General features: G+C 60.2%; 442 protein-coding genes, 9 tRNA genes, 1 other RNA gene and 3 pseudogenes (2 of these 455 running past the window's edge). 250 read left to right on the top strand and 205 right to left on the bottom strand.

The window, feature by feature from the left end; genetic code table 11:
* On the top strand, positions 1-2,999 hold the 3' portion of the coding sequence (locus ACI2I1_RS02805; RefSeq protein WP_404677815.1) for a translocation/assembly module TamB domain-containing protein. Its footprint begins 1,204 nt before the window's first position; only the last 2,999 of its 4,203 coding nucleotides appear in the window; its start codon lies beyond the left edge, outside the window; the stop codon is at positions 2,997-2,999.
* A 10-nt stretch (positions 3,000-3,009) separates the two neighbouring features.
* Here the strand turns inward: ACI2I1_RS02805 and ACI2I1_RS02800 are convergent, their stop codons facing one another.
* The 3 genes from ACI2I1_RS02800 to ACI2I1_RS02790 all read right to left on the bottom strand — a co-directional run bounded on the left by ACI2I1_RS02800 (position 3,010) and on the right by ACI2I1_RS02790 (position 5,368).
* Positions 3,010-3,591, bottom strand: coding sequence for a fasciclin domain-containing protein (locus ACI2I1_RS02800; RefSeq protein WP_404677814.1), 582 nt, complete (start codon positions 3,589-3,591; stop codon positions 3,010-3,012).
* A 14-nt stretch (positions 3,592-3,605) separates the two neighbouring features.
* Positions 3,606-4,637, bottom strand: coding sequence for a hypothetical protein (locus ACI2I1_RS02795; RefSeq protein WP_404677813.1), 1,032 nt, complete (start codon positions 4,635-4,637; stop codon positions 3,606-3,608).
* A gap of 83 nt (positions 4,638-4,720) precedes the next feature.
* Complete coding sequence (locus tag ACI2I1_RS02790; RefSeq protein ID WP_404677812.1) at positions 4,721-5,368, bottom strand: lysozyme; 648 nt, start codon at positions 5,366-5,368, stop codon at positions 4,721-4,723.
* A gap of 147 nt (positions 5,369-5,515) precedes the next feature.
* Here ACI2I1_RS02790 and ACI2I1_RS02785 point away from each other — a divergent pair, with 147 nt between their 5' ends.
* Together ACI2I1_RS02785 and ACI2I1_RS02780 are read left to right on the top strand one after the other, a co-directional pair.
* Positions 5,516-5,722: a helix-turn-helix transcriptional regulator gene (locus ACI2I1_RS02785; protein ID WP_321207876.1), complete on the top strand. Its 207-nt coding sequence runs from the start codon at positions 5,516-5,518 to the stop codon at positions 5,720-5,722.
* The gene (locus tag ACI2I1_RS02780) at positions 5,719-6,372 is read left to right on the top strand and encodes a hypothetical protein (RefSeq protein WP_404677811.1); all 654 of its coding nucleotides are present in this window, start codon (positions 5,719-5,721) and stop codon (positions 6,370-6,372) included. Before ACI2I1_RS02785 ends, ACI2I1_RS02780 begins: the two co-directional genes overlap by 4 nt.
* 80 nt (positions 6,373-6,452) lie before the next feature.
* Here ACI2I1_RS02780 and ACI2I1_RS02775 read toward each other — a convergent pair whose 3' ends face one another.
* The 6 genes from ACI2I1_RS02775 to ACI2I1_RS02750 all read right to left on the bottom strand — a co-directional run bounded on the left by ACI2I1_RS02775 (position 6,453) and on the right by ACI2I1_RS02750 (position 12,277).
* On the bottom strand, positions 6,453-7,412 hold the full coding sequence (locus ACI2I1_RS02775; protein WP_404677810.1) for a PilZ domain-containing protein: 960 nt from the start codon (positions 7,410-7,412) through the stop codon (positions 6,453-6,455).
* 132 nt (positions 7,413-7,544) lie between these two features.
* The gene (glnA, locus tag ACI2I1_RS02770; protein WP_221542837.1) at positions 7,545-8,954 is read right to left on the bottom strand and encodes a type I glutamate--ammonia ligase; all 1,410 of its coding nucleotides are present in this window, start codon (positions 8,952-8,954) and stop codon (positions 7,545-7,547) included.
* A 69-nt stretch (positions 8,955-9,023) separates the two neighbouring features.
* Positions 9,024-9,362, bottom strand: a complete 339-nt coding sequence (locus ACI2I1_RS02765) for a P-II family nitrogen regulator (protein WP_221542838.1) — start codon at positions 9,360-9,362, stop codon at positions 9,024-9,026.
* 174 nt (positions 9,363-9,536) lie between these two features.
* Positions 9,537-10,475, bottom strand: coding sequence for an N-acetyl-gamma-glutamyl-phosphate reductase (argC, locus tag ACI2I1_RS02760; protein WP_404677809.1), 939 nt, complete (start codon positions 10,473-10,475; stop codon positions 9,537-9,539).
* Positions 10,465-10,818 carry a hypothetical protein gene (locus ACI2I1_RS02755; RefSeq protein WP_221542840.1) on the bottom strand — a complete coding sequence of 118 codons (354 nt, stop codon included), beginning with the start codon at positions 10,816-10,818 and terminating at the stop codon, positions 10,465-10,467. Before ACI2I1_RS02755 ends, argC begins: the two co-directional genes overlap by 11 nt.
* Before the next feature lie 70 nt (positions 10,819-10,888).
* Positions 10,889-12,277, bottom strand: coding sequence for a leucyl aminopeptidase family protein (locus ACI2I1_RS02750; protein WP_404677808.1), 1,389 nt, complete (start codon positions 12,275-12,277; stop codon positions 10,889-10,891).
* A gap of 44 nt (positions 12,278-12,321) precedes the next feature.
* Between ACI2I1_RS02750 and ACI2I1_RS02745 the strand changes: the two genes are divergently transcribed.
* Together ACI2I1_RS02745 and map are read left to right on the top strand one after the other, a co-directional pair.
* Positions 12,322-13,149, top strand: a complete 828-nt coding sequence (locus ACI2I1_RS02745; protein ID WP_404677807.1) for a PdaC/SigV domain-containing protein — start codon at positions 12,322-12,324, stop codon at positions 13,147-13,149.
* Between the two features lie 40 nt (positions 13,150-13,189).
* Positions 13,190-14,017 carry a type I methionyl aminopeptidase gene (map, locus tag ACI2I1_RS02740; RefSeq protein WP_404677806.1) on the top strand — a complete coding sequence of 276 codons (828 nt, stop codon included), beginning with the start codon at positions 13,190-13,192 and terminating at the stop codon, positions 14,015-14,017.
* Between the two features lie 24 nt (positions 14,018-14,041).
* Here the strand turns inward: map and ACI2I1_RS02735 are convergent, their stop codons facing one another.
* Together ACI2I1_RS02735 and ccmA are read right to left on the bottom strand one after the other, a co-directional pair.
* On the bottom strand, positions 14,042-14,695 hold the full coding sequence (locus ACI2I1_RS02735; protein WP_404677805.1) for a heme exporter protein CcmB: 654 nt from the start codon (positions 14,693-14,695) through the stop codon (positions 14,042-14,044).
* Positions 14,692-15,270 (bottom strand): heme ABC exporter ATP-binding protein CcmA, encoded by a 579-nt coding sequence (gene ccmA / locus ACI2I1_RS02730; protein WP_404677804.1) that lies wholly within the window; start codon positions 15,268-15,270, stop codon positions 14,692-14,694. The genes ACI2I1_RS02735 and ccmA overlap by 4 nt, the downstream gene beginning before the upstream one ends.
* 55 nt (positions 15,271-15,325) lie before the next feature.
* Here ccmA and ACI2I1_RS02725 point away from each other — a divergent pair, with 55 nt between their 5' ends.
* Positions 15,326-15,616: a 4a-hydroxytetrahydrobiopterin dehydratase gene (locus tag ACI2I1_RS02725; protein WP_221542846.1), complete on the top strand. Its 291-nt coding sequence runs from the start codon at positions 15,326-15,328 to the stop codon at positions 15,614-15,616.
* Between the two features lie 71 nt (positions 15,617-15,687).
* Here ACI2I1_RS02725 and ACI2I1_RS02720 read toward each other — a convergent pair whose 3' ends face one another.
* Positions 15,688-16,494, bottom strand: coding sequence for an SDR family oxidoreductase (locus ACI2I1_RS02720; RefSeq protein WP_404677803.1), 807 nt, complete (start codon positions 16,492-16,494; stop codon positions 15,688-15,690).
* Positions 16,495-16,509: 15 nt separating this feature from the next.
* A complete protein-coding gene (locus ACI2I1_RS02715) occupies positions 16,510-17,127 on the bottom strand; it encodes a DNA-3-methyladenine glycosylase family protein (RefSeq protein ID WP_404677802.1) in 618 nt (205 codons plus the stop codon).
* Between the two features lie 88 nt (positions 17,128-17,215).
* On the opposite strand from ACI2I1_RS02715, the gene ACI2I1_RS02710 reads away from it, so the two are divergent.
* The 23 genes from ACI2I1_RS02710 (at position 17,216) to ACI2I1_RS02600 (ending at position 42,602) form a co-directional block, all read left to right on the top strand.
* A complete protein-coding gene (locus ACI2I1_RS02710) occupies positions 17,216-17,533 on the top strand; it encodes a 2Fe-2S iron-sulfur cluster-binding protein (RefSeq protein WP_404677801.1) in 318 nt (105 codons plus the stop codon).
* 42 nt (positions 17,534-17,575) lie between these two features.
* Complete coding sequence (locus ACI2I1_RS02705) at positions 17,576-18,592, top strand: cysteine synthase A (RefSeq protein ID WP_404677800.1); 1,017 nt, start codon at positions 17,576-17,578, stop codon at positions 18,590-18,592.
* Positions 18,593-18,600: 8 nt separating this feature from the next.
* Positions 18,601-18,990, top strand: coding sequence for a hypothetical protein (locus ACI2I1_RS02700; RefSeq protein WP_404677799.1), 390 nt, complete (start codon positions 18,601-18,603; stop codon positions 18,988-18,990).
* Positions 18,968-19,729: an ABC transporter gene (locus ACI2I1_RS02695; protein ID WP_404677798.1), complete on the top strand. Its 762-nt coding sequence runs from the start codon at positions 18,968-18,970 to the stop codon at positions 19,727-19,729. Before ACI2I1_RS02700 ends, ACI2I1_RS02695 begins: the two co-directional genes overlap by 23 nt.
* A 366-nt stretch (positions 19,730-20,095) precedes the next feature.
* Positions 20,096-20,581, top strand: a complete 486-nt coding sequence (locus ACI2I1_RS02690) for a division/cell wall cluster transcriptional repressor MraZ (protein WP_221542852.1) — start codon at positions 20,096-20,098, stop codon at positions 20,579-20,581.
* Positions 20,578-21,516: a 16S rRNA (cytosine(1402)-N(4))-methyltransferase RsmH gene (gene rsmH / locus ACI2I1_RS02685; RefSeq protein ID WP_404677797.1), complete on the top strand. Its 939-nt coding sequence runs from the start codon at positions 20,578-20,580 to the stop codon at positions 21,514-21,516. The genes ACI2I1_RS02690 and rsmH overlap by 4 nt, the downstream gene beginning before the upstream one ends.
* A complete protein-coding gene (locus ACI2I1_RS02680; protein ID WP_404677796.1) occupies positions 21,516-22,040 on the top strand; it encodes a hypothetical protein in 525 nt (174 codons plus the stop codon). Before rsmH ends, ACI2I1_RS02680 begins: the two co-directional genes overlap by 1 nt.
* Before the next feature lie 41 nt (positions 22,041-22,081).
* Entirely contained in the window at positions 22,082-23,785 is a 1,704-nt protein-coding gene (locus tag ACI2I1_RS02675; protein ID WP_404678322.1) for a peptidoglycan D,D-transpeptidase FtsI family protein, read from the top strand.
* Complete coding sequence (locus tag ACI2I1_RS02670; protein WP_404677795.1) at positions 23,782-25,263, top strand: UDP-N-acetylmuramoyl-L-alanyl-D-glutamate--2,6-diaminopimelate ligase; 1,482 nt, start codon at positions 23,782-23,784, stop codon at positions 25,261-25,263. Before ACI2I1_RS02675 ends, ACI2I1_RS02670 begins: the two co-directional genes overlap by 4 nt.
* On the top strand, positions 25,260-26,717 hold the full coding sequence (murF, locus tag ACI2I1_RS02665; protein WP_404677794.1) for a UDP-N-acetylmuramoyl-tripeptide--D-alanyl-D-alanine ligase: 1,458 nt from the start codon (positions 25,260-25,262) through the stop codon (positions 26,715-26,717). Before ACI2I1_RS02670 ends, murF begins: the two co-directional genes overlap by 4 nt.
* Before the next feature lie 16 nt (positions 26,718-26,733).
* Entirely contained in the window at positions 26,734-27,804 is a 1,071-nt protein-coding gene (mraY, locus tag ACI2I1_RS02660) for a phospho-N-acetylmuramoyl-pentapeptide-transferase (RefSeq protein WP_224812046.1), read from the top strand.
* Positions 27,801-29,096, top strand: a complete 1,296-nt coding sequence (gene murD, locus ACI2I1_RS02655) for a UDP-N-acetylmuramoyl-L-alanine--D-glutamate ligase (RefSeq protein ID WP_404677793.1) — start codon at positions 27,801-27,803, stop codon at positions 29,094-29,096. Before mraY ends, murD begins: the two co-directional genes overlap by 4 nt.
* A gap of 5 nt (positions 29,097-29,101) precedes the next feature.
* Complete coding sequence (locus ACI2I1_RS02650) at positions 29,102-30,361, top strand: FtsW/RodA/SpoVE family cell cycle protein (RefSeq protein WP_404677792.1); 1,260 nt, start codon at positions 29,102-29,104, stop codon at positions 30,359-30,361.
* Positions 30,358-31,569, top strand: coding sequence for an undecaprenyldiphospho-muramoylpentapeptide beta-N-acetylglucosaminyltransferase (gene murG / locus ACI2I1_RS02645; protein ID WP_404677791.1), 1,212 nt, complete (start codon positions 30,358-30,360; stop codon positions 31,567-31,569). Before ACI2I1_RS02650 ends, murG begins: the two co-directional genes overlap by 4 nt.
* Complete coding sequence (gene murC, locus ACI2I1_RS02640) at positions 31,566-32,975, top strand: UDP-N-acetylmuramate--L-alanine ligase (RefSeq protein ID WP_221542860.1); 1,410 nt, start codon at positions 31,566-31,568, stop codon at positions 32,973-32,975. Before murG ends, murC begins: the two co-directional genes overlap by 4 nt.
* A gap of 38 nt (positions 32,976-33,013) precedes the next feature.
* On the top strand, positions 33,014-33,943 hold the full coding sequence (gene murB / locus ACI2I1_RS02635) for a UDP-N-acetylmuramate dehydrogenase (protein ID WP_404678321.1): 930 nt from the start codon (positions 33,014-33,016) through the stop codon (positions 33,941-33,943).
* A gap of 9 nt (positions 33,944-33,952) precedes the next feature.
* A complete protein-coding gene (locus ACI2I1_RS02630; RefSeq protein WP_404677790.1) occupies positions 33,953-34,945 on the top strand; it encodes a D-alanine--D-alanine ligase in 993 nt (330 codons plus the stop codon).
* Positions 34,908-35,843, top strand: a complete 936-nt coding sequence (locus ACI2I1_RS02625) for a cell division protein FtsQ/DivIB (RefSeq protein ID WP_404677789.1) — start codon at positions 34,908-34,910, stop codon at positions 35,841-35,843. The genes ACI2I1_RS02630 and ACI2I1_RS02625 overlap by 38 nt, the downstream gene beginning before the upstream one ends.
* Complete coding sequence (ftsA, locus tag ACI2I1_RS02620; protein WP_221542863.1) at positions 35,843-37,141, top strand: cell division protein FtsA; 1,299 nt, start codon at positions 35,843-35,845, stop codon at positions 37,139-37,141. The genes ACI2I1_RS02625 and ftsA overlap by 1 nt, the downstream gene beginning before the upstream one ends.
* 138 nt (positions 37,142-37,279) lie before the next feature.
* Positions 37,280-39,085: a cell division protein FtsZ gene (ftsZ, locus tag ACI2I1_RS02615; protein WP_404677788.1), complete on the top strand. Its 1,806-nt coding sequence runs from the start codon at positions 37,280-37,282 to the stop codon at positions 39,083-39,085.
* 203 nt (positions 39,086-39,288) lie between these two features.
* Positions 39,289-41,034, top strand: coding sequence for an SPOR domain-containing protein (locus tag ACI2I1_RS02610; protein ID WP_404677787.1), 1,746 nt, complete (start codon positions 39,289-39,291; stop codon positions 41,032-41,034).
* A gap of 159 nt (positions 41,035-41,193) precedes the next feature.
* The gene (locus ACI2I1_RS02605; RefSeq protein ID WP_404677786.1) at positions 41,194-41,697 is read left to right on the top strand and encodes a YbjN domain-containing protein; all 504 of its coding nucleotides are present in this window, start codon (positions 41,194-41,196) and stop codon (positions 41,695-41,697) included.
* Positions 41,698-41,819: 122 nt separating this feature from the next.
* Entirely contained in the window at positions 41,820-42,602 is a 783-nt protein-coding gene (locus ACI2I1_RS02600; protein WP_404678320.1) for a Bax inhibitor-1/YccA family protein, read from the top strand.
* A gap of 117 nt (positions 42,603-42,719) precedes the next feature.
* Here ACI2I1_RS02600 and ACI2I1_RS02595 read toward each other — a convergent pair whose 3' ends face one another.
* Positions 42,720-42,950 carry a hypothetical protein gene (locus ACI2I1_RS02595; protein WP_404677785.1) on the bottom strand — a complete coding sequence of 77 codons (231 nt, stop codon included), beginning with the start codon at positions 42,948-42,950 and terminating at the stop codon, positions 42,720-42,722.
* Between ACI2I1_RS02595 and ACI2I1_RS02590 the strand changes: the two genes are divergently transcribed.
* From ACI2I1_RS02590 to cysN, 3 genes are all read left to right on the top strand, one after another.
* On the top strand, positions 42,943-43,728 hold the full coding sequence (locus ACI2I1_RS02590) for a hypothetical protein (RefSeq protein ID WP_404677784.1): 786 nt from the start codon (positions 42,943-42,945) through the stop codon (positions 43,726-43,728). The genes ACI2I1_RS02595 and ACI2I1_RS02590 overlap by 8 nt on opposite strands.
* A gap of 59 nt (positions 43,729-43,787) precedes the next feature.
* Positions 43,788-44,903, top strand: a complete 1,116-nt coding sequence (gene cysD, locus ACI2I1_RS02585; RefSeq protein ID WP_404677783.1) for a sulfate adenylyltransferase subunit CysD — start codon at positions 43,788-43,790, stop codon at positions 44,901-44,903.
* Positions 44,904-45,023: 120 nt separating this feature from the next.
* Positions 45,024-46,943 (top strand): sulfate adenylyltransferase subunit CysN, encoded by a 1,920-nt coding sequence (cysN, locus tag ACI2I1_RS02580; protein WP_404677782.1) that lies wholly within the window; start codon positions 45,024-45,026, stop codon positions 46,941-46,943.
* 21 nt (positions 46,944-46,964) lie between these two features.
* On the opposite strand, the gene ACI2I1_RS02575 is transcribed toward cysN, so the two are convergent.
* Positions 46,965-48,233: an acetyl-CoA C-acetyltransferase gene (locus tag ACI2I1_RS02575; RefSeq protein WP_404677781.1), complete on the bottom strand. Its 1,269-nt coding sequence runs from the start codon at positions 48,231-48,233 to the stop codon at positions 46,965-46,967.
* A 110-nt stretch (positions 48,234-48,343) separates the two neighbouring features.
* Here ACI2I1_RS02575 and ACI2I1_RS02570 point away from each other — a divergent pair, with 110 nt between their 5' ends.
* Positions 48,344-49,105, top strand: a complete 762-nt coding sequence (locus tag ACI2I1_RS02570; protein ID WP_404677780.1) for a crotonase/enoyl-CoA hydratase family protein — start codon at positions 48,344-48,346, stop codon at positions 49,103-49,105.
* A gap of 1 nt (position 49,106) precedes the next feature.
* Complete coding sequence (locus ACI2I1_RS02565) at positions 49,107-50,270, top strand: acyl-CoA dehydrogenase family protein (protein ID WP_404677779.1); 1,164 nt, start codon at positions 49,107-49,109, stop codon at positions 50,268-50,270.
* 20 nt (positions 50,271-50,290) lie between these two features.
* On the opposite strand, the gene ACI2I1_RS02560 is transcribed toward ACI2I1_RS02565, so the two are convergent.
* The 14 genes from ACI2I1_RS02560 to tsaD all read right to left on the bottom strand — a co-directional run bounded on the left by ACI2I1_RS02560 (position 50,291) and on the right by tsaD (position 63,984).
* Entirely contained in the window at positions 50,291-51,556 is a 1,266-nt protein-coding gene (locus ACI2I1_RS02560) for a hypothetical protein (protein ID WP_404677778.1), read from the bottom strand.
* Complete coding sequence (locus tag ACI2I1_RS02555) at positions 51,553-52,794, bottom strand: potassium/proton antiporter (protein ID WP_404677777.1); 1,242 nt, start codon at positions 52,792-52,794, stop codon at positions 51,553-51,555. Before ACI2I1_RS02555 ends, ACI2I1_RS02560 begins: the two co-directional genes overlap by 4 nt.
* 76 nt (positions 52,795-52,870) lie before the next feature.
* Positions 52,871-53,881: a fumarylacetoacetate hydrolase family protein gene (locus ACI2I1_RS02550; RefSeq protein ID WP_404677776.1), complete on the bottom strand. Its 1,011-nt coding sequence runs from the start codon at positions 53,879-53,881 to the stop codon at positions 52,871-52,873.
* Positions 53,882-53,895: 14 nt separating this feature from the next.
* Entirely contained in the window at positions 53,896-54,537 is a 642-nt protein-coding gene (gene maiA / locus ACI2I1_RS02545; protein ID WP_404678319.1) for a maleylacetoacetate isomerase, read from the bottom strand.
* A 271-nt stretch (positions 54,538-54,808) separates the two neighbouring features.
* Positions 54,809-55,993, bottom strand: coding sequence for an acyl-CoA dehydrogenase (locus ACI2I1_RS02540; RefSeq protein ID WP_404677775.1), 1,185 nt, complete (start codon positions 55,991-55,993; stop codon positions 54,809-54,811).
* 212 nt (positions 55,994-56,205) lie between these two features.
* The gene (locus ACI2I1_RS02535; protein WP_404677774.1) at positions 56,206-56,592 is read right to left on the bottom strand and encodes a four-helix bundle copper-binding protein; all 387 of its coding nucleotides are present in this window, start codon (positions 56,590-56,592) and stop codon (positions 56,206-56,208) included.
* A gap of 91 nt (positions 56,593-56,683) precedes the next feature.
* Complete coding sequence (locus tag ACI2I1_RS02530; RefSeq protein ID WP_404677773.1) at positions 56,684-57,052, bottom strand: response regulator; 369 nt, start codon at positions 57,050-57,052, stop codon at positions 56,684-56,686.
* Between the two features lie 77 nt (positions 57,053-57,129).
* Complete coding sequence (locus ACI2I1_RS02525; RefSeq protein WP_404677772.1) at positions 57,130-57,687, bottom strand: helix-hairpin-helix domain-containing protein; 558 nt, start codon at positions 57,685-57,687, stop codon at positions 57,130-57,132.
* Entirely contained in the window at positions 57,684-57,809 is a 126-nt protein-coding gene (locus tag ACI2I1_RS02520) for a DNA-directed RNA polymerase subunit beta (protein WP_221542880.1), read from the bottom strand. The genes ACI2I1_RS02525 and ACI2I1_RS02520 overlap by 4 nt, the downstream gene beginning before the upstream one ends.
* A gap of 12 nt (positions 57,810-57,821) precedes the next feature.
* Entirely contained in the window at positions 57,822-58,595 is a 774-nt protein-coding gene (locus tag ACI2I1_RS02515) for an OmpA family protein (protein ID WP_404677771.1), read from the bottom strand.
* 28 nt (positions 58,596-58,623) lie between these two features.
* On the bottom strand, positions 58,624-60,207 hold the full coding sequence (locus ACI2I1_RS02510; RefSeq protein WP_404677770.1) for a von Willebrand factor type A domain-containing protein: 1,584 nt from the start codon (positions 60,205-60,207) through the stop codon (positions 58,624-58,626).
* A 236-nt stretch (positions 60,208-60,443) separates the two neighbouring features.
* Positions 60,444-61,961 carry a lipopolysaccharide biosynthesis protein gene (locus ACI2I1_RS02505; protein ID WP_404677769.1) on the bottom strand — a complete coding sequence of 506 codons (1,518 nt, stop codon included), beginning with the start codon at positions 61,959-61,961 and terminating at the stop codon, positions 60,444-60,446.
* A complete protein-coding gene (locus ACI2I1_RS02500) occupies positions 61,958-62,947 on the bottom strand; it encodes an NAD(P)H-dependent glycerol-3-phosphate dehydrogenase (protein ID WP_404677768.1) in 990 nt (329 codons plus the stop codon). Before ACI2I1_RS02500 ends, ACI2I1_RS02505 begins: the two co-directional genes overlap by 4 nt.
* On the bottom strand, positions 62,944-63,984 hold the full coding sequence (tsaD, locus tag ACI2I1_RS02495) for a tRNA (adenosine(37)-N6)-threonylcarbamoyltransferase complex transferase subunit TsaD (protein ID WP_404677767.1): 1,041 nt from the start codon (positions 63,982-63,984) through the stop codon (positions 62,944-62,946). Before tsaD ends, ACI2I1_RS02500 begins: the two co-directional genes overlap by 4 nt.
* A gap of 45 nt (positions 63,985-64,029) precedes the next feature.
* Here tsaD and hemC point away from each other — a divergent pair, with 45 nt between their 5' ends.
* The 3 genes from hemC (at position 64,030) to ACI2I1_RS02480 (ending at position 66,572) form a co-directional block, all read left to right on the top strand.
* Positions 64,030-64,971: a hydroxymethylbilane synthase gene (gene hemC / locus ACI2I1_RS02490; RefSeq protein ID WP_404677766.1), complete on the top strand. Its 942-nt coding sequence runs from the start codon at positions 64,030-64,032 to the stop codon at positions 64,969-64,971.
* Complete coding sequence (locus ACI2I1_RS02485; RefSeq protein WP_404677765.1) at positions 64,968-65,654, top strand: uroporphyrinogen-III synthase; 687 nt, start codon at positions 64,968-64,970, stop codon at positions 65,652-65,654. Before hemC ends, ACI2I1_RS02485 begins: the two co-directional genes overlap by 4 nt.
* A 66-nt stretch (positions 65,655-65,720) precedes the next feature.
* A complete protein-coding gene (locus tag ACI2I1_RS02480; protein ID WP_404677764.1) occupies positions 65,721-66,572 on the top strand; it encodes a hypothetical protein in 852 nt (283 codons plus the stop codon).
* A 3-nt stretch (positions 66,573-66,575) separates the two neighbouring features.
* On the opposite strand, the gene ACI2I1_RS02475 is transcribed toward ACI2I1_RS02480, so the two are convergent.
* A complete protein-coding gene (locus ACI2I1_RS02475; RefSeq protein ID WP_404677763.1) occupies positions 66,576-67,790 on the bottom strand; it encodes an FAD-dependent monooxygenase in 1,215 nt (404 codons plus the stop codon).
* 52 nt (positions 67,791-67,842) lie between these two features.
* Between ACI2I1_RS02475 and ACI2I1_RS02470 the strand changes: the two genes are divergently transcribed.
* Entirely contained in the window at positions 67,843-69,912 is a 2,070-nt protein-coding gene (locus ACI2I1_RS02470) for a protein-disulfide reductase DsbD family protein (RefSeq protein WP_404678318.1), read from the top strand.
* Here the strand turns inward: ACI2I1_RS02470 and ACI2I1_RS02465 are convergent.
* The 5 genes from ACI2I1_RS02465 to uvrB form a co-directional block, all read right to left on the bottom strand.
* On the bottom strand, positions 69,848-70,471 hold the full coding sequence (locus tag ACI2I1_RS02465) for a hypothetical protein (RefSeq protein ID WP_404677762.1): 624 nt from the start codon (positions 70,469-70,471) through the stop codon (positions 69,848-69,850). The two genes, ACI2I1_RS02470 and ACI2I1_RS02465, sit on opposite strands and share 65 nt — an antisense overlap.
* Before the next feature lie 31 nt (positions 70,472-70,502).
* The gene (locus tag ACI2I1_RS02460; RefSeq protein WP_404677761.1) at positions 70,503-72,020 is read right to left on the bottom strand and encodes a S10 family peptidase; all 1,518 of its coding nucleotides are present in this window, start codon (positions 72,018-72,020) and stop codon (positions 70,503-70,505) included.
* Between the two features lie 148 nt (positions 72,021-72,168).
* The gene (locus ACI2I1_RS02455) at positions 72,169-72,393 is read right to left on the bottom strand and encodes a type II toxin-antitoxin system HicB family antitoxin (protein ID WP_404677760.1); all 225 of its coding nucleotides are present in this window, start codon (positions 72,391-72,393) and stop codon (positions 72,169-72,171) included.
* Positions 72,390-72,647 carry a type II toxin-antitoxin system HicA family toxin gene (locus ACI2I1_RS02450; RefSeq protein ID WP_404678317.1) on the bottom strand — a complete coding sequence of 86 codons (258 nt, stop codon included), beginning with the start codon at positions 72,645-72,647 and terminating at the stop codon, positions 72,390-72,392. Before ACI2I1_RS02450 ends, ACI2I1_RS02455 begins: the two co-directional genes overlap by 4 nt.
* A gap of 70 nt (positions 72,648-72,717) precedes the next feature.
* Positions 72,718-74,925 (bottom strand): excinuclease ABC subunit UvrB, encoded by a 2,208-nt coding sequence (uvrB, locus tag ACI2I1_RS02445; protein WP_404677759.1) that lies wholly within the window; start codon positions 74,923-74,925, stop codon positions 72,718-72,720.
* 100 nt (positions 74,926-75,025) lie between these two features.
* On the opposite strand from uvrB, the gene ACI2I1_RS02440 reads away from it, so the two are divergent.
* The 7 genes from ACI2I1_RS02440 to ACI2I1_RS02410 all read left to right on the top strand — a co-directional run bounded on the left by ACI2I1_RS02440 (position 75,026) and on the right by ACI2I1_RS02410 (position 81,207).
* A complete protein-coding gene (locus tag ACI2I1_RS02440) occupies positions 75,026-75,577 on the top strand; it encodes a DUF3617 family protein (RefSeq protein WP_224812008.1) in 552 nt (183 codons plus the stop codon).
* Between the two features lie 45 nt (positions 75,578-75,622).
* The gene (locus ACI2I1_RS02435; protein ID WP_404677758.1) at positions 75,623-76,378 is read left to right on the top strand and encodes an esterase/lipase family protein; all 756 of its coding nucleotides are present in this window, start codon (positions 75,623-75,625) and stop codon (positions 76,376-76,378) included.
* Positions 76,379-76,442: 64 nt separating this feature from the next.
* On the top strand, positions 76,443-77,870 hold the full coding sequence (locus ACI2I1_RS02430; RefSeq protein WP_221542893.1) for a circularly permuted type 2 ATP-grasp protein: 1,428 nt from the start codon (positions 76,443-76,445) through the stop codon (positions 77,868-77,870).
* An 18-nt stretch (positions 77,871-77,888) separates the two neighbouring features.
* Complete coding sequence (locus ACI2I1_RS02425; protein ID WP_221542894.1) at positions 77,889-78,833, top strand: alpha-E domain-containing protein; 945 nt, start codon at positions 77,889-77,891, stop codon at positions 78,831-78,833.
* Complete coding sequence (locus ACI2I1_RS02420; RefSeq protein ID WP_221542895.1) at positions 78,833-79,648, top strand: transglutaminase family protein; 816 nt, start codon at positions 78,833-78,835, stop codon at positions 79,646-79,648. The genes ACI2I1_RS02425 and ACI2I1_RS02420 overlap by 1 nt, the downstream gene beginning before the upstream one ends.
* Positions 79,649-79,660: 12 nt before the next feature.
* A complete protein-coding gene (locus ACI2I1_RS02415; protein WP_404677757.1) occupies positions 79,661-80,410 on the top strand; it encodes a peptidase in 750 nt (249 codons plus the stop codon).
* 164 nt (positions 80,411-80,574) lie between these two features.
* The gene (locus ACI2I1_RS02410) at positions 80,575-81,207 is read left to right on the top strand and encodes a response regulator transcription factor (RefSeq protein ID WP_404677756.1); all 633 of its coding nucleotides are present in this window, start codon (positions 80,575-80,577) and stop codon (positions 81,205-81,207) included.
* Between the two features lie 6 nt (positions 81,208-81,213).
* On the opposite strand, the gene ACI2I1_RS02405 is transcribed toward ACI2I1_RS02410, so the two are convergent.
* The gene (locus ACI2I1_RS02405) at positions 81,214-81,882 is read right to left on the bottom strand and encodes an extensin family protein (RefSeq protein WP_404677755.1); all 669 of its coding nucleotides are present in this window, start codon (positions 81,880-81,882) and stop codon (positions 81,214-81,216) included.
* A gap of 54 nt (positions 81,883-81,936) precedes the next feature.
* Positions 81,937-83,418 (bottom strand): sodium/proline symporter PutP, encoded by a 1,482-nt coding sequence (putP, locus tag ACI2I1_RS02400; protein ID WP_404677754.1) that lies wholly within the window; start codon positions 83,416-83,418, stop codon positions 81,937-81,939.
* Between the two features lie 99 nt (positions 83,419-83,517).
* Here putP and ACI2I1_RS02395 point away from each other — a divergent pair, with 99 nt between their 5' ends.
* Positions 83,518-84,273: a hypothetical protein gene (locus ACI2I1_RS02395; protein ID WP_404677753.1), complete on the top strand. Its 756-nt coding sequence runs from the start codon at positions 83,518-83,520 to the stop codon at positions 84,271-84,273.
* 156 nt (positions 84,274-84,429) lie between these two features.
* On the top strand, positions 84,430-85,281 hold the full coding sequence (locus ACI2I1_RS02390; RefSeq protein ID WP_404677752.1) for an outer membrane protein: 852 nt from the start codon (positions 84,430-84,432) through the stop codon (positions 85,279-85,281).
* Positions 85,282-85,354: 73 nt separating this feature from the next.
* Here ACI2I1_RS02390 and typA read toward each other — a convergent pair whose 3' ends face one another.
* Positions 85,355-87,175: a translational GTPase TypA gene (gene typA, locus ACI2I1_RS02385; RefSeq protein ID WP_221542902.1), complete on the bottom strand. Its 1,821-nt coding sequence runs from the start codon at positions 87,173-87,175 to the stop codon at positions 85,355-85,357.
* A gap of 268 nt (positions 87,176-87,443) precedes the next feature.
* Here typA and ACI2I1_RS02380 point away from each other — a divergent pair, with 268 nt between their 5' ends.
* Positions 87,444-90,152 carry a TonB-dependent receptor gene (locus tag ACI2I1_RS02380; RefSeq protein ID WP_404677751.1) on the top strand — a complete coding sequence of 903 codons (2,709 nt, stop codon included), beginning with the start codon at positions 87,444-87,446 and terminating at the stop codon, positions 90,150-90,152.
* 94 nt (positions 90,153-90,246) lie between these two features.
* On the opposite strand, the gene ACI2I1_RS02375 is transcribed toward ACI2I1_RS02380, so the two are convergent.
* Positions 90,247-92,754: an ABC transporter permease gene (locus tag ACI2I1_RS02375; protein ID WP_404677750.1), complete on the bottom strand. Its 2,508-nt coding sequence runs from the start codon at positions 92,752-92,754 to the stop codon at positions 90,247-90,249.
* On the bottom strand, positions 92,751-93,440 hold the full coding sequence (locus ACI2I1_RS02370) for an ABC transporter ATP-binding protein (RefSeq protein ID WP_404677749.1): 690 nt from the start codon (positions 93,438-93,440) through the stop codon (positions 92,751-92,753). Before ACI2I1_RS02370 ends, ACI2I1_RS02375 begins: the two co-directional genes overlap by 4 nt.
* 47 nt (positions 93,441-93,487) lie before the next feature.
* Between ACI2I1_RS02370 and ACI2I1_RS02365 the strand changes: the two genes are divergently transcribed.
* Positions 93,488-94,186 (top strand): arylesterase, encoded by a 699-nt coding sequence (locus ACI2I1_RS02365; RefSeq protein WP_404677748.1) that lies wholly within the window; start codon positions 93,488-93,490, stop codon positions 94,184-94,186.
* Here the strand turns inward: ACI2I1_RS02365 and recF are convergent.
* Positions 94,183-95,265: a DNA replication/repair protein RecF gene (recF, locus tag ACI2I1_RS02360; RefSeq protein ID WP_404678316.1), complete on the bottom strand. Its 1,083-nt coding sequence runs from the start codon at positions 95,263-95,265 to the stop codon at positions 94,183-94,185. The two genes, ACI2I1_RS02365 and recF, sit on opposite strands and share 4 nt — an antisense overlap.
* An 89-nt stretch (positions 95,266-95,354) precedes the next feature.
* Between recF and ACI2I1_RS02355 the strand changes: the two genes are divergently transcribed.
* The 3 genes from ACI2I1_RS02355 to ACI2I1_RS02345 are packed head-to-tail and all read left to right on the top strand — an operon-like array spanning position 95,355 to position 95,986.
* Positions 95,355-95,612: a hypothetical protein gene (locus ACI2I1_RS02355; RefSeq protein ID WP_404677747.1), complete on the top strand. Its 258-nt coding sequence runs from the start codon at positions 95,355-95,357 to the stop codon at positions 95,610-95,612.
* A gap of 36 nt (positions 95,613-95,648) precedes the next feature.
* Positions 95,649-95,768, top strand: a complete 120-nt coding sequence (locus tag ACI2I1_RS02350) for a recombination protein F (RefSeq protein WP_224811994.1) — start codon at positions 95,649-95,651, stop codon at positions 95,766-95,768.
* Positions 95,765-95,986, top strand: coding sequence for a PspC domain-containing protein (locus ACI2I1_RS02345; protein ID WP_221542909.1), 222 nt, complete (start codon positions 95,765-95,767; stop codon positions 95,984-95,986). The genes ACI2I1_RS02350 and ACI2I1_RS02345 overlap by 4 nt, the downstream gene beginning before the upstream one ends.
* Positions 95,987-96,021: 35 nt before the next feature.
* On the opposite strand, the gene ACI2I1_RS02340 is transcribed toward ACI2I1_RS02345, so the two are convergent.
* From ACI2I1_RS02340 to ACI2I1_RS02320, 5 genes are read right to left on the bottom strand one after another with little or no spacing between them, the layout of a single operon-like run.
* A complete protein-coding gene (locus tag ACI2I1_RS02340) occupies positions 96,022-96,804 on the bottom strand; it encodes an SDR family oxidoreductase (RefSeq protein WP_404677746.1) in 783 nt (260 codons plus the stop codon).
* Between the two features lie 2 nt (positions 96,805-96,806).
* The gene (locus ACI2I1_RS02335) at positions 96,807-97,331 is read right to left on the bottom strand and encodes an NUDIX hydrolase (RefSeq protein ID WP_404678315.1); all 525 of its coding nucleotides are present in this window, start codon (positions 97,329-97,331) and stop codon (positions 96,807-96,809) included.
* Between the two features lie 23 nt (positions 97,332-97,354).
* Positions 97,355-98,029: a TPM domain-containing protein gene (locus ACI2I1_RS02330; protein WP_404677745.1), complete on the bottom strand. Its 675-nt coding sequence runs from the start codon at positions 98,027-98,029 to the stop codon at positions 97,355-97,357.
* Positions 98,029-98,862: a TPM domain-containing protein gene (locus ACI2I1_RS02325; protein WP_404677744.1), complete on the bottom strand. Its 834-nt coding sequence runs from the start codon at positions 98,860-98,862 to the stop codon at positions 98,029-98,031. Before ACI2I1_RS02325 ends, ACI2I1_RS02330 begins: the two co-directional genes overlap by 1 nt.
* A gap of 26 nt (positions 98,863-98,888) precedes the next feature.
* Positions 98,889-99,503 (bottom strand): LemA family protein, encoded by a 615-nt coding sequence (locus ACI2I1_RS02320; RefSeq protein ID WP_404677743.1) that lies wholly within the window; start codon positions 99,501-99,503, stop codon positions 98,889-98,891.
* A gap of 157 nt (positions 99,504-99,660) precedes the next feature.
* Between ACI2I1_RS02320 and mscL the strand changes: the two genes are divergently transcribed.
* A complete protein-coding gene (gene mscL, locus ACI2I1_RS02315; protein WP_404677742.1) occupies positions 99,661-100,146 on the top strand; it encodes a large conductance mechanosensitive channel protein MscL in 486 nt (161 codons plus the stop codon).
* 22 nt (positions 100,147-100,168) lie between these two features.
* Positions 100,169-100,513: a transfer-messenger RNA gene (gene ssrA, locus ACI2I1_RS02310) on the top strand.
* Between the two features lie 187 nt (positions 100,514-100,700).
* Here ssrA and ACI2I1_RS02305 read toward each other — a convergent pair.
* From ACI2I1_RS02305 to ACI2I1_RS02290, 4 genes are all read right to left on the bottom strand, one after another.
* Positions 100,701-101,039, bottom strand: coding sequence for a hypothetical protein (locus ACI2I1_RS02305; RefSeq protein ID WP_404677741.1), 339 nt, complete (start codon positions 101,037-101,039; stop codon positions 100,701-100,703).
* Between the two features lie 174 nt (positions 101,040-101,213).
* Entirely contained in the window at positions 101,214-102,464 is a 1,251-nt protein-coding gene (locus tag ACI2I1_RS02300; RefSeq protein ID WP_404677740.1) for an N-succinylarginine dihydrolase, read from the bottom strand.
* A 406-nt stretch (positions 102,465-102,870) separates the two neighbouring features.
* On the bottom strand, positions 102,871-103,887 hold the full coding sequence (locus ACI2I1_RS02295; protein WP_224811987.1) for an arginine N-succinyltransferase: 1,017 nt from the start codon (positions 103,885-103,887) through the stop codon (positions 102,871-102,873).
* On the bottom strand, positions 103,884-105,092 hold the full coding sequence (locus ACI2I1_RS02290; RefSeq protein ID WP_404677739.1) for a hydrolase: 1,209 nt from the start codon (positions 105,090-105,092) through the stop codon (positions 103,884-103,886). The genes ACI2I1_RS02295 and ACI2I1_RS02290 overlap by 4 nt, the downstream gene beginning before the upstream one ends.
* A gap of 155 nt (positions 105,093-105,247) precedes the next feature.
* Here ACI2I1_RS02290 and ACI2I1_RS02285 point away from each other — a divergent pair, with 155 nt between their 5' ends.
* Positions 105,248-107,347: a malate synthase G gene (locus ACI2I1_RS02285; RefSeq protein ID WP_404677738.1), complete on the top strand. Its 2,100-nt coding sequence runs from the start codon at positions 105,248-105,250 to the stop codon at positions 107,345-107,347.
* Between the two features lie 68 nt (positions 107,348-107,415).
* Entirely contained in the window at positions 107,416-107,961 is a 546-nt protein-coding gene (locus tag ACI2I1_RS02280) for a PilZ domain-containing protein (RefSeq protein WP_224811984.1), read from the top strand.
* A 9-nt stretch (positions 107,962-107,970) separates the two neighbouring features.
* Here the strand turns inward: ACI2I1_RS02280 and rsmA are convergent, their stop codons facing one another.
* From rsmA to ACI2I1_RS02260, 4 genes are all read right to left on the bottom strand, one after another.
* Complete coding sequence (rsmA, locus tag ACI2I1_RS02275; RefSeq protein ID WP_404677737.1) at positions 107,971-108,804, bottom strand: 16S rRNA (adenine(1518)-N(6)/adenine(1519)-N(6))-dimethyltransferase RsmA; 834 nt, start codon at positions 108,802-108,804, stop codon at positions 107,971-107,973.
* Positions 108,797-109,804: a 4-hydroxythreonine-4-phosphate dehydrogenase PdxA gene (pdxA, locus tag ACI2I1_RS02270; protein WP_404677736.1), complete on the bottom strand. Its 1,008-nt coding sequence runs from the start codon at positions 109,802-109,804 to the stop codon at positions 108,797-108,799. Before pdxA ends, rsmA begins: the two co-directional genes overlap by 8 nt.
* A gap of 2 nt (positions 109,805-109,806) precedes the next feature.
* Positions 109,807-111,156: a peptidylprolyl isomerase gene (locus tag ACI2I1_RS02265; protein ID WP_224811981.1), complete on the bottom strand. Its 1,350-nt coding sequence runs from the start codon at positions 111,154-111,156 to the stop codon at positions 109,807-109,809.
* Positions 111,157-111,282: 126 nt separating this feature from the next.
* Entirely contained in the window at positions 111,283-113,571 is a 2,289-nt protein-coding gene (locus tag ACI2I1_RS02260; protein WP_404677735.1) for an LPS-assembly protein LptD, read from the bottom strand.
* 100 nt (positions 113,572-113,671) lie between these two features.
* Here ACI2I1_RS02260 and ACI2I1_RS02255 point away from each other — a divergent pair, with 100 nt between their 5' ends.
* From ACI2I1_RS02255 to ACI2I1_RS02230, 6 genes are all read left to right on the top strand, one after another.
* Positions 113,672-115,129, top strand: coding sequence for a leucyl aminopeptidase (locus ACI2I1_RS02255; protein ID WP_404677734.1), 1,458 nt, complete (start codon positions 113,672-113,674; stop codon positions 115,127-115,129).
* A gap of 15 nt (positions 115,130-115,144) precedes the next feature.
* A complete protein-coding gene (locus ACI2I1_RS02250; protein ID WP_404677733.1) occupies positions 115,145-115,297 on the top strand; it encodes a DUF2256 domain-containing protein in 153 nt (50 codons plus the stop codon).
* A gap of 34 nt (positions 115,298-115,331) precedes the next feature.
* Positions 115,332-115,772, top strand: a complete 441-nt coding sequence (locus ACI2I1_RS02245) for a DNA polymerase III subunit chi (protein ID WP_404677732.1) — start codon at positions 115,332-115,334, stop codon at positions 115,770-115,772.
* 40 nt (positions 115,773-115,812) lie between these two features.
* Positions 115,813-116,331 carry a hypothetical protein gene (locus tag ACI2I1_RS02240; RefSeq protein WP_404677731.1) on the top strand — a complete coding sequence of 173 codons (519 nt, stop codon included), beginning with the start codon at positions 115,813-115,815 and terminating at the stop codon, positions 116,329-116,331.
* 87 nt (positions 116,332-116,418) lie between these two features.
* Positions 116,419-116,841, top strand: a complete 423-nt coding sequence (gene ndk, locus ACI2I1_RS02235) for a nucleoside-diphosphate kinase (RefSeq protein WP_404677730.1) — start codon at positions 116,419-116,421, stop codon at positions 116,839-116,841.
* 93 nt (positions 116,842-116,934) lie between these two features.
* Complete coding sequence (locus ACI2I1_RS02230; protein WP_221542928.1) at positions 116,935-117,357, top strand: nuclear transport factor 2 family protein; 423 nt, start codon at positions 116,935-116,937, stop codon at positions 117,355-117,357.
* Here ACI2I1_RS02230 and ACI2I1_RS02225 read toward each other — a convergent pair.
* The 4 genes from ACI2I1_RS02225 to purM are packed head-to-tail and all read right to left on the bottom strand — an operon-like array spanning position 117,349 to position 120,446.
* Positions 117,349-118,560, bottom strand: a complete 1,212-nt coding sequence (locus ACI2I1_RS02225; RefSeq protein ID WP_404677729.1) for a sulfotransferase — start codon at positions 118,558-118,560, stop codon at positions 117,349-117,351. The genes ACI2I1_RS02230 and ACI2I1_RS02225 overlap by 9 nt on opposite strands.
* Positions 118,557-118,763 (bottom strand): hypothetical protein, encoded by a 207-nt coding sequence (locus tag ACI2I1_RS02220; RefSeq protein WP_224811974.1) that lies wholly within the window; start codon positions 118,761-118,763, stop codon positions 118,557-118,559. The genes ACI2I1_RS02225 and ACI2I1_RS02220 overlap by 4 nt, the downstream gene beginning before the upstream one ends.
* Positions 118,763-119,356 carry a phosphoribosylglycinamide formyltransferase gene (gene purN / locus ACI2I1_RS02215; protein WP_404677728.1) on the bottom strand — a complete coding sequence of 198 codons (594 nt, stop codon included), beginning with the start codon at positions 119,354-119,356 and terminating at the stop codon, positions 118,763-118,765. The genes ACI2I1_RS02220 and purN overlap by 1 nt, the downstream gene beginning before the upstream one ends.
* Positions 119,349-120,446, bottom strand: coding sequence for a phosphoribosylformylglycinamidine cyclo-ligase (gene purM, locus ACI2I1_RS02210; protein WP_404677727.1), 1,098 nt, complete (start codon positions 120,444-120,446; stop codon positions 119,349-119,351). The genes purN and purM overlap by 8 nt, the downstream gene beginning before the upstream one ends.
* A 91-nt stretch (positions 120,447-120,537) precedes the next feature.
* On the opposite strand from purM, the gene ACI2I1_RS02205 reads away from it, so the two are divergent.
* From ACI2I1_RS02205 to ACI2I1_RS02190, 4 genes are read left to right on the top strand one after another with little or no spacing between them, the layout of a single operon-like run.
* Positions 120,538-121,812, top strand: a complete 1,275-nt coding sequence (locus ACI2I1_RS02205; protein WP_404677726.1) for a heavy-metal-associated domain-containing protein — start codon at positions 120,538-120,540, stop codon at positions 121,810-121,812.
* 22 nt (positions 121,813-121,834) lie between these two features.
* On the top strand, positions 121,835-122,446 hold the full coding sequence (locus ACI2I1_RS02200) for an HdaA/DnaA family protein (protein ID WP_221542934.1): 612 nt from the start codon (positions 121,835-121,837) through the stop codon (positions 122,444-122,446).
* A gap of 28 nt (positions 122,447-122,474) precedes the next feature.
* Positions 122,475-123,182, top strand: a complete 708-nt coding sequence (gene epsC / locus ACI2I1_RS02195; RefSeq protein WP_224811971.1) for a serine O-acetyltransferase EpsC — start codon at positions 122,475-122,477, stop codon at positions 123,180-123,182.
* Complete coding sequence (locus tag ACI2I1_RS02190; RefSeq protein ID WP_404677725.1) at positions 123,182-123,535, top strand: DUF2794 domain-containing protein; 354 nt, start codon at positions 123,182-123,184, stop codon at positions 123,533-123,535. Before epsC ends, ACI2I1_RS02190 begins: the two co-directional genes overlap by 1 nt.
* A gap of 86 nt (positions 123,536-123,621) precedes the next feature.
* Here ACI2I1_RS02190 and ACI2I1_RS02185 read toward each other — a convergent pair whose 3' ends face one another.
* The 5 genes from ACI2I1_RS02185 to ACI2I1_RS02165 all read right to left on the bottom strand — a co-directional run bounded on the left by ACI2I1_RS02185 (position 123,622) and on the right by ACI2I1_RS02165 (position 127,464).
* Positions 123,622-124,746, bottom strand: a complete 1,125-nt coding sequence (locus tag ACI2I1_RS02185) for a hypothetical protein (RefSeq protein ID WP_404677724.1) — start codon at positions 124,744-124,746, stop codon at positions 123,622-123,624.
* Between the two features lie 56 nt (positions 124,747-124,802).
* A complete protein-coding gene (locus tag ACI2I1_RS02180) occupies positions 124,803-125,336 on the bottom strand; it encodes a DUF4328 domain-containing protein (RefSeq protein ID WP_404677723.1) in 534 nt (177 codons plus the stop codon).
* Between the two features lie 123 nt (positions 125,337-125,459).
* The gene (locus ACI2I1_RS02175; RefSeq protein WP_404677722.1) at positions 125,460-125,651 is read right to left on the bottom strand and encodes a hypothetical protein; all 192 of its coding nucleotides are present in this window, start codon (positions 125,649-125,651) and stop codon (positions 125,460-125,462) included.
* A gap of 73 nt (positions 125,652-125,724) precedes the next feature.
* Entirely contained in the window at positions 125,725-126,654 is a 930-nt protein-coding gene (locus tag ACI2I1_RS02170) for an SDR family NAD(P)-dependent oxidoreductase (RefSeq protein ID WP_221542938.1), read from the bottom strand.
* Between the two features lie 126 nt (positions 126,655-126,780).
* The gene (locus ACI2I1_RS02165; RefSeq protein ID WP_404677721.1) at positions 126,781-127,464 is read right to left on the bottom strand and encodes an HAD hydrolase-like protein; all 684 of its coding nucleotides are present in this window, start codon (positions 127,462-127,464) and stop codon (positions 126,781-126,783) included.
* 40 nt (positions 127,465-127,504) lie between these two features.
* On the opposite strand from ACI2I1_RS02165, the gene glmU reads away from it, so the two are divergent.
* Positions 127,505-128,908, top strand: coding sequence for a bifunctional UDP-N-acetylglucosamine diphosphorylase/glucosamine-1-phosphate N-acetyltransferase GlmU (gene glmU / locus ACI2I1_RS02160; protein ID WP_404677720.1), 1,404 nt, complete (start codon positions 127,505-127,507; stop codon positions 128,906-128,908).
* Positions 128,905-129,183 carry an HNH endonuclease gene (locus tag ACI2I1_RS02155; RefSeq protein WP_404678314.1) on the top strand — a complete coding sequence of 93 codons (279 nt, stop codon included), beginning with the start codon at positions 128,905-128,907 and terminating at the stop codon, positions 129,181-129,183. Before glmU ends, ACI2I1_RS02155 begins: the two co-directional genes overlap by 4 nt.
* Positions 129,184-129,242: 59 nt before the next feature.
* Here the strand turns inward: ACI2I1_RS02155 and ACI2I1_RS02150 are convergent, their stop codons facing one another.
* From ACI2I1_RS02150 to ACI2I1_RS02105, 10 genes are all read right to left on the bottom strand, one after another.
* Positions 129,243-131,375 carry a prolyl oligopeptidase family protein gene (locus tag ACI2I1_RS02150; protein WP_404677719.1) on the bottom strand — a complete coding sequence of 711 codons (2,133 nt, stop codon included), beginning with the start codon at positions 131,373-131,375 and terminating at the stop codon, positions 129,243-129,245.
* A 224-nt stretch (positions 131,376-131,599) separates the two neighbouring features.
* A complete protein-coding gene (locus tag ACI2I1_RS02145; protein WP_224811963.1) occupies positions 131,600-131,857 on the bottom strand; it encodes an ATP synthase F1 subunit epsilon in 258 nt (85 codons plus the stop codon).
* A 2-nt stretch (positions 131,858-131,859) separates the two neighbouring features.
* A complete protein-coding gene (atpD, locus tag ACI2I1_RS02140) occupies positions 131,860-133,317 on the bottom strand; it encodes a F0F1 ATP synthase subunit beta (RefSeq protein ID WP_221542943.1) in 1,458 nt (485 codons plus the stop codon).
* A 31-nt stretch (positions 133,318-133,348) separates the two neighbouring features.
* On the bottom strand, positions 133,349-133,684 hold the full coding sequence (locus ACI2I1_RS02135; RefSeq protein WP_224811962.1) for a hypothetical protein: 336 nt from the start codon (positions 133,682-133,684) through the stop codon (positions 133,349-133,351).
* Between the two features lie 13 nt (positions 133,685-133,697).
* Positions 133,698-134,582, bottom strand: coding sequence for a F0F1 ATP synthase subunit gamma (locus ACI2I1_RS02130; RefSeq protein WP_404677718.1), 885 nt, complete (start codon positions 134,580-134,582; stop codon positions 133,698-133,700).
* Between the two features lie 7 nt (positions 134,583-134,589).
* On the bottom strand, positions 134,590-134,883 hold the full coding sequence (locus ACI2I1_RS02125) for a putative quinol monooxygenase (protein ID WP_224811960.1): 294 nt from the start codon (positions 134,881-134,883) through the stop codon (positions 134,590-134,592).
* A gap of 7 nt (positions 134,884-134,890) precedes the next feature.
* Positions 134,891-136,420: a F0F1 ATP synthase subunit alpha gene (gene atpA, locus ACI2I1_RS02120; RefSeq protein WP_221542947.1), complete on the bottom strand. Its 1,530-nt coding sequence runs from the start codon at positions 136,418-136,420 to the stop codon at positions 134,891-134,893.
* 12 nt (positions 136,421-136,432) lie between these two features.
* Positions 136,433-136,987: a F0F1 ATP synthase subunit delta gene (locus ACI2I1_RS02115; protein ID WP_224811958.1), complete on the bottom strand. Its 555-nt coding sequence runs from the start codon at positions 136,985-136,987 to the stop codon at positions 136,433-136,435.
* A 150-nt stretch (positions 136,988-137,137) separates the two neighbouring features.
* Positions 137,138-137,992 (bottom strand): hypothetical protein, encoded by an 855-nt coding sequence (locus tag ACI2I1_RS02110; protein ID WP_404677717.1) that lies wholly within the window; start codon positions 137,990-137,992, stop codon positions 137,138-137,140.
* Positions 137,993-138,187: 195 nt separating this feature from the next.
* On the bottom strand, positions 138,188-139,759 hold the full coding sequence (locus ACI2I1_RS02105) for a serine protease (RefSeq protein ID WP_404677716.1): 1,572 nt from the start codon (positions 139,757-139,759) through the stop codon (positions 138,188-138,190).
* 132 nt (positions 139,760-139,891) lie between these two features.
* On the opposite strand from ACI2I1_RS02105, the gene ada reads away from it, so the two are divergent.
* From ada to ACI2I1_RS02090, 3 genes are read left to right on the top strand one after another with little or no spacing between them, the layout of a single operon-like run.
* Positions 139,892-140,959, top strand: coding sequence for a bifunctional DNA-binding transcriptional regulator/O6-methylguanine-DNA methyltransferase Ada (gene ada, locus ACI2I1_RS02100; protein ID WP_404678313.1), 1,068 nt, complete (start codon positions 139,892-139,894; stop codon positions 140,957-140,959).
* Between the two features lie 26 nt (positions 140,960-140,985).
* Complete coding sequence (locus ACI2I1_RS02095; RefSeq protein WP_404677715.1) at positions 140,986-141,156, top strand: hypothetical protein; 171 nt, start codon at positions 140,986-140,988, stop codon at positions 141,154-141,156.
* Positions 141,157-141,215: 59 nt separating this feature from the next.
* Positions 141,216-141,533 carry a hypothetical protein gene (locus ACI2I1_RS02090; protein ID WP_404677714.1) on the top strand — a complete coding sequence of 106 codons (318 nt, stop codon included), beginning with the start codon at positions 141,216-141,218 and terminating at the stop codon, positions 141,531-141,533.
* A gap of 40 nt (positions 141,534-141,573) precedes the next feature.
* Here the strand turns inward: ACI2I1_RS02090 and ACI2I1_RS02085 are convergent, their stop codons facing one another.
* A complete protein-coding gene (locus tag ACI2I1_RS02085) occupies positions 141,574-142,236 on the bottom strand; it encodes a hypothetical protein (RefSeq protein WP_404677713.1) in 663 nt (220 codons plus the stop codon).
* 392 nt (positions 142,237-142,628) lie between these two features.
* Between ACI2I1_RS02085 and ACI2I1_RS02080 the strand changes: the two genes are divergently transcribed.
* Together ACI2I1_RS02080 and ACI2I1_RS02075 are read left to right on the top strand one after the other, a co-directional pair.
* A complete protein-coding gene (locus ACI2I1_RS02080) occupies positions 142,629-143,624 on the top strand; it encodes a lysostaphin resistance A-like protein (protein WP_404677712.1) in 996 nt (331 codons plus the stop codon).
* 59 nt (positions 143,625-143,683) lie between these two features.
* Positions 143,684-144,436 carry a siderophore-interacting protein gene (locus tag ACI2I1_RS02075; RefSeq protein WP_404677711.1) on the top strand — a complete coding sequence of 251 codons (753 nt, stop codon included), beginning with the start codon at positions 143,684-143,686 and terminating at the stop codon, positions 144,434-144,436.
* Between the two features lie 9 nt (positions 144,437-144,445).
* Here the strand turns inward: ACI2I1_RS02075 and ACI2I1_RS02070 are convergent, their stop codons facing one another.
* The 3 genes from ACI2I1_RS02070 to ACI2I1_RS02060 form a co-directional block, all read right to left on the bottom strand.
* Entirely contained in the window at positions 144,446-146,002 is a 1,557-nt protein-coding gene (locus ACI2I1_RS02070; protein ID WP_404677710.1) for a cryptochrome/photolyase family protein, read from the bottom strand.
* A 54-nt stretch (positions 146,003-146,056) separates the two neighbouring features.
* Complete coding sequence (locus ACI2I1_RS02065; RefSeq protein ID WP_404677709.1) at positions 146,057-147,631, bottom strand: tetratricopeptide repeat protein; 1,575 nt, start codon at positions 147,629-147,631, stop codon at positions 146,057-146,059.
* A 177-nt stretch (positions 147,632-147,808) separates the two neighbouring features.
* A complete protein-coding gene (locus ACI2I1_RS02060) occupies positions 147,809-149,974 on the bottom strand; it encodes a primosomal protein N' (RefSeq protein ID WP_404677708.1) in 2,166 nt (721 codons plus the stop codon).
* Positions 149,975-150,039: 65 nt separating this feature from the next.
* Between ACI2I1_RS02060 and ACI2I1_RS02055 the strand changes: the two genes are divergently transcribed.
* From ACI2I1_RS02055 to ACI2I1_RS02035, 5 genes are all read left to right on the top strand, one after another.
* Positions 150,040-150,765 (top strand): DUF4197 domain-containing protein, encoded by a 726-nt coding sequence (locus tag ACI2I1_RS02055; protein WP_404677707.1) that lies wholly within the window; start codon positions 150,040-150,042, stop codon positions 150,763-150,765.
* Between the two features lie 66 nt (positions 150,766-150,831).
* The gene (gene fsa, locus ACI2I1_RS02050; RefSeq protein ID WP_404677706.1) at positions 150,832-151,491 is read left to right on the top strand and encodes a fructose-6-phosphate aldolase; all 660 of its coding nucleotides are present in this window, start codon (positions 150,832-150,834) and stop codon (positions 151,489-151,491) included.
* A 10-nt stretch (positions 151,492-151,501) separates the two neighbouring features.
* On the top strand, positions 151,502-153,328 hold the full coding sequence (gene cobT, locus ACI2I1_RS02045) for a cobaltochelatase subunit CobT (protein ID WP_404677705.1): 1,827 nt from the start codon (positions 151,502-151,504) through the stop codon (positions 153,326-153,328).
* On the top strand, positions 153,325-153,975 hold the full coding sequence (locus tag ACI2I1_RS02040; RefSeq protein WP_404677704.1) for a hypothetical protein: 651 nt from the start codon (positions 153,325-153,327) through the stop codon (positions 153,973-153,975). Before cobT ends, ACI2I1_RS02040 begins: the two co-directional genes overlap by 4 nt.
* A gap of 121 nt (positions 153,976-154,096) precedes the next feature.
* Positions 154,097-154,771: a nitroreductase gene (locus ACI2I1_RS02035; RefSeq protein WP_404677703.1), complete on the top strand. Its 675-nt coding sequence runs from the start codon at positions 154,097-154,099 to the stop codon at positions 154,769-154,771.
* Between the two features lie 183 nt (positions 154,772-154,954).
* Here the strand turns inward: ACI2I1_RS02035 and ACI2I1_RS02030 are convergent, their stop codons facing one another.
* The gene (locus ACI2I1_RS02030) at positions 154,955-155,476 is read right to left on the bottom strand and encodes a hypothetical protein (RefSeq protein ID WP_404677702.1); all 522 of its coding nucleotides are present in this window, start codon (positions 155,474-155,476) and stop codon (positions 154,955-154,957) included.
* A 172-nt stretch (positions 155,477-155,648) separates the two neighbouring features.
* Here ACI2I1_RS02030 and cysS point away from each other — a divergent pair, with 172 nt between their 5' ends.
* Both cysS and ACI2I1_RS02020 read left to right on the top strand, forming a co-directional pair.
* Positions 155,649-157,100: a cysteine--tRNA ligase gene (gene cysS, locus ACI2I1_RS02025; protein WP_404677701.1), complete on the top strand. Its 1,452-nt coding sequence runs from the start codon at positions 155,649-155,651 to the stop codon at positions 157,098-157,100.
* A gap of 904 nt (positions 157,101-158,004) precedes the next feature.
* On the top strand, positions 158,005-158,289 hold the full coding sequence (locus tag ACI2I1_RS02020) for a hypothetical protein (RefSeq protein ID WP_404677700.1): 285 nt from the start codon (positions 158,005-158,007) through the stop codon (positions 158,287-158,289).
* Positions 158,290-159,367: 1,078 nt separating this feature from the next.
* Here ACI2I1_RS02020 and ACI2I1_RS02015 read toward each other — a convergent pair.
* Positions 159,368-159,838, bottom strand: coding sequence for a hypothetical protein (locus tag ACI2I1_RS02015; RefSeq protein ID WP_404677699.1), 471 nt, complete (start codon positions 159,836-159,838; stop codon positions 159,368-159,370).
* 241 nt (positions 159,839-160,079) lie between these two features.
* Here ACI2I1_RS02015 and ACI2I1_RS02010 point away from each other — a divergent pair, with 241 nt between their 5' ends.
* A complete protein-coding gene (locus ACI2I1_RS02010; protein WP_404677698.1) occupies positions 160,080-161,018 on the top strand; it encodes a D-2-hydroxyacid dehydrogenase in 939 nt (312 codons plus the stop codon).
* 39 nt (positions 161,019-161,057) lie between these two features.
* Here the strand turns inward: ACI2I1_RS02010 and ACI2I1_RS02005 are convergent, their stop codons facing one another.
* Together ACI2I1_RS02005 and ACI2I1_RS02000 are read right to left on the bottom strand one after the other, a co-directional pair.
* Positions 161,058-161,417: a hypothetical protein gene (locus tag ACI2I1_RS02005; protein ID WP_404677697.1), complete on the bottom strand. Its 360-nt coding sequence runs from the start codon at positions 161,415-161,417 to the stop codon at positions 161,058-161,060.
* Entirely contained in the window at positions 161,407-161,691 is a 285-nt protein-coding gene (locus ACI2I1_RS02000; RefSeq protein ID WP_404677696.1) for a hypothetical protein, read from the bottom strand. The genes ACI2I1_RS02005 and ACI2I1_RS02000 overlap by 11 nt, the downstream gene beginning before the upstream one ends.
* A gap of 202 nt (positions 161,692-161,893) precedes the next feature.
* Here ACI2I1_RS02000 and ACI2I1_RS01995 point away from each other — a divergent pair, with 202 nt between their 5' ends.
* From ACI2I1_RS01995 to ACI2I1_RS01980, 4 genes are all read left to right on the top strand, one after another.
* On the top strand, positions 161,894-162,547 hold the full coding sequence (locus tag ACI2I1_RS01995) for a helix-turn-helix transcriptional regulator (protein WP_404677695.1): 654 nt from the start codon (positions 161,894-161,896) through the stop codon (positions 162,545-162,547).
* A gap of 99 nt (positions 162,548-162,646) precedes the next feature.
* Entirely contained in the window at positions 162,647-163,009 is a 363-nt protein-coding gene (locus ACI2I1_RS01990; RefSeq protein WP_224811935.1) for a hypothetical protein, read from the top strand.
* A 24-nt stretch (positions 163,010-163,033) separates the two neighbouring features.
* On the top strand, positions 163,034-163,813 hold the full coding sequence (locus ACI2I1_RS01985; protein WP_404677694.1) for a hypothetical protein: 780 nt from the start codon (positions 163,034-163,036) through the stop codon (positions 163,811-163,813).
* A 77-nt stretch (positions 163,814-163,890) separates the two neighbouring features.
* Positions 163,891-164,532 (top strand): MBL fold metallo-hydrolase, encoded by a 642-nt coding sequence (locus ACI2I1_RS01980; RefSeq protein WP_404678312.1) that lies wholly within the window; start codon positions 163,891-163,893, stop codon positions 164,530-164,532.
* Here ACI2I1_RS01980 and ACI2I1_RS01975 read toward each other — a convergent pair.
* Positions 164,529-164,927: an MAPEG family protein gene (locus ACI2I1_RS01975; protein WP_221542969.1), complete on the bottom strand. Its 399-nt coding sequence runs from the start codon at positions 164,925-164,927 to the stop codon at positions 164,529-164,531. The genes ACI2I1_RS01980 and ACI2I1_RS01975 overlap by 4 nt on opposite strands.
* 249 nt (positions 164,928-165,176) lie before the next feature.
* Between ACI2I1_RS01975 and rpmF the strand changes: the two genes are divergently transcribed.
* From rpmF to ACI2I1_RS01945, 6 genes are all read left to right on the top strand, one after another.
* Entirely contained in the window at positions 165,177-165,359 is a 183-nt protein-coding gene (rpmF, locus tag ACI2I1_RS01970) for a 50S ribosomal protein L32 (RefSeq protein WP_224811933.1), read from the top strand.
* A gap of 26 nt (positions 165,360-165,385) precedes the next feature.
* Positions 165,386-166,423, top strand: a complete 1,038-nt coding sequence (plsX, locus tag ACI2I1_RS01965; protein WP_221542971.1) for a phosphate acyltransferase PlsX — start codon at positions 165,386-165,388, stop codon at positions 166,421-166,423.
* Complete coding sequence (locus ACI2I1_RS01960; RefSeq protein ID WP_404677693.1) at positions 166,420-167,385, top strand: beta-ketoacyl-ACP synthase III; 966 nt, start codon at positions 166,420-166,422, stop codon at positions 167,383-167,385. Before plsX ends, ACI2I1_RS01960 begins: the two co-directional genes overlap by 4 nt.
* A 109-nt stretch (positions 167,386-167,494) precedes the next feature.
* Positions 167,495-167,794 (top strand): integration host factor subunit alpha, encoded by a 300-nt coding sequence (locus tag ACI2I1_RS01955; RefSeq protein WP_221542973.1) that lies wholly within the window; start codon positions 167,495-167,497, stop codon positions 167,792-167,794.
* Positions 167,795-167,816: 22 nt separating this feature from the next.
* A complete protein-coding gene (locus ACI2I1_RS01950) occupies positions 167,817-168,185 on the top strand; it encodes a MerR family transcriptional regulator (protein WP_404677692.1) in 369 nt (122 codons plus the stop codon).
* 13 nt (positions 168,186-168,198) lie between these two features.
* Positions 168,199-168,999: a metallophosphoesterase family protein gene (locus tag ACI2I1_RS01945; RefSeq protein ID WP_404677691.1), complete on the top strand. Its 801-nt coding sequence runs from the start codon at positions 168,199-168,201 to the stop codon at positions 168,997-168,999.
* Positions 169,000-169,103: 104 nt separating this feature from the next.
* Here the strand turns inward: ACI2I1_RS01945 and ACI2I1_RS01940 are convergent, their stop codons facing one another.
* The 6 genes from ACI2I1_RS01940 to ACI2I1_RS01915 all read right to left on the bottom strand — a co-directional run bounded on the left by ACI2I1_RS01940 (position 169,104) and on the right by ACI2I1_RS01915 (position 177,453).
* On the bottom strand, positions 169,104-170,240 hold the full coding sequence (locus ACI2I1_RS01940) for an alpha/beta hydrolase (RefSeq protein ID WP_404677690.1): 1,137 nt from the start codon (positions 170,238-170,240) through the stop codon (positions 169,104-169,106).
* 163 nt (positions 170,241-170,403) lie between these two features.
* On the bottom strand, positions 170,404-171,765 hold the full coding sequence (locus ACI2I1_RS01935) for a hypothetical protein (RefSeq protein WP_404677689.1): 1,362 nt from the start codon (positions 171,763-171,765) through the stop codon (positions 170,404-170,406).
* A gap of 99 nt (positions 171,766-171,864) precedes the next feature.
* On the bottom strand, positions 171,865-175,287 hold the full coding sequence (locus ACI2I1_RS01930; RefSeq protein WP_404677688.1) for an AAA family ATPase: 3,423 nt from the start codon (positions 175,285-175,287) through the stop codon (positions 171,865-171,867).
* A gap of 23 nt (positions 175,288-175,310) precedes the next feature.
* On the bottom strand, positions 175,311-176,054 hold the full coding sequence (locus ACI2I1_RS01925; RefSeq protein ID WP_221542981.1) for a thioredoxin domain-containing protein: 744 nt from the start codon (positions 176,052-176,054) through the stop codon (positions 175,311-175,313).
* A 105-nt stretch (positions 176,055-176,159) separates the two neighbouring features.
* Entirely contained in the window at positions 176,160-176,882 is a 723-nt protein-coding gene (locus ACI2I1_RS01920) for a thioredoxin domain-containing protein (RefSeq protein WP_247710837.1), read from the bottom strand.
* 7 nt (positions 176,883-176,889) lie between these two features.
* Positions 176,890-177,453, bottom strand: a complete 564-nt coding sequence (locus tag ACI2I1_RS01915) for a DUF721 domain-containing protein (protein WP_404677687.1) — start codon at positions 177,451-177,453, stop codon at positions 176,890-176,892.
* Positions 177,454-177,467: 14 nt separating this feature from the next.
* Between ACI2I1_RS01915 and mutY the strand changes: the two genes are divergently transcribed.
* On the top strand, positions 177,468-178,487 hold the full coding sequence (gene mutY, locus ACI2I1_RS01910; protein WP_404677686.1) for an A/G-specific adenine glycosylase: 1,020 nt from the start codon (positions 177,468-177,470) through the stop codon (positions 178,485-178,487).
* Here mutY and ACI2I1_RS01905 read toward each other — a convergent pair.
* Positions 178,484-178,705, bottom strand: a complete 222-nt coding sequence (locus ACI2I1_RS01905; protein WP_221542985.1) for a hypothetical protein — start codon at positions 178,703-178,705, stop codon at positions 178,484-178,486. The two genes, mutY and ACI2I1_RS01905, sit on opposite strands and share 4 nt — an antisense overlap.
* A 116-nt stretch (positions 178,706-178,821) precedes the next feature.
* Between ACI2I1_RS01905 and ACI2I1_RS01900 the strand changes: the two genes are divergently transcribed.
* From ACI2I1_RS01900 to ACI2I1_RS01885, 4 genes are all read left to right on the top strand, one after another.
* Positions 178,822-180,135: a serine hydrolase domain-containing protein gene (locus ACI2I1_RS01900; protein WP_404677685.1), complete on the top strand. Its 1,314-nt coding sequence runs from the start codon at positions 178,822-178,824 to the stop codon at positions 180,133-180,135.
* An 81-nt stretch (positions 180,136-180,216) separates the two neighbouring features.
* Positions 180,217-180,999, top strand: coding sequence for an NAD(+) diphosphatase (nudC, locus tag ACI2I1_RS01895; RefSeq protein ID WP_404677684.1), 783 nt, complete (start codon positions 180,217-180,219; stop codon positions 180,997-180,999).
* Positions 180,996-181,685: a DsbA family oxidoreductase gene (locus ACI2I1_RS01890; protein ID WP_404677683.1), complete on the top strand. Its 690-nt coding sequence runs from the start codon at positions 180,996-180,998 to the stop codon at positions 181,683-181,685. Before nudC ends, ACI2I1_RS01890 begins: the two co-directional genes overlap by 4 nt.
* Before the next feature lie 75 nt (positions 181,686-181,760).
* Complete coding sequence (locus ACI2I1_RS01885) at positions 181,761-182,438, top strand: phytanoyl-CoA dioxygenase family protein (protein ID WP_404677682.1); 678 nt, start codon at positions 181,761-181,763, stop codon at positions 182,436-182,438.
* 114 nt (positions 182,439-182,552) lie between these two features.
* On the opposite strand, the gene ACI2I1_RS01880 is transcribed toward ACI2I1_RS01885, so the two are convergent.
* The 4 genes from ACI2I1_RS01880 to mgtE all read right to left on the bottom strand — a co-directional run bounded on the left by ACI2I1_RS01880 (position 182,553) and on the right by mgtE (position 186,877).
* The gene (locus ACI2I1_RS01880; RefSeq protein ID WP_224811920.1) at positions 182,553-182,798 is read right to left on the bottom strand and encodes a hypothetical protein; all 246 of its coding nucleotides are present in this window, start codon (positions 182,796-182,798) and stop codon (positions 182,553-182,555) included.
* Between the two features lie 66 nt (positions 182,799-182,864).
* Positions 182,865-184,610 carry a methyl-accepting chemotaxis protein gene (locus ACI2I1_RS01875; protein WP_404677681.1) on the bottom strand — a complete coding sequence of 582 codons (1,746 nt, stop codon included), beginning with the start codon at positions 184,608-184,610 and terminating at the stop codon, positions 182,865-182,867.
* 180 nt (positions 184,611-184,790) lie between these two features.
* Positions 184,791-185,180 carry a DUF1489 family protein gene (locus tag ACI2I1_RS01870; RefSeq protein WP_221542991.1) on the bottom strand — a complete coding sequence of 130 codons (390 nt, stop codon included), beginning with the start codon at positions 185,178-185,180 and terminating at the stop codon, positions 184,791-184,793.
* Positions 185,181-185,416: 236 nt separating this feature from the next.
* Positions 185,417-186,877, bottom strand: a complete 1,461-nt coding sequence (gene mgtE, locus ACI2I1_RS01865) for a magnesium transporter (RefSeq protein WP_221542992.1) — start codon at positions 186,875-186,877, stop codon at positions 185,417-185,419.
* Between the two features lie 95 nt (positions 186,878-186,972).
* Here mgtE and ACI2I1_RS01860 point away from each other — a divergent pair, with 95 nt between their 5' ends.
* The 6 genes from ACI2I1_RS01860 to ACI2I1_RS01835 all read left to right on the top strand — a co-directional run bounded on the left by ACI2I1_RS01860 (position 186,973) and on the right by ACI2I1_RS01835 (position 192,448).
* Positions 186,973-187,434: a peptidylprolyl isomerase gene (locus ACI2I1_RS01860; protein WP_404677680.1), complete on the top strand. Its 462-nt coding sequence runs from the start codon at positions 186,973-186,975 to the stop codon at positions 187,432-187,434.
* Positions 187,435-187,525: 91 nt separating this feature from the next.
* Positions 187,526-188,869, top strand: a complete 1,344-nt coding sequence (miaB, locus tag ACI2I1_RS01855; RefSeq protein WP_404677679.1) for a tRNA (N6-isopentenyl adenosine(37)-C2)-methylthiotransferase MiaB — start codon at positions 187,526-187,528, stop codon at positions 188,867-188,869.
* A gap of 99 nt (positions 188,870-188,968) precedes the next feature.
* Positions 188,969-190,024, top strand: coding sequence for a PhoH family protein (locus ACI2I1_RS01850; RefSeq protein WP_224811916.1), 1,056 nt, complete (start codon positions 188,969-188,971; stop codon positions 190,022-190,024).
* 42 nt (positions 190,025-190,066) lie between these two features.
* Entirely contained in the window at positions 190,067-190,552 is a 486-nt protein-coding gene (ybeY, locus tag ACI2I1_RS01845) for an rRNA maturation RNase YbeY (RefSeq protein WP_404677678.1), read from the top strand.
* A 24-nt stretch (positions 190,553-190,576) separates the two neighbouring features.
* Positions 190,577-191,494, top strand: coding sequence for a hemolysin family protein (locus ACI2I1_RS01840; RefSeq protein WP_221542996.1), 918 nt, complete (start codon positions 190,577-190,579; stop codon positions 191,492-191,494).
* A 69-nt stretch (positions 191,495-191,563) separates the two neighbouring features.
* A complete protein-coding gene (locus tag ACI2I1_RS01835) occupies positions 191,564-192,448 on the top strand; it encodes a LysR substrate-binding domain-containing protein (protein WP_221542997.1) in 885 nt (294 codons plus the stop codon).
* Here the strand turns inward: ACI2I1_RS01835 and ACI2I1_RS01830 are convergent.
* From ACI2I1_RS01830 to ACI2I1_RS01800, 7 genes are all read right to left on the bottom strand, one after another.
* Complete coding sequence (locus tag ACI2I1_RS01830) at positions 192,445-193,341, bottom strand: lysophospholipid acyltransferase family protein (protein WP_404677677.1); 897 nt, start codon at positions 193,339-193,341, stop codon at positions 192,445-192,447. The two genes, ACI2I1_RS01835 and ACI2I1_RS01830, sit on opposite strands and share 4 nt — an antisense overlap.
* Positions 193,313-193,735 (bottom strand): Fur family transcriptional regulator, encoded by a 423-nt coding sequence (locus ACI2I1_RS01825; RefSeq protein ID WP_221542999.1) that lies wholly within the window; start codon positions 193,733-193,735, stop codon positions 193,313-193,315. Before ACI2I1_RS01825 ends, ACI2I1_RS01830 begins: the two co-directional genes overlap by 29 nt.
* Positions 193,736-193,818: 83 nt before the next feature.
* Positions 193,819-194,250: a MucR family transcriptional regulator gene (locus ACI2I1_RS01820; protein WP_404677676.1), complete on the bottom strand. Its 432-nt coding sequence runs from the start codon at positions 194,248-194,250 to the stop codon at positions 193,819-193,821.
* Between the two features lie 116 nt (positions 194,251-194,366).
* Positions 194,367-194,819 (bottom strand): GNAT family N-acetyltransferase, encoded by a 453-nt coding sequence (locus ACI2I1_RS01815; RefSeq protein WP_404677675.1) that lies wholly within the window; start codon positions 194,817-194,819, stop codon positions 194,367-194,369.
* The gene (tsaB, locus tag ACI2I1_RS01810) at positions 194,816-195,430 is read right to left on the bottom strand and encodes a tRNA (adenosine(37)-N6)-threonylcarbamoyltransferase complex dimerization subunit type 1 TsaB (protein WP_404677674.1); all 615 of its coding nucleotides are present in this window, start codon (positions 195,428-195,430) and stop codon (positions 194,816-194,818) included. Before tsaB ends, ACI2I1_RS01815 begins: the two co-directional genes overlap by 4 nt.
* Before the next feature lie 37 nt (positions 195,431-195,467).
* Positions 195,468-196,076, bottom strand: coding sequence for a malonic semialdehyde reductase (locus tag ACI2I1_RS01805; RefSeq protein WP_224811910.1), 609 nt, complete (start codon positions 196,074-196,076; stop codon positions 195,468-195,470).
* Between the two features lie 27 nt (positions 196,077-196,103).
* The gene (locus ACI2I1_RS01800) at positions 196,104-196,682 is read right to left on the bottom strand and encodes a NifU family protein (protein ID WP_404677673.1); all 579 of its coding nucleotides are present in this window, start codon (positions 196,680-196,682) and stop codon (positions 196,104-196,106) included.
* A 112-nt stretch (positions 196,683-196,794) separates the two neighbouring features.
* Here ACI2I1_RS01800 and ACI2I1_RS01795 point away from each other — a divergent pair, with 112 nt between their 5' ends.
* From ACI2I1_RS01795 to trxB, 10 genes are all read left to right on the top strand, one after another.
* A complete protein-coding gene (locus ACI2I1_RS01795; protein ID WP_404677672.1) occupies positions 196,795-199,728 on the top strand; it encodes a M16 family metallopeptidase in 2,934 nt (977 codons plus the stop codon).
* A 108-nt stretch (positions 199,729-199,836) separates the two neighbouring features.
* Positions 199,837-201,210 (top strand): class II 3-deoxy-7-phosphoheptulonate synthase, encoded by a 1,374-nt coding sequence (locus tag ACI2I1_RS01790; RefSeq protein ID WP_404677671.1) that lies wholly within the window; start codon positions 199,837-199,839, stop codon positions 201,208-201,210.
* Between the two features lie 231 nt (positions 201,211-201,441).
* Positions 201,442-202,695, top strand: a complete 1,254-nt coding sequence (gene egtB / locus ACI2I1_RS01785; protein ID WP_404677670.1) for an ergothioneine biosynthesis protein EgtB — start codon at positions 201,442-201,444, stop codon at positions 202,693-202,695.
* Complete coding sequence (egtD, locus tag ACI2I1_RS01780) at positions 202,692-203,690, top strand: L-histidine N(alpha)-methyltransferase (protein ID WP_404677669.1); 999 nt, start codon at positions 202,692-202,694, stop codon at positions 203,688-203,690. The genes egtB and egtD overlap by 4 nt, the downstream gene beginning before the upstream one ends.
* A 55-nt stretch (positions 203,691-203,745) precedes the next feature.
* Positions 203,746-204,402 (top strand): TIGR02281 family clan AA aspartic protease, encoded by a 657-nt coding sequence (locus ACI2I1_RS01775; RefSeq protein ID WP_404677668.1) that lies wholly within the window; start codon positions 203,746-203,748, stop codon positions 204,400-204,402.
* Between the two features lie 39 nt (positions 204,403-204,441).
* Positions 204,442-205,185: a trehalose-phosphatase gene (gene otsB / locus ACI2I1_RS01770; RefSeq protein ID WP_404677667.1), complete on the top strand. Its 744-nt coding sequence runs from the start codon at positions 204,442-204,444 to the stop codon at positions 205,183-205,185.
* Positions 205,182-206,969: a glycoside hydrolase family 15 protein gene (locus tag ACI2I1_RS01765; RefSeq protein ID WP_404677666.1), complete on the top strand. Its 1,788-nt coding sequence runs from the start codon at positions 205,182-205,184 to the stop codon at positions 206,967-206,969. The genes otsB and ACI2I1_RS01765 overlap by 4 nt, the downstream gene beginning before the upstream one ends.
* On the top strand, positions 206,966-208,369 hold the full coding sequence (gene otsA / locus ACI2I1_RS01760) for an alpha,alpha-trehalose-phosphate synthase (UDP-forming) (RefSeq protein ID WP_221543011.1): 1,404 nt from the start codon (positions 206,966-206,968) through the stop codon (positions 208,367-208,369). Before ACI2I1_RS01765 ends, otsA begins: the two co-directional genes overlap by 4 nt.
* 63 nt (positions 208,370-208,432) lie before the next feature.
* Positions 208,433-209,212: a tyrosine-protein phosphatase gene (locus ACI2I1_RS01755; protein ID WP_404677665.1), complete on the top strand. Its 780-nt coding sequence runs from the start codon at positions 208,433-208,435 to the stop codon at positions 209,210-209,212.
* 69 nt (positions 209,213-209,281) lie between these two features.
* Positions 209,282-210,265: a thioredoxin-disulfide reductase gene (trxB, locus tag ACI2I1_RS01750; protein ID WP_221543013.1), complete on the top strand. Its 984-nt coding sequence runs from the start codon at positions 209,282-209,284 to the stop codon at positions 210,263-210,265.
* Between the two features lie 229 nt (positions 210,266-210,494).
* On the opposite strand, the gene ACI2I1_RS01745 is transcribed toward trxB, so the two are convergent.
* The 3 genes from ACI2I1_RS01745 to ACI2I1_RS01735 all read right to left on the bottom strand — a co-directional run bounded on the left by ACI2I1_RS01745 (position 210,495) and on the right by ACI2I1_RS01735 (position 212,443).
* On the bottom strand, positions 210,495-210,926 hold the full coding sequence (locus tag ACI2I1_RS01745) for an MAPEG family protein (RefSeq protein ID WP_224811899.1): 432 nt from the start codon (positions 210,924-210,926) through the stop codon (positions 210,495-210,497).
* A 10-nt stretch (positions 210,927-210,936) separates the two neighbouring features.
* Positions 210,937-211,389 (bottom strand): MAPEG family protein, encoded by a 453-nt coding sequence (locus ACI2I1_RS01740; protein WP_221543015.1) that lies wholly within the window; start codon positions 211,387-211,389, stop codon positions 210,937-210,939.
* A gap of 100 nt (positions 211,390-211,489) precedes the next feature.
* Positions 211,490-212,443, bottom strand: coding sequence for a threonine/serine dehydratase (locus ACI2I1_RS01735; protein ID WP_404677664.1), 954 nt, complete (start codon positions 212,441-212,443; stop codon positions 211,490-211,492).
* Positions 212,444-212,681: 238 nt separating this feature from the next.
* Here ACI2I1_RS01735 and ACI2I1_RS01730 point away from each other — a divergent pair, with 238 nt between their 5' ends.
* From ACI2I1_RS01730 to ACI2I1_RS01710, 5 genes are all read left to right on the top strand, one after another.
* Positions 212,682-213,893 (top strand): saccharopine dehydrogenase family protein, encoded by a 1,212-nt coding sequence (locus ACI2I1_RS01730; protein ID WP_404677663.1) that lies wholly within the window; start codon positions 212,682-212,684, stop codon positions 213,891-213,893.
* 5 nt (positions 213,894-213,898) lie between these two features.
* Complete coding sequence (locus tag ACI2I1_RS01725; protein WP_404677662.1) at positions 213,899-214,294, top strand: hypothetical protein; 396 nt, start codon at positions 213,899-213,901, stop codon at positions 214,292-214,294.
* The gene (locus ACI2I1_RS01720; protein WP_404677661.1) at positions 214,282-215,247 is read left to right on the top strand and encodes a 6-bladed beta-propeller; all 966 of its coding nucleotides are present in this window, start codon (positions 214,282-214,284) and stop codon (positions 215,245-215,247) included. The genes ACI2I1_RS01725 and ACI2I1_RS01720 overlap by 13 nt, the downstream gene beginning before the upstream one ends.
* A 45-nt stretch (positions 215,248-215,292) precedes the next feature.
* Positions 215,293-216,471, top strand: coding sequence for a carboxynorspermidine decarboxylase (locus tag ACI2I1_RS01715; RefSeq protein WP_404677660.1), 1,179 nt, complete (start codon positions 215,293-215,295; stop codon positions 216,469-216,471).
* A 188-nt stretch (positions 216,472-216,659) separates the two neighbouring features.
* Complete coding sequence (locus ACI2I1_RS01710; RefSeq protein WP_221543021.1) at positions 216,660-217,862, top strand: type III PLP-dependent enzyme; 1,203 nt, start codon at positions 216,660-216,662, stop codon at positions 217,860-217,862.
* 141 nt (positions 217,863-218,003) lie between these two features.
* Here ACI2I1_RS01710 and ACI2I1_RS01705 read toward each other — a convergent pair whose 3' ends face one another.
* Positions 218,004-218,324, bottom strand: coding sequence for a hypothetical protein (locus tag ACI2I1_RS01705; RefSeq protein ID WP_404677659.1), 321 nt, complete (start codon positions 218,322-218,324; stop codon positions 218,004-218,006).
* Positions 218,325-218,544: 220 nt separating this feature from the next.
* Positions 218,545-219,306: a hypothetical protein gene (locus ACI2I1_RS01700; protein WP_404677658.1), complete on the bottom strand. Its 762-nt coding sequence runs from the start codon at positions 219,304-219,306 to the stop codon at positions 218,545-218,547.
* A 265-nt stretch (positions 219,307-219,571) separates the two neighbouring features.
* On the opposite strand from ACI2I1_RS01700, the gene ACI2I1_RS01695 reads away from it, so the two are divergent.
* On the top strand, positions 219,572-220,534 hold the full coding sequence (locus ACI2I1_RS01695) for a hypothetical protein (RefSeq protein ID WP_404677657.1): 963 nt from the start codon (positions 219,572-219,574) through the stop codon (positions 220,532-220,534).
* 51 nt (positions 220,535-220,585) lie between these two features.
* Here the strand turns inward: ACI2I1_RS01695 and ACI2I1_RS01690 are convergent, their stop codons facing one another.
* The 3 genes from ACI2I1_RS01690 to murI form a co-directional block, all read right to left on the bottom strand.
* Positions 220,586-221,278 carry a nitroreductase gene (locus tag ACI2I1_RS01690; RefSeq protein WP_404677656.1) on the bottom strand — a complete coding sequence of 231 codons (693 nt, stop codon included), beginning with the start codon at positions 221,276-221,278 and terminating at the stop codon, positions 220,586-220,588.
* 62 nt (positions 221,279-221,340) lie between these two features.
* Positions 221,341-222,561, bottom strand: coding sequence for a 5-aminolevulinate synthase (hemA, locus tag ACI2I1_RS01685; RefSeq protein ID WP_404677655.1), 1,221 nt, complete (start codon positions 222,559-222,561; stop codon positions 221,341-221,343).
* A 111-nt stretch (positions 222,562-222,672) separates the two neighbouring features.
* Positions 222,673-223,467 carry a glutamate racemase gene (gene murI / locus ACI2I1_RS01680; RefSeq protein ID WP_404677654.1) on the bottom strand — a complete coding sequence of 265 codons (795 nt, stop codon included), beginning with the start codon at positions 223,465-223,467 and terminating at the stop codon, positions 222,673-222,675.
* A 129-nt stretch (positions 223,468-223,596) separates the two neighbouring features.
* On the opposite strand from murI, the gene plsY reads away from it, so the two are divergent.
* From plsY to ACI2I1_RS01650, 6 genes are all read left to right on the top strand, one after another.
* A complete protein-coding gene (plsY, locus tag ACI2I1_RS01675) occupies positions 223,597-224,202 on the top strand; it encodes a glycerol-3-phosphate 1-O-acyltransferase PlsY (protein ID WP_404677653.1) in 606 nt (201 codons plus the stop codon).
* Positions 224,199-225,314, top strand: a complete 1,116-nt coding sequence (dprA, locus tag ACI2I1_RS01670; RefSeq protein ID WP_404677652.1) for a DNA-processing protein DprA — start codon at positions 224,199-224,201, stop codon at positions 225,312-225,314. The genes plsY and dprA overlap by 4 nt, the downstream gene beginning before the upstream one ends.
* On the top strand, positions 225,311-225,682 hold the full coding sequence (locus ACI2I1_RS01665; protein WP_404677651.1) for a GFA family protein: 372 nt from the start codon (positions 225,311-225,313) through the stop codon (positions 225,680-225,682). Before dprA ends, ACI2I1_RS01665 begins: the two co-directional genes overlap by 4 nt.
* A gap of 189 nt (positions 225,683-225,871) precedes the next feature.
* A complete protein-coding gene (locus tag ACI2I1_RS01660) occupies positions 225,872-227,449 on the top strand; it encodes a VWA domain-containing protein (protein ID WP_404677650.1) in 1,578 nt (525 codons plus the stop codon).
* 71 nt (positions 227,450-227,520) lie between these two features.
* Entirely contained in the window at positions 227,521-230,118 is a 2,598-nt protein-coding gene (topA, locus tag ACI2I1_RS01655) for a type I DNA topoisomerase (RefSeq protein WP_404677649.1), read from the top strand.
* Positions 230,118-230,300 (top strand): hypothetical protein, encoded by a 183-nt coding sequence (locus tag ACI2I1_RS01650; RefSeq protein WP_404677648.1) that lies wholly within the window; start codon positions 230,118-230,120, stop codon positions 230,298-230,300. Before topA ends, ACI2I1_RS01650 begins: the two co-directional genes overlap by 1 nt.
* Here ACI2I1_RS01650 and era read toward each other — a convergent pair whose 3' ends face one another.
* The 3 genes from era to lepB are packed head-to-tail and all read right to left on the bottom strand — an operon-like array spanning position 230,301 to position 232,719.
* Positions 230,301-231,203 carry a GTPase Era gene (era, locus tag ACI2I1_RS01645; protein ID WP_404677647.1) on the bottom strand — a complete coding sequence of 301 codons (903 nt, stop codon included), beginning with the start codon at positions 231,201-231,203 and terminating at the stop codon, positions 230,301-230,303. It lies immediately after the preceding gene.
* Complete coding sequence (gene rnc, locus ACI2I1_RS01640) at positions 231,200-231,871, bottom strand: ribonuclease III (RefSeq protein WP_404677646.1); 672 nt, start codon at positions 231,869-231,871, stop codon at positions 231,200-231,202. Before rnc ends, era begins: the two co-directional genes overlap by 4 nt.
* The gene (gene lepB, locus ACI2I1_RS01635) at positions 231,868-232,719 is read right to left on the bottom strand and encodes a signal peptidase I (protein ID WP_404677645.1); all 852 of its coding nucleotides are present in this window, start codon (positions 232,717-232,719) and stop codon (positions 231,868-231,870) included. Before lepB ends, rnc begins: the two co-directional genes overlap by 4 nt.
* 52 nt (positions 232,720-232,771) lie before the next feature.
* Between lepB and pgi the strand changes: the two genes are divergently transcribed.
* The 5 genes from pgi to ACI2I1_RS01610 all read left to right on the top strand — a co-directional run bounded on the left by pgi (position 232,772) and on the right by ACI2I1_RS01610 (position 236,676).
* Positions 232,772-234,352, top strand: a complete 1,581-nt coding sequence (pgi, locus tag ACI2I1_RS01630; protein WP_404677644.1) for a glucose-6-phosphate isomerase — start codon at positions 232,772-232,774, stop codon at positions 234,350-234,352.
* A 266-nt stretch (positions 234,353-234,618) separates the two neighbouring features.
* Positions 234,619-235,302 (top strand): ferritin-like domain-containing protein, encoded by a 684-nt coding sequence (locus tag ACI2I1_RS01625; RefSeq protein ID WP_404677643.1) that lies wholly within the window; start codon positions 234,619-234,621, stop codon positions 235,300-235,302.
* Between the two features lie 10 nt (positions 235,303-235,312).
* Positions 235,313-235,717: a GtrA family protein gene (locus tag ACI2I1_RS01620; RefSeq protein WP_224811873.1), complete on the top strand. Its 405-nt coding sequence runs from the start codon at positions 235,313-235,315 to the stop codon at positions 235,715-235,717.
* Between the two features lie 184 nt (positions 235,718-235,901).
* Complete coding sequence (locus ACI2I1_RS01615) at positions 235,902-236,321, top strand: hypothetical protein (RefSeq protein ID WP_404677642.1); 420 nt, start codon at positions 235,902-235,904, stop codon at positions 236,319-236,321.
* Positions 236,322-236,448: 127 nt separating this feature from the next.
* Positions 236,449-236,676 (top strand): hypothetical protein, encoded by a 228-nt coding sequence (locus ACI2I1_RS01610; RefSeq protein ID WP_404677641.1) that lies wholly within the window; start codon positions 236,449-236,451, stop codon positions 236,674-236,676.
* On the opposite strand, the gene ACI2I1_RS01605 is transcribed toward ACI2I1_RS01610, so the two are convergent.
* Positions 236,673-236,912 carry a DUF6894 family protein gene (locus ACI2I1_RS01605; RefSeq protein WP_221543040.1) on the bottom strand — a complete coding sequence of 80 codons (240 nt, stop codon included), beginning with the start codon at positions 236,910-236,912 and terminating at the stop codon, positions 236,673-236,675. The genes ACI2I1_RS01610 and ACI2I1_RS01605 overlap by 4 nt on opposite strands.
* Before the next feature lie 72 nt (positions 236,913-236,984).
* Positions 236,985-237,698 carry a Crp/Fnr family transcriptional regulator gene (locus ACI2I1_RS01600; RefSeq protein WP_404677640.1) on the bottom strand — a complete coding sequence of 238 codons (714 nt, stop codon included), beginning with the start codon at positions 237,696-237,698 and terminating at the stop codon, positions 236,985-236,987.
* 420 nt (positions 237,699-238,118) lie between these two features.
* Between ACI2I1_RS01600 and ACI2I1_RS01595 the strand changes: the two are divergent.
* The 11 genes and pseudogenes from ACI2I1_RS01595 to ACI2I1_RS01545 all read left to right on the top strand — a co-directional run.
* A pseudogene (locus ACI2I1_RS01595) lies at positions 238,119-238,352 on the top strand (cyclic nucleotide-binding domain-containing protein); the annotation flags it as partial.
* A 111-nt stretch (positions 238,353-238,463) separates the two neighbouring features.
* Complete coding sequence (locus tag ACI2I1_RS01590; protein ID WP_404678311.1) at positions 238,464-238,733, top strand: Crp/Fnr family transcriptional regulator; 270 nt, start codon at positions 238,464-238,466, stop codon at positions 238,731-238,733.
* A 302-nt stretch (positions 238,734-239,035) separates the two neighbouring features.
* A complete protein-coding gene (locus ACI2I1_RS01585; RefSeq protein WP_224811868.1) occupies positions 239,036-240,418 on the top strand; it encodes a DEAD/DEAH box helicase in 1,383 nt (460 codons plus the stop codon).
* 67 nt (positions 240,419-240,485) lie between these two features.
* Positions 240,486-241,853, top strand: coding sequence for a glutathione-disulfide reductase (gorA, locus tag ACI2I1_RS01580; protein WP_404677639.1), 1,368 nt, complete (start codon positions 240,486-240,488; stop codon positions 241,851-241,853).
* Positions 241,850-242,692, top strand: a complete 843-nt coding sequence (locus ACI2I1_RS01575) for a hypothetical protein (protein ID WP_404677638.1) — start codon at positions 241,850-241,852, stop codon at positions 242,690-242,692. The genes gorA and ACI2I1_RS01575 overlap by 4 nt, the downstream gene beginning before the upstream one ends.
* A 48-nt stretch (positions 242,693-242,740) precedes the next feature.
* The gene (locus tag ACI2I1_RS01570) at positions 242,741-243,760 is read left to right on the top strand and encodes an NAD-dependent epimerase/dehydratase family protein (protein ID WP_404677637.1); all 1,020 of its coding nucleotides are present in this window, start codon (positions 242,741-242,743) and stop codon (positions 243,758-243,760) included.
* A 69-nt stretch (positions 243,761-243,829) separates the two neighbouring features.
* Positions 243,830-244,387: a TspO/MBR family protein gene (locus tag ACI2I1_RS01565; RefSeq protein ID WP_404677636.1), complete on the top strand. Its 558-nt coding sequence runs from the start codon at positions 243,830-243,832 to the stop codon at positions 244,385-244,387.
* A gap of 31 nt (positions 244,388-244,418) precedes the next feature.
* Positions 244,419-244,664 (top strand): accessory factor UbiK family protein, encoded by a 246-nt coding sequence (locus tag ACI2I1_RS01560; RefSeq protein ID WP_221543048.1) that lies wholly within the window; start codon positions 244,419-244,421, stop codon positions 244,662-244,664.
* Positions 244,665-244,709: 45 nt separating this feature from the next.
* Complete coding sequence (locus ACI2I1_RS01555) at positions 244,710-245,306, top strand: DNA repair protein RecO (RefSeq protein WP_404677635.1); 597 nt, start codon at positions 244,710-244,712, stop codon at positions 245,304-245,306.
* 1 nt (position 245,307) lies between these two features.
* On the top strand, positions 245,308-246,375 hold the full coding sequence (gene leuB, locus ACI2I1_RS01550; RefSeq protein WP_404677634.1) for a 3-isopropylmalate dehydrogenase: 1,068 nt from the start codon (positions 245,308-245,310) through the stop codon (positions 246,373-246,375).
* Positions 246,376-246,409: 34 nt separating this feature from the next.
* Positions 246,410-247,501 carry a glycosyltransferase gene (locus ACI2I1_RS01545; RefSeq protein WP_404677633.1) on the top strand — a complete coding sequence of 364 codons (1,092 nt, stop codon included), beginning with the start codon at positions 246,410-246,412 and terminating at the stop codon, positions 247,499-247,501.
* A gap of 4 nt (positions 247,502-247,505) precedes the next feature.
* Here the strand turns inward: ACI2I1_RS01545 and ACI2I1_RS01540 are convergent, their stop codons facing one another.
* Positions 247,506-248,777 (bottom strand): phospholipid carrier-dependent glycosyltransferase, encoded by a 1,272-nt coding sequence (locus tag ACI2I1_RS01540; RefSeq protein WP_404677632.1) that lies wholly within the window; start codon positions 248,775-248,777, stop codon positions 247,506-247,508.
* An 83-nt stretch (positions 248,778-248,860) separates the two neighbouring features.
* Here ACI2I1_RS01540 and ACI2I1_RS01535 point away from each other — a divergent pair, with 83 nt between their 5' ends.
* Positions 248,861-250,066: a trans-sulfuration enzyme family protein gene (locus ACI2I1_RS01535; protein WP_404677631.1), complete on the top strand. Its 1,206-nt coding sequence runs from the start codon at positions 248,861-248,863 to the stop codon at positions 250,064-250,066.
* Here ACI2I1_RS01535 and ACI2I1_RS01530 read toward each other — a convergent pair.
* A complete protein-coding gene (locus ACI2I1_RS01530) occupies positions 250,063-250,476 on the bottom strand; it encodes a DUF6628 family protein (protein ID WP_224811859.1) in 414 nt (137 codons plus the stop codon). The two genes, ACI2I1_RS01535 and ACI2I1_RS01530, sit on opposite strands and share 4 nt — an antisense overlap.
* 585 nt (positions 250,477-251,061) lie before the next feature.
* Here ACI2I1_RS01530 and apaG point away from each other — a divergent pair.
* Positions 251,062-251,460 (top strand): Co2+/Mg2+ efflux protein ApaG, encoded by a 399-nt coding sequence (gene apaG / locus ACI2I1_RS01525; protein ID WP_221543205.1) that lies wholly within the window; start codon positions 251,062-251,064, stop codon positions 251,458-251,460.
* 3 nt (positions 251,461-251,463) lie between these two features.
* Here apaG and ACI2I1_RS01520 read toward each other — a convergent pair whose 3' ends face one another.
* The 4 genes from ACI2I1_RS01520 to ACI2I1_RS01505 all read right to left on the bottom strand — a co-directional run bounded on the left by ACI2I1_RS01520 (position 251,464) and on the right by ACI2I1_RS01505 (position 257,422).
* The gene (locus ACI2I1_RS01520; protein ID WP_404677630.1) at positions 251,464-252,999 is read right to left on the bottom strand and encodes a Ppx/GppA family phosphatase; all 1,536 of its coding nucleotides are present in this window, start codon (positions 252,997-252,999) and stop codon (positions 251,464-251,466) included.
* Positions 252,996-255,137 (bottom strand): RNA degradosome polyphosphate kinase, encoded by a 2,142-nt coding sequence (locus ACI2I1_RS01515; protein WP_404678310.1) that lies wholly within the window; start codon positions 255,135-255,137, stop codon positions 252,996-252,998. Before ACI2I1_RS01515 ends, ACI2I1_RS01520 begins: the two co-directional genes overlap by 4 nt.
* 149 nt (positions 255,138-255,286) lie before the next feature.
* Entirely contained in the window at positions 255,287-256,039 is a 753-nt protein-coding gene (locus ACI2I1_RS01510; RefSeq protein ID WP_404678309.1) for an inositol monophosphatase family protein, read from the bottom strand.
* A gap of 909 nt (positions 256,040-256,948) precedes the next feature.
* Entirely contained in the window at positions 256,949-257,422 is a 474-nt protein-coding gene (locus ACI2I1_RS01505) for a hypothetical protein (protein ID WP_404677629.1), read from the bottom strand.
* Between the two features lie 51 nt (positions 257,423-257,473).
* On the opposite strand from ACI2I1_RS01505, the gene ACI2I1_RS01500 reads away from it, so the two are divergent.
* From ACI2I1_RS01500 to ACI2I1_RS01445, 12 genes are all read left to right on the top strand, one after another.
* Positions 257,474-258,853, top strand: a complete 1,380-nt coding sequence (locus ACI2I1_RS01500) for an O-antigen ligase family protein (RefSeq protein ID WP_404677628.1) — start codon at positions 257,474-257,476, stop codon at positions 258,851-258,853.
* 119 nt (positions 258,854-258,972) lie between these two features.
* Entirely contained in the window at positions 258,973-259,728 is a 756-nt protein-coding gene (locus ACI2I1_RS01495; RefSeq protein ID WP_404677627.1) for a polysaccharide biosynthesis/export family protein, read from the top strand.
* A gap of 14 nt (positions 259,729-259,742) precedes the next feature.
* The gene (locus ACI2I1_RS01490) at positions 259,743-261,965 is read left to right on the top strand and encodes a GumC family protein (protein ID WP_404677626.1); all 2,223 of its coding nucleotides are present in this window, start codon (positions 259,743-259,745) and stop codon (positions 261,963-261,965) included.
* Positions 261,962-263,212 (top strand): tetratricopeptide repeat protein, encoded by a 1,251-nt coding sequence (locus ACI2I1_RS01485; RefSeq protein WP_404677625.1) that lies wholly within the window; start codon positions 261,962-261,964, stop codon positions 263,210-263,212. The genes ACI2I1_RS01490 and ACI2I1_RS01485 overlap by 4 nt, the downstream gene beginning before the upstream one ends.
* Before the next feature lie 651 nt (positions 263,213-263,863).
* On the top strand, positions 263,864-265,162 hold the full coding sequence (locus tag ACI2I1_RS01480) for a sugar transferase (RefSeq protein WP_404677624.1): 1,299 nt from the start codon (positions 263,864-263,866) through the stop codon (positions 265,160-265,162).
* 725 nt (positions 265,163-265,887) lie between these two features.
* Positions 265,888-267,048: a glycosyltransferase family 4 protein gene (locus ACI2I1_RS01475; protein WP_404677623.1), complete on the top strand. Its 1,161-nt coding sequence runs from the start codon at positions 265,888-265,890 to the stop codon at positions 267,046-267,048.
* Positions 267,045-268,055 (top strand): GDP-mannose 4,6-dehydratase, encoded by a 1,011-nt coding sequence (locus tag ACI2I1_RS01470; protein WP_404677622.1) that lies wholly within the window; start codon positions 267,045-267,047, stop codon positions 268,053-268,055. The genes ACI2I1_RS01475 and ACI2I1_RS01470 overlap by 4 nt, the downstream gene beginning before the upstream one ends.
* A complete protein-coding gene (tviB, locus tag ACI2I1_RS01465) occupies positions 268,052-269,326 on the top strand; it encodes a Vi polysaccharide biosynthesis UDP-N-acetylglucosamine C-6 dehydrogenase TviB (protein ID WP_404677621.1) in 1,275 nt (424 codons plus the stop codon). Before ACI2I1_RS01470 ends, tviB begins: the two co-directional genes overlap by 4 nt.
* A gap of 88 nt (positions 269,327-269,414) precedes the next feature.
* Entirely contained in the window at positions 269,415-270,404 is a 990-nt protein-coding gene (locus tag ACI2I1_RS01460) for an EpsG family protein (protein WP_404677620.1), read from the top strand.
* A 230-nt stretch (positions 270,405-270,634) separates the two neighbouring features.
* Positions 270,635-271,660, top strand: a complete 1,026-nt coding sequence (locus ACI2I1_RS01455) for a hypothetical protein (protein ID WP_404677619.1) — start codon at positions 270,635-270,637, stop codon at positions 271,658-271,660.
* Complete coding sequence (locus ACI2I1_RS01450; RefSeq protein ID WP_404677618.1) at positions 271,650-272,741, top strand: glycosyltransferase; 1,092 nt, start codon at positions 271,650-271,652, stop codon at positions 272,739-272,741. Before ACI2I1_RS01455 ends, ACI2I1_RS01450 begins: the two co-directional genes overlap by 11 nt.
* Entirely contained in the window at positions 272,738-273,277 is a 540-nt protein-coding gene (locus ACI2I1_RS01445) for an acyltransferase (protein WP_404677617.1), read from the top strand. Before ACI2I1_RS01450 ends, ACI2I1_RS01445 begins: the two co-directional genes overlap by 4 nt.
* Before the next feature lie 88 nt (positions 273,278-273,365).
* Here ACI2I1_RS01445 and ACI2I1_RS01440 read toward each other — a convergent pair whose 3' ends face one another.
* The 3 genes from ACI2I1_RS01440 to argJ all read right to left on the bottom strand — a co-directional run bounded on the left by ACI2I1_RS01440 (position 273,366) and on the right by argJ (position 276,512).
* On the bottom strand, positions 273,366-273,779 hold the full coding sequence (locus ACI2I1_RS01440) for a holin family protein (protein ID WP_404677616.1): 414 nt from the start codon (positions 273,777-273,779) through the stop codon (positions 273,366-273,368).
* A gap of 268 nt (positions 273,780-274,047) precedes the next feature.
* Positions 274,048-274,124, bottom strand: a tRNA-Pro gene (locus ACI2I1_RS01435).
* 1,161 nt (positions 274,125-275,285) lie between these two features.
* The gene (gene argJ / locus ACI2I1_RS01430) at positions 275,286-276,512 is read right to left on the bottom strand and encodes a bifunctional glutamate N-acetyltransferase/amino-acid acetyltransferase ArgJ (protein WP_404677615.1); all 1,227 of its coding nucleotides are present in this window, start codon (positions 276,510-276,512) and stop codon (positions 275,286-275,288) included.
* 112 nt (positions 276,513-276,624) lie between these two features.
* Between argJ and ACI2I1_RS01425 the strand changes: the two genes are divergently transcribed.
* From ACI2I1_RS01425 to ACI2I1_RS01415, 3 genes are all read left to right on the top strand, one after another.
* A complete protein-coding gene (locus tag ACI2I1_RS01425; protein ID WP_221543059.1) occupies positions 276,625-276,897 on the top strand; it encodes a hypothetical protein in 273 nt (90 codons plus the stop codon).
* 96 nt (positions 276,898-276,993) lie between these two features.
* Entirely contained in the window at positions 276,994-279,792 is a 2,799-nt protein-coding gene (secA, locus tag ACI2I1_RS01420) for a preprotein translocase subunit SecA (RefSeq protein WP_221543060.1), read from the top strand.
* Positions 279,793-279,839: 47 nt separating this feature from the next.
* Positions 279,840-280,577, top strand: a complete 738-nt coding sequence (locus ACI2I1_RS01415) for a sulfite exporter TauE/SafE family protein (protein ID WP_404677614.1) — start codon at positions 279,840-279,842, stop codon at positions 280,575-280,577.
* Between the two features lie 5 nt (positions 280,578-280,582).
* Here the strand turns inward: ACI2I1_RS01415 and ACI2I1_RS01410 are convergent.
* Both ACI2I1_RS01410 and ACI2I1_RS01405 read right to left on the bottom strand, forming a co-directional pair.
* Positions 280,583-280,657, bottom strand: a tRNA-Asn gene (locus ACI2I1_RS01410).
* Positions 280,658-280,755: 98 nt separating this feature from the next.
* Entirely contained in the window at positions 280,756-281,538 is a 783-nt protein-coding gene (locus ACI2I1_RS01405; RefSeq protein WP_404677613.1) for an NAD kinase, read from the bottom strand.
* Positions 281,539-281,666: 128 nt separating this feature from the next.
* Here ACI2I1_RS01405 and ACI2I1_RS01400 point away from each other — a divergent pair, with 128 nt between their 5' ends.
* Positions 281,667-282,989: a GGDEF domain-containing phosphodiesterase gene (locus ACI2I1_RS01400; protein ID WP_404677612.1), complete on the top strand. Its 1,323-nt coding sequence runs from the start codon at positions 281,667-281,669 to the stop codon at positions 282,987-282,989.
* Between the two features lies 1 nt (position 282,990).
* Here ACI2I1_RS01400 and mfd read toward each other — a convergent pair whose 3' ends face one another.
* Positions 282,991-286,482: a transcription-repair coupling factor gene (gene mfd, locus ACI2I1_RS01395; protein WP_404677611.1), complete on the bottom strand. Its 3,492-nt coding sequence runs from the start codon at positions 286,480-286,482 to the stop codon at positions 282,991-282,993.
* Positions 286,483-286,538: 56 nt separating this feature from the next.
* Complete coding sequence (locus tag ACI2I1_RS01390; RefSeq protein WP_221543065.1) at positions 286,539-286,817, bottom strand: succinate dehydrogenase assembly factor 2; 279 nt, start codon at positions 286,815-286,817, stop codon at positions 286,539-286,541.
* 55 nt (positions 286,818-286,872) lie between these two features.
* Here ACI2I1_RS01390 and recG point away from each other — a divergent pair, with 55 nt between their 5' ends.
* Positions 286,873-288,936, top strand: a complete 2,064-nt coding sequence (recG, locus tag ACI2I1_RS01385) for an ATP-dependent DNA helicase RecG (RefSeq protein ID WP_404677610.1) — start codon at positions 286,873-286,875, stop codon at positions 288,934-288,936.
* Here the strand turns inward: recG and ACI2I1_RS01380 are convergent.
* From ACI2I1_RS01380 to ACI2I1_RS01370, 3 genes are read right to left on the bottom strand one after another with little or no spacing between them, the layout of a single operon-like run.
* Positions 288,933-289,742: a fructosamine kinase family protein gene (locus ACI2I1_RS01380; RefSeq protein WP_404677609.1), complete on the bottom strand. Its 810-nt coding sequence runs from the start codon at positions 289,740-289,742 to the stop codon at positions 288,933-288,935. The genes recG and ACI2I1_RS01380 overlap by 4 nt on opposite strands.
* Entirely contained in the window at positions 289,739-291,073 is a 1,335-nt protein-coding gene (locus ACI2I1_RS01375) for an ABC1 kinase family protein (RefSeq protein WP_404677608.1), read from the bottom strand. The genes ACI2I1_RS01380 and ACI2I1_RS01375 overlap by 4 nt, the downstream gene beginning before the upstream one ends.
* Positions 291,074-291,079: 6 nt before the next feature.
* Entirely contained in the window at positions 291,080-291,553 is a 474-nt protein-coding gene (locus ACI2I1_RS01370; protein ID WP_404677607.1) for a low molecular weight protein-tyrosine-phosphatase, read from the bottom strand.
* Between the two features lie 157 nt (positions 291,554-291,710).
* Here ACI2I1_RS01370 and ACI2I1_RS01365 point away from each other — a divergent pair, with 157 nt between their 5' ends.
* The 9 genes from ACI2I1_RS01365 to ACI2I1_RS01325 all read left to right on the top strand — a co-directional run bounded on the left by ACI2I1_RS01365 (position 291,711) and on the right by ACI2I1_RS01325 (position 304,297).
* Entirely contained in the window at positions 291,711-292,682 is a 972-nt protein-coding gene (locus tag ACI2I1_RS01365; protein ID WP_404677606.1) for a hypothetical protein, read from the top strand.
* Positions 292,683-292,695: 13 nt separating this feature from the next.
* Positions 292,696-293,199 (top strand): hypothetical protein, encoded by a 504-nt coding sequence (locus tag ACI2I1_RS01360; RefSeq protein ID WP_404677605.1) that lies wholly within the window; start codon positions 292,696-292,698, stop codon positions 293,197-293,199.
* A gap of 70 nt (positions 293,200-293,269) precedes the next feature.
* Positions 293,270-294,319 carry a hypothetical protein gene (locus tag ACI2I1_RS01355; RefSeq protein WP_404677604.1) on the top strand — a complete coding sequence of 350 codons (1,050 nt, stop codon included), beginning with the start codon at positions 293,270-293,272 and terminating at the stop codon, positions 294,317-294,319.
* Positions 294,320-294,383: 64 nt separating this feature from the next.
* Entirely contained in the window at positions 294,384-299,423 is a 5,040-nt protein-coding gene (locus ACI2I1_RS01350) for a hypothetical protein (RefSeq protein ID WP_404677603.1), read from the top strand.
* Entirely contained in the window at positions 299,420-301,621 is a 2,202-nt protein-coding gene (locus ACI2I1_RS01345; protein ID WP_404677602.1) for a DUF11 domain-containing protein, read from the top strand. Before ACI2I1_RS01350 ends, ACI2I1_RS01345 begins: the two co-directional genes overlap by 4 nt.
* 476 nt (positions 301,622-302,097) lie before the next feature.
* Positions 302,098-302,799, top strand: a complete 702-nt coding sequence (locus ACI2I1_RS01340) for a DEAD/DEAH box helicase family protein (RefSeq protein ID WP_404677601.1) — start codon at positions 302,098-302,100, stop codon at positions 302,797-302,799.
* Between the two features lie 35 nt (positions 302,800-302,834).
* Positions 302,835-303,200, top strand: coding sequence for a hypothetical protein (locus ACI2I1_RS01335; protein ID WP_404677600.1), 366 nt, complete (start codon positions 302,835-302,837; stop codon positions 303,198-303,200).
* A 6-nt stretch (positions 303,201-303,206) separates the two neighbouring features.
* Positions 303,207-303,425: a helix-turn-helix domain-containing protein gene (locus ACI2I1_RS01330; protein ID WP_404677599.1), complete on the top strand. Its 219-nt coding sequence runs from the start codon at positions 303,207-303,209 to the stop codon at positions 303,423-303,425.
* A complete protein-coding gene (locus ACI2I1_RS01325; RefSeq protein ID WP_404677598.1) occupies positions 303,422-304,297 on the top strand; it encodes an ImmA/IrrE family metallo-endopeptidase in 876 nt (291 codons plus the stop codon). The genes ACI2I1_RS01330 and ACI2I1_RS01325 overlap by 4 nt, the downstream gene beginning before the upstream one ends.
* Here the strand turns inward: ACI2I1_RS01325 and ACI2I1_RS01320 are convergent.
* The 6 genes and pseudogenes from ACI2I1_RS01320 to ACI2I1_RS01295 form a co-directional block, all read right to left on the bottom strand.
* Complete coding sequence (locus tag ACI2I1_RS01320) at positions 304,282-304,770, bottom strand: hypothetical protein (RefSeq protein ID WP_404677597.1); 489 nt, start codon at positions 304,768-304,770, stop codon at positions 304,282-304,284. The genes ACI2I1_RS01325 and ACI2I1_RS01320 overlap by 16 nt on opposite strands.
* A gap of 96 nt (positions 304,771-304,866) precedes the next feature.
* Positions 304,867-305,247: a hypothetical protein gene (locus tag ACI2I1_RS01315; protein WP_404677596.1), complete on the bottom strand. Its 381-nt coding sequence runs from the start codon at positions 305,245-305,247 to the stop codon at positions 304,867-304,869.
* Complete coding sequence (locus tag ACI2I1_RS01310; protein ID WP_404678348.1) at positions 305,244-305,615, bottom strand: hypothetical protein; 372 nt, start codon at positions 305,613-305,615, stop codon at positions 305,244-305,246. Before ACI2I1_RS01310 ends, ACI2I1_RS01315 begins: the two co-directional genes overlap by 4 nt.
* 75 nt (positions 305,616-305,690) lie before the next feature.
* Positions 305,691-306,026, bottom strand: a pseudogene (locus ACI2I1_RS01305) (FRG domain-containing protein); the annotation flags it as partial.
* Positions 306,027-306,538: 512 nt separating this feature from the next.
* Positions 306,539-307,459: a DUF6538 domain-containing protein gene (locus tag ACI2I1_RS01300; RefSeq protein ID WP_404677595.1), complete on the bottom strand. Its 921-nt coding sequence runs from the start codon at positions 307,457-307,459 to the stop codon at positions 306,539-306,541.
* A gap of 170 nt (positions 307,460-307,629) precedes the next feature.
* Positions 307,630-307,716 (bottom strand) — tRNA-Leu (locus ACI2I1_RS01295).
* A 1,011-nt stretch (positions 307,717-308,727) separates the two neighbouring features.
* Here ACI2I1_RS01295 and ACI2I1_RS01290 point away from each other — a divergent pair.
* Positions 308,728-308,979, top strand: coding sequence for a hypothetical protein (locus ACI2I1_RS01290; protein ID WP_404677594.1), 252 nt, complete (start codon positions 308,728-308,730; stop codon positions 308,977-308,979).
* A 23-nt stretch (positions 308,980-309,002) separates the two neighbouring features.
* On the opposite strand, the gene ACI2I1_RS01285 is transcribed toward ACI2I1_RS01290, so the two are convergent.
* The 3 genes from ACI2I1_RS01285 to ACI2I1_RS01275 form a co-directional block, all read right to left on the bottom strand.
* Positions 309,003-309,305, bottom strand: coding sequence for an addiction module antidote protein (locus tag ACI2I1_RS01285; RefSeq protein WP_404677593.1), 303 nt, complete (start codon positions 309,303-309,305; stop codon positions 309,003-309,005).
* 30 nt (positions 309,306-309,335) lie between these two features.
* Positions 309,336-309,659 carry a type II toxin-antitoxin system RelE/ParE family toxin gene (locus tag ACI2I1_RS01280; protein ID WP_404677592.1) on the bottom strand — a complete coding sequence of 108 codons (324 nt, stop codon included), beginning with the start codon at positions 309,657-309,659 and terminating at the stop codon, positions 309,336-309,338.
* 134 nt (positions 309,660-309,793) lie between these two features.
* Positions 309,794-310,333 (bottom strand): recombinase family protein, encoded by a 540-nt coding sequence (locus ACI2I1_RS01275; RefSeq protein ID WP_404677591.1) that lies wholly within the window; start codon positions 310,331-310,333, stop codon positions 309,794-309,796.
* Between the two features lie 430 nt (positions 310,334-310,763).
* Here ACI2I1_RS01275 and ACI2I1_RS01270 point away from each other — a divergent pair, with 430 nt between their 5' ends.
* The 4 genes from ACI2I1_RS01270 (at position 310,764) to ACI2I1_RS01255 (ending at position 313,335) form a co-directional block, all read left to right on the top strand.
* Complete coding sequence (locus ACI2I1_RS01270) at positions 310,764-311,129, top strand: hypothetical protein (protein WP_404677590.1); 366 nt, start codon at positions 310,764-310,766, stop codon at positions 311,127-311,129.
* Positions 311,130-311,605: 476 nt separating this feature from the next.
* On the top strand, positions 311,606-312,220 hold the full coding sequence (locus ACI2I1_RS01265; protein WP_404677589.1) for a hypothetical protein: 615 nt from the start codon (positions 311,606-311,608) through the stop codon (positions 312,218-312,220).
* A gap of 68 nt (positions 312,221-312,288) precedes the next feature.
* The gene (locus tag ACI2I1_RS01260; RefSeq protein WP_404677588.1) at positions 312,289-312,855 is read left to right on the top strand and encodes a hypothetical protein; all 567 of its coding nucleotides are present in this window, start codon (positions 312,289-312,291) and stop codon (positions 312,853-312,855) included.
* A gap of 93 nt (positions 312,856-312,948) precedes the next feature.
* Positions 312,949-313,335, top strand: a complete 387-nt coding sequence (locus ACI2I1_RS01255) for a hypothetical protein (protein ID WP_404677587.1) — start codon at positions 312,949-312,951, stop codon at positions 313,333-313,335.
* A gap of 159 nt (positions 313,336-313,494) precedes the next feature.
* On the opposite strand, the gene ACI2I1_RS01250 is transcribed toward ACI2I1_RS01255, so the two are convergent.
* Together ACI2I1_RS01250 and ACI2I1_RS01245 are read right to left on the bottom strand one after the other, a co-directional pair.
* The gene (locus ACI2I1_RS01250; RefSeq protein WP_404677586.1) at positions 313,495-314,538 is read right to left on the bottom strand and encodes a hypothetical protein; all 1,044 of its coding nucleotides are present in this window, start codon (positions 314,536-314,538) and stop codon (positions 313,495-313,497) included.
* Positions 314,523-315,107 carry a hypothetical protein gene (locus tag ACI2I1_RS01245; protein ID WP_404677585.1) on the bottom strand — a complete coding sequence of 195 codons (585 nt, stop codon included), beginning with the start codon at positions 315,105-315,107 and terminating at the stop codon, positions 314,523-314,525. Before ACI2I1_RS01245 ends, ACI2I1_RS01250 begins: the two co-directional genes overlap by 16 nt.
* A gap of 892 nt (positions 315,108-315,999) precedes the next feature.
* Here ACI2I1_RS01245 and ACI2I1_RS01240 point away from each other — a divergent pair.
* From ACI2I1_RS01240 to ACI2I1_RS01230, 3 genes are read left to right on the top strand one after another with little or no spacing between them, the layout of a single operon-like run.
* Positions 316,000-317,301 (top strand): oligosaccharide flippase family protein, encoded by a 1,302-nt coding sequence (locus ACI2I1_RS01240; protein WP_404677584.1) that lies wholly within the window; start codon positions 316,000-316,002, stop codon positions 317,299-317,301.
* Between the two features lie 13 nt (positions 317,302-317,314).
* A complete protein-coding gene (locus tag ACI2I1_RS01235) occupies positions 317,315-318,469 on the top strand; it encodes a CapA family protein (RefSeq protein WP_404677583.1) in 1,155 nt (384 codons plus the stop codon).
* Positions 318,470-318,502: 33 nt separating this feature from the next.
* A complete protein-coding gene (locus ACI2I1_RS01230; protein ID WP_404677582.1) occupies positions 318,503-319,525 on the top strand; it encodes a RimK family alpha-L-glutamate ligase in 1,023 nt (340 codons plus the stop codon).
* Between the two features lie 712 nt (positions 319,526-320,237).
* Here ACI2I1_RS01230 and ACI2I1_RS01225 read toward each other — a convergent pair.
* From ACI2I1_RS01225 to ACI2I1_RS01210, 4 genes are all read right to left on the bottom strand, one after another.
* Positions 320,238-320,987: a hypothetical protein gene (locus ACI2I1_RS01225; protein ID WP_404677581.1), complete on the bottom strand. Its 750-nt coding sequence runs from the start codon at positions 320,985-320,987 to the stop codon at positions 320,238-320,240.
* Positions 320,984-321,415, bottom strand: a complete 432-nt coding sequence (locus ACI2I1_RS01220) for a hypothetical protein (RefSeq protein WP_404677580.1) — start codon at positions 321,413-321,415, stop codon at positions 320,984-320,986. The genes ACI2I1_RS01225 and ACI2I1_RS01220 overlap by 4 nt, the downstream gene beginning before the upstream one ends.
* A 117-nt stretch (positions 321,416-321,532) precedes the next feature.
* Positions 321,533-322,303 carry a hypothetical protein gene (locus tag ACI2I1_RS01215; RefSeq protein WP_404677579.1) on the bottom strand — a complete coding sequence of 257 codons (771 nt, stop codon included), beginning with the start codon at positions 322,301-322,303 and terminating at the stop codon, positions 321,533-321,535.
* Positions 322,304-322,411: 108 nt separating this feature from the next.
* Positions 322,412-322,488, bottom strand: a tRNA-Pro gene (locus ACI2I1_RS01210).
* A gap of 129 nt (positions 322,489-322,617) precedes the next feature.
* Here ACI2I1_RS01210 and thyA point away from each other — a divergent pair.
* The 5 genes from thyA (at position 322,618) to ACI2I1_RS01185 (ending at position 327,793) form a co-directional block, all read left to right on the top strand.
* Positions 322,618-323,565, top strand: a complete 948-nt coding sequence (thyA, locus tag ACI2I1_RS01205) for a thymidylate synthase (RefSeq protein WP_404677578.1) — start codon at positions 322,618-322,620, stop codon at positions 323,563-323,565.
* Between the two features lie 90 nt (positions 323,566-323,655).
* A complete protein-coding gene (locus ACI2I1_RS01200; protein WP_404677577.1) occupies positions 323,656-324,975 on the top strand; it encodes a 3-methyl-2-oxobutanoate dehydrogenase (2-methylpropanoyl-transferring) subunit alpha in 1,320 nt (439 codons plus the stop codon).
* On the top strand, positions 324,972-326,033 hold the full coding sequence (locus ACI2I1_RS01195) for an alpha-ketoacid dehydrogenase subunit beta (RefSeq protein WP_404677576.1): 1,062 nt from the start codon (positions 324,972-324,974) through the stop codon (positions 326,031-326,033). Before ACI2I1_RS01200 ends, ACI2I1_RS01195 begins: the two co-directional genes overlap by 4 nt.
* A 5-nt stretch (positions 326,034-326,038) precedes the next feature.
* Positions 326,039-327,358, top strand: coding sequence for a dihydrolipoamide acetyltransferase family protein (locus ACI2I1_RS01190; protein WP_404677575.1), 1,320 nt, complete (start codon positions 326,039-326,041; stop codon positions 327,356-327,358).
* A 358-nt stretch (positions 327,359-327,716) separates the two neighbouring features.
* Positions 327,717-327,793 (top strand) — tRNA-Asp (locus ACI2I1_RS01185).
* 15 nt (positions 327,794-327,808) lie between these two features.
* On the opposite strand, the gene ACI2I1_RS01180 is transcribed toward ACI2I1_RS01185, so the two are convergent.
* The 5 genes from ACI2I1_RS01180 to ACI2I1_RS01160 form a co-directional block, all read right to left on the bottom strand.
* Positions 327,809-328,591 (bottom strand): DNA-formamidopyrimidine glycosylase family protein, encoded by a 783-nt coding sequence (locus ACI2I1_RS01180; RefSeq protein WP_404677574.1) that lies wholly within the window; start codon positions 328,589-328,591, stop codon positions 327,809-327,811.
* A gap of 36 nt (positions 328,592-328,627) precedes the next feature.
* Positions 328,628-328,843, bottom strand: coding sequence for a DUF2842 domain-containing protein (locus tag ACI2I1_RS01175; protein ID WP_221543078.1), 216 nt, complete (start codon positions 328,841-328,843; stop codon positions 328,628-328,630).
* A complete protein-coding gene (locus ACI2I1_RS01170) occupies positions 328,840-329,412 on the bottom strand; it encodes a 5-formyltetrahydrofolate cyclo-ligase (protein WP_404677573.1) in 573 nt (190 codons plus the stop codon). The genes ACI2I1_RS01175 and ACI2I1_RS01170 overlap by 4 nt, the downstream gene beginning before the upstream one ends.
* A 272-nt stretch (positions 329,413-329,684) precedes the next feature.
* Entirely contained in the window at positions 329,685-330,002 is a 318-nt protein-coding gene (locus ACI2I1_RS01165; protein ID WP_404677572.1) for a cell division protein ZapA, read from the bottom strand.
* Positions 329,999-330,181, bottom strand: a complete 183-nt coding sequence (locus tag ACI2I1_RS01160) for a hypothetical protein (RefSeq protein ID WP_404677571.1) — start codon at positions 330,179-330,181, stop codon at positions 329,999-330,001. Before ACI2I1_RS01160 ends, ACI2I1_RS01165 begins: the two co-directional genes overlap by 4 nt.
* A 181-nt stretch (positions 330,182-330,362) precedes the next feature.
* On the opposite strand from ACI2I1_RS01160, the gene tkt reads away from it, so the two are divergent.
* Genes tkt through ACI2I1_RS01140 form a run of 4 tightly spaced genes read left to right on the top strand, consistent with a single transcriptional unit; the run spans position 330,363 to position 335,046 of the window.
* Entirely contained in the window at positions 330,363-332,354 is a 1,992-nt protein-coding gene (gene tkt, locus ACI2I1_RS01155; RefSeq protein ID WP_404677570.1) for a transketolase, read from the top strand.
* Between the two features lie 15 nt (positions 332,355-332,369).
* Positions 332,370-333,377, top strand: a complete 1,008-nt coding sequence (gene gap, locus ACI2I1_RS01150) for a type I glyceraldehyde-3-phosphate dehydrogenase (protein ID WP_221543083.1) — start codon at positions 332,370-332,372, stop codon at positions 333,375-333,377.
* Positions 333,378-333,391: 14 nt separating this feature from the next.
* On the top strand, positions 333,392-334,591 hold the full coding sequence (locus ACI2I1_RS01145) for a phosphoglycerate kinase (protein ID WP_404677569.1): 1,200 nt from the start codon (positions 333,392-333,394) through the stop codon (positions 334,589-334,591).
* The gene (locus tag ACI2I1_RS01140; protein WP_404677568.1) at positions 334,588-335,046 is read left to right on the top strand and encodes a PaaI family thioesterase; all 459 of its coding nucleotides are present in this window, start codon (positions 334,588-334,590) and stop codon (positions 335,044-335,046) included. Before ACI2I1_RS01145 ends, ACI2I1_RS01140 begins: the two co-directional genes overlap by 4 nt.
* Here ACI2I1_RS01140 and ACI2I1_RS01135 read toward each other — a convergent pair whose 3' ends face one another.
* Entirely contained in the window at positions 335,047-335,925 is an 879-nt protein-coding gene (locus tag ACI2I1_RS01135) for a flavodoxin family protein (RefSeq protein ID WP_404677567.1), read from the bottom strand. It lies immediately after the preceding gene.
* 17 nt (positions 335,926-335,942) lie between these two features.
* Here ACI2I1_RS01135 and ACI2I1_RS01130 point away from each other — a divergent pair, with 17 nt between their 5' ends.
* A complete protein-coding gene (locus ACI2I1_RS01130; RefSeq protein WP_404677566.1) occupies positions 335,943-336,830 on the top strand; it encodes a fructose bisphosphate aldolase in 888 nt (295 codons plus the stop codon).
* A gap of 17 nt (positions 336,831-336,847) precedes the next feature.
* Here ACI2I1_RS01130 and ACI2I1_RS01125 read toward each other — a convergent pair whose 3' ends face one another.
* Complete coding sequence (locus tag ACI2I1_RS01125; protein ID WP_221543087.1) at positions 336,848-337,240, bottom strand: hypothetical protein; 393 nt, start codon at positions 337,238-337,240, stop codon at positions 336,848-336,850.
* Positions 337,241-337,319: 79 nt separating this feature from the next.
* On the opposite strand from ACI2I1_RS01125, the gene thiE reads away from it, so the two are divergent.
* Genes thiE through ACI2I1_RS01110 form a run of 3 tightly spaced genes read left to right on the top strand, consistent with a single transcriptional unit; the run spans position 337,320 to position 339,961 of the window.
* Positions 337,320-337,952: a thiamine phosphate synthase gene (thiE, locus tag ACI2I1_RS01120; protein WP_404677565.1), complete on the top strand. Its 633-nt coding sequence runs from the start codon at positions 337,320-337,322 to the stop codon at positions 337,950-337,952.
* Positions 337,953-338,009: 57 nt separating this feature from the next.
* Positions 338,010-339,239, top strand: coding sequence for a L,D-transpeptidase family protein (locus ACI2I1_RS01115; RefSeq protein WP_404677564.1), 1,230 nt, complete (start codon positions 338,010-338,012; stop codon positions 339,237-339,239).
* A 17-nt stretch (positions 339,240-339,256) separates the two neighbouring features.
* On the top strand, positions 339,257-339,961 hold the full coding sequence (locus tag ACI2I1_RS01110) for a M23 family metallopeptidase (RefSeq protein ID WP_404677563.1): 705 nt from the start codon (positions 339,257-339,259) through the stop codon (positions 339,959-339,961).
* A gap of 5 nt (positions 339,962-339,966) precedes the next feature.
* On the opposite strand, the gene ACI2I1_RS01105 is transcribed toward ACI2I1_RS01110, so the two are convergent.
* On the bottom strand, positions 339,967-340,329 hold the full coding sequence (locus ACI2I1_RS01105; RefSeq protein ID WP_404677562.1) for an elongation factor P: 363 nt from the start codon (positions 340,327-340,329) through the stop codon (positions 339,967-339,969).
* Between the two features lie 139 nt (positions 340,330-340,468).
* Between ACI2I1_RS01105 and efp the strand changes: the two genes are divergently transcribed.
* The 6 genes from efp (at position 340,469) to ACI2I1_RS01075 (ending at position 345,806) form a co-directional block, all read left to right on the top strand.
* The gene (gene efp / locus ACI2I1_RS01100; protein WP_221543209.1) at positions 340,469-341,032 is read left to right on the top strand and encodes an elongation factor P; all 564 of its coding nucleotides are present in this window, start codon (positions 340,469-340,471) and stop codon (positions 341,030-341,032) included.
* Between the two features lie 23 nt (positions 341,033-341,055).
* Positions 341,056-341,409, top strand: a complete 354-nt coding sequence (locus ACI2I1_RS01095; RefSeq protein ID WP_221543092.1) for a hypothetical protein — start codon at positions 341,056-341,058, stop codon at positions 341,407-341,409.
* Positions 341,410-341,418: 9 nt separating this feature from the next.
* A complete protein-coding gene (locus ACI2I1_RS01090; RefSeq protein ID WP_404677561.1) occupies positions 341,419-342,240 on the top strand; it encodes an inositol monophosphatase family protein in 822 nt (273 codons plus the stop codon).
* 41 nt (positions 342,241-342,281) lie between these two features.
* Positions 342,282-342,366: transfer RNA gene (locus ACI2I1_RS01085), tRNA-Leu, on the top strand.
* Between the two features lie 178 nt (positions 342,367-342,544).
* Positions 342,545-344,344: an SLC13 family permease gene (locus ACI2I1_RS01080; protein WP_224811820.1), complete on the top strand. Its 1,800-nt coding sequence runs from the start codon at positions 342,545-342,547 to the stop codon at positions 344,342-344,344.
* A 124-nt stretch (positions 344,345-344,468) separates the two neighbouring features.
* On the top strand, positions 344,469-345,806 hold the full coding sequence (locus tag ACI2I1_RS01075) for an amidohydrolase (RefSeq protein ID WP_221543095.1): 1,338 nt from the start codon (positions 344,469-344,471) through the stop codon (positions 345,804-345,806).
* A gap of 93 nt (positions 345,807-345,899) precedes the next feature.
* Here the strand turns inward: ACI2I1_RS01075 and ACI2I1_RS01070 are convergent, their stop codons facing one another.
* Positions 345,900-346,082, bottom strand: coding sequence for a hypothetical protein (locus ACI2I1_RS01070; RefSeq protein ID WP_006832439.1), 183 nt, complete (start codon positions 346,080-346,082; stop codon positions 345,900-345,902).
* Between the two features lie 22 nt (positions 346,083-346,104).
* Positions 346,105-347,703, bottom strand: coding sequence for an isocitrate lyase (locus ACI2I1_RS01065; protein ID WP_404677560.1), 1,599 nt, complete (start codon positions 347,701-347,703; stop codon positions 346,105-346,107).
* Between the two features lie 153 nt (positions 347,704-347,856).
* On the opposite strand from ACI2I1_RS01065, the gene ACI2I1_RS01060 reads away from it, so the two are divergent.
* From ACI2I1_RS01060 to ACI2I1_RS01040, 5 genes are all read left to right on the top strand, one after another.
* On the top strand, positions 347,857-349,239 hold the full coding sequence (locus ACI2I1_RS01060) for a short-chain fatty acyl-CoA regulator family protein (protein WP_404677559.1): 1,383 nt from the start codon (positions 347,857-347,859) through the stop codon (positions 349,237-349,239).
* Between the two features lie 84 nt (positions 349,240-349,323).
* Entirely contained in the window at positions 349,324-349,620 is a 297-nt protein-coding gene (locus ACI2I1_RS01055; protein WP_224811816.1) for a hypothetical protein, read from the top strand.
* 195 nt (positions 349,621-349,815) lie between these two features.
* The gene (gene prsK, locus ACI2I1_RS01050; RefSeq protein WP_404677558.1) at positions 349,816-351,921 is read left to right on the top strand and encodes an XrtA/PEP-CTERM system histidine kinase PrsK; all 2,106 of its coding nucleotides are present in this window, start codon (positions 349,816-349,818) and stop codon (positions 351,919-351,921) included.
* Positions 351,921-353,285: a PEP-CTERM-box response regulator transcription factor gene (prsR, locus tag ACI2I1_RS01045; RefSeq protein ID WP_404677557.1), complete on the top strand. Its 1,365-nt coding sequence runs from the start codon at positions 351,921-351,923 to the stop codon at positions 353,283-353,285. The genes prsK and prsR overlap by 1 nt, the downstream gene beginning before the upstream one ends.
* 31 nt (positions 353,286-353,316) lie before the next feature.
* Entirely contained in the window at positions 353,317-354,300 is a 984-nt protein-coding gene (locus tag ACI2I1_RS01040) for a bile acid:sodium symporter family protein (protein WP_404677556.1), read from the top strand.
* Here ACI2I1_RS01040 and ACI2I1_RS01035 read toward each other — a convergent pair.
* Together ACI2I1_RS01035 and panB are read right to left on the bottom strand one after the other, a co-directional pair.
* The gene (locus tag ACI2I1_RS01035) at positions 354,251-355,318 is read right to left on the bottom strand and encodes a DUF475 domain-containing protein (RefSeq protein ID WP_404677555.1); all 1,068 of its coding nucleotides are present in this window, start codon (positions 355,316-355,318) and stop codon (positions 354,251-354,253) included. The two genes, ACI2I1_RS01040 and ACI2I1_RS01035, sit on opposite strands and share 50 nt — an antisense overlap.
* Positions 355,319-355,330: 12 nt before the next feature.
* The gene (gene panB, locus ACI2I1_RS01030; RefSeq protein ID WP_404677554.1) at positions 355,331-356,203 is read right to left on the bottom strand and encodes a 3-methyl-2-oxobutanoate hydroxymethyltransferase; all 873 of its coding nucleotides are present in this window, start codon (positions 356,201-356,203) and stop codon (positions 355,331-355,333) included.
* A 130-nt stretch (positions 356,204-356,333) separates the two neighbouring features.
* On the opposite strand from panB, the gene ACI2I1_RS01025 reads away from it, so the two are divergent.
* Together ACI2I1_RS01025 and ACI2I1_RS01020 are read left to right on the top strand one after the other, a co-directional pair.
* Positions 356,334-357,764, top strand: a complete 1,431-nt coding sequence (locus ACI2I1_RS01025) for a sodium-dependent transporter (protein WP_404677553.1) — start codon at positions 356,334-356,336, stop codon at positions 357,762-357,764.
* Between the two features lie 104 nt (positions 357,765-357,868).
* Positions 357,869-359,443 (top strand): amino acid permease, encoded by a 1,575-nt coding sequence (locus ACI2I1_RS01020; RefSeq protein WP_404677552.1) that lies wholly within the window; start codon positions 357,869-357,871, stop codon positions 359,441-359,443.
* Positions 359,444-359,490: 47 nt separating this feature from the next.
* Here ACI2I1_RS01020 and ACI2I1_RS01015 read toward each other — a convergent pair whose 3' ends face one another.
* Positions 359,491-359,976 (bottom strand): pyridoxamine 5'-phosphate oxidase family protein, encoded by a 486-nt coding sequence (locus tag ACI2I1_RS01015; protein WP_404677551.1) that lies wholly within the window; start codon positions 359,974-359,976, stop codon positions 359,491-359,493.
* A 138-nt stretch (positions 359,977-360,114) separates the two neighbouring features.
* Here ACI2I1_RS01015 and ACI2I1_RS01010 point away from each other — a divergent pair, with 138 nt between their 5' ends.
* On the top strand, positions 360,115-361,011 hold the full coding sequence (locus ACI2I1_RS01010) for an ImuA family protein (protein ID WP_404677550.1): 897 nt from the start codon (positions 360,115-360,117) through the stop codon (positions 361,009-361,011).
* 56 nt (positions 361,012-361,067) lie between these two features.
* Positions 361,068-362,576 carry a Y-family DNA polymerase gene (locus tag ACI2I1_RS01005; RefSeq protein ID WP_404678308.1) on the top strand — a complete coding sequence of 503 codons (1,509 nt, stop codon included), beginning with the start codon at positions 361,068-361,070 and terminating at the stop codon, positions 362,574-362,576.
* 18 nt (positions 362,577-362,594) lie between these two features.
* Here ACI2I1_RS01005 and ACI2I1_RS01000 read toward each other — a convergent pair whose 3' ends face one another.
* Both ACI2I1_RS01000 and ACI2I1_RS00995 read right to left on the bottom strand, forming a co-directional pair.
* The gene (locus tag ACI2I1_RS01000; RefSeq protein WP_221543109.1) at positions 362,595-362,993 is read right to left on the bottom strand and encodes a PilZ domain-containing protein; all 399 of its coding nucleotides are present in this window, start codon (positions 362,991-362,993) and stop codon (positions 362,595-362,597) included.
* A 139-nt stretch (positions 362,994-363,132) separates the two neighbouring features.
* On the bottom strand, positions 363,133-363,951 hold the full coding sequence (locus ACI2I1_RS00995; RefSeq protein ID WP_404677549.1) for an alpha/beta fold hydrolase: 819 nt from the start codon (positions 363,949-363,951) through the stop codon (positions 363,133-363,135).
* 171 nt (positions 363,952-364,122) lie between these two features.
* Here ACI2I1_RS00995 and ACI2I1_RS00990 point away from each other — a divergent pair, with 171 nt between their 5' ends.
* The 5 genes from ACI2I1_RS00990 to ACI2I1_RS00970 are packed head-to-tail and all read left to right on the top strand — an operon-like array spanning position 364,123 to position 371,751.
* On the top strand, positions 364,123-365,367 hold the full coding sequence (locus tag ACI2I1_RS00990) for a putative DNA modification/repair radical SAM protein (protein WP_404677548.1): 1,245 nt from the start codon (positions 364,123-364,125) through the stop codon (positions 365,365-365,367).
* Entirely contained in the window at positions 365,364-366,815 is a 1,452-nt protein-coding gene (locus ACI2I1_RS00985) for a UdgX family uracil-DNA binding protein (RefSeq protein ID WP_404677547.1), read from the top strand. The genes ACI2I1_RS00990 and ACI2I1_RS00985 overlap by 4 nt, the downstream gene beginning before the upstream one ends.
* An 18-nt stretch (positions 366,816-366,833) precedes the next feature.
* Positions 366,834-370,367: an error-prone DNA polymerase gene (locus ACI2I1_RS00980; protein ID WP_404677546.1), complete on the top strand. Its 3,534-nt coding sequence runs from the start codon at positions 366,834-366,836 to the stop codon at positions 370,365-370,367.
* A 23-nt stretch (positions 370,368-370,390) separates the two neighbouring features.
* Positions 370,391-371,029: a LysE family translocator gene (locus tag ACI2I1_RS00975; RefSeq protein ID WP_404677545.1), complete on the top strand. Its 639-nt coding sequence runs from the start codon at positions 370,391-370,393 to the stop codon at positions 371,027-371,029.
* Positions 371,026-371,751 (top strand): extensin family protein, encoded by a 726-nt coding sequence (locus ACI2I1_RS00970; RefSeq protein WP_404677544.1) that lies wholly within the window; start codon positions 371,026-371,028, stop codon positions 371,749-371,751. Before ACI2I1_RS00975 ends, ACI2I1_RS00970 begins: the two co-directional genes overlap by 4 nt.
* Here ACI2I1_RS00970 and phoB read toward each other — a convergent pair whose 3' ends face one another.
* From phoB to recJ, 11 genes are all read right to left on the bottom strand, one after another.
* Positions 371,752-372,441, bottom strand: a complete 690-nt coding sequence (gene phoB, locus ACI2I1_RS00965) for a phosphate regulon transcriptional regulator PhoB (protein ID WP_221543210.1) — start codon at positions 372,439-372,441, stop codon at positions 371,752-371,754.
* Between the two features lie 61 nt (positions 372,442-372,502).
* Entirely contained in the window at positions 372,503-373,174 is a 672-nt protein-coding gene (gene phoU, locus ACI2I1_RS00960; RefSeq protein ID WP_221543116.1) for a phosphate signaling complex protein PhoU, read from the bottom strand.
* Between the two features lie 12 nt (positions 373,175-373,186).
* A complete protein-coding gene (gene pstB / locus ACI2I1_RS00955; RefSeq protein WP_221543117.1) occupies positions 373,187-373,978 on the bottom strand; it encodes a phosphate ABC transporter ATP-binding protein PstB in 792 nt (263 codons plus the stop codon).
* A complete protein-coding gene (pstA, locus tag ACI2I1_RS00950; protein WP_404677543.1) occupies positions 373,972-375,222 on the bottom strand; it encodes a phosphate ABC transporter permease PstA in 1,251 nt (416 codons plus the stop codon). The genes pstB and pstA overlap by 7 nt, the downstream gene beginning before the upstream one ends.
* Positions 375,215-376,600: a phosphate ABC transporter permease subunit PstC gene (gene pstC, locus ACI2I1_RS00945; protein ID WP_221543119.1), complete on the bottom strand. Its 1,386-nt coding sequence runs from the start codon at positions 376,598-376,600 to the stop codon at positions 375,215-375,217. Before pstC ends, pstA begins: the two co-directional genes overlap by 8 nt.
* A gap of 18 nt (positions 376,601-376,618) precedes the next feature.
* Complete coding sequence (locus ACI2I1_RS00940; RefSeq protein ID WP_404677542.1) at positions 376,619-377,668, bottom strand: substrate-binding domain-containing protein; 1,050 nt, start codon at positions 377,666-377,668, stop codon at positions 376,619-376,621.
* A gap of 127 nt (positions 377,669-377,795) precedes the next feature.
* Positions 377,796-379,148, bottom strand: coding sequence for an OprO/OprP family phosphate-selective porin (locus ACI2I1_RS00935; protein WP_404677541.1), 1,353 nt, complete (start codon positions 379,146-379,148; stop codon positions 377,796-377,798).
* A gap of 133 nt (positions 379,149-379,281) precedes the next feature.
* Positions 379,282-380,451 carry a sensor histidine kinase gene (locus tag ACI2I1_RS00930; protein WP_404677540.1) on the bottom strand — a complete coding sequence of 390 codons (1,170 nt, stop codon included), beginning with the start codon at positions 380,449-380,451 and terminating at the stop codon, positions 379,282-379,284.
* A gap of 68 nt (positions 380,452-380,519) precedes the next feature.
* Positions 380,520-380,594, bottom strand: a tRNA-Glu gene (locus ACI2I1_RS00925).
* Between the two features lie 47 nt (positions 380,595-380,641).
* Positions 380,642-380,716: transfer RNA gene (locus ACI2I1_RS00920), tRNA-Glu, on the bottom strand.
* Positions 380,717-380,800: 84 nt separating this feature from the next.
* Positions 380,801-382,585 (bottom strand): single-stranded-DNA-specific exonuclease RecJ, encoded by a 1,785-nt coding sequence (gene recJ / locus ACI2I1_RS00915; protein ID WP_404677539.1) that lies wholly within the window; start codon positions 382,583-382,585, stop codon positions 380,801-380,803.
* A gap of 83 nt (positions 382,586-382,668) precedes the next feature.
* Between recJ and ACI2I1_RS00910 the strand changes: the two genes are divergently transcribed.
* Positions 382,669-383,154 carry a flavodoxin family protein gene (locus ACI2I1_RS00910; protein ID WP_404677538.1) on the top strand — a complete coding sequence of 162 codons (486 nt, stop codon included), beginning with the start codon at positions 382,669-382,671 and terminating at the stop codon, positions 383,152-383,154.
* 16 nt (positions 383,155-383,170) lie between these two features.
* On the opposite strand, the gene ACI2I1_RS00905 is transcribed toward ACI2I1_RS00910, so the two are convergent.
* The 10 genes from ACI2I1_RS00905 to miaA all read right to left on the bottom strand — a co-directional run bounded on the left by ACI2I1_RS00905 (position 383,171) and on the right by miaA (position 393,750).
* Positions 383,171-384,139 carry an NAD(P)H-dependent flavin oxidoreductase gene (locus ACI2I1_RS00905; protein WP_404677537.1) on the bottom strand — a complete coding sequence of 323 codons (969 nt, stop codon included), beginning with the start codon at positions 384,137-384,139 and terminating at the stop codon, positions 383,171-383,173.
* A 369-nt stretch (positions 384,140-384,508) separates the two neighbouring features.
* Entirely contained in the window at positions 384,509-386,200 is a 1,692-nt protein-coding gene (gene leuA / locus ACI2I1_RS00900) for a 2-isopropylmalate synthase (protein WP_404677536.1), read from the bottom strand.
* Between the two features lie 178 nt (positions 386,201-386,378).
* Entirely contained in the window at positions 386,379-387,527 is a 1,149-nt protein-coding gene (locus tag ACI2I1_RS00895) for an alpha-hydroxy acid oxidase (RefSeq protein WP_404677535.1), read from the bottom strand.
* On the bottom strand, positions 387,524-388,141 hold the full coding sequence (locus ACI2I1_RS00890) for a DUF4329 domain-containing protein (RefSeq protein ID WP_404677534.1): 618 nt from the start codon (positions 388,139-388,141) through the stop codon (positions 387,524-387,526). The genes ACI2I1_RS00895 and ACI2I1_RS00890 overlap by 4 nt, the downstream gene beginning before the upstream one ends.
* A gap of 28 nt (positions 388,142-388,169) precedes the next feature.
* Entirely contained in the window at positions 388,170-388,811 is a 642-nt protein-coding gene (locus tag ACI2I1_RS00885) for a YceI family protein (RefSeq protein WP_404677533.1), read from the bottom strand.
* A 258-nt stretch (positions 388,812-389,069) separates the two neighbouring features.
* On the bottom strand, positions 389,070-390,104 hold the full coding sequence (ilvC, locus tag ACI2I1_RS00880; protein WP_404677532.1) for a ketol-acid reductoisomerase: 1,035 nt from the start codon (positions 390,102-390,104) through the stop codon (positions 389,070-389,072).
* Between the two features lie 26 nt (positions 390,105-390,130).
* Positions 390,131-390,646 (bottom strand): acetolactate synthase small subunit, encoded by a 516-nt coding sequence (gene ilvN, locus ACI2I1_RS00875; RefSeq protein WP_221541351.1) that lies wholly within the window; start codon positions 390,644-390,646, stop codon positions 390,131-390,133.
* Positions 390,643-390,942 (bottom strand): hypothetical protein, encoded by a 300-nt coding sequence (locus ACI2I1_RS00870; RefSeq protein ID WP_404677531.1) that lies wholly within the window; start codon positions 390,940-390,942, stop codon positions 390,643-390,645. The genes ilvN and ACI2I1_RS00870 overlap by 4 nt, the downstream gene beginning before the upstream one ends.
* Complete coding sequence (ilvB, locus tag ACI2I1_RS00865; protein WP_404677530.1) at positions 390,942-392,702, bottom strand: biosynthetic-type acetolactate synthase large subunit; 1,761 nt, start codon at positions 392,700-392,702, stop codon at positions 390,942-390,944. Before ilvB ends, ACI2I1_RS00870 begins: the two co-directional genes overlap by 1 nt.
* Before the next feature lie 94 nt (positions 392,703-392,796).
* Complete coding sequence (gene miaA / locus ACI2I1_RS00860; protein WP_404677529.1) at positions 392,797-393,750, bottom strand: tRNA (adenosine(37)-N6)-dimethylallyltransferase MiaA; 954 nt, start codon at positions 393,748-393,750, stop codon at positions 392,797-392,799.
* Between miaA and serB the strand changes: the two genes are divergently transcribed.
* Complete coding sequence (gene serB / locus ACI2I1_RS00855; protein ID WP_404677528.1) at positions 393,743-394,627, top strand: phosphoserine phosphatase SerB; 885 nt, start codon at positions 393,743-393,745, stop codon at positions 394,625-394,627. The two genes, miaA and serB, sit on opposite strands and share 8 nt — an antisense overlap.
* A 69-nt stretch (positions 394,628-394,696) precedes the next feature.
* Here the strand turns inward: serB and purL are convergent, their stop codons facing one another.
* Genes purL through ACI2I1_RS00840 form a run of 3 tightly spaced genes read right to left on the bottom strand, consistent with a single transcriptional unit; the run spans position 394,697 to position 398,069 of the window.
* Complete coding sequence (gene purL, locus ACI2I1_RS00850) at positions 394,697-396,931, bottom strand: phosphoribosylformylglycinamidine synthase subunit PurL (RefSeq protein ID WP_404677527.1); 2,235 nt, start codon at positions 396,929-396,931, stop codon at positions 394,697-394,699.
* 49 nt (positions 396,932-396,980) lie between these two features.
* Positions 396,981-397,661 carry a hypothetical protein gene (locus ACI2I1_RS00845; protein WP_404677526.1) on the bottom strand — a complete coding sequence of 227 codons (681 nt, stop codon included), beginning with the start codon at positions 397,659-397,661 and terminating at the stop codon, positions 396,981-396,983.
* Between the two features lie 12 nt (positions 397,662-397,673).
* Positions 397,674-398,069 carry a DUF2177 family protein gene (locus tag ACI2I1_RS00840; RefSeq protein WP_221541358.1) on the bottom strand — a complete coding sequence of 132 codons (396 nt, stop codon included), beginning with the start codon at positions 398,067-398,069 and terminating at the stop codon, positions 397,674-397,676.
* A 63-nt stretch (positions 398,070-398,132) separates the two neighbouring features.
* Here ACI2I1_RS00840 and ACI2I1_RS00835 point away from each other — a divergent pair, with 63 nt between their 5' ends.
* From ACI2I1_RS00835 to ACI2I1_RS00780, 12 genes are all read left to right on the top strand, one after another.
* Positions 398,133-398,387: an exodeoxyribonuclease VII small subunit gene (locus ACI2I1_RS00835; RefSeq protein ID WP_404678307.1), complete on the top strand. Its 255-nt coding sequence runs from the start codon at positions 398,133-398,135 to the stop codon at positions 398,385-398,387.
* A 21-nt stretch (positions 398,388-398,408) separates the two neighbouring features.
* Entirely contained in the window at positions 398,409-399,299 is an 891-nt protein-coding gene (locus tag ACI2I1_RS00830) for a polyprenyl synthetase family protein (RefSeq protein WP_224812300.1), read from the top strand.
* Positions 399,299-399,811 carry a pantetheine-phosphate adenylyltransferase gene (gene coaD / locus ACI2I1_RS00825; RefSeq protein ID WP_404677525.1) on the top strand — a complete coding sequence of 171 codons (513 nt, stop codon included), beginning with the start codon at positions 399,299-399,301 and terminating at the stop codon, positions 399,809-399,811. The genes ACI2I1_RS00830 and coaD overlap by 1 nt, the downstream gene beginning before the upstream one ends.
* An 80-nt stretch (positions 399,812-399,891) precedes the next feature.
* Positions 399,892-400,572, top strand: coding sequence for a peptidylprolyl isomerase (locus ACI2I1_RS00820; RefSeq protein ID WP_404677524.1), 681 nt, complete (start codon positions 399,892-399,894; stop codon positions 400,570-400,572).
* A gap of 37 nt (positions 400,573-400,609) precedes the next feature.
* Positions 400,610-401,638: a tRNA preQ1(34) S-adenosylmethionine ribosyltransferase-isomerase QueA gene (gene queA, locus ACI2I1_RS00815; protein WP_404677523.1), complete on the top strand. Its 1,029-nt coding sequence runs from the start codon at positions 400,610-400,612 to the stop codon at positions 401,636-401,638.
* A 10-nt stretch (positions 401,639-401,648) separates the two neighbouring features.
* The gene (locus ACI2I1_RS00810; RefSeq protein ID WP_404677522.1) at positions 401,649-402,596 is read left to right on the top strand and encodes an ABC transporter ATP-binding protein; all 948 of its coding nucleotides are present in this window, start codon (positions 401,649-401,651) and stop codon (positions 402,594-402,596) included.
* Positions 402,593-403,357 carry an ABC transporter permease gene (locus ACI2I1_RS00805; protein ID WP_404677521.1) on the top strand — a complete coding sequence of 255 codons (765 nt, stop codon included), beginning with the start codon at positions 402,593-402,595 and terminating at the stop codon, positions 403,355-403,357. Before ACI2I1_RS00810 ends, ACI2I1_RS00805 begins: the two co-directional genes overlap by 4 nt.
* Positions 403,358-403,506: 149 nt before the next feature.
* Complete coding sequence (locus tag ACI2I1_RS00800) at positions 403,507-404,052, top strand: outer membrane beta-barrel protein (protein WP_404677520.1); 546 nt, start codon at positions 403,507-403,509, stop codon at positions 404,050-404,052.
* Positions 404,053-404,148: 96 nt separating this feature from the next.
* Entirely contained in the window at positions 404,149-405,099 is a 951-nt protein-coding gene (locus ACI2I1_RS00795) for a YdiY family protein (RefSeq protein ID WP_404677519.1), read from the top strand.
* Positions 405,099-406,235 (top strand): tRNA guanosine(34) transglycosylase Tgt, encoded by a 1,137-nt coding sequence (tgt, locus tag ACI2I1_RS00790; protein WP_404678306.1) that lies wholly within the window; start codon positions 405,099-405,101, stop codon positions 406,233-406,235. The genes ACI2I1_RS00795 and tgt overlap by 1 nt, the downstream gene beginning before the upstream one ends.
* Positions 406,232-406,927: an SDR family NAD(P)-dependent oxidoreductase gene (locus ACI2I1_RS00785; protein ID WP_404677518.1), complete on the top strand. Its 696-nt coding sequence runs from the start codon at positions 406,232-406,234 to the stop codon at positions 406,925-406,927. Before tgt ends, ACI2I1_RS00785 begins: the two co-directional genes overlap by 4 nt.
* Positions 406,924-407,649, top strand: a complete 726-nt coding sequence (locus ACI2I1_RS00780; RefSeq protein ID WP_404677517.1) for a M50 family metallopeptidase — start codon at positions 406,924-406,926, stop codon at positions 407,647-407,649. Before ACI2I1_RS00785 ends, ACI2I1_RS00780 begins: the two co-directional genes overlap by 4 nt.
* 3 nt (positions 407,650-407,652) lie before the next feature.
* Here ACI2I1_RS00780 and ACI2I1_RS00775 read toward each other — a convergent pair whose 3' ends face one another.
* From ACI2I1_RS00775 to radC, 7 genes are all read right to left on the bottom strand, one after another.
* Entirely contained in the window at positions 407,653-407,823 is a 171-nt protein-coding gene (locus tag ACI2I1_RS00775; protein ID WP_224811772.1) for a hypothetical protein, read from the bottom strand.
* 133 nt (positions 407,824-407,956) lie between these two features.
* A complete protein-coding gene (gene rpsD / locus ACI2I1_RS00770; protein ID WP_404677516.1) occupies positions 407,957-408,571 on the bottom strand; it encodes a 30S ribosomal protein S4 in 615 nt (204 codons plus the stop codon).
* Between the two features lie 175 nt (positions 408,572-408,746).
* Positions 408,747-409,388: a phosphoribosylanthranilate isomerase gene (locus ACI2I1_RS00765; protein ID WP_404677515.1), complete on the bottom strand. Its 642-nt coding sequence runs from the start codon at positions 409,386-409,388 to the stop codon at positions 408,747-408,749.
* A gap of 10 nt (positions 409,389-409,398) precedes the next feature.
* A complete protein-coding gene (pyrF, locus tag ACI2I1_RS00760; RefSeq protein ID WP_404677514.1) occupies positions 409,399-410,073 on the bottom strand; it encodes an orotidine-5'-phosphate decarboxylase in 675 nt (224 codons plus the stop codon).
* Entirely contained in the window at positions 410,070-410,432 is a 363-nt protein-coding gene (locus ACI2I1_RS00755; protein ID WP_404677513.1) for a DUF1049 domain-containing protein, read from the bottom strand. Before ACI2I1_RS00755 ends, pyrF begins: the two co-directional genes overlap by 4 nt.
* A gap of 59 nt (positions 410,433-410,491) precedes the next feature.
* Positions 410,492-411,802 carry an adenylosuccinate lyase gene (gene purB / locus ACI2I1_RS00750; RefSeq protein ID WP_404677512.1) on the bottom strand — a complete coding sequence of 437 codons (1,311 nt, stop codon included), beginning with the start codon at positions 411,800-411,802 and terminating at the stop codon, positions 410,492-410,494.
* A 101-nt stretch (positions 411,803-411,903) separates the two neighbouring features.
* Positions 411,904-412,620 (bottom strand): DNA repair protein RadC, encoded by a 717-nt coding sequence (gene radC, locus ACI2I1_RS00745; protein WP_404677511.1) that lies wholly within the window; start codon positions 412,618-412,620, stop codon positions 411,904-411,906.
* Between the two features lie 57 nt (positions 412,621-412,677).
* Between radC and ACI2I1_RS00740 the strand changes: the two genes are divergently transcribed.
* From ACI2I1_RS00740 to ACI2I1_RS00705, 8 genes are all read left to right on the top strand, one after another.
* Complete coding sequence (locus ACI2I1_RS00740) at positions 412,678-415,887, top strand: YdbH domain-containing protein (protein WP_404677510.1); 3,210 nt, start codon at positions 412,678-412,680, stop codon at positions 415,885-415,887.
* A 20-nt stretch (positions 415,888-415,907) separates the two neighbouring features.
* Positions 415,908-416,144: a YnbE family lipoprotein gene (locus tag ACI2I1_RS00735; protein ID WP_247710600.1), complete on the top strand. Its 237-nt coding sequence runs from the start codon at positions 415,908-415,910 to the stop codon at positions 416,142-416,144.
* A gap of 11 nt (positions 416,145-416,155) precedes the next feature.
* A complete protein-coding gene (locus ACI2I1_RS00730) occupies positions 416,156-416,548 on the top strand; it encodes a YdbL family protein (RefSeq protein ID WP_404677509.1) in 393 nt (130 codons plus the stop codon).
* A 184-nt stretch (positions 416,549-416,732) separates the two neighbouring features.
* The gene (locus ACI2I1_RS00725; RefSeq protein ID WP_404677508.1) at positions 416,733-417,053 is read left to right on the top strand and encodes an AtpZ/AtpI family protein; all 321 of its coding nucleotides are present in this window, start codon (positions 416,733-416,735) and stop codon (positions 417,051-417,053) included.
* Between the two features lie 54 nt (positions 417,054-417,107).
* The gene (locus tag ACI2I1_RS00720; protein WP_321207868.1) at positions 417,108-417,896 is read left to right on the top strand and encodes a F0F1 ATP synthase subunit A; all 789 of its coding nucleotides are present in this window, start codon (positions 417,108-417,110) and stop codon (positions 417,894-417,896) included.
* A gap of 37 nt (positions 417,897-417,933) precedes the next feature.
* Positions 417,934-418,161, top strand: coding sequence for a F0F1 ATP synthase subunit C (locus tag ACI2I1_RS00715; protein ID WP_221541377.1), 228 nt, complete (start codon positions 417,934-417,936; stop codon positions 418,159-418,161).
* Between the two features lie 81 nt (positions 418,162-418,242).
* Positions 418,243-418,737: an ATPase gene (locus tag ACI2I1_RS00710; protein WP_224811762.1), complete on the top strand. Its 495-nt coding sequence runs from the start codon at positions 418,243-418,245 to the stop codon at positions 418,735-418,737.
* Entirely contained in the window at positions 418,730-419,314 is a 585-nt protein-coding gene (locus ACI2I1_RS00705) for a hypothetical protein (protein ID WP_404677507.1), read from the top strand. Before ACI2I1_RS00710 ends, ACI2I1_RS00705 begins: the two co-directional genes overlap by 8 nt.
* Before the next feature lie 70 nt (positions 419,315-419,384).
* On the opposite strand, the gene gloB is transcribed toward ACI2I1_RS00705, so the two are convergent.
* The 6 genes from gloB to aroA form a co-directional block, all read right to left on the bottom strand.
* Positions 419,385-420,140, bottom strand: a complete 756-nt coding sequence (gloB, locus tag ACI2I1_RS00700) for a hydroxyacylglutathione hydrolase (protein ID WP_404677506.1) — start codon at positions 420,138-420,140, stop codon at positions 419,385-419,387.
* A 131-nt stretch (positions 420,141-420,271) separates the two neighbouring features.
* The gene (rpsA, locus tag ACI2I1_RS00695; RefSeq protein WP_221541381.1) at positions 420,272-421,975 is read right to left on the bottom strand and encodes a 30S ribosomal protein S1; all 1,704 of its coding nucleotides are present in this window, start codon (positions 421,973-421,975) and stop codon (positions 420,272-420,274) included.
* A 450-nt stretch (positions 421,976-422,425) separates the two neighbouring features.
* Positions 422,426-423,037 carry a YSC84-related protein gene (locus tag ACI2I1_RS00690; protein WP_404677505.1) on the bottom strand — a complete coding sequence of 204 codons (612 nt, stop codon included), beginning with the start codon at positions 423,035-423,037 and terminating at the stop codon, positions 422,426-422,428.
* Between the two features lie 87 nt (positions 423,038-423,124).
* Positions 423,125-423,751: a (d)CMP kinase gene (locus tag ACI2I1_RS00685; RefSeq protein ID WP_404677504.1), complete on the bottom strand. Its 627-nt coding sequence runs from the start codon at positions 423,749-423,751 to the stop codon at positions 423,125-423,127.
* Positions 423,748-424,017, bottom strand: a complete 270-nt coding sequence (locus ACI2I1_RS00680; RefSeq protein WP_224811757.1) for a permease — start codon at positions 424,015-424,017, stop codon at positions 423,748-423,750. Before ACI2I1_RS00680 ends, ACI2I1_RS00685 begins: the two co-directional genes overlap by 4 nt.
* Entirely contained in the window at positions 424,014-425,321 is a 1,308-nt protein-coding gene (gene aroA / locus ACI2I1_RS00675; protein ID WP_404677503.1) for a 3-phosphoshikimate 1-carboxyvinyltransferase, read from the bottom strand. The genes ACI2I1_RS00680 and aroA overlap by 4 nt, the downstream gene beginning before the upstream one ends.
* Positions 425,322-425,485: 164 nt before the next feature.
* Between aroA and ACI2I1_RS00670 the strand changes: the two genes are divergently transcribed.
* The 6 genes from ACI2I1_RS00670 to ACI2I1_RS00645 all read left to right on the top strand — a co-directional run bounded on the left by ACI2I1_RS00670 (position 425,486) and on the right by ACI2I1_RS00645 (position 429,421).
* Entirely contained in the window at positions 425,486-425,827 is a 342-nt protein-coding gene (locus ACI2I1_RS00670; RefSeq protein WP_221541385.1) for a TIGR02300 family protein, read from the top strand.
* Between the two features lie 102 nt (positions 425,828-425,929).
* Positions 425,930-426,005 (top strand) — tRNA-Ala (locus ACI2I1_RS00665).
* Positions 426,006-426,192: 187 nt separating this feature from the next.
* Positions 426,193-427,695, top strand: coding sequence for a signal recognition particle protein (gene ffh / locus ACI2I1_RS00660; RefSeq protein ID WP_404677502.1), 1,503 nt, complete (start codon positions 426,193-426,195; stop codon positions 427,693-427,695).
* A 38-nt stretch (positions 427,696-427,733) separates the two neighbouring features.
* Entirely contained in the window at positions 427,734-428,174 is a 441-nt protein-coding gene (rpsP, locus tag ACI2I1_RS00655) for a 30S ribosomal protein S16 (protein WP_404677501.1), read from the top strand.
* 8 nt (positions 428,175-428,182) lie between these two features.
* Positions 428,183-428,668 (top strand): ribosome maturation factor RimM, encoded by a 486-nt coding sequence (rimM, locus tag ACI2I1_RS00650; RefSeq protein WP_404677500.1) that lies wholly within the window; start codon positions 428,183-428,185, stop codon positions 428,666-428,668.
* Positions 428,669-428,701: 33 nt separating this feature from the next.
* Positions 428,702-429,421, top strand: coding sequence for a DUF5818 domain-containing protein (locus ACI2I1_RS00645; protein WP_404677499.1), 720 nt, complete (start codon positions 428,702-428,704; stop codon positions 429,419-429,421).
* Here ACI2I1_RS00645 and ACI2I1_RS00640 read toward each other — a convergent pair.
* Entirely contained in the window at positions 429,418-430,338 is a 921-nt protein-coding gene (locus tag ACI2I1_RS00640; RefSeq protein WP_404677498.1) for an NAD(P)/FAD-dependent oxidoreductase, read from the bottom strand. The two genes, ACI2I1_RS00645 and ACI2I1_RS00640, sit on opposite strands and share 4 nt — an antisense overlap.
* A 56-nt stretch (positions 430,339-430,394) precedes the next feature.
* Here ACI2I1_RS00640 and ACI2I1_RS00635 point away from each other — a divergent pair, with 56 nt between their 5' ends.
* From ACI2I1_RS00635 to ACI2I1_RS00610, 6 genes are all read left to right on the top strand, one after another.
* The gene (locus ACI2I1_RS00635; protein ID WP_404677497.1) at positions 430,395-430,727 is read left to right on the top strand and encodes a hypothetical protein; all 333 of its coding nucleotides are present in this window, start codon (positions 430,395-430,397) and stop codon (positions 430,725-430,727) included.
* Entirely contained in the window at positions 430,724-431,449 is a 726-nt protein-coding gene (trmD, locus tag ACI2I1_RS00630) for a tRNA (guanosine(37)-N1)-methyltransferase TrmD (protein ID WP_404677496.1), read from the top strand. Before ACI2I1_RS00635 ends, trmD begins: the two co-directional genes overlap by 4 nt.
* Positions 431,450-431,462: 13 nt before the next feature.
* Complete coding sequence (gene rplS, locus ACI2I1_RS00625) at positions 431,463-431,831, top strand: 50S ribosomal protein L19 (RefSeq protein ID WP_263621076.1); 369 nt, start codon at positions 431,463-431,465, stop codon at positions 431,829-431,831.
* Positions 431,832-432,191: 360 nt separating this feature from the next.
* Complete coding sequence (locus tag ACI2I1_RS00620) at positions 432,192-434,453, top strand: DPP IV N-terminal domain-containing protein (protein WP_404678305.1); 2,262 nt, start codon at positions 432,192-432,194, stop codon at positions 434,451-434,453.
* Positions 434,454-434,536: 83 nt separating this feature from the next.
* The gene (locus tag ACI2I1_RS00615; RefSeq protein WP_221541393.1) at positions 434,537-435,562 is read left to right on the top strand and encodes an aspartate-semialdehyde dehydrogenase; all 1,026 of its coding nucleotides are present in this window, start codon (positions 434,537-434,539) and stop codon (positions 435,560-435,562) included.
* Positions 435,544-436,140, top strand: a complete 597-nt coding sequence (locus ACI2I1_RS00610; RefSeq protein ID WP_404677495.1) for a hypothetical protein — start codon at positions 435,544-435,546, stop codon at positions 436,138-436,140. Before ACI2I1_RS00615 ends, ACI2I1_RS00610 begins: the two co-directional genes overlap by 19 nt.
* On the opposite strand, the gene ACI2I1_RS00605 is transcribed toward ACI2I1_RS00610, so the two are convergent.
* The 3 genes from ACI2I1_RS00605 to ACI2I1_RS00595 are packed head-to-tail and all read right to left on the bottom strand — an operon-like array spanning position 436,141 to position 439,223.
* Positions 436,141-437,712 (bottom strand): DHA2 family efflux MFS transporter permease subunit, encoded by a 1,572-nt coding sequence (locus ACI2I1_RS00605; RefSeq protein ID WP_404677494.1) that lies wholly within the window; start codon positions 437,710-437,712, stop codon positions 436,141-436,143.
* Between the two features lie 4 nt (positions 437,713-437,716).
* Positions 437,717-438,784 carry an HlyD family efflux transporter periplasmic adaptor subunit gene (locus ACI2I1_RS00600; protein WP_404677493.1) on the bottom strand — a complete coding sequence of 356 codons (1,068 nt, stop codon included), beginning with the start codon at positions 438,782-438,784 and terminating at the stop codon, positions 437,717-437,719.
* Positions 438,777-439,223 (bottom strand): MarR family winged helix-turn-helix transcriptional regulator, encoded by a 447-nt coding sequence (locus tag ACI2I1_RS00595; RefSeq protein WP_404678304.1) that lies wholly within the window; start codon positions 439,221-439,223, stop codon positions 438,777-438,779. The genes ACI2I1_RS00600 and ACI2I1_RS00595 overlap by 8 nt, the downstream gene beginning before the upstream one ends.
* Positions 439,224-439,235: 12 nt before the next feature.
* On the opposite strand from ACI2I1_RS00595, the gene ACI2I1_RS00590 reads away from it, so the two are divergent.
* From ACI2I1_RS00590 to rimK, 5 genes are all read left to right on the top strand, one after another.
* On the top strand, positions 439,236-439,469 hold the full coding sequence (locus ACI2I1_RS00590; protein ID WP_404677492.1) for a hypothetical protein: 234 nt from the start codon (positions 439,236-439,238) through the stop codon (positions 439,467-439,469).
* A complete protein-coding gene (locus ACI2I1_RS00585; protein WP_404677491.1) occupies positions 439,459-440,214 on the top strand; it encodes an alpha/beta fold hydrolase in 756 nt (251 codons plus the stop codon). The genes ACI2I1_RS00590 and ACI2I1_RS00585 overlap by 11 nt, the downstream gene beginning before the upstream one ends.
* A gap of 70 nt (positions 440,215-440,284) precedes the next feature.
* On the top strand, positions 440,285-442,138 hold the full coding sequence (locus ACI2I1_RS00580) for a M2 family metallopeptidase (RefSeq protein WP_404677490.1): 1,854 nt from the start codon (positions 440,285-440,287) through the stop codon (positions 442,136-442,138).
* Positions 442,139-442,165: 27 nt separating this feature from the next.
* Positions 442,166-442,627 (top strand): RimK/LysX family protein, encoded by a 462-nt coding sequence (locus ACI2I1_RS00575; protein WP_221541398.1) that lies wholly within the window; start codon positions 442,166-442,168, stop codon positions 442,625-442,627.
* A complete protein-coding gene (gene rimK, locus ACI2I1_RS00570; RefSeq protein ID WP_404677489.1) occupies positions 442,624-443,529 on the top strand; it encodes a 30S ribosomal protein S6--L-glutamate ligase in 906 nt (301 codons plus the stop codon). The genes ACI2I1_RS00575 and rimK overlap by 4 nt, the downstream gene beginning before the upstream one ends.
* A 266-nt stretch (positions 443,530-443,795) precedes the next feature.
* Here rimK and ACI2I1_RS00565 read toward each other — a convergent pair.
* From ACI2I1_RS00565 to rpsF, 4 genes and pseudogenes are all read right to left on the bottom strand, one after another.
* Positions 443,796-445,250: pseudogene (locus ACI2I1_RS00565) on the bottom strand (AMP nucleosidase); the annotation flags it as partial.
* A gap of 109 nt (positions 445,251-445,359) precedes the next feature.
* The gene (gene rplI / locus ACI2I1_RS00560) at positions 445,360-445,998 is read right to left on the bottom strand and encodes a 50S ribosomal protein L9 (RefSeq protein ID WP_224811738.1); all 639 of its coding nucleotides are present in this window, start codon (positions 445,996-445,998) and stop codon (positions 445,360-445,362) included.
* 12 nt (positions 445,999-446,010) lie between these two features.
* Positions 446,011-446,235 (bottom strand): 30S ribosomal protein S18, encoded by a 225-nt coding sequence (gene rpsR / locus ACI2I1_RS00555; RefSeq protein WP_006832330.1) that lies wholly within the window; start codon positions 446,233-446,235, stop codon positions 446,011-446,013.
* Positions 446,235-446,600, bottom strand: coding sequence for a 30S ribosomal protein S6 (rpsF, locus tag ACI2I1_RS00550; protein ID WP_221541404.1), 366 nt, complete (start codon positions 446,598-446,600; stop codon positions 446,235-446,237). Before rpsF ends, rpsR begins: the two co-directional genes overlap by 1 nt.
* Before the next feature lie 215 nt (positions 446,601-446,815).
* Here rpsF and ACI2I1_RS00545 point away from each other — a divergent pair, with 215 nt between their 5' ends.
* Together ACI2I1_RS00545 and ACI2I1_RS00540 are read left to right on the top strand one after the other, a co-directional pair.
* The gene (locus ACI2I1_RS00545; RefSeq protein ID WP_404677488.1) at positions 446,816-447,760 is read left to right on the top strand and encodes a DUF808 domain-containing protein; all 945 of its coding nucleotides are present in this window, start codon (positions 446,816-446,818) and stop codon (positions 447,758-447,760) included.
* Positions 447,761-447,872: 112 nt separating this feature from the next.
* Positions 447,873-449,585 (top strand): diguanylate cyclase, encoded by a 1,713-nt coding sequence (locus tag ACI2I1_RS00540; protein ID WP_404677487.1) that lies wholly within the window; start codon positions 447,873-447,875, stop codon positions 449,583-449,585.
* Here the strand turns inward: ACI2I1_RS00540 and ACI2I1_RS00535 are convergent.
* Positions 449,582-450,110, bottom strand: the final stretch of a protein-coding gene (locus ACI2I1_RS00535) for a glutamate ligase domain-containing protein (RefSeq protein WP_404678303.1). It continues 899 nt past the right edge of the window; the window shows 529 of its 1,428 coding nt (coding positions 900-1,428); its start codon lies beyond the right edge, outside the window; its stop codon occupies positions 449,582-449,584. The genes ACI2I1_RS00540 and ACI2I1_RS00535 overlap by 4 nt on opposite strands.

Below are 450,110 nucleotides of genomic sequence, written 5' to 3'. Positions count from 1 at the left end.
GCTACGACGGCAGCAGTTGGACGCTCCCGCTATCGATCGATGTGGGGCGTATCCAGACCGGTAATGAGCTGGTCGATCCACGTCTCGTGAACGGCAGTGGCAGAGGCCAGATCGTTCTTTCTGGCGATCAGCTGGTCGGAGACGAATTGCGGATTGCGTTTCAAGGACTTGCAGCGAACCTGGCTTTACGTGGGAACCTCAATTCCGGACGCTATCAAATTCGTGGCCCTGTGCGGGCCGATCGTCTGGCGTTGGACAATGTGGGAACCGCAGGCGGCACTGCGATGATCGATTTCGATCTCTTGCCTTCTGGTTGGAGAATCTCAGCCGATCTCGACGCACGCATTTCGCCGGTCTCCAATGACACGCTCGCCAATCTGGCCGGCCCGGCACTCCGTGTTCGCGGCGGGATCGCCACCGGAAGTGGCGCGGCGATCGACTTTCGGCAATTGCGCGTAAACTCTCAAAAACTGCGTCTAGCGATGAATGGGCAGATCGCCGGGTCGACGACGACTTTGGCCGGAAGCGGCGAGCACTCCGATTACGGACCATTTACGGTTCAGGGGCGGATCGAAAATGGCGCACCGACTGCAGAGCTGGTCTTCGCGCGTCCGGTCACCGGGCTGGAGGATGTTCGTCTGGCCATTGCCCCTAACGCTGATGGATTTTCCATTGATACCGAAGGTGGTTCGGTGCTGGGCCCATTCACCGGCATGTTGGGACTTTATTCTCCGCAAGGTGGGCCCACGCGCATCGATATCGAAAGTCTGACCGTATCCAATACCAATGTGTCGGGAGGACTTACTCTCGTGGATGGAGGTGCGCAGGGGTCCTTGGCACTGGCAGGCGGCGGCCTCGACGGCACGATCGCGCTGACGCCGCGTGACGGTGGGCAAGGAGTTGATCTGGATCTAGCGGCCCGCAATGCCAGCTTCGGCGGCAGCACCCCGCTTTCCATCGGTCGTGCGGACATCGCCGCAACCGGCGTAATTGGCGGTGGCTCTTACAATTTCTCGGGCACTGCCAATGCGCAGGGATTGCAATATGGCACTCTCTTCATCGGTAGAATGGCCGCTCAGGGAGAGGTCGTTGACGGCGTGGGCAGATTGGATGCCGCCATCTCCGGCAGACGCGGAAACCGGTTTGCGCTCGACTTGAACGCTCAATTCCAGCCCAATCGAATAGCGTTGGCAGCAGATGGACAGTTCGCAGGTCGCAAGATCACCATGCCACGCCGCGCCGTTCTCACCGCTCTCGATGGCGGTGGCTGGCAGCTGGCACCGACACAGGTGAACTATGCCGACGGCGGGGCCATCGCCTCAGGCACATTCGGCAACGACGAGACTTCGCTTGAAGTAAAGCTCGCACGCTTGCCCTTGTCACTCGTGGATGTCGTAGCCAGCGATCTTGGATTGGGTGGGACGATTTCCGGGATCGTGGACTATCGTGCGGTACGTGGAGGATTGCCGACCGGTACGGCGCGGGTGAAGCTGAACCAGCTTACCCGATCCGGATTGGTCCTCTCGTCCAAACCGGTCGACTTATCCCTTCTCGCGCGGCTTGAAGAAAGCAGTCTGGAAGCGCGCGCGGTCTTGGCGAATGAGGATATTCGGCAGGGACGTATCCAAGCCTATATCACGGGACTGCCCAGCACGGGCGATCTGACCCAGCGCCTTCGCGCAGGGCGGCTCGATGCCCAGCTGCGTTATCAGGGCGCTGCGGAAAGCCTATGGCGACTGGCCGCAATCGACGCGTTCGATCTGACCGGGCCGGCCGCAATCGCTGCCAACGCCACGGGCACCTTGGCCAACCCGCGTGTCCGCGGAACGGTGCGAAGCGATGATCTGCGGGTTCGCAGTTCTCTTTCCGGCACGGATATCCGCGATGTGACCGTGCGTGGAACGTTTGCCGGGTCCCGTCTCAACCTCACGCGATTTGCAGGATCGACAGAAAACGGCGGAACGGTAACGGGTAGCGGTATCGTTGATCTTGAAGGATTGGGCGAGCGGGTGGAAGGGCGCTTTACCGAAGTGCGTGGTCCGACGCTCGACCTGCGTGCCTCGGCGAAAGACGCAAACCTTCTCAGAGCGAATGGCCTATCCGCGACTGTGACAGGGCCCCTGCGGATCGTTTCAAACGGACTTGGCGGCACTATCGCCGGGCGTGTACGGATCAACCGCGCCAGCTGGCGCTTGGCGAGTGCAGCGGAGGACATGCGGCTTCCGGTGGTCGCGACGCGTGAGATCAATGCACCGTCGGATCGTGCCCCTGTCGTCGCGCCGGGACGGTCTTGGCGCTATCTCATCAACGCAGTCGGCAACAGCCGCATCGATGTCGACGGGATGGGACTGGACAGCGAATGGGGCGCCGACATCATTCTGCGTGGGACGACAGACGATCCGCGCATCGGTGGTTCTGCGCAGGTTGTTCGCGGCGATTATACTTTCGCCGGAACGCGGTTCGAACTTACTCGCGGGGAAATCGATTTCGACGAGAACGCGCCGATCGACCCTTCGCTGGATATCCGTGCAGAGACCGAACGCGATGGTGTCGACGTGGTGGTGAGCGTGTCCGGGACCGTATCGCAGACCGAAATCGCGTTCACCTCCGACCCGGCCCTGCCCGAGGAGGAAATCCTTGCGCGGCTCTTGTTCGGCGGCTCGATCACGACCTTGTCCGCAACGGATGCGTTGCAACTGGGGGCCGCTGTCGCAAGCCTGCGTGGCGGCGGCGGGCTCGATCCTATCAATCAGCTCCGGAGCGCCATTGGTCTCGACCGGTTGCGCATCGTGTCTGCCGATCCAGCACTGGGCCGCGAGACCGGTGTCGCCTTGGGCAAGAACATCGGCCGCCGCTTCTATGTGGAAATCATCACCGACGGACGGGGATATAGCGCGACCGAGGTCGAATTCCGCATCACCAGCTGGCTATCGTTGCTGGCAAGCGTATCGACCATCGGCCGCGAGAGTGTGGTCGCGGAAATCAGTCGCGACTACTGATCGGGAAGGCTCAGCCTTGCGGCGCGTCTTGCGGCACCAGTACGGTGTCGACGGGGATGATCACGCCATTAGTGGCTGCTGTGGCAGTGCTGGCGAAGCGAGCTGATGATCCATCGCCGTTGGACACTGTGACTGCGTCACCGTCCATCGAGAAGGTTACATCGCCGCCTCCAAGGGTGGTCATGGTCACGTCGCCGCCCTTGTCTTCGATCGCCTTGGCGATGTTTTCCGGCGTGAGGTGACCAGGCAGGATGTGTTCGCGGAGCAGCCCGACGAGGATTGGGCGCTGTTCCTCCTGCATCAGGACCTGGCCGCGATCTCCAAGGGCCTCGAAGGCGCTGTCGTTGGGTGCGAGCAGCGTATAACTGCCCGGACCATCGAAGATGGAGCCGAGTTCGGCGGAGGAGATGGCGCCATTGAGCGCAGCCATGTCCGGCAACTCATTCAGAGATGCGGCCATCGTGCGCGTACCTTCCTTCTGGGTCGAAGCGGCGCCGGCGGGTTCTTCGGACTCGCTGCTGCAGGCGGGAAGCAGGGCGAGCCCGGAAATTGCAGCAGCCAGCATCAAGGGCTTTGAGAATGTGGATTTCATGAGGTGTCTCTCGTTCAGACCAAGAGGTCGATAACTGCGGCTACAAGGCGTGTCTGGGGGTCGATCTGGAAGATCCGACCATCCGAATAACGGTACTGCCGATCCGGCGTGTCATAATACCGATCGCGGTAGGCGTAGGGCACGTTGTACACATCATAGCCGCTGGGCATCGGCTGACCGACGCTGATGTCATCACCCGTGATCAGTGCTGCAATGGACGTGATCGCAGCATCGTCAGGGGTGACGCGGTAAATAACATTGTCGGCGTAGCGGTACCGGTCGGGGCCGCCGAGATCGTAATAGTCGACATAGTAATCAGGCATGTTGTAGCTCTGATAGCCGGACGGCCAGACATTGCCGACTCCGAGCGCACCGCCGAGTAGCGGCAGCCAGCTGGAAATGCCGCCATCGTTGCCGTAGCGGACGAGATAGCCGTCATTGTAGTAGTAGTCACCGCGACGATCGTAATTGGACAGGCCAAACAGGCTGGGTCGGTAATTGTCGCCAAACAGGCTGCGCTGGTAGCGATCCTTTACCTGCCCAGGAGGATTGCAGCCGTTGTTCTTCTTGGCGAGTCCCGGAGGACAGCCGTCGATGAGACCGCGATCGCGATCACGCGAAAGCCAGCTTCCGTCACGCACGCGCCGCACATCGTCATAGGCGGTGCGCACATTGCCGTTTCCGCGATCTCTGAAGGCGTCGCGATCGCTGTTACCGTTGCCATTGCCGCGGTTGCCATTGTTCGCACGGACGGGCGCGTTGCCGTTTCCATTGCCGCGTTCGGCGCGGATGGGAGAGCGATCGGGACCACGATCGGTTTTGACCTTGGCGTTTCCGTTTCCACGGCCGTTGCCGTTACCGGGATTGGACTGAGCCATTTTTTCAGGGCCGCGGTTGGCTTTCATGCCCCCGCCATTGCCCTTTTGCTGGGCTGCGGCGGCGTTGCCATTTCCGTTACCATTTCCGTTGCCGTTGCCTTTTCCTTGGGCTGCGGCACCGCTTGCGGCGAGCGCGAGTGCTGCCGCTCCTGCCATGAGGATACGCATTTGTAATACTCCTTTGGCCTGAGAAACGGCGGGCGGCCGGAGTCGGTTCCGGTTCATCGGCGCGCAAGGTGGGCCGTGTCCCATTATTGCATTCCGTATAACCGTGCCTCTTCACGCCGGCGCCGGATCAAGCCCTTGAGAACCTGTCCGCCGGCATATCGCCATCGGGCGAATTCCTCTGCGGCCCGGTCGAACTGGCCAGCGATGTGCAGCCGCGTGAGAGTTGCGCGGCGAATGGCGCCCGTGTTGTAGTGAAAGCTCACGAGAGCATCGAATTGCTGCTGTGTGGTAGGCGCGGACCCGATCGCGGCGGAAACCTCTGCGGCGTAGCGGACGAGATCCGCTTCGAAGCGCCTGTCGCATTGCTCCTGCGACCAGACGGTCCCCGGGCGGATCCCGGGTCCGGTCGATCCCCATCCGATAGTCCAGGGAGCTCCCCCGGTGCCAGGGTCGGGATAGGCTTCATAGAGCCCGTCTGGCCGCAGACGGGCACAGGATTCGAAGCGTTGGATAAGTTGGATTCCCGCTGGGGAAATCCTACAGGATGGAGTACATGGAGCACGGTCCTGAGGGTAATTTTGCTCACCCGTTCCAGGCGCCGAATTCTGTCCGCGATGGACGTCCTGCTCCAAGGCCTGATCGATAGCGAGGTCGAGCGTCTCGACCTCGCTTTGCCGTAAGCCGCGCCCAAGCATTTGCCGGACGGTATCGAAGATAATTTTGCGGTTCATGGGCATTCCTTTCGGTTCGGGAAGGCCAAGGGATTGGGCAGATTTTTCGCGTGTAGGAAAATGGAAAATCGGGCTCGGCTGTAAAGAGCTCTTGACTGTAAAGAGCTCTTGTCAGTAAAGAGCTCTTTACAGGAAGCAGGTTGGATCGTGAGAAACCGGGTCAAGGAGCAACGCGAGGCGAGGGGCTGGAGCCAAGGTGAACTGGCTCGCCGGCTCGGCGTTTCGCGGCAGACGGTGAACGCCGTCGAAACCGACAAATACGATCCTTCGCTGCCCCTCGCATTGCGGATGGCGAAGTTGTTCGCTGTCGCCGTGCCAGATCTTTTTATCGACGAATGGGAGCCGATCGCATGACAAGCACCACAGATAGTCACGGCAAAGTGAGGAAGCTGCTTTTGCCTATCGCAGTGGGAGCTGTTGCCGGTTTCCTGGGGGCCTTAGCCTTTCTCCGGCTAACCGATCGTGGAACCGACGCCGGCCTCTCTACCTCTGCGGAAATTGCCGGGCTCACGGCCCTCATTTACATTCTCTCCGCTCTTGCAGTCCTGATCGGTACGCTTCTGCCCAATGCCGGGGCCAAGGTGCTGAACGTGGAAGATGCGGATGAACTGCGCGAGATGAAGGTCCAGCTTTGCTATAGCGCTGTGGGAATGGCTGCTTTCGGCCTGGCCCTGCTGATCCTGGCGCTTTCCGGACCTGATGGCTGGTTTACGCCCGAAGCAGGGGCCGGCTTGACCATCGCTCTGGTGGTGCTGGGCGTGCTGGTGTCGAAGCTCATGGGCCGCCATACCGACGAGCTGCAGCAGGAACTGTCACGCGATGCGATGGCATCGTCCTTCGTTCTGGTAATCCTGATTGGTGGTGGATGGGCGATCCTGGCCCACACGGGATTTCTCATCGCGCCGGGACCGCTGGACCTGGTGACGTTATTCGCTGCTACTCTGCTGGTCGCGGCGTTCTGGCAGTCCGCCAAGCGGGGGCTGCTGACACGAGGGCCCAATTGACAATCTGACGCAGCGACTGACGGGAGCGGGCTAAGCGGCAGCCGCAAGCACGACGCCGGTGGACTTACCTCGCCTTGAATTCAGGCTGCGGAGGGACGCCCATCGGCTGCCAGCAGTTCATGCAGTTCGTCAAGAGAGACGGCGCGGTGCGGCTCCTCGCATGCTGGCTGCCAATGCCCGATCCTCAGCGCCCTGATATTCAGATGATCCAGGTCGGTCTGATCTTCGTGGTTGCGCAGATGATCGAGGGCAGCCGGGTTCTGGGCCACGATTTCGGCACAGGGTTCGTCCCGCAACGCCGAGATGTCGATGGCCTTGTCGAACCTGAGATGGAGTTCCTGTGCCGCGCACCAATCGACTTTGCCGGTCATCCGTTTGGAGTAACGCAATTCCAGCGCCACTTTGGCTCCATCGCTCACGCCTAAGGGCGCCGCCAGCGAGAGGACAGCGCCGCCTTCAGAAATGGTCCGCAGTCGCACGGTGACACTGCGCCCCTCGCACGTCAATTTGCCGATCCAGACCAGCCGGGCGCGGCCATTAGCCTGGCGCGGCAGGGGCAGCGTGGATGCGTCCGCCTGATTGTTTTTATCCACGAGCGGGCCGGGCAAGACGGAGGTCAGAACGGCTTCGCAGGTTTCCTCTGCCGCAGCGAGCTCGGTATGACCGCAGAACTCCAGGCCGATCCTTCCGTCACGCATCCAGCGGACGAATGCCGCGATGGGAGGTGCGTCACCGTTCGTCAGGGAAATCTGATCGCCGCGTGCGGCAGGAATTTGCCCCGTGATCATGATCCCGTTGGCAGACATATCGAGAAGCGTGGCGTCGAAATGCGCACCCTGATGCAGGGCCCGGACGGGTCTTTCCTTCAGGGCGCTTCGGTCGTCATTGCGTTGCAGCCCGGCGCGCGAGCCGGTCCGTGCGATTGCCACTGCACCCAGGCCCGTTGCCGTGGGATTCTGCTTGCGCCTTTTCTTCAGGATGATGCGCTCGGCGCGGCCTTCATCCGCCTGTTCGCCAAGCTTCGTATGCCAGATGCTCACGCGGTCCTGCCCTGGAAAGTTTTCATCATCACGGGCGATAGGGCGGGCACCCTAAGAATTGGTATATCGTTGGCCCAACAAAAAGGCGCCCGGGTTGCCCCGGACGCCTCTTTAGTCGGTAACTCCGCTCGATCAGGCGGAATAATACATGTCGAATTCAGCCGGGCAGGGCGTTGTTTCGACGCGCAGGACCTCGTCCCACTTCAGCTCGGTATAGGCTTCGATCTGGTCCTTGGTGAAGACTTCACCCTTCAGCAGGAATTCGTGATCTGCCTCGAGCGCCTCGAGCGCTTCGCGCAAGGATCCGCAAACGGTCGGAACGTCTGCCAGCTCTGCCGGGGGCAGGTCGTACAGGTTCTTGTCCATCGCTTCGCCCGGGTGGATCTTGTTCTGGATCCCGTCGAGGCCGGCCATCAGCAGCGCGGCATAGGCGAGGTAGGGGTTGGCCATCGCATCGGGGAAACGGAATTCCACGCGCTTTGCCTTGTCGCCCGCGCCATAGGGAATGCGGCAGGAAGCCGAACGGTTGCGGGCCGAATAGGCCAGCAGCACGGGCGCTTCGAAGCCCGGAACCAGGCGCTTGTAGCTGTTGGTGGTTGGGTTGGTGAAGGCGTTCAGAGCCTTGGCATGCTTGATGACGCCGCCGATGTAATAGAGGCAGTTTTCGCTGAGGCCGCCATACTGGTTGCCGGCGAAGGTCGGCTTGCCATCGTCCCAGATCGACATGTGCGTGTGCATGCCCGAACCGTTATCGTCCTTGATCGGCTTGGGCATGAAAGTCGCGGTCTTGCCGTAGATATGCGCGACCTGATGCACGACATATTTGTAGATCTGCATGTTGTCGGCGGTTTCGACCAGCGTGCCGAAGGTGAGGCCGAGTTCGTGCTGCGCAGCGGCCACTTCGTGGTGATGCTTGTCGCATGGGAGGCCCATTTCCATCATGGTCGAAACCATTTCGCCGCGGATGTCGACGGCGCTGTCGACCGGGGCAACGGGGAAGTAACCGCCCTTGGCGCGCGGCCGGTGGGCAAGGTTGCCGCTTTCATATTCGCGGCCGGTGTTGGTCGGCAGTTCGATATCGTCGAGGCGATAGCCCGAACCGGCATAGCCGTCTTCGAAGCGAACATCGTCGAACATGAAGAATTCGGCTTCCGGGCCGACATAGATCGTGTCGCCGATACCGGTCGACTTCAGATAGGCTTCGGCGCGCTTCGCGGTCGTGCGCGGATCGCGGGCATACCATTCGCCGGTGGACGGTTCGACGATGTCGCAGAAGACGATCATCATCGGTTCGGCGCTGAAGGGATCGACATAGACACGCTCCAGATCCGGCTTCAGGATCATGTCGCTTTCGTTGATGACCTTCCAGCCGGCGATCGACGAACCGTCGAACATCAGACCGTCTTCGAGCTGGTCTTCATCGAGCGTGGATGCGACCATCGTAAGGTGCTGCCACTTGCCCTTGGGATCCGTGAAGCGGAGGTCGACCCATTCGATTTCCTCGTCCTTGATGCGTTTCAGGACGTCGTTTGCCTTTGACATGTATTGCCTCCGTTAGGGTAGTTCGTAATGCGCCCGCCGGGTTGGCGGGCAGGAAAATTCCGCGGGAAATCAGATGGCGTCGTGATCCCTCTCGCCCGTGCGAATGCGCATGGCACTTTCGATCGGGCTGACGAAGATCTTGCCGTCGCCGATCCTGCCGGTCTGCGCGGCGCCGGCGATGGCTTCCACCGTGCGTTCGGCGATGTCTGCCGGGACGATGACTTCCAGCTTCACCTTGGGCAGAAAATCGACGACATATTCGGCGCCGCGATACAGTTCGGTATGGCCTTTCTGCCGGCCGAAACCCTTGGCTTCGGTAACGGTGATGCCGGACACGCCGATCTCATGGAGAGCCTCCTTCACCTCGTCGAGCTTGAAGGGCTTGATGATCGCTTCGATCTTTTTCACGTGTCTACCGGTCCCGTGTGCTGCCGTGCGGGACGAATCCGCACAGCAACGTCATGTCATGTTTCGCGCGACGTTCCAAGAAACGTGCCAAACCCATGAACGGCTGAACGGCGTGATTTTGCCCGGGCAGCGATCGCGGCACTGCCCAAAGGCTGGTCGGCTGCTGCCTGTTTATTAGGCAGAGCCGAACTTGAGGCCGGCGGTCTCGGGCAATCCGCATAGCAGATTGAGGTTCTGGACGGCCGCACCGCTCGCCCCCTTGCCGAGATTGTCGAGCCGGGCCACGAGCCGGACATTCCAGCCGCCTTCGTTGCCGAATACGAACAGCTCCATGCCGTCGTCAGGCTCGGCCCCGGGTTCGAGGAGAAGTTCCTTTTGAGCCGGGTCGGTACACACCTTGACCACCTGCGAGCCTTCGTAGAACTCGGCCAGAGCGCCGCGCAGCGCATCGGCGTGGGGATCGTTTGGCATTGCGCCCAGATGCAAAGGCACCTCCACGATCATTCCGCGATAGACCGGCACCACGGCAGGCGCGAACAGGACCGGATGATCGAGCCCCGCATGAGCTTTCATTTCGGGCAGGTGCTTATGCGCAAGATCATAGCCATAGGCGCGGAAGCCCGGCGCCTCGCCGCTTTCGTAGCGTTCGACCAGCGCCTTTCCGCCGCCCGAATAACCACTGACCGCATTGACGGTATAGGGCCAGTCGGCCGGGACTAGTCCGGCGCGAACCAGCGGAGCGATAAGGCCGAGAAACCCGGTGGGGTAGCAGCCGGGATTGCTCACCCGGCGGGCATCGGCGACGCGTTCGGTGCCGACCAGTTCCGGAAATCCGTAGCACCAGCCTTCGGTCGTGCGATGCGCGCTCGAGGCGTCGATAACCCGCGTACCGCTGGCCGGGTCGATCAGCTCGACCGCCTCGCGTGCGGCATCGTCCGGCAGGCAGAGGATGGCGACATCGGCTTCGTTCAATGCTTCGCGGCGCGCGCCAGCGTCCTTGCGCCGGTCATCGTCGAGCGTGATCAGCGAGAATTCGCTGCGCGGCGCAAGCCGTTCTGCGATCTCGAGCCCGGTCGTCCCTGCCGCGCCGTCGATGAATATCTTATGCGGCATCGGCTGGAACCAGTGCGTCCGAAAGCGTATAGCCGCTGGGGCCTTCGGGCCCGGCAGTCAGCCACACCCAGTCACCTTCGCAGTCGAGCAGCTCCACTTCGGATCCGGCGGCAAGCGTCGCGCCTTCATCAGCGTCGCTGCGCGAACCAAGTTTCAGCGTGACGTCCCGATCGCCAAGCGTGCGCTTGATGGGGATGACATAATGCGCCGCCAGATAACCATTCGCGAGCGCGATGTGCGCCAGATCGCCGCGCAGGGGCAGCGTGCCGGGCGCAGGTTTGCTCACCGGCCCCTTCAGTCCGACTATTCCGGTAGGTAATGTGTAATCGGCCGCAGCGCTCACGTATTGGTCCCTTGATGCAAACGCGAGCGCTTAACCGCGTAGCGGCTGCGGGGCAAGCTTGGTGCTCTTTCTACGATGCAGCGAACCGCTTCTGGAGCATGTGCCATGCCGCGCGTAATCCGTAAGCATCGCCGCCCTTGGGCCGTCCCGGTTTGGCGGCGGGCCTCCAGGCGAAGGTGTCGAAATGAGCCCAGTCGAGGCCGTCGCCAACGAATTTATCGAGGAAGAGACCTGCCACGCTTGCTCCGGCGAAGGAATTGCCATGCGCATTGTTGGTATCCGCGATTTCGGAGTTCAGCCATTCGACATAGGCTTCCGGCAGAGGCAGGCGCCATGGTTCGTCATCAACCGATTTGCCGGCTTCGATCAATTCAGCCGCCGTCTCATCGCGGCGGGTCATGAGCGCGGGATAGTCCGGACCAAGCGCGACACGCGCCGCACCGGTGAGCGTGGCGAAGTCGATGATGAGTGTCGGCTTCTCCTCGCTGGCGCGGGTCAGCGCATCGCCCAGGATCAGCCGCCCTTCGGCATCGGTATTGCCGATTTCGACGGTCAGACCCTTGCGCGATTTCAGCACGTCCCCAGGCCTGAAGCTGTTGCCGGAAATGGCATTTTCGACTGCTGGAACGAGCAGATGCAGCCGCACCGGAAGCTTTGCTCCCATGACCAGTCGCGCAAGGGCGATTGCGTGCGCTGCGCCGCCCATGTCCTTTTTCATCAGCAGCATTCCGGACGAGTTCTTCACATCGAGACCGCCGGAATCGAAGCACACGCCCTTGCCCACGATGGCCAGTACGGGATCGCTTTCCTTGCCCCAGGTCAGATGCATGATCCGCGGGGCATGGTGCCGAGCGGCAGCGCGCCCGACCGCATGGACCATCGGATAATCCTGCTCCAGCTGGTCGCCGCGGGTCACGGCCAATTTGCCGCCATGATCCTTGGCGAGGCGTTCACACTGGTCTTCCAGCGATGCCGGGCCCATGTCCTCGGCAGGGGTGTTGACCAGATCGCGCACGAGGCACACCGCCTGAGCTTCCGCCATGGCGGCATCGATTTTCTGCGCTTCTTTGGTTAGAAGAATGCGCGGGCCAACGGGCTTTTCAGGTTTTTTGTAACGGGTGAAGGCATATTGAGCCGTCTGCCACCCGTGGAGCGCGGGTCCGGGTTCACCCTTGGCAAGGCGATAGGTGCCTTCGGGCAATTGTTCTGCCAGCTTTGCCAGGCACCAACTGGACAGGTTTTCAGGATTGGCTACCCCGCCAACCGCAAACCAGCCGTCGCCGTCGGGCACGATCGCAACCTGATAGCCGCTTCCGTCGAATTTCTGACCGTCCAGCGCGGCGCGCTGTCCGGCGGGAAGGGTTTTCTCCCACTCGGGAAATCCTTCGCGATTGACGAGAAAAATGGGGACAGCCTGCTGTCCGCGATCCGCCTGGATTAGGTCGGCTTTGTCGGCCATGTTAGTTTTCTTCCGATTAATCTTTCTGGTGCCAAGGTAATTCGATGTACAAGTCTCTGTTCCTGATTTCCGTGGCGCTGTCGAGCGCGGGTTGTTCGCAGTCGGCGGATGACAGCGCCGCTCCTGTCGAAGCGATGAATGCGCGCGTGGAAGCTCCCGCGACCCCCAAAACACCCGCCCAGCCAGCGGTGACCGGGACAACCTTTGAAGATGATGCGGAAAGCAATGGTGGCAAACGCACCTTCGATTACAGCTGGCCGGCTGCCGTCAATCGCATCCCGGAACTCGCAGCGCGCTTCGAGGCCGACCGCGCCAAGCAATTGGCGGAACAGAAGGACGATTGGCAGGAAGCGATTGAGACGTCGCCCGAAGAATGCGGAGCATGCAGGAACCGCGATTTCGAGAAAGAATGGAAAGTGGTCGCCGATCTCGATGACTGGCTGAGCCTTTCGGCAGACTTCTACGTCTATACCGGTGGAGCACACGGCAACCACGGCAAGAGTTCGCTGGTATGGGACCGGGAAGGCAGGCGCGGTATGAAGGGGGTCGAGCTTTTCAACTCCGCCGTTGCTCTCGAAACCGCGCTGGGCGCGAAGCTTTGCGATGCACTGGACCAGGAGCGGGCGAAACGGCGAGGCGAACCGGTTACTCGCGATGGAGAATGGTCCACCGATTGCCCGGGTATCGACGAAGCCACTGTATTGGTCGGATCCTCCGATGGCACGGCGTTCAACCGCATCGGTATCTATTTCGGCCCTTATGTTGCAGGGGCATATGCAGAAGGCGACTACGAACTGGATTTCCCGGTCACCGCTTCTGTTCTCGACGCGGTGAAGCCGCAATTCGCAAGCGCATTCAAGGTCGGGAGCTAGAGCGCTCGCAATTTCGCTCCGACATCACTAAGTGGTGCGCATGACAGAATATCAGGTAATCGACAGCGAACAGACCGTTTATCGCGATGGAACCATCAAGCTTCATGGGCCCGATGGTTTTGAGGGAATGCGCAAGGCCGGACGGCTGGCAGCGGAAATTCTCGACGAATTGACCGAGCTTGTCCGACCCGGCGTAACCACCGGGCAGATCGACGACAAGGTCCGCGAAATGACGCTCGATGCCGGTGCGGTGCCTGCAACCATGGGTTATCGCGGCTATGCACATAGCTGCTGCACTTCGATCAACCATGTGATCTGTCACGGTATTCCGTCCGACAAGGCTTTGAAGGACGGTGATATCGTAAATATCGACGTCACACCTTTGCTAGATGGCTGGCATGGCGATACCAGCCGGATGTTCTTCGCCGGGGAACCGGCGTTGAAGGCCCGCAAACTGGTGGATGTGACATACGAATGCCTCATGCTCGGCATCGAGGCTGCGAGCCAGCCGGGGGCAAGACTGGGTGATATCGGTGCGGTTATCGAATCCCACGCCAAGTCCCACCGATATGGCGTTGTGCAGGAATTCTGCGGCCACGGGGTAGGGCGGCTGTTCCATGATGCGCCGGAAGTCATTCACACCGGCCGCAAGGGCACAGGCCCGCTCCTCAAGCCGGGCATGTTCTTCACAATCGAACCGATGATCAATCTGGGCCGCCCGCAGGCCAAGATGCTCAATGACGGCTGGACTGCCGTGACGCGTGACAAATCCCTGTCCGCGCAGTTCGAACACTCGATTGCGATCACCGACGACGGGGTCGAAATCTTCACCGAAAGCCCCAAGGGTCTGCATCAGCCGCCTTATTGAGGCGAGCCATCGGCGGAACGCGATCTAATCCCGTGATGCTCGCACTGCCGCACCTGCGGCAAAGGGCGTCACGGCGACCAGCACGAGACTGATTGCCGCTGTCAGAAGAAGGCCCGAGCTGTCGGGCCGGGAAAGCGTTCCCGCTCCGAAAATCAGGATCGGGACCGCAAGCGGAATGACCATCAGCCCGGCGAGCGCAGCGCCTCCGCGCATGCTTGCCGTCAAGGCTGCCACCGTGAGACCGACCGCAGCGAGGCCCGGTGTGCCCGCCAGCAATCCCAACACGACCGTCCGGATGGTATCCGGCGACAAATTGAGCAGGGCAGCGGCGGGTAATGTGGCAAGAAGCAGCAGCGGAGCGAAGGCGAGCCAGTGTGCCAGCAGGCGGATGGCCATCGCCAATTCCTCGCTGATCCCGCGTAAATACAGCTGGTCGAGAACGCCTGCTTCCAGATCGCCCGCCACCAGTTTTTCGAGCGGCAGGATGGCTGCGAGAAGCGCGGCAATCCAGATCACGCCTCCGCCGGTGCGCGCCAGCATCTGCGCGTCGGGACCTACGGCGAAAGGGTAAAGCATCGCCACTGCGAGGAAGAAAAGCAGGGGCAAGACGCCTCGGCCGCTGCCGCCGGGCAAAAGCAAGCCGAGATCACGCCGAAGCAAGGCAAAAATGGCGGTCACCGGATGAAGCTTTCAATGGCGAGGGTTTCGCCAGCCAGTGCGATCGGCTGGTGCGAAGCGACCACGGCGATGCCTCCTTGCTCGCAATGCCTGGAAATCAACATCTCGACTGTCTTCTGCGCTTGCGTATCAAGGCCATTCAAAGGCTCGTCCAGCAACCAGATCGGACAGTCACGAGTAAGAAGGCGGGCCAGCGCAGCCCGTTTCTTTTGGCCGGTAGAGAGATAGCGCACCGGTATATCCATCAGCGGTTCGAGCTGAAGCAGTGCGTGCATTTCTCCATCTGCCAAAGAGCCGTCCAATCTCGCCCAGAATGCGAGCGCCTTGCCAAGCGGCTGGTTGATGTCGAGAGCAAGCCGCTCGTCGACCAGGCCGATTGCACCGGTGCACGATATTTCGCCAGCAAAAGGCCGGGCCAGCCCCGCCAGGATGCGCATGAGGCTGGATTTGCCGATCCCGTTCGCCCCGGTGACATGGACCGCATCGCCGCTGGCGCAGGTCAGCGACAGGCCCCGGAAGAGCAGCCTATCACCTCTACGGCAGGCGATGTCGGTTGCGATGAGCTGCGCTTGCATGGGCGGCAGCGATAGGCAAAAGGCGCGGGCACGACAAGCAACAGAGGATTCGCGCATGGCCGTCGAGGAATTGACCCCCGAAGAACGGGACAGCTGGCTAAGGGCGCTCCCGGAATGGTCGCTTTGCCGGGAAGGCAAAGCGATCGAACGCGCTTTCGAATTTGCCGACTTCGCCGAAGCCTTTGCCTTCATGACACGCATCGCGATCATTGCGGAGAAGCGCGATCACCACCCTGAATGGTTCAATGTCTACAACAAGGTCGAAATCACCTTGACCACGCATGATGCGGGCGGGCTCAGCCTGCGCGACGTGAACATGGCGAAGAAGATCGACAAGCTGGTGTAGGCAGAACGCCTTGGGCCGGGCTCCATTCTGTCCCGGCCCAGGCGGTCACTGTCTTCAACCTACCGTAGTGCTCAGCGAAGCAGCGGTCTTGCGGCCGAGCGCGTCTGTTTCCGCAGCCGGCCTGGCAGCCAGCGCGCGCCGAAGGCGAGGGTCTTGGCGGTCTTGCCGACGGTGGTGTGCAGCTTTTCGCCATGCACCGCATCCCACGCCGCCTTGGCCACTTCCTCCACCGGCGTGATCTCCAGGCCTGCGTCCATGACGCGGCGGCGGATCATGTCATTGCTCATCGCATTGGCATTGTGATCCAGCAGTGGTGTATCGATGAAGCTGGGCATGATCGAGCGTACCTTGATCCCATCTTGCGCCCATTCGGCATCGAGACTTTCGGTTATGGCGCGAACGCCGAACTTGGTGGCCGAGTAAACACTCGCACCTGGCGTCCCGTAAATCCCGGCTGCACTTGCCGTGTTGAGCAGGCAGGAGCCGGGCGCAGTTTGTTTCAGGTGGGGATGGGCTGCTTGCGCCCCGAAGAGTACGCCCTTGAGATTGATGTCGAGACAGCGCGTGATTTCCTCTTCATTGTTTTCGATCAAAAGACCACCGAGGGGAATACCGGCATTGTTGGCTACGACATCGATCCGGCCGCCGGCTGCAGTTGCAAAACCGTCGAGCGCGCGATCCCAAGCGGCGCGATCTCGCACATCCAGCGCTTGCTGGAACACGAACCCATGCCCGACCATGTCGAGGGTTTCGCGCATGCCGGCTTCGTCGATGTCGGCGAGGCCGACGAAATAATCCCGTTGCCCGAAATAGAGTGCGATGGCGCGGCCGATGCCGGATGCGCCGCCGGTGACGAAGATTGCCTTGCGCTGGCTCATAGAATCTCTCCCAATCTATAATGCCGGATCGGCATAGGCATGCCAGGTGAAGATGGCCATCGCCCCGCGATAGGGCCGCCAATTTTCCGCCAAGGCGCGTGTCTCTTTCTCGCTCGTCCGCTCATCAAGGCCAAGCAGCTTTCCGCACGCGGCCTGAACGGCTAGGTCGCCCGCCGGCCAGATGTCGGGCCGGCCTTCGGCGAAGAGGAGGTAGATTTCCGCCGACCACCGGCCAATTCCCTTGATCCGGACCAACTGGGCGATGGCTTCCTCGTCATCTGCAGGAAGATTTTCCAGATCGAGCTCCTCGCTGACAACCAATTCGCACAGCGATCGTGCGTAGCCCTGCTTCTGACGGGACAGGCCGCATCCGCGCAATGTGTCGAAGTCGCGCGCGAGCAAATCGCCTGCGGGCATGTCCTCCCCGAGTTCGGTTTCCAGCTTCTGCCAGACCGAGGCTGCTGCTGCCACGCTGACCTGCTGGCCAACGATCGTCCGTAACAGAGTTCGGTATCCGGTCGGGCGAATACGTTCTTCGGGGTAGCCGACGCGGTCGATCGCGGCTGCTACAAGCGGGTCGCCACAGGCAATTTCATCGAGGTGCGACCGGATGGTCGCTGTCGTCAGACCCATGGCTTTGGCTTGCCTTCCCGTATCGCTTTGAATAGCAGCAGTCCGCATAGAGCCCGTCCGGCGGGCATGGCAATACAGGATACAATGGATGCCCAAGCTGATCGTCACTACCCGCGAAGGCGAAACATCAGAGATCGAGGTCGAGACCGGCCTGACTGTCATGGAAGCCATTCGTGACAATGGTTTCGACGAGCTGCTGGCCTTGTGCGGCGGTTGCTGTTCGTGCGCCACCTGCCATGTCCATGTCGATCCGGAGTTCGCGGACAAGCTGCCGGAAATGAGCGAGGATGAAGATGACCTTCTCGAGAGCAGCGATCACCGGTCCGATACTTCCCGCCTTTCCTGCCAGATCCCTTTCGGTGCAGAGCTGGATGGACTGAAGGTTACTATCGCACCTGAAGATTGATGTTGTTTGCCGCTGCGGCATCGCGCGCCTAACTCGGCCAGCATGACTCAAATTCCCGTACGCGAGCAGACGCTCGACCTCATCGGCAATACCCCGCTCGTCCGCCTGGCGGGCCCCAGCGCGGAAGCCGGTTGCGATATTTACGGCAAGTGTGAATTCGCCAATCCCGGCGCGTCCGTAAAGGACCGTGCAGCGCTTTATATCATCCGCGATGCAGAAGCGCGCGGAGACCTGAAGCCGGGCGGCACGATCGTCGAAGGTACCGCCGGAAATACCGGCATCGGCATTGCTCTGGTTGCCAATGCACTGGGTTATCGCACCATCATCGTGATGCCCGACAACCAGTCAGCAGAAAAGATGCAGACCCTTCGCGCCCTTGGCGCCGAACTGGTGACTGTACCCCCCACGAAATATGCCGACCCCAACCATTTTCAGCACGTCTCGCGCCGGATGGCGGAAGAAACCGACGGCGCGATCTGGGCGGGGCAGTTCGACAATACGGCGAACCGCAAGGCACATATCGAAGGCACAGCGAAGGAAATCTGGCAGCAACTGGATGGCCGGGTCGATGGCTTTACCTGCGCAGCCGGAACCGGGGGTACCATCGCGGGCGTGGGCATGGGGCTCAAGGAATTCGACGAAGACGCGGTGATCGCGCTCACCGATCCGCACGGTGCCGCTCTCTTCAACTATTATGCCCATGGCGAGCTGAAGAGCGAAGGTTCGTCCGTGGCCGAGGGGATCGGCCAGGGGCGCATCACCGGAAATCTGGAAGGTGCGCCGATCGATACCCAGTTTCGGATTTCCGACGAAGAGGGCCTGCAATGGGTCGCCCGGCTCCTGCGCGAGGAAGGGCTGTGCCTCGGCCTTTCGAGCGGCATCAATGTCGCCGGTGCCGTGGCGCTCGGCAAGAAGCTGGTGACTGAAGGTCGGGAAAAGCCGCAGGTGGTCACCATTCTTTGCGACACCGGCTTCCGCTACCTCTCGACCCTCTACAATCCGGAATGGCTTCTTTCGAAAGATCTGCCTGTTTTCGACTGGCTTGAACTGAAAGATTGACGCGAAGCGTGGCAGTGCCCAAGATTCCCGGCATGCCACGATCTCTTGATCTCACCCGTAACACACCCACCGTCGGTGAGCCTACTGATGTTCCGCTTGCGGGAACCCGCTCCCAATCGATGCAGCGGCTTCAGATCGGCATTGGGGGGATCGTGCTCATGGTGCTGCTGGTCGGGCTTGCGAGCCTTATTCAGGACCGCATGCTCGAGGTGGACGCCGCTGCTGTACCCGCAGCTGCGCCCACCACGGAGCCGAGCCAGCCGGTAAAGCAGAATGATCCTCTGGTCGAAGCGGGGGTCGTTCCCGATCTTCCCCAACCATCGGCTCCTTTGCCATCGCAGTCTCCGGCTCCGCTTCCGGAACAGGGCGTTCCCGATGCTCCAGCTTCCCAGCAGTAAGACCATCGCGGCGCTTCTTTCGCTGGCATTGGCCGGATGCAGTGTGCAGTCGGCGCAAAGCGATCCTCCGGAAGAAGCGCGGCAGGACACTGCCAGAACTGAAATCGGCTTGTTCACCACCCTCCCGATTTACTGGGGTGAAGGCGGCGACATCGCTTCGGTGCTGAATGGGCAGGTCGAGGATGGGTGGGTGCGTCAGGCGCTGGAGCAGAACAGCGAGATTTTGCCGCTCGATACTCTGGAAGCAGAAGCGCTGAACGGGTTCGATCAGGTCCTTCTTGCGCAGCCGCGCCCACTCGCGCCTTCGGAAAACGTAGCGTTCGACAATTGGCTAAGGGAAGGCGGCCAGGCACTTATCTTTGCCGATCCGGTGCTGACCCAACACAGCGATCATCCACTGGGAGATCCGCGCAGGCCTCACGACATGGTGGTCATTTCACCCATTCTGGCGCGGTGGGGTTTGGACCTTGTTTTCAACGAAGAGCAGCCGAGCGGCGAGCGCTTCGTACCTTCGAAAGGTAGCAACCTGCCGGTCGAACTTGCGGGTCATTTCGAGCCGCTCGATGAGGCCGGATATGCAGACTGTGACTTATCCGCGGAGGGGCTGGTGGCAGATTGCAAGATTGGCGAGGGCCGGGCCCTGCTCATCGCCGATGCCGCACTTCTGGATGATCACCATCCTGACGCGGCACGCAAGAGCGCTCTTGTGAGCTTGATCGACCGAATATTTCACCGCTGAGAATCCCCCTTCGGGGATTTCACGGGACAGCGCGCGGGATTTGACGGGAAAGCCTGTCGAATGACCGGATAACCACGCGATTCTCTCTAAATTCTGCGGGAATTAGTTAATGGGCTGGTAAAGTTCTCAAGGGCGCCGGCAATAAAAACGCTCTTATTTTCAATTACTTGAAAATCTATCCCGCAAAATCCCGTAATTTTCCCTTCCATCCCCGCCAGTCCCGATATAAACCCACCACACATCGGACATGCCATTGTCTTTGCGTGCGACGCCGAGAGGTTTCGGACGCCGTGGAAGCGCGTGCTTTTGCGGGCGGGAGAGGTGTGTCGATGGGGAGGACGCTAACGCAAGCTGGGGAACGGGGAAGTGCAATTTGGAGGGTACAGCGGACAAGCCTATTCGCCTGCGGGCGATAAGGGCCGCTTCGTGCTCCCTCCGCTTTTCCGCAAAGCTGTGAAGGAAAGCTCCGATGGTCGGGTTCTGTGCTTGATGAAGCACCCCACCTGGAACTGCCTCGTTGGTTTCGGGCTCAGCCGCAAGGAAGAACTGGACGCGCAGCTCGATCGCGAAGAAGAAATCGCTGTCCGCGTCGGCAAGGACTTCGATCGCGATACGCGCGCCAGCCAGCTGTTTGGCTTCATTGAAATGCCATTCGACGACAGTGGCCGGTTCGTGATGCCTGATCATCTCCGCTCGCTCGGCCAGATCGAAGACGGGCTTTATTTCCAGGGTGGTGGGCGCTTTTTCACTCTCTGGAACCCGGAAGAGCTCGCCAAGATGGGCGATGATTGGGCAAGCGCGAAGGCGGCCTGCGAGAGCTTGCTGGCCGATGCCAAGGCTAAGGGCAAATGAGCGCTGCGCCTCATATCCCGGTCCTCCTCGATGAGGTTGTTGAAGCGCTCGACCCGCAGCCGGGCGACGTGCTGATCGATGCGACCTTCGGTGCGGGAGGATACACGCGCGCCCTTCTCGAGCGCGGGGCGACGGTGCATGCCTTCGACCGTGATCCCGACGCAATTTCGGCTGGTCGCGACTGGTCGGAAGCAGAGGGTAACTCTGCGCGCCTCGTCCTTCATCCCCATCGTTTTTCCGAAATGTTGGATGTCATGCGTGCTGCCGGCGTCGAGAGCGTCGACGGTGTAGTGATGGATATCGGCGTTTCCTCGATGCAGCTCGATCAGGCGCACCGCGGTTTTGCATTTTCTGCCGACGGCCCGCTCGACATGCGCATGAGCCAGGAAGGCGAGAGTGCGGCCGACTTCCTCAACAACGCGGACGAAAGCCTGATCGCCGACGTCATCTACCAATATGGCGAAGAGCGTCAGTCGCGCAGGGTTGCGCGCGCAATCGTCGCTGCGCGCCCTCTGGGAACCACTGGCGAACTGGCGGCCGTGGTGCGCAAGGCGCTGGGGTACAAGCCGCACGACAAGAAGGACCCGGCAACCCGGACCTTCCAGGCTATCCGAATTTACATCAATGGCGAGCTCGACGAACTGACGCAGGGTCTGTCGGCCGCCGAACAGTTGTTGTGCGATGGTGGCCGCCTCGCGGTGGTCAGCTTCCACAGCCTCGAAGACCGGATCGTCAAGCGCTTCCTGCGCGAGGCATCCTCACCCCCGAGAGCCTCGCGTCACGTCCCCATGGCGGTGCAGGTCGATCCGGTCTTCTCCCCCATCTCGAAAGCGATCAAGCCGACCGAGGCTGAGATCGACCGCAATCCGCGTGCGCGCTCATCGGTGCTGCGCCACGCGGTCCGCACATCCACTCCGGCAAGGGAGGCCGCATAATGGCCCACACTTCGCGCATTCGCCAGATCGGCTGGTTGCTGATTCTCAGCATGTGCGGCGCGCTGTTTCTCGCCCTGACCTTCAAGGTCAACGCGGTGAAAAGCGACGTGCGCCTGCTCGAGCGCCAAATCATCGCTTCGGAACGGTCCAAGCTGATGCTGGAAACCGAATTCCAGACCCGTGCGAGCCAGATGCAGCTTGCTGCATGGAACCAGGTCGAATTTGGATATTCCGCGCCACGTGCGGACCAGTATGTCGAGCACGAGCGTCAGCTGGCGGTTCTGGGTACACCCCGCGGCCTGGACGCGCCGCAACCGATCCGCGTGGCCAAGGCCGATACTACTCCATCGGAAAACGAAGGGCTCTTTGAAGACTGGCTGGGAGACGACGAGCAGGGGGCCGAAACCATTGCCTTGGCCGCGGCTCACGTTGACGAGCCTGCCCAGCGCTTCGCCAACAGTCTTGCCCAGCGCCTATCCCGGCCGGCAGCCGCCTCGGTCGCGATGGCGGAGGTAGGTCGGTGAACGCATTCTCCGCTCTCCACGGTGGACCGGGAGCGGTTAGCATGGCGATGGCGAGCGGGCGGGTGCAACTCGTCAGCATCCGCCAGAAATCGCTCGATCTTGCACGCTGGCGCGTGCTCTGGATTGCGGCGATCTTTGCACTTCTGGCCGCCGTGGCTGTCAGCCGGATCGTTTATCTTGGGGCGGGCGGTGAAGAGGCCCGCGCCACTTCGCTCGAAGCTGCTCTGCTGCCTGACCGCGGGGAAATCGTGGACCGGAACGGCGTGCCGATGGCCCGCGCCTTCCCGGCTTACGCGTTATGGTTCAATCCCGATGCCTTGGGCGAAGATGAAGAGCCGCTGGTTGCGGACCCCGCTGAGGTTGCAGCCAAGCTGAAGGCGATCTTCCCGGACATGGACGAGAAGGCTCTCGCTGCGCATCTCGCCAGCGGCAAGGGCGGCTACCTGAGGCGTCGCCTCCTCCCTGAAGAGGCCAACCAGGTGCAGGATATCGGCGAGCTCGCGCTCGAGATGCCGATGGAAGAAGATCGTCATTATCCTCAAGGCCAGATGGCGGCGCATGTCTTGGGTTACGTCGCTGCCGACGGCACTGGGCGCGTGGGCATGGAACAGGTCTTCAACGATCACCTGACCAATCCGGCAACCCGGGGGACGCCCATTGCCCTCTCCATCGACGTCCGGGTTCAGGGCGCGCTCGAGGATGAGCTGCGTCGCGGAATGAAGCTGACGCAGGCCCAAGGCGGCGCTGGCATCGTCTTGGATGTGGATACCGGAGAAGTCATGGCGCTAGCGTCGCTGCCGGAATTCGATCCGAACAAGATCGACGCCGAAGGGCAGAAGCTCATGTTTAACCGCGTGACCAATCAGGTCTATGAACTCGGTTCGACATTCAAGCCCTTGACCGTAGCCGCAGCGATCGACTCAGGCACCATCCGTGATCTCGGTAAACGCTTCGATGCCTCTCCTGTGAATGTAGGGCGCTTCACGATCCGCGATAGTCACGCCATGGGGCCAACGCTCAATGCGGTCGAAACGCTCATCCATTCTTCCAACACCACAAGCGCACGCATTGCTGATGAAATGGGGCCGGAACGGCTCCGTCAGTATATGATCGATCTGGGCATGAACGATCGTCCGCAGATCGAACTTCCGGCCAAGGGCTTCCCCTTGTGGCCGGGAGACGATTGGGCGCGCCTCACGAACATGACAGTCGGTTTCGGCCATGGCATCGCAGTGACCCCTCTGCACTTAGCCAGTGCATACGCAGCGATGGTGAATGGCGGCGTCTACCGCCCGGCCACCTTGAAGAAACTTGGTCCGGGCCAGGCACCCAAGGGGCGCCGCGTGTTCAAAGCGTCCACTTCCAGCCGCATGCGGCAGATGATGCGCGCCATTGCTATCTACGGCACAGGCCGCAATGCCGATGCCCCAGGCTATCGCGTCGGCGGCAAGACCGGTTCCGCCGAAAAGCCGGGTGGTAAGGGCGGCTATCGCCGCACAGCACTGGTTTCTACTTTCGCCGCAGCGTTTCCTATGGACCGGCCGCGCTACGTCGTCATCGCCATGCTGGACGAACCGAAGGGAACGCTGGCCAGTTCCTATCAGCGTACCGCAGCTTGGAATGCGGCCCCAATCGTTGGTCGGCTCGTGCCGCGTATCGGTCCGCTGATCGGCGTGCGTCCCGACGACAAGCGCGATATCGATATTTCCGCCATCACCCCCCTCATTCCCGAGGCGCAGAAATGAAGTTAGCCAAGATCTGCACCGGCGCCGGTTTAACTTGCCCGGAAGCCGCAGACATATCAGTCACCGGCTTCGCGATCGACAATCGCAAGGTCGCGCCGGGCACGGTGTTCGGTGCCTTCCAGGGTGCCCAGGTCAATGGTGAAGATTTCATTCCGGCTGCTGTAGAAGCGGGGGCGGTTGCTGTCGTGGCGCGGCCGGAAGCCGACGTCGTCGGCGCCTTGCACATCGCCGCGGCGACACCCCGGAAATGCTTTGCGGAAATGGCCGCGCAGTTCTTCACTCCCGTTCCCGAGCACATCGTCGCGGTTACCGGGACGAATGGAAAAACCAGCTGCGCCGAGATGACCCGCCAGATCTGGCGCATGGCGGGAGAACGTGCGGCAAGCATCGGTACCTTGGGTGTGACTACACCTGACGGAAGCGTTTCGACGGGGCTGACGACGCCCGACATCGTGACCTTCCTTTCGAACATGAGTGGGTTGGCGCGCGAAGGTGTGACGCACGTCGCTTATGAAGCGTCGAGCCACGGCCTTTCCCAATATCGCAACGAGGGCATCCCCGTCGCAGCGGCGGCTTTCACCAACTTCAGCCGCGACCATCTCGATTACCATGCCGACATGGAGGACTACTTCGTTGCCAAAATGCGGCTGTTCGACGAAGTTGTTTCTGATGGCGCCACGGCTGTCGTATGGCTGGGCGCGGACAATAGCGACTGGAACAGGCGCGTTGTAAAGCACGCCGAGAAGCGCGGTCTTGAGATCATGACCGTCGGAGAAGAGGGCAAGGACATCCGCTTAATTGGCCGCGAACCAACGCAGCTCGGTCAATCGCTCACCGTCGAGCATGATGGAACCGAGCGCACTATCAATCTGCCACTGATCGGTGCTTATCAGGTGTCCAACGCGCTGACTTCAGCCGGGCTTGCCTTGGCAACCGGCATCGATGCGAGCCGGGTTTGGGACGGCGTTGCCCGTCTGCAACCTGTACGCGGTCGCCTCGAACGCGCCGTGATCGCGCCAAGCGGTGCTCCCGTCTATATAGATTACGCCCACACGCCCGACGCATTGGAAGCCGCGATTGCGGCACTGCGTCCACATGTGACAGGCCGCCTAATCACCGTTTTCGGTGCTGGCGGAGACCGCGATCACGGGAAGCGCGCTCCGATGGGGCAAGCTGCTGCGAAGTCCAGCGACCTCGTAATCGTCACCGATGACAATCCCCGGGGTGAAGATCCTGCGGAAATCCGTCGACAGGTGCTTGAAGGCGCTGGTGATGCGCGCGAAGTGGCTGGGCGCCGCGAAGCCATTCACGAAGCCATTGCCGCCGCAAGAGCGGACGATATCGTCCTAATTGCTGGCAAAGGGCACGAAACGGGTCAGATCATCGGATCGGGAGAAAGCATGCAAGTCCATCCTTTTGATGACGTCGAAGTCGCTCGCGAATGTGCTGCCCAGATCGCCGCTGGCGGTGCGGCATGAGCGCTGCGATCCTGCGCCATCCTGCTTATGTCGAATGGCCGACCGATCCGCGCGATCGTCTCCCGCTCACCTTATGGGGCAGCGAGGCCATCGCAAAGGCAGTAGGCGGAAAAGCCAGCTGCGAATTTCAGGTCGCCGGTGTCGAAATGGACAGCCGCGATGTTGTCAACGGGGATCTCTTTGTCGCTCTCAAGGGCGAAGAAATGGACGGCCACCGGTTTCTCGACAAGGCTTTCGAGAACGGGGCTGCGGCGGCAATTGTAGATCGTCCAGTCGATTATCCGCATGTCCTTGTCGACGATACAACTGCAGCGCTCAAGGCACTCGCGGCGGCGGCGAGAGGACGGACCGGCGCGAAAATTATCGGGGTTACCGGCTCGGTGGGCAAGACCGGGGTCAAGGAAGCGATTTTCGCCAGCCTCGAGCGGGCGAGCCGCGGTGCAGCACACCGTTCGACCCGTAGCTATAACAACCACGTGGGCGTTCCGCTCAGCCTTGCCAGAATGCCGGCGCGAAGCCGCTTCGGCATCTTCGAAATGGGCATGAACCACGCCGGAGAGATCGAAGGCCTTTCCAGGCAGGTTCGCCCGCACATCGCCGTGATTACCACGATCGCACCGGCCCACATCGAAAATCTGGGCTCGATGGAGGCTATAGCAGAAGCGAAAGCCGAAATATTCCTCGGCCTTGAGCGGGGCGGCGTTGCCGTAATCCCCGCGGACAGCGAACATTGTGAACGGCTGCGGCTTGCCGCGGTGGCCATGGAAGCCAAAGTGATCAGTTTCGGCCGGGCACCCCATGCCGATATCCGTTTGCTAGATGCCATACCGAGCGCCAACGGGGGCAGCCTGGTGACCTGCGAATTCGATAACGGGCGTCTGTGCTACACCGTAGCCGAGCCCGGCGATCATTGGGTGATCAATTCGCTCGCAGTCATGGCTGCAGTTCGTGCGGCAGGCGGGGACATGGCAGCAGCCGGTCTCGCTCTGGCCGAGATGGGCGGACTGAAAGGAAGGGGCGCGCGCCACGGAATTTCTGTTCCCGGAGGCACTGCGCTGATGATCGACGAAAGTTACAACGCTAATCCGGCCAGCATGCGCGCTACGCTCGCGCAACTGGGCCAGACCCCGTCGAGCCGCCGCATCGCCGTCTTGGGCTCCATGAAAGAGCTGGGCGATTTCGCAGACAAATTCCACAGCGCACTTTCCGAACCGCTCATCGCAGCCGATGTGGACTATGCGATATTCGTCGGTGAAGAGATGCGCGCTCTTGCCCGGGAACTGGGGAAACCTGCCTTTAACTCGCTTGGCAAGCCGCTCGAGTGGGAGCATTGCAATACTGCCGGGGAGGCTGTCGGGCTGCTGGAGCAATTCGGCATCATCGCAGGGGACGCCGTGCTGGTGAAAGGTTCGAATTCAGTCGGCCTCGGAAAGCTGGTCGACCACTTTACCTAGGAAGCGCCGCGCGCCGATGCTCTATCTTCTCGCCGAATATTTCAATTTCGAAGGTCTATTCAACCTTGTGCGCTACCAGACCGCGCGCGCGGGGGCGACATTGCTTACAGCCTTGCTGATCGGGCTGTTTATCGGGCCCCGTTTTATTGACATGCTGCGCGTGCGGCAGGGTAAGGGGCAGCCGATCCGTGAAGACGGGCCCCAGACCCATCTCGCTAAGGTAGGCACGCCGACCATGGGCGGTTTGATGATCCTTGCCAGCCTCACCCTGTCGATGTTGCTTTGGATGGATCTCAGCAATCCTTTCGTCTGGGCGTGCATGGCCGTGACCGGTGGTTTTGGCCTGATCGGTTTCCTTGACGATTACGACAAGGTTTCCAAGTCCAGCCACAAGGGCGTTTCGGGGAAGGTGCGCCTGCTATTCGAATTCGCCGTGGCCGGGATCGCCAGCTGGATCATCGTCAGCCAGATCAATACCTTCGTCTATGTTCCCTTCGTAAATGATTTCGGGATCGAGCTTGGGCCGCTTTATTACGTTTTCGCAGCATTCGTGATCGTAGGCGCCGGAAACGCAGTAAACCTCACCGATGGTCTGGACGGCTTGGCCACGATGCCGGTGATTATCGCGGCAGGCACTTTTGCGGTCATCGCCTATCTTGTGGGCCGCGTGGACTATTCCGAATATCTCGGTATCCCTTACGTGGAAGGCGCGGGTGAGCTGGCAATCTTCTGCGCGGCAATCATGGGGGCGGGACTCGCCTTCCTGTGGTTCAACGCCCCTCCGGCTGCGGTCTTCATGGGTGACACCGGTTCGCTGGCCCTCGGCGGCGCACTGGGCGCGATTGCAGTGGCGACGCATCACGAGGTTGTCCTGGCGATTGTCGGCGGGCTGTTCGTTTTCGAGGCGCTCTCGGTCATCATCCAGGTGTTCTGGTTCAAACGCACCGGGCGCCGGGTCTTCCGCATGGCTCCCATCCACCACCATTTCGAGCAACTCGGCTGGTCCGAGAGCAAGGTCGTGATCCGCTTCTGGATCGTAGCCATAGTGCTCGCACTTCTGGGGCTGGCAACGCTCAAGCTGAGATGATCACCTCACCCGCCTGGAAGGACAAGAAATACGCGGTGCTCGGGCTCGCGCGGTCCGGCCGGGCGACGGTCGAGGCGCTGCTCGCGGCAGGAGCGGACGTGCTCGTGTGGGACGACCGCGAGGAAGCGCGCGAGCCCTATGCCGGTCGCTGTGACATCGGCGATCCGCTGGAGGCGGACCTCAATGGTTATGCAGGCGTGGTCGTCAGCCCCGGCGTCCCGCTCAACTCCCACCCGATCAAGCCCCATGCCGACAGCTTTGACGTGCCGGTCATCGGCGATATCGAACTCTTTGCACAGGCAAGGGCGGACTTGCCGCCTCATAAGGTCGTCGGCATTACCGGCACCAATGGCAAATCGACCACCACCGCGCTGGTCCATCATATCCTCAAAACCGCAGGCTTACCGACGACGATGGGCGGCAACATCGGCCTGCCGATCCTCGAACAGGAGCCTCTGCCCAAAGGCGGGGTCTATGTGCTGGAGCTGTCGAGCTACCAGATCGACCTGACCTATTCGCTCGATTGCGATGTGGCGGTAATCCTGAATATCACCCCGGATCATCTCGACCGGTATGACGGCGATTTTGGCAAATACGCCGCAAGCAAGTCGCGCCTCTTTTCCTTGCAGAAGCGCGGGCAGAACTCGATCGCACGTTTTACTGATGCTCGGTCGCTGGGCTCTTTCGCAGAGGGTTCGATTGCGAGCATTCTTGAAGATGTGCTGAGCAATCGCGGTGTCACGCGGAGCGAACAGTCGGAGTGGCCATCGCTAAAAGGGCCGCACAACTTGGAAAACGCTGCTGGCGCTATCGAGGTTTGTGACATTCTCGGACTTTCCGCCGGACAAATTCGCGAAGGCCTCCGCACTTACCCCGGCCTCCCGCACCGCATGGAACGGGTCGCCGAGATATCCGGCGTCACCTATGTCAACGACAGCAAGGGCACCAACACCGCCGCCTCCGCGCCCGCGCTCGCAGCGTTCGAAAATATTCACTGGATCGTCGGTGGGCTCGCCAAGGAGCCGGGGCTCGGCGAGTGCGAGCCCGAGCTGGGCCATGTGAAGGCCGCCTACACTATCGGCAAGGCCGGGCCGGACTTCGCGGCGCTGCTCGAAGGCAGCGTACCTGTGAAGCAGTGCGAAACGCTCGACCGGGCGGTGACCTTTGCTGCCGCCAAGGCCGACGCGGGCGACACCGTCCTCCTCTCCCCTGCCTGCGCCAGCTTTGATCAGTACGCCGACTTCGAAAAGCGCGGCGAGCATTTCCGTGCACTGGTGGAGGGCCTGAAGTGACCGCCATGCAGCCCTTCGTCCCCGGCGCCAAGCGCAAGCCGGCCCACATCCCGGGTGGCAAGCTGTCGCGCTGGAGCCAGCTGAAGATCTGGTGGCGCGAGATCGACCGCGTGCTGCTTGGGCTTGTTCTGTTGCTGATGACGCTCGGCACCATAGCCGTGGCAGCGGCCAGCCCGGCCAGCGCCGATCGTCTTTCGACATCGACCGAAACGCTAAATCCGCTCTATTTCTTTTATCGCCACCTCGCCTGGCAGGCGATTGCGCTGGGCGTCATGTTTGGCGCATCCTTGCTGAGCCGCGAGAATGCACGCCGTTTTGGCGTGATACTCGGCGCCGCGATGCTCGGGCTGCTCTTTCTCGTGCCATTTATCGGAGTGGAAATTAACGGTGCGCGGCGCTGGATAAGCATCGGCATGCAGTTCCAGCCATCGGAATTCCTCAAACCCGCTTTCGCGATCGTTCTCGCCTGGATCCTCTCCTGGCGCATGCGCGATCCCAATTTGCCGGTCCTCTGGATATCGACAGGGCTCACCGGGCTCATCGGAATGCTGCTCATGATGCAGCCGAACTTCGGCGAGTTCATGCTTTTTGCCGGTGTATGGATGGTGATGATCCTTCTGGCGGGCATGCCGATGAAAAGGTTGGGCGCGGTGATAGGGCTTGGCCTGTTCGTGCTGACCGCAACCTATTTCCTCTATGACAATGCCCGGCATCGCATTGACGCCTTTTTCGGCGGCGGCACGGCATACGATCAGGTCGATCTTGCCAGTCGGACGCTATTGGCAGGCGGTTGGACGGGATCAGGCTATGGGCTGGGGCTGAGGAAGATGAGCCTGCCGGAGGCACATACCGATTATATCTTCAGCGTGATCGGGGAGGAGTTCGGATTGATCTTCTGCGCGCTCATAGTGCTGATCTACCTGGCCATCATCGTCCGGGTCCTGATGCGTTTGTTCGACGAGGAAGATCTCTTCGCGCTGCTGGCCGGAACGGGGCTCGTGTCGCTCCTCGGGGGGCAGGCTTTCATCAACATACTCGTCAATTTGCAGCTCTTCCCTTCCAAGGGCATGACCCTGCCGCTCGTCAGCTATGGTGGCTCTTCTACGATAGCAGTGTGCATGGCAGTTGGCCTGCTGATCGCGATCACGCGCCGCAATCCCTATCTGAAAACCACCACGAAAGGGCTTGGCGACCTGCTGGGCATGGGGCAGGGCAGGGCGATGAAGACGCCAGAGGCGCGCATCTCGCGCGAGATACACCAGTGACCCATTCCAATCGCCATTACGTGCTCGCAGCCGGTGGGACCGGCGGCCACATTCTGCCTGCTTTTGCCTTGGCGACCGAACTCGACAAGCGAGGCCACCATGTGGCGCTAATCACGGATGAGCGGGGCGCCCAAATCCCGGGCAAGCCTGATTTCATGCCTGCTCACGTCCTCCCGGCAGGGCGTTTCGGGAAGAATCCGCTGCAGTGGCTTCGCGGAGCAAAAGCGGTGTGGGAGGGGCGCAAGATGGCCATGCGCCTGTTCGAAAGTTTTCAACCAAGCGCAGTGATCGGTTTTGGCGGCTATCCTTCGCTACCCTCCATCCTCGCCTCGACTTCGGCACGAATTCCCACGATCATCCATGAACAGAACGCGGTGCTGGGCCGTGTGAACAGGCTGTTCGCCAACCGGGTTGACGCGATCGCGACCGCTTACCCTGAGGTTCAGAGGCTCAAGCCGTTGCAGCAGGGGAAGACCCATCTGGTCGGCAATCCGGTGCGGGCCGAAGTGCTTAACCTGCGCAAACGACCATTCCCGCCATATGAGGAAGAAGGCCTTCTTCGCGTACTCGTCACTGGTGGCAGCCAAGGCGCGCGCGTCTTGTCCGAAGTCGTGCCCGACGGGCTGGCCATGCTGGCCCCCGCCATTCGCCAGCGGCTCCAGGTTACACAGCAATGCCGTCCGGAAGATCTCGCAGCTGTGCGCGAGCGCTATCTCACTCACGGCATCCCTGCCGAGCTTGGCACGTATTTCGAAGACATGGCGACGCGGCTTGCCGATGCGCACCTTTTTATCGGCCGTGCGGGTGCCTCGACCATTGCCGAACTAACCGCGGTCGGCCGGCCTGCCATTCTCATACCGCTGCCCATCGCGACGGACGATCATCAGGCCGCGAATGCTCGGGAGATGGCCAAGGCGGGCGGTGCGCGGATGATCCGTCAGGAAAAATTCGGCCCCAAGGAGTTGGCCAAACAGATCAAGGCGCTGGCGGACAATCCCGAAGGCCTTGCAAATGCTGCCCATGCTGCGTGGAACTGCGGGCGCCCCAAGGCCGTAGAGGACCTTGCCGACCTCCTGGAAAGCTTCGGCGGGGCGGATATGATGGATGTGATCCGCGTCGGCGGAAATAATGCGCGTGGGGCCTCTCAAGGCGTCGTGGCAGGACAAACCTCCAAGACAACGACCGCCAAGAAGGAGAGCGCGGAATGAAGGGCGTACCAACCGATATCGGAACGATCCATTTTGTCGGGATCGGCGGCATCGGCATGTCGGGTATCGCCGAGGTGATGAACAATCTGGGCTATACGGTGCAGGGTTCAGACCTGAACGAAAGCCCGGTTGTCGAACGGCTCCGCGCGCAAGGTATTTCGGTGAGGATCGGGCACGCGAAGGAAAATGTCGAAGGTGCTTCGGTCGTCGTGACTTCGACGGCAGTCAAGCGCACCAATCCCGAAGTGGCGCACGCGCTTGAAAACCGGATTCCGGTGGTTCGCAGGGCCGAAATGCTTGCCGAGCTCATGCGGCTGAAATCTACCATTGCGGTGGCCGGTACCCATGGCAAGACCACTACTACCAGCATGATCGCCAGCCTGCTCGACTGTGGCGCTATCGACCCCACGGTGATCAACGGCGGCATTATCGAACAATATGGTTCGAACGCGCGGCTAGGCGATAGTGACTGGATGGTGGTCGAAGCCGATGAGAGTGACGGAAGCTTTCTGCGTCTCGATGGGACCATTGCGGTCGTGACGAACATCGATCCCGAGCATTTGGATCACTACGGCGACTTCGACGGGGTGAAGGATGCTTTCGTCGAGTTCATCCACAATGTTCCGTTTTACGGTGCTGCGGTGCTTTGCATTGATCACCCTGAAGTCCAGGCAGTGATCGGCAAGGTTCGAGATCGCCGCGTGGTGACGTACGGCTTCAATCTCCAGGCGGATATTTGCGGCGTCAACGTTCAGCCGCATGAAGGCGGAAACCGTTTCGACGTCATCGTTCGTCAGCGGGGCGAGGAGGATCGCCGGATCGAGAATGTGTGTCTCCCGATGCCTGGCCGCCACAATGTGCAGAATGCATTGGCGGCAATCGCCGTATCGATCGAGATGGGCTGTCCCGATGAGGTGATTTGCAGCGGCTTCTCCAGTTTTGGCGGCGTCCGACGCCGATTTACCAATGTCGGCACTGTGGCAGGCGCGACCGTGATTGACGACTATGGCCATCACCCGGTCGAAATTCGCGCCGTGCTGGAAGCTGCGCGCGAAGCGACCCGGAACCGCGTGATCGCAGTGATGCAACCCCATCGGTATACTCGCCTCAATGATTTGATGGACGACTTCCAGAGCGCCTTCAACGAGGCGGACCAGGTCTATGTCACTCCGGTTTATGCGGCAGGTGAGGATCCGATCGAAGGCGTCGATGCGGAAGCCCTGGTCGAAGGTTTGAAATCGCGTGGACATCGCAGTGCCATGACGGTGCAGGACCGCGAAGATTTGGCGAAGAAGCTGGCCACTGACATCGAAGAGGGCGATCTCATCGTCTGCCTCGGTGCGGGCGACATAACCAAGTGGGCCGCAGGCCTTGCCGATGCGATCGGCAAGGAGCGTGCCGAGTGACGCAGCAAGAAAACGATGTCTGGAACTTCGATAGCGGCATGGCTCCCGACTGCTCCGTGGAGGGGAGTATCGAAGCGCCGATCGAAACCGATGGCCTGCGCGGTAAACTGACTTCGAACGCGCCGCTTGCAAAGCTGGTGTGGTTCAAAAGCGGCGGCAATGCCGACTGGTTGTACGAGCCCGAAGACATGGATGACCTGCAGGAGTTTCTCCGGCGGATCGACGGGAGTCTGCCAATCATGGCCCTTGGCCTCGGCTCAAATATGATTGTCCGCGATGGCGGCGTGCCGGGCGTGGTAATTAAGCTCGGCAAGCCGTTCGCCGATGTTTCGATCGATGATGATAGCTGTATCGTGGACTGTGGTGGCGGGGCGCATGGAATACTCGTCGCCAGTGCAGCCCGCGATTGCGGGGTGGCAGGTCTTGAATTCATGCGCGGCATCCCCGGCACGGTCGGCGGCTTCGTCCGCATGAACGGCGGGGCCTATGGCCGCGAAGTGAGCGATGTGCTGATCGACTGCGACGTAGTCATGCCCGGCGGCGCGATGCACCGTCTCCCTGCGTCTGATCTTCAATATTCCTATCGTCATTCCGCCCTACCTCAGGGTGCAGTCGTCGTCCGCGCTCGGTTTCAGGGCGTGTCGGGGGACCCCGAAGTCATCGGCGCGAAGATGGACGAGATTGCCGAGGCTCGGGAAAACTCCCAGCCGCTGCGCACCAAGACAGGTGGGTCAACCTTCAAGAACCCGCCGGGTGAAAAAGCGTGGCAACTGGTCGATGCAGCGGGTTGCCGCGGACTTGCCATAGGCGGCGCGCAGGTGAGCGAGAAGCACACCAACTTTCTCATCAACACGGGGAATGCCACGAGCACGGATATCGAGGGGCTGGGCGAGGAAGTGAAGCGCCGCGTCTACGAAAATTCGGGTGTGGAGCTCGAATGGGAAATACAGAGAGTGGGGCGACCTTAAGGAATGAGTATGACCGATCTCTCCAAACTTCCTGCCGATATTCACATCGCCGTCCTGATGGGCGGTTGGGCCAATGAAAGGCCTGTCAGCCTGATGTCTGGCGAAGGCGTTGCGAAAGCGCTGGATGAGCGCGGCCACAGGGTTACCCGGATCGACATGGACCGCGATGTTGCCGCGCGCATTGCAGAAGTGAAACCCGACGTCGTCTTCAACGCTCTGCACGGCGTTCCAGGAGAGGATGGTACAGTGCAGGGCATGCTCGACCTCATGGGCGTACCCTATACACACTCCGGTCTCGCCACCTCGGTAATTGCCATCGACAAGCAGCTGACCAAGCAGGCGCTCGTTCCTCACGGCATTCCGATGCCTGGCGGGCGTATCGTCAAGACCGTCGACTTGTTCAAGCGGGATCCGCTGCCGCGCCCCTATGTGCTGAAGCCCGTGAACGAGGGTAGCTCGGTCGGCGTCGCCATCGTGACCGACGACGGCAATTACGGCAATCCCATTGCCCGCGATGCGAAAGGGCCTTGGCAGGACTTCTCGGAGCTTCTGGCCGAGCCTTACATCAAGGGCCGCGAAATGACGTCGGCAGTGGTGGATTTCGAAAGCGGCCCACGAGCTCTCGCTGTGACCGAACTAAAGCCCAAGAGCGGGTTTTACGATTTCGATGCCAAATATACCGATGGGATCACCGATCATATCTGTCCGGCAGACATTCCCGAGCGTATTCGGGATCTTTGCCTCGAGATCGCGCTTAAGGCACACAAAGTGCTGGGGTGCCGCGGCACCAGCCGGACAGATTTCCGCTGGGACGAGGAGCAGGGCGAGGACGGTCTGTTCGTGCTCGAAACGAATACCCAGCCCGGCATGACACCGCTCAGCCTTGTGCCCGAGCAGGCGAGAAACGCCGGGATCGAGTATGGCGAACTGGTCGAAACCATAATTGCCGCAGCTTTGCGAGACCATGACGGTGTTAAACGGAACCGGGGAAGCGATGGCTAAAGTCAGCCGTAAACCCACCGGCGTCCGCCGATCCGCCGCCGCGCGCAGTCGCAGTCAGAAGGCACGCGCCGCCAAGCGCCATACCTCAGGTCTGCTTGACCGCATCATGGCTGCGCTGCCCTTCACAGAGGACCAGTGGCACAAATTCTTTCTTGCTTCGATCATCGCGCTCGGGCTCGTGATCGCATGGACGGTGGCCAGCTATGCCGGCGTGCCGGAGATTGCGCGCGCGGAGCTCGCCAAATCGGCCAGTCGCGCAGGCTTCGAAGTCGATCGGGTACGCGTGACCGGGGTAGAGCGGCTAAACGAACAAATCGTCTATGAGCGGGTCCTCGGCGAACAGGACCAGCCGATGCCGCTCGTCGAAGTCGGCGAGATCCGCGAGCGTTTGCTTGAATTGCCTTGGGTGAAGGATGCCCGCGTCTCCCGGCAATTGCCAGATCTGCTCAAGATAGACATCGTCGAACGAGAACCTCACGCTATCGTGCAGAAGCCAGACCGGCTTATCCTGGTCGATGCGACTGGCCATGAACTGGAGGCCGTGTCGCGCGAAGAAGCGCCGGACATGCTCGTGATATCGGGCCCTGGAGCACAGAAGCAGGTGGCCGATCTTGGGCGACTGCTCGATGCCGCTCCTGCGCTGAAGCCGCAGATCGCCGCAGCGGAGTGGATCGGCAACCGGCGCTGGAACCTCACTTTCGGAACAGGTCAGATGCTCGCCCTACCGGAAGGCGACAAGGGCCCTGCCGCACTGGTAAAATTTGCGGAAATGGATGGTAGAAACCGCCTCATCGGCGGCAAGGCCGTCGCGATAGATATGCGCGTGCCAGACCGCGCCTATCTGCGCTGCAAAGATGGCCCGTGTCCGCGCGGGCTTACGGCGGCGATGGCCGAATAATGGCGTCTTCTCCGAACACTCCCCTGCCGCGCATCAATCGCGTCTTCGCAGCCGTGAATATCGGCTCATTCCGTATTTCATCGATGATCATGGGCCAGGCCGAGACGGGCGAGATGATCGTGCTTGGCTCTTCCCACCGCAAGGCCGAAGGTATCAAGCGGGGCTACATTACCGACATGGTAGCCGCCACGCACGCCATTCGGGCAGCAGTGGAAACGGCTGAAGCGAATGCCAATACCACCGTGTCAGGCGTGTGGATCGGATGTGCGGGCGCGGGTCTGTCAAGCAAGATCGCGAGTGTCGAGGTGGCCATTGGCGGGCGCAGGATCGACGAGGATGATGTCGAGCACCTTCTGTTCGCGGCGCGTGACCATATTCAGCCCGAAGGCCGCACCGTACTGCACGCACAGCCTGCCCATTACACGCTCGACGGTGCCCATGGCGTCGCAAATCCCATCGGCCTGCATGCCGAGACACTTGGCGTGGACGTCCACGTCACTCTTGCCGATGGTGCTCCAGTGCGAAATCTGATCGAAGCCGTTCAGAGCGCGCATCTCGATGTCGATGGTGTGGTGGCAAGCCCCTTGGCGGCAGCCTATGCCTGCCTTTCGAACGAGGAGCGCGATCTGGGTGTTGCACTGGTCGAGATCGGCGCTCAGGTGACGAATGTGTCCGTCCATGCGGGGGGGATGCTCCTCGGACTGCGGTCCATTCCTGTCGGTTCGAACGACATCACCGATGCCATCGCTAGCTCGCTAGGCATCAGGCGCGGTCAGGCCGAGCGTCTGAAATGCGTGTCGGGTTCGGCAATCGCGACACCGAGTGACCATCGTGAGATGATCCCCGTGAATGCGCCGGGGGAAGAAGTCGACGGTAGATTGGCCCGCGGGGCCGACGAACAGAACCGCATCCCTCGGGCAGAACTGGTTTCGGTGGTCACGGATCGTCTTGGCACGATGACAACCGAAATCAGCAAGGGCCTCAAGGCAATGGGTTTTTCCGGCGCGAATGGCGGTCAGGTGGTGCTGACCGGGGGCGGTGCGGAATTGCACGGGATTGCAGAATTCGTGCAGGGCGCACTTGGGTTACCCGTGCGTCGGGGCAAGCCGCCAGCCCTGCGCGGATTGCCCGAGGCGCATGCCACGCCTGGCTTCGCGACCTTGGCGGGCCTGTGCCTTTATGCCTCCGAAGATCCGGTCGACATCCGCAATGTGGGCCCCAGCTATCAGCCGACGAGGCGGTACTCGGGACTGGGTCTTGTCAACCGTGTGGTGCAGGCGGTACGTGAATATTTTTGAATGTAAGGTAATTTCGGTTGAATCGAGCCGCGCAGCGCGGTGGATAACGGCAATTACCCTTTGCCTACGCGAATCGCTTTGTGCCAAAAGCGTGCGTGAAATGGCTTCGGCCAAAATTTTTTCCCAAGGGAACGCCTAATGAGCATCAATATCGGTCCTGCATCCAGCGACGACATGCGCCCCAAGATCATGGTTGTCGGGGTTGGCGGTGCTGGCGGAAACGCCATTGCAAACATGATGGACGCCGAAATCGAGGGCGTCGATTTCATCGTTGCCAATACCGACGCCCAGGCCCTCACAAGCTCGCCTGCAGAAAAGCGCATCCAACTCGGCCCCGATATCACGGGCGGACTGGGCGCAGGGGCTCGGCCCGAAGTGGGCAAGGCAGCGGCCGAAGAAACGGTCGAGGATATCGAAGACGCGCTGGAAGGTGTGAACATGTGCTTCATCGCAGCCGGCATGGGCGGCGGCACGGGCACTGGCGCTGCACCGGTGATTGCCGAAGCAGCGCGCAGGAAGGGCGTTCTGACCGTAGGCGTGGTCACCAAGCCGTTCCTTTTCGAAGGCACGCGGCGCATGCGCAGTGCCGAAGCGGGCATCGACGAACTGCAGAAGCATGTCGACACGCTGATCGTCATTCCCAACCAGAATCTGTTTCTGGTTGCCAAGGCAGATACCACCTTCAAAGAAGCGTTTGCTCTCGCTGACGAAGTGCTCCAGCAGGGCGTGCGTTCGATTACCGATCTCATGGTCATGCCGGGCCTGATCAATCTCGACTTTGCCGACGTTCGCTCAGTGATGAGCGAGATGGGCAAGGCGATGATGGGAACAGGCACGGCGGAAGGCGACAATCGCGCACTCGAAGCGGCTGAACGCGCGATCGCCAATCCACTGCTCGACGGCGTCAGCATGGCCGGGGCCAAGGGCGTAATCATCTCCATCATCGGCGGCGAGGACATGAAGCTGCTCGAAGTTGATGAGGCTGCAAACCACATCCGCGAGCTCGTCGATGACGACGCGAACATCATCTGGGGTAGTGCCTTCAACCCCGATCTCGACGGGCAAATTCGCGTATCCGTTGTGGCGACGGGTATTGAGGAAGGCGGCCGGTCCACTCCTGCTCAGCCGCGCAATTTCTCGATGGCCCCGCAGCGGGCTCCGCAGCGTCCGGTATTGGACCTGGAAGAAAGCAAGCCTGAAGAAGAGCCGTTCGAGCTTGATCAGGGCATGTCCGCCGAGCCGACACCCGCCCCGGCGCCCGCTTATGATCCGGCGCCCCGTGCACCCGCCAAGCCAGCCGCGTCCGACTATGATGACAGCGCGGATGAAGAAGGCCCGTTGATGAATCCGGCCGGCCTTTCTCCATCTGGCCTTGGCGATGATTACGGCGAGGAAGACGAGGACTATGATGATGTCGACGGCATTGTCGATCCGCTTGCCGGAATGCGCAACGAGCATACCGAACGTTTCGATCGCTATAACGCAGACGAACAGGGCGGCGTTCCCGCTCCTGCCGATGATCGCAATTACGCGCGTGGCAGCCGGTCCGAAGATGGATGGACCGACGAAGATCCGCGCGCAGTGACCACTCCGCTAGATCTCTCGGACGAAGCGGATTTCGACGACGCCCTTGATCTTGGTGGCCACGCACGGGCCGATCGCTCGGGAGGCGGCGCAGCGGCGCAGCCGAACCGCAGTCCGCTGTTTTCCGGTCAAGGCGCCGGGGCGGGCTCAGGTGCCGACAGCCGGGGAGCAAATAACGCTCCGGGCGGCGCTCCCGCGGGTGGGGCCTCGCAAGGTAGCACTCTGTTTGAACGCATGGCCAATCTGTCGCGTGGCTCGAACTCTTCACAGGACGAGGAGGACGACGATGATGATGGCACCAATGGCGATGGCGGCGGCCTGAACATCCCTCGTTTTCTTGGCCGGCAGAACAACCAGTAACTTTGGCTATGGCGCGGTTTGCTGGTTTTCGAAACGTCAGGCGGCTTCAGCATAGCAAACGTTGGTGGGCTGGCGCGGCAGTAGTCGCGCTGGCGGCTGGTGCGCACTCGGCGCACGGCCAGGAAGTCGTTCAGCCCCTGCCGTCGCCCAGTTCCTCCCAGCTAAGCTCTGCCTTGCAAAGACTTGCGCAGGACGGGAACGATGTGGCCGCTCTAATCGATGCAGGAGATGCCGCGATCGGTTTGGGCGATGTGGCAGCGGCTATCGGTTTTTTCGGCCGCGCACAGGAAATCGCGCCCACCAATCCCAGGATTTCGCTCGGTATGGCGCGGGCCTACACTCTTTCGCGGAGGCCGGTTGAAGCGTTGCGGCTTTTCGCAGAGGCGGAGCGTGGCGGCATTCCGTTGACTGTTATGGCGGCAGAACGGGGGCTGGCGTTCGATCTGGTCGGCGATGCAGCGAGTGCACAAGAACTTTATCGCCTCGTGCTTTCATCCGGTCCTAATGAAGACATTCGGCGCAAGCTGGCGTTGAGCCAGGCCATTTCCGGTGATCGGGTCGGGTTCGAAGCCACTCTTCTCCCTCTGCTTGAAAAAGGGGATTTCGCGGCGTTCCGCACCAGGGCGTTCGGTCTTGCCATTTTAGGAGACACCGATGCTGCGGTCGGCATCGCGCGGGACATGATGCCGGGCGCAGCATCCGCGCAGATCGAGCCATATTTGCGCTACATGACGCAGCTCACGCCGGCGCAGCAAGCCGCGGCGGGCGCTTTGGGAATCTTTCCTCGAAGCTCCAACGTCGGCCGGGACGATCCCGATATCGCGGCCTACACGGGCTCGGCGGGGACCACTGCCACGACGGCCGGAAGCAATCTTGCCCCCGCGGGCGCGCCGCTGGGAAGCAGGGCGAAAGCGAGGACCGCTCGCGAACCCACCTCCGACCGCCGGACAAGGCGCGATCAACGTAGAGGCGCAGAACGCTCCGGCAGACGTCAGGCGCCACCCTCTCCTGCGGCAGCGCCGCCGCTGGCGCCCCCTCCGCCAGCGCAGGAAACGCCCGCTGCCGAGCTCCCTGCACTTGCCAGTTCCGGCGAGTTACCTGCAGTAACTCCGGACCCATCTTCAGTAGAAACACAGCCCAGCCCCGCGCAGGACGAAGCTGCGGCGCGCGCAGCAGCCCCATTGCCGCAGCCGCTTCCAGCTCGGGCTCTGCCACCCGTATCGCTGCCGCCGGAGCCGAGGGAAAGCGTATTGGAAGCCTTTGCCGGTCTCGATCTCGCGGACGGCGCGTCCACTGCTCCCCGCGCCGGAGCGGTCGACATCAGGTCGATCGAGGTGCCGCGTGAAACGAATGAGCCGCCTAAGCCTGCTATTCCATCCCGCAACTGGGTCCAGATAGCGACGGGGCGCGATATTGCCGCACTGGCCTTCGACTGGCGGCGCATTACCCGAAGCGCGGGTGGAGAACTGGCGGGTAAGAAAGCGTTCACTGCCCCTTGGGGTGAAGCGAACCGTCTCCTGGCGGGCCCTTACGAAAGCGCCAGGGAAGCACGGGCGGTTGTCGCCAAGCTCACGGCAATGGGCGTCGACAGTTTTGCCTTCACCAGTGCGCGAGGAGAAGAGGTGACTGCACTGGCGGGAACAGACGCCGCTCCCAACGGGCCTCCGCCTGCACCAGCCAATCCTGCAAGGAATTGGGTTCAGGTCGCAACCGGCCGGGATCGTGACGCGCTGGGCTTTGACTGGCGACGCATATCGAGAAAGGCGGACGGAGCCCTGAAGGGCAAAGGGCCTTTTGTTGCAAGCTGGGGAGCGACCACTCGCCTGCTTTCCGGGCCTTACGATTCGGAGGCGGCTGCGCAGGACGTCGTCACCCAGTTGAAAAAGCTCGGCATCGACAGCTTTACCTTCTCCAGTAAGGATGGCGAGCCGGTCGAGAAGCTCGACTGAACCGACAGCTGGAATTCCAAACTAATCCGTATCCGGAATCTTGTTCACAACCTTTGCACAAGCTGGTGTCGTTCTCCCCAGCGCCGAAGCCGGTCGTGATTGCCAAGCTCCTTAACCAATCGGCACAAGCGAGTGCATGAGATGGACGGGAACTCGCTAATGCACTCCGCAGAACGCCGATACGAGGTTGAGGACGATGCGGCTCCGCTCGACATGCTTGTCGCTCTGTTCGGTGCGCGGGGGTGGCCGTTCGACGTTTCGGCGGATGAAATCTGCGGCGAAATTCAGGGTAGCTGGGCCAAATACCAATTGCGCGGCATCTGGCGCTCGGACGACCGTGTTCTCCAGATACTCTGTTTGCCGGATATCCGCATCGCGGCGGAGAAACAGGGCGCGGCGCACGAACTGGTTGCCTTGGCCAACGAGCAGATGTGGCTCGGCCATTTCGACATTTGGTCGAACGGAAGTGTTCTCCTCTACCGCAATGGTACATTGCTCGGTGACGAGGGTCTGCTGAGCCTGGATCAGGCGCAGGCTCTGGTGGAGATCGCAGTAGAGGAATGCGATCGCTTCTACCCGGCGTTCCAGTTCGTTCTGTGGGGTGACAAGGAGCCACGCGCCGCGCTCAAGGCGGCCATGGTGGAAGCGGCTGGCGAAGCCTAATTTCCTTACCCATATATTAGCCATCTGTGTTTCGGTTTTCCTTGAAATAGGCGCGAAAAAAAGCGATATTGTCATCAGAAGCGGGGGCGGGTTCGTTTCCGCGCATGGGAGTTTTTGAAAAAATGGCCAACTGGAACGAAACAGATCGCAGGCCGGACATGACGTCCGTTCCGCGCGCTGGCGATCCGGCAGCCCGCGGCGTTACGTTCGACGCAGGGCTGCGCAAGCATATGCTGTCGATCTACAACATGATGGCTTCGGGCGTCTTGCTGACCGGCATCGTCGCCATGCTGTTCGTCAATTCGCCTTTGTTCGACGCCGCGTTCAACGTGGTTCAGACCCCCTATGGCCGCGCCACGCAGCCAACCGGCCTGGGCTGGATCATCTCGCTAGCCCCGCTGGCCTTCATCCTGGTCCTGAGCTTCGGCGGCGTGCAGCGCTTCTCGAAGACCGCGCTTCAGGCCATGTTCTGGTCGTTCGCGGTGTTGTTCGGCATGTCGATGTCCACCATCTTCATGACCTATACCGGTGAATCGATCGCGTCGGCATTCTTCGCCGCGGCAGCTGCTTTCGCTGGACTGAGCCTGTTCGGATACACGACCAAGAAGAACCTTTCGGGCTGGGGCAGCTTCCTCGTGATGGGCCTCGTCGGCATCATCGTCGCCATGCTGCTCAACGCCTTCTTCTTCCAGTCGGGCGCGATGGGCCTCGTGATCAACATCCTCGGCGTGCTGATCTTCGCGGGCTTCACGGCCTATGATACGCAGCGCTTGAAGACCGAATATTCCTACGTTCGCGGAACGGAATACGCGGGCAAGGCGGTCGTCATGGGCGCGTTCAGCCTCTATCTCGACTTCATCAACCTGTTCATGTTCCTGCTGCAGTTCCTCGGTAATCGCGAATAAGCGATCCTCTGACGAACGCGGTCTTCGGACTGAAATCGATGCCCGGGGCGAAACTCTCGCTCCGGGCATTTTCTTTGCGTCCTCAACACGCTAAGAGGTTCTCTGCTTCATCCCCCATCAATCATAGTCGGGCGATGGTGTTACATAGTCTTTGAGGAGGGTCGGCGTCGCCGTGAGCCGCATTTCAACACAATCCATCCGTATCGCAGCATTGGCCGCAGCTCTGGGCGCCATTGCCGCCTGTACCACGCCGCCGCCTCCGCCGCCTCCACCCCCGCCGCCTCCGCCGCCCGTTGTAATCCCGCCGCGGCCTACGCCGCCGATGGGGGCCACCACCAGCATGACCATCCCGATGGTTGCCGCAAGCGGTGTCCGCCAGACAGTTAATGCTGGTCTCACTCCCGCCCAGACTACGTGGAATCTGCGTTCGGCCCTCAATGTGGCCGCCCTCAACTGCCAGGATCTCAAATACACCGGGCTGGTCGACAATTATGGCGCGTTCCTCAAACGCAACGCGAAAGAGCTCTCCGCCACCAACCGCGCGTTGCAGAGCGAATTTCGTCAGCGCTACGGTTCGACCTACCGGGACGTGCAGGATTCCTACATGACCCAGGTCTACAATTATTTTGCGCTTCCTCCGGCGCAGGACGCGTTCTGCGATGTCGCGTTCGCGATCAGCAACGAGGCGCTCACGGTCGAGCCAAGTCAGCTCGACCTTTTCGCCTCGACTGCACTGCCGCGGATCGAGAATGCGTTCGAGGATTTCTTCCGGGCTTACGAGCAGTACCGCGTGAATCTGGCCGCCTGGGATTCGGAATACGGCCCGCCCGCTGCGGTAACGACCACGGTGCAGGGGTACACCAATCCTCTGGATCCCACCGCCACGGTACAACCGGGCCAGACTGTCGTGGGCTCCATGCCGGCGACCGATCCAGCGGCGGCAGACACCGCCTCACAGGCACCGATAATTATTGCCACCGATAAGCTCGGCGCTGGTAATCAGCCTGCGCCAACCACCCCGCTGCCAAGCGAGGGGCCGATCTTCCAGTCCGGCGAAGTGGTGCAGGGTGAAGCGACATCCGCGCCGACAACTCCCGAAGATGCCGGTCAGGATACGCCCGACTAATACGATCGGCTGAGTAACGTTTTCTTTGGGCGGCTGGAGCGATCCGGTCGCCCATTTTCATGTCTGCTCAAGTACAGTCGACTGCGCTCGTCCCAACTCTGGCTGGCGACATGCCTGCAAACACCGCGTTCCGGCCCCTCGCTGAACCATCCTGGGACATTGAAAACTTTCCTTTTCGGTGGGTGAGTGTTCGCCGCTTGCGTGCAATCATCCCGGCTGCAATCTCTCGATGGTCCCGAGAAAGTTCAGCCGGAAACCGCGATTTCATGACCCTTACCCATCTGCAGAGGCTCGAAGCCGAGAGCATCCACATCATGCGCGAAGTAGTGTCGGAAGCGGAAAAGCCCGTGATGCTTTATTCGATCGGCAAGGATAGCGCAGTGATGCTGCATCTTGCCAAGAAGGCCTTCTATCCTTCGCCCCCGCCATTCCCGCTGCTTCACGTCGACACGACCTGGAAGTTTCAGGAAATGTACGCGCTGCGTGAACGAAGCGCTGAGGAGGCGGGCATGGAACTGCTCGTCCACCAGAACCCCGAAGCACAGGAACTGGGCATCAACCCCTTCGACCACGGGCCGCTCCATACCGATATGTGGAAGACGCAAGGGCTGAAGCAGGCGCTCGACAAATATGGCTTCGATGCCGCTTTCGGCGGCGCGCGCCGGGACGAGGAAAAGAGCCGCGCGAAGGAACGGATATTTTCCTTCCGTACGTCCACCCACGGATGGGATCCCAAGGCGCAGCGTCCGGAATTGTGGAACCTTTACAACGCCAAGAAGAAGAAGGGGGAGAGCATCCGCGTCTTCCCGCTGTCCAACTGGACCGAACTCGACATCTGGCAATACATCGATCTCGAAAATATCGAGATCGTGCCGCTTTATTTCTCCGCCATGCGGCCGACCTTCGAATATGAAGGCGGCCTGTTCATGGCCGACGATATCGACCGGCTCGAAAAAGTCATGGGCAGGCGTCCGGAAATCATCGAGCGCTCGATCCGCTTCCGAACGCTGGGCTGCTTCCCGCTGACCGGCGCAGTCGAAAGCGAGGCGGCGACGCTGCCCGAGATCATTCAGGAAATGTTGCTCACCACCACTTCGGAAAGACAGGGCCGCGTGATCGACAAGGACGGCGGCGATGCCTCGATGGAGAAGAAGAAGCAGGAAGGCTATTTCTAAGCTGCGGTTGCGCCGTCCCGTTCGCCCTGAGCTTGTCGAAGGGCCGTCCTTCTTTTGGACCGGCGGGAGCAAAGAAAATGCAGGGCTTCGACAAGCTCAGCCCGAACGGAATTCCAAGTTATGACCCACACGACCGACGACACGATTTATCAGACCGACGCCCTCATCGCCGAGGATATCGACGCCTATCTCGAGAAGCACCAGCACAAGACGATGCTGCGCTTCATCACCTGTGGCAGCGTGGACGATGGCAAGTCGACCCTGATCGGGCGCCTTCTTTACGACAGCAAGATGATCTTCGAAGACCAGCTGGCCGCGCTGGAAAACGACAGCAAGCGGGTCGGCACACAGGGGCAGGACATCGATTTCGCGCTTCTGGTCGACGGCCTCGCCGCCGAGCGAGAACAGGGCATCACCATCGATGTAGCCTATCGCTTCTTCTCGACCGAGAGCCGCAAATTCATCGTCGCCGATTGCCCCGGGCATGAACAATATACCCGCAATATGGTCACGGGCGCGTCCACGGCCGATCTCGCCTGCATTCTGATCGATGCGCGCAAGGGTGTGCTGGTCCAGACCAAGCGCCACAGTTTCCTGTGCCACCAGCTGGGCATCAAGAATCTGGTGCTGGCGGTGAACAAGATGGATCTGATCGATTACGATCAGGCGAAATATGACGCAATCATCGCCGATTATCGCGCTTTTGCGGAAAGCATCGGCATCGAAGGCTTTACCGCCATCCCGATCTCCGGGCTCGCAGGCGACAATATAACCAGCAAATCGGACAACACCGCCTGGTACGATGGACCGACGCTGATGGACCATCTCGAAAGCGTCGAGGTCCGTCTTGATGAAAACATGGCCAGGCAGTTTCGCATGCCCGTCCAGTGGGTCAATCGGCCAAATCTCGACTTCCGCGGTTTCTCCGGCCTGATCGCCAGCGGCCGGGTGAAGCCGGGGAACACGGTTCGCTCGCTCCCATCGGGCAAGACGAGCACGGTCAAATCCGTGGTGACGATGGCGGGTGATCTGGACGAGGCGGTGGCCGGTCAGTCGGTCACCATCACGCTCGATGATGAAATCGATTGCTCTCGGGGGGACGTGCTGGCCGCTGCGGACAGTCCGCCGGAAGTAGCCGACCAGTTCGAATCCACGCTGGTCTGGATGGACGAGGCTCCGCTGGTGGTAGGTCGTGCCTACTGGATGAAGCTGGGCACGCAGATGGTCAGCGTGACGGTTTCCGAGCCGAAGTACGAGATCAACGTCAACACGATGCAGCATCTTGCGGCAAAGACGCTCAACCTGAATTCCATCGGCGTCAGCGAGATCACCACCGATCGCCAGATCGTGTTCGAACCCTATGCCGAAAACCGGGCGCTTGGCGGGTTTATCCTAATCGACAAGATTTCCAACCGGACGGTCGGTGCGGGGATGCTGAATTTCAGCCTTCGGCGCGCCCAGAATGTCCACTGGCAGGCGGTCGATATCACGCGGGACGATCACGCCGCGATGAAAAACCAGAAGCCGCGCGTGCTATGGTTCACCGGGCTGTCCGGATCAGGTAAGTCGACGATTGCGAACGAGGTGGAGAAGAAGCTGGCGATCATGAACCGCCACACTTTTCTGCTCGATGGCGACAATGTGCGGCACGGTCTCAACAAGGACCTCGGCTTTACGGAAAGCGACCGGATCGAGAATATCCGGCGGATCGGCGAAGTCGCCAAGCTGATGACCGATGCAGGGCTGATCGTGCTGACCGCTTTCATCAGCCCGTTCCGCGCGGACCGTCAGCTCGTGCGCGACATGATGGGCGAAGGCGAATTCATCGAGATCCATGTGGACACCCCCCTCGATGTCGCCGAGGCACGCGATGTGAAGGGGCTGTATCGCAAGGCGCGCGAAGGCAAGCTCAAGAACTTCACCGGCATCGATAGCCCCTATGAGGAACCGGAAGACCCGGAAATCCGGGTCAACACAGTGTCGATGAGCCCCGAAGAAGCGGCCGATCACATCATCAGCCAGATCCTGCCGCTGAAATAGGCGGCAGGAGCCTGGACAGGATCAGTCGACGAAGTCCTCGACCCGTTCGATGATGATGGCCGGGGCCATGCCGCCGGCGGCACACATGGTGACAAGGCCGAACCGCTTCTGCTGGCGCTCCAGCTCGTCCACCATCGTGCCGATCAGGATGGATCCGGTCGCGCCGATGGGGTGTCCCAGTGCGATCGAGCCGCCGTTCACATTCACCTTGTCCCAATCCCGGGACAGGTCGCGAACGAATTTGGCTGCCACCACTGCAAAGGCTTCGTTGATCTCGTAAAGGTCGATGTCGTCGGTGGTCAGGCCGGCCTTCTCGAGCACCTTTTTTGCCGCGGGAACGGGTGCGTTGAGCATGAGGGTAGGGTCATCGCCCATATTGGCGGTGGCCACGATGCGGGCGCGTGGCTTGAGCCCGTGCGCCTGGGCATAGTCCTTGGACGTCACCAGAACCGCTGCCGCTCCGTCGACAACCCCCGAACTGTTGCCCGCATGGTGGAAATGTTCGATTTTCAGATCGGGGTATTTCGCATTCACCAGCCCGGCGAAGGTGGTGCCTTTCTTGTCGAGCGGGACGTGGGCGATCTTGGCGAATGCTGGCTCCAGCTCGGCCAGCCCTTCCATCGTGGTCTGCGGGCGGGGGAATTCTTCCTTGTCGAGCAGCACATTGTCATCGTCATCGGTGACCGGGACCAGCGATTTGTCGAACCGTCCTTCTGCGATGGCTGCCGCGGCGCGCTGCTGGCTGCGGTAACCGACTTCGTCCAGCTCTTCGCGGGTAAATCCTTCCATGCTTGCGATGGCGTCTCCGCATACGCCCTGATGGCTCTGCGGATGGATGGCCTGCAGGCGCGCATTGTAGCTGCCCATCATCGGCGGTTTGAGCCCGGCGGCCATCTTTTCCTTGGCGAGTTCTGCGGTCAGGCTCATCATCTCGGTTCCGCCTGCGACCACGCAATCTTCCATGCCGCTCATCACCTGCGCGGCGGCCAGTGCCACGGATGTGATTCCTCCGCCGCAGAACCGGTCGAGAGTCGTCCCTGAAGACGTGATGTCATACCCCGCATCGAGCGCGGCCATCCGGCCAAGGTCGCCGGCCTGCATGCCGTCCTGCGTACTGACGGACCAGATCACGTCGTCGACCGTCGCCGTATCGAGCCCATTGCGGTCCCGGATCGCCTTCAGCACCGTGGCGGCAAGATGCTGCGGATGCATCGCGGCAAGCGCGCCTTTGCCCTGTTTTCCTATCCCGCGCGGCGTCCGGACGGCATCGATAATGTAAGCTTCGCCCATGGCATGATCCTCTCTTTAATCGATTATTGCGGCAAATGCCGGTTGACGTTTGCGTAAGCGTCCCGCAGCTAGGGAGCAAGAACAGTTTCAAAACGCAATGGAGAGAGCGAATGTCCGACGAGGTCCTGACCGAGGTCGATGACGGAGTCCTGATCGTCACCATCAACCGCCCCGATGCCAAGAACGCCATGAGCAAAGCCGCCGCCGAGGGCATCGCCGCCGCCATGGACCGTTTGGATGAAGATGATGGGCTTCGGGTCGGCATCCTTACCGGTGCCGGGGGCACCTTCTGCTCCGGAATGGATCTCAAGGGCTTCCTGCGCGGAGAGTCGCCCAGCATCGAAGGTCGCGGATTCGGCGGCGTCGTTCAGGCTCCGCCGAAGAAACCCCTGATCGCGGCAGTCGAAGGCTATGCGCTGGCCGGTGGTCTGGAACTGATGATCGCCTGCGATCTCGTGGTGTCGCATCGGGACGCCAAATTCGGAATTCCCGAGGTCAAGCGAGGCCTCGTCGCGGCGGCGGGCGGGGTGATGATGCTACCCGACCAGATCCCCGAACGAATCGCCATGGAGCTGGCGCTGACCGGAGAATTCATTGGCGCCGATCGTGCCTACGAGCTCGGGCTGATCAATCGCGTTACCGATGGTTCGGCACTGGACGAGGCAAAAGAGCTGGCCAGGCGCATCGCCGCCAACGGCCCGCTGGCCGTGCGCGTGTCCAAACAGATCGTGAAAGATTCGCGCGGCTGGGCGATGGATGAGCGTTACGACAAGCAGGCCCAGCTCATCGGGCCGGTCTTCATGTCGGAAGATGCCCGCGAAGGCGCCGCCGCCTTCGCCGAAAAGCGAACCCCGAACTGGAAAGGCAAGTAACATGGGCGTGATCGACGTACGGCAACCCGCCTTTATGGAGGACGAGGAAATCGCGATCTTCGCCGACGCAGTGGGCAAGTTCTACGAGAAGCACGCCCCGGAAAAGCGCGTGCTGAAATGGCGAGAGGATGGCCAGGTCGAACGCGAATTCTGGCGCGAGGCTGGCGAAGCCGGTTTGCTCGGCTCATCCGTGCCCGAGGCATACGGCGGCCATGGCGGTGACTTCCGACACGAGATGGTCGTGATCGATCAGCAGGGTAAGCACGGCGTGGAGGGTTTCTCGGCCAGCCTGCACAACACCGTCATCCTGCCATATCTGGTCCGTCACGGAACGGAGGAGCAGAAGAAGAAGTACCTGCCCAAGCTCGTAACCGGTGAACTCGTCAGTGCCATCGCCATGACAGAACCGGGGGTGGGCTCCGATCTCCAGTCGATCACCACGACTGCGCTCAAAGACGGTAATGGCTATCGCATCAATGGGGCCAAGACATATATCTCGAACGGCCAGACTGCGGATTTCATCATCGTCGTCGCCAAGACGGATCCGAAGGAGCGCGCCAAGGGTATTTCCCTGATGCTTCTAGAAACGGAAGGGGCAGAAGGTTTCCAGCGCGGCAAGAAACTCGACAAGGTGGGGCTGGATGCACAGGACACGTCGGAGCTGTTCTTCGATGACGTATTCGTGCCGTCCGACGCGGTGCTGGGCGGCGTGGAAGGGCAGGGCTTCTACCAGTTGATGGGCGAATTGCCCCAAGAACGCCTGATCATCGCCATGGGCGCCATGACCACGATAGAACGCGCGCTCGAAGAAACGGTGGCTTACGTCAAGGACCGCAAGGCTTTCGGCAAGACGATCTGGGATTTCCAGAACACGCAGTTCACCCTGGCGGATCTCAAGGCCCGGGGCACAGCCGCGCGGATTTTCGTGAACGATTGCATCGCCAAGCACCTGGACGGCAAGCTCGACGTGCCCACTGCATGTATGGCCAAATACTGGGTCACGGAATTGCAGGGAGAGGTGGTCGACAAATGCCTGCAACTTCACGGCGGGGCCGGTTACATTAACGACTATCCCATCGCCCGCATGTTCCGCGACAGCCGCATCACACGGATTTTCGGCGGTTCAAACGAGATCATGAAGATGGTGATCGCCCGCTCTATCTGAGCTAGCGCCGTGGGAGAGGATTACTCGATCCCTCCGCGGCGCAACATTGCATCGATTTCCTTTACTTTGGCGGCATAGCGCGGATCGTCAAGCGCACCGTAGCGGGCAGCGAATTCGGCATCGGTGAGGCCGTCGCTCAGTTTCAGGGCCTCGGCGGGAAGCAGAGTATTTTCGTCACCTCGCATCAGCTTTGCGCGCGCCTTGTCGAGGGTCTGCGGATCAGTCAGGCGCCGCGCAGTGAGCAGGCCGGCGCGGTCGCTGGCAAGGTCGACGAAGGAAAAGCCGCTCGGATCTTCAGGCGCCAGCATAGCGACGCCCGCCTTGGTGTCTGCCAGCTCCTTCCATTCGCCGATCAGCGTGCCCAACCGGTTGCCGGTCGTCATTTCGAGCGCCGCCGACAGTGTCCAGTGCATAGCCCAGTCAGCTCTCCCGTGAAGCAGGATGGGAGCCATGTTTGCGGGCGGCGAACAGGCCTCGAGAGCCTGATTTCCGGCGGCTAGGTGAACCTTTTCCGGCGTTGCGGTAATAAGTGCCAAGGCCATGATCGCCGTGCGATGGCCTTCGGGGCTTGCCTCACTTGCAGCAAGAGCCCGGCGGATATGCGCTGCAAGAGACGCTTCGGGTTCCGCGACCTGCATTTCGACAAGGTCGCAGTAGAGAGCAGCAATGGCATCTTCATTGAGTGTCGCTCTGCCGGTCGCCGCGGCTTGCACCAACAAGCTCTCTTTCGGCATCAGGACCTTGGCTGCGACGGTTTCACGGCTGATGGCGAGTTCCCGCAGGATCTTGTCGAGAGGCGGCAATGCCGTTTCGGCGCCGAGATAGCGCCGCTGCAATTGCTCCAGCCCCCAGTCCGACAGCCATCCTGGCAGTGAAATCGATCCTACCTCGATATTCCAGCCGGGCATGCCTTCGCTGGTGCCGCGTGCACGCGCCCTTATGTTGAGCCAGCGCCACAGGATCGGGCGGCTGCCGGTGAGAGTCAGCGTGCCGTCTTCGACCCCAGCGTGGATACGGGCCGGGGCAGCCCCCTGTGTCGCCATGGCTGACAGTGCCGCCAATTCGGTATTGCCGAGAGTCAGGGTAACGGGCTTGCCGGTTTCCCGACTGGACCGGGCTTGTTGCGCCAGGCCCTTAGCAGCGGCCACCTGATCGCCGGTCGCCGCCCGCTTTTCGTCCACCCAGGGTGAGGGACTCGTGGCGAGCATCGGTACACCGATCAGGAGGGCGAGGAGTAGGGCTATGAAAAGACGCTTGCGGCTTCTCCGCGGCGATGCGGTCGTCATGGCTGCGCCTCGGCGCTTTGACCTAATCTTTGCGAGGCGCGGCTTTCATGGTCGGCGATTGCGAGGCGCTGAGCGACCCAATTGATGGTCGGGCCCTGGATCACGCTCGACAGCAGGACCACGAAGAAGACCACGTTGAAGATCGCGAATGCCCCCTCGACACCGGCTACGATCGGGAATGTGGCGAGAACGATCGGGACAGCACCGCGCAGGCCTGCCCAGGAAACGAACAGCTTTGATCGCCATGCGAACTGGCGAAAAGGGGCAAGGCAGAGAAAGACGCTCACGGGCCGGGCGATGAACATGAGGATCGCCGTTATGGCAAGCCCCGGCACGAGGACCGGCCCGAGTTGCGATGGAGTGACGAGCAAGCCCAGCGTCAGGAACATGGCAACCTGTGCCAGCCACGCCATGCCGTCCTGAAAGGTAGAGACCGTGCGTTTCGCGGCATAAGATCGACTGCCTGCGACCAGCCCCGCAAGATAGGCAGCGAGAAAGCCATTGCCCGAAAACAGCTCGGCAGCGCCGAAGGCGATGAGCGCGGCGGCAATCGAAATCACGAAGGCGAGCCCGCCCTGACGGTAGCCGCCGCGTTTCAGCAGCGCAGGCATGGCGAAGCCGACCGCGATCCCCACGATCGCGCCCATGATCATCTGCACGAGGAATTCCGGCACGAGCGTCAGCGGAGAGGCGGCCGGTTCGGCAATGAACAGCAGGACGGCACCAACCAGGAAGATGGCCATGGGATCGTTGGAGCCCGATTCCACCTCGATCAGTGCGGGCACATCGCCATGAAGATCGAGCCCGGTCGACCGCAGGATTGCGAATACCGCAGCCGCATCGGTCGAGGCGATGATTGCGCCCAGCAGGGCGGCCTGGGGCGGGGCGATATCGAGGAGCAGAACGGCCGCACCGGCCACGATGCCCGCGCTGATGAGGACGCCCAGGGATGCCATGATCAAGGCGGGCGCGGCAACCCGCCGCACATCCTTCAGATCGGTGTCGAGCCCGCCCGAGAAGAGGATGAATACCAGCGATGCCATCCCGATCGCCTGGGCGAACGCGAAGTTCTCGAAGTCTATCCCGCCCGGCCCATCGATCCCCGCCAGCATGCCAAGGCCGAGGAAGCCGATAAGCGCGGGCAGGCCGAAGCGGCTCGAGACGCTGCCCGCAAGAACCGTGGTCAGCAGCAGGACGCCGACGAGGAGGAAGGTCGCCTGGGTATCCAGAAAGTCCATCGAACAGACCTCATGCGACGGGTCCCCACCGGCCCGCGTGATTGGTCGAGAAGAAGCGCGAATGCGGGCCTGCTATTTAGGCCTCCACCACCTTATGCTCGATCGCGCCGAAGATCGAATGACCTTCCGCATCCTTCATCTCCACGCGGACGGTATCGCCCGGGGCCATGAAGCGGGTCTTGGCTTCGCCTTCGGCGATGGTTTCGATCATGCGGATTTCGGCAATGCAGCTATAGCCGAGACCGCCTTCGGCCACCGGCTTACCGGGATCGCCATCGGGGCCCTGGTTCGACACCGTGCCCGATCCGATGATCGTGCCGGCGCCCAGATCGCGGGTCTTGGCGGCATGTGCCACGAGGTCGGCAAGGCTGAAGGTGGCATCGACCCCGGCATTGGCGCGGCCGAAGGGTTTTCCGTTGTAATCCACCATCAGCGGCAGGTGGATGACGCTGCCCTTCCACGCATCGCCAAGCTCATCGGGTGTGACCGCGACGGGGCTGAAGGCGCTGGCAGGCTTGGACTGGAAGAAGCCAAAGCCCTTTGCCAGTTCGCCCGGGATCAGGCCGCGCAAGCTGACGTCGTTCACCAGCATGACCAGCTTGATATGGCTGGCGGCTTCGTCGCTCGACACGCCCATGGGCACATCGTCGGTGACGACTGCGATCTCGCCTTCCATGTCGCAGCCCCACTTGGTGTCCTTCAGCGGGATATCGTCACGCGGGGCGAGGAAGCCGTCGCTGCCGCCCTGATACATCAGTGGATCGTGGTAGAAGCTCTCCGGCACCTCGGCACCGCGCGCCTTGCGCACCAGTTCAACGTGATTGATGTAGGCCGAACCGTCGGCCCACTGATAGGCGCGGGGCAGCGGCGAATGCGCTTCGCGTTCGTGGAACCGCTCGGTCGGCACGGCTTCGTGCTCCACGTCGGTGTAGAGCGCTTCCAGCCTGGGTGCGACCGCATCCCAATTGTCCAGCGCATGCTGGAGCGTGGGAGCGATGTTGTCGGCGGCGCAATAGCGGGTGAGGTCCTTGGAGACGACGACCAGCTTGCCGTCGCGGGTTCCGTCCTTGAGCGTGGCGAGTTTCATGGGAGTCCTCTCTCTTAACTGTTGTCAGGATTGTCGGGCTGCGCGTCCGGATGGGCGCGCTGGAATTCAGGTAATGCCAGGCAGGCGCGTTCGATCCGCTCGATATGCGGCTTGTCGCTGAAATCGAACTCGAACCGCCGGGCGTTATAGACCTGAGGCAGCAGGCAGACCTCAAAGAAGCCGGGGGAATCGAACAGGAAGTCGCCGGTGCCCAGCTGTGCGAGGCGCTGTTCCAGCGGATCGAGCGTGCGGGCGAGCCAGTGGCGATACCACACGCCGATCTCTTCCTGCGACTTGCCGTATTCGTTCGACAGATACTTCAGCACCGGCAGGTTGAGCGGCGCGTGCAATTCAGTGGCGATGGCGTAGGCCAGTTCGCGCGCGACATAGCGATCGTCGAGATCGGTGGGCAGCAGCGGCCGGTCGGTATAGGCTTCGTCGAGCCATTCGATCTGCGCCATCGACTGTACGCGGTCCATGCCGCCAGCTTCCAGCAGCGGGACCGAACCGAACGGATTACGGCTGGTGAAGGCAGCGCCCTTCTGCTCGCTCTCGAGCAGGTTCACAGGCACGTATTCGTAGTCCAGCCCCTTGAGTTCGAGCGCGATGCGCAGGCGATAGCTGGTCGAGCTGCGGTAGTAGCCGTGAAGGCGGATCATAAGGCAAATCCTACAGGATGGAGCACATGGAGCACGGTCCTGAGGGAAATAACTCCGGAGGCAGTTTTTCCCTGAAAAGCGCGGGTGTCAGGCTGTTGGAAGCGAGTCATCTGGCCTCTGTGACAGGCGGCCCGAATGTAGGAAAGGGTTCTTGAACCATCAGCGCGAGCGGCATAGCGGTGCGGCAATCCATGGTCCCGAGCCATCAACATGCCCGGGTGCCGGACCGCCGTTTCCGCCTTGCCGGCGCGCGATGGCGATTGTCCTGTCAAAATGCCGGAATTCCCGTGATGGCGCGGCCCAGGATCAGCGCGTGGACATCATGGGTGCCTTCATAGGTATTGACCGTTTCGAGGTTCACCATGTGGCGGATGACCTGATATTCTTCCGAAATACCGTTGCCGCCGTGCATGTCGCGGGACTGACGCGCGATGTGGAGCGCCTTGCCGACATTGTTGCGCTTCACCACCGAAATCATGTCGGGCGCAAACTTGCCCTCGTCCATCAGGCGGCCAACGCGAAGGCTTGCCTGGAGGCCGAGAGAGATTTCGGTCAGCATGTCTGCCAGCTTGAGTTGATAGAGCTGCTTGGAGGCCAGCGGCACGCCGAACTGCTGGCGGTCGAGACCGTATTGGCGCGCGGCATGCATGCAGAATTCAGCAGCTCCCATAGCGCCCCAGCTGATGCCGTAACGGGCGCGATTGAGACAGCCGAACGGACCCTTGAGCCCTTCGACATTGGGAAGCAGCGCGTCTTCGCCCACTTCCACTTCGTCCATCACAATCATGCCCGTGGTGCTGGCGCGCAGCGAAATCTTGCCTTCGATCTTGGGCGCGGAAAGGCCCTTCATGCCCTTTTCGAGCACGAAGCCGCGAATGGCGCCGCCATGGTCCTCACTCTTCGCCCAGACGACGAAGACATCGGCAAAGGGGGAATTGGAAATCCAGGTCTTGGAGCCGTTGAGGACATAGCCGCCATCCACCTTCTTGGCGGTGGTTTTCATACCTGCCGGATCGCTTCCGGCGTCGGGTTCGGTGAGGCCGAAGCAGCCGATCAGCTGGCCGCTGGCGAGACCGGGGAGGTACTTCTTGCGCTGGTCGTCCGAACCATAAGCGTGGATCGGATACATCACGAGACTGGACTGGACCGAGGCCATCGAACGATAGCCGCTGTCCACCCGTTCGATCTCGCGCGCGATCAGGCCGTAGGCGACATAGCCCGCGCCGGCGCCGCCGAATTCTTCGGGAATGGTTGCGCCGAGCAGGCCTGCTTCGCCCATCATGGGGAAGAGTTCGGGCGCATCCTTTTCCTGGGAGAACGCCTCGATCACACGGGGCTGGAGTTCGCCTTGCGCAAAACCATGCGCAGCGTCGCGGATCATCCGCTCTTCCTCGGTCAGCTGCTCGTCGAGGTTGAAGGGATCCTGCCAGTCGAACGGCACCATTCCAGCCATGTGGTCTCCTTTGTAACTTTATTTGCCGATGGCAGAGCGGCGCAGGGCGCGCAAGAGGCGCTTGTCCAAGACCGATCTGCCTCGGCCAACGGTTCAAATCCGCCTAGCACGAGCTGGCGTCAAGGCGGCAGAAGATTCGCGCGGCGGCGGGGAAGGGGTCAGATGGGGTCCGCCCCGTCCCGCTCGCGCCGCGCGTCAAATATACGGGGGCCTTACTTCACGAGGGGGAGGGCCTTGCGGCAGTCATCGGCACATTCGCGGCACATCTTGGCGCACATCTCGCAATGCGGATCGTCATGCTTCTCGCATTCCTCGGCGCAGGTTTCGCAGGCCTTGATGCACAGTTCGAGCTGGGCGCGAAGCACGTCGATGTTCTGCGCGGTGCGGCGCACGGCCAGCCGGGCTGTCGCGGCGCAAACGTCGGCGCAATCGAGGCAGTAGCGGATGCACTGTGCCATATCGCCATCTTCGGCGACGCAGGCATCGGCGCAGCTGGTGCAGAATAGCGAGCACAGCATCGCGTGCCGCGCGGCGAGGATGAGCTCTTCGGTTTCGTCTTTCACCTGCGGGTGGGTATCGATCATCTTCTGCAGAGACATGGGCTTCCTTTCCTTGGAGGGTTCGCTTCAAGGAATGGATACAGCAGGCCAACTGTTCCGAGCGCGCCTGGGCGTACCCGGCGCAATCGGATCAGTTGTACTGAATGGCGCGTTCGACCGAGTGGATGACTTCGGCAGGCGGGCAGGGCTTTGAAAGCGTTTGCGCGCGGGGAAAGCGGATCGCCACTTCATCGGGCGTGAGCTGGCCGGAGTGGAAAATGACCTGCACGTCTTCCGCCATCATCTGTTCTGCCAGCGGATAGACGATCCCGTCGCCCAGCTGGACATCGAGGATGGCGATATCGGGCTTGGACTTCTGATAGGCGAGCATGGCGCTCGATAGGTCCACGAAGGGACCTTCCACGATATATCCGGCTTCGGAAACGGTGTCGCAAAGGTCGATCCCGATGATCGCTTCATCTTCAGCGACCAGCACGCGTAACGGCTTCGACTGTACCATTCAGCCTCCTCGTTTTGCTCCGACCCAAGGTGATATAATGGTCGGAGCAAAGGGAGGTTCCCGAAATTCCCGCTTTTCTAGGCGCCGGCTCCGTAGCGGTTCTGGAATTCGGCAGTATCGCCTGTCGCCAGAAGGCCTGCCTGACCGACCCAGTCGTCGCGCCGGATACGGCCCTGGAAGCGCCCGAGTTCGGCGTCGATCCGGTCGATATCGGCCTCGTTCCAGGACGCGATCTCGGAGAAGGAGGTGATGCCCAGTTCGTGGAGGCGCGCGGCAAGCTTCGGGCCGACACCCTTGATACGGGTCAGATCGTCGGTCCCGGCGCCGACCGGCTTGGGGGTGGCGGACGATACGCCGACCTGTCCCACCTCGGCGCTGGCAGCGACGGCCGCGCCGCTACCGGCAAGACCGGTGGGCGTGGCGACGGGCTGCGGATCGCGAGCGGCGGCGGGCGGTGCATCGACCAGCGCGGAGTTGCGCTGGGCCTTCTGCGCGCCTTCGTCGAGCACATCGCCCCGGCTCGCCCCGGTGACCTTGGTGCGGCGGGTGCTGCGGAACAGATACCAGGCGACGACGAGCCCGATGACCAGCGCGATGGCCAGCAGATACCAATATTCGGCGAGCAATTGATTCATGGTGCTTCCTTCGTGTCCTCAATCTCAGCCACCTGCCCGCGGCCCCAGAGGGTGAAACCGATGGTCAGGCCGATCAGATAGGCGACCAGCATCAGGGCGATGACTTCAAACCAGATGGGCATCGGTCTCTCCTGTCATCGCGGCCCCGGCGTGTCGACCGGTGTGGGTGTGAGCGGCTCCATCCGAATGACGGAGAATTCGATGCGGCGGTTGGCGGGATCCTCTGCCGTCAGGCTGGCTACCGGGCGGCTCGATCCGTAACCGCGTGCGCGCAGGCTGTCGCGCGGGATACCGCGGCGCACCAAGGCTTCGCGCACGACCCGGGCGCGGTCCATGCTGAGAGCGACATTGTCGGCCTCGTTGCCGGATTTGTCGGTATGCCCGGTGACCGCGATGATCGCACCGGAGCAGGGCTCCAGCGCTTCCGCCACCTCGTCCAGCAGCATGCGGCTGGCCGGGACCAGCGCGGTGCTGGCCTCCTGGAAACGGATTGTGCGCGTGCGCAGCAGTCCGTCGACATCCTCCTGGCAATGGAGCGGTTCGTAGGTCGGTTCGCTGCCGGCGGCATTGACCGTGCCATCGACCCACGAGACCCCGCCCACGCCGGGGATGGAGGCGACGATCTGCGCGGCGCGGGTCCGCTCCTCGTCGCTGAGGTCTTCCCCGCCCGAAAGCAGCGGATGGCGCGAGGGCGAGCCGGTGCTGCTGGCGAAATCGACTTCCACCACACCCAGATCCTGCCGCGACAAGGCCGCATCGGCCCGCACAGACAGTCCCTGCGCCATGCGCGCGGCCCGGTCCGAGAAGAAGGACACGGACCCGATCGCCATCACCAGCAGAGCCCCCAGGGCGATGATCGTACGCGCAGACATGCCCGGCTCATAGCCGCGCGCCAGCGGGCCTGCCAAGGCTCGATTGGCAATCAGTTCAGCGCAATCAGTTCAGGGACGCCGCCGTTTCCACCAGTGCCAGATATTCCTGGCGCAGATATTCGTCCTGCCTGCCGGCAAGACCTTCCACCGCGTCCCAGCTATAGCCGGCCAGCAGCGTATCGCCGCGCAGCTTTTGCCCATAGGCCGCAACCGAGGCGGCGAAGGCAAAATCGCCGCGGGGTGCCTGGCGCGTATTCAGTGCGGATGCGGGCAGGCGATATTGGAGCAGGCGCGATTTTTCCCCATCAGGCAGTTTGTAGCGCAGTTGCACGAATGCCGCCTCGGAAGCGTGAACGCCGGGCGTGGTTTTTGCCGCAGCCTGATACCGCCGGTCGGAAACCCATCCCTTGGCCCCTGCCGGGATCACTTCATAGATTGCCGTCACCTGATGCCCGGCACCGATATCGCCTGCGTCCACGGCGTCATTGGCGAAATCCTCTTCGCGAAGGGCGCGGTTTTCATAGCCGATCAGGCGATACTGGCTCACCACCGAAGGATTGAATTCGATCTGGATTTTCACATCCTTCGCGATGGTGAAGAGCGTGGAGCTCATTTCGTCGCGCAGGACTTTCCGGGCTTCCATCGGCGTATCGATATAGGCGTAATTGCCGTTCCCGTGATTGGCGATCTGTTCCATCATCGCCTCGTTGTAATTGCCGGTGCCGAAGCCCAGCGTGGTCAGGGTTACACCGCTATCGCGCTGCTTCTCGATCTTCTGGATCAGGGCATCGGTATCGTAGATGCCGACATTGAAATCGCCGTCGGTCGCCAGGATCACGCGGTTCACGCCGCCTTTTATGAAACCCTTCTTGGCCATGGCATAGGCGAGATCCAGACCGGCAGCGCCCGCTGTCGAGCCGCCCGACTGCAATTGCGCCAGGGCCGCGCGGATTTCGGCAGGATTGCTGGACGGTTCCAGCAGCACCCCGGTGGTGCCGGCATAAGTCACGATGGATACCTTGTCCTGCGGCGAGATTTCCCGTGCGAGGCCGGAGAGCGCCTGCTTGACCAGCGGCAGCTTGTCCCGGTCGTTCATCGACCCAGACACATCGACCAGGAAAACCAGATTGGCCGCCGGGCGCTCGGCGCGCGGCAGATCGTACCCGCGCAGACCGATGCGCACGAGCCGTGCTGCCGGATTCCAAGGGCTGGCGGCAGCATCGAGCGTGACCGAGAAAGGTTTGCTGCGATCGGTCGGCCGCGGATAGTCATAGCGGAAATAATTGATCAGTTCTTCGGTCCGCACCGCCGATTCCGGAGGCAGCGCACCGGAGGTGAGAAACCGGCGGGTGTTGGCATAGGCGCCCGTGTCCACATCCACCGAGAAGGTGGAAACAGGCTCATTCGCCGCAATCCTGATTGCCGAGACATCTTTCCCGGAATAGCGTTCGCGGTTCTCATCCCGATTGATAAAAAGATCGGATGGCATACCCGCCGAGGGCACGCCCGGAGCGTAGCGGCTTTCCGCCACCATTTCCGCCTGTTCGATCGCGGCGGGGGCGTAAGCCGGTTCGGCGATGTCGAGTGTGGTGACATGCTCTATTTCGGCGTCACCATCCTGTGAGCATCCGGCGATCACAAGAATCATCGAGGATGTTGCGAGAAGCGACATGGCACCCCCCACGAATCGTGTCCGGTTATCCATCGCCTTCCTCTCCATGATAGTTTCCCTAAGCAGTGATGTTATCTCATAAATTAAGGCGAATTGATGGCTTAATTGTGGCTAAAATAGGGCATTAGTCAATTGGCGTTGCGTGATCGGTTTGGCGCACAGCGCTGCAAACCACGATAAGTGGCTGATATGATGATGGAAATTTTAGATTGTCAGGCTTGCTGGTCGGGCAGCGTCTCGTCGCCCGATTTGGCCTTTTTTCGACTAAAGAGGACGCGATCTTCCGGGCCGAAGCCGCGCTTCCAGATCACGTAGCCATAGGTCGCCAGGATTGCGGGGACACCCAGCGCCAGTTCAGCCCATTCGGGCAGATAGGTCACCAGATAGCCCACCAGCGTCGCCGGCGCGGCAGCATAGACGAGCGCCCAGCGCCAGTTGTTGATCCCGTGGCCGAGGATTTTGGTCAGCAGCAGGGCCTTAACCAGGCTGGCCACGCCGAGCGCAATCATCAACGCCATGGCTGCGGCGGCTGCCTTGAACGGCTCGCCATAGCCATAAGCCATGACCACCTTGATAAGGATGATGGTGAGCACGGCCTGCAAGGCGATCGTGGCAATCGAGATCCACAGGTTGCGAACCCGTGCGACATAGACCAGCACGGCTTCCGAAACGACGGCGGTCGCGGCCACCACTTCGGCCAGCAGCAATAAAGCGAGCGCGCCGGTGCCGCCCACGGCATCCGGCCCGAACAGACCCATGATCGCTTCGCCGGGAACGCCCAGCGCAAGCCCGATGCCCGCCTGCGCGGCGATGATCCAGAAGCCTACCTGGCAGACCTGCTTGGCGATGGCCGCGTAATTCTTGGTCTTGAGGTTCTTGGTGATGACCGGGCCAAGGATGGGCTCGAAACTGGTCTTCAGTTTCTGCGGCAGGCTGGCGACCTGCTGTGCCATGTAATACACGCCGACGGCGGAAGGCGCGGCGAACAGGCCGAGGATGAAGACGTCGACCCGGCGTGTGCCCCATTCGATCGCGTCGGCGGTGGCCAGCGGCAGGGCGCGCAGCACGATCTTGCCCATGTAATTTGGGCTGGGCCGCCAGCCCAGCGGCTTCCCATAACTGCGGAAGAAGGCCCATAGCCCGGTGGCCAGGCCCGCATAGATCGAGACGAGATAGGCCATCGACAGGCCCGATTTAGACAGCACGGGCACGAAATAGAATGTGCCCGCTGCGATGGAGATGGTCCAGGGCTCCACGATCGCCCGCGCGCGAACGGTGGTGGCAATGTCGTATTTATAGGCCTGCGCGGCGAGCACGATTTCGGTCAGCGCATAGCCGGGAATGGCCAGCACTATCAGCCGGTCAAGCTCGGTATATTCGCCGCTCGGGAAGAGCGGGGCAGGGACCAGCCAGAAGAAGGCGGCAGCGATCCCGGAAAACAGCAGCGCCAGCAGCATCCCGTCATAGACGAGATTGGCGGGATGGTATTTTTCGCCATCGGACAGCCGCTGGGCGAGGCCGCGCTTTTCGCCCATGGCGCAGATCAGCGCCGTCAGTTCGACCACCACCAGCGCGGAGGCGAACCGCCCCGTGGCATCAAGACCGTAGAGACGGCCCGCGATAAAGAGGAACGGAATGCGCGCCAGCAGCCGCAGCAGGAAACCGAGGACGTTCTGCTTGCCGCCCTTGGCGAGAGCGGACAGGTCTTCGTCATTGGTGGCTTCTGTCACCCGGCGGCTTCCTGTTCGGCCTTCAGCGGACGGGCAAGCAAGCCCTGCACGACTTCGCGCGGATCATCGCCCCGCAGCAAATCGTAGACCGCCGTGACGATCGGCATGGCGATCCCGTGGCGCGCCGCGAGTTCCACCAGCACCGGCGCGGTATGCGCGCCTTCGGCGACCGTGCGGCGGTCGGCCATGAGGTCCTGCGCGCTCTGGCCTTCGCCCAGCGCCTTGCCGAGCGAGAAATTGCGGCTGGAGGTGGAGGAGCAGGTGAGGACGAGATCGCCCAGCCCGCACAGGCCGGTGAGCGTTTCCGCCCGCGCGCCCTTTTCCTCGCCGAAGCGCAGCATTTCGGCATAGCCGCGCGCGATCAGCGCGGCGCGGGCATTCTGGCCAAGCTGCAGCCCGTCGACCACGCCGCAGGCAATCGCGAGGACGTTTTTCACCGCGCCGCCGATTTCCGCGCCGGTTACATCGTCCGAATAATAGGGACGGAAAGCCTGGCGCGCGATGGCGGGGGAGATGCGCTTCCACTGCGCCTTGCCGCCGCTGCAGGCGAGAGTCACGGCGGCCGGCAGGCCGGCGGCAACTTCATGGGCGAAGGTCGGTCCGGAAAGCACAGCAATCTCGCTGCCGGGCGCCGTGTCGCGGGCGACATGGTTCATCAGCCGGCCCGAACCGGCCTCGATCCCCTTGGAACACAGGATCAGGTCGCGCGGATGGCCGGGCATGGCTTCGAGCACGCCGCCCATATGTTGCGCCGGAGTGACCACCAGCAGCGTATCCAGACCGGCCATTTCGGCAAGGTCGTCCGTCGCGTGAATACCCGGCGCAAGTGTCGCGCCGGGCAGATAGGTCGAATTGGTCCGGCTGGAATTGATTTCCTGCACCAGCGCCGCCTCGCGCGCCCACAGCAGCACGTCGCTGCCGTCGCTCGCCACCATCTGCGCCAGCGCCGTGCCCCATGCGCCTGCGCCAAGAACACCCGTCTTCATGCCTTCACTCCTGCCCCGCGCACCGGTTCCGCCCCGGCATCGAGCGGCCAGCGCGGCCGGGCCGAGATGTCGAGCGGATCACCGGCGAAATCGGGTAGCCCCAGCCGTTCGATCCCCGCCCAAGCGATCATCGCCGCATTGTCGGTACACAGCTTGGGCGGCGGCGCGGTGAAGCGCATCGAGTGCTGCGAGGCCAGCGCTTCCAGCGCCGCGCGGACCGAAGCGTTGGCCGCCACGCCGCCTGCCACCACCAGTGTCTCGCAATCCTGCATCTCCGCCAGCGCGATCCGCAGCCGGTCGACCACGCAATCGATCGCCGCCTGCTGGAAGCTCGCGGCGATGTCTTCGGACTTGTACTTGCCGCTCTCGTGCGCGCGCAGCACGGCGCTTTTCAGTCCGGCAAAGCTGAAATGCGGTTCCCCGCTGCCGACCATCGGGCGGGGCAGAGGGACTGCTTTCGCATCGCCTTCCTTCGCGGTGCGTTCCACGGCAGGCCCGCCGGGAAAGCCGAGGCCGAGGATCTTGGCGGTCTTGTCGAAAGCTTCGCCCAGCGCATCGTCGATCGTGGTGGCAAGGCGCCGATAGCTTCCCACGCCGTCCACCCGCAGGATCTGGCAGTGCCCGCCGGAAACCAGCAGCAAGGCATAAGGAAAACCGAGCTCACCATCGGCCAGGCGGGGGCTCAACGCATGGCCTTCCAGATGGTTGACCGCGATCAGCGGGACATTGCTCGCCATGGCCAGCGCCTTGGCACTGACGAGACCGACCATCACGCCGCCGATCAGGCCGGGGCCAGCGGTGGCGGCGATCCCGTCCAGATCGCCCAGCGCGACATCGGCATCGCCCAGCACAGCCTCGATCATGGGGGCGAGCCGCTCGGCATGGGCGCGCGCGGCGATTTCGGGGACCACGCCGCCGAAGGGCGCGTGTTCTTCATCCTGCGAGGCGATGCGCTGCGCCACGATGCGCCGATCGCCATCGACCACGGCCACGGCGGTTTCGTCGCAGGAACTTTCTATGCCCAGAACCAGTGTCATTGCGCTTTCCCTTAGCGTTATCGCTCGCTAGGGCAAGCGCGCGCCATGTCAGACAGAACGCCAGCACCCGCTCCCTTCCGCCTTGGAACCCGTCGCTCACCGCTTGCCATGGCGCAGGCGCACGAGGCGCGCGCCCGGTTGTGCGCCGCGCATGGCTGGGATGAAAACCTCGTCGAACTGGTCCCGGTGATCGCCAGCGGCGACAAGATCCAGGACCGCCCGCTGGCCGATATCGGCGGCAAGGCGCTGTGGACGCGCGAGCTCGATATCTGGCTCGCGGAAGGCCGGATCGATGCGGCGGTCCATTCGATGAAGGACGTAGAGACGATCCGCCCCGCGGAAATCGCGATCGGCGCGATCCTGCCGCGCGCGGACAAGGCGGACGTGCTGCTGGGCGCAAGCTCGCTCGAAGCCATTCCGCAGGGCGCCCGCGTCGGCACCAGCGCGCCGCGCCGTGCCGCACAATTGCTGAATGCCCGCCCCGATCTTGAAGTGGTCGGCATCAGGGGCAATGTCGCCACGCGTATGGCAAAACTCAATGCAGGCGATGCCGACGCGACTTTCCTGGCTGCCGCCGGGCTGGCGCGGCTGGGCGAAAATTCGGTCGGTACAAGGCTCGATCCCGAAGAATGGCTGCCCGCTCCGGCTCAGGCGGCCATCGGGCTCGAATGCCGCGCGGGCGACGATCAGACGCGCGAGATACTTGCCGCCATCGACCACGGCCCCAGCAACGAGGAAGTCATGCTAGAACGCGCGCTGCTCGAAGGGCTGGGGGGCACGTGCCACAGCCCCATCGCTGCGCTGACCCGGCGCGACGGCGATGATCTGCACTTGCAAGCCGCCATCTACAGTCCCGATGGCGCGATCCGCATTGCGCGCGAAGGCCGCTTCGCGCCCCGCGATCTTGACGGCGCACGGCAATTGGCGCGCGATCTGCTGGCCGAAGCGCCAGAGCATGTCGCGGTGCATTTCGGCGGCGCGGCATGACCCGGCCGCTGTTCGTCTTCCGCCCCGAACCGGGCCTGCGCGTTACGCTGCAGACTGCCGATGCGGCGGGCTTCGATGCCTATGGCTGCCCGCTGTTCAAGGTCGAACCGGTCGAATGGAGCGCGCCCGACCGCAAGGAATACGATGCACTGCTGGTAGGCAGTTCGAACGTCTTCCGGCACGGCGGGGCGGGGCTGGACAAGCTTGCCGGCCTGCCGGTCTATGCGGTGGGCGAGGCAACAGCGGAAGGCGCGCGCGAAAAAGGCTTCATGGTCACGAAGACCGGCAAGGGCGGGCTCCAGAACGTGCTCGACGAAATTGCCGGGCGCGAACTTCGCTTCCTGCGGCTTGCCGGCCAGAAGATGATCGATCTGGACAGGCCCAAGGGGATCGAGATCGACACCCGCGTGGTCTACCGGACACGGGCGCTGCAGATGTCTCCTTCGGTCAGCAAGCTGCTGCGCGAACAGGGCGGGGTGGCGCTGCTTCATTCGGGCGAGGCGGCTGGCCGTCTCATTGAGGAATGCGACCGGCTGGGCATCGACCGCAAGACCATTACCGTGGCCGCGCTCGGCCCGCGCATAGCAGGTATGGCGGGCAAGGGCTGGGAGGCCGTACACACCGCGCCCCAGCCGCTCGATGCCGAGCTACTGGCCATGGCGCAGGGTTTGTGCCAAGGCTGAGCGGGGTTCGCGAATTGGAGCGGAATGGACGATTTTTCGACTAATCGGCGCGCACGTCGCAGCAGCGTGAAGCCTGTGTTACTGGCCTTGATGGCGTCTTTCGCGCTGGGCGCGGGCGCGGTCGGCTATTTCGCGTGGCGCGACCGCGTGCCCCAGGACGGCGCAGAGCCGGCCCAGCAGCTGGCGCAGACTGTCGCCGAAGAACCGCGCGCAACCGGATCACCAAGCCCCATGCCCAGCGCCGCCGAGCGTGCCCAGGCCGCCGATACGGTCGAGCAGATGGCCGAACAGCAGGGCGGCATCGACCAGCGGCTGGCCGCCGCCGAACAGCGTCTGGCCCGGCTCGATCTGCAGGCGCAGGCCGCTGCCGGCAATGCCGCGCGGTCCGAAGGGCTGCTGATTGCCTTCGCCATCCGGCGCGCCATCGATAAGGGGGCGCAGCTGGGCTATCTTGCGGATCAGTTGCGGCTGCGCTTCGGCGATGCCTTGCCCAACGCCGTCAACACGATCCTGACATTCTCGCGCGATCCGGTGACGCTCGATCAGCTTACCGCCCGCCTCGACGGGCTGTCGCCGCAGCTTCAGTCGGGTGATCAGCGCGGCGGGTTCGAACGCTTCACCGAAGAACTCGGCGCCCTGTTCACCGTCCGCCGCGAAAGCGCGCCATCTCCCCAGCCGGAAATGCGTATCGAGCGCGCGCGGCTGTTCCTGATGAGCGGGCGGACCAGTTCCGCCATCGCCGAAGTGCGCAACATGCCCGGCGCGCGCAATGCCCAAGGGTGGCTGCGCGATGCCGAACGCTATGCCGCGACGCAGCGGGCGCTGGACCTGATCGAAACCGCTGCCGTGCTGGAGCCGCGCCGCCTGCGCGATGGCGCGGGCAATCGCATATCGCAGCCCAGCCCGGCGGAAGAATAGGCCTCAGCCCTTCATCAGCTCTGGAACGTCTCCCGAAACGCCGCGCGCTTCGTCCATAAAGAACTTCTTGAGCCACCCGGTCCGCTGGACCCCGGCCATGCCCAGCCGCCGCACGGCGCTGGCGGTCTTGCCGGGGACGCCGAAAATGCGTGTCAGCGTGTCGGTTGCGCCCATCACCATCACGGAATCGAGCGCGCGCCACTTTTCATACCGTTCGAGCACCTGCGCATCGCCCAGATCGAGGCCCAGCCTGCGGGCATCGCCCAGCACTTCGACCAGCGCGCCAACGTCACGCAGGCCGAGATTGAGGCCCTGGCCCGCAATCGGATGCATCCCGTGCGCGCTGTCGCCGATCAGCGCCATGCGCTGGTCCACGATGCGCACCGTGTGCTGGAAGCTGAGCGGATAGGAAGAACGCCCGCTGTTCAGGGCAAGCTCGCCCAGGATGGTGCCCATCCGCTTTTCCACTTCGGCGAGAAAGGCACGGTCGCCCATCTTCAGGACGCCAGCGGCATCCTTTTCATCCACCGTCCATACCAGCGCGCTGCGATGCTCGCCCTCCGGACCGTCGAGCATGGGGAGCAGGGCAAAGGGCCCGTCCTGGTAGAAGATCTCCCACGCCACGCCGTCGTGCGGCTTGGAATGGTTGAGCCCGGTGATGATCGCGCGGTGCGAATAATCCCAGCTCGCCATTTTCAGCTCGGCATCCTCGCGCGTGGGGGAACCGCGACCTTCGGCACCGATCAGGAGATCGGCTTCGAGCACCGTGCCGTCTGCCAGCGTGGCGCTGACGGCAAAGGCATCGCGGTGGCGCTCCACCACTTCGACCGGCGCATGCATGGCAATCAGCGGTTCGTTCTTAGCGGCATCGTAGAGCGCGATGCGCAGCTGGCGATTGGCGAACATGCGGCCCAGCGAACCTTCGTGTGGTTCGGGGCGGAAATCGATGCGGCCCGGTTTCATCTGGTCCACCACCGCGATCGCTTCGATCGGGCAGCCATGCGGTTCCAGCGTTTCGGCCAGGCCGATATTGCGGAAGAGGCGCCAGCTCGCCGTCGAAATCGCCGAGGCGCGGCCGTCGAAGCCCTCCGCAGTGAGATCGGCCGGGTCGGCCCGGTCGACGAGGTGGCTCGAAAGCCCCTGTTTCGCCGCCGCCAGCGCCAGTGTGGTGCCGACGAGGCCGCCGCCGAGGATGAGCAAGTCGCGCTTGTCTGTCATGGGGGCAATCCCTAATGCGCTGAGCGTGACCGACGCAAGGACAATGGACGTGATGCGCGCTTTTTGGCTCGCTTTCCTGATTGCGCTTGCCTGTTTTGTCCCGTCCACGCTGTCGGCCCGAGAAGCACGCTTCGGTGGCGGCAATATCGCGGTCGAACTGCGCGCCGATGGGGAGCCGGTGGCGGGCGAAACCTGGATGCTGGCGCTGCATTTCACGCCGTCGAGCGCTGAGTGGCATGGCTATTGGTCCAATCCGGGCGATGCGGGGCAGGGCATGTCGCTCGAACTGGATCTGCCGCAAGGCTGGCAGGCGGGCGAACCACTGTATCCGGTGCCTCAGGTGCTGACCATTTCCGGGCTGATGAACCATATCTACGAAGGCGATTATGCCGTCCTCGTGCCGGTAGAGGTGCCGCAGGGGGCGGATGTGGCCGCCGCGCCGCCGGTGACGGGGTTCGTTTCCTACCTCGCCTGTACCGACCGGATATGTGTGCCGCAGGATGCCGTGCTGCGGGCGCGCACAGGCGGCGATTTTCGCCAGTGGCAGGCCGCCGTGGCGCCGCTGCTCGACCGGGATGCGGTCTATGAGGTTTCGGGCGACCGGCTGCGCGTGGGCGTGCCGCTGCCTGCCGAGCTGGACGTGGGCGATTTGCATCTGTTCATGAAGACCGCCGATTTCGGCAGCGGCCTCGCGCCCGATTATGCCGCCGTGCAGACTTTCATCCGGGAAGGCGATCTGCTGGTCGTGGAACTGCCGCTAAAGCGCCGCCCGGGCTTCGATGCCGCGCCGCTGCCGGAACGGATCGAGGGGATCCTCTCCTTCGGCAAGGGACAGGGGCTGCGCTTCGGCGCGGTTCAGGGGGACGTGCCTCTGGAAGGAGTGAAGCCGATCAGCGGCGGCGGGGCGCAGGTGCCTGCGCTGTGGGTGTTGCTGCTGGCGGCGCTGGGCGGCGGATTGCTGCTCAACATCATGCCCTGCGTCTTCCCGATCCTGAGCCTCAAGGCACTGGCGCTGGCCAAGGCCGGGGGCGACGAGATGTCGGCGCGGCGCGATGCGCTGGCCTATACGGCGGGCGTGGTGCTCGCCTGTGCGGGGCTGGGGGCGGCGATCCTCGCGCTGCGCTCGGCGGGGGAGCAGGTGGGCTGGGCCTTCCAGCTGCAGGAGCCGCGCGTGGTCGGCGCGCTGTTCCTCTTGGCGGTCGCCATCACGGCGAATTTCCTCGGCCTGTTCCAGGTGCCGGGCATGGCGATCGCGGGCGGCAGGGCCTCGATGCGCGGGTCGTTCGGGACCGGCCTGCTGGCGGCATTCGTGGCGACGCCGTGCACCGGCCCGTTCATGGCGCTAGCGCTCGGCGCGGCGCTGGTGCTGCGCCCGGTGGAAGGCTTCGCAATCTTCACCGCGCTAGGGGCGGGGCTGGCGCTGCCGTTCCTGCTGCTCGGCTTCATCCCGGCGTGGCGGAGGAAACTGCCCAGGCCGGGGCCGTGGATGGAACGGTTCCGCCGCTGGATGGCGCTGCCCATGGGGCTGACCGTGCTGGCGCTGGCATGGCTGCTATGGCGGATTGCCGACGATCTGTGGCTGATCCTGCTTGCCGTGCTGACGGTCATCCTGCTGGCGCTGCTCGCCTTATTGGGTCAGCGACAGGGCAGGGGGCTGGGCGGCGGCAAGATATTCTTCGCCTGCATCGTTGGTTTGGCAATTTTCGCCATCTCCCTCTTCCCCCAGCCGCAGCCGCGCGCATCCACCGAGGACAGCCTGCTCGCCCCGCGGCCCTTTTCCGAAACCGCGCTGGCCGAGGCGCGCACCTCGGGCAAACCCGTATTCGTGTGGTTCACCGCCGACTGGTGCGTAACCTGCAAGGTCAATGAAAGCGTCGCCATCGAACGCGAGCAGACTCGCCGGGCGTTCGAGGAGGCGGGTGTCATCACCCTGCGCGGCGACTGGACGCGGCGCGACGAGGAGATTGCGAGCTTCCTTGCCCAGCAGGGCGCGGCGGGCGTCCCGCTTTACCTGTGGTATTCACCCGGCGCCGAGGCCGAGCAATTGCCGCAGGTCCTTACGCCGGATCTTTTGGCTGATCGGGCGCGGGAAGAAACGGATTCCCCGCTTTCGGCTCGCTGAGTTCGGCCCCCGGCAGTGCTTCCGGCGCGTCCCGCTCGCCCAGCGAATTGATGCAGCGGTTGATGAAATCGCCCGGCGCATTGCTGGCGTTGAGGATCACCGAGCCCGCACCGGGAATCGTCGCCTCGACGCGGTTGCGTCCGGTCAGCACTTCCAGCCGCGGATCGTCGGCGGCGGTCCGCCCGCGCCACAGCCACGCCTCGCTGCCCTCCGCACCGTCCTGTTCGGCATCGACCCACAGGCGTTCGACATGGCCATTGCCGATCAGCGCCAGCACCGCCTTTGCATTGGCATCGGCTGCGACATAACGCGTATAGACCAGCTGCCCGTCCTGGCAGGCGAGCGAGAGCAGGGGCGCTTGCCCCGGCAGGCCGTAGAGCAACCGCCCGCTCCTGGGGCTGGGGGCCCAGGCCGCGCCTTCGGTGTCGGGCGAGGCGATCGGCGCGCGCGGGGCGGTGCGTTCTTCCTTGATGACCGCGCGGGCGAGGTAATCGTCCGATGCGGGCGGCTTGCAGGCAGCCAGGGCGAGCAGGGGAAGCAATGCGAGTGTGCGAACCATGTGCGCCCCTATGCCCAGCTTTCTCCCAGCGTCAACGGGCGCGGATGAAGGCGCGCAAATCGGCAGAGAGTTTTGCCCGGTCCTCGTCGCGAATATACATCATGTGGCCGGCATCGTAATAATGGAACTCCACCCGGTCCTGCGGAATGCCGGTCCGGTTGAGCGAATATTCCGCGCCGAAGAAAGGCGTGGCGAAATCGTACCAGCCCTGGCCCACGAAGGTGCGCAATCCGCTGTTCTTGCGCATCGCCTCGCCCACGAAGGGCGCGACGTTGAGATAGGCCCCGCGCTGGCGGCCCGATAGCGACCAGTTCCAGTTCATGCCAGGATCGGACCCGATCGACTGGTATTCGCGGTCGGTCCGGTAACCCAGCCCATCGCGCAGCCAACTGTTGATCGCGGCGGTATAGCCCGCATCGATGCCGTAGAAGCTGGGATCGTCATCGGGATATTCCCCGGCGCTGTCGAAATCCGTGCCGGTATAGCGCGCATCGAGCCTGCCTATGGTCAGCCCCTGATCGCGCAGCAATTCCTTGTAGAACCGCGGGGCGGTCACGCGCAGATCCGCATTGTCGAGATAGGTTTCCGAAAGACCGGTCAGCCGCGCCATCTCGGCGCGGACCGAGGCGCGTTCCGCCGCGGGCAGATCCTGCCCCTTCAGCAGGGCGGTGGCGAAAGGCCCGATGGCGAAGCGGCGCGCGTCTTCCACGATCGCCTCGACCGAGGGGGCCTGCGCCTTGCCGTGATACCAAGCCGCCGCGGCCATGTTGGGCAGCGTCATGACATAGGCCATCTCATTGCCCGGCGTGGGCTCGCGCGCCGCGAAGTCGAGGATGGTCGAAACCAGGATCAGGCCATTGAGGCCGACATCGTTATAGGTGCGCCCTTCCAGCTCGCGCGCGACCATGGCGGTGCGGGTGGTGCCATAGCTTTCGCCGCCCAGATATTTGGGGCTGTTCCAGCGCCCGTTCTCGTTCAGCCACAGGCGGATGACCTTGGCCACGGCCTGCGCATCTTCTTCCAGCCCGTAATATTTCTTCGGGTCGGTGCCTTCCGTAAGATGGCTGAAACCGGTGCCCGGCGGATCGATGAAGACTAGGTCCGCGACATCGAGCAGGCTGTCGGGATTGTCGACGATGGGATAGGGCGGCGCGCCGTCGTCCTTCGCATCGGAAGGAATGGCCACGCGCTTGGGCCCCCATGCGCCCATCTGCAGCCAGACCGATCCCGATCCCGGCCCGCCGTTATAGATGAAGAACACCGGGCGCGAGGCATCGCGCGGGCTTTTCACATAGCTGGTTGTCACGATCACCGCTTCGGGCGTGCCGTCATCCGCCTTCAGCACCGTGTCGGATACGGTCGCGCGGTAGGATATGCGCTGGCCGCCGAATGTGCCGGTCATGTCCTGCGTGCGGACCTGCGGCTCCACCGCTTCGGCTGCCGCGCTGGCGGCGGGCTTGGCATCGTCCTGCGCCATGGCGGCGGCGGGCAGCAGCGCAAAGGCGCTGGCGGCAAGGACCCGGAAAATCGGGCGGCGGCTGGTCATCATGGCAAATCCCCTCAATCGGGATAACCTATGCCTGCCGCCGCGAAGGAGCGTCAAATACGCTCGTCGATCAGGGTTTGCCGCCCATCCGTTTATAGCGGGCCTTGCCGAGTGACTGCCGAAAGAAAGCTAAGACGGTGCTTTTCCAGAATCAGCCAACGGCATAGATTGCGGGGCGATATTGCGCTTCGGGAATCAGGAAGCCTCGATCTCTCGCGGTTTCTATCCAGCCCTCGATCGCGGAATCGATGTTGGCAAGAGCCTCCGCGCGGGTATCTCCGTGCGCGGAGCATGGCTTGAGATCGGGCACATCCGCGATCCAGCATTGGTCTTCGGCGGACCAGAACAGATTGATATGATAATGTGGTTCGTTCACGGACCCATATATAGGCCGTGTTCCTCTACCAGTTCAAGGAATTCGCGCACTTGATAGGCTTTGGCCTCTTTCCCGCTCGGCTGAATAGGAAAAGGGCGAGGAACCTTGGCGTGAACCCAAATCTGGTGACTGCCTTTCGTTCGGTCATGCTCAAAGCCAAAAGCCCGTAGCAATTTTTCGAAATCCCGAAAGCTGAGCGGCGCGCGCGGAGTGGCGATAAGTCTTTCGTAGAGCTTTTCGATACGGGTCATCATCACGTCCTGAAAGTATTTCCATGGACGTTAGCACTGCAAACTGGTCCGCGCTATTTTACGGCTTTACGCGTCAAGGTTTGCCGCCCATCCGTTTATAGCGCGTCTTGCCGTAACGATCCTTGCGCGTGCCCGGGCGGCCCGCATCGCTGCGGCCGACGCGGGGAGCCTTCTTCTCTGCATCGTCCAGGCCAAGCTCGTCGTTTTCCAGCTGGCGGATCTCGTCGCGCAGTCTGCCGGCTTCCTCGAATTCCAGATCGGCGGCGGCCTTGCGCATCCGCTTTTCCAGATCCTCGATATAGGCGCGCAGATTATGGCCGACGAGATTGTTGCGCTCGGCATCGCCCGTGTCAACGGTCACGCCGTCCTGCGCGGCGCTATGTGCCACGATATCGGCGATATCGCGCTTGATGGTCTGCGGCGTGATGCCGTGTTCTTCGTTATAGGCTTTCTGCTTTTCGCGGCGGCGGTCGGTTTCCGCCATCGCGCGTTCCATGCTGCCGGTGATGCGGTCGGCATAAAGGATCACGCGGCCTTCCAAGTTACGCGCGGCGCGGCCGATGGTCTGCACCAGGCTGGTTTCGGATCGCAGGAAGCCTTCCTTGTCGGCATCGAGAATGCAGACCAGCCCGCATTCGGGAATGTCGAGGCCTTCGCGCAGCAGGTTGATGCCCACCAGCACATCATAGACGCCCAGGCGCAGATCGCGGATCAGTTCGATACGCTCCAGCGTCTCCACGTCACTGTGCATATAGCGAACCTTCACGCCCGCTTCGTGCATGAATTCGGTCAGATCTTCGGCCATGCGCTTGGTCAGCGTGGTGACCAGCGTCCGGTAACCCATCTTGGCGGTCTTCTTGCATTCCTCGATGCAATCCTGGACCTGGTCCTCGACCGGCTTGATCTCCACCGGCGGATCGATGAGGCCCGTGGGGCGGATGACCTGTTCGGCGAACACGCCGCCGGTCTGTTCCATCTCCCATGTGCCCGGCGTCGCCGAAACGCAGAAGGTCTGCGGGCGCATCGCGTCCCATTCGTTGAAGCGCAGCGGGCGGTTGTCGATACAGCTGGGCAGGCGGAAGCCGTGTTCGGCCAGCGTGATCTTGCGCCGGTGGTCGCCCTTCGACATCGCGCCGATCTGCGGCACGGTCTGGTGGCTTTCATCGACGAACAGCAGCGCGTTTTCGGGCAGATATTCGAACAGCGTCGGCGGCGGTTCGCCCGGCAGGCGGCCGGTCAGGAAGCGGCTGTAATTCTCGATCCCCGCGCAAGAACCGGTGGCAGCGATCATTTCCAGATCGAAATTGGTGCGCTGTTCCAGCCGCTGCGCCTCCAGCAATTGGCCTTCGGCATGCAGTTCCTTCAGCCGCTCGGTCAGCTCGAACTTGATCGCCTCGCTGGCCTGCTTCATCGTCGGCCCGGGCGTGACATAGTGCGAATTGGCATAGACGCGGACCTTTTCCAGGCTCGCGCCCTTCTTGCCGGTCAGCGGGTCGAATTCGCTGATTTGCTCGATTTCGTCGCCGAAGAAGCTGACGCGCCATGCCACGTCTTCATAGTGGCTCGGGAAGATTTCGAGATTGTCGCCGCGCACGCGGAAGTTGCCGCGGGCAAAGGCGGCGTCGTTGCGCTTGTATTGCAGCGCCACCAGCTTGCGGATCAGTTCGCGCTGGTCGACGGTATCGCCCGTCTTGATGTCGAAGATCATCGCCGAATAGGTTTCGACCGATCCGATACCGTAAAGGCAGGATACCGAGGCCACGATGATCACATCGTCGCGTTCCAGCAGGGCGCGGGTGGCCGAATGGCGCATCCGGTCGATCGCCTCGTTTACGCTGGATTCCTTCTCAATATAGGTGTCGCTGCGCGGGACATAGGCTTCGGGCTGGTAGTAATCGTAATAGCTGACGAAATATTCGACCGCGTTCTCGGGAAAGAAGCTCTTGAATTCGCCATAGAGCTGCGCGGCCAGGATCTTGTTCGGCGCCAGGATCAGGGCGGGGCGCTGCAATTCCTCGATCACCTTGGCCATGGTGAAGGTCTTGCCTGAACCGGTGACGCCCAGCAGGACCTGCGTCTTCTCGTCCTCGCGCGCCGATCCCACCAGTTCGGCGATCGCGGTGGGCTGGTCCCCGCTGGGGGTATATTCGCTGACCAGCTTGAACGCCTTGCCCGGCATCGACTTTTCGGGCCGCGCGGGCTTGTGCGGGACGAAATCGCCGGTGGTATCCGGTTCTTCCAGTCCCCTGCGAATTACGAGGCCAGTGGTGGGTTCTGTCATAGGCGCACATATGGGGAACGCGGGGCAGGGCTGCAACGCCTGTTACGCGCCGGCCGGATATGCTAGCGCCGCAGCCGAATTATTCAGAGGATCAATGCCCATGCTTCGTTTCGTGACCACCGCCTGTGCCGCTCTTGCGCTGGCCGCCTGTTCTTCCGGCAGCGACGAAGTGGACGCCGATGGTGACGGCACGGTTTCCACCGAAGAAGCGAAGCAGGCCGCCGAAAAGGTCCGCCCGCTGCAGCCCGGCGAATACAAGATGAACATGGAACTGGTCGATCTGACCGACCCGACCATGAGCGCGGAAGAAATCGCGCAGGCCAAGCAGTTCTTCTCCTCGATGAGCGGGATGGCCCCGGCGCGCTGCCTGACCGAGGAAGAGGCCAATGAAGGCATGGCCGGCATCGCGCAGGGTCTGCAGGACGGAAATTGCACGGTCCAGAACATGACCGCCGATGAAGGCGGCATGCGCGGCGACATGACCTGCAAGGGGCAGAACGGCGATGCCAAGGTCAATATCGATACCACCTCGACCGGCACTTCCTCGCAGATGACCATGCGCGTGGCTGAGCCGACTGCGGACGGCCAGGAAAAGACCACCACGATGAAGATCGGCATGACCCGCGTCGGTGACTGCGCGAAGGAAGGCTGATCCGTTCAGGAACCCGCCATCGTGAGAGCGCATTATAGCTCCACGATGGCGACCTTACCTTTTTACGAACAACGCGCTGAATGGGGCCGCCGGCTGGCGCTGGCGGCCGAACCGTGCGCGGACGATGCGCGTCCGCCCAGTCTCCGGCTGTTTTTCCGGGAGTGGTTGTATCCATTCCTGCCGATCAAGAGGGTGTTCGGGCCCAAAATCGGAATAAAACCGGCGGCAAAACCGCAGACTGTGATGCTCCTGCCGGGCTTCGGCGCGCACCCAATCCGCATGCGCTGGATGGCCAGGCAGCTCGAAAAAGCGGGCCATGAAGCCAAGCGCTGGGGGCTGGGATACAACCTCGGCGCGACCGAATGGCGCTTCAAGCGGGTCGAGAAGCGCTTGAAAAAGCTGTATAAAAAGCGCCGTGAGCCGATCACGCTGGTGGGCTGGAGCCTGGGCGGGGTGATGGCGCGCGAACTGGCGAAGCTGCATCCCGAAAGGGTCGCCAAAGTCGTCACCATGGGTTCCCCCTTCTCGGGCAGCCCCCGCGCCAACAACGGCTGGCGCGCCTACCAGGCCATCGCCGGCCACCGCGTCGACGAGCCCGAGATCGACACCGTCGTTTCCGAGAAACCTCCTGTAGAAACAGTGGCTTTCTGGAGTCCCTGCGACGGAATAGTGGCGCCGAAATGCGCCTGTGGCAAACCGAATGAGCGCGATCGCGCCGTCGCCCTGCGCTGTACCCACATGGGTTTCGTCATGACGAATGAGGCCATGACGGCGCTTCTTTCGGAACTGGACCGCGACTGAACCCTTTATTCGGATAAGGCCGCGGACATTCCGTCATGTGGGTCAGCTTGCATCCAGGGGGCACATGAGCGGCGGAGCCGAATTCTTCAACGAAATGCGCGAGCCAGATGGGTCGGTAAGGTCCGCCTATTCAAACTATTGCCAGTGGTATGACGGGCAGGATCCCAAGCTTCTGCGGCGCAAGCACTCGGAAGCGGAAACGAATTTTCGCAAGACCGGCATCACTTTCAACGTCTACGGCGAAGACGAGGCGGAAGAGCGGCTGATCCCGTTCGACATGGTCCCCCGCATCATCGACGCCGCTGAATGGCGCCGACTATCGCGCGGGATCGAACAGCGAGTCTCGGCTCTCAACGCTTTCATGCACGATCTCTACCACCGGCAGGAAATCGTGCGCGCTGGACGTCTGCCGCAGCGCTTGCTCCGCAACAACGAGGCATGGCTGTCCAACATGGTCGGCTTCACTCCGCCCGGCGGCGTCTACACGCACATCACCGGGATCGACCTGGTGCGTACCGGGCCGGATGAATTCTATGTTCTGGAAGACAACGCCCGGACCCCTTCGGGGGTCAGCTACATGCTCGAAAACCGCGAAACCATGATGGCGATGTTTCCCGAGCTTTTCTTGCGCTGCCAGGTGGAAAGCGTGTCGGATTATCCGCGCCGTCTGGCCAAAAGCCTTGCCGCTTGTGCGCCGAGTTGTGCAGGCGACAAGCCGGTCGTGGCGGTCCTCACTCCGGGCATCTACAACTCGGCCTATTTCGAACATGCGTTTTTGGCCGACCAGATGGGTGCCGAATTGGTGGAAGGCAGCGACCTGCGCGTCATCGACGGCCGGGTCGCGATGCGTACGACCAGCGGATACAAGGCAGTTGATGTCATATATCGCCGGGTCGACGATGAGTTCCTCGACCCTCTCACGTTCAATCCAGACAGCGTGTTGGGCGTGCCCGGCATCATGGACGTCTATCGTGCTGGCGGCATTACCATCGCCAACGCGCCAGGAACGGGTGTTTGCGACGACAAGGCGATCTATTCTTTCATGCCGGAGATCGTCGAATTCTATACCGGCGAGAAGCCCTTGCTGCCGAATGTCCAGACCTGGCGCTGTGCCGATGAGGACAGCCTCAAATATGTGCTCGACAATCTGGCCGAACTCGTCGTCAAGGAAGTGCACGGGTCGGGCGGCTACGGCATGCTGGTAGGGCCCGCTGCGACGAAGAAGGAAGTCGAGGAATTCCGCGCTAAAATCGTGGCCAACCCATCTAACTACATCGCCCAGCCAACGCTTTCGCTTTCGACCTGCCCCATCTTCACCAAGAAGGGTCTTGCCCCGCGACATGTCGATTTGCGGCCCTTTGTCCTCATGTCCCCCGACAAGATCGACATCACGCCGGGGGGACTGACGCGTGTCGCGCTGAAGGAGGGGTCACTGGTCGTGAATTCCAGCCAGGGGGGCGGCACCAAAGATACCTGGGTGCTGAAAGACTGATATGGCGGGAGAAACGACATGTTAGGGCGCACAGCCAACGGCCTTTTCTGGATGTTCCGCTATCTGGAGCGCGCCGAAAACACCGCTCGCCTCTTGGATGCCGGACTTCGGATGGCGCTTACGCGCGATCTTGTGACCGCTGAGGAAGAATGGCGATCCGTGATTGCGACTTCAGGGCAGCGGCAGGCCTATGAAGCGAAGCACGCCAGCTATACCGGCATGCAGGCATGGAACTTTCTCCTGCGTGAGACAGGAAATCCTGCAAGCATCCTGTCGATGTTCGGTCTCGTGCGCCAAAACGCGCGGCTATCGCGCAATGCGATCAGCGGCGAATTGTGGGAAGCGATCAACGAAAACTGGCTCATGATCGACGAGCAGCTCGCAAAACCAGTGGGCGAGAACCGTGTTCTCGAAACCGTGGCCACCATCCGCAGGGCGGGCACGTTGGCCCGGGGCGCATTGCAAGGCTCGATGCTGCGCGAGGAAGGCTATCATTTCGCACTGACGGGCATGTTCGTGGAACGCGCCGATGCGATCGCCCGCATTCTCGACATCAAATACTATCTTTTGCTGCCATCGCTGTCCTACGTCGGCTCGAGCCTCGATACGGGTCAATGGGATACGGTCCTGCGATCGGTTTCGGGTGACCGTGCCTATCGCTGGCTCAATGCAGCCCAGGTCGACGCGCGCAGTATCTGCGAATTCCTGATTCTGGATGACCGCTTTCCGCGCAGTCTCGCCTTCTGCCATTCCGAACTGCGGGCCAATCTGGCGGCTCTCGCAAGGATCCATGGCAGCGAGGGCCAAAGCAACGCGCTCATGCGCGATGCGGACATGCGCCTGACCAATCTGAGTATCGACGAGATTTTCGACCAGGGATTGCACGAATTTCTCCTGGATTTCACTTCCTCGAATGCAGCGATCGGCAATGCGATAGCTGCAGATTACAGGTTCCTTTCCTGATGCGCCTCTCGATCAAGCACACCACTCGCTACCACTTCGACAATCCGGTGGTTCACGCCCTGCAGCGACTGCGCCTAACCCCGAAGGAGACGCAGGGTCAGGAAATTCTCGACTGGTCGATGGAGTATGAGAACGCGCGCGAAGAGATTACCTATGAAGACCAGCACCACAACACGACTACGCTGGTCGGTGTGGAACCTGGGACGCGCGAGGTGACGATCACGTGCAGCGGCCGGGTGGACACGCATGATCATGCAGGTGTAATCGGCCGGCATTCGGGACATCTGCCCCTGTGGAGCTTCCTTTCGCAAACCCGCCTAACGCGGCCAGGCCCGGGCATGAAGAAGCTGATCGATGACTTGCGCAAGTTCGAAGGAACGCCTCTGGACAGGCTCCATGCGCTTTCGCAGGCGACACTCGAAAGGGTCGAATACCGTATCGGTACAACCGATTGGAATACGACTGCGGAAGAAAGCTACGCGGCACGGACCGGCGTTTGTCAGGACCATGCCCACATCTTCATCGGGGCGGCGCGCGCATTGGATGTGCCGGCGCGTTACATCTCCGGCTATCTCATGATGAACGATCGCATCGATCAGGAAGCAACTCACGCATGGGCAGAAGCTTTTGTCGAAGGACTTGGATGGGTTGGCTTCGACATATCCAATGGAATAAGTCCCGATGAGCGGTATGTGCGGGTGGCAACCGGGCGCGATTACCGCGATGCCTCCCCAGTGACGGGCATAAGCTTCGGTAATACGACCCAAGTGCTCGAAGTGGATGTGCAGGTCGAGCAGCAACAAATTCAGCAGTAACGGAAGTACCTAATGACCTATTGTGTGGGAATGAAGCTCGACAAGGGGCTCGTCCTGATGAGCGACACGCGGACTAACTCAGGTGTCGATAACATCTCGGTCTTCCGCAAGATGTTTACCTGGCAGGTGCCTGGAGACCGCATCATTACCTTGATGACCGCGGGCAATCTGGCGACGACGCAGGCTGTGATCAGCCAACTGGAAGAGCGGACCAAGGAACCCGAGGAGCGCGATAATATCCTGCTCAAATCGCCGACTATGTTTCAGGTCGTAACCGAAATCGGGAATCTGATGCGGGATATCATCGGGCAGCGTCAGGATGCGAACGGCTCTCGGGGAAGAGGCCGTTTCACTGCTTCCATTATTGTTGCAGGGCAGATCAAGGGAATGGAGCCGCGGCTCTTCATGGTTTATCCCGAAGGGAACTTCATTGAAGCCAGTTTGGATACGCCTTTCTTTCAGATCGGCGAAACCAAGTATGGGCGGCCGATCATCATTCGCGGCTATGACCGCCAGATGAGCCTGGAAGACGGCGTGAAGTTACTTATGGTCAGCTTCGATTCAACGCTTAAGGCCAATCTTTCCGTTGGCTTGCCACTAGATCTGCAAGTCATAACGCGCGACAGTTATGAAGCGATTCACGAACATCGTATCTCCCAAGATGACAGCTATTTTCAGGTAATCTCTGCGGGATGGGGAGATGCCCTGAAGAACGCGTTCCACTCGCTTCCCGATTACAGTTTCTACCGCGGAGACGGTTAGCATTGCTTCTGGCCTAATTGATCAATGCCACGTTCTTTTTCTTGTCGGGCGGGGATATCGACTAGTTTCTACCTGATAAAGGCCTTTTAATTCAGCATGTTTTAGGCTCTATCCGTAAAATTACGGACTGCGCAATGTCCCTGAGTGCGCATAGGGTGTTAAGCATGAAACAGCGAACAATACTCCACATCGTCGATGGGTCGACAAGTTCGCGCGCTGAGCAGGCCCGAATGGGTCACGAACTTGGTTATCATTGCGAAATCTATGCGGATGTTGGTGAATTGATGTCCTTTCTGCCGCGTAAAGGAGTTGTTCTTGCGAGGGACGACAATCCGGCCAACGGGGTGGCGCAGGTTTTGAGGGCGGTGACCCTGACAGAGCATTGGATGCCGGTGATCGGCACATCGGCCGATCCTGATCCTTGCGAGGTCGTCGCCGCCATCAAGGCCGGGGCGATGCATTATCTCCGGCTTCCTCTGGAAAAGGAACGGCTGCGCGATGCTGTCGATCAGATTTCGAGCGAAGCCCATGCCTATGCCGACGCTCGGCGCAAGATGATCGAGGCCCGGAACCGGATTGCCAGCCTTTCCCCCCGCGAACGCGAAGTGCTCGATTGGCTTTCCGAAGGGCGGAGCAACAAGATGATTGCCCTCGAACTGAACATCAGTCCTCGTACGGTGGAAATTCATCGCGCCAACATGATGAGTAAGCTTGGAGCGCAACATGCGGCAGAGGCCGTACGGCTCCGGTTGGAGGCAGATCTGGAGAAGAATACCGTTATGGTGGGGGTAGCTTAGCCGCTTTTATCGGCAGAAGCTGCCATCGCCGTGTTCGAGATGAAAGTGATCCTTGTGGGCGGTATTGTAATCTGGCCCCAAAACCGTGCCGAACCTCTTGCAGGCGCTGCGATGCACTGTCCGGAGAAACTCTCGCTCATCGCGGCCGGCATCCCAGCCTGACTTCACGGTAATGCGGCGCCCATCGGCGAGAACGAATGCGCCGATATCTATAGCTTCGGCACGAGAATGTGCTGAGCGGCGCGTAGTCCCCGCAACATTGCGGCAAGAATAACTGCCCATCGTCTCGATCTGCACGATCGGACTGCCCAGAATTTGACGCGCGGCGCGGTCTACCCCGTATCGCGCCCAGGCCGCGAAGCTGTTGGCCAGAGGGCAGGCCAGCGGTCCGAGATTGGTTACCGTCAATGGCCCTAGATCCCCACCAACGCGATCCAGTTTGACACTGTCGAGGGCGGCGCATCCCCCACCGTCCCTCCGATCGGGAAGAGGCGCAAACTGAGCGCCAGAGCTGCCAAGTTGCGCCAAACACAGCTGGGCTTGAGGCCGCTCCCAATTTGCAGAGCCGCGCCCTGCTGCTGGTGCAGGCGAGGCGGCTTCGCGGGGCTCTGGCGCAGTCCCGCATCCTGCCAGCGACAGTGAGGCGATCGACGCGATCAGAGTAATTCGACGCATTGCCACGCTTTATACCAATCCGCTGAACACCTGCCAAACGCGAAGCTGATGCGACTAGCCAGCGTCTACCGGTGTGGGAGACCGATACGTGGCCTTGCTCACCGCCCACGTAGCCAGCCAGGCTGCGATGAAGCCCGGTACGATCTCGTAAAGCCCTCCATCGAATCCGGGCAGCGCGCTGTTCCAGCCCAAGGCAATCCATGCTGCAACGACGCCGGCGCCGACAACAAGCCCGGCGACGGCACCAGCGCCAGTCATCCGGTTCCAGACCAGGGATAGAATGATGAGAGGACCAAAAGCTGCGCCGAACCCTGCCCATGCGTTGGAGACGAGGCCAAGGACTTCGCTTTCGGGATCACCGGCGATCCAGATCGCAGCCAGGGCCACGAGCGCGACACAAACGCGGCCCACATTGACGCTTTCCCGTTCGCTGGCGTTTTTGCGGAAAAAGAGTTTGTAGAAATCTTCCGTAAGCGACGATGAGGCAACTAGAAGCTGCGAACTGATGGTCGACATGATCGCGGCCAGAAGTGCGGCAAGCAGGAAGCCGGTCACGATCGGATGGAACAGAAGATTGGCAAGAACGATGAAGATTGTCTCGGGATTATCGACCACGATGCCGTTACGTTCGGTATAGGCGCGCCCGGCAATTCCGATGCCGATGGAGCCGAGCAGGGCGACACCCATCCAGCTCATCCCGATGTTGCGTGCTGTTTTGACCTTTTCGACCGTGTCGATGGCCATGAAGCGGACGATAATATGCGGCTGGCCGAAATATCCCAGCCCCCACGTTATCGCGCTGATGAAACCGAGCAGTGTCAGGCCCTGCGTCAGGCTGAGAAAACCTTCGACGGGAACGTCGGTGAGTGAGCCTCCACCCTCGCCGCCAGCCCCAAACATCACTACCAGCGGCATCAACACCAAGGCCACAACCATGATGCAGCCCTGCACGAAGTCAGTCAGGCTCACTGCCAGAAATCCGCCTACCATCGTGTAAGCAAGGACGACGAGGCAGGTAATCCAGATCCCTGCCATATAGTCGCTCATCCCGAGATCGGGGATGATACCGGCGAAGCTGGTCTCAAAAAGAAGCCCCCCACCAACCAGGCCGGCAGCTGTGTAGACGGCGAAGAAGACCACCACGATCAGTGCCGATACCACCCGCAGTGCAGTGGCTTTTTCCGGGAACCGGTTGGCCAGAAATTCGGGTATCGTCAGGGCATTTCCAAGCTCTTCGGTCTGCTTGCGCAGGCGAGGAGCCACAATGACCCAATTGGCCAGGGCGCCAACAAAAAGACCTATGCCGATCCAGGCCTCGACCAATCCTGCGGCAAAGAGCGCACCGGGAAGGCCAAGGAGAAGCCATCCACTCATGTCGGAAGCACCGGCCGACAAAGCGGCTACTGCCGGGTGAAGGTTTCTTCCGGCGAGAAGATAGCCTTCGCTCGTATTTGTAGAACGCTTCCAGGCCCAAAGGCCGATGGCGATCATCAGGACAAAATAGAGGGTGAGGGAAATGAGAGTTCCTGTCTGCATGGCCGCGGTCGTAACAAATGTAACGGGGCTTGGCCACACTCTGGAGAATCACTCATGATGCGGGTTGCCTGAGGTCTGCTTTCTTGCAAGGTCAGGGCTATGGAGCAGCCAGTCATCACCTTTGCCATGGCTCTCGCATTCTGCGCGGTTCACTTCTTTGTTGGTCACCTTGAATGGTTGGCGCGCACGCCCCGCAGCAAATGGCTGTCTTTCGCTGGCGGAGTAGCTGTCGGCTACGTCTTTCTGCACATTCTGCCCGAGCTTGGATCGCATTCGGTTACGTTCGAGCGCGCAACCGGCTTACCTGCGATGATGGCCGAAAGCCTGGTCAATACCCTGGCGCTGGTCGGGCTGGTTCTTTTCTACGGTCTGGAGCGCGCGCTTTCCAGATCGCGCGAGGATAGGGGTGAGGAACAGGCAGATGGGCGGCCGCGTGAGCCGGTCTTCTGGTTGCATGTTGGCGCCAGCGCTTTACTCGTCGCGTTGATTTCCTACCTTCTGAATCATCGCGAGGACCAGACTGCTCTTGGTCTTGGTCTGTATTTCGGCGCCATGACGCTTCATTTCGTCACGGCCGACTTCGGCACCAGAACAGAGCATCCGGAAGCATATGACAGCAAAGCCCGTTGGGTGCTGGTTATGGCTACACTGGTTGGCTGGCTGTTGGGCCTTCTTTTCGTATTGCCACAAATTATCATAGCCTGCCTTTTCGCTTTCGTGGCGGGAGGAGTGGTGTTGCTGGTTTTGAAGGAGGAACTACCCGCTGAGAGGCGCAGCTTCTTCCTGCCGTTTTTCGGAGGCGCAGCAATTTATGCCGGTCTTGTTTTAGCTGAAATCGCGTCGATTAACTCTTAGTCAGGCCCTGCGGTTAGGCGGATTGTGCGGGATGTGCCTTGGTTGATCGTGACAAGTTGGCAACACTTGTAAAACTTAGAGTTTTTCTGACCCCATTAGGTGGAACTCAATCCTCTTTCACTCGTCAGGGCTGCGAGCATTTGAAAGGAATACCTAATGAAGTCTAGCATGTACCTTGCATCCATCGTCGCGATCGCCGCGGCTTCGCCCGCGTTCGCACAGTCGGATAATGCAGGCATGGATAGTGACTATTTCTCCGGCCCCTATGTTTCGGCTTCGCTCAACGGCGATTTCGTGAATGATTCGGGTAGCGAGCGTATCGTTTTTGATCCCACTGGCGGTGAAAACTTTCAGATCAATCTTCCTACCGCGACCGGCGCCAATGCGTTTTCGCCTGGCTACTGTGCGGGTGAAGCATTGGGAAGCCAGCGGGTTCAGGGTTGTGGTGATGACGATTCCGCTCTCGGCGGCTCCATCCGCGCCGGATATGATGCGCGAGTAGGCAATTTCGCTGTTGCTGGCGTCCTCCTTGAAGGAACGCTTGGCGGCGCAACCGATTACACCACGGGCTTCAGCACCACTCCTGCAAGTTACACTTTCAGCCGTGAGGTCGAAGGCTCTGCTGCCCTTCGCGGTCGTCTCGGAATCTCGCCGGGTGATGGCCGTGGCCTTCTCTACGCAACCGGCGGTGTCGTGTACGGCAAGATCGACCACGATTTCGCCACGACGAACACAGCCAACGCATTCGAAGTTATCGATGAAGACGATTGGCAGTTCGGTGGTCAGATCGGCATGGGCGGAGAGCTCATGATCACAGACAACCTGTCGTTCGGCGTTGAGTATCTGCACACGCGTTATAACGACGATGACACCTATGTTCGCGTCACGCAAGGCACTGCTCCGGCAACGAACCCGTTCGTCCGTCAGGGCGGTACTACCAACATGCGTCTGAGCAATCAGGATCTGTCGATCGACTCCTTCCGCGCGACGGTTGGTTTCCACTTCTAAGTCCATTGCAGACACAAGAAAGGGCCGCTCCCAAACGAGAGCGGCCCCTTTTTTTGTGCCTGTGAAAAAGGACTTAGATCTGGCCGGAGCGCTTGGCGCGCTTGCGCTCGTGCGGATCGAGGATGGCTTTGCGCAGACGGATGTTTTCCGGCGTCACTTCGACCATCTCGTCGTCGTCGATATAGGCGATAGCCTGCTCCAGCGTCATGACGCGCGGCGGCGTCAGGCGGATGGCATCGTCCTTGCCGGTCGAACGGAAGTTCGTCAGCTGCTTGGACTTCATCGGGTTGACTTCCAGATCGTCGGGCTTGGCGTTCTCGCCGATTACCATGCCTTCGTAAATCTTGGCGCCGCCGCTGATGAACAGCTCGCCGCGATCTTCAAGCGCGTTGAGCGCGTAGGGAACAGCTTCACCGGGGACCATCGAGATAAGAACGCCGTTCTGGCGACCTTCAATCGGGCCGCGGTAAGTGTCATACTTCTCGAACAGGCGGTTCATGATGCCTGTACCGCGCGTGTCGGACAGGAATTCTCCGTGATAGCCGATAAGGCCTCGTGACGGAGCAGAGAAGGTGATGCGAGTCTTGCCTTGGCCCGACGGGCGCATTTCGGTCAGCTCCGCCTTGCGGCGCTGCATCTTCTCGACAACCGTGCCCGAATGCTCGTCGTCGACGTCGATGACGACTGTCTCGAACGGCTCCATGCGCTGGCCGTTTTCTTCACGGAAGAGGACACGCGGGCGGCTGATGCCCAGTTCGAAGCCTTCGCGGCGCATCGTTTCGATCAGCACGCCCAGCTGCAGTTCGCCGCGACCGGCGACTTCGAAGCTGTCCTTGTCTTCGCTTTCGGTGATGCGGATCGCGACATTCGTTTCCGCTTCACGATAAAGACGGTCGCGGATGAGGCGGCTTGTCACCTTGCTGCCTTCACGTCCCGCAAGCGGGCTGTCATTCACGGCAAATCGCATCGCCAGGGTGGGCGGATCAATGGGCTGCGCTTCGATCGGTGTCTTGACGCTGGGATCGGCAATGGTGTTTGCCACGGTGGCTTTTTCGAGACCGGCGAGCGCGATGATATCGCCTGCTTCTGCACTGTCGACCGGTACCCGGTCGAGCCCGTCGAACGAAAGCAACTTGGTGGCGCGGCCGACTTCCAGGACATTGCCCTGTGCGTCGAGTGCGTGGATCGGGTCGTTCAGCTTGATAGTGCCCGACTGCACGCGGCCGGTGAGGACGCGGCCCATGAAGTTGTCACGATCGAGCAGGGTGGCGAGGAAGCTGAAGGGTGCTTCAGTATCGAGGCCCGGGGCCGGGACATGGTCCACGATCAGCTTGAACAGCGGATTGAGATCGCCGGAGCGGGCCGTCTCGTCGTCGCTCGCATAGCCGTCGCGGCCGGAAGCCCACAGGCTGGGGAAGTCAAGCTGCTCGTCATTCGCATCGAGGCTGGCGAAAAGGTCGAATACTTCGTCGAGGACTTCCTGCGGGCGGGCGTCGCCGCGGTCGATCTTGTTGACCACCACGATCGGCTTGAGGCCGAGACCCAGAGCCTTGCCGGTCACGAACTTCGTCTGCGGCATCGGGCCTTCGGCACTGTCGACCAGCAGAATGACGCCGTCGACCATGCTGAGGATACGTTCCACTTCCGCGCCGAAGTCGGCGTGGCCGGGGGTATCGACAATATTGATGCGGGTCCCGTTCCATTCGACACTGGTGCATTTGGCGAGAATCGTGATTCCACGTTCTTTTTCCAGATCGTTCGAATCCATAGCGCGTTCTTCCACGCGCTGATTCTCACGGAAAGTGCCCGACTGGCGGAAGAGCTGATCGACAAGCGTAGTCTTGCCGTGGTCGACGTGGGCGATGATCGCCACGTTACGAAGGTCGCGGGACATAATGAGTGCTTTCGTAAGGATGCCGTAACGGCGGGCACTTGCGAGCCGGCCAATTCGAGGGCGCCCCTAGCCGAAATGGTGCGTTGCGGCAAGCGTCGATCCCTCTATCTCGGCGTTGCAATCAAGTTACATCGCGCTTGGGGGAAGGCAAGAAATGCGCTAGACGGGACGGCATCGGAGAACAGAACAAATAAACTCTCCGGTGTCTGTGCGGCTTTTGGGGAAGGCGGGCAGGCTAAAACATCAGGTTTTGAGAGGAAGCCGCTAAATGAAATTGAAGGCCTATGGTCGCACGGCGACTATTCGTTCCGCCTTATTGGTTGGTTCTGCCGCCGTCATCGTTCCCACGTCTGCCATCGCGCAAGACGCCGAGCAGGAACAGGCAGCTCAATATGACAGCGCAGAAGAACAGGCAGCCAGTCCTGACCCCAACATAATCATCGTTACAGCGACGAAGCGCGAGCAGACGCTTCAGGAAGTTCCGGTTGCGGTCAGTGTAACAACTGCAGAAACTATCGAGCGCGCCCAGATCCGCGACATCGCCGATCTGGCGACGGTCGTTCCATCGCTGCAGGTCAGCCAGCTTCAGAGCGCCTTCGCTACGAGCTATTCGGTGCGCGGCTTCGGTACCGACGGCAACAATATCGGCCTCGAACCATCCGTCGCCATGTTCGTGGACGGGGTCTATCGCAGCCGTGCGGTCGCCCAGATATCTGACCTTCCCGATATTCAGCGCGTCGAAGTGCTTCGCGGACCGCAATCCACACTATTCGGCAAGAATGCCAGTGCCGGTGTGATCTCGATCGTGACCAAGCGTCCCGAATTCGAGTTCAGCGGCTCGGTCGAGGCCAGCTACGGCAACTATGATGCCAAGGTCGTGAAAGGGTACGTCACCGGCCCGATCAGCGAATCCATAGCGTTCAGCGCCGGTGCCGGTTACAACAATCGGGACGGCTTCCTGACGAATGGGTTCAACGGAGAGGACGTCAACGATCGCAACCGCTGGTTCGCGCGTGGACAGTTGCTGTTCGACAATGGCGGCCCGCTTCAGGCGCGCATCATTGCAGATTACGACAAGATCGAAGAACGCTGCTGCGGCGTGGTGAATGTCGCGCCGTCGCTCGAGACGGGCATCATCACATCCCCGCTGATCGGCGGGCAGGTGAATGATTTCAGGGACAATCCCGATGGGGACGTGATCTTCACCGATGTCGATCCGCTCAACGACATCAAGAATTATGGCATATCCGGCCAACTCGATTACGAATTCGGCAATGTCGTGCTCACGTCGATCACGTCCTATCGTGAGACCCACCTTTCGGCCAATCAGGATGTCGACTTTACCAGCGCATCGCTGGCAAGCGGTGCGAATATCGGCGATGCCGATATCGACACCTTCACGCAGGAACTGCGTTTGTCCTCGGACTTCGACGGACCGTTCAACTTCCTGCTTGGCGGTTACTATTTCGATGAGACTGTCGATACGCGTGACCAGATCATCTACGGAGACGACTTCCGCACCTATGCCGATCTGCTCATTCGCGGCCTAACTCAGGGTACCCAGAGCGTTCCTTCGCTAGAGGCGACGCTGGGTGCATTGAATGGGACCGACTACACTGGCCAGTTCTTTGCCGAGGGTCAGGGCTTCTTCAACGCCATCACACAGGATAACGAGGCATATTCGGTTTTTGGCAATGTCGATTTCGCCTTTACCGACGAACTGGTTCTGACGCTCGGCGCGAACTACACCAAGGACAAGAAGCAGATCGCCACGGACTCCCGTAGTGAGGATGTCTTCTCTGGTGTCGATCTCGTGGCATCTGGCAATCGTGCAATCTTCGCTCAGGGTCTCGCTACCCAGGTCGGCAACATCCTGATGCTGGGTCGTCCGGCGTCGCAGGCCGAAATAGGCGCGTTTGCCGCTGCCAATCCGGCGGTGTTCGGCCAGGTGGCGACAGGCGTGCAGACCTTCGCCGACGCCAACGATACCAATCCGGCGGTCAATCCGCTGCTTGGCCTTACCCCCTTGCAGTTTCTGCCGCCGTTTCAGAACTGCCCGAATGCAGTCGAAAGCTGCAGCACCAATGACGACGACTGGAGCTGGAACGTTCGACTGGCGTATGAGGTCACGCCGACACTCAACGTCTACGCCAGCTGGGCAACCGGCTACAAGGCGCCAAGCTTCAACCTCTCCCGCGACAGCCGCCCGGTCCCGGCCGATTTTGCGGCACTACAGCAGCAAGGTCGGGCGGTTACCAATCTGCGCCCGGGAACGCGCTTCGCCGAAGCCGAGAATTCGGAGGTCTACGAAGTTGGGATCAAGGGCAATTGGGGCCTGGCGGCTGCCAACCTGACCGTCTTCCAGCAAAGCATCGATGATTTTCAGGCGAACACCTTCACGGGTTCGTCCTTCGTGCTGAGCAATGCGGGCAAGCAGGAAACCTTCGGTATCGAGTTCGATGGCTATGTCAGGCCAACGGACGCGCTGACGTTCAACCTCGCGATGACTTATCTGGACGCCAAATATGACAGCTTCGTCGATTCGCCAGTGGGTGACCTGTCCGGGGTCGCCGTCGCCGGTGTGCCGGAACTGGCAGCCGTATTCGGCGCGACCTACGATCAGGAAGTCAACGATGCAGGTGACCGTATCATCCTGCGCGGCGATTTCTCCTATCAATCGCAGGTGCAGGTGCTGAACGGGCTGACGAACTATATCGTAACCGATCCTGCGACCGGGGAGCGTGACTTCACGCAGGCGCGTGCCGTGGCGCAGCAATATACGCGCGAGGTGAACAGTCTGAATGCATCGCTTACCTACGCGATGGCCATGGGACTGGAAGTGTCTGTCTGGGGCCGCAACCTGCTCGATGATCGTTATATAACGACGATCTTCCCCTCTGTGGCGCAGGGACAGTCGATCTCGGGCTATCCGAACCAGCCTCGCACCTACGGTGTCGCTGCGAAGTTCAAGTTCTAAGCTAGGCTTGCACTTGAACGATCAGGGAAGGGGGCCGCAGGCCCCCTTTTTGCGTGTAGTTGGCAAACAAAGCGCCTTGCCGGGCAGCGGTGTCTCAAAGCGCCCGAAGCACCTGCGCTGGCTTGCTACGCAAAAGTGGAAGCGAGCCGCCCACAGCGAAGGCGACAACAACAGCAAGCCCTAGGCCGAGCACGGCGAAAACCTGCCCCCAATCGGGCAGCCAGTCGAATTCGAACAGCTGAGTGACCACCAGCCAGGCGGTCAAGGTGCCGAGACCCAGGGCAACCAGTGCAAGCGCCCCCGCGAGCAGCGCATATTCAGCCAATTGCATAGCCAGTACCTGCCGGCGATCGGCCCCCAGAACGCGCAAGACCACGGTGTCGTAAGTGCGCGAGGCCCGGGCTGCCGCTATCGCACCCAACAGCACGGCGAGACCGGCAAGCACTGCAACACTCGCCGCTGCCAGGGTGGCGATGCCGACCTGTTCGAGGATGGTACGAGCCTGCTGAAGCACGCCGCCGACCTCGATCACCGAAGTGGAAGGAAATTCGCGTACCAGCGCCTGCAGCAGCGGACCGGTCGGAGTGCCGTCCGAAAGCTCGATCGTCGCGGCGAGATTGTGCGGGGTGTCGCGCAAGGCATTCGGGCTGAGCACGAAGACGTAATTGAACCCCAGGCTTTCCCAGTTGATGGTGCGCAGACTGGCAATGCGGGTCTCAATCTCCGCTCCCAGCACTCCGAAGGTCAGCTTGTCACCGATCTTAAGCCCTGCAGCTTCGGCGAAATCCTTGTCGACCGAGACGAGTGGCTCGCCTACATACATCGGGCCCCACCAGCTTCCGTCCGTCAATTCGTTGCCTTCCGGAACCTCATCGGCGTAAGTGAGGCCGCGCTCTCCGCGCAGGGCCCATGCGCCGTCGGGGATTTCCTCGAGGCTGGAAGTACGGGTCATCGACTCTTCCGGGCCGAAGGCGAGAACCGCTCCGCGCAGGGCCGGCACTGCGCGCACACTGGCCCCGCTGTCGGCCTGTGTAACCAGCGCGCGGAAATCAGCCTCCCGGTCGCGGGGGACATCCAGCACAAAGTAGTCGGGCGCGCGCTCGGGAACGCGGCTCTGAATATTGCCGTCGATCGAACTCTGGATCGCTGCGAGCAGGACGAACGCTGCGAGGCCGAAGCCCAGCGCAGTAACGAGCGAGCCAGTGCTGGATCCGGGGCGGTAGATGTTCGCCAGTGCGGCGCGCGCTATCGGGCCTTGCGGGCGGGGCAGGGCAGCAGCGCCCTTGCGGATCAGCCATCCCAGCAAGGCGAGCAGGCCGAGCACGATTGCAGCTCCAAAGAGAAACCCGCCAGCCAGCAAGGGGCGACTGGAGGTGAGAAGTGCCAGCCCGACGATCGCCGCTAGTCCCCCGGTCACAACGAGCATCGCAGACCGATCGCGCGCCAATGGCGCCACGCGAGCTCGCATCAGGGCCATTGCAGGAAAGTGCCGCGCGCGCATCAGAGGGGGGGCAGCAAATACAAGTGCGACGAGAAAGCCATAGGCGGCTGCAAGAGCAAGAGCGCCTGGATCGATCACAAATCCGGCATTGACCGGGAGCAGACCTTCCAGCGCTTGGGCGAGAACTGGCACCACTGCGACACCGACGACCAGACCTGCGATGCTGCCAACAGCGGAGGCAGCGAAGATCTGCAAGGCATAGATCCGCGCGATATCGCGGCTATCAGCGCCCAATACCTTCAGTGTGGCGATCGATTGCCGCCGCGCATCGAGATAGGACGTCACCCCTCCGCCGATGCCGATACCGGCGATGACCAGCGCGGCCAGGCCCACGAGGGTGAGAAATTCACTCATGCGCTCGATGAAACGGTCCGTCCCGGGCGCGCCATTCTCAGCCGTGTCGATATCGAAGCCGGCATCCGGAAAGCGATCTTCCAAGTCTTGTTCGATCGCTTCCAGATCGCGGGTTTCGGCAAGCGCCAACCGTGTCTTGCTCTGATACATGGAGCCGGGCTCGAGCAGGCCGGCGCGGCGGGGAAGATCCTCGGCGACCATTATCGTTGGGCCAAGCTGGAAACCTTCGCCAAGCCGGTCGGGTTCATCCTCGATGATGCCGGCGACAGTCAGCGTTTGCGTGCCAACTGCGAAACTATCGCCGCGGCGAACGCCGAGCCTGTCAGCCGCGCCGGGGGCGAGGAAAGCCTGATTCCCGGTCGGTGCGGGGGATTTGCCCTGACCTTCCAGCACCAGGCTGCCATAAAGCGGGTAAGCCTCGTCGACGGCCTTCAACTCGATCGGCGCGGCAAGATCATCCTTGCGCGCCATGGCCTGCAACCGTGTGCCCGCAGATACTGTGCCGAGCTGTTCCAGCGCCGCACGTTCGTCGGCATTGAGCGAACGTTGCCACAACTCGACCTGGATATCCCCGCCGAGGAAAGTCTGGCCATTGGCTTCCAGCTCACGCTCGATGGCAGCGGTGAGCGAACCGATCGCTGCGAGCGCCGCGGTGCCAAGGAAGATACAGACCAGCAAGAGCCGAAGCCCCTTGAAACGGGCATTGAGATCGCGCCTCGCGATCCGCCAGGCATTGGCCCAGCTCATGCGGCGGTATCGCTTGCAATCTTGCCGTCACCCAAGGTCAGGATGCGGCCGCAGTGCTCGGCAAGTTCTGGATCGTGAGTGATCACCAGCAGCGTCGCGCCGGTTTCCGCACGCCGCTCGAACAGGAGATTGACGATCTCGTGACCGGTCGCCGCATCGAGATTGCCGGTTGGTTCGTCGGCAAAGATGAGATCGGGACGCGGAGCTATGGCGCGGGCTATGGCGACCCGTTGCTGTTCGCCGCCGGAAAGCTGCTGCGGATAGTGATCCAGACGGTGGCCAAGGCCAACTGCCTCCAACTCGGCGCGCGCGCGAAGCTGAGCATCTTGCTCCCCGGCGAGCTCCATCGGGGTGGCCACATTTTCGAGCGCAGTCATGGTCGGCAGGAGGTGGAAAGCCTGAAGTACGATGCCGATCCGGCCCCGGCGGGCGCGGGCGAGTTCGTCCTCTCCCATGGCGGCGAAATCCTCGCCTGCCACCAGAAGCGTCCCGGAGGTCGCCCGCTCCAGCCCCGACAGCACAGCCATGAGTGAGCTCTTGCCCGAACCCGACGGTCCGAGCAGGGCAACAGTCTCTCCCGCGCCCACGGTCAGGTTCAATCCCTTGAGGATTTCTACCGGCGCTTGCGATGAGCCGAGGGTGAGGCGCAGGTCGCGGGCGCAAATCGCATCTTGAGAAGTATTCACTCGGCTGCGATGGCAGAAGGCCAATCCCCGCACAAGGAACTCCGCCGATGCGTCTCGCAAGTTTGTCGATCCTCCTGTCCGCCCTGACGCTGGGGGCTTGTTCGAGCGAGGTCGAGGAGAGGCCGACAGACGAGCAGCCAACCGCGGAAATCGCGCCCAATGACATCAGCGTAGAAGGGGAGGAGCGACGGATCCTTGCCTTCGGAGACAGCCTGTTTGCAGGGTACAATCTGGCCGATCATCAGGGCTATCCCGAGAAGCTTGAGCGGGCCCTGCGCGAAAACGGAGTGAATGCCCGCGTGATCGATTCCGGTGTGTCGGGCGACACAAGTGCGGCGGGAAGGCAGCGACTGGCCTTTGTGCTAGACCAGCTTGAGGACAAGCCCGATCTCGTGCTCCTCGAACTGGGCGGCAATGACATGCTGCGGGGGATAGATCCGGCAGATACGCGCGCCAATTTCGAGGCGATGCTCGATGAATTGCAGCAGCGAGACATTCCGGTTCTCCTGATGGGTATGCGCGCCCCACCCAATTACGGACCCGACTACCAGCAGCGTTTCGACGCGCTCTATGGCGAACTTGCGGCCGAGTATGGTGCAGCGGTCGTCCCGTTCTGGCTGGAAAGCATTTACGAGGATCCATCGCTATTTCAGTCGGACCGGATCCATCCCACGGCGCAAGGCATCGACACATTGGTGGCCCACACTTTGGACGAGGTTGAAGCCGCGCTTCCGGCGAAGAACTAGAGGCGCGTAATTTGCCCCGCGGTGATGCGCCAGATTGCGGCGCGATCCGCGATGGTTTCGAAGGGCGCGGTTTCCGTTCCTGTCATCCAGACCTGCGCCCCGCTTGCCTCCAGCTGATCGAACAGGGCGGCGCGCCTAACGGGGTCGAGATGGGCCGCGACTTCATCGAGTAAGAGAAGGCCTGCGCGTCCTTGGGCGGCCAGCGCTGCGTGGGCCAAGGTAATGGCCACAAGCATGGCCTTCTGCTCCCCAGTCGAACTTTGGGCGGCGGTGACGCGTTTGGCTGCGTGCACCACTTCGAGCTCGTCGCGGTGCGGCCCGATTAAGGTGCGCTGGGCGGCACGGTCGCGCTGACGGCCATCGAAGAGCGCTTGCGACAGCGCCTCGGCTGTATCTGCTCCCCCGGGTGCATAGGTCAGGGCGGGGCGGGCGAAAGGCTCGTTCGGCATATGGGCGATCCGGCCCATCAGCGTGTCGACGAGATTTGCCCGTCCGGCAATCAGCCTTCCTCCATGCTCGACCATCTGCGCCTCGATCGCGTCGAGCCATGCGCTTTCGGGCGGCCGGTCATCCGACAAGAGCCGGTTGCGTTCGCGCAACGCCCCTTCGTAGCGCGAGGCATGGACAGCATGCGCAGGATCGAGTGCCAATGCCATCCGGTCGATGAACCTCCGCCGGTCGGCAGCGGGCCCGGTAAAAAGCCCATCCATCGCGGGGGTGAGCCAGGTAAGCGCCAGCCATTCGCCCAGCGCGGTCGCCGTTGTCTCGGCACCATTTATCCTGACCTTGCGCCGCCCCGGCTGCTGCGCTTCGGAATAGGTGGCCAGCCGCACCGGTTCATCGCGCGGACCTGTCAGCAGGCTCGCTCCGACGCCGAACCCGTCGCTGGCGCCATGCTGCACAATTTCGGCAAGCGCCGCCCGGCGCAATCCTCTGCCCGGCGACAGCAGCGAGATAGCCTCCAGCACATTCGTTTTTCCGGCTCCGTTATCCCCGACAAGAAGATTGAACTGCGCCGTGCCCGCGATTTCGGTGGCAGCATGATTGCGAAATCGGGTGAGGGAAATGCGATCCAGCATGGGCAGATGCGCCGTAACGCGGCTGCTCATTCCAAGCCAGCCGAAACGCAAATCCAAAAGTTGGGGTTTTTCACCAATCTTTCGGTTTGATGAACGGTGCTATTCCCAATGGTTCAGCAAAAAATGGCTCAATTCCGACATTCTTCGAGTTTGGCATGGCCGTTGCAATCAATCTGGTGTCCGCCGGATGGTCCGGGGACAAGCCAAGGTTAAAGGGAAAACAAACCATGTTCGACATCGACTTCGCCAACAACAAGGCACTCGCAGTATTCTTCGCTTTCGGCGCTTCGGCTCTGATGATGGCTTATGCGATCATCCCCGCCAGCCCAGCCGGCCTTCTCGCCTGATCTATTCAAACACCACCCAGTCCGGAGTTCATGACCATGTTCGATATTGAAAAATCTGGCGGCAAGCTCGTCGCAGCCGCATTCTCGCTCGTCCTTTCTGCCGCAGTGTTCGCATATGCGATCATCCCGGCCTCGCCCAATGGAGTTCTCGTATGAGCCAGCTGAAATTCCGTGATGAAGACAATGCAGTCAAGCCGAGCCGGAAGTTCCGTCTCGACCGTCAGAACGGCAAGCTGATGGGCGTCTGCGCCGGGATCGGCCGGTATTTCGGGGTCGATACCACACTGGTCCGGGTGGGCTTTGTGCTTGGCACTCTGTTCGGCTTCGGAAGCTTCATCCTGATCTATCTCGGCATCGCGCTGATTGCCGACTAATCGGAGACGCGGGGGCAAGACCGCGTCCCATCACCCTACATGGCCGAAATGCCGCCATCGAGCTTGAGCTCTGCGCCGGTCATGAATTTGCTCTCATCGCTGGCCAGATAGACCACCGCATTGGCGATATCATCAGGCTCTCCCACCTTGCGGAGTGGGATCTGCCGGGCAAGCTTGTCGAGCAGCACTTTCTTGTCGAGGCTATGCGCCTTGGCCGTTCCATCCAAGATCGGAGTATCGACGAAGGTCGGGTGAACCGAGTTGCACCGGATATCCATATTGTTCTTGGCACAATGAAGAGCGATCGACTTCGATAGCATCCACACTGCCGCCTTGCTCGAATTGTAGGCCGGCATGGTATCGCTGGCGATAAGCCCGGCAATGCTGGAAATGTTGACGATCGATCCCGGCGCATGTTCGCGCATCAGCGGCAGGGCTTTCTGGCAGCCATGAAAGATGGAATCCACATTGACCGAAAAGCAGCGCTTCCAGTCATCGAATGCGCAGCTCTCAATGTTGCCGGCGACACCGATGCCTGCATTGTTGATGAGAACGTTCAGGCCGCCCAGATGCTCGCGCGCGGCATCGACAGCTGCTTCCCAGGCCTGCGGATCGGTCACATCATGCTGAATTGAAAAAGCGGTCCCATCGCCGAGATCGGCATTGATGATATCGGCGCTTTCCTTCGCCCCATCACCATTGAGATCGCTGCAGAGCACCTGGGCGCCCTCTTCGGCCAGCCTGCGGGCATGCGCGCGCCCCAGGCCCTGTGCCGCGCCCGTTACCAGTGCCAGCTTCCCTTCGCAGCGACCCGCCATACTCACTCTCCTTCGAATATTGTCTGTCCCAGCAAAAGGAGCATACGCACATCGATGCCGCAACCTTCACGGCGCTTGGAGGCAAGAAAAGCGGGGAGGGCGTTCATCGCTATCCGGTGAACGACAATGTTTTCGCCTTCCACTCCGCCGCCTTCGTGAACCTTCACAAGGCCGCGCGCGCGCACCAGGGTGAAGCTTTCGCTGACCATGCCGGGCGAGGAAAAGAACTCGCCCAGATTTTCCAGGTTGCTGGCGCGGTAGCCGGTCTCTTCTTCCAGTTCCCGCCCCGCCGCGGCGAGCGCATCTTCGTCTTCCCCGCCATCGTCGCCGCCGACCAGCCCGGCGGGAAGTTCGATGCATCTGCGGCCTAATGGAACGCGATATTGCTCGACCAGTAGTACGTGGTCCTCATCGTCCACAGCCAGAATGACGGCAGCGCGGATGCCGCGGCTGCGGGATACGTATTCCCAGCGGCCTCGGGTCTTCGCGGTTACGAACTTGCCTTCCCAAACGATCTGTTCGGGCATGTCGTGATCGGGGACGCCCTCGCTCAAAGTTCGATCAGCCGATCGGGCAATTCGTTCTCATCGTCGTCCGCCCGCGGGAAATTCTCTGCCAGCACCTTGCCGACATCGCGCACGCCCGCCGCGAGGCCTTCGGCGATCCGGCCGCGGCTGACTTCGGCAAGCATGTCGGCCATGGCTTCACCCCAGATTTCCGCGTGGACCATCTCCGCAATCGGTTCGTCGGCGACGATTTCGGCGCGATGTTCGCGCATGGAGAGGTAGAGCAGAATGCCGGTGCGACCATGCGTCCGGCGTTCGGCACCGACCTTGAAATGGCGGATCGCCGCATCCCGGACGCGGTCCGCGGCAACCGGTCCGGGGACCAGCTTGAACTTCAGCGCCTGCCATAGCTGGAGGGCCAGAACGGCAAGGAATGTAACGAGCCCGATGGCGAGCAGGACGGTAAGAACAAGGCCCTGTGTCCACTCGCTGGACCACCCCCCGGCGAGACTGTCCAGCAAAGCTAGGAGCGGCTCCGGCGCCATGGCGAACAGGCTCATGGCGGTGAAGCTCGCGCCGACCGCCCACCACAGCGCCACGTCGGTATAGCCATCCGAACGGTCGGCGAGGACGGTCACGATTTCCCCGCTTGTCGTCGTCTCGGCCTTGGCCACGGCATCGCTGACGATCAAATGTTGTTTTTCAGTCAGATAGACCATTACCAGCCCCCCGAGGCGCCACCGCCTCCGAAACTTCCCCCGCCGCCGCCAAAGCCGCCGCCGAAACCACCGCCGCCACCGAAGCCGCCGCCTCCCCAGCCGCCGCCACCGCGGTCATCAAGGCTGCGCGCCACTGCCTTGCCGGCCTCCCACAGCATGATATCGCGCGCCGTGTTGCCCCACGGACCACCGCGATAACGGCGCCGCCTGCCACGTCCGCGCAGCATGGGCAGGATGAAGAAGAAGAACAGGAAGCCGAGCCAGACGAGCGTGCCGATTGGGAACCCTCCGCTGCGGCTTTCGCGCTGGGATTGTGCCTGCTGGGCGACCTCGGCCGCTTCTTCTGGCGGAAGCTGCAACTGGTTGATGATCTGGTCCGCGCCCCACGAGATACCGGCAGAATAATCGCCGTCGCGGAAATAGGGCTTCATGCCTTCGACATATTCATAAGCAAGCCCGTCCGGGATGATCCCTTCGAGGCCATATCCCACTTCCACTCTCATCTGGCGTTCGTTCGGCGCGATGAGGAGAATGATGCCGTCATTGCGTTCGGCATCGCCAAGCTGCCAGAACCGGCCAAGCTGGTATCCGTAATCGGCGATGTCGTAGCCCTGGAGATCGGGCACGGTCGCCACTACGAACTGCCGCTGGTTCGACTCCTCGAAGGCGTTGAGCTTTTGCGTCAGCTCCGCCTCGGTCGCGTCGTCGATGATATTGGCTTCATCGACGACCGATGCGGTGCCGCGTTCGGGGAAGGATGGCTGCGCAGCGGCGGGCAGGGCGAACCCTGCCGCCGCTACCATGATCAGCAGCAGCCGGAATAGACGATCCATGATGGCGCTTCTCCCTTGCGCGCGGATCAGTCGGCGCTGCTGCGCATATCGAGCTGCGGAGCAGCTTCGGCGCCTTCTGTCACGGCTTCATAGGGCACCAGCGGTTCGGCGCCATGAATGATGTTCGCGCCGATCGTATCCGGGAAGGTGCGGATGGTCGTGTTATACTGGCGCACGGCCTCGTTGTAATCCTTCACCGAGACCGCGATCCGGTTTTCGGTGCCTTCGAGCTGGGTCATGAAGCGGCCGAAATTCTCCTGGCTGCGCAGTTCGGGATAGCGTTCAACCGAAACCAGCAGACGGCTCAACGCGCCGCCGAGATTCTGCTGGGCCTGCTGGAATTGCTGCATTTTTTCCGGATTGTTGAGGTCGTCGCCCTCGAGCTGGATTTCCGGGCGAGTGGCCGATGCGCGGGCCTCGATGACTTCGTTCAGCGTCTGGCGTTCTTCCTCGGCGGAGGACAGCACGACCTGCTCGAGATTGGGAATGAGATTGGCGCGGCGCTGGAAATCGGCCTCGACATTGGCCCATTTCGCCTTGGCATTTTCCTCGGCGGCAGGGACGGAATTGATGCCGCAGGCCGACACGGCGAGCGCGGCGGCGCCAAGCAGGGCGGAGCGAAAAGCGGTCAGGCGGTTCATGTCGGTATTCCCCTAAAGCAACATGGTGCAAATGTGTCTTAGGTAGATAGCACGGTGGCCGGGGCTTTCAAGTTAAGCGAAGGGTTGAGGACGCGATTTTCCCGTGCCAGAAACTCCGCCACATTTTGCAGGTAGTTTTAGGGAAGATGCCGCGTTCATGCTGAAAGACTTCAAAGCCTTCATCGCCAAGGGCAATGTGATCGATCTTGCGGTCGCCGTCATCATCGGCGGTGCCTTCAGCACGATCGTCAAATCGCTGACGGACGAGATCATCATGCCGGTGGTCGGCGCGATCTTCGGAGGTGCGGATTTCAGCCGTTATTTCATCCTGCTCGACACGCCCGAGGGGTATGACGGCCCGATGGACGACTATGCAGCGCTGCAGGAAGCGGGGGCTGCGATGATCGGTTATGGAAGCTTCGTGACCGCGGTGATCAATTTCCTGATCCTGGCGTTCATCATCTTCCTGCTGGTTCGCTATGCCAAGAAAGTCATCGCGGAATTCGAGGAAAAGCCGGAGGAAGTCATCACGCCCCCGGGTCCCACCGAGATCGATCTGCTCAAGGAAATCCGCGACGAATTGCGCAATTCCCGGTCCGGCGGGACAGCGGCTGGCGCGGGGAAGGATCCGGCTGGCGGGTGATCTTTCGGCAAGCTGCGGGAAGTCACTTTAAATTCATCGGCTTTGCCCTATATGGGATCTGCCGGTTTCGGCCGGCTATGGCGATAAATGGCGCTGTGCAATAGGTACAACGGACCCGGGGGCAGTACCCGGCGGCTCCACCACAAAGCGCGGAATTCCGCGGTTTATGACGGGGCCGAACTAGGATCGACGTGTGCTGAAAGACAGTGTTTTCGCCCGGGCTGAGTAACCCGTAAAACTGTTCACAACACACAAGTGCCAACGATAACGAAGCACTCGCTCTCGCAGCGTAATCTGACGGGCTAACGCCCTGATCTTACAAAGCTAAAGCGCGGTTGGACCCACCGGGCAACAGAAGCGGATTCCGGGGCTCCGGGGGTAGCTAGCAACAGAAACCCCCACCTTCCTCAGATACACAATTCACACGCAAAATCGCGGAATCGCGAGCGGCGGCTTGCGCTCCATGCGCGGCTAAATTGTTCCGGAATAGGGTCCGAACACCTTCTTGATCGGATGGCAGAGAGGCGGAACGCCGGGTTTTCGGCGCCGAACGCTCAGTGGATCTGGTCGGACCCGCCGACATGGACCGTCCGGCTGGACTGCCGGGCGAGAAGATAGGCATCGGATTCGTCCAAGGCGTCTGCCGGAACGTCAACTTGCGGCTCCACCGGGGCTTCGGCTGCGGGCGTCACTTTCGCCTGCCGCGCTTCATGCTCGTAGCGGATGGCATCGAGAATCTTCGCGCCGCCGATGAATACGGCACCGGCCGTGGCAGCCATCAGCACATAGCCGGGCCAGCCGGGATAGATTTCGGTGTAATGCGCGCCGCGGGTCATGGCACCAAGAGCAAGAGCGTAGATGATCAGATACGCTTCCCAGCGTGTCTTGATCACAAACAGTCTTTTGACCCTCGATAGCATGTAGATGCAGCGCTCCGTCCTTAATTTCCTCTCATGCAACGGCTGTACCAGCCAGCCGTTCCCGCCACTTTTCATGGTTAACGCAGGCGCGATTTGTCAAAAAATCCGACACCCTTTTCGTAAGGGCCGGAGCGCTGCTCCGGATCGTCAGGCGAGCTCGCCCAGCGAGAGCACGGCGAGCAGGGCTTCGCGCGCCTCGACCACCTGCCTGGCCAGCGCATCGCTGCCGATCTGGGATGGGTCGATCGTCTCGGGCCACATTTCCGCGATCACGGCTTCGATCCGGTCGGCCTTGGCTTCGTCCAGCATGAAGCGCTGGTCGACCGCTTCCGGGTCGGCCACCACGCGCAGGCGCAGGCAGGCGGGGCCGCCGCCATTGGCCATCGACTGGCGCACATCGACCGGGATTACCTGGCGGATCGGCCCATTGCCCGCGAGCATGTGTTCGCACCACGCCCAGACGCTGGCGCTTTCCTGGCATTCGCTCGGCACCACCAGCGCCATTTCGCCGCCGGGCAGAGTGAGCAGCTGCGCGTTGAAGAGATAGGTGCGGATCGCTTCTTCGAGGCTGACCGCGCTTTCGGGCACTTCGACCACTTCCAGCGCGGGGAAGGCCGCGCGGATCGCGTCATAGGCGCCCTGCTTATCGGCAAAGGCGCGTTCGTGGGTGAACAGCACGCGCTCGTTCGCCACGGACACGACGTCATTGTGGAAGGCGCCGGCCTCGATCGCTTCGGGGTTCTGCTCGATGAAGACGCATTTCGCCGGATCGAGCCCGTGGAGGCGCGCGATGGCGCGGCTGGCCTGTTCGTGCTGGCGCGCGGGAAACTTGCCGCCCTGCTTGCCCCAGACGAAGACCTCGACGCCGGGCGCATCGTGGCTTTCGCAAAAGCGCATGTGGTTGGCCGCGCCTTCATCGCCGAACGCGGGCAGCACGGCATCGTGGACGGTAAAATGCTGTTCGTCGCCAAAGGCCACGGCCAGCTGGGCCTGCGTATCCTGCCATTCCTGCGCGCGGTGCGGCATGGTCACAAGATTGGCGGGGGTGAGATGGCAGCGCCCGTCCGCCGTATCGGGCGCGGGGCTGACGGTGGCGGCATTGGCGGTCCACATGCTGGAGGCGGACCATGCGGCGGCCAGCAGCTGGCGCGGCGCATCCTCGCCAATGGCCAGGCCGCGGATCAGATCGCCATTGGGGCGCGGCAACGGCAGGAGGAAACCCTGCGCCAGCCCCAGCGCCATGTTGGACCGCATCTTGGCAATCCCCTGCAGCGCCGCGGCGCGCGGATAGGAGGTGTTGCCCTTGTGGCTGGCACTGGCGATATTGCCGAGGCTGAGCCCGGCGTAATTGTGGCTGGGGCCGACGATGCCGTCGAAATTGATTTCTACGAGTGTCATCTGATCTCCGTTCGTCCAGATCTTGTCGGCAGAATGTATGTCTTCGTCATTCCCGCGCTCCAAGAAAAGAGCTGGGCTTCGGCAGGCTCGGCCCGAGCGGGATAGCGATGTCGTGCCATCTTTCCGGGACCCATACCGTGGGGCCGCCGCTCTTTTCCAGTGCTTTTGCCCGTGTTGGCTTCCCTCGCTCGTCATTGCGAGCGACCGGAGGTCGCGCGGCAATCCATGATGAGGCGCTTGGGCAAGTGTGGCGCCATGGCTCGCCGCGTCGCTGCGCTCCTCGCGATGACGGGGGTTTGGGCGGTTGTCTTTCCTCGCTCGTCATTGCGAGCGACCGGAGGTCGCGCGGCAATCCACGGGGGGCGTTTAGGCAACCGCAGCGCTCCTGCCGAAAACCCGCAGGAGATTACCGCCCCACGCTCCACACCGTGTCGCCCACGCTCACTTCCAGGGCCTCGGCGCTGATGCGGTCGATCGATACCGTATCGTCGTCGCCGAAATCGCGCATGCCATAGGCCGATTTGAAACCGCCGAACGCGCCCGCCGCGATCAGGGCCTTTTCGCCGATGTCGAGATCGGTATCCACCACGCGGGCCGGTCTGGCCGAACTGATGCTTTTCACATTGTCGGTGCGCGCGGTCATGGTCGGCCCGCCGTCGAAAATGTCGACATAACCTTCCGCCGCGAAGCCTTCGTTTTCCAGCATGCGCATCGCGGCGCGGCCGCTGGGGTGGGGCACGCCGATGACCTTGCGGGCCTCGTCGCTGAGCATTTCGACATAGACCGGATGCTTGGGCATCAGATCGGCGATGAACTGGTTGCCATTGGTGGCGTTGAAATAATCGGCTTCCTGGAACGTCATGCCGAAGAACCGGCCCGCGACCCCGTCCCAGAAGGGCGAGCCGCCGCGATCGTCGATCACGCCGCGCAGTTCTGCCAGGATTCGGTCGGCAAAGCGCGCGCGGTGCATGGCAATGAAGAGATAGCGGCTGCGCGCCAGCAGCAGGCCGTGCCCGCCCGCGCGTTCACCCGGATGGAGGAACAGGCCGCCGACCTCGGACGAGCCTTCGAGATCGGTGACGAGGCTGAGGAGTTCGGCGCGCACCGTGCGGTCGAGTTCCTGGCTGTGCTGCGTCAGCGTGTTGAGGCGATAGGAATAGAAGGGCCATTGCTGCCCGACCTGGCTGAAGATCTGGCAGGTGCCGCGCACCTGGCCGGTTTCCATGTTTTCCAGCACCAGCGTGAACTGGTCATCGCCCAGCTCGTCGTCGGTGCGCGAGAAGGCTTGGTCGGCGCGCTCCAGCTTGCGGGTGAGGGCGGCGCGGTCGGCGGGCAGATTGGTGAATCCGCCGCCGGTCAGCTTGGCCATTTCGTAAAGATGTTCGAGGTCGTCGAGATGCGCGGCGCGCAGGCGGAAGCTCACAAATACTCTCCGGTGGAAAGCTTCGACAGGACCAGCGCGGACAGGGCCGCGCGTTCCCGAAGCGAAGGAACGATCATGAATTCGTCTGGCGAATGGATGGCCCCGCCGCGCACGCCCATGGTATCGACCACGGGGACCCCGGTGGCGGCGATATTGTTGCCATCGCACACCCCGCCGGTGGGTTTCCAGCCGATGGTCTGGCCCAGCTCGGCCCCGCAGGCCTTCACCAGATCGAACAGCCGCTGGGCCTTGTCATCGACCGGCTTCGGCGGGCGGGTCACGCCGCCGTGGCGGTGCACGCCGACTTCGTGTTCGGTTTCGATCAGGCGCAGGATCGCATCCAGTTCGCCATCGAAGCGGTGCATCGCATCGGTCGACTGGGGGCGGATGTTGAAGCGCAGGATGGCGAGGTCGGGCACCACATTATTGGCTGCGCCGCCTTCGATCTTGGCGGGGTTCACCGTGATATCGCCGGCCTCCAGCGCCTTGATCCGCAGCACGAGATCGGATGCGGCGACGATGGCGTTGCGGCCATCATGCGGATTGCGGCCCGCATGGGCGCTGCGCCCGGTGATGGTGATCGAATAATTGCCCGTGCCGCCGCGCGCATGGGCCAGCGTGCCATCGGGCAGGGCGCTGGGTTCATAGGTGAGCGCGGCGTATTTCCCGCGCGCGAGTTCCTCGATCAGCCCCCGGCTGGCAAGGCTGCCGGTTTCCTCGTCCGCATTGATCATCACGTCGTAACCGACGCGGTCTGCGCCTTCCATGCCCTCGAAGGTCTTGAGCGCGTGGAGGATGACGTTGAGGCCGCCCTTCATGTCGGCGGTGCCGGGGCCGTTCAGCGTCTCGTCGTCCAGCCAGGTCACTTCCTGAAACGGGTGATCCGCCGGGAAGACCGTGTCCATGTGGCCGGTCAGCACGAAGCGCCGCTGAGCCTGCGGGCGCACGCGCAGGACCATGTGCTGGCCATGCGGTTTTTCGAATTCTCGCCCCTCGGCCGAAATGGCGGTGACCGTGGCGGGATCGACCAGCTCCACATCGCCGGGCAGGGCGGAAAAGGCATCGGCGAGCACGCCGGCCATCTTCGCCAGACCTTCGATATTCGCGGTGCCGGTGTTGATCGCGGCCCAGTCCTGCACTTCGCGCAGCATGGTGTCCGCGTCCACGGTGTCGAGAAGGGTTTGAGGTGCGCTATCCGGTTTCATTGGCAACTTCCTTAGTCGTGACACGCCTCAAGTCCACCCCCGCCACACAGGCAGCGGGCAGGCATGCCTTGCATTCGTCAACGGGTGGCGGCATAGACCGTGCCACTCCTCCCCGGGTTCACATCGTCAAGTCGCAGACTACCCAGAGGAGTTCCATGACCCATTACGTGACGCGCGCCGGTATCGAAATCGACCCTGCGCTGGCCACTTTCGTCGAAAGCGATGTCCTGCCGCCGCTGGGCCGGGATGTGGACGGGTTCTGGCAAGGGCTTGCTGCCCTGCTGGGCGAATTCGCGCCGCGCAATGCCGCGCTGCTGGCGAAGCGCGAGGATTTGCAGGCGAAGATCGACGCCTGGCATGTGGAGCGCAAGGGCCAGCGCCACGATGCAGGCGCCTATCGCGCCTTCCTCGAAGACATCGGCTATCTGGTGCCCGAGCCGGGCGATTTCACCATCGGGACGCAGAATGTCGATCCCGAAATCGCGACCATGGCCGGGCCGCAGCTGGTCGTGCCGATCCTCAATGCGCGCTTCCTGCTGAATGCGGCGAATGCGCGCTGGGGCAGCCTGTACGACGCGCTCTACGGCACCGACGCGCTCGATGCGCCGCCGGCGCGGCCGGGCGGTTATGACGAGGAGCGCGGGGCGGCGGTGATTGCGCAAGGCCGCAAGTTCCTCGACGAGACGTTGCCGCTGGCGACGGGAAGCTGGGCGGATATTTCTGGGCGTGACGATATCGCGCTAAGCGACGAGGGGCAGCGGGTGGGCGCGACCGCCAGGGGCCTGCTGTTCCGCAACAACGGCCTCCACGTCGAAGTGCAGTTCGACCGCGAGAGCGCCATCGGCAAGACCGACCGGGCGGGCATTTCCGACGTGGTGCTGGAAGCCGCGCTGACCACCATCGCCGATTGCGAGGATTCGGTGGCGGCGGTGGATGCGGAGGACAAGCTCACCGCCTATCGCAACTGGCTCGGCATCATTCGCGGCGATCTGTCCGAAAGCTTCGAGAAGGGCGGGAAGACGCTCACGCGAGAACTGGCGGGTGATCTCAGCTATAAGGATGCTTCAGGCGCCACGTTCCGCCTCCCCGGCCGCAGCCTCATGTTTGTGCGTAATGTCGGCCATCTGATGACCAACCCGGCGATGCAGTGGGACGGCAGCGAGATTCCCGAGGGCATTCTGGACGCGGTGATGACCAGCGCGATCTCGGCGCAGGATGTCGCGGGGCTGGGCAAATACGGCAATTCGCGTTGCGGTTCGATCTATATCGTGAAGCCCAAGATGCACGGGCCGGAAGAATGCGCCTTCACCAACGATCTGTTCGATGCGGTGGAGGATCTGCTGGACCTGCCGCGCCACACGATCAAGGTCGGCGTGATGGACGAGGAACGGCGCACTTCGGCCAATCTGGCGGCCTGCATCCATGCGGTGAAGGACCGGATCGTGTTCATCAACACCGGCTTCCTCGACCGGACGGGGGATGAAATCCACACCTCGATGCGGGCCGGGCCGATGATGCGCAAGGGCGAGATGAAGAACTCCGCCTGGCTCAAGGCTTACGAGGCGCGCAATGTCGGCATCGGCCTCAAGCATGGCCTGTCGGGCCGCGCGCAGATCGGCAAGGGCATGTGGGCCGCGCCCGATCTGATGGGCCAGATGATGCTGGAGAAGATCGGCCATCTGCGGGCCGGGGCCAACACCGCCTGGGTGCCGAGCCCCACTGCCGCCACGCTCCACGCCATCCACTATCACCGGGAAGACGTGTTCGAGATCCAGCAGGGCCTGCCCGAAGAGGCGAAGCTGGACGAGCTGCTGACCATCCCGCTCGCCGATGGCACCAACTGGTCGGAAGACGAGATTGCCGAGGAACTGGACAACAATTGCCAGGGCCTGCTCGGCTATGTGGTGCGCTGGGTCGATCAGGGGGTGGGCTGTTCGAAGGTGCCCGACATCAACGACGTCGGCCTGATGGAAGACCGCGCGACGCTGCGCATTTCCAGCCAGCACATCGCCAACTGGCTGCTGCACGGCGTGATCTCGCACGATCAGGTGATGGACAGTCTGCGCCGCATGGCCGCCAAGGTGGACCAGCAGAACGCGGGCGATCCGCTCTATGAAGCGCTGCTCGAGAATGAGGACGGCGCCGCCTTCAGCGCTGCCAAGGACCTGATTTTCAAGGGCGTGGAGCAGCCCAGCGGCTATACCGAACCGCTCCTGCATCGATGGCGCCAGCAAAAGAAATCGGCGCAGGGGTGATTTCGTCAAGCAACTGGTAAAGTTTGTAAGTTAAGACAGCGGTCACTTAATCTGAGGGATCGCCCAGCTTGACTGTCAATACGAAGGCTCAGCGCCGCGAGGAACGGGTGGACTTGCTCGTCCGGGCAAGTTTCCTCGCGTCCGAAGGTGGCGGCGCGGTGAGACTGTGCAACATTTCCGCGCTGGGCGCGCTGATCGAGGGCGAGGGGCTTCCCGCCGTGGGCAATGCCGTGGAACTGCGGCGCGGGCCGCTGTCGGTCAGCGGCAAGGTGGTGTGGCGCGCGGCCGATCAGGCAGGCATTTCCTTCGACGAGCGGACCGAGGTCACCGCCTGGTTCCCCGATGCGCCGCCGCAAGCCTCGGTCGACCGCGCTTTCCAGCGGATCCTGGAAGAATTCAGCCGCCGCGAAAGCGGCAAACCGCAGCCCACCTCGCTCGCGCCGATGCACAATTCGGTCATCACGGTCGACGACATGAAGCGCGTAGCACATTCGCTCGACGATCTGGCCGATGCCCTGTCCGACGATATGAGTGTGGTCATGCAGCATGCCGAAAAGCTACAGGTGCTCGACATTGCGGCGCAGCTGCTGCGCAAGCTTGCCAGCGGGAACTGAGTTTCGGCTCTAGCCCTGGGGTCCGGTCAGCGCTCTGGCCAGCGCGATGAAATCACTCACTTCGAGCGTTTCGGCCCGCCGCTGCGGGTCGATGCGCAGCGTCTCCAGCGCCTCCACCGCGCCGGGGAGACCCTTGAGGCTCTGGCGCAGCATCTTGCGCCGCTGGCCGAAGGCGGCTTCGGTCACGCGCTCCAGCATCCGCGCCGATACGCCTGCGGGCATGGCGGCGGGTTCGACATGGACGATCGCGCTCATCACCTTGGGCGGGGGCGTGAACGCGCTGCGATGGACTTTCATCGCCAGCCGCGCCTCGGCGCGCCACTGCGCCAGGATCGCCAGCCGGCCATAGGCCGAGGCACCCGGCTTTGCCGCAATCCGCTGGGCGACTTCCTGCTGGAACATGAGCGTGAGCGAGGTCCACAGCGGGGGCCATTCCTCGCCGCCCAGCCAGCGGGTGAACAGCGCGGTGCCGACGTTATAGGGCAGGTTGGACAGGATGGCGAAAGGCTCGCCCCCCATGATTTCCGCATGGTCGAGCTTGAGCGCATCGCCTTGGATCACGCGCAGCTTGCCCGGAAAGGCCGCTTCCAGTTCTGCCAGCGCGGGCAGGCAGCGGCTGTCCATCTCGATCGCGGTCACATCCGCCCCGGCGCGCAGCAGCGCGCGGGTGAGACCGCCGGGACCCGGACCGACTTCGAGCACGCGGCGACCGCTCAGATCGCCGGGCAGCGCCGCGATCCGGTCGAGCAAGTGTTCGTCGAACAGGAAATTCTGGCCCAGCGCCTTGCTGGCGGACAGACCGTGGCGCGCGATGACTTCGCGTAGAGGGGGAAGATCAGCCATGCGCCGCGCGCCGTGCCGCCATGTCGCCCGCCATGCGCAGGGCGGCCATCATCGCGCCGGGATCGGCCAGCGCCTTGCCGGCAATATCGAAGGCAGTGCCGTGATCGGGGCTGGTGCGCACGATCGGCAGGCCCAGCGTGACATTCACCCCCTCGTCGAAATCCAGTGCCTTGATCGGGATGAGCGCCTGATCGTGATACATCGCCAGCGCCGCGTCATAGGTCTTGCGCGCGCGCGGCGTGAACAGGGCGTCGCCGGGGTGCGGCCCGGTGACCGGGAGACCCTCTGCCCGCAATTGCGCGATCGCCGGTTCGATGATGGTGGTTTCCTCGCTGCCGAAACGGCCCTGTTCGCCCGCATGCGGGTTCAGCCCGCAGATGGCGATGCGCGGGTTTTCGATGCCGAAATCGCGGCGCAGCGCGGCAGCGACGATGCGCGCGCGGCGGACGATCATCTCTTCGGTCAAAAGCGCGGGCACATCGGCCAGCGCGCAATGCACCGTCAGCGGGACTGCCCGCAGGCTGGGCCCGGCGAGCATCATCACGGCATCGTCCCGCGCGCAGCCCACTGCATCGGCGAGAAATTCGGTCTGTCCGGGCTGGGTGAAGCCGACCTTGGCCAGTTCTCCCTTGGCGATCGGCGCCGTGACCAAGCCGCCAGCTTCGCCCTGCGCGGCAAGCCGGGCCCCCTCGGTCAGCGAGAAGAGCGCCAGCCGCGCCCCGTCGGCATCCGGCTGTCCGGGCGTGTAGGTACAGTCTTTCTCACCAAGCACGGGCAGGGCGTCCGGCCACAGCGCGGCGACGTCTGTTGCCTGGGATACGCTGGCGATCTCTAACGCTAGGCCGCGCTTTGCCGCAGCCTGTTTAAGAACGTCTGGCCCGCCGACGACGAAAAAAGGAGGCGTGCCCCCGTCTTTGCGGCGGGACCACGCCTCGACAATGATTTCAGGCCCGATCCCGGCCGGATCGCCGAGCGATACGGCCAATGGGAGCGGGGTCATGGTCAATTGTATTCGATATAGGCGTCGTTGCGCAGATCGCGCAGATACCGCTGGGCCGCCTTGTTGGTGCGCTCGTCTTCGAGCTGGGCCATCAGCTGGTCGAAGTTCGGACCATCGGCGGATTCGGGATCGTCACGGCCGCACAGCATGAGGACGCGCACGCCTTCTTCCACCGAACCGAAGGGCGGGGTGGTTTCGCCGATCTGCAGGTTCAGGACGATGTTCTGAAGCTGTTCGGGCAGCGAACGGGCGCGGATCTGGTCGTTGGTGACGACGCTGGCGCCCAGCGCTGCCGCGGTTTCATCGGCGCTGCCGCAGCCGCGCATCGATTGCACGCCGCCGAGGAAGGCCTGTAGCTTCGCCTGGTTCTGCGCTTCGGCAGCGGCGGGATCGAAGGTCAACTGGATCTGCTTGAGGCTGAGCGTCGCATCGCGCGGATCGGCCATGAGCACCTGGCGCTTGTCGCGCAGGTAGACGATCCAGTAACCGCCCGGAATCTTCAGCGGACCGACAAGCTGGCCCGGTTCCATCTGGTCGACGATGGTTTCAAGCTGCGGATCGCCCAGCTGGGGCAGCCTGATCCAGCCCAGATCGCCGCCGACAGCCGCTGTCGATGCTTCGGAGAACTGGCGCGCATAGGCAACGAAGCTGCCGCCCTGGCGCAATTGTTCCATGATCTTGGCCGCATTGGCTTCCACTGCCGCGTCATTTTCGGGCGTGGCGGACTGGAAGATTTCCCAGACCCAATATTCATTGGTGCCCTTGGATGCTTCCAGACGCTCCATCATCTCGTTCACTTCTTCGGCAGACACGTTGACGAAGAAGGATACCTTCTGGCGCAGCAGGCGCTGCCAAGCGAGTTCGCCCTTGATCTGGCGCTTGAGCGAAGCGGCCGAGGATCCCACGCTGGCGAGATAATCGCCCATGTCTTCGACCCGCTGGTTGTTCTGCGCGGCAACGCGGGCGAAGGTCTGGTCGACCTCGGGGTCGGAAATCACGATGTCTTCGGCTTCGGCGGCCTGGATCTGCAGCGTTTCGTCGATCAGATTGCGCAGCACCTGGGCGCGCACGCGCTCCATCTCTTCCGGCGGAAGCTCGGTGTCGTTGGCATTGACGAGCAGGGCGACGCGCTGATCGAGATCGGTGCCGGTGATGACGTGGCCGTTGACCACGGCGGTGGCCCGGCGGACATTCGGATCCGTTTCGCCCAGCATCGTCGGCTGGTCGGGGAGACCGAGCGGATTGGCTTCGACCGCCTGGCCGTCAGCCTGCGCGTACACGCCGGGCGCACCCAGTGCGAGGCCCAGCGCGGCGGTCATTCCCATGAATTTCGATACGATATGTGCGTTCACGCTTGTCTTCCCTTGCGGCGCGATATCTGCGCCCGGATAGCCTGCGGTTTGCCCTGTAAAGGCTGAACCGTAGCTGATTGCGCGTGGCGGATAGCGGGTTTGACCCGCGCTGCCAATATCAGGTCCCTACCGGAAACCCAGATTCTTCAAGCTGAAGTACAGCTGGAAGGTATCGCCGCGCCGCGCGTCGCCGGCCGAGATGTAATCCCGCCGCCAGGTCGCGCCCATTTCGAGGCAGTCGTCCTGATAGGCGACGCCCAGCCGCGTGCGGATGGGCTGGAAACCGTCGCTGCCGAAGGTGGGGTCTTCCTCGCTGTCGGTGAGGTTGAACACGCCCGATCCGAATACCGACCAGTAATTGGCGAAGGCGACACGCACGGCGGCGCGCAGTTCCTCGCGGTCCTGCAGATCCTCGACCGTGTCGATATTGCGGTTGAGCCGGAGATAGCCGATTTCGGCATAGGTGCGGCTGGTGCCCACCGTCGCATCGAATTCGTTGCGGCGGACGGCGAAATTGTCCTTATCCAGCCGGTAACGGTGCGCCACCTTGAGGAAATCGCGATAGCGAACTTCGGTGCGGCCAACGAAATCGCTGACCCGTTCGGACAGGCCGGTGCCATCGGGGAAAATGTCGCGATCGGCATCGAGGCGATAGGATTGGCCCAGCGTGGTGAAGATTTCCACGCCCGGCCGCCGCAGCTTCCAGTCGAAACCGTAGGTCACGCGCGCGCCGTCTTCGACCCGGTCATAGCCCGGGAAGCGGTTGAGCGCGAAGAGGTTGGAATCTTCCAGATCGATCGCCCGCGCATCTTCATTGGGGATGGCGAGGTTCTTAATCTCTGGCGTGGCGACCAGCTGCACGCGGGGGGTGAAGACCTGATCGAAGCCGGCGACGCTGCCCACGAAAGGCCATTCAACATCGGCCGCGGCCAGCGCGACCCCGCGGGTCTGCCACCCTTCTTCGCCGCGATAATAGGCGTTGGGATTTTCGAGATTGTCGTCCGAATGATAGACATCGCCGCGGACCATGCCGGTCAGGGTGAAGACCTGGCCCATGCCGGTGATCGCGCGGCGCGACCATTCCGCCCTGGCAAAGGCGCGCTGCGTGTCCTGGCCGATATTGCGCGTGACCGCCATGGTGTTGAGCTGCAGGTCCAGCTGCCCGTCCAGCACGGGATCGGCGATGCGGCGGCGATAGTCGATCAGCGGCAGGGCGACGGGAACCGTGTCCTGATCCTGGTTCAGCCGCAGCGTCTGCGTGGCCCAGCCTTCGACCGCGAGATAGGAATCGGCGTCGATCCGTTCCACGCTGAGGTGCGAGCGCAGCCGGTCGTCACGGCTGATGTCGTAGCGCCTGAGGAAGGTCTTGTCGGTCGCCAGACGGAGCGAGCTGGTCAGGCTCCAGTTCGGGCTGAACTGGAACTTGCCATTGGCGAAGACATAGCCGGTGATCTGATAGGCGCCCTTACCGGTGAGGTGGCGCCATTGGGCGGACACCATCGGCGTGGTCTTGGAAAAGACATAGCCCGAAAGCGTAAGGTCCTTGTTGTCGGCCAGGCGCAGGTAATAGCTGCCCGAAACCTCGATCCCGTTGCTCTTGGAAAAGCGCACGTCGGGCACCAGGAAGCCGCCCACGGCCCCGCCATCGGTGCGGACCGACAGGCCGGGCAGCGGGATCAGGCGCTGGCCGAACACTTCGAGATAGGCGCCGGTGAAGCTGACGCGGGCTTCGGCCGGATCGTAGGTCACGCGGTCGGCGGTGATGCGCCAGCTCGGTTCCTTGTCGCAGCCTTCGGGCGTGGTGACGGCGCAGGCGCTGTAAGCGGCTTCTTCCAGCGCCACCGTGCCATCGCTTTCGCGGATGCCGCGATTGGCGGCGAGCCGGCCGCCCTGGCGCAGGGCGAGGAGGAGATCTTCCATCTCCCCGGCCTCGAACTCGTCGGTCAGTTCGACCCGCTCGGTAAAGAGCTGGTTGCCGTTCTCGTCCACGAAGCGGACATTGCCGGTGGCGGTGATCAGGCCGGTGCGCTGGTTCCAGGTAACCTTGTTCGCGCGCAGCGACCGGTCACCCGATTGGAGCACCACATCGCCCTCTGCCGTGGTCGTCTCACCGTCGGAATCATAACTGAGGATGTCTGCGGCAAAGGATATCTGCCGCTCGCCAGCCGCGTTGAATTCGGGTGTGGGGGCGGGCAGATCGTCTTCGCTGGCGATCACCACAGGCTCTTCGCCCGGCTGATCGGGGGCGGGCAGATCGGTGGGATTTTCGCCTTCGGGCTGTTCCACGGTGCCGGTGCCGGTGGCGGCGCCATCCTGCGCGAAACCGGGGGCCGCATGGCACAGGGCCAGTCCGGCCACGGCAGTGCCGAGAAGATGCATCACGTGATTCGACGGAAGGGCGCGGCCACGGTGCATGGCTTGCCTATCGCACCCGCCACGCCTAATCGCAATCGGGTTCGTTCGGGACTTGCAGCTTTCGGGCGCGTCCCGCTCATTAGAGAATTCTGGAGAATCCATGCACATTCAGTTCAATCAGTCCCGTCCGCAAGGCGCGCGCCTAATTGCGCATGTGGTCGACAAGGGCAAGCTTCCTTCTGCCACCAATGCCGCGATGCGCGCAGGCGCCGAGGCAGCGCGTTTCCGCGGCAACACCGGCCAGACCTTCGACGGCTTCGTCGAGGACGGCGGCGAAGTTGCCCGGCTGGCGCTGGCCGGTGCGGGCGAGAAGAACTCCGACGCACGCCTCGCCAATCTGGAAAACGCCGGTGCGGCACTGACCGCGAAATACCAGTCGAGCGGCGACAAGGAACTGGTGCTCGACCTTTCGGAAAGCGACTTGTCGGCCGACGAGGCGGCGCATGTCCTGCTCGGCCTGCGGCTGCGCAACTGGCGCTATGACATCTACCGTACCAAGCTGAAGGACGATCAGAAGATCACGCTGGAAAGCGTGACCGTGGTCGGCGGGCCGGACGGCATCGAAGATGCCTGGGCCGAAGCATCGGCCCTGGCCGAGGGCGTGGAATTCACCCGCGAACTGGTCACCGAACCGGCCAACATCATCTATCCCGAAAGCTTCGTGGCGCGCTGCCAGGAACGCTTCGAGGGTACCGGCGCCGAACTCGTCGTGCTCGACGAAGCGCAGATGGAAGAGCTCGGCATGGGATCGCTGCTCGGCGTCGGGCAAGGCTCGTCGCGCGATTCGCGCATCCTCGCGATCCGCTGGAACGGCGGCGGCAGCGAAGCGCCGACCGCCTTCGTCGGCAAGGGCGTGACCTTCGATACCGGCGGCATCTCGATCAAGCCGGGACCCGGCATGGAAGACATGAAGTGGGACATGGGCGGCGCCGGCGCGGTGGCAGGCGGCATGCTGTCGCTGGTCAAGCGCAAGGCGAAGGCCAATGTCGTAGGCGTCATGGGCCTGGTGGAAAACATGCCCGACGGCAATGCCCAGCGTCCGGGCGACGTGGTCACCTCCATGAGCGGCCAGACCATCGAAATCCTCAACACCGACGCCGAAGGCCGTCTGGTGCTGGCCGATGCGCTGCACTGGACCCAGAAGGAGTTCAAGCCTGCGCGGATCGTCGATTTCGCCACGCTGACGGGTGCGATCATCATCTCGCTCGGCAATGAATATGCCGGCCTGTTCTCGAACGATGACACGCTGTCCAAGGAACTGGCCGATGCGGGCGAGGCCGTGGGCGACAAGGTATGGCGCATGCCGATCGGCAAGGCTTACGACAAGCTGATCGACAGCCCGATCGCCGACATGAAGAACATCGGCGGCAAGGGCGCAGGCTCGATCACGGCGGCGCAGTTCCTGCAGCGCTTTATCCTCGACGATACGCCTTGGGCGCACATCGACATCGCGGGCACGGCCTGGTCGGAAAAGCCCGGCCGGACCTGGGGCAAGGGCGCAACCGGCTTCGGTGTCCGCCTGATCGATCGCCTCGTAGCCGACACGGCGGAAGGCTGAGGCGGTAACAGCGTCATGGCGAAGATGAGGCGCAAGGCAGACCTTCCTACCAAGGTCTGCGTCACATGCGGCCTCAGCTTCGCCTGGCGCAAGAAATGGGCCCGCGACTGGGACAATGTACGCTATTGCTCCGAACGGTGCCGCCGGACCAAATCCGGTGAGGGCTGATCATCCTTGGACAGCGGGGCGGTAGGACACACATATGCGCGTCGATTTCTATCAGCTGAGCCGCGATCCCGTGGATGTGACGGTGGGCAAGCTTGCCCGCAAGGTCATGCAGGCGGGGGAAAGGCTGGTCATCGTGGCGCAGGATGACGCGCAGCGCGAAGGTCTGTCGCAGACCCTGTGGGGGCAGGGGGGCGGCGCCTTCCTCGCCAATGGCCCGGCCGATCAGCCCCATGCCGCGCGCCAGCCGATCCTGCTGTCGGCCGAATGCGCTGCGCCCAATGATGCCCGCATGGCGATCCTGGCGGATGGCAAGTGGCGCGAGGAGGCGACCACCTTCGACCGCGTGATGCTGCTGTTCGATGCCGCGGCGACCGACGATGCGCGCACCCTGTGGCGCGATCTTGCCGCGAGAGAGGCCATCGACAACCGCATCTTCAAGCAGACCCCCGAAGGCGGCTGGCGCGAAGGCCGCTGAATTTACTGGAACTCGCCTGCCTCTCACCCGTCGAGAGAGCATGAGACATCTGCTTTCCTTCACGCTGCTTCCCGCATTGATCCTGTCTGCCTGCAGCAAGCTGGAGGATGAGGGCGATACCGGCGCGCCGGAAGAGATAGCCGAGCCGATTGGTTCTTACGACATCGATGCCGAGAGCGGAGAAGTGCGCGCCACGCTGACCGATTCCGATGGCGTGACCACGACGATGCAGGCCGGCAGCGAGGTCGAAGCGCGTTTTCCGCCGCCCTTTACCGCTTATCCCAATGCGCAGATCACCAATACCACCTGGGTCGAGCAGGGCGATGGCACCTTCGTGACGGTGGAATTCACCACGCCCGATCCGCGCGCGAGCGTGGTCGACTTCTATCGCAGGCAGGCACAGGCCGCCGGGATCGAGGTGGAAGTGGAAGTCGATGCGGGCGAAACCACCACCATCGGCGGTGAGAATAATGCCGATCGATCGAGCTTTGCCCTGCAGGTAACCGAGAAAGCGCGGGCGACGCAGGGACAGGTCAGCGTGACCCGCGGCCTGCGGTAAATCTTGCCGTTCGCGCGTCCGGGCGCTAGGGCGCGCGCGAGAACATTCTCCCACAATTGAAAACCATATTTCGCAAGGAATTTGAACATGGCGGTTACCCGCACCTTTTCGATCATCAAGCCCGATGCAACGCGCCGCAACCTGACCGGCGCAGTAACCAAGATGCTTGAGGATGCCGGCCTGCGCGTCGTTGCATCGAAGCGTATCCAGATGACCAAGGACCAGGCCGAAGGCTTCTACGCCGTCCACAAGGAACGCCCCTTCTTCGGCGAACTGGTCGACTTCATGATCTCCGGTCCGGTCGTGGTGCAGGTGCTCGAAGGCGAAGACGCCGTGAAGCGCAACCGTGACGTGATGGGCGCCACCAACCCGGCCGACGCCGACGACGGCACAATCCGCAAGACCTATGCGGAATCGATCGAAGCCAACTCGGTCCACGGTTCGGACAGCGACGAAAACGCCAAGACCGAAATCGAATTCTTCTTCAACGAAGACGAAATCGTCGGCTGATTGCCGCCGCTTGTGAAACTTTGTTAAAGTTTCCAGCGGGTAAACATATGAAATAGGCAGCGGGCACGCTCCTGTGATAGGAGGGTGCCCGTTATGCTTTCAGCCATCCTCAACCGGGTCAGCCCGAAACGGCAGCGCGAAGCGCTGGTCCGCAACCTGGTTTCGGCCGTCAGCCGGATGGATTATTCCGAGGTAGACAAGTATCTTACCAAGGATTTCCGCTTTTCCGATGCGACCGGCAGGAGCATCATCGGGCGCGATAAGTACATCAGGGAAGACCGGAAGTTTCGCGAAGCTGCGGGCTGTCCGGCCACTGTCATCGACTCGCTGGACCACAATCGCGGCGAAGTGCTGCTGCGGGGCCATCTCGAGAGCGATATTGACGAAATCGCCGGGCCGACGATGTGGCGGCTGCTTTTCCGCGATGGGCGCATCTGTTCTGCCGAAGTGACGCGGTCCTTCGCGCAGCTGACGCTTCCCCAATATGTCGGCCGCAAGGGCGGGGTTTCAGCCTGAGGTTTCCCGCAAAGCCGGGGTGAGCCGCGCAATCTGTTTGCGGTGTTTTCGATGATGTCCCTTGCTCGCCAGCGCGAGCTCCCTTTCCACCGCGGCCTTCGCCGTGCCGTCGTAGCCGTGGCCAAGATCACGGTAGACTTGTTCCAGAACATGATGCGGCTGATCGTTCAGGCGGCGGAAGCACACGCTTGAAAGCGGTCTGCCGGTCTGGTCGAGGGCGGCGGCGGTGCAGCTTTCTCGCAGCTCTATCTTGCGCTCCCACTCGCGGTGCAGTTCTTCCTCGCAATGGCTGTCGCTCTGGAAGGCGCGCTGGCTGGCCACCATCGACAGGCTGCTGGCCAGCACGGCATCCCGGTCGCGTTCGCACAGGACGAGGCGCGCATCGGGAAAGCGGGCAAGCAATTCGGGCAAATCCTCGCTGAACTGCGGGCATTTGAGCAGGCGCGCACGCCCTGCATTGCCGTGCCATGCGGCATCGGTGCGCAGGATGCGGCAGAATTCACGATAGATCGGCGCAGCGCTTCGCTTCTCGCTGAAGGCGACAAACGAGGGGATACGCCACTGCGCCTCGAATGCGGCGGGCGAGAGCGCGGCGGCCAACCAGCCGATCTCTTCATCGGTCCGTATTGCACCGAAGGGATGCATGGTTTCCAGCCACGGATTGATACGGCGCGCCAGGAACAGGCCGGCGCGGGCCTTGATCGGGCGCAAATCCGGGCGGGATGGCACCGGATCGTGGCTGTCGCAGAACCGTGTGCCGCTGAAGCGCGGATCGGCGGCGAGCAGGCGCTGCACGCGCGTGGTGCCGCTGCGCATCTGGCCGAGCACGATGATCGGCGAGGCGAGGGCGGTGGCGGCCAGGTCCGGCTGTTCGCGCCACAGGCGGCCCAGCGCGTGGCGTTTGCGGATCGCCCCTTTCAGCTGGCCATAGGCCATGGTGTGGCCCAGTGCATTGAGCTGGGCTTCGTCATTCAGCGCTGCGCACAGTTTTTCCAGCCGCAGGCGGAAATCGGCGACGTCTTCCTCGCTGCGGATGGAAATCTCATCTTCCGGCGAAAAGCCCTCCGACCCTTCCGCCCAGAGGAAATCGGGATCGAGCCGCGGGCGCTCGGTCCAGCCGCGTTCCCACATGGCCCCGATCGCGCGATCTGCCCACTCGGCAAAGCTGGAGCGGGTGAAAAGATGCGGGCGGGGCGGGCTCACTCCTGCCGGTCCCTGAAGCGCTTGTAGAGCGCCTGACCGACCTTGCGCAGGACATGTGCGCCGAGGAGGACGCCGACGGTGATCAGTACGGCGTCGAACAGATTGACCTGCTCGGTCTGCCAGCTGTCGTCGGGCTGGAACGCGATCATGCCGAAAGCGATCACCGCGAGCATGAAAAAGATATAGGGGCTGAGACGGCCCATCAGCGCTTCATCCGCAGATAATCATTGAGGACACGGGGGTAGAGCTGGTGCTCGGCAAAGCGGACCCGCTCGGCAAGGCTGTCAGCCGTCTCGCCTGCGCGAATCGCCACCTTGATCTGTGCCAGGACCTGCCCGGCATCGAGTTCTGGAGTGACGAGATGGACCGACACGCCGCCATGGCTGTCGCCTGCCTCGATAGCGCGCTGATGCGTGTCGAGGCCGGGATATTTCGGCAGCAGGGACGGGTGGATGTTGAGCATCCTGCCCTGCCATTGCCGGGCAAAGCCTTCGGTGAGGATACGCATATATCCGGCCAGCACGATAAACTCGGCCCCGGCATTGCGGGCAGCTTCGTCCATCGCGGCATCGTGATCCGCGCGGCTCATCCCCTTGTGCGACAGCGCGAAGGTGGGAATGCCCTCCGCCTCCGCCAGGGCAAGCCCTTCGGCCTGCGGATCGTTGGCCGCGACCAGCACCACGTCATAGGCGGCATCCGGCAGAGCCGCAGCATAGAGCAGCGCGGCCATGTTGCTACCGCGCCCGGAAATGAAAATCGCGACCCTGGTTCTGGCCGGCGAAGCGGCGTCAGCCAAGATGCACTGCCTCCCAGTCCTCTTTCGCGGACCATGTGCCTTGCGAGCCGCGCACGGTGCAGCCCTTTTCGCCTTCGGTGATGCGGCCGATCGCCAGCACGTCCTCGCCTGTTTCTTCCAGGCGGGTGCGGACCAGTTCGACCTTGGACGGGGCCACGGCCAGCACCATGCCGACACCGCAATTGAAGGTGCGCGCCATTTCGCCCGGCTCGATATTGCCCTGCGCCTGCAGGAAAGCCATCAACCCGGGCTGATCCCAGCCATCGGCATCCACTTCGGCATGCGCGCCCTGCGGCAGGACGCGGGGAATGTTTTCCAGCAGACCGCCGCCGGTGATGTGCGCCATCGCGTCGATCAGGCCGTCGCGCACCAGCGGGAGCAGGGTCTTCACATAGATGCGGGTGGGTTCGATCAGCGTGTTGATCAGCAGCCGGTCGCTGTCGAACAGCGCGGGCCGGTCGAGCTTCCACTGCTTGTCTTCGGCAAGGCGCCGGACCAGCGAGAAACCGTTCGAATGGACGCCCGAACTCTTGAGGCCGAGGAGGATATGCCCCGGGGCCACGCGGTCGCCGGTCAGCTGTTCGCCGCGTTCCACCGCGCCCACGCAGAAGCCCGCTAGATCATAGTCGCCGCCCGCATACATGCCGGGCATTTCAGCGGTCTCGCCGCCGATCAGCGCGCAGCCGGCCTGCTTGCAGCCTTCTGCTATGCCCGCGATCACGCGCTCGGCGACTCCGTTCTCCAGCTTGCCGGTGGCGAAATAGTCGAGGAAGAACAGCGGCTCTGCGCCCTGGACGATCAGATCGTTCACGCACATGGCGACGAGGTCGATGCCCACGGTGTCATGCATGTCGCTGTCGATCGCCAGCTTGAGCTTGGTACCCACGCCATCGTTTCCGGCGACCAGCAGCGGGTCCTTGTAACCGGCGGCCTTGGGGTCGAAGAAGCCGCCGAAGCCGCCGATCTCCCCGTCCGCGCCGGGACGCATGGTGGCTTTCACCAGTGGTCCGATCGCCTTGACGAGCGCATTGCCTGCATCGATCGAAACTCCGGCCTGTTCATAGGTGTAGGAAGGCGTGTTGCTACTCATGCGCCAAGCCTTTTGCGCACTTTGCCGGTAATTTCCAGCATTCCCGCTTGGATTTCCCGAATGCTTTGGGCAAAAGGCCCCCGAACACCCCATGGGCAACTCTTTTTTCTCCTCCCGTCGCGCGCGCACCGCTCTCATCGCTTCAGGTATCGCCCTGGCGGGCGGGGCTGGCTGGCTGGCACAGGCCCAGGTCGGCGGGGACCGCGGAATCGCGCCCGTCGCGGCTTCCACCGACATTCAGGTGTCCGGCGTCGAAGTAGATGTCAGCGCCGACAGCGGCGTGGAAGCGCGCGAGGAAGCCTGGCGTGAAGCGCAGGTAAAGGCCTGGAAAGAGCTGGACGGCCCGGACCTGCCCGAATCGCGCATCGTCAGCCTCGTCTCGGCGATCGTGATCGAAAGCGAACGGCTGGGCCCGAAACGCTATGTCGCCACGCTGGGCGTGGTGTTCGACCGGCAGCGGGCGTCCGCCTATCTGGGTGAAGATGGCCGCGCGGCGCGCAGTGCGCCGATGCTGGTGCTGCCCGTCACCGTGTCCGGCGGCACGCAGCTGATGTACGAACAGCGCAATCCCTGGCAGGCGGCATGGGCCGAATTCCAGGCCGGTCAGAGCCGGATCGATTACGTCCGGCCGCAAGGTTCGGGCGGCGAATCGCTGTTGCTGACCTTCGGCCAGACGACCCGCCGCAGCCGCGTGTGGTGGAACAACATCCTGGATGAATTCGGCGCTGCGGATGTGCTGGTGCCGATCGCCAATCTCAAATATTCCTATCCCGGCGGCCCGATCGAAGGGACGTTCACCGCCCGTCACGGGGCCGACAGCGATTTTCTGGCCAGCTTTACCCTGCGCGCGGACAATCCCGACGAGCTGCCGCTGATGCTCGCCAAGGCCGTGGCCCGCTTCGACAAACTTTTCGAAAGCGCGCTCGCATCCGGCAGGATCCAGCCCGACCCGACATTGGATGTGAAGCCGGGTGAACTCAATCCCGCGATCCAGCGGCTGGTCGATCTCGGCCGCCGGCTGCGCGTCCAGGACGAACAGCGCGCGGAGGTGGAAGCCGCGCCTGCCCCGACGACCAGCGACGGCGCGCTGAGCACGGCGCCCATCGACCGTCCGCCGCCCGAAGGATCGGTCGCGCTTTACACCGTACAGTTCGCATCGCCCGACGCGGACAGCTTCAGCGCGATCCTGGCCGATGTCCGCGCCACGCCGGGCGTACGCTCTTCGGGCGTGCGCTCGACGGCGATCGGCGGCACTTCGGTCCTGACGGTCAGCTATTCCGGCTCCATCGGCGGTCTCGCCGATGCCCTGCGCGCCAAGGGTTTCTCCGTTCAGCAGGGGCCCACGGCGCTGTTGATCAGTCGCTGAGCGGGCGGCAATTCTGGCCCGCATGACGCAAATCGCGCTCCCGCTCACGCATCCCGTTCCCAAAGAGGCGCCCAGCATCGTGCTTGGTTCGGCCAATGCGACGGTGGCGGATGCCTTGCGCGATCCGCACAGCTGGCCCTTCGGTACGGCGATCCTCAGCGGCCCGCCGCGGTCGGGCAAATCGCTCATCGCGACATGGTTCGGCTCTCACACCGGGGGCGGGGCCATCGACGACGCGCATCTGCAGGACGAGACCGAGATTTTCCACGCCTGGAACCGGGCGCGCGAAGATGGTTTTCCTCTGCTGCTGACCGTCGGGCAGGAACGGTGGAATATCCAGCTGCCCGACCTGCGCAGCCGCATGGGGACAGCCCTCCAGCTGGAACTCGGCCCGCCGGATGATGACATGGCCGCCGAACTCATGCTCAGCCATGCTGCCCAGCGCGGCTTGGTTCTGGGCGAAGGCGCGCCGGCCTATCTCGTCCCGCGGATGGAGCGCAGCCATGCCGCGATCGAGCGGATCGTGGCCGAAATCGACCGGCTCAGCCTTGAACGCAAGCAGCCCGCCACCATGTCCGTCTGGCGCGATGCGCTGGAGGCCGTGGATGGCCCGGAACAGGCGCGCTTGCTTTGATCTGCGGTAAGTGAGAGAATTCCCGGGTATGTTGGAACGGCTGATCGCCTATCTGGACTCCATCAAGGAACGCGATCCTGCACCGCGCACCCGCTGGGAAGTCCTGCTGTACCCGGGTGTCTGGGCGCTGGGCTATCACCGCGTGGCACACTGGCTGTTCGAAGCGGATCTGTTCTTCCTCGCGCGGCTGGTCAATCATTTCAGCCGCATGGTGACGGGTATCGACATTCATCCCGGTGCCAGGATCGGCCGCAATTTCTTCATCGATCACGGCTTCACAGTGATCGGCGAAACCGCGCATATCGGCGATAACGTCACCATCTACCAATGCGTGACGCTGGGCGGGACCAATCCCACCAATGGCGTGGGCGGCAAGCGCCACCCCACGATCGAGGACGATGTCATCATCGGTTCGGGTGCCCAGGTCATCGGACCCATCACCGTGGGCCGGCGGGCGCGCATCGGTGCCAATGCGGTGGTGACCGACGAAGTGCCCGAAGGCGCAACCATGATCGGCCTCAAGGCGCGAAGCACGTTGATGCCTGCCGAGGAATGGATGCGCGAATTCATGCCCTATGGCACACCGTGCGACGATCCGTGCGAGCCAAGCCGCGACGGTGTCGAACGGCTGGAATCCGAACTTGCGGCCCTGCGCGCCGAAATTGCCGATCTGCGGGCCGCTCAGCAGGCGGCTGATCCGCAGCAACCCGCGCAGCGCAGCGGTACTGCCGACTGATGGCGCAACCGGGTAGTGCAAATATCGTGGCCTTTCCGGGGCGCAAGCCCGGGCAGGTCGGCTTCCAACGCGATGAACTAACCAAGATTCTCGACGTCTACGGCCGCATGGTCGCAGCCGGGCACTGGCGCGATTATGCCATGGATTTCACCAAGGATGTCGCCACTTTCGCAGCCTTCGTGCGCCACGCCGAACGGCCGCAGGCAAGGATCGAGAAACGGCCGACGCTGCGGGGCAAACAGGGCATGTGGACGCTGTTCGGCGAACACGGACAGGTGTTGAAACGCGGCCATGAACTGGCCGGTGTTCTCGCCCCGCTGGAACGGCGTCTGCTCAAGGCAGTCGAAGACTGATCCATACAGGCTGACAGCGCAATGATGCGCTTCACGAAAAAGGGCCCGCCCCTCATGGACAAGCCCTTCTCTCGGTGGCTGATGGATCAGGCGGTGGCCGGCAGCCGCGCCTGAAGATTTGTGGGCAGACCGGTCACGATGGTGCGGCGGATCGGGGTCCACAGCGCGCTGAGCGTGAGGAGAGCCGAACCAATCACCAGCGCGGTAAGCGCAAAGTTGAGCTCCACGGCGCCGAATTCGCGGAACAGATAGGTCAGCGCGATCAGCACATAGGCAAGCGCCGATACCAGCAACGCGCGGCGATCGACCGCCAGCGCCACGATCCCGAAGACGATGTAGATCGCCAGAACCGCCACTGCTGCGCCTGCGCCGATATTGTCTCCCTGCGTGACGCCCAGCGAATGGAACAGCGGATGCGCGATCATGGGCGCGGCGAGCAGGTGGAGCCAGAAAGCCACGTCGCTGCGGCGGGTGGTCCGGCCGAGATCGGTCATGTCCCAGCGCATGGCGAGGGCGAAGATCGCAAGGCCAGACGCCAGCACGAGCGCGAGGATCACGGTTTCACCGGGCGAACCGATGATCGCAGCGATGATGGCGATGCCGGTGATGGCCAGCGCCGCCGTACCGGCCGCGACCGTGATCGGCACCATGAACCGCCGCCAATGCGCCCAGGCTGCCCCGGCCGCAATCAGGCCCGATGCCGAGACGAGCACCGCACTGCTGGTATCGCTATGCATCACGCCGAGCAGATTGCCCACCCCGATCACGGCGGCGAAAACCGCGCCCACGAAAGCAAGCAGGAGCAGGATCGAGGGCAGCGCCATATGTTTGCGGCGGGTGAAGAATTCCGCCAGTAGCCACGAGGTAGCCGACACCAGTATGCCGCCGAGCAGCAATTGGAGGCCGGTCCGCAACCTGTCGGCATCGATATATGCGTCGATCTGCGCCTGCGTCGGATCGAGAGTTCCCATCACGGGCAGGGAGGTAAAGGCGTTGGCGATCTGTTGGCCGATGCCGCCGGCAGCCAGCAGCAGGATGATCACGCCGATGCTCACGAAAATATCGTTGAAACCGGTAACGAGCCTGAAATGCTCGGCATCGGCGGGCACCGCATCGCGCGAGGCGGCGACATGGGCGCGAAGGGCGTTGGCCGCGTCGGCACTGATCGCTCCGGCGCTGACGGCGGAATTGAGGTCTTCCTGGCTATACATCGCCAAATCTCCCTGTTCGAGGAACGATGGTGGTGTAGGCCTAGTGTATTAATACGTCAATACGGCTCATCGACTCGGCCAGGCACCACCGTAACTGCCATGCGCCGCTGTGCCGCGTGCTCCTCGGCCGCTTGGACGGGGTGTGCGGGCAAATATTCGGCCTGTGCTGCAGTTATCTTGCGGGTCAGCGACGCGAACAGAAAGGCGCTGAGCAGCAGCAGACCGGATCCGAAAGCGAAAACCGCATATTCCATCCATAGCGGGGTCATCAGGATCAAATTGGTGCCAGCATCGATCAGGAACTTGAAGATCATGGCGCTGAAGACGAGCAGACCGACAATCATGGCCGTCCACCACGCGGTGACATCTTCTGCAGTAGTATGGGCGAAATCGTCGCCCTCGCCATGGCTGCGATTGTACAGTTCCCGCATGGCCTCGAACGGCACGATGAGGTTCATCAGCGGCACCGCATAGCCGATGAGCACCTTGCGCGGGGTGTATTTGGGACGCCATCCTGCTGCGACCATATTGGCATGCGCTTGGTGCAGCCACACCATGGCTGCCGCGAAAAAGGCCAGCGCCGCCAGCACGAGGCCAATCAGCGTGAGAACGCCGGGCGATGTCCAGCCGATGCTTTCGCGATCGGGAATGAAGCGGCCCTGCAGAAAGAAGGCGCTGCTCGATCGGTTGTATTCATTCTCCAGCGCGGCCTGCTATGCCTGGTAACCGTAATAGGTGCTCGGGCGGTAGATCTCCTCGATCCGCTCGATGCGCTCATATTCCTCGCTCACAGCCACTGCGGCGAGGCCGAGCTGGGTCAGGCCGACCACCGCCAACAGCACTGCCAGAACACTGACTGCCAGCGAAGTCTTGCGCATGGTGCGCAGCGCGTTTTCCCACTCCATGACATATCCCCCAAAGAAAAGCCCCGCACCATCATGCGACGGTGCGGGGCTTTTCGCAATAAAGGTGGAGTACTTAGCCGCGGGCGCTGCTCGGGCCGGTTCCGGTGACCTTCTGCATCGCGGTCAGGATCGCACCCGACTGTTCGGCGCCCGACTGAGGGGCCTTGAGGTTGGAGAAATCGCTGATCTTGTCCCAGTTTGCGGCGAAACCTTCGACAGTGCGTTCTTCGTCCTTCAGCCAGACGGCATCGTTCATGACGGTCCAGGCGCTGTGGAAGCCGCCTGCACCCGCGCCGACGATGGCGTTGGTGGGGGCATCTTCACTGACCAGGAAGAGCGCGGCCGGAACCACGTTCACCGGATCGAACAGCTTGAAGGCTTCTTCGGGGAAGAGATCTTCGGTCATGCGCGTGCCGGCTACCGGGCTAATCGTGTTGACCTTGATGTTGTACTTCGCGCCTTCGAGCTGCAGCGTCTTGGTCAGACCGGCGAGGCCGAGCTTGGCTGCGCCGTAATTCGCCTGGCCGAAGTTGCCGAACAGGCCGGTGGAGGATGCCGTCATCAGGATGCGGCCATAGGCCTGCTCGCGCATGGTTTCCCACACGGCCTTGCTGACATTGGCCGACCCGTTGAGATGCACGTCCACCACGAATTCGAAATCGTCCATGGTCATCTTGGCGAAGGTCTTGTCGCGCAGCACGCCGGCATTGTTGATGACGATGTGCACGCCGCCCCACTTCTGCTTGGCGTCGGCGACCATCTTTTCCATCTGTTCGAATTCGGTCACGCTGCCGCCGTTCGATACGGCTTCACCGCCGGCCTTCTCGATTTCCTCGACGACCTGCAGGGCCATGTCGGAATGGCCGGTGCCGTCGCGCGAACCGCCCAGATCGTTCACGACGACCTTCGCGCCGCGGCGCGCCAGTTCGAGCGCATATTCGCGGCCCAGACCGCCGCCGGCTCCGGTGACGATAGCTACCTTGTCCTTGAAATCGATGCTCATGGGGCTGCTCCTGTGTGTTTTTTGTCGTTTACGTAAAGGTCAATTGCCTTGGCGAGGTGGCACTTAAACCCCGCACTTGCAACCGTATGCGCGGCGATCCGCCGTGCCGTAGGGGCAGGACGAGGGCTAGAGCCGCTCCAGCGCGGGGATCAGTTCGGCCAGCGAATCAATCGCCGCATCGGCGCCGAGCTCCGCCGCCGTCCCGTCGCAATAGCCATAGCAGGCCGCGATGACGGGCACGCCTGCGGCGCGCGCCGCTTTCATGTCGTAACTGCTGTCTCCGATGAAGACCATCGCGCCGCCGCCTGCCAGTTCGCGCGCCTTCAGCAGCGGGTCGGCAGCGGGCTTTGCGATGTAATTGCCCTCTGCGTCCTTGCCGAGGCTGTCGCCCCCGATCACGAAGACGAAGCGATCCAGAAGTCCGAGTGTGCCCAGGATGTCGCGGGCAAAGCCTTCGAACTTGTTCGTGACGACGCCCGTTGCAACGCCGCGCGCCGCCAGCGCATCGAGCACCTCCACGGCATGCGGATAGGGGCGCGTATGGACCGCGTTATTCTCTCCGTAATAGGCGAGCATTGTCTTGTAGAGCTTGCGGAATTCGTCGTGAGGGAGACCGCCTTGCCGGTCGATCGCCTGCTGCAGCATCGCCTTGGCCCCGCCGCCGATGAGGTCGGTCGCGCTTTCGACCGGGATGGTATCGAAGCCGCCCAGGGCAAGCGCATGATTGACCGCCGTGCCGAGATCGCGATGCGTTTCGAGAAGGGTGCCGTCGAGGTCGAAGGCGACGATATCGAAAGGAAAATCTGCCATTGCCTTTCGAGTGCAGGATGGTTCTTCAAACTGCAAGCGAATGATGGCATGGCCCGTGGCTATGGAAAACTCACGCGATTTCGCCGCCGTCATTCTCGCCGCGGGTAAGGGTACCCGTATGAAGAGCAATCTTCACAAGGTGCTTCACCCGATCGCCGGACGGCCGATGCTCGATCACTTGCTCGCCACGGTCGATGGCCTGGCTCCGGCGAAAAAGATCGTGGTTGTCGGCTCGGGCCGCGAACAGGTCGAAGAGGCATTGGGCGAGCGCGCGCAGACGGCGCTGCAGGAACCCCAGCACGGGACCGGCCACGCAGTCCAGCAAGCCGAAGAGAGCCTGGCAGGGCACAGCGGAGACGTTCTGGTACTCTATGGCGACGTTCCCTTCGTGCGCGGCGAAACGATGGAGGCCATGCTCGACCGGCTGCATGCCGAAGACCGCCCCAAGGTGGTGGTGCTGGGCTTCGAACCCGAAGACCCGGGCCATTACGGCCGCGTCATTGCGGATGAGAGCGGCAAGATATCGAAGATGGTCGAATTCAAGGACGCCAATGAAGCGGAGCGCGCCTGCCGCCTGTGCAATTCCGGCGTCATGGCGGCACGTTCGGGCGATCTGTTCGATCTGCTGCGCCGCGTGGGCAACGACAATGCGCAGGGCGAATATTACCTCGTGGACGTGGTCAATATCGCCAATGAAGACGGCGATACCTGCGCGGTGATCTCCTGCACCGATCCCAGCGAAGTGACCGGTATCAACAGCCGCGCCGAACTGGCCGCGGCAGAGCGGCAGTGGCAGGAATATCGGCGCGAGGAAGCCATGGCCGAAGGCGCCAGCCTCAAGGCTCCCGAAACCGTCTTCTTCAGCTACGACACGGTGCTGGGCCGCGATGTGACCATCGAACCCAACGTCGTTTTCGCGCCAGGCGTCACCATTGCCGACGGTGCCACGATCCGCGCCTTCAGCCATCTCGAAGGCGCGCGTGTGGGCGAAGGATGCGAAGTCGGGCCCTATGCACGCCTGCGCCCCGGTGCGGTGATGGAAAAGGGAAGCAAGGTGGGCAATTTCGTCGAGATGAAGAAGGCCACGCTGGGCGAAGGCGCCAAGGCCAACCACCTGACCTACCTCGGCGATGCCACGGTGGGGGCAGGGGCCAATATCGGCGCAGGCACGATCACCTGCAATTACGATGGCTATTTCAAGCACAAGACGACCATCGGCGAACGCGCCTTCATCGGCTCCAACAGCGCGCTGATCGCGCCTGTCACCATCGGTGCGGACGCGATTGTCGCAGCCGGTAGCGCGGTGAGCCGCGATGTCGCGGCAGGCGAACTGCGCATGGTCCGCGCCGACCAGATGGTCAAACCCGGCTGGGCCGACCGCTTTCACGATACGATGAAAAAGAAGAAAGCAGCAGAGAAGAAGGATGGGGGCGACAAGGGCTGAGCGAACAGCTGCCCACCTGCTGGCTGTGCGAGCGTCCGCTGGGCCGCAAAGTGCAATGGCATCATCCCGTGCCCAAATCGAAAAAGGGCCGGGAGACGGTGCCGGTCCACCCCATCTGTCACAAGACGATCCACGCCAATTTCACGAATGCCGAACTCGCACGTTTCGGCGATGACCGCGATCGGCTCGCCGCGGCGGAGGACATGGCGCGGTTCCTGCGCTGGATCGCCGACAAGCCAGCCGATTTCCATGCGCCGGTAAAGCGGGCACGATAAAAAAGGGGCGGCCCATGCCGGACCGCCCCCTCTTTGCAAATTCCAGTAAGCTGGGCGGTTCAGTCGCCTTTGTTGTCGTCCATCAGGCGCTGCATCAGATAGACCATCTGCAGGGCCTGAAGCTGAGCGCGCTGTTCGTTGTCGACACCGCCCGAATGGCCGCCGGTCGTCTCCTCGTAATACCAGTACGGCTGGCCGAGGGATTTCAGCTTGGCTGCACCCTTGCGGGCATGGGCGGGATGGGTGCGGTCATCCGCGGTCGATGCCCACAGGAAGGGCTCCGGATAGTCCACGCCTTCGACGATCTTCTGATAGGGCGAATAGCCTTCGATCCAGGCACGCTGTTCGGGAATGCGGGGATCGCCATACTCGCCGATCCACGAAGCACCGCGGCCGATCAGGTGATAGCGCAGCATGTCGAACAGCGGGATCTGGACGATCGCCGCATCGAACAGGTCGGGGCGCTGGGTAAAGGCCGTGCCTACCAGCAGACCGCCCTGCGATCCGCCCTGAATGCCCAGGTGATCGGGCGAGGTGATGCCGCGGGCAACAAGATCCTCTGCCACCGCGATGAAATCGTCCCATGTCCGCTGCTTGTTTTCGCGAATGGCGCTCTGGTGCCACATGGGCCCGAATTCGCCGCCGCCACGCATGTTGGCGAGGACGTAGGCACCGCCCTTTTCAAGCCACAGCTTGCCTGTCGTACCGAGATAGCCGGGCAGACGCGGCACCTGAAAGCCCCCGTAACCGGTCAGGAGCGTGGCGGTGGTGCCGTCCATCACCATGCCCTTGGGCTTGACGAGGAAGTAGGGGATCTTCGTCCCGTCCTTGCTGGTGGCTTCGAACTGCTCGACGTCCATTCCCGCCGGATCGAAATAAGCGGGCGAGGTCTTGATCGTTTCCGGGGTGGAGGACCCGTCCGAATAATACAGCGCACTCGGTTCGAGGAAGTTGGTCACCGAATACATGATGTCGTCGGATTCGTCCGAGGTGGCCGCCACGCCGACGGTGGCATTGTCGGGCAGGACGATCTCGCTGCTGACCCACTGGCCATCGACATAGTCGAATTTCAGGACCTTGCCGATCACATTGTCGAGAATGTTGATGTAATAGCTGCTGGCGGTCGATCCGCCGCCCTGCTTGGTCTGGCGATCACCGGGTGCCCAGACGAGAGTCTTGGCCGCGCCGTTCGGATCGGCCAGCCATTCATCCAGATTGGCGGAGATCAGGGAATCGGCAGGGAAGGTCTGGTCACCGACCGTCCAGTCGACGTCGGTCGAAAAGAGCATCTGGCCGTCGATGATACCGCCGAGCGAGGATTTGTCCGGCATGTCGAGCCTGACCCATTCGCCATCCTGCTGGAGATACCAGGCGCGGTCGTGGAAAGAGGTTCCGCGCATGGCGGTGTAGCCGTGGACCGTGCCTTCGCTGTCGCGCAGCAATCCGGCGCCGGCCCAGACATCGCTCGCCTCGCCGCGATAGATTTCCGGCGCATCGGCGAGCTTGGTGCCGCGCTTCCACAGGCGGGTGGTGAAGGGATATTCGCTTTCGGTGAGCGTCCCTTCACCGAAATCGCGGCTGACCAGCAGCGTGTCCCGGTCCAGCCATTCGGCATCGCCCTGGCTTTCGCTGTCGATGACAAAGCCGTTCTCGACAAAGGTCTTCGTCTGCATGTCGAATTCGCGCATGACGGTGGCATCCTTGCCCCCGTCGGACAGGGAGATCATGCAATAGCGCAGGTCGGGCGGCAGGCAGGAAGAGCCCTTGTACACCCATTCCTTGCCTTCTGCTGCGGCCAGCGCATCGATATCGAGCACGGTTTCCCACTGCGGTTCGTCGCTGCGATAGCTTTCGAGGGTGGTGCGGCGCAGGAGGCCTTTGGGGTTCTGCTTGTCCTGCCAGAAATTATACAGGCCATCGGGACGGAACGAGACATAGGGGATTTTGTCCTCGCTGTCGTAGATGGCGAGCGCTTCCGCCTTGAGCTGGGCGAAGCGGGGGTCCGCCGTCATGTGGGCGGTGGTGCGTTCGTTCTCGTTCTCGACCCAGTTCAGGGCCTTGTCACTGCGGGCTTCTTCCAGCCAGATGAAGGGGTCTTCGTCGGGGCCGGGAATGCCGTCCTGCGCTTTTACGGGTGTAGTCATGGCAAAGGCCATGGCCGCGCCCATCGCAAGTGTCGATACCAGTTTCATTATCGCATCCCTCCTAGGAAAGACGCCACTATGCCGCTGTGATCCCGAAGAGTAAAATCGTCCGTCGTCTCCATTCGGTCGTTCGACGAAAGCTTCAGGCGGTCCCTTGCGCTGCCGAAGGAACGGCGAACCGTCCATCGGCGAACTGCCGGGCGGAGAGCCATAGCCGGCACGAAAAAGGGCGGCACAGTGGCCGCCCTCTCGAATTCAGGTAAGAAGCCGGGTCAGCCCTCGACGTGTTCGGCGAGGACCGTCAGGCCCTTTTCGCCGACCTCGGCAAAGCCACCGCGGACCTCAATGGTCTCCGGCGTGCCGCCTTCGGACTTGTAGACCTGGATCTGGCCGTCGCGAATGGTCGACATGAAGGGCGCATGCCCGTCGAGCACGCCGAATTCGCCTTCCGCCCCGGGGACGACCACCATGTGGACTTCCTCGGAACGGACCAGCTTGGCCGGTGTGACGAGTTCGAAATGCAGGGCCATGCTTAGCCTTCTTCCGCCAGCTTCTGGGCCTTTTCGACCACCTGATCGATGCCGCCGACCATGTAGAAGGCGCTTTCCGGTAGGTGATCGTATTCACCGTCGACGACAGCCTTGAAGGACTTCACCGTGTCTTCCAGCTGGACGAACTGTCCGGGAATGTTGGTGAAGACTTCGGCCACGTGGAACGGCTGGCTGAGGAACTTCTGGATCTTGCGGGCACGGGCCACAGTCAGCTTATCTTCTTCAGACAGTTCGTCCATGCCGAGGATGGCGATGATGTCCTGCAGGCTCTTGTACTTCTGCAGCGTTTCCTGGACGCGGCGAGCGGTCTGATAGTGCTCGTCACCTACAACGCGCGGTTCGAGCACGCGGCTGGTGGAGTCGAGCGGGTCGACCGCCGGGTAGATGCCCAGTTCCGAAATCGCGCGGTTGAGCGTGGTCGTTGCGTCCAAGTGGGCGAACGAGGTTGCCGGTGCCGGGTCGGTAAGGTCGTCGGCGGGAACGTAGATGGCCTGGACCGAGGTGATCGAACCCTTGGTGGTCGAGGTGATCCGTTCCTGCAGGTTACCCATGTCGGTGGCGAGCGTCGGCTGATAGCCCACGGCCGAAGGAATACGGCCGAGCAGGGCCGACACTTCCGAACCCGCCTGGGTGAAGCGGAAGATGTTGTCGACGAAGAACAGCACGTCCTGGCCTTCGACGTCGCGGAAATATTCCGCCATGGTCAGACCCGAGAGAGCAACGCGGGCACGCGCCCCCGGAGGCTCGTTCATCTGGCCGAACACGAGCGCAACCTTCGAACCTTCGCTGATGGCTTCTCCATCGTCGTTCTTGGCGATAACGCCTGCGTCGAGGAATTCGTGGTAGAGATCGTTACCTTCGCGGGTACGTTCACCCACACCGGCGAAGACGGACACGCCGCCGTGGCCCTTCGCGATGTTGTTGATGAGTTCCTGGATGAGAACCGTCTTGCCCACGCCGGCGCCGCCGAACAGGCCGATCTTACCGCCGCGCGCATAAGGTGCGAGAAGGTCGATGACCTTGATGCCGGTGACGAGGATGGCCGCTTCGGTCGACTGGTCGACGAACAGCGGTGCGTCCGCGTGGATCGGCATGGTTTCTTCGGCGCCGATCGGGCCGCGTTCGTCGATCGGCGCGCCGATGACGTTCATGATGCGGCCGAGCGTCTTGGGTCCGACAGGAACCGAGATCTGCGATCCGGTGTTCACGACTTCCTGGCCGCGGACGAGACCGTCCGTGCCGTCCATCGCGATGGTGCGGACGGTGTTTTCGCCGAGATGCTGCGCGACTTCGAGAACCAGCGTATTGTCGCCGTTCTTGGTTTCCAGCGCGGTCAGGATCGGCGGCAGGTCGCCTTCGAACGCAACGTCGACGACGGCGCCGATGACCTGGCTGATTACGCCATTGGGGCTCTGATTAAGCTTGGGTGCGGTGGCCATGATCTAAGTCCTGATTTTCAGTGATTTCGGCTTAGCCGACACAGACGTTTTCGGGATCGGCGAAAGTCCATTCGCCATCGCCGGCGGTGAGGGTAGCCTTGTTGCGAAGATATTCGTCTTCACCGAGCCCGAATTCGCAGACGACATCGGGCGAACCCATGCCGGCACGCTTGCAGATCGCGGTGTTCACGGCGTCTTCGTCGGGGCAGGCTTCGGCGTACTTCGTGGTGAAGTAGGCCTGGTCGGGAGCAGCGAGTGTTTCGATCGGTTCGGGCGCAGCAACTTCGGTTGCGACCGGTTCGGGCGCAGGCTCTTCACCGCATGCCGCAAGGGCGAGGGCAGGGAGGAGGAGGGCGAGTTTCTTCACGTGTAAACGTCCTTTAGAGAGCTTCTGCACCGGCGATGATCTCGATCAGCTCGGTGGTAATGGCGGCCTGGCGGCTGCGGTTGTACTGGATGGTCAGTTTCTGGATCAGGTCGCCTGCGTTGCGCGTGGCATTGTCCATCGCGGTCATCGAGGCGCCCTGTTCGGATGCCTCGCGTTCGAGCAGGGCACCGAAGATCTGCGTCTTCACATAGCGCGGCAGCAGGTCTTCGAGGATTTCCTCTTCACCCGGTTCGTAATCGACCACGGCACCTTCGCCGGCTGTAGCCATCGCATCGTCGCCTTCAGGCGGCGGTACGGGGATCAGCTGGTCGACGGTGGGATCCTGCGCCAGGGCGGACTTGAAGATCGGATAGACGAGATGGGCGACATCGAATTCGCCTTCCTCGAACCGCGCAATCAGATCGTCGGCGATTTCCTCGGCTTCCTCGAACCCCGGCTGGCGAACTTCGGAAGTGTCGAAATGCTTCGCGATGCGGTTGGGATAATCGCGCTTGATCGGCGCGCGGCCCTTCTTGCCCACGAGGTAGAAAGAGACATCCTTGCCTTCCGCGATCAGCGCCTTCGCCTTGGCCTTGGCAGCCTTGACGATATTGGCGTTGAGACCGCCGCACAGACCCTTGTCGGTGTTCACAACCACCAGCAGGTGGCGCTGGTTTGCACCATTGCCGCGCAGCAGCATCGGTGCGCTGTCGCCAGCCACCTTGCTCGCCAGCGATCCCATCACACCCGAGAGCCGCTCCGCATAGGGGCGGGCGGCTTCGGCGGCGGCCTGCGCGCGGCGCAGCTTGGCGGCTGCGACCATCTGCTTGGCCTTGGTGATCTTCTGGGTCGACTTGACCGAGTTGATCCGGCCCTTGAGTTCCTTGAGGCTTGCCATATCCTGTTCAGCCTTCCAGCGACTTCACTTCGACGAGCTGCGGTTCCGACCGGAGCCACCCCTCGTATTTCGCGAAGACATCCTTGGTGTATTCCTGAGCATGGTGGAAATCGAACGCGTCGCGATCCGCCCACTCTTCGAAAATCATGATCGTGCTCGAACCGTCCGCGGCGCGGCGCGGTTCGAACGCCAGACATCCTTCTTCGTCACGGGTCATCGGAACGATGGCGGCCACCGCCTGTGCGGCGGCCTCCATATGCTCCGGCTTGACCGGGATCGTGGCGAAGAGGGTGTAGCTCATCGATCGATCAGGCGAACTGCTTTGCGAAAGCCTTGAGCGCGTCGACGACCTTGTTCTTGGTGTCGTCTTCGAACTTGCCGGTGGTGCGGATTTCTTCCAGCACGCCGGCGTGTTCGCTGCGCATGAAGCTCAGCATCTGCTCTTCGTATTCGGTCACGCGGTTCACGGCGACATCGTCGAGATAGCCGTTGGTGCCGGCGAAGATCGACACGGTCTGCTCTTCGAACGGCATCGGGCTGAACTGCGGCTGCTTGAGCAGTTCCGTCAGGCGGGCACCGCGGTTGAGCAGCTTCTGCGTCGCGGCGTCGAGGTCCGAGCCGAACTGCGCGAAGGCAGCCATTTCGCGGTACTGCGCGAGGTCGAGTTTCATCGAGCCCGAAACCTTCTTCATCGCCTTGGTCTGGGCGGCACCGCCCACACGGCTGACCGAAAGGCCGACGTTGATGGCCGGACGGATGCCCTGGTAGAACAGGTCGGTTTCGAGGAAGATCTGGCCGTCGGTGATCGAGATCACGTTGGTCGGGATGTAGGCCGACACGTCGCCTGCCTGCGTTTCGATGATCGGCAATGCGGTCAGCGAACCGCCGCCGTTGGCGCCGTTCATCTTCGCCGCACGCTCGAGCAGGCGGCTGTGGAGATAGAACACGTCGCCGGGGTACGCTTCGCGGCCCGGAGGACGACGCAGCAGCAGCGACATCTGGCGATAGGCCACGGCTTGCTTGGAAAGGTCGTCGTAGCAGATCACGGCGTGCATGCCGTTGTCGCGGAAGAATTCACCCATCGCGCAGCCAGTGTAGGGCGCGAGATACTGCAGCGGAGCCGGTTCCGAAGCGGTCGCGGCGATGACGATGGAATATTCCATCGCGCCGTTTTCTTCGAGGCTCTTCACGATCTGGGCGACGGTCGAACGCTTCTGGCCGACGGCGACATAGACGCAGTAAAGCTTCTTGCCTTCGTCGTCGCCCTGATGGGCATCCTTCTGGTTGATGAAGGTGTCGATCGCGACGGCGGACTTGCCGGTCTGACGGTCGCCGATGATCAGTTCGCGCTGGCCGCGGCCGACGGGAACGAGAGCGTCGATGGCCTTGAGGCCCGACTGCACCGGTTCGGAAACCGATTCACGCGGGATGATGCCCGGCGCCTTCACTTCGACGCGCATGCGCTTGTCGGCCACGATCGGGCCCTTGCCGTCGATCGGGTTGCCCAGAGCATCGACCACGCGGCCGAGCAGGCCCTTGCCGACGGGCACGTCCACGATGGTGCCGGTGCGCTTGACCGTATCGCCTTCGGCGATGTCGGTGTCGGCGCCGAAGATCACGGCACCCACATTGTCCGCTTCCAGGTTCAGGGCCATGCCCTGCACGCCGTTAGAAAATTCGATCATCTCGCCGGCCTGGACGTTGTCGAGGCCGTGGATGCGGGCGATGCCGTCACCAACGGAGAGAACCGAACCGACTTCGCTGACTTCGGCTTCGCTGCCGAAATTGGCGATCTGGTCCTTGATGACCTTGGAGATTTCTGCTGCGCGGATATCCATGTTTCTAGTCCTTTAAGCCTTCATGGCCTGGGCGAGAGAATTGAGACGGGTGCGGATCGAGCCGTCGATACGCTTCGATCCGATGGTTACGACGAGGCCGCCGAGAATCTCGGGGTCGACCTTCGTGGAAAGCTTGACCGTGCGGCCTTCACGGGCGGTGAGCTTGCTCTTGAGATCGGCAAGCTGCGCGTCGGTCAGCGCATGGGCGCTGGTGACATCCGCAAAGACTTCGCCGCGCTGGGCCGAAGCAATCGTGCGGAAGGCACGAATGACGCCGGGAAGCTGCCCGAGCCGGCGGTTCTGCGCCAGCGTGCCGAGAAACTTCTGCGTCAGGTCGCTGAGGCCCATGATGGCCGACACGCCCCAGAGGGCCTTTTCGGCCTGGGCGCGCGTCACGCGCGGATTGGTGGTGAGCATCTTGAGCTCGGGCGATTCGGCCAGGCCGGCCTCGAGCTTGTCGAGATCCGATTCGACCGCGGTCACGGTCCCGGCCTCGCTGGCCAGATCGAATAGGGCGGCGGCATAGCGCCCTGCAAGGCTAGCCTGAATACCGGCGGAAATATCCACGCGTCTCTCGTCCTCTAAGGGTCGGAAAAAGGGTTCTGTACGTCCATGCCGATTAGCAGCGAATTTGAATCGCCCCGGCAAGATTGGCGCGCGCCTAGCAAAGGGGGTCTCGCAAGGCAACCCGAGTCACGTCAGGGAATTGCGGGTGGCCTAGTCTGCAGGGGTGTCCAACTCTCGCTTTATGCTAACGGGCAGTGATCGCGGCAACGCATTCAGCGGCAGGGCATAAAGAGCCCTCAGATACACTTCATCGAATGGGGTAAGTCTTGCTGGGGCATCCTTGATCGAATGGTTGAACAAGGCGAGTATCGAAGGCGTGCGATCCATAGTCCAAATCCCCCCGTCGGCATGCCCCAGCAGGACCATCGCGCCATAATCTGCAATCTGTCGATAGGTCGCGCCGCGCAGCCGATGCGCATCGATCGTCAGCACGCTCGATGAGATCGCTTTGCTGTGCGCGGGGCTAATCCGGCTCGCCCTTGAATTGGAGTCCGAGAAACCTTTCCGCCCGAATTTTGACCGGGTTTCGATATTGAACAGCGTGACCGCTGCCTGGCCATCGGCATAGTCGGATTCTGCTTTGGTCAGCTTGGCTGAGGAAGCGAGCCGGGGCTGTTTATCGATTGCTTGCCGCAAGAAAGCAGGGACATCGTCCACCACTACGAGCAGCGCATTGGGTCGGCAATCGGCAGGAGCAACCTGTATTCCGACGCTGATCGCGCGTTCATCGATCATTTGCTTTATTCCTGCGCTTGCCGGTCCCTCAAAACCTAACACGGCAAGGCAAAGCGGGTCGATGTAACGCGGCAACGCGCGATCATAATGCAAGTCTGGCGAAACTCGCTTTGCGGCCTCGATGATTTCGCTTTCCGCATTTTCGGAGCCGACCACGACAATTGTGTCGTCAGCGACATTCTGCGGTTGATCCCGATCCTGAGCGATCACGGCGGTCTGCGATAGCAGGCTGGCGCAGATCCCGAGAGCGCATGTGAGTAACTTCGCCATCCACGTTTGTTGCCCTAAATCGGCTCGGTCTACAAGTTATACGCAGTTCTACGCAAGTCGATGTCGCCTATTACCTATCCTGCTTTGAATATAAAAAGGCTTCCGCTTGGTTTTTTTCGCCGCGAATGATTAAGACAGTTCATGATGAGGTCGCAGGCCGACTGCGTTGAGCGCAGGTCCGGCCGCCGGTCGCTCTCATCTAACCTCGCACTGATAAACCAGCCGCTCGTTGGGCTGGCGGGGGAGCTGGCCGAGCACTTCGCCCTGCAGATTGCCCAGCGTGCTCGCCGCGCGTTCCGCGCCGCAGCTGGGCGCCTTGTATTTGCCGCGGGCCTTGCGGGCCTCGCTCATCGCGCTGCGCGGCAGGAGATAGCGTTCGGAGCGGAAGATGCGGCGGTCGGGGTCGAAACTGTTCACGGCCACGGCATCTTCCTCGTTCGGCACGAAGACGCGCGACCAATTGCCCGAGGCATAGCCATATTGCGTGCGCTCGTTGACGCAGCCCTCGGCGGTCCAGTCGAAGGTGAGTTCGGGCGTTTCGGCATTGGTGATGCGGCTGCGTTCGGGAAGGATGTGGCACACGAAGCTGCCGTCGCCCCCGGCATTGGCGGCCAGCGGGTCCTTGCCGCCCGAAGCGGTGGTGCCATCCTGCATATCCGCCGCCACGCGTCGGTCGATTTCGTCGAGCCCGGGGCGGGTCACGAAGGCAATCAGCGCCACCACCACGAGGAAGGCGGCGAAAGCGAAGGCGATATAGGCTTTCTTGCGGCGCAGCTGGGCATCCTCGGCCTCGGGATCGGTGCGTTCGCGGTGGCTCCAGCCCCACAGGCCCAGGCCGAAGGCGACCAGCAGCAGCACGAAGGCCAGCGCCATGCGGTCCTCGCGGTCCTGCGCCACGCCCAATTGCGCCGTCAGCAGCGCGCGTTCGCGCCGCTCGCGCGTTTCTTCCGCCCGCTGCGCCAAATTCTGCAACGCCTCGACGCGCTCGGCATCCAGCCGCTCCTTTTCCGCCGCATCCAGATCGGCGAGGCTGCGGCAAGTGCTGTCGTTCGTCAGCGGGGTGACGTCGTTTTCGCGCAGGAAGGGCAGCAGTTCGCGATTGGACACGGCGAAGAAGAATTCCGCATCGCCGCCTTCGTTGTCCGCGCCGAAACTGTTCACCCCCACCACGCGGCCGCAGGGATCGAGCAGCGGGCCGCCCGAATTGCCGCGCGCGATGGGCGCGGTGTGCAGGATGGTGTCGAACTGGCGGCTCGGCCGCGCGCCCGAGACGAAGCCTGGGCTTTTCACCGGCGGCATGGAGCGGAAGATGTCGCTCATCGCCAGCCCCTGCGCGCGGTCCACATTCATCGGATAGCCCACGCTGACCACCTGCCCGCTGTCCGCCACCTCGCGCGCGGTAATGGCGAGCGGGGGCAGCCGCAGATCGCCGGTCACCTCGACCAGCGCCAGATCGGTGCGGCTGTTGACCGCAAGGATGCGGCCATAGACCGCCTCGCCGCCGCCGCTGGGCACGATGCCGATGCGCAGCTCGCTGTCGCTCATCGCGTCGCGCACCACATGGGCATTGGTCACAATCTTGTCCGGCGCGACCGCAAAGCCGGTGCCGTGGCTGACCGGGTAGATCTCGTCACTGTCGCTCTGGCCCAGGATCACCACGCGGACCACGCCGCGCGCCGCCACATCGATATCGGCGGGTTCGGCCTGCACCAGCACGGGCAGGAGCAGCGTTATCAGTGCCGCGATTGCTGTGAAGAAACGTGTCATTGGCGCTGGTCCTTAGCTATTTCCCCGCATTGACCGCAAGCTTCGGGATGCGCCGCGTCCAGAGCTTTGGCATTCCTCCGGCATCACGCTAGGAAAGAGGCAGCCATGTCTGAGACGCCCGACACCATATCCATGACCGACGGCCCGCTCACGGACGGCCAGCTCACCGACGACCGGCTTACGGATGACCGGCGCTGGCGCATTGCATTGGCCAAGGACCGGCGCTTCGACGGCGTCTTCGTCACCGGCGTCCATTCCACCGGCATCTATTGCCGCCCGTCCTGCCCCGCGCGCGCGCCGAAACGGGAAAACGTGCGCTTCTATGCCGACCCGGCTGCGGCAGAGGCGGCGGGCCTGCGCGCCTGCAAGCGCTGCGCCCCCGATCAGCAGAGCCGCGAAGAACAGGCGGTGCTGCGCGCGTTGGCAGCGATGAAGGAGGCCGAGGACAGCCTCTCGCTCGACCGGCTCGGCGCGCTGACCGATTATTCGCCCACCCATTTCCAGCGCATCTTTACCCGCGCCGTGGGCCTCTCGCCCGCCGCCTATCAACGCGCGCTGCGCCGCGAGCGGGCGGAAGAGACGCTGGCCGGGGGCACCAGCGTGACCGGCGCGATCTACGAGGCGGGCTATGCCTCTCCCTCACGCTTTTACGATGACAGGAAGGACAGCGGCATGACGGCCAGCGAGTGGAAGGATGGCGGCAAGGGCCGCACGGTGCATTGGGCGAAAGTCGACACCACAATCGGGCCGATGCTGGTCGCGGCGACCGAGCGCGGCGTGTGCTGCCTGTCCTTCGGCGAGGGCGAGGAGGAACTGCGCGCCCGCTTCCCCAAGGCGCAGCTGGTCGAGGGCGGGGAGGACTTCCGCAGCCTGTTCGAACAGGTCGCCGCCGCGGTCGAGGCCCCGCACACCGCCGCCAGCGCCGACATCCCGCTGGACGTGAAAGGAACCGCCTTCCAGCAGCGCGTATGGCAGGCGCTGCGCGAAATCCCGCCCGGCGAAACCCGCAGCTACGGCGAACTCGCCGCCGCGCTGGGCAGCCCCAAGGCCAGCCGCGCCGTGGGCGGCGCCAATGGCGCGAACAACATCGCCGTCCTCATCCCTTGCCACCGCGTAATCGCCGCCGATGGCGGGCTGGGCGGCTATGCCTATGGAACCGAAATAAAGGCGGAATTGCTCCGGCGGGAGAAGGAGTGCTAGGGCATCAAGGTCAGCGGGAGGATAGAATGAGCGAGACGTCAGCGAATATGCCAGCGCGTGGAAGCGGGGTGAGCAGATTGCCGATATATTTCATCATTGCGATCCTGCTGTCCTTTGCGGGCGGTTATTGCGCAGGCAAGGATATGGCTCTGCGTGACAATGCCAGGGACGCGAGGGAGGCTGCGGCGGCGAACTGACCGTGATTGCCAGAAGAGTCTTCAAGGTCATGCGCTCCCGGGGAGCGAGTAAGCGAGTCTTGAAGGGTCTGTTGCCATGGCGGACAGCGCCCACTGCTACGCACTTACATGGCGGCGTGAACTGCAAGTTGCTGGACCAACTTCCACTTTCGGGCATCGACATAGTCACGTTCTACAAACGCGATGAACTGACAACCGATCTCATTTGCTGCGCCGTGGCTATCGCAGATGACGTATGGACCTTTCACGAAGAGATGGTCGGCTGGGATTTGCTGATCGACCACCTTTCCAAACTCCCGGACTTTCAGGCCGATTGGTATGCAGCGGTTTCCCAGCCGGCTTTTGCTGCCAGTGAAACGATAGCTTTCGAGCGCTAGACAAAAGGCTCAAGCCTTTGGCGGTATTGCTTCGCGACCGTTAGAACGGCACTAGCCGGTGGAGATCGACGCTCAGCGTTTCGGGTTCGTCATAATGGATGGTCAGATCGGTCATGCTGTCGATCCGGATTTGGGCGCTGTCCCGACCCTGCATTATCGCAAGCGGATTTGGATTGGCCAGTCGCGCGCGCAATCTGGCGGGGTTGTCGCATTCCGGCTGGAGGGGGTGTTGCGCCGTGCATCGCACGGTTAAGCCTTCCGCGTCCTTCAGATAGGCGTCGAGACGGCCAAGCGCCCATGCGGCGCGGTCGGGGGACGCTGCCGCTGTTCCGATCAGGCGGACATAGCCCGTGTCAGGACAAGTTCCAGCGTCGCGGGTAAGCGCCACCTCACGCTCTGCGCTTGCGCCCCTCCTCCGGTCGAACCACCAGGTGGGGGCGCCATCCTCCTCGCCCGCCGGGGCGATGTTCGCAAGCCAGCGGGTGCGCAGGCAAAAGCCGTCTTGCGGGATCGGCTGCTCGGTCAGGATGAGCAGGGTGTCAGGCCTCATATATTGTGGAAACTGGATCGCCTGGCTGGCGATGGGCCGCTGGTTGCGGCCTTCGAGGACCATTTCTGCAAGCGCATCAGGTTCCGCAGTCGGCGGATCGGGAAGCAGCACCAGGATTGCTGAAAGGATCGTCAGGCTTAAAGATGAAAACATGCCAAGCTTTTGCGCGGAGGGTCCGACATCTGTCAATCTCGGCCGGTCTGGTGAAATAGCGGGAGCCGAATTCTTCGTGCCTTCTGCAAAACCTGTTTTCCTACACTGCCTATTTCTGCAATCTGGCTGGTAATGACGAACACGGCCCTTCATCCTTTTCCATTTGGCGCATCCTCCTGCCCCGATGGGCCGGTGCAGGCCGGTTTGCGGAAGTTGACAGGGCGGGGCGTGGAAACATCGCTCCACCCCGCGGAAAACAGTGGTTCGCGGGGCAGGGGCGAGTTTTTCAAAAAGCCCCTGTCGGTGTCACGCTGGCGTGCTTTTCAAAGCCGATCGCGATTCACAGGGGCGGGCCGCGTGTTCGAATTCGCCGAATGAAGGGAAGGGTCGAAATGGACGAGACAATCACACCGCAGCCACAGCCTGAAGCGGCGCAAGGCCAGGCAGGCAAATCGAAGGCGCGGCGGTTCTTCGATTTCCCGCTGATCGCGCTAATATCCGGACTGCTTAGCTTCGTCGCCGCCGGGATTACCATCGGCATGGCGCTCTATGCCGTCGCGGCGATTGCCGGGATTTACGACATGGAGACAGCGCCTGTCTGGCTGACCGATTATCTCACCGCGATCCTCATGGCCGTGGGCGCCGTGATGGTGGCCAAATTCTCGCTGCGCCATCTGGGTGAGGAACCGCGCGACGACCTGCCCTTCGATGCCCGCGCGCGCGACTTTTTCGTCGGGCTGCTGTTCGCCGCCGTACTGATGAGCCTGATGGTCGGCATCGCCGCGCTGCTGGGCGCCTACCGGATCGACGGCTGGGGCGGCAGTACCTCCTTCCTGATGCTGTTGCTGATGGCGGGATTTCAGGCCGCCTTCTTCGAGGAGATCCTGTTCCGCGGCGTGATCTTCCGCTTTCTGGAGGAATTCTTCGGCAGCTGGATCGCCCTGCTGATCTCGGCGCTGCTCTTCGGCCTCGTCCATTGGAGCAATCCCAACGGAACGCTGCTCGCGGCGCTGGCGATCGCGCTGGAGGCGGGCATCCTGCTCGGCGCGGCCTACATGCTCACGCGCAATCTGTGGCTGGCGATCGGCCTGCACTGGGGCTGGAACGTGGTGCAGGGCTATATCTGGGACGTGTCGGTGTCAGGCATCGCGGTAGATGGGCTGGTCGATGCCAAGCCCATGGGCGATCCGCTGCTGTCGGGCGGGGCGTTCGGGCTGGAAGCATCCGCCATCGCCATGGTGATGGCGACCGCGACGGGCATCTGGCTGCTCGTGAAAGCGGTGCGTATCGGGCACATCGTGCAGCCCTGGTGGGTGCGCCGCAGGACGGGCGTAGCGCTGCCGACCTCTACCCCTCCTATCTCGCCCACGCTTTCGGTGAAGCGGTGAGCGAGAAAAACTGTGCTACGGCCCCTTGAATTGCGAACCGTTCGCAATAAATGGGGGCGATGACGACAAGACCAGAACCCCGCACGCTCGAAGTGCTCAGCTCCGAAACTCTCTCGCCCTCCATGCACCGGCTCGCCCTCGGCGGGGCCGGGCTGGTGGGTTTCCCCGGAGGCCAGGCGGGCGGTTACATCAAGCTGATGTTGCCGGCAGAGGGCGAGCGGCCGCTCGTGCGGACCTACACGATCCGCCGCCAGTCGCCCGAAGCGCTGACAGTCGACTTCGCGCTCCATGGCCAGGAGGAGGCCGGACCGGCAACGCGGTTCGCGCTCGAAGCACAGCGCGGTGCCACCGTTCAGATCGGCGGACCGGGTCCGGCGAAGCCGTTGCCGCAGGGACGGGATTTCTATCTGGTCGCAGGCGACATGACGGCCCTGCCGGCGATCGGCGTCAATCTGGAAGAACTCGACCGGGGAGCAAAGGGTCACGCAGCGATCGAGATACAGTCCGAAGCCGACCGCCAGCCGATCGACGCGCCGCCCGGGGTGACGATCGAATGGATCGTGAACCCGCAGCCGGGGCTCGCGCCCGAACTGCTGGTCGAAGCGATGCGAGCGGTCGAATTACCCGATGGCGATGTCGCGGCATGGGCGGCATGCGAGTTCTCCTCGATGCGGGCGTTACGGGAGTTCTTCCGCGGCGAGCTGGGCCTTGGTGGAGACGATCTCTACATCTCCAGCTACTGGAAGCATGGGCTCGAGGAAACGAAGCATAAGGTGCTCAAGCGCGAGGATGCGGAGGCGCAGGCGGCCTGAACTGGCGCGTCAGCTGCGCGCCCAGTCGCTGTCGGCGGGGGTGAGCGTGTCCAGGAACGCCTCGGCGCTGTCGAGATATTCCTGGCGGCGATCTTCGTCCATGCGGTCCCAGGTCGAATAGATCCGGCCGATGCGGTGGTTCTTCTCCAGCCGGTCGCGGTGGCGGTCCATGAAGTGCCAGTATAGCGGGTTGAACGGGCAGGCGCCGTCACCTGTCTTCTTGCTGGGCGAATAGGCGCAGCCCGAGCAGTAATTGCTCATCTTGTTGATGTAATTGCCGCTCGCCGCATAGGGTTTGGAGGCCAGCTTGCCGCCATCGGCATAGAGGATCATCGCCGCCACATTGGGCAATTCGACCCACTCATAGGCATCGGCATAGACGACCAGATACCAGTCCTGCACCGCGCGCGGATCGATGCCCGCCAGCAGAGCGAAATTGCCCAGCACCATCAGCCGCTGGATATGGTGCGCATGGGCATTGTCTCGGGTGGAGCGGATGGCATCGGCAAGGCAGGCCATGCCGGTCTCGCCGGTCCAGTAGAAGTCGGGCAGGCCGCGCTGGGCGTTGAGCGCATTGGCCTTCTGGAGGTGCGGCATCTGGTGCCAGTAAAAGCCGCGGACATATTCGCGCCAGCCGATGATCTGGCGGATGAAGCCCTCGACCGAATTGATCGGGGCCTTGCCGTCCTTATAGGCCTTCTCGGCGCGCTGGCAGAGCTCCAGCGGGTCGAGCAGGCCGAGATTGATGCTGATGGACAGCATGGAGTGAAAGAGGTCGTCCTCACCCGCCACCATCGCGTCCTGATAGGGGCCGAAGCATTCGATGCGTTCGGCGAAGAAGGCGTCGGCGGCTTCCTCCGCCTCGTCGCTGGTGACGGGCCAGCGGAATGTCTCGAGACTGCCGAAGTGATCGCCGAAGCGGTCCTCGACCAGTTCGATGCACTCCTGCGTGATCTGGTCAGGCTCGAACTTCGGGCGTTCGGGGGCGGAGAGGCCTTCCTTCGGCGGTTTGCGGTTTTCGCTATCGTAATTCCACTCGCCGCCTTCGGGCTTGTCGCCGTCCATCAAGAGACCCGTCTTGCGGCGCATGTCGCGGTAGAAATACTCCATGCGCAGCGTGTCGCGGTCTTCCGCCCAGTCGTCGAATTCCGCCTGGGTGCAGATGAAGCGGTCGTCGCGCAGGATTTCGACCTCGCAGGCGAACTTGTCCGCCCACTGGTCCATCTCCTCGCGCACCCGCCACTCGCCCGCCTCGACCACGCTGACCAGCCGCGGCGAATGCTCCTCGATGGCGCGGGCGACCTCGCCGGTGAAGCTGCCCGCGTTGCCATCATCGTCCAGCTTCACATAGTCGACCGTCCACCCCGCGTCGCGCAGCTCTTCGGCAAAGTGCCGCATGGCGGAGAAGATCAGCACGATCTTCTGCTTGTGATGTTTTACGTAAGTGGCCTCGTCCCACACCTCCATCATCAGGATGACGGTATCGTCTTTGGTGCGGCCCCGGATCGAGGCAAGGTTGCGGGTCAGCTGGTCGCCAAGGATCGGAACGAGAACGGGGCCGGACATCGCCTGTCACAATGCCCGACTTTGTCGAAAAGGTCCTGGAAAGAGATTCGCTTGTCAGGAATCAACACGAAGATCTTCTTCCTCGTTTTCGTCATCGTCGATCTTGGGGCGAAGTTCTTCCATCAGCGCGGCGCTGTCGCCAGCCTCTGCCTGCCTGACCATCTCGCGAAGTTCATCAATTTCTTCGCCACTGGCGTGGGGAAGATTGACCACCGGGCCAAGAATGATCAGCGCCTCGCTGTCTCGCTTCTCCAGCAGGAGCAGATAAGCGAGAGAACGCCGTATGCCGATATCGAATGGCGCAATCCGAAAGGCCTGTTCGAGACCGACGCGTGCATCTTCCGGTATTTGTTCACCTGCGTAGACGAATGTATCGAAATACCTCTTCAGAATGTCCGGACGCTCGGGGTTGATCTGGTTGGCGGCTATTAATTGTCGGCGAGCTTCAGCAATCTTGGCAGGGTCTGATTTCGCATCCTCCAATGCAATTTTCGCAAGATAAAGATATGGGCGTACCGTATTAGAATCGGACGCCATGAGGCGGTTGGCCAGTTCGCTTGCCGCAGTATATTCTTCCGCGTCAAATTCAGCTTCCATGGCTGCATCGATCACTTCAGGTGACTTAGGATAGCGGGATAACAGATCACGTGCTCGAGCCGCGACGTTGGGCGCACCTCGCTTAGTCACTCCCGCAGTTGAACGTATATGAATAGGCATCGCTGCCGCCTCCGCTTCGTCCAGCTGCGTCAATTCGATGTCGGGCGCACTCCCAGGGGGAAAATCAACAGCGATAGCGCGGGCCCTGCCACGATGATATTTTTCCAACTCGCGCTGAAGTACGTCAAGGTCTCCAAAAGCCTGACGTGCAGCGTCAAGATTGGGTGTGCCTGCGGTCACCAATCTCAGATAGTTAGCGAGCTGACCTTGGCGAGACGGTTCAAAGGAAAGGTAACTCGTAAACATCCAGCCATATGCATATTGCCTTGCAACATCCATTCCGGAAACTCGGCCTTCTTCGGTGTCGAGATCGAGAATGTCTTCGACATCAAAACTCAGCTCGCTCAGTACGAAGTTGCGATAGCGAGGCGGTTCTCCAAGATTGAAGCCACCCTCATTAAACCGGATCGTTGCGAAAAGCTCTGCAAAGCCTTCGCTATACCAGAAGGGGTAGGCTGCAGGAGCATGCTGACGCGAAAAATAATGTGTATATTCGTGAAAGAGCACTTGGCCAGGGCTCAATTCTTCTCCGGTGCTTTGCCGCGTTCCTCGCCTGCCACGAGAACGGCGTTCTTCTTCTGCAGGAACGAAGGCTACCGAATTTCCGGCGCGTGGAACGAAAAACCCGGCCACGCCATCCGAATTTGCCAGATCGCCGACGTCATCAATGGTACCTGTCTGATAGATCGTCACTTTCTCGCTTTCAGCCACTTCCCCTTCATCGATCGGAAGCCCTCTAAAAAGTCTCAGTGATTGGTCCAGCCGTTCCAAGCTGACCGCTACGTCACTTGCCATTTCCCGGCCACCTTCAGAAACGACTTTAAAATGGTCGCTTTCTGCTACCCACCAATCTTCGGCGTGGGCTGGTGTGGCGACAACGGCGGCACCAATTAAAAGTGCTTTTTTGAACATGTGCGGACCCCTCTCAGTATAATTAGAATAATGTCGAACCGCAAAGCCGTATGCCGTACAGCCAACAGGGCTGATCAATTGCGAAGAACGGTTCTCTGGCGTTAGTTTCGCCCCCTGAAGTGTCAAAAAGTACAAATTGCACAGGTGAATGCAAGGGTGAATTCGCCCTCACGTGCCTCAAACGAAACTGTACGGGTCCACATCAACCGCCACGCGCACTCCTGGGGGATGGTCGATGCGGGCCAGCCAGCGGCGAATCACTTCCTGTAATTGCACGCTGCGCCGGGCGTTCATCAGCAGGCGGTAGCGATAGCGGCCGCGCAATTGCGCCATGGGTGCGGGTGCGGGGCCCAGGATCATGCAGTCGGCGACATCGGGGCGCGTATCGCCGATGCGGCGGGCGGCCTCGCGCGCTTCGGATTCGTCTTCGCTGGAAACGATGATCGAGGCCCAGCGACCGAAGGGCGGGGCGCCCGCATCGCGGCGCATCTCGGTCTCGGCGGAATAGAAGGCGTCGCGGTCCCCGGCGGCGAGCGCGGCGATCACGCTGGCTTCGGGATGGCGGGTCTGGATCAGCACTTCGCCCGGTTTCGCCCCGCGGCCCGCACGGCCCGCCACCTGCGCCACCTGCTGATAGGTCCGCTCGCCCGCGCGCAAATCGCCCCCTTCGAGGCCGAGATCGGCATCGACCACGCCGACCAGCGTTAGTTCGGGAAAATGGAAGCCCTTGGTGACAAGCTGCGTGCCTACGATCACATCCACCTCGCCCGCATCGACCTGCGCGATGAATTCCGCCGCGCGGCCGGGGGAATTGAGCGTGTCCGAAGTGGCCACGAACACCCGCGCTTCAGGCAGCCGCTCGGCCACTTCATCCGCAATCCGCTCTACCCCGGGACCGCAGGCGACCAGGCAATCGGGCTCGCCGCATTCCTGGCAGGCGGCGGGGCTGGGCGCTTCGTGGCCGCAGTGATGGCAGGCGAGGCGGCGGGTAAAGCGGTGCTCCACCAGCCAGGCGCTGCAATTGGGGCATTGATAACGAAAGCCGCAATTGCGGCACAGCGTCAGCGGCGCATAGCCGCGGCGATTGAGGAACAGCAGCGATTGCTCCCCGCGCTCCAGCCGTTCGGCCACCCCGTCCACAAGCCGCTGCGCCAGCCACATGCCCTGCGGCGGCTTTTCCTCGGTCAGGTCGATGATGTCGATGCTGGGCAATTGCGCGCCGCCGAACCGGCTCGGCAGATCGACCTTCTCGTAAATCCCGCTCTCGGCCATCTGCAGGCTTTCGAGCGCGGGCGTGGCGCTGGCGAGGATGATGGGAAACTGTTCGAAATGGGCGCGCATCACGGCCACGTCGCGCGCGTTGTAGCGCACGCCGTCTTCCTGCTTGAAGCTGGTTTCATGCGCTTCGTCGACCACGATCAGGCCGAGCCGGGCGAAGGGCAGGAACAGCGCCGACCGCGCGCCGACGACCACTTGCGCCTCGCCGCTGGCCACGGCGCGCCAGGCCCGCCGCCGCTCGGTCGATTTCAGCGAGGAGTGCCACAGCACCGGCACCGTGCCGAAGCGTTCTTTGAAGCGGTGGAGGAAGTTTTCCGTCAGCGCGATTTCGGGCAGCAGGACCAGCACCTGCCGCCCCATGCGCAGCGCCTCGGCCACGGGTTCGAAATAGGTTTCGGTCTTGCCCGATCCCGTGACCCCATCGAGCAGGAAGGGCGCGAATTTCCTGTCGCGCACGGCCTTGGAAAACAGGTCCGACGCCTCGCGCTGCTGATCGCTCAATTCCACAGCTGCGAAATCGGGCCGCGCTTCGGGATAGGGGCGGTCGCAATCGACCTCCACCGGCTCCAGCACGCCCTGGTTCACGAGGCCCCGCAGCACGCCTTCGGATACGCCCGCGATCCCCGCCAGTTCGCGGATGGTCGCCTGTTCGCCGTCCAACGCCTCCATCGCCGCTTCGCGCTGCGCGGTCATGCGTTCGGGCATTCCCCCGGTCAGGCGATATTCGGTGATGCTGGCCGGCCCTTTCAGCGCACCGCCCGAAGACAGCGCCATCCGCGCCACGCTGGCGAGCGAGGCGACGTAATAATCGGCCGTCCATTCGATCAGCCGCCGCAGGGGCGCGGAAAGCGGCGGGATCGGAAACAACCCCCTGAGGCCGCGCAATTTCTCCGCAGGAACGTCCGTCCCGGGAAGCCGTTCAGCCTCCCAGACGATCCCCACCACGGTGCGTGGACCCAGCGGGCATTCCACCACCTGGCCGAGTTCGACGTTCATGCCATCGGGCACCTTGTAGTCGAGCGGGCCCAGCGCGGCATTGAGGACGAGGCAGCGGACGCGGTTCATTGAGGCGCCATATGGGCGGGGTAGAGTGCAGGAAACAAGGGTGGGACTTTGTGAGGAGTGATAAAATGACAGATATTCTCGTGAAACCCGCCGCGCGCGCTTCGATGCTGGAACAGAGACACGGGCGGCGCGCCTTCCTTGGCGGGCTGTCGCTCGGCGGGGCGGGGCTGGCGCTGGCGGGCTGTGCCAGCCTGCCCGGATTCAGCATGGTCGATGCCGCGCAGCGCATTCTGTTCCTGTCCACCGACCGCGCTTTCGGGCGGATGCTCAATTCGGGCGGCTTCTGGGATCAGCAGGTGGCCACGCTCGGCCTCAACAACCTTCTCGGCACGCGGGGCGATGTGCTGTCGCGCATCCTCACCTCGGCCCTGTTCAAGGACCGCCTGCAGGATGCCTTTGCCGATATCGCCTATGACGGTGCGCAGCGCGCCGCGCCGCTGGTGACCGATGCGGTGCGCACGATCGGCATCCAGAACGCAATCGATCTGGTCAATGGCGGGCCGACCGCGGCGACCGGTTTCCTGCGCGATTCGATGGGCCGCGCGCTGATCGATGCCATGGTGCCCGAACTGGGCGATGCCATGCACGTGGCGCAGGATCCGCTGGTCGGCGAGCTGGTCTCTGCACTGGCGGGCCGCAATTTCGCCGATGCCACCGCGCGCTTCGCCAACAATCTCGACGATACGATCTGGCGCGAGATCGGGCTGGAGGAAGCGGCCATCCGCCGCGATCCGCGTTCCACCCGCGATCCGCTGATCATCGGCGTGTTCGGCGGGGCCTCGCGCCTCTAGCCGCCGCGCACCCCAATCGCTAAGGCTGCCGGGGAATCGCAAATCGCTTCCCCGGAGCCTGATCACATGAAATTCTTCGTCGACACCGCCGACATCGCCGACATCAAGGAAATGGCCGACACCGGCCTGCTCGATGGCGTCACCACCAACCCCTCGCTCATCGCCAAGTCGGGCCGCGACTTCATGGAAGTGACCAAGGAAATCTGCGATCTCGTGGATGGCCCGGTCAGCGCCGAAGTCGTCGCGCTCGATCACGATACGATGATGAAGGAAGCCGAAACGCTGCGGAAGATCGCGGACAATGTCTGCATCAAGGTGCCGCTGACGATCGACGGCCTCAAGACCTGCAAGAAGCTGACCTCGGACGGCACCAAGGTGAACGTCACGCTGTGCTTTTCCGCCAATCAGGCACTGCTGGCCGCCAAGGCCGGCGCGACCTTCGTGTCGCCCTTCGTGGGCCGCCACGACGATAATGGCCTCGACGGCATGGAACTGATCGCCGCCATCCGCCACATCTATGACAATTACGATTTCGGCACCGAAATCCTCGTCGCCAGCATCCGCAACCCCGTTCATGTGCTGAAAAGCGCGCTGATCGGCGCCGATGTCGCGACCATGCCGCCTGCCGTGATCAAGGGACTGTTCAAGCACATCCTGACCGACAAGGGCATCGAAGGTTTCGTCGCCGACTGGGAAAAGACTGGCCAGACGATCCCGACGTCCTAACTAGGAAACCATGGCAGACCAGACCCCCCTCGACCTGTTCAAGCAGGCGCTGACCGGCACGGCCCGCGCAATCGCGCAAGAACCCGAGGTCGAGGTGGCCTGGAGCGCGGACAGTCCCGCCCAATCGGGCAAGAACTTCCGCGTGCCTCTGCCCGGCCGAACGCTTCCGCCCGAACAGGCGCGGGAAGCGCGCGGTTTTGCCGACAGTTTCGCGCTCAAGCTGCGCCATCATAACGAAAGCGTGCACGCCAAGGGCGCGCCGCCCGAACCGATCGCGCGCGCCTGCTACGATGCGATCGAGCGGGTGCGGTACGAAGCGATCGGCTCCACGCGCTTTTCGGGCATGAAGGGCAATCTCGATGCCGCGGTGGAATTGCGCACGGCCAGCGATCCCATCGCGCGCGCCAACGAGGCGAAGGAAGTACCGCTGCCCACCGCGCTCTCGCTCATGCTGCGCGAGGCGCTGACGGGCGAGGCTATCCCCGAACGCGCGCAGCACGGGGTCGAGCTGGTGCGCGAGGAAATCCTGTCGCGCATCGGCACGGATATGGAAGGCCTCGCGGGCGCGCTGGATGATCAGCGCGCCTTCCAGGATCTGACACTCGACATGCTGCGGCATCTCGAACTCACGCTGCCCGACACGCCCGAGGACGAGAGCCGCGACGATGGCGAGGACGAGGAAGGCGAGGCACCCGAGGAAGATCAGGATTCCGACGAGGAAGACGACGGCGAGGCCCAGCCGCAGGAAAGCGATGCGCGCGGCGAAGTCGTCGACGGCGAGGCTGACGGCGATGCCGAACAGGACACCGAGGGCGAGCAGGAAATGTCGGACGGCGATCCGTCGGACGAGGAGGGGGAAGGCATGCAGCCCGTCCGCCCGAACCGCCCGTGGACCGACCTGCCCGAAGATTTCGACTACAAGCATTATACCGACAAGTTCGACGAAGTGATCGAGGCGCCCGAGCTGTGCGATCACGAGGAACTGGACCGGCTGCGCACCTATCTCGACAGCCAGCTGGCGGGATTGCAGGGCGTGGTGACACGGCTCGCCAACCGGCTCCAGCGCCGCCTGATGGCGCAGCAGAACCGCAGCTGGGATTTCGACCAAGAAGAAGGCATGCTCGATGCCGCGCGGCTGACCCGCGTGGTCGTCAGCCCCGGCCATGCGCTCTCCTACAAGATCGAACGCGATACCGAGTTCAAGGATACGGTCGTCACCCTGCTGATCGACAATTCGGGGTCTATGCGCGGACGCCCGATCTCCATCGCCGCGATCAGCGCCGATATCATGGCGCGCACGCTCGAACGCTGCGGGGTGAAGACCGAAATCCTCGGCTTCACTACCCGTGCGTGGAAGGGCGGGCAGAGCCGCGAGGCATGGCTGGCCGACGGCCGCCCCGCCAATCCCGGCCGCCTCAACGATCTGCGCCACATCGTCTACAAGAAGGCCGACGAGCCATGGCGCCGCGCGCGCCGTAATCTCGGCCTGATGATGCGCGAAGGCCTGCTGAAGGAAAACATCGACGGCGAGGCACTTCTCTGGGCGCACACCCGCCTGCTCGCCCGCCCCGAAGACCGCCGCATTCTGATGGTGATTTCCGACGGCGCCCCGGTCGACGACAGCACGCTTTCGGTCAATCAGGCGGGCTATCTCGAAAGCCACCTGCGCAAGGTGATCGACTGGATCGAGAAGCAGTCCCCCGTGCAATTGGTCGCCATCGGCATCGGCCATGACGTGACCCGCTATTACAAGCGCGCGGTGACGATCATGGACGTGGAACAGCTCGGCGGCACGATAGTGGAGCAGCTTGCAGGACTGTTCGAGGTCGAGGGGTGAGCGATGGCTTCACTGGAGAAGAGCTCGCGCAGCAGCGCGGCTCCGCGAATGAGCCAAACTGGGATGCATTCGTAAACAAGGTCGGAGGATACAAAGTTTCGGATCGATATCCGCAGGCTGACTTCGAAAACGCCGACTACGTTTTTCCCGATCAGAAAGTTGTGATTGAACTCAAGATAATTGAAAACGAGATTGATAAGACTGACCAATTTCGGGAAAAGATGAACGCTCTATCGGCGCGTCTTTTCGAGAAGCACAAAAAGACGCCGCTGGCGCTCGATCCGAAAGTCACTGCTCAGTATCTTAAGGGCTTCATTGGGTTATTCCGCTCGCCAATTGCCCGCATTGGGAAGAAGGCGAACAGCCAGATAAAGACTACTAAATCGACATTGGGTCTAGAGGATTATCAAGGGGTTTGGCTACTCGTTAACGATAATCTTCGCGAGCTCGCGCCCGAGCCGATGCTCCACACGCTAGGGCGAATTTTGAACGGCTCATACAGCTCAATCAATGCCTGCATTTATCTCACAAATCACTACGTCATAGTGCCCGGTGACGAGTACGGCCGAATTCTCTGGGCGCCTCTCTATCAAGCAAAAAAAACAGGTCAGCTTCGTGATTTTGTCAATTGGCTGGGGAGAGAATAATTTGATTACGCGACAGAAATAGGTGATCCGTCAGATGATCGCATTGAGACTGATGAGTACGATCTCACTGGTTCAAAAGCAGCTGGGGCAAAGTTCCCTCCAATCTAATTGTCGAGGCTTTATGACCCCCACCGAAGCTGTCCAGACCCGCCGCTCGATCCGCAAGTTCACCGATCAGCCGGTGGACCGCGAAACGCTCACCCGCGTGCTCGAAAAGGCCCAGCGGGCGCCTTCGGGCGGGAATACGCAGCCTTGGCACGGCATCCTGCTCACCGGTGAACCGATGCAGGCGCTGTTCGACCGGATCGCGCAGGAATTTCCCAAGGGGCGCGAGGCGCATAAGCCCGAATACCACATCTACCCGCCGGAGCTGGACGGCGCCTATGAACAGCGCCGGTTCGGCGTGGGCGAGGACCTCTATGGGGCGCTCGACATCTCCCGCGAGGAGAAGGGCAAGCGCCTGATGTGGTTCGCCGAAAACTTCCGCGCGTTCGGGGCGCCGGTGCTGATGCTGGTCCACACGCCCAAATACATGGGCCCGCCGCAGTGGAGCGATATCGGCATGTGGCTCCAGACCATCGCCCTGCTGCTGCGCGAAGAGGGGCTCGACAGCTGCTTCCAGGAAGCATGGGCGATGTATTCCCCGCAGATCCGCGAGATGGTCAGTATCCCGGAAGACCACATTTTCTTCTGCGGCATGGCCATCGGCTACCGCGATAAAGGTGCGGCGGTGAACAATTTCGACGTGAAGCGCGCCGGGTTGGACGAGGCCGTGCGGTTCGAGGGGTGGGACTGAGCCTTACCATCCGGTCCTTGGGTTGAGATTTCGGTCGTTGGATTGCTTCGCTTCGCTCGCAATGACGTCGTTATAAATCTCACCCTTCATTGCGAGGAGCGGAGCGACGCGGCAATCCATGGCCCGAGCTACCCCACAGTGTAAGAAGGGGCGCCGCTTCTCCAGCCCCCGCACCCTATCCGCTCAGTAAGCGCAGACCGAGAAATCGCTGCCGCTCCAGCACGCCGGGTCCTGCGCCGAGCGGGTGGCCTGGCCCCAGCGCGAATTGATACCGTCGGAGGTCATGCCGCGCACTTCGGCGGTCTTGCTGTCGATCTTCGACACGCTCACGCTCAGGATGCGGCCGTAGATCGCGCCGTCGCCCGAGCGCGACATGAGGGTGAAGCCGCCGTTCGACTGGGGCGAGAACTGGCAGGGCGCGTTCAGCACTTCCTCGCCGCCGCTCACGATCTCGCAATCGACGATGCGTTCGCCGGTTGCAGGGGCCGCAGTGCTGGTTTCGCTTGCGGCGTCTGCGCCCGTTTCACCGGCGGGTTCCGCGACGTCCTGCGTCCCGGCGCCATCGGCAGAGGTTTCGGCCGCGGTATCGGGCATGGCGCTGTCGACAGTCTCCACATCGTCTGCTTCCGGAGTATCGGCGTCTTGCGACGAGCAAGCGGTGGCAAGAATTGATGCGCCGAGAACAAGTGCTAGACGGTTGATCATGTAGGCTCCGGTAATAACGGCTTCGAACGGTGTGAAGTATTTCGAAGTAAAGGATGAGACCTGCCAACGGGGGGTGGCGGGTTGTGTTCCGACGGCCGAGGCGCATTGGCGAATAACGCCGCCGCAAGCGGTAGCAATTGACCCGCGCGCCCGCTGCCGCCAAACGCCATCCATGACCGAAACCCCGCTCAAGCTGTTCAACTCGCTCACCCGCCAGATCGAGACCTTCACCCCCGTCCATCCCGGCGAGGCGCGGGTCTATTCCTGCGGTCCCACGGTCTACAACTACCCCCATATCGGCAATATGCGCGCCTATGTCTTCGCCGACATCCTGGGCCGCACGCTCAGCTGGAAGGGCTACGATCTCACCCACATCATCAACATCACCGATGTCGGCCATCTGACCGACGACGGCGATGCGGGCGAGGACAAGATGGAGAAGATGGCGGCGCAGAAATCGCAGTCGATCTGGGACATCGCCAAGCACTATACCGAGGCCTATTGGGAGGATGTGCGGGCATTGAACATCCGCCAGCCGGCCAAATGGTCGGTCGCCACCGATTACATCGACGAGATGATCGACTTCGCGCAGGGCATTGCCGACAAGCATTGCTACGAACTGGACAGCGGCCTCTATTTCGACGTCTCGACCGTGGACGATTACGGCAAGCTCGCCCGCGCCGTCACCGAGGAAGGTGAAGGCCGCATCGAAACGGTCGAAGGCAAGCGCAATTCCGCCGATTTCGCCATCTGGCGCAAGACGCCAGCGGGCGAGACGCGGCAGATGGAATGGGACAGCCCCTGGGGCAAGGGCGCGCCCGGCTGGCATCTGGAATGCTCGGTCATGGGCGGCAAACTGCTCGGCTTCCCCTTCGACATCCACACCGGCGGCATCGACCACCGAGAAATCCACCATCCCAACGAGATCGCGCAGAACCAGGCGCATTGCTGCACCGGTGGGCTGGGCGAGGCCGAGAACAGCGGCGCGCGCATCTGGATGCACAACAATTTCCTGGTCGAACGCAGCGGCAAGATGTCCAAGAGTTCGGGCGAATTCCTGCGCCTGCAATTGCTGATCGACAGGGGCTACCATCCGCTCGCCTACCGCATGATGTGCCTGCAGGCGCATTACCGCAGCGAGCTGGAATTCAGCTGGGAAGGGCTGGGCGCCGCGCTGACCCGGCTGAAACGGATCGTGATGGCGGTGGAAAAAATGCGCGTGGCGAATAGAGGTTCTGATTTTGACGTTCAGCAGGCGATTAGCTCGCGGATGAAACGCTTTGATGAGGCTATCTCTGATGATCTGAACACTAGCGTGGCTCTAACTTTGCTCGAAGGCACGATACAAGCTGCCATTGGACAGCAATCTGCTGAGGCTTCCTTAGAAAAAATGGACGAAGTCCTGGGGTTGGGGGTACTGAATCTTACCCGCGAAGACCTGCGCATCCGTCCGCAATCGGCCGAGATCGAGGAAGAGGAAATCGAAGCCGAAATCCTGCGCCGCAAGGATGCCAAGCTGCAAAAGGACTACGCCACCAGCGACGCCATCCGCGCGAGCCTTGCCGCCAAGGGCGTGGAAGTCATGGACGGCGACCCGCTGGGGTGGGAGTGGAAGCTGGATTGATTTTTTGGGGGCGCGGCGGGCTGCACAGTCCCCCAATGGATTGCTGCGCTACGCCGGCAATGACGAGGTAAGTTTCCCCCCGTCATTGCGAAGAGCGCAGGCGACGCGGCAATCCATGGCGCGACCTCGCCCCAACCCGCACCGTCTTCCCAAGCCTACGCGGTTGCGTTCCATTGAATCCATTGGGTTACAGGACATGAGGTGACTGACCGAATGTCCGCTCCACAGCCGGAAAGCCCGAAAGCCGCCATCGGTACATCGAGCCTAAGTATGCCCAAATTAACACCGTCGAAGCACCTTCGTATCACTTTTGAGCCGTCGCCAATCGATGCATAGTCTGGGTCGAACTAAGGTTTGCGACTGTTTTCGCACCGTAACGCTCAGTGCGGAGGCTCATTGACTGGTTTACAAAGCTTTTTGCTAGAAACCCTTCTGCTCACGCTCGGTTGCCAATGGCTCTAGCCTGCACTTGTTTTGCGCCGCGAGTAGCAATAAATCGCCTGGGTGACTGTTTTGCGCCTACACAGACTTCTCTTCCGACTGGGATTGCTTTCAATCCTGGTCGCTGTGCTATTTCAGGCCACGCCGTCCTCGGCCATACCGACGTATCGCGACCGTGGATCGGCTTTCGACGCGACCACCTATGAAGTGGCGGTCCTCGTCCAGCGCGATGAGGCATCACACCAGGCTCTTACCGTTGATCCGGTTATTCCGAGACCGCCCGCGCCGGATTCAGAGCAAGCCAATTTTGCTGAGCCGAAGGCTTTCAGCGGCCCTCCGAAGCAGACCGGGCCACCGCTCCTCCGCGGCCGCCACATCCTGCCTCCAACCAGAGCTCCCCCAATATTCACCTGATTGCCGCGTCCAGGGGCGCGATTTCTACGTCCAAAATTCAGGTGAAATTATGTTTGAAAACAAGGCAGATCCTGCCAATCCATCCGCACGCTTCGATAGCATCGAACTCCTGCTGAACCGGTATCCGGATGTAAGCGATGAAGAAGTGGTCCAATTGAAACGCTGGTTTGGCAAGCAGGCCAGCGCGTTCGAAGTCGCCAGCATGGCGAGCAAGAACCCGACGGGATACGCGCAGTTCCGCGCAGATCATATCGACAAATTCAGTATCCTGGAAATGGTCCTGATTGCGCTGTTCGCCGGGGCCATTGTGAGTATCATCGTGCTTGTTCTGTAACCAAGCGCGATAACAAAAGCCGCGCCGGCATTCTTTGATGCCGGCGCGATCATCCAACCTGCCGGAGGGTACGCAAGGTTGTAGTGACGTTCAAATACAGACCGCGCCGTAGGTAACGGCCGAGCGAGAGATTCGGTCAGTCGAAAAGGCCATTGAAGACGGGGCATCCGATCAGTGGTGCGCCAGTACCCAATGCCATAACCATGCTGAGTCCGGTTCTGGCAGGGAACTGGGCGAAGCGGATGATCGGCTAACGACCCTATTGCGGACTCAGGCGCTGACCAGCAATGGAGCGGAGATGAACAGCGGAGCATCGTTATGGCACCTACTTTCGACTGAGCTTCTCAGGGAGCTTTGTGCGATAGAGCTTACTCACACAGTTGGAGTTGGGGTTTCTCATTCGAGACCAATCGAGGAAATCCTCCGGAGAAAGGATCATACTCTCATCTGTCTAGGGCAGGATTTGACGAGGCGAGTGGAGACCGACGCTGATCTAATGGCCGAGGGTGCGTTACTGATTATGTGCCGGCCCGAAGGAGTGGGATACTTTTACAGCAAGGATTCCGAACTCGCCGTGCTCTTGTCGTCAGGCAAGCCGACGCCTGCCGTAGCTACCTTTTCGGACCTATGTAAATTGCACAGTGAGTTCTTAGAGGACGTGGGCGCTTTTTCTGGACCACTGCGGATTTGGCACGATCAGCTGGAGGTCGAGGCTCTTGCTCGCTTAGCTGCAACCAATCCGCCAAAGGAATGGAATTAGAGGGTCTCGGCGAGTTTCACTCTTGCACAAAGCGTCCGCTTCCCACCCAATTTAAGTCATTCCGCTGAAATTGATTTTTGGCCAAAAACTGCCGTAGGACTGAAAAGCTGCCGTTCACAGCTAATTCGTTTTATAAAACAATGGATTAGTCGAAAATCAGAATCCACAACAATTTCATAAAGCAAGTGACAGTTGCACAACATCTGACAAGGCACTGAGTCCATTGCATTTTGGTGCGCGCCGAGTGAGGCGCTAGCGAAAAAGATGTCCAAAAGCTGCCAGTCCGCTAACGACCCTATTGCGGACATTGACTTGCGGCTATTCGACGCACTCGTGGTAGGTGCCGTCGGGGCTTGGCGCGTCGACTATTTTCCAGCGACTGGATGCAGCTGAGAACAGGTCACGACGGAGATTTCCCGTGTCGCTGTCGGACCCGAGCAGATCGTTGTTTCGGAACATCGAAACTCCAACAGACTTCGCGGACGCGGCCCCGATGTTGTTGATCATAACTGGTCCGCTTTCCGACCGCCATCTAGTATCTTCGACCACGAGCGCGAATAGATGCTCTTTCGCGATGGGGCTATCGAGCGCCTCCAAATCTCTGCTGGCCGACTTAGAGTAATCGTCCGTCGTGGAACCATAGCGCGCCGCCACTTGGGTTACGACTGACTTCAAAGCCGTCAAGTCCTCGGTGTCTGTAAGGCAAATTCCGAACTCATCGTAGGGTCTATGGGCCGCGCAAGCCGTTAGCAGGAGAACAGGGACGAAGAGGAGAGCGCGCGCCGTCATCCGGTTGATCTAAGACTATCTTCAGCGAAAGCCAAATGACTGCTAACCACCCAAAATCAGACATTAGGCCTCTTCTCGCACAGCGCCGAAAGCAGCCGTTAGGCGCGAACACCAGCGCGTAACCCTCTTTCCCACGCCACCCTCAACCCACCTCACCACCCCCCAATCCCCACCCCGCACTTGATCCGCGCGCCCGCTTCCCGTCTAGCGGCATCACACAATGGGAAAGAGGGTGCCCCGCATGACCAAAGCCGTGATGTCCGCCATGATCCGTCCGCTGGTGGAGCCGCGTCTGCCTGAATGGGTGGAGCCGCTGTGGTTCGCCAGCAAGGACGAGGCGCTGAAGCTTGCGCCCGAGGCCGAGATCGGCTGGTTCGATCTCAACGAAACCGCACCCATGGCCGAAATCGCGCAGGCGGCGACCAATCTCAAGTGGCTCAATTCGATCTATGCGGGGCTCGATTTCATGCCGCTTGGCCTGCTGGAGGAACGCGGCGTCACCGTCACCAACGGGGTGGGGATCAACGCCATCACCATTGCCGAATATGTCGTCATGCTGATGCTCGCCCATGCCAAGGGATACCGCGAGGTGGTGCGCGCGCAGGACCGGCGCGAGTGGCTGACCGACAGCCCGGGCAAGCGCGAGCTGGCGGGCGAGCGGGTGCTGTTGCTGGGCCTCGGCGCGATCGGCAGCCTGATCAAGACCCGGCTCGAGGCCTTCGACATGAAGGTGATCCCCGTGCGCCGGTCGGGCGGGGAGGGCGCGCTGCGCCCCGGGCAGTGGCGCGAGAAGCTGGGCGAGTTCGACTGGGTCATCCTCGCAGTGCCCTCCACCGGGGAAACCCGCCACATGATCGGCGAGATGGAACTGGCCGCCATGCGCCCCAATGCCGTGCTGGTGAACATCGCGCGCGGCGACGTGGTGAAGCAGGACGATCTGGTCGCCGCGCTGGAGGCGAAGACGATCGAGGCCGCGCTGCTCGATGTGACCGATCCCGAACCGCTGCCCGAAGATCACCCGCTGTGGGGCCTTGATAACGCGCAGGTCACCATGCATTTGTCCGGCCGCGCGCAGACCAAAATGTTCATGCGCAGCGCGGACCGCTTCATCGAAAACCTCGATCGCTGGCACAGGGGCGAGCCGGTCGAACCGCAGATGGATCTGTCGGCGGGCTACTGACCGCGCCCGCCGGGCCTCGCGGGCGGGGGCGCGCGGGGCTCACCCCTCCTCCAGCAGCAGCAGGTCGCATTGCACGACCATGCGTTCGGCGGGCATCAGCCGGTGATCGACCTCCGCGATCCCCGCATCGGCGACCAGCTGGCCGGGAATGGCGAATTCGTGGTCGGGCAGGCAGGCGATGAAACGCTCGGCCGCGGCCACTGCCTCGGCGCCCGCGAACAGCAGCGCCAGCCGGTGGCGGGTGCCGGCGAAGGTGATGCTGGCCCAGGCCTTCTCGGTATGGGCGAGCACCTGCCCGCGGTGGTCGCACAGATCCATCAGCGCCCGGCGCAGATGATCGGTGGCGGACCGGCGAGTACTGGTGCGGGGCGGGGCGGGGGTGCGGGCTTCACTGGACACGGTCGGTTTCCTTCTTGCTGGCGGCGTTGTTGCTTGCGGCTGCGGCCTTGGCGGCTTCGGCTTCCGCGAGCTCGGCGGCGGCGAGGGCGGCTTCCATGACGGCGGCGTCGAAGCCGGACATGAAGCTGCGGATATGCGCCTCGGTGACGCCGCGCGGCTCGCGGCCATTGCGCAGGTCCAGCACGAAGCGCGGATCATGCGCGGCCAGGCGGCCGAACTTGGTCGCCGGCATGGTGTGCTGGCGGAGGAATTTCTCGATGTGGCGGATCAGCATGATCGCGGGGCTCCTCTGAATGACGAATGGGGCGAATCGCTCGCTTTGTTCTCTATTCGTTCCAGCCGAAATCCTACTTGTCTAGGAAAAATCCTATGGTATAGGAATTTTCTTGTAGAGCCTCGGTGTCCGGCCCGATTGCGGCCGATCAAGAGGGTGTTCGGGCGCAAATCCGGAACAGTGGGCAGGAAAGGAAATGGCGATGGCAGAGATGACTTCGGACCGGGCGCGGCTGGTTGAACTGACCGAGAAAAGCCGTACCAGCCTGGCCTCGCTGTCGGCCATGCTGGGCCGCAATCCCAGCTATCTCCAGCAGTTCGTGCGCAAGGGAAGTCCGCGCAAACTGGAGGAAGCCGACCGGCGGAAACTGGCCGAATTCTTCGGGGTGGACGAGGTCGAGCTGGGGGCCGATCCGGACCTGCAACGCGCTGGAAATACGCGGGATTTGCAGGCGGTGGACTTCATCGCCGTGCCCCGCCTCGCGCTCGATGCCTCGGCCGGGCCGGGAGCGTTTTCGGCGGAGGAAATTTCCTTCGACGCCTTCCGCTTCTCGCGCCGCTGGCTGCGCGAAATGGGCCTCGAAGGAGCCGATCTCTCCGCCATCCGGGTCGAAGGCGACAGCATGGAACCCACCCTGCGGAGCGGCGACGAGATCTTCGTCGACCGCAACAAGCGCAGCGGCGAGGGAATCCACGTCGTCCGGATCGGCGACACTCTCCACGTCAAGCAGGTCCAGGCCAGCGCCCCGGGCCGCATCGCGCTGATCAGCGCCAATGAGGCCTATGCCCCGATCGACCTCGCCCGCGAGGAGGTGGAGGTGATCGGGCGCGTGGTGTGGAAGGGGGGCCGGATCTGACGGGCCCGAATAAGCGCGGCGGAACAATCGCTTGCCTCGCCCGTACCGTTCCCAACCCCGCGGGTTGGTGGATCGCCGGGCATTTGTTGGAGAGAAGCGATGAAAAAGACACTTATTCCCGCCGCGCTTGCCGGCACCATCCTGCTCGGCGGCTGCGCCTCTTACGGACAGGGAGGCTATGGCCAAGACGGCGGCGGCCTTGGTGGCGGCATTCTCGGAGCCATCCTCGGCGGCGGTAGCGATTACGGTTACAATGCACGCGGCGATTTCGAGCGCGCGGCAGTGGACGCTTGCGGCCGCGAAGCCTCACGCTATGGCCGGGTCCGCATCGAAAGCGTGAACCAGCAGGAACGCGATTACGTCTACGTCCAGGGCCGCATCGAAACGCGCGACTACAACCGCGACGAATTCACCTGCGTCTTCCGTTCCGACGGCCGGGTCGTGGATTTCCAGACGCGTTAACCTTTTCCCGATAAGGGGCGTGTCGTGACTATCGATGCGCCCCGTCAGGTTCTCGCCAAGGTTGAAGAGGACAATCCGTTCTTCGACATTATCGGCGACGCCTATCGCATCTTTAGCCGCGCGAAGCCCGACAGCACCGAAGTGTGCCAAACTTGCTGTATGGATGGCGCGATCGAAGCCGATTTCTTCAATCCCGATATCGCCGATCTTCCGCTCGACTACGTGCAGGACTGGTATTTCGCGGCCCACCGGCTGCCGGAAATCGCTAAGTCGACCTGGGCATATCTCTTGCCCCGGGTTCTCGAAATTCTCGCCTGTCATTGCGACGTTGCCAGCGTCGGCCCGGAAGTCGCCCTGCAGCGCTTCGAGACGGGCAATCCGGAAAACTGGACGGGTGAGGAATGGGACGTGCTAGACCGCTTCCAGCGGCTCTACCTCAGGCTTCAGCTGGAACGCAGCCGACCCTTCAATATCTCACCGCAGCCGTTGGACGAGGCGATGTGCATGTTCGCTGCTGGCGGCTGGCCCGTCGCCAAGCTCGTCGAACAGATCGATCACGCCCCGGACGAGGTGCTTGCCGCGCGCTTCCATTACGATTGGTGCGAATGCCAGAGACCGGGCGAGGCCAGCATATCGATAAGCGCTTTGTGGCCCGACCAGAAGAACATCGAGGTATGGGACTATTACGTTTCGCCGCGCCTGCATGATCGCATGGCCGCGCTTGGCCTCTCGGAGACCGCGGACCCGGAAATCGCGGGGAAGGCCTTTCGCGTCGCGAGCCTCATCGAGGCGAACTGGGTCTAGCCGGTGGTCACGGCTTGCCATTGCGGCCAGCCGCCTCCACCTATGGTGGCATGACCCAGACAGCTTCCACGCCCCCGATGAAAGCCGGTATCGTGCCGGTGACGCCGCTCCAGCAGAATTGCTCGCTCATCTGGTGCACTGCCACCAACAAGGGCGCGCTGATCGATCCAGGCGGCGATCTCGACAAGCTCAAGACGGCGGTGGCGAATTCCGGCGTGGAGCTGGAGAAGATCCTCATCACCCACGGCCACATGGACCATTGCGGCGAAGCCGGGGTGCTGGCGAAAGAGCTTGGTCTGCCGATCGAAGGCCCGCACGAAGCGGACCGTTTCTGGATCAGCCGGCTCGACGAAGACGGCGCGCGCTACGGCATGAACAGCCAGGTTTTCGAGCCCGATCGCTGGCTGGAGGATGGCGACACGGTGACGGTCGGCGATCTGACGCTGGAGGTCATCCATTGCCCGGGCCACACGCCGGGTCACGTCGTGTTCTTCCACCGGCCCAGCAAGTTCGCCGTAGTCGGAGACGTGCTGTTCCAGGGCAGCATCGGCCGCACCGATTTTCCCATGGGCAACCATCAGGATCTGATCGACGCCATCACCCAGAAGCTGTGGCCACTGGGCGACGATGTCACCTTCATCCCCGGCCATGGTCCCACCAGTACCTTCGGGCAAGAACGCAAGACCAATGCCTTCGTGAGCGATTCGGTGCTGGGTTAGAGCACTCCCATGGCGATCAGCACGGCGGCGATGGCAAGACCCGCCTGCACCAGCATGGTGACGATGACGCCGATCGTGCGCCCCTTGGCCAGCGCGCCGCCGTCCATCCCCAGGCCATGCGCCACGCGGCCCAGCATATAGGCTGCGACCACCCAGGCGAGCCATGGCGCGCCGCGGCCCGACAGTTCGATGGCGGCCACCAGCACCAGAACGAAGCCGGTGTTCTCCACAAAGTTGAGCTGCGCCCGCATCCGCGCGGTGAGCGGGCCGCCGCCGTCATCCCCGATCGAGACATTGTGCCTGATGCGCATCTGGCCGACTCGGATCGACAGCCACAGATTGAGCACGGCGGCTGCCGCAGCGGCGGTCAGGGTGACGGGCAGGACGATATCCATACAGATGATGCTCCACTGGTAATCCGGAAGGGGAAGCGCTAGCCTGCGACCCGCGCGGCAGCAATTGCCAGCAGGCGATCAGGCGATAATCCTCCCCTTCGCTTGCATCCTTCGGAAAATTCGCTATAGCGCGCGCCTTCACCGTCACGGTCGGGACAATGCATTCATCGCGCCTCTTGTGCGATGGTCGCCTGTCCCCTAGGGCGGCCACCGAAATTGACTGAAATTGTTTGAGGAACAGGTGCCGAGATGGCCGTCCCCAAGAGAAAAGTATCGCCCCACCGTCGCGGCAACCGTCGTTCGCATGATTCGCTTTCCGTAGAAGCACATCACGAATGCTCGAACTGCGGCGAACTCAAGCGCCCGCATAATCTGTGTCCGCACTGCGGCTATTATAACGGGCGCGAAGTTCTCGCTCCCGAGGGCCTTTAAGACCTTAGCTTGAACCGGAGAACGTCATGAGTTTACCGCGTATCGCCGTTGATGCGATGGGCGGGGACGAAGGGGTTCGCGTAATGGTCGAGGGTGCCGCGCTTGCGCGTCGGCGCCACGACCGATTCAAGTTCCTGCTGGTCGGTGACGAGACGAAGATCAGGGCTGCGCTGGCCAATCATCCCGGCATGTCCGAAGCGAGCGAGATTCTCCATTGCGAGGATGTCGTCGCGGGCGATGAAAAACCATCGCGAGCCCTTCGTCGCGCCAAGACCACCAGCATGGGTCTCGCCGTCGACGCCGTGAAGCGCGGCGAGGCGGGGGCTGCCGTGTCCGCCGGCAATACCGGCGCGCTGATGGCGATGAGCAAGCTTGCGCTGCGTACGATGCCCGGTCTCGACCGGCCTGCGCTCGCCGCCCTGCTGCCCACGCTCGGCGACAATGACGTCATCATGCTCGATCTGGGCGCCAATCGCGAATGCGATGCGCGCAATCTGGTGCAGTTCGCCATCATGGGCGCGGCCTACTCGCGCATCGTGACCGGCCGGGAACGCCCGCGCGTGCGCCTGCTGAACATCGGCACCGAAGAAACCAAGGGCACCGAGGATATCCAGGCCGCCGCCGATCGCCTGCGCACCGCGGCCGGACTGGCGATGGACTTCGAAGGCTATGTCGAAGCCGACAAGATCAATCGCGGCGAATGCGATGTGGTCGTGTGTGACGGTTTTTCCGGCAATATCGCGCTAAAGGCGATCGAGGGGGCGGCCCGCTTCGTCACCGATCTCCTGCGCAGCGCCTTTTCCTCGTCCTTCCGTTCGAAGGTCGGCTTCCTCGTGTCGCGCCCGGCGACCGAGCTGCTGAAGCACCATCTCGATCCCAACAACCACAATGGCGCGGTCTTCCTCGGCCTCAACGGCGTAGTCGTGAAGAGCCATGGCAGCGCCAATGCCAAGGGCGTGGCCAATGCGGTGGAAGTCGCCGCGCGGCTGCTGGAAGACGATATCACCAACCGCATCGCGAAGGATCTCGGTGCCATCGACACCGAAAGCCTGGGGGCCAAATGATTCGTGCGGTGATTACCGGTAGCGGCAGCGCGCTGCCGCAGAATTGCGTGACCAATGCCGATCTCGAAGCGCGCGTCGATACGAGCGATGAATGGATCGTCGAACGCACCGGCATTCGCCAGCGCTATATCGCGGGCGAGGGCGAAACCACCTCCACCCTGGCGACCGAGGCCGCGCGCAAGGCGCTGGACGATGCGGGCGTCGATGCGAGCGAGATCGGCCTGATCGTGCTCGCCACCGCCACGCCCGACCATACCTTTCCCGCCACCGCCACGCAGGTCCAGCGTACGCTGGGGTGCCGCGGCGGCGTGGCGTTCGATGTCCAGGCGGTCTGCTCGGGCTTTCTCTATGCGCTGGGCACGGCGGAATCGCTGCTGCGCACCGGCATGGCGAAAAAGGCGCTGGTGATCGGCGCCGAAACCTTTAGCCGCATTCTCGACTGGGAAGACCGCACAACCTGCGTGCTGTTCGGCGATGGTGCGGGCGCGGTCGTGCTCGAGTCGCGCGAAGTCGAATCGGACGGTCCCGGCATCCTCGCCACGAAACTGCATGCCGATGGCGAGCATAAGGATCTGCTTTATGTCGATGGCGGGCCTTCGACCACCGGCGAAGTCGGCAAGCTGCGCATGAAGGGCCGCGAGGTTTTCCGTCACGCCGTGGTCAACCTCGCGCAGGTGCTGAACGAAGTGCTGGAAGACGCCGCGATCACTGCTGCCGATATCGACTGGGTCGTTCCTCACCAGGCCAACGCCCGCATCCTCGACGCTACGGCACGCAAGCTTGGACTGCCTGCAGAGAAGGTCGTGGTGACTGTCGACCAGCACGCGAATACTTCGGCCGCTTCAGTGCCGCTCGCTTTCGATGTCGCTCGCAAGGATGGCCGCATAAAACCGGGCGATCTGGTGATGTTCGAAGCCATGGGCGGCGGATTTACCTGGGGTGCCTCTTTGGCACGCCTATAGTATTCGCCAAAATAAAACTGCCTCATCCATTGCCGGAATTGGCTGAATACAGTATGTTGCTTCCATTGATCGAACCCAGGGTCGCTTCTGGGGAAGGAACAACATGGATATGATGCGCTCCGTTGGAACGCTCACGCGCGCCGATCTGGCTGAAACCATCAATCGCAAGATGGGTTTGAGCAGAGCTGAATCGCTGGATCTTGTGGAAGAAATTCTCGCGAAGATGTGCGATGCGCTGGCCAGCGGCGAAAACGTAAAGATTTCCGGCTTCGGCAGCTTCGTGCTGCGCGACAAGAAAGAACGTGTCGGTCGCAATCCCAAGACCGGCGTCGAAGTGCCGATCACGCCCCGCCGCGTGATGACCTTCCGCGCCAGCCAGCTGCTCAAAGAGCGGATTGCGCACGGCTGACCTCGTGGCCTAAGGGTGGCGCATGGCCGAATTTGACGATCACAAGGAAGCGGGCGCGCTGCGCACCATTGGCGAAGTCGCCACCGCTACCGGTATCAAGACTCATGTGCTGCGCTATTGGGAACAGCAATTCCCCCAGCTGAAACCGCTCAAGCGCAGCGGTGGCCGCCGTTATTATCGCCCGGAAGACGTGGCGCTGGTCGAACGGATCGACGATCTGGTCAATGCGCGCGGCTATACGCTCAAGGGCGCGAAATCCGCGCTAAACGAGCCTGCCGACGAGGCCGCACCTGCCGCCGTAGCGCCGCCCACCGACACGCTGAACAAATCCGACCTGCTCATCCGCCTCAAGGCCATCCGCAACGAGCTGAAAGCCGCGATGATGGCCTGAGAGCCGACCTGCCGTGGCCGGGGCGGCGAAACGCTTCCCGCTCGACAGCAAAGGGCACGGCGGGCATGATGGCTCGGCCATGAAGATCGCTGTTCTCTCCGATATCCACGGTAACATCGCCGCTCTCGATGCGGTGCTGAGCGACGCAGCCGCACGTGGTGTGGACCAGATGGTCAATCTGGGAGATATCTGTTCCGGGGCGCTCTGGCCGCGAGAAACCGCAGACCGGCTGATGGCGCTGGACCTACCCACGATCCGCGGCAATCATGAGCGGCAGGTTCTGGCGGACAATCTCGGCAGCATGGGGCCGTCGGACAGGAGAGCGCGCGACACGCTGCGCGACGACCAGCTTGCCTGGCTGGCAGCTCTCCCGCCGACCCTGCAATTGAGCGAAGACGTGCTCATGGTGCACGGCACGCCTTCAAGCGATCTGGTCTATTTTCTCGAAACGGTGACCGAGGCCGGCGTGCGACCCGCTTCGCTGCCCGAGGTGGAGGAGCGGGCAGGCCAAACCACGGCGCGCCTCGTCCTGTGCGGCCACACCCACGTTCCGCGCGCCGTAATGCTGCGCGATGGGCGGCTTGTCGTGAACCCGGGCAGCGTCGGCCTTCCTGCCTATGAGGACGATAATCCGTTTCCCCACGCCATAGAAAACGGCTCGCCCTTTGCGCGCTACGCCACCGTCAGCGATGATGGCGGCACCTGGCAGGCAAGCTTTCATCTGGTCGCCTACGACTGGGAACAGGCCGCCCGCGACGCCGAGGCTGTCCAACGCGCCGACTGGGCCAAGGCACTGCGCACGGGAACGATGTAAAGCGGCTTTCCCCAAGGCGAAGGCCGATAATGTTGCAAAGCTTTAAATCCGCCCATCCAGCGGCAAGGCCGAGGCAGGAGCCAACCCCGCGGCTTGCCGCAATATCACTCGCCTTTCTTGTCCGGCATGCCGAAATCGCCGGGTCCGAAATTGCCCGCAGTCAGCGAAGCGCCGGGCTTCATCAGCAGGCACCAGCCGTAATAGGCGCCCGGCGCGGCGTTCTTTTCGACCCAGTCTGTCGGCCTCGCAATCTCCGGGCGGCACTTTCCCGCATCCAGATTGGCCCGCGCAGCCGGGGTGTAGGCCGGTGGCGTGCCTCCGTGGTACAGGAACGGGATCGGACTGCCCGTGCGCGCCGGTGTCAGGTAAAGCGTCCGAAACGCATCGAGCCAGCCCGTGAGCGCCATCGTGCGATGCTCTTCACTACCCGAACGATCGACGAACGCCCATTTCATCCCTTCTGGCGCGCTGCTGCTGAACGCTGACACAAGCGTTTCCAGCCATTCACCCGACCGGTTACCCACTCCCTCGTCGCCCATGGTGATGTAGATCCTGCGATCCGAAGCGGGCTGGGCAGCCAGCTTCGTTGCCGCCTTGTCCACCACGCGCCCCTCGTCCCACCAGACGCTGGGCGTAAGCGCGATATAGTCGTCGAACATTGCGGGCCGCTCGAGCAACGTGTCCACCACGAACAAGCCGCCGAGCGAGGCCGCCGTCAGCACCTTTCGGTCCGTTCTGTAGCGGGCGGTCGCCCAAGGGATCACGTCTCTCGCCAGAAACTCGCGAAACTTGGGCGCGCCATCGGGCTGCATCCGCTCCCCGAAGACTTCGGCGAGCGCCTGCGGGTTCATCCGTTCGAGCGGCGGCGTGAGCTCGGCATAACGATTGTCCGTGCGAACACCGATGAGGATGAAGGGCTCGAAACTGGTGGAGAATTCGGCCTCCGCAGCGATGCCGGAAAGCAGTTCGAAATCCTGATCGGGCCCGCCATCGACAGAGAAGACGACAGGATAATGCCGGCCCGGGTTTTCCGCGTAACCGCGAGGCAACCGCACGCTGATCAGCCTGGTCTCGCCGTACACGCTGGACGCGATCTCATGGGCAGACCCGATCACGATCGGCACCCCTTCCGGATCGGCGAGGACCGCGTGGCCAGCCGCGTCCTGCGCTCCGGCCGGGGCATGGGTCGCGCCGCACAGCACAGCGGCGCTCAAGGCGATGATTTGCGGGGAGAACTTCATGCACGATGACTTGCACACTATTGGCATCGCGCCAAGGCTCGGGATGGAACGCAGACCTCCGCCGGTGCGCCAAACGAGCATCGCCATCGGCGGGCGGGGAGGAGGGAAGGCCGACCCTATCCGTCAGCCTCCCGCACTCCGCGCCCATGGCCGGTTCTGCCTCTTACTGACCGACCTCGATATAGGCGCGCGAGGTACTGGTGTTGCCCTTCGCATCGCGGGCATCGTACTCGATCCAGACGATCCGCTCGATGGTCTGAAGCAGGGTGACCCTGACCTCCCCCGTGACCAGAAGCTCCGCGTTGATCGCGCTCTGGTACTGCGGCGGAACGCGCACGGCGGTGATGGCCGCCTGCTGGGCATTGAGCGGTCCGGCGGCGCTCAGCGTCACATCGTTGCACACGAAGGATGCCGGATTGGAACAGGCGGCAGGGAAGGTCTGGAAGCGGAGCCCGATCATCGAGACGCGGTCGGGCACCGCTACGAAATCGCCGCTGGCCGCGGGGATGAGGGCGATCTCGGTGTATTGGTCGAACCAGCCGCGGATCGTGGTGGCCGTCTGCGTATTCGCCTTCGCCAGATCGCTGTCGGTGGGCGCGCTCGTGTTGAAGATGTTGTTCAGCAAGGGCACGATGTTGATGCGGAGAGCATATTCCACATCGGCGATCCGTCCGCCGCTGGACAGATGCTGGTCGACCGCGCTGCCAAAGGTGGCAAGCAGGGCCGCGGCGGCACGGCGGCCGGCGGCGCTGGTCCGTCCAGCGCGTGAGGATCTTTGCAAGATGGACAGGATCGAGGTGGCCGAATTGAAATCGATCGGCGCGGCCTGCGCCTGCGCCCGTACGGCATCGAGGTGCGGGCCGACGATGATGGCCTGCGTGGTGGAGCCGGTCTCGGTCGTCTCGAAACCGGCCTGGGCCAGCAGTTTCAGATTGAGCGCGAGGATATTTCGCGCGCGCTGGGCAACGGCGGCATCGGTGCTGTCCAGCATCGCCAAGGCGTCGAATGTCGAAATCTCGGCCGCGGACATTCCCAGCCCCAGATTGGCAGCAACGCCATCGTCGTCGATGGTCCCGAACAGGCTGGTAACCGGCGAAACGACGGTCGCTCCCCGCGGGGCGGTCACTCTCGTATAAACGAAGCCGGTCTGGGTGCTGACACCGCCCACCTGGATCGCCGCGGTCGGCTCCGCCAGCGGCTCCACCGCAGTGAGCCTTCCCGTTGCATCGCGTCCGAACGCGCCCGTCCGGTTGGTGGCGGTGACCAGATCGTCGGCATTGTTGACGCGGTCGCCGAAGGCCCCGCTTTGATTGGTATCCCAGATCACTCTGGCGATCAGCGGCGCTCCCGACGCTGCCGAGAAGGCGACCGACGGTGTGGGGGTTGGTGTGGGCGAGGGGCTCGGGGCAGGGGCCGGCGCGGGAGCGGGCGGTCCGCCAGTCGGCGGTGCGGGAGCGGAACCATCCCCGCCTCCGCAGGCAGCAAGAGCGAACGCCAGACCGATCAGCGAGATTTTCGAATGCATTGTACACGACCCCTCATGTGAAGGGTTCATATTAGAAATCAGTACCTAAGAATTGGTTGAGGACTTTTCGCTCCGCGCCGTAACCCTGAAGCGGGGACCCTACTCCGCCGCCAGCAGTTCCTCGGCGCCGCCGAGGTCCACGCTGACGAGGCGGCTGACGCCTTTTTCGATCATCGTCACGCCGAACAGGCGGTGCATGCGGCTCATGGTCACGGCATTGTGCGTGACGATCAGATAGCGGGTGTCGGTTTCCTTCACCATCGCTTCCAGCAGGTCGCAGAAGCGGTCGATATTGGCGTCGTCCAGCGGCGCGTCGACTTCGTCCAGCACGCAGATTGGGGCGGGGTTGGTCAGAAACAGCGCGAAGATCAGCGCGGTGGCGGTCAGCGCCTGTTCGCCGCCCGATAGCAGGGTCAGCGATTGCAGCCGTTTGCCCGGCGGCTGGGCGAAGATTTCCAGACCCGCCTCCAGCGGATCGTCGCTGTCGATCAGCGCCAGATGCGCCTCGCCCCCTTCGAAGAGGCGGGTGAACAGCCGCATGAAGTGGCCGTTGACCTGCTCGAACGCCTCGCGCAGCCGTTCGCGCCCCTCGCGGTTGAGATTGCCGATCGATCCGCGCAGCCGGGCGACCGCCTCGCGCAGCTCCTGCTGTTCGGCGGCATTGGTGCCATGCTCCGCCTCGATCCGCTCCAGCTCCTCGGCGGCGACGAGATTGACCGGGCCGATCCGTTCGCGGCTGCCGGTGAGGCGGTCCATTTCCTCGCCCTCGTCATCGGCCGATCTGACGCTATCCTCGGCGAAACTGAACTTGTCCGGCAGGAGCGGGGGCGGGGACTGGAAGCGCTCGCCGGAAGTGCGGGCCATTTCCTGGCGGCGGGCATCGTGGCTTTCGGCGCGGGCGGACAGGCCGGCGCGGTTCTCGCGCGCGCTGGCCAGCGCCTCGTTCGCGCTGGTGAAGGCCTGATCGGCGGCCTGCGCCTCCTCGTTCGCGGCGGCGAGCGCGGTTTCCGCCTCGGCGAGCTGCGCGCCGAGCCTTTCGCGCACGGTGTCGCCCTGCTCGATCTCCTTCATCAGCCCTTCGGGCTTGGCAGCAAAAATGGCGCGTTCTTCCTCGATCTCCTCGAAGCGGCGGGCCATGTCGGACAGGCGGCGAGCGGCCTCGCCCGAGCGGGCCTGCCAATTGGCCATGTCGCTGCGCTGGGCGGCGGTGCGTTCGCGGGCCACAGCCAGCGACTGGTCATGCGCGGCCAGCTCGGCGGCGCGGGCCTGCATGGTGGTGCGCGCGGCATCGTTCTTCGCCCGCGCGGTTTCGAGCGCGGCGCGGCCCGCCGCCGGATCGGGCAGGGCGGCGCGCCTGGACTCCGCGGCAGCAAGGTCGCTCTGGGCCTGCGCCACGACATCGGCCTGCTGGCGCTCGGTCTCGGCCAGTTCCTCGAGCCGGGCGGCATTGCGCTCGCGCGCCGCTTCGGCCTGGTCGAGCGCCCGCAGTGCGCCGCGTTCGGCTTCGCTGGCGGCGGACAGGGCGCGATCGGCCGCGACCAGGTCGCGCTGCAGGGCGGAGAGCGTTTCTGCAGCTTCGGCCTGCTGCGCCTCGGCCTGTTCGACCGCCGCGCGCAGTTCGGGCACCAGCGCATCGAGTTCGGCGAAGCGGTTCTCCGCTTCGAGCCGGGCAGCCTCGGCCGCGCCTTCGCCGCGCACCACCAGCCCGTCCCACCGGCGCAGGCGGCCATCCATGGTGACGAGATGTTCGCCCGGCTTCAGCGCGCGGCCATTGTCTTCGTCCACCACCTGGACAAGCGCCAGGCGGGCGCGCAGTTCGTTAGGGCACTTTTCCAACCGATCAAGAAGGGTGTTCGGGACGTTTTCCGGAACATCCGCGCCGGTCCAGTAGCGGCCTTCGCTCTCTCCGTCGGGCAGGCCGAGCAGCGCCTTGCCGTCGCGCCCCAGCGCCGCCGCCACCGCCCGTTCATAGCCCTTTTCGGCGCGTATCCCGTCGATCGCCTGCTCTCGCCCGGACCGCTTGGCCGCCGCTCTTTCGCGCGCGTCGCGGTCGCGTTTGAGGGCATCATATTCGCGCTGAACCCCCGATAATTCGGCCTTTGCGGCGGAATAGGCGCTGGCCGCCTCGTCGCGCTGGGCCTGCAGTTCGGCCTTGCTGCTTTGCATGGTTTCGATCGCGGCGCGGTTCGCCTCGACTTCGGCTGCCGCCTCGCTCGCAGCTTGGCGCGCGGCATCCACGGCGGCACCCAGATCCTCGCCCGCAAGTGCTTCTCTTTGCTGGGAAATCCGCTGGCGGTCCGCCTTCAGTCGGTCGAGCCGCGTGCTGGCCTGCTGCACTTCCGCCTCGACCACGCGCCATTCCGCCTCGACCCCGGCATTGTCCGCTGTCGCCTTGGCCAGCGCGAGTTCGGCGGTGCGGCTGGCCCGCTCGGCATCTTCGGCCTGCGCGACCAGTTTGGGGCGCTGCGCCTCGTCCTCGGCGAGCGACTTTTCGCTTGAGGCAAGCTCCTTTTCGAGCCGCGCCAGCGCTTCTGCCGCATCCTTGGTCAGCCGGTCGGCATCGCCGCGATCCTCCTCGAGCCGGGTCTTCTGGCGATTGAGATCAGCAAGGCGCTGCTCGGCAGCTTCCAGCTGGCTGGTCAGCGCGGCCATCCGGTGGCCATGCGCGCTGGCATCGTCGCGCCGGTCGGCCTGCTCTTCGCGCGCCTGTGCCAGCTTTTCCGCCGCTTCGCGCTGTTCCTTCTGCGCTCCGTCCGCCGCCTGCTGCGCCGCAGCGACCCGCGCATCGGCATCCGCAGCGGCCTTTTTCGCCTCTTCCGCAGCTGCGGCCGCATCGCGCCAGCGGGCATAGACGAGCCGCGCCTCGGCGGTTTTTATCTCGTCCGAAAGGGCGCGATAACGCTCCGCCTGCTTGGCCTGCCGCCTGAGCGAGGCGATCTGGCTGTCCATCCCCGCCATCAGATCCTCGAGCCGCTCGAGGTTCTTCTCGGTCGAGCGCAGCTTGCTTTCGGCATCGCGCCGCCGGACGTGGAGGCCCGCGATCCCGGCCGCTTCTTCCAGCATCATGCGGCGTTCGACCGGCTTGGCAGCGATGACCTGGGCGATCTTGCCCTGGCTGACGAGGGCGGGACTATGCGCGCCGGTGGCCGCATCGGCAAAGGTGAGCGCCACATCCTTGGCGCGAACATCCTTGCCGTTCACGCGGTAGGCGCTGCCGGCCCCGCGTTCGATCCGGCGGATGACTTCGAGTTCTTCGGCGTCGCCCGTTTCGGCGGAGAGGACGACTTCGGCAAAGTCGCGGGGAGGGCGGGTCGCGGTCCCCGCGAAGATGACATCTTCCATCCCGCCCGAGCGCATGGATTTGGGCGAATTTTCGCCCATCACCCAGCGGATTGCCTCGAGCAGGTTGGATTTGCCGCACCCGTTCGGGCCGACCACGCCGGTCAGCCCGGGTTCGATGCGCAAGGTGGAGGGTTCGACGAAGCTCTTGAAACCGCTCAATCTGAGCTGTTTGATGAGCATCGCTGTCAGCCCCCCACCCGGCTTTACCTCGCGCCGGCGCGCTGGAGGATGGGTTCGAGAGCCGACCAGGTATTGGCGTCCACGGTGTTCCCGTTCAGCTGGAAGGTCGGCGTGCCGGCAATGTCATATTCCGAGCCATAGCGCTGAGTGAACTCGGCAGCTTTCTCGATCGCGGCCGTGTCGGCCAGACAGGTGCGGGCCTGGTCTTCGCTGATGCCGCGGGCGGCGAAGAAGTCGAGCAGGCCGATCTGCTGCGCGCCGGTCACGAAACGCTGTTCGATCGGCTGTTCCATCGCCTGCGAAAAGGCATCCGCATTGGCTTGATAGGAACCCATGATCGTTTCCAGATTGGCCCAGACCTGGTCCGACAGCGGAATGACCGATTCAGCCGCACCGCATTTGGTCAGGCGGCCAAGGGTGATATCGATCGGACCATGGATCGCGAACTGGCGCAGTTCGAAGCTGACCCGGCCGCTGTCGACATATTCCATCAGCGGTTCGCTGCCCTCGACCGAGAAGCGCGCGCAGGTCGGGCAGGTCAGCGACCCGTATTCCACCAGCTTCAGCGGTGCATCGGGATTGCCGACCAGCGTGCCGCCTTCTGCCGTTTCCTCAGCCACATCGCGCCACTGCGTGCCCGCAGGGGCGGAGATCGCAGCGATGGCATCGCCTTCGAGATCGGCGCTTTCGGCAGTGTCTGAGCTGCCGCAGGCGGCAAGTGCCAGCGCAAGCGGAGCGGCAATGGCGAAACGAAGGCTGCGTATCATCGAAATCCTCTTAATTTGGCCGGAAAGGCTAAGACAAGCCCTGCTGCAGATGAAGCAGGGCCTGCATTGTGTCCACAGGGATGTGCCCGGAAAAGCGCAGGTGCGTCAGCTTTTCGGGGTCTTGAAATATTCGTCGAGATGCGGCTGGAGCGATTTCCAATCATGCACGTCCAGCGTCTTGCCGGCCATGATGAAGGTCGGCGTGCCGCGCAGGCCGAATTTCTCGACATCGGCCTGGCTCTGGTTGGCGATGGCGTTGGCCTTGGCCTCGTCGGTCAGGCATTGGTCGAGCTGGGCGCGCGAGAAACCGCGGCCTTCCATGATATCGTAGAAGTCGAGATCGCTGGCAATGGCCTGCGCCCGGCTGGCAAAGCTGCCGAAACGCCAGCGGCTGGTCTGTGCCTGCGTTGCCTTGCGGGCCTTGGCCATCCAGTCGGCATGCTTGATGATCAGCGCTTCGTGATTGCCGAAGAATTTGGACGGTTCACCGCACTGGGCGGCCAGCGCCGCTGTCAGATCGATGGGATCGCGGATCAGGTGTCGCACCTCGAAGGAAACCTTGCCGGTCGGGACATAGAGCATCTTGATCGCTCCATCGCCCGTGCGCGCGAAATCGGCGCAGTGCGAACAGGTGTAGCTCATGAATTCGACCAGCTTTCCCGGGGCTTCGGGGTTGCCGATCAGATGCCCGCCATCGGTCGCGGTAACCGTGGTACCCCAATTGCCCTTCTTCTGGGCATTGGCGCGCGGCGTATCCTGGGCGGCTGCGCCCACGGCCAGTGCGGATGCGGCCAGAACCATGAGCGGCTTGGTAAAGCGGGAAAACATAGGCACGTCAGTCTTTCCTGTTGTCATCGGTCCCGAAGTTGCGCGCCAGCGATTCCAGCACGGTACGCAGTTCGGGATCCCCTATATCGCGCAGGCTGTCGCCCAATTCCATGGGAATCGGCTTGAGCGAAGGTGGCGCTTTGGCCTTGTTCCTGTCCTCCGGCGGCTTAACCGCACCTTGCCGCATCTTGATCCGGGCCACTGCCTTGTAACCGAAGAAGCGGTTCACGCGCTCGGTAATCTCGGGCAGCACCTGCTGGATCAGCGGGGCATGGGCGGGCAGGACGACCAGTTCCAATATGCCTTCGGACTTCTCACCGGGGGGGAAACGGATCATTTCGGGCATGCACACGCGGGCATGCGTTTCGCCCACGATTTCGGGCCAGCGGCTGACCACGCTGCTTTGCACGAAGCCGAACCGGCGGAAGGCCGGCCGCCCGATCTGCGGCATGAGGTCGGAAATCGCCTTGGCCCCCCCGCCGCGCGGGCGCTCGTAGGGCTTGAAGGGCTTTGATCCCTTCTTCGGTTTCCGGCTGTCTGTCTTGTCACTTCCCATTACGGCGCCGCTCATGCCATAGGCGCGGCGTGGCCGCCATAGTCTCCGAAAAATTGCTCGACTGGTACGATGCGCATGCACGGCGATTGCCGTGGCGCGCTATGCCCGGCGAAGCGCCGCCCGATCCCTACCGTGTGTGGCTGTCGGAAGTGATGCTGCAGCAGACGACCGTGGCGGCGGTGAAACCCTATTTCGAAGCGTTCACGGCCCGCTGGCCGACGGTGAACGATCTCGCCGCCGCGCCGGAAGAAGACGTCATGGCGGCCTGGGCCGGCCTAGGCTATTATTCGCGCGCCCGCAATCTGGTGAAAGCGGCGCGCGCCGTGGTCGAACTGGGCCGGTTCCCCAATACCGAAGCAGGCCTGCGCGAATTGCCGGGTCTGGGCGCCTATACGGCGGCGGCAGTCGCGGCGATCGCCTTCGGGCGGCGGGCGGTGGTGGTCGATGCCAATGTGGAACGCGTCGTGGCCCGGCTCTTCGCGCTGGAGGAACCCTTGCCGGGGGTACGCAAACAGATCCGCAGCAGTGCCGACACGATCACGCCGGACCGGCGCGCGGGCGATTTCGCGCAGGCGATGATGGATCTCGGCGCGACGATCTGCACCGCGCGCGATCCCAAATGCCTGCTATGCCCGCTGGCGAGCGAATGCGACGGGCGGGTTATGGGCGATCCTTCACGGCTGCCGGTAAAGGCGCCGAAAAAGGCCAAGCCCGTGCGGCAGGGCAATGCCTACTGGATCGAGCGTGAAGGATCGGTCTGGCTCGTGAAGCGCGAAGGCAAAGGCATGCTCGGCGGCATGCGCTCGCTGCCGGACGATGGCTGGTCGGCCCGGGCGGATGGCGATGGGCAAAGGCCGCTGGCGGGCGAATGGAGTGCGTCTGGCCTCGTGCGCCACACCTTCACCCATTTCGCGCTGGAACTGGCGGTCCAGCGCTATGCGGGCAGCGAAAGTCCTGCGGGGAATGGCGAATGGTGGCCGCTCGACCGGCTGGACGAGGCGGGCCTGCCGACCCTCTTCGCCAAGGCCGCGCGGCTGGCGCTGGCCTAGATGATGCCGCCGCCAAGCGAGAGGCGGATCACGGCGATCAGCAGCACGATCAGGTTGAAATTGCGGCCGCTGTTGCTCGACGAAAGCTGCCCGATCACCACGCCGATGACGATCAGCGGCAGGGCGAACCAATTGCCCCAGCCAAGCAGCGGAATGGTCGACGGGATGACGATGACGAGCGAGATGATTCCGAAGAGGAAAGAGATCAGGTTCAGCATGTGTCCTATATGGGTAGGGCACTGCGAGGCCGCAAGAGGTTTCGTTTCGCAATTGACCGTTCAGCTTCAAATCCGCATCAACCGCCGGAACCAGTTTGAGGGAAAGAGGACGCTTCATGGCCTATCGTGAATTCGACGCACCGGAAATCTCGCGCCGATCCTTGTTGCGCGGCGGCGCCTGGCTGACCGCCGGAGCCGCGCTGGCGGCGGCGCCGATGGGCCGCGTCGGATTTGCGCAAGCACTGTCCGAAGCCTCGCCCGCCTGGCCTCACGTGCAGGCGATGATCGATAAATATGTCGGCGGGCGCAAGCTGGCCAATATGGTCGCGGCGCTGGGATGGGGCGAAGCCGAGCCGACCTATCTGGCCCGCGGCGACCTTGCCCTTGGCAGCGGCAAACGCGCCGGACCGGACAGCCTCTATCGCATCTATTCCATGACCAAGCCGATCACCGGCATGGCCGCGATGATCCTGATCGACGAAGGCAAGCTTGGGCTCGATCAGCCCATTGCCGAAATCCTGCCCGCATTCTCCAACATGATGGTGCAGAAGACCTATGATGGTTCGGTCACCGATCTGGAGCCTGCCGAACGCCCGATCACCGTGCGCCAGCTGCTGACGCATACCGCGGGTCTTGGCTATGGCATCGTGCAGAAGGGCCCGATCCGCGAGATGTATGCCAAATACGGCATCTCGCCCGGCCAGGTCAGCCGCCTGCCTATCCCCGGGCTGGGGCGCGATGAAGCGATTGCCGGGCTGGACAAATTCGCCAACAATCTTGCCCGCCTGCCGCTGGTGCTGCAGCCGGGGACGAAGTGGAGTTATTCGGTCGGGCTGGACCTGATGGGCCGCGTGATCGAAGTCGCCAGCGGCATGCCGTTCGACGAATATCTGCGCACCGCCATTTTCGAGCCGACCGGAATGAACAGCACCTGGTTCCGGGTGCCGCAGAGCGAAGTGGGGCGCTTCACGACCAATTACGGTATCCTTGGCGGCAATCTGCTCCCGCTCGATCCTGCCGGTGCCTCCGTCTATCTCGACAAGCCGGCCTTTCCGTTCGGCGGGGCGGGCCTGGTATCGAGCGCGCGCGATTACGACCGGTTCCTCACCATGCTGCTCGGATATGGCATGATCGATGGCCGCCGCGTGATGAGCGAGGCCGCGGTCAAGCTTGGCACCTCCAACCTGCTGCCCGAAACCGCCACCACCAAGGGCACCTGGATCGATGGCCAGGGCTTCGGCGCGGGCGGCCGTGTGCAGGACGGTGCATATGGCTGGGGCGGGGCGGCCGGTACGGTCGCGTTGGTGAGCTACAAGGCTGGCCTGCGCGCCACCATGATGACGCAGTACATGCCCTCCGAAGCCTATCCGATCCACGAAGGTTTCCCCAAGGCCGTGATGGCCGATCTTGCAGCAATGCAGGGAGCCTGAGCCATCACCCTGTCCTTTACCGGATCGCGGCTGGACCGCGCCGATCACGTCCGTGCCGATCCCGAACGGCTGGCCGGATACATGAACTGGAAGGCACGCCTGCTGGGGCTCGACGGGCTGATCCCCGGGCTCGACGATAACGGCGCGCTTGCCTGGGGCACGCTCGCCGATGCACCTGAGGATGCAGAGCTGGTCTTTCTCGGCCTCGACGCTGGCAAGGCGTGCTTTGCCGCGGTCCCGCCTGCCGGAGATGCCAGCCCGCGCCTCGCCAATCCGCAGCTATGGTCGCTTATGGCCACTCTTCCTGCGGACGATCTGGCGCTGTACGGCGGTGCCCGCAGCATCGTCGACTGGCACGCGCGGCACCGCTTCTGCGCGCAGTGCGGCGGCGATACCAAGCTCGCCAAGGGCGGCTGGCAACGCGATTGCACTGCATGCGGGGCGAGCCATTTCCCGCGCACCGATCCGGTCACCATCATGCTGGTCGAACATGACGGCAAGCTGATGCTGGGCCGGGGCCTGGGCTGGCCCGAAGGGCGGTTTTCCGCGCTTGCCGGCTTCGTCGAGCCGGGCGAGAGCATCGAGGAAGCCGTCGCGCGCGAGGTTCTGGAGGAAAGCGGCGTGCGCGTGCGCGACGTGAGCTATATCGCCAGCCAGCCCTGGCCCTTTCCCAGCCAGCTTATGATCGGCTGCCATTCTTTCGCTGACGATACCGCTCTTACGATCGACGAGACCGAGATGGCGGAAATCGATTGGTACACGCGCGAGGATGTCGAGGCGGCGCTGGCAGGCAATGGCCCCTTCGTCGCGCCGCCGCCGCATGCGATCGCGCATTATCTGATGGAATGGTGGGTGAAGAGATGACCGAGCCGCGCAAACTCTCGATCGACATCTGGTCCGATGTCATGTGCCCCTGGTGCCTCGTCGGCTGGGGCAATCTCTCGCAGGCACTCGGCAAGCTGGAAGGCGAGATCGAGGCCGAGATCCGCTGGCACGCCTTCGAACTCAATCCCGATATGCCCGAAGAGGGCGAGGAGCGCACCGCGCATATCGCCCGCAAGTATGGCCGGACCATCCAGCAGTCGAAAGAGGTGCAGGGCCAGATGCGCGCCGCCGCCGAGGCCGCCGGGGTGTCCCTGGACTACCAGGGCGAGGAGCCCGCGCCCGACGCGATGATGTGGAACACCTTCGCCGCGCACAGGCTGCTGACGTGGACGCTCGAAGAACACGGGCCAGAGGCACAGACCCGGCTGAAGCTTGCGCTGTTCAAGGCGCATTTCAACCAGCGCCGCCGCATCGGCGAGCGTGAGGTCTTGCTCGATGTGGCGCAGGAAGCCGGGCTCGACCGCGAGGCCGCTGCTGCCGCGCTGGACCGCGAGGAATTTGCCCGCAAGACCCGCACCGAAGAACAGGCCGCCATGGAAATGAACATCACCGGCGTGCCCGCCATGCTGGTGGAAGGCCGCTTCATGATCCCCGGCGCCCAACCGCCTGAGGCCTATGTGAATGTGCTCAGGCGCGTTGCGGAGAAGACTGTCGCGGAAAGGTGACGTCGCTCGCTGACCGCTAACGACCTGATTGCGGACGTTGCATGGCTGGGGTGCTCGCGCGTAAGTCAGCCCGCGATGACCGACGACAGGGCTTCAGATTTTGCCTCTTATGGTGCGCAGCTTTTTAGGGGTGCGCTCAATCCGTGTATCGATGTCTTGGAGGCGGCCCTGAGCACCCTGCCACAAGAGGAGGCTGGCCTTCGGCTCCACGGGATCGATGGCCTCGCGCTTTCGCTTTCCATCGATGGATGCGTCGGAGCCGTAGCTGCTTCAGTCCTGGGCGCAACCGCGAGACCAGTGCGGGCGATCCTGTTTAACAAGTCGCCGGAGACCAATTGGTCGCTCGCTTGGCATCAGGACCGAACAATATGCGTGAGGGAGAAGCGAGAGGCTCCCGGATTTGGCCCATGGACCCTCAAGAGCGGCATGGTTCATGTCGCTCCTCCGTTCGACCTGCTGACCCGAATGGTGACGCTGCGGGCGCACCTCGACGATGTTCCGGCCACTAATGCTCCACTTCTCATCGCGCCGGGTTCCCACAAGTATGGCCGGGTCGCGGTCGACGACGTCGATAGGGTCATCGAGGTTTGCGGTAGCGCATCATGTGTTGCGGAGGCTGGGGACGTCTGGCTCTATGCAACGCCGATCCTTCATGCGTCCGAGGCAGCTTCTCTGCCCAGGACTAGGCGGGTGCTTCAAGTCGATTACGCCGCTGAAGAGCTTCCCTTTGGCCTCGAATGGCTTGGCGTGTAACGTCCGCTTTCCACCCATTAGGGGACATTCGCAATCTGCCAGTGGAGACTTTCAAGCTACAAAAAGCCCCACCGGTGAGGGCGGGGCCATTTGGTCGGAATTTTGTGAGCGAACTTAGCTCGATCGGCTGTCCTGCATGGCCTGGCGGGTCTTTTCGCCCTTCTTGGCGTCCTGCGCCGGATTGTCCGAGCCGACTTCCGGTTCGCGGTTTTCGGGATCGGTCGCGCGGTTCAGTTCGCCCCGCTTGCCGACCCTGCGGTTGACCTCGCCGCCCGACGAGCTTTGCTGCGACGGGGTGGGGTGCTTGGTCATCTCATCGATGAGTTCGTTGTCGGGGTGCATTGACTGGCGTTCGGGCATGATTGCTATCTCCTTTACCCCATCAACGGCTGGGCCTTCGGCGATGTTCCGAACAGCAGACCTTTCTTAGGCGGCAAGGATCTTGCCGACGAATGCGGCGGCTTCGCGCTTCAGCCCGCTCGCGTCTGCGTCGAGGCCGGTTGCCGCATCCAGCAGCTGATCCGCCGCCATTCCCGTGTCGCGCGCCCGTTCGCGCAATTGCTCGATACTCATTTCGATCTCGCCGACGCCGGCCACGGCCATGTCCAGACTGCGCGCCAGTTCGCGGCTCGATACCGATTGCTGGTCGACCGCGCCGGCGATGGCGGTGGCCGTGGCCTCGACTTCGCGGATGCGCTCGCCGATCAGCGTCAGGGCGCCCGCGCTGCTGCGGGTGCTTGCCTGCATGGAGGCCATTCTGGCGGAGACGTTCCCGGTCGCCTCGCGTGTCTGGCGCGCCAGTTCCTTCACCTCGCTCGCCACCACGGCAAAGCCGCGCCCTGCATCGCCGCCCCGCGCGGCTTCGATCGAGGCGTTGAGAGCGAGCAAATTCGTCCGGTCGGCGATGGAGGCGATGAGGTCGACCACCTCGCCCACTTCGGCGGCAGCGCGGGCGAGTTCCTTCACCGTCTCGTCGGCCAGTTCGGCGCTCGCGCGCGTCTCCTGCGCCAACGAAGCGGATTGCGCGGCCTGCTTGCCGATTTCCCCGATCGACAGGGCGAATTCGTCGGTGGCCGCAGCCGCCGATGTCATTCCGGTGGCCGTGTCGTTCATCCGGCGCACCACATCTTCCACCAGATCGACCGACTGGCTGGCGGCGCTGGCCATCGAACTGGCGGTCTTTTCCAGCTGGTGGGATGCGGCGGCGACATTGGTGACCACATCGCCCATCCCGCCTTCGAACCCACGCGCCAGATCGCGCAGCATCGCCCGCTGGTCCTCGCGCGCCTGCCGCTGCAGACCGGTCAGCGCTTCGGCGCTTTCGCGGAATATCACCAGTGCGCGTGCCATCTCGCCGATCTCGTCATCGCGTTCCACACCGGGAATGGCGATCGAGCGGTCGCCATCGGCCAGCGCGGTCATCGCGCCGGTGATCTCGCCCAGCGATTGCGACACCTGACCTGCCATCCGCCGCGCGGCGAGCACGACCACCAGACCGCAGGCGAGGATTAGCGCCAGCGCCCCGATCGACATCCAGAACTTCAGGCTCTCCAGATCATGCTGGGCCCGCTCCGCTGCTTGAGAAAGTTCGGTTTCGATTTCGCCGCTCTGGTCCGACAGCAGCCTGCCGCTGACATCAATGGCCTCGGCCAGCATGGCCGCGTTCTCCTGCGGGCCATAGGCCGAAACCGAAGCACGCAGCGCCTCAAGCTCGGGCCGGAAGCCGGATACCTGATTGCGCAGCCACGCGATCCTTTCCTGCGAGGTTGCCTCGCTGACGTCCGTCGCCATCGATCGGTCGAGCCGCTTGCTGGCATCCTCCAGCGAAGCGAACGCCGCTGCGATCGAGTCTTCGCTGCCTGTCACTGCATAGCGCGATGCGTGGTAGCGGCTGTGGGCGATGCCGGTATCGAATTGCGATGCCGCCAGCGCGCGTTCGGCAATGACGGCGCTGCGATCCGAGCGCAGCGAGACTTGGTAGAACCCTATTCCCAAGAGAATGGCGAGGCCGAGCAGGATGCCGATGGCAAGCGCGACGAAGAGGGAAATCTGGCCGCGGATCGTGCGCCGCGAAGCCAGTGCGCGGCGGATCGGGGCGGGCAGCTTGCGGGCTGGGGCTGGTTCCGGAAGGCGTGTGTCGGCAGCCGGAAGAAACTTGGTCTGAATGTTCATGGTGCAGGCCCCGATCTGCCCTGCGACATCTGTCCGGCAAGGCTTGGTTCGGAAGCGCGGCTAGCCTGCAAAAATGACAGGAAAATGAAGCGGTTTCAGGGGTTTGGTGGTTAATTTTTCTTAATCACCATGACGCCGGATCAGCTGTATGTCACAATCTTGCCAAATCAGCGGCCTGCATCAGATAAGGCCCAGCCTTTCGAGCTTCCCGGCCAGCTTTCCGGGCAGCACATCGCCGATATCTTCGCCTTCCTCAAGATCCCGGGGCGGATCGCCCTTGAGATAGCGCCAGCCCTGATGCGCGCGCTTGGGGCGCGGGTGGACACGGACCAGTTCGGGCTTGAGATCGATCGACCAGCGCCCCGTGGGCGTCTCGCTGAAGCCGAGGATTTCGCTGCGTGCGACGATCGAATGCTGGTGGATCCAGTAAAGCGAGCCGCCGATGCATTCCTTCCATTTGGTCGGGCGATAACGGGTGGTGAGATTGGGGCTGCGCCGCTGCGCGTACCAGCTTTCGATATCGCCGAAGCTCTGCGCGCCGAACGCGATCTTGGTCAAATGGAGCGGCATCCGGTGGAGATAGGGCCTGAACCCGAAAGAGCAACCGCTATGCGCAGGCCGAAACGGGGCCGGGGCGGGGTGCTTCCAAAAAGGCCTTTCCTACATGGCGCGATCGATTGCAGGGTGTGCGAATGCCCGCCTTCCACCCTCTCGAAACCAAGGTTTTCTGCCGCTTTGAGCAGGGTGCGCGGGCCCCGTATTATTTCCCCCTGGACCGTGCTCCATGTGCTCCATCCTGTAGGAAACTACCCCGCGATACCGCTCGCCACGGCCAGTCCGAGAAAGGCAAAGAAGCCCATCGAATCGGTAATCATGGTGACGAACACGCTGCTCGCCACTGCCGGGTCCTGATCCAGCCGGTCGAAGGCGACGGGGACCAGCACCCCTGCAAGACCGGCCGTTGCCACGTTGATGACCATGGCCAGCGCAATCACCGCGCCAAGCATGGGCGTGAAGATCGCTGCCGTCGCCAGTCCGATCAGCACGGCGATGGTTACGCCGTTGAGCGTCGCCACGCGAAACTCGCGCCACAGGATGCGGCCCGTGTTCGAACTCGTCAGCTGGTTCATCGCGATGGCGCGCACGGTCACGGCCATGGTCTGCGTGCCGGCATTGCCGCCGATGCTGGCGACAATGGGCATCAGCACGGCAAGCGCGACCAATTGCTCGATCGCCGCACCGAAGGCCGCGATGATCAGGCTGGCGACCAGCGCGGTACCGAGGTTCGCCACCAGCCAGCGCACGCGGCTAGAATAGGCTTCGCGAATCGGTTCGTTGATGTCGCCTTCGCCCGCGCCGGACATGAGCAGCGCGTCTTCGCCCGCTTCCTCGGCGATGATGTGGACGATGTCGTCGACGGTCATCTGGCCGACCAGCCGGCCGTCCTCGTCGATCACGGCGGCGCTGATCAGGCCGTACTTCTGGAACATCAGCGCAACCTCTTCCTGGTCGAGCGTGGCGGGGATCAGCGTCTGGTCGCGCTTCATCACATCGCCGAGCGAGACGTCGCGCGGCGTGCGCAGGATCCACGAAAGCTGGCAGGTGCCGACCGGATGCATGCGCTGGTCGATCACGAAGATCTCGAAGAAGTCCTCGGGAAGGTCGCGCCCGTCACGCAGGAAATCGATGATGTCGCCCACGGTCACGTGTTCGGGCACGGCCACGAACTCGCGGTTCATCAGACGGCCGGCAGTCTCCTCGGGGTAGGAGAGGGCGGTCTGGATGGCGATCCGGTCTTCCGGATCGAGCTCGGCGAGGATGGCCTTCTGATTGTCCTCGGCCAGATCCTCGATCAGCTGGACGGCATCGTCGGTATCGAGCTGTTCGGCGATCTGCGCCACCGCATCGGCGGGCAGCGCCTCCATCATCTCGTCGCGGACGTAGTCGTTGAGTTCGGCAACGACTTCGCTGGTCATGAGATCGGTGATCTCGCTGGCGAGCCGGTGACGATCCTCCTTCTCGAACAGCTCGAGAAGGTCGGCGACGTCGGCCGGATGCAGCGGTTCGACGAGATCGTAGAGCTCGCCGCTCGCGCCTGCTTCCAGCGCTTCCTCGACCGAGCGGACGAACTCGCGTTTCAGCGTGTTCTCCTCGTCCATGCGCTCGTCGTCGATGCGGTCGTCGGGGCGCGCGCCATCGTCCGGCCCGCTATCCGTGCCCGGCGCCAGCATCACATCGTCTTCGTCGAGGCGCGTCTCGTCGACCATATCGCCGCTCTAGGGAGCGCAAGCCGAAAAGCAAGCCGTGACACAGGCGCTGTCCCTGCTAATGAGGCGCCAACCGAATTACAGGAGACATACCAATGGCAGACAAGCTGACATTCACCCTCGACACCGGCGACGGCGAAAACAAGGATGTGGTGATCACGCTGCGCCCCGATCTCGCACCCGGCCATGTCGAGCGGATCACGACGCTGGTGGGCGAAGGCTTCTACGACGGCGTGGTCTTCCACCGCGTGATCCCCGGCTTCATGGCGCAGGGCGGCGATCCGACCGGCACTGGCATGGGCGGCAGCGACAAGCCCGACCTCAAGGCCGAATTCAACAGCGAACCGCACACCCGCGGCACCTGCTCGATGGCCCGCACCCAGGTGCCCGACAGCGCCAACAGCCAGTTCTTCATCTGCTTCGATGACGCCGAATTCCTCGACGGCCAGTACACCGTCTGGGGCCAGGTCGAGAGCGGCATGGAACACGTCGATGCCCTGCCCAAGGGCGAGCCGCCGGCAAACCCTGGCAAGATCGTGAAGGCGACTGTTTCGTAAGTCGTTCGATCATCTCAAACCGGAAGGGCGGCCACGTGCCGCCCTTCGCATTGTAGGACCCCGAGCTTTTCGCTATGTGCGCCCGCCTATCATGAAACCTACCACTTCCCCCAAGACCTACAGGGTCAAGAGCTTCGGCTGCCAGATGAACGTCTATGACGGCGAGCGCATGGCCGAAATGCTGGGCGAGCGCGGCATCGTGCCCGCGCCAGAAGGCGAGGAAGCCGATCTCGTCGTGCTCAACACCTGCCACATCCGCGAGAAAGCTGCCGAGAAGGTCTATTCGGATATCGGCCGGCTAACCAAGGCCGGGCGCAAGGTCGGCAAGGAGCCGCTGATCGCCGTGGCCGGCTGCGTCGCACAGGCCGAGGGCGAGGAGATCATGAAGCGCTCTCCGGCAGTCAGTATGGTTGTCGGCCCGCAGGCCTATCACCGCCTGCCCGACATGCTCGACAAGGCGGTGAAGGGCGAGCGGGCGACCGACACGGATATGCCCGCCATCGCCAAGTTTGCAGCATTGCCGGAGCGCCGCCGCACCAATCCGGCAAGCTTCCTGACCGTGCAGGAAGGTTGCGACAAGTTCTGCACCTACTGCGTCGTGCCCTATACCCGCGGCGCCGAAATCAGCCGTCCTTATGCGGACCTCGTCATCGAAGCGAGGAAGCTGGTCGACGCAGGCGCGAAGGAGATCACGCTCCTGGGCCAGAATGTCTCGGCATGGTCGGGCGAGGACGAGAAGGGCCATCACGTCGGGCTCGCGGGGTTGATCCGTGATCTTGCCAAGGTCGATGGCCTCGCGCGCATCCGCTACACCACCAGCCATCCGGCCGACATGGATGACGATCTGATCGCCGCGCACGGCGAAGTGGACAAGCTCATGCCCTTCCTTCACCTGCCGGTGCAGGCTGGCAGCGACCGTGTCCTGAAGGCCATGAACCGCAGCCACACGGCCGAAAGCTATCTCAAGCTGCTTGACCGCTTTCGCGCCGCACGGCCCGATCTTGCGCTGTCGGGCGACTTCATCGTCGGCTTCCCGGGCGAAACCGATGCCGAGTTCGAGGAAACTCTCGCACTGGTCGATGAGGTCAAGTACGCTCAGGCCTTCAGTTTCAAGTACAGCCCGCGCCCCGGTACGCCCGCCGCGACGATGGAAGGGCAGGTCGCCAAGGAAGTCATGGACGACCGCCTCCAGCGCCTTCAGGCCGCGCTCAACCGGGATCAGCTGGCCTTCAACGAGGCAAGCGTCGGGCGGACCTGCGAAGTGCTCGTCGAACGCAAGGGCAAGCTCGAAGGGCAGTGGCTTGGCAAGTCGCCATGGCTTCAGAGCGTATGGTTCGAAGGCGCAGCAGCCATTGGCGATCTGGTGGAGGCCGAACTGGTCGAGGCAGGGCCAAATTCGCTCGCCGGCAAGCTTCGGGAAAAGGTATCTGCCTGATTACAGGCGTGTGACTTTCCACCGTCTTTGATCGTGCCAGCTTGTTTCACGGGCGGGAATGCCTAGATTTCCGACTCGATACACATGCGAAAGGAGCAGATGGCTCGCAAACCAGCTCAGAAGCGTTCGGGTCACTCCGAACCGGCCCTGACCAAACCGCCCGTACCACAGCGCGAGGTTCGCCGCGCGCAGGTGGATGTGAACTTCGACAATCAGAGCCTTCTCGGCGCTCTGTTCGGACAGTTCGACGCTAATCTGGTCCAAGTGGAAAACCGGCTTGGCGTGTTCATCTCCGCTCGCGGCAATGCGATCCATATCGAAGGCCCCGAAGACAGCGTCGCCCGCGCGCGCGACGTGCTTAACGAAATGTATGACCGCCTCGCCATGGGGCAGGATCTCGATGCGGGTGCCATCGAGTCGCTGATCGCCATGTCGAACGAACCCACGCTAGACGGTATCGTTGACGGCAAGCTGAGCGATGCCAAGGGCGGGCCGCCCATCATGATCCGCACGCGCCGCAAGACTATCGTGCCGCGCAGCGCCATGCAGGCGACCTATATGCGCAGCCTGGTGCGTGACGACATCATCTTCGCGCTCGGCCCGGCGGGTACGGGCAAGACCTATCTGGCGGTCGCGCAGGCCGTGGCGCAACTGATCACCGGCAGCGTACAGCGCCTGATCCTGTCGCGCCCTGCGGTCGAAGCAGGGGAGAAACTGGGCTTCCTCCCGGGCGATATGAAAGACAAGGTCGATCCCTATTTGCGCCCGCTTTACGATGCGCTCTACGATTGCATGCCGCCCGAGCAGGTGGAGCGGCGGCTGGCATCGGGAGAGATCGAGATCGCGCCCATTGCCTTCATGCGCGGTCGCACCTTGGCCGACGCCTTTGTCATCCTGGACGAAGCGCAGAATACCACGCGCGAACAGATGAAGATGTTCCTGACCCGGTTTGGCCAAAACAGCCGCATGGTGATTTGCGGAGATCCGCGGCAGGTCGACATCCCCGGCGGCGACGGCATGAGCGGCCTTGCCGACGCAGTCGGTAAGCTGGAGGGGGTGGATGGTTTCGGCACGATCCGCTTCACCGCAGCCGACGTCGTCAGGCATCCCATCGTCGGGCGTATCGTCGAGGCTTACGAAGGCCCTTCCGCATAATCGCGGATAAAGGCAACTGTTCACACGCAACGGAAGCGCGATTTGCAACTCGATATCGACGTAGAGGGATGGCCCGACCATCACGATTGGGAGGCACTGTGCCAGCAAGCGCTCGATGCACTCGTCGGTGTCGAGCCTGCGCTGAACAGCTCACGCCTTATTACCAGCGTACTCTATACCTCCGACACCCAAGTCCACGAGTTGAACAAAGAGTGGAGGGGTAAAGACAAGCCGACAAATGTCCTCTCTTTTCCCATGCTCGAGCGGGACGACCTCCTTGCGCTAGCGGCGGAAGGTCCACCGGAAATGCTCGGCGACATCGCTCTGGCATTCGAAACCTGTCAGCGCGAAGCCGATGAAAAAGCGGTGGCTTTAAAGGACCACACCGCCCATCTGCTCGTTCACGGTTTCTTGCATCTCGCCGGCCATGATCACGTGGATTCCGACAGCCAGGCAGCGGCGATGGAAAAACTCGAAGTAGAAGCGCTTGCAAAACTAGGCATCGCGGACCCATATGGGGACCGCTGAATTTTTGGAGTAGCAAAACGGCCCATGGCCAATTCTTCACCCCCCGCCGGAGACGCGGAGAGTAGCAGCGGGCTGTGGCCCGCCATTCGCAAATTGTTTGACGCCGAAGGTGGTGGCCGGAGCCTGCGTGCCCAGCTCGAAGAAGCTATCGACGAGCATGAAGGCGAAAACGGTTCCGAAGATACTGAAGATGCGGCCAAGGGCGATCTTTCGGGTGTCGAGCGCCAGATGCTCCGCAATCTGCTCCACTTTTCCGAACATGACGCTGATGATGTCGCGGTCCCTCGCGGCGAAATCATCGCGATCAATGCCGACGCGACGTGGGATGAAGTGGTCTCGACCTTTTCGGAGCACGGTCATTCGCGCATGCCCGTCTATCGAGGCCAGCTCGACGATGTGATCGGGATGGTGCACATCAAGGATATTTTCTCTTACCTGGCCGAGCGCAAGCCGCCGCCGGAAGACTGGACCGTTCTAATGCGTCAGCCGCTCTATGTGCCGCAGACGCGCAATGCGCTGGATGTGCTGGCGGACATGCGATCCCAGCGCATGCACCTCGCAATTGTGCTCGATGAATTCTCTGGCACCGATGGTCTTATCACCATTGAAGATCTGGTCGAGGAAATCGTCGGGGAAATCGAGGATGAGCATGACGATGCGCCCGAGGAGTGGATCGCCCCGATCGGCGACGGCATGTGGGATTGCGACGCAAGGGCCGAGCTGGATGACGTGGCAGACCGGATCGATCCGCGCCTTGCCGAGGTCGAAGAGTCGGTCGACACGCTCGGCGGTCTGGCATTCGTTCTCGCTGAACAGGTTCCGCCCAAGGGCGAGATACTAGAGCATTCCTCAGGTTGGCGCATCGAAGTGACCGATGGCGACGAGACCCATGTGACCCGTCTGCGGCTCCATGCTCCAAAGCCGGAAGAGCCCGCAGACTGACCTTTGTCAGTTGCAGAAAACCGCACATTCACACTCGACAGGTGGCATTTAAATGCATAGGCGGGAGCTATGGCCTCCCGCCGTTTGCCTCCCCTTCGCGCTCTAGAAGCTTTCGTGCGCACCGTGCGGCTTGGTTCTGCGCGTGCGGCTGCTGACGAACTTGGCTTGAGCCCGAGCGCACTTTCGAGGCGCATTGGCAATCTGGAAGAATTCGTCGGCAAGAAGCTGTTTACGCGTGCGCGGCAAGCGATGCAGCTGACCGATGATGGCCACGCCTTTTACGAAGCAGTGAATCCGCAGCTGGAGGCCTTGGCGAGAGCGGTAGAAAGCCAGTCGGAAAATCTGTCGGTCTTGCGTCTACATCTCGGCGTACTGCCGCTATTCGGCAGCCAGCGACTGTTTCCGCGACTTGCCGAACTCCGCGCGCGGCACCCGCTTTTGCACATCGACATCGATACCGGCGCCCATCTCGAAGACAGGGTCGGGGATGTGCTCGATGCAGCAATCATCCTGTCGCGCGGGCCTTCGCGTGGTCTTCATGCCGTACGGCTCGATTACAACAAGGTCCATGCTATCTGCAGCCGCGACCTTGCCCAGAAGTTAGGTGATGTTCCCGAAGAGGAACTGCTGTCGAAGCAAACTTTCCTCATTCACAACGAATTGCCCGAGAGCTTTTCAGCCTGGCGCGCCGAGATCGGTCATCCCAATCTTGAACCGGCGGCAATCGATCATTTCGACTCCGGCCAGCTCATGCTCGAAGCTGCTGCACAGGGGCTCGGCATCGCGATCATGCATGACGATCACATGCGCCGCGCCGCCGATCCGCGTCTGGCGACGCTATATAATGCGACGGTCGAGAGCCCTTACAGCTATTGGTTTGTATGCAAGCCCACAGCGCTTGAGGAACGGCCGGTCCGACTGTTCCATGATTGGCTGGTAAAAGCCGACCTCTAGGCGTCGGTCATTTTCGGTCGGTAGCGTACGGCTTCGACGACATGCTGGTAATCGCGGAGCGGTTTGCCGAGATTGGCAACCAGCTGCGTTTCGATTTCCGCGCGAGCCTTTGCTGCGATGGCCTTGCGCCCACGATAATCTTCGGGGCTGAATGGGTCGAGATAATGGATCCTCAGCTTGAATGAGCCACGCCGCGCCATCATCCGCATGGCGTTGTGGAGGCCAGTTTCCTCCCCAATCCAGGCGATTTCTTCCGAGTTGGGGCCGTAATCTATGACGACTGGTTGCACCATCACCCCCGGTGGAGGCGGTTCCATCACGGAGATCATTGAAGATTTGAACGGGAGCAGGGAATGTCCGTCGGTCACCGTGCCTTCCGGAAAGACTGTGACCGACCAATTGTCTTGCAACGCTTCTTTCAACGCGTTGATCTGCTCGGCCACGCCCATCCTATGTTCTCGCTTCACGAACACCGTTCGGTTGAGGCTGCACAGCCAGCCAATGACTGGCACCTGGCTAAGCTCCCATTTCGCGACGAACGCCGTACCGCTCGCGCCTGCCATCGCGAGAATATCGATCCAGGATATATGATTGGAGATGAAGAAGACGTCGCGGCGAAGGGGCGTACCCACCACTTCGACCCGCGCGCCTACTACGCGTGCAGTATAACGAAGGAACAGCATCGGGAAGGGCGAGCCATATGCAAACAAGCGATAGGCATAGTGTAGCGGCACGAAGATGAGCAGGAGGAGAAAAATACCGATCATCCGCAGGGCGAATCGAAACCATCCGATTGCCGTCAGCGGTACTTTCTCTCCGGCAGCGGCGGCCAGTCGCTTCGCCGTGTAGCGCGCGAGTTTGCGCTCAGCTCTCGCGGTCGAGCCGGACGCCATAGAGTTCCATCCGGTGGTCGACGAGACGGTATCCGAGCTTCTCCGCTATCTGTTTCTGTAGCGCTTCCAATTCAGGATCGACGAATTCTACGACCTTGCCGCTTTCCACGTCGATTAGATGATCGTGATGGGCTTCCGGAGCGGCTTCATACCGGGCACGGCCGTCACCGAAATCGTGACGGTCGAGAATACCTGCCTCTTCGAATAGTCTGACTGTCCGGTAAACCGTGGCAATGGAGATTCCCGGATCGATCTCACTGGCACGGGCGTGAACCATCTCCACATCCGGGTGGTCGTCGCTTTCGGACAGCACCCGAGCTATCACGCGGCGCTGTTCCGTAATGCGCAGACCCTTGTCGGCACAAAGCTGTTCGAGATCGATACGCTGATGCAAGTGGTCTTCCTGAATGAATAACGCCCCGCACCTTATCTGGGCGGGGCGTCTATCTCAAGCCGTACAAGGCCGCTTTATGCAGACTATTTGTTGCGGCCGACCTTTTCGCCCGGCTTGCGGCCCAGGCCGATCTTCTTGGCGAGATCGCGGCGCGTGTCTGCGTAATCGGGTGCAACCATGGGATAGTCCGACGGAAGATCCCAACGCTGACGATAATCTTCCGGCGACATATCGTGTTCGGTCGACAGGTGGCGCTTGAGCATCTTCATCTTCTTGCCGCAATCGAGGCAAATGATGTGATCCTTCTTTACCGATGCACGCACGGAAACCGCGGGATCGGGACGCTCTTCCTCATTCGTACCATTTCCGCCCAACCCGGAAAGTGCAGAATAAACATTGGAAATCAATGCAGGAACGTCATCGACGGTGACACTATTATTCGAAACATGTGCTGCGACAATATCCGAAGTGAGGGTAATGAGCGTTTCGCTCATATCTGTTTGAAAATTGTTCATGTGAATACTCCAGCTGCGGCCGGAAGTATGCATCACAACATGGCAAGTCTACACAAATCTGTAATGAAGATGCGGTTTGTCGCATACGTACAACCATGAAGCACGATTTAAGTCAATTATACTTTTCTGCCAAAGGTAAGAGCGTCTATCGTTTCACCTGTTACGGTACGATAATAGTTCGCGCGCCGTCCGATTAGTTCGAAACCTGCGGCGCGATAAACCGAGATTGCAGGGTTGTTAGCGCGCATCTCCAAAAACACCTTGCTTGCTTCGCGTTCACCCGCAACGTCAAGAAATCGTTCAAGTAATAACGACCCTACACCCTTCTTCCGATGCTTTGGATCCACTGCGATCAGCAGCAATTCAATTTCATCGGCAGCTTGTCTGGCAAGTACGAAGCCGGCCGCGTTGCTCCCTCCATCTGTCGGCTTTGCCGCTTCGTCACAAAGCATCGCGAAAGTGGAGGAGATTAGCAGTGAATCTTCCACTTGGCGCCGGGTCCAGGCTTCACGGTAGTGCGGATCGAAACTGATTTCCATGATCCGCATGAGCTGATCTAGCTCGCTCATTTGGCTGGCGCTTTCGCATCTGGCGAGCGCCCGTAGATTGGCGATAGAACTTTCGTCCGAAGGCATCTCGGGATGGCATGTGCGAAACCGGCGTCGGCCACGATTTCCATTGGCCGGACCTCATGGGCTGCAATCCGGGCAAATTCGGAGGCCCTGTTTCCAGCGACATTTGCTGCTGTCAAAGCGATCACGGCTTCTTCCGGTGTGCGGGACATGACCTCGCTCGCAGGCAATCCTCCAGCATCGAATGATTGGATAAACCACTCACCGTGCCCGCCGTTCATGCACGCATCGACTGGACCTGCCATTTTCGACTGAGCCATCGCTGCAATCAAAGACAGTGTAGGATAACCCGACACCCGGGCATTCCAGGCGATTCCCAGAGCGCGAGCCGCTGCGAGACCAATCCGCACACCGGTGAAGCTTCCCGGTCCCAGAGAAACGAGTATTTCGTCGCACTTGCCCTGACCGTGCAACTGCGAGATCATCGGTACAACGCGTTCTGCATGCCCGCGGCCGATCGTTTCATGGCGGGCATCAATGACCCGGTCACCTTCAAACAAAGCAACCGAGCACGCTTCTCCGGACGTATCTATCGCAAGCATTCGCATGGCGAACGCCCTGCCTTACGCAAGACCCTGCTTCAAGTCAGTCGATACGATTGAACTTGTCAAAATCAGGACGCGGGCTGCGCGCGAATATGCTTTCCTTGTCGCCATAGCCAATTGCGCAAACCCAATCGGCGCGATGCCGTGGTTGGTCGGCAAAGAAATGTTCGGTAATCTTGTCGAGATCAACTCCCGACATGGGACCGCAATCGAGACCCAGCGCCCGAGCGGCGATCATCAGGTAAGCGCCCTGCAGCGCTGAATTGCGAGCCGCTCCTTCCTTGCGTCCTTCCTCATCACCTTCGAACCAACTCTTGGCATCGGCGTGAGGAAAGAGCCAGGGAAGCTCCTCATGAAAATCGATGTCGTATCCGATGATCGCGACCACCGGAGCGGTCTTGATTTTCTCTTGGTTTCCTTCGGATGCGAATTCGGCGAGTTTGTCCCGCGATTCCTGCGATTTGCACCATACGAGCCGCACGGGTTGCATGTTCGCAGACGTAGGACCCATTTTCAGCAGCTCGTAGATTTCCTTGATCTGCTGATCGCTGACCTCCTTGTCATGCCAACCGTTATAGCTGCGTGCTTCTCGGAAAATCTGATCGAGTGCGGCAGCAGAAAGATGGTTGTCATGGAATTGCTGGGTCATATCATCCTCGGATTTCGGTGCGTCGACTTACGCTTCGCGGACTTCAACGACCTCCGGCACATAATGTTTCAAGAGGCTTTCGATTCCGTGTTTCAGCGTTGCGGATGAAGACGGACATCCCGCGCAGGCCCCTTGCATCTGGAGATAGACCACACCGTCCTTATAGCCGCGATACTGGATATCTCCGCCATCACCGGCGACCGCAGGCCTAACGCGGCTTTCCAGCAATTCATGGATCTGAACCACGATATCCGCATCGTCTTCGTTTTCCTCGACCAGAAGATCACTCTGACCGGGGACGGCAATTCCGCCCGCGGTACCTGGTGCGAAAAGCGGCGCCTCAGACACGAAGTGATCGAGAAGAATAGAGAGGACCTGCGGTTTGAGATCGCTCCAATTGGCACCCGGTGCAGCAGTCACGGTCACGAAATCGCCGCCATAGAAAACATTCGTCGCTTCGCCGGTATCGAAGATGGCCTGCGCCAGAGGGCTGGCTTCGGCCGCTTCGGGGGACGCGAATTCGCGGGTTCCCTTGCCCATTACGGGGCGACCCGGCAGGAATTTAAGGCTTGATGGATTTGGCGTGGTTTCGGTTTCGATGAACATGAGATGCGATGTAGGTGGGGGGCTGCCTATGGGCAAGGCATCCCGGTTTCCCTGGCCGAAGGTTTTCCTTCATTCACTGGCGCTTCACCAGACGCTCTCCTATATCCTGCGCATGACTGATAGTTTGCGCGCCGCACGGCGTATCGCTTTGTTTCTCCCGCTTCTGTTGCTTGCCCCGCAGACTCTGCCCGCGCAGGAAGTAGAGCCGCCTGCATCCCTGCAGCTAGAAGGCGAGACGCCTTGGATTTACGAAAACAGCGACGTTCCGCGCGATGAGGAATGGCAATTTGGCGAGCTTGCCAACGGCCTGCGTTATGGCGTGCGGGAAAATGGTGTCCCTCCCGGCCAGGTTTCAATCCGGGTGCGGATCGACGCAGGTTCCCTGTACGAGAGCGATAGCGAACTGGGCTATGCCCACTTGCTTGAGCATTTACTCTTCCGCGAGAGTAAATATCTCGGTGTCGCCGAAGCCATTCCAACCTGGCAGCGCCTCGGCGCGACTTTTGGCAGTGACACCAACGCGGAAACCAGTCCGACGCATACTGTCTTCAAGCTCGACCTTCCAGATGTGAACGCGGCCAAGCTCGATGAAAGCATGAAGCTGCTGTCCGGCATGGTGCGCGATCCCGTACTGTCCGACGCGAACGTTCGCGCCGAGGTGCCGATCGTGCTCGCCGAGAAGCGCGAGCGCGGCGGCGTTGGTGAGCGGGTAAGCGAGCAGACCATGCAGACGCTGTTTGCTGGCCAGCGGCTGGCGGAACGTATCACCATCGGAACGGAAGACAGTCTGCAGGCAGCGACTGGCAATTCGGTCAGTGCTTTCTACGACCGCTGGTATCGCCCGCAGAACACCGTAATCTCGGTGGTCGGCGATCTTGACCCTGTGCTTTTCGCTTCGATGGTTGAGAAATACTTTGGCGACTGGTCCAAGCCCGGCGCTCCGGCCAAGGCCCCCGACTTCGGGGATCCTGTGGCGCCGGCCAGTGCAGATCCTGTCAATCCGGTTGGCGAGGCCGCAGTTATAGTCGAGCCGACTTTGCCACGAGCGTTCACCTTTGGATATTTCAGGCCTTGGCGGCAGGTCGACGACACGATCGCTTATAATGAAGGCCGCTTGCGGGAATCGCTTGCGCTTGCGCTTATCAACCGGCGGCTGGAAGCTCGCGCGCGCGCCGGTGGAAGCTATCTTTATGCGCAGGCTAGCGAATCCAAGATAAGCCGGTCGGCTCATGCCACGCTGGTGCAATTCGCGCCATTGACGGAAGATTGGGAGGCTGCCCTCACCGATGTTCGGGCGGTCATCGCCGATGCGTTGGCGAACCCACCTACTCAGGAGGAGATGGACCGCGAACTGGCCGAAATGGAAGTCGGCTTCGCGAACATGGTAGAGCAGCGTTCTGTCCTCGCAGCGTCGGGCTATGCCGACGACCTCGTCAACGCGGTCGATATCCGCGAGGCGATCGCCGCGCCCGAAACCTTCCTGATGGTTTTCAATTCGATGAAGGCCAAGACGACGCCGCAGGCACTGCTGGATGATACCCGCGAGCTGTTCAGAGGGTCGGTCATCAGGGCCACCTATGTGACCCCTGAGGCCGGGGAGGCGACCGAAGAATCCGTGAGGACAGCGCTTCGCGAAAGGGTCGATGCCGATAGCAATGCGCGGCTGGCTGCGCAGAGCATAGACTTCGCCGACCTGCCCGCGATCGGAGAGCCGGGCGAGGTCGTCCTGCGTTCGCCCCACGGTCTCGGCGATGTCGAGCGGATCGAGTTCGGCAACGGTGTCAAAGCCCTGCTGCTGGCGAATGACCATGAGCCGGGCCGAGTGGCAGTCAAGGTTCGGTTCGGTGCCGGTATTCGCGCCTTTGATGCGGACGATGCACCCTACATCAGCCTTGGCGAAAGCGCGCTGGTACAGTCCGGCTTGGGCGAACTTGGGCAGGAAGAGCTCGACCGCATCAGCACCGGTCGCAAGATGGGTTTTGACTTCGATATCGGCGAGGGCACCTTCTCCTTTAGCGCCATGACCCGCCGCCAGGACCTCGCAGATCAGCTGTATCTCTTTGCCGCCAAGCTGGGCATGCCGCGCTGGGATGCCAACCCCATTGCCCGTGCGAAGGCCGCTGGGCGGTTGGCCTATCAGAGCTATGAGGCGAGCCCTAGCGGTGTGCTCAACCGCGACCTTGAGTATTACATCTACGACAAGAATCCGATCTTCCGCACCTCCACTCCAGACGCTCTCGCAGAAACCAGCGTCGAGGGTTTCCGCGAGGTATGGCAGCCAATCCTTCAGCAAGGCCCGGTGGAAATATTAATCTTCGGCGATTACGACCGTGAGGAAGCTGTCGCCGCGCTTTCCCGGACCTTCGGGGCCCTGCCGGATCGCAAGCCGATCCCGCAGCAGGTTCTGAACAGGAAGATAGAACTGGCCCCGGCCGGTGAGACTGTCGTGCGTTACCACAAGGGTGAGGCCAATCAGGCGGCGGCGGTCATCGCTTGGCCGGTGGGCGGCGGACTGGCCGAAATCCGCAAGTCACGTCAATTGTCGATCCTGACTGAGGTCTTCTCGAACCGCCTGCTTGAAGCCATGCGCGAGAAGGCTGGGGCAAGCTATGCCCCCTCGGTGAGGCTGGATTGGCCGATTGATGTCGACAGCGGTGGTTCGATCATGGGATATGCGCAGTTGCAGCCCAGGGATGTGCCGGTCTTCTTTGCCGAGGCCGATCGCATCGCGCGCGAGTTGACCCAAACGCCGCCGACGGCCGACGAGCTTGCCCGGGCGACCGAACCGCTGCGCAATTATTACGAGCGGATTTCGAGCGGAAATTACTTCTACCTTCTCGAGCTGGAAGGATCGACATCCGATCCGCGGCGGATGCAAGCCCTGCGCGGCATTCTGAACGATTATTCGCAGACGACGCCTGAGGCCATGCAGGCCCTTGCTACTGAATATTTTGGCGGAACATCGGCCTGGCGTATGGCGGTAATCCCCGAGGGGCAGAAACTGGCGAGCGGAACGTCACCGGGCGGGGCGCAGTCACGGCGGTAAATTAATCAGCCCAATCGCACTTTTCCGCTGGGCAAGTTTATGCTGCTTGCGCCAAGGCTCTGGCTGGGCTTGGCTTTGCGCCTCGAATAATCATGAATTGGACTGGTAATGGCACGCGATTGGGCACCGGATAGCTGGCAGAACTTCGAAGCGAAGCACCTGCCGCGCTATGAAAACGCCGCGGCGCTGGACGAAGCAACGAACTTACTGTCGAGCCATCCGCCGCTGGTGTTTGCCGGAGAAGCGCGCGCGCTGAAGGCCGATCTGGCCGAAGTCGCTGAGGGTCGTGCCTTCCTGCTTCAGGGTGGCGATTGCGCGGAAAGCTTTGCCGAATTCCACCCGAACAACATCCGCGATACGTTCCGCGTCCTGCTGCAAATGGCGGTCGTCATGACGTTTGCCAGCAAGCAGCCGGTGGTGAAGGTCGGCCGTATGGCGGGGCAGTTCGCCAAGCCGCGCAGCTCGGACACCGAAACGCAGGGCGACATGACCCTGCCGAGCTACTTCGGTGACAATGTGAACGGTATCGATTTCGATCCGGCATCGCGCACCAACGATCCTCAGCGCATGGTCCGCGCCTATTTCCAGGCATCGGCCACGCTCAATCTCCTCCGCGCCTTTGCAGGCGGCGGCTATGCGAACCTGCGCCAGGTCCATCAGTGGACGCTGGACTTCATGGGCCGTAGCCCGTGGGCCGACAAATTCTCCCATGTGGCCGACCGCATTGGCGAAGCGCTTGATTTCATGGAAGCTTGCGGCATCGACCCGGCTACTGTGCCGCAGCTGCAGGGGACCAGCTTCTACACCAGCCACGAGGCGCTCCTTTTGCCTTACGAGCAGGCGCTGACCCGGCGGGATAGTCTGACGGGTGACTGGTACGACACCAGCGCACATATGCTGTGGATCGGCGACCGCACGCGCTTCGACGGCAGCGCACATGTCGAATTTGCGCGGGGTATCGGCAATCCGATCGGCATGAAATGCGGACCGAGCCTAGAAACCGATGCCATGCTCAAATTGTTGGATACGCTCAATCCGGCACGGGAGCCGGGGCGCATCACGCTCATCAGCCGCTTCGGCCATGACAAGGTGGAAGAAGGCCTCCCTCGGCTGGTCAGGGCCGTGAAGGCGGAAGGGCACCCTGTCGTCTGGAGCTGCGATCCGATGCATGGCAATGTCGTGAAATCGGATAGCGGTTACAAGACGCGCCCGTTCGACCGGATCCTGTCGGAAGTGAAGGGCTTTTTCGCCGTGCACCGCGCGGAAGGCACTCATCCAGGCGGCATCCATGTCGAAATGACTGGTCAGGATGTCACCGAATGCGTGGGCGGGGCGGTCGCGATCACGGACGAAGCGCTTAAAGATCGCTATCACACCCATTGCGATCCCCGTCTCAATGCGGCCCAGTCGTTGGAACTCGCGTTCCTCATCGCCGAAACTCTCAACGCGGAGCATGGCCACCAGCAGGCGAACGCCGCCTAGTCTCATGCACTGTTGCGTTCTGCGCTGAATCCGCATCGCATCAATGATAACTCTCTGCGCGACAGGCGCGGCGGAACCATGCGCCGGTTACCCCATTTAGACTTGAGATCGTCTTGGCCATCCGGCTGGACGGTTTCAGGTTTTTGGCTGGCGGGCCTTTAAACCTCCACTCGAATCCGCCATGCTGACACATGGTTGCCGCTGAACGGCAGCCGCAAGGGGAGAGTGGCCATGACCGCCGCGCAGGCCAGCAACAACGTTACCGGCAGCGATCTGGCAGAGCGGTTCGCCAACATCCGCCAGCTCACCGAGGCTCTAGTCGAACCGCTTTCCGAAGCAGATGCTACCCTCCAGTCGATGGAGGATGCCTCGCCGGCTAAATGGCATATCGCGCACGTAACGTGGTTTTGGGAAACCTTCCTGCTGCGCGATCATCTGCCCGATTACACGCTGTACGACGAGCGCTGGCCCTTCGTCTTCAATTCGTATTACGAGGCTGAAGGCGAGAGGATCGCGCGCTTTTCCCGCAGAATGCTTTCCCGGCCAACCATGAATGATGTTCTTGCCTGGCGCCGTCATGTCGACGAAGCCATGAAGCCCTTGCTTGAGCGCGAAGATCTGCGCCCGCTGATCGAGCTGGGCTTTGCGCATGAGCAACAGCATCAGGAATTGCTCCTCACCGACATCAAGCATGCGCTTTTTCAGAACCCGCTGGGCCCGGCGATGTGGGAGAAGGCCGGATCCATCTCCTCCTCTTCGGCGCAAGAGGAATGGTTCGCGCATCCAGGGGGCATCGCCCGGGTTGGGCATCAGGCGGACGGCTTTGCCTTCGATAACGAAGGGCCGGTGCATCGTGTGCTGCTCGAACCCTTCGCTCTCGCTTCGCGGCTGGTAACAAACGGTCAATGGGCAGAATTCATTGCCGATGGCGGCTATGACGACGCACGTTTGTGGCTGTCCGATGGTTGGGGCTGGGTGAAGGAGAATGCCATTCGCAGCCCGTCATACTGGCAGGACGAGGCGCATTTCACGCATTCGGGCTGGCAGGACCGTGATCCCGATGCGCCGGTGACCCATATTTCTTATTATGAAGCAGATGCCTTTGCCACTTGGGCTGGACACAGGCTGCCAACGGAATTCGAATGGGAAGCGATCGCTCGGGGCCAGGAAGGAGCTTCGGCTGCGCATGATCCCGAAGCCGGGAATCAGTTAGATCATGCCGCTCCGCCCTTGCCGGTCGGCTCAGCAAGTCTATTCGGCGATTGCTGGCAATTCACCCGTTCCGCCTATTTGCCTTATCCGCGCTTTGAACCAGCGCCCGGCGCCGTAGGCGAATACAACGGCAAATTCATGAGCGGACAATTCGTGCTGAAAGGCGCGAGCTGCGCCACGGCACGTGGACATTCGCGTGCGAGCTATCGCAACTTCTTCTACCCCCACCAGCGCTGGCAATTTACCGGGCTGAGATTGGCCAAGGATCTATGAAAACCGAACAAGGTATTGCGCTCGTCGATCGCGACGAGAAGGGTGTGGTTCGTGCATTTCGCGACGACGTTCTGCAGGGGCTTGATCAGCACCAGAAAGCCATTCCGGCACGCTGGCTTTACGACGACGCCGGATCGCAGCTGTTCGAGGATATTACCGACCTTCCAGAATATTATCCCACCCGCTCGGAGACCGAAATTCTCGATGCACGCGGCAAGGAGTTCGCCGAGCTGATCGGCAAGGGCCGCGCGGTGGTGGAATTCGGGTCCGGCAGCTCGGTGAAAACCCCCCTGCTGCTGCGCGCGATCAATCCGTCCGCTTATGTGCCGCTCGACATCTCAGGCGAATTCCTGCGGGAATCTGCCGCAACTCTGGCAAAGAAATTTCCTGACGTTGACGTCTTCCCGGTGGAAGCCGATTTCATGCGCGAAGTGCAATTGCCAGATGAGGTTGCGGATCTGCCGAAGCTGGGTTTCTTCCCTGGCTCGACCATTGGCAACATGGTCCCGCGCACGGCAGTCGATCTGCTGCGTTCCATGCGGGCAACCTTGGGAGCGGAAGAGGGCGGCAGACCCCTGCTGCTGATCGGCATGGACTTGGTGAAGGACCAACAGGTTCTCGAAGCCGCTTATAACGATTCCCGAGGCGTGACGGGCGAATTCAATCTCAATCTCGCGCGGCGGATCAATCGCGAGCTCGAAGGCACGATCCCGGTCGATGCCCTGCGCCATACAGCGCCATGGAACGATGACTTCGCGCGGATCGAAATGCATTTGGAAGCGCTTGAGGATTTTGATTTCGAAGTAGCCGGTAAACGCTTCTCCATGCGTAAGGGCGAAACGATCCACACGGAAAACAGCCACAAGTTCACCCGCCGCAGCGCCAATACCTTGTTGCTGGCCGGTGGCTGGACTCCGCAGGCGCGCTGGACGGATAGTGGCGACCGCTTCTCCCTGATCCTCGCCGAGGCTACCGAAAAGCGCGACGCCCCCTGAACAAATTGATCGCGTTCATCGACGATACCGATCGCCCCTCCTATATGGACTGACGATGGACTCGCAGAGCGCTTTTGATGCCCTTGCCGAAATAATCCGTGCCGTGCCGCGTTCCGGCCTGTTGGCAGGGACGATCGGCGCCCTCCTTCTGGGCTGGATCGGCGCCATCATGCTGCGGCACAAAGTGCTGGGCGGGCGCCTCGTGCGGACCGCCAGCACGATTGCTCTGATGGCCATACTCGTGACCGTCTTCCTCCAGCTTGCCCGCTTCGACCCTCGGCTCGACGCCGTCACCGAACTGGGCATGCCAAAGCAATCGATAGTGGGCGAAGAAACGGTCATACCGCTTGCGGCAGATGGTCACTACTGGCTGGTTGCCGAAGTGAACGGCGTGCCCACGCGGTTCTTGGTGGATACCGGGGCCACGCTCACCGCTCTGTCTGCCGAATCCGCCCGGCGTGCGGGGCTGGAACCGCGGACGGGCGGGTTGCCGGTCATGCTGAATACGGCCAATGGCGCAGTGACGGCAGAACTCACTACAGTCGACAGCCTGCGCTTCGGCAATATCGAGGCGGGCGGGCTGGATGCGGTGATCGCCCCCAATCTGGGCAATACCAACGTGCTGGGGATGAATTTTCTCAGCCGACTGGAAGGCTGGCGGGTCAAGCAGGGGGATTTGATCCTCGAGCCGGGCAGTCTCGAAGAAGGCTAAGGCTTTGACGAGGCGGAAGGAGCCACTAAGGCTGCCGCAATGGAAAAAGCCCATTCGCTACCCTGTTCGCCACCCCTCGACGATCTTTTGGGCGAGGGCCCTGTTTCTCTGTTTCTTGATTTCGATGGCACGCTGGTCGGCATTGCCGCCGAACCGGGCGCGATAGATGTGCCGGCCAAATTGCCGGACGCGCTGCTTTCCTTGCGGGACCGGTTGGGTGGCCGCTTGGCGCTCATTACCGGCCGGGCACTGGATGATCTGGCCTCGCACCTTGGTGAGGTCCCGCTGTGCCGGGCCGGCTCCCATGGAGCATCACGCTTGCTCCCCGATGGTTCGCGCCTTGGCGATGAGCCGTTGGCACTCACCGACGAGTGCATCGAGGAAATGCGCAGCTACGCCGATCTGCATGATCTCTATTACGAGACCAAGGCCCATGGCGGGGCTCTGCATTTTCGGGCGCGCCCCGAGCGGCAGCACGACACGCTCTCCTTCGCCCGCGACCTGGCAGAGCGCTATGAACTGGAAGTAACCAGCGGCAAGGGCGTTGCCGAACTGGTGCGCCCTGGCGCCAACAAAGGCGGGGCGGTCAAGGCTTTCATGGAGCAGGCGCCCTTTGCCGGATCGGTCCCCATCTTCGTCGGTGACGATACGACAGATGAGGATGGGATGGAGGCCGCAATCGAATGCGGGGGCTTCGGCATTGCAGTCGGGGAACGGAAGAGCAAGGCTGCACGCTATCACCTCAAAGACGTTGCTGCGGTGCACAATTGGCTGGACATATGAACAAACCGAATCTCGAACTATCTCCCATCGGCAATTGCCAGGTCAGCGCGCTGGTCGATACCGAGGGGGGCTTCGTCTGGGGCTGCGTGCCGCGAGTCGATGGCGATCCGGTCTTCTGCTCGCTGCTCAATGGCGATCGGCGGGACGAGGGCACTTGGCGCTTCGAATTGGAAGGGCAGATTTCTTCAAGCCAGTATTACGTGCGCAATACGCCGATTCTGGTGACGCGCCTCGAGGCGGAAGACGGCAGCGCGCTCGACATTTTCGACTTCGCGCCGCGTTTCGAACGGTCGGGCCGCATGTATCGCCCGGTCGCCTTCGCCCGCATCGTCCGGCCCGTCGCCGGTGCACCGCGCCTGCGCGTGCGGATGGCGCCCATGAAGAATTACGGGGAAGCGCTGGCCGACACCACCAACGGCACCAATCACGTCCGTTACCTCCTCGGCAACCAGGCCATGCGGCTGAGTACCGATGCTCCCGTGGGTTATATTCTTGAGGATCGCGGCTACCGCGTCGAGAGCGATCAGCACTTCTTCCTGGGGCCCGACGAACCCTTCGTCGGCAATATACGTAGCGAAGTGCGCCGCATGGAAGAGGACACGCGCAAGTACTGGCAGCATTGGGTACGCGGCCTCCATATCCCGCTGGAATGGCAAGAAGAGGTAATTCGAGCGGCCATCTCTTTGAAGCTGTGTCAGCACGAAGAGACCGGGGCGATCGTCGCCGCCCTGACTACTTCGATACCCGAAGCGCCTGGAAGCGAGCGGAACTGGGACTATCGTTATTGCTGGATCAGGGACAGCTACTACACGGTGCAGGCCCTGAACCGCCTCGGCGCGCTGGACGTGCTGGAGAAATATCTCGCCTATCTCCGCAACATCATCGACCAGGCGCGCGGAGGTCAGATCCAACCGCTCTATTCGGTAATGGGCGACCCGGAATTGCACGAATTCGAAGCGAAAAGCCTGGCCGGCTATCGTGGCAACGGCCCGGTCCGGGTCGGCAACGCGGCTTACAAGCAGGTGCAATACGATTGCTATGGACAGATCGTCATGCCGACAGCGCAGGCTTTCTTCGATACCCGTCTGCTGCGCATGGCCGATGAGCGCGATTTTGCCCATTTGGAAGAGGTCGGCGAAGCTGCCTGGGCCAAGCACGACAAGCCCGACGCGGGTCTGTGGGAGTTTCGCACGAGGCAGGAAGTCCATACCTACTCGGCAGTGATGTGCTGGGCCGCGTGCGATCGCCTCTCCAACGTCGCAGCAAGTCTGGGACGGGCGGACCGGGTGACGTTCTGGAAGGAACGGGCGGAGGCCATCCGCGCCAAGATCGACAAGGAGGCATGGAACGAGGAAGGCCAGCATTACGGCGCCAGCTTCGAAAGCGATTACCTCGATGCCAGCTTGCTCCAGATGGTCGAACTGCGGTATCTCAAACCGGACGATGAGCGGTTCCTGAAGACATTCGCGGCGGTCGAGCGCGATTTGCGGCGCGGCAACCACATGCTTCGCTACGCGGCAGAGGATGACTTCGGAGCGCCGGAAACAGCCTTCAATGTCTGTACCTTCTGGCTGATCGAAGCGCTGCACCTGACTGAGCGCAGCGAAGAAGCGCGGCAGTTGTTCGAGGCCATGCTGGGGCATACGACCAGGTCAGGGCTGCTCAGCGAGGATCTCGACTATGACACGGGCGAACTATGGGGGAACTTTCCCCAAACCTATTCGCTGGTAGGTATCATCAATTCAGCCGGCCATCTTTCGAAATCCTGGAGCGAGGTACGTTGAGTACTACCGACCGTCTTGTGGTTATTTCAAATCGTGTCGCTGTGCCCAAGGCGCGCGGTGCCGCCGGGGCCCAAGGCGGATTGGCGGGCGCTCTTCACGCCGCTTTGAAATCCAGAGAAGGCTTGTGGTTCGGCTGGTCAGGCGAAGAAAGCGCCAGCGGAGAGACGGGCAATATCGCCACGCAGACCAGTGACGGCGTCACCACCGCCACGATCGACCTTTCTGACACCGATGTAGAAGAGTATTACAACGGTTATGCGAACGCCACGCTGTGGCCGCTGTTTCACTATCGCCTTGATCTTGCGCAATACGAGCGGGAAACCGGCAAGGGCTATGAACGCGTCAATGAAAGGTTCGCGGAACTCGTCACTCCCTTGATCGAACCCGACGACGTCATCTGGGTCCACGATTACCATTTGATCCCGCTTGGCGAACGGCTGCGTGCTCATGGTTGCAAGAACCGTATCGGTTTTTTCCTGCATATCCCGTGGCCGGCCACCCGGCTTTTCGTTTCGCTACCCTATCATGAGCGGCTCGTGCGAACGATGCTGCACTATGACCTCGTTGGATTTCAGACGCAGGAATGGCTCGACAGTTTTCTTCATTACTGCCGCACCGAATTGGGGGCCGAGGTCAATGAGGGGAAGGGTACCGTAACACTCGACGGTCGTACGACGGTCGCGCGGGCCTATCCGATCGGGATTGATTGGGAGCATTTCAGCAAGCTGGGCGAAAAGGGAGAGGCACGTCAGGCGCAGCAGCGGCTGATGAGCTCGACCCGGCGCCGCACCGCGATGATCGGCGTTGACCGGCTCGACTATTCGAAAGGGCTGCCGGAGCGGCTTGACGGGATTTCCCGCTTTTTCGACAAGCACCCCGAACGGGTAAAGGATCTCGTATTCGTCCAGATTGCGCCGCCGAGCCGCGAGGATGTCGAGAGCTATCAGAAAATCCGCGCCACGCTTGAACAAAAGGCGGGTCAGATCAATGGCGCTCGCAGCGAAGTGGATGCGGTCCCGGTCCGTTACGTCAATCGCGGCTATAGTCACGAGGAACTTTTCGGCTTCTTCCGGGCAGCCAAGATCGGGCTGGTCACTCCGCTCCGCGACGGGATGAACCTCGTGGCCAAGGAATATGTCGCGGCGCAGGACCCGGAAGATCCCGGCGTGCTGATACTTTCGCGTTTTGCCGGGGCGGCTGCGCAATTGCCCGATGCCATGCTCGTCAATCCGCATAGCCCCGACGATCTTGCCCATGCTATCAGGACGGCGCTGGATATGCCGCTGGCAGAACGGAAGGAGCGGCATCAGAAGCTCATCGGCACGGTTCGCGATGATAATGTGCAGAAGTGGACCGATGACTTTCTCAACGATCTGGACACCGTCGCGCAGGAAAGCTGACGAATACCTGTTGCTAGTCAGCGAGGGGTATCGTCCGCAGCGATCCCCTGCCAAGCTGTCTCCATGATTCTTGCACCCTTTCTCGACACCCAAGGCATTCACAATTTCCGCGATTATGGCGGATGGAAGACGCGCGATGGAGGCATGGTGCGCAAGGGCCTGCTGTGGCGTTCGGGCCAGCATGTCGGCGCGAGTGCGGCGGACCTCCGGGCGATCGATGCGCTGGACATCAGGACGGTGGTCGACTTGCGCGGGGCTTCCGAGCGTGAGCGCAATCCCTGCAAAAGGTCCGAAAATTTCACGGCTGAAGTGTTCTTCCATGAGGGCGAAACCTCCTCGAGCCCCCCGCATATGGATGTGGACGAAAGCACGTCGACCGAGGACTATGCCCGCCAGCGGATGCTGGCCGTCTATACCCGCATGCCGCGCAACCCGGCGATGATCAGCATGTTCTCGCGCTATCTGCGGCTTCTGGCAGAGCGCGATGGAGCAAGCCTCGTCCATTGTTTTGCAGGCAAGGATCGCACCGGAGTTGCGGCGATGCTCATGCTGCACATCCTCGGCGTTGACCGGGACGATCAGATGGCCGAGTTCCTGCGTACTAATGACGCGCCGACCATGAAGGTGCTAGCCAGCCAGTCGGTACCCGGGATCGAGAAGAAGCTCGGCCGCAAGCTGGAGGAGGGCGCGGTGCAGGCCCTGCTCGGTGTGCGCGAAGAATATCTGGCCACCTACTGGTGCGAGGTCGAGGATGATCACGGCTCGCTCGATAGCTACATCGAAACCGTCTTAGGTGTGGACGAGCTGTTGAAGGAGCAGCTTCGCCAGCGCTTCGTGGCGTGACTTTACCCGGGGCAGTCCCCATATAGCCGCCTCACGATTTTCACAGACACGCATACGAGACTGACGATCATGGCTACCCATCGCACAAAGATGCTCATCATCGGCTCCGGCCCCGCAGGCTATTCCGCCGCCATCTATGGTGCGCGGGCGATGATGGAGCCGATCGTGGTGCAGGGTCTGCAGCCCGGCGGGCAGCTGACGATCACGACCGATGTCGAGAATTATCCCGGCTTCGAAGACGTGATCCAGGGCCCCTGGCTGATGGAGCAGATGCAGAAGCAGGCCGAGCATGTCGGCACGCGGATGATGTGGGACACCATCGTCGATGTCGACATCGCGGGCGGTTCGCCGTTCACTGCCACGGGCGACAGCGGCGATGAATATGTGGCCGACGTCCTCGTGATCGCTACCGGGGCGCAGGCCAAATGGCTGGGCGTGCCGGGCGAACAGGAACTGGGCGGCAAGGGCGTATCGGCCTGCGCAACCTGTGACGGGTTCTTCTACCGCGGCAAGAAGGTCGCGGTGATCGGCGGCGGGAATACTGCCGTCGAAGAGGCGCTGTACCTGACCAACCATTCCGATGACGTGACGCTGATCCACCGCCGCGACGAATTGCGCGCGGAGCGGATCCTGCAGGAGCGGCTGCTCAACCACCCCAAGATCTCGGTTATCTGGAACAAGACGGTCGAGAGCTTCGAAGCGGGCGAGAACGGCGCGCTGCACCATCTCAACCTGCGCGACACGGTGTCCGGCGAGGACAGCCAGCTGGCAGTCGACGGCGCTTTCGTCGCCATCGGTCATGCGCCAGCGACCGAGCTGTTCAAAGGCAAGCTGCCGATGGACGATGGCGGCTATCTGCTGACCGAGGCCGGATCGCCCAAGACCGAGGTGCCGGGCGTGTTCGCCGCAGGCGACGTGACCGATCATGTTTACCGCCAAGCGGTGACGGCGGCAGGCATGGGCTGCATGGCCGCGCTCGACGCCGAACGGTTCCTGGCCGGTCTCGAGATCGAGCCGGACGGCCATGTCCATGAGGCCGAAGCGGCGGAGTAGGCTGTTACCGCATCGTCATTGCGAGCCGCAGGCGAAGCAATCCATCTCAGGACATTCCAGCGGTTTGCCCGAGGCGACGAGGGATTGCCGCGTCGGCTTTGGCTTCTCGCAATGACTTGAAGCACGTCATTGCGAGCGTAGCGCGGCGATCCATGGTCAGACTTGGCCTCTTGCCGTGAGGGCAGGAGGTGGATTGCCGCGTCGCTTCGCTCCTCGTAATGACTTGCCTTTAGCTCAGCTCGAACGCCCAGATCGCGGCGTGGAATATCAGCGCGATGAGTACCACGCTCGAGAGGGCGAACAGCACGAAGCGCACCATCACCTTGTTCGCGGTGACCTGCACCAGCGAATGCAGGATGCGCAGGCCGACATAGATCCACGCCAGAAAGGCATTCATCCCGTCACCCATGCCGGCCATCGCCAGCACCAGGCAGACGGCGTAGAACACTGTCGGCTGTTCGTGCAAGTGGTTGTAATTATGTGCTTTCCATTGGACCTGCTCGGGCAGCCTTTCATCCAGCGTGCCGGTCCTGCGCACTTCGTCCGCCGCGATCTGCGCCTTGGTCATGGCGGGAATACGGGTGACATACATCCACAGCCACATGACCATGGTCCAGGCCAGCAGAACGATGACGGGGCGCAGGATTTCGGCGTCGATCATGGCACGAACCTCAAGCAGGGGCCAGGCTGGGGTCGTGGAACAGCGTCAACGCGATCGCCCGCCACGCCAGATGTACCAGTGCAAGTGTGGACAGCATGAACAGCAGGAAGCGGATCGATACGACATTGACCGTCGCCTGCCAGACCGAGTGAATGATCCGCAGCGCCACATAGACCCATGCAAATACCACATCGAGCGCGCTTGCGCCCATGATCGCCAGGATGATGCTGGCGGCGTAAAAGATGGTCGGCTGTTCCATCAGATGCGCGTAATTATGCGCTTTCCAGTTTATCCGGTCATCGAGCACGCCTTCGAGGTCCTGGCCGCGCCCGCCGGGCTTTGCCTCGCCGAGCCCCGACCCGACCTTTTTCATCGCGGGAAGGCGCGTGAAGGCCATCCACATCAGCATGATAAGCGACCATGCGACCAGCACGGCGGCGGGGGCGAGCATTTGAGCCTGCATTGAATTCGTCTCCCTCTCTCAGGCCGCAGGACTGCGGCGGCGGTGCGTGAAAGTCAAATCTCCACCGGATCGGACACCACAGGATCACGCCCCTGCCAAATCATACTTGGCCCAGCATTTCGGCGAAGCTGTCCGCATCGGTGTTGCCGCCGGTGATCATGATCACCGTATCCTCGTCCACCGGGACCTTCCCCGCAAGCGCTGCCGCCAATGCCGCCGCGCCGCCGGGTTCGACGACGAGATTGAGGTTCGAGAAGGCAAAGCGCTGGGCGGTGCGCACTTCCTCGTCGGTCACGCTGACACCGGGTTCGGCGCGGCCCCGCAGGACGGCGAGATTGATCGGCTTGGTCGCATCGGGCTGCAGCGCATCGCAGATGGTGGCGGGCGGATTATCGCCGACGCGCACGATATCGCCAGTGGCCATGGCCTGTCCGACCATGTCCCAACCTTCCGGCTCCACCACATGGATGGCGCTCTCGGGAGAAGAGAGTGCGAGCCCGGCAGCAAGTCCGCCGCCGCCGCAGCAGACCACGAAGCGCGACGGAGTGCGGCCAACCTGTTCGGCGGCCTCGATCCCGGCGCTGCCCTGTCCCTCGATCACCCAGGGATCGCCGAAAGCGTGGACCAGCGTGGCGCCGCGTGCTTCCACCTCGCGCGCAGCCACTTCGTCACGGTCCTCTCCGGGACGATCGTAGAGCACGATTTCCGCGCCGAGCGCACGTGTGGCCTCCAGCTTCACCTTCGGGGCGTTGCGAGGCATGACGATGGCGGCGGCAATGCCGAGCCTGCGCGCTGCCCAGGCAACGCCCTGCGCATGATTGCCCGATGACACAGCGACCACACCGCGTGTCTTTTCCTCCTCCGACAGGTTGGAAAGACGCCACCAGCCCCCGCGGATTTTGAACGCGCCGACCGGCTGCAGGCTTTCCGCTTTCACATGAGCGCGCACGCCGCCTATTTCGACGGGCAGCAGCGGGGTGGGCGGAAGAATGGCGGCGATGGAGCGGGCCGCGGCGATCACGCCTTCGCGATTCGGCGAGCGGTTAGCGTTCATCTTTGCGGGCCCTTTCCTTTACCAAGTTGACACAGTTGACACAGTCCTGAGGATAAACTCCGCTCCTCCTGATCGGGCGTAAATCGGGGCGGTGCGAAGGGGCAGGTGCATCGGTTCATCGAACCGCCATGCCCGAAAAGAGTGGTTGTAGGAAACCACCTTCAACGGATCGTTTGGACAGGCCCGTGCATTCGGTTAAGGGGCGCGCGATATTTCATTCACACAAGAGGTTTCATCCATGTCGACAGTTCTGGTCATCGGTGCAGGCGGCGTCAGCTCGGTCTGCGTTCACAAGATGGCGATGAATAAGGACATCTTCACCGACATTCATCTCGCCAGCCGTACCAAGTCCAAATGCGACAGCATCGCCGCCAGCGTGAAAGATCGCACCGGCGTGGATGTGGCGACCTACGAGATCGACGCCGAAGAAGTCCCCGCCATGATCAATCTGATCCGCAGGATCCAGCCCAGCCTGGTGGTGAATCTGGCGCTGCCTTATCAGGATTTGCCGATCATGGATGCCTGCCTCGAAGCGGGCGTGGATTACCTCGATACGGCGAATTACGAGCCCAAGGACGAAGCGAAGTTCGAATATAAATGGCAGTGGGCCTATCACGATCGCTTCAAGGAAGCGGGCCTGATGGCCCTGCTGGGTTCGGGCTTCGATCCGGGCGTGACATCCGTTTTCACCATGTGGTTGAAGAAGCACAAGCTGAAGACCATCCGCCAGCTCGACATTCTGGATTGCAATGGCGGCGATCACGGCCAGGCCTTTGCTACAAATTTCAACCCGGAAATCAATATCCGTGAAGTGACCGCGCCCGCGCGCCACTGGGAGAACGGCGAATTCGTCGAGACCCCCGCCATGGGCAAGAAGGTCGAATTCGACTTCGAGGCGGTCGGCCCGAAGAACATGTACATGATGTATCACGAAGAGCTGGAAAGCCTCGCCAAGTTCAATCCCGAACTCGAGCGGGCACGCTTCTGGATGACCTTCGGCGATGAATACATCAAGCATCTGACCGTGCTGCAGAATGTCGGCATGACGCGGATCGATCCGGTCCGTTATCAGGGCAAGGACATCATCCCGTTGCAGTTCCTCGCCGCCGTACTGCCCAAGCCCGAAACGCTGGGCGAGACGACCAAGGGCAACACCAACATCGGCGTGATCGCGACCGGAGAAGCGCTCGACGGTTCGGGCGAGAAGACTTTCTACATCAACAACATCTGCAGCCACGAAGCGGCTTACGAGGAAACCGGCAACCAGGCGGTGTCCTACACCACCGGCGTTCCCGCAATGATCGGTTCGGCCATGGTGGTGACCGGCAAGTGGGAAGGTGACGGCGTGTTCAACATGGAAGAAATGGATCCCGATCCGTTCATGGACATGCTGAACGACCACGGCCTGCCTTGGCAGGTGAAGGAACTCGACGGGCCGGTAGATTTCTGATGCGCATGAAGGGGATTTTCCTGATCGCGTCGCTGGTCCTGGCCGGATGTGTCGCCACGGAAGAACGCGGTCCGGAGATGGTGCAGGACGATCCGCGAGCGGTGTCGCCTGCCTATCCGCAGGCAATGACTGCGGCAGAGCGCGAGGCCTGCATGGCCAAGGGCGGCATGATCGAACGGCGGGGGAGGATGCAGACCGAACTCTGCGTGGTTCCCTATGCCGATGCGGGCAAGGCTTGCACCGATGGCGATCAGTGCGAAGGCAAATGCATTGCCGAAGGCGCAGTCGGCACACCGCCGGGTGAAACGACCGCGGGAATCTGCCAGCGCGACGACCATCTCTTCGGTTGCTTCGGTGAGGTGGAAAACGGCCGGATCGAAAACGGAATATGCGTGGACTGACCATCATCGCTTCGGCGCTGGCCCTTGCCGCCTGCAGTGGCGGCAGGGGCGGGCGCGAAGAGGCGCCGGAAGTCGTGGTCGACGAAAGCTGGCCGGATTTGCCGGACAGCGCCGTGTTCGGCGAACCCATGGCGGTCGATGTCGACAGCCATGGGCATATCTTCATCCTCCACCGCTCCGGGCACGATGATACGGACGGGGAAGGTGCGGAGACGATATCCGAGCTGACCGTCTTCATGCTCGCCGCCAATGGCAAGCTGCTGGGCAAGTGGGGCGCCGACACTTTCGCCGCGCCTCACGGCCTGTCGGTGGACGAAGACGACAAGATCTGGATCACCGATACCGGACGCCAGCAGGTGTTTCGTTTCAGCCATGAGGGCAGTGAAGAGCTCGTACTCGGCGAGCGCGGCGTTGCGGGTGACGACGGGCAGCATTTCGGCGGCCCGGTCGATGTCGCCTTTTCCCAAGGCCGGGTGCTGGTGAGCGACGGTCTCTCCAACAATCGGATCGCCGTGTTCGACCGCTCGGGCAACTTCCTTGAGCAGTGGGGCGGGGTCACCCAGCCACGCGGGATCGCGGCGGACGGCGAGCGCGTCTATGTCGCCGACGCCGGGGCCAACGTCCGGGTTTTTTCGCCCAGCGGAGAAATGCAGGACGAGATCGGTGCCGACAGAAGCGGAAAGCCCTTTGCCGTGAAGCCCGTGGGCAGCGGCTATATATTGGTGATCGAGGGGCGTGACCGGCAGGACCGGCCGGGCGCAATCGGGCGTATCTACCGCCCCGACGGCGAGCTGGAACGCGTGTTCGATGCCGGCGTCGATCACCGCACGGCCAACAGTATCGGCCAGGATGTGGCGGTTGGGCGCGATGGCAGCGTCTATCTCGTCGACAGCGGGACGGGCCGCGTGGTGAAATTCGAACTCGCCGCCGCAGGAGTCGCAGACGAGGACTGACGTCCCCCCTTTCGCTTGGCGGCGGCGGCGCCTAGATGCGCTGCCATGGAAACTAAAGCCGGTGATCCGGGCGCCTTCGCCCATTTCGACCTCGACCGCGTCGACAGCCCCGCCTTTGTGGTAGATGCCGCGAAACTGCGCGCCAATTGCCAGGTGCTCGCCGAAATACGCGACGAGGCGGACATCAAGGTGCTGTCCGCGCTCAAGGCCTTCTCGATGTGGAGCGCGGCCCCGATCATCGGCGAATATCTCGACGGTGTCTGCACATCGGGCCTGTGGGAAGCGCGGCTGGCGAGCGAGTTCTACGACGGCGAGATCAGCACCTATTGCGCGGCCTACAAGCCAAAGGAACTGGACGAGGTCTGCCGTCTGTCCGACCACGTCATCTTCAATTCGCCCGGCCAGATGCAGCGCGCCGCGCTCATCCTCGATCATGCCCGCGCGAGCGGTCAGAATTTCGAGGTCGGTCTGCGCATCAATCCGCAGGTGCCGACGGGCGAAGTGCCTCGTTACGATCCCTCCAGCCCGGGCAGCCGCCTCGGCTTCCCGCTCGACCAGCTGACGCCCGAGATGATGGAAGGGGTCGACGGCATCCATTTCCACAATCTGTGCGAACAGGATCTCGAGCCGCTAATCCAGACCTGGGACCGCGTGTTCGACGCGATCGAACCGTGGTTCGGCCAGCTCAAATGGATCAACATGGGCGGCGGCCACCACATCACCCGCGCCGACTATCAGCGCGAAGAACTGGTGGAATTTCTCAAGGACGCGAAGGACGATACCGGCGCGGAAATCTATCTCGAGCCTGGCGAGGCGGTGGCGCTGGACGCCGGCATTCTGGTCGGCACGATTCTCGACGCGGGCTATAACGGCCTGCCGGTCGCGATCGCCGACGTTTCGGCGACCTGCCATATGCCCGATGTGATCGAGGCTCCCTATCGCCCGGCCATGCTGGGCGAAGTGAGCGACCATGACACGCCCGAAGTGCGCATCGGCGGGCCGTCCTGCCTCGCGGGCGACGTGATCGGCGATTACCGCATCCCAGGCGGGGCGGAGGTGGGCAAGCGTTTCGCCTTTCTCGACCAGGCGCATTATTCGATGGTAAAGACCAATACTTTTAACGGCGTCCAGCTGCCGAGCATCTATATGTGGGACAGCGAGACCGACCAGCTCGAGCTGGTGAAGGAATTCGGCTACGCCACTTTCCGCGACCGATTGAGCTGAGCGAACGACCCATCGCACCTCAGCCCCGAAGCACCCTGCAAAACTTGCGGACAAAGGTCATGGTATTCACTTGCGTTTCATGAACCAGGATTTATATGCGCGCCTCCTGCTGCCCCAAGGGGACTTCCTAACCGCAAGGCAGCTTGTCGTTTCATGGTCCGCAAAGACCGTTTAGGGGGTCCCTTGAATTGCAGCATTTCCCAGACGCCAAGGCTGTAGTCCGCACTCTTTCGCCGGACGAACCGATCATTCTCAACCGCCCGCACGCCGCTGCGCGCGCGGCGCGTTTCTTCGTCGAGAAATTCCCGGGCAAGTCGCTTTATGCGGTGAAAGCCAATCCCTCGCCCGATCTCGTGCAGATCCTGTGGGACAATGGCGTAACGCATTACGATGTCGCCTCGATCGCCGAAGTACGCATGGTGCGTTCGGTCCTGCCCGATGCCACGCTGTGCTTCATGCATCCGGTGAAATCGCCCGGTGCGATCCGCGAAGCCTATTTCCAGCATGGCGTGAAGACCTTCAGCCTCGACTCGCCGGAAGAGCTGGCCAAGATCGTCAACGCAACGCGCGCTGAAGACGGCAGCGAGGCGGCCGATCTGCGCCTCTGCGTCCGCCTGCGCGTCTCCTCTGAGCACGCTGCACTGAGCCTCGCCAGCAAGTTCGGCTGCGATCTGACCGAAGCGCCCGCGCTGCTGCAGGAAACCCGCCAATATGCCGACTGGCTGGGCGTGTGTTTCCACGTCGGCAGCCAGGCGATGAGCCCGCATGCCTATGTACAGGCGCTCGACCGCACCCGCGCCGCGATTGCCGAAGCTTCGGTGGTTATCGACATGATCGACGTGGGCGGAGGGTTTCCTTCGGTCTATCCGGGAATGGAGCCGCCGCCGCTGGAAGACTACTTCAAGATCATCCACCAGCACTTCTACGCGCTGCCGATCGCTTACAACGCCGAGCTGTGGTGCGAACCCGGCCGGGCGCTGTGCGCTGAATATTCCAGCCTGGTGGTCAAGGTCGAGAAGCGCCGCGGCGAAGAGCTCTACATCAATGACGGCGCTTATGGCGCATTGTTCGACGCCGCGCATGTGGACTGGAAATTCCCGGTTCGCCCGCTCGAGGACGATCTGATCAAGCCGGAAATGGATTTCGCTTTCTACGGCCCTACCTGCGACGATGCCGATTACATGCCTGGACCCTTCGCATTGCCGGAAGATATTCAGGCTGGGGATTACATCGAGATCGGCATGCTGGGTGCTTATGGCGCGGCGATGAAGACCGATTTCAACGGCTTCGGCGCTGCCGAGCGGGTGATCGTGACGGACGAACCGATGGCCAGCCTTTATGATGGCAGCCGCGCGCGTCCTGCGGTCGATAATGTGGTGAACCTGCGCTAGGCGCGCGGGTTTTCCTGCGGCATCATCTGCAAGAAAGAAAACGGCCCGCGCCTAGGGGGAAGCGCGAGCCGTCGGCCGGGTTACGTCCGGCATGGGCGCCTGGGTTGGGGGAGAGAGGGGCGCCCTTGTAAAACCTAGAAATCAGAGCGGATCGGATTTCTTCTCGGCTGGTTTGGTCCCTTCATCTTCGTGATGAGAGTGATCCATCGCAGGCTCGGTCACGCGATGCTCTTCCGCCGGCTCCAGTTCGTCCACACCCGCATCCTGCTCGGGATCGGGCCGCGGAATGAAATCAACTCCGCGATTGTCTTGCTGCGGCATCGGAGCGGCTTTGTCGGGAGCGGTAGGAGCCGCATCCGAGTTTCCATGTTCTGCGTGCTGCGGAGCCTGCTGGGCAACGGCAGATGCCCCATGAAGAGCCATGAAAGAACCGCTGGCGACGAGGAGAATATTCTTCTTCATAAAAACTCCGGCGAGCATCGTGAACCTTCAGATACTCGCCGGACTGGAATCGCGCTTTTCGCGTGAATTTCACATTAATGCGCAAGCCATACGTCGCAGAAGGATCGCCTTTCGTCGACGGAAAGGGTTTCGCGCACTCAAACCGGCCTCTCGGCCATGTTGTGTTAGAATAGGGCAATCCGGTTGCTGCGCGGTTTGCCCTTGTTTGCGGCGCCCATGATCAGCCGTATTGTTCGCGGTGCTTGTCGAGCACTGGTTTGACCCGGCCCAGCGCTTCGCCGATCACCTCGGCGAAACCATCGGGCTTCAGATCGACTTCGGTATTGTGCGCCATGGTCAGGTGGCGCGCCTCGGCCCAGTCGGTGCCAAGACGGATCGCCCATTCGCGGAACCGGTCTGCGGCACCCGCTTCTGGCTGGAGCGATTTTTCCAAACTCGGATGAAAGGCGATCCTGCCGGACATCGGCAAGAGCGAGAGCGGGAAGGGCAGCTTCAGACGCGACAGCGTATCGTCGACGTGAATTGTCCCGCTTTGCGGGTGGTACGCCAAGACCGAAGCGAAATGGACGGTATCGTCCTGGCAAACGAGCCGTGTCCCGTCGGGCGTCGAAAACCGGAGTTCAGGCCCAATGATGTCGCTGAACCCTTCCGTCTCGCAATAGGTGTTCTGCCACGGCAGGTCCGGTAATTCGGTTTCGTGCCGCCGTGTTCCATAAAGCTTGGCTTGCGGAAAGGCGCTGTGCATCCATTCGCAGTGAAGCGTGTGATAAGGGTGGAGGTTAACGATCGCCGAAACATCCTGGCCGCCATTAGTCAGACGATTTACTTCGGCGAGAGTCTCGTCGTCGAGCGTATAGCTGTCGAGAAAGATGAATTTGCCGCTCTCCAACCGGACGAGCGAGCATTGTGTCCCGACATTGAGCATACCGGCGATACGTAAATCGCCGCGGATCATCCAAAAATTTTCGCCGAGTTTTTTCATCTTTCTTTCGTTGCCCTTTTTATTTTCAGTTATCAGCTGAACGCGGGGCACCACTTAGGTTTCCGCGCCAAGAAAACGATAATATCCGGCAATGCTGAGATCCGGATGGTTACCGGCTTGTTCGGCATGAATGGTAACCCTCCTTGCGTTGGCGCCGCGCGGCCTGCTGCGGGCGGCTGCCGTGCGGCCCTGTCACACCAAATTTTTCATCCGCTGGTGTTTGAAGCAAAAGCATTTTTTAATCTTATCGCCGTAGCGGCAACCCATGCCAAGCGCCGCATCAAACAAGACCCCTCCCAAGCTGGAAATAGCCGCCGGTTCTCCCCTTCAGGATGGCGGGAGCGTTAAGGATCGCGCGCTGGTCACGCATGCCTATGATGAATGGGCTGCGGGGGCGGCGATCGGCCGTTTCCCGGACTGGCAGGACGTGCTTCAATTCGGCAACGGGGCGCTCCAGGAGCACGCGCTCGCCGTTCGCATAGACGACAATTTCAGGCAGTCCCCGATCCTACATATCGGCGGTGAACTGACGCGCGAGATGGGCGGCAAGGCGCTTCCGATCGTGATCAAGGAAGTCCCGAGCCTTTCGTTGCTCTCACGGATAACCGAGCATGCGCTGGAGCCCATCGCCAACCTCGCCCCGATCGGGTTCGAAGCCGAATTCGAGGACGATAGCGGGCGGCAGCTCGCCTATCACGCGATCGTGCTGCCGTGCACGGGTGACAGCGGCACCGTCGATACCGTCGTCGGCTTCATCGGCTTCAAGGTCGTGTCGCAGCAGGCTGCCGCGGCCAAGCCCGACGCCCCTCAAAAAGCAACGAACAATCCGAAACTGAAGAAACTGAAAGACACGTTAGGAGCATTTATGGACACTAAACTTGCAGATATCATGGCGATCGACGGCGCGCTTGCCGTTGCCATCGTCGACATCGAAAGTGGCATGCTGGTCGCCAGCAGCGGCAACACCAAGTCGCTCGACCTCGAAGTGGCGGCAGCCGGCAACACCAACGTGATGCGCGCCAAGATGAAGACCATGGCCGATCTTGGCCTGAAGGAAGAGATCGAGGACATCCTCATCACTCTCTCCTCGCAATATCACATGATCCGCCCCCTCTCGAGCGAGACGGGCAAGGGCCTTTTCATCTATCTCGCTCTCGACAAGTCGAAGGCGAACCTCGCGATGGCGCGCCACAAGCTCAAGATTGCCGAAAAGAGCCTCGAAGTCTGATTTCGGCCTTTCTGGTTATTCGAAGGGGCGGCCGTTTCGGCTGCCCCTTTTTTATGGAAAGCCGACGAAACGCGCGGCTTCGTCCACGCTCTTGCGTTCGCTGACCACGGCATTGGCCGGGAAGCTTTCGTCGGGCCACCCCATGGCCACAGCCTTCATGATTATCTGATCGTCCGGAATGCCGGCATGCTCGCGCACCACCGGGCTCTGCATTATGCCTTGGGAATTGATGACGCAGCCGAGGCCGCGGCTCCATGCCGCATTGACCAGCGCCGTGGTCACCGCACCGCAATCGAAGGCGGTATCGTCGCTGCCCGATAATTCGCGGTCGTAGCTGACGATGACGCAGACCGGTGCATCGAACTGGCGAAAGCCGCGCAACACCCATTCCTGCCGTGCATCCTTGTCATCGCGCTCGATACCCATCGCCCCGAACAACTGTTTGGCCACCCCGATCTGCCGTTCGCGATGAACACCCGCGAACGGTTCGCCGCGGCGGAACTCGCGGCTGTCCGGTTCACCGGCCAGAATGCGTTCGGTATTGCCCTTGCGGATACGGTCGAGCGGTTCGCTGGTGATGACGTGGAAATGCCACGGCTGGGTGTTCATCGAGGTCGGCGAACGCATGGCGAGCGCCAGGATCTCCTCGATCAGGCTGCGCGGCACGGGCTTGTCGAGATAGCCGCGAATGCTGCGGCGCGACCGCACGATCTCATCATAGGGAAGGCTGGGATTTCCGCTCATCTGAATTCCTCTCTCGAGGAAGCCCTAGCGCAGGGCGGCAGAGCGGCAAAATCCCTTACGGATCAGGCAGCCTGCGCCAGTTCCAGTTCCATCCGGTCCCAGATTTCCACCAGCGCGCTGACCAGATCGTCCATCATTTCCGGCGAATGGGCAGGACCCGGGGTAAAGCGCAAACGCTCGGTCCCGCGGGGTACGGTGGGGAAATTGATCGGCTGCACATAAACGCCGTATTCGGCCAGCAGGATGTCGCTGATCTTCTTGGCATGGACCGGATCGCCCACCATCAGCGGGACGATATGCGTGGTCGACGGCATGACCGGGAGGCCGGCCTGGCGCATCTTTTCCTTCAGCAGCGCGGCGGCGGCCTGCTGGCCGTCCCGTTCCTCGCTCGAGGATTTGAGATGCTTCACCGCGGCCAGAACGCCCGCGACCAGCACCGGGCTGAGCGAGGTGGTGAAGATGAACCCGGGTGCATAGCTGCGAATGCAGTCGATCACGCGGGTATCGGCAGCGATATAGCCGCCCATCACGCCGAACGCCTTGCCCAGCGTGCCTTCGATGATGTCGATGCGGTGGGCGGCTTCGTCGCGTTCGGAAATGCCGCCGCCGCGCCTGCCGTACATGCCGACCGCGTGGACTTCGTCGATATAGGTCAGCGCGTTGTATTTTTCGGCAAGGTCGCAGATGTCGTGGATGGGAGCGACATCGCCGTCCATCGAATAGACGCTCTCGAAAGCGATCAGCTTGGGCGTATCGGCATCTTCGGCGGCAAGCAGCTGTTCGAGATGGTCGAGATCGTTGTGGCGGAAGACGCGCTTCTCGCAGCCGGAATTGCGGATGCCTGCGATCATGCTGGCGTGGTTCAGTTCGTCGGAGAAGATGATGCAGCCGGGCAGCAGCTTGGCCAGCGTCGACAGCGTGGCGTCGTTCGAGACATAGCCGCTGGTGAAGAGCAGCGCGCCGTCCTTGCCGTGAAGATCGGCGAGTTCGCTCTCCAGCTCTACGTGGAAATGCGTATTCCCGCCGATATTGCGAGTCCCGCCCGATCCCGCGCCGACATCGTGCAGCGCATTTTCCATCGCTTCGATGACCTTGGGATGCTGGCCCATGGCGAGGTAGTCGTTCGAGCACCAGACCGTGATCGGCTTGGGGCCGTTATGGCCATGAAAACAGCGCGCATTGGGGAATGCGCCCTTATTGCGCATGATGTCGATGAACACCCGATAGCGGCCTTCCGTATGGAGGCGTCCAATGGCTTCATCGAAAATCTGGTCGTAATTCACGAGGCACCGGCCCGTTCTGCGCCGCCCTTTGCGCGGCTGGATACAGGGGCGCACATAGGGAAACCACGCAGCTTTTGCTACCGCGATCTTTGCGATCCATTCGCAACAAATTCAGAACTTTTCGAGCACCTCAATGCCGTAGTTGGCGAAGGCCCGATCGAGCTTTTCGAAATCGGCCAGTTCACCGGTCGTGACGGCAAAGTCGGGCCCTTCGCGTTCGAAGCTGTGATCGCTGGTGAGGTAGGCGATGCGGCTGGCAATGCCTTCCGCGCCGTGAACGAAGGTAATGTCCGCGCCCATCGCTTCGCGCAGTTCAGGCTCCAGCAGTGGGAAATGGGTGCAGGCGAGCACCACGGTATCGAGGTCACGCCCGCCGGGCTGGAGGACCAGCGCCTTCACCTCGTCCGCCACTGCGCCCACGCTGACTTTTTCCCCGCGTAGCTTGGCCTCCGCCAGCGGCACCAGTCCGTTCGCGCCGTGGCGAAGCAGCGTCTTTCCGACAGCGAACTCCCGTTCCAGATTGTCGACATAGGTTTGCCGCATGGTCGCCTCGGTGCCGAGCAGACCCATAGTGCCGCTGCGGGTCAGGGCCGCGGCGGGCTTGATCGCGGGGACAGTGCCCACGATCGGGATTTCCAGCACGTCGCGGACCATGCCCAGAGCGATAGTCGACGCGGTGTTGCAGGCGATGCAGATCAGCCGCGGTCGGTACCGCTCCGCCATGCGGCCCAGCAGGCCCGACACTCGCGCGGCGATTTCCGCTTCGCTCTTCGCGCCATAGGGCAGACCGGCCATATCGGCGGCGTAGATCACCGGCGCATCGGGCAGCGCCTTGCGCAGTTCACCGAGCACGGTGAGCCCGCCGACGCCGGAGTCGAAAATCAGGATCGGGGAATTGGCGTTCAAGGCTGACAATCCGTTATGGGCGGGCCGTTGGAGGCGGGCATCTCGACGCCCTGCTTTTTTCTTCCAAATCGGTCTTAAAAGGAAGTACGGCCCTTCGACAAGCTCGGGGCGAACGGTTAGGGAAAAGTAATGGATATCGGCATCGATTTGACAGTCAACGCGCTTTGGGCTGCGCTGCTGGGCTATGCGCTGGGTTCGATCCCCTTCGGTCTCATCCTTGCCAAGCTGGCGGGCAAGGGCGACATCCGCCAGCAGGGCAGCGGCAATATCGGTGCCACCAATGTCCTTCGCACCGGCAGCAAATGGCTGGCGGCGGCGACCTTGCTGCTCGATCTTGCCAAGGGCTTGCTGCCCGTGCTGCTGGCAAAGCAGTTCTTCCCCGAAGTGGTGGGCTGGGCGGCGCTGTTCGCAGTCATCGGCCACTGCTTTCCCGTCTGGCTCGGCTTCAAGGGCGGCAAGGGCGTCGCGACCAATGCGGGAGTGTGCTTTGGCTTGGCCTGGCAGCTGGGGGTCGTCTACGCCGTCGTCTGGCTCGGCTTGCTGGCGATTACCCGCATCAGCTCGCTCGCCGGAATGTCCGCCGTGGTGGCCGCTGCCATCGCGGCGTTCCTCTTCGGCTGGCCGGCTTACACCGTGGTACTGTCGTTGATCGCGCTGCTGGTCATCTGGCTCCATCGCGAAAATATCCGCAGGCTGATGGCAGGGACCGAGCCGAAAGTCGGCTCCTCCAAGTGAACGAGGCGGTGCATCCGGCCCCGGCTAGCCTGACGCAGGCCGAGGCGTTTGCCCGTATCCGCCTGCTCCGGTCCCCGCATATCGGCCCGGTGAGCTATGCCATGCTGCTCGCCCGCTTCGGTACGGCGGTCGACGCACTCGACGCCCTGCCGGAAATGGGCGGGAAATCGGGTCGGCAATATCGCGCCGCTTCGGTCGACAAGATCGAGCGAGAAGTCGACGGCGTCCGCAAGGCAGGCGCGAAATATCTTTTTCACGACCAGTCCGATTACCCGGATCTGCTGGCACAGATCGACAGCGCACCGCCGATCCTGACATGCCGGGGTAATCTTTCCCTGGCGGCCAAGCCATGTGTGGCGATGGTCGGTGCACGCAATGCGAGCGCGGCGGCGGTCAAGCTTGCCCGCGATTTCGCCGCGGGTCTTGCAGAAGCGGGGTTAACCGTGGTGTCTGGCCTGGCGCGCGGGATCGACGGGGCCGCCCATGAAGGGGCCATGCCTGCCACCATCGGAGTGATCGCCAGCGGTATCGACATTGCCTATCCTCCGCAGCACAGCGACTTGCAGGAGCGTATCGCGCAAGAAGGCTTGCTGATCGCCGAACAGCCGCCTGGCACAGAGCCACGCGGAAGCCATTTCCCGAGCCGGAACCGGATCATTGCCGGACTGGCGGGCGGCACGCTGGTGGTGGAAGCCGCCGTCAAATCGGGCAGCCTGATCACGGCACGGCTGGCCGGGGAGGCGGGCCGTGAAGTGATGGCCATTCCCGGCAGCCCGCTCGAACCGCGCAGCCATGGCTGCAACCATCTGATTCGAGAAGGCGCGGTGCTGGTCCAGTCGCCCGAGGATGTGGTGGAATTGCTTTCGTCCTTCGATGGTGCGCCGCGTTCGAGTTTTCGCGAGCCGGCGGTACAGTTCGATTTCGAGCCGGAAGAACTGGCTGAAGCCGATCCAGCGGATATCGCAAGCCTGCTGACCACGGCGCCGGTCAGTGTCGATGAACTGGTTCGCCAATCGGGGCAGGGCGCTGCATCGGTCCAGCTCGCGCTGCTGGAACTGGAAATCGCCGGAAGGCTGGAGCGGCATGCCGCCGGCAAGATCAGCCTCAAATGACCGACGCAAAGATGCGGCAGGGGCAATGCCTGTGCGGCCGCATCTCGGTGACTATCTCTGCTTTGAAAGTGGAGGTCGGGGTCTGCCATTGCGATACCTGCCGGCATTGGTGCAGCGGCCCGTGGATGGCGGTCCAGGCGCCCGAAGCCACGGTGGAAGGCGACACTCTGGAGGTCTTCAGATCTTCCCCCTTCGCGGAGCGCGGTTTCTGCGCGAGATGCGGATCGGCGATCTTCCACCGGCCGCAGGATGGGCCTGAACTGGCCGTGTCCGCGGGATTGTTCAAGCCGGATGATTTTTCTTTGAGCTTCCAGATCTGCATCGATCGAAAACCTGCGTTTTACAGCATATCGGAAAAACCGCGGTGATGACATCGCGCCAACTTGCGCTTCGATGGGCGCCAAAGCTGCTGGCGCGTCGCTTGCTGAAAATCGCGCGTCTGCGGGATTGAAGCAAACGTCTCTCAACGCACCGATGACAAGTCAGGAGCGGTTAATCCCTGTTCGCGGATTTATGTGATACAGTTTCATCGCATCAGAGATTGGGGGAGTATCTTGATGAGGAAAATCCTGGCCACCGCGTGTTCGGTATCATTGCTGGTTCCTGGCCCCATGGCGCTACAGGCGCAGACCGAAACTGCGGCCCGCAGCGGCAATTCAGTTGCCGAAAGGGGATATTGCCGGACGCCTGAAGCTCTACCCGACCTTGGCCGTGAAGCGGTTGTCAATCAGCAGCAATCTGTCCGATCCGTGCCGCCCCCGGTTGCCATGGCTGTCGCATCGCCCCCGCCTCCGGCGGCGCCACCTGGACCTCCACCTCCGCCGCCACCTCCGCCGCCTTCTGCCGATGGAGACGAGCGGATCGTGGTCACTGGTGCGCGTGTGAGCCGTAGTGGCGAAAGTTCTGCATCGGAAGAATCGACCATGGATGTCGCGGAAGCCGAGGGCAGGGCCCCCGCCAGCGCCATGCCAGGATATACGCGACCGGTCATGCCGCGCCCGCCTCAGCCCAATCCGCAGAGCGGACTCCTCACCGCTGGCGAGCATGACGATCTGCTCAATCCCGAACTCTATGCCGCTTACGTACGGCAGTCTGACCTCGGTCAGCGCATCGCGGCTCTGCCGCTGCTGGACACTTCGCGGGTCCTGCGGGTCGAGGCTAAGGATTCGCGGGGACGGGCGGTTCCGTTCCTTCCCATCGAGTTGCGGTGCGAAGACGGCAATTCGATCGTGCTCAATTCGGTTGCCGACGGCAGCGCGGTTTTCTTCCCCGGCCTTGATCGGCTGAGCGAGACGGTATGGGTGCGCGCTGGCGCCGGAGAGTGGCGTTCGATGCGGCTTGCGGCAGATGCCGGGGCGCAGAGCATCACCATCCAGACCGACCAAAATGCCGGGCCGGTGCGCAAGCTGGACATCGCGCTTGTCGTGGATGTGACCGGATCGATGAGTGACGAATTGCGGTTCCTGCAGGCGGAACTGCGCTCGATCCTCGATTCGCTGGAGGCGCGCCACGAGGATATCGATATTCGCGTGGCCTTCAGTTTCTATCGCGACGAGGGTGACGATTTCATCACCAAGACGTTCGGCTTCGATAGCGATGTGGCCCGTGCCCAGACCCGTCTTGCTGCGCAATATGCCGGTGGCGGGGGAGATTACGAAGAAGCGATGCAGGACGCGCTGGTTCGCGCGGCCGGGCTGAACTGGCGCGACGATGCGGTAAAGTCGCTGTTGCTGGTCGGCGACGCACCGCCGCATGATCGCGACATTCCGCGCACGTGGCTTGCTGCCGAGCATCTGCGGGCCGAGCGTGTCCATGTAATTCCGGTGGGCGCATCGGGCGTCGCCGATGTGGCGGAATATATAATGCGCGCCATGGCGGCGGCCACCCAGTCCCGTTACACCTTCCTCACCGATGACAGCGGGATCGGCAATCCGCATGCCAAGCCTGCGATCGACTGCTATCTCGTGACCCGGCTCGATCAATTGCTCCGCCGCGTGATCGACAGCCAGCTTTCCGGTCGCCGCATCGAACCGGAGAAGAACGAGGTAATTCGAGCGGTCGGGCAATATGATGCCGGAAAGTGTATCCTCCCTCCGGATTTTGCGGAAAGGACGGGACAGCAGAAAGACGCTTGACGCTATGTGAGGCCGATCCCCATTTTCGCGCGTATACGCACGTACACACGTAAGGGACTGCCCAGACCACAATGCAACTCGTTATCGTAGAATCGCCCGCCAAGGCGAAAACCATCGAGAAATACCTCGGCAAGGACTTCAAGGTTCTCGCCAGTTATGGCCATGTCCGCGACCTGCCGCCCAAGGACGGCAGCGTGCGCCCGGACGAGGATTTCGCGATGGACTGGGAACTCTATCGGGACAAGCAGAGCCGCTTCAAGGAAATCGCCGACAACGCCAAGAAGGCGGACCGCCTCGTTCTCGCGACCGACCCTGATCGAGAAGGCGAAGCCATCAGCTGGCATGTTCGTGAACTGCTGCAGAAACGAAAGGCGCTGCCGGACAAGGTTGATCGCGTTACCTTCAACGCCATCACCAAGCAGGCCGTGACCGATGCGATGAAGGCGCCCCGCGCGCTGGATCAGGATCTGATCGATGCCTATCTCGCGCGCCGTGCGCTGGATTATCTGTATGGCTTTACCCTGTCGCCGGTGCTGTGGCGCCGTTTGCCGGGGGCAAAGAGTGCGGGCCGCGTGCAGTCGGTCGCGCTCCGCCTGATCGTAGACCGGGAAACGGAGATAGAGCAGTTCAGGGCCGATGAATACTGGTCGGTCCTCGCCAAGCTGGAGCAGGACGGAACCGCTTTCGACGCGCGGCTCGTCAAATTCGACGGGCAGAAGCTGCAGAAGCTGACGCTGGGCGATGAGGGTAGTGCCAAGGCGGCGCAAAAGGCTGTCGAGGAAGCGCGATTCACGGTCGAGGATATCGAGACCAAACCGCTCAAGCGCAGCCCCGCGCCGCCATTCACCACCTCGACCCTGCAGCAGGAAGCCGCCCGCAAGCTGGGCTTTTCGGCCAGCCACACCATGCGGCTGGCGCAGTCGCTGTATGAGGCGGGTGCGATCACCTACATGCGTACCGACGGTGTGCAGATGGACCCGAGCGCGATCGATGCCTGCCGCAAGGCGATCGCCGACCGCTACGACGCCTATTACCTGCCCGACAAGCCGCGGTTCTATTCGACCAAGGCCAAGAACGCACAGGAGGCCCACGAGGCAATCCGCCCGACCGATTTCAAGAAAGATCGTGCCGGCAGCGGCGATGAGGCGAAGCTTTACGATCTCATCTTCAAGCGCGCGATGGCCAGCCAGATGGCGTCGGCCAATCTCGAGCGGACGACGATCACGCTGCGCGACGGCACCGGCAAGCACGAGTTGCGTGCGACGGGCCAAGTGGTCAAGTTTCCGGGCTATTTCGCCGTCTATCAGGAAGGCCGCGACGAGCCTTCGGACGATGACGAGGACGGCCTGCTCCCGAACATGAGCAAGGGTGACAGCCCGCTCAAGAAGGCTGTCGAAGCGAACCAGCACTTCACCCAGCCACCGCCGCGTTTCAGCGAAGCGAGCCTGGTGAAACGCCTGGAAGAACTCGGCATCGGCCGGCCTTCGACCTATGCCTCGACCATCCAGACCCTGCGCGACCGAGCCTATGTCCGGATGGAGAAGAACCGGTTCTTTGCCGAGGAATCCGGGCGGCTGCTGACGGCCTTCCTCGAACGGTTCTTCGAACGCTATGTCGCTTTCGATTTCACCGCCGGAATGGAAGATGAGCTCGACACGGTCTCCGACGGGCGCGAGGAATGGAAAAAGCTCCTCGCCGAGTTCTGGAAGGACTTCAAACCCAAGACCGAAGAGGTCATGGAAAAGAAGCCTTCCGAAGTGACCGAGGTGCTGGACGGCTTCCTGTCCGACTATCTCTTCCCGGAACGCGCGGATGGCAAGGATCCGCGGCATTGCCCGCTGTGCGAGGCCGAAGGCCGCGACGGTGGCAGGCTGGCACTGCGCGGTGGCCGCTATGGGGCGTTCGTCGCCTGCGCGAACTATCCCGAATGCAAGTTCACCCGCCAATTCGCCAAGCCCGGCAGCGATGGCGACGATGGGGCGAATGACGGCGTCCTGGGCGAGGATCCGGACACCGGCCTCCCGGTCGAGCGCAAGACCGGGCGCTTCGGCCCCTATGTCCAGCTGGGCGAGGGCAAGGAAGCCAAGCGCGCCAGCATCCCGAAGGACATCGACGATTTCGGCCTCGAATGGGCGCTCAAGCTCTTGAGCCTGCCGCGCATCATCGGGCAGCATCCGGAAACCGGCAAGGATATCGAGGCCGGCCTATGGCGCTATGGGCCGGCGGTCCGGCACGAAGGAACCTATGGGAAGCTGCAGAACACGGCGGAAATCTTCGACATCGGCATGAACCGTGCCGTCGATCTCCTCGCGCAGTCGGCTGCCCAGAAGGGTGGCCGCGGAAGGGGCAAGGCAGAGCCGATCAAGACGCTGGGCGAACATCCGACCAGCGGCGGCGAGATGAAGGTCATGCCGGGTCGTTATGGCCCCTATGTCACCGACGGGACGACCAATGCGACGATCCCGAAGGACATGAAGCTTGAGGATCTGAGCGAGGCTCAGGCGGTCGAACTGATCGACGCGCGGGCGGCCAAGGGGCCGGCGAAGAAGAAGGCCAAGAAAGCACCGGCCAAGAAGAAGGCGGCGCCGAAGAAAAAGCCTGCCGCGAAGAAGGCGCCAGCGAAGAAGGCTCCGGCAAAGAAGGCTGCGGCCAAGAAGCAGGACGACTGATGAGCAAGGAACACTTCGAGCGGCACAAGCAACCCTGGACCGGCGAGGAGGCGGGGCAACTCCGCACCCTCGCGGCCAAGGGTCAAGGGCTCAAGCAGATCGCCAAGGCGCTGGGCCGCAGCGAGGAATCCACCAAGGATTTCGCCAAGAAGAACAAGATCAAGGTCGCGAAAAAGCGGTAGCTAGTTTTTCCACTCCAGCCCCATTTCCTCGAACATTTCCTTGTCCTCGCTCCAGCGTTCGTCGGTCTTGACATGCAGAAACAGGTGGACCTTCTGGCCTAGCAGTTCGCTCAGTTCTTCGCGCGCGGCCTGGCCGATGGCCTTGATGCGGCTGCCGCCCTTGCCGAGCACTATGGCGCGCTGGTTGTCGCGCATGACCACGATCTGCTGGTGGATTTCCACGCTGCCATCATGGCGCTGGACGTATTTCTCGGGCCGCACGGCGCTGTCGTAGGGCAGTTCTTCGTGGAGCTGCTTATAGAGCTGTTCGCGCGTGATCTCGGTAGCGAGCAGGCGCTCGGAGGCGTCCGAGACCTGGTCTTCGGGATACATCCACGGGCCTTCGGGCATCAGCTTGGCGAGCGCGTCTTTCAGTTCGGGCACGCCGTCTCCGGTGAGCGCGGAGACGAAATAGACAGTTTCGAATTCGACCTTCTCGCCCAGTTCCTGCGCCAGCGCCAGCAGGGGCTCCTTCTTCGCCGCATCGACCTTGTTGAGCACGAGGATCTTGCGCTCCGGGCGGTCCTTCAGCGCCTCGATCAGCGGTTCGAGTTCGTGGCGGCGCTGCTTGATCGGATCGACCATCAGCAACACGGCATCGGCGCTTTCCGCGCCTTCCCACGCCGCGCTGACCATCGCCCGGTCGAGCCGCCGCTTGGGCGCGAAGATTCCCGGCGTATCGACCAGGATCATCTGGGTATCATCGTGCAGCGCAATGCCGAGCATGCGCGCCCGCGTGGTCTGGGCCTTGGCGCTGGTGATCGCGACCTTCTGGCCGACCAGCTGGTTCACCAGCGTGGACTTGCCCGCATTGGGCGCGCCGATAACTGCGACGAGGCCGCATTTCGTGGTGGCGTCGCTCATCCGTATTTCTCCATGAATTTCTTGGCGGCGGCCTTTTCGGCCTCGCCCTTGCTGCCGGCCGTGGCCGTGGCTTCGCCGACCTTGTGCACGCTGACGCGGACAGTGAACTTGGCGGCGTGATCGGGCCCCGATCGGTCGACGACTTCGTATTCGGGCGGCTTGCGGCGGTTGCCGGCCGCCCATTCCTGCAGCGCGCTCTTGGGATGCTTGCTTTCGCCGGCACCGCTTTCGAGCGCAGGCCGCCAGAGCTGATGCACCAGTTCGCGCGAAGCCTCGAACCCGTTTTCCAGAAACTGCGCGCCGAGCAGGGCTTCCATCACATCGCCGAGGATATTCTCGCTGTCCCTGCCGCCGTCCGCGCGGGCCTGTTTCGAAATGCGCATGTGATCGCCAAGCCCGATCCCGCGCGCCACGGTGGCGCACATCTCGCGGCTGACGATCGCGTTGAGGCGCTGGGCAAGTTTGCCCTCGGGCGCATTGCTTTCGCCGTAAAGCCAGTGGGCGATGGACAGGCCGAGCACGCGGTCACCGAGGAATTCGAGCCGTTCGTAATCCTGTTTTTCGCCCATGCTGCCGTGGGTCAGCGCGGCCTGCCACAGGCTTTCGTCACCGACGGTAAAGCCATTGGCATCGAGCCATTCGCGGGCTGCCGGATCGAGCGTACTCACAGCGTGCTTCCGATGCGGTCCCAGCGCGCGGCCGTGAACCATGTCCAGGGCAGCAGCCATTCGGCGCTGCCGTCGGTCGACCACAGCACCATCGTTGCGCGCGCCACCAAAAGATCCGCGTCGACCAGACCTACGCCGCCGCCGGATTGCGGCGGGAAACGGCTGTCGAGCGAATTGTCGCGATTGTCGCCCATGACGAAGATCTTGCCGGAAGGGACCACGATCGGTTCGAAATCATCCTGCATCGACCGACCGAAATCGATCGTGCGGTAGCTCTTGCCCGAGGGCAGCGTCTCGATCACCTGGCGGTATCGGCACAGATTGCCGTCGACGACAGTGCCGCCATCGGACCGGCAGCTGGTATTCGCGCTCATCGGGATGTCGACGAAGCTGCCCCGTTCCTGCGGCAGGGGATCGCCATTGAGATAGACGGTGCCGCCGCGCATGGCGATGGTGTCACCCGGCAGGCCGATCGCGCGCTTGACGTAATCCGTGCCGTCGACCGGATGCTTGAAGATTACCACATCGCCGCGCTCGGGCAGGCTGGCGAAGATGCGGCCCGGGATCAGCGGCACTTCCAGCGGCAGCGAGAGGCGCGAATAGCCATAGGGCCATTTGGCGGCGACCAGATAATCGCCGTTCCTCAGGCCCGGCAGCATGCTTTCGCTGGGGATGGTGAAGGGCGAGAAGATGAAGCTGCGGAAGATCAGCACGATCACCACCAGCTTGAGCAGGAACTTCAGGAAATCGCCCCAGCTTTCCTGCTCTTCGGCGCGTGTTTGGGCTTGGGTGACTTCGCCCGGATCGGTATCGGCGTCGGGCGTTGCAAGGCGGGGGTTCTCATTCATCGCCGAATTCCCTAGTCGCAGCAGCGCGACCATCAAAGGATTTTTGCCCGCCATGACCAAATCTGCCGCCGATCTCTGGAGCGACCTTGCTAACCTTCCGCAGCCGACACTGCTCGAACTGTTCAGCACGAAACGCGATGGTGGCGAAGGGGCGGACGAGCCGGGCGGGGCCGACCGGGTGGCGATGCTGTCCGGCCGCATCGAACTGGCGGGCGATGATGCTGGCGATCCGCTGGCTCCCGGCGGCATCCTGTTCGACTGGTCGAAAACCCATCTCGACCGAGCGGTGCTGGCGCGCTTTGGCGAACTGGCCGAGGCGATGGACTTTGCCGGCATGCGCGACAAGCTGTTCGCGGGCGAGATCGTCAACCCAACCGAAGGGCGCGCCGCCGATCACGCCACGCTGCGCGGTGTGGGCGATGCCGCCAAGGTCGAGGAAGCGGGCGCGCTGATCGACCGGATGGGCATGCTGGTCGAAGCGATCCACCAAGGCGCGCTGGGCGAGATCGACCATCTCATCCACATCGGCATCGGCGGAAGCGCGCTGGGTCCGGCGCTGGGCGTGGATGCGCTGTCCCGCGATTTCGCGCGCTGCGACGTCCATGTCGTCTCCAATATCGATGGCGTGGCGCTGGAAGCGGCCTTTGCCAAATGCGATCCGGCGAAGACGCTGATCGCGGTTGCCAGCAAGACCTTCACCACCATCGAGACCATGACCAATGCCGAAAGCGCGCTCAAGTGGCTGCGCGACAACGGCGTGACCGATCCCGGAGGGCGCGTGATCGCGCTGACCGCCAATCCCGAAGGGGCGGTGGAATGGGGCGTCGACGAGACGCGCGTGCTGCCCTTCCAGGAAAGCGTGGGCGGGCGGTATTCCATCTGGTCTTCCATCGGTTTTCCCATCGCCATGGCGGTTGGCATGGACGATTTCCGCGAGATGCTGGCCGGTGCCGCGGCGGTGGACGCGCATTTCCGCGACACCGCGCCCGAGGACAATTTGGTCCTGCGGGCGGCCTTCGCCGACCTTTATTACACCCGCGTGCGCGGCTGCCAGACCCGCGCCGTCTTCGCCTATGACGAGCGTCTGGGCCTGTTTCCCGACTATCTCCAGCAGCTGGAGATGGAGAGCAACGGCAAGCGCGTCACCGCGGATATGCAGCCGGTCGACGGACCCACCGCACCCATCACCTGGGGCGGGGTGGGGACCGATGCGCAGCATGCCGTGTTCCAGCTGCTCCATCAGGGCACGCACCTCATTCCGGTCGATTTCATCGCCAGCATTGCGCCGGGCGACGAGCTGGACCCGGCGCATCACCGCATCCTGCTGATGAACTGCTTTGCCCAGGGCGCCGCGCTGATGGCGGGCAAGAAGGGCGACGATCCGGCCCGCAACTATCCCGGCGACCGGCCATCTGCCACGATCCTTGCCGACGATCTGGACGCGGCCACGCTGGGCGCTCTGATCGCGTTTCACGAACACCGCACCTTTGCCAACGCCGTGCTGATGGGCATCAACCCCTTCGACCAGTTCGGCGTCGAACTGGGCAAGCAGATGGCCAAGGCGATCGAGCAGGGCGGCGAGGAATTCGACGCGAGCACCGAGCGCCTGCTGGAAGCCGCCGGGCTGAACTGAGGGATGGCGGCGGCTGAAACGGGGGTGCGAGTGACACCGGTACCCCCGTTTTAGAAAATAGCTGCCTCCCGCCTTCTCGCCTTAAAACAGTGCCTTATCCGCGATTTTGCGCAATTCGCTGTCAACTTCCGTTTTCCTTTGTCCAACCGCTGGTGAGCGGCGACTGCCGCCACTCACCCGGCCTGCAATCGACACTAGGCAGAGCGCTTGCATGTAGGAAAGCGGATTGTCGTGACGCTCAGGGTAACCTGTGGTAAACCATAGCGATGAAAGCATGGTTCGCGCGCCGGTATCTCGATCTTCTGGGATCAATCTACATCTATAACGAGCATCGCGGCTACACCGCGCTCGACCGCGTGCTGGAGGCGGTGAAGGCCAAGCATCCCGAAGCCACCGAGCTGATCGCGGCGGTGGAGAAGCACCGTGCCGACGAACGCAAGCATTACACCATGTTCAAGCGCTGGTTCCAGCTGCGCGGCACCATGCCCATCGCGGTGGACCGGACCTTCGGCCATATCGACCGTTTCATCGAAATCAGTTTCGGCACCTCGATCGACAATCTCGACACGGATGCCATCATCGCCAGCGACGATCTGTTCGAACGGCTGTGCCGGGTGATCTCACTGACCGAAAAGCGGGGGCTGAAGCAGGTAGAAATCCTGCTGAACCACCCGATCGTCAAACAGGACAAGGCGCTCCACAAGATCTTCGAGGTCGTCCATGTCGACGAGCCCGATCATTTCCTGCCCTATGACAAATGGCTGGCCGCGAACCAGCGCCGCGTCCCCAATGTCTGGGAGCGCGGCATCGACCGCCTGATCCATTCCGAACTGCTGTTCATCAAGCTGCCGCTGCTGTTCCTGTGGTTCGGCGCGCCGCGGCGGACCGAATGGCGCGATGCGGGCGAAAACAATCCCCGGCCCCTTCCGCGCAGCGTGGCCGCCGCCTGAGACCCCTTTCATGCTGAACCGTTTCCTGACGCGCCGCGCCGGCGGCATGCTGTGGCGCAACACCGTGGTCAGCACCGGCGTCTTCCTCGTCGGGCTGGGCGTGCTGTGGGTGCTGGTCGAACTGGCGGGCGTGGATCCCGTGATCGCCACCGGCATCAGCTTCCTGATCGCCAATTCCATCCATTACGTCTTCGGCCGCACCTGGATATTCGCCGGATCGGATCGCAGCGTGTCGACCGGCTACCTGCTGTTCCTGGGCAATGCCGTGGTCGGTCTTGCGGTGACGGTCGGGCTGTTCTGGGTGCTCACCCACTGGACGCCGATGAACTATCTCGTCGCGCGCGTCGTGGTTTCGGTCTTTGCCGGGCTGGCGGTGTTCGTGCTCAACGCCGCGTTCAATTTCCGGCAGGTGTGACTGCACGCTTCCCTTCGGGCGATGGCAGCATTGATAATCCGGGCCGTGTTGGTAGCGTGGCGGCATGACGATGTCTCGACGCGATGTCTTTGCTGCCGGAGCGCTTGTCGCTGCCTTAGGCGCTGGCGCTACCTCGGCTTGCAGTCCGGCCAGTATCCCGTTTGATTTGCCTAACAAGTTCTTTGTGGCGATTGCCAAGGGTGCGCTGGTCGAAGCCCGAAAATCCGCGCATCCATCAATCAGCCTTGCCTTGGTAAGCACGGTGGGAACGCAGATGTTTGAAGGCCCGGAAGATGTCACCGAGGCGCTTTATCGGCTCATGACGGTGGAGGGCTTCTCCATGATCGGCGACAGTCCGCTGGCCGAGGACATTTTCGGCGGAATGTACTGGCGCGGCATAGGTCCGTGGCGCTGTAGCGACATGCTTAAGGGAGACGCCATCGAACTCGACACGTGCGGTGGAGGATCGCATGAAAGCGTCTTCAATGTCTTCGTGAACATCGATGGCGCGAGCGAAAGCGTGCACACGATCCTCTTGCTCCAAAACCGTAATCTTATCGCGCAATTGGGCGATTGGTCGGACAACCGCAGCTTCGGTAAGTGACCGCCGCGAAATACCGACGCATAGCTAATTAATGTTATGGCGCGAAGTTTTGACAAGCGCACAATAAAACCCACGCGAGTCGTGATCGGGAAAGTCACTATTTCGCCTTCAGATTGTGGGGGATATTATGCCGACTTATTCACTTCGCTTTTCAGCCCAGGGTTCGTCTGCCGAGAAGATCGTGCAGTTCGAAGCCAAGTCTTCGTCCGAAGCGCTGACGCTGGCCGATGGGGAAGCGCAGGGCCGCTGCGCCGAACTGTTCGAAGACGGCCATCCGCTTTGCAAACTGGTCAAGATCGGACCGAGCAATCTCTGGCTGGTGGACAGGATGCCCAACAATATTCCGGCAAGCTAGCGCCGATCCTTCAGCCGGATATCGACCGTGAAGAGGATATTGCCCTCGGTATCGCGGGCATCGATCTGCAGCGTACCCACTTCCAGTATTTCAGGCTCGTTCTTCAGGACCTCGCCCGCGAACTGAACGGCGGCAATCCGCGCTGCCGGATCGTCGAGCAATTCGGTGCCGAGGTCATCGGTCTCGGTAAAGTTGTCGTGAAGGTCGAAGAAGTACCGTGGCATTGAGGTGTCCATAAAGCGTTCCTCTATCAAACGGCTGACGATCGGGTTCGGGTGAAGCGTGGTGCAAGATTGCGACGAATTGCCTCAACATCGCTTCATGTGGAGGTATTCGCTGTTGAATTGGGCGATTTCCTTGAGTTTTTCGATGTCGCAGATTTTCAGGCGCTTGTTATCCAGCTCCACCAGTCCTTCGTTGCGCATGCGTTGCAGCGTGCGATTGACGTGGACGGGCGTCAGCCCGATCGTGTCGCCAAGCTGGTTCTGAGTAAGAGGCAGGTGAAATTCGTCATCGGCAGCCAGGCCGACGACTTTCATCCGTAGCCACAATTCGCAGAAGATGTGGGCCATCCGTTCATAGGCGAAGCGCTGGCCCATGTTGGTGAGCCATTGGCGCAGGATGGATTCGTCGACCAGTGTCGACCACCACAGCGCCTTGGCGATGCGCGGATGGCTGTCGAAAATATCGATGATCTTCTGCTTGGACACGGCCGCATAGGTAATATCGCTGAGGGCCCCGATGCCGTGATCCATGTGTTCGAGAATGAACACGAAGACATCGCACATATCGCCCGGCAGAAGATAACCGGTGATCTGGCGATTGCCGTCGGGAAGTATCTTGTAACGGCAGGCCCAGCCTTCGAGCTGGATGAAAACTTCTTCGGGTTTTTCCCTTTCGCCGATCAGGTCTTCGCCTACCTTCACGGTCCTGACGTCTTCGCAGAGCCTGTCCAGATGGGCGAGATCGCTCTCGTCAAGTTCGGTGAAGCATGACAATCGTTTGTGTAATGCGTTGGTCATGCCCAACTTTGCTCCTGATCTTCCTGTTAAACGGCGCACCGCGCCATGAAGCAGGGCGAGATTGGCTCTCGATAACATAAGATAGGCATCGTTGGCCAATCCGGGGCAAATGCAGGCCTTTTACCGGCATGCCCATCCTTTATCCTCCCCGCGCAGGATTAGACATTTGTTAATCCCGCTGGCAAAATGCCTTGCTACGCCGCCTGAAAGGAGCGGCGCCCAGCGCAGGCGTTTTCGGGATCAGACGAGGGGGCATCCGGTGGCAGACGGTATTGGTTTGGCAGGGGCAGCTATCGAGCCGGCTTTACCGGAAGAAACGGTCGCAAAATTCATCCGCACTCTGCGACAGCGCTTCTCCTTTTCCGATGAGGAGCAGCAGCAGCTCATCTCGCGCATGGGGGGGAGGCGTTCTTCCACAAGGGAGACACGCTGGTGGATGAAGGAGAGTGGATCGAATATTCCTCGCTCCTGTTTTCGGGATACGCGTGCCGCGAGAAGATCGATCGCGAAGGCAATCGGCAACTAGTGGAGATCCAGATTCCGGGCGATTTCGTGGATCTTCATTCCTATCCGATGGAACAGCTGGATCATGCGATCACCGCTCTGACGGATTGCCGGATCGTGAAGCTTTACCACAAGGAAATTGACGATCTGATCGACAAGCACCCGCGTTTCGCGCGCCTTTTGTGGTTCAGCACGATCGTCGATACGTCCATCCACCGCGAATGGATACTCAATCTCGGCTCGCGTGCGGGAAGCCAGCGAATGGGCCATTTCCTGTGCGAAATGTACTGCTGGATGGAGGTCGTCGGCCTGGTCGATGACGGTCGCTACGATCTGCCGCTGACGCAGAAGGATCTGGGCGAAGCACTGGGATTCACTCCCATTCACGTGAACCGGACTCTGAAGAAGCTGCGCGGCCTCGGTCTTGCCGATTTCCGCAATCAGAAAGTGACGATCGACGATTTCGATGCGCTGGCCGATCATTGTGGTTTCGATGCCAGCTATCTCTACCTGACGCCGCGCAAGAAATAGCTGCCGGGGTGGGGGCAGGCGGCTTTGGGCGCTGCAAACACGCTGGCGCGCGGATGCATTTGCCCGGTCGCCGCGCGGTTGGCCACCAGCGCCCTTTGCCGCTGCGGATTGACTTTTTGCGCTGCAGCATCCACATGACCGCCATCGAAGCGCGCTAGCCAGCGTGAAGCGGCGATGCGGATACATCCATCGCCCCGGCCGCGCCTCGGTCTTTTCCCAAGGACTTCCCTTTTCACGCGGGTCGTTTGACACCCGCGCCGCGCGACCCTTGCGTCTGCGCGCCGCATATTTTGCGAGTTTTCATGACACAATTCACCGATCTCGGTCTTTCGCAGCCCGTGCTCCAGGCCCTTGATCTCAAGGGCTACAAAGAACCCACGCCGATCCAGGCACAGGCGATCCCGCCCGTGCTGGAAGGCCGCGATCTCATGGGCATCGCCCAGACGGGTACCGGCAAGACCGCCGCTTTCATGCTGCCCAGCATCGACCGGCTGCGCGACGCCGACAAGCAGACCCCGTTCAAATCCTGCCGCATGCTGGTGCTGGCACCGACGCGCGAACTGGCGGGCCAGATTGCCGACAGCGCCAAGGATTACGGCGCACTTGCAGGCCTGAAGGTCCACAGCATCGTGGGCGGCACCTCGGTCAACAAGGACCGTAACAAGCTGCACCGGGGCACCGACATCCTCGTCGCCACGCCGGGCCGTCTGCTCGACCTGATAGACCAGAAGGCCTTCAAGCTGGACGGGGTGGAAATCCTCGTGCTCGACGAAGCGGACCAGATGCTGGACCTCGGCTTCATCCATGCGCTGCGCCGCATCAGCGAACTGGTGCCGGCCGATCGCCAGACGCTGTTCTTCAGCGCCACCATGCCCAAGCAGATCCAGGAACTGGTGGGCAAATATTGCCGCAATCCGGCCAAGGTCAGCGTCACCCCGGAAAGCACCACGGCAGAGCGCATCGACCAGTATCTCTTCATGGTTCAGCAGGACGAGAAGCAGACGCTGCTCGAAATGATCCTGTCCGAACGCCACGACGTGCCCGGCAAGTTCGAGCGCGTGCTGATCTTCGCCCGGACCAAGCATGGCTGCGACCGGATCGTGAAGAAGCTGGGGCAGAGCGGCATTCCCGCCAACGCCATCCATGGCAACAAAAGCCAGCCCCAGCGCGAACGGGCGCTGGACGAATTCAAGCGCGCCAAGACGCCCATCCTCGTCGCCACCGATGTGGCCGCACGCGGGATCGACATTCCCGGCGTCAGCCATGTGCTGAATTACGAGCTGCCCAATGTGCCCGAACAATACGTCCACCGTATCGGCCGGACCGCGCGTGCAGGCCGTGACGGGGTGGCGATCGCCTTCTGTGCCGAGGACGAGCGCGATTATCTCAAGGATATCCGCAAGAAGACCGATGCGGAGTTCGAGCGCCTGCCGCTGCCCGACAATTTCCGCGCGGTGGTGGAAGGCGTCGGCCCGACCAAACGCGAACAGAAGCCCAAGCTGGCGCGGCCCAAGGTGCGCCCGACCGGCGGCGGTTCCGCGGGCAAGGACAAGCCCAAGCAGAAGCATCCCGCGCGCAAGGGCAAGCCTTCGGGCGCCGGGCAGGGCGGTCAGGGCCGTCCCGGCGGCGGTCGCCCCGGCGGCAATCGCAATCGCAGCCGCAACCGGTCGCGCGCCGCCAACTAATTCGGAACTTGCCAGCGGCGGTCAGGTTGGCAAGGGACACTATTCCCAAGCCTGACAGGAGCGCCGCATGGCCGCCAAGAGCGAACCGACCGAATACGATTACGACCTTTTCACCATCGGCGGGGGATCTGGCGGCGTCCGCGCGAGCCGGGTTTCCGCGGCCCATGGTGCGAAGGTCGCCATTGCGGAGGAACACCGGGTCGGCGGCACCTGCGTGATCCGCGGCTGCGTGCCGAAGAAAATGCTCGTCTACGGCGCCCATTTCGCCGAGGATCTGGAAGACTGCCAGAAGTTCGGCTGGGAGATCGGCGAGAAGAAGTTCGACTGGCAGGTGCTGCGCGACAATGTGCTGGCCGATGTCGACCGGCTGGAGGGCGCCTATACCAACACGCTCGAAAGCCATGACGTCACGATCTTCAAGGAACGGGCCGAAATCACCGGCCCGCACGAGATCACGCTGGCGAGCGGGCAAAAGGTCACTGCGGAGCACATCCTGATCGCCACCGGCGCGCGCCCGCGCATGCCCGAATGCCAGGGCGCCGAACATGCGATCAGTTCGAACGACGCCTTCCATCTCGACGAATTGCCCAAGAAGATCATCATCGCGGGCGGCGGCTATATCGCCAATGAATTCGCCGGGATCTTCAACGAATTCGGCTGCGATGTGCATATCGTCAATCGCGGCGACCGTCTGCTGCGCAGCTATGACGAGGCGGTGCGCGACCGCCTGCTGCAGATCAGCACGATGAAGGGCATCAAGTTCCGCTTCAACACCACATTCGAATATATCAAGCCCTGCGACGATGGCGGCTATTTCGTGAAAATGTCGGATTGCGACGAGGAGAAGGCCGATCTGGTCCTCTTCGCCGTGGGCCGTATTCCCAACACCGAAGGCCTGGGGCTCGACAAGGTGGGCGTGGAACTGGGCGACAATGGCGAGGTCAAGGTCGACCGCTTCAGCAAGACCAATGTCGACCACATCTATGCCGTGGGCGATGTGACCGATCGCGTGCAATTGACTCCCGTGGCGATCCGCGAAGGTCAGGCCTTTGCAGATACCGTGTTCGGCAAGGGCGATCCGGTCGCGGTTGACCACGGCTGCATTCCCAGCGCCGTATTCAGCCACCCCCCGATCGCGGCGGTCGGCATGACCGAGGGCGAGGCGAAGAACCAGCTGGGCAGCGTGAAGGTCTATCTGTCCGATTTCCGGCCGATGAAGAATGTGCTGGCGGGACGCAACGAACGCAGCCTGTTCAAGATGGTCTGCGACGGCGAGACCGGCAAGATCGTAGGCATCCACATGATCGCGCCCGAGGCGCCGGAAATGATGCAGGCCGCTGCCATTGCGGTGAAGGTCGGGCTGACCAAGGCCGATTTCGATGCGACCACGGCCATCCACCCGACGATGGCGGAAGAACTCGTGCTGATGCGGTGAGGGTTTCGCTGCGCCTCGCCGCGATCGCCTTGGGGCTGGCCGTATCCGCCTGCGCCGATAGCGGGGCGGACGAGAGCGCTGCGGCCGACTCCTCGCCCGATTTCGCAACCCAGTTCGACGCGCCTGTACCCGATTATGCGGCCCTGCTGGCCGGCGAGACATTGCCCGCCCGGTTGGAGAATACTTCGATCGAGGCGAGCGCGCCGCCGCCGCCCGACGCCGCCCAAATCGGCGAGGTGTGGCGCCGGCGGCTCGACGCGCGCAATGCGCTGGGCGAGCTGGGCTATAGCGGGAACGGGCCGGGAAATGGCGCCGTGCGTCTGCTCGACACCCTGCTTTCGCGCGAGGACTTCAACGCGATGGTGCGCGAGAACGGCTGGACCGTGCCGCGCCATATCGATTTCAATTTCGTGGAAAGGCTTTCCTACCCCGCCGTTGCGGATGAAGTCGCCAATCGCATACGCTATTGGCCGCAGCGGAGGCAGCGCACCGGTGCGCAAAATATGGCTGCCCTTTACGGGAAGGTGTATCTCAAGGACGGCTGCTTGTTCGTGGATGGCCTGGATGGAAAGACCTCGCTCGCCTGGTTCCTCGCCGAGACCGGCATCGACTTGGACGAAGAAGGCTATTTCATCCTCATCGACCGCCGGACCGGCTGGACGATGGGGAGGCTGGGAGAGACGATGAGCTGGGCCGGGCCGAACGGAGAACCCACAGCAGAGGAGACCGCATCCTTGCGGGCCAGCTGCGGAGATTACCCGGTCGCCGATGTGGGCAATCCGCACTCCGAGGTCAGGTTCGAGGCCGAACTGGAAAGGGCGCGGCAGGATCGCAGATAGGATGGGCGCCGGGGCAGGTGCCCGACATTGTGTAGCAGGGGAAAGCGAATGAAAGGTCGGGTGCTCGTCACAGGCGGTACGGGCTATATCGGGGGCGCGGTCATCGATCGGCTGCTGGCGCATGGCTATCGCGTCAACACCACCGTCCGCGATGCCGTGACAAGCGAGCCGAGATTACGGGCGCGCTGGCCCGAGGCCGGGGACAGGCTGAAGGTTTTTTCCGCCGATCTCCTGTCCGACGAAGGCTGGACCGAGGCGAATGCGGGCTGCGATGCGGTGGCGCATGTCGCGTCGCCATTCCCTCTCGATGTTCCCAAGAACGCCGACGATCTCATTATCCCGGCGCGCGACGGCACGCTGCGTGCGCTGGAGTTTGCGCATAAGGCAGGCGTGAAGCGGTTCGTGCAGACCAGTTCGGCTGCGGCCATCGCCTATGGCCATCCGCACCGCGACCATTTCGATTACACCGACTGGACCGACCTCACCACCAATCCCGCGCCCTATATCCAGTCCAAGACCGTGGCCGAGCGCGCCGCGCGCGACTGGGTGGCGATCAATGCGCCGGGCATGGTGTTCTGCAGCATCAATCCGGTCGCGGTTTTCGGGCCGGTCCACGACGGCGATCTGTCAACCAGTGTGGAGCTGGTGAAGAAGCTCGTCGACGGGTCGATCCCGCTTCTCCCGAACATGGGCGTATGCGTGACCGATGTGCGCGATGTCGCCGATGCCCATGTGCGCGCGATCGAAGCTCCGGTGGAGGCGGTACGGGGCGAACGCTTCCCGGTGTCGGAGCGGTTCATGTGGCTCGACCAGATGGCGGAATCGCTGCGGCAGAGCGCCCCGGACCTTGCCGGGAAGGTGCCGCACCGCCGTATGCCGGACTGGCTGGTAAAGCTGCTCGCCCTGTTCATGCCCGAAATGCGCCAGATCAGGGATGAGCTTGGCAATATGCGCGATGTGTCCGGCCGCCACACCGAGAAGAGGCTGGGCATGACCTTCATTCCGGCTCAGCAGACGCTGGAAGATACAGTGCGCAGTCTTGTGCAAAAAGGCATAGTCAAACTATGAAAGGGACCGCATCCGCCGCGGTGGATCGGATTGCATTGCGCCGGATTGCCGACGATCGAGGATAAGCCCATGAACATGTTGGCATCGCATGCCCAGCTTCGCGCAAGCTTCCTGCGCTGGTCCCTGTTCCTCGTCCCGCTCTGCGTCCTGCTGGGCTTCGTGTCGGGGCAGATCGGCCCCGGTGCCGACAGTGCATGGTTCCAGGCGCTCGAAAAGCCGCCCATCTTCCCCGAACCCAAGTGGTTCGCCATCGTGTGGAGCATTCTCTTCGTGATGATCGGCCTGTCTGTCGCTCTGGTGGCAGCGGCGTGGGGCGCGCGCGGGCGTAAGGCGGCCCTGTGGGTCTTCGCAGTGCATTTCGCGCTTACGCTCGCCTGGACGCCGACCTTCTTCGCCGCGCAGCAGATCACTGCGGCGCTGGTGGTCATCGGCCTGATCGTTCTTACGCTGCTGGCGGTCATCGCGCTGTTCTGGAAGGTGCGCCGGGCGGCTGCCTTGCTGCTGCTACCGTATCTGGCATGGGTATGCTTCGCCGCGCTGCTCAATTACCAGTTCCTGCGCCTCAACCCGGAAGCCGACGGGGCAGGCGGGGGCGATGCGATCGAGCGCGTGCGCATCGGCAATTGAACTGGAGCGCCGCGACGCTTAGATAGCGTTCATGCAAAGCCAGAACCCCATGATCGCCGATTTCGTCAAACTCGCCAATTCCGCGGCCGGCACGCTTGCCGGAATGACCCGCGAAGCGCGCGAGACCGCGCGCGAAAAGGCCAAGGAAGCCTTTGGCGGCATGGACTTCGTCACGCGCGAGGAATTCGACGCGGTCAAGCAGATGGCCGCCAAGGCGCGCGAACAGGCCGAAGATCTGGCCGCGCGCGTTTCGGCACTGGAAGCCAAGCACAAGTGATCCGCGCCGCTGCCGCAAGGCAGGGGCTTTAGGTAGGGTCTGGCCATGCAGCTGCGCGCGCCTGCCATATTGATTGCGGCCCGCCCGCATGGCGAGACGGCAGTAATTGCGCGCATGCTGACGCAGGCGCATGGCGTCGTGGCGGCCTATATCGCGGGCGGTCGGGGGCGGCAGCTGCGGCCTGTAGTCATTCCCGGCAATCTCGTTCAGGCTGACATTCGCGCCAAGTCCGACAGCCAGCTGCCCTTTGCCCGGCTGGAACTCACGCAGAGCCGGGGACCATGGCTGAGCGAGCCGCTCCCCGCTTCGGCCATCTCATGGATCTGCGCGATCACGGCCAGCGCTCTGCCCGAACGCAATCCCTACCCGCGGCTCTATGAGGCGCTTTCGGCTCTGCTCGACGCGGTATGCAATGCCCCATCGGCCAGGGGCTGGGCACCGGCTCTGGCATCCTACGAAGTCCTGCTTCTGCGCGAGCTGGGCTATGGCGGGACCAAGCCCGACATAGGCAGCCTTGGCGATGCTCTGGAAATTCTGCGTGCTAACGAGGGGCCGATTGCCCGCTATCTCCTTGCCGACACCCGCGCCGACGTTCTAGCCGCTAGACAACTTCTGATGCAGCGGCTCGAACGGATGGTCTGACATGAAAATCGCAATCTTCCCCGGTGACGGTATCGGACCCGAAGTCGTCGCAGAGGCGAAGCGGGTGCTCGATGCGCTGACGCTGCCCGGACTGACGCTGTGGGAAGGGGACGTGGGCGGTATCGCCTACAAGCGCCACGGCCACCCGCTGCCGCAGGAGACGGTCGAGATGGCCCTCGCCGCGGATGCCGTGTTGTTCGGTGCGGTGGGCGATCCGGAATGCGATGATCTGCCGCGCGAACACCGGCCCGAACAGGCCATTCTCGGCCTGCGCAGCGAACTGGGCCTGTTTGCCAATCTGCGCCCCGCGGCGGGTTTCCCCGGGCTGGAAGACCTGTCTTCCCTTCGCCCGGAAATCGCCCGCGGGATCGATCTGCTGGTGGTGCGCGAACTCAACGGCGATGTCTACTTCGGCGACAAGGGCGAACGCGAGAGCGACGGAGGCCGCGAAGGCTGGGACGCGATGTCCTATAACGAGGCGGAAGTCCGCCGCATTGCGCATATCGGCTTCCAGGCCGCACAGAAGCGCCGCAAGCGCCTCACCAGCGTGGACAAGGCCAATGTGCTCGAAACGAGCCGGATCTGGCGCGAAACGGTAGTCGAAGTGGCAAAGGAATATCCCGATGTCGCGCTCGATCACATGTATGTCGATAACGCGGCCATGCAGATGGTGCGCAGCCCGGGCCAGTTCGACGTGGTGCTGACGGGCAATCTGTTCGGCGATATCCTGTCCGACCAGGCGAGTGCCTGCGTCGGTTCGATCGGCCTGCTCGCCAGCGCGAGCCTGGGAGAACGGACGACCGAGTGCGGCATTTTCGGCCTGTACGAACCGATCCACGGCAGCGCGCCGGACATTGCCGGGCAGGGCAAGGCCAATCCCGTGGCCACCATCCTCAGCCTGGCGATGCTGCTGCGTCATTCGCTTGGCCGCGAAACGGAAGCCGGGCGGATCGAACGCGCGGTCGCCAAGGTAGTCGCCAGCGATACGCGCGGCGCGGATTTGGGCGGCACGGCCTCGACCAGCGAAATCGGTGACGCGGTACTGCGGGCTTTGACCGCGCTGGCTTGAAAATCCCTGCGAAGCGCGTCAGGCGGCAATTCACATGACGCTTGACCTCGCCATCATCCTGCCGACGCTGAACGAGCGGGAAAACCTCGCGCCGCTGATCGAGCGGATCGCAGCGGCGCTGGGGCCGGATGGGTGGGAAGTGATCGTGGTGGACGACAATTCCGCCGACGGTACGGCGGCCGAGGCGCGCCGCCTGGCCCGCGGTGACAGCCGCATTCGCGTGATCCAGCGGATCGGGCGGCGCGGTCTCGCCAGCGCGGCTATCGAAGGGTTCTGTGCCACCGCCGCGCCGTTCGTTGCCGTGATTGATGCCGATCACCAGCACGATCCCCTCCTGCTGCCCCTCATGCTCGACAGCGTCAGGGCCGGAGAAGCCGACATCGCGGTGGCGAGCCGCTTCACGCTGGGGGCGAGCACGGCCGACTGGCACAACCCCGGACGGGAAAGGCTGTCGGGCATCGCAAACCGTCTGGCCCGCAAACTGACCGGCGTCGAGCTGACCGATCCGATGAGCGGCTATTTCCTGCTGCGGACGGAAAAGGCACTGGCGCTCGTACCGCGATTGTCGGGAGTCGGTTTCAAGATATTGCTCGACCTCCTTGCCACGTCGCCGGACCCGCTGAAAGTGCGCGAATTCCCCCTGAACTTTGCGGCGCGAAGGTCGGGCGAGAGTAAACTCGACAGGGCGATTGCCGCCGATTTTCTCGCCGGCCTATACGACAAGGCGTTCGGCAAGTTCATCCCGACGCGGTTTGCGCTGTTCGGGACTGTCGGCGCTCTCGGCGTGGGCGTCCATCTCGCGCTGCTTTACGCCTGCATGCTGGTTCCCGGCACGCAGTTCGTGTGGAGCCAGGCGATCGCCACGCTGGGCGCGATGACGTTCAACTTCTGGCTCAACAATTTCCTCACCTATCGCGACCGGCGGCTGGAGACACCCAGAGCGATGCTGCGCGGCTGGGCGGGGTTCGTGCTGGCGTGCTCGATCGGCGCACTTGCCAATGTCGCCATCGCGGCTGCACTGTTCGAGCGCGGGGTGCCTGCGCTGTTAGCGGCGCTTGCCGGTATCGCCATCGGATCGGTCTGGAATTATGCCCTTTCCAGCCGCTTCGTCTGGGGCCGTTTCTGAGCGGTCAGATCCAGCTTTGCAGCCAGGTCCAGCGGTGGAAACTGTCAGGCCCGGCCAGTGGCTCTGCGGCCAGCACTACATAATAAAACGCAAAAAGCGCGAGGCTGGCTGCCAGAACCAGATTGGCGGTCCATTTCCAACCTGCCTGCCGCAGATCGTCGAGCGCTAGCGCCAGCGAGACCAGCAGGAAGGTGCTGGGCAGAAAGTAGTGATAATAGAACTGCACCGGCTTAGCGGCAAAAATCCAGAAGCCCAGGCTGATCGCATAAAGCAGGGCTACGGCTCCGTGCGCGGGGGCTTTACGCGTCACCCCCTGCCATGTCGACCAAGCAAGAGCGCCAAGGCCCAGAACCATGGTGAGCGGATTGCCGATCAGGATGACCCCGCGCTGCGCCCCGTCCACCGGTTCATAAAGATACCAGATGGCGCGCCAGTTCAGCACCCAGTCGGGCCAGTTCGACTGATAGGGATGGGTGCGCAGAACCTGCGTCTGCAGGTCCAGCATCAGGCGGTGGTGCTGGACGATGCCGTCGCTGATCGGGTTCACCGCGAAGAAATAGCCAGGCAGGAATGTGAGCCAGTAGATGGCGAGCGGCAGGAGGCCCAGCCATAAGAACGCTTCCAGCAAGGTCACTCCCGGTACCGGCATTCCGCGGCGGCTGAGGAGCAGGCGGCGACGCCCGGCAAACCATCGCAGCACGAGAAAGCCGAGGCCGGGTACTGCGGCCAGCACCGCGGCATTCCATTTCGCCCCCATCGCGAGGCCCAGCGCGACGCCCGCAGCGATCAGCCTGCGCCTGCCGGTCTCCGGCTCGCGCATGGCCGCAGCCACCTGCCAGAAAGCAACCGCCAGTGCCGAGACCATGAACACGTCGAGCATGGCGATGCGCGAATGGACGAAGAGGTGAAACCCGCTCGCCACCAGCAGGCCAGCTGCAATCGTGGCGTAGCGGCTGCACGTCCCGAACCAGACGGCCCGCATGATGGCGAACAGCGCGAGCGCGCCAGCCAGCGAAGACATGAAACGCCAGCCCCATGGAGTGTCGCCGAACAGGCCGATGCCCAGGGCGATGAGTTCCTTGCCCACCAGCGGATGTTCGCGATTGGAGAATTCGCCGAGGACCAGCAGGTCCCTTGCCGCGGGCAGATAATGGACCTCGTCGAAAAAGGGCTGGCTTGGAATGGCGATGTTCCAGAGCACCAGCGCCCAGAAGGCTAAAGGCACCGCCATGCACCAGCGGATCGGATCAATCGGTTGCTCGGGTGCGCGGTTCATGCGCCCCGTCGATTAAGCGAGCGTTTCGGCGCTGACAACAGCCTTTGCTTGCCGCGCACTCGCGCCGTGCTATCGCGCGCAGCATGAAGAAGACCACCGGAACCGACCGCTCGATCACCCGCAACTGGCGCCCCGCAACGCAGGCCGTGCGCGGCGGCACCTGGCGGAGCGAGCATGGAGAGACCAGCGAAGCGCTGTTCCTCACCTCCGGTTACACCTATGACGATGCCCAGACGGTGGCGGACCGGTTTGCCGGTGAAGCTCAGGGCATGACCTATTCGCGTCTGCAGAACCCCACCGTGGCCATGCTCGAAGAACGCATCGCGCTCATGGAAGGGGCTGAGGCATGCCGCGCGCAGGCAAGCGGAATGGCGGCCATGACCACCGCTTTGTTGTGCCAGCTATCTGCCGGCGATCACGTGGTCGGGGCGCGGGCTGCATTCGGATCCTGCCGCTGGTTGCTTGACCATCTTCTCCCACGTTTCGGCATCGAGACGACGGTCGTCGACAGCGCGGACAATGATGCGTGGGAGGCCGCAATCCGGCCCAACACCAAGGTGTTCTTCTTCGAAACACCGGCCAATCCGACACTCGATGTGGTCGATCTCAAGCACGTTTGCTCCTTGGCGAAATCGCGCGGCATCGTCACCGTGGTCGACAATGCATTCGCGACCAGCGCCCTTCAGCGACCGATGGACTTCGGTGCCGATGTGGTGGCCTATTCGGCGACCAAGCTGATGGACGGGCAGGGCAGGGTTCTGGCAGGCGCGATTTGCGGATCGCAGCAATGGGTGGACGAAGTGCTGCTGCCGTTCCAGCGCAATACCGGACCGAATATCTCGCCGTTCAATGCCTGGGTGGTGCACAAGGGGCTGGAGACGCTTGGCCTGCGCGCGCATCGCCAGAGCGAAAATGCCGTGGCGCTGGGCAAATTCATCGAGCCGCGCGTTCCGCGCATGTTGCATCCCGGGCTAGAGAGCCATCCGCGCCACAGCCTGGCGATGGAGCAGATGACGGCTACCGGTCCGGTCTTTGCGTTCGACGTCGAGAGCCGCGAGAAAGCATTCGCCATCCTCGACGCGCTGGAGCTCGCCGATATCTCCAACAACATCGGTGATGCCCGGACCCTGATGTGCCATCCGGCCAGCACCACCCACGCCGGGATGACGGATGAAGAACGCGCAGCGATGGGCGTCACGCAGGGTCTGATCCGCATCAATGTCGGGCTGGAAGACATTGAGGATCTGAAGGAAGATCTTGGACAGGCGTTAGAAGCCGCCGGCTTCTAGTGGCGCCAGCCATTGCGGCGCGCGACCTGATCCAGTTCTTCGCCATAGGCATGGGCGGTTGTGAGCCCGGCGGCGCAGCTCGCGTCGTCGGTCAGCGCCGCATAGACATCCAGTCCGCCGCCCTTGATCAATTCCATGAGCAAGCCTTCGTCACGCGTCATTCCGGTGGCGCAGCACGGCGCGAGCACGATGCGCCTGCGCGAGGCGCGCGCCAGATCGACCACCAGCGCACGCGACAAGATGAGCATACGGCGGAAATTCTGGCCGCCGGCATCCAGCGCGAGCATGGTCGCGCGGGCATCGTGAAGACCGTGGGCAGCCATGCGGCGAAAGATCACCAGACCTAAAGTCTCATGCCGGCGCGCGGGCAAGGGGATCTCCAGGGAAGCCGAATCATTGCTGTGTGCCATGCTATCTCCTCACTCGGATGTGGTGCTATTGAGAATGAGTTGCAAAAGAAGCGTGTGATGTCTACCCCTGCAGCGATTTATCCTGCATGAAACAGGAGGCGGGCGACCGATGTCATGGCACTTGCTGCGATAATACGGGGGAATGCGTTGATGCGCAGCGATCAAGACACGCGCTGCTGCGATCAAGCCTCTCTACGAAGCGAGCCTAGGATTGCTGGGGGTTGCGCTTGGGCCTGCGCAAACCGAAACCGCGCAGATTGAGCCTATCTGAAGATAGGGCTGATCGCGTGGAAATTTAGGGAGGCGCTGGGGGTTTTACCCGCTGCGCCGGCGGCCTGAATTCAGAACGCCAAGGCGGCAATTACGACTTGTGCAGCGAGCATCAACTCGATTCGGCCTTCACCGTCTTGATCGGCTATCATTCTGTTGATAAACGCGAAAATCATCTAAAGAGCCCTTTTGTTGACACAAAGTCGCATGTGGCACTTAGAATTGTCTGACATAGATTGGTTAACGAAGTTTAATTGCGCCGAATAAACGCACTGCCCTTGCGCGGACGACCTGACCCATTAGGTTGAGGATGTGATCAAGGAACTCTTTCAACACAGTGCCATGACCGACGGTATCACCGTTCGCGTCGCGGTGAATTTCCTGCCCGAACAGAGCCAGCCCGAGGCGGAGAAATGGTTCTGGGTTTATCACATCCGCATCGAAAACGCCTCGCATGAGCGGGTGCAGCTGATTACCCGTCACTGGCGCATCACGGACGGCGACGGGATGGTCACGCATGTCGATGGCGAAGGGGTGGTGGGCGAACAGCCCATGCTGGAGCCCGGCGGAAGCCACGATTACGTGTCCGGCTGCCCGCTCGATACGCCGCGCGGTTCGATGGAAGGCTTTTACACCTTCCACCGCGAAGACGGTGCGCCTTTCGAAGTGCGCATTCCCTTCTTCCCGCTGGCAGCTCCTGCCACTGCGCCCTGAGGACTATTCTTCTTCCTCTTCCTCGATCGTGTCGGTGAAGTTGAATTCGCCGATCTTGATCTTGGCGGTACGGCCCAGCCATTCTGCGAGAATGTCGAGATCGCGGGTTAGAGGATAGGTTGCCAGTGCAGCCCGGCTTTCGTCGAGATAGAGGACAAGCGACTTCTTCTTGAGCCGGAGTTTGCTGAAACTGAGTGCGGTGCGCGCCCCCGCGCCGAGCCTGCGTGCGAGCCGAAATCCGAGGCCCCAGGTCAGACCTTCGCGCAAGTCGTCGCCATCGGCCAGCAATTCCAGCTTGCCGGGCAATTCGGTTCGACCAAGGCTGCCGAACAAAGCAGCGCACATCATTGCGCGATCGCGCGGCGAACAATCGATCCACCTCTTGTCGAGCGACCATTCGGTCGCGTGCGTGAGCCTCAAATTGGGTTCCACCCTCTGAAGGGCGGCGGCGAGCTGGGCTGCTGCGAGCCTGAGGCGTTCGTTGCGCTTGCCCTTTCCATTGGCGAGATCGACCGTCCAGCCCACGACGCGGGCGGCATCAACCACCGGTGCATCACGCGGTTCCGCAAAGGCGTGGACGCCGGCGAGAAGCGGGTCGAGCGCACATTGAAGGTCCGAAAGGCGCGAATAGAGCAGCCCTTCGCGTATCCCCCAGCTGGAGAAAACGAGGTGGTCCGGTTCAATGACATCCAGCAGGGGGAGGAGCATGGCAGCAGCGTCCGGAAGATATTCGGCGCGCATCTGACTGATGCCCGATATCTTCACCAGTTCGTCGGCATCAGCGTCGACGAGAGTGCGTGCGTGCTGTCGGGCTTCACTGACTGAAAGCATAAAGCCGTGCGGATCGGTGAGAGGATAGTCTGCTTCGACCATCGCGTAATGAGCAAGCGCGCGCCACGTGCCGCCGATCATGTAAAGCGGCCCGGACTGTCTCTTCACCCAGGGAATTTGATCCAGACGGTCGTGAATGGTGCTGTCGAGGCTGGGATCGGCCGTGCGCAAGGCGGGGAGGCGGAGGGTCCCGAACGGCAGGCTCACCGCTTCGTGACACCTCCCGTCACCGAGCGACACCAGCTCGAGACTGCCGCCGCCAAGGTCTGCGCTTATTCCTTCGGCACCGGGAAAGGCCCCGATTACGCCATAGGCTGATGCGAATGCTTCCTCTTCCTCGCTAAGAAGGCGAGGTTCGAGGCCGAGTGCGGCGACCTTGTCGAGAAACTCCCTGCCATTCTCGGCATCGCGGGCAGCCGCCGTAGCGACCGTCTGGATGTCGACAATTCCGCGGTCCCTCACGAGCAACTCATAACGCGCTAGGGCTGCCAGTGCTTCCTCGGCGGCTTCGCCGGGAATGCGGCCGCTGTCCGAAAGATCGCGCCCCAGCCGCGCCGAGACCTTCTCGTTCCAGACAGTCTCTGGCGCTCTGCCCGTTCCGGCGTAAATGACCAGGCGCACCGTGTTCGACCCGATGTCGATGACCGCCCTTGGAGGATGGATCAGCCGCCGTTGCCACTGCGGGTTGCGTGTCTTGGAGCGGTTCACGCATCTTCTCCCGGTAGGCTGAGGTCCGGCACATCATGCTTTTCAAGAGCCGAACCCCGCCCGGAGAGGGAGGGATTGGACATGAAATATTCGTGGCAGTTGAAGCCATTCTCGCCGCTGGCCGTCCGCCTGTATTGGCCATCGGAATCGAGGCACCAGCTGCGTTCGGTATCAAGGATGTTGGCCAGCATGACCTGCTTTAGCATTTGGTCGTGCACCGTCTTGTTCGTCACCGGCACCATGACTTCGACCCGGCGGTCCAGATTGCGGCCCATCGCATCGGCGCTGGTAATATAGACTTTGGCCTGCCGGCTGGGCAGTTCCTTGCCATCGGCGAAGACCCACATGCGGCCATGTTCCAGAAACCGGCCGATAATGGATTTGACGCTGATATTCTCGCTCAGGCCGGGGATTCCTGCCCGTAGCGAACAGATACCGCGCACTACCATGCGGATTTGCACACCGGCTGCGCTGGCCTCATACAATTTGTCGATGACCGCGCGATTAGTGATCGAGTTGAGCTTGACCCAGATGCCGGAGGGTTTGCCCGCTTTCGCATTGGCAATTTCCGCGTCGATAAGTTCATAAAGCTTTTCGCGCATCCCCAGCGGAGAAATTGCGATCCGCTCCAGCTCGTCCGGTTCGATATAGCCGGTGATGAAGTTGAACATCTTGGCCGCATCACGGCCAAGCGCCTGATCGGCCGTAAAATAGCTGAGATCGGTGTAGATCTTGGCATTCACCGGATGATAATTGCCCGTGCCAAAATGGCAGTAGGTGCGGTAGCCGTCTTCCTCGCGACGCACGACGAGGCTGACCTTGGCGTGGGTCTTCCACTCGGTGAAACCATAGATGACCTGGACCCCGGCACGCTCAAGCTCGTTCGCCCAGCGGATGTTCCGCTCTTCGTCGAAGCGGGCTTTCAACTCGACCACCGCAGTGACTGCCTTGCCGTTCTGTGCTGCCTCGATCAGTGCGGCGATCACGGGCGACTGGTCGCCTGCGCGGTAGAGGGTTTGCTTGATCGAGACCACGGCCGGATCGACTGCGGCCTGATGCAGGAAATCCACCACCACCTCGAAGCTTTCGTAGGGATGATGGATGACCATGTCCTTCTCGCGGATAGCCGTGAACACATCTCCGTCATGCGCCAGCACGCGTTCTGGATAGCGGGGAGAGAAGGGCGGGAATTTCAGGTCCGGTCGCGGTTCGGCGCAAATCGCATCCAGATCTCGCAGCCCCAGCATGCCGCCCGTCTTCACGATCATCGCGGCATCGACGTCGAACTGGTCACGCAGCAATGCTTCGGCCACTTCGTCGCATTCGTCGTCCAGCTCGAGCAGAACGGCACGGCCGCGGCGGCGGCGCTGGATGGCGGTGCGGAAGAAGCGGACAAGATCTTCGGCCTCGTCCTCGACTTCCATATCGCTGTCGCGCAGCACCCGGAACACCCCGTCTCCAAGGATTTTGAAACCCGGGAAGATCTGGTCGGCGAAGCGGGCCACAAGCTGTTCGATCGCGACGTAGATTGCCTGTTCGCCGGGCACGCGAACGAAGCGCGGAACACCGCTGGGGATCAGCACCATCTCGATCAATTCGCCCTTGCGCTTGCCGCGCTTCAGGCGAAACAGCGCGCCCATTCCTCCCGTCGCGACAAAGGGAAAGGGATGCGAGGGATCGATTGCTTGTGGCGTGATGAGCGGCAGAATGTCGGTTTCGAAATATTCTGCGAGCCAGGTTTGCTTGTCCTTCGGCAGCTCGTCGACCAAGGCTACGATAATACCCTCCTCCGCGAGAAGGCTGCGCAGTGATTCGAGGCTTTCCTGCTGGCGATCTTCCAGCTGCAATACCTGTTCGCGAATGGCGTCGAGCTGCTGGCGCGGGCTGCGTCCGTCGATCGCCGTGGTCTCGATGCCCCGCTGGACCTGACCTTCCAGCCCGGCGATGCGGACCATGGTGAATTCATCGAGATTGCTGCCCGAAATCGACAGGAAGCGCAGCCGTTCGAGCAGAGGGTAATCGGTATTTTCGCTTTCGGCGAGAACCCGGCGATTAAAGCTTAGCCAGCTCAATTCGCGATTGACGTAACGTTCTTCGGGTGCCTCTGGCGGTCCGGGGTTGTCACGGTCCTCTTCCATCCGGGGATGGTCGTCAGAGCTTGAGGAGGGCGCATTTCCAAGTGTCACGAGCGAACCTCTCTGGTCGGGGCAAGGCAGGGTAGGACGACGGCTCGCTATTGGAAAGCGTTTCGGATCACCACCGGACGCACGCACCTGTCAGTTCAGGGTCACAATTCGGCGTAGAGATCAGCCAGATCCTCCCACAGCTGGGGCGATGAAGCGCCGAGCAGGCCTTTGCGATCCCATTCATCGACACGATAAGGTGCGCCGTCACGCCGGGCCACTTTGCCACCTGCTTCTTCCAGCCACAGGGCCCCTGCCGCATGGTCCCATGAAAGGGTCCGCACATCATTCTGACCGAGGCCGAGGCGGGGATATTGCTCGGCGGCGCAGAACGGGATGTCGACCAGTTCGTAATTGGGAGAAATATGGCGTCTGGTCGCTTCCCGCTGCGCCTCGTCCATGAAAAGCAGCGAGATGGCCGCCACCGGAGGCATTTTACCGGTGGGCTGGGCGACGATCTTTTCGTCATCGACGAATGCCCCGGCCCCGCGGTGAGCGCAGCAGAAACGACCGGTCAGACAATCGTAAAGCCAGCCGGATTGGGTCAGCCCGCCTTCGGCGCGGGCGATGATAATCCCGAATGGCGGTTTGCCGGCGGCGAAGTTGCGCGTGCCATCGATCGGATCGACGATCCAGCAGGCGCCCTCAAGCTGCTCCAGTACCGAAGGGTCCTCATGTGCGGCCTCTTCACCGACAAAGCCGATGGTCCCGTCGATGCTAACGAGCCCTTCGCGCAGCAGCTTTTCCGAGTCCCTGTCTGCGATCGTAACCGGATCGTTGCCGCCCTTATCCTCGACATCACCTTCGGCCAGGTTCCGGAACCGCGGCAGGATCGCGGCCTCGGTCACCCTTTGCATCAGAGCGAGGATTTCCCGATCAAGTGCGTTCACGCGCCTACTCAAGATAAACGTTCTTAGCGAGTTCAAAGATAAGCGAGATCGCTGTTGAAAGTAATGCCATTTAACTTTTTCCGTCAAATCGAAAGCCATGCGGGGCAGAGAATCATTCGGCAACGAGCGGACAGCGATGACATGACTTGCGGTCGCGCAGCCTTCGCAGAATGCCAAAAGCTCGATGATATAAAATTAGGTTAAAGCGGCGGCTGCTTATCCTTGCGCGACACTCACATAAATCTATAGCCCGTTCGAAACAACTTCTCCTTCCGATTTTAGTCGTCACCGATCTTGACCGGAAAAGCCGATGCGCTTCGGCCCATCCAACTTCGCTGTCGATGAGCGCAAGACAATGCTCGGAGGCTCGAACAATGGGGGCGGCGACGCGCAAGTGGGAGGGGGTAGACAACTGGCCGAGATTACTGAATCAGAACCAGCTGCGTCCGAAAAATTTTTAAAGCCGGAAGCTGTTAGCGCTAGCCGAAATGAGGCCGTTGTTTTGACACCGTTGATCTATCGGTAATAGATAATAAAGGTTTAACAAACGATTCTTCGGGTTTGTATACCTAATATTTCTGCTTAAAGTTATCTAGAAAATAAGTTTATTTAGCGAAATTAATTTTCCCAGCCAATCTATATCGCTCGGCCACTCTCTTTTTTTCCAGTGATATCTGCCCGGATATTGGGAGAAGCGCGTTAATAACTTTATCAAATTACTTAGCTGACGACAATGGAAATTCGTCGCCTGCGTACTAGTGGAGAATTGTTATGCGGCGCTTCTTGCTATAATTACAACTTATTGAAAAAATGCGATTTTACAACCTACCTTCTTCAGGGATCAAAGCCTGCTGACAATATAGTAGGAAGTTCCAATTATTGCTGTTCCTCCAGATCGCGTAGGCAAGCCAGGGCTATGCGCGCGTCCTGCCCGGGGTCGATTTCGGCTTCCCTTAAGTCATCCTCTCCATCTCCGGCAGCGCCCTCCGACCTTTGGATATCCGAACCCTTCGGTATTTGTCGCTGGTAGAAAGCGCGCGCCTGTTCGATCGCGTTGCGTTGAATATCTGTTAGCGCATTGGACTCGCTAAGAATCTGCGTCAGAGTGCCGATGCTTCGACTGCATATTGATGCCTTGGTCGTAGGGTCTCTCATCGTATCGATGGTTTGGCTAACTCCAATTGAGAGCGTCTTGGCGGCAGCTTTTTTAGCATCGCTAAAGACTCGGGTTTCAGGGGCAGCATTTGTGTCGTTTGATAGCGTGCTCGAATCGCATGCAGGCAAAACGGAGAGCGCAAAAAGCGCCAAGATGTGATTTGGGAGGCGTGGATTTATCATGTTCGTCGTCATAATAAGGAAAACGATTTGCTCCAAGCTTGGCGTTGGCTAAGGCGCCCAGTGATGTCTCCACATTCTTATAAAACCACACACCGGTTCCCGAGAGCAGCCTTTATCCTTTTGGCAGCATTTATGCTGATCGTTTGGATTGCGGGAGGAGCTTCGCGTGCGGATGTGCTTGGGCAGGTCGTCGTTCGTATCGCAGCTTGGTTGATTCTAATCGTCACAGTGCTCGTCCTTCCGAGGCCCGACTGGCGAGCGACCGCCCCAGTAACTGTTCTGCTTGCTGCTTCAATTGGATTGGTAGTCCTGCAACTTGTTCCATTACCTTCTTCGCTATGGGCAAATTTGCCTGGACGCGAGGTGCTCGCCCAGACCGCGATTGTCATCGCGCAGCCACAACCTTGGCGGCCAATTTCGATCTCGCCGGGAGCAACTGTCAACGCTCTGTCCTCATTGGTTGTCCCTGCAGTTGTTCTTCTTTTGCTCGCACAGTTTACTGCTCGAGATCACAAACGCCTCGTAGTTCTCATGCTCGGGCTCATCGTCGCGTCCGGCCTGATCGGTGTTTTGCAATTTGCGGGATCTTCATTCCAAAATCCGTTCGTCAACAATGTGGCCAATTCTGTCAGCGGAACTTTCGCAAATCGAAATCACTTCGCTTTGTTTATCGCAGTTGGGTGCATTTTAGCCCCCGTATGGGCATTTGGCGATCGGGATGCCTCATTGTGGAAGATGTTTTGTGCTATCGGCCTGATCACTGTATTTGCGCTCGTTATTCTTGCGACAGGTTCTCGTGCCGGAATGTTGATAGGGCTTGCGGCGATCGTGCTAGGTCTATTGTCGGTGGGGTCGCATTTCAGAAAAGCTATCAAGGTTTTGCCCCAACGGGTCTGGCTACCTGTGGTTGCGGTATTTATTGTTTTGCTGGTGCTGGCCATCGTTTTATCGATTTCCCTCGACCGGGCGGTGTCTGTAGATCGAGCGTTTTCCCTGAATGCCGCTGAGGATGGACGCACGGCGGCATTGCCGACAGTTTGGCAGCTGACTTGGCTCGTCTTCCCGATCGGCGCGGGCTTTGGAACATTTGATCCTTTATTCCGCATTTACGAGCCTGACTATCTCCTTGGTCCGAGTTACTGGAATCAGGCACATAACGACTGGCTTGCAATTGTGTTGGATGGAGGTCTGGTCGCGCTGATTTTACTGTGCACAGCCTGGATATGGTGGGCCAGACGAAGTATTCGCGTATGGTTGATGTCAGTAGATGAGCAAGCGCTGAGGGCGCGTGCTGGAGCCAATATCATCTTGCTGATCGGATTGGCCAGTTTCGTCGACTATCCAGCTAGGACGCCGATAATCATGTCGGTACTAGTTGTGGCGGCAGTGTGGCTCGCGACAGGAGGAGAAGGGGACCGCAAACGATCAGGATCGCCGCGCTGACCCAAGATCTCTTACGTTGCTCTGGACACGTTCAGTATCGAATGGCAATGCCACAGTGATCTCGGGCGCCGAATGATGCAAATTTACCGATGTTCGTTTGATTCCCAACTATGTCGCCCATGTATTTCATCTGGAGAAAGTTCATCCGTATGCGGGATGGTTTGAAAAAGGTTCTCTTCGCTGGTTTAACGATTATGGCTCTATCCGGCTGCGCGGGGCGCGAACCTTTGCGGTCTACAGCCCAACTGACCGTTGTTGATGGTGCAAGTGAATTGCCCGCTCCAGCGCGGGCTGACTTAGTAGCGCCGGAACGGCCAGCGCTTATCGGTCCTTTGGATTCAATCGTCGTCGAAGTTTTCAATGTGGAGAATTTAAGTCGAGAAATGCAGGTTGATGCAGGGGGCCGAATTTCAATGCCTCTAATTGGCACGATCGAAGCGGGGGGGAAGTCGGCCGGTGAACTTGCTCGCGACATCGAAGTTGCCCTTGGGGCTAAATACATACGTGACCCTGAGGTAACGGTTAACATTCTCAGTTCAGTGAGTCAGGTCGTCACGGTCGATGGTGAGGTCACTGCGCCGGGTCTCTATCCTGTCACTAATCAGACGACTCTTCTTCGCGCAATTGCATCTGCAAAAGGCATGACGGAATTTGCTCGTGTCGACGACGTTGTTGTTTTGCGGACCGTCGAGGGGCAGCGTATGGCTGCACTTTATAACGTAGCGGCCATCCGTCGTGGTGTTTATCGAGATCCCGCTTTGTACGCTAACGATCTAGTCGTGGTAGGTGACTCGCCTCAACGACGCCTATTCCGTGACGTTGTCTCGATTGCGCCCTTGGCGATTTCGCCATTAGTCGCGATCCTTCGCCGATAAGTCAGGTTGATATAATGAATATTCTTTCGTCTCGGATCGACGAGCCGGTGTTGACATCCGAGGAATCGGCGTATGCCGAAAATGGTGGCGACGCCTATAATTCACGAGGACCCTCGCCCCTCCGTCAAATCATGCGGATGGTTTTGCGCTGGAAATGGCTTGTTGTAGGGTCCGTAGCGGCCTGCTTGCTGCTGGGTGTGATCGTTACTCTTTTGATGACACCACAATACTCTGCCTTCGCGACGATCGAAATTTCTCGCGAAGGTGATCAAGTGACGGAGTTCGAAGGAGTTGAGCGCGAAGTCGCGGGCACAGATCAAGAATTTTACGAAACACAGTACGGCCTGCTTCGGGCACGGTCATTGGCAGAGCGTGTTGCTACGCAACTGAGGCTCGTAGATGACCCTGCTTTCTTCGAGATGTTTGGTGGACCAACAAGCGGGCCTGAATTTGAGCTGCGCAATGGTCGTTACGTAGCATCCGGTCGGCAAAAGCGCCTTCGTGAAGCGGCTAAAATTCTGCTCGACCACGTTTCTATTGAGCCAGCCAGTCTTTCCCGGCTGGTGAATGTCGGCTTTACAAGTCCGGATGCAGGTTTCTCTGCAAAGGTAGCGAACTCTTGGGCGGAGAGTTTCATCGAGATTAATCTCGAGCGAAAAAGTCAGTCGACGTCTTATGGTCGTGAACAACTCCAAGAGCAGCTTGCGGAGTATAAAGATCGGTTGGATGAATCGCAAAGGCAGCTGGTTGCCTATGCCTCGAACGAAGAGATAATCAATCTTCCCGCTCAATCCGGAGGTGACGGCACCACTACGCAAGAGCGTTCAATACTCGTTGATGACCTTGCCAATTTAAATGCTGAACTTTCCCGAGCTACCGCTGATCGGATTGCGGCCGAGGCCCGTTTCGAACAAGCGGGGCGGCGTGGTGCATTAATCGAAGCCCTCCAAAATCAGGCCATAAACAATTTACGCCAACGAAGAGCTGAACTTTCAGCGCAATACGAGCAACTGATGGTTCAATTCCAACCCGAGTATCCCGCCGCTCGTGCCATTCAGTCGCAAATTGCCGAACTGGATGCAGCCATTTCGAGAGAAGAGGGCAGAGTTTCAGGGTCACTTCAATCAAATTATCGAGCGGCCCTTCACAGAGAACAAGCGTTAAAAAACCAGGTTGAAGGTCTTAAATCTGACTTTCTCGACCTACGTCGCAGGAGTATACAGTACAATATCTTTCAGCAAGAGGTTGATACAAATCGAGCGCTGTATGACGGTCTTCTTCAACGTTTTAAAGAAATCGGCGTTGCAGGTGGTGTGGGAGTAAATAATATTTCCATCGTTGACTTGGCGAACGTACCCGAAGGGCCGTCTAGCCCTAACCTTGTTTTCAACATTCTCATTTCAATAATTGCAGGTCTGGCGTTAGGTGGCGCTCTAGCACTAGTGTTTGAGCAATTAGACGAGGCAATAGACGATCCAGAAGAGTTGGAGAAGCGACTGGGGTTACCCCTATTGGGGGCTGTGCCAAACGCTGCAGATGAAACGCCGACTGAGGCGTTGGGCAATCCGAAATCAGAATTGTTCGACGCCTATTTAGCGGTTCAGACTAATTTGGCATTCACGACAGATCATGGCGTGCCTCGATCCTTTGCGGTTACTTCCACAAGGCCTACCGAGGGTAAATCCACCACCTCTTTGGCGTTGGCCACTACTTTGGCGAGATCAGGTCGCAAGGTTATTTTGGTGGATGGAGATTTGCGCTCTCCATCCGTCCATCAACTTGGTGGGGTAAGTCACGACCGAGGTCTGAGCAATTTTCTCACCGGTGACGATGACATCTCTTCGATGACGTTCGACATGCCGAATTTAGGGTTTGTCGCTATGTCGTCAGGCCCCATACCCCCTAATGCTGCGCAATTGCTTATGGGCAATCGACTTGCCCTATTGGTCGAGCGTTTACTCGAGCAGTTTGATCATGTTGTTATAGATTCCCCTCCGGTACTTGGCTTAGCCGATGCGCCCCTGATCGCTAATCAGGTTCATGGCATAATCTATGCAGTTGAATCGCATGGAACGAAATTCAGCACCATAGCGACCGCCCTTAACCGCTTGGAAATAGTCAGGGCTCGTATCTTGGGTGGAGTGCTGACCAAATTCGAGCCACGCAAAGCTCACGGTTACGATTACGATTATGGGTACAGCTATGGCCGCGATGGCGCCGACGTGACGCCTGCATGACCAAATCCCGCAAAAAGGTTAGGATGCGCCGAACATTCAATGGTCTGGGACTGAGACTTGCGGCGATCGTACCTTTGTGTGCAATTGGCGCAGTGAGTATTTCGGATACGCTGGCAAATGTAGTGGTTAAAAGTGATCCTGAGGCGGCAAAAGCGCTCGCGCCGTGGGATGGGGTCGTAGTTGCGAGCGCGGCGAAGATTAAGATGACCGCTCAGCCAGAGTCAGGAGAGCAATCAGAGCCTGCTATGCTCGCGACTCGTGCTTTGCAGAGCGATCCAACGGCCGTCGAAGCTCTCAATGTCCTCGGATCACAAGCTCAGCTTCGCGGAGAGACGGAGCGCGCTCAGCGATTGTTTACTCAATCCCTTGCTCTTTCACGACGGGAGTTGCGCGCCCACCTCTGGGCAATTGAAGAGGCGGTTTCTCGAGGCGATATTGCAGGTGCACTCAAGCATTACGATTTTGCCCTTCGGACATCCAAGCGGGCACCCGATCTTCTGTTGCCAACGCTTTCATCTGCCATTGAAGAACCACTAGTTCGGTCAGACCTCCTCAGAATACTTAACACCAATCCTGTCTGGCTTGAGCAATTTTTGGATTACATTAGTCAAGGCGAAATCAATCCTTTAGCTTCCGTAGAGTTGTTAACGGATGAGAAAGCGCGACAACTTCCGGTGGAGGATAACCACCGCACGGCCTTGGTGGATGCGATTGCAAAATCCCAAAGGCTAGAGGATGCGTGGCAGTATTATTCGTCTTTCCGATCGGCAAGTCGCCGTCAGTCGCGCGATGCTCGGTTTAGCGCCGAGCTCGAGCGCCCCTCTATTTTTGATTGGAATATCGAAAGTTTGTCGGGTATTTCAGCTGGCGTGCTGAAGGCCGGTGACCGACGCATACTCGAATTTTCCGCTTCACCCAGTGTGGGGGGGGCTGTTTTGGCGCAGCAGCAGGCTCTCTTGCCAGGCCAGTACACATTTCGGGCAGTGATGACGATTGCGAGATCGGCGAGAAGTAAAAGTCCTTATTGGACACTTAAGTGTGAAGGCGGGGCGGAAGTCTGGAGAATGCCCGTAGCACGTAATGGGGAAAATTTAACCGAGATTCGCAGTGAGTTTACAGTTTCGGCTGACTGTCCATCTCAGATCCTGCTATTTGTTATTCGTTCGACAGACGACATCTCTGGGATATCTGGCCAAATCATGAGCGCCGAAATTGTTCCTTCCCATAATTTAGCAAGGATTGAGTAAAATGACCCTTTGGTGACGTCAAGTTGTCATATGTTCGAACGCCAACTTTGTCCTGTGTTTGTCTTCCGTGCAACTTTGTTGGTATTGATGTTCGACGATACGAAGTTTTTTTGCGTTTCTAAGCTTGCCAAAAAAGATTGCTCTTATCGTGCTGGCTTTAGCAGCGTCAATTGCGGCTCCGCGCTACGCACAATGGACCTGATGCTCTGCCGGGTTTAACACGGATTGGATTAGTACGTCTCTGGGCTGCGCGTTGATGAAATTACGGACGCTCTGGCTTAGTCCCCACAATTATCATCGCTAGGCTTCTGGGTCTTGAAAAACTGCTCAGTAGCATAAAGCTGTCTCGGGCAGTGCGAATGACGTGTCTTATTTTTAGAGAATGGATGGATATTTTCGCGACTACTTAGAAGTTACATTTTCCCTTGTGGCTAATTCAAACTTTTCATGCCTATAACCGGGACTGCGCGTGGCGAATGACCGCATAGTTCAAAAAAGTCAGGGGTCAGGGGTCGACCAAATCGACTTATCTCTTTATTGAGCGGTCGACCGCGAAAAATTCAGTAATGTCATGATCCTAAGCATTTCATACCTTGAATTTTAGCGAGATGCGGAGCTGAATCTACGAGGGAATCTGTGTTGCTCTCCAGAATGCCGACTGTCGCAAAAGGGCGCAGCTTTTTTCATAAATTTAGGTTCGAGCTGCTCGTCGTCGTTGTGATGGGTGTCGCATTGCCGAGCCTGATAGCGGTGAGCTTGGACGCTGATGCGTTGCTCGTCTCTTTCGATTTGGTCGAGAGTATTCCGCTTGCTACCCGTAGCACTGCTTCTAACTCTATCCTCGGCGCGGCCTTCTGCGCACTCGCTTCGTTGTTGGTGCTTCGGCGTTTCCGACAATATCCAGGAACGCAGATCGCACAATCCATTTTTCCCGTCTTAGCGGCATTTTACGCGGGCTTTCTTGGGCTAATTATTTTCTGGCGCCTTGAATATTCGAATGCGATACTTCTATTTTGCTTTTTAGGCACATTGATAGCTCATTTTGCTATTGAAACGCTCTGGCGCGACAAAGGTTTTTTCTATTGTCTTGTCCCTGGAGGTGAGGTCGAGCGTATTAGAAGGCTTACGCACGTTCCCATCATGGAATTGAATGAGCCGCGCATAGATGTTTTGCCACACGGGCCAATTATTGCTGACCTGCACGCCGATCTTCAACCTGAATGGGAGAGGTTGATCGCAGAGGCGGCTATTTCAGGTCGGCCCGTCTATCATTACCGGCAGGTGTGGGAGACGGAGACGGGCATGGTTCAGATAAATCACCTTTCTGAAAACAGTTTCGGTGCACTTGTCCCGAGCTTCGTCTATCAGAAGCTAAAGCGCAGCGTCGATTTGGTTTTTTCGCTTCTTGTCCTACCGATCATTGTGCCCCTGATGATCGTAACAGCAGTACTAATCAAGTTCGATAGCGCTGGGTCGATATTCTTCCTGCAGCGTCGAATGGGTTTTCGCGGCCAAGTCTTCAAAGTATTTAAATTTCGCACGATGACCGAAGCAAATGATGGAGAAGACCGCCAAAAATCGGTCACTCTCGCTGAGGACCAACGGATTACTCGGATTGGTCGATTTTTGCGCAAGGTGCGTCTCGACGAGCTTCCGCAGATCATTAACATCTTGCGCGGCGAGATGAGCTGGATTGGCCCGCGCCCCGAAGCCGTAAGCCTGTCGACTTGGTATGAGGCGGAATTGCCGTTTTACCGTTATCGCCACATCGTGCGGCCGGGTATCACCGGTTGGGCGCAGGTCAATCAGGGCCATGTGGCCTCCCTCGACGAGGTGGACGACAAGCTACAGTATGACTTTTACTACATTAAAAATCTTTCCTATTGGCTCGACATCATTATTGCGTTGCGAACATTGCGCGTGGTCTTTTCCGGTTTTGGAGCCAAATAATTTTCTAGCCGGCTTGAGTCTGGTTGCTGCCTGAATGAGATACCGAATGTTTTTGACCCATCCACGATATGACGGCCGGCGCCACATGCTGCTACCTTATGGTGGCCCCGTTTTAGCAGTGGTCACTTGGTCACTGTTTCTAGAGTAGCTTATCGGGGGGCGTCGCGTAGCTGCGACATCGCGGAGCTCGCGTTATGGACGATATCTTTCGGCTCATGGCGAGAGTCGCCGAGTCTGCAACCCTTCCGATCGAATGCTGAGCACGAATTCGTTCAGGTTTCACGGTGAGCTGGCTTAGGTCACGTCGTTTGTTGTAGGGGTGATGGCATGATGGAGGTTAAACTTCAGAAGACTTGGTCTATCCGCGTCAGCCTTGTTGCGGTAGAGTGAAAATATGGATAAAGACTTTGATTAACCTCAAGATTTCGACGGTGGTTTTGCCTTGCCGACGAAGTTTGGAAACAAACACATGCTGGGCGGACGCATCGTTTGGGGGGCAAGACGCGCGATTTGGGAATGCAGTTGGGGCGTCGGACTCTGACGAGAGGGGTACTTCTTTCGTAGTGATCAAAGCTCCCGTTTTTCTCTCAATAACCCGCTGGTTCCTAACTTATAAAATTGGAGAGGTGCGAAGAAGGCGGAAAGCATCACGATCCAAGAGAGTAAATGATTGGTCACCTGCCAATATTTATGCCATTTTACGTAAAACCGTTTGAATAGCTCGCATGAAATTTATTCTTACAGTCAACTCCGCTTGGAACGTCTGGAACTTTCGGCGTCCTGTAGTAGATGATTTAATTGCCCGTGGTCATGAAGTGATCATATTGGCACCTTACGACAAAAGCATAGCTAGACTAGAGAATCTGGGTTGTAGATATATACCACTTGTTATTAGCCCGAAGGGGCTCAATCCAGCAGATGGTGTGATGCTCTTTCGCCAGATGCGCGCTGTATTTCGTGAAATCAGACCCGATGCTGTTTTAAGTTTTACAATAAAGAATAACATTCTTGGTGCCTTCGTAGCGAAGTCTTTGGGTATTCCGTTTCTGCCTAACGTGACGGGATTAGGGACAGCTTTTTTGTCAGATCGTATACTCGAATTCGTTGCGGTGACACTTTATCGGCAAGCTTTTCGCAAGCTGCCCGTGGTATTTTTTCAGAATGAGGACGACCGAAACCTTTTCGTTGATCGAAAGATCACACTAATTTCTCAATGCAGGCTCTTGCCGGGATCTGGGATTGATCTCAAGCGCTTCGAGGCCGCTCCGTTCCCTAGATCGGATGCTGAGCCGGTCTTTCTCATGATCGGTCGGCTTCTCAGTGACAAAGGTGTCTTCGAGTATGTCGAAGCGGCGCGTATCGTTAGGTCGGTGATCCCACACGCACGCTTCCAAATATTAGGTGCTACCGATGCCGCCAATCGGACGGCAATAGGGACTGACACTGTGTCTGACTGGGAAGCTGAAGGTGTGATCGAATATCTCGGAACCACAGATGATGTGCGTTCTCAAATCAGGGCCGCCTGTTGCGTAATTCTTCCGTCCTATCGTGAAGGCGCTCCGCGAACGCTAATTGAGGCGGCGGCAATGGCGCGACCTATTATCACGACCGACGTTCCGGGATGCCGGGCGGTAGTCGAGGATGGTATCACAGGGTTTATCTGCGAGGCACGCAGCGGCACTAGCCTTGCTGAAGCTTGCCTAAAGTTTCTTAAACTTGGTGTGAATGCTCAGAAACGAATGGGGGAAGCTGGGAGGGCGAAGATGGAACGCGAATATGACGATCATTTTGTAGTGGAAGCTTATCGTAAAGCAATAAACGAAATTGTGACAGCACCCTCTAAAAGCACTACAATTTCTTTTGAAAAGTTGGATCATAATAAGTGAAAAAAGTATTTATAACCGGAACTGCGGGATTCATAGGCTTTCACTTGGCTAAGCTTCTCATCTCGGAAGGTTTCCTTGTGTGCGGCTTTGACGGAATGACTGATTACTACGACGTCAATCTGAAGCGACGTCGTCATCAGATGTTACTTCAGAATGCAAATTTTACCGCGGTCGAGGGGATGCTCGAAGACCAGGAAGTGCTGGACCGTGTCGTTGACAATTTTGATCCCGAGGTGATTGTACATCTCGCAGCGCAAGCGGGTGTGCGTTACAGCCTTGAGAATCCTAGAGCCTATCTCGATGCAAATGTGATTGGGACTTTCAATGTCATGGAGGCGGCAAGGCGCCTCGAAGTCCAACACCTCCTTATGGCATCGACGTCATCGGTTTACGGTGCGAACGAAGAAATGCCTTTTTCAGAAACCGAGAAGGCCGATACGCAGCTTACTATTTATGCGGCGACCAAGAAAGCCAACGAGAGTATGGCGCATGCATACGCTCACCTCTGGAATCTCCCCACGACCATGTTCCGTTTTTTCACGGTCTACGGGCCATGGGGGAGGCCTGACCTTGCGCTTTACAAGTTTGTCGATGCCATTCTCGACGGACGTCCGATCGACATCTACAACCACGGGGACATGTATCGAGATTTCACATACGTAGACGATCTTGTGCGTGCGATCCGTCTGCTAATTGACGTTGCTCCAATTCGCCCACAAGACTGCCAGATTACTGAAGGAGATAGCCTGTCTCCGGTGGCCCCTTACCGCGTGGTAAATATCGGGAACTCGGACAAGGTCCGCCTCTTGGATTTTGTGGATGCGATCGAGCAATGTCTCGGCAAAAAAGCCGAGCGAAATTACATGGGTATGCAGACGGGTGACGTGCCAGCGACATGGGCAAATGCTGACTTGCTTAGAGATTTAACCGGCTATCGACCGAAGACTGACTTTCGGGACGGCATTGCCAAATTTGTTGAATGGTATCGGGAGTACGCTGGTAAATGAGCGACCAAATGAAGAAAATCGGCGTAATTGGACTGGGGTACGTAGGGCTGCCTCTTGCAGTCGAGTTTGGAAAAACTCGACCCGTTATCGGTTTCGATGTAAACCCTCATCGGATAGAGGCTCTAAAGCAGGGTGAAGACTCGACATTAGAGGTCGCGGGCGATGAACTTGCCGAGGCGAAGAACCTGAGTTTTACATCGGACCCCACTGACCTCGGTTCGGCGTCAATTTACATCGTTACAGTGCCGACTCCCATAAACATTCACAAGCAGCCTGACTTGACTCCTCTAATTAAGGCTTCCGAGACTATCGGGAAGGTACTGAAAAAGGGTGATATCGTTGTTTACGAAAGTACGGTTTATCCCGGTGCAACTGAAGACGATTGCGTTCCCGTATTAGAACGGGTTTCTGAGCTTAAGTTCAACCAAGATTTCTTCGCTGGGTACTCGCCCGAACGGATCAACCCTGGTGACAAAGAACATCGGCTTCCCGACATCAAAAAGGTCACCTCTGGTTCCACGCCAGAAGTGGCAGACGAGATCGACAGTCTTTATTCTAGCATCATAAGAGCAGGGACGCACAAGGCGGAAAACATAAAGGTCGCCGAAGCGGCTAAAGTCATCGAAAACACCCAGCGCGATTTGAACATCGCTTTGGTAAACGAACTCGCCATCATCTTTAACCGAATGGGTATCGATACCGAAGCGGTATTGGAAGCGGCGGGGACCAAATGGAATTTCCTTCCCTTCCGCCCGGGTCTGGTAGGAGGCCACTGCATCGGCGTAGATCCATATTATCTTACCCATAAAGCTGAAGAAATCGGTTACCATCCGCAAGTCATTTTGTCGGGACGCCGTATCAATGACGGTATGGGATCATACGTGGCAGGCCAACTCATCAAGTCCATGCTCGCGCAATATATTCAAATCCGCGACGCGAAGGTGTTGATCTGTGGTTTAACCTTTAAGGAGAACTGCCCCGATCTCAGGAACACGCGGATCATAGACGTGATTAGCGAACTGAAGGAATATGGCATCGCTGTCGATGTGATGGATCCTTGGGCTAGTCCAAAGGCCGCGAAATCAGAATATGGCATAGACCTCGCCGCCACCCCGCAACGGAACAGTTATGACGCTGTTATTCTGGCGGTTCCTCATGCGGAATTCATCGCTGACGGCGCGGCGCAGCTTAAAGCTTATGCCAAGGAAAACTCGGTGTTTTACGATCTGAAATCGGTATTCGAAAAAGCGGAATCGGATCTAAGGCTGTAGGTTGATGGGGTCGCCGGTAAGCACAGTCGGCCGAGTTGGGTCGATTAGACCGAAAATGCTCGGGAGACATTCGGCCAGGCCGGTTCGCGTGAAGCGGCCGGCCTCCGGCTTCTGGCTGATTGGCCCGATTTTGTACGCATCGCTCATCGGGCTGTTTCCATGGAGCATCCTGCGAGTAGGCGATTTCAGCGATCTGGAAAATTATTCAGCCAGGCTTCGTGCAATTTCGAGATACGGGTCCGGCTACTATGATTTGGGATCGGGTATTCTCGATTACTTTTCAAACGAGTTTGTCTGGTATTGGATACTTGTAAAGTCGATAGATTTTGGCGTCAGTAGCCAGGCTTTTTTTGTCGGTATCAGTGTAATTTCCGCATTCGTTTCGGCACTTTTTCTATGCCGAAAATCTGGAAAGCTGCTTCTCCTTTTATTTTTAATAAATCCTGTTTCCATTGATCTATACCTATCACAAATCAGAAGCGCTCTTGCTTTTTCGGTTGTGCTTATCGGGATCCTGTGTTGGCAACGATGGGCTCGAGCCAATTGGTCGAAACAAAGAATTATGAGTGTAAGCGCGTTTCTGGTCGCGCCATTCATCCATTCGTCAATGATTCTGGTTATTGCCGCTTTCTTCTTTGCCAAATTTCTCGAGGCAAGGGGCGCCCGATCGCGCTGGCCAGTGGGGCTGCTCGCGGTTGTCGTGGGATTGGGCTTGGCGATTGCGATCATCGTCTTTGGCAATCTGATGTTGTCCGAACTGGGCGATCGGCGGGATCTAAGCACAACCGCTACCCGCTCGGCATTGTATATTTTCCCGTGGTTTGCTTTCATCGGGTTGATTTACTTTGGAGCTTCCGGCCGCGAAAAAAACAGCTGGAATCATGCCTTTTCGCTGACCATCCTCGCCGTCACGGTTGTCTGCGAAATGTTGGGAGTTGCAATGTTCCGAATGGTGGCTTTCTCGCTGCCCGTTTTGATATTGAGCCTCTCGAAATTGATCCCGGCAGCACGCCATTTTTCGTATCTTTTTTTCGCTGCATATAGCTGCGTTCTGTTCGTATATTGGGTCGGAATATAAAGGTGCCCGCGCAGATTCCTTCGAGTTGGGAATGACACATAGACATGCTTAGGAAGTTTGGCGCTATCCTGGGTGGGGGGGGCAATCGCACAGGGAATCACTTTTCTGGCCCTCCCATTCTTGGCTCGTATCTATGGGCCAGTCGGGTTTGGCATACTCGCGTCGGTGGTCTCGGCCGCCTCGCTTCTTTTGCCCATTCTTCATGGCAGATACCATTTGGCCATTCCTTTGTGGGCTTTGGCCAGCAGAAAGCATTGTTGAGACTTGCCTTGGGGCTTAGCTTTTTAACAAGCATTTTTCTGGCTGGGCCGCTCGGCGCCTTGTCTGCAGGATCGGACTTGGGGTATGGACTGGCGGCTGTTATCACGGCGCTATACGCCCTCACGGCGTCGTGGATTGAAGTGCTCAATTATTGGCGAACCACGGCGGGCCGCTGGCGCGAAGCTTCGCTGCTTATCGGTGTTCGCGGGGCCGTCGTAGCCGGCGCTCAATTCGCTTTGGGCGCATTATCCCAACTCGGCATGGTGTTCGGAGCAATTGCCGGTCAGTTGCTGATCGTCATTGCTTCATTGGCTGACAGGGAAGTTCGTGCGGTTTTCGCGCCTCGCAAATATAATTGGCGCAAGAAACTTCTGCTCGTTGCGAAACGTCATCGTGGCCTTCCCCTCTACAATGCGCCCCAAGGCCTTATTGCTAGTGCCGCCTGGAACTTCTCGCCCATCATCCTTGTCCAATTTGGATCTGCCAATCTGGCTGGGCAGTACTGGGCGGCTTACAGATTGTTTATGGCTCCACTAGTCCTGTTCAACAGTTCCTATCGGCAAAGTGCTCTTAACACCTTCGGTCAGTTGGACCAAAAACAACGCGGAATTGCGTTCCGCAATCACACATTGATCTTGTTTGCGTGTAGTCTCCTTTGCTATGTCGCTGTTTATCTTCTTTCATCCAGACTGGTTCCGTTGCTGCTTGGTCCAGGATGGGAAACCGCGGCTGAGTTACTCCCCATTCTTTGGGTCGGTTTATTGGGAGAGCTGGTTAAACTGCCGCTAATCTGCATGTGTCAGGCAATGCGAAAGGAAGCGCTGCTGCTTAAGTGGGAAGTGGGAATAACCATTATAAAATTTTCTGGTGCGGCTGCAGCATGGTTCTTTTTTGGCGATTTGGTTAACGCCCTGCAGGCTTATTTTATGCTGGCGGCTTTCTGTTGGCTTTGCCTTTCATTCTATCATGTGCGGGGTAAGAAATTTGGCCTCTGACCCATCAAGTTTCATTCGCCTTGGGGCCTTCATACTTCCATCTGACAGGCTTGGAGGTGCGGAACGCGTAACCTGCACCTTGGTGCGAACTCTTCTCGATGAAGGAATTCTCACCGAAGCAATCATCTTCATCATGGCCAAGAGATCAGAAGATGCCCAGCACTTGATCGAATTTCTGGAAGATGACCGGGTAAGAATTTTTTACGGAGGGCGGCGAGAGCTTTTCGGGATTTTGCCGCTTCTGCTCTTTTTTATCGGGCGGCGTTTCTGTCTCGTTTTTTCCTCTTTCACGCACGTTAATGCACTCGTGAGTTTTGCGAGAAAGATGGGTATTCTGCGCACCAAACGGCTCGTAACAAGAGAATCGACACTGATCTTCGAGCGTAAATTTGCCGGTTGGAAGCATAAAGTTTTTCCGTGGCTCTATCGGTTTTACGGGGGGCAGGATTTGCTTATTATGCAGACTGAACACATGCGCGCTAGCTTGATCGCGCACCGGCCGAACTTGAAGGCGTTGCCAATAAAGGTTGTACCCAACCCGGTCACTCTTCCAACTGACTTTCGGGATAGTTCTATTCGCCAAAAAGATCACTTGGTTTGGTGTGGTCGGCTGGTCGAAATAAAGCGACCCGATCTCGCGATCAGACTTATACAGCGCTTACCGCAAAATTTCGTGCTGCATATTGTGGGAGATGGTCCTTTGCGTGGACAACTGCAGGAGATGGTCCGGCGTTTCCATCTTGAAGGCCGGGTAAAATTTCATGGTTTCGCGGATCACCCCGGTTCGGTCTTCAAAGAAATGGAATACGGTCTGCTGACCTCTTCTGTAGAAGGTTTTCCCAATGTGGTTTTGGAGATGCTCGCATATGGCGTCAAAGGCGTTGCTGTCACTCCTTGCACGACTGGACTGAACGAGCTTGCTGGAGTTTTTGTCGCGAAATCGCATCGGGTCGAAGATCTCGAATCTGTCTTTTACGACATGCTGGCAGCGCGCCACTCTCCGGAGAGGGTTTCAAGATTGTTGAACGAACGATCACCTCAGTCTTTCGCCAGTGTGGTGGCGGGAGAAATGAAAAAATGACAAGACTATGGAAGCTTTTCCTAACAGGATATTATCTTCTTTTTTACGGTTATGTCGCGAACGCCCGCCGTTTAGGCGTGACGATTGGCAAAGACTGCAGAATTTACACGACGAATTTCGGTACGGAGCCTTTTTTGATCACTATGGGAGATAGGGTAACCATCACCCCTGGCGTGAGACTGATTACGCACGACGGCTCGACAATCCTTGTCCACGATGAGCATGGACAGCGATATCAACATTACGCGCCAATCCAAATTGGAAACGATGTGTTTGTCGGAGTTAACAGCATCGTCCTTCCCGGCGTCTCTATTGGCTCGAAAGTGATTGTGGCTGCCGGTTCCGTTGTAGCGAGTGATATCCCTGATAACACGGTCGTGGCGGGGGTGCCCGCTAAACCGATAGGTAAATTCAGTAATTATGCAGATCGGGTGCGGGCGGAATTTGCTAGTGAGAGCGACCTCAGCGGTTTCGAGAATTACGAAAAGAAGGTTGCGGCTGCTATCGAAATAGAGACTAGGAAGAAATCTGGATAAGGTCGTTTGGTAGCTCCGTCTTGTGACTGAGATTACCTTGTAGTCCCCAAAGCTTATCAAGGATCACGACCATCGTCGGCCAAACCCCTCACACCTCCGACCCCTTCGCCTTGCCCCATTGGCGGGCGGCGGTGTAGCCGAGGTAGCCGGTGCCGAAGAGGGCGTAGAGTTCTTCCGGCAGGCCGCTCAGATAGCTGGTGATGCCTGCGCTCACGCCCTGGGCGGCGGCGGGGGAGAAGGCGCTCAGCACGCCCATCGGCAGGGCGAAGAGGATCATCGCGTACATCACGTAGAGGAAGCTGGGGCGCGCGCGGCTGGTCCAGGGGTCGGGGCTGCGCGCCTCGGCGACGATGGCGGACAGGCGCGCCTCGATCTGGCGCAGCTCGTGCGTGCCTTCGAGCTTGAGCAGTTCGAGCTCGGCCTCGGCGCGGGCCTGTTTGTCGGGGATGATCTTGTCGATGATCGAGGCGAGCGGGCCGATAAGCGATTCGATGAGTGCCATGTGGTTTCTCCTTGGGTAAAGATCTAACCATATGGGTTCGTGTAGGAAAGAGGGTTCTCGTTCCGGAGTTCCCAAGGCAGCGCGAAAAAAGTGATCCGGGGAGGGATCGCGAAAGGGCGAATCCTATTTCGCGCCCTTTTGTGCGGTATCGCCCGTGTGTTCGGCGCGCGGGCCGCCGATCAAGACGGTGTTCGGGGCGATTTCCGGAACATTGCGGGCAACACTGTGGGCAGCGCCGCGGATGTGGGAGAGAAGGGGGGTAAACCACTGGTCGGGATGACTGGATTCGAACCAGCGACCCCCACACCCCCAGTATGGTCCGCTACCAGGCTGCGCTACATCCCGAAACCAGTGGAGGCGGCCCTATAAGCCCGGCTCGGATAAAAAGAGGTCGACCGTTGTGGTCCAGCCCTACCTCACCGTAGAACTACTTATACTAAATCTGAATTTAATTTCAAGCGACAAGATAAGTTCGTTGCCAAGGGACGAGAGTCTTGCCCCGAAAAAAATTGTAACAGGAAAGAAAGTAACTGAGTGGCAACATAATGTGTACCTGAGACATTAGCGTATGTGAGTTTGACCCAGCATATCCAGAATCCTGTGCAATCGGATGTCCGAATGTTTTTCAAAATTTACGACGGAATATTGTGTTGGGCAACTTTTGTCTTGATTTAATCGCAAACTATAGATGACTTTTCCCAGATATGCGTAGCGCCTATTTGGCTGTTCTCAGCGTGATCGAGGTCCACGACCGCTTTGCGCCCCAATCTCGTTCGCTAAGTGCGAGGCGCAAACAGTCTAAGAGCAGAAATGAACATGACCAGGCGGTGGTCGCTAGCTGCGCCGGACGGTAGATAGCTAAACAGCAAGCGGCCAAAGGAAGCGCGCCATGCTCCGCTGCCCGGTTGGCTAAGTCGTTAGGGCTTCGAGCATGAGTTCGACCGCATACTGAGCCTACGGTCCAGCGAGTTGGCTTAGCGCTTGCGTTATGGTTCTCACTTCACCTGATAGCGTCTCTATTAACCTCTGTATCACAAAGCGCACGTATTTCGCTTACCTTGTTCTCATAGCCGTCACAATAGTACAGAAAGCTTTCCGACCTTTTGAGAGTGTCACCTTCATTTCGTAGAGTGACCCAGCGGGGAACTCGCCTTCCAACTTTGCTGATCTGTATGGCTTGGTAATTTCGATCAGCGGACCATCAAAGTAACATCAGAAAATGGCGGTTGCGAATTTCTCCTGTACTGTTGGCTCGGAGCCAGCGCATCATACTCGTTTGGCGAATTTGATCATGGAAATCGGCCAGGAAGGAAACCGCGAGAGGAGCCTTCAAGTCATGAGATTCATCAGGTTTTTTTTGGGACTCAGTCAACGGGTTCTGCAGGCGATGTAAATCGAACGCTGAATGTGGGCGCAGTTACAGTATTTGCGCGCCTAAATTACAAATTATGCGCTAAGGTACAAATCTTATTTGGGGTGGACGACAAGCATTGATGTCATTACAGTTCATGAGCGATAATCCGCGTTGATCGCGATGTATCCATGCGTGAGGTCGCAGGTCCAGACGGTGGCGCGACCATCTCCCAAGCCGAGATCTACGTCGATGCGGATTTCCTGTTCTTCGAGATGTTTGGCAACCGGAGCTTCATCGTAATTGGGGAGAGGCTGGCCGTCCCGTGCCGCCCAGGTGCCGCCAAAACCGATCGATAGCCTGTCGCGATCGGCCGGTTCCCCCGCTTTGCCCACAGCCATGACCACGCGGCCCCAATTGGCATCACCGCCGGCAATGGCCGTTTTCACCAAGGGGGAATTCGCGATGGCGAGGCCGACCCTGCGGGCACTCTCATCGCTTTCGGCACCGGTAACTGCCACCTCGATGAATTTCTGCGCACCTTCACCGTCGCGCACCACCAGATGCGCGAGGTCGCGGCAGACGGATAGGAGGGCGGCGTAAAATGCGTCTGCCCCAGTGTCCTCCCAGGCGGCGATAGGCGGATTTCCGGCCTTGCCGGTGGCGAAAGCCAAGACGGTGTCGCTGGTCGACGTGTCGCCATCGACCGTGATGCACGAAAAGGTGCTTTCATTGGCCTTGGTGAGCATTTCCTGCAGGAAAGCAGGTTCGACAGCGGCGTCGGTGAAGATGTAGCCCAGCAGGGTGGCCATATCGGGCGCGATCATGCCGCTGCCCTTGATGATGCCCGCCAGTTCAACGCGCTGCCCCGAAATCATGGCCGAAGAGGACGCTCCCTTCGTAAAGGTATCGGTCGTACCGATGGCGCTCGCTGCCTCTTCCCAATCGCAGGGTAACGCCTGCAATGCGGCGGCAACACCTTCGCGCGCCTTGTCTTTCGGCAGCGGAACTCCGATCACGCCGGTGGAGGAGACAAAGACTTCACTCGGTTCGCAGGCAAGCGCTTCCGCCACCTGCGCCATGATCTGCTCCACTGCTTCGCGGCCCCGCATGCCGGTGAAGGCATTGGAATTGCCGGCGTTGACGATCAGTGCGCGCGCTTGGCCAAGCCGGACCTGTTCTCGGCCCAGTTCGACCTCGCTCGATGCGCAGGCGGATTTGGTGAAAACGCCCGCCACGCTGGTTCCCTCGTCCAGTTCGGCGAAGGTCAGATCGGCACGGTCCCACTTTTTGTAATGCGCCTGGGCGACACGCAGCGTCACGCCCTCGACATGAGGTAGTTCCGGGAAGGGGCGGGCGAGGGGAGAAGGTTCAAGATCCATGGATCGCGCGCTATACCTGACCGGAGCATGTCGCAATATCCGTGCGCAGGCGCAAAAAAATATCACTGCGTCTTCAAACCGTGCACCTTTTGCGCTATCTCGTCCTCCAACCATGGTACGACAGTTCCTCGCCTTCCTTGCACTCCTGACGGGTCTTGCCGCTCTCGGCACACCTGCGCAGGCGGCCATGGAAAGCGCAGTCGGGTCGATCGTGGAACAGGCCAGCGGCCAGGAAAGCGACAAGGACGACTCGCAAGTCACCTGCGCGCAGAAGCAGCTCCGGCAGAAGCTTCGTGGTGAAAAGGTTACGCCCTGCAAGAAGCAGGAAACCGTCACCGTCTACATTCCTGCAGTCATGTTCGGCCCTGATCGCGCGTTCGAATAACGCCGCCCGGCATATTCTGTAATCTCTCGCCCTGCGCTCACGATCCGCGCGGGGCTTTCCCACATAATCACATCCTATTGAGGCCTCAGCCTACCCATGCTCAATTCGCTCATGAAAGCCGTCTTCGGCTCGTCAAACGATCGCTACGTCACTTCCATCCGCAAGATCGTCGATCAGATCAACGCGCTCGAGCCGCAGTTGCAGGCACTCAGCGATGATGAACTTCGCGCCCAGACCGACAAGTTTCGCCAGCAGCTGGCCGATGGCAAGACGCTGGACGACATCCTGCCGGAAGCCTTCGCGACGGTAAGGGAAGCATCGGTTCGCGTGCTCGGCATGCGTCACTTCGATGTCCAGATGATCGGCGGTATCGTGCTGCATCGCGGCGAGATCGCAGAGATGCGCACGGGTGAAGGCAAGACCCTCGTCGCCACGCTTGCCACCTATCTCAATGCCATCGAAGGCAAGGGCGTTCACGTTGTAACTGTGAACGACTATCTCGCCAGCCGTGACGCGGAATGGATGGGCCAGTTGCATCAGTTCCTCGGCCTAACGATCGGCGTGATCGTTCCGAACCTGGGCGAAATGCAGCGCCGCGATGCCTATGGCGCGGACATCACCTACGGCACGAACAATGAATTCGGCTTCGATTACCTGCGCGACAATATGAAGCACGAGCGCGGCCAGATGGTCCAGCGCCCCTTCAACTTCGCCGTCGTCGACGAAGTGGACTCCATTCTGATCGACGAGGCCCGTACCCCGCTGATCATTTCGGGCCCCACCGAAGACAAGTCCGAACTGTATGTCACGGTCGATGCGATCGTGAAAAAGATCGAACCGGACTGGTACGAAGCGGACGAAAAAACCAAGAACATCACCTGGACCGAGGACGGCAACGACAAGATCGAGGAGATGCTCAAGGAAGCAGGTCTTCTCGAAACCGACAACCTCTACGACGTCGAGAATACCCAGGTCGTCCACCACCTCGACCAAGCGCTCAAAGCAAACATCATGTTCAAGCGCGATACCGACTATATCGTCAAATACGAAAAGAAGATGCAGCCCGACGGGTCGATGGGCGAAGAAGGCAAGGTCGTCATCATCGACGAATTTACCGGCCGCATGATGGACGGACGGCGCTGGTCCAACGGCTTGCACCAGGCGGTGGAAGCCAAGGAAGGCGTTAAGATCGAGCCTGAGAACCAGACGCTCGCATCGATCACTTTCCAGAACTATTTCCGCATGTATCCCAAGCTTTCCGGCATGACCGGTACGGCGGCTACCGAAGCGGCTGAATTCTGGGACATCTACAAGATGAACGTGGTCGAGATCCCGACCAATGTTCCCGTCCAGCGCATCGACGAAGAAGACGAATTCTACAAGAACACGGCTGACAAATTCAAAGCCATCGCAAAGGCGATCAAGGAAAAGAACGAGATCGGCCAGCCGGTGCTGGTCGGTACGGTATCGATTGAAAAGAGCGAATTGCTCTCCAGCTTCCTCGACAAGGAAGGTGTGAAGCACGAAATCCTGAACGCCCGCCAGCACGAGCGCGAAGCGCATATCGTGGCGCAGGCAGGCCGTATCGGAGCAGTCACGATTGCTACCAACATGGCTGGTCGCGGCACCGACATTCAGCTTGGCGGCAACGTTGAATTCCGCGTGGAGGATGAGCTTTCGGAAATGCCCGAAGGCCCCGAACGCGACGCTGCCATTGCCCGGATCAAGGAAGATGTCGCTGCGGAGAAACAGCGTGTGCTTGAAGCGGGTGGCTTGTTTGTCCTCGCAACCGAACGCCATGAAAGCCGCCGGATTGACAACCAGCTACGCGGACGCTCGGGGCGCCAGGGTGACCCCGGTCTGAGCCGCTTCTACCTCTGTCTCGAAGACGATCTTCTGCGGATCTTCGGGCCCGACACGCTTTTTGCCCGCATGATGAATTCGAACCTCGAGGACGGAGAAGCCATCGGCTCCAAATGGCTTTCGAAGGCTATCGAGACGGCGCAGAAGAAGGTTGAGGCTCGGAACTACGAAATCCGTAAGCAGGTCGTCCAATACGATGATGTCATGAACGACCAGCGCAAGGTCATCTACGAACAGCGCGCCGAAATCATGGATAGCGAGGCAGTCGACGATGTCGTGGTCGACATGCGGCACGATGCCATCAACGGCATGGTCTCCGAACATTGCCCGCCCGGTTCCTATCCCGAGCAATGGGACCTCGACGGCCTCAAGACGAAGGTCGAGGAAGTGTTTGGCATGTCTTTCCCGATGGAAGAATGGCTTCAGGAAGAAGCGATCGAGCCGGAACTTGTCGAAGAACGCATTCGCGAAGAAGCCGATCGCCGCATGGACGAGAAGATCGCGCAGGCGGATCCGTCCATCTGGCGCCGGGTCGAAAAGAGCCTGCTGCTGCAGGAACTCGATCACCAGTGGAAGGATCACCTATCCACGCTCGACGCACTTCGCCAGGTGGTTGGATTGCGCGCCCATGCGCAGAAGCAGCCGCTCAACGAATACAAGCAGGAAGCTTTCGCGCTGTTCGAAAGCATGCTCGACAAGCTGCGCGAGGATGTGACGGCCAAATTGCTGCGTATCCAGCTCGCTGAGCCGGCACCGCTCCCCGCCGTCGACCTTCCCGATCTTCCGGATTTCCTGACCGGACACATCGATCCGCTGACCGGTCTGGATAACTCCAACGATGGTGACGGATCAGAGAGGCGAGCAGCCCTTTTCGGTGCATTAGCGGGCAGCGCGCGCGCAGCTGTCGGGCCGGGCGGATCGGAGACCGAAAATCCCTATGCCGACATGGAGATCAGCCGCAACGATCCTTGCCCCTGCGGTTCGGGCAACAAATACAAGCATTGTCACGGGGCGATCCGCGCCAAGGCTTGATCAACCTCGCTTGACGTGGATAAGATAACGATGGAGGCGGCGAGAGCATGATTTGGCTCATCGCCGCCTTTTTCCTGACAGCGCTGCTTTACGCCAGCGTCGGTTTCGGCGGGGGATCGACCTATAACGCCCTTCTGGCGCTTTCGGGCGTGGACTATCGCATTCTCCCGCTCATTGCGCTTTCCTGCAACATCGTGGTCGTCGCGGGCAGTACGGTGCGGTTTGCCCGAGCAGGAGTGTTGCCTTGGCGCGGAGCGCTTCTTCTCACGGCTCTCGCCGCGCCTGCAGCGTTTCTGGGCGGGTTCACCCCGGTCGGCGAGAAGATATTTCTGACGCTGCTGGGTGCGAGCCTGGTCGTCACCGCGCTAACGATGCTGCTGCCTTTGGGCGTTGGCGAGGGTAAACCCGGACACGCCGCCAAGTTTATGCCCGTGGTGGCTGTCCCGCTGGGCTATCTGGCTGGCGTGGTGGGAATTGGCGGCGGGATATTCCTTGCTCCCTTCCTGCATCTCACGCGCTGGAACGAAGCACGTGCCATCGCTGCGACGGCCAGCCTATTCATTCTCGTGAATTCGCTCTTCGGCCTCGCGGGCCAGATCATGAAGGGCGGAGAAGGGCGCTTTCTCGCCGCCTTCGACGTGGGCCTGCCTCTGATCGTGGCAGTCGCAGTCGCGGGACAGATCGGCAGCCTGCTGGCGCTCAAAGTTCTTCCGCAGCGCTGGATACGCTGGGGTACCGCAGCCCTCACCGCATGGGTGGGAGCAAGGCTACTCTTCGCTATGTAAGAAAGTGGCTCCCCGAGTTGGATTCGAACCAACGACCAAGTGATTAACAGTCACCTACTCTACCGCTGAGCTATCGGGGAGCAGCCCGTCAGGCAGGCCGCGCGTATATGGGGGGCGTTCAGGTTTGGCAAGCGGGCTTTTCGATTTTTTTTGGCATTCCGGCAATTCGTCTTTGCAGTCAGAAGACGAACTGTTCCGACACGATCCGCTCGTCCAGCGCATGACCGGGATCGAACAGCAGGGTCAGCTCGTTTTCGCGCGCGATTTCCAGTTTAACTTCCACGACATGGCGGATTTCGCGCTGGTCAGCGACCGCCGATACCGGACGCTTTTCGGCCTCCATCACCTTGATGGCGACGCGGCTGCGATCGGGTAAAATCGCGCCCTTCCAGCGGCGCGGGCGAAAGGCAGATATCGGTGTGAGCGCCAGCAGTTGCGAATCCAGTGGTAGGATCGGCCCATCGGCAGAGAGATTGTACGCAGTCGAACCGGCGGGTGTTGCCAGCAAGACGCCGTCACAGACCAGCTCTTTGATCCTCACCTTGTCATCGACCATGACTTCGAGCTTTGCTGTCTGCCGCGTTTCACGAAGCAGAGACACTTCATTGATCGCGCAAAAACGGTGGGTCTCTCCGGTTTCGGTGACGGCCTGCATCGAAAGTGGCGCGATTTTGTGCGCCTTGGACCGCGCGATACGAGAAAGCAGTTTTTCGGGTTGGCGGTTCTTGTTCATCAGAAAGCCGACCGTACCCAGATTCACGCCATAGGCGGGCAGAATGCGGCCCTCGTCGAGCATGGCATGCAGGCTTTGCAGCATGAACCCGTCTCCGCCGATCACGACGACGGCCTCTGCATCTTCGATAGGCACCCATTCAGTCAGGTTTTCGAAGATGCCCTCTGCTGCTTCGCGTGCGCGATCGGAGTCGGAAACGAGAAGCGCGAGTTTCTGAAATTCCGGCATGGCCGCCCTGTTCTGTGCTTGTCGCCCCGAACGGCGATACAGGCCCACCCCTATGGACCGGTGTATCGTTTGGCAACAAGACGCATTTTCTTTGGAGTGGGTCCCTGTGCGATGCTACCGGAACCAAAATGGCGACGACCCCCTACAAGGCAGACCGCGAAACGGCGGATGAACTAACCGGTCTTGGCGGCTTGGTGCATCTGCGTGAAACCATTGCTGGCTGGCGCAAGGATTGGCGGGCATCTGCGCGACCGTGTCCGATCAATGCCATGCTCGTCTCGCTCGGCCGCATCGATACGGTGAATGTGGCGTTCGGTGAAACTGCAGGCGACCTCGCCTTGGTTGAGGTCGCGCGGCGCATACGGCATTTTGCAGGGGATGAGCTGGAAAGTGACACCTGGCTGGCCACACGTCTGGTCGGCGGGAACTTCCTCCTTATCGCTCGGGCTGAGATGAGCGTGGACAGGTGGCAGTGGCTGGCCGAAGCATTGGCCGATGCGCTGGCGGCGCCGATAGCAAATCCGACTGGTGAAAGCAGCTTGCGCCTGTGGCCGCGGATCTCCCTCATGAAGTGGGGTGAGAGCGATGATGTCGACATCATGCTGGATCGGCTATCAGAGGTTTCGGCGCGTCTCCGCATGAGCAGCGGGAGGCGTATTGCCTGGTCCGACGGAGCGATGGATTCCGTCGCCCGCACTCATATCGAGCTCGAAGCCGATCTCCTTGCAGCAATCGATCGAGATGAAATCGAGATCCTTTTCCAACCGCAGTTTTCCTTGGCCGACGACAGGGTAGTCGGTGCCGAGGCGCTGGCGCGGTGGCAGCACTCGATTGTCGGCGAGATCGGCGCAGACATGCTCTTCCAGATTGCGGAGCGTGCTGATCATGTTGCGCAGCTGTCGCGGCACGTCGCGGAGCGAGCCTTGGAGAAGGCCAGGGACTGGCCGGCCGACCTCCAGCTTTCCATCAACATTACGCCATCTGATCTGGCTGCCGACAATTTCGCGTCGGATTTCACCCGCATGGCAGAGCGCAGCGGTTTTGCGCTCTCCCGGATCACCCTTGAGATAACCGAGCATGTTCTCGTTGCGGAGACGGAGCGTGTCGACCGGATGCTGCAGAGGCTGAAGCAACTGGGGGTTTCAATCGCGCTTGATGATTTCGGGGCCGGCTTCTGCAATTTTCATTATCTGAAAGTGCTTCCCATCGACTCGCTCAAACTCGATCGTTCCATGCTTGCAGGAGTGATCGAGAACGGGCGGGACCGGGCTGTGTTTCGCGCGATCATCGGAATGGCGAAGGCACTCGACCTGAAGGTCCTGGTTGAAGGTGTGGAGACGGAAGAACAACGCGCCTTCATCGCGGCAGAAGGGTGCAGCTATTATCAGGGCTTCCTGCGCGCTGCCGCTGTCCAGAAATCCCAATTCGCCGAGCTTGTCGCTCACCAGTAATTCACACAGGCGCTTTCTTCTGTTTACCCGATTTCCTCACGATCGAACATAGGCCCTTCGTAAGCTGGAAGAGCCCATTGAGCCTGCTCTCGGGCGAATTCCATGCCCGGCTGATGACCAGTTTCATATCCGGCCGCAGTTTCGCAGTACCCTTCAGCCGATCGACATAGGCGATCAAGCCGGGCCCATCGGCGAAATCGTCATTGTGGAAGGTCACCAGAGTGCCCGCCGCGCCGACGTCAATCTTGGAAATGTTGGCTTCCATCGCCTGAAGCTTGATCTGGATCAGCCGCACGAGATTTTCAGTGGCGGAGGGCAGCGGCCCGAAGCGGTCGATCATCTCGGCGGCCAACGCTTCGATTTCGCCTTGGTTCTCTGCATCGTTCAGGCGGCGATAGAGCGCCATGCGGACTGCGAGATCGGGAACGTAGTCTTCCGGAATCATGATCGGCGCATCGACAGTGATTTGCGGGCTGACCGTTTCCTTCTTGGCTTCCAGCCCCAATTCGCCAGCCTTCGCGGCCAGGATCGCGTCTTCCAGCATCGACTGGTAGAGTTCGAAGCCGACCTCCCGGATATGGCCTGACTGCTCGTCACCGAGCAGATTGCCGGCGCCGCGAATATCGAGATCGTGGCTGGCAAGCTGGAAACCTGCACCGAGGCTGTCGAGATCGCCGAGTACCTTGAGACGCTTTTCTGCCACTTCCGACAGAGCAACGTCTTTCTCGTAAGTGAGATAGGCATAAGCACGCAGTTTGGAGCGCCCCACACGTCCGCGCAGCTGATAGAGCTGGGCGAGGCCGAAAATATCGGCGCGGTGTATGATGATGGTGTTCGCGCTTGGCAAATCCAGGCCGCTTTCCACGATCGTGGTGGCGAGAAGGACATCGTATTTGCCCTCGTAGAAAGCGCTCATGCGCTCCTCGATTTCTCCCGCACTCATCTGGCCGTGGGCGGAAACGAATTTTACTTCGGGCACGTTCTCATGCAACCAGTCGGAAATCTGCTCCATGTCGGAGATGCGCGGCACGACGATGAAGCTCTGACCGCCGCGGTGATGTTCACGAAGCAGCGCTTCGCGCATCACCATATCGTCCCACTCCATGACATAGGTACGCACGGCGAGGCGGTCGACTGGCGGGGTCTGGATGGTGGATAGTTCGCGCAGACCAGTCATCGCCATCTGCAGAGTGCGGGGGATGGGCGTTGCGGTGAGAGTGAGCATATGCACGTCGGCGCGAAGCTGCTTGAGCTTCTCCTTGTGCGTCACGCCAAAGCGCTGTTCCTCGTCCACGATGACAAGACCCAGATCCTTGAACTTGGTCTGTTTCGAAAGGATCGCATGGGTGCCGACGACGATATCGACATCTCCGCTGGCAAGACCCTCGCGGGTTTCTTTCGTTTCCTTCGCCGACACCAGGCGGGACAGGCGGCCGACCTTCAGCGGAAAGCCGGAGAAACGCTGGCTGAAATTCTCGTAGTGCTGCCGAGCGAGGAGAGTTGTGGGCGCGACCACGGCGACCTGCTGGCCGTTCATCGCCGCGACGAAAGCGGCGCGTAGGGCGACCTCGGTCTTGCCGAAGCCCACATCGCCGCAGACCAGTCGGTCCATCGGTTTGCCGCTTTCGAGATCGGACAGGACATCCGAAATCGCGCGGTCCTGATCGTCCGTCTCCTCGTATTGAAAACGGTCGAGGAACTGGTTGTAGGTAGGCTCGTCCACTTCCAGCACCGGCGCTTTCCTGAGCGCGCGCTGGGCCGCCACCTGCATGAGCTCGCCAGCTATTTCCTGGATGCGCTCTTTCAGGCGCGCTCGGCGCTTCTGCCATGCCTCGCCGCCCAGCCGATCGAGCATCACCGCTTCTTCGGAAGAGCCGTAGCGGCTCAGAACATCGATATTCTCGACCGGAATGAAAAGCTTGTCGCCGCCCTTATATTCGAGCTGGACGCAATCGTGCTTCGACTTGCCGACGCTGACCGGTTCAAGGCCGAGATACTTGCCGATGCCATGCTCTGTATGGACGATGAGATCGCCGACGGCGAGTGCCTGCAATTCGGCGAGAAAGGCGTCGGCGTCCTTGCGCTTCTTCTTGCGGCGGACCAGCCGGTCCCCGAGGATGTCCTGCTCGGTGAGCAGCTCCATCTCGTCATTAGCAAAACTGGCTTCCAGCGGCAGCACCATGGCGGCCGGCTTGCCCTTCGCGGAGAGCCCGAGCGCCTCCTGCCAGCTATCGGCCAGCTGCACCGGCGCACCGGCTTCCGAAAGTATCGATGCGATACGCGCGCGGCTGCCGGTGGAATAGGCGGCCAGCAGCGGTCTCTTGCCGGCCTTGCCCAGCGCTTTCAGGTGATCGGCGAGAATGGGATAGACATTGTCCCCGCGCGCACGTTCAGGCGCGAAATCGCGGCCCGAACGGAAGCCGAAATCGATGACCGTGTCACTCTCCGGCTCGTCAAAAGTGGTCGCGCGATGGGCAGGGGCGTCAGCCAGACCGGATTTGAATTCCTCGTCCGTCAAATACAGCGCGTCGGGTTTGAGCGGGCGGTAGCTGCCCTTGGCCTGACCGCTCGCTGCCTTGCGCTGGTCGTAATAGTCGGCGACGTCCTTGATGCGCTCGTCCGCAGCAGCAAGGCTGGCATTATCGATGACCACCACGTCGCCATCGTCGAGATGGTCGAACAGCGTGACAAGCCGGTCTTCGAACAGTGGCAGCCAGTGCTCCATCCCTGCAAGACGGCGTCCTTCGCTGACCGCTTCGTAGAGCGGATCCTGCGTCGCATTCGCGCCGAACATCTCGCGATACCGACTGCGAAAACGCTTGATGCTGTCCTCGTCGAGGAGAGCTTCGCTGGCAGGCAGGAGCAGATGATTGTCGAGCCGTCCGGTGCTCATCTGGGTGTTCGGATCAAAGCTGCGCAGGCTTTCCAGTTCGTCTCCGAAAAAATCGAGCCGTAGCGCCTCGTCGAGACCGCTGGGGAAGACATCCACGATCGAGCCGCGAATGGCGTATTCGCCCTTGTCGATTACCGTATCGGTGCGGCTGTACCCCTGCTTCTGCAACAGCAGCGAGAGGCTGTCGCGCCCGATCTCCGTTCCCGGCTTGAATTCGCGCACGCTTTCGCGAATGCGGAAAGGCGTCAGGACGCGCTGGAGCACCGCGTTGGCCGTTGTGACGACAAGTTGCGCCTTGGCTTTGCCGGTCTGCAGGCGATGCAAGGCCGCGAGGCGTTTGGCGCTGACGCTCAGCGCCGGGCTCGCGCGGTCGTAGGGCAGCGAATCCCATGCCGGGAATTCGATCACCTCGAGCTCGGGCGCAAAGAAATTCGCAGCATCGGCCACGCTCCGCATCGCCGCATCGTCGGGCGCGATGAAGACTGCTCGCCCTTTTCCGGCGCGCGCAAGATCGGCCATGACGAGCGGCTGCGCGCCGCGCGCGACCTGCGCGAGAGTGAGTTGCTTTTCGGCTTTCAGGATTCGGGAGAGATCGGGCATTACAGCGTCAGCGCCGTAAGCCCTGCGCCGTTCCCGTCAATGCGTCTTGTTCTTCCTCAGCGAGGAATATCGACGTAATCGAGTTCCTGCATCTTCTCGATCAGTTCGCCCTGGAAACGCGGCGGCGTGGCCTGTGTCTTCAATGCCCAGGCCATGATGTCGACATCGTCTTCTTCCAGCAGCGCCTCGAACCATGCGAGTTCTTCGGTGCCCCATTCCTTGTGATAACGGTCGAAGAAGCCGCCGATCATATAGTCGGCTTCGCGCGTGCCGCGGTGCCAGCTGCGGAATTTGCAACGGGCGAGGCGACCTTCGGGGGTAAGCATTTCAGGCATGAGGGACGGGTAGGGCACTCGCCAAACCCGCGCAAGCCGCTATAGGGTCTCGAGCATGCGGCCCGAAGTCCTCAACCCCCTGTTCGCCGAAGCCGAGACGCTGGATGGCGTCGGCCCGAAACTGAAGAAGCCCCTTGCGCGGCTGGGCCTGCTGCGGATCAAGGACGTGGCCTATCACCTGCCCGAAAGGTTCGTTTCGCGCCGTGCCGTCGAAAAGGTTGACGATGCGGGAGAGGGTGAAAACATCGTCCTCAAGCTGAACGTGACCGAGCATCGCGGCAGCCGTAACCCACGCGCGCCCTACCGTGTTCTGGCGCAGGACAGCGTGGGCAATGTCCTCGCGCTCAGCTATTTCGGCAGGGCATCCTACACCGCGAAGAAGCAGCTGCCTGTCGGCGAAACCCGCTGGGTGGCGGGGAAGCTGGAACGCTATGGCGACATGCTCCAAATCGTCCATCCGGATCATGTGGTCGAGGAAGGCGGCGATACGCTCCAGCGGCTGTGCGAACCGGTCTACAGATTGTCCGAAGGGCTGACGCAGCCGCGCCTTTCCGGTCTTGTCGAGCAGGCCTTGTCCAAGCTGCCGAAACTGGCAGAGTGGATCGAACCTGCTCAGCTTGCGAAAGCCGACTGGCCCCAATGGCATGCCGCGTTGAAAGCGGCGCACAAGGGCGAGGACAAGTCCGCCCGCGACCGCCTGGCCTATGACGAGCTGCTGGCGAACAGCCTGGCGCTGCTGCTGGTGCGGGCCGACAATCGCAGGCGCCGCGGCCAGGCCCTGCAAGGGGACGGGAGCTATCGCGGCAAGCTGGATCTACCATTTCCGCTGACAGGCGCGCAGAAGCGTTCGATCGCCGAAATCGAAGGCGATATGGCGCAGGAAGCCCCCATGCTTCGCCTGCTTCAGGGCGATGTCGGTGCGGGCAAGACCGTTGTCGCACTGGAAGCGATGCTCATTGCAGTGGAGGCAGGGGCGCAGGCCGCGCTCCTCGCGCCAACCGAAATCCTCGCTCGCCAGCATTACGAAAGCCTGCGCAGGATGGCCGAACCGACCGGAGCGCAGGTCGCGCTGTTGACCGGGCGGGACAAGGGCAAAGCGCGCGAGGGCACGCTGATGGGATTGCTCGACGGCAGCATCGACATCGTGGTGGGTACGCACGCCATATTTCAGGACAAGGTTGCCTATCGCAATCTTGCCATGGTCGTGATCGACGAGCAGCATCGCTTCGGCGTCGGCCAGCGGCTGATGCTGGCGAGCAAGGGCAGGCGCGCACCTCATGTGCTCGCGATGACCGCGACGCCTATCCCGCGCACGCTGACGCTCGCCCAATATGGCGAGCTCGATGTCAGCAAGCTGGATGAACTTCCCCCTGGCAGGCAGGCGATCGATACGGTGGTGATGGGTCAGGACCGCATTCCTGCCCTGGTCGAGCGGCTTGCCGCGCAATTTGCCGAGGGCCGCCAGGCTTTCTGGGTTTGCCCCATGGTCCGAGAGATCGATGGACCCGAAGAGATCGCTGCCGCAGAAGCGCGCTATGCTTCCTTGAAAGAGCGGTTCGGCGACGATGTTGTGATGGTGCATGGCCAGCTCGCACCCGAGCAGAAGGACGCTGCGATGGAGCGTTTCGCGCGCGGCGAGGCGCGGCTGCTGGTGGCGACAACGGTAATCGAGGTCGGGGTCGACGTGCCCAATGCCACGCTCATGGTAATCGAGCAGGCAGAGCGCTTCGGCCTTGCCCAGCTGCACCAGTTACGGGGCCGTGTCGGTCGTGGCAGCGAAAAGAGCTTTTGCGTCCTGCTGCATGGAGAAACCCTCTCCGAGACTGCTCAGAAAAGACTGGCGCTGATGCGGGAAAGCCAGGACGGATTCCTGCTCGCCGAGGAAGATCTGAAATTGCGGGGAGGCGGTGAACTGCTCGGCACGCGTCAGTCGGGTGATACACCCTTTTCTATCGCCACCTTCGAGCAGATCACGGAGTTGCTGCCCAAGGCGCATGACGATGCCCGACTTCTCATGGAGCGCGATGGCGGACTGGAAGGCAAGCGCGGCGAGGCGGCGCGCACGCTGCTCTATCTGTTTGAGCGTGATTTCGGTGTGAAAACCCTGCGTGGGGGCTAGAAGCCGAGCGCTTCGAGTTCTCTCTCCACAGCGGAAAGGTAACCACCCCCGAAAAGGCGGACGTGAAGCAGCCAGGTCCATAGCCGGTAGACCGGCTGGCGATCTTCCCATCCCGCTTCGAAAGCCATCTGCTCGAAAAACGCCGGTGGCGGATTGTCGAACACTGTCAGCGTGGCGGCATCGACCTCCGCATGGCCGAAATAGGCACACGGATCGATAAGTCCGCTGATGTGGCTCCCGGAAACAAGCACGTTTCCGCCCCACATGTCGCCGTGAAGCAGCGCGGGACGGGGTCTCGCAGGAAGCATGTCGCCCAAATTCGATGACAAAGCTTCCAACCTCTTGCCCGTTGCAGCATCCAGGTGGGGCGCATGGCACAGCAGGCGGTTATGCGCCCAGAAGGATGGCCAGTCATCCGACCTGTTGTTCGCGACCGTGACATGCCGAAGCGCGTAATCTTCCGGCCAGCCATAGCTTTCGCCCGTTATCTCATGCAGGGAGGTGAGGGCATGGGCTAGCGCTGTCCAGGCTTCACCGGAGAGCGATCCGTCAGAGGGCAGGCATTCGATGAGTAGAACGTCATCCTCGCAGTCCAGAACTTCGGGAACCGGGGCAGAGCTTTCGCTCATCGCCTGAAGCATCCGGCCCTCCATATCGACTACGGGACCGTGTTTGGCGACCAGCATTCGGCCGTCTGCCAGGCGAATTTCGCTCGCTCCGGAAATGTCGCCGCCGGGATATCGCCGCAGTGCGGTTACCTCGGCGCCGGTAAGGCGATGCACCACTTTGTGGATCGCATCGCTCACCGCGTCTTTTCCAATACGCGCTGGACGATCCCGCGCACGTCTACCCGGGCCTTCAGCCTTGCGCCTAGCAGCGCCGTCCCGCTGACCTTGCGCTGCACGAAAAGCGTTTCTGCAGGAGGGAGGTGCCAGCTTTCGCGATCGCGGGCGATCGGCATGACCGTTTCGCGGATCTCTGGCACGAAGGCCCGGTCACCGAAGTCCAGCGGCTCGGGCCGGGCCATTTGGGTCACCGCGATGTCGACCGCTTTCCGCATGGCTTGCGGATGGCGGTCTAGCGCCTTGGGATTGACGAAGGCCGCGTCGATAGCGGCGTCGAGCACCGCTTCGCGATCCTCCGCCAATCCTGCTGTCAGCAGGCGTCGATAGTCTTGCGAGATGGTGTCGGATACTTCGCGTGCGGCGCCAAAATCGAGGAGGACGATACGGCCCGTGGATGCTTGCCAGCGATAATTGGCGAAATTCGGGTCGGTCTGCATCAGTTGGGCTTCGAACAGTTCGCGCGCCACCAGTTCCACGAGATGCGCAAAGACTTCGTCCCGGATACCCTGTTCGGCATCTGCAAGCGCCTCGATCGGAGAGCCTTCTTCGTAACTCATTGCCAAAATGCGCGGCGTGGTAAGATCGGTGTCGAGCGCGGGAACGACGAATTGCGGCTGGTCGGCCAGCAACTCTCCGAAACGGGTCATCATCTGCCCCTCGCGCTCGTAATCGGCTTCTTCGTGCAGCTGTTCTTTCGCCGCCACGAGAAGAGGCGCGATATCCAGTTCGGGAGGGAGCAATCCCGTCAGCTTCAAGAGAGTAGCGACATTGTCGACATCGGAACCGATGCTTTGCGCAACGCCGGGATATTGGACCTTGATGGCGAGTGTCCGGCCATCAGGCGTCAGGGCGCGATGAACCTGACCGATGGAAGCGGCGGCGATGGGGCGGGGTTCGAACCGGCGGAACTTGCGTCTCCAGTCCTTGCCCCACTCCTGTTGCAAAACCTTGTCCAGCTGGCGCGGGGGCATGAAATCGGCGCGGTCGCGCAAGCGGGAAAGGATGTCGGAAAGCTCGGGAGGCAGGACGTCCCCGGCGTCCATGGAAATCATCTGGCCCAGTTTCATGGCCGCCCCGCGCAAATGGGCGAGCCGGTCGGTGAGCCGCCGTACGTTACCGGGCGTCAGCAGTAGCTGGTCCATGCTGGGGCGTTCGCCACTCGCCAAGCGGCGCGCCCCTTCGCTAAGCATTCCGCCTGCAACGCCTCCTGCGAGAAGCGTGAAGCCGCCCAGCCTTCCGATACGCGAAGACGGGACCGAACGATGGCGCGAAGGCTTGTCGTCGTCACTCATCCTCGGTCAGTTATTCTCATTAATCAGGACCGCTACAAGAGCGTCTGCTCCGGCCTTCACCTCGTTCCACGTTGTGGTGAAGCCTTCCGGGCCACCGTACCAGGGGTCGGCGACCTCTCGACCCTGCTGGCCCGGGACAAGGTCGAGCAGCATCGCCACATGAGCCTTGCCATCGCCCGGATCGACCGCGGCAATATTGGTCATGTTGGACGCGTCCATACCCAGAATATAGTCGAATTCGTGAAAATCGGCGGCCTGCAATTGGCGGCCTCGGTAACCGGAGATGTCGATGTCGTGCTTGCGCGCTTCGGCGATGCTGCGCGGATCGGGCCTCTCCCCCACGTGATAGTTCGCCGTCCCGGCGCTCTCGACCTCTACATCCAGCCCGGCATCCTGCGCAGCGGCACGGAAAGCGGCCTCCGCCAACGGTGAACGGCAAATGTTGCCGAGGCAAACGAACAGCACCTTAATTTTGCTCATGGAGCGAGCCTAACAGCTTGGGTCGGGCCGCGCCAAGCGTTTGCCGCCGCAAGGCCGAGAAACCTCGAATGGTTAATTTAGGGTTTTCATAATAGGTGACCGAAAAGTAACCTTGCATGAAACGGATTGTTAAGCGTTTCGGCGTAGATATGACCCTATGGTTAACTATCATCGCGCCTTCGCCAGCAGTCTGGCCCTTTCGGTTTTCCTCGCTGCACCAGCTGCTTATGCCGCCGGTGTCGAGGCAGGTACTCTCATCGAGAACACTGCAACGGCGACCTACGACGATGGTACGGGGTCCGTCTCGGTCCCGTCGAACACCGTCACTCTACGGGTCGACGAAGTGCTGGATGTTACCGTCACCTCGCTGAATTCCGGGCCTGTATCCGCGTCCTCGGGCACGGCGGTGCTGACTTTCGAAGTTACCAATATCGGCAACGGCCCCGAAGCTTTCCGGCTAACGGCCAATCCCAGCATTTCGGGCAACGACTTCGATACCGATATCGATGACATTGCGGTCGATACCAACGATAACGGGACCTACGATCCCGGCGTGGATCAGATATTGACCGCGCCCGAAACCACGAAGGTTCTCGCTGCCGGTGAAGCCATCAAGGTCTTCGTCATCACGAGCATCCCCGGAATGGTCCTCGACGGGCAGAAAAGCACTGTCGATCTGCTGGCCGAAGCCGTCACCGGTACCGGCACGCCGGGCACGGTTTTCGCCGGGCAGGGCGTCGATGGCGGGGATGCGATCGTCGGCGGTAACGGTGCCGACGACAATGCCACCGGGTCGATCATCATCGGCATCACCAAGGTCGATCTGGTGAAGTCCGCCACGGTCAGCGATCCTTGGGGCGGCACGAGCGCGGTGCCTGGCGCAGTCGTTTCCTACACCATCACGGCAAATGTCACTGGTCGCGGAACGGTCAGCGACCTTGTGGTGGCCGACATTTTCCCGGCCGGCACGACCTATACCGCCGGGACGCTGGCGCTTGATGCTGCCGGCCTCACCGATGCTACCGACGCCGATGCAGGCGAAAGCTCTGCCACCGGGATTTCCGTAAAACTAGGCACGGTCGCGGGCGGCACCAGCCATTCCGTCACTTTCGACGTCACCATCGACTGAACTGATTGATCACATGGAATTCGGAAAAATGAAGAAATTCGCCAGCACCTTCGCCATCGCCCTGCTCATGGCCGGCACGCTGGGTGTGACCGCAGCGCCCGCCCAAGCGCAGCAGAAGGACATCGACCTCAAGGGTGACGTAAAGCTCGAGAAGGTCGTGACGGGCGAGAACGGCGAAGACACGGTCGAACTGGTCACGCCGGACACGATTGTGCCCGGCGACAAGCTCATCTTCGGCACCGATTATTCCAACAAGGGCACGCAGGCTGTTGCCAATTTCGTGGTGACGAACCCGGTTCCCAAGGCTGTCCGCCTGGCGCCCGACGCTAGCGACGAGCTGATCGTCTCGGTCGATGGCGGCGAGAGCTGGGGCAGGCTTTCGGCGCTGACAGTGACCGGCGAAGACGGCGCCCAGCGCGCGGCCGCGCCGGAAGATGTGACTCACATTCGCTGGACGCTGGCCTCGGTTGCGCCGGGCGCGAGCGGACGGCTCGAATACCCAGCTATCATCCGCTGAAGGGCGGACGGTAACCGCCAAGTTCTGCGGGCGGTAAGCGAAGCGCGGACACATACTAAGGAAGTGTAAGATGAAACGCACCAAGCAAATGCTGGGTGCGACGAGTGCGATTGCACTTGTCGCCCTCAGTTCCAGCCCTGCGCTGGCGGCGGGCACTTCGGCTGGTGACAAGATTACCAACAACGTCTCGGTAAGCTTCGACGTTGGTAATATCACCCAGACCGCAGTTACTGCTTCTGACGAGTTCACGGTCGACCGCAAGGTCAATGTGACCGTCACAGTCGACCAGGCATCCGTGTCGGTAACACCGGGCCAGAACAGAGCCGTTCTGGCATTCGAGGTCACCAACCTCTCGAACGACGCCGTCGATTACCAGCTCAGCGCCCTTGCCGACACTGGCAATCCGGCAGGTCTGAATAACGTCCGCATTTATCTCGATACGAATAAGGACGGCATTCTCGACCAGACCGAAATCGACGCCGGTCCGATTACCTATCTCGACAACATGACCGCAGACGAGATGCGTCAGGTCCTCGTTGTGGGCGACATCGGTCTGAATGCTGCGAATAGCAGCGAATTCGACGTCGTTCTGACGGCCGACGCACGCGCCCTGTCGGGCACACCCGCATCGCCGGGTGCCGCATTGGTCAACAGCACTGGTGCGAACACTGCGGGCGTGGACACGGTTCTGGCCGATGGTGCCGGTGACAGCGATAACGCCGGCGAGGGCGATTTCTCGGCCCGCGGTACCTATGCTGTTTCGGCTGCCGATGTGACTGTCTCGAAGACCAGCCGCATCATCAGCGATCCGCTCAACAACACGACCAATCCGAAAGCAATTCCGGGTGCCGTGGTCGAATACTGCATCGTAGTGTCGAATGCTTCGGGCGGCGCGACCGCAACCGGCATCGACGTGACCGACGCCCTGCCGGCCGACGTCACTTACGACAGCAGCTTCGGCATCTTCGTGAATGGCGATGCGACCTGCGCAAATGGCACGAACGGTCTGACCGCGACGCCGCCGACCGCGGCTTTCGCAGATCCCAATGTCACTGCCGATCTCAGCGACATCGGTTCGGCTCAGAGCCGTTCCGTCTACTTCCGCGTGACCATCAACTGATCACCTGAAGCAGAACGTGCGTTTCCGTTCCTCCTTCCGGCTTTTGGCAGCAGTGCTCCTCGGAGTGCTGCTGCCATTTGTCGTGTTGGGAGGAACGGCGCGCGCGCAGTCGATCGACAATATCGCGGAAGCGCGCTGGACGTTCGACGGCGAGAATTTCCAGACCAAATCGAATCTCTATTCGATCAAGGTCGAAACGAACAACGCATCGATCGCCCTGTATCGCCCGGTCGTGAAGCCCGGCATCCAGCTGGATTTCTCCGCCTCGCTTTGTCTGGCGACCAATTCCACCGAGACGTCCGCCACGCGGGCAGACACGACAAGCACCAATGGCAAATCGGCCAATGTAGAGCCGACTTCTTTGATCTCGGCTGGTACGGCTCTGTATATTCAGGTCACCGCGGCTCAGGCGAACCGCAATCCCGGCGTTATCGACCAGGTCGATCTCGCTATCGCCAGCAGCACCGGCGACCGCGAGAACATTACCGTCTATGAAACGGGCGTCGATACCGGCGTCTTCATCGGCTCGATCGAAACCCATCCGACGCCGCCTGCCTTCGTATCAGGCGATTGCCGTCTTGGCGTGATCGACAAGGGCATTGTCGAAATCGACGTATCGCTCGGCGCAGGATCGGTATCGATCATCAGCCGCTCGGTGGATGTGATCGCCCCTTCCTATAATACCGTCTTTGACAGCGAAACCGGAGCTCCGGTCTCGGGAGCGCGCGTAACACTTGTCGACGCCCTTACCGGTGCACCGGCACAGGTCTTTGCGGGCGACGGAGTCACTCCCTGGCCGTCGACCGTAACGTCCGGCGAAGCGATTTTCGACGTATCGGGCGTCTCCTATTCGATGGGGCCCGGGCAGTTCTGGTTTCCCCGTGTCGCAGCGGGTCAATATCGCCTGCGCATGGAACCTCCGGCTCCATACACCGCGCCGTCGGTGGTTTCAGCCGAACAGCTGAAGGTCTTCGTCGGCGCAAATGGCCAGCCTTTCACGATCGGCGATGGATCTTTTGGCGGCGAAGTCTCGCCCAGCATCGACGATTCGCGCCTGGTAGACATTCCTCTCGATCGTCCCGGTGTCGGAGTGAAACTGACCAAGACGGCATCGCGTCCCGGCGCGCAGCCGGGCGACCTGATCCTCTATTCGATCGTCGTAACCAATGATGATCCTTCGCGACCGAAACGGGCCGTGAAGGTTACCGATACTCCTTCGCGCTGGCTTCGCTTCCGCAAGGATTCCGTCCAGATCGACGGCCAGCCGGCTGGCGAAGCGGCAGAAATCGCTCCTGATGGCAGCAAGATCGTCTTCAACCTGGAAGACATCCCGGCTGGCGGAAGCAGGCGGATTACCTATGCCATGACGATCCGCGCCGATGCGCCCCCGGGGCCGGCCGAAAATCGTGCAACCGCCGAAGATTCGCTTGGTCGGCAAACCGGGACCGGAGCCACGATCGAGGTCGAACGCGAAACGATCGCTGGCCGGATGACCATCATCGGCCGGGTTTCGGCGGGCACCTGTGATGTGAAGGGCAATCGTCAGGGTATTCCCGGCATCCGCGTCATGATGGAAGACGGCAGCTTCGCAGTGACCGATCGCGATGGCCGTTATCACTTCGACGGCGTGGTCCCCGGCACCCATGTCGTGCAGGTATCGCGCATGACCCTGCCGGAAGGCGGCGAATTCATCGACTGCAACCGCGACACGCGCGGCGCAGGCAGCGCGATCTCGCGCTTCGCCATCGGCGGCGGCGGCTCTCTGGTTACGGCCGATTTCTACGCGACCGTGCCTGAAGGAAGCCTGCCGGCAGCCGGCGCAGCGGAAGAAACCGCCCAAGCCCTCGGTGACGGCGAAGTTGCTGCGAAGCCCGCGGTCGAGGCCGAGGCCGAAGCGCAGAGCGAAGCTGCGGTCGACTGGATCGCGCTTGGCGATGGACCCGATGGCTGGCTTTCGCCGGAAGTCGATCACAATCCGCGTGCGCCTGCCATCAAGGTGGCGATCCGCCATCGCAAGGGACAGAAGATCAATTTGCGCATCGACGGCAAGCCGGTCGATGCACTGCTATTTGAAGGCGTCCGCAATGCCGAAGAGGGCCGCTACGCGGTCAGCATGTGGCGCGGTGTGCCGCTGCGCGGGGAACGCTCGGTCCTCAGCGCCGACATCATCAACAGCTTCGGCGAAATCAACCAGACGATCGAGCGTGAAGTCTTCTTCACCACCACGCCGGCCAAGGCCGAGCTGGTCGAGGCGCAGTCTAAGCTGATTGCCGATGGCCGCACCAATCCGGTGGTGGCGATCCGCATTCTCGATCGCAACCGCCGTCCTCTGCGTGCCGGGATTTCGGGCGAACTGACGATCAGCGCGCCATATCAGAGCGCCGAGCAGCTCGAGCGCCAGCAGCTGAACCAGTTGACGGGCCTTGCCGCAGGATCGGCCCGCTGGACGGTGGAAGGATCCGACGGGATCGCGCTTGTCGAACTTGCGCCGACCATGGTCAGCGGCTTGCTGCAGCTCGCCTTCCGCTTCGACGACGGCGAAATCTCGCGTGAGGAGGTTCTGGAAACCTGGATCGAGCCGGGCGATATCGAATGGACCGTGATCGGTCTTGCCGAAGGTTCTGTCGGCGCGCGCACCGTGGCCGAGAATATGGAACGCTCGGGCCGCTTCGACAGCGATCTGGGCGATGAAGCCCGCGTGGCGCTTTATGCCAAGGGCAGGGTGCTTGGAAAATACCTCGTCACGCTCGCCTATGACAGCGCCAAGCAGGAAGAGGATCAGCGCCTGCTCGGCACGATCGACCCCGATGCCTATTATACGGTGTTCGGCGATGGTTCGAGCCGTCAGTTCGACGCCGCGTCACGCGAAAAACTGTATCTGCGTATCGAGACCGCCAGCTTCTACGCGCTCTACGGCGATTTCGTGACCGGCTTCGATCAGACGCGGCTTTCGCGCTACAATCGCACCGCGACCGGCTTCAAAGGCGAGGCGCGCTTCGGCGAATTCAAGGCGGAAGCCTTCGCTGCGGATATCTCCAGCGGTTTCCGCCGCGACGAGATCCAGGGGCAGGGCATCACCGGGCCTTACAGCCTGTCGAGCCGCGGCATCATTGCCAATAGCGAACGCGTCACTCTGGAAGTGCGCGATCGCTTCCGTAGCGAACTGATCGTGACCTCCCGGCAGCTGACCCGCTTCATCGATTACGATATCGATCTGCTGACCGGCACGATCACCTTCAAGGAACCGGTTCTCAGCCGCGATTTCGATCTCAACCCGCAGTTCATCGTTGTCGACTATGAAACCGATGGCCGCTCGGGCGGTGAAACCAATGCCGGGGTGCGTGTGGAATGGACCGATCGCACCGACACGGTTCGCATCGGCGCGACGGCCATCAGCGACAAGGGCACAGGCGCCCGCACCAATATGGCCGGTCTGGATATGCATGCCGAACTGGACGAAGCGACACAGCTTCGTGCGGAGGTCGCGATAAGCGACAATGGCGGCGATCTGGATCAGGCATGGCTGGTGGAAATGCAGCACCAGACGGGTAATCTCGATCTTCTAGCGTATGCGCGCACGGTCGATTCCGAATTCGGCGTGGGCCATCAGAACGGGGCCGAACTGGGGCGCACCAAGGTCGGTGCCGATGCCCGTCTCAAGATCGATGACCGGTTCGCCGTGCTTGGCAGCATCTGGCAGGACGAAAGCCTCGACAGCGATGCCCGCCGCCGTGCCGCCCAGATCGAACTGGGCTACATCAACCTCCAGAACGAATATCGCCTCGGCATCGCACGGTTCGAAGACCGCCTGCCCGATGGCTCGCAAAATATCTCGACCGTGCTCGAAGGCGGCGCGACCCGGCGCCTGTTCGACAACCGGCTGGAACTCAGCGCTTCGACCAGCATCGCTCTGGACCAGGGCGAGTCGATCGATCTGCCAACCCGTCACCGGATCGGGGCACGCTACGCGCTGACCGAAGATGTCCGTTTCGTCGGGCTGTACGAGATCGCGGATGGCGAAAATATCGGTGCCCATACCATCAAGGGCGGGTTCGAGGTGACGCCCTGGAACGGCGCGCAGGCGGTCACGTCGCTCGGGAAGCAGCGGATCGACGAATTCGGCAACCGGACCTTCGCCGCCTTCGGCCTGTCGCAGAGCCTGCAAGTGACGCCCAGCCTGACGATCGATGCCACACTCGATGGCAATCGCACGCTCGGGAAGGATCCGGCGCTGGGCGATATCATCAATCCCGATCACCCCGTCAGCAGCGGCGGACAGTTGGGGCAGGCGGGCAGCCTGTTCGAAGACTTCGGTGCGGCAACGCTCGGCGTGGCCTATCGCAAGGACCGCTGGAGTGCGACTGCGCGCGCCGAATATCGCGACGGCCAGTGGGCCACGCGCAAGGGCCTGACCGCCGGTGCGATCCGCCAGCTGGGCGAGGGCTCGATCGTCGGTTCGGGCCTCACCTGGACCAATGCTTCGGGCAAGGACGGCTCGGAAAGCGAGATCCTCGATGCGGCCATCGCGCTCGCACACCGTCCGGACAATTCGGAATTTTCCTTCCTCAGCAAGCTGGAATATCGCAGCGATCAGGTCTGGAACGTGGTCGCCGGAGAGGTCGGACCGGTTGGACGCAGCGCCTTTGCCGTAACCGGCGATGCCCGTTCGCGGCGGCTGATCGCCAGCGTTTCGGGCAATTGGTCTCCTTACGGCGAAAGCGCGGACGGCAGTTTCTTCCAGCGCGATGAATACGGCCTGTTCCTCGGCGCGCGGTACAATCTCGACGAGGTCGAAGGCTATTCGCTCGAAGGGACCACGCTGCTCGCCGGGTCCGAAGTGCGCTTCGGCCTGGGCGAACGGTTCGAGATCGGGGGCAGGGGCACGATCCGCGCGGCGTTGCGTGATGGAACGACCAGCTTTGCCTTCGGGCCCAATGTCGGCTTCGTTCCGGTCGACGGGGCCTTGCTCACGCTCGGTTATAACATCACCGGCTTCCGCGACGAGGACTTCTCGGCCGCGCGCCAGACCGACGCCGGCGTCTACGCCACCGCCCGCATGAAGCTCGACGCCGACAGCCTTTTAGCCCTGGGATTGAGCCGATGAGAGCTGCCACCGTCCATCAGCTCCTGACCAAGGCAGCCGCCGTCATATGGGTGATCTTGCTGAGCTTCGGCCTCACCTCGCCCGCCGCCGCGCAAACCGCGACCATCGACTGGGAAACAGGCAACTTCCCCAATCTGAACGGCGTGCCCAACCCCAGCACCGTCACCGGCTCTGACGGTACTACTGCGACCATTTCATATAATACTGTCAGAAGCGGTCGGGGCTCCTTCAATCCCGCCTTCGGTGACTTTCTCAGCTACTACGACGGTACTTTGGGTAGCGCATTCCGCCCTCTTCGGCTCAATTTCGACAATTCAAGCTACGATCCCAACGACAAGATCACGACAGATTTCGTGCTCAGTCGCTCGGTCAGAAACTTGAGCTTCTCCATCACCGATATCGATAATGGACAGTTCGTCGACGCCATCGAAGTCTACTACGACAACGGATCTGGATCATTCGTCAACGCTGCGACCAATGCTGCTTTCTGGTCGGCCGGTAATGCTGCAAGACGAACTGACGACGCCGTCGTAAATGGCTGGCGCGGAGTGGATAATGCCGACAGTTCATCAACGGCTGGGGACATCCGGTTCACCTTCGCCGACACCAGCGTTAAGCGTATTCGGATAGTGTATTTCAGCTACATCGGCGGGACGTGGTGGTCTAGCAATCCAAGCGAGCAATTCGCGGGCATTTCAGACTTCACCTATACGGTTGTCGGCGCGGATCTATCACTGAAAAAGACGGTAATTGGTTCGGTTCCGCCGCAAGGAGGTGCTGTCACATACCGTCTGACCCTTGAGAACAACTCCACTTCGGTAGAAACCGCGAACAACATTGCCGTGCGGGAAAACTTCCCCGGCCAGTTTGCTTTCTCCGCCGCCTCAGGAAGCGGCAGTTTCAATTCTTCGACCCGGATTTGGTCGGTCGCCAGTCTCGCTCCGGGCACGTCTGTATCTCTGACCATCACCGGAACCGTATCGGGCAGTTCGGGCACGACCATCACGAATACGGCCGAGGTGATCGCCAGCAGCGCGGTTGATCCCGATTCCACCCCCAACAACGGTGTCGCATCCGAGGACGACTATGCAAGTGCAAGCTTCGTCGTCGCCAGCGGGCGCGTGGCCGGCGTCGCGCCAACTCTGAACTGCCCGAACGGCTCGATGTTCTTCGACTGGGATGCCAGCTCGGTCAGCTGGGTTGCCGGTTCTACCAACAACAGTTACGCACTTGGGACTTTCGGCCAAATCGGGTTCGCTGTCTCAAACCCCGGGGTTTATATGGACTTGGCGGAATTCGAAGGACGGTCCCCCACACTTCAACGCTCTTTCACGGGGGGATTGAATCCTGCAGAACGCAATCTCGCTGTCGTTGTGAACCAAACGTCCCGTTCCAATTCGGCTACGATCGACATCACGCTGCCTAGAGGTTTCGAAGGCGTTCAATTTACGCTGTTCGATGTCGATTTCGCACCGAACCAATTTGCGGACCGCGTTACCGTTACGGGTAGTTTGTCGGGAACCTCGGTGACGCCCACATTGACCAATGGAAACGCAAACTATGTGAACGGAAACACAGCCATTGGCGATTTCGCCTCTGACAGTGACTCTGGAATGGGGAATGTCGTCGTCACTTTTGCCGGGAAAATAGACAGAATAACGATAAGCTATGGCAACCATTCCACCGCCCCGAACGATCCGGGGCAACAAGGAATCGGGCTCCACGATATCCAGTTCTGCAGGCCTCATACCACCTTGAATGTAACGAAGGTAAGCCGCGTGGTCGCCGATCCAGTGAATGGCGCCACAAACCCGAAGGCTATCCCAGGCGCCTTGGTCGAATACCTGATTTCCGTTACCAACACAGGCAGCGAGCCCGCCGATGCCAATAGCGTCATAGTGAGGGACGATGCGCCAGCAGATGCGAAAATGTGTCTGGCCAATTTCGGCGGGAGTAGCGGCCCCATCCTATTCAATGCTGGCTCACCTTCGTCTGGCTTGAGTTATGCCTTCACTTCGCTGAATGATCCGTCAGATCGATTGGACTTTTCATCCGATGGGGGAGCTACCTGGACCTACACGCCGTCTCCCGACGCGAACGGCTGCGATGTGTCAATTACCGACTTCAGACTGCGCCCTACAGGAGCATTCGCTGCCTCCACGACTTTCACTGTGAAAGTCAGATTTGTCGTTCGATGATTTGCAGAGGATAGCATACCATTTATTCAATGGCGGCCGCGAAATACCGGCCGTTCGCTTAATTCAGAACTCGATTAACAGATAATCGCGAAATTTAGGCCAGATGGTTTCGCAACATCAGCTCAATCCGGCAGATGTTCCAAGCATCAGCATAAAAATTAGCTGAAAATGGTGCAGAAGAGGGATCACAAAAAATCAGTAAGGTGGTGTTTAATAGTTGATAGATACGACACTCAGTAAAGACGAACCCCAATTCGAACCCCTTGGGGCTAATTTAAGGGCATTCGGACGTGAGTTGTCCGCCCCGATGGATGGCAGAAACCATCGGAACTGCGCCTGTTTGGCTCCATCCTGGTGGCATGGACCGGCAATATCTAGGACTTCCATAAATCTCTGCATACGCAAACGCGGCCGAGGCTTTCGGCCTCCCAGCTTGCATGCCGAGCTGCCCATTTATCACGTTTTACGCTACCCACATGAACCGCAAGCACGGTTTCACCAAGTTCGTGATCGTTGTCCCGTCAGTCGCCATCCGCGAAGGCGCGAAGAAGTCGATCGAGCAGACACGCGAGCACTTCGCTAGCCATTTCGACGGGGTGCGGGTCAATGACTTCGTCTACGATCGCACCAAGCTCGGCCGCGTGCGCGAATTTGCCACGGCTGCTGACATCCAGGTGATGATTTTCACCATCCAGTCGATCAACAGCGCCAACAATGTGTTCTACGACCCCAACCAGGAGGCGCTGGGCGATCAAGCGGCTGCCGAATGGGTTGCCAAAACGCGACCGATCCTGCTCGTGGACGAACCGCAATCGGTCGAAGGCGGGTTGAGGGGAGCGGGGCGAAAGGCGCTAGAAGCCATGCAGCCGCTGGTCCAATTCAAATACACCGCCACGCCGGTGAACCCGGTCCATACCCTCTATCGCCTCGACGCCTTCGACGCCTTCCAGCTCGGCCTCGTCAAGCGCATTTGGGTGGACGGGGCCAGCGTGCGTGATGCAGCGAATGGCCCGTATGTTCAACTGATCGATACCGAGGCGAAGAAGGGCCAGGCGCCGCGGGCGAAGATCGAGATCCACAAGCAGTTCGCCAGCGGCCCCAAGCCCGAGCAGGTCTGGGCCTATGATGTGACAGCCTCCAAGACTTGTCAGGCGGCCGCGCAATCTACGCCGGGCTAGAAATTGGCAATATCGAATCCCAGACCGCCAAGTTCATGTTCCGAGGCATCGTCGCACGATTCAAGAAAGCTGGCGATGATGGTTTTGGCTGCAATATACCGACGCAGGCCGCGATGGCCTTTATGGATGCTGAAACTCCTCTTCCGGGTTTTCCCGCAAAAACTGCGAAGATCGAATTGATCTGGGAACCGAACGAAATCTGGACTCAGGTCGAAAGGGTGCTTGTCGTTGCGCGCGATGGCGATCGTCTGCTCTGGGAATACGAAGTCTCTGGTGAGCCGATGGACGATACCGCGTTCACTATCAATCCGACTGGTCACGATGATGGCTCGGATGAAATGGACGATACGGACCTCATCCGTCCGAAGGCGAAGCCGCAAGCAGAACCGAAAGCAAGGTAGGCCCTTATGTCTACGGTCGGGGATATGCTGCGCTTGGCGCGGCAGCGATTGGGATTCACCCAGAAATCTACCGCTTCAAAGCTGGGCATCACACAGCCCATCCTGTCGCGCTTCGAGAATGGCCCATCCGAGCCCGACGGAGAGTTTCTGGGTAAGGCAGCATCTGTATATAACCTGCCAAAGCGTTCTTTGAATTACGGGAACCCGTATATGGTCCGCCAGTGAGCGTTCATCCGATGTTGCGGGCCAAGGCAGATGTCTCGGCCCGCGATCTAGACATGGTAACCTCGGAGATGAACCTGCGAGCTATGCAAGTACGCCGGTTCTTAGATGCGGTGGAATATTCGCCACGTGTTGAACTCCCGGCACTTGAAGTGGAACAATACGGATCGCCTACGAAGATCGCGGGAGTGATCCGTGCTCATTGGGGTGTTCCGTCTGGTCCGATAAAGAACCTGACAAAGCTCGTGGAGCGATCTGGCGTGATTGTTCGCACTTCGGATTTCAGCGGCGCTTCAATAAGTGGCATGACTTTCCGGATTCCGGGCCAACCGCCGTTGGTGCTGCTCAACAGAAACCACCCGGCAGATCGATTGCGATTCACGCTCGCGCATGAGCTTGGCCACCTTGTCATGCATCGGTTCCCAACGATCGAGATGGAAGACGAGGCGAACGAGTTCGCTTCGGCTCTATTGCTCCCTGAGCGCGAAATGCGTGAAGCTTTTTCGGGCAGACGCATCACTCTCGAATTGCTAGCCGCGTTAAAACCGGAGTGGCGAGTTGCCATGCAGGCGTTGTTGATGCGGGCTAAAGCGTTGGGGTTCGTGACCGACAATCAGAACCGCTATCTGTGGCAGCAAATTAGCTCGCGGGGTTGGCGTTTGAGGGAGCCACCTGAGCTTGATTTCGAACCAGAGAAGCCCTCGGTTCTCAATTCCATGATCAAGGCCCACCTAAATGATCTCGGTTTCACACTGAGTGATTTACCAACCTCGTTCCAATGCACGAAGATGAGTTTCAGCGGCTATACGATCTCGATGATGGTAGCGCTTCTAAGCCTCGGTTACGCCTCGTCGTTTGATCAAGCTTTCAGCTGAAATACTGCTGTCGCGCTGGTGGCGATCGCGAATGCCGATTGGAGATTATCGCGAGAGCAGAGAATGAACTCGCCACCAAGGCTTTCTCCGACCCGCGCAAGATGCGCCTTCCAGCCGTCTTCGGCATCCTTGGCAGCTTGCCCAGATGCAAATGCGCGAGAGACCCACTCTGACTTCCATCCGGTCTTCATTGCAGGTGGTATGCCTGCGTTGTGCTCAGTTGCCCTCCGGATCGGATCGTTAGAGTAGCCGATCTTGACGATAATTTTATCGCCGACTTCATACTTCTGCCGACGCAACAGATAGGCGGCATCCCCTTCAAGGCAGAGGGCGTAGAGGAAATGCTCACCATCCGTCCGGTTCGCTACCTGCTGGCCGAAGGTAGGATTGATGCCTCGCGACGGTGTGAACTCTTGTTGCAGCAATTCCTCTGCGAGCGGCGGCGCGCCGTAGACATTGAGTGCCCGCCCCATGGATCGAAGCCCCAGAACGATGTGACCCTTACCCGGAGCGTATCTGATTTTTCATTCACCCATGACAACTCAGTCGGTATCAGATTATTGCCCGTGCTAGGGTTCAAAGAATGAGCTTGTGTCCACCAAAATGTCTGCGATGGCGACTTCTTTGTTCTCGGAAATGGTTCCGTAAACAGTTGCTGGATATGAATCGGAGATCGAGACACCATCTCGACTGCCTCCGTAATTCAACTCCACATAAACCGTGCATGCAGCCTCGAACTTGTCTGTATCCGTTACACGGAACACCCCTTCGGAGTTGACTTCGATACCCTCGAAGATGGTGCCCGATGAAAGCTCATATAGCGCGTCGGCTGCATCCCCCCCCATGACATCATCGGCAGTTAAAGCGGAAACTGCATCCCATATCTTTTCGAGCAAGGTATCGTCATCGATTGGAACAAGATTGCGGGAGCTTAAGGGCTCAGACATCATACCATTCCCATCCCGGTTTTCCTCACATACTGCCAAGTCAAACGCTGCCCGAGACCATCGAGCCCGCCCATGATTCTTTGGGCATCGACATCAAGGTAGAACAGTCTCTTCTGAAAGAACGCTCTCATTTCGCCCGGTATGTCGAAAACATTTTTCTCGCTCCTTAGGGCTTCATCCCAAGATTTGTCGGGCTCAGGATGGACGCTGAAAAGGCCTCCTTGGGTCGCGATCCTGCCAGTTACCGTTCGCGGCCAACAGAAGCTCACCTGCTTTACCGAAAACGGATCGTCGTTCGGGCTAAGTTTTCGCCCGGCTTTGATCGGATAAGCGACAATTCGCGCTGGCACGCTTTGCGGATCAGGATACACCTTAGTGACCTTTGATGACGCGCGTCCAGATGGAAGCAAAACCTTAGCTTCCCGTTGACCGGGAGGAGAGCTAACGGCGAAGTATGCTGCGATTAAGGGGTTACTAGTCCAATCGAGAAGCCGCGTAGGGGCACCATGATGTTGCGCGATTCCCAGAAAATCTATGTCAGTTAAACCTTCTCTCTGAATGAACTCCGGACAGCGACGCTTGAACAGTTCGAGGGCATTTCTTTCCTGAACATACTCAAATGATGACACTCGACCGATCGATGGGAGCAGACCGAATTGATCATCTCCCAAACCCCGAAAAACCCATCGGGAATCGCTATGGCTATCAGTCCATCTTAAGAATGCTCGCCACCGTTTGATCCATGCGGCTTTCGGAGCAGGCTTCCGCAACCTTTTCGACATATCGGTTCAGAACTCCTTCGAAGCGAATTTCTTTTTTACACGTGACTGTGACAAGTCTTGTTTAGCTTGAGGTGGTCGAGATCAACATCTGCGAACCAAAGTCTGCAAATAGCATCGTGTAATACGGACACTTTGTGACCGCTCCCGTAATTGTCAGATACGGCACGAGAACCACCGCTCATAGTCCATCCTCCGAGTTCCATGGCGATATCGTGGTCGATCCGAGCAGCGCGCAACTCATCGCGAAAGTTATGCCGAAACGAATGGAAGCTGGTCCGAGGCTGATAGGCACCGCACCTACGGGAAAACTGGGTAAACCATTTTGAAAATGCGATGGCGCGTTTTCCTCGGGGACCGGGATCAATCTCATGAAAGAGCTTGGTCTGATTCTCAACCCGCCGTTTGCTCACAAACAATAAAAGGCCACACGTGAGTAGTGTCGGATGGATGGGAATCAATCGCTCACTTGCCGCAGTCTTTAACACTTTGTCGGGCAATCCATCCTGCGATTGCTAGCTCACCGCTATGCAATGTTTGCCCTCAACTTCTCGGATGTCAGCGGTGTCCAACTGACAAATCTCGTTCAATCGCATGCCTGTATGCAAAGCGATTAACGGCACCCAGAAGCGAGCGTTGCGGGGGCGCTTATGACCCGGCTTCGCATACCCTCGTTCACCATCAAGGCAGCCGCGATACAATGGAGCGTTGAAGATCGTCTGCAGCTGCTTCTCACTGAACGGATGGCGCTTGTCGCGCTTCGCCACCTCATCAGGGAGACGAAGACCGCGCATGGGGTTTCGCGCCAAGAGTTCCTCATTGACGGCCCAGTTGAGAAAGCTGGAGAAGTTAGCGAGGTGCGCATTAGCATTTGCCGCACTGACCAACTCAATGTCGCCTCGTTCTCTGGCGAGATCAGATGCTGCTCGCAGACTCAGCTTCGGGAAGCGCTTTGCTGCATGGCTAGGCATGTGTCGCAGTACCTCCAAGTAATCACGACAATGTGACCGTGCGAGAGCGGCGACAGTGACATCCTCCCCGAGCACACTAACAGCGAACCTCCGCGTGGTCTCGTAGGCTTGACGGGGGCTCGGTGACCATCGGTTTGTCGGATCGTCCATGTAACGTGAATAGGCGTGCGCAAGAGTGAGCGGTTCGCTTGCTTCAGAATCGACTGTTATCGCTTCGCCGTCGGTCGCACTGGCCAGATCGTCTTCGTACGGCCTAAGCAGCGCCTCATCAACCGATAAACCCGCATCGTAACGGATCCGCTCGAATTCGGATTCCAGAACCGAAGTAACGAGCGGGAGGCGGCGCAGCGCTGTTTGGAGGCTATCGGTCTTGAGTGAGCGCCACACTTCTGATCGGCCTACGATCGGCTGAATGTCGGAAGGGATGTGGCGACGCAGATAATAGCGACCACCGCGAAGTGTCATAGTTCTGGGCATCGACCCGTGATTGAAACCGTAACAGCCGCGCGGCCCATTTCTGACTGTTTTTTTGATGCTTAAGTCGGAACTATGGGCACCAAACCGTAACAGTGAATCGTAGCAAACACGCTTCGAAGACTGGGCTTGAGACGATTTACCTAATGATTTCAAGTAGTTGGTGCCCAGAAGAGGACTCGAACCTCCACGCCCTTGCGAGCGCCGCCACCTGAAGACGGTGCGTCTACCAATTCCGCCATCTGGGCACGCGACCGATCAAGAAAGTGTCTTGAAGGGCAGGTAGGAGCGGGCCGATAGCGGCGTGTTGGATGCCTTGTCAACAAGAATGAAGTGCGTCTTGAAATTATCTCTCGACGTTAGGGAGTTGGAAGGAAGCGTCTCGCCAACCAGCCGCGATGATCTTCTGAGCAGATTTGGAATCGAGTCCCCCAAAGGTCACCTCAGGCTCTGGGATCCACGATCTTTTCAGTCTGTATTCGGCTGCAGCGCAAAAGAAACAGGACACTCTTTCAACTGAACGGAAGGTAGTTGAACTCTTCGCTCAATTTGTAGGTCAATCTCGCGATGTCTCCTCGGTAACGAAATTTGAATTTCGCGAGTTCCGAAACGCCTTGCAGAAAGTGCCGGTAAATTGGCAACTCCGAAGCGACTTAAAAGATCTCTCATTGAGGCAGGTAGCGAAACAATGGCATGCAACTGGCGGGCAAGGCCGAAACGTAAAAACCATTGCGAAAGAATGGTCTGGGCTTTAGCTCATTCTTCAAATGGCTCGTGAGTGAAGACTATTGCGACGAAAATTTGACGGTGGGATTGGCTCCTAAGGTAGATAAGCGTTCAGGTAGGATGCCTGTCTACTCGGCTGAGAAGCTGAAGCTTGTTTTCGATAGCGCTTTATTTGGTAGCTGCGTGGGCGACGGCAAAGAGCATTTGCTGGGCAGGCAGAAGATACGGGATTGGCGCTACTGGATACCTCTCTGTGCTGCATATAGCGGGGCGCGCACCGGCGAAATAGCTCAGCTCCACTGCTCAGATTTGAAAGAGGTGGATGGTATTTGGGTTTTTGACGTTGTCGAGGGCGGGGATGATGAATCTGGGTCCAAGTCACTCAAGACTGCCTCCTCGCCTCGCAAGGCCCCAATTCACCGAGTGCTGATCGAGCTTGGTCTGCTGAACCATTGCTTTGCGCAGCGGGCAAAAGGGAGTGCGAGACTCTTTCCAGAGATAATACCTTGTGAACGCGGAATGCTGGGCCTCCGGTGTCAAAGTTCTGGCAGCGCTATTTGAAACGCCTCGACATCAAGGAACGAGGGCTGGCATTGCACAGCTTTCGCCACACGTTCGCCGATGAGGTGAGGAGAAGGGGAGGTTTGGACGCAATTCTCGGATCAATTTTGGATCCTGTGAAAGGCACGATGACCAGCCGCTACGGTGCCGATACCGAAGGAAACCTAGCGCAAAGGAAGGCTCTCATTGATCTGGTTGATTACGGTCTGATCCACACAAAGTGATGCATTCTTTAGCGTAGAATTGATTATGCTTCGGCCAGCACCTTGTTTTGTGGAGTGGCACCAAGAGTGACGCCAAACGCACTTGTGACCTTTACAACTGTATCGAGCGTTGGATTGCCGCCTTCTTTGAGCGCCGCATACAACGTGGCTCTATTTAAACCAGTTTCCTGAGCTAATTTGCTCATTCCATAGGCGCGCGCCACTGTGCCAAGAGCCGCGGAAATATAACCAGGGTGGCCCGTAGCGAGAGCATCATTGACTAGGTCCGCGAAATCCTCGGCGGATTCTAGATATTTTGCCGCATCAAATGGTTTCGTTTTCATCATGACCTCCGTGTCATTCATCACGAGTGAAACTCACTCGCTCCCGTCCTCGCCATCACACTCTTCGCGCCAGCGCTTTGCCAACTGGACGGCTGTCTCAATATCAGCATCCTGTTTCTTTTTGGCCCCGCCTCCCAACATTAGATAGATCGTAGAGCCGATCTTTGTGTAGTAGAGGCGATAGCCCGGACCGTAGTGGATGCGAGCTTCGGCTACCTTATCTCTCAGCGACTTGCGGTCACCGAAAAGGCCACCTTGCATCTTCAGGATTTCGCGAGCGATTACCTTTTGAGCTTGGGTATCCTTCAAATTATCAAGCCATTCCTCGAATTCCTCGGTCTGCTCGATCGCGTTCATGTCGATTAAGATAGACAGAGGAAATTAACTGTCAATTAAAATCGACAGCAGCAAAGTGGATGGCGGAAAACTCCCAGCCCAGGCTTTTTGGCTTCACCCGGGTGAGAAGGTCGCAGAGGTCCTAGGAATTCGCACTAAGCAGGCTTCAGTGCACGATAGACGCCGATCCCCATCTCCTTCGCAATCTCAGTAGGCGTGACTCCAGCGTTCCGAAGGCGACGGACTTCTGGAGCATCAACCGTAGGATTTCTGCCTTTATACTTGCCGGACGCCTTTGCCTTTTCGATCCCCTCGCGCTGACGCTCCTTACGAATGTCGGTCTCAAAATCCGCTACGGCTCCGAGGATTCCCAGAACCAATTTGCCCATATTTATTGTGGTATCGACCGCTCCTTGTTGGGGGCAATAAAAACGTACTTCCTTCTTGGCAAGCTGAGCAATGATGTCGTGTAAGTCACGACCCGATCGGGCCAGACCATCTAATCTTGTGACAATGAGCGTGTCGCCTTTCCTGAGCCATTCTAAGCACTCATGGAGCGCTTGGCGCTGCTGAAGGGAAGTTCCAGTAACCTTCTCAGCAAATACCCTCTCGCAGCCCGCGTCTCTCAGATGCTGCATCTGAATCTCAAGATTCTGTGAGTAGCTGCTTACTCGCGCGTATTCGACCTTCGTCATACCCCACCTTCGTGTCTCAATTGGTTCTAGAGCTTGTGAAAGTTAGGGTCTCAAAAGACGGGTCGAAGTCTTTTGAGACGCTATGTGGACGCCGTGAGGCGCCTCGGATGGGTATACTCAAACTAGGATAACTAATTCAGCTGGATTGCATTTTTCCATGGCTGTGGAAATCCACTGGCGAAGAACATGTGAGATAGGAGAAGAAAGATTCCGGAAGCGCCAACACCCTACGAGTTGATGAAAGCACGCAGAGAATATCTCTTTTCCGATAGTGTGAACTCTCCTGAAACGGTGCTGTCGCGTGATCTCTTGGATTCATTGGGAAGTCGAAGGCAAGAATATGAGCTTGAGCACTTCGCTTGCTTGCAGAGGCTGAACTTTGCCCAAATCTCGTTCCACAAACCGGACCTACAACTGGGGTGATGGGAAGGTGGACACGGATACCTATCCCGTTGCCGAAGAGATTGCTGAGCGATGGTTCGTGGGTAAGACCGGATCGGAGAAAAAGCGTTGGGCTCCTGCTTTCAGCACACAAAAAACGCGGAAGCCGAAATTTCGGGGGGACGTCAAGAGTATTCACGGAACTGGAAGAAAATATAATCAAATATATTTTATTTCAAATCAGTATTATTCATCGAAATATAGTCATAAGGAGCAGAATGATTTATCAAAGAAGTATGGAATAAATGTCACGATATTAGATCGAACATGGAGTCTCGATTATATCTATAAAAACAACCACGTTGAGCTGGCGGCCCGCGCTTTGCAAATCGAAAGCGCGCAAACGACAATTTAGTGCCAGATTGGCCCCGCCGACCTAGGTCGCGAAAAGGAGCTGGCCGAGCTTGACGCGCAAATCCAAGACCCAAATCGCTACGCCGGTAGCCGGTAGCCGGTAGCCGGTAGCCGGTATGCCTTGGCTGAGGATTGTTTGGAGAATGCGCTCATTGCGCGAGACCTGGAGCGGCCTCGTCTTGAAACTGAGGCTCGCTCTGATCACGCGATCAAATTCGCTCGCGAAGCCGGTATGTCGAAGCAAATTCTGCGAATGCTCTACAACAAAGCTTGGTCCTTGCACTGGTGGCACAACGATGTGGCATACGTCGCGGATGCCTATGATGAGATCGAAAGCCTTACATTCGCAACTGACGATGCCACTGGTGCTGAGCTAGTTCACAACCTTTGGATGCTTATTCTGCCTAGTGTAGGATTAGGTAGATTGACAGCCGAGAAAGCTCAGATCATGGAGCGATTGGCGCGCCTCAAGGACATTTGTCCTCGATCATCGGCAACACAGAGCGGCCAAATAATGCGCTCAACGCCCGCTCTTGTTTACAGTTGCTCAAAATTTCGGAGCTCCAACTGTCAGGTGACATCGACAACTTGGATGAAGTTTGGTCTGAATTCCGCCAAATTATCGCAGCTAGTAAGTCACACCCCGGTTATTCCCTCTCAAGGCTAAGCGATTTTCTCGATGAGATCGGCAAAATCGCGCCTCAGAGCCCCAAATTTGACCGTCTCACAGATGATTTGGCCGAAGCGTTCTCCGCTCAGGTGAGCAATGAAGAGGACGGAAAAGTCTATTTGCAGCGCGGGTTGCAGAAACTCGAAAAGGATTTGCATTTTGATGTAATCGTAATGCTTGGCAAAGCGGAGCCGCTTCTGGCTGCACTAGACCATCGGGAAGACCTGATTCGGGCGCAGCTCGCAATCTCTCAAGCCTATCAGCAGTCGGGATTGCTTCGGGCGGCACGCAACAAAGCACTTTTTGTTCAATTCAAAACGACCGCTCCTCAATCTGTCTCGCAGAGATGGTTCTGGGAGCAATGGAGAGCTTTCTGGCGACCAGTTTGGGGACAAGATCGATCCCGTATCGTGAAAAGATAGAACTGAGATTTGAACGCGGTGATTTAAAGGCAAACTCAACCCCCATCTATACGATCTCGGACTCTTGAATGCAGGTCACGATCAGCGACAATTTTGATGTGATGCTAGGCGCCGCGTCGGCTTGGGGGACGCTGGTCGAATGGCTGCAGGAATTAGTGGTAGCGCTGTCTGCCCATATTTTGGTGATTTCTGACCATAGGGCTTGGATTGAGCGCATCGCTGGAAAGGAAGACGGATTTAACCGGGCAATTGCACTCGATCAGGTCGCTATCGCAACCGACAATGTTTTTGGCCCACCGCCGAGCCTGTATCAAGAAAGCTATATAGAGGAGACCGATACTGATTATCCTTTATTGCGAGGAATTGGATGGAACGCAGAGCGGACGGCGCAGGAAGCGGGGGGCCGGAAGTCGCAAGGCATGCGGCCAGGTGAAGGAAGTCCTCCTGAGGGAATGTTCGATCGGGCCAACTCCCGGCATGACGAGCATCGAGTCATTTCGGTCATCGACCTACCGCAGTGGGATCGCGCCAAATGGTGTGCGACCGGTTTCGCTATGTCTCCCGATTACCCGCTTCCATTCGTTTGTCTCGCATTCGATAATCTCGATGCTGGGAGAAAGATTTTCCAAGGGTAGCAAGAGCGGTTTGGAGAGCTGGATGCCAGCGAGGCAATTCGCGTCTCTATCTTGCGCGGCATCGATCGACACTTTCCACACCACTATCGAGTGGTGGTTTCTGCAAATGTTGAAGCTGCGGAGTTGGAAGACACTCAGACGATGTTTTTCACCAACGCACGCATCAACACAATGACACCTGATAGCTCGGACAACCTCGAAAATATTATCCGGCTCTATGGGGAAGCGGGACAATATGTTTTGGCGCCCATGAGTTCGCCAAAGGATGGACCACCCGAACTCATATCTGAATTAGGGATTATCAAGAGCGAACTATTCATTCGAGATGCCTATGAGGTTGGATTGAATGAGCCGGAGGCTGTCGCAATTCGGGGAGACGACGATCCAATCATTCCTGAAGGTTTGTCAGCCGCTCCAATCCAAGGAGTAATTGAACGTGCGAAGGAAATGATGCGTCGCGAGCGGGGCGGCGCTCAGTGAAATTCTTCATCGCCGGAAATTTGTGCGAAAACCTAAGTTGATGGAATCAACCATGGGCAATTTCTGGATTGTCGTAAAAAACGCAGAAATCCGCTAATTTTTAATGCGCTAGGTGAATGGCGAAACCTTAAAAATCGGTCAACTATTTTACAACAAAATTCAACTTAGCTCTGGTCTCGCAACATCGTTCCAGAACATTTTGGCTGCTTGCGTCATCTCTTGTGACATTACCAGCCGTCTCTCGTCGAGACGCGGATCCCGACGCCTCGCGAATTTGAAGAGATAGTTTGCATATGCGGCCCGTATGACGGTGAACCATTGAGAGTGCACAGCGCGCGGTATTCGTTTTCGTTTCCCGATGTCATGACCAGCCGCTCTCGCCAATGCAGCCATGAGAATTTTCACGCTATCTCCAGCGCGGATAGCGATAGTTCCATGCATGTTTAAATGGGTTTTCGCTCCGGTCAGCTTCGCATGCCCCTCAAGAACGGAGTAGTATTCTCGCCTGAATCCGATGGATCGTCCCACATGCTTTCTGACCCGCTCAGCCAGCTTCTTCCTTACGTTGCCTTGTCGCGTCAGTTCGGTTTCTAGCTCTGGATGCAGGTTGATGTTGAAGGTCAGCAGTTCCCACTCAAACCCCACGATGACTGCAACATTCACCTTCATCCACTGAGACAGGTCCTCCCATTGAGGCATAGGTCTTCCGTTGGCCTGCTTACCCATGGGGAAGGGAGAAAGCTCCCATGAGGCCGGTCTGCTCTGCTTCCCATAATATACTGATAGCGGTTCAATCGGCTCATCAAACCGGGCGTGACGCTGCTCTCCCTCCGCTGCAAGAAGGCGAAGTTTTGCGTAGATTTTCCGATCGCGGAGGAGGCGCTTTGCTTCACGTTCCGGCCGCCGGCTCCTCACCTTCGTCGAAAATTGTAGGACAGCACAAATTACCGCAGCCATGCCAAGCGCAAGTAATCCAGCGGGCGAGGGATTTGTTAGAATGCAAAGGGCAAAAAAGGCCGCGAGATAAGGCAGCGCGGGTCTGATTTTCAGACGAAGTTCACGGTATAAATAAATCACTATGACACTGCAGCAGGCAAGAAGTATCGCCGCGTGATTGCGATTGGCGAACAGCCCTACAGGGCCATTGCTCGTGATATCGTAGAAAAACAGCCCACTACGTGGATCGGCTAATAGCTGCAGCAATCCAAGAGAGGCAGAATCACGCCATTCCCGACCAATGTCAGAAGGGCGGTCGTGCGACTTTGCGAGATGGCAAGCCACATTAAAACTGCCACGGGCACCAGCAGTGAACCAAGCGCATTCACCGTGGCGCTTGGGGAAAGAGTCATAGGGCGCCATAAAAAGTCGCCGAGTAGTTGACCCATTTCAAGGATTGTTTCCCGCGGCCCACCCTGTGGTAAAAAAGCGGGTGGAACCGGAAGGAGTTGAATTAAGCAAAGAGCGCCGATTGCGCCTAACAATGCCAAGGGCCATTTTATCGTCGCCAGCTGTCTTTGTGTGAGGATCAAACAACCCGCAGCAATTGCTACTGCTGCAATTGCCCGTAGATACGAGAGAGAAGCGATATCTGCGCGCGATCCTCCACCGAGCAGGCTGGCGACGCAAATTAAAAAGATAAGTACGTACGGGGCATATTTGTGCAGTGTTTCACGCATGAGTTCGATTGACCTGTCTCCTCGCAGTGCGGCTTTCGGCCCGCCGCGAGAATGCCCGGCATGTTTTTTTGTTTGGAAGCCAAGATCTATCCTCATGCTTTGACTCTAAGGGGTTAGGGCTAAGCCTTCATTATATCAACGCGCAGCGGTGCATTTGAAGATCAACTCGACCGCGGTTCATTGATGCGCCTGTCGTGCCGCACGGTAAGCGACTGGATAGTCTTTACATCATACCGTTCCGTTAGAACACAGATTTGCAAAGAGACGTCCGGGCGCTTGATCGTTAGGTATGAATTCGTTAACGGCATGCGAGCCTTCGGGCTATACATGCTCTTTGCATCAATGGTTTGGTCGCTTAATTTCTGAAACTGCCTACAACTCGTAAATGTGAAGGGCACCCGCCTTGGCCGGGGGCTCGTTATCATCCAATCTATTGGTTGAAATGCGTGCGGCCTGATCTGGCCTTTGGTTTGCATTGAGAGTCGCGCGTGTTACAAAAAAGAACGCCCGGTAATATCGGCGAGGTAAGCTTTGTTCATCGATTGCGATTTGAACTGCTATTCGTCGTCACTCTTGGTGTTCTTTTGCCAGTTTGTGTCGGCCTTTTAGCCGCGTCCGCCATTTTTCTTGGAGGTGTACTTTTGAATCATGTCGGAGTTAGGCGAATTATTCAAGATCGGGATGCGAGGTCTATGCTCTATACAATGTTCTGGCTTTATATAGGAGGGATATTTGTAATCGAAGCTTGGCCCGCTGATAGAGTGACTTGGCCGACATATTTAGCGATAATTGGATTGGTGTTCCCAACGATTCCTGAAATTTTGGGTTACCAATGTTTCGCTTCATTGCGCTCTCACTGCCTCTAGTTATAATAAACATTTCAAATATGAAGAAGATATTCAGACAATTTTCAATAATTGCTCTTGTCCCCTATTGGGGGTTCTTTTTGTTTATTGGTTTAACCTCTAGGTCGATTGAGGGGTATTAAATGGCTAGGAAATTCGCTTTTGGCGGCAGATTTCGTGCCATCACTTCGTCTCGTATTCTCGGCGATATTTTTGCGATGGCGGGAGGGGCGGCGGGTGGCCAAGCAGTCACGTTTTTGTTTTCGCCACTCATTACGAGAATTTACGACCCTGCTACATTCGGGCTACAGGGAGTTTTCTTGGCGTTGGTTAGTGTTCTCGCTCCGCTCATTGCGCTCCGCCTTCCTATGGCGATGGTTATAGCAAAGAATGAACGCATGGCCGAGAATTTAGCCTCGTTATCGCTTGCCGTATCCTTGCTGATTGCTGGTGCACTCTGCGCAGTGCTCGCTTTGGTTCCGAGCGGATTTATCAAATGGGCGGGTGCCGACCAATTAGGCAATTTGATTTGGTTCTTGCCTTTGGCTCTTTTATGTACGGCTTTGCAGGACGTTGCGACGCTACGAGCTTCGCGCCGACGGCAATTCCGCATTATAGGTAGAATTACAATTAGCCAGGCAATATTCACAAACTTTGTGCGTGTTGTTGGAGGTATTTTTGCTCCTGTTGGTGGAATTCTGGTGGCAGTGACGACGTTTGCTCCCGCGCTTCAAGCCGCTTTGCTAACGAGGCAATCTCCGTCGCTTACTCAATCAAAGCCAGTGATGCGCCCCAAACTGGCGTTCCTTCTGCTAAAGAGGTTTAAGGACTTTCCGCTATATCGCATGCCGAATGATGTCTTAAATTCGGCCTCTCAATCCGTACCGGTCATTATGTTAGGCGCGCTGTATGGGCCTGCAGTAGCGGGGCTCTACGTTCTGACTCGAAGTGTCCTCAATCTTCCTGCCAACGTAATTGGAACAGCTTCCGGAAACGTCCTGTATGTTAAATTCGCGGAATCGGGACGGGGCGCTGGAACTTTAATATCCGCATTTAAAAAATCCACTCTAGTGTTGCTGTCGTTTAGTCCTGCCATCATAGGCGCTGCCTGGTTTTCGCCTACAATCTTCGCGTTTTTCTTTGGAGAAGAGTGGCGTGAAGCTGGCGCGTACGCTCAATGGATGTCGATCTGGATTGCCATGATGATTGCAAATATCCCTAGTGCCAAGGTTGCTGCGGTGATCGGTAGGCAAGGTTTAGCGATGACATTCAATATTGGCCTGTTCATATTCCGAGTATTTAGTGTCTGGGTAGTCTGGTATTTATCTGGTAGTGCGCTCATGGCCATTGCAAGTTACTCAATTTGCAGCGCTATAATGATAGCTCTTAACATAGTTACCTTTTTTTACGTTACGAAAAAATTTGATCGCAAATTGAATGTGTAGTTAGGTGAGCAGAATGAACTCGATTGAGCTTTTATTTGGAGGCGATTTTGCCCCGAACGAAAGGTATATTTCGCTAATCAAATCGAAAAAACGTTCGATATTTGGCTCAGCGGAGGAACTGTTGAGGTCAGCCGATCTCGCCATCTGTAATCTTGAGGCCCCAATTTGTAAGGGTTATGTCCCTATTTTGAAGTCGGGCCCCAGCATGCGATCTGATATACTTGCTATCGACGCGCTGGTCGGAGCTAACATAGGCGCCGTATCTCTCGCCAATAATCATATTTTCGATTACGGATCGCCGGGTTTGTCCTCAACGATGAGCCTTCTCGATCAGAGGCAGATAGCGCACGTCGGAGCTGGATTAAACCGCGAAGAGGCGGAGCTTCCATTGCGGTTGGTTGTGAAAGGAAAAAATGTCTCGCTGATTTCAGCTGCTGAGAAAGAGTTTAATGTTGATGAAGGTCAGTGCGCCGGGGCCGCGATTCTAGATCCAATCCAAACGAGTTTGATTGTGCGAAAGGAAAAAGAGACGGCAGACGCCGTAATCGTATATTTCCACGGCGGAAATGAGTTCTTCCCTTTCCCACGACCCGGTTTAAGAAGAATGTGCCAGTTCTTCATAGAAATGGGTGCTGATGCGGTGATTGGTCACCATTCGCATGTTCCCGGTGGATATGAGATTTTTAACGGCCGACCGATAGTGTACGGTTTAGGAAACCTCATATTTGATCACGTTCGGCCGCCGCCGGGGTGGAATGAGGGCTACTTTGCTAAGGTTATTTTAAATTTCGATAATGACGAGCGCTTGCGGGCCGAACTCGAGATCGTACCTTATACTCAGTCGGTAGGGGCCGGCGGCCTTAACCTTCTTACCGGCCAAGAACGGTTGTCATTCATCGCTCGAATTGAAGCGATGCGCGACGAACTCGAAAATCTGCCACAGAAATGGCTCGCACACTGGCATGAGTTCGTTAGCGAAAGGCAGGTGCCTATGCTCCTAAATCTAATTTCGCCCATTCGCTTTCCAGGTTTGCGCCGGTTGCTAAGGCTCAAGTTCCTACGAAAATTATTATTCCCAGAATCAAGGCGTTTGAACCGCCTTAATTTGCTGCGATGTGATTCCCACAGGGAAGTTATAATCGACGCTCTTTCGAGACAGCTTAATTAGATCGTAATTGTTTATCAATGAGGTAATATTAAATTGCTGGCGATACATACAAAAACTGGACCTTTTGCCGCGGGATGGGTGGCATACTGTCTTGAAAAGGGAATACCATTTAAAGAAGTTGATTGCTTCTCTCCCAATATTGTCGAGGAGGTAAGCGATTGTAAGGCGTTACTATGGCATTGGTCCCATAATGACTTTGCGGCAACGATCTTTGCCCGTCAATTAATAGCTTCCGTTCAAGCGATGGGGCTCGTGGTTTTTCCAAGCATAGAAACTTGCTGGCACTTTGATGACAAAGTCGGTCAGAAGTATTTGCTGGAAGCCGTTCACGCACCCTTTATCCCGACGTCAGTCTTCTACGACCCAAGCACTGCCCTAGATTGGTTAAAGACAGCTAAAATGCCTCTGGTTTGGAAGCTCAGGGGCGGCGCGGGCTCGCGAAATGTGCATTTGGTCAAAACCAAGCGCAGGGCGCGTAAAATCATCCAAAAGTCTTTTCAGAGCGGCTGGCATACTTCAAGATTATTCACGCTGTCGGAGAAGTTGAGATTAGCAAGGGCAAAGCCGTCTGTCAAAAATATAGCCGGTATCATGCGAGGAATTGGACGTGTGATTGTTCCCCATCAGGCTTATAGATATCAGTTGCCGGAGAAGGGCTATGTTTACTTCCAAGATTATATTCCTGATAACTATTACGACATTCGAATAATAGTGATTGGTCAGAGGGCCTTCGGAATTAAGCGGATGGTTAGAGATGGCGATTTCAGAGCGTCAGGCAGCGGAAAAATCATTTACGATAAAAACCAGATACCTAAACAATGTATAGAACTGGCATTCGAAACAGCCTCGCAAATTTCATCACAATCTTGCGCTTTCGATTTCGTGCAAATTGGAGGTACTTGGAAGATTGTAGAACTTAGTTACGGATTTTCGCTGCAAGGATACCTCCTGTGTCCAGGCTACTGGCGATCGGATCTTTCATGGGTTCCCGGAAAATTTCGGCCAGAAGAGTTTATAATCCGAGACTTGTTAGAAGAATGCGACTATAATACCTAAAATTCTCACCAACTATACCAGAGGCTTGGTTAGAATTAAAACGGAAGGTTGAGTTAAACTTGAGCGCTCGTAGACATGCCGCATTTTTGTTTCCCTCGGATCGTCAGGGGGCGGAGCGAGTCACGCTGAATTTGATCGAAGAAACCGAAAAGAGAAGGTGATGGTCCATTTCGTCGAGATCATCAATCGCTTTACCGTTCCCCCCAGCAAAACATGCTGCGGCACTAAAATCTATTACATGCGCCCACCAATGAAGCGTTGGCTTGGGACCATGTCATCCTTCAGGCTACGGACGGGTGAGCCAATTTGATCAGTCCCCACGTTTTTCGAACACAATCGCATGTCTGCTCTTATCGGAGACAAAGGATGCATTCTCGTTATCGTGCAGTTGAAAAAGCTAAGCATTTCTACGTGTTATGCTCGCTGCTTTCGTAAGATCGGCACGATTTGACGCTCGGGCAGCGTGCTGAGCGTTCTAGCTTATCAACCGAGCTGCCTGAGATCCTTGCGGCGACTAGCGAGAACAGCCGGGTCGGATGTTGCGACAGGGTAATCAACGCGGTACGAGGGCTTCGACTGTCTGCTTAAATCCCTGCCTTAAACACGTTCGAGAAAGTAGTCGGGCCAGCGGAGAACGCCCTGACTGTACAACCAAAATCGTTGGCTCGTCTGAGTGTTTAACTGCTCGTGCGCTGGTTTGGCGGGTATGGACTCAGCGCACGTTCTTTGGAACGCCAAGATCAGATCTAATGCGCCGATGACGGCCTGAACCTACCCTCGAGCGCTCTTCAATCGGAAGCAGGCGAATGGGGGAAGGGGCGAGATGCGATGTGATCGTCGGGACATATCTACCAATGAATTCCAGGTGTTCGCGTAGCACGACCTCAAGACCCTCGGTCTTGATCCGCTTCGAATAGTGCTTCGCATTGGTACCGGACCGGGCATGTCCCATGATGTCGGCGCGCATTATTTCGTTGACCCCGTCGACTTCATAGAACGATGAGCTGAGGGCGCGAATGGAATGGATATCGGGCCCTTTCCCCTTTTCATTCACCTCGACGTCCATCCGGTCGGTAATCCATTGAACCATGTGCCGCCAGGCGCGATCATAGAATTGAGTGCCGCCGCGTTTGCTGTCGAACAGGTCAAGTTCGGGGAAGAGCGCGATGTGGCCTTCAGCTTTGATTGCGGCCACGTATTCAAGGAAACCGAGCCGAATGATTTCGCCGTGAAGAGGTAATTTGCGCCGACGCACGATCCGTTTTTCGCCGGCCTTCTCGCCATCCCTCCCGCGGGGGAAATTTTCGCGGATGAAGATGTGGGGAACGGGGTGGTCGACGAAGACGTCAGCCACTTCGAGACTGCAAATCTCTCCCCGGCACGCATGGGTGTAATACCAGATCAGCGGAGCCCAGTAAGCCGCATCGTGCCAAACTTTCGGTGTGACGCTGCCAGCCTTCAACCGGTTCTTGCCGGCTCCTCCCCCTTGATAGAGCGGCGAGCGGAACAGGCATTCCAACTCCTCCTTTTTCCACGGGGGCGTAGCTCAGTATTTTTGTCTTCTTGTATTGTGACAGTCGCACCAGCGAAATCCATGGTCAGGGTGTTATGGATACGCGGCTTCCACGAAGTGAGTGCCAGATGCTTGGCGACCGTGCTCATGGTGCTGAGGTCGCTATTGACCGTCTTCAGGTTTCTTGCGGTGGCCGGAGTTATGGGATCGATTTCATCGATCACTTCCGCGAAGGGCCTAGACACGGCCCCCTTGGCCGGATTTCCGAACCGAAATGTGGCAGCCAGGCGCTTGAGCCCGTTTTTGAAGTGAGCGACGTCGCGATGATCATAGGAGCCGAGCTCGCGGTCGCTGGTAATCCAGGCGAAGGACTGCATGATCCGGCGCTGCTGTTTAAGGTTACCTTTCCAGACCCTGTCCTGGTTGAGCTCAATCAGGACGTCTTCGATAATCTCGCTGAACCGGCGGTTGTCGTAGATCGCGAACGGGCATTCCTATTTCGAGGCAGGCGAGGGCGGGTTTGTTGGTGCGCCCGGAAGATCAATGCCCTCGTCCCTGGCTAACAACGCCGTCACTGCCGGAGAAATTTCGCCAAGATCCGCCGTCATCGCCCGCATGGGATCGGCAGCATCGAGAACATCGTCGTCGAAGACACGTTGCGCTCGCGCGCAGGCCGACGCGCCGGCCCGGATCAAATGTGTTCGTGCGGCGGCGATGTTGGGCTCGCTTGGCGTCGCGCCAATCGCTTTCAAGGCATCGCTCACATATTCGTCGGATAAAGCCTCGCGAATCTGATCGACCACAGGGCGCGCCCATTCAGGAGTCAGGCCGTTTTCGCCTCTCGTCGAGCGGGCGGCATCGAGCCTCGCGACTTCGAATGGATCCATATCGTAACGCGGGTCAGGCAAGCGGAGCTTTCGGTACGCCTCGCCGTGGCGTGCGGCTTCCTCTGTAACCGAGGATGACCAAGGAGCGTCTTCGTAGGCGGCTGACAGCCATGAGCCGAGCTGTTGTTCGAGCTCCCGGCGGAAGATCGCCTCGGTTTCGGGCCCGGTCAGATTGCGCTGGGCTTCCAGCATGGTTTTTATATCCGCCTTCACAATTACGAACCGCTCCGACAGGAGCGCTGCGCGCTGACGCGCGGCGCCCGGGTCGGCAGTCTGCAATGCCCAGCTTAGCGGCATGGAGATAATATTTCGGAAATGAACCCGGCGGCGAAACGCATAGCGACCCTTGATACGGATCGTGAAAGGGATGCGGCACATGGATAATACCTTCCCGCATGTGCATCCGCTATGTGTATTGGTTGTGTGTCCAACACGGTGCGGATACGCATGCTAAAAGGCGGAAATCTGCGGCTTTGCGCGATAAAGTGGTCGGGGAGAGAGGATTCGAACCTCCGGCCCCTGCCTCCCGAAGACAGTGCTCTACCAGGCTGAGCTACTCCCCGACCGGATGCGTGCGGGAACCGGTGGTCCCCGCGAGGCAGGCGCGCCCTATAGGTGTGGATTGTGCAACACGCAAGCGCGCTTTTGCAGGTTTTTATGCCTATGGCTCCAACGCGTAAAGCGAGTGCCCCATGTCCAATACCAAATCCCATTTCGAACAGCAGTATCTCGACCTCATGCGCCAGGTATGGCTCGAGGGAGACGAGCGCGTTGATCGTACGGGCATCGGTACCCGGTCTGTTTTCGGCGCGACATTGCGATTTGACCTCTGCGACGGGGCGATGCCTTTGATAACGACGAAGCGGGTCTACTGGAAAACGGCGACGCGGGAATTGTTATGGTTTCTGACCGGCAACACCAACATTCGCCCTCTCGTGTTGCAGGGAGTGAAAATCTGGAACGAGTGGCCGCACGCGCGCTATGTCGAGCAGTCTGGCGAGGCCATTTCTCTTGAACAGTTTGTCGCCCGTATAGCAGATGATGAGGCCTTTGCAGAGGAGTGGGGCGACCTTGGGCCCGTTTACGGAAAGCAGTGGGTCGATTGGCCAACCTATCAGCCGGTAAAGGGCGGGTTGTTTCGCAAGGGCTGCGGCATCAACCAAGTTGCCGAGGTGATCGAGAGCCTTCGCTCCAACCCCGGTAGCCGTCGTCATATTATCGAGGGATGGAATGTAGCAGAGGTTCGGCAAATGGCGCTGCCACCCTGCCATAAGACCTATCAATACCATGTTTCCACCTGTCCCGATGGCAAGCCGTATCTGAACGGCATTCTTTACCAGCGTAGCTGCGATGTTGCGCTTGGTCTGCCGTTCAACCTCTGGTCTGGCGCGCTTCTGCTGAAAATGATTGCTCAGCAGGTCGACATGCAGCCCGGCGAATTTGTCTGGATGGGTGGCGACACACATCTTTATCTCAATCACGAGAAGCTTGTCAGCGAGCAGCTTTCAAGGGAGCCTCAAGGGGTTCCATTGCTCGAGATTACGCGGCGTCCGGCCACGATTTTCGATTACAAAATAGAGGATTTTGTAGTGAAGGATTACAATCCTCACGACCCTATCAAGGCTCCGGTCGCCGTTTAGGATTGGGTGCTAGAAGGCATCTCTTGACCCTTCCTTGGTTGTGAAATAAAATAACGCCGAAGAGTAAGATTGCGTCTGGGAGACGATTCTATGGCCGATAGGCCCCAAGACGGAGTGGCTGGTGCCGGAGATAATCGGCCCCGACTTTCGCTCCATGTACCTGAGCCGAAGTTCCGACCTGGCGATGCGGTCGATTTCTCGCATATTGAAGTACCGGAAGCGGGCGCTCAACCGCGTCCAGATGAAATCACTGACCCCAAGGACATGCTCGATTTTGCGCATGGCCTGATCCGTGTGCTGGGCGAAGATAACAAGGCGCATGGTCCTTGGGATCCGAAGCTTGATCCGGAAACGCTGCGCTCCATGCTCGGCCACATGGCCATGACGCGCGCATTCGACGAGCGCATGTTCCGCGGGCAGCGGCAGGGTAAGACCAGCTTTTACATGAAGTGTACCGGGGAAGAGGCGACCAGTGTGTCAGCGTCCATGGCATTGGCGGCAGATGATATGGTGTTTCCCAGCTATCGCCAGCAGGGCATCTTGATCCAGCGCGGCTATCCGATGATCGAGATGATCAACCAGATCTACTCAAACCGGGGTGACAAGCTCAAAGGCCGCCAGCTGCCGATCATGTACTCCAGCAAGGAGCACAGCTTCTTCACCATCTCGGGCAACCTCGCCACACAGACCCCGCAGGCGGTGGGCTGGGCGATGGCGAGCGCGATCAAGGGCGATAGTCGGATCGCGGCGACCTGGGTGGGCGAGGGCAGCACTGCGGAAGGCGACTTCCACTCAGCCTGCCTGTTCGCCACAGTTTATAACGCGCCAGTCATCCTCAACGTGGTGAACAACCAGTGGGCGATTTCCAGCTTCAGCGGTTTTGCGGGGGCTGAGCGTGCCACCTTCGCCGCGCGTGGTGTGGGTTACGGGATCGCATCGCTGCGCGTCGATGGCAACGATCCGCTTGCCTGTTATGCGGCAGAGCAGTGGGCCGCCAACCGCGCCCGCGCGAATGCGGGGCCGACACTGATTGAATTCTTCAGCTACCGCGCCGAGGGGCATTCGACTTCGGACGATCCGAGCGGCTATCGTAGTGCGCAGGAGCGTGACGAATGGCCGTTGGGCGATCCCGTCATGCGTCTCAAGAACCATCTTATCGAGATCGGCGAATGGGATGAGGAGCGGCAAGAAAAGATGGACCTCGAAGCCGCTGAGCACGTCAAGAAGACCACCAAGGAAGCCGAAGCCAACGGCATCTTGGGCCATGGCCTACATCATCCGTTCCGCACGATGTTTGAAGACGTATTCGAAGAGTTGCCTTGGCATCTCAGAGAGCAAGCCGACCAAGCGATCCATGAACGCGAAACCAAGTTTCCGGAAGGCTTGCCGAACGAAGGGAAGGGCGCATGAGCGAGACCCAGACCAAGATTGCGCCGGATAGCGAAGCGCCAGCAGAACGCCGCCTCAACATGATTGAGGCGATTAATGATGCACTCGACGTGTCGATGAACCGTGACGAAAATATCGTCATCATGGGTGAGGATGTGGGCTATTTCGGCGGCGTCTTCCGCTGCACCGCCGGCCTGCAGGAAAAATACGGCAAGACGCGTGTGTTCGACACGCCCATTTCCGAATGCGGTATCATCGCAGCTGCCGTGGGGATGGGGGCCTATGGCCTACGTCCGGTTCCGGAAATCCAGTTCGCCGATTATATCTATCCTGGTCTCGACCAGCTCATTTCGGAAGCTGCGCGGCTGCGTTATCGTTCGGCCGCGGAATACACCGCGCCGATCACCGTGCGTAGCCCCTTCGGTGGAGGCATCTTCGGCGGCCAGACGCACAGCCAGAGCCCTGAAGCGATCTTCGCTCACGTCTCGGGCTTGAAGACGGTCATTCCGGCAACGCCTTATGACGCCAAAGGCTTGCTGATCAGCGCCATCGAGGACAATGACCCCGTTATTTTCTTCGAGCCGAAGCGGATCTATAATGGGCCGTTTTCCGGCTATTATGATAAGCCGGTGGAGCCGTGGAAGCGCTTCGACGAAAGTCTGGTGCCCGAAGGCCATTATGAAATCCCGCTCGGCAAGGCACGTTATGCGACAACGGGCGACCAGCTGACTATCTTAGCCTATGGCACAATGGTCCATGTGGTCGAAGCGGTCTGCCGAGAGAAGGGCGTTGAGGCCGACATCGTCGACCTGCGTACCATCGTGCCGGTCGACATCGAGACGATCGAAGAGTCAGTCAAGAAAACCGGCCGTTGCCTGATCGTACACGAAGCCACGCGGACTGCAGGTTTTGGCGCGGAACTGTCCGCGCTTGTCACCGAACGCTGCTTCTATCATCTCGAAGCCCCGGTCGAACGCGTGACCGGCTTCGACACACCCTATCCTCATAGTCTCGAATGGGCCTATTTCCCTGGCCCGATCCGCATCGGCGAGGCTCTCGACAAAATCCTCAAGGACTGATTCCCATGGCGAAATTTGTATTCAACATGCCGGATATCGGCGAAGGCATCGCCGAGGCGGAAATCGTCCAGTGGCACAAGAAGGTCGGCGACATGGTCAAGGAAGACGAAGAATTCGTCGACATGATGACCGACAAGGCCACCGTGCCAATGGAAAGCCCGGTCGATGGCAAGATTCTCGAGATCGCCGGCGAAGAAGGTGATATGGTCTCGATCGGTTCGATGCTGGTCGTGATCGAGGTCGAGGGCGAAGTGCCCGAGGATGTGGCCGAGGAAAATGACGCTGCTGCTGAAGCGGCCCCAGCACCATCACCAAAAGCAGATGAAGTCGAAGAGCGCATCGAAGTCGAGAACTCGGACGCCAGCGATGCAGACGATGCGATGGCTGCTGACCCAAGTCCACCTCCTGCACCTGCGCCGACTCCAGCTCCCGAGCCAGAACCTGCTCCTGCGCCTTCGTCCAAGGTTCTCGCCACACCCGCGGTGCGCAAGCGCGCCAAGGACCTTGGGGTCGATCTTGCGCAGGTCAAGCCATCCGAGGAAGGCCGCATCCGCCACGGTGATCTCGATCAGTTCCTCTCCTACAATTCGGGCTATGGCGCGGCTGCAAAAACCCGTGAGGACGAGGAGAAGAAGGTCATCGGCATGCGTCGCCGCATTGCCGAAAACATGGCCGCTTCGAAGCGCAACATCCCACATTTCTCATACGTCGAGGAATGCGATGTCACCGATCTCGAAATCCTTCGGGCGCAACTGAATGACGCGCGCGGGGAGAAGCCTAAGCTTACCATTCTACCATTACTGATCACCGCGATCTGCAAAACCTTGCCCGATTTCCCGATGATCAACGCACGCTACGACGACGAGGCCGGAGTGGTCACGCGTCATGGTGCAGTAAACATGGGTATGGCAGCGCAGACCGATGCCGGATTGATGGTGCCGGTCATAAAGAACGCACACGCAAAGAACCTTTGGCAGCTCGCTAACGAGATAGCGCGGCTGGCGGATGCAGCGCGAAACGGTACGGCCAAGAAGGATGATATGGAAGGCGGCACACTGACGGTCACTTCTCTCGGTCCGCTTGGAGGCGTTGCCACCACGCCTGTGATCAACCGTCCGGAGGTCGCGATCATCGGGCCTAACCGGATCATCGAGCGTCCCATGTATGTGACAGGGCCGGATGGCGTCGAGCGTATCGAGAAGCGCAAGCTCATGAATATTTCGATCAGCTGCGATCACAGAGTCGTCGATGGCTGGGACGCGGCGAGCTTCGTCCAGGCGCTTAAAAAGCTCTTGGAGAAGCCAGCGCTGATCTTGGTCGATTGATCATCCCATCGGATTGTGAAACTCCCGCTTCGGCGGGAGTTTTTTTTATCGTCCGGGGGGGGGGGCACGCGGAACGATTGAATTGGCCCATGTAGGCCGGTTGAACTGCCTGTCGAGAAAAGAGCGCCCGCTTTTCGTTGCACGACCTGAAACAGCGTACGCGAGCGTCAAAAGCACACCATTCAGCTTTGGCCTCTCCGTCGCCATTTGGGCTCCCAAAATGGTAAAAAAGGATAGGAAAACAGATGCTTAAGGTGCCGTTGAAAAAAGTGCGAAATATTGGTCGGAAATAGCGTTGACAGGAATCAGAGGCTCCCCTAGATGCGCGTCTCCCAAGGGGCGCTGCAGCGTAGAATGCGCGGGTGTAGCTCAGTTGGTTAGAGTATCGGCCTGTCACGCCGAGGGTCGCGGGTTCGAGTCCCGTCACTCGCGCCACCTTGGGATATTTTCTTACTTTTGATGTTTTTCGCAGAAGTAGGCGGTTCTTCCGCCTACCTTCTTTTTTCGTATTGTACCTTCACAGCGTGGGCAGTCCGCATCTTCTGAACGATGCCGGATGAGCCATTTCTCATCCAGTTGTTTGTAGTCGGCTTCGACCTTCACCACGGCTTGGAGAACGCTGCGCATGATGGTGAAGATTTTCACTAATTTTTCCTCGCCCAATTCATCGGTCCGGGCCTCCGGATGGATTCCAGCCTGAAATAGAGTTTCGTCGGACCACAAATTGCCGACCCCAGCCATTTTCTGCTGTTTCATGAGCGCAGACTTGACGGCGCTTCGTGTGCTCCCGAATACTTCCAGAAATTCATCCTTATCGATCGACAACGCATCGCTGCCCAATTCTTCCTGAGCGATGTAACCTTCTGGGCTTTCGATGACCCGCACATGGCCCAATTTGCGTGGACAGCGGAAGGCGAGCCTGCGGTCTCCTTCGAAGCTGATCAGCAGCTTGGTGTGATCAGGTGGATCTTCGGGAGCATTGAAAGGTACAAGTCGACCAGTCATGCCGAGATGCACTGTCATCCACCGACCGGTTTTCGATCCTGCGAAGATATTTTTGCCATGCCTTCGGGTCTCGGTAAACTGGTGCCCGATGAGCTTCGCTCGCTCATTGTCTCCGGGGAGCTCGATATAGGACGTGTCGTCGCCAAGCTCGATCGCCTCGATCGTGCGGTTGAGGCACTCGCGCTCAAGTTCAAGGCGTTGGGCTTCGTTTTCGGGTAACTCGGGCATGATGCCGAAACGGTACCGATGCGCCAGCGGTTCCGATTACCGCCAGTTGCCGGTCTCCATCCATTTCAGGAAGCGGCCAAGCGGCAGCAACCAGACCAGTCCAAGCGCAAGATAAACGATGGTCTGAGCCAAGGCGGGCCATGTCCCGATCAGTGCGGGAAGGTACCGTGCAATGACTATACCGTAGACGATGAGAGCCAAAAGAAGAGCGAGCAGCCCCACCGGGATGCGCCAAGTCGGTTCGGTTCTCATGCGAAGGGACCGAAGAGGCGGGTGGGCGTGACTACGGCCTTTAAAGGCTGATCATGTGCTTGAGTCGGAAGATTTTCAGTCAGCTGACAATCCCACGCCATGCCGATTGGTCTGGTGCCGGTGTGCGCGGCAAGCCACCGATCGTAATGACCGCCACCTTGGCCAAGGCGGTCGCCGGATTCGGTGAAGCCCAAAAGAGGCACGAAGAGAATATCAGGTATCAAGGCCGGCGCATCGGCAAAAGGTTGCAGCAAGCCAAACGGTCCTACTTCGAGATCCTCCTCATCAAAGGGATCGGAATGCCGTGCGAATTCCATGGTGGAATTCTGCTCGCAAAAACGGGGCAAGGCAATCTCGTGGCCGCGTTCCAGGAAAAACTTCGCGTAAGACGTAGCCGGTGCTTCGAACGGGTTTGCGCGATACAGACCGATCACGGCGCCTTCTGCGATGTGGTCAAGCAGAGGACCCGGCGGCCGGTGAAAGACTAGTGCACGAACGGCGTCTGGCAGTGCAACCACATGGTCGCGGCGGATCTGGCGTAGCCGCTTGCGAAGTTCGTCCTTGGTCAAATGGAGCCTCTATGGAACGGGAAGATCGCTGCCCCTAGGATACCCCGCTAGGGGCTACGGGGGTGTTTCGTTAATGAGTGACGGGACCACCATGGGTCGGTGCCGGAAAATCCTCTGACGCCTTCACGTCAGGTGGGCGCCGTATATCCAGAATGCCAGGACGAACCCGCCAGTCCGGTAGGGACAGCTCCCTAGGATTGCTTATAGCCTCAGGGATGTTCATGCGGCTCGTGCCGGGCAGCCCCGCCAACGCCTATTTAGGGTTGCTGTGATCAGCCCTCAAGTCTCGATGCTGCATTTTCCAATGTGGCGGCCAAGCTTTCCAGTTTTTCGGCGACCAAAGAAATGTCGATTTCCACTTTGGGTGGCGGGGCAGGGGCCGCAACTCGCTTGTTGGCTTCGTCCAGTTCATCGGCAAGGAGAATGGCCGCGAAAAGTAGATTTTTGGCTTCGTTATTTGAAAGGTTGGTGCCCATTTGAGCCAATTTGGCATCAACCATGCTGGCCAGATGGCGGACGCTGTCTTCCTGGCCGTCAGCACAGGCGATCGTGTAACGACGCCCTCCGACTTCGAGCCTGACGTCGCTCATTTCTCGAGGCTTTCGATCAAGCCATCGAGCTGTGCAAGACTGGCAGCAACACGCGATTTCAACTTCTCGTGATTTTCCAAGAGTTCTTCCGAGGCGCGTGCCCGACTTGCTTGTACTTCGATCCTGATGAGCGCTCTCTCGATCCTGTCGATAGCGCCGTTGATGCGTTGCTCGCTCATGGTGGGCCCGAATTAACGATATTCATGGGCTATGGCAAAGGCTTGGTGGCTCCTGTTGATAACTCTTCCAAGCCATCATGGCGTATCGTCCTTAATGGCCTTCGGGTTGACCTGCCGCGACCCTTTCGCGATGGGTGCGCGCGCGTCGAATCGCCCACATATTTGCCGGAGAACCTACCCTATGAGTCTCGACACCGCTCGCATGGTCCAGATGGCCAATGCCATCAGGGCACTTTCCATGGATGCGGTACAGGCTGCAAATTCGGGGCACCCAGGAATGCCTATGGGTATGGCCGATGTGGCTACCGTGCTTTGGAGCGAATTTCTCAAGCATGATCCTGCCGATCCAGCTTGGGCCGACCGTGACCGCTTTGTCTTGTCCGCCGGCCACGGCTCGATGCTCATCTACAGTCTGCTTCACCTTTCAGGCTATGCCCATCCGACCATGGAAGATATTCGTAACTTCCGTCAGCTTGGCAGCCCTTGCGCCGGGCATCCGGAAAACTTCCTTATCGATGGGATCGAATGCACCACAGGTCCCTTGGGACAGGGGCTCGCTATGGCAGTCGGCATGGCCATAGCCGAGCGCAAGCTCAACGCCGATTTCGGCGACGAACTCGTCGATCACCGTACCTGGGTTATCGCTGGTGACGGCTGCCTAATGGAAGGCATCAATCACGAAGCTATCGGCCTCGCCGGGCATTTGAAGCTGGGTCGGATGAACGTCCTGTGGGACGACAACCAGATTACCATCGACGGTTCCACCGGCCTTTCGACCAGCGAGGACATTAAGTCTCGCTATGAAGCGACGGGTTGGCATGTCGTAAGTTGCAACGGGCACGATTTCGACGATGTTCGCCGTGCCCTGAGCGAAGCGCAGGCCGAAGAGCGTCCATCGCTGGTCGCCTGCCGAACCGTCATCGGGAAAGGTGCGCCCAACAAGCAGGGGACCAGCGCAACGCACGGCGCCCCGCTTGGCGATGATGAGATATCCGCAGCGCGCGACGAACTCGGTTGGAATTATAAGCCGTTCGAGATCCCTGAGGCGGTCCTGTCCGACTGGCGTGACACGGCGGCCCGCTGCGAGACCGATCACACCGAATGGAAGAGCCGTCTTTCAGAACACGGAAAGCGGCACGAATTCGAACGCCGGATGGCGGGCGATTTACCAACGAACTTCAACCTCGACGATTATATCCAGTCGTTGATGAGTGAGCCGGTGAAGGTCGCGACCCGCAAGGCAAGCGAAATGGCGTTAGAACAGATCAATGGTCGCCTGAGTGAGACCATGGGCGGAAGCGCCGATCTCACCGGCTCGAACAACACCAAAGCGGGAGGGATCGGGCCCTTCACTGCAGACGATTATTCGGGTCGCTATATCTATTACGGCATCCGTGAATTCGGGATGGCGGCGGCCATGAACGGCATGGCGCTTCACGGAGGCGTAATCCCATACGGCGGTACTTTCCTCGTCTTCACCGATTATTGTCGCGGAGCAATCAGGCTTTCCGCGCTGCAGCAGGCGCGGGCGATATATGTGATGACGCACGACAGTATCGGACTGGGGGAAGACGGACCGACCCATCAACCGATCGAGCATGTCCAAAGCTTGCGGATGATTCCAAACCTTTTGGTCATGCGCCCTGCCGATGCAGTCGAGACGGCCGAATGCTGGGAAATTGCGTTGCGCAACAAGGATCGCCCGACAGTGCTGGCGCTGAGCCGCCAGAACCTTCCCCAAGTACGCAACGCGCCGGACGAAACGGACATGGCGTCGAAGGGCGCGTATCGTCTCAAGAAGGCGGGGAACAAGCGCCGGGTAATCCTCATCGCTACTGGCTCCGAAGTGCATGTCGCGCTTGAGTGTGCCGAAGTCTTGGAAAAGCAGGGCGTGGGCACCGACGTGGTGTCGATGGTCTGCACACAGCTTTTCGACGAGCAGGATGATGCGTATAAGGGCGACATTCTCCCTAACGTTGATCCCGCCGAAATCCTGCGCGTTAGCATCGAGGCCGGGACTACCTTTGGCTGGGAACGCTATACGATGGCAAATGGTCTCAACATTGGCATCGACAGGTTTGGGGCTTCTGCTCCCGCAGAGGATCTTTTCGAGAAATTCGGTATCACGGCGGACGCGATCGTGCCGCAAATCATGAACAAACTGAACGCTTAAGCAGGAGCTTTTCGCATGGCTACCAAGGTTGCAATCAACGGTTTTGGACGTATCGGACGCCTCGTGGCACGCGCCATTCTGGAGCGTGACGATCATGATCTCGATTTGGTCTCGATCAACGATCTTGCCGATACCAAGTCGAACGCCTTGCTGTTCCAATATGACAGTACGCATGGCCGCTTCCCGGGCACGGTCGAGGTGGATGGCGATGCGATTGTCGTCAACGGCAAGTCGATCAAGGTCACCAGCGAACGCGATCCGGGCAATCTGCCGCACGGAGAAATGGGCATCGATATCGTGCTTGAATGCACGGGCTTCTTCCAGAGTCATGAACAGGCCGAACCGCATCTCAAGGCAGGCGCGAAGCGCGTGCTGATCTCCGCACCTGCAAAGAACGTCTCGGCCACGATCGTCTATGGCGTGAACCATGAAACGCTGACTGCCGATGACGTCATCGTTTCGAATGCCAGCTGCACGACCAACTGCCTTTCGCCCATGGCCAAGGTCCTTCACGACACGGTCGGGATCGAGCGCGGCTTCATGACCACGATCCACAGCTACACCAACGACCAGCGGATGCTCGACCAGATGCATGGCGACATGCGCCGGGCGCGCGGTGGTGCGCAGAACATGATCCCAACCACAACCGGCGCTGCTCGTGCAGTCGGCCTTGTCCTGCCTGAACTGGCAGGTAAGCTCGACGGTTCTTCGGTCCGCGTCCCTACACCCAATGTGAGCCTGGTCGACCTCGTCTTCACGCCCGGCCGCGATACCAGCGCCGAGGAACTGAACGCGGCACTGAAGGAAGCTGCAGAAGGCAAGATGAAGGGCGTGCTGGACTATACGGATCAGCCGCTCGTGAGCAGCGACTTCAACCACTATCCGGCTAGCTCGACCATCGACAGCCTCGAAACCAGCGTGATGGAAGGCAAGCTTGCCCGCGTCGTCAGCTGGTACGACAACGAATGGGGTTTCTCCAATCGCATGATCGACACCGCCGGCGTCATGGCCAAGTTCCTCTAAGGAAAGCCCAGGAAATGAGCAGCTTCAAGACTCTGGATGACCTCGGCGAGGTAACCGGCAAGGTTGCGCTCGTGCGCGTCGATTTGAACCTTCCGATGCAGGAAGGGCGCGCCAGCGATGTCACACGGGTCGAAGCTGCGATGCCGACCATACTTGAACTTGCTGACAAGGGCGCGAAAGTCCTTCTTCTCGCTCATTTCGGTCGTCCGAAAGGCCAGCGCCATTCGACCATGAGCACAAGCATGGTGCAGGGCGATATCGAGCGGGTGCTGGACCGCGAGATCATGTTCATTCCCGAGGTCATGGGGCCTGTCGTCGAACAGAGCGTCGGTATCCTGTCCAACGGTGATATCGGCCTGCTCGACAATATTCGTTTCTGGCCCGGCGAGGAAGCCAACGATCCAGAATTTGCCAAGGGCATTGCGGCCCATGGTGACTTCTACGTGAACGATGCTTTCTCCGCTGCGCACCGCGCGCATGCATCAACAGAGGGATTGGCGCGTCTTCTTCCAGCTTATGCCGGCCGCGCAATGGAGGCGGAACTCAAGGCTCTGGATGCTGCGCTCGGCAGTCCGGAGCAGCCGGTCGCATCTGTTGTCGGCGGGGCCAAGGTGTCGACCAAGCTGGACGTGCTCGAGAATCTGGTTGGCAAGGTACAGCACCTGATCATCGGGGGAGGGATGGCCAACACATTCCTCGCTGCGCGCGGCGTGAATGTTGGCAAGTCGCTTTGCGAGCACGACCTCACAGGCACGGCAAACCGCATCATGGATCACGCAGATCATGCCGGTTGCACTGTGCACCTGCCTTACGATGTCGTTGTCGCAAAGGAATTTGCTGCCAATCCAGCCTCCCTGCGGACATGCAACGTCCACGAAGTAGCCGAGGATGAGATGATCCTCGATGTCGGCCCTTTGGCAGTTCAAGCTTTGGGCGATGTTCTCAAGACCTGCCGCACTCTCGTTTGGAACGGCCCGATGGGCGCTTTTGAAACAGAGCCCTTTGATACGGCCACAGTCGCTCTGGCTAAGACCGCTGCTGCGCTGACTCAGGACGGTTCGCTCATCTCGGTCGCAGGCGGCGGGGACACGGTTGCTGCTTTGGCGCATGCCGGCGTAAAGGATGACTTCACTTTCGTCTCCACTGCGGGTGGCGCCTTTCTAGAATGGATGGAAGGCAAGGAGCTTCCGGGCGTGGCAGCACTGACCAAATGAGCGAAAACGAAGCGGTTGGCTCCGGTGGTGGAATGACGCCGGTCACGGAGGGCGAATTCGCGGGTTGGTCAGCGTGGAGCGGAGATGCGTTCGAACAGCGCGCGGGCCCGTTCTACGAGCGCCGTGACGCGGACGGATCGTATATTTCTGCTTTCCGGGCTGAAGAGCGCCATATGAATGGGGCCGGTTTCATGCATGGTGGCTGCCTGATGACATTCGCTGACAGTGCGCTGTTCACCATCGCGACCGATGCTCTGGCAGGCTCGCACGGCGTTACCATGCATCTGGCGGGTGACTTTCTCGATCCGGCGCGCTGCGGCCAGCTTATCGAAGCGCGAGGCGAAGTCGTTCGCGCCGGCGGAAAAACAATTTACGTCGTCGGTAAAATTACTGCGGACGACAGACCTGTACTCAGCTTCAATGGAATTATCCGGAAGATTAATCGCCGGGAATGATCAGCGATATTCCGGATTGGGTGCATCGAAACGGCGGCCTTCCTGCCATAAATCGACCGAATTACCCCACGCGGGGATTCCACCGGCATCCTTCAGCATGCGCGCCATGTGCATGAGATTCCAAGTCATGAAAGTGGTATTCCGCCGCGTGAAATCGTTGTCGAAACCAACATAGCCCGCTTTGCCTTCCTGTGAATCGCCGTAGCTTGGGCCAGGCCCGGCTTCTCCTATCCAGCCTGCATCTGCTTGGGGAGGAATGGTATAACCCACGTGCTGAAGGGAATAGAGCACCCCCATTCCAACATGCTTTATCCCATCCTCGTTGCCGGTCACGATGCAGCCGCCCACCTTGCCATAAAACACATATTGGCCCTGACCGTTCGTCTGTCCTGAATGGCCATAAAGGCGCTCTATCAGGCGTTGGCAGACACTCGATTTTTCGCCGAGCCAGATCGGCGTTCCAATGACTAGGATGTCGGCTGCTTCAACCTTCCGCCAGATATCCGGCCACTGGTCGCTTTTAACCCCGTGTTCGGTCATGTCCGGATAGACGCCTGGCGCGACGTCGTGGTCGACCAGCCTGATTTGCTCCAACGACACTCTATTTTCGACTAGGATCGTTTCAACGACGCCCAGGAGGTTGGCAGTGTGCGAGCCCTGCGGTGCTGGCTTGAGTGTGCAATTGATCGTCAGCGCTCTAAGGTCGGAGAAATCGGTTGCATTCTCGTCGCAGAGCTTTTGCTGGGTTTTATCTAACATACGTCTTTCCTCGTTCTCAGTTAGGATACGATGCAGGAAGCGATAAGTTACCAACGGCCTGTTGCAGCTGCGAAGGCGGTTTTGTATGAGCGGCGCATACGAATGCACACTTAGTTTCATGCTATAGGGATTCTCACATGACTTTCGATGAAATGCGCGAGCGTATTGCGTCCGGCCAAGGCTTCATCGCGGCGCTCGATCAGTCCGGCGGGTCAACCCCGAAGGCGCTGCGCGGCTACGGCGTAGAGGAAGGCGCCTGGAACGGCGACGATGAGATGTTCGGCCTGATCCACGAGATGCGTCAGCGCATCATTGAGAGCCCTTGTTTCGGAAATGGGAAGGTAATCGGTGCAATCCTGTTCGAAAAAACCATGGACGGCGAGAGCGGCGGCAAGAGCGTCCCCGCTCGGTTGAAGGAACGCGGGATCGTGCCCTTTCTTAAAGTCGACAAGGGACTTGAGGATGAGCGCGATGGGGCGCAGTTGATGAAGGCCAATCCAAATCTGGAAGACTTGTGCAAGCGCGCAAAAGATCTTGGCGTCTTCGGCACCAAAATGCGTAGCGTCATCAAATCTGCGAACCCTGTCGGAATCAAGGAAGCAGTGCGTCAGCAATTTGCCGAGGGCGCGCGCATTTTGGCCAGTGGCCTGGTTCCCATGCTGGAGCCGGAATACGATATTACCGCAACGGATCGGGCCAAAGGCGAAAAGATCATGCTGGATGCCATTCTCGAAGGCTTGGACGCGCTTCCCGATGATCAGCAGGTCATGCTCAAACTTTCCATTCCAAAGGATGCGGGGCTCTATGCCGATCTGGTGAAGCACCCGAAAGTCTTGCGTGTGGTTGCGCTCTCCGGTGGCTATTCGACCGAGGAAGCTTGTGAGAAGCTGGCCGAAAATCCCGGCATGATTGCCAGTTTCAGCCGCGGGCTTCTTCAGGATCTCCGCAAGCAGCAAAGCGATGCTGAATTCGACGGAACGCTTTCAGGCGCAATCGACCAAATTCATGCTGCCAGCGTAGCTTGACCTCAATACGAGCGGCGTCATCGCCGCTCGTATACGAAGCTATAGTCGCCTGCATCGGTCTCGCGCTCGGCCTGCTTTTCCGGCAGACCGGACACGAGCGTATAGGTGCGACCCAAAATCTCATGGGGTTTGCCCAAGGTCATCTCGGCCGTCTGGGCCCAGTGAGTTGACGTGATGCGCGTCGAAACTTTGAGTTCGCCCGCGCGGACACACCGGGCATTCTGCGGGCAGCGACTGTCCTCGGTCACGGCGAGCGGGGTCAGGATCGCGTCGCCCGCCCATACTGATTGTCCTATTTTTACTGGCGTGCCCTGCGCCGCTGCCTCTTGGCCGACGCGCGGTGTGTCAGGAATGATCGCGCAGGAAGCGAGGGGGAGAGCGAAAACCGCGAGGGCTAAAGGTCTGATCATGCCAGTCTCTTAGGCCTGCCTTCTATTGCGCAAATCTGAATGTCGACGAAGTCGTCATCGGAGGGTACGAGGCGGCGCGATGACACAGAAAATTTCGACACAGCTTTATCTTATCTCTCCGTTGGATGTCTCGGGGGGCTTTCCCGAACGTCTCGAACGCGCCCTTGATGAAGGAGAAGGATTGATCACCGCCTTCCAGTTCAGGGTAAAGGGAATGGATCAGCACGAGGCTGCGGCGTCGGCCGAGCCCCTTCAGCAAATATGCGCCGACCGCGAGGTCGCATTCATCGTCAATGATTCGATACCGCTCGCTAAGCGTCTCGGCGCGGACGGAGTGCATCTGGGACAGAGCGATGGCGATCTGACGGAGGCACGGGAAGAACTCGGCAAGGATGCACAGATCGGTGTCACCTGTCACGCCTCCCGCCACTTGGCCATCGAAGCCGGCGAGGCAGGGGCAGACTATGTGGCATTCGGCGCTTTCTTCGACAGCGCGACCAAGCAAACTGAGCATCGGGCAGATCTCGACCTGCTTGAATGGTGGAGCGCGATGGTCGAGATACCATGCGTGGCCATAGGCGGTATCACCCCGTCGAACTGCAGGCCGCTGGTCGATGCTGGCGCAGACTTCCTAGCCGTGTCCGGAGCAGTGTGGTCGGGAGACGAAGTTGCTGCGGTAAAAGCCTTCAAGGAGCAAATCTCGGGGAAGTGAGTTGTGTCTTCTGAAACGGGGCGGGTCGCCTCCCCGAACCCTTCAGGAGAGGACTCCATGCGTAATTTGCTTTTCGTCGCTGTATCGTCGCTCGCGCTCGTCGCCTGCGGATCAAACGGCGCAGACGAGGACACCGATACTCAGGCCACCGCCCAGACGCAGCCAAGTCAAGACTATGGCTACGAGACCTATGACGAAAACAACCTCGCTGACAGCATGGCCTCGAACGACGATGCTTACGGCATGGGCGACTCTGTCGCTTCGGAAGATCAGGACATTCCCGACAGCGAGGAACGGCCGATCATGCAGGCGCAGGTCGTCCTCGACCGTGTTGGCTTCGGCCCGGGCGTAATCGACGGCAAAATGGGCATGAGCACTGAAAACGCGCTCAACGGCTTCCAGGAGGCCAACGACCTAGAGGTGACCGGACAGCTTGATGAGGCGACAAAAACGGCGCTATCCGACTGGGACTCCATCCCAGCGACCCGCGTCGTCACCATTCCCGAGAGTTGGGGCCAAACCGAATATGTCGACATACCGGAGGATCCGGAAGGCAAATCCAAGCTTGATCGGATGGGCTATAAATCCCTCGATGAAAGACTGGCGGAACGTTTTCATACGACTGTAGACGTGCTCAAGATGCTCAATCCCGGTGGCAAGCCCGCCGGGATGAGCGGGGCGTCGGCATCCGAGGGCTCATCGCCGACTTCGAAAAATTCCACCTCTTCTTCTTCAGCCGAAAAGACCGACTTTTTCACGGCCGGACAGCAGATCCGCGTGCCCAATATCGGAAACGATCGGATCGAAAAGGGACAGATTGAAGATCGCAACTGGCAACAGACGCTTGCCAGCCTGGGCGTTGGCACGGATCAGCCCGAGGTCGATAAAATCGTTGTGAGCAAGGCAGGCAAAACGCTGAAAGCTTACAAGGGCGAAAAGCTGGTGGCTCTCTTCACCGTCAGTTCGGGCTCAAGCCAATTCCCGCTACCCATCGGAGAGTGGGATATCGTCGGGGAAGCCTATAACCCTCCCTACAGCTATGATCCCGAAGTGCTTTCGGGCGGCAAGGAAGATGGCAAAACCTTCAAGCTGCCGCCAGGCCCCAATAGCCCTGTCGGTGTCGTCTGGATCGACCTCTCGAAGGAGCATTACGGTATTCACGGTACGCCCGACCCCGAAACCATCGGCCGTGCGCAGTCGAGCGGTTGTGTTCGGCTAACCAACTGGGATGCCGCAAGGCTCGCAGGGATGGTGTCGCAATCGACGCAGGTGATTTTCGAGGCATGAGCAGCTAGGGAGGGCTCATGAACATAATCGACCGCCTTCTGACCATCGTTGTCACCGCCACGATTACCAGCGCGATCTGGATCGTGGCGGGCGGCAGTCTGATTGAAAACGCAACGGGAGAGGGGCAACTCGAAACGACGCGTCCGGCCGACGCTGCTCCAAGTCCGTCCCCCACGAGCAGCGGTGCGGCGGAAGAAGGCACGCAGACCCCGGTTTCCGAACAGGCCCGCAACGCCGCGCCGCTTAACACCGATTTCGCTCAGCCGGTGGACGAGCGCGCGGCTCGCGAATTGATGATCCCGGTCCTGAATGTCCGCCCGTCAGAATTATCGGACACTTTCACCGACTCGCGGGGCGGCGGTGAGCGGCTGCACGAGGCGATCGACATCATGGCACCTACGGGTACCAGCGTTGTCGCCGCCGCGCCTGGCGTGGTGGAGAAATTGTTTGAGTCCGATGCCGGAGGTCTGACGATTTACGTCCGCTCGAATGACGGGCGCACAATCCATTATTACGCTCACCTCGACAAGTATGCCGAGGGATTGAAGGAGGGGCAGAAGGTGCGCCGGGGCCAGCGTCTGGGCGAGGTAGGTTCGAGCGGGAACGCTTCGGCAGATGCGCCGCATCTTCATTTTGCGATCTTGCAAACTACCAAGGATGCTGCGTGGTGGGAACCGGCCAACGCCGTCAACCCTTATCCCTTGCTGAGTCGAAGCAATTGATTGCTCTACCGCGTGAGCGGGCCCGCGCGATGACACCGCATGCGGCCGAGTTTGCCCGCCTTGTTTACTTCCTGCAGCATGCCGCTGGAGATACGCATCATCCTCATGCCCTTCATCGGGCCGCGTGTGAACGTGAGCCTGCGGCCTTCGAGAAGGTAGGTGCCAGCGCCGTGACGCGCCTTGTAGCTTGATGCGCCAGTGATCGAGAAATTCGCGTGCTCGACCTCATTCCAGGCGGAGCCGTCGGCTGAACCGGGCAGCGCACAGACATAATCGCCCTGCGGCAATAACCCCAGGCGCCCCTGCGCTAGCGTCGGCGAAGCGGTCAGAGCCGCGACGGTCATCAAAGCGATGGACAGTTTTTTCATCTCATGGCCTCCGTGAGCGACATAGGAACAAGAAGGCAAAATTTCCACCGCCTTGCCGAGCGTGTCACCAGGCTGTAAGGCGCGCACCACATGGCTGACCGTCGAAGCGGCAGCGCTCTTTCACATCGAGGCATTTCTCATGAAGATCAGCGGCGTGGACATCCGTCCGGGCAACATCATCGAATACGAAGGCGGCATCTGGAAGGTCGCCAAGATTCAGCACACCCAGCCCGGCAAGGGCGGCGCCTATATGCAGGTCGAAATGAAGAACCTGCAGGATGGCCGCAAGACCAATGTGCGCTTCCGCAGCGCAGATACGGTCGAGAAAGTGCGTCTCGACACCGCTGAGTACCAGTTCCTTTATGAAGATGGCGATATGCTCGTCTTCATGGATCAGAGCACATACGAGCAGATCAATCTGCCTTCGGATCTGCTTGGCGATGCTCGCCCGTTCCTGCAGGACGGTATGCAGGTGAAGCTGGAACTGTGGGAAGAAAAGCCGATTTCGGTCGAGCTGCCGCAGCAGGTCGAAGCCGAAATCGTCGAGGCCGATGCCGTGGTCAAGGGGCAGACAGCTTCTTCCAGCTATAAGCCCGCCGTCCTCGATAACGGCGTACGCATCATGGTCCCGCCGCATATTGAAAGCGGAACCCGGATCATCGTCGACGTTTACGAGCAGAGCTACGTAGGCAAGGCGAACTGAGGGTCAGGCAAGGAGTCGCTCCCATGGGCAAATCGATCGCAAGTCGGTTCGACAATATCGATATCGAGAAAAGCACCCTGCGCGCTGTCATCATCAATGATGACGAGTTGACGTTGGAGATGGATTTCTGCCTTGACCCGGCGCATCCCGACTACGAAGAACCGGGCGAGGGGGAGGAGTGCTGTTTCCATCCTGGCCTTCTCAAATTCGCCGGGATCAGTAAGCTCCAGCTTGATCGCCGGACCAGTGCGGGCGACGGCATGCAGCGCCGGTTTGCTATCGAGACCTTTCATATCGAGGGCACGAAATTCGACATGGCCTGCGAGTGGGGCGACATCCATCTCCAGGCACGCTCGATCCGCGTCCTCACCGAATAAGAGATAAAAATGGCCGCAATTTCCGGACTGATCCGCGTGATGGAGAAAGCCGCGCGCAAGGCGGGTGCCCGTCTGCGCCGCGACTTCGGTGAAATCGAACATCTCCAGGTAAGCCGCAAGGGTCCTGCAGACTTCGTGTCGAAGGCCGACATGCGTGCTGAACGCGCAATCTATGACGAACTGATTCAGGCGCGCCCTGACTGGGGCTTCGAAATGGAAGAGGCAGGAACAATCGAGGGGGCGGACGGCATGCCCCGCTGGATCGTCGATCCGCTTGATGGGACGAGCAACTTCCTGCACGGCATTCCGCATTTCGCGATCAGCATCGCGGTTCAGGAACGCAAGCTGGGTAGCGACGATTGGGGCGATGTGACCGCTGCAGTGGTTTACAACCCCGTGACCGACGAGACCTTTTGGGCGGAAAAGAGTCGCGGCGCCTGGTTGCACGACGCTCGTCTTCGCGTTTCGTCGCGCCGACATCCATCGGAAGCCCTTATCGCAACCGGCATTCCCTTTGCGGGGCACGGTGACTTCGGAGAATGGTCGAAGATTTTCAATGCGATCGGTCCGAACGTAGCCGGTATTCGCCGCTTCGGTGCCGCCTCGCTCGATCTCGCATGGCTCGCTGCCGGGCGCTATGACGGTTTTTGGGAAAGCGGGCTGAATGATTGGGACACCGCGGCAGGGTGCCTCATCGTAAGGGAAGCGGGTGGTTTCGTCTCCGATTACCGCGGGCGCTCGCAACCGATCCATTCGAAGCAGGTTCTGGCAGCCAATGACCAGCTGCACTCGAAACTGCATAAAATGCTCGTCAATGCTTTGAAGGCTTGATGCCGCTCCGGAGCGCGGCTAATCCCCGCGCTCCAACACGTGCCTCCGTGGCGGAATTGGTAGACGCGCTCGACTCAAAATCGAGTTTCTTACGAAGTGCCGGTTCGAGTCCGGCCGGGGGTACCACGATCTTCCGAAGGTCATCTCGCTCGCCGGACAGCGGCGCGCGGCGAATCCCATCTTGTGCTAGACAATTATAATGAGGGTCTCACGCCTCCCGCAATGACACGGCGTTGGATTCGAGCCTGATTAAAGTAAACATTTGCTTGCATTCGCTTCGGCGGTTTGGGACTTCGGATATCGAATGATCGGAATGCCATCATACCACGCTCTGGCCGCAATGGGCGTGACTGTCGCGATGTTCATCGCCTTTGCTCGCGGACGCATGTCGATCGAGATTATCTCGCTGCTGACAATCGCCGTTATCGCGGTCGGACTGTACTTTTTCCCGCTTGATGGACAATCGCCCACGGATGGTCTTGCCATCGCTTTCGGCGGTTTCGGCCATTACGCGCTAATCACGATCTGCGCCCTGATGATCTTGGGCCGAGGGCTGATCGTGACCGGCGCACTCGATCCGGCCGCTCGCTTTTTGGAACGAGTGTTCAAGTTCAACGTGCACGCCGGGCTGCTGCTGTCCCTATTTCTCGCCTTCTTTCTTTCGATGTTCGTCAACAATACGCCTGTGCTGGTGCTGTTGATCCCCATCTTCGTTACGCTTGCGGCGCGCGGAGCCATGCCGGCTTCGAAAACCCTTATGCCTCTCAATGCCGCGTCGCTGATCGGCGGACTGGCCACGACCATCGGGACCTCCACCAATATTCTGGTCGTCTCGATCGCCGTGGACCTGGGGATGCCGATGATGAGCGTCTTCCATTACACCCCGATCGTCTTGGGAGCGGCGGTGGTGGCGCTGCCGTATTTGTGGCTGGTCATGCCCCGAATGTTGGGAGATAATCGTGTCGAACAGACGCTGGAGCAGCGGCGGTTCCACACGCGCCTCCGCGTCACTGAAGACAGCCTCCTGAACGGACGAGAGCTTTCGCAAATCACGTCGCGCCTTCCGGCAGGTATCGAATTTCACGATTTGAAGCCCGGGCTTTTCCGACCGGGGCAAAGGCTGCGGGTCTCGGGCACCCATGTCGCCATTGAAGAAGCCATCGACGTCTTGCGCGGTGAAGCTGCGCCCGGCTGGGTGCTGGAGCGTATCCAGCGGCAGCACGGTGAAACTGGCGACGATATTCAAGTCGTCGAGATGACGGTGACGGCGGATAGCCGTCTCTCCGGTCGCACGCTTCCCACATCGGGCATTGCCGATCTTTATGGGGTCGCGGTGGTCGGCATTCATCGGCCCGATACGCTGATCGGCCAGAAGGATGAATTCAGCGACGTCGGGGACATGCGCATCCGCGAGGGCGATGTCCTGTTGGTGATGGGGCTTCAGCAAGATTTAGAAGCCTTTGCCAATGGCGACAGCTTGCTGCAGCTCGAGGGTAAGCGTGAATTGCCGCGGCGCTCCAAGGCCTGGCTTGCGGCGGGTATTATGGCCGGTTCGGTCGCTCTTGCGTCCTTCGGTTTTCTGCCCATCGCTATCGCCGCGCTGGGCGGGGCAATTCTGATGTTCGTGACCGGCTGCGTGAAGTTCGACCGGGTCGGGCGCGCGCTTTCCGCGCAGGTCATCGTGCTGGTAGCCGCCAGTATCGCCATCGGCCGCATAATCGATGAGAGTGGCGCGGCAGCTTGGCTGGGAGAAGCCTTGTCCTATGGCCTTCAGTATCTGCAGCCCGCCTTCGTGCTTGCAGCCATCATGATCTTCGTCACTTTCCTAACCAATTTTGCCTCCAATGCCACGGCTGCAACGGTGGGGACGCCGATCGCCTTTGCCATTGCTTCGCAGCTGGGCCTCCCGGCCGAACCGCTGGTGCTGGCCGTCCTGTTCGGCTGCAATCTCTCCTACGCCACTCCGATTGCCTATCAGACGAACATGCTGATCATGGCGGAAGGAAGCTATCAGTTCGGGGATTACGTTAAGACCGGGGTGCCGCTCGTAATAATTATGGTGGCAGCGCTCTCAATCGGTCTGGTCCTGAGTTACAGCCTCTAGCGCGCTTTCCTAATCGCTTTGGCTCTGCCAGTCTTCGGGATCGAGAGGTGGCGGTTTTGGGCGGGACGATTCCTTCTTCAGGACCGTGCTCCATGTGTTCCATCCTGTAGGAGTTTCCCAGGGCATGTCCTATTTACGTACCTCATTGCTCGCGGCCGCCTGTGCCACGATTGCTGTCACTTCTCCTGCCGCCGCGCAGGACCTCCGCGCCTCTCTGAATGACGACATGCCGGAATTGATGGAGCTATACCGCGATCTCCATGCCAATCCGGAGCTGAGTTTCGAAGAGCATGAGACTGCGGCGAAGCTCGCCAAACGGATGCGTGCTCTCGGCTTCGAGGTTACCGAGGGTGTGGGGCAGACTGGCGTCGTTTCGGTCATGAAGAACGGAGACGGCCCGACCGTCCTTTTGCGCGCCGATATGGACGGACTGCCGGTGGTCGAGCAAACCGGGCTGCCCTATGCGAGTACGGTCACCGCCACTCCGGCAAGCGGTGTCACGACCGGCGTTATGCATGCCTGCGGCCATGATACGCATATGGCGGGCTTCATCGGAGCGGCCCAGCTTCTGGCCGAACGCAAGGACGACTGGCAGGGTACGCTGGTCATGGTACTCCAGCCTGCAGAGGAACTTGGACTAGGCGCGCTAGCCATGCTTGAAGACGGGCTCTACACCCGTTTTCCCAAACCCGATTATGCGCTTGCCTTTCACGACGCAGCCGCTCCTCTTCCGGCAGGGACGATCGGCTACACCTCCGGCTATGCGTTGGCGAATGTCGATAGCGTCGACATTCACGTGAAGGGCGTTGGTGGTCATGGCGCCTATCCTCACACGACCCGCGATCCTATCGTACTCGCAAGCGCAATCGTGATGAAGCTGCAAACGGTGGTAAGCCGCAATTCATCGCCATTGGACCCCGCCGTCATCACCGTCGGTAGCTTCCATTCGGGCGCGAAGCACAACATCATCTCGGACGAAGCCAAACTTCAGCTTACCGTGCGCAGCTATTCGGACGAGAGCCGGAAGCTGCTGCTGGACGGGATCCGCCGCGTCGCCAGAGGTGAGGCGATAACTGCAGGGCTGCCGGAAGAACTTTACCCCGTGGTCACGGTAGAAGATCCCTATACGCCCTCGACCTTCAATGATCCTGATTTCACCGAACGAATGGCGGCAAGTTTCCGCGAAAGGTTCGGTGAAGAAGCGGTCGTTTCGACACCAGCCGTCATGGGCGGCGAGGACTTCAGTCAATTCCGGCGTGCTGCCCCGGAAGATGTGAAAAGCATGATCTTCTGGATCAGCGGTACGCCGGCTGAAATGCTGACTGCCCTGAAGGATGACGGGCAGGCCTTGCCGTCGTTGCATTCGCCATTCTGGGCTCCCGATGCGGAATCCGTGGTGCGCACCGGCGCCGAGGCTCTCGCTAGCGCTGCACTCGACCTGATGCCGGCACAGGGCGGCTAAGACTTGCGAAAATGACGGCCGCCGGAGCGTTTGGGGGTAGCTCCGGCGGCCGCTTCTCCTCCCCAGGAGAACTTGTTCTGGGCTTTCGTTAAATCAGCCGTCCGAGGGGACGTAGGTGCCGAGGCGGTGATGCAAGGCGTTGATTTTCGCCAGCTCCTCGCGGTCTTCGGTCTGGCGGGCGTAGCTGGTCAGAGCGGTGCGCAGCAGGCGGAAGTCGGCGGTCGAGAACAGGGCGCGTGCACGGCCGGGCTCAGTCTTTGGGGTGTCTTCGGTCATCGTAGTCATCCTCTTCTCTCCGTTAGGCTGCAGCGAACTGATTCATTGTATTGTCCTTGCCGCCGGCCTTGAGGGCCGCTTCGCCGGCAAAGTATTCCTTATGGTCATCGCCGATATCGCTGCCAGCCATGTTCTGGTGCTTGACGCACGCGATACCCTGGCGGATTTCTTCACGCTGCACATTCTTGACGTAGCCAAGCATGCCCGCATCACCGAAGTATTCCTTCGCGAGATTGTCCGTGCTCAGCGCCGCCGTGTGGTAGGTCGGCAGGGTGATCAGATGGTGGAAAATGCCAGCTTCCCGCGCTGCATCCTTCTGAAAGGTGCGGATCCGCTCGTCCGCTTCCTGAGCCAGCTCGGTACCGTCGTAATCCACGCTCATCAGCTTCGCGCGGTCGAAGCCCGACACGTCCTTGCCTTCTGCTTCCCAGGCATCGAACACTTGCTGGCGGAAATTGAGAGTCCAGTTGAAGCTGGGCGAGTTGTTGTAGACCAGCTTGGCATTGGGGATCACTTCGCGGATGCGGTTCACCATGCCGCCGATCTGGCCGATGTGCGGCTTCTCGGTCTCGATCCACAGCAGGTCTGCGCCGTTTTGGAGCGCAGTGATGCAGTCGAGCACGCAGCGGTCCTCGCCCGTTCCGGCGCGGAACTGGTAGAGATTGCTGGGCAGGCGCTTGGGCGCCAGTAGCTTGCCGTCGCGGCTGATGAAGACTTGGCCGTTCGTCACGTTTGCCGGATCGACCTCGTCGCAATCGAGGAAGGCATTGTACTGGTCGCCCAGGTCGCCCGGCTCGTTCGAGAAGGCGATCTGCTTGGTCAGACCAGCGCCGAGGCTGTCGGTGCGGGCCACAATGATGCCATCGGGCACGCCAAGTTCAAGAAAGGCATAGCGGATCGCGCGGATCTTCTGCAGGAAGTCTTCATGCGGGACGGTAACCTTACCATCCTGATGGCCACACTGCTTCTCGTCCGAGACCTGGTTTTCAATCTGCAGCGCGCAGGCGCCAGCCTCGATCATTTTTTTGGCGAGCAAATAGGTTGCCTCGGCATTTCCGAACCCCGCATCGATATCGGCGATGACCGGCACAACATGGGTCTGGTGCTCGTCGATCTCCTTGAGCAGGCGATGGGTCGCAACCGCATCGCCCTTTTCCTTGGCGTCATCAAGTTCGCGGAACAGTCCGCCCAGCTCACGTGCGTCGGCTTGCTTCAAGAAGGTATAGAGTTCTTCGATCAATGCGGGAACGCTGGTCTTCTCGTGCATCGACTGATCGGGCAGGGGCCCGAATTCGCTGCGCAACGCGGCAACCATCCAACCCGAAAGATAGAGATAGCGGCGCTTGGTACTGCCGAAATGCTTCTTGATCGATATCATCTTCTGCTGAGCGATAAAGCCGTGCCAGCAGCCGAGCGACTGGGTGTAGTTCGCCGGATCGGCGTCATAAGCCTCCATGTCCTCACGCATGATTTTCGCCGTGTAGCGCGCGATATCGAGGCCAGTGGGGAAACGGTTCTGGACAGCCATCCGCGCTGCGCTGGCAGCATCGATGGCAGCCCAGCTGTCGCCATTCTGGGCGATGGTCTCGTTCATCTTCGCAATGTGGCTCTGGTAGGTCATGGTCATCTCCTGTCCGTAAGGCCCGGATGGTGCGGGCTGTTGCAGCGGTAATGGACCTAGCCAGGAGGTTTGTGCAGAGAAATTTACAAAATATCTTGTGAGATAATGCGCTTTCCGTCTATTTGACCTGTAAATATGTAAAGGAATTTACAAATGGCTGATGATGCCGTGCGCGCCGGCCCCGCCATCAAGCGGCTGCGAAAACGAGATAATCTGACTCAGGCGGCAATGGCCGCGCGTCTGTCCATCTCCGCCAGCTATCTTAATCTGATCGAGCGCAACCAGCGCCCCATAAGCGCGCGCGTCGTCATGGCTCTCGTCGAGCAGTTCGATTTCGACCCGCGCTCGATGCGCGAGGACGAGGCTATTGGCGGGCTCGAAGGCCTTGCCAGGCGGTTCGCCGACGAACGCTTCGCCGATCTCCACATCGACCGCGAGGAACTGGACGAGTTTCTGTCCGCCTCCCCACAGGTCGCGGCGGCCTTTGCGCGGCTTTATGATAAGGCGGGACCGGCAGCGGACACGCCCGACGACCCGCTGGACGCTTCGCGCCGCGAGATCGAAAGGTGGCGCAACCACTTCGCGGATCTCGATCACGCTGCAGAGGGCTTAGCCGATGAAATGCGGCTGTCGCGAGGCGATATCGGTCTTGCGCTTACGGAGCGCCTGCGCGAGCGGCATCAGTTGTCGGTCCGTATTCTTCCACGCGAAGTTCTGCCTGAAAGCCTCAGCCGTCTCGATCTACATGCCCGGCAGGTACAGCTTTCGGAGATGCTGGGGCCGGCTTCACGTAACTTTCAGTTGGCTCTTAAAATCGCACAATTGGAAAAACAGGACGAAATCGTCTCCGTGGCTCAAGGGGCTTCATTCGAGAACGAAGCTGCTCGTGCCTTTTTTAAACGACACCTCGACGGTTACTTCGCGGCTGCCTTGTTAATGCCCTACGGTCGCTTCCTGCGCGCCTGCGAGGGAACGGGATACGACCTTCCCGTGATTGAGCGTCGGTTTTCAGTTAGCTTCGAGCAACTGGCCCACCGTCTCACAACGTTGCAGCGAGTGGGACAGAGAGGATTGCCGTTCTTCATGATCCGGCTGGACCGGGCAGGGCAGTTTTCCAAGAGCTTCATGGGGGCCAGCACCGCTCGCTTTGCCGCAGAGGAAGTATCTTGTCCATTATGGGATGCCCACCGCGCATTCGAGCGTGGCGGCGAATTGCTTACCCAGTATGTCAGCCTTGATGATACGGTAGAAGGCCAAGGCGGCTGGCTTACTATGATGCGCAGTGTGGAGGGGAGCGGGGCTCCTGGCCAGGCGCGCTTCGTCGTGGCCGTGGGCGTCGAGGCCGTTCTTGCAACCGAATTGGCGCAGGCCAGAGGCCTTTCGCTGCGCTCCGCCGATGCCCAGCCGATAGGGCCAGGTTGCGCGCGATGCTATCGACTGGGCTGTCCCCAGCGATCGTTGCCGCCTCGGGGGCGCAAGCTGCACTTCGACCGGATGCGGCGAGGCACCACGCCGTTCGAATTCGGTGAGCGCTGATAATCGCGTTAACCCTCTTTGTCCGGAACCGGCTGAACGATTGCCGCGTTTTCGTCATAATTCAGATTCGAGGAAGGCAATGCAATGACTGAAGAACGGATTACTGAGACGACTGACAGAGCCGGCAATACTCATACTACACACACGGTCGTGACCGATGGGGAAGGCCGCAAAAGCAGCGGGACTTCCTGGGGTTTGCTGATCATCCTTGCAGTAGTCGCAATTGCAGCAGTGCTTATTTTTTCGCAGATGAGTGGGGCTGAAGTTGCCAAGGATAACGCTGTCGCAGGTGCGGCAGATCAGGTCGGCGAGGCAGCAGGACAGGTCGGAGATGCCGCACAAAACGCCGGTAATGCTGTGCAGGACGCAGTTGAAAACTAAAACATTCACTCCAGCGAATTGAGGAGATGTGACGCCTGCGCAGTTGGGCGTCACTTTTTACTTAGAACAAAGTGTAAAGTTTACCGACAATTCAGAATTTATCAGCCATAACCCGTTCTGTCGTTGAGAAAGACAAATGGGATATGCCGGTCAAATGTCCGTAGCCAAAATGATTGAGCCGAAAGCTCTTTCCTGATGGATTGGCTGGGGTATATATCCTTTTTTTCTTACTGCGTGGGGTCACTAACGGCCGGAATCTGTGCGGTCTGGATTGCCCGGTTTGGCCAGCCCAGACGATCCGATAGGTTTTCTGCAGTTATCGCGCTTGTTTTGACGGCGATCTGGTGCGCCGCTTCTGCCAGCGTGGATCCGTACCATCCCGTAACAAAGATTGCGGAAATTGGCGTCAATCTGGCGTGGATTTTCACGCTTCTGCAGCATTTCAGAATTGATGGACGCGATGAAAGTGTCCACATGGTTCGGCCAGTCGCCGTGGCGCTCGCATTCTCCGAGATTTTACAGGTAATCTTCGTTTCGCTCGATTATCATATCGCGGCTGTTTCGGGGATGGCGCCGATCTCTTCGGAGACGCCGGCATTGCTTCGAATGCTGACTGCCGTGGGCGCCTTGGTCTTGGTGCATAATCTCTGCGTCGGTGCATCGCCGCAATCACGCCAGGCCTTGCGCTGGAATGCGGCAGCAATGGCGGGATTCTGGATCTTCACCCTGAATTTGCATAATTTGGCTTGGCTCAGCGGTTCTTTTCCTCCCGAACTCATGGCGGTCCGCGGTATAGCAGTTGCATTTGTCGCCCTGCTTCTCGTTGCTGGGTACAGTCGGAAAGATGTAGGGCTGACTTTCAGTCCATCTCGCACTGCTACCTTCCGCTTTCTCTCCTTGGTTGCGATCGGTTTTTATTTAGGGGTCATGCTCCTTCTTGCGAGCTGGCTAAATCTTCTCGAGGGCAACGGCCGAAATTTAACGAAGCTTGGCTTACTTGTTGCCGCAGGCGCTTTGGCACTTATCTGGCTGCCGTCCGAGAAACTGCGCGGCTGGGTAAAAGTCACTGCGCTCAAGCATCTTTTCAAATATCGCTACGATTATCGCAGCGAATGGATTCGTTTTACCCACACGATCGGCCGCGCAACGCCCGGCGAGAGGCCTCTGCAAGAACGGGCAGTGAAAGCACTTGCCGAAATTACGGAAAGTCCTTCCGGCGTTTTGCTTTTGAGTAACGATGACGGCTGCTTGCAGAATGGGGGGCATTGGCGATGGGGTGATCTGGATATTCCACCCAAACCAATTTCCCCCGAGCTTGCGCGGATTTTTGAGCAAACCGGTTTAATTCTCGATCTCGATGAGATTCGTGAAGGTATTCAGCATCACGGAGAGCTCCCTTATCTTCCCGGGTGGATGCTAGATGATCTCAAGATTTGGGCCGTTGTCCCGCTCCTGCATTTTGAGCGTCTCGTCGGGGCCGTGGTCCTTTCGCGTCCCTTGGTCGACCGAAAGCTTGACTGGGAAGATTTCGACTTGCTTGGCGTGGTAGGGCAGCAATTGGCGAGCTATCTCTCCGAGCAAGCGGGCCAAGAAGCATTGTCGGAAGCGAACAGATTCGATGAATTCAATCGGCGAATGGCGTTCGTCATGCATGACATAAAGAATTTGTCGAGCCAGATGTCCCTCCTGCTGCGAAATGCGGAGAAACATGCTGACAAGCCGGAATTTCGGAAGGATATGCTTGTTACTCTGCGCAACAGCGCTGACAAGCTGAATACCATGCTTGCACGTCTTGGGCGTTACGGTACCGGCGGACAGGAAAAAATTCGTGCCTTTGATATCACAGGTCATGCCGGTGCGTTAGTTGAACGCTATTCGAACCTTCACAATGTCTCCTTGCTGCGATCGGAAGCCGTGCAGGTGAGCGGACGTCCCGAGAGTTTTGAGCAGGCTTTGGCCCATATCATCCAGAACGCCATCGATGCCAGCGATCCAGAATGTGCTGTAACGTTGGAGATTTTCAGTGATGGTCTATTCGGTGTAGTTCAGGTGGCCGATAGCGGGGAGGGTATGAGCCCAAGCTTCGTGCGCAATGGACTTTTTACGCCGTTCGTATCCTCCAAGGAGGGAGGCTTTGGCATCGGTGCTTACGAGGCTCGCGAAATGATCCGTTCCATGGGTGGGCGACTCGATGTTGAATCGCGGGAAGGCCTCGGCACACGGTTCACCATCAGCCTGCCGCTCGTATCTGCACACACTCTTTTAAGTACAACGACCATGAAGCGAAAGGAGGCCGCGTGATGGCAGGAGGCAAGCCGAGACTCCTCATCGTTGAAGATGATGAAGGCCTCCAGGCTCAGCTGAAATGGGCCTATGACGATTACGAGGTAATTATAGCCGGTAATAGGGATCAGGCGCTGGCTGCTCTGCGTAGCGAAGAGCCTGCCGTTGTTACGCTGGATCTCGGCCTGCCACCTGATCCGGACGGGACGAGCGAGGGCCTAGCTGTTCTTGATGCGATTATGGCGATGAAGCCCGATACAAAGGTGGTAGTCGCTTCTGGCCACGGTGCGCGTGAAAGTGCGTTGCAGGCAATCGAGCGGGGAGCCTACGATTTCTATCAGAAGCCCGTGGACATTGAGAAACTAGGTTTGATTGTCGGTCGGGCGGTGAAGCTCGGCCAGATCGAGAAAGAGAACCGGCGCCTTTCCGCAAAGGTTGGCGAAGAAAAGACGGTTCTCGGTAATATGATTACCGCGGCACCCGAAATGGCCAAGGTCGCTCGTACGATTGAACGAGTGGCTTCGACCAACATCTCAGTCATGCTGCTAGGAGCAAGCGGCACAGGAAAGGAATTGCTCGCCAGAGGATTGCATGAGGCGAGCGACCGCCGAAGCGGTGCGTTCATTGCAATCAACTGCGCTGCAATTCCTGAAAACCTGCTTGAAAGCGAACTTTTCGGCCATGAGAAGGGGGCATTTACAGGCGCGGTAAAGACCACCGAGGGCAAAATTGAGATGGCCAACGGCGGCACTCTCTTCCTAGACGAAGTCGGTGACATTCCACTGACGCTTCAAGTGAAATTGCTGAGGTTTCTCCAAGAAAGGGTCATAGAGCGGATTGGCGGCCGCAAAGAGATCGCGGTCAACACCCGGATAGTCTGCGCGACCCACCAAAATCTGGAAGAAATGATTGGTGTAGGGGCTTTCCGCGAGGACCTGTTTTACCGGTTGGCTGAGGTGGTGATCAGAGTGCCTTCTTTGGCAGAACGCCCGGGTGATAGCATTCTTTTGGCGAAACATTTTCTTACCCGCTTCGCACGGGATATGAATCCGCAAGTAAAAGGTTTTGCTCCCGACGCGCTGGCAGCAATCGATAATTGGCAGTGGCCAGGCAATGTGCGCGAGCTGGAAAACAGAGTGAAGCGTGCTGTCATTATGGCTGAGAGTAAACTCGTTGGCGCAGGAGATCTGGATCTTGCAGAGGAAAGCGAGAATGAAAGTCTTGCTCTGAATCTCAAGCACGCACGAGAGGCGGCTGATCGGCGGATGATCCGCCAAGCGATGGCTCGTAGCCAAGGCAATATATCCATGACGGCCAAGCTATTGGGTATAAGCAGGCCAACTCTCTACGACTTGTTGAAACAGTACGATTTGCAGGACTGACAGGATAAAGGATCGCGGCTAGGCGCTAACCATGGCGCTGCGCACACTCATATCCGATCCGATGCTTCGTATGTTAGCGGCCGCGGTCGCGCTGGCCGCTTTAGTGCCGGCTGCCGGGCACGCGCGGGAATTTGTGCAGTGGTCCGCAAACGGCGGCATATTCCTTCTTTTCCTGCTTAATGGGATGCGGATCACCCGCAGCGAAGTTCTGGCTGGGGCAGCCAATTTTAGGTTTCTTGGCCCGCTAGTGCTTTGGAGTTTCGGGGCCATGGCACTCCTTGGGCTAGGCTTTTCCATAGCAGCCCCGTCAAGCGTTCCACCCTTGGTAGCAATCGGCTTTCTCTACCTAGGTGTCCTTCCGACAACGGTACAGTCGTCCACATCCTACAGTTCGCTTGCTGAGGGAAATGTGGCGCTCTCTGTCATTGCTGCGGCAATCTTGAGCATCCTCGGAGTTTTTATCAGCGTTCCCCTCTTCGTCGCTCTGGGTGGCACGGGCGAAGGTGCAATCGGAAGCGATGCCATCATCAAGATTATGCTGATCCTTATCGTCCCTTTCGCCATCGGCCAGATCGTGCAAAATCGTACAGACGCGTTCATCGCGACCCACAAAGCGAAGATTATTTGGCTCGACCGCGGTGTGATCGCGCTGGCTGTTTATGTGGCGTTTTCCGGTGCGGTCGTGCAAGGCATCTGGACGCGTATTGACCCGCAAGGCTGGCTCTGGACGATAGGCATGGTTCTGGCGCTAATCCTTGTTGCGCATTTGGGTGCATGGCTCGCTGCACGAAGCCTCGGCCTGCAGGTAAAAGATAGTATTTCGTTTCTTTTCGCAGGTGGACAAAAATCCGCCGCCATCGGTGCCCCGTTGGCAACCATTCTTTTTAAGCCATCGACGGCAGGATTCATCGTCCTCCCGCTATTGCTCTATCACCTCTTCCAACTCGTACTCGCAGCTCCGCTTGCTAGTCGGCTGAAGTCGTTGCCTCGTCCGGATAGCGGCGATTATATCTGACCGACCACAGGAAGCTGAGACCAATCAAAACCGCTCCCAATAGGCCGGTGACCGTCTCAGGAATGTGATAGCGCGCCGACAGTAACATGATCATGCCCAGTACGATGATCGCCCAGAATGCGCCGTGCTCGAGGTAGCGATACTGGGCGAGAGTTCCCGTTTTCACGAGGTGGATGGTCATGGAGCGCACGAACATGGCCCCGACCGACAATCCCAAAGCGATGATTATCATATTGTTGGAGAGAGCAAATGCGCCGATTACGCCATCGAAGCTAAAGCTCGCATCAAGCACCTCAAGATAGAGAAAACCGCCCAGGCCAGATTTAACGATCTCTCCAACAGCCTTCTTCCTGGCCTCTCGCTCCTCGATTATCGCTGCTATCGCATGGACTGCTATGAACGTCACTAAACCAAGAATTGCCGCAGTGAGGAATGTCACATCGTCAGCTGCGGGTAGGAGAGTCGATACAAAATAGACCAGCAGCAGGACCAAGCCGATTTCGACGGCGGGAACATTTGAGAACTTGTTGATCGTTTGCTCAACGATACGGATCCAGTGTACTTCCTTTTCATTGTCGAAAAAGAAAGTCAGACCAACCATCGCGAGAAATGCGCCGCCGAATCCGGCGATGCCAACGTGAGCATCGGACACAATTCTTTCGTACTCAGCGGGATTGTTCAGAGACAGGTCGATCGCTTCTAGCGGCCCGACTTGGGCTGCGATAGCAACAATAGCGATCGGGAATACAATCCTCATTCCGAATACCGCAATCAGGATGCCAATTGTAAGAAAACGTTTTTGCCAGACCGGATCCATGTCTCGCAGCACGGTCGCATTCACTACAGCATTATCGAAGCTTAGTGAGACTTCGAGGATGGAAAGAACAAGCACAATCCACAAAATCCCGAGCGTGGCAGTGAGTGAGCCGGTGCTAGACCAACCGTACCACGCAGCCAGCGCGAAGCAGATCGCGGTGAACACAAAGGAAAAGGTGTAATATTCACGGATTGTTTTCATGTGAGGGATTCCTCAGCCCTTCGGCTGGTAAGTCTGGTCAGATGACGGGAAAGCGCGTCCACGCACTTCTTCGGCGTATTGCGCCACCGTCTTTTCAATTACGTCGGCTATATTTTCGTATTTCTTGACGAACCGGGGCACGCGATCGAACATTCCGAGCATGTCCTCGGTCACGAGGACCTGTCCGTCGCACTGCGCGGAGGCGCCGATGCCGATTGTCGGACAAGCGACAGCTTTCGTCGCCTCTACTGCGATTGGTTCAAGCACCCCTTCCAGAACGATCGCGAACGCCCCCGCTTCATCCAGCGCCTTCGCATCGCCGATGATCTTTTGAGCTTCCGCCTCATCACGGCCACGAGCCATGTAACCACCAAGGACATTCACTGCCTGAGGTGTCAGGCCGACGTGTCCCATGACTGGTATGCCTCTTTGATTGAGGAATGCGACGGTCTCGGCCATCTGCTCGCCGCCCTCTAGCTTAACCGCTGCAGCGCCGCTTTCCTTCAACAGACGAGCTGCGCTGTCGAAAGCTTTCTCTTTCGAGCCTTCGTAAGAACCGAAGGGCATATCGACGACTACCACTGCATGGTAACTCCCGCGCACCACAGCCGCAGCGTGATTGACCATCATATCCATGGTCACAGGCACGGTTGAAGGTAGCCCATATATCACCTGCCCCAGGGAATCACCTACCAGCAACATATCACAATGTGCGTCGAGCAGTTGTGCCTGTCTCGCTGTATATGCGGTGAGCATGACAAGAGGTTCGCGGCTATCGCCATCGCTCTTTCGGGCACGAATCTTTGGTACTGTCAGCCGCTTCATGGGCTGCGGTGTGGGATTGGCGCGGCTTGTGCTGGTGTCGAGCTGGAAGGTCGTTGACATATGGCACGCCCTAGCAAGCGTTGTCGACAGTTGGAAGCGAGGCTTGGACAGGGGCGGGATTACGTGCTTAAAGCCCGCGCATGTGAGCGGTGCGGGAGGCACTGCCTGATGGAGAGGGAATTAGTCGAGAATGGTCGCTGCCGGAAAAACTACGGGTGAGGGTTGGTCCTCACGCTCTGCTTTCATTCTTGCTGCGGTCGGCGCTGCGGTCGGTCTTGGAAATATCTGGCGTTTTCCGACACTCGCAGGTGAGAGCGGGGGCGGTGCGTTCGTCATATTCTACATCGCCTGCGTTTTCCTGCTCGGCCTTCCTCTGGTTCTTTCCGAGGTCTTCATCGGCCGCGTCGGTCAGACCGATGCTGTCGGCTCTATCCGTAAAGTGGCTCAGGCATCAAAAGCATCGCCAAGCTGGTCCATCTTCGGTGGTATCGGCGCGGTTGCCGCCTTTCTGATCGTGTCCTTCTATTCGGTCGTGGCTGGCTGGGTCCTCTACTACGCGGGAGTGATGGGATGGGATTTGGTGCAGGCGATTGCCTCAGGCGATTTTTTCCGTGGCGCACTTGCAGGCGAGAATGAAGCTCAGATCCAGCAGAGGCTGGGGGATATGTTCGCTTCGTGGCCGCTCCTGCTCGTCATGCACTTGGGTTTCATGGGGCTTACGCTTTATATTGTGGCGCGAGGAGTAAGTTCCGGCATCGAAAAGGCGGCGACTTACCTTATGCCTGCGTTTTTCGTTCTGCTCATCGGACTGGTCCTTTATGGGGCAATAGAAGGGGACATCGGTGAAGCGGCCGCTTTCCTGTTCACCCCCGACTGGTCAAAGCTTACACCTGAAGTTATGAATTCTGCGCTCGGCCAAGCTCTTTTTTCTCTGTCGCTCGGCGTTGCAGGCCTCATTACCTACGGCTCCTACATCAAGGAGAAAAGCAATCTGGGCGCAACAGCTGCTATGATTGCCATCGCGGATACCAGTGTCGCGTTGCTGGCGGGCCTTATGATCTTCCCGATCGTGTTTGCTGTGGGCCTCGATCCCGCAGCGGGGCCGACGCTGGTGTTCCAGACGCTGCCCTTCGCATTCCAGACTATGCCTGGGGGCGCGTTGTTCGGCTTTCTTTTCTTCTTGCTCATCCTCGTAGCTGCAATCACCAGTTCGATCTCGCTGTTGGAAGTGCCCACGGCTTGGGGGATCGGTGAACTGGGCTGGAGCCGTCCTAAATCCGCTTTGGTCTTTGGGGTTGGGGCCTTCCTGATCGGCATTTTCTGCCTGCTAGGTTACAACGTTCTTTCGGATGTAAGGCCGCTCGGATTCTGGTCGCTTTTTGCAGAGACGGACATTCTCGACACCATCGATGGGTTTACCGGAAAAATCATGTTGCCGCTCGGAGCGCTGCTTACGTCACTCTTCATCGGGTGGAAAGCAGACGGCAATCTGCTTCGCACGACCACGGGCCTTTCGCCGATTGCCTTTGGAGTGTGGCGGTTTCTGATCGCTTGGCTGTGTCCGCTTGCAGTGACGATCATTCTCGTGACGGGCCTTTTTCCGAGCATCTTGGGAGGCTGAGCAAAATCCTCTTTTCCGTCCGGAAGTTCGCGCGTAAATGATGAGCTTCCGGTTGGCGGAGCGGGGTTGTCTCGCGGCGGGCCGGTGGAGGCCTCTGGCCGTATATGATCTTCGACAGGGTGAAGCCGCTCGATGCCATTCTGGCTGCGGCGCAAAGGAAGTCGTTGCACCGTTCATTGGGCGCGCTGCAATTAATGCTGTTTGGCATCGGTTGTATCATCGGTACCGGAATTTTCGTTTTGACGGCTGCGGGCGCTCAAAAGGCAGGTCCGGGCCTAATGCTGGCATTTGTCATCGCGGGGGCCGTCTGCGTGGTAGCGGCGCTCTGTTACGCCGAGATCGCTTCAATGATCCCGGTAGCCGGTTCGGCTTACACTTATAGTTATGCCACCGTCGGGGAATTGGTCGCTTGGACCGTAGGCTGGGCGCTTATCCTCGAATACGCAATTGCCGCGTCGGCAGTTTCGGTGGGATGGTCCGGCTATTTCAGCGGCACCATTCTGAATGAATTTCTCGGCATTGAATTGCCGCGCTGGTTATCTGCAGGCCCACTCGTTTTGGGTGGCGAGGCAGGCGGATTGATCAATCTACCTGCTATGGTCATCGCCTTGCTGATCACATGGTTGTTGATGATTGGCACGAGCGAGAGCGCCAAGGTCAATGCCTTCCTCGTCGCTATCAAAGTGACAGCGCTGACGGCATTTATCGGACTTACTCTGACCAGTGCCTATTTCGATCCGGACAAATTCAATCCGTTTCTTCCGGCCGGTCTGTTCGGCGGGTTCGGCTCTGGGGTAGGTGCTGTAGGTGCTGCCGCGACTATCTTCTTCGCCTATGTGGGGTTCGATGCCGTATCTACAGCTGCTGAAGAAACCAAGAACCCGCAGCGCAATGTTCCAATAGGTCTGGTCGGCTCTCTCATATTCTGCACTGTATTTTATATACTCGTGGCGGCGGGAGCGATCGGGACTATCGGTGGGCAGCCTATCATGGGGCCCGGCAATATTCCCTTTCCTGCAGGTTCCGAGGAGTTAGCCCGGCAATGCGCTCTTCCGGAGCACGTCGAGGCGTTGGTCTGCTCCAATGAAGCCTTGGCGCATGTGCTGCGTCAGATCGGATTTTCAGGGATTGGGAATGTTCTTGGCGTGGCTGCTTTTCTCGCCTTGCCATCGGTCATTCTTGTCCTGCTTTTTGCTCAGACCAGAATATTTTTCGTGATGAGCCGCGATGGCTTGCTGCCGGATGGTCTTTCGAAAGTGCATCCTCGGTGGAAGACGCCCTATGTCGTAACTGCCATTACCGGGGTGATCGTCGCCATCGGGGCCGCATTCTTTCCTGTTGGACAATTGGCCGACATTGCCAATGCGGGAACGCTCTATGCGTTCTTGATGGTGGCAGTGGCGGTCATGGTGCTGCGGCGGACTGCGCCAGAACGGAAGCGAGATTTCCGAACGCCTATTTTGTGGGTGGTAGGCCCGGCAACTATTTTCGGTTGTGCTTTTTTGTTTCTCAATCTGCCAAGTGCGGCAATGCTGGTATTGCCTGTCTGGAGTTTGATCGGTCTGCTGGTTTATTTCGGCTATAGTAGAAGCCATAGCCGCTTGGGACAGGGCATCGTTGAAGTAGTCGATGATGTGCTTGGGGAAGAAACCGCTGTTCCGATCCATTCGGATCGGTAAGAATCGAAAAGGGCCGCCCTATCGAGGCGGCCCTTTCTTTGATCTTGTCAAAGGTCAGCTGATTTGACGTGCTTTTCTTCAGCCTCTTCGTGGACACTCATCCCCAAGGCCATCTTTGCCGTGTTGAGGAGTCCCAGATCGCCGCTCCAGATTTCGGCATCGCCTAGATCCATGCGCATGAAGAAAATGTCAGGGTCGTTCTTGCCACCGTCGTACCAGGCTTCAACGAAATTGTTCCAGAATTGATCGAAGCGCTCCTGACTGGTTTCTTTTATCAGGTTTCCGTTGAAGCGGGCGAACATCTCGTGGCCCTTGCCGGCGAATGTCGCAGTCACAGGGCCGAGTTTGCAAAAGTCGCTTTTTGTGTGCGTGAAAAACCAGATCGAGCTGTTGGCATCCTTGTCGAGTTGCGGGCTCATCGGGACTGCGCTGGAGCTGTCGTTGTCTAGCTGCAGGAAAAGGAACGGGCTGTCGGCCAGCGCCTTCCAGAATTTGGTCTTCAGTTCGTCGGGATTGCCTTCGGCGTGTTTCATTGTGGTCTCCGAGATTGGTTCATCTGGTCAATGAGCGAACGGCAGGTTTGGTCCCGAGACAGATGAGGGAAAAGATGGAGCAGGAATTGCTAATGGATGGCTTTTGGAACATAATAGGAACACAGAGTCGATTCCCTGATGACCCAAACAGCCATTTCACCTTTACCTGCGACGGTTTCAGATGATGTCGCCACACTGCCTGTCTGGCATAGTGAGCGCTGGCGCCCTGGATTGGCTGCTGTGCAAGGCAAGGCGTTGCACAGCGAAGTTTTCACTTCTTCGAGAGAGGCAACCGGCATCGGGGCCGCATTGGCGCTGGCGCTAGATGACTGGCGTAGCGCCTTATGCAATGATGACAAAGCGGTGCAAGATCAGCGAAATGTATTGTGGGTTCAAACCCGTGAGGCGGCGCGACTGGGTGGTAAGCCGTACCGGCCAGGATTGCCGCCAGATTTGCAGTCGCGTGTAGTTCACGTTCTCACCGACAGACCTGAAGATGCGCTTTTCGCACTGGAGGAAGGGCTGCGCTGTCGCGAACTGTGCTTCGTTATAGGAGAAATTGCAGGCAATCCGAAGGGGCTGGACTTCACTGCTTCACGACGTTTGACGCTGACTGCGCAAAAATACGAAGTGCCTCTATTCCTGCTGAGGATAGATGCGGAGCGTGAACTGTCCTCGGCTCGAATGCGATGGGAAGTGACTGCTGCTCCGTCCGCTGAGCCCAGATGGAACGCGCAGGCCCCTGGCGATCCGTCGTGGCGCGGGGAACTGTTTCGCGCTCGTGCGCATCCGCCCGGTGAATGGATTTTCGAAGAGATCGGAACGCTACTGGAGGCTCGTCGCGACCTACCGAATGATTCTTCGCGGCAGAGTGACAAGACATTTTCAGTCGCTCGGCATATGCAGCCATATTCAGCGCATACCAATGTTGTCGAAAGGCTGTCTTTTAGGCCGAAAGAGACTGCAGTTGAGAGTGCGAACACTGCGCTTTCGGAGCAGCTTCACTTTCGACAGGTCCAAGGCAATCGGCGCTAGTTTGGTGATTTGCCGTGAATGGGCCACGCCGCATCCTCTCTATCTGGCTACCTGCCATGGCCATGGATCGTTGGCGGCTGGGCGCGGTCGAGAGGCGGAAATTCGAAGAAAAGCCCTTTGTTCTGACCGCTGATACAGCGCACGGTCCACGGATCGCTGCCACCAACCGCCCAGGCGCTGCTGCGGGGGCAAGGCCGGGCATGATGCTTGCCGATGCGCGTACGCTTTGTCCTGAAATCATAACGGCAGTTGCCGACCCGGCGGGCGATCTTGTTTTCCTGGAAAAGCTAGCCGTCTGGGCGCGGCGTTGGGGGCCGTGGTCGGCAATAGATGGAACCGATGGCCTGCTGGTCGATGTTACTGCAGTGGCGCATCTTTTCGGAGGCGAAGACAAATTACTTGTCGATGTGGCCGCCGCCTTCACACAGCGCGAGGTTGATATGCGCTGCGCCATAGCTCCGACTGCCGGCGCAGCCTGGGCGCTGGCTCACCACGCTGCATCTGCCACGATCTTGCAACAACATGAGGATATGAAAGCAAGGCTGGGCGAACTTCCTGTAGAAGCGCTAAGGTTGGATCAGGATATCGTTACCGTTCTTCGCCGGCTTGGGCTCAAGAAATTGGGCGAACTTTCCAGGATTGACAGCGATGCGATCAATCGACGGTTTCGCAACCGCAAATCTCCCTCAGCCAATCCGCTCACCCGGCTTGACCAGTTGCTTGGCCGGATACCGGAGCCTTTATTGCCGGTCATTCCCCAAAAAGTACCCATGGTGCAGCGCCGCCTGCTTGAGCCTATCCGTCACCGTCAGCTGCTTGATCAGGTGGTCAGGGATTTGGCTGGTGACATGGCACGCGAACTGGAGGGCAGAGGGGAGGGCGCCCGGGGACTTGAACTCGGCTTATGGCGCGTTGACGGAGAGGTGGTGACGCGCCACATCGAGCTTGCTGCAGCCACACGGGAGGCGGCCCATATTGTGCGCCTTTTTGCCAGAAAGCTTGACGATGTGGATGCCGGATTCGGAATCGAAATGTTGCGACTGCGAGCCATTTGGACCGAAAAGCTGGCGTTGGATCAAAGCGATATCGAGACGGCTTCGCAAAATCACGGCATTGCGCTGTCCACCTTGGTCGATCGGCTTGCGGTACGTCTTGGCCCGGGTGCCATCACGCGGCTCGTGCCCTTTCCCAGCCATATTCCCGAACGTGCGCAGCGCGGCCAATCGCCACTAGAACCGGAACCTACTAGTCAGGGGCAGCTAGCTTTCCATAAACGTCCTTTGAAACTGCTCGACAAAGCCGAGCGTATTGCCGTGCTCTATGCGACCCCCGACGGCTATCCGAAGCGATTTCGCTGGCGCGGCGAGGTGCATGATATCAAACGTGTTGAGGGTCCGGAGCGTATTGCTCCCGAATGGTGGCGCGAGCGGGGCAGCACACGGTTACGCGATTATTACCAGATCGAGGACCAGCGGGGAAGGCGCTACTGGATCTATCGCCTCGGCATTATAGGAGATGGGCGCGGCGATATGCCGGACTGGTACCTGCAGGGCTTATTCGCCTGAGCATCGCCTTTCGCAAGCTCAGCTGTCACGCGAAACTAGCGAAGCCCGGCGTCCTCGTTTGGCTACGGGAATATTATCGAATTTCGCTACCGGACCGGATTCCACTTCAACCACATCACAGGTTTCCTCGACAACCGCTGGAGGTATGGGGCGCTCGAAAAGAAATCCGCAACTGCTGTCACGAGTCCATACGATCTTACCGAAGAACTCGTGCTCTCCCCATGTCAGCAAGCCTGAAACATCTTTTTGCGGCGGATTGGGTGTCTCGAAGCGAGCTCCGGACTGTGAAAGATCTGACAAGCGTCCATCCCGATTACCGCCAGGCATCTTCAACCTTGCACTACAATCTACGGAATAGCGCTGTACCGTTCTGCGCTCGTCGGTCTTCTCACCGGATTTTTTCTGGAAAAGTGCCACTCGGCGAGCCTCTCTTATTCATCTCTTCTTACAAGGTAATGGTTAATTTCGAGTTATCACGAGCCTCAAGTTGCCGTGACAAATGATTGGAAAAGGGGCGCGTAATAGCGCCCCTTATTTGGTATGGTGAGATCCAGGTTCAGTGCTTAGCTTGACCGAGAAACTGGAGGATGTCGTCACTCAGTCGCTCAGTTTGTGTGGCGAAGACGGCATGTGGCTCACCTTCATACTCAATTAGCGATGCGCTTTTGACTTGGTCGGCTACGGCACGGCCAGTGGCGTCAATCGGTACGGTCACATCCTTGGTGCCATGTATGACCAGCGTTGGAACGCGAAAGCTAGCAAGCTCTTCCCGAAAATCGGTCGTTGCGAAAGCATTGGCCGACTGAAGCGTAGCATATTGGCTTGCATGCATGGTCGTTTGCCAAGCCCAGTGGCGTTCTTCGTCGCTTACATCGTTGCCGTAAAAATCTTTGAAGAAACCGGTAAAAAAGGCTCGAAAATCTTTCTTCATGCCCTCTGTCATTTCATCAAAAGTGCTTTGAGGAACGCCGTTGGGATTGTCTTCGGTTTTCAACATGTAGGGCACGACAGAGCTCACAAGCACTGTCTGCGTTACGCCTCGGCCTTCATGGCGCGACATGTAACGAGCGATCTCTCCTCCACCCATCGAAAAGCCGACTAGAGCAACGTTATCGGTCGCTCCGATTTCTTTCATCACATCAGCCAGATCGTCGGCAAAGGTATCATAATCATAGCCTGACTTAGCGTGGTCCGAATGGCCAAAACCGCGACGATCATATGCGATCGCGCGATAGCCGTTTTCTGCCAGTTTCATCATGATCGGATCCCAGCTGTCCGCAGAAAGCGGCCAACCATGAATGAGGATCACAGGCCGTCCTTCGCCCAATTCCTTGTAACGCAGATGCGTGCCATCTCGGGTAGTAATATTTGCCATCAGCACATCCCTTCCGTTCGTTTGCTTTTCAAACAAATCGGGATGGCTGTGAGTTCCGTATGCGCTGCGGAGTCGGCGAAATGAGAAGGGGCACGTCACGAATTTGCGGTATGAAGCACAAGTCTATCATTTGTTCTTGGTAAATTCTAATTTAGAACATATAGAGAACGAATGGCTGTGCAAACCGTCCTTCAGAAGCTCGAGATTCTCGCCGATGCCGCCAAGTACGATGCATCCTGCGCATCCTCCGGCACGGCGAACAAGAACAGTCTCGGAGGCAAGGGCATCGGATCGACGGAAGGCATGGGCATTTGTCACGCATATGCCCCCGATGGACGCTGCATCTCGCTGCTCAAGATATTGCTGACCAATCACTGCGTGTTTGACTGCCATTACTGCGTCAATCGGAAGAGTTCGAACGTGATAAGGGCGCGCTTCACACCGCAAGAAGTGGTCGATCTCACTCTCGCTTTTTACCGGCGCAATTATATCGAAGGTTTGTTTCTCTCCTCCGGCATCGTGAAGAACTCCAACCATACGATGGAGCAGATCGTCGAAGTTGCCCGTATCCTACGCGAAGAGCATGATTTTCGCGGCTATATTCATCTTAAGACCATTCCCGAGGCGGATCCGGAGATCGTCCATCAGGCCGGGCTTTATGCTGATCGCGTCTCAATCAATGTCGAATTGCCGACTGACAGCGGGCTGACCCGCCTCGCTCCCGATAAGGATGCGCGGCAGATTGAAGGTGCAATGGGCAAGGTGAAGGCCGATTTAGTCGAGGCGAAAGATGCAAAGAAGCGGTTTCGCCACGCACCGCGTTTCGCCCCTGCCGGCCAGTCCACGCAGATGATCGTCGGCGCCGATGCCGCGACCGATGCCGATATTGTGGGCAAGGCGAGCCGGCTCTACGATAATTTTCGCCTGCGCCGTGTTTATTACAGTGCCTTTTCGCCGATACCAGATGCCAGCGCTGTGCTGCCGCTCAAGCGCCCTCCCTTGATCCGCGAGCATAGGCTCTATCAATCCGACTGGTTGATGCGCTTCTATGGCTACAAGCCGAGCGACGTAATGCAGGCGACAGAGGCAGACGGGAATCTGCCGCTCGATATTGATCCCAAACTCGCTTGGGCATTGAAGTTTCGCGAAGCTTTTCCGGTGGATGTAAACAGGGCGAGCAAAGAGCAGTTGCTGCGCGTGCCGGGGCTAGGGGTGAAGGCGGTGCACAAAATCCTTGTTAGCCGCCGTCATCGTACACTGCGGCTCGACGACGTAGCACTGCTTACGCAGTCGATCGCCAAGGTGCGGCCTTTTATCTGCACCGTGGACTGGCGGCCAATCACACTGACCGATCGTGCCGACCTGCGCAGTTTGCTCGCACCAAAAACTGAACAGCTTGAACTGTTTGCCGCATGACCGCGCTCCAGCATGTCAAGCTCGGCATCTATTATGTGGTGCACTTGCCCGAGCCGGATGATTTCGATTTCTGGCGTGAACGGGCGCGGGCACTGGTACAATGCGATGTTCCGCCCGATCGCGTCGCCTGGGTCGAACCTGGCGGAAGCGGCGACCTGTTCGCGCATGGTGAATGCCGTGCGCCTGTGCCTCCGGTCGATACCAGTCCCGTACGCGCCAACCGGCGTTTTGTAAGCTTGGCGAAGAATGCGATCCTTCATTCCGATGCAGAACGCTTTGCGCTGCTCTACCGCTTGCTGTGGCGGCTGCAGAACAATCCACGGATCATGGAAGACAAGGCCGATCCCGACGTGCGCCGGATCGAGGAACTGGACAAGAATGTCCGGCGCGACAGCCACAAGATGCATGCCTTCGTGCGCTTCCGGCTCGTAGAGAGTCCAAGTGTTTCAGAGGGGCCGGAATTGGGCGAGCATTACGTCGCCTGGTTCGAGCCCGAGCATCACATCTTGCGCGCGAATGCTGGCTTTTTCATGCGGCGCTTTTCCAACATGCGCTGGTCGATCCTGACCCCGCAGGGCAGCCTGCATTGGGACACTGAGACCATGTCCGAAGGTCCCCCTGCCCAGCGCAGCGATGCGCCCGGCGGGGATCCAATGGAGGATTTGTGGCGCAGCTATTATGCGTCGATCTTCAACCCCGCGCGTCTCAAAGTCGGCGCCATGTTGAAGGAAATGCCCAAGAAATACTGGAAGAATATGCCGGAAGCCGCGCTTATACCCGAGTTGGTGGCGGGAGCGCAGAAACGGGAGAGCACCATGGTCGAGAAAGGTACGCTCGAATTCGAGGAGCGGCCCGAGACGCTGGAAGCGATCGATAAAGCCATCCATGCCTGCCGCAAATGTCCGATTGGTCTGCTCGACAGCCATGCTGTCATGGGGGAAGGGCCGCAAGATGCTGCATTCATGATCGTTGGCGAGCAGCCAGGCGATCAGGAAGATCAGCAGGGCCGTCCGTTCGTCGGTCCGGCAGGCCAGCTGCTTGACGTGCATCTGGAAAAGGTCGGGATTGATCGGCGCGTGGCTTATGTCACCAATACGGTCAAGCATTTCAAATATGTGCAGCGCGGCAAGCGGCGGCTGCACCAGAATCCGGGGGCAAAAGAGATCGATACCTGCCGTTGGTGGATCGAGAGTGAGCGCGCAATTGTGCAGCCCAAGCTGGTTTTGGCCATGGGCGCCAGTGCGGCGCGTGGCATACTGGGAAAAACGGTAAGTATCTCCAAGGTCCGCAGTACCCCGATTCCGCTGGAAGACGGCAGTGAGTTATGGGTCACCGCACATCCTTCCTATCTGCTGCGTCTCGATGGCCGCGCACGCGAGGAGCAAGAGCGATTATTTGATGCCGATCTCGCCGCCGTGAAGGTGAGGCTCGAGGAGCTGACACAATGATTTTCCGGGATCGGTGCGATGCCCGAGAATGACCAGCAGATACCAAAGCGAACCATTGATCTTGATCCCGAGGACGTAAATGCACCAGCGCGCGCACCATTCGTAGAACTGGGTCTTGTTTCCTGTTTCAGTTTCCTGCGTGGAGCCAGCGATGCAGTCGACCTCGCGCTGCAGGCGCAAAAGCTGGGATATGATGCTATCGGGATAGCCGATGCCAATAGCATGGCAGGCGTGGTGCGCATGCATACCGAGGCAAAGAAGCTCAAGCTCAAGCCGTGCATCGGCTGTAGAATAGAGACTGCCGAAGGTTTGGCCTTTCTTGCGTATCCACGAGATCGCCAAGCCTATGGTCGCTTGTGCAGCCTGATTTCTGCAGGTCGGATGAGGACATTCGATGGCCGATGGCAGGAGAAGGGCGCCTGCGACATCTCGCTAGATATGCTTGCTGAGCACAGTGAAGGCGTGCAGTTGATTCTCATCCCGCCGTCGGATCTGGCAAGCGAGTTTACCATTCCCGGCGGTGCTGCTGATGACCATGCCTCGGATGGTGAGAAGGGAAGGGCGCTATACACGGCGAAGTTTCAAGAAATCGTTCCGCTCCTTGCCGCCCGGTTTCCAACGCTGTGTCATATGGCAGCCAGTTTCCTTTATACTGGCGATGATCTTGCCCGGATTGCGCGGATCGACGCGCTTGCAAAGGCTAACGGTCTTTCGATCCTGGCCTCCAATGACGTTCATTATCACACACCCGAACGTCGTCCGCTGCAGGACGTGATGACTGCAATTCGCCACAAGACCACTGTGGCGCGTGCCGCATACTTGCTCCACGGCAATGCCGAGCGATATCTGAAGCCGCCCGAGACGATGTGCCGTTTGTTCGAACCATGGCCGCATGCAATCGAGGCGGCGCGCGCAGTTGCTGACGCCTGCGATTTCAGCCTTGATCAGTTGCGATATGAATACCCCGAGGAATTCTATCCCGAGGGGACCCATCCACAGGCTTATCTTGAAACTGAGACTTGGAAGGGGGCCGACTGGCGCTATCCCGAAGGTGTCCCCAAAAGCGTGGCAGCGACGCTAAGCAAGGAATTGGCGCTGATTGGGAAGATGGATCTTGCCCGCTATTTCCTGACAATCAAGGACATCGTCGACTTCGCTCGAAAGGAGGTTGATCCACCTATTTTGTGCCAAGGGCGCGGCAGTGCGGCCAATTCGGCTGTTTGCTACTGTCTTGGTATCACCAATGTCGACCCGTCGAAACACCAGCTCCTGTTCGATCGCTTCATCTCCGAAGATCGGCGAGAGCCACCTGATATCGACGTGGATTTCGAGCATGAGCGGCGCGAGGAAGTCATCCAGTACCTCTACCGCAAATACGGCCGCAGGCGAGCTGGGTTATGCGCCACGGTGATCCACTATCGTCCGCGAATGGCGATCCGCGAAGTAGGTAAGGCGATGGGTCTGAGCGAGGATGTCACTGCGGCGCTCGCAAAAACCGTATGGGGTGGATGGGGCCGTGAAATCAGTGATAAGCACGCCGCAGAAACCGGCATGGATGTAACCGATCCGCATTTAAAACGCGTTCTCAAATTGACCGAACAGATGATTGGTATGCCACGCCATTTGTCCCAACATGTCGGCGGTTTCATCCTCACCGACGGCGCGCTTACGGAAACGGTTCCGGTTGGTAACGGGGCTATGCCCGATCGCAGCTTTATCGAGTGGGATAAGGACGATATCGATGCGCTCGGTATTCTAAAGGTCGACGTCCTGGCCCTGGGAATGCTTACTTGCATCAGGAAATGCCTCGACCTTCTGGACGATCATCACGGACAACAGCTAAGCCTTGCCACGGTCCCGGGCGAGGATCCGGAAACATATGCCATGCTGCGCAAGGGCGACTCGCTGGGCGTGTTTCAGGTGGAAAGTCGCGCACAGATGAACATGCTGCCTCGTCTGCGGCCGCGCGAGTTTTACGATCTCGTTATTCAGGTTGCGATCGTCCGCCCTGGGCCGATCCAGGGCGACATGGTGCATCCGTACCTCAAGCGTCGCCGCGGAGCAGAGGAGGTGGTTATCCCCGCGCCATCGCCTCAGTGCGGCCCTTCAGACGAGCTATCGAGCATTCTTGAGCGCACGCTTGGCGTACCAATCTTTCAGGAACAGGCGATGAAGATCGCGCTAGATGCGGCCAAGTTTTCGTCCGAGGAAGCGAACCGGTTACGCAAGGCCATGGCGACTTTCCGCAGCCGCGGCATGGTGGACGAATTGCAGGACCTGATGGTCGAACGCATGGTCGATCGTGGCTACGAACGAGATTTCGCCCAGCGCTGCTTCAACCAGATACGCGGTTTCGGCGAATACGGTTTCCCCGAAAGCCATGCGGCGAGCTTCGCCCATCTGGTCTATGTGTCCAGCTGGCTCAAGTGCCACTTTCCAGCGGCGTTCGCCTGCGCGCTGCTCAATTCGCAGCCGATGGGATTTTATGCCCCGGCGCAGATCGTGCGCGACGCGGCGGAACATGGGGTGCAAGTCCTGCCTGCCGATGTGAACCACTCTCACTGGGACTGCACGCTGGAAAAGCTGCAGCCGCCGGATGCTCCCACAGATGGTCGCGTCGGCAATTGCGTGGCGCTGCGGCTGGGCTTGAGGCAGGTCGATGGCCTGTCGGAAGCTGTCGCTGCGCAATTGGTAGCGGAACGAGAAGAAAGGGGCATCTATGCGGATGTGCAAGCCTTGCGCGATCGAGCGCGGATCGGTCCTGCCCATGTCGAACGGCTGGCCAGTGCAGATGCCTTCGGCTCGATGAACCTATCTCGCAGACAGGCACTATGGGATGCGAGGAGCCTAATCGCGGGACCTGACTTGCCGCTGTTCATGGCCGCTGCTGCCCGTGACGAAGGTGCGGAAAAGCAAGTTACGCGGCTGCCGCAAATGCCGCTGTCCGAGGAAGTCGTCGCGGATTACCAGACTACTCGCCTCAGCCTCAAGGCGCATCCCATGACTTTCCTGCGGGCAAGCTTGAACGATCGCGGGTTCGTGCGTGCCTGCGATCTTCGAGAGAAGAAATTTCGCAGCATGGTCCATGTCGCCGGCGTGGTGCTGATCCGCCAGCGACCTGGCAGTGCCAAAGGTGTGTGCTTCATCACTTTGGAAGACGAAACCGGCGTCATCAATCTCGTGATCTGGCCGGATCTGAAGGAGAAGCAGCGGCGGGTGGTGATGGGCGCGCGATTGATGGAAGTACGCGGACGTGTCGAATATGACGACGAAGTGATCCATGTGATCGCACAACACATGACCGATGCGACGGCGGATCTCCACAAGCTCTCCGACGACATGCTCAACGCCCCGCTTGCGCGCGCCGATCATGTCTCCTCACCTTTACCCGACAAGTTCAACCCACGTGACAATCTGCGTGAGGGTCAGAATGATCCTTACCGGCCAGTCGAACCATGGCAGGAGCCACAGCCCGGCAATCGCGAGTGCGGATGGCACCAAGGGCATCCGCGAAATGTTCGCATTATTCCGAAATCGCGCGACTTCCATTGAACCTCGCGTTAGGCGCCGATCGCATGTTTGACGCCGAGCGATTACTGGCTTTTGCTCTTGTCACCGCTGCGACAAGTATCGTGCCCGGACCGTCAATGATGTTTGTCATGGGGCAGGCAATCTGGCGCGGTCCGCGGTCTGGCTGGACAGCGCTGGTGGGTATGCAGATCGGCTACATTATCTGGTGGATCGCTGCGGCATTCGGACTTGGTACGCTGGCTAAGGCCTACCCCCTGGCCTTTCGTCTTCTGGCGCTCTTCGGAATAGCCTATCTCGCGTGGCTAGGGGTAAAAGCCATCTGGCATTCCTTTCATGCCGACGACGCAGATAATGCCGAGCCTTCCCGCAAACCATCGTCCCATGCATTTCGTGATGGAATTGCAGTGGCCATCGGCAACCCCAAGTCACTGGTCTACATGGTGGCGGTCATTCCCCCGTTCGTTGATCCGGAACTGCCGGTGGGATGGCAGATCGTTACGCTCGCGCTGATCGCGCTTGTACTCGATATGATCGTTGGCTCGCTGTATATCTTTGCCGGAAAGCGTTTGGCTGGCGCTATGGAAAAGACCGCAACGCGACGCTGGATCGATCGAGCGATTGGCTGCGTGTTCATTTTGATAGCCTTGGCTGTTGCAGTCGATCTCTATGGAACTGAGCTGTGAAATTCACCTTGTCACGCCATATCGGTAAGTTTGTATTGGACCGACGAGTTCTCGCCCTGCTCGTGCTGGCAAGTCTGCTCATCGCGGCCCGCGCGTGGTTGGCTGCACATCCCGAACACAATCCATGGGCGCCGCTCTCGCTCGACGACCCGCAAGGCTGGGCGACCCAGCAGAAACTTCTCGCCTTACGGGATGACGTGCCCGCCTGCCGCGCAGTGTTGGAGCGCAGCGGTGTGGCATTCAATGTGCTGGATCCGGCGGGAGAGGGAGAGTGCCGCCGAACGGACCGTACTCAATTATCAACCTTTCCGCTAAGTCCCGGCGTGCCCGCAACGACTTGCCCGGTCGCCATCGCTATGGAGCTATGGAAAAAGGATACACTCGAACCCAAGGCTGAAGAAATTTTCGGCAGTAGCATCACGCGAATCGAGCACTTGGGTGCATATTCTTGCCGGCGGATTTATGGCCGCGATGAAGGCGCGTGGAGCGAGCATGCGACTGCAAATGCGCTTGATATTGCAGGTTTCGTGCTCGAAGACGGCAGACGGATTAGCGTGCTTGGCGATTGGGACGGCGAGGCCGATAAGGCGCTATTTCTACGCGAGGTACGTGACGGGGCGTGCACTGCATTCTCGACAGTGCTGTCACCGGATTACAACGCCGCCCACGCCGATCACTTTCATCTGGACATGGATAGCCGCTGGACCAGCGTCTGCCGCTGATCAGGCCGCTTCCAGCGAATATCCCGCGCTACGGACGGTGCGGACCGGATCCTTTGCCCCGTCGATCTCCAATGCTTTGCGGAGCCTACGGATATGCACATCTACGGTCCGCAGTTCGATATCGCTTTCGGTACCCCACACACCATCTAACAATTGGTTGCGGCTGAACACCCGCCCAGGGCTTTCCATGAAGAATTTTAGCAATCGGTATTCGGTCGGGCCCAACTTCAGGGGAGTACCGCGCCGCAAAACTTTATGGGCGACCGGATCCAGCGTCAAATCGCCTACTTCAATGGACTCCCCTGCCAAAACGGGGCGGATCCGGCGCATGACTGCTGCAACCCGGGCCAAGAGTTCGCGCGGGGAAAACGGCTTGGTCAGATAATCGTCTGCGCCCGTCTCAAGGCCGCGGATACGGTCGTCCTCTGCCTCTCGCGCGGTCAGCATGATAATCGGAACATGCGCTGTGGTCTTGTCGCGGCGGAGCCGACGGCAGACTTCGATCCCGCTGGTGCCCTCGATCATCCAATCCAGGATGACGAGATCGGGTACGTCTTCCGATGCCAGCAGCAAAGCATCGTCACCGTCCGCAGTAGTACGGACATCGTACCCTTCATTAGAAAATCTGTATTCAAGAAGTTCCGAGAGGGCGGGATCGTCCTCTACCAACAATAACTTACCTGCCTTCACCTTGGCGCCTTCCTGCGGTTTCTTTGACACGGCAGTATGACCCTCAAGCTACAGAATTGTGTCAACCATCCTCGTCAACGGGATAAGTGCCCGTAGCGGCAAAGTGGACCATTTCGGCCACGTTCGTTGCATGGTCGCCGATCCGTTCGAGATTCCGGGCAACAAACAACAACTGCGCCGCGCTGGAGATCGTCGCGGGATTTTCTACCATGTGGCTGACGAGGTTGCGGAAGATAGAATTGTAAAAGGCATCAACCTTCTCATCGGCGGCGATGACTTCGCGCGCCAGTTCCGCGTCGCGCGCAGCATAGGCCGTCAGCACGTCGTGCACCATCTCGCTTGCAACTTCGGCCATGGCCGGAAGCAGGGTGAGTGGTTCGAACTGCTTGCGATGGTCGCCGATCTCGCGGCTCGCCTTGGCGATGTTCTTCGAATAATCGCCAATACGCTCTACCACGCCGGCAATCTTCAAGGCGGCGATCACCTCGCGGAGATCGTCCGCCATCGGCGCCCGCAAGGCGATTATTCGGACGGAAAGCTTGTCGATTTCGCTTTCAAGCGCATCGATCTTCTTGTCGCCCTTTACCACCTTCTTGGCCAGCTCGTCGTCACCCTGCACCAGTGCGTCGAGCGCCTCCTGGATCGCGACTTCGGCAAGACCACCCATCTCCGCAATCAGACCGCGCAGGCGGGTAATGTCTTCGTCAAAGGCCTTTACTGTGTGTTCTTGCATTCTGTTGGAGCCTTATCCGTAGCGGCCGGTGATGTAGTCCTGCGTGCGCTGTTCGATCGGGTTGGTAAATATATCGGAAGTCCGCCCATATTCCACCATTTTACCGAGGTGGAAAAAAGCGGTCCGCTGGCTGACGCGCGCGGCCTGCTGCATGGAATGAGTTACGATGACGATGGCATAACGACCATTGAGATCGTCGATCAGTTCCTCAATTTTTGCGGTCGCGATGGGATCGAGCGCTGAACAGGGTTCGTCCATCAGGATTACCTCGGGATCTACCGCGATGGCGCGGGCAATACACAGGCGTTGCTGTTGGCCGCCAGAGAGGGCTGTTCCGCTGTCCTGCAGGCGGTCCTTGACCTCTTCCCAAAGGCCGGCTCGGCGAAGCGATTTCTCAACCACCGCATCGAGCTCGTCCTTACCCTCGGCGAGGCCGTGGATCTTGGGGCCGTAGGCGATATTCTCGTATATCGATTTGGGGAAAGGGTTGGGCTTCTGGAACACCATGCCAACACGTGCCCGTAATTGGACAACATCGAGTTTTGGCGAATAGATATTCTCGCCGTCGAGCGTGATCTCACCTTCGACACGCGCCGAAGGGATGGTGTCGTTCATGCGGTTCAGCGATCGCAGAAAAGTCGATTTCCCGCAGCCCGAGGGGCCGATGAATGCGGTGACATATTCTGTCGGAATATCGATCGACACGTCGTCGATAGCTTTTTTCTGACCGTAGAACACGGACACGTCGCGTGCACTCATCTTGGCGTCGACGTTCTCTAGATTTTCGTGAACTACAGTCACCATTTTTTCTCGAACTTATTGCGCAGGTAGATGGCGAGGCCGTTCATCAAAAGGAGGAACAGCAAGAGGACGATGATAGCAGCGCTGGTGCGCTCCACAAAGCCGCGGTCGATTTCGTCCGACCAAAGAAAGATCTGCATGGGAAGCACTGTCGCCGGCGCGGTGAAGCTATCGGGCGGACTTGCAACGAAAGCGCGCATACCGATCATCAACAACGGCGCAGTCTCACCCAATGCTCGGGCCATCCCGATGATGGTCCCTGTAAGAATGCCGGGAAGGGCGAGTGGCAGAACGTGATGGAAGACCACTTGGACCGGCGAAGCGCCAACTGCCAGAGCGCCATCCCGAATGCTTGGAGGCACTGCCTTGATCGCGTTGCGCCCGGCGATGACGATGACCGGCATGGTCATCAACGCTAAGGTCATCCCTCCAATCAATGGGGCGGAGCGGTAGCTGGGGAAGAGCGTCAGGAAAACGGCGAGCCCGAGCAAGCCGAAGATGATAGATGGAACGGCAGCCAAATTGTTGATCGAGAGTTCGATCAAATCCGTCCACCGGTTCTTGGGTGCGTATTCTTCAAGATACAGCGCAGCAAGCACACCGATCGGGAAAGCCAGAGCCAGAGTGACGATCATCGTCAAAATGGAGCCCTTCAGAGCGCCCCAAATGCCGACCTGCTGTGGATTGGTAGCGTCAGCGCGGGTGAAGAACCCGATGTCGAAATTTTTCTCGAGTTTGCCCGCATCGGCAAGTTCAGCGGCCAGTTGACGTACGTCCTGCGAACCTTCGCCATCAAGACCGGAGGCCAGATCGGCGCTGGCGGGAATCCAGAACACTGTTTCTCGCTGAAGAATAGCCGGATTGGCAACTATTGCCGCAGCGACATCTCTCCATGCCTGTCCGCCTATTTCAGCTGCTCCTTCGTCGCCAAGAGATTGCTGGGCGAAATAGTCAACGACCTGCGGTAAACCTTGGGATTCGAGCGACTGGACGGCGTTGCCTGTCTCGAGCGAAGACGCATCGATGGAAATGCCTGCCTCGGCGAAATCTATCGGCACTTCAACTTCGGCGCGCTGAAAGCCGCCAATGCCGTTAATGGTCATCGTGCCCAGAAGATAAAGCAGCACCAGAATCGAAAAGACGATCGCGCCGAGGCCCATGGCCTTAAACCGTTTTTCCGCAGCATAGCGCTTTTTAAGCCGCGCTTCGAAAGCTGGCGTGCGTGTTGGGGCGATCTGCTCACTCATAAGCTTCGCGGAACCTTTTAACGACGCGCAGGGCGATAAAGTTTAAAGCAAGCGTAACCAGGAACAGCACGAAGCCGAGTGCAAATGCGCTGAGCGTGGCCGGATGGTCGAAACTCCCCTCTCCGGTCAGCATGGCAACGATCTGGACAGTGACCGTCGTCATGGATTCCAACGGATTGGCGCTGAGATTGGCCGCAGTAGAGGCTGCCATGACAACGATCATGGTTTCGCCGATTGCACGGCTCACGGCAAGCATCACGCCGGCCACAATGCCGGGCAGTGCAGCGGGCACGAGTACCCGCCGAATGGTCTCGTTCTTGGTCGCTCCCATCGCAAGACTGCCATCCCGCATGGCCTGGGGCACGGCGGCAATGCTGTCGTCGGCCATCGAGGATACGAAGGGTATGATCATCACACCCATGACAAGGCCTGCGGCAAGGGCGCTTTCGCTGGATGCAGAAGTGGCACCAAGCGAAATGGCGAAATCCCGGATGGCCGGTGCGATGGTTAGTGCGGCGAAATAGCCGTAAACGACGGTTGGAACGCCCGCGAGGATTTCCAGAGCGGGCTTGACCCATGTCCGGAGCCTCGGGTCCGCATATTGAGTGAGATAGATAGCGCTCATCAGGCCGAGAGGAATGGCCACGATCATTGCAATGATAGCACCGATGAACAAAGTGCCCCAGAATAGAGGGATGGCGCCGTAGCGGCTCGCATCGGGATTGGCTGCATTGGCCATCGGGTCGGGCCCCCAATGCGCACCGAATAGGAAATCGATTGGGTTAACCATCCCGAAAAACCGAACGGTTTCGAACACCAAGCTGACAAATATCCCTAGCGTGGTGAGGATCGCCACCAGCGACGCACCGAGCAGGATCGCCATAACGATCTTCTCGACCCGGTTGCGCGCAGCAAAGTCTGGCTTGAGGCGCAAGAATGCATACGCTCCGCCAAGAAACGCTACCAGCAAGGTGACGATAATTCCAATCCAGTTGTAGCGCGACAACGCCTCGCGATACGGCTCGACGAACTCACGTGCCAGAGGGTTGAAAACGGCCTGAGAAGCGCCCGTCGCTACTGCGCGGGCCTCGTTGAGGATCGTTTGCCTTTGGAAGCCGAATGCGGGAAGCTGATCGGCCGCGGGGCTCGCCAGCACCGACTGCGTAATCAGCCCCGGGGCGACAGCGCTCCAGATGCCGATAAAAATCAGCACCGGAAGCACGATCCAGAGCGCCACGTACCACGCATGGTAATTGGGCAGGCTGGCGATCCGCCCATGTGAACTGGCGCGCCGGAAGGTCCACGCCCGAGCACGGGCCGCCAACCACCCGGCGAGCCCGAGCCCGAGGGCCAGGAGGAGCAGGATAGTCAGCGACATCGTGAGTACATTTGAACCTTACTTGAGCTCGGAGCCATCGAGCGTGTCAAAGTTTGTGGCGGCCGACATCGAGCGGTCCATCACGTCATCGGGATTGGCCACGAGGCCGATCTTGGCAAGCGGCCCGCCGCGATTCCACATCTGCGACCACTGGCCCAGGAATTCCTTCAGGCCCGGGATGGCATCAAGGTGCGCCTTCTTTACGTAAATGTAGAGCGGACGCGCGCCGGGATATTCGAAGCTGGCGATGTTTTCGTAGGTCGGGGCAACGCCGTTCATGTTGAGGCCCTGCACCTTGTCTGCATTTTCCTCAAGATACGAATAGCCGAAAATCCCCACGGCATTCGGATTGCCTTCGATCTTCTGGACGATGAGGTTATCCTGTTCTCCCTGATCGACGTACTTGCCGTCGCTGCGGACTTCGGTGCACAGCTGGGCGTGACGATCCTCGTCGCTATCCTTCAGGGCTTCCATCTCAGCATTAGTGTCGCAGCCCGGTTCGAGGATGAGTTCCTTGAGCGCATCGCGCGTTCCCGAAGTGCTCGGCGGTCCATAAACCAGGATCTGCGTGTCCGGGAGTGACGGATCGACATCCGACCAGGTCTGATTGGTCTGTTCTTCGCCGTACGGCCGAGCTGCAAGTGCTTCGTAGACCATTTTTGGCGTTAGATTCATCGTGATGCCGCCCTTGGCCGAAGCAAGCGCGATACCGTCAAGTCCAACCTGGACTTCGATGATGTCGGTAACACCATTCTGCTGACATGTTTCGAACTCGCTGGCCTTCATGCGGCGCGAGGCGTTCGCAATGTCGGGCGTAGCAGCGCCGACGCCTTGGCAGAACAGTTTCATGCCGCCGCCCGTACCGGTCGATTCGATAATCGGCGATTTGAAGTCGGGATTGGAGCGGGTGAAGGTTTCCGACACGGCCTTGGCGAAGGGATAAACGGTCGAGGATCCGACCGCCTTGATCTGATCGCGCGATGCACCGCCGCCGACATCGTTGCCGCCGCAAGCTGCGAGAGTGAGGGCCGAAGCGGCCGCGAGAGCGAATTTGAAAGTCTTTGTCATTGGTAGAAACCCCATTGGTGTCCAACTAGCCGCGCAAAAGCGCGGAATTGTTACGTGTTGACGACAAGAGTGTGACTTTCGCTATCGGGTCGCCGAATCTGCTAGGCGGCCCATAACGACATCGGGATCAGAAATCGACCTGCGCCCGGACCCCGACCGCGTCGACGCCGTAATCCCGGTCGCCATCGGCAGTCGGAAGGGCGGCATCATCATATTCCAGCCGGCCGTAATTGACGCTGAAAAGCGTATAGTCGGTCGGTTTCCAGATCAGTGAAGCCTGATACCCGTTCTGTATCCCGCCGACTATGCGACCGTCGTTGAGGTCCAGATAGTCGTACCGCAGGTTTACCTGAAGCGAGCCGAAACCGCCTTCTCCGACCGGGTTGGCCGGCTTGACGCGATCGAACTTACCGCCCTTGTATCCGCGCGTATCGCCTGCGGTGAGGAAATAGCCTGCTTCTGCATACCCACCGAAGAAAGCGGGGTTCGAGCCTGCTATCGGCATATCGACTTTCTGTCTGTACCCTTCTGCTACAGCATGGAAGGGGCCAGCGATCGCGGCAGCTTCCAATCCGATGCCGAATTCATTGTCGGCAGCCAGCTTACCGCTATCGACGAACCGGGTGGACGTGAAATGGACCAGAGGGCGCTGGCGATAACGGACGCTAGCATCCTCGTCCCCGAGATCGTTGTAATGTAGCGAGCCGGCGAAATGCAGTTGGGTGGCGCCGATCTCGGGCATGACGACTATCCTTCCGTCGATCCCGCGATTATCGGTTCCTGTATCTGCAAAATTGTCTGTAAACACTCCGAGCTGTGCGAGAAAAATGCCGGTTCCATAGGACGCCGATGCGCCAATCCGCCTTTCGAAGCCGAAAGCATCGGTAAAGGCTGCCCGCTCCATGAAGCTCGTGTGTAGCGAACTGGTCAGCTCTTCCAGAGACTGAAAGTTGTTATGCTGCCCGATTGCAATCTCGAGAGGTCCGTCGTCATAGGTTAGGATCGCGTCAGCGACTGCCACCTCATCGCCGGCAAAATCGACCTCGAACTTGTATCCGAAGCCTCCTGGAAGGTCGCCCGACGCCCCGATGCGCGCGCGGCGGACTTCATTGCCAAAGCCATCGTCAGCCGAAACTGACTCGGGAACAGAAACAGTGCCGGCATCAAACATGAGGCGACCGCGCGGCGTGAAACTCCATCCATCAGATTTGACCAGCGTGTTAACCGGTGCGCTGGCGGAAGGCGCCGATACCTCTTTGGTGCTCTCAACGACCGCGGCGGCCTGAGTGGCATTTGCGGATTTTGCCGCGGCCAAATCGGATTCAAGTTCGTCGATCCGGGACGTCAAAACACGAAGCTGCGCACGCATGGTTGCCAGCTCCTGTTCGGTCGAAACCTCTTGGTCTTTGGCGAAAACGGGCGTGGCAATAGTGCAGCTAAGAGCTGCGGCTATGATGGAGGGCCGAAAAGCGATCTTCATGTGACGAATCTCTTACAACATGACGTTTCGGCGTCGCATCTATGACCGGTACATTACGTCTTTGTGACATAAGTCTGACACAAAGATTCGGGCCGTAAACGACCTGCGCAAGAAGTTGCTTTTCTGGTCTTATCTATTCGGCGAGGGGCAGGGTTATTTTAACCCTGGTGCCTTCTCCGAGAGTGCTATCGATAGCGAGCTTGCCGCGATGACGTTCGACGATGTGCTTGACGATCGCCAGCCCCAGTCCCGTACCGCCGGAGGCCCGGCTGCGGCCAGGATCGGTACGATAAAAGCGGCGCGTAAGGTGAGGCAGGTGTTCCGGCGCAATGCCGTCGCCGCGATCCTGCACCGACAAAACAACACGCTTGTCGCCCTGCGGCTGCAGGCGAACCGTGACGGGCTGGTCTTCGGAGCCATATTTCAACGCATTGTCGACAAGGTTGCGGACCATCTGTTCCAGCTGCTGCTCATCACCGCCGACGCTGAAGTCGCCATGTGAATCCATATTTAGTCGAACCGCGCGATCTCCCGCTGCATCACGAGCGGCGCGATCGACCAGCTTGCCGAAATCGAGAATATCATCGGGCAGATCATGCTTTTCAGCTTCGATCCGCGAAAGCGACATGAGGTCGCTAATCAATTGCTGGAGGCGAAGCCCTTCACGCTGAATGGTAGCAAGAAACTTGTCGCCCATCTTGGGATCGAGGTCGTCGATATCTTCGCGTAACGTTTCGACATAACCGAGAATGGAGGCGAGAGGGGTCCGCAACTCGTGGCTGGCATTGGCCACGAAATCTGTGTGCGCTCTACTGATATCCGCCTCGGCGGTCTTGTTCACGAATTCAATGATGGCCAGCCCGCCCTCCAGGCTCTGGCGATTGATCCGCCAGATATCCTTTCGCCGAGCGAGGCCGCGCACGATCGCAACTCCGTCCTCACCGCTTTCCAGCAGGCTGACAGCCTCGGGCTGCCGCAGCGCCATACGGGCGTCCTGTCCAAGGATGTGCGATCCGAGAAGGCGGCGCGAGGCCAGATTGGCGATCACGACCCGGCCATTCTCGATTACGATGACAGGGCTCTCGGAATGCTCAAGCAGATCGCCGATGTTCTCGCGGGAGATCCCGCCATTCTTGCGCTTTTCCACCGGGGGCGGCGGAGGTCCGCCGACAAGCCAGAGCGAGCCAGCCCAGACCAAAAGCATGAGCAGAATCGGGAGGGTGGGGAGGCCGAGAATGATCAGGCCCGTGGCCGTGGCGAGTGCCAGCGCAAAACCGGACCAGGGAAAGGGACGGGAAGTCATTATGACCAGGCGCTTAGCGGGCCGGGGCGGTGGGCGCCAGCCCGGCAAACCGATTGTCATGGAAGAGGTGGTGACCCGTACGGGAATCGAACCCGTGTTTCAGCCGTGAAAGGGCCGCGTCCTAACCGCTAGACGAACGGGCCACATGTGTGGCGCTTTGCGCGGATTGCGTATGCAATAACGCCACCGATGGTGACCCGTACGGGAATCGAACCCGTGTTTCAGCCGTGAAAGGGCCGCGTCCTAACCGCTAGACGAACGGGCCACACCCCTTGCGGGGTCGGTGGCGTGGCGGCGCAATTAGGCGCGCCTGTCAAAACCGTCAACCCACAATCGGGTGTCTTTTCCATCAATCTGCAAAAGCTGCGTCTTCCAGATGGAGTTCCGCTTGTGGGCGGCTACCCCAGTCGTCGATTTTCACGCGCCCGGCGAGCCACAGACGCCGCCCCTTCGAGGCATGAAGCAAAGCTTGGCCCATGTCGCTTTCCGCAGCGCGAAACGCGATTCCCTTGAAGCTCTTGCCGTCATCACCGCTGGCGATAAGTCGAACGTGGTCTGTCCCGACGACATCGCATTTGACCAAGCGGACGGGACCAACCGCGACGCGAGGTCCGGGCCAGCCGACACCATAGGGGCCGCCAGCTTCGAGCGCTTCGACCAATTCGGGAGTGAGTCCACCGGGAGCGACGGCGAGATCGACGAGCATCTCGCGATTCTCGCCAGCGCGGGACACAGGGCCTTCGAGATGAGCGTCGATCCAGTCGGAGAATGCTTCAAGCCTGTCTTCTGCCACCGTCAGCCCGGCGGCCATCGCATGGCCACCGCCTTTCACCAGCAAGCCTTCCTCACGCGCCCGGATGATTGCGGCACCGAGGTCAACGCCGGGAATCGAACGCCCTGAGCCCTTACCTTGGCGGTTTTCGTCAAGCGCGATCACGAGAGACGGCTTGCCAGTCTTCTCCTTTATCCTGCCGGCCACGATCCCGATCACGCCGGGATGCCATCCTCGGGCGAAAACGACGTGCACGGCGCGGTTGTGCTGGCTTGCAAGCTGGTCTTCGGCTTGCTGCTGCACGTCGGCCTCGATGGTCCGGCGATCCTCGTTCAACGAAGAGAGCTGGGCGGCGATCTGGCGCGCTTCTTCGCTGTCCTGCGTGGTCAGTAGCCGCACGCCAAGGGTCGATTCGCCGACCCTTCCGCCTGCGTTGATGCGGGGGCCGAGCGCAAAACCCAGGTCGGAGCAGGCCGGCGCGCGCTTCAGCCGGCTTGCGTCTATCAAGGCGGCCATGCCGATATTGTCGCGCCGAGCCATGATTTTGAGGCCCTGCGCGACGAAGGCGCGATTGAGTCCGTGCAGCGCCGCTACGTCCGCGACCGTGCCGAGGGCCACCACGTCGAGCAATGCCATGAGGTCAGGCTCCTTGCGGGCGGCAAAATAGCCCTGATTGCGGAGGGTTCGCACCAAGGCGATGGCCAGCAGAAATGCGACGCCGACTGCCGCGAGATGGCCGTGTGATGCGGCAAGGTCGTTCTCGTCCAGCCGATTGGGGTTCACTAGCGCTGCGGCAAGGGGAAGATCGGGCGAACACTTGTGATGATCGACCACAATGACGTCGACCCCTGCCTCGCTCGCCATGGCGAGGGCTTCATGAGCCATCGCGCCGCAATCGACGGTCACGATCAGGCTGAAGCCGCCTTCGGCAAGCTTTACCAAGGCTTCCCCGGAAGGACCGTATCCTTCCAGCAACCGGTCGGGGATGTAGTACTCGGCCTCGACGCCAAGGTCGCGTAGCAAGCGGATCAGCAGCGCTGAACTTGTGGCTCCATCGACGTCGTAATCGCCGTAAATGGTTATGCGTTCTTTGCCGAGGACCGCTTGGGCGATCCGGTCAGCGGCGACGTCCATATCCCTGAACTCCGAAGGGTCGGGCAGGAATTCGCGCAGAGTGGGTGTCAGATGGCGCCGAAGATCCTCGGGCGCGACGCCTCGGGCCAGCAGTATCTGGCGCACGATGGCCTCTCCGTCTCCGAAGTGGCCCTGGCCCAGATCCATATTGCCGCCGCGCCAGCGCCAGGCGCGGCCGGTGAGGGATTGGGAAACGCCGAAAACCTTGGGGAGGGCAGTGGTAGCCATGGCGTGGTTTATACTCTCTTGCGTGCTGGCACGGCAACCGTGCCTGCGTTGACAATCGACAGCGGTGCCCCGAATTTGTGTCCATGAAAGACGGACATCTGCTGATCGCATGGCATGGGCGCACTGGCACCAGCGAGGCGCTTGCCACGAGCGCTGCCGAAGGTGCTGCCGCCAATGGCTCTCTGCTCCCCGCCGCAGATGTCTCGCCCGATGACCTGCTGGCAGCGGCGGGCTATCTGTTTGTCTGCCCCGAGAACCTCGCCAGCATGAGCGGCGAGATGAAGGAGATGTTCGACCGCTGCTATTACCCGGTGCTGGGCAAGCTGAACGGCCGCCCCTTCGCCACCATCATCGCCGCTGGAAGCGACGGCGAGGGCGCCCAGCGACAGATCGACCGCATCGCCAAGGGCTGGCGGTTGAAGCGCGTGGCCGAGCCCTGGATCGTCAACACCGAGGCGCAATCTCCGGAGGCGATCCTTGCGGCCAAGACGCTAGAACCCTCCACCCTGCAAACCGCCCGCGAGATGGGCGAAGGGCTGGCCGAAGGGATCGCGTCAGGGATGTTCTGACCCGGCGCGATCCGCATCAGCCGGTCTTTTGCGTCAGCGCGGCCTTGGCTGCTTCGTATTCGCGTTCCAGCCGCGCGACCATGTCCGACACCGGGCCGATGGTCTTGACCGTGCCGATGCCCTGACCCGAACCCCAGATGTCCTTCCACGCCTTGACCTTGGTATTGCCGCCGCTGCCGAAGTTCATCTTGCTGGGGTCGCTTTCGGGCAGGTTCTCAGGGTCCAGACCGGCATTCTCGATGCTCGAGCGCAGGTAGTTGCCATGCACGCCGGTGAAGAGGTTCGAATAGACGATCCCGTCCGCGCTGCCTTCCACGATGCCCTGCTTGTAGCCATCGACGGCATTGGCTTCCTCGGTCGCGATCCAGGGGGAGCCGATATAGGCGAAATCCGCTCCCAGCGCCTGCGCGGCGAGGATCGAGCGGCCGTGGGCGATCGAGCCGGACAGCGCCACCAATCCATCGAACCATTCGCGGATTTCCTGCATCAGGGCGAAGGGGCTGAGCGTGCCGGCATGTCCGCCCGCACCGGCGGCGACGGGGATGAGACCGTCCGCGCCTTTCTCGATCGCCTTATGGGCAAAGCGGTTGTTGATCACGTCATGCAGCGTGATCCCGCCCCAGCCACGCACGGCCTGGAAGATCTCTTCCCGCGCGCCGAGCGAGGTGATGATCAGCGGTACCTGCCATTTGGCACAGGTCGCCATGTCGGCTTCGATCCGGTCGTTCGAGCGATGGACGATCTGGTTGACGGCGAAGGGTGCTGCCAGCCGATCGGGATTGTCGCGATTATGGGCGGACAGTTCTTCGGTGATCTGGTGCAGCCATTCGTCGAGCTGGCTCTGCGGCCGCGCATTCAGCGCCGGGAAGCTGCCGACGATACCCGCCTTGCACTGCGCGATCACCAGTTCCGGTCCGGAGACGATGAACAGCGGCGAGCCGATCACGGGGATACGCAGTTTGTCGAAGGGGGCCGGTAGGGTCATTCGCTAGGGTTCCTCTTCCAGTTGGCGCAGTGCGTATTGCGTGCCATCGCACTTGTCGAGCGTGACGTTACGTAAACGTCAAGCAGCCTCGGAGAAGGGCTGGTCACGAAAGGCGAATCCTACAGGATGGAGCACATGGAGCACGGTCCAGATCAAAAACAAATGACCCCGCCAGACCCCCTGATTTCTGCGGCCTGGAAGGGGAAATAGAGCGGGCATGGGGCAGCGCTATCAGCCAGGCTGAATGTAGGAAAGGGAGTTCTCGCCGCTTGCCGGCGAGGGCTGGGTGAGGCCCCGGATCAGCCCGTCCCGAGCGCCCGCCGACGATGCCGCAAGGCTCCGCATCGGCCCCCTTGAGAGGTCCCGCAATCAGGCCGGGGACTTGCGCATGACAGCAGAATTGGCCGCCGAGAGAACGGCGCGTACGCTGGCTGTGGCGACGTCTTCATCGATCCCCACGCCCCAGATAGTCTGACCATCGGGCGTCCGGCATTCCAGAAAAGCGGCAGCGCGGCTGTCACGCCCCGTGGTCAGCGCATGCTCCGTATAGTCGACCACCTCGAGGCTCAGCCCGAATGCATCCTCGATCGTGGCGAGGACGGAGGAAATCAGGCCGTTGCCGCGACCGGATACGGTCTGCTCCTGGCCCTCGACCTCGATTGTTCCGCTGAACAGCCGCGTGCCGTCCGTGGCGCGGCGTTCCTCGTAATCGACCAGCTGGAAATGCTTGGGCGCGGTCTGCACGTGATAGGCCTGCTTGAAGCTTTCCCAGATGTCGTCTGCCGTCAGCTCGCGGCTCAGTTCGTCCGCCACGCGCTGGACATGCGGGCTGAAATTGGCCTGCATCTTCTTGGGCAGCTTGAGGCCCTGCGTCTGCTCCAGGATCCAGGCGAAACCGCCCTTGCCGGACTGCGAATTGACGCGAATGACTGCTTCGTAGCTGCGGCCCAGATCGGCCGGGTCGATGGGGAGGTAAGGCACGCGCCAGTGCGGATCGTTCTGCACCTGATGCGCCGCGAACCCCTTCTTGATCGCATCCTGATGGCTGCCGGAAAAGGCGGTGTAGACCAGTTCGCCGCCATAGGGATGGCGCTGGTGCACGGGCAGTTCGTTGCAATATTCGACCGTCTCGATCACCCGGTCGATGTCCGAAAAGTCCAGCTGCGGATCGACGCCTTGCGTGTACATGTTGAGCGCCATGGTCACGAGGCAGCAATTGCCCGTGCGCTCCCCATTGCCGAACAGGCACCCTTCCACGCGGTCGGCACCGGCCATCAGTGCCAGTTCCGCCGCCGCGACGCCGGTACCGCGGTCGTTATGCGTATGCAGGCTGATGACCGCGCTTTCGCGGTTGGGCAGGTTGCGAATGAAATATTCGACCTGATCGGCATAGATATTGGGTGTGGCCGCTTCCACCGTGGCGGGCAGGTTGAGGATGATCGGGTGTTCGGGCGTGGGGGCGAGCACACCCATCACCGCTTCGCAAACCTCGAGGCTGAAATCGAGTTCGGCGGTGGAGAAGGTTTCCGGGCTGTACTGGAAGTGCCAGTCCGTTTCGGGCTGCTTTGCCGCTTCATCGCGCATGATCTTGGCACCGTGGACCGCGATGTCACGCACCTGGTCTTTCGTCATGCCGAAGACCACTTCGCGCCAGGCGGGGCTGACGGCATTGTAGAGATGGACGATCGCCGCGCGCGCGCCCGTCAGGCTGGCGAAGCTGGTGCGGATCAGATCCTCGCGGCTTTGCGTGAGAACCTGCACCAGCACGTCGTCAGGGATGCGGCCCGACTGGACGAGCCCCGAGATGAAATCGAATTCGGTTGCGCCAGCGCTGGGAAAGCCGACTTCGATTTCTTTCACGCCTACATCAACCAGAAGATCGAAGAAACGGTTCTTCTTATGCGCGTCCATCGGATCCACGATGGCCTGATTGCCGTCACGAAGATCGGTCGACAGCCAGCGTGGCGGCGCGGTGATGGTGCGCGAGGGCCATTGCCGATCCGCCAGCGGGACCTGCGGAAAGGGCGAATATTTGACGCTCGGGTCGGTGAGCATGGGCATTGGGGAGTACTCGTGTCGGTTAAAGCTGCGGTCTGATCTGCCCTTGGGTGCGCGGCGCACCTACAGGGCACGCACGGATCACGCCCAAGGGCGGCTAAGTCGCAGAATAAGTCCGATACGGTTCATCGGCTGGTGCATTGCGTATTATTGCCTTCAGTTCAACCGTTACTTTGCATATTCATCGCAGCCTTACCCTCTCGCGGCTCAATTGTTGCACGCTGACGACGCCCATCAGGCGCATGGCCCGCTCGATCTCTTCCTTCAGGATTTGCAGCGCGCGCTCCACGCCTTCCTGCCCCGCAGCGGCGAGGGCATAGAGATAGAGGCGTCCGCCCGATGCCGCAGTGGCGCCCATGACAAGGCTTTTCAGCACATGCGTTCCGCGCCTTACCCCGCCATCGAGGATGATCTCGATCTCGCCCCCGACCGCGTCGACGATTTCCTCGAGCTGGTCGAAGGGCGCGCGGCTGCCGTCGAGCTGGCGGCCGCCGTGGTTGGAAATCCAGATGGCATCCGCCCCGATTTCGACCGCGCGGCGGGCGTCCGCCACGCTCATGATTCCCTTGAGCGCGAAAGTCCCGCCCCAGTCCTCCCGGATGCGGGCGGCGGTGTCCCAATCCATGCCGGTGTCGAGCATGGTGTTGAAGTAATCCTGGATGCTCACCGCCTTGCCGCTGCCTTCGCTCACGTACCCGTCGAGATTGGGCAGGCGGAACTTCGGCCCGAAGACATAATCCAGCGTCCAGCGCGGGCGGGTGGCATAGCTCCACAGCGAACTGGCGGAAAAGCGGGGCGGGGTGGTGAAGCCCGACCGCAGGCAGCGTTCGCGCTTGCCCGATACGATGGTGTCCACGGTCAGCGCCAGCGCATCGAAACCGGCACCCTTGCAGCGTTCGATCATGCTGGCATTGAGACCCTTGTCCTTGTGGACATACAGCTGGAACAGCTTGGGCCCGTCGGTCAGCGCGGCGACCTCCTCGATCGAATGGGTGGCGAGGCTGGAGATGCCGAACCAGACGCCGAATTTCGATGCGGCCCGGGCCACGGCGCGTTCGCCATCCCGGTGGAAGGCGCGTTGCAGGGCCGTGGGGCTGAGCATCAGCGGCAATTCGCTGCGGCGACCCATGATCGTGCAGCCCGTGTCGATCCTTTTCACCCCGGCCAGCACATCGGGAACGAGATCGACTTCGTCGAAAGCGGCGGTGTTGCGGCCCTTAGTCAGCTCGTCATCCGCTGCGCCGTCGATATAGTCGAAGACCGGCCACGGCAGTCGCCGTTTCGCCAATTGGCGAAAATCGTGGATGTTATGGCAGTCGGACAGTCTCACTCCGGCTGGGTGCCGTAGGCCCCGCGTGCTTGCAAGTCAGCGATAGTGAAGGTGAGGGCAAGGTCTTCTTTCGGCGCCGCGACATAGCGCCGGTCCTGCGCCAGGCAGCCTTCGCCGCACAGCTGCGTGGAGGCGCCTTCCTGCCAGTCATTATACCACAGGCGCCCGCCAGGAGTGGACACGAAGCCGTCGATCCGCGCATCCACATCGCTGGCGAGATCTTCCACCGAAGGCACTTCGCTGTCGTAATCGAAATCGTATCCGCCGTGGGTGTGGAAGCTGGCGACGACATGGTTGCCGAGCGGCAGGCCCCAGTCAAATTCGCATTCGGCCCGTTCGCCTTCGTAGATTTCGGAAGTGTTCAGCGCACCGGCTTCGTCTTCATAGATGACGCCGCAATATTCCTGATTTCGCGCGATGGACTGCTCCTGCAGTCCGGCCAGCGTGTCACGGGCGTAGCGCTGTATCTCGGGGAGGCTGGATTGCGGCTGAAAGGCAGGCGAACGGTCGCGGGCAAGCAGGCTGAACACGACGACCGTGAAGGCCACCGCACACAGAATATAGATCAGCCTGGTTCGATACTCGTCCCCCATCGGCACGGCAGATGCCGCCATGCCGATGGGAAGTCGAGATTAAAGTGGCTTACTGCTGGCGTTCGAACGCCGCGCTGATTTCCAGGTCGACATCGCTGCCGACCATCGGAGCGGCATAGTCGACACCCCATTGCGTGCGGTCGATCGTGGTGCGGGCCTGGAAACCGACCGTGGGCGCCTTGCTCATCGGGTTTTCGCCCGCGCCGGTGAAGTCGACGAGCATGGTGACCGGACCGGTTTTGCCGTTCATGGTCAGCTGTCCGGAAACGACTGCGCTGGTGTCGCCGGTGCGGCGGACCGAGGTGGAGACGAACCGTGCAGGCGCGGGATTGGCGCCGAAGAAGTCGGGATCGCCGCCGTCCTTGCCGGGACGCAGCAAGTGATCGCGCAGGCCTTCGCTGGCCACCGAAACGCTGGTAATCGGCACGGTGATGTCGAACTCGGTGGCGGAAATATTCGCCGGATCGAGCGTCATGGTGCCTTCGATGTCTCCGAACAGGCCGAAGTAATCGTTGAAGCCGAAGTGATTGACCTGCCAGCTCACCAGCGTGTGCGACGGATCGAGCTGATAGGTGCCTCCGGCAACGCGCGAGGGATCCATCTGACCCGGGATGCTGGCGTTCTGGGCCGACAGGAAGGCGGCGGGGGCGGCCAGCGTGCAGGCAGCGGCGGCGATTACGAGTTTTTTCATTGCGTCTTCTCCTCAGGAGAGTCGGTTGGTGTCTGATCCCGGCCGCAATAGCCTGGGACGATTATCCTTGCCCCGGTCCGCCGCAATGCTGCGACGGTCCATCCTGCGGCCCCTTGTGGCGATGACGGGCGGATAAATCCAGCTATCGGTTCGCGCCGAAGACAAATTCGCATCAAACCCGCTCGGCAAAGAAGACGTGGTGGTCGCGCCCGGTTTGCATCCTTTCCCTAAGGAGAGCGATGGGGCGCGACCAAGGGATCAGTTCTTGTCCTTGTCGACCAGCTTGTTGGCGCCGATCCAGGGCATCATGGCGCGAAGCTGGGCGCCGGTCTTCTCGATCGGATGCGCCGCGGCGGCCTTGCGGCTGGCCTTCAGCTCGGGCTGGCCTGCCTGGTTGTCCAGCACGAAATCCTTCACGAAGCGGCCCGACTGGATGTCTTTAAGGACGCGGCCCATTTCGGCCTTGGTTTCTTCGGTGATGATGCGCGGGCCGGTCTTGATGTCGCCGTATTCAGCCGTGTTCGAGATCGAATAGCGCATGTTGGCGATCCCGCCTTCATAGAGCAGATCGACGATCAGCTTGGTTTCGTGAAGGCACTCGAAATAGGCCATTTCGGGCGCGTATCCGGCGTCGACCAGCGTCTCGAACCCGGCCTGGATAAGGTGGGTGATCCCGCCGCACAGCACCGCTTGTTCGCCGAAAAGGTCGGTTTCGCACTCTTCCTTGAAATCGGTTTCGATGATGCCGCTGCGCCCGCCGCCGACAGCGCTGGCATAGGAGAGAGCGAGCTGCTTGGCGAAGCCGTTGCCGCCCGACTGGCTCGATTCCTGATGGACCGCGATGAGGCAGGGCACGCCGCCGCCCTTGATGTATTCGCCGCGCACCGTGTGGCCTGGGCCCTTGGGCGCGATCATGATGACGTCGACATCGGCGGGCGGGTCGATCAGGCCGAAGTGGATGTTGAGGCCATGCGCGAAGGCCAGCGCGCTGCCGGGCTTCATCTTGCCCGCGACTTCATCGGCATAGATTGCCGCCTGATGCTCGTCGGGCGCGAGGATCATGAGCACGTCCGCCCACTCTGCCGCTTCGGCAACGGTCTTGACGGTGAAACCGGCCCCTTCGGCTTTCTTCACCGTGGCCGAGCCATCGCGCAGCGCGATGACGACCTCGCCAACCCCGCTGTCGCGCAGGTTCTGGGCATGGGCGTGGCCCTGGCTGCCATAACCGACGATGGCGACCTTCTTGTCCTTGATCAGCTGCTGGTCGCAATCGGCATCATAATAGACTTGCATTGTATTCCTCACTTGTTCCGCGGCCACTATTCAGCAGATGGCCCGCGCATCATTCCCACGATCCCCGAGCGGCCGACCTCGACCAGGCCGAGTTCGCGCATCAGGGTGATGAAACTGTCCACCTTGTCGGGCGAGCCGGTCAGCTCGAACACGAAGCTTTGGGTGGTGGTGTCGACGACATTGGCGCGGAACAGTTCGGCAATCCGCAGCGCCTCGACACGCGCGTCCCCCTTTCCGGCGACTTTCACCAGCGCCAGCTCGCGTTCGACATGTGCGCCGCTTTCGGTGAGGTCGATCACGCGATGCACTGGCACCAACCGTTCGAGCTGGGCGCGGATCTGGTCGATCACCGGCTCCGGCCCGCGGGTTACCACGGTGATGCGGCTGATGGCGTGGTCTTCAGAGATGTCGGCCACGGTCAGGCTGTCGATATTGTAGCCGCGCGCGGTGAAGAGGCCGGATATCTTCGCCAGGATACCCGCCTCGTTATCGACGATCACGTTCAGCACGTGCCGTTCGGAGGACTGCTCGGCGATTCTCATTCGCCGCGGTCCTGCCACACAGGCGCGAACATGCGGCCGGAGCCGTCATATTCGGCGATGAACTGGCGGCCGCGGCGGACGGCCTCGAAATTCTCCGTCTGGCGGCTGAGGTCCAGCCCCTCGTCGATCAGCAGCCAGCTGCCGTCGGACTGCTCCTGCGCCACATCGACGCCGAGAAAGCGCTGGCCGGTCTCTTCGATCCAGTCGAGCAGCTGTTCGGCATTTTCGCGCGTGTACCAATTACGCCGCTGCGCCTTGGCGGCCAGCGCCGCCGGAAGTTCTTTCGAGATAACCATTATACGAGTGCCTTCGCTTCGTCGTCCATCGTGCCGCCGACCTTGTCGCCGTAGAGCAGCATGTCGGTATGCGCCGCGCCGCTGGGGATCATCGGGAAGCAATTGGCTTCCTTGGCCACCATGCAATCGGCAATAACCGGACCGTCATGCGCCAGCATCGCCTCGATACCTGCGTCGAGTTCGCTTTCATCCTCGATGCGGATGCCTTTCCAGCCATAGGCTTCGGCAAGTTTCACGAAATCGGGCAGGCTGTCCGAATAGCTGTTTGAATAGCGGCTTTCATAGGTCAGCTCCTGCCACTGGCGGACCATGCCCATATATTCGTTGTTGAGGATGAAGATCTTCACCGGCAAGCGGAACTGGCTCGCGGTGCCCAATTCCTGGATATTCATCTGGATGCTGGCCTCTCCGGCAATGTCGATCACCAGCGCATCAGGGTTGCCGAGCTGGGCGCCGATGGCTGCGGGCAGGCCGTAGCCCATCGTGCCGAGACCGCCGCTGGTGAGCCATTTATTCGGTCCCATGAAGCCGAAATACTGGGCTGCCCACATCTGGTGCTGCCCGACCTCGGTAGTGATGATCGGATCGCGATGCTTCGTCAGGGCGAAAAGCCGTTCGATGCTCTTCTGCGGCATAATGAGGTCAGATTTTTCCGGATAGGCGAGACAATCGCGTGCCTTCCAGCCCAGAACACGCGCCTTCCATTCGGACAGGTCCCGACCTTTGCGGTTGCCCCAGCCATCCAGCAACTGTTCGAGCACGTGCCCACAGTCACCCACGATGCCGAGGTCCACCGGCACGATCTTGTTGATTTGAGCGCGGTCGATATCGATGTGGATTTTTTTGGCCTCGGGCGCGAAGGCATCCAGCCGGCCGGTGACGCGATCATCGAAGCGCGAGCCGACCGCGATGATGAGATCGGCGCGATTCATCGCCATATTGGCTTCGTAAGTGCCATGCATGCCAAGCATGCCAAGCCAGTCCGGATGGTCGGCCGGGAAGGCCCCCAAACCCATCAGCGTGCTGGTAACCGGCGCGCCTGTCTTGTGCTGCAATTGCCGCAGCAGTTCGGAGGCGCGTGGCCCTGCGTTGATAACGCCGCCACCGGTATAGAAGATCGGGCGTTCAGCCGCCGCCAGCATATCGACCGCCTCGGCGATTTCGTCCGCTGCGCCAACCATCCGCGGCTGATACCGATGCGAGGGAAGGGGCTCGGAATCCTGCTCTCCCCATTCGGCGAGCGCGATCTGCACGTCCTTGGGAATGTCGACCACCACCGGCCCCGGCCGCCCGGTCGTCGCGATCCGAAAGGCTTCCTCAATCGTGGAGCGGAGCTTGGCCGGATCCTTCACGAGATAATTATGCTTGGAGCAGTGGCGGGTCAGACCGACTGTATCGGCTTCCTGGAAAGCGTCGGTCCCGATCAGACCTGTCGGAACCTGCCCGGTGATCACGACCATGGGAATGGAATCCATATAGGCATCGGCAATGCCGGTCACCGCATTGGTGGCACCCGGACCGCTGGTCACCAGAACCACGCCAGGCTTTCCGGTCGAGCGGGCATAGCCTTCGGCCGCATGAGCCGCGCCGGCTTCGTGCCGGACGAGGATGTGGCGAATGCCGCCGTCTGCTTCGCCTTCTGCAAAGAGTTCGTCGTAGATCGGCAGTACCGCGCCGCCAGGATAGCCGAACACGAATTCGACACCTTGCCGCTTGAGGCACTCGATCAATATGGCAGCTCCGCTGCGCTCGTCAGACACGTTTTCCTCCGCTCAAATCGCAAGTCGGCCCGGCGCTTGGGGTCGTAGCGCCGGGCCAACAGGATCTCTCGTATGGGAAACGAAAGTACTGCTGTCAACTCAGCTGACGCAACAATGATACAAAAATATCGTATTCTTCGATAGATTTGTTATCAGCGCGCATCCACGATCCCGGCGGCTGATGCCTGAACCACGTATATTGCCGCTTGGCGTACTGTCGTGTGGCGCGCTGGCCAGAGACGATGGCTTGATCCCGCGATAGATCGCCTTGCACCAGCCCCGCTATTTCCGGGACACCGATGGCCCGCATGACGGGCAGCGAAGGGTCGAGCCTTCGTGCCAGCAGCGCTTCGACCTCTCCGATCGCACCGCCTTCCAGCATTAAAATGAAACGGCGATCGCAGCGCTCGTACAACCACTCGCGTTCCGGCAGGAGGAGCAGGGGATACACAGAGACCTGGTCGCCGATTCCGCCGGTCTTGCGATCTTGCCATGCCCTGAGCGTTCGACCGCTGGATCGCACGACCTCCAGAGCGCGCATGGTTCGCGCGACGTCTGCCGGAGCGAGCCGGGCCGCCGCCTCTGGGTCCTCGATTTCAAGTGCCGCGCGGGCCTCGGCCTGATCCAGCGCGCGGACATCGGCACGGATCCGCGGATCGATTTCGGGGACCGGGGCAATCCCTTCGAGCAGTGTACGCATGTAAAGACCGGTCCCGCCGCACAGGATCGGTACTGCGCCTTCGGACTGAAGCCGGGCGATCTCGTGTTTGGCCGCTGCGGCCCAATCCGCCGCGGAGCAGGGCGTGGCCCCGTCCCATGCTCCGAAAAGACGATGTTCGATCCCGCCCATGTCTTCTGCGCTCGGGCGCGCCGAAAGCACATGCAGGTCGCAATAGACCTGGGCGCTGTCGGCATTGATCACGACCGCCCGCTTTCCCTGCGCTTCGATCCGCTTTCCCAACCTTACCGCCAGATCGCTCTTGCCGCTGGCGGTCGGCCCTGCAATGAGCGCAAGTGGAGGCAAAACAGGGGAATTCTCTATGCTCATCGCCCGGCTGATAGCAGAGGCGACCAGTCTGGAAACCCGGCTCGATGCAGCGAGCGAAGCGCTGGCGTCTGCAGGCATGCCGGTGGCCGAAGCGTCGATGCTCGATTTCTGCGGCGATGTATTGCAGATCGCGCTTCCCCATGGTGATACGAAGCGGGTTGCCGCCACGCTGGAAGAGCATTTCGGCGAATGCGACATGCTGGTGGCCGATCACGCAATCGAGATTCCGCGCCTGTTTGTTTCCGACATGGATTCGACCATGATCGGGCAAGAATGCATCGACGAATTGGCCGATTTCGCCGGTATCAAGGACAAGGTGGCCGACATTACCGAGCGGGCGATGCGGGGAGAGCTCGAATTCGAGACCGCGCTACGCGAGCGTGTAGGACTGCTCGAGGGGCTCGGCGAAAGGGCGATCGACAATTGCCTGGCAGAACGGATCACTCCCGTGCCCGGCGCTCGCACGCTGGTTCAGACCCTTGCTTCGAAGGGCTGCCGCAGTGTGCTGGTAACCGGGGGTTTCCATCATTTCGCCGACAGGATCGGCCAGCAGCTCGGTTTCGAACGGGTCGTCGGCAACCGCCTCGCGGTTCACGCGGGCGTGTTGACCGGCAAGCTGGCGGGGCCGATCAGCGATGCCTCGACCAAGCTGGCGACGCTTGAGGAAGAGCGCGAGGCTTTGGGTGAGGGGGCGCGTGTTCTTGCCACGGGAGACGGTGCGAACGACATCCCGATGATCGAAGCGGCCGATTACGGCATTGCCTATCGGGCCAAGCCGAAGGCACGCGAAGCGGCGAACGGCAGGATTTCAAGCGAGAACCTGACAGTAATCCTCAAGCTCTTTGGCATTCCAGAGAGCGAGTGGGTGCAGGGCTAACCCAAATTCGAAATCGGCCGAGCGATCGCTGTTCCCCGATGTTACAGACAGCAGGGAACAGCGTTTCGATCAGGCATCCATCCATTCGTCGAAGAACGAACGATGTGCGGCGCGCATCTCGTCTATCGATTTGCCGAACAGGGTGGTGCCGCCTGTCTTGCCGATGCGGCGGAAGCCGATGGATGCGGTTTCATCGTTCTCCGTCCCGCTGGCGAGCGCTTCGTTAAGCGCCTGCGCATCGGGAACAGTTACGATGTAGCGGCCCTGGTCTTCGCCGAACCACCACTGCGCCTGCGTGTAATCTTCGTGCCATTCGACATCGGCACCGATCCCGCCAGTCATCGCCATTTCCGCCAGCGCGACTGCCAGGCCGCCATCGGACACGTCGTGAACCGCGCTTACGAGGCCATCGGCAATAAGCTGCAGCACGATCTTGCCGGCATTCTTTTCCACCGTGAGATCGGTGGGCGGCGTGCGCCCTTCGTCGCGGCCGTGGATTTCGCTCAGCCATAGCGACTTGCCGAGATGGGAGCGTTCCGGGTCCGGAGTGGCCCAATGTTCGGCGCGGATCAGATAGATCGCCTCGCCCTCTGCCTTGAACGGCATGGTCATCATGCGGTCGTAGTCGTCGATGATCCCGACACCGCCGATAGCCGGGGTGGGCAGGATCGCGCTGCCGCCGCCGGTCGCCTTGCTTTCATTGTAAAGGCTGACGTTGCCGCTCACGATCGGGAAGTCGAGGACGCGGCAGGCGCGGCCCATGCCTTCCAGCGCATGGACAAACTGGCTCATGATTTCGGGTCGCTGCGGATTGCCGAAGTTGAGGCAATTGGTCACCGCGAGCGGACGTGCGCCTACTGCGCAAAGGTTGCGATAGGCTTCGGCAATCGCCTGCTTGCCGCCTTCATACGGATCGGCATGGACATAGCGCGGCGTGCAGTCGGTGCTGATTGCCAGCGCTTTCTTCGTCCCGTGAACGCGGACCACGCCCGCGTCGCCGCCGGTCTGCAGCGTGTCCGCGCCAACCTGGCTGTCATACTGCTCGGAAATCCACCGCCGCGAGGACAGGTTCGGCGATGCGAGCAGCTTCATCAGATCGCCGCCGACATCATTGGTGTCGGGACGCTCAGCCATCGGCTTGATGCCGGCCCAGGCGGTGTATTCTTCCTTCGAGAGATAGGGACGATCGTATTCCGGAGCATCTGCGGCAAGGGGCCCCAGAGGAATGTCGCAGACCACTTCGCCGCCGAATTCCAGCACCATGTGCTGCGTGTCGGTAACTTCGCCGATGACGGCGAAATCCAGTTCCCACTTCTCGAAAATGGCCGCGGCCATCTCTTCCTTGCCGGGCTTGAGCACCATGAGCATGCGCTCCTGGCTTTCGCTTAGCATCATTTCATAGGGCGTCATGCCTTCTTCGCGGCATGGGACTTTATTCATGTCGAGGCGGATGCCGGCCTTGCCGTTGGTGGCCATCTCGACACTCGAGGAGGTGAGCCCCGCCGCGCCCATGTCCTGGATCGCGACGATGGCGTCGGTCGCCATCAGTTCGAGGCAGGCTTCGATCAGCAGCTTTTCGGTGAAAGGGTCGCCGACCTGCACCGTCGGGCGCTTGGCCTCCGCGTCTTCCTCGAAATCGGCACTGGCCATTGTCGCGCCGTGGATCCCGTCGCGCCCGGTCTTGGAGCCGACATAGACGATCGGGTTTCCGACGCCTGTTGCCGCGCTGTAGAAAATCTTGTCCGCATCGGCGACGCCGACCGTCATCGCGTTAACGAGGATGTTTCCGTCATAGGCCGGATGGAAATTGGTCTCGCCAGCCACTGTCGGTACGCCGACGCAATTGCCATAGCCGCCGATTCCCGCGACCACACCCTGCACGAGGTGCTTCATCTTCGGATGATCGGGGCGGCCGAACCGCAGCGCATTGGCATTAGCCACCGGCCGCGCGCCCATGGTGAACACGTCGCGCAGGATGCCGCCAACACCGGTAGCCGCGCCCTGATAGGGCTCGATGTAGGAGGGGTGGTTGTGGCTCTCCATCTTGAAGATCGCCGCCTGGCCGTCACCGATATCGATCACGCCGGCATTCTCGCCGGGGCCGCAGATCACCCAGGGCGCCTCGGTCGGCAGCTTCTTCAGATGGAGGCGGGAAGATTTGTAGGAGCAATGTTCGCTCCACATCACCGAAAAGATGCCCAGTTCAACCAGATTGGGCTCACGGCCCAGCGCGTTCAGCACGCGCTCGTATTCGTCTTCGGAGAGGCCATGCTGGGCAACGATGTCGGGAGTGATTTCGCTCATGGATCGCGCCTTTAAAGGGGCAGGCGCGAAGGCGCAATAACCATGCGGGTCAGAGTGGCGGGCTGGCGACGCCGAGGCCGATTTCGCTTTTATGCCAGCGCGTCGAATCAGTCCAATAGGCGATCGCGGTGAGTATCGCGAAAGCCGCCATGGCTGTCAGCGGCAGCGCAACCGAATATTCGGTGGGTTGCGGTGCGAGCCAATTGAGCAGCTGAAACCCCAGCATGCTTCCTATCAGGATGAGCGGTGGTACCGGCGGACCCTTTGTTGCCCGGACGTACCAGACGAAGGCGGCCAGTGTTATGCCCAGTTCCCGCGGAACCTCGATCCAGGGGTAATTCCAGAGGCCGAAGCCGAACTTTTCCTGTCCGCCAAACAAGGTCAAATCGGGGCGATGCACAAGCAGGTCGAGAAACCAGTGGCTCAGGACGACTATCGCGGCCCAGGTACCTGCCACCAGATTGCGCGACCATCTGCCGACCAGTAGACCAAGGGCAAGCGCGAAAGCGGCGGTGCCGAGCAGGCTGTGCGTATATGGCATGGTGTGCAGGTCCAGCGGGCTCATCACGGTGATCCCAGGCACGATCTCGCCATCTTCCAGTCCGATCATGAACAGGGCCATAAACGCCCAGTCGGTAAGTTGGGCGGCGACGAACAGAGTTCCGAGTTTCGGCGCTTCACCGGTGATGGCGCGTGCGGCGAAAGCCGGGGCAAAATGACCGATGAACATTATCGGCCGCTCCTATGCCAGTTTCGATGCGGCGAGGGTCGCGGCGGTCGCCGCAAATGCTGTGGCCGCGGCGCCCCAGCAGATGTCCACGACCGTGACTGTGGTGGACCAGTGGCGCATGGTCGCCTGATTGGTCAGATCGTAAGTCGCATAGCAAATTGCACCCAGCAGAGCGCCGTTGAGTGCCGCCGAACCCAAGCCACTCGCCAGCCCTGGGCGAACTGCGAACCATACGATAGCCACGATATAGGCAAGGTAGAAGACAAGCGCCGGCACGATGCGGAAATTCTCTGCGAGAATGTCGCGCAACCGCGCCCGGTAGAAATTCGGGCCTGCCCATTTCAGCCAGACGGCGTCCAGCGTGCCGAACGCCACGGCGGCCGCTATGATAGCGACAATCCACGTCATATCCGCTCCCCGTGTTTTGACCTTCTTGACCGCGCGCCTGCGTCCCGTCAATGCTCGCCCATGATGACAGAAGGCCAAGACAAACCGATTGCGGATATGAGCTTCGAAGAGGCACTCCGCGCGCTCGAAATCACCGTGCGTGGCCTCGAAAGCGGCGATGTCCCGCTTGATGAAAGCATCGCGCTTTACGAACGCGGCGAGGAGTTGCGCAAGGCATGCCAGAAGCGGCTCGATGCGGCGCAAGCGAAGATCGACAAGATCGTGCAGGGCAGCGATGGCAAACCTTCCGGCACCGTGCCCTTCGATGCGGAAAGCTGAGGCGTGAGTGCGGTGACCACGATGCCGGATCTGCTCGCTGAAGCTTTCGAAGAGGTTCAGCGCGACGTCGATGCCGCCTTCGATGCCTTTCTTCCCGTGCCGCAGGATACCCGTGCCCAGCTAGTAGAGGCGATGCGGTATGCTGCGATCGGTGGCGGGAAGCGTGTTCGTCCACTGCTGGTATGCGCCACCGCCAGGCTCTTCGGAGTAGATCGCGATGCGGCCGTCGCAGCAGGCTGCGCGGTCGAAGCCATTCATGCCTACTCGCTCATTCATGACGATCTGCCCTGCATGGATGACGACGATCTGCGCCACGGCAAGCCAACGCTGCACAATGTCTATGACGAGGCAACCGCTGTCCTAGCGGGCGATTGTCTCCATGCGCTGGCATTCGATATTCTCACCATGCCAGGGACAAGCAGCGACCCTTTCGTGCGCAGCGAACTGGTGACCACACTTGCCAAGGCAAGCGGCCATGAAGGGATGGCAGGCGGCCAGATGATGGATATCGTATCTGACGAGCAGTCTTACGATCTGCGGCAAGTCACTCGCCTGCAGCAGCTGAAAACCGGCGCCCTGCTCGCCGCAAGCGTGGAGATGGGAGCGATCCTGGGCAGGGTGCCGCCAGAAGGCCGAACCCATCTGCGTGCTTATGCCCGCGATATCGGGCTTGCATTCCAGATCGCGGATGACCTGCTCGATGTGGAAGGCGACGAGGCAAAGGCAGGTAAAGCGCTGCGGAAGGATGAAGAGCAGGGCAAACAGACTTTCGTGACGCTGATGGGGCGTGACAAGGCCCGTGCGCAGGCGGAGATGCTGGTCGATCAGGCGGGCGACCATCTGGCTGGCTATGGTGATGAGGCGCGGGTCCTCATCGATCTGGCACATTTCGTCGTGAAGAGAGATCACTGATGACTGAACGGATCGGCATTTACCCGGGAACATTCGACCCGATCACACTTGGTCATGCCGATATCATTAGGCGTGGCAGCAAACTTGTCGACAGACTCATAATTGGTGTGACAACCAATCCCTCCAAGGATCCCATGTTCTCCACCGAAGAACGTTTCGACATGGTCGAGCGAGAGATAGCGGCCATGGGTCTTGGCAATGTCGAGGTGGTCGGTTTTAACGCACTGCTGGTTAAATTCGCCCAGAAAATGGGAGCATCCGTCCTGATCCGGGGGCTGCGCGCCGTCGCCGATTTCGAATATGAATATCAGATGGCGGGGATGAACCAGCAGATCGACGACGACATCGAAACTGTTTTCCTCATGGCGGATGTGTCGCTTCAGCCAATCGCATCCCGGCTGGTAAAGGAAATCGCTTTATTGGGCGGTGATATCACCCCGTTCGTCAGCCAGGACGTGTGCGAAGATGTCATCGCGAGGGTGCAGGAAATGGGACAGCTGGGGGACTACTGATAGTGTGCGCCAAACCATTCATTGAATGGACAGCGCCCGCCCGCTAGGGCGTCCTCCACATAGGACAATTCGACGGAAATATGATGCTCAAGTCTTCGTTCGCTCTTGCTGCTGCCGCGCTTGTGGCAATGGCCCCGATCGCTGCCACCGCTCAGGAGGCCGAAACCGCTGCGCCAGCTCGCAAGGTCTACGATCCGATCAATTACAATCTGAACGAAGATCTGGAAAACATCCTGTTTCTGGATCTCTCGAATGGCGAGCGTGTGGGCGTGCGGCTCATGCCAAGCTGGGCGCCCAATCACGTCGAGCGGATCAAGACCCTGGCGCGTCAGGGTTTCTATGACGGTGTCATTTTCCACCGTGTGATCGATGGCTTCATGGCCCAGACCGGCGATCCGACGGGAACAGGGCAGGGCGGCAGCGAGCTTCCCGACCTTGAAGAAGAGTTCAACCCGATGCCGCATGTGCGCGGTACCGTTTCCATGGCCCGCGCCGCGAGCGAGGACAGTGCGAACAGCCAGTTCTTCCTCGTATTCTATCCGCGTTTCAGCCTCGACAAGAAATATACCAATTTCGGCCGCGTGATTTCCAACATGGACGCTGTTGATGCCATCAATCGCGGAGAACCGCCCGCAAATCCGACGCGTATACTGCAGGCTTCGCTGGCATCGGAAAACAAGATCAAGCCGGCCGCAGCGCCTGCCATCATGTCCGATGCGCCAGTAACGGCTGATGATTTGAACGCGCCGATCGAAAACTGAGTTTCCTAGTGCGCAGCCAGCGTTTAGAGGCGCTGGCATGCGTGTCGACCTCTTCGATTTCGATCTTCCGAATGAACGGATAGCTCTTCGTCCAGCGCGGCCGCGCGATGCGGCGCGAATGCTGGTGGTCCGGGGTGATGATCCTTTCGCGGACGCCCATGTACGCGACCTTCCCGGCATGCTCGAGCCGGGGGATGTCCTCGTGTTCAACGATACGCGGGTAATTCCCGCGCAGCTCGAAGGCCGTCGGGGCGAAGCGAAGATCGGAGCGACGCTGCACAAGCGCGTGGACCTGAGGCGCTGGCAGGCATTCATCCGCAACGCCAAGCGCCTGCGCGTGGGCGAAGTCGCCGAATTCGGCGGCGGAGTGACGGCAATCGCGGAAGAGCGGCTGGCTGATGGCAGCTTCATTCTGTTTTTCGAAGGCGAGGAGCCGGTCGAAGTTCTGCTTGAGCGGGCGGGGACCATGCCCTTGCCGCCGTACATCGCAGGCAAGCGGCCCACCGATGCGCAGGACCGCGAAGATTATCAGACGATGTTCGCGAAAGAGGATGGCGCCGTAGCGGCGCCTACAGCAGCGCTGCATTTCACCGATCGGCTGATGGGGGCATTGGCAGATCGCGGCATCGCAACCGAGACACTGACCCTGCATGTCGGCGCGGGGACTTTCCTTCCCGTGAAGGCCGAGGATACCGAAGATCACCAGATGCATTCGGAATGGGGCCGGATCGAGCAAGACACCGCCGACCGCCTCAACGAGGCTCGCGGACGCGGAAATCGTGTCATCGCAGTCGGGACGACCAGCCTGCGTCTGCTCGAAAGCGCGACGGGCGAAGACCGCGTCATCCGTCCTTTCGCGGGCGACACGGACATCTTCATTACCCCAGGTTACACATTTCGCGCCATCGACGGCCTCATGACCAATTTCCATCTTCCCAAATCGACGCTTTTCATGCTGGTCAGCGCACTGATGGGACGTGAGCGCATGCAGGGAACCTACGCACACGCCATTGCGGAAGAATATCGCTTCTATTCCTATGGTGACTCCTCGCTCCTGCTGCCGTAACTGAGCGCGAATGCATGAACCCATCCTCGAGCTCGACGGTCTTTCCAAAACCTATCCCGGCGGGCTGAAAGCGCTGGACGATGTGAACCTCACAATCCGCAAAGGCGAGATTTTCGCGCTTCTTGGCCCGAACGGCGCCGGCAAGACGACGCTGATCGGCGCGGTTTGCGGGCTGGTACGGCCGACCGATGGCACTATTCGGGCTTTCGACAACGATCTGGCGACGGACTGGCGCAAGGCGAGGGCGAGGATCGGTCTCGTGCCGCAGGAACTGTCGACCGACATGTTCGAGCCGGTCAAACACGCTGTGGCTTATTCGCGCGGGCTTTTCGGTCTCGCACCCGACCCGGCGCGAATCGAGGAAATCCTACGCAGCCTCAGCCTGTGGGACAAGCGCGATACGCGCATCATGGCTCTATCGGGCGGGATGAAGCGCCGCGTTCTCATCGCCAAGGCGCTGGCGCACGAGCCCGACCTGCTTTTCCTCGACGAACCGACCGCCGGCGTCGATGTCGAACTGCGCAAGGGGATGTGGGCCATCATCGACCAGATGCGCGACAAGGGGGTCACCGTCATTCTGACCACGCATTATATCGAAGAGGCGGAGCAAATGGCCGACCGTGTGGGCATCATCCGGAAGGGCCAGCTGATCATGGTCGATGAGAAGGATGCGATGATGGCGCGGCTTGGCCGGACCGAGGCGCATATCACACTGGCAGCGCCGCTGAAGGAACTGCCGCCTTCACTGGCGCAATATCCACTCGAACTGGAGCAGGATGGAATGGCACTCTGCTATCGTGGCGGCGACGGGACCGGGCGCGGGAAGGGCGAGGTGGCGGATATCACGAAGGCGCTGATCGCCAGCGGTATCGACTATAACGGGATCGATGTGCGCGAAAGCAGCCTGGAGGATATTTTCGTCTCCCTGCTGGGCGAGAAAGAGGAGCAGGCGGCATGATCGGCTGGCGCTCCACCTGGTCGATCTACACCCGCGAACTTTTTCGTTTCCTGCGCACCGCGTTTCAGTCGGTGCTGGCGCCCGTGCTGACGACTTCGCTCTATTTCATCGTTTTCGGTGCGGCTATCGGCGGGCGGATGCCCGATCTGGGCGGAGTCGATTATGGCGCCTTCATTATCCCCGGCCTGCTCATGCTGACGCTGCTCGGCGAGACGACCAGTAATTCCAGCTTCGGCATCTACATGCCGCGTTTTACAGGCACGATATACGAGTTGCTCAGTGCACCGATCGGAGTAGCCGAGACCTTAATCGGTTTCGTGGGGGCAGCGATGACGAAGAGCCTGATACTTGCCGCAATCATCCTGCTGACAGCGTGTCTGTTCGTCGATTATTCAATCGCACACCCATTTCTCGCAGTGCTCTACATCATGTTGGTGGCTGCATCGTTCAGCCTGTTTGGTTTCATCCTTGGCATCTGGGCCGACAGTTTCGAAAAGCTCGGTATCATTCCGTTGCTTTTTCTCACGCCGCTCACGTTCCTCGGTGGCACATTCTACTCAATCAATATGCTACCGAAGCCGTGGGATACGATCGCGCTGGCCAACCCGATCGTCTATCTCGTCAGCGGTTTGCGGTGGACCTTTTACGGCAACAGCGACGTCAATATCTGGGTGAGCTTCGGCATCACTGTGGCATTTTTGGCGGCATGCATCGCGGTGATAGCCTATATTTTCAAAACCGGATGGCGCTTGCGAGCGTAACCTTTGACATAGGTTCGCACGCAGTTCATGGTTATGTAGTCAAAATGCAACAGTGTTGCACAAATGATTTCTGACCCTTGAATGACCCCACCTGAGATTTCTATCTGCGCCGCGCTCGGATATCCGGGCGTGAATACAGGATAGAAATAATGAAAAAGATTGCACTCTTCGCAGGAATGGCTGCTGCAGCCGTCGCTCTTCCGACCGCCGCTCAGGCTCAGCAGGCTGAACCTTTCGTCGGCGTATCCGGCGGCTACCACGACCTCGGCGCAGACGACGTCGACGAAGAATTCGACATCGATGTCGAAGATTCCAGCGCAATTCTCGGTATCTTTGCTGGCGCAGACTTTGCTGCCGGATCGAACGTTTTCGTTGGTGTCGAAGGTAACTACCACTTCGGCTTCAGCGCGATCGACAGCGAATACGGCGCATCTGCACGTCTCGGCTTCCGCGATGCCGGCGGTGCGAAGTATTACGTGCGCGGTGGCTACCAGTGGGTCGACCTCGACGTTGCTGAACTGACGGGCGTTGACGAAGATATCATAGACGATCTCGACATCGACGACACCGGTGGCGACTACCTCGTTGGCCTCGGCGCAGAATTCCCCATCGGTGGCGCATCGCTCCGCGTGAACCTCGACACCATCGCGTTCGACACCATTCGCGCGACTACGGGTGTTGCTTTCAACTTCTGATTGCACGACTTGCCAATCGGGGCGGGCCTCTCACGAGGTCCGCCCTTTGTCGTGAAGGGCTGGCGATTCCCTGGCTTACTCGCTATTCGCTCGCCCATGCCTCGCCTCCGTTTCCTCACACTTCCCATAGCGCTTGCATTTCTGTCTACTCCCGCCGCAGCGGAATTGCCCGAGGGCGTGCGCGCGATGATCGACGCGGCGATCGCCACTGGCGATACCAACAAGCTTTCGACCGTCCTTGAACTGGCGCGCAGCACCTATCCCGATGAAGGCGAGACAATCGACGCCATCCAGGCAGAGTGGGCCGCTTCGCAGGCAAAGAAGCTGGCGGAAGCCCAGGCCCAAAAGGAAGAAGCGATTCGTCAGGCGGGTATCTTCGATCGCTGGAGCGGTGAAGGTGAGCTTGGAGGTTTCCATTCTTCCGGCAATACCGATAGCGTCGGTATCGCGGCATCTCTCAAGCTCGAACGTAAGGGTCTGGAATGGACCCACCTCTTGCGCGCTCGCGGGGATTATCAGCGCCAGAATGGCAGCACCAGCAGAGAGCAGTTCCTCGCCGCCTATGAACCGCGATGGCAGTTCAGCGACGACATGTTTATTTACGGACTGGCTCAATATGAAGGCGATCGACTTCAGGGTTTTGATGGCCGCTACGCTGTTTCAGGGGGGCTGGGTTACAAGCTTCTCGATCGTGAAGGGCTCAAGCTCTCCATCAAGGCTGGACCGGCCTGGCGGTTGACCGACTTCAGTGATGGAGGGAGTGCGAGCCGGATAGCAGGGTTGTTCGGTGCGGATTTCGACTGGCAAATCGTCGATGGGCTGACGTTTACCCAAGATGCCAATGCGGTTGCCGAGGGAGGGGGAGAGGTCCAGGTACTTGTCGATGGCAACAACACCAGCGTGAACCTCGTCACCGGTCTCGACTATCGGATAAGCTCGCACCTGCGATCACGCCTATCCTATGCGCTGGATTACAACAGCAATCCGCCCGCAAATTCGGTGTCTACCGATACCGCGACCCGTTTTACCGTTGTTTACGGCTTCTGATCATGCAGCGATTTACTTTCGACATTCACGCGCGCGATGGTGCGTCTCGCACCGGTACCATCCGGATGATGCGCGGTGATATCCGCACACCGGCATTCATGCCTGTAGGAACCGCAGCCACCGTCAAGGCCCTGAAACCTGAGACTGTCCGCAAGACCGGCGCAGACATCATATTGGGCAATACCTATCACCTCATGCTTCGCCCCGGAGCTGAACGGGTGGCCCGGTTGGGCGGCCTGCATAAGTTCATGAACTGGCATCGCCCGATCCTCACCGATAGCGGAGGGTATCAGGTGATGAGCCTGTCGGACCTCCGGAAGCTGACAGAGAAAGGTGTCGAGTTTCGTAGCCATATCGATGGTTCGAAGCATATGCTGACGCCTGAACGCAGTATGGAAATTCAGCGTTTGCTCGGAAGCGATATCGTCATGGCCTTCGATGAATGCCCGCGGGCAGATCGCCCCCCTGACGAGATTGCCGCGAGCATGGAAATGAGCATGCGCTGGGCGAAACGTAGCCGCGAAGGTTTCGACAGCGGCGTCGAGCATGCAGAGCGCGCGGCCCTGTTCGGAATTCAACAGGGAGCGCTCGATCAGGAATTGAGGAAGATCAGCGCGGAAAAACTCAGCGAGATCGGATTTGACGGCTATGCGATCGGCGGCCTTGCCGTGGGCGAGGGGCAGGAGGCGATGTTCGCCACGCTCGATTTCGCGCCGGGGCAATTGCCGGATGAAAGCCCCCGTTATCTGATGGGTGTTGGCAAGCCCGACGATCTGGTCGGCGCTGTCGAGCGCGGTGTCGACATGTTCGATTGCGTATTACCCAGTCGATCCGGCCGAAATGGGCAGGCGTTTACGTGGAATGGCCCCATCAATTTGCGCAATGCGCGGTTTGCTGAGGACCAGGAGCCGCTCGATGCCCGCTGCAAGTGTGATACCTGTTCGACCTATACCCGTGCCTATTTGCACCATCTGGTCAAATCGCAGGAAATCTTGGGTGCGATGCTCATGACGGAGCATAATATCGCATTCTATCAGCAACTGATGCAGACAATGCGCGATGCTATCGCGCAAGGGCGTTTCGCTGATTTTGCGAGTGATTTTCGAAGCGATTATTTGCGAGATCGGTCGGCGTGAGTTGGACCCGTGCAGCGGTGATTGGCGCATCGGGCGGCATTGGCGCGGCGCTTGCCGATGCTCTTGAGGGCTGCGGCACCGAAGTAGTCCGCTTTTCCAGGGTCTCTGCCGGGCAAAATCATTTGGACCTTACCGATGAGAGCAGCATTGCAGATGCTGCAAAACTAGCTGCTGGAGACGGACCGCTGGATCTCGTCCTTGTCGCGACTGGTTATCTTCACGGCGAAGCCGGTGGCCCAGAAAAGGACTGGCGCCAGATTACTGGCGATGAATTATCCCGCAACTTCGCCATCAATGCGACTGGCCCTGCATTGGTGGCCAAGCATTTCCTTCCCTTGCTGGCTGAAGATCGGCGAGCTGGTTTTGCTGCATTGAGTGCACGAGTTGGAAGTATTTCCGATAATGGCCTGGGGGGGTGGTATTCCTACAGGGCGAGCAAGGCTGCTCTGAACATGCTTGTTCGCACGCTATCTGTTGAATTAGCACGCAAAAAACCCGAGGCGTTCTGCGTCGGTCTGCATCCGGGCACTGTCGATACCCGTCTGAGCGAGCCGTTTCAAAGAGGGGTGCCTGATGGCAAGCTCTTCACGCCGGATCGTGCTGCGCACTATCTGCTCGGTGTGCTGGGTGAGCTGACTCATGAAGATAGCGGCCGATGCTTTGCTTGGGACGGCAAGGAGATTACGCCATGAGCCGGGGCCGGTCAGCCTTTCGGACCGAGGCCGATCGGCGGGAGGTTACTCTGCTGATCATGATCGGAGTAATCACGATCTTGCTTTGGCACTCGCCCTATGGCGCTTACCTGCTCTATCCCTTCAGTATACTGGCGACATGGTTCCACGAAATGGGGCACGGTCTGGCAGCGATGGCCTTCGGCAGCCAGTTCGAGCGACTGGTCATCTTTTCCGATGGATCAGGCTACGCTCTCTACTACTCTGCCGAGCAGCAATCGCGTGTCGCCATGGCGAGCATAGCAGCAGCAGGCTTGCTCGGGCCGACGGTCGCTGGTTGCCTGCTCATTCTTGCATCGCGCAACCACCGGACAACACAGATTGCTCTCTTGGCGCTCGGTGCGGCGCTGCTCGCATCGACCTTGATCTGGGTTCGCTCGACGACGGGATGGGTAATCCTGCCTTCGATCGGCGCGGCGCTGCTCATCATCGCGCTTAAAGGCCGCCCATCGCATAAACGTCTGGCGGTGCAGTTCCTCGGTGTTCAAGGATGCATTTCAATATACCGGGACTTCGGATATCTTTTCAGCGAAGGCGGCAACTTGGGCGGGCGGCAACAGCTTTCCGATACCGGTCATATCGAGAGAGCGCTTTTTCTTCCTTACTGGTTCTGGGGTATCGTTATCACCGCGCTCATAGCGATCATGGTCTTCTACGCCCTGAAACGCGCGCATCTGCGTTGACGATCAGCCCGAAGCCTGTTCCCGCATCTCGAGGACAGTGCCGCGATAGGCAATGAACTGTCCCAGAGCGTCGGTAAAACCGGCACCGATGCGATTGGCTTGGCGCTGGGCCTCGGCGAGCGAACTGTACCATTTTCCCGTTCGGGAACGAGTGACAAATCGATACTGTGTCATAGCGTTATACAAACGCTGCCAGAGGCGCGGAGTTTCCTCCAAGTGCCTGAAAATACGACGAACCGTTCGATAATGCGCCAAACAAAAAGGGCGGCCCCGAAGGACCGCCCCTGATGTTCGATTTTCGGCAGTCTTAGCGCGAATAGAACTCGACCACGAGGTTCGGTTCCATGGTGACCGGATAAGGAACTTCGTCGAGCTTCGGCACGCGAGTGAAGGTTACCTTGTCGGTGCCATCGGGCGCCACGTAGTCAGGAATTTCACGCTCGGGCAGGCTCTGTGCTTCGATCACAAGCGCCATATCCTTCGCCTTGCTGCCGAGGCTGACAACATCCCCGACCTTTACGCGGGCCGAAGCGATGTTGGTCTTCACGCCGTTGAGATAGATGTGGCCATGGCTCACGATCTGGCGCGCAGCGAAGATGGTCGGTGCGAACTTGGCGCGGTACACGACCATGTCGAGACGCTGTTCAAGTAGGCCGATCAGGTTCTGACTGGTGTCGCCTTTCATGGCCGACGCCTCCTTGTAGGTGCGCTTGAACTGCTTTTCGGTCACGTCGCCGTAGTAGCCTTTGAGCTTCTGCTTGGCGCGCAGCTGCAGGCCGAAGTCGGACATCTTGCCCTTGCGGCGCTGGCCGTGCTGGCCGGGGCCATACGAACGCTTGTTGACCGGAGAATTCGGACGACCCCAGATGTTTTCGCCCATCCGGCGGTCGAGTTTGTACTTGGCGCTCTTGCGCTTCGACATAAGTCTTTCCTTCAATTTGCTGAGCCATCCCCCCGATCTCGACATGAAATCGGCGGTGGCCATCCAACCCGGTTTCGCACCGACACACTCATTAAAGAGTGCGGCGCGGCCACCGCTTCACCGGGGTGCGGGGCCAATTAGCGAAGGCGCGCGAATAGCAGGAAATTCGGCAGCGTCAAGCTTTGCGCACCGCTTCGCAGAACGCAGATATCCGGGTAGGATCCTTCAATCCTGGGCCAGTCTCTACGCCGCTCGACGTGTCGACCAGCGGAGCTCCGGTTTCCGAAAGCGCACGGCCGACATTTTCCGGTGTCAGCCCGCCGGCCAACCCCCAACCGGGCCGACCTCGCCAGGTTTCAAGCAGGGACCAATCGAACCGTAAGCCCATGCCGCCGGGAAGTGCAGCGTCTTTTGGTGTTTTTGCGTCAAAGAGAATGAGGTCAGCCGCATCGTTAAATGTTCCGGCCCCCGTGATGTCGCCCGCGCTCGCGACCGAGATCGCTTTCCAGACAGGCAGATTAAACCGTCTTCTGATCTGTGCCGCGCGGGCCGGGCTTTCCGATCCGTGAAGCTGTATCGCGTCAAGCCGAGCGGCCTTTACCGCATCCGCAATTGTTGCATCGTCCGCATCGACGAACAGACCGACCCGGCCGATCCGTGAACCCCCACGCATCGCCAGAGATCTCGCTGCATAACTGTCGACATGACGAGGGGAGGGCGGGAAGAAAACCATCCCGAAGAAGTCCGCGCGCGCCTCGATGCATGCGTCGAGCGCTTCAACGCTCGAAATACCGCAGATCTTTATCAAGGTCTGCACAGTTGAACCTTCAGAGTGTCGCTTCGATCGCACGAGCGGCTTCGGCAGGGTTATCGGCCCGGCTGATCGGACGCCCTATGACAAGCACGCTTGCGCCATCATCACGGGCCTGTCGCGGCGTCACGACACGCTTCTGATCCCCGACAACACTTCCTTCGGGACGCAGACCGGGCACAACGAAAAATCCATCTTTCCACTGCTCGTGCACCGCCTTGATTTCGTGGCCTGAACACACGACCCCGTCCAGGCCTGCTGAGTGAGCCGCATCGCTCAAGCGCATGACATAGTCATACGGGGTTCCGGGAACTCCCATCGCTTTCAAGTCCCGTTCGTCAAGGCTGGTAAGCATGGTAACGCCAACGACCTTCGTATTTTCCCCAGCCGCAGCCTTGGCATCTTCCATCATGGCAACTCCGCCACAGGCATGGACGGTAACAATCGATGGTTCCAAAACGTGAATGGCTTGCATCGCCCCGGCGACAGTATTCGGAATGTCGTGCAACTTGAGGTCGAGGAAGATCGGAAGCCCAAGCTGGGTGAGCATGTGCACACCGTGGGCCCCATGAGCATTGAAAAATTCCAGCCCGAGCTTCACGCCGCCGATATGCGCTTTGGCTTTCTCCGCAAGTGAAACCGCATCATGCAGACGCGGCATATCGAGAGCGAGATAGATGGGGTTGCTCATGATTTCGGGGTCGGTTCAGGTTCTACAGGGTTTGAAGGTTCGGGCGGGCGATTCCGCTCGGAGTTTTCTGGCCGGACCGGTGCCGCCGGTCTTGCTTCGGTTTTGGGTGAGGTCATCTTTGTCGTTGCCGTTTCCAGGGCAGAAATTCGGCGCGATTGTCTCCAGTGAACCCCGCGATGATAAAGCCACATGGGAACGAGGCCGAACAGGAACGAGACGACTACAAGCGCGGGCACACGGGTGTCCCAGACGATGCCAGGCCATATCCGCACATCGATCTGCTTATCCCAATTGCCGAATGAAAATGCCAGGATTCCCACGAGAAGCAGAACCCAGAGTATCGTGCGTACAAATTGCATGATCGCAAGTCTCCCCGATCTTATTGGCAAGCGATGCTAGGCGCGGAAATCGGCGGCGTCTAGCCGAACACCCGATCGAAAATCGTGTCTACCTGCTTGAAGTGATAATCGAGGTCGAAGCGTTCCTCGAGCTGCTTTTCCGTTAGCACTGCGCTCACTTCCTGGTCGGCTTTGAGCAGGTCTAACAGCATGAGCTTTCCGTCGGATTCCCATACCTTCATCGCATTGCGTTGCACCAGACGATAGGCATCCTCACGGCTGACGCCATTTTGGGTCAGCGCGAGCAGAACGCGCTGGGAATGAATCAAGCCGCCCATGCGGTCCATGTTCGCCTGCATCCGCTCGGGGTAGATCAGCAGTTTGTCTACTACGCCCGTAAGCCGTGCGAGCGCAAAATCGAGTGTGATCGTCGCGTCCGGACCGATAAAGCGTTCGACCGAAGAGTGCGAGATGTCGCGTTCGTGCCAGAGCGCGACATTTTCCAGCGCTGGCAGTGCATAGGCGCGGATCATCCGAGCCTGACCCGTCAAATTCTCGGTAAGGATCGGATTGCGTTTGTGCGGCATCGCGCTCGAACCCTTCTGCCCCTTCGAGAAAAACTCTTCGGCTTCCAGGACTTCGGTACGCTGGAGGTGGCGAACCTCCACCGCCAGGCGCTCGATGCTTCCCGCAATGACTGCAAGAGTGGCGAAGTACATGGCATGCCTATCGCGTGGGATCACTTGCGTTGAAACCGGTTCCGCTTTGAGTCCGAGCTTTTCGGCCACATATTCTTCGACGCTGGGATCGATGTTGGCGAATGTCCCCACTGCACCCGATATCGCGCAGGTAGCGATTTCCTCCCGCGCCGTCAGCAAGCGAATCTTGCAGCGATCGAACTCTGCGTAAGCCAGCGCGAGTTTGAGACCGAATGTGACGGGTTCAGCGTGGATGCCGTGGCTGCGACCGATTGTCGGCGTGTATTTGTGCTCACGTGCGCGCCGTTCGATGGCAGCGAGCAGCTCATCGAGATCTTCGAGCAACAGATCTGTTGATCGAGTTAGCTGAACGGCGAGCGTGGTGTCGAGAACGTCTGAACTGGTCATGCCCTGATGCATGAACCGCGCTTCGTCGCCGACGTTTTCCGCTACCCAGGTCAAGAATGCGATGACGTCGTGTTTGGTTACCGCTTCGATTGCGTCGATCGCTTCGACGTCGATCTTCGGGTTGGTTTCCCACCAGTCCCAAAGCGCCTTGGCCGCGCTTTTCGGCACTACGCCCAAGTCGCCGAGCTTTTCAGTGGCGTGGGCTTCAATCTCAAACCAGATGCGATATTTCGCCTCCGGCTCCCAGATGGCGGTCATGGCAGGGCGGGCGTAGCGGGGGACCATAGCGGACTCCGAAATAGAGCGGGGATCTGTCGCGACCCGCTAGAGAGGAGGCGGCTCCATGACAAGGCTGCCTGTTCTTTTATAGCTTCATCTTTGCGGGGCTAGGACAGCAAGCCTTTCGCTCTCAGCGACACATGACTTCCACGTCCGATTATGACGTGGTCGTGCACGGTAATGTTCACTAATCGACCAGCTTCGGCGATGCGATTGGTGATCTCAATGTCTGCGCGGCTCGGTTCCGGGTCGCCGCTGGGATGATTATGGACGAGGATCAATGCGCTTGCGCCGACATCGAAGGCGCGGCGGATGACTTCGCGCGGATGGATCGCAGCCTCATCGATCGATCCTTCTGAGGCGAGATGATCGTCGATCAGCCGATTGCGGGTATCGAGATAGAGAACCCTGACGCGTTCGTGTTTCAGTTCACCCATGTCGATCGACAGATAATCGAGCAATGCCTGCCAACTTCCGAGAACCGGCTTCTGCTGTATGGTCCCCCGGGCCATCCGGCGAGCCGCCAGAGATACCGCATGGAGGCACGCCGCGCTCGCTTCGCCCATTCCTTGCACCTGGGCAAGCGCGCCTGGAGATGCGTTCAGCACAGCTGAAAAAGACCCGAATTGACCGATGAGCCGTTTTGCCACCGGCTTGGTATCACCCTGACGAATGGCTGCGAACAAGAGAAACTCGAGCAATTCATAGTCGGCCAGCGCTTCCGCCCCGCCATTCAAAAGTCGTTGCCGCAGCCGTTCGCGATGTCCGGCGCCCGAATGGCTGGTCGATTCCTTCGCCCCTTCCGGCAACTCTTTACTCCACAAGTCCTTTGAATATCTTGCATTGCCTCCGCGGAATAAAGCGCGCAAGTGCTCGCTCTAATGGACGGCTCTGAGGGTCAATTCGTAAGTCAAAGGCCGCGCTGGCGCAAAAAGCGCTGGTTCGTGCCCGCGCTCGCTCTTGCGGCGCTGGTGGTGGCGGCGATTCTGGCGTGGTCGAATCGCATTGCCATAGCCGACGACTTTATTGCGGATCAGCTGGAATCCAACGATTTGCCAGCGACATATACAATCGATCGGATCGGCGGCCGCAACCAGATCATCTCCGATCTCGTGATCGGTGATCCAGGCTCGCCCGATTTTACCGCGACGCGCGTAATTGTGCAGCTACGCCACCGTTTGGGGTTGCCGGTAATAGATAAAATCACGCTGGTTGAGCCACGTCTTTACGGCCGATTTGTGGATGGCACGCTGAGTTTCGGTGCGCTGGACACATTGCTTTTCGGCGAGAGCCAAAAAGACCCGGGACTTCCGGATATCGATTTGGCCATTCGCGACGGACGCGGTCTTATCGAATCTCAATTTGGGCCTGTGGGGATCAAGTTGGCAGGTTCCGGAAACGTCGCGGATGGTTTTGCAGGTACATTGGCTGCCGCCGCGCCAGACCTATCCGTGTCCGATTGCCGGGGAGACGGTGTCACACTTTATGGAAAGCTGACGACCGCTTCCGGTAAACCGACCTTTCGTGGCCCTCTGCGGATGACCAGTCTGGCCTGTAAAAAGGCTGAAGTCTTAGCAGCCAATCTGGTTGCGGAAGTTAAGCTGACTACCAACGACACGCTGGCGGATCCTGCCGTGGAAGCTCGGATTGCCTCCGACCTCACGCAATCCGGACAATACAGTGCCCAATCGATCGCTGGCACGGTTCGGGCTCAAATGCGGGGTGAGGATATCACGGCTCGATATTCTTTAGCTTCCAGAGGGGTCGAAACCCCTCAAGCGATAGCGGCTCTCCTCACGGCGGAGGGGAGGGTGCTGGCTCGCCAAAATTTCGAAATGCTCGATATCGAAGCGGACGTCGAAGGTAATGGTCTGCGGCTGGGTCGCGAACTTGACGGGGCTTTTTCCCAACTTGCCACCTTCGGGGGCGGTACTCTGCTCGAGCCAATCGTCAGGCGCGTCAGCGCAGCGCTTCAGGCTCAGACCCGTGGCAGCGCGCTCGAGTTGGGACTGAGGCTGCGCTCGGATAAGCGCGGGCTTGTGCTCTCGGTCCCGCAAGGGGAATTGCGCGGGGGTGGCGGTACGCGCCTGGTTTCGTTGTCTCGTCTCGAATATTCTGCAGCACAGGGGCGACCGACGCGGCTGTCCGGAAACATCTCGACTGGTGGTCCGGCATTGCCGCGGATCAGGGGCCGGATGGAGCGGTCCGGTTGGGGAGATGCGCTGTTTTCGCTCAGCATGGCGCAATATGAAGCTGGTGGATCAAGCCTTGCAATCCCGAGGCTTTCCCTGACGCGGGGAGAAAGCGGCGCGCTAGTCTTTTCCGGGAATGTGGAAGCGACCGGCGAGCTGCCGGGCGGGGCTGTCGACCGGCTTGCCCTTCCGATCGACGGTCGATGGACACCTGATTCAAGCCTCGCGCTATGGCGCGACTGCACCAAAGTGTCCTTCCGCCGCCTTCGGTTTGCGCAGCTGAATATCGCGGGGCCCGGGATGACACTCTGCCCGCCGCCCGGCAAGCCGATGCTGCAATATGGTGCTGGGGGAATGAAGTTTGCGGCGGGTGCACCTTCTCTGGATCTGGCCGGTTCGCTGGGGACGACGCCCATAAGGCTGTCGAGCGGACCTGTCGGCTTTGCTTACCCCGGTGTGCTGAAAGCGCGAAACGTCGATGTATCCTTTGGTCCGGTCGCGACCGCGAGCAGGTTCGCTGTCTCGGATATCGATGCTCGGATCGGCGAGAACATTGCAGGCACCTTCGCCGGTGCGGAAATTGCTCTTTCCTCCGTCCCCATGAATTTGGAAGAGACTGCCGGTTCCTGGGACTATACCGATGGGCGGGTCTCCATTGCGGACGCGTCTTTCCGGCTGGTGGACCGGCAAAGCCCCGCACGCTTCGAGCCACTTGTGGCCCGCGGCGCATCGCTGACGCTGGTCGACAATATTATCGATGCGGTGGCTGAACTTAGAAACCCGCAATCGGACCGCATCGTGACCACTGCCGATATCAGGCACAATCTCGGCACTGGCGACGGCCAGGCGGATTTGCGAGTGGCCGGGCTGCAATTCGACGACCAGCTTCAGCCGGAAGATATCAGTAAGCTGGCGCGAGGGGTTGTCGCCAACGCGCTTGGCATCATCGATGGCACGGGCCGTATTCGATGGACCTCCGGCGGGGAAGTTAAGAGTACGGGCAGCTTCTCATCCGACGATCTCGATTTCGCCGCGGCATTCGGACCTGTCAAAGGCGCCAGCGGAACCGTGGTCTTCACGGATCTCCTCGGCCTGACCACTGCGCCGGGCCAGACGATCCGCGTGGCTTCGGTAAATCCGGGCATCGAGGTGACGGACGGGGAGGTGCAGTTCAGGCTTGAGCGCGGTGAACTGCTCGCCGTCCGGGGCGGACAGTGGCCCTTCATGGGTGGAACGCTCATCTTGCGGGACGTCGATCTCAATCTCGGCATCAGCGAGGAGCGACGCTATGTGTTCGAGATCGTGGGACTGGATGCGGCCCAGTTCATCGCTCAGATGGGGCTGGACAACATTTCGGCGACCGGAATTTTCGACGGCACTCTGCCCATAGTCTTCGACGCGGACGGCAATGGACGGATCGAAGAGGGCATTCTCGTCTCTCGGGACCCGGGCGGCAACATCTCCTATGTGGGGGAGCTGACGTATGAAGACCTGTCGGCAATCGCGAATTTCGCTTTCGACGCGCTGCGCAGCCTCGACTATTCTCAGATGCGCGTCGTGATGAACGGCCCGCTGACAGGCGAAATCGTGACGCAGGTACGCTTCGATGGGGTGCGCCAGGGCGAAGATGCAAAGACCAATTCCATCACGAAACAACTCGCCAAGCTACCGCTTCAGTTCCGGATCAACATTCGCGCACAGTTCTATCAGCTGATCAATTCCGTCAAAGCCATGTATGATCCTGCGTCGGTCCGCGACCCGCGCGAGCTTGGCCTTTTGAGCGATGACGGGACGCGTCTGCTGCGCCGATCGATAACGGGAGAAGAAGCCGCGTCCGAGGTCGATCCGGAGGATATCGTGCCCGAAGCTCCCGCCATTCAGGATCAGGAAAGCGAGTGAACGCTATGAGGATACCAAAATTGACCGGTGCAATCCGGCATGCGAATAGCTTCGCCATGCAGGAAAGAGAAACAGGCATGGGTCACAGAATTCTGGCGGTGAGCATCGGTTCACTTGTTCTGGGGGGCTGTGTCACGGTGGAAGCACCGACCGAGCCGATCGTGATCGAGCTTAACGTGAACATCCGCCAGGAGGTCATTTATCGTCTCGCGGAAGACGCGGGCAACACGATCGAAGAGAATGCAGATATTTTCTGATGGGGAACGCAATGAACAGATATGTCATCAAGGCCGCACTTGCGGGATCGGCTTTCGCTGTGGCGCTGGGCGGTGTCGCAGCGCCGGCCTATGCCCAGCGTGATCCTGCCTATGCTGCGGCCCGTTCTTCCGGCCAGGTTGGCGAGAAGATGGACGGCTATCTGGGGATAGTCGGCAGCGAGAGCGTCGAACTGCGGCGCATCGTCAACGACATCAACATCAAACGCCGCGCAGTCTATTCGGAGCGTGCCCAGGCGACTAATGCCACGCTCGAGGAGTATGCCCTTACGGCTGGCTGCCAGGCCATTCTCGCCACCAAACCCGGCGAAAAGTATCAGGCGCCGGATGGGAGCTGGCAAACACGCACCAACGCAGCTCCGATGCGCGATTCGCGCTGCCCCTGAGCTGCGCTCCGATAATTTCAAAAGCCTCCTCCGGCGACGCGCCGGGTGGAGGCTTTTTTGTTCTATCGAGAGGCCTCGGCGGGGCTGCCTGTGTTGACTCAGGTATAGCCCCCATCTAAGGGGGCCGCGCCCTTGGCGGGCAAGTCCCTGCGCGTGCCGCGCAAACCCCTTGAAGGAGTAAGGCATGAGCGACGACGAGCCCGCACGGAAATCCATCGAGGAGGATGCGCGGATCGATGCGCTGGAAAAGCGGCTTAGTGCCGCCCAGCAGCGCGAAGAACAGCGTAACCGCAGGGCTGGTTCCGGGGCCGATGCGAATTACCGCAGCGGCAACCGCGTACTGGCCGATTTGCTTGGTGGACTTCTGGGAGGTTCGGTTATCGGCTATGCCATTGGCTATTTCACCGATACCAACCCTTGGGGTCTGTTGGTCGGCTTGTTCCTCGGGATAATCGTCGCCTTCAGGAATGTTATCCGCGCGGCAAACCAGGGCCCCGACAAGTAATCCCAAAATGGGGTTGGCGGGGCTTTCGTTACAGGATTTAAGGACTAGAGAGACGTGGCAGCCGAACAGGCCAAAGTCGATCCGATGTACCAGTTCACCATCCAGCCGCTTGGCGGCTCGGAAGGCTGGGAGCTGGCCGGATACAATATCGCCTTCACCAACTCAGCAATGTGGATGCTGATCACCACCGTGGCGTTGTTTGCGTTCATGATCGGCGGCATGCGGCGCGAACTCGTTCCGGGCCGCTGGCAGATGATGGTGGAAAGCTTCACCGGCTTCATCGACAATATGCTCGAAGCCAACATCGGCAAGGCAGGGCGCAAGTATGTCCCCTACGTCTTCAGCCTGTTCATGTTCATCCTTTTCGCCAACCTTCTCGGTCTGCTGCCGCTGGGTGTTTTCGGTGTCCATCCGTTCACCTTCACCAGCCATTTCACCGTGACTGGCGTTCTCGCGATCATCAGCTTCTCGATCGTGCTGCTCGTGGGCTTTTACAAGCACGGGCTGCATTTCTTCTCGCTGTTCGTGCCCGAGGGTACGCCGTTGCCGATGATCCCCATCCTCGCGCCGATCGAATTCATTTCCTTCATGGTTCGCCCTTTCAGCCTCGGCCTGCGTCTTTTCGTGGCAATGATGGCTGGTCACGTGTTGCTCGAAGTCCTGTCGAGCTTTGTCATCGACGGAACGAATGCTGGCGCAACCTTCGGCCTTGTCGTCGGATTGCCTGCCTTCCTGCTGATGATCGGCATTTGCGCGCTGGAACTGCTCGTTGCAGGCATCCAGGCCTATGTTTTCGCTCTTTTGACGTCGCTGTACATCAACGACGCCGAGAACCTTCACTAAGTCTTTAACTATACACGTTTTTCCAAAGGAGTTTATCATGGAAGTAGAAGCTGCAAAGCTGCTCGGTGCTGGTCTTGCTGCAATCGGTGCAGGCCTTGCGTCGCTCGGTGTCGGCAACGTCTTCGCCAAGTATCTCGAAGGCGCGCTCCGCAACCCGGGCGCTGCTGACGGTCAGCAGGGTCGTCTGTTCATCGGCTTCGCCGCTGCCGAACTTCTCGGCCTGCTGTCGTTCGTCGTTGCCATGATCCTGATCTTCGTCGCCTAACAGCGCGAAATCACGTTTTGAGCCGGTCGGGTTTGCCCGACCGGCCTTGCATATTCTGTCACCCGCTTTTCGAGAGCTGCAATGCCCCAGATAGCACAGCTTGCCGAAACATGGTCCAGTCAGGTTTTCTGGCTTCTGGTCTTTTTCGGCATCACTTTTTTCGTCATCGGCAAGGGTATGGTGCCCAAGGTGATGGACACCGTTGCCCAGCGTGACGGCCAGATTGCCGCCGACCTCGCCGCTGCCAAGGCTGCGCGCGATGCTGCCGACGAGCAGGAAGAAGCCTGGCGGGTGAAGGAAAACGAAAATCGTGCCGCCGCGCAGGCCATCGTCGCCAAGGCGAAGGACGATGCGGCAGCCAAATCCGCAACCAAACTCAAGGCCGCTCAGACACGCCTCGACAAGAAGCTGGCAGAAGCCGAGGCACGGATTGCCGAGGCTCGCACCGCAGCGCTGACCGAGGTCGAGGCAGTGGCTGTCGAAGCGGCTCAGGACATCGTCAAGACGCTTGCGGGCGTCAAGGTGACCAAGCCTGTCGCAACCAAGGCGGTGAAGGAGCAGATGGCACATGGCTAATTCGACGACGGCCCAGGCGCCCGAAGTCTTCGCGACGGATGCGCCCAAAGTGTTTACCGAGGCTGGCCACGGTGGTGCGGGTGTCCATGCCGAGCCGGAATTGTGGGGTCTTGCACCCTTTCAGATCGTCTCGGTATCGATGCTGGTGCTGTTTGCGATCGCCCTGTTCGTCGGCAAGGCCCACAAGGGCATTGCGGGCGGTCTCGACAGCAAGATCGCTGCGATCAAGGAACAGCTTGAAGAAGCTAAAGAGCTTCGCGCTGAAGCAGAGGCCTTGCGCAAGGAGTATGCCGACAAGATTGCGAGCGCCGAGAAGGATGCTGAAGCCATGCTCGTGAAGGCACAGGCTGAGGCTGACAGTCTTTTTGAAAAGGCGGAAGCCGATACCAAGGACATGGTCGAACGCCGTAAGCGCATGGCGGAAGACAAGATCGCGGCAGCCGAGCGTGAAGCGGTTCAGGACGTCCGCAATCGTGCCGCTTCTGCCGCAACCGGCGCAAGCCGCAAGCTGATCGCCGAGAAGCACGATGCGGAAGCCGACAAGGCGCTTACTGACACCGTCATAGCGGGTATCTGAGCTCTTCCTGTAACGGAATGAAGAGGGCGGCCTGAAGGTCGCCCTTTTTGTGCCTATGACGAAGCGCTTTTCAGAAACTATCTTTTGCCGCTCGTAGTGCAGCAAAGGTCTCTGCTGGCTTTTCTCCGCCCCAGCGCGCCTGCATCTCAGGGCTGTCGGCGCGCAGGAAAGGATTTGTTTTCAATTCTCGCTCCAAGCTGGTCGGGATTGTGGGTTCTCCCCGAGCACGCTTTGCATCGATCTCACCTGCGTAAGCGGCGAGTTCTGGATTCTCTGGATCCGCATGGAGCGCAAACTTCGCGTTCGCTTGGGTATACTCATGTGCGCAATACAGGGTCGTCTGAGGTGGAAGCTGTCTGATACGATCGAGGCTGTTCCAGAACTGCGTCGGCTCTCCTTCGAACATTCTGCCGCAGCCCAGCGCGAACACGCTGTCGCCGACAAAAGCAATGTCATCTGCGGGCAAATGGAAAGCGACGTGGCCGTTTGTATGGCCCGACACATCAATCACACGGGCTTCGTGCTGGCCGAGCTTTACGACGTCACCATGGCTGACAAGGGTGTCGATGGGCGAGAGCTTTTCGACCTCCTGCGGTGCGATTACCTTGGCCCCCGTCGCCTCGATTATGGCTTTGTTCCCGCCTGCATGATCGGGATGCCAGTGCGTGTTCCAGATATGGCTGATGGTCCACCCCTTAGCCTTGGCTTGGCGGAGGTACTCGGCACCATCGGGGGTGTCGATGGCGGCTGTCTCGCCGCTGTCGGGATCGTGCAGCAGATATCCGTAATTATCGGACAGGCAGGGGAACTGGTGGATTTCGAGCATGGGTTTTCAGCCGTCCTATCGCATCAAGGCTTGAGGACCGAAGCTAGGCATCCTTCACGCAATAGGAAAGGCCCGCCTGCTCAGATGAGCAAGCGGGCCTCGCCTGTTTCCCAGAAGGGAAGGGGAAGAGCTTAGTCTTCCTTCTTCTTCAGCGCTTCGCCGAGGATGTCGCCGAGCGATGCGCCCGAATCGGACGAACCGAACTGTGCAACTGCTTCCTTCTCTTCGGCGATCTGACGCGCCTTGATGGAGAAGGTAGGCTTCTTCGAACGATCGAAACCGGTGACCATAGCATCGACCTTGGCGCCGGGCTGGAAGCGATCCGAACGCTGCTCGTCACGATCACGGCCGAGATCCGAACGCTTGATGAAGCCGGTCGCGCCATCTTCGCCGACCTGAACTTCGAGACCGCCATCGCGGACTTCGAGAACGGTGACGGTGACGACCTGGTTCTTGCGAACGTCGCTCGAAGCACCGGCTTCGCTCGGAGCACCCTTTTCGAGCTGCTTCATGCCGAGGCTGATGCGTTCCTTGTCGATATCGACGTCGAGAACCACGGCTTCGACTTCTTCACCCTTGCGGTGCAGGGCAAGGGCGTCTTCGCCCGAGATGCCCCATGCGATGTCGGACATGTGAACCATGCCGTCGACGTCGCCCGGAAGGCCGATGAACAGACCGAATTCGGTGGCGTTCTTGACTTCGCCGGTGACCTTGGCGCCAACGGGGTGCGCTTCGGCGAATTCTTCCCACGGATTGCGCTGAGCCTGCTTGAGGCCGAGCGAAATGCGGCGCTTTTCGCTGTCCACTTCGAGGACCATGACTTCGACTTCCTGCGAGGTCGAGACGATCTTGCCGGGGTGGACGTTCTTCTTGGTCCAGCTCATTTCCGAAACGTGGACCAAGCCTTCGATGCCCGGCTCGATTTCGACGAATGCGCCGTATTCGGTGATGTTGGTGACGGTGCCCGTCATTTTCATGCCGACCGGATACTTGGCAGCAACGCCATCCCACGGATCCGATTCCAGCTGCTTCATGCCGAGGCTGATGCGCTGGGTGTCTTCGTTGATGCGGATGATCTGGACAGTCACGGTCTGGCCGATTTCGATCATCTCGCTGGGGTGGTTGACGCGCTTGTAGCTCATGTCGGTGACATGCAGCAGGCCGTCGATACCGCCGAGATCGACGAATGCGCCGTAATCGGTGATGTTCTTGACCACGCCGTCGATGACCTGACCTTCGGCCAGCTTGTCGATCAGTTCGCTGCGCTGTTCTGCACGGGTCTCTTCGAGAACCGCACGGCGCGAAACAACGATGTTACCGCGGCGGCGGTCCATCTTGAGGATCTGGAAGGGCTGGGCCATGTCCATCAGCGGAGCGACATCGCGCACGGGGCGGATGTCGACCTGTGAACCGGGCAGGAAGGCCACGGCGCCGTCGAGGTCAACGGTGAAACCGCCCTTGACGCGGCCGAAGATGCGGCCTTCGACGCGCTTGCCTTCGCCGAATTCGCTTTCAAGCTTGTCCCAGGCGGCTTCGCGGCGGGCGCGGTCGCGCGACAGCATGGCTTCGCCGTCGGCGTTTTCGATGCGGTCGACGAACACTTCGACTTCCGAACCGACTTCGAGGCCGTGCTCGTCTTCGCCGCGCATGAATTCCTTGAGGTCGACGCGGCCTTCGCTCTTCAGGCCGACATCGATGTGGGCCATGCCATTTTCGATGGAAGTGACGGTGCCTTTGACGACGCGGCCTTCGAAGCCGCCGTCATCTGCGCCGCCGAGCTGCTCGTCGAGCATTGCCGCGAAATCGTCGCGGCTCGGATTGGCTGATGTTGCCATGTGTTGTGTAGTCCTAACTTACGTTTGCTACCGGCCACCGGTTGTCCGGGGTCTTTACCCGTCTCCGCCGCACCATCGCGGTGGCTAACGGGGCAAGAGGGCCGTGATCTCCGCGAGGCCGGGTGCCAGCGCGAAGGTTCCTGCGAATCCGATCGGTTTTGCGAGAACGGCCGCGCGCCTAGTCCAAAGTCGGCCGAAAAGCAAGGGAATTGCCGGGGCGAATCCTACAGGATGGAGCACATGGAGCACGGTCCAGAGCAGAAAAATCCGGTCCCCCCAAGGTGTCGAAATGCCCAGGATTTTCGCGGGTTTGAGAGGGGCTGGGGCGAGCATGGGACCTCTGCTTGCACACATGCCCCAAAGTAGGAAAGGGGAAAGGAGTGACCACCAAAAGAAAAGACCGGGAAGCCGCCTGGCCCCCGGTCTCATCTCACGGTAACGATTTGACGATCAGCTGTCGGTATTGGCCGTCATACCAGTTTCCATGTTCTCATCCGAAGCCGAATCCTCGTCCTTCCAAATGCGCATAGCGTCCACGCTGACATCGGCCATCAGGCCTTCTGCGTTGAACACATAGAGGACCGTCTGGTCGCCAGCGGTCTCGGTCGCTGCATTGGCGTCGGCATTGGCGATGACCAGCGCGCTTTCGGCACCGATGCTCCATTCGCCGTCATCTTCGAATTCGTCCAGTGCTTCCTGGTTCGGCATCTTGAAGACGTATGACGCTGCCGAAATACCGGCCTGAAGGCCAATGCTGGCTTCACCCATATTGTAGTAATCGACGACCTGGCCGTTGCGGATCAGCGCGCCTTCGCCGCCTTCGCCGCCTACACCCAGCGCAACGGACGTGACATCGGGGAAGACGAGGTAGCTTTCACCGTCCTGGCCGCAGGTCGGCTCGACCTGCTCGCACTGCTGGAGGGCGGCGAGGGCCTTATCGTCGAGAGTGGCCTCCTCGGTCATCTGGCCCTGTTCTTCAGGTGTCGTTTCCGCTTCGTCCGACGGGTTCGAACCACACGCTGCAAGTGCACCCGCAAGGGCTACGATCGATAGAAATCTCATTGGTTTTCCCTTTCCCATTTAAGGCACAGCCCCAGCTGCCCCAGGGAAGAAAACCTATCGCTGCAATGCATGTTCCGGAAAGTTTCGCTAGGTGGAGGCGGCAGCGCTTTCCACCGCGTGGATCGCGGCGGCGATAGCCTCTTCTTTGCCCAGCGCACTGGTGTCGATCACCATCGCATCGGGCGCAGGGACCAGCGGGGCCACATCCCGATTGCGGTCACGTTCGTCACGGCGCTCGAGATCATCCTCGATTGCGGCCAGCGTGACCTCCACGCCTCGCTCCCGCATTTCCAGAAAGCGCCGCCGGGCCCGCGCCTCGACGCTGGCGGTGACGAACAGCTTGGCCTGTGCCTCGGGCGCGATGACCGTACCGATATCGCGCCCGTCCAGCACGGCACCACCAGCCTGCGTCGCGAAACTGCGCTGGCGATCATACAGCGCCTGGCGGACGGGCGGGTGGATCGAAACCCGGCTTGCAAGTCCGCCGGTTTCTTCATTCCTGAGATGGGGATCGCCTAGCAGACTGTCGGGAAAGCTGACCGCGGCCAGCGCATCGCCCGCGTCATCGGGATCGCCGCCGTCGAGGAAGACCTGCCGCCCGACCGCGCGGTAGAGCAGGCCGGTGTCCAGATGTGGCAGCCCGAAGTGGGCGGCCAGCGCCTTGGCAATAGTGCCCTTGCCGGAGGCGGTGGGGCCATCGACGGCGATGATCATGCTTCGCGCTCCTGTCCCTTGCGCCCGGTGCGAACGGCTTTTGCAATTCCGAAGATGGCTATGGCGGCCCAGAAACCTTCCAGCACCAGGCTGGGCCAGTTCGTATGGACGATCAGCGATACCGTCAGCAGAGCTGCCCCGGAAAGGTTCGTGCCGTGGAGGATGAAGGGATTGGGTTCATCCTTGAACGTGAGATAGGCATAGGCGCCGATGATGCAGGCGGTGCCGACGAAGCCGACGAGACTGGCCCAGTCCAGATTGATCACGAGGTCGCGTCTTTCAGAAGTTCGTTGAAATTAGGGAAGCTGGTGGCGATCGGTTCCGCGCTGTCGATTTCGACGCCGTCCCGGCTCGCATGGCCCGCGATCGCCATGCTCATGGCAATACGGTGATCGAGATGGGTGGCAACCGGGCCGCCGCCAGGCAGGGCGGTCCCGCCGGATCCGTGAATGACGAGGCCGTCTTCCCGTTCCTCTATATCCGCGCCCACCAGCGAAAGGCCTGCCGCCATGGCCGCGAGGCGATCGCTTTCCTTGACGCGCAATTCCTCAAGCCCGCTGGTGACGGTGGTGCCGTCCGCCACAGCTGCGGCCACGAACAGGACGGGAAATTCGTCGATCATGCGCGGAGCGATTGCGGGATGAACTTCCACACCCTTGAGCGGTGCGTGGCGCACGCGCAGATCGGCCACCGGCTCACCGCCAACTTCGCGCGCGTCTCGATACTCGATGCTGGCACCCATCTGGCCGAGTACCTCGAAGATACCGTTCCGGGTGGGATTGAGGCCGACATTCTCGATGATGAGATCGCTGCCCGCCACGATACTGGCCGCAACGGCGAAGAACGCCGCCGAGGAAGGGTCGCCCGGCACGGTGATATCGCAGGGGGTGAGATCGGATGGGCCGGTGATGCTGATGACGCGCTCGCCATCGCGCTCAACGACCTGCACATCGACGCCGAAGCCGCGCAGCATCCTTTCGGTGTGATCGCGGGTAGGGACGGGTTCGATGACAGTGGTGGTGCCGGGCGTGTTGAGGCCGGCAAGCAGGACCGCGCTCTTCACCTGGGCGCTGGCCACGGGCAGGCGATAGGTGATCGGCACGGCAGGCTGCATCCCTTCCATCATCAGCGGCAGGCGGCCGCCGGGGGAGGGGGTGAAGCCGGCACCCATCATCGACAGCGGATCGATCACCCGGCCCATCGGGCGTTTCGACAGGCTCTCGTCTCCAACGAAACTGGTGGTTATGCCATGGCTGGCGACAAGGCCCATGAGGAGCCGGGTCGACGTGCCGGAATTTCCCATGTCCAGCGCCTGTACAGGCTGGAGCAGCGTGCCGACCCCGACACCGTCGACGATCCACTCGTCGCCATCCTTTTCGATCACGGCGCCCATCGCCCGCAGGGCGGCGGCTGTGGCCAGCACATCCTCGCCCTCGAGCAGGCCCGAGATGCGGCTGCGGCCCACGGCCAGCGCGCCGAACATCAGCGAACGATGGCTGATGGATTTGTCGCCCGGCACGCGAATGCGTCCTGTGAGCGGGCCCTGGGCCGAGAAGCGGTGCGAAGTCACGAAAGCGTATCCATATCTTCGCCGCGCTTTGACAGCGCGCACCCACTCTGGCAAGGCGCGCGCGCTATCGATTCCTCCCCCTTTACTTTAGGGCGACGGAGTCCATCTTTATTCGAGAATTCCCGCCTCGCCTGCTCGGCGGGGCCAGCATCCAAGGATTACACATGGTCAAACCTGAATGGGGCACCAAGCGCACCTGCCCGAACTGCGGCACCCGCTTCTACGATCTGAACAAGGACGATCCTGTCACCTGCATCGAATGCGGTGAAGAGTGGTCGCCCGAACCCGTGCTCAAGTCCAAGCAGCCCATCCTCGCCGAGGAAGAGAAGAAGGACAAGAAGGGCGAAGCCGATTCCGATCTGGGCGGCGATGACGATGACGATCTGGATATCGACATCGACGAAGACGATGATTCGCCGGACAATGAAGTCGATCTTGGCGGCGACGACGACCTTGGCGTGGAAACGAAATCCAAGGGCGACGACGACGACGCGGACGAAAGCTGATTTAGCTTGAAATTAGCTGTTGCATTGCGGGAGGGCTGCTTATATTGGGCGCCTCCCGCAAGGGTGATGCACCTCCCAGGATGCATCGGTTGAAAATGGTTCGGGGCCTTAGCTCAGCTGGGAGAGCGCTACAATGGCATTGTAGAGGTCAGCGGTTCGATCCCGCTAGGCTCCACCATTTCACAAATGGCACTTCGGGTGCGATGGTAGCAGGTCGTGGCGACGGCCGCGGCTTGCTTCCACCACACCTGGATATACGTTCGGGTTTCACAGGGGTCTGACCCCACGCTGGCTGACGAGTTTTCGTCCGCCGGCGTTTTTCGCGTTTAATCCGGCATGTCGTGTCGGCAAGGAGTAGAACACACATGTTCGACAATCTGTCCGACCGGCTCGGTACTGTCTTCGACAAGCTCAAGGGCCGTGGCTCGCTGTCGGAGAACGACGTTCGCGAAGCCATGCGCGAAGTGCGCATCGCGCTGCTCGAAGCCGACGTCGCGCTGCCCGTCGTGCGCCGCTTCATCGATGCGGTCACCGAAAAGGCGATCGGGTCCGAAGTCCTCAAGTCGGTCACGCCCGGCCAGCAGGTCGTCAAGATCGTCAATGACGAGCTGGTCGAAATGCTCGGCGGCGACGGCGAGGATGCCGAACCGCGCGAACTGAACCTCAACGCCAAGCCACCGGTCGTCGTCATGATGGTCGGTCTGCAGGGTTCGGGTAAGACGACCACGACGGCCAAGCTCGGCAAGCTGCTGCGCGAAAAGCACGGCAAGAAGGCCATGATGGCCTCGCTCGACGTCAATCGTCCGGCCGCACAGGAACAGCTCAAGGTACTGGGCGAGCAGGTCGATGTGGCGACGCTGCCAATCGTTGCGGGCCAGCAACCGGTCGACATCGCGCGCCGTGCAATGGAAAGCGCCAGGCTCCAGGCTGCCGACGTGCTGCTGCTCGATACTGCGGGCCGCCTGCATGTCGATGAAGCGCTGATGGCCGAGATGAAGGCGATCAATGCCGTCTCGTCGCCCACCGAAGTGCTGCTGGTGGTCGACAGTCTGACCGGTCAGGACGCGGTCAACGTCGCGCAGAGCTTTACCGGCGAAGTGCTGCTGACCGGCGTGGTTCTCACCCGTATGGACGGCGATGCCCGCGGCGGTGCGGCTCTGTCGATGCGCTATGTCACCGGCAAGCCGGTCAAGTTTGCCGGTACCGGCGAAAAGCTCGATGCGATCGAGGCATTCGATCCCAAAAGGGTCGCCGGCCGCATTCTCGGCATGGGCGACGTCGTCTCGCTGGTCGAGCGGGCAGCAACCGCGATCAAGGAAGAAGAGGCCGAAGCGCTCGCCAAGAAAATGGCGAAGGGCGAATTCGACCTCGACGATTTGCGCATGCAGCTGAAGCAGATGCAGAGCATGGGCGGCCTCGGCGCTCTGGCCGGCATGATGCCGGGCATGAAGAAAGCCAAGGCGGCGATGGCGTCGAGCGGGATGGACGACAAGGTCCTCGTGCACATGGATGCGATCATCGGTTCGATGACGCCGAAGGAACGCAAGCTGCCCAAGCTGCTGAATGCCAAGCGCAAGAAGCGCGTGGCGGCAGGTTCGGGCACGCAGGTCCAGGATGTGAACAAGGTGCTCAAGATGCACCAGGAAATGTCCAAGGCCATGAAGCAGATCAAGAAGATGGGCGGGCTCAAGGGCCTCGGCGCGCTGTTCGGCAAGGGCGGCCTTGGTGCCGCCATGCCGGGCCTCGGCGGTCCGGGCGGCCCGGGCCCCATGGGCGGCCTTCCGGGTCTCGGCAGCGGCGGGAAAGGGTCTTCGGTCGATCCCGATACGCTGCCGCCTGAGCTGCGCGATATGTTGAACAAGAAATAACCGAATTACCGATATTTACATTCGAAAGGTGAAGTAAAATGGCAGTTGCAATTCGTCTGTCGCGCGGTGGCGCGAAGAAGCGTCCTTACTACCGCATCGTCGTGTCGGACTCGCGCAGCCCGCGTGACGGCAAGTATCTCGAGCAGATCGGCACCTACAACCCGATGCTGCCGAAGGATTCGGGCGAGCGCGTGAAGCTCAACGAAGACCGCGCGCGTCACTGGCTGAGCGTCGGCGCGGTGCCTTCCGATCGTGTTCATCGTTTCTTCGACGCTGCCGGCATTCTCGAGCGAGCACCGAAGAACAACCCCAAGAAGGGCGAACCGGGCGAAGCTGCCAAGGAACGCGCTGAAGAAAAGGCTGCCAAGGCTGCTGAGGCTGAAGAAGCCGCCAAGGCTGCTGCCGAAGCACCGGCTGAAGAAGCTGCTGCTGAAGAAGCACCTGCCGAAGAAGCCACCGAAGAGCAGGCCGAAGGCTGAGCATTTCGATGCAGGACAAGCCCGTCACCCTTGCTGCCGTCACCGGTGCGCATGGCGTGGCGGGCGAAGTCCGTCTGAAGCTGCTGGGAGAGGGCTTCGAGGCCCTGAAACCGCACAAGAGCTTCAACGAGGGGGCATTGACCGTCTCCAAATTGCGGAGCGACAACAAGGGCGGCGCCATCGCGCGCTTCGCCGAGGTTGCCGACCGCACCGCCGCCGAGAAACTGCGCGGCACCGTCCTCACCGTTTCGCGTGATGCACTTCCCGAGCTGGAAGAGGGCGAATTCTATTATTCGGACCTGCTTGGACTGCCTGTCATGACCGACAAGGGCGAAGCGATCGGGCGCGTGTGCGCGGTCGAGAATTTCGGCGCGACCGAGATCATCGAGATTGAGCAGCCCGACGGCAAGAAATTCATGGTCCCTTTGACCAAGCAGGCCGTGCCTGTCTGGGACGATCGGTCTTTGACCGTCAACTACGATTTCGTGGAATAGGAACTTCCGGTTTTCGCGCCTCGTTGGTCGTACATGACCCTAACGAGAGAATATCTTATCCTTCCGCTCGCCATGGCGCTCTCCGCTTGCGGTGATGGCGCCGACCAGCATGGACAGATAACTACCGGCCAGACCGAGTCTCAGAGCGTAGAGCCTGAGCCCGACGAAGGTCCAAGAACACTGACAGTTGAAGGTCGGGTTTCCTCAGGCATCGAGTGCCCTGTGGTGCAAACTCCAGGAGGCGATGTCTGGGCTTTGTCGGTTGGGGAAGCGGACGTCCGACCGTCAGATTATGTCACGATCACCGGCACCATTGCCAGGATGAGCATTTGCCAGCAGGGGCGTGGAACTATCGAAGTGGATCGGATCAGTCCTGCCGAGCTGCCCGCGCGGGACCGCGACCCCGCAAGAGCGGGTGGAGCAAAGCCGACCGCCGCTTATCTCTCGGGACAGTGGGTTGCCAAGGGGCTTTCAGGCACTTGCCGGACGCCGGATTTTTCCATTCGGCGAACGAGTGGAGGTCTTGTCCTGGAAGGGGATATTTCCAATCACGACGACAATGCGCTGGTTGTATTGGGTAACTATCCGCGTGTCGATCTGGATGAGCCGAGGCAGGATCTTCCCCTGGAAGGCCGAGGGCCGGATGGATTGGCAATACTACGGCCAGCAACCGACGCCGCTTACGAGCCTATTTCGATCGGAAGCGCGCGGATCGACGGGGACGGAGTGGTCTTCATCAAATGCCCTGCTTAGCGCCTGAGCGGCATTTTCTCGGCCAGCCGATTACGGATCGCGGTCGAGGCAACGCCTGCCTGCCCCATGGCGTGGCTGATCTGATCGAGGCCCAGGACCACATCTCCTGCGGCAAAGAGGCCATTTACGCTGGTTTCCAGATGGTCGCCGACCAGGACGCATCCTTCGTCGCCTAACTTCGCGCCGCAGTTTTTGGCCAGTCCTGACCTGATGACCGAGCCGAGCGCGGGGTAGAAGGTATCGAACACCATTCTCCCTTCCGCCGTCGCGAAGCCGATCTGGCCGTTCTCGATCGCAAATTCGCCGCACGGCCCGGCGACACGTTTAATCCCGGCATCGTCCAGCGCCTTGCTGCAGCCGTCGGACAGATCGTGATCTCCGTGCGGAGAAACCAGAGTGATGTCCTTGGTATATCCGCGCAGGAACTGCGCCTCGGCCGTGCCGTGATCTCCGGTGCCGATCACGGCGACTTTCTTGTCCGTCACTTCATAGCCATCGCAGACCGGGCAATAACGGATCAGGCCGCGCGACAGGGCTTCGTCATGCAACTGCTCTTCGATGCCCTCGGGCCGATTGTTGACGACGCCCGTCGCCAGCAGCACCGTGTGGGCGCGGTACGTCTCATCGTCGCAAGTAACGGTAAAACAATCGTCGGGCTTGGTCAGATCGGTCACGCGCTTGGGTTCGCGCAGCGCACCGTATTTCGCAGCCTGTTCGCGCATTCTGTCGAGCAGTTCGGCGCCATTGATACCATCGGGAAAACCGGCATGGTTGTGGCTGGTCGGGATCCAGCTCGCCCGGCTCGTGCCGCAATCGAACATGCGGATGTCTAAGTGATATCGGGCGAGGTAGATTGCCGCCGTAAGGCCCGCAGGCCCCGCGCCAATGATGATGCAGTCGTCGACGTGTTCGCTCATGCTGCGGTGAACGTCCGGTATGGCAATATGGTCCCTAGTTCGATAGCGCGAAACAAATGACCTATTTCGTTCTCCTCCTTGGCGCGGCGTTGCTGTTGTCCGGGCTATTGCTCAGTATCGCCCGCAGTCTAAGTCTACACCGTAAGCATACCTTCTTTCTGACTTGTGCGATGGTTCCTATCGTCTTTCTGGGAATCGGCTTGTGTTTTCTCTTGCCTGACGCCGCGCCGACGGCTGCCGAAGAGGTCGCAATTTCAGAGGGGATGATGGCTGATCCGGGTCCTGATAGTTTCCTGAGAAGTCTGGTATTTGGCATCGTCCCAGGCTTCATTTATTTCATCGTATCGACAATGATGTTTTTTGCTCTTCGGAGCTTGAAATCGAAATGACCTTCACCGCCACTATCCTGACCCTCTATCCCGAGATGTTCCCCGGACCTTTGGGCATATCCCTGGCGGGAAAGGCGCTGGAGCGGGGAGACTGGTCTTGCGAGACGGTCCAGATCCGCGATTTCGCGCATGACAAGCATCGCACGGTCGATGATACGCCTGCCGGGGGCGGGGCGGGGATGGTGCTCAAGGCGGACGTCCTTGACCCCGCGATTAAAAGCGTAGGTACCGGAAGACCAATTCTCGCAATGACGCCGCGCGGGAAACCCATCACGCAAGCGCGCATTCGCGAGATTGCGGCCGGCCCCGGGATCGCCTTCCTGTGCGGACGGTTCGAGGGCTTCGACGAGCGGATTTTCGACCATTACCCTAAGATCGAGCAGATCAGCCTTGCCGATATCGTCCTGTCGGGCGGCGAGACTGCGGCCCTCGCCATCCTCGACGCTTGCATTCGCCTGCTTCCCGGAGTAATGGGCGCGCCCGATAGCGGAGTCGAAGAGAGCTACGAAAACGGCCTCATCGAATATCCGCAATACACCCGACCTCAGGAATGGGAAGGGCGCACGATCCCTGAAGTGCTGCGATCGGGGGATCATGCGAAAATCGCTGCCTGGCGCAAGGCCAGGAGCGAGGAAGATACTCGGTTACGCAGGCCGGACCTTTGGGAACGCTATTGTGGTGTTCGGGACCAGTCTGCCTCTGGCGCGCGGCAAAAGAAGTAGGAAGACCAGGACAATGAACCTGATCCAGCAGCTCGAAGCCGAAGCAATCGAAAACCTCGGCAAGGACATTCCCGAATTCCGCGCAGGCGACACCGTCCGCGTTGGTGTGAAGGTTGTCGAAGGCACCCGCGAGCGTGTCCAGAATTTCGAAGGCGTTGTCATTGCCCGCTCGAACCGCGGCATGGGCAGCAACTTCACCGTTCGCAAGCTTTCGTTCGGTGAAGGCGTGGAACGTGTGTTCCCGCTGTATTCGCCGATCGTCGACAGCGTCACCGTGGTCCGCCGCGGTATCGTGCGTCGTGCTAAGCTGTACTATCTGCGCGGCCGCACCGGCAAGCGCGCGCGTATCGCGGAACGCCGCGAAAACGCGCCGAAGGCATAATGTATCGGGCGTAGAGCCCGCACACGAAAAATATGGGAGGGCGGTCCTGCGGGGCCGCCCTTTCTTTTTGAGAACCGGAAAAGCCCAAACGAGTGAGGGCGGCGCTCCAAGGAAGCGCCGCCCTCATGACGTGGGGATCATAGCGAGCCATCGCTGGCCCAAATAGATGTCACCGGGAAGCTTGTGAGCCGGGAAGCGCCGCCCGGTGACAAGACCAGCTTCTGGCACCTGTGCCTTAAGCAAGTTTAAGGAAGCGCGCTTAACTTCAAATTAGGCATGAAAAGACTGCCGACCTCCTGCGCGCTTGCTTTCGGCTTTCGTGCTTGCGAGGAGGGCCCGGAAGATATTCCGGGAGAAACCATGAAGTCGCTTCGCCTTGCCACAGCTCTCGCGCTGGGCACCTGTCTTGCCACCCCGGCACTGGCCGATCACCACACTACCTCGCAGGAGACTGCCGCAATGGACCTCACCTTCGAGCGTGTTTTCGCTTCCCCTTCGCTCGATGGTCCCGCACCGCGGCAGGCGAAGCTCTCTCCCGACGGGCGCTATCTCACCGTATTGCGTAACCGCTCCGACGATCTCTCCCGCTACGACCTGTGGGCGTTCGACCGGAAAGCGGGCGAATGGTCGATGCTGGTCGACAGCGAAAAGGTGGGGTCGGGCCGCGAACTGTCCGAGGATGAGAAGATGCAGCGCGAACGTGCGCGCGTCGGCAATCTCAGCGGCATCATCAGCTATGAGTGGACATCGAACGGCAAGGCGATCCTCGTCCCCCTCGATGGCGACCTTTACCTCGCCAACCTCGATGGCGAGGTGGCGCAAGTCACCGACACCGAAGAAAGCGAGCTCAACCCGGCGCTGAGCCCGCACGGGAATTACATCAGCTTCGTGCGCGATCGCCAGCTCTGGGTGGGCGAGGTCATGGGCGAAGCGGCGCCGATCACGCCGAAGGAAGGCGCCGACATTCGTTGGGGCGAAGCGGAATTCGTCGCGCAGGAAGAGATGGACCGGATCGAGGGGTACTGGTGGAGCCCGGACGAAAACCGCATCGCCGTCGAGCGTTTCGATGAAAGTGGGGTCGGTATCGTCACGCGTGCAGCCATCGGCGCGACGGGGACGAAAGTGTTCGACCAGCGCTATCCGGTTGCGGGCAGCGACAACGCCGTCGTCGAACTATACGTAATGGACCCGGACGGCCAGAACCGGGTGAAGGTCGATCTGGGGGATAATCAGGACATATATCTGGCCCGCGTCGATTGGGCGGGAAAAGATCTCTACGTCCAGCGTGAAAATCGCGAGCAGACGAAACTCGATATGCTGCGGGTCGACCCTGCGACTGGAAAGAGCACGGTTCTCTTTACCGAGAATTCGGCTGTGGATGAGTACTGGATCAACCTGTCGAACAATTACAAATGGCTGGATGACGGCAATCTGATCTGGTGGTCGGAGCGGGACGGCTTTGGCCATCTCTATCTGCTCGACACGTCCGGTTCGCCGGATTGGCAGCAGCTGACCAGCGGCGATTGGGTGGTGACCAAGCTCGTCGGTGTCGATCAGCAGGCCGGGCGGGTCTTTTTCCTCGGCACTAAGGATGATGTGCTGGAGCAGCATCTTTATGCGGTCGACCTCGCCAATCCGGGCAGGGTAACCCGCCTGACCGAGCGCGGGTTCACCCATTCCGCCAGCATGGACAGAAACGGTCAGACACTTCTCGTCACGCGCTCGAACGATGATACGCCGCCTCAAAGCTACATTGCCGATGCGACCGGCCAGCGTCTTGCCTGGATCGAGGAGAACAGGCTCAATGGCGACCACCCCTATGCGCCGTATCTGGCAAGCCATCGGCCCACGCAATACGGCACCATTCCGGCAGAAGACGGCACGCCTCTCTACTGGGAAATGGTGACTCCCGAGATGGAGGCGGGCAAGCGCTACCCGGTTTATTTCTATCATTATGGCGGGCCGGGGCCGCAGACGGTCAATCGTGGTTGGAATGGCGCCCTGCGTCAGGCGATCGTGGACAAGGGCTATATCTGGTTCGCGCTCGACAATCGCGGCAGTGCCAATCGCGGCGTTGCTTTCGAGCAGCCCATCTACCGGTCGATGGGTACGGTCGAAGTGCGCGACCAGAAGGCGGGGGCCGCCTATCTCAAGACGCTGGATTTCGTCGATCCCCACAAGATTGCCATCGATGGCTGGTCTTACGGCGGTTACATGACGCTGAAGCAGCTACAGGCCGATCCGGGCCTCTATGCAGCGGGTATTTCAGGCGCGCCCGTCACCCGCTGGGAGCTTTACGATACGCATTATACCGAGCGCTTCATGGGTACACCGCAGGCTGACGCCGCAGCTTACGAGGCGGCCTCCGCCATTCCGAATGCCACCAAGATCGTCGATCCGCTGCTGCTCATTCACGGTATGGCCGACGACAACGTGGTCTTCGAGAATGCTACCGAGATGATCTCGGCGATGCAGGAGGCCAACGTGCCGTTCGAAATGATGCTTTACCCAGGCTACACGCACCGCGTTTCGGGCGAGCAGATCTCGCCCCACCGTTACAACACCGTCTTCCGCTTTCTGGAACATTACGGCGTCACGCCACCGGAGGACGCTGGGGAGTAACGGTTTAGCGCCCGCAAACGAATGTGCGCTTGCGGGTGCATGGCTAATCGCTATCTCGGCTGCGAAAGAATTGGAGAAATACTTTGGGTTATCGTGTTGCCATAGTCGGCGCGACCGGAAACGTCGGTCGTGAAATGATGCAGGTTCTTGCCGAACGCGAGTTTCCCTGTGACGAGGTGGCCGCGGTGGCCAGCAGCCGTTCGCATGGCACCGAGGTCGAATTCGGTGACACCGGCAAGATGCTCAAGTGCAAGAACATCGAGCATTTCGACTGGTCCGGTTGGGACATAGCCTTGTTCGCTGCGGGTAGCGGCCCGGCCAAGGAATACGCGCCCAAGGCAGCGGCCGCGGGATGCGTGGTGATTGACAATTCCTCGCTCTACCGCATGGATCCCGACGTACCGTTGATCGTGCCTGAGGTGAATCCCGATGCGATCCACGAGTACAAGAAGCGCAACATCATCGCGAACCCCAACTGCTCGACCGCGCAGCTCGTGGTAGCTCTCAAGCCGCTTCACGATGCGGCTACGATCAAGCGCGTCGTGGTTTCCACCTATCAGTCGGTTTCCGGCGCTGGCAAGGCAGGCATGGACGAATTGTTCCAGCAGAGCCGCGCCATTTTCGTGGGCGATCCGGTCGAGCCGGTGAAATTCACCAAGCAGATCGCTTTCAACGTCATTCCGCACATCGACGTCTTCATGGATGATGGCTCGACCAAGGAAGAATGGAAGATGGTGGTCGAGACCAAGAAGATCCTCGACCCCAAGATCAAGCTGAATGCGACCTGCGTCCGGGTGCCGGTTTTTGTCGGCCATTCGGAAAGCGTGAACATCGAATTCGAGAATGAACTGTCGGCCGAGCAGGCGCAGGAAATCCTGCGCGAGGCGCCCGGCATCATGCTGATCGACAAGCGCGAAGACGAAGGATACATCACTCCGGTGGAAAGCGCCGGCGACAGTGCGACCTACATCAGCCGCGTGCGCGACGATCCGACGGTCGACAACGGCATTGCGCTGTGGTGCGTGTCGGACAACCTCAGGAAAGGCGCGGCTCTCAACGCAGTTCAGATCGCAGAATTGCTCGGCCGCGAGTGCCTGAAAAAGGGATGATCCGCGCCAGCCTCCCGTTCGCCCTGATGCTCGCTCTCGCAGCCTGCGGAAGCGGGACGGACGCGCCGTCTGACAAGAGAGAGCAGTCCGCGGCTCAAGTGCCGGAAAGCAGGCTGGCGGATGCAAAGGTCGTTGTGGATTCTAATGGTCTTGCCGTGCGGAAAGGCGGCGCACGAGAAGCTCCGCGTTTCGGCACCCCGCGGGGTGAGGTGGACGCTCTTCTGACCGTCGCGTTTGGAGACCAGCCGCAGAAATCCTCGAATGCGGAATGCGGTATCGGTCCGGCGGATTTTTCGCAGAGCGGACCGCTCCAGATCGCCTATCAGGACGGAAAGTTCGTCGGGTGGTTCCTGGGCGAGGGCGAAGGCGTGGTAACCGGAGACGGTATCCGTCCGGGGGCCCCAATGGCCGCCTTGCGCGATGAGCGACCGGTGCAAATTATCGCCGACAGTACGCTGGAAGGCGAATTCCAGTACGAAAGCGCCGATTACGGCATGATAACGGGCTTCTTCTCCGGCAGCCCGACCGAAGGCAAGATTACAGGACTGGCGTCAGGGATGACCTGTTTCTTCAGGTGATCATTCCCCCGGTGGTGGAAGGTTGGCTGTGGGGGCCGTGTTCTTCTTCATGAGAAATGCGAGCGGAACGGCTGCAAAGCTCATCCACATCATCAGGTAGTAATCGTCTATATAGGCAATCATTGCTGCCTGCCGGGTTACCTCCCCGTCCATCGCTCTCAGTACAGCGTCACCAAGACTCTGGAACCGGTCGACGGTCGACACATCCACGGAATTGACCACGCTGCTGGTGACATGTCCCGCCAGGTCGGAATGGCTGGTCTGCGTGTTACGGGCCAGCATGACCGTCATCAGCGAGATGCCGGCCGAGGCACCCAGCGACCGAAGCAGGTTGAGGAGGCTGGAGCCGTCAGTACGCAGGCGAGGCGCGAGGGTGGCGAAGGCGCTGACATTCAAGGGGATGAAGACGAGACCGATGCCGAGGCCCTGCACCAGTCCGGAAAAGACTATGTTGTAGCGGTCGACCGCCAAGGACCAGTGGCTCATTTCGAACAGTGAGACACCGCAAATGAGGAAACCAAGCGCAACGACGGGCCGCGCGTCGAAACCTTTGCGCATCAGGAAACCCGCCACCTGCATGGACAGGAGCACCCCGATGCCGCGCGGCATCAGGACAAGGCCGGTGTCGATCACGTCGTAGCCGAACAGGCCCTGCAACATCGGCGGCATGAGAGCCATGACCGAGAACAGGACAGCGCCGATTACCAGCATGAAGAACAGCGCGATGACGAAATTGCGATCGGCAAAAAGCAGGCGGTCGAACAGGCCGTTCTTCGCCGTGCCGAGGTGGATCACCGCCATCCAGGTGGCCGAGATACACAGGAACGCGTAGGCCCAGATTTCGTAGCTGTCGAACCAGTCCGCCTGCTGCCCCCGGTCGAGCAGGAGCTGGAAGGAGCCGAGAGCGATTGCCAAGAGGGCGAAACCGAAAATATCGAAGCGCCTGGTCAGCTGTTCGCGATGGGGAAGGTTCGCCATCAGAATCGCAAGACTGAGAATGCCGATGGGAAGGTTCACGTAGAATACCCACCGCCAATTCCAGTTCTCGGTCAGCCAACCGCCCAGTACCGGGCCGAGGATAGGACCGATCATGATCCCCATACCCCAGATCGCCATCATCTGCGGGTGGCGGCTGGGCTTGGTGGTGTCCAGCATGAAGCTCTGGCTCAGCGGAGCGATGAAGGCGCCTGCGATACCCTGAAGGGCCCGAAACAGAACCATCTCGCCCAGATTCTGCGCAATTCCGCAGAGCATCGAAGTGGCTACGAAGCCCGCCACCGAAAGAATGAACAGTCGCCGCGCTCCAATCCTGTCGGCCAGCCAGCCCGTGATCGGCAGAGCTACTGCCGAAGCGATGATGTAGCTGGTCAGCACCCAGGTGACGCTTTCCGCAGTCGCACCCAGCGCGCTTTGCATGTGCGGGATAGCGACATTGGCAATGGTCGTATCGAGGACCTGGAGTAATGAGGCACCCATGATGCCGACGATCAGCAGCATGTGATTGGCAACCGGGAGTTGGGCCTCGTCCAGTGCAGGTGAGGCCGACCCGGCGGGAAGGGCAGCGCTTGCCATGCGCTTACTTCGTGTCGTCGGTTGTGACGGTAACTTCGGCAGAAAGGCCGGCGATCAACTGGCGTTGGCTGTTTCCATCGATGGCAATGCGGACCGGCACGCGCTGCGTGACCTTGACCCAGTTACCGGTAGCGTTCTGCGCCGGAAGAACCGAAAACTCGCTGCCGGTACCTGCGCCGATGGATTCGACGTGGCCTTTGAGAACGAGGTCGGGATAGGCATCGAAGCGCACCTCTGCAGCTTGACCTACGCGCATATCGTCAAGGTCGGTTTCCTTGAAATTCGCTTCCACATAGGAGCTGCCTTCGGACACCAGTGTCACGGCTGGCAGGCCCTGAACCAATTGCTGGCCCACTTGCAGACGATCGGCTTGGGCGACGCGGCCCGCAGAAGGCGCGCGGACTTCGGTCCGGCTTAGGGCCAGCTGCGCCACTTCTTTCTGCGCTTTCGCGGCGGCTATCTGGGGATTCTCGCCCGGTACGGCAGACCCAATGGCCAGCTTCGCCTTTGCTGCCTGCGCCCGAGCCTGTGCTTGCCGCAATTGCTCCCGTGCCTGATTGACCGCGTGTTCGGCAGCATCATGTTCGGTCTTTGTCAGAAATCCGCGTTCGTAAAGGGCATCCTTGCGTGCAAAATTGGCTTGCGCGAAACTGATGTTTTCACGGGCGGCGGAGATGTCCGCGCCCGACAGGTCGGAAGAATTGGAAAGCGCAGTCACATTGGCCTGTGCCGAAGCGATGGCCGCGTTAGCCTGCGCAATCTGGAGCCTGTAGGGTTCAGGATCGATCCGGAAGAGGAGCTGGCCCTTTTCGACCTGCTCGCCGTCCTTGACGAACACTTCCACGATCTCACCGCCGACTTGTGCGCTGACAGCGACCTTATCCTGTTGCAGATAGGCATTGTCGGTCGAGATGGTCCCCTGAAGGGACAGCCAGTAAAAGAGACCCCCTGCCAACAGAGCCAGTGGCAGAGCGAGCATCAGGGCGAGCTTGCCCCAGCGACGTTTGGGCCGTTGGCCCGTCTTTTCATCTAGGGGGACGGAGCTTGTGATTGCGGGGGCGGCATCAGCCATGGGTGATCTCCGGCGTTTCGCGCTGAGCTGTCATATTGTTGCCGACAACTTCCAAAAGGCGGGCAAGCCGCTCACGCTCCTCGGCATCGATACCTTCCAAGATGTCTTCGACCAACTGGTCCACGATTGCACGCAGCGGCTTGACGATATCATGGGCCTTTTCCGTGATCGCAAGAATGCGAGCGCGACGATCCTGGGGGGCAGGGCGGCGTTCGATCCAGCCTGCTTCTTCCATCCGATCGGCTAGCCTGGTCAAGGTAATCGGTTCCACTTCAATCCGGTCTGCATAAAAGGCCTGATTCTGCTCTGGAAACTTTTCGAGTGCGAGAAGCAGTCGCGCCTGGACGGCAGTCAGCCCCAGATCGCTGACGCGCTGATCGAAGAGCCGCCTGAGCAGGCGAGAATTGTCCGAGAGAAGATAACCGATATTAGGAATCATGCCCACTACATAATGAGCATGCTTATTATATCAAATAGCAAAAATGCGTATGCGGCTGTTGGTTTTTGCAACTTTGGAATTGTCGGCACGGCCGATAAGGCCGGGACGGATGGGTGTGTTTCGCTGCGTTTCCGCATAAAAGTGGAAAGCCATCTGGTACTTCTCGACGTACTTGCCGCGCGCGAGCAGAGGCGTTCGAAGACGCAAGAAACGAGTCGAAGGGGCTATGCCTGCTATGAAACTTGAGATGTTCGACAGCTTCGATGGGACGCGATTGGCCTTGCACAGGACCGGTCAAGGCCAGCCCCTGGTGCTTTTGCACGGTCTGTTTTCCAGCGCGGAAATGAATTGGATAAAATGGGGGCATGCTCAACTGCTCGCCGATCACGGGTTCGAAGTGTTCATGCTCGATTTTCGCGTGCACGGCGAAAGCGAAGCACCCCAGGAGGCCGAGGCCTATCCCAGGAATGTTCTCGTCCGTGACGTCGCCGCGCTCATCGATCATCTCTCGCTCGACGACTATGATCTTGCCGGATTCTCGCTCGGTGCCCGCACCGCGCTTCACGCCGCGGCGCAAGGCGTTCTCCACCCAGCGAGGCTGATTGCAGGCGGAATGGGGACGGCAGGGCTCGGCGAATGGGCCAGACGAAGTGCGTTTTTCAAGCGCGTGATAGACGAATTCGAATTCATTCCGCGCGGCGATCCCGCTTATTTCTCGATGCAATTCCTCAAATCGCAGGGCGTGGACCGGGTTGCCGCACGCCACCTTCTCGATACGATGCCGGACCTCGATCTTGCCATGCTGTCGAATATCACCATGCCGACGCTGGTCGTGTGTGGGGATGAAGACCAGGACAATGGTTCGGCTGAAGACCTGGCCGCGCTTTTGCCAGATGCGACCTACAGGGAAATTCCCGGGACGCACATGGGTAGCGTTACCAAGCCGGAGTTGGGCCAGGCTATGGTGGAATGGCTCGGCGATCGCGCTTGATTAAGCAGGATCGGCGGTGCAATCCGGTCACCAAAGATATCAGATTCATTCCCCTTGGGAGAAAACCACAATGAAGTTCGCCCCCGTCGCCCTGTCAGCCCTAGCAATCTCGCTTGCTGCCTGCACGACCGCTAATGCGGAACCCATCGCCTCAAGCCCTGCAGCTGTTGCGGATGCATATCCGATGACCCCGGAAGGTGCGGCGAACTGGGTAGCGATGGTGGAGAAAGACCTGTTCGATTTCGGGGTGGAGTTCGCTCAGGTTTCGTGGGTCAATTCGACCTACATCACCCACGATACCGATGCGCTTGCGGCAAAATATGGTGCAGTATCGACGGAAAAGTCGGTCGCATATGCCGCAAAGGCAGCCGAATATGCCCGCGTTCCCGGTCTCGACCCTGAAGTGGCGCGCAAGCTCGATATGCTGCGCAACGGTATCGTCATGCCTGCGCCGGTGCGTGATGGTGCCGCGACCGAATTGAACGAGATCGCGACGAGCCTCAACAGCCAGTATGGCAAGGGCCGCGGTACGTTGAACGGCGAGGAGATCTCGGGCTCGGATATCGAGGCCGAGATGGGCAATCTGGAGCGTACCCCTGCAGAATATGCCGAGATGTGGGAGAGCTGGCACAATAACGTCGGCGCACCCATGCGCGGCGATTATCAGCGCATGATCTCTATCGCCAATGAAGGCTCCAAGGAACTCGGTTTCTCCGATTTGGGGGCCATGTGGCGCTCGAACTATGACATGGATCCGGACGCCTTCGCTGCCGATACAGAGCGCATGTGGCAAGAAGTGAAGCCGCTTTACATGGCACTCCACACATACGTTCGCACCAAGCTCAACGAGAAGTATGGCGATGCGATCCAGCCTGCCACCGGGCCGATCCGTGCAGATCTGCTCGGCAATATGTGGGCCCAGGAATGGGGCAATATCTATCCGCTCGTCGCGCCCGAAGGTGCAGGCGATCTGGGCTACGATCTGACCGATCTGATCGAGAAAAAGGGCTACACCGAGAAGGAGATGGTGAGCGTTGGTGAGGATTTCTTTTCGTCGCTCGGGTTTGCTCCACTACCCGAGACATTCTGGGAGCGTAGCCAATTCGTGAAACCGCAAGACCGCGAGGTCGTCTGCCATGCCAGCGCGTGGGATGTGGATAATGTCGATGATCTGCGCATCAAGATGTGCATCAAGCGCAATGCCGACGATTTCATCACGATCCACCACGAACTCGGCCACAATTATTACCAGCGTGCCTATAACCAGCAGGACTATTTGCACCTGAACGGCGCAAACGACGGTTTCCACGAAGCGATCGGCGATATGATCGCCCTCTCGATTACGCCAGAATATCTCGTCCAGATCGACATGCTGAACCCTTCGGAAGTGCCGAGTGCGGAGAAAGACATCGGGCTTCTTCTTCGTCAGGCCATGGACAAGATCGCGTTTCTTCCTTTCGGCCTGATGGTCGACCGCTATCGCTGGGGGCTCTTCAGTGGCGATATTCCTGCTGATCAGCTCAATGCAGGCTGGAACGACCTGCGTCTGGAGTATCAAGGCATTACGCCGCCGGTGGCACGTGATGAAAGCCAGTTCGATGCCGGGGCGAAGTATCACGTACCTGGCAACGTTCCCTACACGCGTTACTTCCTCGCACGCATACTTCAGTTCCAGTTCTACAAGGCTGCCTGCGATCAGGCTGGTTGGGAAGGGCCGCTTCATCGCTGTTCGTTCTACGGCAATAAGGAAGTCGGCAAGAATCTCGATGCGATGCTAGAAATGGGCGCCAGCAAACCTTGGCCCGATGCGCTCGAAGCGTTCACTGGCGAGCGCCAGATGAGCGGTAAGGCAATGGTGGAATACTTCGCTCCGCTAAAGGCATGGCTCGACGAGCAGAACGCCGGAAAGGAGCAGGGCTGGTAATCCATTCAAAAAAGGGGGACTGCAACGATGAGTGATCGTAAATTTCTGCCACCAGTAGGATGGCGAGAGCTCGTGCATTTGCCCGATCTGGGCCTCCACGCAGTCCCCGCGAAGATCGATACCGGCGCGCGCACCTCTTCGCTACACGGCGAGGTGCTGGAGGAGTTCGAGCGTGACGGGCAGAAGCTCGTCCGCTTTGCAGTCGATTTCAGCCAGCAGCATGTCCGACAGGTCTGCGAGGCAGTGCATGTGGACGTGCGCGGTATCACGAGTTCCAATGGCGAGACTCAGTATCGCTATGTCATCAAGACCCCGCTGAAGATCGGCGATGTCGAATTCCGCGCCGAAATCAGCCTCGCCAACCGTAGCGACATGAAATTTCCGATGCTTATTGGCCGGTCGTCGCTCCGCCGTCGATTTGTAGTAGACTCTGGGTATTCGTGGTTGCAGACGCCGGAAATGAAGGTCCAGAAAGGCCATAAGCCATGAAAATCGCGATGCTGGCACGCAATCCGAACCTCTATTCGCATAAGCGGTTGAAAGAGGCTGCGGAGGAGCGCGGGCACGAATTCGACATCCTCAATACCACGCGCTGCACTGTTCACATCGCGAGCCATCGGCCGGAAGTTTATTACGAAGGCAAACCGGCTAGCGGTTACGACGCGGTCATTCCCCGCATCGGCGCATCGATCACGCAATACGGGCTCTCAATCCTCCGCCAGTTCGAAATGCGTGGCTGCTGGCCGTTGAATGAAAGCGTCGCAATCGGGCGAAGCCGGGACAAGCTGCGAAGTATGCAGATCCTAGCCAAGCATGGGCTCGGCCTTCCTCTGACGGCTTATGCCAACGACCCCAAGCAGGCTGAGGAGATCATCAAAGCTGTAAACGGGCCTCCGGTTGTCATAAAACTGCTTGAGGGGACTCAGGGTATCGGCGTGGTGTTGGCCGAGACGATGAGCAGTGCCAAATCGGTAATCGAGGCATTCCGCGGCGCGAATGTAAACATTCTTGTCCAAGAGTTCATCAAGGAAGCCGGGGGGACCGATATCCGCGCGTTTGTTGTCGGCGGCAAGGTGGTCGCCACCATGAAGCGCACAGGTGCACCAGACGATTTCAGGAGCAATTTGCATCGCGGCGGAAGTGCCGAATTGATCAAGATTACCCCTGCCGAGAGGTCAACAGCAGTGGCGGCCGCAAAGCGCATGGGGCTGAATGTCTGCGGCGTCGATATGCTCCGCAGCAATCATGGGCCGGTGATCATGGAGGTCAACTCCTCGCCCGGCTTGGAAGGTATCGAACAAGCGACCGGAATGGATATCGCCGGTAAGATCATCGGCTTCATGGAAGCCAATGCGAAGGTAGGAAAGACCAAGACCAAGGGCCAGGGTTAAGAGACTCTCAGTCTACTCTGCAGCCATCCGGAGCAGTTCGATCTCTTCTCGCAAGCGGGCCAGTTCCATTTCGTAGAGGCGAGTGCAGTCAATCCGATCGGGCCGATCTCCGAGGGCGATTGTCACCCGTACATATACGATGTCACGTTGATCGCGCTCGGAATTATAGAACCGCAGGGTATCGGTTTCATCTGGTAAAGGGCTTGCTGCAGCGCCTGCCGCACCCGAGGGAAAAATGCAGGCGGGCAGGTTTTTAGCGAAACGGTCTATCTGAACGGCGGCTCGTTGAAAGCTCGCAGCTTGCGGCTGTGCAGCTTGGGGCCTTCCTGCCGCAACAAATCGCACGCGGTCACGCCTATCTGCAGATGCGCAGCAATCGCTTCTTCGTAGAACTTGTTTGCCTGTCCCGGCAGCTTGATTTCGCCGTGCAGGGGCTTGTCCGAGACACACAGAAGAGTGCCGTAAGGCACACGGAAGCGATATCCTTGGGCGGCGATTGTCGCACTTTCCATGTCGATGCCAACTGCCCTGCTGAGCGACAGGCGACGCGCCGATTGCGTATAACGTAGCTCCCAGTTGCGATCGTCGGTCGTAACCACGGTGCCAGTCCGCATGCGTTTTTTGAGGTCGCTGCCATGCTCGCCCGAAACGGCCTCGGCTGCGCCCGCAAGCGCTTGCTGCACCTCGGCAATGGCGGGCAACGGGATTTCCGGCGGAAGCACCGGATCGAGGACGTGGTCGTCGCGCAGATAGGCATGCGCGAGCACATAATCGCCGATCTTCTGACTTGGACGTAATCCACCACAGTGGCCGATCATAAGCCATGCCTCGGGGCGCAACACTGCCAAATGATCGCAGATCGTCTTGGCATTCGACGGACCGACTCCGATATTGACCAGCGTGATGCCGGTGCGACCTTCGCCCACCAGGTGATAGGCTGGCATTTGGTGGCGGCGCCATGCAGTGTCAGACAGCTGCGCGCGGGCATTTTCGGTCTTTTCGGTCAACAGGAGCCCGCCAGCGCCCGCCAGGGCGGTGTATCCATTCTCTCCTAGTTGCGCCCCCGCCCAATCAACGAACTCGTCGACGTAGCGGTGATAGTTCGTAAAAAGAATGAACCGCTGAAAGTGCTGGACGTCGGTTCCCGTATAATGGGCGAGACGTGCAAGGCTGAAATCGGTGCGAAGGCCGTCGAACAGCGAAAGGGGGATGGGGTCACCGGATGCGTCGAGTTCGATCCCGTCCGCAAGTTCGTCGCCGATGTCGGCAAGGTCGGTAGAGGGGAAATGGCGTGCAAGTTCGTTCGGATCGATGCCAGCGAGTTCTGCACCCGCCTGTCCGTCGAGAACGTATGGAAACGGTATTTCCTGCCGCGAGGAACCGACTTCGATCTCGACCTCATAATTGCTTTCGATCAGTTCGATCTGCTCTCGGAGATACTCCCGAAATAGGTGCGGCTTAGTAACGGTCGTGGCATAAAGACCCGGTGTGTTCAGCCGACCGAATGCGCGGCTCGCTCCTTCGGGTAGTTCTCCGCCGCGAAACAGCACGCGCAATTCGGGATAGGCATAGCTGCCATCCTTGCGACGTTCGGCAGGCGGTATCTCCCGCTCGCGCCCGAAGGCAATGACATCGTCACGCAAACGGGTGACTGCGGCGTCATACACACTCTGCAATTTGTCGAGGATCTGATCGATCGTATCCATGCGGGCCTTTTTCTCCTGGCTCTTTTCGTTTTCGTGACGCTCTGTGCCACAGGATCGCGTCTGTTACAAAAAGGGCGCAGAAGCCGAAGCTGCCGCGCCCTTTTCAATTGCCTGAAGCGAGAGATTAGCCTTCGGTAGTCTCTTCGCTGTCCGTGCCTTCTGCACTGTCGCCATCTTCGAGCATATCGGCCGGAATTTCACCCGGCTCGAGCGTCGGATCAGTGGTGTTGGCTGCAGCCATTTCCTCGATCTCGCGCTGCTCGTCTTCGAACATCTGTGCAAGCACGTCGACGCCCTGGCTCTGCAGTTCGGCTTCGTCGTCAGAACGAGCAACGTTTGCCTTGACCGTGATCGACACTTCGGGGTGAAGGTCGACCCGGACGTCATGCATGCCGATCGTCTTGATCGGGTTGCCCATGATGACCTGCTTCTTGTCGATCTCGTGACCCTTGGCTTCGAGTCCATTCACGATGTCGCGGACATTGACCGAACCGTAAAGCTGACCAGTGTTCGACGCTGCGCGGATCAGAACGATCTCGACGCCGTCAACCTTTTCACCGGCCTTTTCAGCTTCGCTGCGGCGTTCCGCATTTTCTTTTTCAAGACGGTCGCGGTTGGCTTCGAATACCTTTTTATTGGCTTCGTTAGCGCGCAGGGCCTTCTTCTGCGGGAGAAGGAAGTTGCGTGCGTAGCCATCCTTCACGGTGACGACGTCACCGATCGTGCCGAGCTTTTCGATGCGCTGGAGGAGAATGATATCCATGAGGTCTTCTCCTTACTTCACGATGTAGGGCAGCAGGCCGATGTGGCGAGCGCGCTTGATGGCCTTGGCCAACTCACGCTGCTTTTTCGCACTTACGGCTGTGATGCGGCTAGGGACGATCTTGCCACGCTCGGACATGAAGCCCTGCAGCAAGCGAACGTCTTTGTAATCGATTGCCGGCGCGTTCTTCGCGGAGAACGGGCAGGTCTTGCGGCGGCGGAAAAACGGGCGGGCCATCAGTCACGCTCCTCACGGTCACGGCGCTTCTTGGAGTCACGCTCGTTCTTGCGCATCATTACGCTGGGACCTTCTTCGTGTTCATCAACACGGATGGTCATGTAACGAATGACATCTTCGTTGATGCGCGTCTGGCGCTCGAGCTCGGCTACGACGGCACCAGGGCCTTCGATGTTGAGCATAACGAAGTGTGCCTTGCGGTTACGGTCGATCTTGTAGGCGAGGTTCTTGAGACCCCAGGTCTCGGTCTTGGTGACCTTGCCTTCGTTTGCCTCGACAATTTCGGTCGCCGTGGCTGCGAGCTGGTCCACCTGAGCCTGGCTCAGGTCCTGTCGCGCCAGGAAAACATGCTCGTAAAGAGCCATGTCCTTGTCCTTTCACTTGCTGGCCGATCGCTGGCTGATCCGCGGGATTGCGGGGCCCCTCCGGCTTTCTTCTTTTCTCTGCTGCGATTCTTTCGTCGGCGAGAGATGCGCGCACATAGCGTGTTTCATCAAATGTGCAAGCGGGAGGAAGTCCTTGTGAGACCGGAACGCACAGGGCAGGGCGTCGTTGGCTTGCCAACTCAAGGAGATAATTTGTGCCCGGCGGACTTGTAGCTCTATTAGATGATGTGGCGGTTATCGCGCGTACCGCCGCGGCGTCTGTCGATGATATTGGCATCGCCGCAAGCCGGGCCGGCAGCAAGACAGCTGGCGTCGTCATCGACGACGCAGCGGTAACTCCTAGCTACGTGACCGGTCTTGACCCAAGCAGAGAACTACCGATCATCGGACGAATTACGTTGGGAAGCCTGAAGAACAAGCTTCTCATTCTTCTTCCTGGAGCGTTGTTGCTCAGCTGGTTCCTGCCCCAGGCAATTATATTCATTCTGATGATGGGCGGATGCTATCTTTCTTTCGAAGGAGCTGAAAAGGTCATCGAAAAACTGGGAGGTGAGAAGCACGGTAAGACTCTTGATGACAAGATCGAGGACCCAGCCGCGTTCGAAAAGCAGCGGACCTCCAGCGCGATCCGGACCGATCTTATTCTTTCTGCAGAAATCATGGCGATCACGCTTAACGAAGTCGCAGATGAGAGCTTCATCGTCCGGGCTGGCGTTCTTGCGATCGTGGGCATTGCCGTCACCTTGTTCGTGTACGGTGCAGTTGCGCTCATCGTGAAAATGGATGACGTGGGCCTGCATCTTGCGAAGAAGAGTTCCGACTTTGCGCAGACGATAGGACGTTTGCTCCTGAAAGCGATGCCGTGGCTGCTGAAGGCGCTTTCATTCATCGGTACCATTGCCATGCTCTGGGTGGGTGGCGGAATCCTCCTCCACGGATTTCACGAAATTGGTTTCCATGGCCCCTCGGATTGGGCTCATCACGTACAAGTCGCAGTTGAAAATGTCAGCGGATCTTTTTCGGGAATATTTGGCTGGCTAAGTTATGCATCCATTTCGGCTTTAGTTGGTCTTGCAGTTGGCGTGGTCTTGACTTTAGTAATTCATAAAGTCTTTATGCGTGGTGGTGCAGCTCATTGATTTGTTTCTGAGCGTCTCAATCTGGGACGCTCCTTGTTACGCTCATTGTGAGAACGCTGTACCATCGATAGCTTTTCGCTTGCCGGTAGGTCTGTGAAAGTTCGGGGGGTGCATGAGCCAGAGGGGGTTGGCTGCGTTAGTTTACGCCTTGAGCGTGATTTGGCTAGCTATAGCCACGCCCGTCGCTGCGCGTGTAACCTCTCTGGCACCGGATATTTGCGTCGGGGGCGCCAATTCTGCGAGCGAGGCCCTCGCTCTGCCTCGAACTGCTCTGGACTGCGGGCCCGGCCGCTTCAAAAATTCCGATGCCGTCCTCCGCTCATCCATCGAACTGTCTGATTCTAGCCTTCCGACTACCGGGGCGTTTCTCTGGCAGACTGATCCTGCTCTTTTCGAGTCTATGTTGCTGCAATTCACTTATGCAGACGGGGAAACTAAGCTGGTCGACGTAGATCGCCAAATGGCAGTCAGAAACTGGTTTGTAAGAGCCCGTTTTAGCGTCCCTGTGCCAGACAGTTCTTCCAAACTCGAAGCGATAGATGTTGTCGTGGAGCGGCCTCGGACCCGGTCAATATTAAGTGCAGCCAGATTAATCGATCGCGACGATGCTATCGACGAGCATTATGTGAAATCCCTTGTTTATGGAATTGCATGTGGGCTGTTGTTGGTGCCAATATTTTTCGATCTGATGTTTTTCGGATTGCTCCGTTTCAGATTCATTCTTTGGCATGCAGCGATGTCTGCTTCTTTTCTAATTTTCATTTTTTCGCATTCTGGGCTTATCTTTAATTTTTTCCCAGACACGAATTTGGCGCTCCGCTTTCATCTCAATTCTCTTTCGCTCGCTGCCTCGGTCGTTTTTGCTGTCTTATTCACCTTGGACATTCTGGAAGAAAGGACGGTGCCGAGAAAACTCGTGCGAGGTATTCTTGCTTTGACCGGACTAATGGTGACATTGAAACTGGTCACCTTGCTGGATCTCGAAGTTTTCAGGCTGGAAGGTCACAGAGCCTTTATCTTGAGCATGCTTCCGATTGTCGCACTCAATTTGGTCATAGCGATGCAGGCTTTCAGGCGTGGAAGCCGCGCGGCCACGTACTTGCTGATTGCTTTTGCCGGCGCCGTGTTCAGCGGATTGGCAAAGCTGATTATAGAGCTTGGTCTTCTCTCACCGCTCTCTCCCCTCGACGATTTGGTATGCGTTTCGATGATCCTGCTCGTCCTGAGCACATCCGCCGCGGTCGGCGACCGGTTCCTGATCTTGCGGATGGAGCGCGACAGAGCTTGTTTCAGAGCCTTGAAACTGGGCAAGATGGCGCTCAGCGATCCCTTGACAAAGGTGGGAAATCGGCGAGCTTTCAACGCAATTAGCATCGTGGAAGAAGGTGCGGCATTGCTGGTCATCGATATTGATCACTTCAAGTCGATCAATGACGCGTTTGGGCATGCTACGGGCGACATGGTGCTGTCTCGCCTCTCCCGCATGCTTCGGCGTTTTTTCAATGAGCGAGGTGCGGCAGTTTTCAGGCTTGGCGGTGAAGAATTTGCAATTGTACTCCAGGCGCAAAACGAAACAGCCTTGCGGCATTGCGCGGAGCTATTGCGAGAAGCGGTCGCGAGAGAGATAGGTGATCCTTCTCTCTCCATCCCATCCATCACTATCAGTCTGGGTGGGGCGTTGGGAGTTGGAAGAAGCCGAGATCATGTCTTCTCGGAAGCCGATAAGGCACTTTATCGCGCGAAAAAATCCGGCAGAAACTGTAGTGTCATATGTAGCTGCGTCGCCTCAAAAATTGCCGTCGAGCCTGCCTTCGCCAGTTTTTAGGATAAGCTGTCAAACAACGACAAAGCGAACTCGGACAAGGTGTCGTCGCGGGCCCCCATCACGACGATGCGATCTTCTGGCCTTGCAATCTCAAGCAATCGAACACGGACTGCCGATCGATCGGGAATATACTCCGCTTGCCCTCCGGCAGACTTAACCAAGCTTACGATTCTTTCGCTACCCTCGCTACGGTCGACAGTACCGCCGAAGTAGACCGGATCGGACAACATCAGAACATCATCACCACTCAGTTCGTCCGCAAAGGTCTGGGCGAGCTCTTCCCCCATCTGTCGTAAAGGACCGTAACCATGTGGCTGGAAGAAAGCTAGTACGCGGCCAGGATGCGCGCGCAACGTTCGCAGCGTCGCGCCGCACTTTTCAGGATTGTGGCCGAAGTCATCAATGACGGTAATGCCCTTTGCCGTTGTCCCCACCACGTCGAACCTGCGTGCAAGGCCATGGAAACCGGCAAGAGCATCAACTGCCGTTGCAACGGGAATACCTGAGGCAACTGCTCCAGCGATC

The organism is Qipengyuania sp. NPDC077563 (assembly GCF_044901345.1).
Lineage (GTDB): Bacteria > Pseudomonadota > Alphaproteobacteria > Sphingomonadales > Sphingomonadaceae > Qipengyuania > Qipengyuania aestuarii.
Note: the sequence above shows the minus strand (reverse complement) of the source record. Positions and strands in the feature narration are given on the sequence as shown.

Excerpts from the sequence above, each read along its gene's own strand:
- ACI2I1_RS02800 (WP_404677814.1), bottom strand. The coding sequence starts at position 3,591 with ATGAAATCCACATTCTCAAAGCCCTTGATGCTGGCTGCTGCAATTTCC.
- ACI2I1_RS02795 (WP_404677813.1), bottom strand. The coding sequence starts at position 4,637 with ATGCGTATCCTCATGGCAGGAGCGGCAGCACTCGCGCTCGCCGCAAGC.
- ACI2I1_RS02790 (WP_404677812.1), bottom strand. The coding sequence starts at position 5,368 with ATGAACCGCAAAATTATCTTCGATACCGTCCGGCAAATGCTTGGGCGC.
- ACI2I1_RS02780 (WP_404677811.1), top strand. The coding sequence starts at position 5,719 with ATGACAAGCACCACAGATAGTCACGGCAAAGTGAGGAAGCTGCTTTTG.
- glnA (WP_221542837.1), bottom strand. The coding sequence starts at position 8,954 with ATGTCAAAGGCAAACGACGTCCTGAAACGCATCAAGGACGAGGAAATC.
- argC (WP_404677809.1), bottom strand. The coding sequence starts at position 10,475 with ATGCCGCATAAGATATTCATCGACGGCGCGGCAGGGACGACCGGGCTC.
- ACI2I1_RS02750 (WP_404677808.1), bottom strand. The coding sequence starts at position 12,277 with ATGGCCGACAAAGCCGACCTAATCCAGGCGGATCGCGGACAGCAGGCT.
- ACI2I1_RS02745 (WP_404677807.1), top strand. The coding sequence starts at position 12,322 with ATGTACAAGTCTCTGTTCCTGATTTCCGTGGCGCTGTCGAGCGCGGGT.
- map (WP_404677806.1), top strand. The coding sequence starts at position 13,190 with ATGACAGAATATCAGGTAATCGACAGCGAACAGACCGTTTATCGCGAT.
- ccmA (WP_404677804.1), bottom strand. The coding sequence starts at position 15,270 with ATGCAAGCGCAGCTCATCGCAACCGACATCGCCTGCCGTAGAGGTGAT.
- ACI2I1_RS02725 (WP_221542846.1), top strand. The coding sequence starts at position 15,326 with ATGGCCGTCGAGGAATTGACCCCCGAAGAACGGGACAGCTGGCTAAGG.
- ACI2I1_RS02720 (WP_404677803.1), bottom strand. The coding sequence starts at position 16,494 with ATGAGCCAGCGCAAGGCAATCTTCGTCACCGGCGGCGCATCCGGCATC.
- ACI2I1_RS02715 (WP_404677802.1), bottom strand. The coding sequence starts at position 17,127 with ATGGGTCTGACGACAGCGACCATCCGGTCGCACCTCGATGAAATTGCC.
- ACI2I1_RS02710 (WP_404677801.1), top strand. The coding sequence starts at position 17,216 with ATGCCCAAGCTGATCGTCACTACCCGCGAAGGCGAAACATCAGAGATC.
- ACI2I1_RS02705 (WP_404677800.1), top strand. The coding sequence starts at position 17,576 with ATGACTCAAATTCCCGTACGCGAGCAGACGCTCGACCTCATCGGCAAT.
- ACI2I1_RS02695 (WP_404677798.1), top strand. The coding sequence starts at position 18,968 with ATGCTCCAGCTTCCCAGCAGTAAGACCATCGCGGCGCTTCTTTCGCTG.
- rsmH (WP_404677797.1), top strand. The coding sequence starts at position 20,578 with ATGAGCGCTGCGCCTCATATCCCGGTCCTCCTCGATGAGGTTGTTGAA.
- ACI2I1_RS02680 (WP_404677796.1), top strand. The coding sequence starts at position 21,516 with ATGGCCCACACTTCGCGCATTCGCCAGATCGGCTGGTTGCTGATTCTC.
- ACI2I1_RS02675 (WP_404678322.1), top strand. The coding sequence starts at position 22,082 with ATGGCGATGGCGAGCGGGCGGGTGCAACTCGTCAGCATCCGCCAGAAA.
- ACI2I1_RS02670 (WP_404677795.1), top strand. The coding sequence starts at position 23,782 with ATGAAGTTAGCCAAGATCTGCACCGGCGCCGGTTTAACTTGCCCGGAA.
- murF (WP_404677794.1), top strand. The coding sequence starts at position 25,260 with ATGAGCGCTGCGATCCTGCGCCATCCTGCTTATGTCGAATGGCCGACC.
- mraY (WP_224812046.1), top strand. The coding sequence starts at position 26,734 with ATGCTCTATCTTCTCGCCGAATATTTCAATTTCGAAGGTCTATTCAAC.
- murD (WP_404677793.1), top strand. The coding sequence starts at position 27,801 with ATGATCACCTCACCCGCCTGGAAGGACAAGAAATACGCGGTGCTCGGG.
- ACI2I1_RS02650 (WP_404677792.1), top strand. The coding sequence starts at position 29,102 with ATGCAGCCCTTCGTCCCCGGCGCCAAGCGCAAGCCGGCCCACATCCCG.
- murC (WP_221542860.1), top strand. The coding sequence starts at position 31,566 with ATGAAGGGCGTACCAACCGATATCGGAACGATCCATTTTGTCGGGATC.
- murB (WP_404678321.1), top strand. The coding sequence starts at position 33,014 with ATGGCTCCCGACTGCTCCGTGGAGGGGAGTATCGAAGCGCCGATCGAA.
- ACI2I1_RS02630 (WP_404677790.1), top strand. The coding sequence starts at position 33,953 with ATGACCGATCTCTCCAAACTTCCTGCCGATATTCACATCGCCGTCCTG.
- ACI2I1_RS02625 (WP_404677789.1), top strand. The coding sequence starts at position 34,908 with ATGACGGTGTTAAACGGAACCGGGGAAGCGATGGCTAAAGTCAGCCGT.
- ftsA (WP_221542863.1), top strand. The coding sequence starts at position 35,843 with ATGGCGTCTTCTCCGAACACTCCCCTGCCGCGCATCAATCGCGTCTTC.
- ftsZ (WP_404677788.1), top strand. The coding sequence starts at position 37,280 with ATGAGCATCAATATCGGTCCTGCATCCAGCGACGACATGCGCCCCAAG.
- ACI2I1_RS02605 (WP_404677786.1), top strand. The coding sequence starts at position 41,194 with ATGCACTCCGCAGAACGCCGATACGAGGTTGAGGACGATGCGGCTCCG.
- ACI2I1_RS02600 (WP_404678320.1), top strand. The coding sequence starts at position 41,820 with ATGGCCAACTGGAACGAAACAGATCGCAGGCCGGACATGACGTCCGTT.
- ACI2I1_RS02590 (WP_404677784.1), top strand. The coding sequence starts at position 42,943 with ATGACCATCCCGATGGTTGCCGCAAGCGGTGTCCGCCAGACAGTTAAT.
- ACI2I1_RS02595 (WP_404677785.1), bottom strand. The coding sequence starts at position 42,950 with ATGGTCATGCTGGTGGTGGCCCCCATCGGCGGCGTAGGCCGCGGCGGG.
- cysD (WP_404677783.1), top strand. The coding sequence starts at position 43,788 with ATGTCTGCTCAAGTACAGTCGACTGCGCTCGTCCCAACTCTGGCTGGC.
- cysN (WP_404677782.1), top strand. The coding sequence starts at position 45,024 with ATGACCCACACGACCGACGACACGATTTATCAGACCGACGCCCTCATC.
- ACI2I1_RS02575 (WP_404677781.1), bottom strand. The coding sequence starts at position 48,233 with ATGGGCGAAGCTTACATTATCGATGCCGTCCGGACGCCGCGCGGGATA.
- ACI2I1_RS02570 (WP_404677780.1), top strand. The coding sequence starts at position 48,344 with ATGTCCGACGAGGTCCTGACCGAGGTCGATGACGGAGTCCTGATCGTC.
- ACI2I1_RS02565 (WP_404677779.1), top strand. The coding sequence starts at position 49,107 with ATGGGCGTGATCGACGTACGGCAACCCGCCTTTATGGAGGACGAGGAA.
- ACI2I1_RS02560 (WP_404677778.1), bottom strand. The coding sequence starts at position 51,556 with ATGACGACCGCATCGCCGCGGAGAAGCCGCAAGCGTCTTTTCATAGCC.
- ACI2I1_RS02555 (WP_404677777.1), bottom strand. The coding sequence starts at position 52,794 with ATGGACTTTCTGGATACCCAGGCGACCTTCCTCCTCGTCGGCGTCCTG.
- ACI2I1_RS02550 (WP_404677776.1), bottom strand. The coding sequence starts at position 53,881 with ATGAAACTCGCCACGCTCAAGGACGGAACCCGCGACGGCAAGCTGGTC.
- ACI2I1_RS02540 (WP_404677775.1), bottom strand. The coding sequence starts at position 55,993 with ATGGCTGGAATGGTGCCGTTCGACTGGCAGGATCCCTTCAACCTCGAC.
- ACI2I1_RS02535 (WP_404677774.1), bottom strand. The coding sequence starts at position 56,592 with ATGTCTCTGCAGAAGATGATCGATACCCACCCGCAGGTGAAAGACGAA.
- ACI2I1_RS02530 (WP_404677773.1), bottom strand. The coding sequence starts at position 57,052 with ATGGTACAGTCGAAGCCGTTACGCGTGCTGGTCGCTGAAGATGAAGCG.
- ACI2I1_RS02525 (WP_404677772.1), bottom strand. The coding sequence starts at position 57,687 with ATGAATCAATTGCTCGCCGAATATTGGTATCTGCTGGCCATCGCGCTG.
- ACI2I1_RS02520 (WP_221542880.1), bottom strand. The coding sequence starts at position 57,809 with ATGCCCATCTGGTTTGAAGTCATCGCCCTGATGCTGGTCGCCTATCTG.
- ACI2I1_RS02510 (WP_404677770.1), bottom strand. The coding sequence starts at position 60,207 with ATGATTCTTGTGATCGCCGGATGCTCACAGGATGGTGACGCCGAAATA.
- ACI2I1_RS02500 (WP_404677768.1), bottom strand. The coding sequence starts at position 62,947 with ATGAAGACGGGTGTTCTTGGCGCAGGCGCATGGGGCACGGCGCTGGCG.
- tsaD (WP_404677767.1), bottom strand. The coding sequence starts at position 63,984 with ATGACACTGGTTCTGGGCATAGAAAGTTCCTGCGACGAAACCGCCGTG.
- hemC (WP_404677766.1), top strand. The coding sequence starts at position 64,030 with ATGTCAGACAGAACGCCAGCACCCGCTCCCTTCCGCCTTGGAACCCGT.
- ACI2I1_RS02485 (WP_404677765.1), top strand. The coding sequence starts at position 64,968 with ATGACCCGGCCGCTGTTCGTCTTCCGCCCCGAACCGGGCCTGCGCGTT.
- ACI2I1_RS02475 (WP_404677763.1), bottom strand. The coding sequence starts at position 67,790 with ATGACAGACAAGCGCGACTTGCTCATCCTCGGCGGCGGCCTCGTCGGC.
- ACI2I1_RS02470 (WP_404678318.1), top strand. The coding sequence starts at position 67,843 with ATGCGCGCTTTTTGGCTCGCTTTCCTGATTGCGCTTGCCTGTTTTGTC.
- ACI2I1_RS02465 (WP_404677762.1), bottom strand. The coding sequence starts at position 70,471 with ATGGTTCGCACACTCGCATTGCTTCCCCTGCTCGCCCTGGCTGCCTGC.
- ACI2I1_RS02460 (WP_404677761.1), bottom strand. The coding sequence starts at position 72,020 with ATGATGACCAGCCGCCGCCCGATTTTCCGGGTCCTTGCCGCCAGCGCC.
- ACI2I1_RS02450 (WP_404678317.1), bottom strand. The coding sequence starts at position 72,647 with ATGATGACCCGTATCGAAAAGCTCTACGAAAGACTTATCGCCACTCCG.
- uvrB (WP_404677759.1), bottom strand. The coding sequence starts at position 74,925 with ATGACAGAACCCACCACTGGCCTCGTAATTCGCAGGGGACTGGAAGAA.
- ACI2I1_RS02440 (WP_224812008.1), top strand. The coding sequence starts at position 75,026 with ATGCTTCGTTTCGTGACCACCGCCTGTGCCGCTCTTGCGCTGGCCGCC.
- ACI2I1_RS02435 (WP_404677758.1), top strand. The coding sequence starts at position 75,623 with ATGGCGACCTTACCTTTTTACGAACAACGCGCTGAATGGGGCCGCCGG.
- ACI2I1_RS02430 (WP_221542893.1), top strand. The coding sequence starts at position 76,443 with ATGAGCGGCGGAGCCGAATTCTTCAACGAAATGCGCGAGCCAGATGGG.
- ACI2I1_RS02425 (WP_221542894.1), top strand. The coding sequence starts at position 77,889 with ATGTTAGGGCGCACAGCCAACGGCCTTTTCTGGATGTTCCGCTATCTG.
- ACI2I1_RS02420 (WP_221542895.1), top strand. The coding sequence starts at position 78,833 with ATGCGCCTCTCGATCAAGCACACCACTCGCTACCACTTCGACAATCCG.
- ACI2I1_RS02415 (WP_404677757.1), top strand. The coding sequence starts at position 79,661 with ATGACCTATTGTGTGGGAATGAAGCTCGACAAGGGGCTCGTCCTGATG.
- ACI2I1_RS02410 (WP_404677756.1), top strand. The coding sequence starts at position 80,575 with ATGAAACAGCGAACAATACTCCACATCGTCGATGGGTCGACAAGTTCG.
- ACI2I1_RS02405 (WP_404677755.1), bottom strand. The coding sequence starts at position 81,882 with ATGCGTCGAATTACTCTGATCGCGTCGATCGCCTCACTGTCGCTGGCA.
- putP (WP_404677754.1), bottom strand. The coding sequence starts at position 83,418 with ATGCAGACAGGAACTCTCATTTCCCTCACCCTCTATTTTGTCCTGATG.
- ACI2I1_RS02395 (WP_404677753.1), top strand. The coding sequence starts at position 83,518 with ATGGAGCAGCCAGTCATCACCTTTGCCATGGCTCTCGCATTCTGCGCG.
- ACI2I1_RS02390 (WP_404677752.1), top strand. The coding sequence starts at position 84,430 with ATGAAGTCTAGCATGTACCTTGCATCCATCGTCGCGATCGCCGCGGCT.
- typA (WP_221542902.1), bottom strand. The coding sequence starts at position 87,175 with ATGTCCCGCGACCTTCGTAACGTGGCGATCATCGCCCACGTCGACCAC.
- ACI2I1_RS02380 (WP_404677751.1), top strand. The coding sequence starts at position 87,444 with ATGAAATTGAAGGCCTATGGTCGCACGGCGACTATTCGTTCCGCCTTA.
- ACI2I1_RS02375 (WP_404677750.1), bottom strand. The coding sequence starts at position 92,754 with ATGAGCTGGGCCAATGCCTGGCGGATCGCGAGGCGCGATCTCAATGCC.
- ACI2I1_RS02365 (WP_404677748.1), top strand. The coding sequence starts at position 93,488 with ATGCGTCTCGCAAGTTTGTCGATCCTCCTGTCCGCCCTGACGCTGGGG.
- recF (WP_404678316.1), bottom strand. The coding sequence starts at position 95,265 with ATGCTGGATCGCATTTCCCTCACCCGATTTCGCAATCATGCTGCCACC.
- ACI2I1_RS02355 (WP_404677747.1), top strand. The coding sequence starts at position 95,355 with ATGAACGGTGCTATTCCCAATGGTTCAGCAAAAAATGGCTCAATTCCG.
- ACI2I1_RS02350 (WP_224811994.1), top strand. The coding sequence starts at position 95,649 with ATGTTCGATATTGAAAAATCTGGCGGCAAGCTCGTCGCAGCCGCATTC.
- ACI2I1_RS02345 (WP_221542909.1), top strand. The coding sequence starts at position 95,765 with ATGAGCCAGCTGAAATTCCGTGATGAAGACAATGCAGTCAAGCCGAGC.
- ACI2I1_RS02340 (WP_404677746.1), bottom strand. The coding sequence starts at position 96,804 with ATGGCGGGTCGCTGCGAAGGGAAGCTGGCACTGGTAACGGGCGCGGCA.
- ACI2I1_RS02335 (WP_404678315.1), bottom strand. The coding sequence starts at position 97,331 with ATGCCCGAACAGATCGTTTGGGAAGGCAAGTTCGTAACCGCGAAGACC.
- ACI2I1_RS02330 (WP_404677745.1), bottom strand. The coding sequence starts at position 98,029 with ATGGTCTATCTGACTGAAAAACAACATTTGATCGTCAGCGATGCCGTG.
- ACI2I1_RS02325 (WP_404677744.1), bottom strand. The coding sequence starts at position 98,862 with ATGGATCGTCTATTCCGGCTGCTGCTGATCATGGTAGCGGCGGCAGGG.
- ACI2I1_RS02320 (WP_404677743.1), bottom strand. The coding sequence starts at position 99,503 with ATGAACCGCCTGACCGCTTTTCGCTCCGCCCTGCTTGGCGCCGCCGCG.
- mscL (WP_404677742.1), top strand. The coding sequence starts at position 99,661 with ATGCTGAAAGACTTCAAAGCCTTCATCGCCAAGGGCAATGTGATCGAT.
- ACI2I1_RS02300 (WP_404677740.1), bottom strand. The coding sequence starts at position 102,464 with ATGACACTCGTAGAAATCAATTTCGACGGCATCGTCGGCCCCAGCCAC.
- ACI2I1_RS02290 (WP_404677739.1), bottom strand. The coding sequence starts at position 105,092 with ATGAAACCGGATAGCGCACCTCAAACCCTTCTCGACACCGTGGACGCG.
- ACI2I1_RS02285 (WP_404677738.1), top strand. The coding sequence starts at position 105,248 with ATGACCCATTACGTGACGCGCGCCGGTATCGAAATCGACCCTGCGCTG.
- rsmA (WP_404677737.1), bottom strand. The coding sequence starts at position 108,804 with ATGGCTGATCTTCCCCCTCTACGCGAAGTCATCGCGCGCCACGGTCTG.
- pdxA (WP_404677736.1), bottom strand. The coding sequence starts at position 109,804 with ATGACCCCGCTCCCATTGGCCGTATCGCTCGGCGATCCGGCCGGGATC.
- ACI2I1_RS02260 (WP_404677735.1), bottom strand. The coding sequence starts at position 113,571 with ATGCACCGTGGCCGCGCCCTTCCGTCGAATCACGTGATGCATCTTCTC.
- ACI2I1_RS02255 (WP_404677734.1), top strand. The coding sequence starts at position 113,672 with ATGCACATTCAGTTCAATCAGTCCCGTCCGCAAGGCGCGCGCCTAATT.
- ACI2I1_RS02250 (WP_404677733.1), top strand. The coding sequence starts at position 115,145 with ATGGCGAAGATGAGGCGCAAGGCAGACCTTCCTACCAAGGTCTGCGTC.
- ACI2I1_RS02245 (WP_404677732.1), top strand. The coding sequence starts at position 115,332 with ATGCGCGTCGATTTCTATCAGCTGAGCCGCGATCCCGTGGATGTGACG.
- ACI2I1_RS02240 (WP_404677731.1), top strand. The coding sequence starts at position 115,813 with ATGAGACATCTGCTTTCCTTCACGCTGCTTCCCGCATTGATCCTGTCT.
- ndk (WP_404677730.1), top strand. The coding sequence starts at position 116,419 with ATGGCGGTTACCCGCACCTTTTCGATCATCAAGCCCGATGCAACGCGC.
- ACI2I1_RS02230 (WP_221542928.1), top strand. The coding sequence starts at position 116,935 with ATGCTTTCAGCCATCCTCAACCGGGTCAGCCCGAAACGGCAGCGCGAA.
- ACI2I1_RS02220 (WP_224811974.1), bottom strand. The coding sequence starts at position 118,763 with ATGGGCCGTCTCAGCCCCTATATCTTTTTCATGCTCGCGGTGATCGCT.
- purM (WP_404677727.1), bottom strand. The coding sequence starts at position 120,446 with ATGAGTAGCAACACGCCTTCCTACACCTATGAACAGGCCGGAGTTTCG.
- ACI2I1_RS02205 (WP_404677726.1), top strand. The coding sequence starts at position 120,538 with ATGGGCAACTCTTTTTTCTCCTCCCGTCGCGCGCGCACCGCTCTCATC.
- ACI2I1_RS02200 (WP_221542934.1), top strand. The coding sequence starts at position 121,835 with ATGACGCAAATCGCGCTCCCGCTCACGCATCCCGTTCCCAAAGAGGCG.
- epsC (WP_224811971.1), top strand. The coding sequence starts at position 122,475 with ATGTTGGAACGGCTGATCGCCTATCTGGACTCCATCAAGGAACGCGAT.
- ACI2I1_RS02190 (WP_404677725.1), top strand. The coding sequence starts at position 123,182 with ATGGCGCAACCGGGTAGTGCAAATATCGTGGCCTTTCCGGGGCGCAAG.
- ACI2I1_RS02185 (WP_404677724.1), bottom strand. The coding sequence starts at position 124,746 with ATGTATAGCCAGGAAGACCTCAATTCCGCCGTCAGCGCCGGAGCGATC.
- ACI2I1_RS02175 (WP_404677722.1), bottom strand. The coding sequence starts at position 125,651 with ATGGAGTGGGAAAACGCGCTGCGCACCATGCGCAAGACTTCGCTGGCA.
- ACI2I1_RS02170 (WP_221542938.1), bottom strand. The coding sequence starts at position 126,654 with ATGAGCATCGATTTCAAGGACAAGGTAGCTATCGTCACCGGAGCCGGC.
- ACI2I1_RS02165 (WP_404677721.1), bottom strand. The coding sequence starts at position 127,464 with ATGGCAGATTTTCCTTTCGATATCGTCGCCTTCGACCTCGACGGCACC.
- glmU (WP_404677720.1), top strand. The coding sequence starts at position 127,505 with ATGATGGCATGGCCCGTGGCTATGGAAAACTCACGCGATTTCGCCGCC.
- ACI2I1_RS02150 (WP_404677719.1), bottom strand. The coding sequence starts at position 131,375 with ATGAAACTGGTATCGACACTTGCGATGGGCGCGGCCATGGCCTTTGCC.
- ACI2I1_RS02145 (WP_224811963.1), bottom strand. The coding sequence starts at position 131,857 with ATGGCCCTGCATTTCGAACTCGTCACACCGGCCAAGCTGGTCCGTTCC.
- atpD (WP_221542943.1), bottom strand. The coding sequence starts at position 133,317 with ATGGCCACCGCACCCAAGCTTAATCAGAGCCCCAATGGCGTAATCAGC.
- ACI2I1_RS02130 (WP_404677718.1), bottom strand. The coding sequence starts at position 134,582 with ATGGCAAGCCTCAAGGAACTCAAGGGCCGGATCAACTCGGTCAAGTCG.
- ACI2I1_RS02125 (WP_224811960.1), bottom strand. The coding sequence starts at position 134,883 with ATGAGCTACACCCTCTTCGCCACGATCCCGGTCAAGCCGGAGCATATG.
- atpA (WP_221542947.1), bottom strand. The coding sequence starts at position 136,420 with ATGGATATCCGCGCAGCAGAAATCTCCAAGGTCATCAAGGACCAGATC.
- ACI2I1_RS02110 (WP_404677717.1), bottom strand. The coding sequence starts at position 137,992 with ATGGCGAAGTTACTCACATGCGCTCTCGGGATCTGCGCCAGCCTGCTA.
- ACI2I1_RS02105 (WP_404677716.1), bottom strand. The coding sequence starts at position 139,759 with ATGACACGTTTCTTCACAGCAATCGCGGCACTGATAACGCTGCTCCTG.
- ada (WP_404678313.1), top strand. The coding sequence starts at position 139,892 with ATGACCGACGGCCCGCTCACGGACGGCCAGCTCACCGACGACCGGCTT.
- ACI2I1_RS02095 (WP_404677715.1), top strand. The coding sequence starts at position 140,986 with ATGAGCGAGACGTCAGCGAATATGCCAGCGCGTGGAAGCGGGGTGAGC.
- ACI2I1_RS02085 (WP_404677713.1), bottom strand. The coding sequence starts at position 142,236 with ATGTTTTCATCTTTAAGCCTGACGATCCTTTCAGCAATCCTGGTGCTG.
- ACI2I1_RS02080 (WP_404677712.1), top strand. The coding sequence starts at position 142,629 with ATGGACGAGACAATCACACCGCAGCCACAGCCTGAAGCGGCGCAAGGC.
- ACI2I1_RS02075 (WP_404677711.1), top strand. The coding sequence starts at position 143,684 with ATGACGACAAGACCAGAACCCCGCACGCTCGAAGTGCTCAGCTCCGAA.
- ACI2I1_RS02070 (WP_404677710.1), bottom strand. The coding sequence starts at position 146,002 with ATGTCCGGCCCCGTTCTCGTTCCGATCCTTGGCGACCAGCTGACCCGC.
- ACI2I1_RS02065 (WP_404677709.1), bottom strand. The coding sequence starts at position 147,631 with ATGTTCAAAAAAGCACTTTTAATTGGTGCCGCCGTTGTCGCCACACCA.
- ACI2I1_RS02060 (WP_404677708.1), bottom strand. The coding sequence starts at position 149,974 with ATGAACCGCGTCCGCTGCCTCGTCCTCAATGCCGCGCTGGGCCCGCTC.
- ACI2I1_RS02055 (WP_404677707.1), top strand. The coding sequence starts at position 150,040 with ATGACAGATATTCTCGTGAAACCCGCCGCGCGCGCTTCGATGCTGGAA.
- fsa (WP_404677706.1), top strand. The coding sequence starts at position 150,832 with ATGAAATTCTTCGTCGACACCGCCGACATCGCCGACATCAAGGAAATG.
- cobT (WP_404677705.1), top strand. The coding sequence starts at position 151,502 with ATGGCAGACCAGACCCCCCTCGACCTGTTCAAGCAGGCGCTGACCGGC.
- ACI2I1_RS02035 (WP_404677703.1), top strand. The coding sequence starts at position 154,097 with ATGACCCCCACCGAAGCTGTCCAGACCCGCCGCTCGATCCGCAAGTTC.
- ACI2I1_RS02030 (WP_404677702.1), bottom strand. The coding sequence starts at position 155,476 with ATGATCAACCGTCTAGCACTTGTTCTCGGCGCATCAATTCTTGCCACC.
- cysS (WP_404677701.1), top strand. The coding sequence starts at position 155,649 with ATGACCGAAACCCCGCTCAAGCTGTTCAACTCGCTCACCCGCCAGATC.
- ACI2I1_RS02020 (WP_404677700.1), top strand. The coding sequence starts at position 158,005 with ATGTTTGAAAACAAGGCAGATCCTGCCAATCCATCCGCACGCTTCGAT.
- ACI2I1_RS02015 (WP_404677699.1), bottom strand. The coding sequence starts at position 159,838 with ATGACGGCGCGCGCTCTCCTCTTCGTCCCTGTTCTCCTGCTAACGGCT.
- ACI2I1_RS02010 (WP_404677698.1), top strand. The coding sequence starts at position 160,080 with ATGACCAAAGCCGTGATGTCCGCCATGATCCGTCCGCTGGTGGAGCCG.
- ACI2I1_RS02000 (WP_404677696.1), bottom strand. The coding sequence starts at position 161,691 with ATGCTGATCCGCCACATCGAGAAATTCCTCCGCCAGCACACCATGCCG.
- ACI2I1_RS01995 (WP_404677695.1), top strand. The coding sequence starts at position 161,894 with ATGGCAGAGATGACTTCGGACCGGGCGCGGCTGGTTGAACTGACCGAG.
- ACI2I1_RS01990 (WP_224811935.1), top strand. The coding sequence starts at position 162,647 with ATGAAAAAGACACTTATTCCCGCCGCGCTTGCCGGCACCATCCTGCTC.
- ACI2I1_RS01980 (WP_404678312.1), top strand. The coding sequence starts at position 163,891 with ATGAAAGCCGGTATCGTGCCGGTGACGCCGCTCCAGCAGAATTGCTCG.
- ACI2I1_RS01975 (WP_221542969.1), bottom strand. The coding sequence starts at position 164,927 with ATGGATATCGTCCTGCCCGTCACCCTGACCGCCGCTGCGGCAGCCGCC.
- rpmF (WP_224811933.1), top strand. The coding sequence starts at position 165,177 with ATGGCCGTCCCCAAGAGAAAAGTATCGCCCCACCGTCGCGGCAACCGT.
- plsX (WP_221542971.1), top strand. The coding sequence starts at position 165,386 with ATGAGTTTACCGCGTATCGCCGTTGATGCGATGGGCGGGGACGAAGGG.
- ACI2I1_RS01960 (WP_404677693.1), top strand. The coding sequence starts at position 166,420 with ATGATTCGTGCGGTGATTACCGGTAGCGGCAGCGCGCTGCCGCAGAAT.
- ACI2I1_RS01955 (WP_221542973.1), top strand. The coding sequence starts at position 167,495 with ATGATGCGCTCCGTTGGAACGCTCACGCGCGCCGATCTGGCTGAAACC.
- ACI2I1_RS01950 (WP_404677692.1), top strand. The coding sequence starts at position 167,817 with ATGGCCGAATTTGACGATCACAAGGAAGCGGGCGCGCTGCGCACCATT.
- ACI2I1_RS01940 (WP_404677690.1), bottom strand. The coding sequence starts at position 170,240 with ATGAAGTTCTCCCCGCAAATCATCGCCTTGAGCGCCGCTGTGCTGTGC.
- ACI2I1_RS01935 (WP_404677689.1), bottom strand. The coding sequence starts at position 171,765 with ATGCATTCGAAAATCTCGCTGATCGGTCTGGCGTTCGCTCTTGCTGCC.
- ACI2I1_RS01930 (WP_404677688.1), bottom strand. The coding sequence starts at position 175,287 with ATGCTCATCAAACAGCTCAGATTGAGCGGTTTCAAGAGCTTCGTCGAA.
- ACI2I1_RS01925 (WP_221542981.1), bottom strand. The coding sequence starts at position 176,054 with ATGATACGCAGCCTTCGTTTCGCCATTGCCGCTCCGCTTGCGCTGGCA.
- ACI2I1_RS01920 (WP_247710837.1), bottom strand. The coding sequence starts at position 176,882 with ATGTTTTCCCGCTTTACCAAGCCGCTCATGGTTCTGGCCGCATCCGCA.
- ACI2I1_RS01915 (WP_404677687.1), bottom strand. The coding sequence starts at position 177,453 with ATGAGCGGCGCCGTAATGGGAAGTGACAAGACAGACAGCCGGAAACCG.
- ACI2I1_RS01905 (WP_221542985.1), bottom strand. The coding sequence starts at position 178,705 with ATGCTGAACCTGATCTCTTTCCTCTTCGGAATCATCTCGCTCGTCATC.
- ACI2I1_RS01900 (WP_404677685.1), top strand. The coding sequence starts at position 178,822 with ATGGCCTATCGTGAATTCGACGCACCGGAAATCTCGCGCCGATCCTTG.
- nudC (WP_404677684.1), top strand. The coding sequence starts at position 180,217 with ATGAACTGGAAGGCACGCCTGCTGGGGCTCGACGGGCTGATCCCCGGG.
- ACI2I1_RS01890 (WP_404677683.1), top strand. The coding sequence starts at position 180,996 with ATGACCGAGCCGCGCAAACTCTCGATCGACATCTGGTCCGATGTCATG.
- ACI2I1_RS01885 (WP_404677682.1), top strand. The coding sequence starts at position 181,761 with ATGACCGACGACAGGGCTTCAGATTTTGCCTCTTATGGTGCGCAGCTT.
- ACI2I1_RS01880 (WP_224811920.1), bottom strand. The coding sequence starts at position 182,798 with ATGCCCGAACGCCAGTCAATGCACCCCGACAACGAACTCATCGATGAG.
- ACI2I1_RS01875 (WP_404677681.1), bottom strand. The coding sequence starts at position 184,610 with ATGAACATTCAGACCAAGTTTCTTCCGGCTGCCGACACACGCCTTCCG.
- ACI2I1_RS01870 (WP_221542991.1), bottom strand. The coding sequence starts at position 185,180 with ATGCCGCTCCATTTGACCAAGATCGCGTTCGGCGCGCAGAGCTTCGGC.
- mgtE (WP_221542992.1), bottom strand. The coding sequence starts at position 186,877 with ATGGTCGACGAGACGCGCCTCGACGAAGACGATGTGATGCTGGCGCCG.
- ACI2I1_RS01860 (WP_404677680.1), top strand. The coding sequence starts at position 186,973 with ATGGCAGACAAGCTGACATTCACCCTCGACACCGGCGACGGCGAAAAC.
- miaB (WP_404677679.1), top strand. The coding sequence starts at position 187,526 with ATGAAACCTACCACTTCCCCCAAGACCTACAGGGTCAAGAGCTTCGGC.
- ACI2I1_RS01850 (WP_224811916.1), top strand. The coding sequence starts at position 188,969 with ATGGCTCGCAAACCAGCTCAGAAGCGTTCGGGTCACTCCGAACCGGCC.
- ACI2I1_RS01840 (WP_221542996.1), top strand. The coding sequence starts at position 190,577 with ATGGCCAATTCTTCACCCCCCGCCGGAGACGCGGAGAGTAGCAGCGGG.
- ACI2I1_RS01835 (WP_221542997.1), top strand. The coding sequence starts at position 191,564 with ATGGCCTCCCGCCGTTTGCCTCCCCTTCGCGCTCTAGAAGCTTTCGTG.
- ACI2I1_RS01830 (WP_404677677.1), bottom strand. The coding sequence starts at position 193,341 with ATGGCGTCCGGCTCGACCGCGAGAGCTGAGCGCAAACTCGCGCGCTAC.
- ACI2I1_RS01820 (WP_404677676.1), bottom strand. The coding sequence starts at position 194,250 with ATGAACAATTTTCAAACAGATATGAGCGAAACGCTCATTACCCTCACT.
- ACI2I1_RS01815 (WP_404677675.1), bottom strand. The coding sequence starts at position 194,819 with ATGAGCGAGCTAGATCAGCTCATGCGGATCATGGAAATCAGTTTCGAT.
- tsaB (WP_404677674.1), bottom strand. The coding sequence starts at position 195,430 with ATGCGAATGCTTGCGATAGATACGTCCGGAGAAGCGTGCTCGGTTGCT.
- ACI2I1_RS01805 (WP_224811910.1), bottom strand. The coding sequence starts at position 196,076 with ATGACCCAGCAATTCCATGACAACCATCTTTCTGCTGCCGCACTCGAT.
- ACI2I1_RS01800 (WP_404677673.1), bottom strand. The coding sequence starts at position 196,682 with ATGTTCATCGAAACCGAAACCACGCCAAATCCATCAAGCCTTAAATTC.
- ACI2I1_RS01795 (WP_404677672.1), top strand. The coding sequence starts at position 196,795 with ATGACTGATAGTTTGCGCGCCGCACGGCGTATCGCTTTGTTTCTCCCG.
- ACI2I1_RS01790 (WP_404677671.1), top strand. The coding sequence starts at position 199,837 with ATGGCACGCGATTGGGCACCGGATAGCTGGCAGAACTTCGAAGCGAAG.
- egtB (WP_404677670.1), top strand. The coding sequence starts at position 201,442 with ATGACCGCCGCGCAGGCCAGCAACAACGTTACCGGCAGCGATCTGGCA.
- egtD (WP_404677669.1), top strand. The coding sequence starts at position 202,692 with ATGAAAACCGAACAAGGTATTGCGCTCGTCGATCGCGACGAGAAGGGT.
- ACI2I1_RS01775 (WP_404677668.1), top strand. The coding sequence starts at position 203,746 with ATGGACTCGCAGAGCGCTTTTGATGCCCTTGCCGAAATAATCCGTGCC.
- otsB (WP_404677667.1), top strand. The coding sequence starts at position 204,442 with ATGGAAAAAGCCCATTCGCTACCCTGTTCGCCACCCCTCGACGATCTT.
- ACI2I1_RS01765 (WP_404677666.1), top strand. The coding sequence starts at position 205,182 with ATGAACAAACCGAATCTCGAACTATCTCCCATCGGCAATTGCCAGGTC.
- ACI2I1_RS01755 (WP_404677665.1), top strand. The coding sequence starts at position 208,433 with ATGATTCTTGCACCCTTTCTCGACACCCAAGGCATTCACAATTTCCGC.
- trxB (WP_221543013.1), top strand. The coding sequence starts at position 209,282 with ATGGCTACCCATCGCACAAAGATGCTCATCATCGGCTCCGGCCCCGCA.
- ACI2I1_RS01745 (WP_224811899.1), bottom strand. The coding sequence starts at position 210,926 with ATGATCGACGCCGAAATCCTGCGCCCCGTCATCGTTCTGCTGGCCTGG.
- ACI2I1_RS01740 (WP_221543015.1), bottom strand. The coding sequence starts at position 211,389 with ATGCAGGCTCAAATGCTCGCCCCCGCCGCCGTGCTGGTCGCATGGTCG.
- ACI2I1_RS01735 (WP_404677664.1), bottom strand. The coding sequence starts at position 212,443 with ATGAACGCTAACCGCTCGCCGAATCGCGAAGGCGTGATCGCCGCGGCC.
- ACI2I1_RS01730 (WP_404677663.1), top strand. The coding sequence starts at position 212,682 with ATGTCGACAGTTCTGGTCATCGGTGCAGGCGGCGTCAGCTCGGTCTGC.
- ACI2I1_RS01725 (WP_404677662.1), top strand. The coding sequence starts at position 213,899 with ATGAAGGGGATTTTCCTGATCGCGTCGCTGGTCCTGGCCGGATGTGTC.
- ACI2I1_RS01720 (WP_404677661.1), top strand. The coding sequence starts at position 214,282 with ATGCGTGGACTGACCATCATCGCTTCGGCGCTGGCCCTTGCCGCCTGC.
- ACI2I1_RS01715 (WP_404677660.1), top strand. The coding sequence starts at position 215,293 with ATGGAAACTAAAGCCGGTGATCCGGGCGCCTTCGCCCATTTCGACCTC.
- ACI2I1_RS01705 (WP_404677659.1), bottom strand. The coding sequence starts at position 218,324 with ATGAAGAAGAATATTCTCCTCGTCGCCAGCGGTTCTTTCATGGCTCTT.
- ACI2I1_RS01700 (WP_404677658.1), bottom strand. The coding sequence starts at position 219,306 with ATGAAAAAACTCGGCGAAAATTTTTGGATGATCCGCGGCGATTTACGT.
- ACI2I1_RS01695 (WP_404677657.1), top strand. The coding sequence starts at position 219,572 with ATGCCAAGCGCCGCATCAAACAAGACCCCTCCCAAGCTGGAAATAGCC.
- ACI2I1_RS01690 (WP_404677656.1), bottom strand. The coding sequence starts at position 221,278 with ATGAGCGGAAATCCCAGCCTTCCCTATGATGAGATCGTGCGGTCGCGC.
- plsY (WP_404677653.1), top strand. The coding sequence starts at position 223,597 with ATGGATATCGGCATCGATTTGACAGTCAACGCGCTTTGGGCTGCGCTG.
- ACI2I1_RS01665 (WP_404677651.1), top strand. The coding sequence starts at position 225,311 with ATGACCGACGCAAAGATGCGGCAGGGGCAATGCCTGTGCGGCCGCATC.
- ACI2I1_RS01660 (WP_404677650.1), top strand. The coding sequence starts at position 225,872 with ATGAGGAAAATCCTGGCCACCGCGTGTTCGGTATCATTGCTGGTTCCT.
- topA (WP_404677649.1), top strand. The coding sequence starts at position 227,521 with ATGCAACTCGTTATCGTAGAATCGCCCGCCAAGGCGAAAACCATCGAG.
- ACI2I1_RS01650 (WP_404677648.1), top strand. The coding sequence starts at position 230,118 with ATGAGCAAGGAACACTTCGAGCGGCACAAGCAACCCTGGACCGGCGAG.
- era (WP_404677647.1), bottom strand. The coding sequence starts at position 231,203 with ATGAGCGACGCCACCACGAAATGCGGCCTCGTCGCAGTTATCGGCGCG.
- lepB (WP_404677645.1), bottom strand. The coding sequence starts at position 232,719 with ATGAATGAGAACCCCCGCCTTGCAACGCCCGACGCCGATACCGATCCG.
- pgi (WP_404677644.1), top strand. The coding sequence starts at position 232,772 with ATGACCAAATCTGCCGCCGATCTCTGGAGCGACCTTGCTAACCTTCCG.
- ACI2I1_RS01625 (WP_404677643.1), top strand. The coding sequence starts at position 234,619 with ATGAAAGCATGGTTCGCGCGCCGGTATCTCGATCTTCTGGGATCAATC.
- ACI2I1_RS01620 (WP_224811873.1), top strand. The coding sequence starts at position 235,313 with ATGCTGAACCGTTTCCTGACGCGCCGCGCCGGCGGCATGCTGTGGCGC.
- ACI2I1_RS01610 (WP_404677641.1), top strand. The coding sequence starts at position 236,449 with ATGCCGACTTATTCACTTCGCTTTTCAGCCCAGGGTTCGTCTGCCGAG.
- ACI2I1_RS01605 (WP_221543040.1), bottom strand. The coding sequence starts at position 236,912 with ATGGACACCTCAATGCCACGGTACTTCTTCGACCTTCACGACAACTTT.
- ACI2I1_RS01600 (WP_404677640.1), bottom strand. The coding sequence starts at position 237,698 with ATGACCAACGCATTACACAAACGATTGTCATGCTTCACCGAACTTGAC.
- ACI2I1_RS01590 (WP_404678311.1), top strand. The coding sequence starts at position 238,464 with ATGGGCCATTTCCTGTGCGAAATGTACTGCTGGATGGAGGTCGTCGGC.
- ACI2I1_RS01585 (WP_224811868.1), top strand. The coding sequence starts at position 239,036 with ATGACACAATTCACCGATCTCGGTCTTTCGCAGCCCGTGCTCCAGGCC.
- gorA (WP_404677639.1), top strand. The coding sequence starts at position 240,486 with ATGGCCGCCAAGAGCGAACCGACCGAATACGATTACGACCTTTTCACC.
- ACI2I1_RS01570 (WP_404677637.1), top strand. The coding sequence starts at position 242,741 with ATGAAAGGTCGGGTGCTCGTCACAGGCGGTACGGGCTATATCGGGGGC.
- ACI2I1_RS01565 (WP_404677636.1), top strand. The coding sequence starts at position 243,830 with ATGAACATGTTGGCATCGCATGCCCAGCTTCGCGCAAGCTTCCTGCGC.
- ACI2I1_RS01560 (WP_221543048.1), top strand. The coding sequence starts at position 244,419 with ATGCAAAGCCAGAACCCCATGATCGCCGATTTCGTCAAACTCGCCAAT.
- ACI2I1_RS01555 (WP_404677635.1), top strand. The coding sequence starts at position 244,710 with ATGCAGCTGCGCGCGCCTGCCATATTGATTGCGGCCCGCCCGCATGGC.
- leuB (WP_404677634.1), top strand. The coding sequence starts at position 245,308 with ATGAAAATCGCAATCTTCCCCGGTGACGGTATCGGACCCGAAGTCGTC.
- ACI2I1_RS01545 (WP_404677633.1), top strand. The coding sequence starts at position 246,410 with ATGACGCTTGACCTCGCCATCATCCTGCCGACGCTGAACGAGCGGGAA.
- ACI2I1_RS01540 (WP_404677632.1), bottom strand. The coding sequence starts at position 248,777 with ATGAACCGCGCACCCGAGCAACCGATTGATCCGATCCGCTGGTGCATG.
- ACI2I1_RS01535 (WP_404677631.1), top strand. The coding sequence starts at position 248,861 with ATGAAGAAGACCACCGGAACCGACCGCTCGATCACCCGCAACTGGCGC.
- ACI2I1_RS01530 (WP_224811859.1), bottom strand. The coding sequence starts at position 250,476 with ATGGCACACAGCAATGATTCGGCTTCCCTGGAGATCCCCTTGCCCGCG.
- ACI2I1_RS01515 (WP_404678310.1), bottom strand. The coding sequence starts at position 255,137 with ATGGAAGAGGACCGTGACAACCCCGGACCGCCAGAGGCACCCGAAGAA.
- ACI2I1_RS01510 (WP_404678309.1), bottom strand. The coding sequence starts at position 256,039 with ATGCAAAGGGTGACCGAGGCCGCGATCCTGCCGCGGTTCCGGAACCTG.
- ACI2I1_RS01505 (WP_404677629.1), bottom strand. The coding sequence starts at position 257,422 with ATGACGACGAACATGATAAATCCACGCCTCCCAAATCACATCTTGGCG.
- ACI2I1_RS01500 (WP_404677628.1), top strand. The coding sequence starts at position 257,474 with ATGTCTCCACATTCTTATAAAACCACACACCGGTTCCCGAGAGCAGCC.
- ACI2I1_RS01495 (WP_404677627.1), top strand. The coding sequence starts at position 258,973 with ATGTATTTCATCTGGAGAAAGTTCATCCGTATGCGGGATGGTTTGAAA.
- ACI2I1_RS01490 (WP_404677626.1), top strand. The coding sequence starts at position 259,743 with ATGAATATTCTTTCGTCTCGGATCGACGAGCCGGTGTTGACATCCGAG.
- ACI2I1_RS01485 (WP_404677625.1), top strand. The coding sequence starts at position 261,962 with ATGACCAAATCCCGCAAAAAGGTTAGGATGCGCCGAACATTCAATGGT.
- ACI2I1_RS01480 (WP_404677624.1), top strand. The coding sequence starts at position 263,864 with ATGCCGACTGTCGCAAAAGGGCGCAGCTTTTTTCATAAATTTAGGTTC.
- ACI2I1_RS01475 (WP_404677623.1), top strand. The coding sequence starts at position 265,888 with ATGAAATTTATTCTTACAGTCAACTCCGCTTGGAACGTCTGGAACTTT.
- tviB (WP_404677621.1), top strand. The coding sequence starts at position 268,052 with ATGAGCGACCAAATGAAGAAAATCGGCGTAATTGGACTGGGGTACGTA.
- ACI2I1_RS01445 (WP_404677617.1), top strand. The coding sequence starts at position 272,738 with ATGACAAGACTATGGAAGCTTTTCCTAACAGGATATTATCTTCTTTTT.
- ACI2I1_RS01440 (WP_404677616.1), bottom strand. The coding sequence starts at position 273,779 with ATGGCACTCATCGAATCGCTTATCGGCCCGCTCGCCTCGATCATCGAC.
- argJ (WP_404677615.1), bottom strand. The coding sequence starts at position 276,512 with ATGGATCTTGAACCTTCTCCCCTCGCCCGCCCCTTCCCGGAACTACCT.
- ACI2I1_RS01425 (WP_221543059.1), top strand. The coding sequence starts at position 276,625 with ATGGTACGACAGTTCCTCGCCTTCCTTGCACTCCTGACGGGTCTTGCC.
- secA (WP_221543060.1), top strand. The coding sequence starts at position 276,994 with ATGCTCAATTCGCTCATGAAAGCCGTCTTCGGCTCGTCAAACGATCGC.
- ACI2I1_RS01415 (WP_404677614.1), top strand. The coding sequence starts at position 279,840 with ATGATTTGGCTCATCGCCGCCTTTTTCCTGACAGCGCTGCTTTACGCC.
- ACI2I1_RS01405 (WP_404677613.1), bottom strand. The coding sequence starts at position 281,538 with ATGCCGGAATTTCAGAAACTCGCGCTTCTCGTTTCCGACTCCGATCGC.
- ACI2I1_RS01400 (WP_404677612.1), top strand. The coding sequence starts at position 281,667 with ATGGCGACGACCCCCTACAAGGCAGACCGCGAAACGGCGGATGAACTA.
- mfd (WP_404677611.1), bottom strand. The coding sequence starts at position 286,482 with ATGCCCGATCTCTCCCGAATCCTGAAAGCCGAAAAGCAACTCACTCTC.
- ACI2I1_RS01390 (WP_221543065.1), bottom strand. The coding sequence starts at position 286,817 with ATGCCTGAAATGCTTACCCCCGAAGGTCGCCTCGCCCGTTGCAAATTC.
- recG (WP_404677610.1), top strand. The coding sequence starts at position 286,873 with ATGCGGCCCGAAGTCCTCAACCCCCTGTTCGCCGAAGCCGAGACGCTG.
- ACI2I1_RS01375 (WP_404677608.1), bottom strand. The coding sequence starts at position 291,073 with ATGAGTGACGACGACAAGCCTTCGCGCCATCGTTCGGTCCCGTCTTCG.
- ACI2I1_RS01370 (WP_404677607.1), bottom strand. The coding sequence starts at position 291,553 with ATGAGCAAAATTAAGGTGCTGTTCGTTTGCCTCGGCAACATTTGCCGT.
- ACI2I1_RS01365 (WP_404677606.1), top strand. The coding sequence starts at position 291,711 with ATGGTTAACTATCATCGCGCCTTCGCCAGCAGTCTGGCCCTTTCGGTT.
- ACI2I1_RS01360 (WP_404677605.1), top strand. The coding sequence starts at position 292,696 with ATGGAATTCGGAAAAATGAAGAAATTCGCCAGCACCTTCGCCATCGCC.
- ACI2I1_RS01355 (WP_404677604.1), top strand. The coding sequence starts at position 293,270 with ATGAAACGCACCAAGCAAATGCTGGGTGCGACGAGTGCGATTGCACTT.
- ACI2I1_RS01345 (WP_404677602.1), top strand. The coding sequence starts at position 299,420 with ATGAGAGCTGCCACCGTCCATCAGCTCCTGACCAAGGCAGCCGCCGTC.
- ACI2I1_RS01340 (WP_404677601.1), top strand. The coding sequence starts at position 302,098 with ATGAACCGCAAGCACGGTTTCACCAAGTTCGTGATCGTTGTCCCGTCA.
- ACI2I1_RS01335 (WP_404677600.1), top strand. The coding sequence starts at position 302,835 with ATGTTCCGAGGCATCGTCGCACGATTCAAGAAAGCTGGCGATGATGGT.
- ACI2I1_RS01330 (WP_404677599.1), top strand. The coding sequence starts at position 303,207 with ATGTCTACGGTCGGGGATATGCTGCGCTTGGCGCGGCAGCGATTGGGA.
- ACI2I1_RS01320 (WP_404677597.1), bottom strand. The coding sequence starts at position 304,770 with ATGGGGCGGGCACTCAATGTCTACGGCGCGCCGCCGCTCGCAGAGGAA.
- ACI2I1_RS01315 (WP_404677596.1), bottom strand. The coding sequence starts at position 305,247 with ATGATGTCTGAGCCCTTAAGCTCCCGCAATCTTGTTCCAATCGATGAC.
- ACI2I1_RS01300 (WP_404677595.1), bottom strand. The coding sequence starts at position 307,459 with ATGACACTTCGCGGTGGTCGCTATTATCTGCGTCGCCACATCCCTTCC.
- ACI2I1_RS01285 (WP_404677593.1), bottom strand. The coding sequence starts at position 309,305 with ATGATGAAAACGAAACCATTTGATGCGGCAAAATATCTAGAATCCGCC.
- ACI2I1_RS01280 (WP_404677592.1), bottom strand. The coding sequence starts at position 309,659 with ATGAACGCGATCGAGCAGACCGAGGAATTCGAGGAATGGCTTGATAAT.
- ACI2I1_RS01275 (WP_404677591.1), bottom strand. The coding sequence starts at position 310,333 with ATGACGAAGGTCGAATACGCGCGAGTAAGCAGCTACTCACAGAATCTT.
- ACI2I1_RS01260 (WP_404677588.1), top strand. The coding sequence starts at position 312,289 with ATGCAGGTCACGATCAGCGACAATTTTGATGTGATGCTAGGCGCCGCG.
- ACI2I1_RS01245 (WP_404677585.1), bottom strand. The coding sequence starts at position 315,107 with ATGAGGATAGATCTTGGCTTCCAAACAAAAAAACATGCCGGGCATTCT.
- ACI2I1_RS01240 (WP_404677584.1), top strand. The coding sequence starts at position 316,000 with ATGGCTAGGAAATTCGCTTTTGGCGGCAGATTTCGTGCCATCACTTCG.
- ACI2I1_RS01235 (WP_404677583.1), top strand. The coding sequence starts at position 317,315 with ATGAACTCGATTGAGCTTTTATTTGGAGGCGATTTTGCCCCGAACGAA.
- ACI2I1_RS01220 (WP_404677580.1), bottom strand. The coding sequence starts at position 321,415 with ATGCAGTCCTTCGCCTGGATTACCAGCGACCGCGAGCTCGGCTCCTAT.
- ACI2I1_RS01215 (WP_404677579.1), bottom strand. The coding sequence starts at position 322,303 with ATGTGCCGCATCCCTTTCACGATCCGTATCAAGGGTCGCTATGCGTTT.
- thyA (WP_404677578.1), top strand. The coding sequence starts at position 322,618 with ATGTCCAATACCAAATCCCATTTCGAACAGCAGTATCTCGACCTCATG.
- ACI2I1_RS01200 (WP_404677577.1), top strand. The coding sequence starts at position 323,656 with ATGGCCGATAGGCCCCAAGACGGAGTGGCTGGTGCCGGAGATAATCGG.
- ACI2I1_RS01195 (WP_404677576.1), top strand. The coding sequence starts at position 324,972 with ATGAGCGAGACCCAGACCAAGATTGCGCCGGATAGCGAAGCGCCAGCA.
- ACI2I1_RS01190 (WP_404677575.1), top strand. The coding sequence starts at position 326,039 with ATGGCGAAATTTGTATTCAACATGCCGGATATCGGCGAAGGCATCGCC.
- ACI2I1_RS01180 (WP_404677574.1), bottom strand. The coding sequence starts at position 328,591 with ATGCCCGAGTTACCCGAAAACGAAGCCCAACGCCTTGAACTTGAGCGC.
- ACI2I1_RS01175 (WP_221543078.1), bottom strand. The coding sequence starts at position 328,843 with ATGAGAACCGAACCGACTTGGCGCATCCCGGTGGGGCTGCTCGCTCTT.
- ACI2I1_RS01165 (WP_404677572.1), bottom strand. The coding sequence starts at position 330,002 with ATGAGCGACGTCAGGCTCGAAGTCGGAGGGCGTCGTTACACGATCGCC.
- ACI2I1_RS01160 (WP_404677571.1), bottom strand. The coding sequence starts at position 330,181 with ATGAGCGAGCAACGCATCAACGGCGCTATCGACAGGATCGAGAGAGCG.
- tkt (WP_404677570.1), top strand. The coding sequence starts at position 330,363 with ATGAGTCTCGACACCGCTCGCATGGTCCAGATGGCCAATGCCATCAGG.
- gap (WP_221543083.1), top strand. The coding sequence starts at position 332,370 with ATGGCTACCAAGGTTGCAATCAACGGTTTTGGACGTATCGGACGCCTC.
- ACI2I1_RS01145 (WP_404677569.1), top strand. The coding sequence starts at position 333,392 with ATGAGCAGCTTCAAGACTCTGGATGACCTCGGCGAGGTAACCGGCAAG.
- ACI2I1_RS01140 (WP_404677568.1), top strand. The coding sequence starts at position 334,588 with ATGAGCGAAAACGAAGCGGTTGGCTCCGGTGGTGGAATGACGCCGGTC.
- ACI2I1_RS01135 (WP_404677567.1), bottom strand. The coding sequence starts at position 335,925 with ATGAAACTAAGTGTGCATTCGTATGCGCCGCTCATACAAAACCGCCTT.
- ACI2I1_RS01130 (WP_404677566.1), top strand. The coding sequence starts at position 335,943 with ATGACTTTCGATGAAATGCGCGAGCGTATTGCGTCCGGCCAAGGCTTC.
- ACI2I1_RS01125 (WP_221543087.1), bottom strand. The coding sequence starts at position 337,240 with ATGATCAGACCTTTAGCCCTCGCGGTTTTCGCTCTCCCCCTCGCTTCC.
- thiE (WP_404677565.1), top strand. The coding sequence starts at position 337,320 with ATGACACAGAAAATTTCGACACAGCTTTATCTTATCTCTCCGTTGGAT.
- ACI2I1_RS01115 (WP_404677564.1), top strand. The coding sequence starts at position 338,010 with ATGCGTAATTTGCTTTTCGTCGCTGTATCGTCGCTCGCGCTCGTCGCC.
- ACI2I1_RS01110 (WP_404677563.1), top strand. The coding sequence starts at position 339,257 with ATGAACATAATCGACCGCCTTCTGACCATCGTTGTCACCGCCACGATT.
- ACI2I1_RS01105 (WP_404677562.1), bottom strand. The coding sequence starts at position 340,329 with ATGAAAAAACTGTCCATCGCTTTGATGACCGTCGCGGCTCTGACCGCT.
- efp (WP_221543209.1), top strand. The coding sequence starts at position 340,469 with ATGAAGATCAGCGGCGTGGACATCCGTCCGGGCAACATCATCGAATAC.
- ACI2I1_RS01095 (WP_221543092.1), top strand. The coding sequence starts at position 341,056 with ATGGGCAAATCGATCGCAAGTCGGTTCGACAATATCGATATCGAGAAA.
- ACI2I1_RS01090 (WP_404677561.1), top strand. The coding sequence starts at position 341,419 with ATGGCCGCAATTTCCGGACTGATCCGCGTGATGGAGAAAGCCGCGCGC.
- ACI2I1_RS01080 (WP_224811820.1), top strand. The coding sequence starts at position 342,545 with ATGATCGGAATGCCATCATACCACGCTCTGGCCGCAATGGGCGTGACT.
- ACI2I1_RS01075 (WP_221543095.1), top strand. The coding sequence starts at position 344,469 with ATGTCCTATTTACGTACCTCATTGCTCGCGGCCGCCTGTGCCACGATT.
- ACI2I1_RS01070 (WP_006832439.1), bottom strand. The coding sequence starts at position 346,082 with ATGACCGAAGACACCCCAAAGACTGAGCCCGGCCGTGCACGCGCCCTG.
- ACI2I1_RS01065 (WP_404677560.1), bottom strand. The coding sequence starts at position 347,703 with ATGACCTACCAGAGCCACATTGCGAAGATGAACGAGACCATCGCCCAG.
- ACI2I1_RS01060 (WP_404677559.1), top strand. The coding sequence starts at position 347,857 with ATGGCTGATGATGCCGTGCGCGCCGGCCCCGCCATCAAGCGGCTGCGA.
- ACI2I1_RS01055 (WP_224811816.1), top strand. The coding sequence starts at position 349,324 with ATGACTGAAGAACGGATTACTGAGACGACTGACAGAGCCGGCAATACT.
- prsK (WP_404677558.1), top strand. The coding sequence starts at position 349,816 with ATGGATTGGCTGGGGTATATATCCTTTTTTTCTTACTGCGTGGGGTCA.
- prsR (WP_404677557.1), top strand. The coding sequence starts at position 351,921 with ATGGCAGGAGGCAAGCCGAGACTCCTCATCGTTGAAGATGATGAAGGC.
- ACI2I1_RS01040 (WP_404677556.1), top strand. The coding sequence starts at position 353,317 with ATGGCGCTGCGCACACTCATATCCGATCCGATGCTTCGTATGTTAGCG.
- ACI2I1_RS01035 (WP_404677555.1), bottom strand. The coding sequence starts at position 355,318 with ATGAAAACAATCCGTGAATATTACACCTTTTCCTTTGTGTTCACCGCG.
- panB (WP_404677554.1), bottom strand. The coding sequence starts at position 356,203 with ATGTCAACGACCTTCCAGCTCGACACCAGCACAAGCCGCGCCAATCCC.
- ACI2I1_RS01025 (WP_404677553.1), top strand. The coding sequence starts at position 356,334 with ATGGTCGCTGCCGGAAAAACTACGGGTGAGGGTTGGTCCTCACGCTCT.
- ACI2I1_RS01020 (WP_404677552.1), top strand. The coding sequence starts at position 357,869 with ATGATCTTCGACAGGGTGAAGCCGCTCGATGCCATTCTGGCTGCGGCG.
- ACI2I1_RS01015 (WP_404677551.1), bottom strand. The coding sequence starts at position 359,976 with ATGAAACACGCCGAAGGCAATCCCGACGAACTGAAGACCAAATTCTGG.
- ACI2I1_RS01010 (WP_404677550.1), top strand. The coding sequence starts at position 360,115 with ATGACCCAAACAGCCATTTCACCTTTACCTGCGACGGTTTCAGATGAT.
- ACI2I1_RS01005 (WP_404678308.1), top strand. The coding sequence starts at position 361,068 with ATGGCCATGGATCGTTGGCGGCTGGGCGCGGTCGAGAGGCGGAAATTC.
- ACI2I1_RS00995 (WP_404677549.1), bottom strand. The coding sequence starts at position 363,951 with ATGGCAAATATTACTACCCGAGATGGCACGCATCTGCGTTACAAGGAA.
- ACI2I1_RS00990 (WP_404677548.1), top strand. The coding sequence starts at position 364,123 with ATGGCTGTGCAAACCGTCCTTCAGAAGCTCGAGATTCTCGCCGATGCC.
- ACI2I1_RS00985 (WP_404677547.1), top strand. The coding sequence starts at position 365,364 with ATGACCGCGCTCCAGCATGTCAAGCTCGGCATCTATTATGTGGTGCAC.
- ACI2I1_RS00980 (WP_404677546.1), top strand. The coding sequence starts at position 366,834 with ATGCCCGAGAATGACCAGCAGATACCAAAGCGAACCATTGATCTTGAT.
- ACI2I1_RS00975 (WP_404677545.1), top strand. The coding sequence starts at position 370,391 with ATGTTTGACGCCGAGCGATTACTGGCTTTTGCTCTTGTCACCGCTGCG.
- phoU (WP_221543116.1), bottom strand. The coding sequence starts at position 373,174 with ATGCAAGAACACACAGTAAAGGCCTTTGACGAAGACATTACCCGCCTG.
- pstB (WP_221543117.1), bottom strand. The coding sequence starts at position 373,978 with ATGGTGACTGTAGTTCACGAAAATCTAGAGAACGTCGACGCCAAGATG.
- pstA (WP_404677543.1), bottom strand. The coding sequence starts at position 375,222 with ATGAGTGAGCAGATCGCCCCAACACGCACGCCAGCTTTCGAAGCGCGG.
- pstC (WP_221543119.1), bottom strand. The coding sequence starts at position 376,600 with ATGTCGCTGACTATCCTGCTCCTCCTGGCCCTCGGGCTCGGGCTCGCC.
- ACI2I1_RS00940 (WP_404677542.1), bottom strand. The coding sequence starts at position 377,668 with ATGACAAAGACTTTCAAATTCGCTCTCGCGGCCGCTTCGGCCCTCACT.
- ACI2I1_RS00935 (WP_404677541.1), bottom strand. The coding sequence starts at position 379,148 with ATGAAGATCGCTTTTCGGCCCTCCATCATAGCCGCAGCTCTTAGCTGC.
- ACI2I1_RS00930 (WP_404677540.1), bottom strand. The coding sequence starts at position 380,451 with ATGACTTCCCGTCCCTTTCCCTGGTCCGGTTTTGCGCTGGCACTCGCC.
- recJ (WP_404677539.1), bottom strand. The coding sequence starts at position 382,585 with ATGGCTACCACTGCCCTCCCCAAGGTTTTCGGCGTTTCCCAATCCCTC.
- ACI2I1_RS00910 (WP_404677538.1), top strand. The coding sequence starts at position 382,669 with ATGAAAGACGGACATCTGCTGATCGCATGGCATGGGCGCACTGGCACC.
- ACI2I1_RS00905 (WP_404677537.1), bottom strand. The coding sequence starts at position 384,139 with ATGACCCTACCGGCCCCCTTCGACAAACTGCGTATCCCCGTGATCGGC.
- leuA (WP_404677536.1), bottom strand. The coding sequence starts at position 386,200 with ATGCCCATGCTCACCGACCCGAGCGTCAAATATTCGCCCTTTCCGCAG.
- ACI2I1_RS00890 (WP_404677534.1), bottom strand. The coding sequence starts at position 388,141 with ATGGCGGCATCTGCCGTGCCGATGGGGGACGAGTATCGAACCAGGCTG.
- ACI2I1_RS00885 (WP_404677533.1), bottom strand. The coding sequence starts at position 388,811 with ATGAAAAAACTCGTAATCGCCGCCGCTGCCTGCACGCTGGCCGCCCCC.
- ilvC (WP_404677532.1), bottom strand. The coding sequence starts at position 390,104 with ATGCAAGTCTATTATGATGCCGATTGCGACCAGCAGCTGATCAAGGAC.
- ilvN (WP_221541351.1), bottom strand. The coding sequence starts at position 390,646 with ATGAGAATCGCCGAGCAGTCCTCCGAACGGCACGTGCTGAACGTGATC.
- ACI2I1_RS00870 (WP_404677531.1), bottom strand. The coding sequence starts at position 390,942 with ATGGTTATCTCGAAAGAACTTCCGGCGGCGCTGGCCGCCAAGGCGCAG.
- serB (WP_404677528.1), top strand. The coding sequence starts at position 393,743 with ATGCTCATCGCCCGGCTGATAGCAGAGGCGACCAGTCTGGAAACCCGG.
- miaA (WP_404677529.1), bottom strand. The coding sequence starts at position 393,750 with ATGAGCATAGAGAATTCCCCTGTTTTGCCTCCACTTGCGCTCATTGCA.
- purL (WP_404677527.1), bottom strand. The coding sequence starts at position 396,931 with ATGAGCGAAATCACTCCCGACATCGTTGCCCAGCATGGCCTCTCCGAA.
- ACI2I1_RS00845 (WP_404677526.1), bottom strand. The coding sequence starts at position 397,661 with ATGTTCATCGGTCATTTTGCCCCGGCTTTCGCCGCACGCGCCATCACC.
- ACI2I1_RS00840 (WP_221541358.1), bottom strand. The coding sequence starts at position 398,069 with ATGACGTGGATTGTCGCTATCATAGCGGCCGCCGTGGCGTTCGGCACG.
- ACI2I1_RS00835 (WP_404678307.1), top strand. The coding sequence starts at position 398,133 with ATGACAGAAGGCCAAGACAAACCGATTGCGGATATGAGCTTCGAAGAG.
- ACI2I1_RS00830 (WP_224812300.1), top strand. The coding sequence starts at position 398,409 with ATGCCGGATCTGCTCGCTGAAGCTTTCGAAGAGGTTCAGCGCGACGTC.
- coaD (WP_404677525.1), top strand. The coding sequence starts at position 399,299 with ATGACTGAACGGATCGGCATTTACCCGGGAACATTCGACCCGATCACA.
- ACI2I1_RS00820 (WP_404677524.1), top strand. The coding sequence starts at position 399,892 with ATGATGCTCAAGTCTTCGTTCGCTCTTGCTGCTGCCGCGCTTGTGGCA.
- queA (WP_404677523.1), top strand. The coding sequence starts at position 400,610 with ATGCGTGTCGACCTCTTCGATTTCGATCTTCCGAATGAACGGATAGCT.
- ACI2I1_RS00810 (WP_404677522.1), top strand. The coding sequence starts at position 401,649 with ATGCATGAACCCATCCTCGAGCTCGACGGTCTTTCCAAAACCTATCCC.
- ACI2I1_RS00805 (WP_404677521.1), top strand. The coding sequence starts at position 402,593 with ATGATCGGCTGGCGCTCCACCTGGTCGATCTACACCCGCGAACTTTTT.
- ACI2I1_RS00800 (WP_404677520.1), top strand. The coding sequence starts at position 403,507 with ATGAAAAAGATTGCACTCTTCGCAGGAATGGCTGCTGCAGCCGTCGCT.
- ACI2I1_RS00795 (WP_404677519.1), top strand. The coding sequence starts at position 404,149 with ATGCCTCGCCTCCGTTTCCTCACACTTCCCATAGCGCTTGCATTTCTG.
- ACI2I1_RS00780 (WP_404677517.1), top strand. The coding sequence starts at position 406,924 with ATGAGCCGGGGCCGGTCAGCCTTTCGGACCGAGGCCGATCGGCGGGAG.
- ACI2I1_RS00775 (WP_224811772.1), bottom strand. The coding sequence starts at position 407,823 with ATGACACAGTATCGATTTGTCACTCGTTCCCGAACGGGAAAATGGTAC.
- rpsD (WP_404677516.1), bottom strand. The coding sequence starts at position 408,571 with ATGTCGAAGCGCAAGAGCGCCAAGTACAAACTCGACCGCCGGATGGGC.
- pyrF (WP_404677514.1), bottom strand. The coding sequence starts at position 410,073 with ATGAGCAACCCCATCTATCTCGCTCTCGATATGCCGCGTCTGCATGAT.
- ACI2I1_RS00755 (WP_404677513.1), bottom strand. The coding sequence starts at position 410,432 with ATGCAATTTGTACGCACGATACTCTGGGTTCTGCTTCTCGTGGGAATC.
- purB (WP_404677512.1), bottom strand. The coding sequence starts at position 411,802 with ATGGTCCCCCGCTACGCCCGCCCTGCCATGACCGCCATCTGGGAGCCG.
- ACI2I1_RS00740 (WP_404677510.1), top strand. The coding sequence starts at position 412,678 with ATGGACGGCTCTGAGGGTCAATTCGTAAGTCAAAGGCCGCGCTGGCGC.
- ACI2I1_RS00730 (WP_404677509.1), top strand. The coding sequence starts at position 416,156 with ATGAACAGATATGTCATCAAGGCCGCACTTGCGGGATCGGCTTTCGCT.
- ACI2I1_RS00725 (WP_404677508.1), top strand. The coding sequence starts at position 416,733 with ATGAGCGACGACGAGCCCGCACGGAAATCCATCGAGGAGGATGCGCGG.
- ACI2I1_RS00715 (WP_221541377.1), top strand. The coding sequence starts at position 417,934 with ATGGAAGTAGAAGCTGCAAAGCTGCTCGGTGCTGGTCTTGCTGCAATC.
- ACI2I1_RS00710 (WP_224811762.1), top strand. The coding sequence starts at position 418,243 with ATGCCCCAGATAGCACAGCTTGCCGAAACATGGTCCAGTCAGGTTTTC.
- ACI2I1_RS00705 (WP_404677507.1), top strand. The coding sequence starts at position 418,730 with ATGGCTAATTCGACGACGGCCCAGGCGCCCGAAGTCTTCGCGACGGAT.
- gloB (WP_404677506.1), bottom strand. The coding sequence starts at position 420,140 with ATGCTCGAAATCCACCAGTTCCCCTGCCTGTCCGATAATTACGGATAT.
- rpsA (WP_221541381.1), bottom strand. The coding sequence starts at position 421,975 with ATGGCAACATCAGCCAATCCGAGCCGCGACGATTTCGCGGCAATGCTC.
- ACI2I1_RS00690 (WP_404677505.1), bottom strand. The coding sequence starts at position 423,037 with ATGAGATTTCTATCGATCGTAGCCCTTGCGGGTGCACTTGCAGCGTGT.
- ACI2I1_RS00685 (WP_404677504.1), bottom strand. The coding sequence starts at position 423,751 with ATGATCATCGCCGTCGATGGCCCCACCGCCTCCGGCAAGGGCACTATT.
- ACI2I1_RS00670 (WP_221541385.1), top strand. The coding sequence starts at position 425,486 with ATGGTCAAACCTGAATGGGGCACCAAGCGCACCTGCCCGAACTGCGGC.
- ffh (WP_404677502.1), top strand. The coding sequence starts at position 426,193 with ATGTTCGACAATCTGTCCGACCGGCTCGGTACTGTCTTCGACAAGCTC.
- rpsP (WP_404677501.1), top strand. The coding sequence starts at position 427,734 with ATGGCAGTTGCAATTCGTCTGTCGCGCGGTGGCGCGAAGAAGCGTCCT.
- rimM (WP_404677500.1), top strand. The coding sequence starts at position 428,183 with ATGCAGGACAAGCCCGTCACCCTTGCTGCCGTCACCGGTGCGCATGGC.
- ACI2I1_RS00645 (WP_404677499.1), top strand. The coding sequence starts at position 428,702 with ATGACCCTAACGAGAGAATATCTTATCCTTCCGCTCGCCATGGCGCTC.
- ACI2I1_RS00640 (WP_404677498.1), bottom strand. The coding sequence starts at position 430,338 with ATGAGCGAACACGTCGACGACTGCATCATCATTGGCGCGGGGCCTGCG.
- ACI2I1_RS00635 (WP_404677497.1), top strand. The coding sequence starts at position 430,395 with ATGACCTATTTCGTTCTCCTCCTTGGCGCGGCGTTGCTGTTGTCCGGG.
- trmD (WP_404677496.1), top strand. The coding sequence starts at position 430,724 with ATGACCTTCACCGCCACTATCCTGACCCTCTATCCCGAGATGTTCCCC.
- rplS (WP_263621076.1), top strand. The coding sequence starts at position 431,463 with ATGAACCTGATCCAGCAGCTCGAAGCCGAAGCAATCGAAAACCTCGGC.
- ACI2I1_RS00620 (WP_404678305.1), top strand. The coding sequence starts at position 432,192 with ATGAAGTCGCTTCGCCTTGCCACAGCTCTCGCGCTGGGCACCTGTCTT.
- ACI2I1_RS00605 (WP_404677494.1), bottom strand. The coding sequence starts at position 437,712 with ATGGCAAGCGCTGCCCTTCCCGCCGGGTCGGCCTCACCTGCACTGGAC.
- ACI2I1_RS00600 (WP_404677493.1), bottom strand. The coding sequence starts at position 438,784 with ATGGCTGATGCCGCCCCCGCAATCACAAGCTCCGTCCCCCTAGATGAA.
- ACI2I1_RS00595 (WP_404678304.1), bottom strand. The coding sequence starts at position 439,223 with ATGATTCCTAATATCGGTTATCTTCTCTCGGACAATTCTCGCCTGCTC.
- ACI2I1_RS00590 (WP_404677492.1), top strand. The coding sequence starts at position 439,236 with ATGAGCATGCTTATTATATCAAATAGCAAAAATGCGTATGCGGCTGTT.
- ACI2I1_RS00585 (WP_404677491.1), top strand. The coding sequence starts at position 439,459 with ATGAAACTTGAGATGTTCGACAGCTTCGATGGGACGCGATTGGCCTTG.
- ACI2I1_RS00580 (WP_404677490.1), top strand. The coding sequence starts at position 440,285 with ATGAAGTTCGCCCCCGTCGCCCTGTCAGCCCTAGCAATCTCGCTTGCT.
- ACI2I1_RS00575 (WP_221541398.1), top strand. The coding sequence starts at position 442,166 with ATGAGTGATCGTAAATTTCTGCCACCAGTAGGATGGCGAGAGCTCGTG.
- rimK (WP_404677489.1), top strand. The coding sequence starts at position 442,624 with ATGAAAATCGCGATGCTGGCACGCAATCCGAACCTCTATTCGCATAAG.
- rplI (WP_224811738.1), bottom strand. The coding sequence starts at position 445,998 with ATGGATATCATTCTCCTCCAGCGCATCGAAAAGCTCGGCACGATCGGT.
- rpsR (WP_006832330.1), bottom strand. The coding sequence starts at position 446,235 with ATGGCCCGCCCGTTTTTCCGCCGCCGCAAGACCTGCCCGTTCTCCGCG.
- rpsF (WP_221541404.1), bottom strand. The coding sequence starts at position 446,600 with ATGGCTCTTTACGAGCATGTTTTCCTGGCGCGACAGGACCTGAGCCAG.
- ACI2I1_RS00540 (WP_404677487.1), top strand. The coding sequence starts at position 447,873 with ATGAGCCAGAGGGGGTTGGCTGCGTTAGTTTACGCCTTGAGCGTGATT.